Source organism: Streptomyces sp. NPDC090045 (genome assembly GCF_044747975.1).
In the GTDB taxonomy this organism is placed as follows: domain Bacteria; phylum Actinomycetota; class Actinomycetes; order Streptomycetales; family Streptomycetaceae; genus Streptomyces.
Map to the genome: position 1 here is coordinate 280,561 of NZ_JBIVFA010000003.1, position 431,848 is coordinate 712,408.

General features: G+C 72.9%; 390 protein-coding genes, 1 tRNA gene and 8 pseudogenes (1 of these 399 cut by a window edge). 219 read left to right on the forward strand and 180 right to left on the reverse strand.

All coding sequences use genetic code 11. The features are described 5' to 3' along the window. The 3 genes and pseudogenes from ACIPYQ_RS10240 to ACIPYQ_RS10250 all read right to left on the reverse strand — a co-directional run. Nucleotides 1–561, reverse strand: partial view of a quinone oxidoreductase family protein gene (locus ACIPYQ_RS10240; RefSeq protein ID WP_401248359.1) — the 5' portion only. The gene continues 450 nt to the left of window position 1, outside the view; 561 of the gene's 1,011 nt are visible here — the first part of the coding sequence; the start codon lies at nt 559–561; its stop codon lies beyond the left edge, outside the window. 212 nt (nt 562–773) lie between these two features. Further along, nucleotides 774–980 (reverse strand): annotated as a pseudogene (locus ACIPYQ_RS10245) (DUF4158 domain-containing protein); the annotation flags it as partial. Nucleotide 981: 1 nt separating this feature from the next. Next, entirely contained in the window at nt 982–1,851 is an 870-nt protein-coding gene (locus tag ACIPYQ_RS10250; RefSeq protein WP_401248362.1) for an AraC family transcriptional regulator, read from the reverse strand. A gap of 132 nt (nt 1,852–1,983) precedes the next feature. Here ACIPYQ_RS10250 and ACIPYQ_RS10255 point away from each other — a divergent pair, with 132 nt between their 5' ends. The 4 genes from ACIPYQ_RS10255 to ACIPYQ_RS10270 all read left to right on the forward strand — a co-directional run bounded on the left by ACIPYQ_RS10255 (nt 1,984) and on the right by ACIPYQ_RS10270 (nt 7,736). After that, complete coding sequence (locus ACIPYQ_RS10255; protein ID WP_362242592.1) at nt 1,984–2,526, forward strand: peroxidase-related enzyme; 543 nt, start codon at nt 1,984–1,986, stop codon at nt 2,524–2,526. Between the two features lie 224 nt (nt 2,527–2,750). Then, entirely contained in the window at nt 2,751–3,968 is a 1,218-nt protein-coding gene (locus tag ACIPYQ_RS10260) for a 4-hydroxybenzoate 3-monooxygenase (protein ID WP_401248365.1), read from the forward strand. A gap of 105 nt (nt 3,969–4,073) precedes the next feature. After that, complete coding sequence (locus tag ACIPYQ_RS10265) at nt 4,074–5,840, forward strand: methyltransferase (protein ID WP_401248367.1); 1,767 nt, start codon at nt 4,074–4,076, stop codon at nt 5,838–5,840. Between the two features lie 54 nt (nt 5,841–5,894). Beyond that, nucleotides 5,895–7,736, forward strand: a complete 1,842-nt coding sequence (locus ACIPYQ_RS10270; protein WP_401248370.1) for an SMI1/KNR4 family protein — start codon at nt 5,895–5,897, stop codon at nt 7,734–7,736. A 45-nt stretch (nt 7,737–7,781) separates the two neighbouring features. On the opposite strand, the gene ACIPYQ_RS10275 is transcribed toward ACIPYQ_RS10270, so the two are convergent. The 13 genes from ACIPYQ_RS10275 to thpR form a co-directional block, all read right to left on the reverse strand. Continuing rightward, nucleotides 7,782–9,197: a HAMP domain-containing sensor histidine kinase gene (locus ACIPYQ_RS10275; protein WP_361762951.1), complete on the reverse strand. Its 1,416-nt coding sequence runs from the start codon at nt 9,195–9,197 to the stop codon at nt 7,782–7,784. Next, nucleotides 9,194–9,916, reverse strand: a complete 723-nt coding sequence (locus ACIPYQ_RS10280; RefSeq protein ID WP_361762954.1) for a response regulator transcription factor — start codon at nt 9,914–9,916, stop codon at nt 9,194–9,196. The genes ACIPYQ_RS10275 and ACIPYQ_RS10280 overlap by 4 nt, the downstream gene beginning before the upstream one ends. Before the next feature lie 21 nt (nt 9,917–9,937). Then, entirely contained in the window at nt 9,938–10,504 is a 567-nt protein-coding gene (locus tag ACIPYQ_RS10285) for a hypothetical protein (RefSeq protein WP_401248374.1), read from the reverse strand. Nucleotides 10,505–10,599: 95 nt separating this feature from the next. Then, nucleotides 10,600–11,388 carry a cytochrome c biogenesis CcdA family protein gene (locus tag ACIPYQ_RS10290; protein ID WP_401248377.1) on the reverse strand — a complete coding sequence of 263 codons (789 nt, stop codon included), beginning with the start codon at nt 11,386–11,388 and terminating at the stop codon, nt 10,600–10,602. Next, nucleotides 11,385–12,011: a TlpA family protein disulfide reductase gene (locus tag ACIPYQ_RS10295; protein ID WP_401248380.1), complete on the reverse strand. Its 627-nt coding sequence runs from the start codon at nt 12,009–12,011 to the stop codon at nt 11,385–11,387. Before ACIPYQ_RS10295 ends, ACIPYQ_RS10290 begins: the two co-directional genes overlap by 4 nt. Then, nucleotides 12,008–12,772: a thioredoxin family protein gene (locus tag ACIPYQ_RS10300; RefSeq protein WP_401248383.1), complete on the reverse strand. Its 765-nt coding sequence runs from the start codon at nt 12,770–12,772 to the stop codon at nt 12,008–12,010. The genes ACIPYQ_RS10295 and ACIPYQ_RS10300 overlap by 4 nt, the downstream gene beginning before the upstream one ends. Nucleotides 12,773–13,039: 267 nt before the next feature. Further along, on the reverse strand, nt 13,040–13,588 hold the full coding sequence (locus tag ACIPYQ_RS10305; protein ID WP_361762968.1) for a hypothetical protein: 549 nt from the start codon (nt 13,586–13,588) through the stop codon (nt 13,040–13,042). Nucleotides 13,589–13,777: 189 nt separating this feature from the next. Further along, nucleotides 13,778–14,638 (reverse strand): CAP domain-containing protein, encoded by an 861-nt coding sequence (locus ACIPYQ_RS10310; RefSeq protein WP_401248386.1) that lies wholly within the window; start codon nt 14,636–14,638, stop codon nt 13,778–13,780. 219 nt (nt 14,639–14,857) lie between these two features. Further along, nucleotides 14,858–15,361, reverse strand: a complete 504-nt coding sequence (locus tag ACIPYQ_RS10315; RefSeq protein ID WP_401248389.1) for a metallophosphoesterase family protein — start codon at nt 15,359–15,361, stop codon at nt 14,858–14,860. A 61-nt stretch (nt 15,362–15,422) separates the two neighbouring features. Then, entirely contained in the window at nt 15,423–18,869 is a 3,447-nt protein-coding gene (locus ACIPYQ_RS10320) for a hypothetical protein (RefSeq protein WP_401248392.1), read from the reverse strand. A gap of 94 nt (nt 18,870–18,963) precedes the next feature. Then, nucleotides 18,964–19,623 (reverse strand): maleylpyruvate isomerase N-terminal domain-containing protein, encoded by a 660-nt coding sequence (locus tag ACIPYQ_RS10325; RefSeq protein ID WP_401248395.1) that lies wholly within the window; start codon nt 19,621–19,623, stop codon nt 18,964–18,966. A gap of 49 nt (nt 19,624–19,672) precedes the next feature. Beyond that, a complete protein-coding gene (bla, locus tag ACIPYQ_RS10330) occupies nt 19,673–20,584 on the reverse strand; it encodes a class A beta-lactamase (protein ID WP_401248397.1) in 912 nt (303 codons plus the stop codon). A gap of 85 nt (nt 20,585–20,669) precedes the next feature. Further along, a complete protein-coding gene (thpR, locus tag ACIPYQ_RS10335) occupies nt 20,670–21,254 on the reverse strand; it encodes an RNA 2',3'-cyclic phosphodiesterase (RefSeq protein ID WP_401248400.1) in 585 nt (194 codons plus the stop codon). Nucleotides 21,255–21,471: 217 nt separating this feature from the next. Here thpR and ACIPYQ_RS10340 point away from each other — a divergent pair, with 217 nt between their 5' ends. The 5 genes from ACIPYQ_RS10340 to ACIPYQ_RS10360 all read left to right on the forward strand — a co-directional run bounded on the left by ACIPYQ_RS10340 (nt 21,472) and on the right by ACIPYQ_RS10360 (nt 28,526). Further along, the gene (locus ACIPYQ_RS10340) at nt 21,472–22,680 is read left to right on the forward strand and encodes a glycosyltransferase (RefSeq protein WP_401249338.1); all 1,209 of its coding nucleotides are present in this window, start codon (nt 21,472–21,474) and stop codon (nt 22,678–22,680) included. Nucleotides 22,681–22,974: 294 nt separating this feature from the next. Beyond that, nucleotides 22,975–23,658 (forward strand): two-component system response regulator CseB, encoded by a 684-nt coding sequence (gene cseB, locus ACIPYQ_RS10345; protein WP_401249341.1) that lies wholly within the window; start codon nt 22,975–22,977, stop codon nt 23,656–23,658. Next, nucleotides 23,655–24,950 carry an ATP-binding protein gene (locus ACIPYQ_RS10350; RefSeq protein WP_401249344.1) on the forward strand — a complete coding sequence of 432 codons (1,296 nt, stop codon included), beginning with the start codon at nt 23,655–23,657 and terminating at the stop codon, nt 24,948–24,950. The genes cseB and ACIPYQ_RS10350 overlap by 4 nt, the downstream gene beginning before the upstream one ends. 170 nt (nt 24,951–25,120) lie before the next feature. After that, on the forward strand, nt 25,121–25,882 hold the full coding sequence (locus ACIPYQ_RS10355) for an ABC transporter ATP-binding protein (protein ID WP_401249347.1): 762 nt from the start codon (nt 25,121–25,123) through the stop codon (nt 25,880–25,882). A 97-nt stretch (nt 25,883–25,979) separates the two neighbouring features. Next, nucleotides 25,980–28,526 (forward strand): ABC transporter permease, encoded by a 2,547-nt coding sequence (locus ACIPYQ_RS10360; protein WP_401248403.1) that lies wholly within the window; start codon nt 25,980–25,982, stop codon nt 28,524–28,526. Nucleotides 28,527–28,558: 32 nt separating this feature from the next. On the opposite strand, the gene ACIPYQ_RS10365 is transcribed toward ACIPYQ_RS10360, so the two are convergent. Continuing rightward, nucleotides 28,559–29,611 carry an alpha/beta hydrolase gene (locus tag ACIPYQ_RS10365; RefSeq protein ID WP_401248406.1) on the reverse strand — a complete coding sequence of 351 codons (1,053 nt, stop codon included), beginning with the start codon at nt 29,609–29,611 and terminating at the stop codon, nt 28,559–28,561. Between the two features lie 58 nt (nt 29,612–29,669). Beyond that, nucleotides 29,670–30,317 (reverse strand): DUF4389 domain-containing protein, encoded by a 648-nt coding sequence (locus tag ACIPYQ_RS10370; protein ID WP_401249349.1) that lies wholly within the window; start codon nt 30,315–30,317, stop codon nt 29,670–29,672. 170 nt (nt 30,318–30,487) lie between these two features. Between ACIPYQ_RS10370 and ACIPYQ_RS10375 the strand changes: the two genes are divergently transcribed. The 3 genes and pseudogenes from ACIPYQ_RS10375 to ACIPYQ_RS10385 all read left to right on the forward strand — a co-directional run. Further along, nucleotides 30,488–31,345: a 2OG-Fe(II) oxygenase gene (locus ACIPYQ_RS10375; protein WP_401248408.1), complete on the forward strand. Its 858-nt coding sequence runs from the start codon at nt 30,488–30,490 to the stop codon at nt 31,343–31,345. 105 nt (nt 31,346–31,450) lie between these two features. After that, nucleotides 31,451–32,311 carry an ABC transporter ATP-binding protein gene (locus ACIPYQ_RS10380; protein ID WP_401248410.1) on the forward strand — a complete coding sequence of 287 codons (861 nt, stop codon included), beginning with the start codon at nt 31,451–31,453 and terminating at the stop codon, nt 32,309–32,311. A gap of 14 nt (nt 32,312–32,325) precedes the next feature. Next, nucleotides 32,326–32,850, forward strand: a pseudogene (locus ACIPYQ_RS10385) (FecCD family ABC transporter permease); the annotation flags it as partial. Nucleotides 32,851–32,910: 60 nt separating this feature from the next. Here ACIPYQ_RS10385 and ACIPYQ_RS10390 read toward each other — a convergent pair. Next, nucleotides 32,911–33,858 carry a methionyl-tRNA formyltransferase gene (locus tag ACIPYQ_RS10390; RefSeq protein ID WP_401248412.1) on the reverse strand — a complete coding sequence of 316 codons (948 nt, stop codon included), beginning with the start codon at nt 33,856–33,858 and terminating at the stop codon, nt 32,911–32,913. Between the two features lie 272 nt (nt 33,859–34,130). On the opposite strand from ACIPYQ_RS10390, the gene ACIPYQ_RS10395 reads away from it, so the two are divergent. From ACIPYQ_RS10395 to ACIPYQ_RS10430, 8 genes are all read left to right on the forward strand, one after another. After that, entirely contained in the window at nt 34,131–35,486 is a 1,356-nt protein-coding gene (locus tag ACIPYQ_RS10395) for a lysine N(6)-hydroxylase/L-ornithine N(5)-oxygenase family protein (RefSeq protein ID WP_401248415.1), read from the forward strand. 99 nt (nt 35,487–35,585) lie between these two features. Beyond that, nucleotides 35,586–36,644, forward strand: a complete 1,059-nt coding sequence (locus ACIPYQ_RS10400; RefSeq protein WP_401248417.1) for a FecCD family ABC transporter permease — start codon at nt 35,586–35,588, stop codon at nt 36,642–36,644. Then, nucleotides 36,641–37,726: a FecCD family ABC transporter permease gene (locus tag ACIPYQ_RS10405; protein WP_401248420.1), complete on the forward strand. Its 1,086-nt coding sequence runs from the start codon at nt 36,641–36,643 to the stop codon at nt 37,724–37,726. The genes ACIPYQ_RS10400 and ACIPYQ_RS10405 overlap by 4 nt, the downstream gene beginning before the upstream one ends. Nucleotides 37,727–37,764: 38 nt before the next feature. Beyond that, a complete protein-coding gene (locus tag ACIPYQ_RS10410; RefSeq protein ID WP_361756688.1) occupies nt 37,765–38,613 on the forward strand; it encodes an ABC transporter ATP-binding protein in 849 nt (282 codons plus the stop codon). 112 nt (nt 38,614–38,725) lie between these two features. Next, the gene (locus ACIPYQ_RS10415) at nt 38,726–39,784 is read left to right on the forward strand and encodes an iron-siderophore ABC transporter substrate-binding protein (protein WP_401248423.1); all 1,059 of its coding nucleotides are present in this window, start codon (nt 38,726–38,728) and stop codon (nt 39,782–39,784) included. Nucleotides 39,785–39,786: 2 nt separating this feature from the next. Then, a complete protein-coding gene (locus tag ACIPYQ_RS10420) occupies nt 39,787–41,574 on the forward strand; it encodes an ABC transporter ATP-binding protein (protein ID WP_401248426.1) in 1,788 nt (595 codons plus the stop codon). Nucleotides 41,575–41,629: 55 nt separating this feature from the next. Beyond that, nucleotides 41,630–52,585 carry an amino acid adenylation domain-containing protein gene (locus tag ACIPYQ_RS10425; RefSeq protein WP_401248429.1) on the forward strand — a complete coding sequence of 3,652 codons (10,956 nt, stop codon included), beginning with the start codon at nt 41,630–41,632 and terminating at the stop codon, nt 52,583–52,585. After that, nucleotides 52,572–54,275, forward strand: coding sequence for an ABC transporter ATP-binding protein (locus tag ACIPYQ_RS10430; protein ID WP_401248432.1), 1,704 nt, complete (start codon nt 52,572–52,574; stop codon nt 54,273–54,275). The genes ACIPYQ_RS10425 and ACIPYQ_RS10430 overlap by 14 nt, the downstream gene beginning before the upstream one ends. A 4-nt stretch (nt 54,276–54,279) precedes the next feature. Here the strand turns inward: ACIPYQ_RS10430 and ACIPYQ_RS10435 are convergent, their stop codons facing one another. Next, the gene (locus ACIPYQ_RS10435) at nt 54,280–55,404 is read right to left on the reverse strand and encodes an alpha/beta fold hydrolase (protein WP_401248435.1); all 1,125 of its coding nucleotides are present in this window, start codon (nt 55,402–55,404) and stop codon (nt 54,280–54,282) included. Between the two features lie 93 nt (nt 55,405–55,497). Between ACIPYQ_RS10435 and ACIPYQ_RS10440 the strand changes: the two genes are divergently transcribed. The 5 genes from ACIPYQ_RS10440 to ACIPYQ_RS10460 all read left to right on the forward strand — a co-directional run bounded on the left by ACIPYQ_RS10440 (nt 55,498) and on the right by ACIPYQ_RS10460 (nt 61,576). Then, nucleotides 55,498–55,710 carry an MbtH family protein gene (locus ACIPYQ_RS10440; protein WP_401248438.1) on the forward strand — a complete coding sequence of 71 codons (213 nt, stop codon included), beginning with the start codon at nt 55,498–55,500 and terminating at the stop codon, nt 55,708–55,710. Between the two features lie 39 nt (nt 55,711–55,749). Further along, a complete protein-coding gene (locus ACIPYQ_RS10445) occupies nt 55,750–57,318 on the forward strand; it encodes an amidohydrolase (protein ID WP_401248441.1) in 1,569 nt (522 codons plus the stop codon). A 384-nt stretch (nt 57,319–57,702) separates the two neighbouring features. Further along, complete coding sequence (locus tag ACIPYQ_RS10450) at nt 57,703–59,115, forward strand: family 2B encapsulin nanocompartment shell protein (protein ID WP_361756711.1); 1,413 nt, start codon at nt 57,703–57,705, stop codon at nt 59,113–59,115. A gap of 194 nt (nt 59,116–59,309) precedes the next feature. After that, nucleotides 59,310–60,668 (forward strand): family 2 encapsulin nanocompartment cargo protein terpene cyclase, encoded by a 1,359-nt coding sequence (locus ACIPYQ_RS10455; protein ID WP_401248445.1) that lies wholly within the window; start codon nt 59,310–59,312, stop codon nt 60,666–60,668. A gap of 14 nt (nt 60,669–60,682) precedes the next feature. After that, nucleotides 60,683–61,576: a geranyl diphosphate 2-C-methyltransferase gene (locus ACIPYQ_RS10460; RefSeq protein WP_361756717.1), complete on the forward strand. Its 894-nt coding sequence runs from the start codon at nt 60,683–60,685 to the stop codon at nt 61,574–61,576. Nucleotides 61,577–61,647: 71 nt separating this feature from the next. On the opposite strand, the gene ACIPYQ_RS10465 is transcribed toward ACIPYQ_RS10460, so the two are convergent. Then, nucleotides 61,648–63,252: an FAD-binding oxidoreductase gene (locus tag ACIPYQ_RS10465; RefSeq protein WP_401248448.1), complete on the reverse strand. Its 1,605-nt coding sequence runs from the start codon at nt 63,250–63,252 to the stop codon at nt 61,648–61,650. 63 nt (nt 63,253–63,315) lie between these two features. On the opposite strand from ACIPYQ_RS10465, the gene ACIPYQ_RS10470 reads away from it, so the two are divergent. Next, entirely contained in the window at nt 63,316–63,963 is a 648-nt protein-coding gene (locus tag ACIPYQ_RS10470; RefSeq protein ID WP_401248451.1) for a TetR/AcrR family transcriptional regulator, read from the forward strand. Here ACIPYQ_RS10470 and ACIPYQ_RS10475 read toward each other — a convergent pair. Further along, the gene (locus ACIPYQ_RS10475) at nt 63,932–64,399 is read right to left on the reverse strand and encodes a MarR family winged helix-turn-helix transcriptional regulator (protein ID WP_401248454.1); all 468 of its coding nucleotides are present in this window, start codon (nt 64,397–64,399) and stop codon (nt 63,932–63,934) included. The genes ACIPYQ_RS10470 and ACIPYQ_RS10475 overlap by 32 nt on opposite strands. An 89-nt stretch (nt 64,400–64,488) precedes the next feature. On the opposite strand from ACIPYQ_RS10475, the gene ACIPYQ_RS10480 reads away from it, so the two are divergent. Continuing rightward, a complete protein-coding gene (locus tag ACIPYQ_RS10480; RefSeq protein ID WP_401248456.1) occupies nt 64,489–65,364 on the forward strand; it encodes an SDR family NAD(P)-dependent oxidoreductase in 876 nt (291 codons plus the stop codon). A gap of 233 nt (nt 65,365–65,597) precedes the next feature. Here the strand turns inward: ACIPYQ_RS10480 and ACIPYQ_RS10485 are convergent, their stop codons facing one another. Beyond that, nucleotides 65,598–66,788, reverse strand: a complete 1,191-nt coding sequence (locus tag ACIPYQ_RS10485; protein WP_401248459.1) for a barstar family protein — start codon at nt 66,786–66,788, stop codon at nt 65,598–65,600. A gap of 302 nt (nt 66,789–67,090) precedes the next feature. Here ACIPYQ_RS10485 and ACIPYQ_RS10490 point away from each other — a divergent pair, with 302 nt between their 5' ends. Further along, nucleotides 67,091–67,828, forward strand: coding sequence for an NPP1 family protein (locus ACIPYQ_RS10490; RefSeq protein ID WP_401248462.1), 738 nt, complete (start codon nt 67,091–67,093; stop codon nt 67,826–67,828). Between the two features lie 22 nt (nt 67,829–67,850). On the opposite strand, the gene ACIPYQ_RS10495 is transcribed toward ACIPYQ_RS10490, so the two are convergent. From ACIPYQ_RS10495 to ACIPYQ_RS10575, 17 genes are all read right to left on the reverse strand, one after another. Further along, the gene (locus ACIPYQ_RS10495; RefSeq protein WP_401248465.1) at nt 67,851–68,987 is read right to left on the reverse strand and encodes a substrate-binding domain-containing protein; all 1,137 of its coding nucleotides are present in this window, start codon (nt 68,985–68,987) and stop codon (nt 67,851–67,853) included. Between the two features lie 34 nt (nt 68,988–69,021). Next, on the reverse strand, nt 69,022–70,083 hold the full coding sequence (locus ACIPYQ_RS10500) for an ABC transporter permease (RefSeq protein ID WP_361756738.1): 1,062 nt from the start codon (nt 70,081–70,083) through the stop codon (nt 69,022–69,024). Next, entirely contained in the window at nt 70,080–71,633 is a 1,554-nt protein-coding gene (locus ACIPYQ_RS10505) for a sugar ABC transporter ATP-binding protein (protein ID WP_401248468.1), read from the reverse strand. The genes ACIPYQ_RS10500 and ACIPYQ_RS10505 overlap by 4 nt, the downstream gene beginning before the upstream one ends. 141 nt (nt 71,634–71,774) lie before the next feature. After that, nucleotides 71,775–74,570: a SpoIIE family protein phosphatase gene (locus ACIPYQ_RS10510; RefSeq protein WP_401248471.1), complete on the reverse strand. Its 2,796-nt coding sequence runs from the start codon at nt 74,568–74,570 to the stop codon at nt 71,775–71,777. A gap of 75 nt (nt 74,571–74,645) precedes the next feature. After that, complete coding sequence (locus ACIPYQ_RS10515) at nt 74,646–75,617, reverse strand: cyclase family protein (protein WP_401248474.1); 972 nt, start codon at nt 75,615–75,617, stop codon at nt 74,646–74,648. A 138-nt stretch (nt 75,618–75,755) separates the two neighbouring features. After that, nucleotides 75,756–76,475 (reverse strand): DUF2993 domain-containing protein, encoded by a 720-nt coding sequence (locus tag ACIPYQ_RS10520; protein ID WP_401248477.1) that lies wholly within the window; start codon nt 76,473–76,475, stop codon nt 75,756–75,758. Then, nucleotides 76,472–78,739: an MMPL family transporter gene (locus tag ACIPYQ_RS10525; RefSeq protein WP_401248480.1), complete on the reverse strand. Its 2,268-nt coding sequence runs from the start codon at nt 78,737–78,739 to the stop codon at nt 76,472–76,474. Before ACIPYQ_RS10525 ends, ACIPYQ_RS10520 begins: the two co-directional genes overlap by 4 nt. 107 nt (nt 78,740–78,846) lie before the next feature. Next, entirely contained in the window at nt 78,847–80,247 is a 1,401-nt protein-coding gene (locus tag ACIPYQ_RS10530) for an ATP-binding protein (RefSeq protein ID WP_401248483.1), read from the reverse strand. Continuing rightward, complete coding sequence (locus ACIPYQ_RS10535) at nt 80,244–80,936, reverse strand: response regulator transcription factor (protein WP_361756759.1); 693 nt, start codon at nt 80,934–80,936, stop codon at nt 80,244–80,246. Before ACIPYQ_RS10535 ends, ACIPYQ_RS10530 begins: the two co-directional genes overlap by 4 nt. Before the next feature lie 111 nt (nt 80,937–81,047). Further along, nucleotides 81,048–81,659 carry a TetR/AcrR family transcriptional regulator gene (locus ACIPYQ_RS10540; RefSeq protein WP_362242427.1) on the reverse strand — a complete coding sequence of 204 codons (612 nt, stop codon included), beginning with the start codon at nt 81,657–81,659 and terminating at the stop codon, nt 81,048–81,050. A gap of 208 nt (nt 81,660–81,867) precedes the next feature. Beyond that, the gene (locus ACIPYQ_RS10545) at nt 81,868–82,728 is read right to left on the reverse strand and encodes a 3-hydroxybutyryl-CoA dehydrogenase (protein WP_401248487.1); all 861 of its coding nucleotides are present in this window, start codon (nt 82,726–82,728) and stop codon (nt 81,868–81,870) included. Then, the gene (locus tag ACIPYQ_RS10550) at nt 82,725–83,897 is read right to left on the reverse strand and encodes an acyl-CoA dehydrogenase (protein ID WP_361756768.1); all 1,173 of its coding nucleotides are present in this window, start codon (nt 83,895–83,897) and stop codon (nt 82,725–82,727) included. Before ACIPYQ_RS10550 ends, ACIPYQ_RS10545 begins: the two co-directional genes overlap by 4 nt. Before the next feature lie 97 nt (nt 83,898–83,994). Further along, nucleotides 83,995–85,167 carry an acyl-CoA dehydrogenase family protein gene (locus tag ACIPYQ_RS10555; protein WP_401248490.1) on the reverse strand — a complete coding sequence of 391 codons (1,173 nt, stop codon included), beginning with the start codon at nt 85,165–85,167 and terminating at the stop codon, nt 83,995–83,997. A 74-nt stretch (nt 85,168–85,241) separates the two neighbouring features. Further along, the gene (locus tag ACIPYQ_RS10560) at nt 85,242–87,344 is read right to left on the reverse strand and encodes an acetate--CoA ligase family protein (RefSeq protein WP_401248492.1); all 2,103 of its coding nucleotides are present in this window, start codon (nt 87,342–87,344) and stop codon (nt 85,242–85,244) included. Between the two features lies 1 nt (nt 87,345). Continuing rightward, nucleotides 87,346–87,537 carry a ferredoxin gene (locus tag ACIPYQ_RS10565; protein WP_401248495.1) on the reverse strand — a complete coding sequence of 64 codons (192 nt, stop codon included), beginning with the start codon at nt 87,535–87,537 and terminating at the stop codon, nt 87,346–87,348. Then, on the reverse strand, nt 87,534–88,883 hold the full coding sequence (locus ACIPYQ_RS10570) for an NADH-ubiquinone oxidoreductase-F iron-sulfur binding region domain-containing protein (protein ID WP_401248498.1): 1,350 nt from the start codon (nt 88,881–88,883) through the stop codon (nt 87,534–87,536). The genes ACIPYQ_RS10565 and ACIPYQ_RS10570 overlap by 4 nt, the downstream gene beginning before the upstream one ends. After that, nucleotides 88,880–89,305, reverse strand: coding sequence for a hypothetical protein (locus ACIPYQ_RS10575; RefSeq protein WP_401248500.1), 426 nt, complete (start codon nt 89,303–89,305; stop codon nt 88,880–88,882). Before ACIPYQ_RS10575 ends, ACIPYQ_RS10570 begins: the two co-directional genes overlap by 4 nt. A 476-nt stretch (nt 89,306–89,781) precedes the next feature. On the opposite strand from ACIPYQ_RS10575, the gene ACIPYQ_RS10580 reads away from it, so the two are divergent. The 8 genes from ACIPYQ_RS10580 to polX all read left to right on the forward strand — a co-directional run bounded on the left by ACIPYQ_RS10580 (nt 89,782) and on the right by polX (nt 99,906). Further along, a complete protein-coding gene (locus ACIPYQ_RS10580) occupies nt 89,782–91,002 on the forward strand; it encodes an aromatic ring-hydroxylating dioxygenase subunit alpha (RefSeq protein ID WP_401248503.1) in 1,221 nt (406 codons plus the stop codon). A 188-nt stretch (nt 91,003–91,190) separates the two neighbouring features. After that, nucleotides 91,191–92,321, forward strand: coding sequence for a spermidine/putrescine ABC transporter substrate-binding protein (locus tag ACIPYQ_RS10585; RefSeq protein ID WP_401248506.1), 1,131 nt, complete (start codon nt 91,191–91,193; stop codon nt 92,319–92,321). A gap of 88 nt (nt 92,322–92,409) precedes the next feature. Beyond that, nucleotides 92,410–93,231: an ABC transporter permease gene (locus ACIPYQ_RS10590; protein WP_401248509.1), complete on the forward strand. Its 822-nt coding sequence runs from the start codon at nt 92,410–92,412 to the stop codon at nt 93,229–93,231. After that, nucleotides 93,228–94,193, forward strand: coding sequence for an ABC transporter permease (locus ACIPYQ_RS10595; protein WP_401248512.1), 966 nt, complete (start codon nt 93,228–93,230; stop codon nt 94,191–94,193). The genes ACIPYQ_RS10590 and ACIPYQ_RS10595 overlap by 4 nt, the downstream gene beginning before the upstream one ends. A 5-nt stretch (nt 94,194–94,198) precedes the next feature. After that, complete coding sequence (locus ACIPYQ_RS10600; RefSeq protein ID WP_401248515.1) at nt 94,199–95,332, forward strand: ABC transporter ATP-binding protein; 1,134 nt, start codon at nt 94,199–94,201, stop codon at nt 95,330–95,332. A 61-nt stretch (nt 95,333–95,393) separates the two neighbouring features. After that, entirely contained in the window at nt 95,394–96,710 is a 1,317-nt protein-coding gene (locus ACIPYQ_RS10605) for a flavin monoamine oxidase family protein (RefSeq protein ID WP_401248518.1), read from the forward strand. Next, on the forward strand, nt 96,703–98,103 hold the full coding sequence (locus ACIPYQ_RS10610) for an aminobutyraldehyde dehydrogenase (RefSeq protein WP_401248521.1): 1,401 nt from the start codon (nt 96,703–96,705) through the stop codon (nt 98,101–98,103). The genes ACIPYQ_RS10605 and ACIPYQ_RS10610 overlap by 8 nt, the downstream gene beginning before the upstream one ends. Before the next feature lie 78 nt (nt 98,104–98,181). After that, nucleotides 98,182–99,906 (forward strand): DNA polymerase/3'-5' exonuclease PolX, encoded by a 1,725-nt coding sequence (gene polX / locus ACIPYQ_RS10615; protein WP_401248524.1) that lies wholly within the window; start codon nt 98,182–98,184, stop codon nt 99,904–99,906. Nucleotides 99,907–99,933: 27 nt separating this feature from the next. Here polX and ACIPYQ_RS10620 read toward each other — a convergent pair whose 3' ends face one another. The 4 genes and pseudogenes from ACIPYQ_RS10620 to cpt form a co-directional block, all read right to left on the reverse strand. Then, nucleotides 99,934–101,199 carry a methyltransferase domain-containing protein gene (locus ACIPYQ_RS10620; protein ID WP_401248527.1) on the reverse strand — a complete coding sequence of 422 codons (1,266 nt, stop codon included), beginning with the start codon at nt 101,197–101,199 and terminating at the stop codon, nt 99,934–99,936. Between the two features lie 247 nt (nt 101,200–101,446). After that, the gene (locus ACIPYQ_RS10625) at nt 101,447–102,133 is read right to left on the reverse strand and encodes a M24 family metallopeptidase (RefSeq protein ID WP_401249352.1); all 687 of its coding nucleotides are present in this window, start codon (nt 102,131–102,133) and stop codon (nt 101,447–101,449) included. 63 nt (nt 102,134–102,196) lie between these two features. Then, nucleotides 102,197–102,577, reverse strand: a pseudogene (locus ACIPYQ_RS10630) (pyridoxamine 5'-phosphate oxidase family protein); the annotation flags it as partial. 134 nt (nt 102,578–102,711) lie between these two features. Then, on the reverse strand, nt 102,712–103,245 hold the full coding sequence (gene cpt, locus ACIPYQ_RS10635) for a chloramphenicol phosphotransferase CPT (RefSeq protein WP_401248530.1): 534 nt from the start codon (nt 103,243–103,245) through the stop codon (nt 102,712–102,714). A 260-nt stretch (nt 103,246–103,505) separates the two neighbouring features. On the opposite strand from cpt, the gene ACIPYQ_RS10640 reads away from it, so the two are divergent. Continuing rightward, nucleotides 103,506–104,273 (forward strand): hypothetical protein, encoded by a 768-nt coding sequence (locus ACIPYQ_RS10640; RefSeq protein ID WP_401248532.1) that lies wholly within the window; start codon nt 103,506–103,508, stop codon nt 104,271–104,273. Between the two features lie 19 nt (nt 104,274–104,292). On the opposite strand, the gene ACIPYQ_RS10645 is transcribed toward ACIPYQ_RS10640, so the two are convergent. Beyond that, nucleotides 104,293–104,451: a hypothetical protein gene (locus ACIPYQ_RS10645; protein ID WP_401248535.1), complete on the reverse strand. Its 159-nt coding sequence runs from the start codon at nt 104,449–104,451 to the stop codon at nt 104,293–104,295. 177 nt (nt 104,452–104,628) lie between these two features. Here ACIPYQ_RS10645 and ACIPYQ_RS10650 point away from each other — a divergent pair, with 177 nt between their 5' ends. Next, nucleotides 104,629–108,474: a tetratricopeptide repeat protein gene (locus ACIPYQ_RS10650; protein WP_401248537.1), complete on the forward strand. Its 3,846-nt coding sequence runs from the start codon at nt 104,629–104,631 to the stop codon at nt 108,472–108,474. A gap of 72 nt (nt 108,475–108,546) precedes the next feature. Here ACIPYQ_RS10650 and ACIPYQ_RS10655 read toward each other — a convergent pair whose 3' ends face one another. After that, a complete protein-coding gene (locus ACIPYQ_RS10655; RefSeq protein WP_401248540.1) occupies nt 108,547–109,326 on the reverse strand; it encodes an NAD(P)H-dependent oxidoreductase in 780 nt (259 codons plus the stop codon). 150 nt (nt 109,327–109,476) lie between these two features. Here ACIPYQ_RS10655 and ACIPYQ_RS10660 point away from each other — a divergent pair, with 150 nt between their 5' ends. After that, the gene (locus ACIPYQ_RS10660; protein WP_401248543.1) at nt 109,477–110,331 is read left to right on the forward strand and encodes a helix-turn-helix transcriptional regulator; all 855 of its coding nucleotides are present in this window, start codon (nt 109,477–109,479) and stop codon (nt 110,329–110,331) included. Between the two features lie 212 nt (nt 110,332–110,543). After that, complete coding sequence (locus ACIPYQ_RS10665; protein WP_401248546.1) at nt 110,544–111,233, forward strand: BTAD domain-containing putative transcriptional regulator; 690 nt, start codon at nt 110,544–110,546, stop codon at nt 111,231–111,233. 168 nt (nt 111,234–111,401) lie between these two features. Here the strand turns inward: ACIPYQ_RS10665 and ACIPYQ_RS10670 are convergent, their stop codons facing one another. Further along, nucleotides 111,402–111,740 carry a hypothetical protein gene (locus ACIPYQ_RS10670; protein WP_401248549.1) on the reverse strand — a complete coding sequence of 113 codons (339 nt, stop codon included), beginning with the start codon at nt 111,738–111,740 and terminating at the stop codon, nt 111,402–111,404. A 146-nt stretch (nt 111,741–111,886) separates the two neighbouring features. Here ACIPYQ_RS10670 and ACIPYQ_RS10675 point away from each other — a divergent pair, with 146 nt between their 5' ends. Further along, a complete protein-coding gene (locus ACIPYQ_RS10675) occupies nt 111,887–112,462 on the forward strand; it encodes a S1 RNA-binding domain-containing protein (RefSeq protein WP_401248552.1) in 576 nt (191 codons plus the stop codon). Nucleotides 112,463–112,465: 3 nt separating this feature from the next. Here the strand turns inward: ACIPYQ_RS10675 and ACIPYQ_RS10680 are convergent, their stop codons facing one another. After that, nucleotides 112,466–113,023, reverse strand: coding sequence for an NUDIX domain-containing protein (locus ACIPYQ_RS10680; RefSeq protein WP_361756840.1), 558 nt, complete (start codon nt 113,021–113,023; stop codon nt 112,466–112,468). Further along, a complete protein-coding gene (locus tag ACIPYQ_RS10685; protein WP_401248556.1) occupies nt 113,020–113,940 on the reverse strand; it encodes an NUDIX domain-containing protein in 921 nt (306 codons plus the stop codon). The genes ACIPYQ_RS10680 and ACIPYQ_RS10685 overlap by 4 nt, the downstream gene beginning before the upstream one ends. Before the next feature lie 205 nt (nt 113,941–114,145). On the opposite strand from ACIPYQ_RS10685, the gene ACIPYQ_RS10690 reads away from it, so the two are divergent. The 6 genes from ACIPYQ_RS10690 (at nt 114,146) to ACIPYQ_RS10715 (ending at nt 121,231) form a co-directional block, all read left to right on the forward strand. Next, nucleotides 114,146–115,162, forward strand: coding sequence for a hydroxyacid dehydrogenase (locus ACIPYQ_RS10690; protein WP_401248559.1), 1,017 nt, complete (start codon nt 114,146–114,148; stop codon nt 115,160–115,162). 97 nt (nt 115,163–115,259) lie between these two features. After that, nucleotides 115,260–116,564, forward strand: coding sequence for an ABC transporter substrate-binding protein (locus ACIPYQ_RS10695; RefSeq protein ID WP_401248562.1), 1,305 nt, complete (start codon nt 115,260–115,262; stop codon nt 116,562–116,564). 92 nt (nt 116,565–116,656) lie between these two features. Then, complete coding sequence (locus tag ACIPYQ_RS10700) at nt 116,657–117,631, forward strand: carbohydrate ABC transporter permease (protein WP_401248565.1); 975 nt, start codon at nt 116,657–116,659, stop codon at nt 117,629–117,631. Continuing rightward, complete coding sequence (locus tag ACIPYQ_RS10705; protein ID WP_401248568.1) at nt 117,628–118,479, forward strand: carbohydrate ABC transporter permease; 852 nt, start codon at nt 117,628–117,630, stop codon at nt 118,477–118,479. The genes ACIPYQ_RS10700 and ACIPYQ_RS10705 overlap by 4 nt, the downstream gene beginning before the upstream one ends. A 131-nt stretch (nt 118,480–118,610) precedes the next feature. Further along, nucleotides 118,611–119,885 carry a pyroglutamyl peptidase gene (locus tag ACIPYQ_RS10710; RefSeq protein ID WP_401248571.1) on the forward strand — a complete coding sequence of 425 codons (1,275 nt, stop codon included), beginning with the start codon at nt 118,611–118,613 and terminating at the stop codon, nt 119,883–119,885. Nucleotides 119,886–120,079: 194 nt separating this feature from the next. Continuing rightward, nucleotides 120,080–121,231: a mechanosensitive ion channel family protein gene (locus ACIPYQ_RS10715; RefSeq protein WP_361756859.1), complete on the forward strand. Its 1,152-nt coding sequence runs from the start codon at nt 120,080–120,082 to the stop codon at nt 121,229–121,231. A 57-nt stretch (nt 121,232–121,288) separates the two neighbouring features. Here ACIPYQ_RS10715 and ACIPYQ_RS10720 read toward each other — a convergent pair whose 3' ends face one another. After that, nucleotides 121,289–122,302 carry an EcsC family protein gene (locus tag ACIPYQ_RS10720; RefSeq protein WP_401248574.1) on the reverse strand — a complete coding sequence of 338 codons (1,014 nt, stop codon included), beginning with the start codon at nt 122,300–122,302 and terminating at the stop codon, nt 121,289–121,291. A gap of 166 nt (nt 122,303–122,468) precedes the next feature. Here ACIPYQ_RS10720 and ACIPYQ_RS10725 point away from each other — a divergent pair, with 166 nt between their 5' ends. After that, complete coding sequence (locus tag ACIPYQ_RS10725) at nt 122,469–123,209, forward strand: ferritin-like domain-containing protein (RefSeq protein ID WP_401248577.1); 741 nt, start codon at nt 122,469–122,471, stop codon at nt 123,207–123,209. A 133-nt stretch (nt 123,210–123,342) separates the two neighbouring features. Here the strand turns inward: ACIPYQ_RS10725 and ACIPYQ_RS10730 are convergent, their stop codons facing one another. Together ACIPYQ_RS10730 and ACIPYQ_RS10735 are read right to left on the reverse strand one after the other, a co-directional pair. Further along, nucleotides 123,343–124,140: an SGNH/GDSL hydrolase family protein gene (locus ACIPYQ_RS10730; RefSeq protein ID WP_401248580.1), complete on the reverse strand. Its 798-nt coding sequence runs from the start codon at nt 124,138–124,140 to the stop codon at nt 123,343–123,345. 1 nt (nt 124,141) lies between these two features. After that, entirely contained in the window at nt 124,142–124,876 is a 735-nt protein-coding gene (locus ACIPYQ_RS10735; RefSeq protein WP_401248583.1) for a hypothetical protein, read from the reverse strand. A 68-nt stretch (nt 124,877–124,944) separates the two neighbouring features. Here ACIPYQ_RS10735 and ACIPYQ_RS10740 point away from each other — a divergent pair, with 68 nt between their 5' ends. Beyond that, a complete protein-coding gene (locus ACIPYQ_RS10740; protein ID WP_401248586.1) occupies nt 124,945–125,541 on the forward strand; it encodes a MarR family winged helix-turn-helix transcriptional regulator in 597 nt (198 codons plus the stop codon). A gap of 33 nt (nt 125,542–125,574) precedes the next feature. Here ACIPYQ_RS10740 and ACIPYQ_RS10745 read toward each other — a convergent pair whose 3' ends face one another. The 4 genes from ACIPYQ_RS10745 to ACIPYQ_RS10760 all read right to left on the reverse strand — a co-directional run bounded on the left by ACIPYQ_RS10745 (nt 125,575) and on the right by ACIPYQ_RS10760 (nt 128,140). After that, nucleotides 125,575–126,180, reverse strand: a complete 606-nt coding sequence (locus ACIPYQ_RS10745; RefSeq protein ID WP_401248589.1) for a GNAT family N-acetyltransferase — start codon at nt 126,178–126,180, stop codon at nt 125,575–125,577. Beyond that, nucleotides 126,173–126,790, reverse strand: coding sequence for a hypothetical protein (locus tag ACIPYQ_RS10750; RefSeq protein WP_401248592.1), 618 nt, complete (start codon nt 126,788–126,790; stop codon nt 126,173–126,175). The genes ACIPYQ_RS10745 and ACIPYQ_RS10750 overlap by 8 nt, the downstream gene beginning before the upstream one ends. After that, a complete protein-coding gene (locus ACIPYQ_RS10755; protein ID WP_401248595.1) occupies nt 126,780–127,472 on the reverse strand; it encodes a TetR/AcrR family transcriptional regulator in 693 nt (230 codons plus the stop codon). Before ACIPYQ_RS10755 ends, ACIPYQ_RS10750 begins: the two co-directional genes overlap by 11 nt. Before the next feature lie 74 nt (nt 127,473–127,546). After that, the gene (locus ACIPYQ_RS10760; protein WP_401248598.1) at nt 127,547–128,140 is read right to left on the reverse strand and encodes a TetR/AcrR family transcriptional regulator; all 594 of its coding nucleotides are present in this window, start codon (nt 128,138–128,140) and stop codon (nt 127,547–127,549) included. Between the two features lie 92 nt (nt 128,141–128,232). Between ACIPYQ_RS10760 and ACIPYQ_RS10765 the strand changes: the two genes are divergently transcribed. The 7 genes from ACIPYQ_RS10765 (at nt 128,233) to ACIPYQ_RS10795 (ending at nt 136,209) form a co-directional block, all read left to right on the forward strand. Then, nucleotides 128,233–129,453: an alpha/beta hydrolase family protein gene (locus ACIPYQ_RS10765; RefSeq protein ID WP_401248600.1), complete on the forward strand. Its 1,221-nt coding sequence runs from the start codon at nt 128,233–128,235 to the stop codon at nt 129,451–129,453. Next, nucleotides 129,450–129,797 (forward strand): nuclear transport factor 2 family protein, encoded by a 348-nt coding sequence (locus ACIPYQ_RS10770; RefSeq protein WP_401249355.1) that lies wholly within the window; start codon nt 129,450–129,452, stop codon nt 129,795–129,797. Before ACIPYQ_RS10765 ends, ACIPYQ_RS10770 begins: the two co-directional genes overlap by 4 nt. A gap of 71 nt (nt 129,798–129,868) precedes the next feature. Beyond that, nucleotides 129,869–130,399 carry a hypothetical protein gene (locus ACIPYQ_RS10775; protein ID WP_401248603.1) on the forward strand — a complete coding sequence of 177 codons (531 nt, stop codon included), beginning with the start codon at nt 129,869–129,871 and terminating at the stop codon, nt 130,397–130,399. Between the two features lie 397 nt (nt 130,400–130,796). After that, on the forward strand, nt 130,797–131,798 hold the full coding sequence (locus tag ACIPYQ_RS10780; RefSeq protein ID WP_401248606.1) for an arsenic resistance protein: 1,002 nt from the start codon (nt 130,797–130,799) through the stop codon (nt 131,796–131,798). Between the two features lie 90 nt (nt 131,799–131,888). Next, nucleotides 131,889–132,263: a hypothetical protein gene (locus ACIPYQ_RS10785; protein ID WP_401248609.1), complete on the forward strand. Its 375-nt coding sequence runs from the start codon at nt 131,889–131,891 to the stop codon at nt 132,261–132,263. 44 nt (nt 132,264–132,307) lie between these two features. Further along, on the forward strand, nt 132,308–134,800 hold the full coding sequence (locus ACIPYQ_RS10790; protein ID WP_401248612.1) for a tetratricopeptide repeat protein: 2,493 nt from the start codon (nt 132,308–132,310) through the stop codon (nt 134,798–134,800). A gap of 764 nt (nt 134,801–135,564) precedes the next feature. Next, nucleotides 135,565–136,209, forward strand: a complete 645-nt coding sequence (locus ACIPYQ_RS10795) for a GAP family protein (protein ID WP_401249358.1) — start codon at nt 135,565–135,567, stop codon at nt 136,207–136,209. A gap of 102 nt (nt 136,210–136,311) precedes the next feature. On the opposite strand, the gene ACIPYQ_RS10800 is transcribed toward ACIPYQ_RS10795, so the two are convergent. Beyond that, the gene (locus ACIPYQ_RS10800) at nt 136,312–136,695 is read right to left on the reverse strand and encodes a VOC family protein (protein ID WP_401249361.1); all 384 of its coding nucleotides are present in this window, start codon (nt 136,693–136,695) and stop codon (nt 136,312–136,314) included. A gap of 188 nt (nt 136,696–136,883) precedes the next feature. Here ACIPYQ_RS10800 and ACIPYQ_RS10805 point away from each other — a divergent pair, with 188 nt between their 5' ends. The 11 genes from ACIPYQ_RS10805 to ACIPYQ_RS10855 all read left to right on the forward strand — a co-directional run bounded on the left by ACIPYQ_RS10805 (nt 136,884) and on the right by ACIPYQ_RS10855 (nt 151,270). After that, nucleotides 136,884–137,699, forward strand: coding sequence for a S1 family peptidase (locus tag ACIPYQ_RS10805; RefSeq protein WP_401248615.1), 816 nt, complete (start codon nt 136,884–136,886; stop codon nt 137,697–137,699). Between the two features lie 243 nt (nt 137,700–137,942). Then, nucleotides 137,943–139,607, forward strand: a complete 1,665-nt coding sequence (locus ACIPYQ_RS10810; protein ID WP_401248618.1) for a hypothetical protein — start codon at nt 137,943–137,945, stop codon at nt 139,605–139,607. 158 nt (nt 139,608–139,765) lie between these two features. Beyond that, entirely contained in the window at nt 139,766–140,275 is a 510-nt protein-coding gene (locus ACIPYQ_RS10815; RefSeq protein WP_401248620.1) for an NUDIX hydrolase, read from the forward strand. A 571-nt stretch (nt 140,276–140,846) separates the two neighbouring features. Beyond that, nucleotides 140,847–141,035 (forward strand): thiazolylpeptide-type bacteriocin, encoded by a 189-nt coding sequence (locus tag ACIPYQ_RS10820; RefSeq protein WP_361767551.1) that lies wholly within the window; start codon nt 140,847–140,849, stop codon nt 141,033–141,035. 22 nt (nt 141,036–141,057) lie between these two features. Next, complete coding sequence (locus ACIPYQ_RS10825) at nt 141,058–141,240, forward strand: thiazolylpeptide-type bacteriocin (RefSeq protein WP_319733590.1); 183 nt, start codon at nt 141,058–141,060, stop codon at nt 141,238–141,240. Between the two features lie 106 nt (nt 141,241–141,346). Then, nucleotides 141,347–144,133, forward strand: a complete 2,787-nt coding sequence (locus tag ACIPYQ_RS10830) for a lantibiotic dehydratase (protein ID WP_401248623.1) — start codon at nt 141,347–141,349, stop codon at nt 144,131–144,133. Nucleotides 144,134–144,213: 80 nt separating this feature from the next. Further along, nucleotides 144,214–145,389 carry a lantibiotic dehydratase C-terminal domain-containing protein gene (locus ACIPYQ_RS10835; RefSeq protein WP_401248626.1) on the forward strand — a complete coding sequence of 392 codons (1,176 nt, stop codon included), beginning with the start codon at nt 144,214–144,216 and terminating at the stop codon, nt 145,387–145,389. Continuing rightward, nucleotides 145,386–147,266 carry a hypothetical protein gene (locus ACIPYQ_RS10840; protein ID WP_401248629.1) on the forward strand — a complete coding sequence of 627 codons (1,881 nt, stop codon included), beginning with the start codon at nt 145,386–145,388 and terminating at the stop codon, nt 147,264–147,266. Before ACIPYQ_RS10835 ends, ACIPYQ_RS10840 begins: the two co-directional genes overlap by 4 nt. Further along, the gene (locus tag ACIPYQ_RS10845; protein WP_401248632.1) at nt 147,263–149,197 is read left to right on the forward strand and encodes a TOMM precursor leader peptide-binding protein; all 1,935 of its coding nucleotides are present in this window, start codon (nt 147,263–147,265) and stop codon (nt 149,195–149,197) included. The genes ACIPYQ_RS10840 and ACIPYQ_RS10845 overlap by 4 nt, the downstream gene beginning before the upstream one ends. Nucleotides 149,198–149,227: 30 nt before the next feature. Next, complete coding sequence (locus ACIPYQ_RS10850; protein WP_401248634.1) at nt 149,228–150,988, forward strand: thiopeptide-type bacteriocin biosynthesis protein; 1,761 nt, start codon at nt 149,228–149,230, stop codon at nt 150,986–150,988. A gap of 48 nt (nt 150,989–151,036) precedes the next feature. Next, a complete protein-coding gene (locus tag ACIPYQ_RS10855; RefSeq protein WP_401248637.1) occupies nt 151,037–151,270 on the forward strand; it encodes a hypothetical protein in 234 nt (77 codons plus the stop codon). Between the two features lie 80 nt (nt 151,271–151,350). Here ACIPYQ_RS10855 and ACIPYQ_RS10860 read toward each other — a convergent pair whose 3' ends face one another. Beyond that, the gene (locus ACIPYQ_RS10860; RefSeq protein ID WP_401248640.1) at nt 151,351–151,812 is read right to left on the reverse strand and encodes a hypothetical protein; all 462 of its coding nucleotides are present in this window, start codon (nt 151,810–151,812) and stop codon (nt 151,351–151,353) included. Nucleotides 151,813–152,192: 380 nt separating this feature from the next. Between ACIPYQ_RS10860 and ACIPYQ_RS10865 the strand changes: the two genes are divergently transcribed. Next, a complete protein-coding gene (locus tag ACIPYQ_RS10865) occupies nt 152,193–153,146 on the forward strand; it encodes an SMP-30/gluconolactonase/LRE family protein (protein WP_401248642.1) in 954 nt (317 codons plus the stop codon). Between the two features lie 37 nt (nt 153,147–153,183). On the opposite strand, the gene ACIPYQ_RS10870 is transcribed toward ACIPYQ_RS10865, so the two are convergent. Beyond that, nucleotides 153,184–154,314 carry an NADH:flavin oxidoreductase gene (locus ACIPYQ_RS10870; RefSeq protein ID WP_401248645.1) on the reverse strand — a complete coding sequence of 377 codons (1,131 nt, stop codon included), beginning with the start codon at nt 154,312–154,314 and terminating at the stop codon, nt 153,184–153,186. Between the two features lie 238 nt (nt 154,315–154,552). Between ACIPYQ_RS10870 and ACIPYQ_RS10875 the strand changes: the two genes are divergently transcribed. Beyond that, complete coding sequence (locus tag ACIPYQ_RS10875; RefSeq protein ID WP_401249364.1) at nt 154,553–155,056, forward strand: MarR family winged helix-turn-helix transcriptional regulator; 504 nt, start codon at nt 154,553–154,555, stop codon at nt 155,054–155,056. Between the two features lie 60 nt (nt 155,057–155,116). Here the strand turns inward: ACIPYQ_RS10875 and ACIPYQ_RS10880 are convergent, their stop codons facing one another. Continuing rightward, nucleotides 155,117–156,208, reverse strand: a complete 1,092-nt coding sequence (locus ACIPYQ_RS10880; protein ID WP_401248648.1) for a PP2C family protein-serine/threonine phosphatase — start codon at nt 156,206–156,208, stop codon at nt 155,117–155,119. A 367-nt stretch (nt 156,209–156,575) separates the two neighbouring features. Between ACIPYQ_RS10880 and ACIPYQ_RS10885 the strand changes: the two genes are divergently transcribed. Further along, nucleotides 156,576–157,217 (forward strand): dihydrofolate reductase family protein, encoded by a 642-nt coding sequence (locus ACIPYQ_RS10885; RefSeq protein WP_401248650.1) that lies wholly within the window; start codon nt 156,576–156,578, stop codon nt 157,215–157,217. A gap of 108 nt (nt 157,218–157,325) precedes the next feature. Here the strand turns inward: ACIPYQ_RS10885 and ACIPYQ_RS10890 are convergent, their stop codons facing one another. Beyond that, nucleotides 157,326–158,321: a threonine/serine dehydratase gene (locus ACIPYQ_RS10890; RefSeq protein ID WP_401248653.1), complete on the reverse strand. Its 996-nt coding sequence runs from the start codon at nt 158,319–158,321 to the stop codon at nt 157,326–157,328. Nucleotides 158,322–158,405: 84 nt separating this feature from the next. On the opposite strand from ACIPYQ_RS10890, the gene ACIPYQ_RS10895 reads away from it, so the two are divergent. The 4 genes from ACIPYQ_RS10895 to ACIPYQ_RS10910 all read left to right on the forward strand — a co-directional run bounded on the left by ACIPYQ_RS10895 (nt 158,406) and on the right by ACIPYQ_RS10910 (nt 165,602). Next, the gene (locus ACIPYQ_RS10895; RefSeq protein ID WP_401248656.1) at nt 158,406–159,293 is read left to right on the forward strand and encodes a LysR family transcriptional regulator; all 888 of its coding nucleotides are present in this window, start codon (nt 158,406–158,408) and stop codon (nt 159,291–159,293) included. A 255-nt stretch (nt 159,294–159,548) separates the two neighbouring features. Next, nucleotides 159,549–161,273 (forward strand): PKD domain-containing protein, encoded by a 1,725-nt coding sequence (locus ACIPYQ_RS10900; protein ID WP_401248659.1) that lies wholly within the window; start codon nt 159,549–159,551, stop codon nt 161,271–161,273. Between the two features lie 131 nt (nt 161,274–161,404). After that, nucleotides 161,405–162,589 (forward strand): exonuclease SbcCD subunit D, encoded by a 1,185-nt coding sequence (locus ACIPYQ_RS10905; protein WP_401248662.1) that lies wholly within the window; start codon nt 161,405–161,407, stop codon nt 162,587–162,589. A 1-nt stretch (nt 162,590) separates the two neighbouring features. Continuing rightward, nucleotides 162,591–165,602 carry an AAA family ATPase gene (locus ACIPYQ_RS10910; RefSeq protein ID WP_401248665.1) on the forward strand — a complete coding sequence of 1,004 codons (3,012 nt, stop codon included), beginning with the start codon at nt 162,591–162,593 and terminating at the stop codon, nt 165,600–165,602. A gap of 23 nt (nt 165,603–165,625) precedes the next feature. Here ACIPYQ_RS10910 and ACIPYQ_RS10915 read toward each other — a convergent pair whose 3' ends face one another. From ACIPYQ_RS10915 to ACIPYQ_RS10985, 15 genes are all read right to left on the reverse strand, one after another. Then, a complete protein-coding gene (locus ACIPYQ_RS10915; protein ID WP_401248668.1) occupies nt 165,626–168,031 on the reverse strand; it encodes a polysaccharide lyase 8 family protein in 2,406 nt (801 codons plus the stop codon). Nucleotides 168,032–168,167: 136 nt separating this feature from the next. Continuing rightward, the gene (locus ACIPYQ_RS10920) at nt 168,168–169,574 is read right to left on the reverse strand and encodes an FAD-binding oxidoreductase (protein ID WP_401248670.1); all 1,407 of its coding nucleotides are present in this window, start codon (nt 169,572–169,574) and stop codon (nt 168,168–168,170) included. Nucleotides 169,575–169,576: 2 nt separating this feature from the next. Next, entirely contained in the window at nt 169,577–169,900 is a 324-nt protein-coding gene (locus ACIPYQ_RS10925; protein WP_401248673.1) for a hypothetical protein, read from the reverse strand. After that, nucleotides 169,897–170,265: a cupin domain-containing protein gene (locus ACIPYQ_RS10930; protein ID WP_361767609.1), complete on the reverse strand. Its 369-nt coding sequence runs from the start codon at nt 170,263–170,265 to the stop codon at nt 169,897–169,899. Before ACIPYQ_RS10930 ends, ACIPYQ_RS10925 begins: the two co-directional genes overlap by 4 nt. Before the next feature lie 164 nt (nt 170,266–170,429). Beyond that, nucleotides 170,430–171,083 (reverse strand): response regulator, encoded by a 654-nt coding sequence (locus tag ACIPYQ_RS10935; protein WP_401248676.1) that lies wholly within the window; start codon nt 171,081–171,083, stop codon nt 170,430–170,432. Nucleotides 171,084–171,391: 308 nt separating this feature from the next. Further along, the gene (tsrT, locus tag ACIPYQ_RS10940; RefSeq protein WP_401248679.1) at nt 171,392–173,113 is read right to left on the reverse strand and encodes a tryptophan 2-C-methyltransferase; all 1,722 of its coding nucleotides are present in this window, start codon (nt 173,111–173,113) and stop codon (nt 171,392–171,394) included. 40 nt (nt 173,114–173,153) lie between these two features. Next, a complete protein-coding gene (locus tag ACIPYQ_RS10945) occupies nt 173,154–174,365 on the reverse strand; it encodes an acyl-CoA dehydrogenase family protein (protein WP_401248682.1) in 1,212 nt (403 codons plus the stop codon). A 22-nt stretch (nt 174,366–174,387) separates the two neighbouring features. After that, nucleotides 174,388–175,602 carry an acyl-CoA dehydrogenase family protein gene (locus ACIPYQ_RS10950; RefSeq protein WP_401248685.1) on the reverse strand — a complete coding sequence of 405 codons (1,215 nt, stop codon included), beginning with the start codon at nt 175,600–175,602 and terminating at the stop codon, nt 174,388–174,390. Nucleotides 175,603–175,633: 31 nt separating this feature from the next. Next, entirely contained in the window at nt 175,634–176,932 is a 1,299-nt protein-coding gene (locus ACIPYQ_RS10955; protein ID WP_401248688.1) for an ATP-grasp domain-containing protein, read from the reverse strand. After that, nucleotides 176,932–178,221, reverse strand: coding sequence for a lysine N(6)-hydroxylase/L-ornithine N(5)-oxygenase family protein (locus ACIPYQ_RS10960; RefSeq protein ID WP_401248691.1), 1,290 nt, complete (start codon nt 178,219–178,221; stop codon nt 176,932–176,934). The genes ACIPYQ_RS10955 and ACIPYQ_RS10960 overlap by 1 nt, the downstream gene beginning before the upstream one ends. Then, nucleotides 178,218–179,489, reverse strand: a complete 1,272-nt coding sequence (locus ACIPYQ_RS10965) for an ATP-grasp domain-containing protein (protein WP_401248693.1) — start codon at nt 179,487–179,489, stop codon at nt 178,218–178,220. Before ACIPYQ_RS10965 ends, ACIPYQ_RS10960 begins: the two co-directional genes overlap by 4 nt. Beyond that, a complete protein-coding gene (locus ACIPYQ_RS10970) occupies nt 179,486–180,838 on the reverse strand; it encodes an MFS transporter (protein ID WP_401248696.1) in 1,353 nt (450 codons plus the stop codon). Before ACIPYQ_RS10970 ends, ACIPYQ_RS10965 begins: the two co-directional genes overlap by 4 nt. Beyond that, a complete protein-coding gene (locus tag ACIPYQ_RS10975; protein WP_401248698.1) occupies nt 180,835–181,902 on the reverse strand; it encodes an NAD(P)/FAD-dependent oxidoreductase in 1,068 nt (355 codons plus the stop codon). Before ACIPYQ_RS10975 ends, ACIPYQ_RS10970 begins: the two co-directional genes overlap by 4 nt. Continuing rightward, a complete protein-coding gene (locus ACIPYQ_RS10980; protein WP_401248701.1) occupies nt 181,899–183,452 on the reverse strand; it encodes a class I tRNA ligase family protein in 1,554 nt (517 codons plus the stop codon). Before ACIPYQ_RS10980 ends, ACIPYQ_RS10975 begins: the two co-directional genes overlap by 4 nt. After that, the gene (locus tag ACIPYQ_RS10985; RefSeq protein WP_401248704.1) at nt 183,449–184,741 is read right to left on the reverse strand and encodes a lysine N(6)-hydroxylase/L-ornithine N(5)-oxygenase family protein; all 1,293 of its coding nucleotides are present in this window, start codon (nt 184,739–184,741) and stop codon (nt 183,449–183,451) included. Before ACIPYQ_RS10985 ends, ACIPYQ_RS10980 begins: the two co-directional genes overlap by 4 nt. A 266-nt stretch (nt 184,742–185,007) precedes the next feature. On the opposite strand from ACIPYQ_RS10985, the gene ACIPYQ_RS10990 reads away from it, so the two are divergent. After that, nucleotides 185,008–185,976, forward strand: coding sequence for a helix-turn-helix transcriptional regulator (locus tag ACIPYQ_RS10990; RefSeq protein WP_401248707.1), 969 nt, complete (start codon nt 185,008–185,010; stop codon nt 185,974–185,976). On the opposite strand, the gene ACIPYQ_RS10995 is transcribed toward ACIPYQ_RS10990, so the two are convergent. After that, nucleotides 185,952–187,223 (reverse strand): alpha-L-fucosidase, encoded by a 1,272-nt coding sequence (locus ACIPYQ_RS10995; RefSeq protein ID WP_401248710.1) that lies wholly within the window; start codon nt 187,221–187,223, stop codon nt 185,952–185,954. The two genes, ACIPYQ_RS10990 and ACIPYQ_RS10995, sit on opposite strands and share 25 nt — an antisense overlap. Before the next feature lie 414 nt (nt 187,224–187,637). On the opposite strand from ACIPYQ_RS10995, the gene ACIPYQ_RS11000 reads away from it, so the two are divergent. Beyond that, complete coding sequence (locus ACIPYQ_RS11000) at nt 187,638–187,838, forward strand: chaplin (protein ID WP_383577993.1); 201 nt, start codon at nt 187,638–187,640, stop codon at nt 187,836–187,838. A gap of 66 nt (nt 187,839–187,904) precedes the next feature. Here ACIPYQ_RS11000 and ACIPYQ_RS11005 read toward each other — a convergent pair whose 3' ends face one another. The 3 genes from ACIPYQ_RS11005 to ACIPYQ_RS11015 form a co-directional block, all read right to left on the reverse strand. Next, nucleotides 187,905–188,648, reverse strand: coding sequence for a carbonic anhydrase (locus ACIPYQ_RS11005; RefSeq protein ID WP_401248712.1), 744 nt, complete (start codon nt 188,646–188,648; stop codon nt 187,905–187,907). A gap of 75 nt (nt 188,649–188,723) precedes the next feature. Beyond that, nucleotides 188,724–189,083, reverse strand: coding sequence for a PadR family transcriptional regulator (locus ACIPYQ_RS11010; RefSeq protein WP_401249368.1), 360 nt, complete (start codon nt 189,081–189,083; stop codon nt 188,724–188,726). Nucleotides 189,084–189,145: 62 nt separating this feature from the next. After that, nucleotides 189,146–189,523, reverse strand: coding sequence for an ATP-binding protein (locus ACIPYQ_RS11015; RefSeq protein ID WP_401248715.1), 378 nt, complete (start codon nt 189,521–189,523; stop codon nt 189,146–189,148). A gap of 207 nt (nt 189,524–189,730) precedes the next feature. On the opposite strand from ACIPYQ_RS11015, the gene ACIPYQ_RS11020 reads away from it, so the two are divergent. After that, nucleotides 189,731–190,378: a hypothetical protein gene (locus ACIPYQ_RS11020; protein WP_401248717.1), complete on the forward strand. Its 648-nt coding sequence runs from the start codon at nt 189,731–189,733 to the stop codon at nt 190,376–190,378. A gap of 57 nt (nt 190,379–190,435) precedes the next feature. Here ACIPYQ_RS11020 and ACIPYQ_RS11025 read toward each other — a convergent pair whose 3' ends face one another. Beyond that, the gene (locus ACIPYQ_RS11025) at nt 190,436–191,926 is read right to left on the reverse strand and encodes a cellulose binding domain-containing protein (protein ID WP_401248720.1); all 1,491 of its coding nucleotides are present in this window, start codon (nt 191,924–191,926) and stop codon (nt 190,436–190,438) included. 191 nt (nt 191,927–192,117) lie between these two features. On the opposite strand from ACIPYQ_RS11025, the gene ACIPYQ_RS11030 reads away from it, so the two are divergent. After that, the gene (locus tag ACIPYQ_RS11030; RefSeq protein WP_401248723.1) at nt 192,118–193,842 is read left to right on the forward strand and encodes a serine/threonine-protein kinase; all 1,725 of its coding nucleotides are present in this window, start codon (nt 192,118–192,120) and stop codon (nt 193,840–193,842) included. Between the two features lie 48 nt (nt 193,843–193,890). On the opposite strand, the gene ACIPYQ_RS11035 is transcribed toward ACIPYQ_RS11030, so the two are convergent. From ACIPYQ_RS11035 to ACIPYQ_RS11045, 3 genes are all read right to left on the reverse strand, one after another. Beyond that, the gene (locus tag ACIPYQ_RS11035; RefSeq protein WP_401248726.1) at nt 193,891–194,262 is read right to left on the reverse strand and encodes a VOC family protein; all 372 of its coding nucleotides are present in this window, start codon (nt 194,260–194,262) and stop codon (nt 193,891–193,893) included. Between the two features lie 31 nt (nt 194,263–194,293). Next, nucleotides 194,294–195,412: a PP2C family protein-serine/threonine phosphatase gene (locus ACIPYQ_RS11040; protein ID WP_401248729.1), complete on the reverse strand. Its 1,119-nt coding sequence runs from the start codon at nt 195,410–195,412 to the stop codon at nt 194,294–194,296. Nucleotides 195,413–195,499: 87 nt separating this feature from the next. After that, entirely contained in the window at nt 195,500–196,291 is a 792-nt protein-coding gene (locus tag ACIPYQ_RS11045; RefSeq protein ID WP_401248732.1) for a LysR family substrate-binding domain-containing protein, read from the reverse strand. Nucleotides 196,292–196,349: 58 nt separating this feature from the next. On the opposite strand from ACIPYQ_RS11045, the gene ACIPYQ_RS11050 reads away from it, so the two are divergent. Then, a complete protein-coding gene (locus tag ACIPYQ_RS11050; RefSeq protein ID WP_401248735.1) occupies nt 196,350–196,754 on the forward strand; it encodes a DUF5997 family protein in 405 nt (134 codons plus the stop codon). Between the two features lie 69 nt (nt 196,755–196,823). On the opposite strand, the gene ACIPYQ_RS11055 is transcribed toward ACIPYQ_RS11050, so the two are convergent. The 3 genes from ACIPYQ_RS11055 to ACIPYQ_RS11065 form a co-directional block, all read right to left on the reverse strand. Then, nucleotides 196,824–197,447, reverse strand: a complete 624-nt coding sequence (locus tag ACIPYQ_RS11055) for a DUF1963 domain-containing protein (protein WP_401248738.1) — start codon at nt 197,445–197,447, stop codon at nt 196,824–196,826. Between the two features lie 191 nt (nt 197,448–197,638). Next, entirely contained in the window at nt 197,639–198,214 is a 576-nt protein-coding gene (locus ACIPYQ_RS11060; protein ID WP_401248740.1) for a YdeI family protein, read from the reverse strand. Nucleotides 198,215–198,218: 4 nt separating this feature from the next. After that, nucleotides 198,219–199,217 (reverse strand): ATP-binding cassette domain-containing protein, encoded by a 999-nt coding sequence (locus ACIPYQ_RS11065; protein WP_401248743.1) that lies wholly within the window; start codon nt 199,215–199,217, stop codon nt 198,219–198,221. Here ACIPYQ_RS11065 and ACIPYQ_RS11070 point away from each other — a divergent pair. Then, nucleotides 199,205–200,479, forward strand: a complete 1,275-nt coding sequence (locus tag ACIPYQ_RS11070; protein ID WP_401248746.1) for a sensor histidine kinase — start codon at nt 199,205–199,207, stop codon at nt 200,477–200,479. The genes ACIPYQ_RS11065 and ACIPYQ_RS11070 overlap by 13 nt on opposite strands. Further along, complete coding sequence (locus ACIPYQ_RS11075) at nt 200,476–201,189, forward strand: response regulator (RefSeq protein WP_401248749.1); 714 nt, start codon at nt 200,476–200,478, stop codon at nt 201,187–201,189. The genes ACIPYQ_RS11070 and ACIPYQ_RS11075 overlap by 4 nt, the downstream gene beginning before the upstream one ends. Nucleotides 201,190–201,239: 50 nt before the next feature. Here ACIPYQ_RS11075 and ACIPYQ_RS11080 read toward each other — a convergent pair whose 3' ends face one another. Next, a complete protein-coding gene (locus ACIPYQ_RS11080; RefSeq protein WP_401248752.1) occupies nt 201,240–201,698 on the reverse strand; it encodes a DoxX family protein in 459 nt (152 codons plus the stop codon). A gap of 525 nt (nt 201,699–202,223) precedes the next feature. Between ACIPYQ_RS11080 and ACIPYQ_RS11085 the strand changes: the two genes are divergently transcribed. The 6 genes from ACIPYQ_RS11085 to ACIPYQ_RS11110 are packed head-to-tail and all read left to right on the forward strand — an operon-like array spanning nt 202,224 to nt 207,790. Further along, the gene (locus ACIPYQ_RS11085) at nt 202,224–203,204 is read left to right on the forward strand and encodes a hypothetical protein (RefSeq protein WP_401248755.1); all 981 of its coding nucleotides are present in this window, start codon (nt 202,224–202,226) and stop codon (nt 203,202–203,204) included. Beyond that, nucleotides 203,201–203,905: a class I SAM-dependent methyltransferase gene (locus tag ACIPYQ_RS11090; RefSeq protein WP_401248757.1), complete on the forward strand. Its 705-nt coding sequence runs from the start codon at nt 203,201–203,203 to the stop codon at nt 203,903–203,905. The genes ACIPYQ_RS11085 and ACIPYQ_RS11090 overlap by 4 nt, the downstream gene beginning before the upstream one ends. A 12-nt stretch (nt 203,906–203,917) precedes the next feature. Continuing rightward, nucleotides 203,918–204,352, forward strand: coding sequence for a VOC family protein (locus ACIPYQ_RS11095; protein WP_401248760.1), 435 nt, complete (start codon nt 203,918–203,920; stop codon nt 204,350–204,352). Between the two features lie 19 nt (nt 204,353–204,371). Continuing rightward, nucleotides 204,372–205,058 (forward strand): epimerase, encoded by a 687-nt coding sequence (locus ACIPYQ_RS11100; RefSeq protein ID WP_401248763.1) that lies wholly within the window; start codon nt 204,372–204,374, stop codon nt 205,056–205,058. 57 nt (nt 205,059–205,115) lie between these two features. Continuing rightward, nucleotides 205,116–207,434 (forward strand): RNA ligase, encoded by a 2,319-nt coding sequence (locus tag ACIPYQ_RS11105; protein ID WP_401248766.1) that lies wholly within the window; start codon nt 205,116–205,118, stop codon nt 207,432–207,434. A 5-nt stretch (nt 207,435–207,439) separates the two neighbouring features. After that, the gene (locus ACIPYQ_RS11110; protein WP_401248769.1) at nt 207,440–207,790 is read left to right on the forward strand and encodes an NTP pyrophosphohydrolase; all 351 of its coding nucleotides are present in this window, start codon (nt 207,440–207,442) and stop codon (nt 207,788–207,790) included. Between the two features lie 7 nt (nt 207,791–207,797). Here ACIPYQ_RS11110 and ACIPYQ_RS11115 read toward each other — a convergent pair whose 3' ends face one another. Then, entirely contained in the window at nt 207,798–208,250 is a 453-nt protein-coding gene (locus ACIPYQ_RS11115; RefSeq protein ID WP_401248772.1) for an SH3 domain-containing protein, read from the reverse strand. 496 nt (nt 208,251–208,746) lie between these two features. Here ACIPYQ_RS11115 and ACIPYQ_RS11120 point away from each other — a divergent pair, with 496 nt between their 5' ends. The 3 genes from ACIPYQ_RS11120 to ACIPYQ_RS11130 all read left to right on the forward strand — a co-directional run bounded on the left by ACIPYQ_RS11120 (nt 208,747) and on the right by ACIPYQ_RS11130 (nt 211,445). Continuing rightward, complete coding sequence (locus tag ACIPYQ_RS11120; protein WP_401248774.1) at nt 208,747–209,412, forward strand: response regulator; 666 nt, start codon at nt 208,747–208,749, stop codon at nt 209,410–209,412. A gap of 52 nt (nt 209,413–209,464) precedes the next feature. Beyond that, a complete protein-coding gene (locus ACIPYQ_RS11125; protein WP_361766478.1) occupies nt 209,465–209,839 on the forward strand; it encodes a YbjQ family protein in 375 nt (124 codons plus the stop codon). A gap of 163 nt (nt 209,840–210,002) precedes the next feature. Then, nucleotides 210,003–211,445 carry a VWA domain-containing protein gene (locus ACIPYQ_RS11130; RefSeq protein WP_401248777.1) on the forward strand — a complete coding sequence of 481 codons (1,443 nt, stop codon included), beginning with the start codon at nt 210,003–210,005 and terminating at the stop codon, nt 211,443–211,445. Nucleotides 211,446–211,473: 28 nt separating this feature from the next. Here ACIPYQ_RS11130 and ACIPYQ_RS11135 read toward each other — a convergent pair. Further along, a pseudogene (locus ACIPYQ_RS11135) lies at nt 211,474–211,931 on the reverse strand (helix-turn-helix domain-containing protein); the annotation flags it as partial. A gap of 17 nt (nt 211,932–211,948) precedes the next feature. After that, nucleotides 211,949–212,923, reverse strand: coding sequence for a DMT family transporter (locus ACIPYQ_RS11140; RefSeq protein WP_401248780.1), 975 nt, complete (start codon nt 212,921–212,923; stop codon nt 211,949–211,951). A 29-nt stretch (nt 212,924–212,952) separates the two neighbouring features. On the opposite strand from ACIPYQ_RS11140, the gene ACIPYQ_RS11145 reads away from it, so the two are divergent. The 4 genes from ACIPYQ_RS11145 (at nt 212,953) to ACIPYQ_RS11160 (ending at nt 216,184) form a co-directional block, all read left to right on the forward strand. Then, the gene (locus ACIPYQ_RS11145) at nt 212,953–214,404 is read left to right on the forward strand and encodes a PLP-dependent aminotransferase family protein (protein ID WP_401248783.1); all 1,452 of its coding nucleotides are present in this window, start codon (nt 212,953–212,955) and stop codon (nt 214,402–214,404) included. Nucleotides 214,405–214,512: 108 nt separating this feature from the next. Further along, nucleotides 214,513–214,980: an LPXTG cell wall anchor domain-containing protein gene (locus ACIPYQ_RS11150; RefSeq protein ID WP_401248786.1), complete on the forward strand. Its 468-nt coding sequence runs from the start codon at nt 214,513–214,515 to the stop codon at nt 214,978–214,980. An 8-nt stretch (nt 214,981–214,988) separates the two neighbouring features. Then, the gene (locus ACIPYQ_RS11155) at nt 214,989–215,663 is read left to right on the forward strand and encodes a SigE family RNA polymerase sigma factor (RefSeq protein ID WP_361766493.1); all 675 of its coding nucleotides are present in this window, start codon (nt 214,989–214,991) and stop codon (nt 215,661–215,663) included. Next, a complete protein-coding gene (locus ACIPYQ_RS11160) occupies nt 215,660–216,184 on the forward strand; it encodes a hypothetical protein (RefSeq protein WP_401248789.1) in 525 nt (174 codons plus the stop codon). The genes ACIPYQ_RS11155 and ACIPYQ_RS11160 overlap by 4 nt, the downstream gene beginning before the upstream one ends. Nucleotides 216,185–216,227: 43 nt before the next feature. Here the strand turns inward: ACIPYQ_RS11160 and ACIPYQ_RS11165 are convergent, their stop codons facing one another. After that, entirely contained in the window at nt 216,228–216,680 is a 453-nt protein-coding gene (locus ACIPYQ_RS11165; protein WP_361766499.1) for a MarR family transcriptional regulator, read from the reverse strand. A gap of 187 nt (nt 216,681–216,867) precedes the next feature. Between ACIPYQ_RS11165 and ACIPYQ_RS11170 the strand changes: the two genes are divergently transcribed. The 4 genes from ACIPYQ_RS11170 (at nt 216,868) to ACIPYQ_RS11185 (ending at nt 221,077) form a co-directional block, all read left to right on the forward strand. Beyond that, the gene (locus ACIPYQ_RS11170; protein ID WP_401248793.1) at nt 216,868–218,109 is read left to right on the forward strand and encodes an MFS transporter; all 1,242 of its coding nucleotides are present in this window, start codon (nt 216,868–216,870) and stop codon (nt 218,107–218,109) included. Nucleotides 218,110–218,155: 46 nt separating this feature from the next. After that, nucleotides 218,156–218,584, forward strand: coding sequence for a heme-binding protein (locus ACIPYQ_RS11175; protein ID WP_401248796.1), 429 nt, complete (start codon nt 218,156–218,158; stop codon nt 218,582–218,584). 105 nt (nt 218,585–218,689) lie between these two features. Beyond that, the gene (locus tag ACIPYQ_RS11180; RefSeq protein WP_401248798.1) at nt 218,690–220,321 is read left to right on the forward strand and encodes a glycoside hydrolase family 20 protein; all 1,632 of its coding nucleotides are present in this window, start codon (nt 218,690–218,692) and stop codon (nt 220,319–220,321) included. Between the two features lie 129 nt (nt 220,322–220,450). Further along, nucleotides 220,451–221,077 (forward strand): hypothetical protein, encoded by a 627-nt coding sequence (locus tag ACIPYQ_RS11185; RefSeq protein WP_401248801.1) that lies wholly within the window; start codon nt 220,451–220,453, stop codon nt 221,075–221,077. 53 nt (nt 221,078–221,130) lie between these two features. On the opposite strand, the gene ACIPYQ_RS11190 is transcribed toward ACIPYQ_RS11185, so the two are convergent. Beyond that, nucleotides 221,131–221,952: an endonuclease I family protein gene (locus ACIPYQ_RS11190; RefSeq protein ID WP_401248804.1), complete on the reverse strand. Its 822-nt coding sequence runs from the start codon at nt 221,950–221,952 to the stop codon at nt 221,131–221,133. 219 nt (nt 221,953–222,171) lie between these two features. Between ACIPYQ_RS11190 and ACIPYQ_RS11195 the strand changes: the two genes are divergently transcribed. Continuing rightward, nucleotides 222,172–222,738 carry a DJ-1/PfpI family protein gene (locus tag ACIPYQ_RS11195; RefSeq protein WP_401248807.1) on the forward strand — a complete coding sequence of 189 codons (567 nt, stop codon included), beginning with the start codon at nt 222,172–222,174 and terminating at the stop codon, nt 222,736–222,738. A 49-nt stretch (nt 222,739–222,787) separates the two neighbouring features. Here the strand turns inward: ACIPYQ_RS11195 and ACIPYQ_RS11200 are convergent, their stop codons facing one another. Continuing rightward, entirely contained in the window at nt 222,788–223,603 is an 816-nt protein-coding gene (locus ACIPYQ_RS11200) for a glutamate ABC transporter substrate-binding protein (protein WP_401248810.1), read from the reverse strand. Nucleotides 223,604–223,820: 217 nt separating this feature from the next. Here ACIPYQ_RS11200 and ACIPYQ_RS11205 point away from each other — a divergent pair, with 217 nt between their 5' ends. Together ACIPYQ_RS11205 and ACIPYQ_RS11210 are read left to right on the forward strand one after the other, a co-directional pair. After that, the gene (locus ACIPYQ_RS11205; protein ID WP_401248813.1) at nt 223,821–224,936 is read left to right on the forward strand and encodes a hypothetical protein; all 1,116 of its coding nucleotides are present in this window, start codon (nt 223,821–223,823) and stop codon (nt 224,934–224,936) included. Between the two features lie 88 nt (nt 224,937–225,024). Beyond that, nucleotides 225,025–225,573 carry a TerD family protein gene (locus tag ACIPYQ_RS11210; protein WP_401248816.1) on the forward strand — a complete coding sequence of 183 codons (549 nt, stop codon included), beginning with the start codon at nt 225,025–225,027 and terminating at the stop codon, nt 225,571–225,573. 157 nt (nt 225,574–225,730) lie between these two features. Here ACIPYQ_RS11210 and ACIPYQ_RS11215 read toward each other — a convergent pair whose 3' ends face one another. Further along, the gene (locus ACIPYQ_RS11215; RefSeq protein ID WP_401248819.1) at nt 225,731–226,363 is read right to left on the reverse strand and encodes a TetR/AcrR family transcriptional regulator; all 633 of its coding nucleotides are present in this window, start codon (nt 226,361–226,363) and stop codon (nt 225,731–225,733) included. Nucleotides 226,364–226,515: 152 nt separating this feature from the next. Here ACIPYQ_RS11215 and ACIPYQ_RS11220 point away from each other — a divergent pair, with 152 nt between their 5' ends. The 7 genes and pseudogenes from ACIPYQ_RS11220 to ACIPYQ_RS11250 all read left to right on the forward strand — a co-directional run bounded on the left by ACIPYQ_RS11220 (nt 226,516) and on the right by ACIPYQ_RS11250 (nt 233,864). Further along, a complete protein-coding gene (locus tag ACIPYQ_RS11220) occupies nt 226,516–227,406 on the forward strand; it encodes a phosphatase PAP2 family protein (RefSeq protein WP_401248822.1) in 891 nt (296 codons plus the stop codon). Further along, complete coding sequence (locus ACIPYQ_RS11225) at nt 227,403–228,296, forward strand: DMT family transporter (RefSeq protein WP_401248825.1); 894 nt, start codon at nt 227,403–227,405, stop codon at nt 228,294–228,296. Before ACIPYQ_RS11220 ends, ACIPYQ_RS11225 begins: the two co-directional genes overlap by 4 nt. Before the next feature lie 126 nt (nt 228,297–228,422). Further along, on the forward strand, nt 228,423–228,689 hold the full coding sequence (locus ACIPYQ_RS11230) for a GlsB/YeaQ/YmgE family stress response membrane protein (protein WP_361768580.1): 267 nt from the start codon (nt 228,423–228,425) through the stop codon (nt 228,687–228,689). A 167-nt stretch (nt 228,690–228,856) separates the two neighbouring features. Beyond that, nucleotides 228,857–229,332: pseudogene (gene rraA / locus ACIPYQ_RS11235) on the forward strand (ribonuclease E activity regulator RraA). A gap of 72 nt (nt 229,333–229,404) precedes the next feature. Next, nucleotides 229,405–231,072 (forward strand): peptide-N4-asparagine amidase, encoded by a 1,668-nt coding sequence (locus ACIPYQ_RS11240; RefSeq protein ID WP_401248828.1) that lies wholly within the window; start codon nt 229,405–229,407, stop codon nt 231,070–231,072. Nucleotides 231,073–231,099: 27 nt separating this feature from the next. Next, nucleotides 231,100–232,821: a serine/threonine-protein kinase gene (locus tag ACIPYQ_RS11245; RefSeq protein WP_401248831.1), complete on the forward strand. Its 1,722-nt coding sequence runs from the start codon at nt 231,100–231,102 to the stop codon at nt 232,819–232,821. A gap of 104 nt (nt 232,822–232,925) precedes the next feature. After that, nucleotides 232,926–233,864, forward strand: a complete 939-nt coding sequence (locus ACIPYQ_RS11250) for a phytoene/squalene synthase family protein (protein ID WP_401248834.1) — start codon at nt 232,926–232,928, stop codon at nt 233,862–233,864. Here the strand turns inward: ACIPYQ_RS11250 and ACIPYQ_RS11255 are convergent. Next, the gene (locus ACIPYQ_RS11255; protein WP_401248837.1) at nt 233,848–234,609 is read right to left on the reverse strand and encodes a transglycosylase SLT domain-containing protein; all 762 of its coding nucleotides are present in this window, start codon (nt 234,607–234,609) and stop codon (nt 233,848–233,850) included. The two genes, ACIPYQ_RS11250 and ACIPYQ_RS11255, sit on opposite strands and share 17 nt — an antisense overlap. Nucleotides 234,610–234,928: 319 nt before the next feature. After that, nucleotides 234,929–235,969: a dihydrodipicolinate synthase family protein gene (locus ACIPYQ_RS11260; RefSeq protein WP_401248839.1), complete on the reverse strand. Its 1,041-nt coding sequence runs from the start codon at nt 235,967–235,969 to the stop codon at nt 234,929–234,931. A gap of 71 nt (nt 235,970–236,040) precedes the next feature. Between ACIPYQ_RS11260 and ACIPYQ_RS11265 the strand changes: the two genes are divergently transcribed. The 3 genes from ACIPYQ_RS11265 to ACIPYQ_RS11275 all read left to right on the forward strand — a co-directional run bounded on the left by ACIPYQ_RS11265 (nt 236,041) and on the right by ACIPYQ_RS11275 (nt 239,602). Continuing rightward, nucleotides 236,041–236,973, forward strand: a complete 933-nt coding sequence (locus tag ACIPYQ_RS11265; protein WP_361768568.1) for a LysR substrate-binding domain-containing protein — start codon at nt 236,041–236,043, stop codon at nt 236,971–236,973. 73 nt (nt 236,974–237,046) lie between these two features. Continuing rightward, a complete protein-coding gene (locus ACIPYQ_RS11270) occupies nt 237,047–238,132 on the forward strand; it encodes an S-(hydroxymethyl)mycothiol dehydrogenase (RefSeq protein ID WP_401248842.1) in 1,086 nt (361 codons plus the stop codon). 165 nt (nt 238,133–238,297) lie between these two features. Further along, the gene (locus ACIPYQ_RS11275; protein WP_401249371.1) at nt 238,298–239,602 is read left to right on the forward strand and encodes an alpha/beta fold hydrolase; all 1,305 of its coding nucleotides are present in this window, start codon (nt 238,298–238,300) and stop codon (nt 239,600–239,602) included. A gap of 99 nt (nt 239,603–239,701) precedes the next feature. On the opposite strand, the gene ACIPYQ_RS11280 is transcribed toward ACIPYQ_RS11275, so the two are convergent. Beyond that, nucleotides 239,702–240,553 carry a LysR family transcriptional regulator gene (locus ACIPYQ_RS11280; protein WP_401248845.1) on the reverse strand — a complete coding sequence of 284 codons (852 nt, stop codon included), beginning with the start codon at nt 240,551–240,553 and terminating at the stop codon, nt 239,702–239,704. Between the two features lie 81 nt (nt 240,554–240,634). Here ACIPYQ_RS11280 and ACIPYQ_RS11285 point away from each other — a divergent pair, with 81 nt between their 5' ends. Further along, nucleotides 240,635–241,129, forward strand: a complete 495-nt coding sequence (locus tag ACIPYQ_RS11285; protein ID WP_401248848.1) for a cupin domain-containing protein — start codon at nt 240,635–240,637, stop codon at nt 241,127–241,129. A 16-nt stretch (nt 241,130–241,145) separates the two neighbouring features. Beyond that, complete coding sequence (locus ACIPYQ_RS11290; RefSeq protein WP_401248851.1) at nt 241,146–241,505, forward strand: DoxX family protein; 360 nt, start codon at nt 241,146–241,148, stop codon at nt 241,503–241,505. Nucleotides 241,506–241,522: 17 nt separating this feature from the next. Here the strand turns inward: ACIPYQ_RS11290 and ACIPYQ_RS11295 are convergent, their stop codons facing one another. Beyond that, nucleotides 241,523–242,335: an MBL fold metallo-hydrolase gene (locus tag ACIPYQ_RS11295; protein WP_401248853.1), complete on the reverse strand. Its 813-nt coding sequence runs from the start codon at nt 242,333–242,335 to the stop codon at nt 241,523–241,525. Between the two features lie 18 nt (nt 242,336–242,353). On the opposite strand from ACIPYQ_RS11295, the gene ACIPYQ_RS11300 reads away from it, so the two are divergent. Both ACIPYQ_RS11300 and ACIPYQ_RS11305 read left to right on the forward strand, forming a co-directional pair. Next, complete coding sequence (locus ACIPYQ_RS11300; protein WP_361768554.1) at nt 242,354–243,115, forward strand: PIG-L deacetylase family protein; 762 nt, start codon at nt 242,354–242,356, stop codon at nt 243,113–243,115. Nucleotides 243,116–243,190: 75 nt separating this feature from the next. Further along, the gene (locus tag ACIPYQ_RS11305) at nt 243,191–244,024 is read left to right on the forward strand and encodes an enoyl-CoA hydratase/isomerase family protein (RefSeq protein WP_401248856.1); all 834 of its coding nucleotides are present in this window, start codon (nt 243,191–243,193) and stop codon (nt 244,022–244,024) included. Here the strand turns inward: ACIPYQ_RS11305 and ACIPYQ_RS11310 are convergent. From ACIPYQ_RS11310 to ACIPYQ_RS11320, 3 genes are read right to left on the reverse strand one after another with little or no spacing between them, the layout of a single operon-like run. Beyond that, the gene (locus ACIPYQ_RS11310; protein ID WP_401248859.1) at nt 244,011–244,814 is read right to left on the reverse strand and encodes a hypothetical protein; all 804 of its coding nucleotides are present in this window, start codon (nt 244,812–244,814) and stop codon (nt 244,011–244,013) included. The genes ACIPYQ_RS11305 and ACIPYQ_RS11310 overlap by 14 nt on opposite strands. A 35-nt stretch (nt 244,815–244,849) precedes the next feature. Next, on the reverse strand, nt 244,850–245,749 hold the full coding sequence (locus ACIPYQ_RS11315) for an SDR family oxidoreductase (RefSeq protein WP_362240447.1): 900 nt from the start codon (nt 245,747–245,749) through the stop codon (nt 244,850–244,852). A gap of 49 nt (nt 245,750–245,798) precedes the next feature. Continuing rightward, entirely contained in the window at nt 245,799–246,947 is a 1,149-nt protein-coding gene (locus tag ACIPYQ_RS11320; protein ID WP_401248862.1) for a hypothetical protein, read from the reverse strand. A gap of 223 nt (nt 246,948–247,170) precedes the next feature. Here ACIPYQ_RS11320 and ACIPYQ_RS11325 point away from each other — a divergent pair, with 223 nt between their 5' ends. From ACIPYQ_RS11325 to ACIPYQ_RS11360, 8 genes are all read left to right on the forward strand, one after another. Beyond that, nucleotides 247,171–248,145: an NADPH:quinone oxidoreductase family protein gene (locus ACIPYQ_RS11325; protein WP_401248865.1), complete on the forward strand. Its 975-nt coding sequence runs from the start codon at nt 247,171–247,173 to the stop codon at nt 248,143–248,145. Next, complete coding sequence (locus tag ACIPYQ_RS11330; RefSeq protein ID WP_401248867.1) at nt 248,142–249,341, forward strand: acyl-CoA dehydrogenase family protein; 1,200 nt, start codon at nt 248,142–248,144, stop codon at nt 249,339–249,341. Before ACIPYQ_RS11325 ends, ACIPYQ_RS11330 begins: the two co-directional genes overlap by 4 nt. Then, complete coding sequence (locus ACIPYQ_RS11335) at nt 249,338–250,492, forward strand: acyl-CoA dehydrogenase family protein (RefSeq protein WP_401248869.1); 1,155 nt, start codon at nt 249,338–249,340, stop codon at nt 250,490–250,492. The genes ACIPYQ_RS11330 and ACIPYQ_RS11335 overlap by 4 nt, the downstream gene beginning before the upstream one ends. Before the next feature lie 200 nt (nt 250,493–250,692). Beyond that, complete coding sequence (locus ACIPYQ_RS11340; protein WP_401248872.1) at nt 250,693–251,316, forward strand: hypothetical protein; 624 nt, start codon at nt 250,693–250,695, stop codon at nt 251,314–251,316. Nucleotides 251,317–251,594: 278 nt separating this feature from the next. Beyond that, nucleotides 251,595–252,203, forward strand: coding sequence for a trimeric intracellular cation channel family protein (locus ACIPYQ_RS11345; RefSeq protein ID WP_401249374.1), 609 nt, complete (start codon nt 251,595–251,597; stop codon nt 252,201–252,203). Between the two features lie 16 nt (nt 252,204–252,219). Continuing rightward, complete coding sequence (locus ACIPYQ_RS11350; RefSeq protein WP_401248874.1) at nt 252,220–252,759, forward strand: GNAT family N-acetyltransferase; 540 nt, start codon at nt 252,220–252,222, stop codon at nt 252,757–252,759. A gap of 59 nt (nt 252,760–252,818) precedes the next feature. Continuing rightward, nucleotides 252,819–253,190, forward strand: a complete 372-nt coding sequence (locus ACIPYQ_RS11355; protein ID WP_361768532.1) for a tyrosinase family oxidase copper chaperone — start codon at nt 252,819–252,821, stop codon at nt 253,188–253,190. Between the two features lie 30 nt (nt 253,191–253,220). Then, entirely contained in the window at nt 253,221–254,084 is an 864-nt protein-coding gene (locus tag ACIPYQ_RS11360) for a tyrosinase family protein (protein ID WP_401248878.1), read from the forward strand. Between the two features lie 131 nt (nt 254,085–254,215). Here ACIPYQ_RS11360 and ACIPYQ_RS11365 read toward each other — a convergent pair whose 3' ends face one another. Beyond that, complete coding sequence (locus ACIPYQ_RS11365; RefSeq protein ID WP_351295878.1) at nt 254,216–254,503, reverse strand: chaplin; 288 nt, start codon at nt 254,501–254,503, stop codon at nt 254,216–254,218. 95 nt (nt 254,504–254,598) lie between these two features. After that, nucleotides 254,599–254,925, reverse strand: a complete 327-nt coding sequence (locus ACIPYQ_RS11370; RefSeq protein WP_361771018.1) for a hypothetical protein — start codon at nt 254,923–254,925, stop codon at nt 254,599–254,601. 98 nt (nt 254,926–255,023) lie between these two features. Between ACIPYQ_RS11370 and ACIPYQ_RS11375 the strand changes: the two genes are divergently transcribed. After that, nucleotides 255,024–256,523, forward strand: coding sequence for a carboxylesterase/lipase family protein (locus ACIPYQ_RS11375; protein WP_401248882.1), 1,500 nt, complete (start codon nt 255,024–255,026; stop codon nt 256,521–256,523). Here the strand turns inward: ACIPYQ_RS11375 and ACIPYQ_RS11380 are convergent. After that, complete coding sequence (locus ACIPYQ_RS11380; protein ID WP_401248885.1) at nt 256,501–257,784, reverse strand: alpha/beta hydrolase; 1,284 nt, start codon at nt 257,782–257,784, stop codon at nt 256,501–256,503. The genes ACIPYQ_RS11375 and ACIPYQ_RS11380 overlap by 23 nt on opposite strands. 264 nt (nt 257,785–258,048) lie before the next feature. Here ACIPYQ_RS11380 and ACIPYQ_RS11385 point away from each other — a divergent pair, with 264 nt between their 5' ends. Beyond that, a complete protein-coding gene (locus ACIPYQ_RS11385; protein ID WP_401248888.1) occupies nt 258,049–259,077 on the forward strand; it encodes a TolB family protein in 1,029 nt (342 codons plus the stop codon). A 115-nt stretch (nt 259,078–259,192) separates the two neighbouring features. Here the strand turns inward: ACIPYQ_RS11385 and ACIPYQ_RS11390 are convergent, their stop codons facing one another. Beyond that, nucleotides 259,193–259,879, reverse strand: a complete 687-nt coding sequence (locus ACIPYQ_RS11390) for a GNAT family protein (RefSeq protein WP_326478024.1) — start codon at nt 259,877–259,879, stop codon at nt 259,193–259,195. A gap of 140 nt (nt 259,880–260,019) precedes the next feature. On the opposite strand from ACIPYQ_RS11390, the gene ACIPYQ_RS11395 reads away from it, so the two are divergent. From ACIPYQ_RS11395 to ACIPYQ_RS11410, 4 genes are all read left to right on the forward strand, one after another. Then, the gene (locus ACIPYQ_RS11395; protein WP_401248891.1) at nt 260,020–260,820 is read left to right on the forward strand and encodes an alpha/beta fold hydrolase; all 801 of its coding nucleotides are present in this window, start codon (nt 260,020–260,022) and stop codon (nt 260,818–260,820) included. A gap of 47 nt (nt 260,821–260,867) precedes the next feature. Further along, the gene (locus ACIPYQ_RS11400) at nt 260,868–261,536 is read left to right on the forward strand and encodes a (2Fe-2S)-binding protein (RefSeq protein ID WP_401248894.1); all 669 of its coding nucleotides are present in this window, start codon (nt 260,868–260,870) and stop codon (nt 261,534–261,536) included. Between the two features lie 19 nt (nt 261,537–261,555). Then, entirely contained in the window at nt 261,556–262,266 is a 711-nt protein-coding gene (locus tag ACIPYQ_RS11405; RefSeq protein ID WP_401248897.1) for a hypothetical protein, read from the forward strand. A gap of 70 nt (nt 262,267–262,336) precedes the next feature. After that, nucleotides 262,337–262,804, forward strand: coding sequence for a MarR family winged helix-turn-helix transcriptional regulator (locus ACIPYQ_RS11410; RefSeq protein WP_401248899.1), 468 nt, complete (start codon nt 262,337–262,339; stop codon nt 262,802–262,804). A gap of 41 nt (nt 262,805–262,845) precedes the next feature. Here ACIPYQ_RS11410 and ACIPYQ_RS11415 read toward each other — a convergent pair whose 3' ends face one another. Next, complete coding sequence (locus ACIPYQ_RS11415; RefSeq protein ID WP_401248902.1) at nt 262,846–264,621, reverse strand: S8 family peptidase; 1,776 nt, start codon at nt 264,619–264,621, stop codon at nt 262,846–262,848. 265 nt (nt 264,622–264,886) lie between these two features. Continuing rightward, nucleotides 264,887–266,284 (reverse strand): cation:dicarboxylate symporter family transporter, encoded by a 1,398-nt coding sequence (locus ACIPYQ_RS11420; RefSeq protein WP_401248905.1) that lies wholly within the window; start codon nt 266,282–266,284, stop codon nt 264,887–264,889. Nucleotides 266,285–266,389: 105 nt separating this feature from the next. On the opposite strand from ACIPYQ_RS11420, the gene ACIPYQ_RS11425 reads away from it, so the two are divergent. Then, nucleotides 266,390–268,024 (forward strand): ATP-binding protein, encoded by a 1,635-nt coding sequence (locus ACIPYQ_RS11425; RefSeq protein WP_401248908.1) that lies wholly within the window; start codon nt 266,390–266,392, stop codon nt 268,022–268,024. After that, entirely contained in the window at nt 268,021–268,722 is a 702-nt protein-coding gene (locus ACIPYQ_RS11430; protein ID WP_401248911.1) for a response regulator, read from the forward strand. Before ACIPYQ_RS11425 ends, ACIPYQ_RS11430 begins: the two co-directional genes overlap by 4 nt. On the opposite strand, the gene ACIPYQ_RS11435 is transcribed toward ACIPYQ_RS11430, so the two are convergent. Further along, nucleotides 268,680–269,525, reverse strand: a complete 846-nt coding sequence (locus tag ACIPYQ_RS11435; RefSeq protein WP_361766098.1) for a tyrosinase family protein — start codon at nt 269,523–269,525, stop codon at nt 268,680–268,682. The genes ACIPYQ_RS11430 and ACIPYQ_RS11435 overlap by 43 nt on opposite strands. After that, entirely contained in the window at nt 269,522–269,911 is a 390-nt protein-coding gene (locus ACIPYQ_RS11440) for a tyrosinase family oxidase copper chaperone (RefSeq protein ID WP_361766095.1), read from the reverse strand. Before ACIPYQ_RS11440 ends, ACIPYQ_RS11435 begins: the two co-directional genes overlap by 4 nt. Nucleotides 269,912–270,198: 287 nt before the next feature. Between ACIPYQ_RS11440 and ACIPYQ_RS11445 the strand changes: the two genes are divergently transcribed. The 4 genes from ACIPYQ_RS11445 to ACIPYQ_RS11460 all read left to right on the forward strand — a co-directional run bounded on the left by ACIPYQ_RS11445 (nt 270,199) and on the right by ACIPYQ_RS11460 (nt 274,292). Further along, on the forward strand, nt 270,199–271,590 hold the full coding sequence (locus tag ACIPYQ_RS11445) for a glutamate decarboxylase (protein WP_401248915.1): 1,392 nt from the start codon (nt 270,199–270,201) through the stop codon (nt 271,588–271,590). A gap of 7 nt (nt 271,591–271,597) precedes the next feature. Further along, nucleotides 271,598–272,395: a class I SAM-dependent methyltransferase gene (locus ACIPYQ_RS11450; RefSeq protein WP_401248918.1), complete on the forward strand. Its 798-nt coding sequence runs from the start codon at nt 271,598–271,600 to the stop codon at nt 272,393–272,395. A gap of 85 nt (nt 272,396–272,480) precedes the next feature. Further along, nucleotides 272,481–273,389 carry an NAD-dependent epimerase/dehydratase family protein gene (locus ACIPYQ_RS11455; RefSeq protein WP_401248920.1) on the forward strand — a complete coding sequence of 303 codons (909 nt, stop codon included), beginning with the start codon at nt 272,481–272,483 and terminating at the stop codon, nt 273,387–273,389. 42 nt (nt 273,390–273,431) lie between these two features. Further along, nucleotides 273,432–274,292 carry an RNA polymerase sigma-70 factor gene (locus tag ACIPYQ_RS11460; RefSeq protein WP_401248923.1) on the forward strand — a complete coding sequence of 287 codons (861 nt, stop codon included), beginning with the start codon at nt 273,432–273,434 and terminating at the stop codon, nt 274,290–274,292. A gap of 103 nt (nt 274,293–274,395) precedes the next feature. On the opposite strand, the gene ACIPYQ_RS11465 is transcribed toward ACIPYQ_RS11460, so the two are convergent. From ACIPYQ_RS11465 to ACIPYQ_RS11475, 3 genes are all read right to left on the reverse strand, one after another. After that, on the reverse strand, nt 274,396–276,015 hold the full coding sequence (locus ACIPYQ_RS11465; protein WP_401248926.1) for a sigma-70 family RNA polymerase sigma factor: 1,620 nt from the start codon (nt 276,013–276,015) through the stop codon (nt 274,396–274,398). A 299-nt stretch (nt 276,016–276,314) separates the two neighbouring features. Then, on the reverse strand, nt 276,315–276,587 hold the full coding sequence (locus ACIPYQ_RS11470; RefSeq protein WP_401248929.1) for a hypothetical protein: 273 nt from the start codon (nt 276,585–276,587) through the stop codon (nt 276,315–276,317). 246 nt (nt 276,588–276,833) lie between these two features. After that, on the reverse strand, nt 276,834–277,622 hold the full coding sequence (locus ACIPYQ_RS11475) for an IclR family transcriptional regulator (protein WP_401248931.1): 789 nt from the start codon (nt 277,620–277,622) through the stop codon (nt 276,834–276,836). 89 nt (nt 277,623–277,711) lie between these two features. On the opposite strand from ACIPYQ_RS11475, the gene ACIPYQ_RS11480 reads away from it, so the two are divergent. The 3 genes from ACIPYQ_RS11480 to ACIPYQ_RS11490 all read left to right on the forward strand — a co-directional run bounded on the left by ACIPYQ_RS11480 (nt 277,712) and on the right by ACIPYQ_RS11490 (nt 280,603). Next, complete coding sequence (locus ACIPYQ_RS11480; RefSeq protein ID WP_401248934.1) at nt 277,712–278,359, forward strand: bifunctional 4-hydroxy-2-oxoglutarate aldolase/2-dehydro-3-deoxy-phosphogluconate aldolase; 648 nt, start codon at nt 277,712–277,714, stop codon at nt 278,357–278,359. Nucleotides 278,360–278,361: 2 nt separating this feature from the next. Next, nucleotides 278,362–279,342, forward strand: a complete 981-nt coding sequence (locus ACIPYQ_RS11485) for a carbohydrate kinase family protein (RefSeq protein WP_401248937.1) — start codon at nt 278,362–278,364, stop codon at nt 279,340–279,342. 425 nt (nt 279,343–279,767) lie between these two features. Further along, nucleotides 279,768–280,603, forward strand: a protein-coding gene (locus tag ACIPYQ_RS11490; protein ID WP_401248940.1) for an IS5 family transposase whose coding sequence is annotated in 2 segments (ribosomal slippage) — nt 279,768–280,137 and nt 280,137–280,603 — 837 coding nt in all. Because the reading frame shifts where the segments join, the coding sequence is not laid out codon by codon here. Here ACIPYQ_RS11490 and ACIPYQ_RS11495 read toward each other — a convergent pair. Next, nucleotides 280,600–280,755, reverse strand: a complete 156-nt coding sequence (locus ACIPYQ_RS11495; RefSeq protein WP_401248942.1) for a hypothetical protein — start codon at nt 280,753–280,755, stop codon at nt 280,600–280,602. The genes ACIPYQ_RS11490 and ACIPYQ_RS11495 overlap by 4 nt on opposite strands. Before the next feature lie 58 nt (nt 280,756–280,813). On the opposite strand from ACIPYQ_RS11495, the gene ACIPYQ_RS11500 reads away from it, so the two are divergent. Beyond that, complete coding sequence (locus ACIPYQ_RS11500; protein WP_401248944.1) at nt 280,814–281,164, forward strand: hypothetical protein; 351 nt, start codon at nt 280,814–280,816, stop codon at nt 281,162–281,164. Here ACIPYQ_RS11500 and ACIPYQ_RS11505 read toward each other — a convergent pair. Both ACIPYQ_RS11505 and ACIPYQ_RS11510 read right to left on the reverse strand, forming a co-directional pair. Next, entirely contained in the window at nt 281,146–281,598 is a 453-nt protein-coding gene (locus tag ACIPYQ_RS11505) for a hypothetical protein (RefSeq protein ID WP_401248946.1), read from the reverse strand. The two genes, ACIPYQ_RS11500 and ACIPYQ_RS11505, sit on opposite strands and share 19 nt — an antisense overlap. Further along, nucleotides 281,513–282,796 carry a hypothetical protein gene (locus tag ACIPYQ_RS11510; protein ID WP_401248949.1) on the reverse strand — a complete coding sequence of 428 codons (1,284 nt, stop codon included), beginning with the start codon at nt 282,794–282,796 and terminating at the stop codon, nt 281,513–281,515. Before ACIPYQ_RS11510 ends, ACIPYQ_RS11505 begins: the two co-directional genes overlap by 86 nt. A 428-nt stretch (nt 282,797–283,224) precedes the next feature. Here ACIPYQ_RS11510 and ACIPYQ_RS11515 point away from each other — a divergent pair, with 428 nt between their 5' ends. The 9 genes from ACIPYQ_RS11515 (at nt 283,225) to ACIPYQ_RS11555 (ending at nt 291,924) form a co-directional block, all read left to right on the forward strand. After that, entirely contained in the window at nt 283,225–283,512 is a 288-nt protein-coding gene (locus ACIPYQ_RS11515) for a hypothetical protein (protein ID WP_401248952.1), read from the forward strand. Nucleotides 283,513–283,555: 43 nt separating this feature from the next. Then, the gene (locus ACIPYQ_RS11520; RefSeq protein WP_401248955.1) at nt 283,556–284,416 is read left to right on the forward strand and encodes a JmjC domain-containing protein; all 861 of its coding nucleotides are present in this window, start codon (nt 283,556–283,558) and stop codon (nt 284,414–284,416) included. Beyond that, the gene (locus tag ACIPYQ_RS11525) at nt 284,413–285,324 is read left to right on the forward strand and encodes a JmjC domain-containing protein (RefSeq protein WP_401248958.1); all 912 of its coding nucleotides are present in this window, start codon (nt 284,413–284,415) and stop codon (nt 285,322–285,324) included. Before ACIPYQ_RS11520 ends, ACIPYQ_RS11525 begins: the two co-directional genes overlap by 4 nt. Further along, complete coding sequence (locus ACIPYQ_RS11530) at nt 285,321–286,469, forward strand: YcaO-like family protein (protein ID WP_401248961.1); 1,149 nt, start codon at nt 285,321–285,323, stop codon at nt 286,467–286,469. The genes ACIPYQ_RS11525 and ACIPYQ_RS11530 overlap by 4 nt, the downstream gene beginning before the upstream one ends. Further along, nucleotides 286,466–287,701, forward strand: coding sequence for a TfuA-like protein (locus tag ACIPYQ_RS11535; RefSeq protein ID WP_401248964.1), 1,236 nt, complete (start codon nt 286,466–286,468; stop codon nt 287,699–287,701). The genes ACIPYQ_RS11530 and ACIPYQ_RS11535 overlap by 4 nt, the downstream gene beginning before the upstream one ends. Then, entirely contained in the window at nt 287,698–289,593 is a 1,896-nt protein-coding gene (locus tag ACIPYQ_RS11540) for an alpha/beta hydrolase family protein (protein WP_401248967.1), read from the forward strand. Before ACIPYQ_RS11535 ends, ACIPYQ_RS11540 begins: the two co-directional genes overlap by 4 nt. Beyond that, a complete protein-coding gene (locus ACIPYQ_RS11545; RefSeq protein WP_401248970.1) occupies nt 289,590–290,456 on the forward strand; it encodes an aminoglycoside N(3)-acetyltransferase in 867 nt (288 codons plus the stop codon). Before ACIPYQ_RS11540 ends, ACIPYQ_RS11545 begins: the two co-directional genes overlap by 4 nt. A 218-nt stretch (nt 290,457–290,674) precedes the next feature. After that, a complete protein-coding gene (locus ACIPYQ_RS11550; protein WP_401248973.1) occupies nt 290,675–291,124 on the forward strand; it encodes a YrhB domain-containing protein in 450 nt (149 codons plus the stop codon). 581 nt (nt 291,125–291,705) lie between these two features. Next, nucleotides 291,706–291,924 (forward strand): hypothetical protein, encoded by a 219-nt coding sequence (locus ACIPYQ_RS11555; protein ID WP_401248976.1) that lies wholly within the window; start codon nt 291,706–291,708, stop codon nt 291,922–291,924. 402 nt (nt 291,925–292,326) lie between these two features. Here the strand turns inward: ACIPYQ_RS11555 and ACIPYQ_RS11560 are convergent, their stop codons facing one another. Beyond that, the gene (locus ACIPYQ_RS11560) at nt 292,327–292,668 is read right to left on the reverse strand and encodes a HopJ type III effector protein (protein WP_361766065.1); all 342 of its coding nucleotides are present in this window, start codon (nt 292,666–292,668) and stop codon (nt 292,327–292,329) included. 229 nt (nt 292,669–292,897) lie between these two features. On the opposite strand from ACIPYQ_RS11560, the gene ligA reads away from it, so the two are divergent. Next, nucleotides 292,898–294,955, forward strand: a complete 2,058-nt coding sequence (gene ligA, locus ACIPYQ_RS11565) for an NAD-dependent DNA ligase LigA (protein ID WP_401248980.1) — start codon at nt 292,898–292,900, stop codon at nt 294,953–294,955. A 378-nt stretch (nt 294,956–295,333) separates the two neighbouring features. On the opposite strand, the gene ACIPYQ_RS11570 is transcribed toward ligA, so the two are convergent. Continuing rightward, nucleotides 295,334–295,909 (reverse strand): DUF4232 domain-containing protein, encoded by a 576-nt coding sequence (locus tag ACIPYQ_RS11570; RefSeq protein WP_401248983.1) that lies wholly within the window; start codon nt 295,907–295,909, stop codon nt 295,334–295,336. A 237-nt stretch (nt 295,910–296,146) separates the two neighbouring features. Here ACIPYQ_RS11570 and ACIPYQ_RS11575 point away from each other — a divergent pair, with 237 nt between their 5' ends. Further along, nucleotides 296,147–296,557, forward strand: coding sequence for an SUKH-4 family immunity protein (locus tag ACIPYQ_RS11575; protein ID WP_401249377.1), 411 nt, complete (start codon nt 296,147–296,149; stop codon nt 296,555–296,557). Further along, nucleotides 296,520–296,690, forward strand: coding sequence for a hypothetical protein (locus ACIPYQ_RS11580; RefSeq protein WP_401249384.1), 171 nt, complete (start codon nt 296,520–296,522; stop codon nt 296,688–296,690). The genes ACIPYQ_RS11575 and ACIPYQ_RS11580 overlap by 38 nt, the downstream gene beginning before the upstream one ends. A gap of 206 nt (nt 296,691–296,896) precedes the next feature. On the opposite strand, the gene ACIPYQ_RS11585 is transcribed toward ACIPYQ_RS11580, so the two are convergent. Then, nucleotides 296,897–297,343 carry an anthrone oxygenase family protein gene (locus ACIPYQ_RS11585; protein ID WP_401248986.1) on the reverse strand — a complete coding sequence of 149 codons (447 nt, stop codon included), beginning with the start codon at nt 297,341–297,343 and terminating at the stop codon, nt 296,897–296,899. Nucleotides 297,344–297,434: 91 nt separating this feature from the next. Here ACIPYQ_RS11585 and ACIPYQ_RS11590 point away from each other — a divergent pair, with 91 nt between their 5' ends. The 3 genes from ACIPYQ_RS11590 (at nt 297,435) to ACIPYQ_RS11600 (ending at nt 300,383) form a co-directional block, all read left to right on the forward strand. Continuing rightward, nucleotides 297,435–298,013: a TetR/AcrR family transcriptional regulator gene (locus ACIPYQ_RS11590; protein WP_401248989.1), complete on the forward strand. Its 579-nt coding sequence runs from the start codon at nt 297,435–297,437 to the stop codon at nt 298,011–298,013. 342 nt (nt 298,014–298,355) lie between these two features. Beyond that, the gene (locus ACIPYQ_RS11595) at nt 298,356–298,970 is read left to right on the forward strand and encodes a hypothetical protein (protein ID WP_401248992.1); all 615 of its coding nucleotides are present in this window, start codon (nt 298,356–298,358) and stop codon (nt 298,968–298,970) included. 825 nt (nt 298,971–299,795) lie between these two features. Next, nucleotides 299,796–300,383, forward strand: coding sequence for a GNAT family N-acetyltransferase (locus ACIPYQ_RS11600; protein WP_401248995.1), 588 nt, complete (start codon nt 299,796–299,798; stop codon nt 300,381–300,383). A 131-nt stretch (nt 300,384–300,514) separates the two neighbouring features. On the opposite strand, the gene ACIPYQ_RS11605 is transcribed toward ACIPYQ_RS11600, so the two are convergent. The 4 genes from ACIPYQ_RS11605 to ACIPYQ_RS11620 all read right to left on the reverse strand — a co-directional run bounded on the left by ACIPYQ_RS11605 (nt 300,515) and on the right by ACIPYQ_RS11620 (nt 304,406). Beyond that, the gene (locus ACIPYQ_RS11605) at nt 300,515–300,949 is read right to left on the reverse strand and encodes a hypothetical protein (RefSeq protein WP_401248998.1); all 435 of its coding nucleotides are present in this window, start codon (nt 300,947–300,949) and stop codon (nt 300,515–300,517) included. Between the two features lie 42 nt (nt 300,950–300,991). Next, the gene (locus tag ACIPYQ_RS11610; RefSeq protein WP_401249001.1) at nt 300,992–302,197 is read right to left on the reverse strand and encodes a serpin family protein; all 1,206 of its coding nucleotides are present in this window, start codon (nt 302,195–302,197) and stop codon (nt 300,992–300,994) included. A 65-nt stretch (nt 302,198–302,262) separates the two neighbouring features. Further along, a complete protein-coding gene (locus ACIPYQ_RS11615; protein WP_401249004.1) occupies nt 302,263–303,594 on the reverse strand; it encodes a glycoside hydrolase family 18 protein in 1,332 nt (443 codons plus the stop codon). 131 nt (nt 303,595–303,725) lie between these two features. Then, complete coding sequence (locus ACIPYQ_RS11620) at nt 303,726–304,406, reverse strand: hypothetical protein (protein ID WP_401249007.1); 681 nt, start codon at nt 304,404–304,406, stop codon at nt 303,726–303,728. Between the two features lie 141 nt (nt 304,407–304,547). Here ACIPYQ_RS11620 and ACIPYQ_RS11625 point away from each other — a divergent pair, with 141 nt between their 5' ends. The 4 genes from ACIPYQ_RS11625 to ACIPYQ_RS11640 all read left to right on the forward strand — a co-directional run bounded on the left by ACIPYQ_RS11625 (nt 304,548) and on the right by ACIPYQ_RS11640 (nt 307,565). After that, nucleotides 304,548–305,297: an ankyrin repeat domain-containing protein gene (locus ACIPYQ_RS11625; protein ID WP_401249010.1), complete on the forward strand. Its 750-nt coding sequence runs from the start codon at nt 304,548–304,550 to the stop codon at nt 305,295–305,297. 54 nt (nt 305,298–305,351) lie between these two features. Beyond that, nucleotides 305,352–305,428 (forward strand) — tRNA-Trp (locus ACIPYQ_RS11630). A gap of 255 nt (nt 305,429–305,683) precedes the next feature. Beyond that, nucleotides 305,684–306,037 (forward strand): hypothetical protein, encoded by a 354-nt coding sequence (locus tag ACIPYQ_RS11635; protein WP_361766023.1) that lies wholly within the window; start codon nt 305,684–305,686, stop codon nt 306,035–306,037. Between the two features lie 34 nt (nt 306,038–306,071). Further along, a complete protein-coding gene (locus tag ACIPYQ_RS11640) occupies nt 306,072–307,565 on the forward strand; it encodes a PE-PGRS family protein (protein ID WP_401249013.1) in 1,494 nt (497 codons plus the stop codon). A gap of 51 nt (nt 307,566–307,616) precedes the next feature. On the opposite strand, the gene ACIPYQ_RS11645 is transcribed toward ACIPYQ_RS11640, so the two are convergent. Continuing rightward, nucleotides 307,617–308,021, reverse strand: a complete 405-nt coding sequence (locus ACIPYQ_RS11645; RefSeq protein ID WP_361766018.1) for a VOC family protein — start codon at nt 308,019–308,021, stop codon at nt 307,617–307,619. A 162-nt stretch (nt 308,022–308,183) separates the two neighbouring features. Continuing rightward, nucleotides 308,184–309,815, reverse strand: a complete 1,632-nt coding sequence (locus tag ACIPYQ_RS11650; RefSeq protein WP_401249016.1) for a N,N-dimethylformamidase beta subunit family domain-containing protein — start codon at nt 309,813–309,815, stop codon at nt 308,184–308,186. 114 nt (nt 309,816–309,929) lie between these two features. Here ACIPYQ_RS11650 and ACIPYQ_RS11655 point away from each other — a divergent pair, with 114 nt between their 5' ends. Beyond that, nucleotides 309,930–310,823 carry a hypothetical protein gene (locus ACIPYQ_RS11655; protein WP_401249019.1) on the forward strand — a complete coding sequence of 298 codons (894 nt, stop codon included), beginning with the start codon at nt 309,930–309,932 and terminating at the stop codon, nt 310,821–310,823. A gap of 25 nt (nt 310,824–310,848) precedes the next feature. Here ACIPYQ_RS11655 and ACIPYQ_RS11660 read toward each other — a convergent pair whose 3' ends face one another. Genes ACIPYQ_RS11660 through ACIPYQ_RS11670 form a run of 3 tightly spaced genes read right to left on the reverse strand, consistent with a single transcriptional unit; the run spans nt 310,849 to nt 313,984 of the window. Next, the gene (locus ACIPYQ_RS11660) at nt 310,849–311,682 is read right to left on the reverse strand and encodes a sugar phosphate isomerase/epimerase family protein (protein ID WP_401249022.1); all 834 of its coding nucleotides are present in this window, start codon (nt 311,680–311,682) and stop codon (nt 310,849–310,851) included. Beyond that, nucleotides 311,679–312,836, reverse strand: a complete 1,158-nt coding sequence (locus tag ACIPYQ_RS11665) for a dihydrodipicolinate synthase family protein (protein ID WP_401249025.1) — start codon at nt 312,834–312,836, stop codon at nt 311,679–311,681. The genes ACIPYQ_RS11660 and ACIPYQ_RS11665 overlap by 4 nt, the downstream gene beginning before the upstream one ends. Then, nucleotides 312,833–313,984 (reverse strand): Gfo/Idh/MocA family protein, encoded by a 1,152-nt coding sequence (locus ACIPYQ_RS11670; protein WP_401249028.1) that lies wholly within the window; start codon nt 313,982–313,984, stop codon nt 312,833–312,835. The genes ACIPYQ_RS11665 and ACIPYQ_RS11670 overlap by 4 nt, the downstream gene beginning before the upstream one ends. A 172-nt stretch (nt 313,985–314,156) precedes the next feature. Here ACIPYQ_RS11670 and ACIPYQ_RS11675 point away from each other — a divergent pair, with 172 nt between their 5' ends. Both ACIPYQ_RS11675 and ACIPYQ_RS11680 read left to right on the forward strand, forming a co-directional pair. After that, nucleotides 314,157–315,233: a LacI family DNA-binding transcriptional regulator gene (locus tag ACIPYQ_RS11675; protein WP_401249031.1), complete on the forward strand. Its 1,077-nt coding sequence runs from the start codon at nt 314,157–314,159 to the stop codon at nt 315,231–315,233. Next, the gene (locus tag ACIPYQ_RS11680; RefSeq protein ID WP_401249033.1) at nt 315,230–316,057 is read left to right on the forward strand and encodes a sugar phosphate isomerase/epimerase family protein; all 828 of its coding nucleotides are present in this window, start codon (nt 315,230–315,232) and stop codon (nt 316,055–316,057) included. Before ACIPYQ_RS11675 ends, ACIPYQ_RS11680 begins: the two co-directional genes overlap by 4 nt. A gap of 105 nt (nt 316,058–316,162) precedes the next feature. Here the strand turns inward: ACIPYQ_RS11680 and ACIPYQ_RS11685 are convergent, their stop codons facing one another. Both ACIPYQ_RS11685 and ACIPYQ_RS11690 read right to left on the reverse strand, forming a co-directional pair. After that, a complete protein-coding gene (locus ACIPYQ_RS11685) occupies nt 316,163–316,468 on the reverse strand; it encodes a hypothetical protein (RefSeq protein WP_401249036.1) in 306 nt (101 codons plus the stop codon). A gap of 307 nt (nt 316,469–316,775) precedes the next feature. Continuing rightward, nucleotides 316,776–317,165, reverse strand: coding sequence for a hypothetical protein (locus tag ACIPYQ_RS11690; protein ID WP_401249039.1), 390 nt, complete (start codon nt 317,163–317,165; stop codon nt 316,776–316,778). Nucleotides 317,166–317,398: 233 nt separating this feature from the next. Here ACIPYQ_RS11690 and ACIPYQ_RS11695 point away from each other — a divergent pair, with 233 nt between their 5' ends. The 3 genes from ACIPYQ_RS11695 (at nt 317,399) to ACIPYQ_RS11705 (ending at nt 319,577) form a co-directional block, all read left to right on the forward strand. Next, complete coding sequence (locus ACIPYQ_RS11695; RefSeq protein ID WP_401249040.1) at nt 317,399–318,079, forward strand: 2-phosphosulfolactate phosphatase; 681 nt, start codon at nt 317,399–317,401, stop codon at nt 318,077–318,079. 283 nt (nt 318,080–318,362) lie between these two features. Then, nucleotides 318,363–318,995, forward strand: coding sequence for an NAD(P)-dependent oxidoreductase (locus ACIPYQ_RS11700; RefSeq protein ID WP_401249047.1), 633 nt, complete (start codon nt 318,363–318,365; stop codon nt 318,993–318,995). 84 nt (nt 318,996–319,079) lie between these two features. Further along, nucleotides 319,080–319,577 carry a hypothetical protein gene (locus ACIPYQ_RS11705; RefSeq protein WP_401249050.1) on the forward strand — a complete coding sequence of 166 codons (498 nt, stop codon included), beginning with the start codon at nt 319,080–319,082 and terminating at the stop codon, nt 319,575–319,577. Between the two features lie 67 nt (nt 319,578–319,644). On the opposite strand, the gene ACIPYQ_RS11710 is transcribed toward ACIPYQ_RS11705, so the two are convergent. Further along, nucleotides 319,645–320,436, reverse strand: coding sequence for a rhomboid-like protein (locus ACIPYQ_RS11710; RefSeq protein WP_401249053.1), 792 nt, complete (start codon nt 320,434–320,436; stop codon nt 319,645–319,647). Between the two features lie 485 nt (nt 320,437–320,921). On the opposite strand from ACIPYQ_RS11710, the gene ACIPYQ_RS11715 reads away from it, so the two are divergent. Further along, complete coding sequence (locus ACIPYQ_RS11715; RefSeq protein WP_401249055.1) at nt 320,922–321,653, forward strand: C40 family peptidase; 732 nt, start codon at nt 320,922–320,924, stop codon at nt 321,651–321,653. Nucleotides 321,654–321,723: 70 nt separating this feature from the next. Next, nucleotides 321,724–322,107, forward strand: a complete 384-nt coding sequence (locus tag ACIPYQ_RS11720) for a hypothetical protein (protein ID WP_401249057.1) — start codon at nt 321,724–321,726, stop codon at nt 322,105–322,107. 39 nt (nt 322,108–322,146) lie between these two features. Here ACIPYQ_RS11720 and ACIPYQ_RS11725 read toward each other — a convergent pair whose 3' ends face one another. After that, a complete protein-coding gene (locus tag ACIPYQ_RS11725; RefSeq protein WP_401249059.1) occupies nt 322,147–323,106 on the reverse strand; it encodes an MBL fold metallo-hydrolase in 960 nt (319 codons plus the stop codon). A gap of 371 nt (nt 323,107–323,477) precedes the next feature. Here ACIPYQ_RS11725 and ACIPYQ_RS11730 point away from each other — a divergent pair, with 371 nt between their 5' ends. Together ACIPYQ_RS11730 and ACIPYQ_RS11735 are read left to right on the forward strand one after the other, a co-directional pair. Further along, nucleotides 323,478–324,416, forward strand: coding sequence for an amidohydrolase family protein (locus tag ACIPYQ_RS11730; RefSeq protein WP_361763173.1), 939 nt, complete (start codon nt 323,478–323,480; stop codon nt 324,414–324,416). A 117-nt stretch (nt 324,417–324,533) separates the two neighbouring features. Further along, the gene (locus ACIPYQ_RS11735) at nt 324,534–325,451 is read left to right on the forward strand and encodes a hypothetical protein (protein ID WP_401249063.1); all 918 of its coding nucleotides are present in this window, start codon (nt 324,534–324,536) and stop codon (nt 325,449–325,451) included. 109 nt (nt 325,452–325,560) lie between these two features. Here the strand turns inward: ACIPYQ_RS11735 and ACIPYQ_RS11740 are convergent, their stop codons facing one another. The 3 genes from ACIPYQ_RS11740 to ACIPYQ_RS11750 form a co-directional block, all read right to left on the reverse strand. After that, entirely contained in the window at nt 325,561–326,160 is a 600-nt protein-coding gene (locus tag ACIPYQ_RS11740; protein WP_401249066.1) for a DUF4279 domain-containing protein, read from the reverse strand. Between the two features lie 22 nt (nt 326,161–326,182). Next, nucleotides 326,183–326,611, reverse strand: a complete 429-nt coding sequence (locus ACIPYQ_RS11745) for a hypothetical protein (protein WP_401249069.1) — start codon at nt 326,609–326,611, stop codon at nt 326,183–326,185. Nucleotides 326,612–327,181: 570 nt separating this feature from the next. After that, on the reverse strand, nt 327,182–327,838 hold the full coding sequence (locus ACIPYQ_RS11750) for a DUF6461 domain-containing protein (RefSeq protein WP_401249072.1): 657 nt from the start codon (nt 327,836–327,838) through the stop codon (nt 327,182–327,184). A gap of 214 nt (nt 327,839–328,052) precedes the next feature. Here ACIPYQ_RS11750 and ACIPYQ_RS11755 point away from each other — a divergent pair, with 214 nt between their 5' ends. Next, nucleotides 328,053–329,903: a BCCT family transporter gene (locus ACIPYQ_RS11755; protein ID WP_401249380.1), complete on the forward strand. Its 1,851-nt coding sequence runs from the start codon at nt 328,053–328,055 to the stop codon at nt 329,901–329,903. A gap of 33 nt (nt 329,904–329,936) precedes the next feature. Continuing rightward, a complete protein-coding gene (locus ACIPYQ_RS11760; protein WP_401249075.1) occupies nt 329,937–330,896 on the forward strand; it encodes a MerR family transcriptional regulator in 960 nt (319 codons plus the stop codon). Nucleotides 330,897–330,967: 71 nt separating this feature from the next. On the opposite strand, the gene ACIPYQ_RS11765 is transcribed toward ACIPYQ_RS11760, so the two are convergent. Continuing rightward, nucleotides 330,968–332,068: a substrate-binding domain-containing protein gene (locus ACIPYQ_RS11765; RefSeq protein WP_401249078.1), complete on the reverse strand. Its 1,101-nt coding sequence runs from the start codon at nt 332,066–332,068 to the stop codon at nt 330,968–330,970. Between the two features lie 173 nt (nt 332,069–332,241). Here ACIPYQ_RS11765 and ACIPYQ_RS11770 point away from each other — a divergent pair, with 173 nt between their 5' ends. From ACIPYQ_RS11770 to ACIPYQ_RS11780, 3 genes are all read left to right on the forward strand, one after another. Further along, nucleotides 332,242–334,065 (forward strand): beta-galactosidase family protein, encoded by a 1,824-nt coding sequence (locus ACIPYQ_RS11770; RefSeq protein ID WP_401249081.1) that lies wholly within the window; start codon nt 332,242–332,244, stop codon nt 334,063–334,065. Between the two features lie 93 nt (nt 334,066–334,158). Beyond that, nucleotides 334,159–334,809 (forward strand): hypothetical protein, encoded by a 651-nt coding sequence (locus tag ACIPYQ_RS11775; protein ID WP_401249084.1) that lies wholly within the window; start codon nt 334,159–334,161, stop codon nt 334,807–334,809. 47 nt (nt 334,810–334,856) lie between these two features. Next, on the forward strand, nt 334,857–335,810 hold the full coding sequence (locus ACIPYQ_RS11780; protein WP_401249087.1) for an aldo/keto reductase: 954 nt from the start codon (nt 334,857–334,859) through the stop codon (nt 335,808–335,810). 128 nt (nt 335,811–335,938) lie between these two features. Here ACIPYQ_RS11780 and ACIPYQ_RS11785 read toward each other — a convergent pair. From ACIPYQ_RS11785 to ACIPYQ_RS11795, 3 genes and pseudogenes are all read right to left on the reverse strand, one after another. Further along, nucleotides 335,939–336,109: pseudogene (locus ACIPYQ_RS11785) on the reverse strand (carbonic anhydrase); the annotation flags it as partial. Between the two features lie 233 nt (nt 336,110–336,342). After that, the gene (locus tag ACIPYQ_RS11790) at nt 336,343–337,206 is read right to left on the reverse strand and encodes an ABC transporter permease subunit (protein ID WP_361763206.1); all 864 of its coding nucleotides are present in this window, start codon (nt 337,204–337,206) and stop codon (nt 336,343–336,345) included. After that, entirely contained in the window at nt 337,203–339,905 is a 2,703-nt protein-coding gene (locus ACIPYQ_RS11795) for an alpha/beta fold hydrolase (RefSeq protein WP_401249091.1), read from the reverse strand. The genes ACIPYQ_RS11790 and ACIPYQ_RS11795 overlap by 4 nt, the downstream gene beginning before the upstream one ends. 152 nt (nt 339,906–340,057) lie before the next feature. Between ACIPYQ_RS11795 and ACIPYQ_RS11800 the strand changes: the two genes are divergently transcribed. The 5 genes from ACIPYQ_RS11800 to ACIPYQ_RS11820 all read left to right on the forward strand — a co-directional run bounded on the left by ACIPYQ_RS11800 (nt 340,058) and on the right by ACIPYQ_RS11820 (nt 344,137). Continuing rightward, a complete protein-coding gene (locus tag ACIPYQ_RS11800) occupies nt 340,058–341,593 on the forward strand; it encodes an ATP-dependent DNA ligase (protein ID WP_401249094.1) in 1,536 nt (511 codons plus the stop codon). A 91-nt stretch (nt 341,594–341,684) separates the two neighbouring features. Beyond that, nucleotides 341,685–342,317 (forward strand): helix-turn-helix domain-containing protein, encoded by a 633-nt coding sequence (locus ACIPYQ_RS11805; RefSeq protein WP_401249097.1) that lies wholly within the window; start codon nt 341,685–341,687, stop codon nt 342,315–342,317. Nucleotides 342,318–342,334: 17 nt separating this feature from the next. Next, nucleotides 342,335–342,508, forward strand: coding sequence for a DUF6126 family protein (locus ACIPYQ_RS11810; RefSeq protein WP_361763218.1), 174 nt, complete (start codon nt 342,335–342,337; stop codon nt 342,506–342,508). Between the two features lie 70 nt (nt 342,509–342,578). Next, entirely contained in the window at nt 342,579–343,661 is a 1,083-nt protein-coding gene (locus tag ACIPYQ_RS11815; protein ID WP_401249100.1) for a dihydrodipicolinate reductase, read from the forward strand. After that, entirely contained in the window at nt 343,658–344,137 is a 480-nt protein-coding gene (locus ACIPYQ_RS11820) for a carboxymuconolactone decarboxylase family protein (protein ID WP_401249103.1), read from the forward strand. Before ACIPYQ_RS11815 ends, ACIPYQ_RS11820 begins: the two co-directional genes overlap by 4 nt. Nucleotides 344,138–344,214: 77 nt before the next feature. On the opposite strand, the gene ACIPYQ_RS11825 is transcribed toward ACIPYQ_RS11820, so the two are convergent. The 3 genes and pseudogenes from ACIPYQ_RS11825 to ACIPYQ_RS11835 form a co-directional block, all read right to left on the reverse strand. Then, the gene (locus ACIPYQ_RS11825; RefSeq protein ID WP_401249106.1) at nt 344,215–345,855 is read right to left on the reverse strand and encodes a GMC oxidoreductase; all 1,641 of its coding nucleotides are present in this window, start codon (nt 345,853–345,855) and stop codon (nt 344,215–344,217) included. Between the two features lie 62 nt (nt 345,856–345,917). Then, nucleotides 345,918–346,488, reverse strand: a pseudogene (locus tag ACIPYQ_RS11830) (DUF6629 family protein). A 27-nt stretch (nt 346,489–346,515) separates the two neighbouring features. Next, nucleotides 346,516–348,009: an MFS transporter gene (locus ACIPYQ_RS11835; RefSeq protein WP_401249108.1), complete on the reverse strand. Its 1,494-nt coding sequence runs from the start codon at nt 348,007–348,009 to the stop codon at nt 346,516–346,518. Nucleotides 348,010–348,193: 184 nt separating this feature from the next. Between ACIPYQ_RS11835 and ACIPYQ_RS11840 the strand changes: the two genes are divergently transcribed. The 5 genes from ACIPYQ_RS11840 (at nt 348,194) to ACIPYQ_RS11860 (ending at nt 356,214) form a co-directional block, all read left to right on the forward strand. Next, nucleotides 348,194–351,802, forward strand: a complete 3,609-nt coding sequence (locus tag ACIPYQ_RS11840) for a S8 family serine peptidase (protein WP_401249111.1) — start codon at nt 348,194–348,196, stop codon at nt 351,800–351,802. Between the two features lie 312 nt (nt 351,803–352,114). Further along, nucleotides 352,115–352,888 (forward strand): hypothetical protein, encoded by a 774-nt coding sequence (locus tag ACIPYQ_RS11845; protein ID WP_401249114.1) that lies wholly within the window; start codon nt 352,115–352,117, stop codon nt 352,886–352,888. A 52-nt stretch (nt 352,889–352,940) separates the two neighbouring features. Further along, nucleotides 352,941–353,459, forward strand: coding sequence for a protein phosphatase (locus ACIPYQ_RS11850; RefSeq protein WP_361763239.1), 519 nt, complete (start codon nt 352,941–352,943; stop codon nt 353,457–353,459). 83 nt (nt 353,460–353,542) lie between these two features. Next, nucleotides 353,543–355,111, forward strand: coding sequence for a cytochrome P450 (locus tag ACIPYQ_RS11855; protein ID WP_401249118.1), 1,569 nt, complete (start codon nt 353,543–353,545; stop codon nt 355,109–355,111). A 149-nt stretch (nt 355,112–355,260) separates the two neighbouring features. Beyond that, nucleotides 355,261–356,214 (forward strand): hypothetical protein, encoded by a 954-nt coding sequence (locus tag ACIPYQ_RS11860; protein WP_401249121.1) that lies wholly within the window; start codon nt 355,261–355,263, stop codon nt 356,212–356,214. On the opposite strand, the gene ACIPYQ_RS11865 is transcribed toward ACIPYQ_RS11860, so the two are convergent. Both ACIPYQ_RS11865 and ACIPYQ_RS11870 read right to left on the reverse strand, forming a co-directional pair. Further along, on the reverse strand, nt 356,200–357,597 hold the full coding sequence (locus ACIPYQ_RS11865; RefSeq protein ID WP_361763248.1) for a gluconate:H+ symporter: 1,398 nt from the start codon (nt 357,595–357,597) through the stop codon (nt 356,200–356,202). The two genes, ACIPYQ_RS11860 and ACIPYQ_RS11865, sit on opposite strands and share 15 nt — an antisense overlap. A gap of 29 nt (nt 357,598–357,626) precedes the next feature. Then, a complete protein-coding gene (locus tag ACIPYQ_RS11870) occupies nt 357,627–358,190 on the reverse strand; it encodes a gluconokinase (protein WP_401249125.1) in 564 nt (187 codons plus the stop codon). A 131-nt stretch (nt 358,191–358,321) separates the two neighbouring features. Here ACIPYQ_RS11870 and ACIPYQ_RS11875 point away from each other — a divergent pair, with 131 nt between their 5' ends. After that, a complete protein-coding gene (locus ACIPYQ_RS11875) occupies nt 358,322–359,032 on the forward strand; it encodes an FCD domain-containing protein (protein WP_362241508.1) in 711 nt (236 codons plus the stop codon). A 27-nt stretch (nt 359,033–359,059) separates the two neighbouring features. Here the strand turns inward: ACIPYQ_RS11875 and ACIPYQ_RS11880 are convergent, their stop codons facing one another. From ACIPYQ_RS11880 to ACIPYQ_RS11890, 3 genes are all read right to left on the reverse strand, one after another. Then, entirely contained in the window at nt 359,060–360,157 is a 1,098-nt protein-coding gene (locus tag ACIPYQ_RS11880; RefSeq protein ID WP_401249129.1) for an alpha/beta hydrolase, read from the reverse strand. A 178-nt stretch (nt 360,158–360,335) separates the two neighbouring features. Further along, complete coding sequence (locus tag ACIPYQ_RS11885; RefSeq protein ID WP_401249132.1) at nt 360,336–361,598, reverse strand: hypothetical protein; 1,263 nt, start codon at nt 361,596–361,598, stop codon at nt 360,336–360,338. A 126-nt stretch (nt 361,599–361,724) separates the two neighbouring features. After that, nucleotides 361,725–362,618, reverse strand: coding sequence for a sigma-70 family RNA polymerase sigma factor (locus tag ACIPYQ_RS11890; RefSeq protein ID WP_401249135.1), 894 nt, complete (start codon nt 362,616–362,618; stop codon nt 361,725–361,727). Between the two features lie 207 nt (nt 362,619–362,825). On the opposite strand from ACIPYQ_RS11890, the gene ACIPYQ_RS11895 reads away from it, so the two are divergent. After that, nucleotides 362,826–363,173, forward strand: coding sequence for a hypothetical protein (locus ACIPYQ_RS11895; RefSeq protein WP_361768592.1), 348 nt, complete (start codon nt 362,826–362,828; stop codon nt 363,171–363,173). 12 nt (nt 363,174–363,185) lie between these two features. Here the strand turns inward: ACIPYQ_RS11895 and ACIPYQ_RS11900 are convergent, their stop codons facing one another. Genes ACIPYQ_RS11900 through ACIPYQ_RS11910 form a run of 3 tightly spaced genes read right to left on the reverse strand, consistent with a single transcriptional unit; the run spans nt 363,186 to nt 366,033 of the window. Then, nucleotides 363,186–363,683, reverse strand: a complete 498-nt coding sequence (locus ACIPYQ_RS11900; RefSeq protein WP_401249138.1) for an HIT family protein — start codon at nt 363,681–363,683, stop codon at nt 363,186–363,188. A gap of 51 nt (nt 363,684–363,734) precedes the next feature. Next, entirely contained in the window at nt 363,735–364,112 is a 378-nt protein-coding gene (locus ACIPYQ_RS11905; RefSeq protein WP_030721658.1) for a VOC family protein, read from the reverse strand. Nucleotides 364,113–364,119: 7 nt separating this feature from the next. Next, nucleotides 364,120–366,033 (reverse strand): ABC transporter ATP-binding protein, encoded by a 1,914-nt coding sequence (locus ACIPYQ_RS11910; protein WP_401249142.1) that lies wholly within the window; start codon nt 366,031–366,033, stop codon nt 364,120–364,122. 140 nt (nt 366,034–366,173) lie between these two features. Between ACIPYQ_RS11910 and ACIPYQ_RS11915 the strand changes: the two genes are divergently transcribed. After that, on the forward strand, nt 366,174–368,273 hold the full coding sequence (locus ACIPYQ_RS11915) for an AMP-binding protein (RefSeq protein WP_401249145.1): 2,100 nt from the start codon (nt 366,174–366,176) through the stop codon (nt 368,271–368,273). Between the two features lie 27 nt (nt 368,274–368,300). Here the strand turns inward: ACIPYQ_RS11915 and ACIPYQ_RS11920 are convergent, their stop codons facing one another. Then, complete coding sequence (locus ACIPYQ_RS11920) at nt 368,301–370,127, reverse strand: GNAT family N-acetyltransferase (protein WP_401249148.1); 1,827 nt, start codon at nt 370,125–370,127, stop codon at nt 368,301–368,303. 95 nt (nt 370,128–370,222) lie between these two features. Here ACIPYQ_RS11920 and ACIPYQ_RS11925 point away from each other — a divergent pair, with 95 nt between their 5' ends. After that, nucleotides 370,223–370,645 (forward strand): DUF350 domain-containing protein, encoded by a 423-nt coding sequence (locus ACIPYQ_RS11925; RefSeq protein ID WP_361768602.1) that lies wholly within the window; start codon nt 370,223–370,225, stop codon nt 370,643–370,645. Nucleotides 370,646–370,718: 73 nt separating this feature from the next. Here ACIPYQ_RS11925 and ACIPYQ_RS11930 read toward each other — a convergent pair whose 3' ends face one another. The 4 genes from ACIPYQ_RS11930 to ACIPYQ_RS11945 form a co-directional block, all read right to left on the reverse strand. Next, a complete protein-coding gene (locus tag ACIPYQ_RS11930) occupies nt 370,719–371,948 on the reverse strand; it encodes an acyltransferase (RefSeq protein ID WP_401249151.1) in 1,230 nt (409 codons plus the stop codon). After that, a complete protein-coding gene (locus ACIPYQ_RS11935; RefSeq protein ID WP_401249154.1) occupies nt 371,945–372,988 on the reverse strand; it encodes an alpha/beta hydrolase in 1,044 nt (347 codons plus the stop codon). Before ACIPYQ_RS11935 ends, ACIPYQ_RS11930 begins: the two co-directional genes overlap by 4 nt. A gap of 116 nt (nt 372,989–373,104) precedes the next feature. Further along, nucleotides 373,105–373,785, reverse strand: coding sequence for a response regulator transcription factor (locus ACIPYQ_RS11940; RefSeq protein ID WP_319726787.1), 681 nt, complete (start codon nt 373,783–373,785; stop codon nt 373,105–373,107). Then, the gene (locus ACIPYQ_RS11945; protein WP_401249158.1) at nt 373,782–375,158 is read right to left on the reverse strand and encodes a sensor histidine kinase; all 1,377 of its coding nucleotides are present in this window, start codon (nt 375,156–375,158) and stop codon (nt 373,782–373,784) included. The genes ACIPYQ_RS11940 and ACIPYQ_RS11945 overlap by 4 nt, the downstream gene beginning before the upstream one ends. An 83-nt stretch (nt 375,159–375,241) precedes the next feature. Here ACIPYQ_RS11945 and ACIPYQ_RS11950 point away from each other — a divergent pair, with 83 nt between their 5' ends. The 3 genes from ACIPYQ_RS11950 to ACIPYQ_RS11960 all read left to right on the forward strand — a co-directional run bounded on the left by ACIPYQ_RS11950 (nt 375,242) and on the right by ACIPYQ_RS11960 (nt 377,211). After that, nucleotides 375,242–376,168 carry an AEC family transporter gene (locus ACIPYQ_RS11950; protein ID WP_401249161.1) on the forward strand — a complete coding sequence of 309 codons (927 nt, stop codon included), beginning with the start codon at nt 375,242–375,244 and terminating at the stop codon, nt 376,166–376,168. Beyond that, nucleotides 376,165–376,707 carry an HXXEE domain-containing protein gene (locus ACIPYQ_RS11955; RefSeq protein ID WP_401249164.1) on the forward strand — a complete coding sequence of 181 codons (543 nt, stop codon included), beginning with the start codon at nt 376,165–376,167 and terminating at the stop codon, nt 376,705–376,707. Before ACIPYQ_RS11950 ends, ACIPYQ_RS11955 begins: the two co-directional genes overlap by 4 nt. Before the next feature lie 111 nt (nt 376,708–376,818). Continuing rightward, nucleotides 376,819–377,211: a hypothetical protein gene (locus ACIPYQ_RS11960; protein ID WP_401249167.1), complete on the forward strand. Its 393-nt coding sequence runs from the start codon at nt 376,819–376,821 to the stop codon at nt 377,209–377,211. On the opposite strand, the gene ACIPYQ_RS11965 is transcribed toward ACIPYQ_RS11960, so the two are convergent. Together ACIPYQ_RS11965 and ACIPYQ_RS11970 are read right to left on the reverse strand one after the other, a co-directional pair. Continuing rightward, on the reverse strand, nt 377,165–378,448 hold the full coding sequence (locus ACIPYQ_RS11965; protein WP_401249169.1) for a trypsin-like peptidase domain-containing protein: 1,284 nt from the start codon (nt 378,446–378,448) through the stop codon (nt 377,165–377,167). The two genes, ACIPYQ_RS11960 and ACIPYQ_RS11965, sit on opposite strands and share 47 nt — an antisense overlap. Nucleotides 378,449–378,460: 12 nt before the next feature. Next, nucleotides 378,461–380,029, reverse strand: a complete 1,569-nt coding sequence (locus ACIPYQ_RS11970; RefSeq protein ID WP_401249172.1) for an FAD-binding oxidoreductase — start codon at nt 380,027–380,029, stop codon at nt 378,461–378,463. A 148-nt stretch (nt 380,030–380,177) separates the two neighbouring features. Here ACIPYQ_RS11970 and ACIPYQ_RS11975 point away from each other — a divergent pair, with 148 nt between their 5' ends. Beyond that, nucleotides 380,178–381,371, forward strand: a complete 1,194-nt coding sequence (locus tag ACIPYQ_RS11975; protein ID WP_401249175.1) for a cytochrome P450 — start codon at nt 380,178–380,180, stop codon at nt 381,369–381,371. Nucleotides 381,372–381,408: 37 nt separating this feature from the next. Here ACIPYQ_RS11975 and ACIPYQ_RS11980 read toward each other — a convergent pair whose 3' ends face one another. Together ACIPYQ_RS11980 and ACIPYQ_RS11985 are read right to left on the reverse strand one after the other, a co-directional pair. Beyond that, nucleotides 381,409–382,077 carry a class I SAM-dependent methyltransferase gene (locus tag ACIPYQ_RS11980; RefSeq protein WP_401249178.1) on the reverse strand — a complete coding sequence of 223 codons (669 nt, stop codon included), beginning with the start codon at nt 382,075–382,077 and terminating at the stop codon, nt 381,409–381,411. A 59-nt stretch (nt 382,078–382,136) separates the two neighbouring features. Beyond that, nucleotides 382,137–383,651, reverse strand: coding sequence for an IucA/IucC family protein (locus tag ACIPYQ_RS11985; RefSeq protein ID WP_401249181.1), 1,515 nt, complete (start codon nt 383,649–383,651; stop codon nt 382,137–382,139). Between the two features lie 107 nt (nt 383,652–383,758). Between ACIPYQ_RS11985 and ACIPYQ_RS11990 the strand changes: the two genes are divergently transcribed. From ACIPYQ_RS11990 to ACIPYQ_RS12005, 4 genes are all read left to right on the forward strand, one after another. Continuing rightward, on the forward strand, nt 383,759–385,354 hold the full coding sequence (locus ACIPYQ_RS11990; RefSeq protein WP_401249184.1) for an IucA/IucC family protein: 1,596 nt from the start codon (nt 383,759–383,761) through the stop codon (nt 385,352–385,354). Nucleotides 385,355–385,480: 126 nt separating this feature from the next. Next, a complete protein-coding gene (locus ACIPYQ_RS11995) occupies nt 385,481–386,278 on the forward strand; it encodes a GntR family transcriptional regulator (protein ID WP_401249187.1) in 798 nt (265 codons plus the stop codon). Nucleotides 386,279–386,692: 414 nt separating this feature from the next. Beyond that, entirely contained in the window at nt 386,693–387,745 is a 1,053-nt protein-coding gene (locus ACIPYQ_RS12000; protein WP_401249190.1) for a glycine betaine/L-proline ABC transporter ATP-binding protein, read from the forward strand. Beyond that, complete coding sequence (locus tag ACIPYQ_RS12005) at nt 387,745–389,538, forward strand: ABC transporter permease/substrate binding protein (RefSeq protein ID WP_401249192.1); 1,794 nt, start codon at nt 387,745–387,747, stop codon at nt 389,536–389,538. The genes ACIPYQ_RS12000 and ACIPYQ_RS12005 overlap by 1 nt, the downstream gene beginning before the upstream one ends. Nucleotides 389,539–389,652: 114 nt before the next feature. Here the strand turns inward: ACIPYQ_RS12005 and ACIPYQ_RS12010 are convergent, their stop codons facing one another. Beyond that, on the reverse strand, nt 389,653–391,851 hold the full coding sequence (locus ACIPYQ_RS12010; RefSeq protein ID WP_401249195.1) for an MMPL family transporter: 2,199 nt from the start codon (nt 391,849–391,851) through the stop codon (nt 389,653–389,655). Between the two features lie 274 nt (nt 391,852–392,125). Here ACIPYQ_RS12010 and ACIPYQ_RS12015 point away from each other — a divergent pair, with 274 nt between their 5' ends. The 3 genes from ACIPYQ_RS12015 (at nt 392,126) to ACIPYQ_RS12025 (ending at nt 394,467) form a co-directional block, all read left to right on the forward strand. Next, nucleotides 392,126–393,418, forward strand: a complete 1,293-nt coding sequence (locus tag ACIPYQ_RS12015; RefSeq protein ID WP_401249198.1) for a sensor histidine kinase — start codon at nt 392,126–392,128, stop codon at nt 393,416–393,418. Beyond that, on the forward strand, nt 393,415–394,083 hold the full coding sequence (locus ACIPYQ_RS12020; protein WP_361770021.1) for a response regulator transcription factor: 669 nt from the start codon (nt 393,415–393,417) through the stop codon (nt 394,081–394,083). Before ACIPYQ_RS12015 ends, ACIPYQ_RS12020 begins: the two co-directional genes overlap by 4 nt. A 147-nt stretch (nt 394,084–394,230) precedes the next feature. Continuing rightward, nucleotides 394,231–394,467: a hypothetical protein gene (locus tag ACIPYQ_RS12025; protein ID WP_401249202.1), complete on the forward strand. Its 237-nt coding sequence runs from the start codon at nt 394,231–394,233 to the stop codon at nt 394,465–394,467. 18 nt (nt 394,468–394,485) lie between these two features. On the opposite strand, the gene ACIPYQ_RS12030 is transcribed toward ACIPYQ_RS12025, so the two are convergent. The 3 genes from ACIPYQ_RS12030 to ACIPYQ_RS12040 form a co-directional block, all read right to left on the reverse strand. Further along, entirely contained in the window at nt 394,486–395,052 is a 567-nt protein-coding gene (locus ACIPYQ_RS12030) for a hypothetical protein (protein WP_401249204.1), read from the reverse strand. A 53-nt stretch (nt 395,053–395,105) separates the two neighbouring features. Then, a complete protein-coding gene (locus ACIPYQ_RS12035; RefSeq protein ID WP_401249206.1) occupies nt 395,106–395,642 on the reverse strand; it encodes a GNAT family N-acetyltransferase in 537 nt (178 codons plus the stop codon). A gap of 459 nt (nt 395,643–396,101) precedes the next feature. Then, nucleotides 396,102–396,962 carry an MBL fold metallo-hydrolase gene (locus ACIPYQ_RS12040; protein WP_401249209.1) on the reverse strand — a complete coding sequence of 287 codons (861 nt, stop codon included), beginning with the start codon at nt 396,960–396,962 and terminating at the stop codon, nt 396,102–396,104. A gap of 180 nt (nt 396,963–397,142) precedes the next feature. Between ACIPYQ_RS12040 and ACIPYQ_RS12045 the strand changes: the two genes are divergently transcribed. Both ACIPYQ_RS12045 and ACIPYQ_RS12050 read left to right on the forward strand, forming a co-directional pair. After that, nucleotides 397,143–398,738: an alpha/beta hydrolase gene (locus tag ACIPYQ_RS12045; protein WP_401249212.1), complete on the forward strand. Its 1,596-nt coding sequence runs from the start codon at nt 397,143–397,145 to the stop codon at nt 398,736–398,738. A 181-nt stretch (nt 398,739–398,919) separates the two neighbouring features. After that, on the forward strand, nt 398,920–401,823 hold the full coding sequence (locus ACIPYQ_RS12050; RefSeq protein WP_401249215.1) for a TIM-barrel domain-containing protein: 2,904 nt from the start codon (nt 398,920–398,922) through the stop codon (nt 401,821–401,823). Between the two features lie 5 nt (nt 401,824–401,828). Here ACIPYQ_RS12050 and ACIPYQ_RS12055 read toward each other — a convergent pair whose 3' ends face one another. Beyond that, complete coding sequence (locus ACIPYQ_RS12055; protein ID WP_401249218.1) at nt 401,829–402,362, reverse strand: DUF6817 domain-containing protein; 534 nt, start codon at nt 402,360–402,362, stop codon at nt 401,829–401,831. 182 nt (nt 402,363–402,544) lie between these two features. Between ACIPYQ_RS12055 and ACIPYQ_RS12060 the strand changes: the two genes are divergently transcribed. Then, the gene (locus tag ACIPYQ_RS12060; protein ID WP_401249221.1) at nt 402,545–403,453 is read left to right on the forward strand and encodes a LysR substrate-binding domain-containing protein; all 909 of its coding nucleotides are present in this window, start codon (nt 402,545–402,547) and stop codon (nt 403,451–403,453) included. On the opposite strand, the pseudogene ACIPYQ_RS12065 reads toward ACIPYQ_RS12060, so the two are convergent. Both ACIPYQ_RS12065 and ACIPYQ_RS12070 read right to left on the reverse strand, forming a co-directional pair. Then, nucleotides 403,436–404,677: pseudogene (locus tag ACIPYQ_RS12065) on the reverse strand (MFS transporter); the annotation flags it as partial. The gene ACIPYQ_RS12060 and the pseudogene ACIPYQ_RS12065 sit on opposite strands and share 18 nt — an antisense overlap. Nucleotides 404,678–404,715: 38 nt before the next feature. Continuing rightward, on the reverse strand, nt 404,716–405,342 hold the full coding sequence (locus tag ACIPYQ_RS12070) for a TetR/AcrR family transcriptional regulator (RefSeq protein WP_401249224.1): 627 nt from the start codon (nt 405,340–405,342) through the stop codon (nt 404,716–404,718). A 158-nt stretch (nt 405,343–405,500) separates the two neighbouring features. On the opposite strand from ACIPYQ_RS12070, the gene ACIPYQ_RS12075 reads away from it, so the two are divergent. Continuing rightward, nucleotides 405,501–405,740 carry a DUF6158 family protein gene (locus ACIPYQ_RS12075; RefSeq protein WP_361770047.1) on the forward strand — a complete coding sequence of 80 codons (240 nt, stop codon included), beginning with the start codon at nt 405,501–405,503 and terminating at the stop codon, nt 405,738–405,740. A 60-nt stretch (nt 405,741–405,800) separates the two neighbouring features. Here the strand turns inward: ACIPYQ_RS12075 and rpsR are convergent, their stop codons facing one another. The 4 genes from rpsR to rpmG form a co-directional block, all read right to left on the reverse strand. After that, a complete protein-coding gene (rpsR, locus tag ACIPYQ_RS12080; RefSeq protein ID WP_361770050.1) occupies nt 405,801–406,037 on the reverse strand; it encodes a 30S ribosomal protein S18 in 237 nt (78 codons plus the stop codon). Between the two features lie 63 nt (nt 406,038–406,100). Beyond that, nucleotides 406,101–407,243 carry a CobW family GTP-binding protein gene (locus tag ACIPYQ_RS12085; RefSeq protein ID WP_401249228.1) on the reverse strand — a complete coding sequence of 381 codons (1,143 nt, stop codon included), beginning with the start codon at nt 407,241–407,243 and terminating at the stop codon, nt 406,101–406,103. After that, entirely contained in the window at nt 407,240–407,488 is a 249-nt protein-coding gene (locus ACIPYQ_RS12090; RefSeq protein WP_361770056.1) for a type B 50S ribosomal protein L31, read from the reverse strand. The genes ACIPYQ_RS12085 and ACIPYQ_RS12090 overlap by 4 nt, the downstream gene beginning before the upstream one ends. Before the next feature lie 33 nt (nt 407,489–407,521). Next, a complete protein-coding gene (rpmG, locus tag ACIPYQ_RS12095) occupies nt 407,522–407,686 on the reverse strand; it encodes a 50S ribosomal protein L33 (protein WP_401249232.1) in 165 nt (54 codons plus the stop codon). Nucleotides 407,687–407,703: 17 nt separating this feature from the next. Between rpmG and ACIPYQ_RS12100 the strand changes: the two genes are divergently transcribed. Together ACIPYQ_RS12100 and rpsN are read left to right on the forward strand one after the other, a co-directional pair. Next, on the forward strand, nt 407,704–407,853 hold the full coding sequence (locus ACIPYQ_RS12100; protein ID WP_361770062.1) for a hypothetical protein: 150 nt from the start codon (nt 407,704–407,706) through the stop codon (nt 407,851–407,853). Then, nucleotides 407,853–408,158, forward strand: coding sequence for a 30S ribosomal protein S14 (gene rpsN / locus ACIPYQ_RS12105; protein ID WP_401249236.1), 306 nt, complete (start codon nt 407,853–407,855; stop codon nt 408,156–408,158). Before ACIPYQ_RS12100 ends, rpsN begins: the two co-directional genes overlap by 1 nt. Nucleotides 408,159–408,253: 95 nt before the next feature. Here the strand turns inward: rpsN and ACIPYQ_RS12110 are convergent, their stop codons facing one another. Beyond that, nucleotides 408,254–408,415 carry a DUF6126 family protein gene (locus ACIPYQ_RS12110; protein ID WP_361771206.1) on the reverse strand — a complete coding sequence of 54 codons (162 nt, stop codon included), beginning with the start codon at nt 408,413–408,415 and terminating at the stop codon, nt 408,254–408,256. A 97-nt stretch (nt 408,416–408,512) separates the two neighbouring features. Between ACIPYQ_RS12110 and ACIPYQ_RS12115 the strand changes: the two genes are divergently transcribed. Continuing rightward, nucleotides 408,513–409,094 carry a TetR/AcrR family transcriptional regulator gene (locus ACIPYQ_RS12115; protein ID WP_401249240.1) on the forward strand — a complete coding sequence of 194 codons (582 nt, stop codon included), beginning with the start codon at nt 408,513–408,515 and terminating at the stop codon, nt 409,092–409,094. Nucleotides 409,095–409,142: 48 nt separating this feature from the next. Further along, nucleotides 409,143–410,666, forward strand: coding sequence for an MFS transporter (locus tag ACIPYQ_RS12120; protein ID WP_401249243.1), 1,524 nt, complete (start codon nt 409,143–409,145; stop codon nt 410,664–410,666). Here the strand turns inward: ACIPYQ_RS12120 and ACIPYQ_RS12125 are convergent. Then, on the reverse strand, nt 410,629–412,008 hold the full coding sequence (locus ACIPYQ_RS12125) for a tetratricopeptide repeat protein (protein ID WP_401249246.1): 1,380 nt from the start codon (nt 412,006–412,008) through the stop codon (nt 410,629–410,631). The genes ACIPYQ_RS12120 and ACIPYQ_RS12125 overlap by 38 nt on opposite strands. Before the next feature lie 138 nt (nt 412,009–412,146). Between ACIPYQ_RS12125 and ACIPYQ_RS12130 the strand changes: the two genes are divergently transcribed. After that, the gene (locus tag ACIPYQ_RS12130; RefSeq protein WP_401249249.1) at nt 412,147–413,505 is read left to right on the forward strand and encodes a M64 family metallopeptidase; all 1,359 of its coding nucleotides are present in this window, start codon (nt 412,147–412,149) and stop codon (nt 413,503–413,505) included. A 156-nt stretch (nt 413,506–413,661) separates the two neighbouring features. Here the strand turns inward: ACIPYQ_RS12130 and ACIPYQ_RS12135 are convergent, their stop codons facing one another. Beyond that, on the reverse strand, nt 413,662–413,850 hold the full coding sequence (locus tag ACIPYQ_RS12135; protein WP_189744743.1) for a DUF6381 family protein: 189 nt from the start codon (nt 413,848–413,850) through the stop codon (nt 413,662–413,664). A 233-nt stretch (nt 413,851–414,083) separates the two neighbouring features. Here ACIPYQ_RS12135 and ACIPYQ_RS12140 point away from each other — a divergent pair, with 233 nt between their 5' ends. Genes ACIPYQ_RS12140 through ACIPYQ_RS12150 form a run of 3 tightly spaced genes read left to right on the forward strand, consistent with a single transcriptional unit; the run spans nt 414,084 to nt 417,824 of the window. After that, complete coding sequence (locus ACIPYQ_RS12140) at nt 414,084–414,692, forward strand: (2Fe-2S)-binding protein (protein WP_401249253.1); 609 nt, start codon at nt 414,084–414,086, stop codon at nt 414,690–414,692. Beyond that, on the forward strand, nt 414,689–415,696 hold the full coding sequence (locus ACIPYQ_RS12145) for an FAD binding domain-containing protein (RefSeq protein ID WP_401249256.1): 1,008 nt from the start codon (nt 414,689–414,691) through the stop codon (nt 415,694–415,696). The genes ACIPYQ_RS12140 and ACIPYQ_RS12145 overlap by 4 nt, the downstream gene beginning before the upstream one ends. A gap of 37 nt (nt 415,697–415,733) precedes the next feature. Then, nucleotides 415,734–417,824, forward strand: a complete 2,091-nt coding sequence (locus ACIPYQ_RS12150; protein ID WP_401249258.1) for a xanthine dehydrogenase family protein molybdopterin-binding subunit — start codon at nt 415,734–415,736, stop codon at nt 417,822–417,824. Nucleotides 417,825–417,860: 36 nt separating this feature from the next. Here the strand turns inward: ACIPYQ_RS12150 and ACIPYQ_RS12155 are convergent, their stop codons facing one another. Continuing rightward, on the reverse strand, nt 417,861–418,613 hold the full coding sequence (locus ACIPYQ_RS12155; protein ID WP_361769716.1) for a VOC family protein: 753 nt from the start codon (nt 418,611–418,613) through the stop codon (nt 417,861–417,863). A 239-nt stretch (nt 418,614–418,852) separates the two neighbouring features. Here ACIPYQ_RS12155 and ACIPYQ_RS12160 point away from each other — a divergent pair, with 239 nt between their 5' ends. Next, a complete protein-coding gene (locus ACIPYQ_RS12160) occupies nt 418,853–419,833 on the forward strand; it encodes an isopenicillin N synthase family dioxygenase (protein WP_401249261.1) in 981 nt (326 codons plus the stop codon). Here the strand turns inward: ACIPYQ_RS12160 and ACIPYQ_RS12165 are convergent. Continuing rightward, nucleotides 419,805–419,978: a helix-turn-helix domain-containing protein gene (locus ACIPYQ_RS12165; RefSeq protein ID WP_401249264.1), complete on the reverse strand. Its 174-nt coding sequence runs from the start codon at nt 419,976–419,978 to the stop codon at nt 419,805–419,807. The genes ACIPYQ_RS12160 and ACIPYQ_RS12165 overlap by 29 nt on opposite strands. An 82-nt stretch (nt 419,979–420,060) precedes the next feature. Here ACIPYQ_RS12165 and ACIPYQ_RS12170 point away from each other — a divergent pair, with 82 nt between their 5' ends. Further along, complete coding sequence (locus ACIPYQ_RS12170; RefSeq protein WP_401249267.1) at nt 420,061–420,912, forward strand: SAVMC3_10250 family protein; 852 nt, start codon at nt 420,061–420,063, stop codon at nt 420,910–420,912. Between the two features lie 55 nt (nt 420,913–420,967). On the opposite strand, the gene ACIPYQ_RS12175 is transcribed toward ACIPYQ_RS12170, so the two are convergent. Further along, nucleotides 420,968–421,729, reverse strand: coding sequence for an SDR family NAD(P)-dependent oxidoreductase (locus ACIPYQ_RS12175; protein WP_401249270.1), 762 nt, complete (start codon nt 421,727–421,729; stop codon nt 420,968–420,970). Between the two features lie 145 nt (nt 421,730–421,874). Here ACIPYQ_RS12175 and ACIPYQ_RS12180 point away from each other — a divergent pair, with 145 nt between their 5' ends. After that, nucleotides 421,875–422,771 (forward strand): AraC family transcriptional regulator, encoded by an 897-nt coding sequence (locus tag ACIPYQ_RS12180; RefSeq protein WP_361769702.1) that lies wholly within the window; start codon nt 421,875–421,877, stop codon nt 422,769–422,771. A 51-nt stretch (nt 422,772–422,822) separates the two neighbouring features. Here the strand turns inward: ACIPYQ_RS12180 and ACIPYQ_RS12185 are convergent, their stop codons facing one another. Beyond that, entirely contained in the window at nt 422,823–424,175 is a 1,353-nt protein-coding gene (locus ACIPYQ_RS12185) for an SMI1/KNR4 family protein (protein ID WP_401249273.1), read from the reverse strand. Between the two features lie 178 nt (nt 424,176–424,353). On the opposite strand from ACIPYQ_RS12185, the gene ACIPYQ_RS12190 reads away from it, so the two are divergent. Both ACIPYQ_RS12190 and ACIPYQ_RS12195 read left to right on the forward strand, forming a co-directional pair. Beyond that, the gene (locus tag ACIPYQ_RS12190; RefSeq protein WP_361769698.1) at nt 424,354–424,638 is read left to right on the forward strand and encodes a hypothetical protein; all 285 of its coding nucleotides are present in this window, start codon (nt 424,354–424,356) and stop codon (nt 424,636–424,638) included. 141 nt (nt 424,639–424,779) lie between these two features. Next, nucleotides 424,780–426,369 carry a multicopper oxidase family protein gene (locus ACIPYQ_RS12195; protein ID WP_401249276.1) on the forward strand — a complete coding sequence of 530 codons (1,590 nt, stop codon included), beginning with the start codon at nt 424,780–424,782 and terminating at the stop codon, nt 426,367–426,369. On the opposite strand, the gene ACIPYQ_RS12200 is transcribed toward ACIPYQ_RS12195, so the two are convergent. After that, on the reverse strand, nt 426,366–427,166 hold the full coding sequence (locus tag ACIPYQ_RS12200) for a hypothetical protein (RefSeq protein ID WP_401249279.1): 801 nt from the start codon (nt 427,164–427,166) through the stop codon (nt 426,366–426,368). The two genes, ACIPYQ_RS12195 and ACIPYQ_RS12200, sit on opposite strands and share 4 nt — an antisense overlap. Nucleotides 427,167–427,274: 108 nt before the next feature. Beyond that, nucleotides 427,275–428,315: a hypothetical protein gene (locus tag ACIPYQ_RS12205; protein WP_401249282.1), complete on the reverse strand. Its 1,041-nt coding sequence runs from the start codon at nt 428,313–428,315 to the stop codon at nt 427,275–427,277. A gap of 119 nt (nt 428,316–428,434) precedes the next feature. Here ACIPYQ_RS12205 and ACIPYQ_RS12210 point away from each other — a divergent pair, with 119 nt between their 5' ends. Further along, a complete protein-coding gene (locus ACIPYQ_RS12210; protein ID WP_401249285.1) occupies nt 428,435–428,983 on the forward strand; it encodes a GNAT family N-acetyltransferase in 549 nt (182 codons plus the stop codon). Between the two features lie 43 nt (nt 428,984–429,026). Here ACIPYQ_RS12210 and ACIPYQ_RS12215 read toward each other — a convergent pair whose 3' ends face one another. Then, complete coding sequence (locus ACIPYQ_RS12215) at nt 429,027–429,470, reverse strand: heavy metal-responsive transcriptional regulator (protein ID WP_401249288.1); 444 nt, start codon at nt 429,468–429,470, stop codon at nt 429,027–429,029. An 81-nt stretch (nt 429,471–429,551) separates the two neighbouring features. Between ACIPYQ_RS12215 and merB the strand changes: the two genes are divergently transcribed. The 3 genes from merB to ACIPYQ_RS12230 all read left to right on the forward strand — a co-directional run bounded on the left by merB (nt 429,552) and on the right by ACIPYQ_RS12230 (nt 431,737). Beyond that, nucleotides 429,552–430,520, forward strand: coding sequence for an organomercurial lyase (merB, locus tag ACIPYQ_RS12220; protein WP_401249290.1), 969 nt, complete (start codon nt 429,552–429,554; stop codon nt 430,518–430,520). A gap of 62 nt (nt 430,521–430,582) precedes the next feature. Continuing rightward, the gene (locus tag ACIPYQ_RS12225) at nt 430,583–431,047 is read left to right on the forward strand and encodes a DUF5990 family protein (RefSeq protein ID WP_401249293.1); all 465 of its coding nucleotides are present in this window, start codon (nt 430,583–430,585) and stop codon (nt 431,045–431,047) included. A 174-nt stretch (nt 431,048–431,221) separates the two neighbouring features. Beyond that, nucleotides 431,222–431,737, forward strand: coding sequence for a hypothetical protein (locus ACIPYQ_RS12230; RefSeq protein WP_401249296.1), 516 nt, complete (start codon nt 431,222–431,224; stop codon nt 431,735–431,737). Nucleotides 431,738–431,848 lie beyond the last annotated feature (111 nt).

Sequence of the window (431,848 nt, forward strand, 5' to 3'; positions counted from 1 at the left end):
GATCACCTCAGCGGCCCCGGCACGCTTCGCCAGCTCGGCCTTCGCCGTGGTCGACGTCGTGCCGATCACCCTGCCGCCGAGATGGGTGATGAGCTGGGTCAAAAGCAGCCCCATGCCACCAGCAGCCGCATGCACGAGCACCGTGTCGCCCCCCTGAACCGGGTAGGCGTCCTTGACGAGATAGTGCGCGGTCATGCCTTGGAGGAGCACGGCGGCGGCTGTCTCGAAGCCGATGTCGTCGGGCAGCGGCACCAGCCGGGAGGAGTCCACGACGGCCCGCTCGGCATACGTGCCGGGAATCTCCACCCAACCGACCCGGTCCCCGACTGCGACGTCAGAGACGCCGGGTCCAACTTCGACGACCGTGCCGGCGCCCTCAGTACCCGGGGTGAAGGGCAGCGGGAGGCTGTACCGGCCTTCGCGGTGGTAGACGTCGAGGAAGTTGACCCCGGATGCGGCGACCTCCACGATCGCCTCGCCCGGACCCGGCCGCGGCAGGTCCACCTCGGCCTCCTGCAGCACCTCGGGACCGCCCACTTCGTACACCTGAATCGCTCGCATGACCCTCCAATTAACGGCTCTTCCCCCACCAACCCCGTTGATGGCGATCCGATTCCCGGCAAGCAGACCAGTCCGCCGCCCCCGCCGAGAGCTGAGACGCTGCTTTGCACCCGGGTCCGGGACAGGAGGCCGAGGCCGTCAAGGGCCGACGAATGCACCACCCGCCGCTTCCGCACCGCCGTACGGCCATCCGCCATAACCGGCGTAGCCTCCGGCAGTTCCACCGCGCGGCGCACGAAATCGACCACCACCTCCGGATACTCCTCCGGCCTCGGGAACCGGCCCATCCGCTGGTACGACTTCAACGCCAGCAGCAGGGCCAGCTGATCTCCATCCGCGTCCATCCGCTCCGCCGCCCACGCCGCCTCCTCCCGCGTCGGCGCGAAGAACAGATGCAGCTCATGCGCACTGACCGGCAGTTCATGGCGCGGCGCCGGCGTCGGCGTCCGCGGCCAGCCAGGCGCGCGGGGAGTGCCCTACGCGCTGGGCGAAGGCCCGGGAGAAGGCGGGCGGGTTCGCGTAGCCGAGCTCGGCCGCGGTGTGCGCCACCGAGGCGCCGGTGCGCAGCCGGCCCTGCGCGACGGTGACCCGCCATTCCGCGAGGTAGTCGGCCGGTGGCTGTCCGACCAGTTCCTTGAAGCGGGCGGCGAAGGAGCTGCGGGACATCCGTGCTTCCTGCGCCATCGCGGCCAGGGTCCACGGCCCACCCGGTGTCTCGTGGATCGCCATGAGCGCCCGGGCGAGGCGCTCGTCCGAGAGTCCCGTCAGCAGGCCGCGGGGCAGCGCGAGCTCGTCGGCGTGGCCGAGCAGCCAGCGGTAGAGCTGGATCAGGACCACCTCGAACAGCCTGTCCGCCAGGACCCGACTCCCACACCGGACGTTGTCGATCTCCGCGAACAACAGGTCGAGGGCGGGGCCGAGGGTGCCGACGTCATCGAGTGGCAGCACGACGACGGGAGGCAGTGTGCGCACCAGCGGGTGGGCCTGGCCGCCGTCGAAATCGAGGGTGGCGCAGGCGAAGTCGGATTCCTCGTTGGGGGCGTTGTGGAACGCGTGCTCCAGGGGACGCGGGTAGAACAGCAGGCTCGGTCGGTCGATCCGCAACCTCTCCAGGCGCCCGCCCGCACCCTGGTGGGTCACCTCCATCTCGCCGCGCCTGAGGACGTGCAGGAAGCCGCGCCCGGGCTGTGCGGCGAAGGTCGTCACACCGCACAGCGGGCCGGTGTGGAACAGCCGCGTGCGGACACGGAACTTCTCCAGCAGGGGCGAGATCCGGTCGAGAGGCACCATGGCCGCATCGTGTCAGACGATTTGGTAAGAAGTCGAGACGATATGAACCTCAGCGTCCAGGGTGCTTCGGCAGGGTGATCTTACTTCGCCTCGACCGTCGCGAAGCAGTCCCTCCTGAACCGAGGAGCAGTCATGTCCCACGTTCCCCTCGTCGAGCACGAGTTCGCGACCGAAGCCGTCAAGCGGCAGTTCGACGAGATCCACGCCGCGTTCGGCGCGGTCCCGGCCATGTTCCGCGCCGTGGCCAACTCGCCCGCGGCCCTGGCCAGCATGTGGGGTTCGTTCGGCGCGTTCGCCGGCGGCACTCTCGGCCCGGCCCTCGGTGAGCAGATCGCCGTCGCGGTGGCCAACCGGAACGCCTGCGCGTACTGCCTGTCGGCGCACACCGCGTTGGGCCGCAAGGCCGGAGTGTCCCGCGAGGCGCTGGAGGCCGCGCAGACCGGTGCGTCCGACGACCCCCGTACCGCCGTGCTGCTCGGCTTCGCGCTCAAGCTGGTCGAGGACCGCGGGCAGGTCACGGCGCAGGACGTGCAGGCCGTCCGTGATCAGGGCTGGAGTGACGAGCACATTGTCGAGGTGATCGGCCAGGTCGCCCTCAACCTGTTCACCAACTACGTCAACGTCGCCCTCCAGGTTCCGCTCGACTTCCCGTCGGTGGCGCTGAAGCGCGGCTGAATCGAGGCGGCCCGACAGCCCCGCTGGCACTGCACCTGCTGGGCACGACGACAGCTCCACCCCAGCAGGTGCACGCCGGCCGGGCCGTCACCCATCAGGGCCCAGGACCTGCGCAATTGCGGGGGACCGACCCGGACGGAAGATAGAGCGATATTCATTCTATTGCGGCATCCGAATTGCTCTTGATCATTGCCGAGTTCTTCCGTGCTTATGATTCCCGCGCCATGAAAGAAAGCCAGAACTGCCGCCGCCTGTTATGCGATTCGGCCGATGTCGTCGTCCTCGGAGCGGGCCCCGCCGGCCTCCTGCTCGGGAACCTCCTGCTCGCCGCCGGGATCGACTGCGTCCTCCTCGAACGCGCCGCCCGCTCTCATGTCCAGACCCGCCCCCGGGCCGGCTTCCTCGCCCCGAACACCGTACGGATCCTGGAGCGCCACGGTCTCGCCGACGGACTGCACCGCGACGGACGTACACACTGCACGTGCGAGTTCCGCACCGGGGACGGTCGTTTCCGCCTCGACTACAGCGCCCTCGGCCGTGGCGAGCAGCACACCGTCTACCCGCAGCAGAACCTGGTGACGGACCTCCTGACGCACTACCTCGACGCGGGCGGCCGCATCCGCTTCCGCACCGAGGCCGTCGCCGTCCACGACGCCGACGGCCCCCGGCCGTACGTCACCACGCGCGAGCCGGACGGACGCCCCACCCGTTGGGACGCCCGGTACGTCGCCGGCTGCGACGGCCGGCACGGAGCGGCCCGCCGCTCGCTCCCGCCCGACGCGGTGCGCCACCACCACGACCACGGGGTGAGCTGGCTCGGTCTGCTCGCCGAAGCGCCGCCCAGCCTCGATGCCGTCGGCTACGCCGTCCACGACCGCGGTTTCGCCGGCCACATGGCCCGCAGCCCGCAGGTCACGCGCTACTACCTCCAGTGCCGGCGCGGCGCCCGCGCCGACGCCTGGTCCGAGGAGCGGATCTGGGACGAGCTCGACGTGCGCATGCGCGCCACGGAGCACGGCCCGCTGCACCGGGGGCCGATCATCGAGCGCGGAGTCGTCGACCTGGCCTGTGACGTCGTCGAACCGCTGCGCCACGGCTCGCTCCTGCTGGCCGGCGACGCGGCGAGCCTGACCGCCCCGGCGGCCGCGAAGGGCGCGAACCTCGCCGTCCTGGAGGCGGAGCTCCTGGCCGGAGCCCTGGCCGAGGCCCTCGCCGGAGGGGACGGCACGGCCCTCGACCGCTACTCGGCGCGGAGCCTGGCGCACATCTGGCGCGCGCAGGAGTTCACCCAGTGGATGACCGGGCTGCTGCACGCGATCCCCGGCCAGGACCGGTCAGGCGGATCGTTCTTCCACGCCTCCCTGCGGCGCGCCCGCCTCGACTCCCTGCGCACGTCCCGCGCACACCAGGACTGGTTCGCCGAGAACTACGTCGGCGTGTGACCACGGCCCCACCCGGCCCCCCCGCTTCCGCCGACCCCTTCCCCCCCAGCCCACCACGCTCCACCCCCCCCCACGCCCCAGCACCGGCCCTAGGACACCTGCGCGATGACGACGACCCTCACCGACGAATCGATCCTCCCCGCCGGAGCGGCACCTCCCGGCGAAACGATGCTCCTTGACGACACGGCCCGCCTGCGCGCGGCAGCCGCGTTCGTACGGGAACACGACAGTGCCACGCTGCTGCCACTCCTGCTGCACGGTCTGTGCGGCCCGGAACTCGAGTCGGTGGCCGCGCGGTGCCGGTTCGCCCACGCCGGTCTGCTGCTCTTCCCCTCCGACGCGCAGGACCTGCGCAGCCGGTTCGTCGAGTGCGGCCTCGCCGCCGACACCCCGGCACAGCCCAGCGTCGTCGTACGGGCACGGCTCGCCCGGCGTCACCACCGCGACGCGGCCGAGCTCGACGTCCGGATCCTGCGCCCCCGCGTCCACGGCCCGGCCGGGGAGCGCCGCGTGGTGGAGGTGTTCACCCTGCAGGTGCCCGCGCACTCGGACCTGGAACCGATCGCCGCGCACGAACGCGCCCGCGGCCACGAGGCCCATCTGGCCTTCGAGCTGGAGTCCCCGGACCCCGTGGCGCTGCACGGCCTGTGCGCGGTACTCGCCCGGCACGGCGCCCGCCCCGACGGGGGCGGGTACAACCCGCACGAGGACGGCACCGTCCTGTACTTCACCACCCCCGACACGGCGTGCGGCTACCGGCGTCTCGAGCTCTACGCTCCGGGCGACCACCGCGACGCCCTCGCCGCCCACCTCGACGGCCTCGACGAGCGACCGGACGCGGACGCGGACCGGTCGGCTGAAACGCTCCTCCACCTCCTCACGGGAGCGTGGACCACCCAGGCCCTCGCCGCGTTCGCACGCCTGCGCCTGCCCGAGGCCATGGAACCCGGCGCCGCCGTCGGCACCCGGGAACTCGCCCGGCGCACCGGGACCCACCCCGACAGCCTCGCCACGCTCCTGCGCTACCTCGCGATGCTCGACGTCGTGGCCGAGGACCCCGAGGGGCAGGACGGCTTCCGCCTCACCCCGCTCGGCGGCCTGCTGCTCGCGGACTCCCCGGACACGATGCGCCCGTTGGCGCTGATGTACGCGGGCCCCTTCTACGAATCCTTCGCCGCGCTCGACCACACCGTACGGACCGGGAAGCCGGCCTTCGACGAGCTCTTCGGCGAGAACCACTTCGACCACTTCGCCCGCGACCCCGAACTCGCGGACCTCTTCGACCGTTCCATGGCGGCGAGTTCGCGCATGTTCCGGCCGCTGCCCGCCCACCCGGTGATCACCGCCGCGGCCCAGGCACCCGCCCCCCGGACCGTCGTCGACGTGGCCGGCGGGAACGGCGAGCTCCTCGGCCGCATCCTGGCCGCGCATCCGACGCTGCGCGGCACGCTGCTGGAGCGCCCGCACGCCGTCGAGACGGCCCGCCGTGCGCTGGACGCCGCGGGGTGCGGCGCCCGCTGCGACTACCGCAGCGGAGACTTCGCGGACGTGCCCCACGGCGGCGACGTCTACATCCTGTCCCGCGTGCTCCACGACTGGGACGACGACCGGTGCCGGGAGATCCTGCGCCACTGCGCCCGCGCGATGCCGGCCCACGCCGACCTGCTGATCGTCGAACGCCTCCTGCCCGCCGACGGATCCCCCTCACTGGCCACGGCCTGGGACCTCCACATGATGTGCAACGTCGGGGGCCGCGAACGCCGTGCCGATCAGTACGCCCGACTGCTCGCCGACGCCGGACTGGAACTGCTGGACCACACCCCCCTGCCACTGGAAGCCCACGTCATGCACGCCCGCAGGGCACCTGCCTAGGCCGGTCCGGGCGGGCCGGGGCCGTTGTCAGTGGGGGCTGCCACCATCGCTGTCATGATGCGATTCGAGTGGCGCCCCTTCCTCGAGCGGTGGAGCGGGGAGTGGGCCGACGCGTACGACCCGGAACACGACGGGCTGCCGGGCGCCGAGGACCGGCGCGCGGCCCGCTGGCTGGGCCGTGAGCCGGCGGACGAGGCCGGGATCGCCGCTGCCGAGGCCCGGCTCGGCGTCACCCTTCCCCCGTCGCTGCGGTCCTTCCTCGCGGTCACCGACGGCTGGCACCACGCGGGCACCTTCGTCTGGCGGCTTGCCGGTTGCGAGGACCTCGGCTGGTGCGGCGACCCGCACGACATGCGGGGAGCATGGCTGGACGGCGCCGGGGACGACGCCGACGAGGACCTGGTCCGCGCAGCGGGCCTGTGGTCCCGCTCGCTCCAACTCTCCGCCGAGTCCGACATGGTCGACGTCCTGCTGGATCCGGAGGACGTGGACGAGCGGGGGGAATGGGCCGTGTACACCTGGGCGCCCTGGCGCGCGAGCCCGCCGGAACGTCTGCCGTCCTTCCGCCACTTCATGGAGGACGCGTACCGGGGGTTCCACTCCATGGCCTCGGACCGGCCGGCCTTCGCGAACGAGACCACCCGGGCCATGGACGCCCGGGTCGAGCAGGCTCGGCTGGCCGCCCTGCGCGGCGAGTACGAAGCAGCCGGGGAAGCCCTGTCCGAGGCCTGCGCCTTCGGCCGGCCGGGGGCCGCGCGGCTCCTGGAACAGATGGGTGTCCTGCGCGGCACGGCCACCGGAGCCGAAGCAGGGGCCTCGCTCGCCGATCCGTACGTCGCCCACGAAGCGGTGCCGCTGACCTGCAGGGCGGAGCCCCGGTACGGCACGCACCAGGAGGAGTCGCTGACGCGCCGGTATCCCGAGGAGGACCGGCCCGCGGTGGCCGCGACCCTGCGGGGGATCCGTGAGGCGACGTTCCGGTACCGGGCGGACGGAGCCTTCGGCGAGGCCGTGGAGACCGCACGCGCGCTGGCCCGGCGGGCGGAGCCGGAGGCGGCCTGGTCGGTGCTGGCCGCCGCGCTGCCGGCGTGGACGCCCCGGTCCGCCGACCACATCGCCCCCGTGGGTCTGCTCGCGGACCCGTACCTGGGTCCGGTCCTCACCCCGGAGCGCGGCCGCGTCCTGCTGGCCACCCCACGCGGCCCGGGGGCCACCAAGGCCGCCCCGCAGTCCACCGGGTCCGCTCCCGCGGACGGTCTGGGCTGGCTCGCGGAGCAATCCCGCAGTGGCTTCCGGATGGTGCTGATCGCGGGCGTGGAGCCGTCCGAGGTCCCGCACCGGCTCGGCGTTGGCGACGCGACCGTCCGCCCGGCCCTGACCCTGGGCGAGGCAGGGCTGGGGCACCCGGGCGGAGCGCCGTGGGAGAACCGGACGGTGGCCCGGTTCGGCGCGGCGGGCGACGGCTGGGCCTTCGCCCATTCCGACCGGGGCATCGACGCCGCCACCCAGGGGCGGTTCGCGTCACCGGCCACGGAGGCCTCCCGCGGGACCCGGGCCCTGACGCTCACGTACGAACCGCAGTGGGGCCCCGATCTCCCCGCGGCCTTCCACTTCTCCTGCGCGGAGAACGGAGAGCAGCGCTACGGCCTGACGGTCCGGGGCGCGTCGCGCACGACGACCGGGGAGATACCGGCCGGGCTCGCGCCCGCCGGCCTCTTCGCGGGACGCACCCTCTCCGAGGGGCTCCGTACGGCGCTCGACGCGATCGCCGAGCACTTCGGGGTCAGGGTGTCACGGGAGGCCGTGTGCCACGGCCGTCTGGACGGTTTCGAGACCCGCAGCTGGCTCCGCGAGCCGCGGTCCGGTGAGAGCTATGCCTACTGGACCCGTTCCTGACCCGCCGGCTGTCCGCCGTCCCGCCGTCGCGAGCCCGCCCCGGTCTCACGTCCGGGGCCGGCGGGTGGCCCGCCAGGTCGGACGGCGGCGGGAGAGACGCGGCCCCCGCCCCGCCGGCGACGGCGTGGCCAGTGCGAACGTCACGGTGATGTGCGCGCCGCCCAGGGGGCTGCGCGTGATGCGCATCGCGCCGCCCGTCGCGGTCGCGGCCCGCTGCGCGATGTCGAGCCCCAGCCCGGTGGAACCGGTGCTGCTCCCGCGGGAGAGGGCCCGGTCCGGGTCCGGGATGCCCGGCCCGCCGTCCTCCACGACCAGTTCCACGGCGTGGGCCGTGCGCACGACGCGGACGCCGAACGGGGTCCCGGACGCGGTGTGCCGGAAGACGTTGCCGATGAGCGCGTCCACCACGGCGGCGACGTCGTCCTCGGAGAGCCCCACGGCCGTGGGTTCCTGGGTGAGGTCGAGGGAACAGCACCGTTGCTGCTGCTCCGCCAGGACCGCCCAGAAGGCGGTGCGGCGGCGGACCACGTCGGCCGCCTCGCAGCCGGGGCCGGGTGTCCCCTTGCCGGCGGCGCGGTCGCCCGTGAGGGGTTCGGCGGCGAGCATGCCCTGGCCCATGGGCCCCACGGCGAGCGGAGTGCGCGCCGTCGCGATGATGGCCTGGAGTTCCGTCTCCAGTTCGCCGACCGCCGCTTCGACCCTGGCCGATTCCGGTGTGCCGGCCATCCGCTCGGACGCCAGGTGCAGGGCGGTCAGCGGGGTGCGCAGCCGGTGGGACAGGTCGGCGACGAGTTCGCGTTCGACGGCGAGCAGTTCGGTCATCCGGTGGGCCATCGCGTTGAAGGCCACGCCCGCCTCGCGCAGTTCCTTGGGGCCCATCGGGTCCACACGGGTGTCGAGGTCCCCCTGGCCGAGGGCGCGCGACGCCTGGGCGAGCCGCTTCGAGGACCGGACGACCTTCGCGCCGAGGCGGTCGGCGACCAGCACGGATCCGCCGATCAGTCCCACGGCGAGGAAGAGCATGACCGCCCAGGACTCCTTGACGCCGCGGGTCAGTTCCTCTTCGGGCACGAAGTTCTCGATGACGGCGACCTGCTCCCCGGGAAGCACCACGGGCTGCAGGCATATCCAGCCGTGCGGAACCTCCTGCGAGATGGACTCGCGTCCCCGCTGCGCCCGTTCTAGCAGTTCCGCGGGGGCCTTGGAACGGCCGAGGGGCCCGGTGTCCGGCAAGTGGACGACCAGGTGCTCGGAGGCGTCCAGGCTCGCGGCGGACTCCCGCAGGGCCGCCGGGTCCGTGGACAGCGCGAGGACGGGCGCCAGGGCGGCGGCACGCTGCTCGGCCGCCGTGACCCCCTGCTCCTTGACGAGCGACATCACCAGAGCGGCCAGCGGTATGAGGAAGGAGAGGGCGACCATGGAGGTCACGGCGAGCGCCACTCCGGCCAGTGAACGTCTCAACGCGGCGCCACCAGTTTGATGCCGACCCCACGGACGGTCAGCAGGTACCGAGGGGCCGCCGCGCGTTCGCCCAGCTTGCGGCGCAGGGACGACAGGTGCACGTCGACGGTCTGGTCGTCCACGTACGGCTCGCGCCAGACCTCGGTCAGCAGCCGGCGCTTGGAGACGACCTGGCCGGTGTGGTGGGCCAGGAACGCCAGCAGGTCGAACTCCCGGCGGGTGAGGCGCAGCTCCCGGCCCGCCAGGTACGCGGTGCGCGCGCCCGGGTCCACGGCCAGTTCGCCGACGGTGGTGGGGCGCAGCGGTTCGGCGGCCGGTGCCACCGGCGCGCCCGCCGGGCCACCGGTGGGCGGGACGTGGCTCGTGCGCCGCAGGACGGCGGAGAGGCGCGCGACGAGCTGCCCCCCGGAGAAGGGCTTGACCAGGTAGTCGTCGGCGCCCGCGTTGAGGAGCTTGATGATTTCGGTCTCGTCGTCGCGGGCGGTGGCCACCAGTACGGGAACGGAGGATATGCCGCGGATCATGCGCAGTGCGTCTCCTCCGTCCAGATCGGGCAGTCCCAGGTCGAGGACCACCGCGTCGACGGGAGCCTGGGTGACCTCGCGCAGGGCGCCGAACCCGTCTCCCGCGCTGCGCACGGCATACCCGTGCTCCGCCAGGACCTCGATCAGTGACTGGCGGATGCTGGGGTCGTCTTCGACGACCAGGACGCTCGGCATGGGCACACCATAGGGGCTCCCCTAGCCGGCGTCGAAGGTCGGGCCGTCACCGGTGACGCGCAGCCGCACGGGGCGGTCGGAGACCGGGATGGTGCAGCCGTCCTGGGTGCTGCAGCTCGCGTAGCCGAGCAGCAGGGTCGCGTTCCCGTCCCCGTCGGCGCGGACCGGGAGGGTGGTGGTGACGGGGCCGTCGGGGTAGACGGGGACCGGGGCGTCGACACCGGGCACGCTGATGGACCGTACGTCCTGGGCTGCCGTCAGTTTGCCCTCGGCCTTGAGGACCCCCGAGACGCCAACGGCGGTCGGGCGGCCCACGTCCTCAATGCCGGTCGCCGGCAGGTCGATGCTGTAGAGGTGGAACCCCTTGCGCTCGGGCGTGAAGACCGCGGTGACGGTGCCCTTCGAGGCGTGCCAGTCGGAGACCGAGAGGGTGACGGTGACCCCGTTCTCGGTGAAGCGCGTCGTGGGCGCGGCCGCTCCGGCGCCCGCGCCGGGGTTCTCGGCGGTCTGCTGACCGCACGCCGCGAGCGCGGCCAGGGTGACGAGGGCGGCCGCGATACGGGCCTTCCGGGAATGCCTGACATGCATGGAAAGGTTCATCGGTGTCTCTGCACTTCTGTGTCACGTATCACGGGATGAGATCGGATCGGATCGGTTCTTCGTCTGCGCGGCGTACGACGGCCCTAGAGGGCCGTGCTGAAGTTCGCGCTCCACAACTGCACGCGGTACACCAGGTCGTTCCACACCCCGGTGGCCAGCAGGACGCCGACGAGCACGAGCATGCCGCCGCCGATCCGCAGCACCCACGGGTAGTGGCGTTTGACCAGGCCGAACGCGCCCAGGGCGCGCCGGAACGCCAGCGCCGCCAGGAGGAACGGCAGGCCCAGCCCGAGGCAGTACGCCGCCATCAGCAGGGCGCCGCGGGCCGCGCTCGCCTCGGTCCACGCGAGCGCCTGCACGGCGGCCAGCGTCGGACCGATGCACGGGGTCCAGCCGACCGCGAACACCGCTCCCAGTACGGGCGCCCCGGCGAGTCCGAGGGCGGGGCGCCGGTGACTGCGGAACTCCCGCTGGGTGAAACCCGGCAGGAACCCCATGAAGGACAGCCCCATCAGCACGGTGAAGACGCCGAGCACCTGGGTGACCATCTCCTGGTGGGCGAGGAGGGTACGGCCGAAGTAGCCGAACAGGGCACCTCCGGAGACGAGTACCGCGGTGAAGCCCAGGACGAACAGCAGCGCCCCGGTGGCCATGCGGCTGCGGCGCCCGCCGCGCGCGTCCGCCAGGTCGGCGACCGACAGGCTGGTCACGTAGCTGAGGTAGCCGGGGACGAGCGGCAGCACGCACGGCGACAGGAACGAGACCAGCCCCGCCACGAACGCCACGGGGGCCGCGATCGCCAGCGTGCCGTTCACCAGCGAGGGGGCGTCCGCGAGGGCGAGCGTCCGGTACAGGACCGCCGTCCCCGTCACGACTCCTCCTCCACGACCCGCGCGAGCAGGGGCCGCAACTGCTCGTCGGTGACGGCGCCGCCGATGGCGACGGCGATGCGTCCGCGGCGGTCGATCACGAGGGTCGAGGGGATCGCCTGCGGGTTGAGCAGTTCGGGAGGGAAGCGGAGCAGGAGTTCCCCGGAAGGGTCGTGGAGGCTGGGGAAGCCCAGGCCGTGCTCGCGTACGAACGACCGGGCCGCCGTCCGGTCCGGGTCCCGCGTGTTGATGCCGAGGAAGCGGACCTCCTCGGCCGGGGTCTCCCGGCTGAGCCGCGCCAGGTCCCGGGCCTCCGCCCGGCAGGGGCCGCACCAGGAACCCCAGACGTTGACGACGACGACCTGGCCCCGGAACCCGGCGAGGCCGACCGGCTCCCCGTCCAGGTCGTCGCCGGCCAGCACGGGCGCGTCCCGCCGGGCGGAGGGGTCGAGGACCTTCGCCTCGGCGGCCCTGGCCACGCCCGCCGGGCCGTCCGGCGCCCCGGCTCCGCCGTCGTCCGTCGCGAGGCCGGCGAGGAGCAGACCGGCCGCCACCGCGAGGCCCGCTCCGGCGGGAACCACCACGGCCCTGCGGACCGATCGCCCCGTTCGCCTCGTGCGTCTCATGACGCCCACTTGCGCAGGAAGGCGTTGATGCCGTCCGCGGTCAGGGACGGGTTGCCCGTGACGTGGGTGTCGGTGCGCACCGTGCCGGAGGAGGAGACGACGACCAGTACGGGCATCGTGTACGTCCCGCCGGACGGGCTGTACTTGCGCAGGAGCGCCGAGTTGGCGGAGCTGTTGCCGCCGATGTCGATCTTGACGAGATGGTACGAGGCCCCGAGGATCCCCGCGGTCTGCGGCTGGGCGAACACCTTGTCGGCGGCCTTGCAGTTGCCGCACCAGTTCGCGCCGAAGTCGAGGAGTACCGCACGCCCGTCGGCCTTGGCCGCCCGCAGGGCCGCTTCGATCTGCTTCTGGGCGTCGGCCGAACTGTCGTAGCCGGGTCCGGGTATCCGGGCCGGCTCGGGTGCGGCGGAGGTCCGGGCCGGCTTGGCGGAGGTCCGGGCGGGGGAGGCCGAGCCCGACGCGGCACGCGAGGGGGTGGCGGACGCGGACGCGGACGGCGAGGCCGAGGCGGTGGGGGAGGCCTCGGGGGACGCGGTCGCGGACTCCGACGCGGAGGGGAGGGTCGCCTCCACGGACGGTCCGGCCGTGGCCGGAGCCGCGGAACCGGCGGGCTGGGAAGCCGGCCCGCAGGCGGCGGTCAGCCCCGCCGCGACCACGGCGGCGGCGACGAGCGGAAGTCGTGTCCCCAGGGGTGAGGCGGAGCGGGGCGCCGTCGTACGGCGGTCGGCGCGGACGGTTCGGAGCAGGCGAGAAGTCATGGCGAGGACACCCCAAGGCGCGATGCGGACTGCGGGAAGGGCCGAAAGCCTTCCGGCTCGGCGGAACCGACGGCCCGGGGGTTCGCCGGGTGCGGTTCCCCGGCGCCGAGGGCCGCTCGGCTGACGCGAGCATAGGCCCCGTCAGGGCCTGCGGAACCGCCTCGGCACGATCTTGAGGTTGCCCTAAGGAAGCGCTCACCTTCCGCTTCGCCGGGGCATGGCGCACGAGGGCGTACAAGGCCCCGAACCGGGCGAAAGGGACCGGTGTCAGAACGAGGATTCGCGGACGCTCGCCTTCGCCGACGGGACGATCGTCGCCGTGACCACCGACCGGTGGTCGGCGCCGGAGAACGTGACGGTGAGGGTGTCGTCCGAGGTCTGCGCGGTGGTGGCCTTGAAGCCGCGGCTGGGGATCGCGGAGATCAGGCACACGCCCCGGCTGCCGTACCGCACCGTCACCTTGCCGCCCGTGGAAGGGACGGTGTGCAGGCCCGCTCCGCCGTCCTCGCAGTCCACGGCGGTCTTCGGCGCGGTGGTCCGGGGGGTTTCCGGCGAGGCCTTGGCGGGCGTCGCGGCCGAGGGGGTCGGGCGCTGCGTCACGGTGGGCGAGGGGCTCGCGGACGGGGACGGTGTGACCGGTGCCGGGCTGCCCGCCTCCCAGGCCGGAGGGGTGTCGATGACGACCGGGGCGGACCGCGCGACCGGGGGCGTATGCCTGGTCGAGCCGACCACGAACTGGACCGTGGCGAGCACGGCGGTCACGCTGGTGGCGGTGCACGACAGCCATATGAACAGGTAACGCGGAATCCGGGGCACGGCCCCATAGTGACCGACCCGCCGCCCGGCGCGTCACCGCCTCCCCCGAAGAGCCCCGGAGCCCCCGCGTGCGGGCCTGCCGCCGGCCGGTGAACGCCGACGTCCCCCGACCCGTGGAACGGGTCGGAGGACGTGGTGGGGGGTGGCTGGTTCGTTGGGTGTGCGGGGCTTTGCCGGTCCGGAGGCCTGCTACCTCGGCGCGCCGAAGTTCTGCGTCCACCACGGGCCGCCGTCGCCCTTGTGGACGCCGACGCCGATTTCCTTGAAGTCGCAGTTGAGGATGTTGGCCCGGTGGCCGGAGCTGTTCATCCACGCCTTCATGACCGCGTCGGGGTCGGCCTGACCCCGGGCTATGTTCTCGCCCAGGCGGGACCAGCCGTACCCGGCGGCCTCCACCCGGCTGGTCATGGTGGACCCGTCGGGGCCGGTGTGCGACATGACGCCGCTGCTGGCCATGGTGTCGCTGTACTTCCGCGCGGCGGTGCTCAGCTTGGCGTTCATGGTCAGCGCGCCGCACCCGGCGGCGGCCCGCTCCTTGTTGACCAGGGCGAGGACCGCGGACTCGGCATCGCCGTTGACGGTGCCGGAGCCACCAGAGCCGCCCGAGCCACCGGAACCGCCGCCCGTGGTCGTGGAGGGCTTGCGCGTCGGGTCGGCGGCCCGGGTGGCCGCCGGCTTGGCCGGAGCGCTGCCCTCCGCCGAGGCGGACTTCGGCTCGGCGGACGCGGACGCGGATTCGGAGGCGCCGGCGTCCGGTGTGGCGGACGGGCTCGGGCTCGCCGTGGCCGTGGCGTCGGTGGTGGGCGTGGGGGCGGCAGGGGAGGGTGCCGTCCCCACGCCGTCACCGGTCCCCGCGGTGCCGGCCGAGGCACCGGCGGCGCCGTCGGCCCGCCGGTCTCTGCCGGCATCGCCGCCGGAGTCGGCCACGGCGACCCCGACCGCCACCGCCGCGGCCGCCGCGGTGACGGACAGGACGACGCGGGTGCGCACCGTCCTCTTCCGTCGCGCCTCGGCGCGGGACGGCGTTTCGGGAGTGTGGCTGCGGCTCATGACGGTGACACCTCACAGGAGAAGGGGAGGAGGGGAGTCCGGCTGAGCCTAGGTTGCCCATCAGCGAAAAGAGCGCGCTGGAGGGGTTCTTCAGGTTCCCCTAAGGAAACCCGCAGGACCAACACAGGGACGAGCCGGACAATCGCCCCAACTCGGCTGGCCCGGCACGCGCGTTGCCGGGCGGGGGAGTCCATCCTGGATGCCGTGGCCCCGCGAGGTTCAGGACCGCCCGGGCAGCCGGTGCAGCACGATGTCGTGCAGGGCGCCGTCTTCGACCGTGAGGGTCAGGAAGGTGTGGTGGGGCTCTCTCCGACGGTCCGTCGGGGAGCCGGGGTTGAGCAGCCTGAGCCCGCCCGGGGCCGTGGAGTCCCACGGGATGTGGCTGTGGCCGAACACAAGGACGTCCGTGTCGGGGAAGCGTGCGGCGCAGCGCTTCTCGCGCCCGTCGGCCGGGCCGGTCTCGTGGACGACCGCGAAGCGCAGACCGCCGAGTTCGGCGCGGGCGACCTCGGGCAGTCTGCCGCGCAGGGCGGGCCCGTCGTTGTTGCCGTACACGGCGACCAGGCGCCGCGACCTCGACTCCAGCAGGTCGAGCGTGGCCTCGTCGGTCCAGTCCCCGGCGTGGACGACCACGTCGGCCTCACCGACGGCCGTCAGCAGGTCCTCCGGCAGGCGCCGGGCCCGCGCGGGGACGTGGGTGTCGGAGGTCAGCAGCAGCCTCATGACCTCACCGTAGACGAGGGGGCCGTCGCCTCGTGGGCGAACGGGGACGCGCCCCCCGGTGTCAGCGGGTGGTGAGGTCGATCGCGTCGGCCGCCTCGCGGACCTCCGCGTCCCGGTGGCGGCGCAGGGCCCGGACGGCTGCTCTCCAGGGCCCCGGCCAGTCCAGGCCGGGGCCGAGGGCGGAGGCGAGGGCCGCGGCGAACAGCCCGTCGGGCAGGGTGCCGGCGGACAGGGTGCGTACGGTCCCGAGCGCTCCCTCCGCCTGCTGCATGGTGCGGGAGGCGTAGTGGTGCCGCTGGTGCAGCCGTTCGGCGCTGCGGCCGGCCAGCGCGGGGCGGTCCGCGACGGCCGAGCTCAGCTCGCGGCAGGCCGCGGTCAGTTCGGCTTCGGACGCGGCCGGGTCGACGGCCCGGACCAGCAGCGAGACGCGCAAGCCGGTCAGCCGCGGTTCGCCGGCCAACTGCCGGGCGAGCGGGGCGCACAGCCGGCCGGGCACCGTGATCATGGTCGAATCGAGGAGGTGGCACAGCCGATGGCGGGCGGGCCGCTCGGGCCCGTCGGCGTCGCCGCCCTGCGACGCGCCGCCCTGCGATGCGCCGTTCTGCGATGCGCCGTTCTGCGACGCGGCGTCCTCCGCGGCCATGCCCGACAGCAGCCGGGCGACCACCTCGTGGAGCGCACTGCCGGGTGCCGCCCCGCCCGCCGGATGGGGCAGCTCCGATCCGGCGATGCCCATCAGGGCCGAGCCGGCCCCCCAAGTGAGGGGGGAGGCCAGGTCGGTGACCATGTCCGTGAGCGTCCAGGTGACGGCGGGCGCGTACGCGGCCCAGTCCTCCAGGACCCAGTACACGCTCTGGGCCGTGAACTCTTCGGCGCTGGTGAGCAGACCGGTCACCAGCCGGCCGTAACGGGACCGGTGCGCGGGAGCCACCTCGGCCGGTCCGCGCAGCACGGCGCGGCGGGCGCCTTCCGGGCCGTCGGCGACGGCGGACTCCAGCAGCGACCACGCCGCTTCGGCGGGGAGCAGGCCAGGAGCGAGGGCGACGGCGGCAGCACGCAGGTCGGGATGGGCGGAGGCGTCGAGCGCAGCCCCGGCGAGGAGCCGCGCGGCGGCCTCCGGCGGGAGGTGGCGGGCGGCGAGCCGCGCCGCCGACTTGCGGACGGTGACCTTCACCCCGCCTTCCCGGGTGAGCAGTTCGCGCAGCACGGCGGCGAGGGCGTCCGGGCGGGCACGGAGCGCCACCCGGTCGGCGACCGCCCAGACCGCGCCCGCGTCGTCCGCGCCGGCGCTGTCGAGCAGCAGGCGCAGGGCGGCGTCCGGTGCGTCCACGACGGCGGCCGCCAGCGCCGCAGGGTCCGCTCCCGCGTCGTCGGCGCCGCCGTACCGCCGGACGAGCTCGTACCCGTGTCCCGGGACCCCGGCCACCTCGCGGAGCAGCGCGGCCCGTTCGTCCAGGGATCGGCCCGGGTCGGCGAGGGCCGTCTCCGCCAGGCGTACGGCGGCCCGCTGCTGGCGGGGCAGCCACCGGTCCGCACGGCGGAAGCGCGGCAGCGCACGGGCCGTGCCGGGCGCCGGGAACCGGCCGGCGGGCGGCGGATCGGCCAGCGCGAGGTCCAGCAGGTCGGTGCGGTCGGCGGCGAGCACGTCGAGCACGGGGCCGAGCGTCACCGCGGAGGGCTCCCGCTCCAGGAGTACGGCGACCCGCCCGGCCCGCGTCGCCGGGTCGGCCAGCCAGGCCGCGGCCAGGCCGGCGAAGGCGCCGTCCGGGCAGTCGCGCAGGCCGTCGGCGAGGCGGTCCTGCAGCTCGGGGATCCGGCGCGCCCGGTTGCCGAACGCCTCGACCAGGGCGAGCAGCGGTGTGTGGTCGCCCTGCCCGGCAGCGGTGTCCAGCCAGGGCCGTACGGCGTCCAGCACGGCGCGTTCGCGGCCGTGCCGCAGCGCCCGGTCCAGCCGGACGGCGGGTGCGAGCGCGCCCGTGCGGGCGGTGAGGGCCCCCAGCAGGTGCACGGCGAGTCCGAGGAGTTCCTCGTCGGCCGAGGAGTTGAGGAGGGTGACGGCGAGGGTGTGGACGGCGGTCCGGGTGGCCGGCGAGCAGTCGCGGGCGCGCAGGGCGTCCAGGCAGAACCGCTGCAGGTCGTCGCGTCCGGCCCGGCCCGCGGTCCCGGAGAGGGCCGCCGCGAGCAGCGGTGCGCGCAGGGCGGCGAAGGCCTCCAGGGCGGACCGGCGCACGGGGTCGCGCTCGTTGCGCAGGCGGCGCGCGGCCAGTTCCAGTACGGCGGCCACCTCCGCCGGATCCGCCGCGTTCCCGGCGTTGGACACCACGTGGTGCCAGGCGAAGGCCCGGTCATCGGCGTCCCCGGAGCCGGTCGCGTCGAGGAGTTCCGGCCGGACTTCGGACGGCGGGAGCATGGCGAGCGTGGACAACAGGTCGTACGTGGCCCATCGTTCGGCGCGACCCTGTATGACCTCCGCCCGTACCCTGGCGTGCCGTTCGGCCTCCGGCAGCAGGGCCAGTACGGCGTCGGAGGTGCCGCCCGGGGCGTGGCCGGGCAGTACGGCGGCGACCGCGTCGTGGAAGGCCACCCGGTCCGCGAGCGGCACCGCGCGCAGCATGGTGACGTAGGCGCCCCGTTGGAACCAGCGGGCGGCGAGCCGGTGCAGGGACGGCGGAGCGGCCGCGACCAGCCGGCGGAGCACGGCCGGGTTCGGGGTGCGCTCCCAGCGGATGCTCTGCCGGCCGGGGTCGGCGAGCCAGCGGGCGGTCCGCTCGGCGTCCGCGTCGACGAGGTCGGCGAGCCGGTCGTGCAGCGGGTCGGGCAGGTCCCCGGGGCCGTGGCGTTCGAGGAGGTCCAGTACCCGTGCGGGGGCGGCGGGCAGGGCCGCCGCGATCCCGTTGGCGTGATGCGGCCACCAGCCGCCCCGCAGGCGGGGGGAGAGAGAGGCGAGCTCGCGCTCCGCCTGGTCGAGTACGGCGGCCGGATGGCGGCGGGCCAGCAGGCTCCAGCCCTCGAACGCGACGGCGCCGGCGAGCTCGGGCAGCATCCGGGCGGTGAACTCCGGGGAGCAGCCCGGCAGCAGCAGGGCCGCGTCCCGGTCACCGCGCTCGGTCCGCAGGCGCAGCAGCAGGCGCTCGGCGAGGGCGGGGCGGCTGCCGTCGCGCAGCAGCCGGGCGAGGTCGGCGCGGACCACGGCGGGCGCGTCGTCGTACGCGGCTTCGACGGCCCGGTCGGGGACGGCCGAAGCCCGGGCGCCGCGCAGGGCGTAGCGGCGGACGACCGGGTCGGGGTCGGCCAGGCGCGCGGCCAGGTGGTCGGTGTCCGCCCCGGCCAGGGCGGCGAGCGTGCCGAGCCGCCGTTCGTACGGGCCGAGCCGGTCAAGGGCGGTGAGCAGCGGCCGGAGCTCGCCGCGGGCGGCCAGCGCGTGCGCGGCGACGGCGGTGTGCCGCAGTCGGGCCTTGTGCGGGAGGGAGTCGAGTGCGGAGAGCAGCTGTTCGACGGTGGTGATCATCGGGACGGATTGTCACAGACACCCGCCCCCGGTTCCCACCGAATATCGGCGCGGGCATCGGTGCGGCACCGGACCGGCGTGCGGCGGATCCGGGTCAGCCGAGGACGAGGGGGAGCGGGAGTGGCGTGGCCGACCTGCCCAGTTCGGCCTTCTCCGCCTCGGTCGGGGCCCGCCGACCGGTGCCGATCAGCAGCGCGTCCTCGTCGGAGAACGACGGGGGGAAGGCCGCGCCGGCGATCCTCTCCAGCAGCTCGCGCGACCGGGCGAGCCCCTCGGCGGGCGGGTCCGCCGCGTCCGGGAGGTGCGCGATCAGGTCGAGGTGGTGCAGGGTCCATTCCAGGACGTACGCGGCGAGGTATTCGCCCGTGGTGAGCACCTCGTCGCGGGTGCCGACCCGGACGGCGGGATCCGCGAGTGCGGCGGCGCGGCCGGCGGCGGAACCGACGTCGTCCAAGTGGAACTTGAGCAGCCACGGCTCCTCGTACGCGGCGGCGAGGCGGACGGTCAGCGCGTCGAGCGGGTCCTCGCCGGCCGGGGCCTCGACCAGGTTCCAGTAGGTCACCGCGTCCCGGGTCGGCTCCGTGTCGGCGGGAGTGGCGAGGGTGATCAGGACGTCCTGGGCATCGATGACCAGATGGCACACCAGGTCCCGCACGAGCCAACCGGTGCATCCGGACGGCCGCGCGAAGTCCTCGTCACGGAGTTCGGCGACCGCCGTGCGCAACGCTGCCCAGGAGGAGGAGAAGAGGTCCACGGCCGCAAGCCTAGTGCGGTGCTGCGTACCGGCCGGGTTCGACGGACCGTCAGGCGAGGGCCGCCGCAAGTGCCTTGGCGGCCCTCGCGACCAGCGCGTCCGTACGCGGCGCGGAGGGCTCCGGCTTGGTGCTCAGCACGGCCAGCACCACCGGCGGCCGCCCCGGCGGCCAGGCGATGCCCACGTTGTTGTTGGTCCCGTACGATCCGGTGCCCGTCTTGTCCCCGATCACCCAGTCGGCGGGCAGGCCGGCCCGGAAGCGGTCGGCGCTCGTCGTGTTGGCCAGCAGCCAGCGCGTCAGGTGCTCCCGGTGCCGCGGGACCAGCGCGTCGCCGAGCACGAGCCGCCCGTACGTCCGCCCGATGGCCCGCGGGCTGGTCGTGTCGGTCACCCGCGACGGCTCGGCCGAGTTCAGCTCCGGCTCCCACCGGTCCAGCCGCGTCGTCCGGTCCCCGACGGACCGGCAGAAGGCGGTGACCGCGGTGGGACCGCCCAGCTCGCGCAGCAGCAGGTTCGCGGCGGCGTTGTCGCTCTGGGCGATGGCCGCGGAGCACAGCTCGGCCACCGTCAGCCCGCCGGCGATGTTCTCGGGCCGCTGCGTCACCGAGCCGCCGCCGGCGGCCGTGACGTCCTCCTGCGTGTAGTGGATGCGCCGGGCGAGGAACTCCCCGTCGCGGTCCAGGTCCCGCATCACGGCCGCCACGGCCGGCGTCTTGAACAGCGAGCACATGGGGAACAGCTCGTCGGCGCGGTACAGCACCGTCCTGCCGGTGGCCGTGTCCCGCGCGTACGCACCCAGTCGCGCGCCGTACTCGCGCTCCAACCCGCGCAGCTGCCGGACGACCTCGCCGTCCCCGCCGCTCCCGCCGCCCGACGCCGCACGTGCCGCGCCCGCCGGCAGGGCCGCGGCCAGCGCCGCCCCCGCTCCCAGAGTCAGTACTGCTCGACGGCTCTGCTCCACGTCGGCTCTCCTCTTCCCTTTGACGATCACGTGGCGACAAAGACGCCAAAGATGATCAATCCGGTTCCCTCCGGACCGCCCGTCCTCAGTCCAGGCCGTCGAAGCTCCAGGCCTGGATGTCGCGGTAGTGGATGGGCCCGGGACCGCGGCCCGTGTTGCTGCCGACGAGGTGGAGCCGCCGGGTCTGCCACGGGCGGCCGGCGAACGCGGCGAGCCCGGCCGCCGCCTCCACCGCGCTGGTGCGGTCGTTGCGGCGGGAGCGGGCCAGCGTCAGATGGGGGCGCAGCGGCCGCTCCTGGAAGTCGATGCCGCACGCGCGGACCGCGGCGCGTACGTCGGTGGCGAGGAGGTGCAGCGCTTCGAGCTCCCCGTCGATCCCGGTCCACAGGACCCGTTCGTCGAAGTGCCCGCCGCCGCGCAGTGCCAGCTTCAGGGGCCGCCGGGCCGCCGCGAGGTCCGCGAGCGGCTCCTTGAGGAGCGGAACGGCGGAGACGGGGAGCTCCCCGAGGAAGGCCAGGGTGATGTGCCAGTCCTCGATGCGGTTCCAGCGCATGTCCGGGTACGCGGCGTAGGCGGGCCGCAGCTGCTCGGCCAGCTCTTCCTTCGCGTCGTCGGGCGGGGCGAGCGCTATGAACACGCGGACGGTCCCGGCCTGGATCTTTTCGTTCACGGAGGACTTCGTACCGTGTCCGGACGGGTCCCGTCATCTTTGACTTCCCTGCGCGCGGTGCGGCAGCGGACGGCAAAAGGAAAGGCAAGGAGGTCACGCTCTCCTTGCCACGCTCAACATATAGCGCACCGGGGGCCTTGCGGCAAGCCCCCGCTCGTGCCGCAGAATCGCCGATCGAACCTGGAATCTGCGGAAGTTGGGGTTGTTCACGTTGCGTGTGTTGCTGTCGACGTACGGGTCGCGGGGAAGCGTCGAGCCGATGGCGGGTCTCGCGGTCGCCCTGCGGGAGCTCGGCGCGGAGGTGCGGGTGTGCGCGCCGCCGGACGCGGAGTTCGTCGAGCGGCTGGCCGGGGTCGGAGTCGAGATGGTGCCGGCCGGACAGCCGGTGCGCCCGATGGTGCACTCGGTGACGCCGGGTTCGGCGGTGGGGCTGGCGCAGCGCGTGGCCGACCTGATGGGCGCGCAGTTCGAGACGGTCGCCGCGGCGGCCGTGGGCTGTGACGTGCTGGTGGCGACGGGGCCGCTGCCGGCCGTGACCGGTGCGCGGTCGGTGGCCGAGAAGCTGGGCATCCGCTACGTGCACGCGAGCCACCAGCCGGTCGCCCTGCCCTCTCCCCGCCGGCGGCCGCCCGCGCGGCGGGGCCGGCCGTTGCCGCCGGGGGTGAGCGACAACCAGGAGCTGTGGGAGCTGGACGCGCGGATCGCCAACGAGATGTTCGGCGAGGAGCTGAACGGCCGGCGGGCCGCGTTCGGCCTGCCGCCGGTGGAGAACGTCCGCGACTACGCCTTCACCGACCGGCCGTGGCTGGCCACCGACCCCGTCCTGGACCCCTGGCGGACGACGGACCTCGACGTGGTGCAGACCGGCGCCTGGATCCGGCCCGACGCACGCCCGCTCCCCGCCGGCCTGGAGGCGTTCCTGGACGCCGGCGCACCACCGGTCTACGTCGGCCTGGGCAGTACGCCCGTCGGCGCCCCGGAGGACTTCGCGCGGACGGCCGTCGCCGCGGTCCGCGCGCAGGGCCGCCGCGTGGTCCTGTCCCGCGGCTGGGCCGGCCTGGACCTGGTCGACGAGCAGGACGACTGCTTCGTCGTCGGCGAGGTCAACCAGCAGGCGCTGTTCCGGCGGGCGGCCGCCGTCGTGCACCACGGCAGCGCGGGCACCACGACGACCGCCACCGGGTCCGGCACGCCCCAGGTGGTCGTGCCCCAGGGAGGAGACGCACCGTACTGGGGCGGCCGGGTCGCCGGCCTGGGCATCGGGACCGTCCACGACGGCCCGGCCCCGACCACTGCGTCCCTGTCGCTCGCGCTCGGGGCGGCCCTGACGCCCGGGACCGGCGCACGGGCGACTGCCGTGGCCGCCACGATCCGCACCGACGGGGCGACGGTCGCCGCGCAGCTGCTGCTCGACTCCGCCGGCTGAACCGGGCCGCGATCCCGGTGCGGCGCAGCGCCCCGGGCGGGGTTTGTATCGGGCGGGTATCAGGGAGCGCTTGGTCGTCCATCGAATGCGTGCGCCGGGCCGTGGCGAGCTGCCACGCCCGATGTCTGCCCTATCGTTCCCTTCGGGTCCCGTCCGCGCGGACGGGACCTGCCCGTTTCCCACGACCGTCCGAGCAGGAGCCGTCCGCCCGTGTCCTCGTCCGTCCCGCCCCCGGCAACGGCCCCGGCCCCCGCGCCGCCCGTTCGCGTGCTGCTGGTGGAGGACGACGACCTGATGCGCCGCTCCTTCACCGTCGCCCTCGAGCGCTACGGCTACCGGATGAGGACCGCGGCCGACGGGCTGGCGGGGCTGGAGCTGTTCCGCGAGGAGAGCTTCGACCTGCTGATCCTGGACGTGATGCTGCCCGGCCTGGACGGGATCGGCCTGTGCCGCAGGGTCAGGGAGACCAGCCTGGTGCCGGTCCTCATGATGTCCGCCCGCGGCGACGGACTGGATGTCGTGGCCGGTCTGGAGGCCGGCGCGGACGACTACGTGGTCAAACCCGTGGACACCTACGTGCTCGTGGCGCGCATCCGTTCGCTGCTGCGGCGGGCGACCTACGCGCCCACGCCCGCACCCGCCCCGGAACCCGGCCTCGCGACCGGCGACCCCGGGCCGCCACCGTCGGAGGGGGAGACGCTGGTCTTCGGGGACCTGACCATCGACACCGGCGGCCTGGAGGTCTTCGTTGCCGGAAGCCCGGTGGCGCTGACCCCGACGGAACTGAAACTGCTGCTGGCGTTCGCCGCCCACCCGGGCATCGTGCTGGAGCGCCACACCCTGCTGCGCGACGTGTGGGACTACGGCTGGGACGGCGACAGCCGCGTCGTGGACCTGTGCGTGCAGCGGCTGCGCAGGAAACTCGGCCGCGACCGGATCGAGACGGTCCGCGGCTTCGGCTACAAGCTCAGGCGCTGAGGCCGGTGCGCCCGTTCCCCCGGCTCCGGCCGGCCCGCGTGTCCCTGCGCTGGAAGATCGCCGCGCTGGCCGCGGCCACGGCCCTCCTGGTCGTGGCGGCGGTGGGCGTCCTCGTGCACCTGTGGACGGCACGGGAGATCCGCAGCCGGGCCGAAGCCCGGGCCTTCAACACCGTCTACTCCGCCATGGCCACCTACCGGAGCACCGGCACGCTGATCGACGGTGCCGAGCTCGATCCGGCCGAGCTGCCCGCCGCGCTGCGCCGGCCCGCCGACGGCGTCCGGCACGTCGCCCACGACGGGCACGTCGACGGCAACGTCGGGCCGAGCGTCTGGGCCGCCCAGCGCACCGGCGGCCCGGACAGCCCGGTGCTCGCCGTCCGGGTCAACATGAGCTCGGAGCTCCACGAGCTGCGGCGGCTCGACGTCAGCATGGCGCTGGCCTCACTGGTCGCGCTCGCGGCGGCCGCGCCCCTCGCGGTCTACGGGGCCGGGCTGCTCGCCCGTAGGCTGCGGCGGGTCTCGGAGACGGCGGGCCGGATCTCCGCCGGGGACCTGGACGCCCGGACCGGGCCCACCGAGGGCGGCGACGAGGTCGCCGACATCGCCGCCACCGTCGACCTGATGGCCGACAGCCTCAGCCGACGGCTGCGCACCGAGCGCCAGTTCACCGCGGACGTGGCCCACGAGCTGCGCACCCCCGTCGGCGGGCTGCTGGCCGCGGCCGACCTGCTGCCCCGCGGTGAGACGGAGGATCTGCTCCGGGCCCGGGTGCGCGATCTGCGCGGCCTGGTCGAGGACCTCCTGGAGATCTCCCGGCTCGACGCCGGCGCCGAACGGCCGGTCCGCGACCGGGTCCCGCTCGGCGCGGTCGTCTCCGAGGCGGTGGCCCGTACCGGCCTCGACACCGAGGTCACCGTCACCGCTGCCGCCGACGCCGGCCCGCGGGGCCCCGAGGCCGCCCGGGCCGGGGAGACCGTGGAGACCGATCCGCGCCGCCTCGAACGGATCGTCGGCAACCTCGTCGTCAACGCCCACCGGCACGGAGACGCCCCGGTGCGGGTCACCGTCGAGGGCCGGACGGTCGTCGTGCGCGACCACGGCCCCGGCTTCCCCCGGGACCTGCTCCTCGACGGCCCGCGCCGCTTCCACACGGGCGGGACGGGCCGCGGCTCGGGCCACGGCCTGGGCCTGACCATCGCCCTCGGCCAGGCCCGGCTCCTCGGCGCCGAGCTGCGGTTCGAGAACGCCCAGGACGGCGGCGCGGTCGCCACCCTCCGTCTGCCGGCCTGACCGCCCGCCCCTACACGACCGATACGAATACAGGACCGATACGAAGCGGAGCGGACGCCGATACGCGGCGGACCGGGCCCCGATACGTTCCCCGGACACCCTTCGGAGTGCACCTTTCCGCACCCGAGGAGGAGTCCTTCGTGACCGCCGACCCCTTTGCCCCGCACCCGCTGCACCCGCTGCACACACCGACCGGGGCCGCGGCCGCCACCACCGACCTGTCGAAGGTCTACGGCAGCGGCGACACCCGCGTCGTCGCCCTGGACCGGGTCAGCATCGCCTTCGGGGAGGGCGAGTTCACCGCCATCATGGGCCCCTCCGGCTGCGGCAAGTCCACCCTGATGCACTGCGCCGCCGGTCTCGACTCCTTCAGCTCCGGCTCCGTCCGCATCGGCACCACCGAACTGGGCACCCTCGACGACGGGCAGCTCACCCGGCTGCGCCGCGACCGGATCGGTTTCATCTTCCAGGCCTTCAACCTGCTGCCGACGCTGACCGCGCTGGAGAACATCACGCTGCCGCTGACCATCGCCGGCCGCCGGCCCGACCGGCAGTGGCTGGACCGGGTGGTCTCCATGGTCGGACTGGCCCAGCGCCTCGACCACCGGCCCGGACAGCTCTCCGGCGGGCAGCAGCAGCGCGTCGCGGTGGCCCGCGCCCTCGTGTCCCGCCCCTCGATCATCTTCGGCGACGAACCCACCGGCAATCTCGACTCCCGGTCCGGGGCCGAGGTCCTCGGCTTCCTGCGCGACTCGGTGCGCGAGCTGGGCCAGACCGTGGTCATGGTCACCCACGACCCCGTCGCCGCCGGCTACGCGGACCGCGTGGTCTTCCTCTCCGACGGCCGCCTGGTCGACGAGATGAGCCGTCCCACCCCGGACCGGGTGCTGGACCGGATGAAGGAATTCGACACCCGCTCGCGCACCAGCTGACCCACCGCCCCTACACCCCGGCACGCAGCACGAGCACCGCACCAGCCGCCCGCCCGCTCGCACCAGCCGAGCCCGCCTCCCCAGGATCCGCATCCCCATGCTCCGTACCGCCCTGCGCAACGTGTTCGCGCACAAGGCCCGTCTCCTGATGACCGTGTTCGCGGTCATGCTCGGAGTCACCTTCGTCTCCGGCAGCCTCGTCTACGGCGACAGCCTCCACCGTGCCGCCGCCGCCCGGGCGACCGACGGCTACGAGCGCATCGCCGTCAGCGTCTTCCCCGAAGACTCCCGGGACTCCCCGAACCAGCCCGGCGGGCCGGCCGGCATTGACGCCGGCACCGTGAACACCCTGGCCAAGGTCCCCGGCGTCGGCGTCGCCGCGGGGCGCGTCACCGGTTTCGCCGCCGTCGCCGACCGGGAGGGCCGGCTGCTCGGTCACGGCCCGTCCCACAAGGGCGGCAACTTCGCCCCGGGGACGGCCGGCACGGACCCCGCCTACCGCTTCACCCAGGGTTCCGGCCCGACCGGCGAGGACACGATCGCCCTCGACGAGACCACCGCCGCGAAGGGCGGCTTCCGCGTGGGCGACACCGTCCGCGTCGGCACGAACCAGGGCGCCTCCTCCTACACCCTCAGGGGGATCTTCCGGACCGACGGGACCACGCTGCCCGCCGGGGGCAGCCTGACGCTGTTCGACGACGCCACCGCGCAGCGGCTCTTCCTCCAGCCCGGCCGCTACCAGAACGTGGACGTCACCGCCGCACCCGGCGCCGACGCGCAGCAGCTCCTCGGCCGGATCGAATCGGTGCTGCCCGAGGGCACCGGCGCGGCCACCGGGGCACAGCTCGCCCGGATCCAGGAGAACCTCGCCACCAACGACAGCGACACCATGAGCCAGATCCTGCTCGGTTTCGCCGCGGTCGCCCTCTTCGTCGCCACCTTCCTCATCTCCAACACCTTCACCATGCTCGTCGCCCGGCGCACCCGGGAGCTGGCCCTGATGCGGGCCGTCGGGGCCTCGCGCAAGCAGGTGCGCCGCATCCTGCTGACCGAGTCCCTCCTCGTCGGCGCGGTCGCCTCCGCGGCCGGCCTCGCCGCCGGCACCGGGGCCGCGGCCCTGCTGCAGACCCTCTTCGCCCCGGCCGACGCCCCGGCCGGCCCGCTGGTCCTCACCCCGGGCACCGTGATCACGTCCCTGCTGGTCGGCACCGCGCTGCCCATGGTCGCCGCCTGGCTGCCGATCCGCCGGGCCATGGCCATCCCGCCGGTCGCCGCGCTCAGCGCGGCCGAGCCCGCGGCGCCCGCGCGCACCGGCTCCCTGCGCACCGGCCTCGGCGCCGCCCTGCTGGTCACCGGCATCGCCGCCGCCGGGTACGGGGCCCTCACCACGGGGCGGGACTCCCGGACCATCATCGGCCTCGGCGCGGCCCTCACCCTGACCGGGACGATCGTCCTCATCCCGCTGCTGGCCCGGCCGTTCGTCGCCCTGGTCCGGCCGCTGCTGACCCGCCTGCACCCGGTGTACGGCGGCCTCGCCGCCCGCAACACCGTGCGCGACCCGCGCCGTACGGGCGCCACGGCCGCCGCGCTCGCCATCGCCCTCACCCTCGCCTCGGGCCTGTCCGTCCTCGGAGCCTCCGCCGCCCAGTACCTCGACCGGGCGACCACCCACGACTTCACCGCCGACTACCTGGTCAAGCCCGCCGAGGGCGGCATGCGGATGACCCCCGACACCGAGGCGGCCCTCAGGAAGGTGCCCGGCGCCGCGGTCAGCCCGCTCCACCAGTCCACCGAGTACCGGCTGGCGGGAACCCCCTCCGTACTGACCGGCGTCGACCCCGCCACCATCGGCCGGCTGCTGCGCTACGACGTGGTCGAGGGCTCCCTCGACCGCCTCGCCCAAGGACAGATCGCCGTGGCCGAGTTCAAGGCCAGGGCGGCCGGCTGGCGCGTCGGTCAGACCCTGCCCCTGCAGCGTCAGGACGGCGAGCGGGGCAGCGTCACCATCGGCGCCGTCTACCGGGCGGACGAGCAGAGCAACCTGCTGCCCAGCATCACCGCACCCGACTCCCTCGTCGCCCGCTACGACTCCACCCCGCACACCGCCGCGATCCTCGTCGGCATGCCCGGCGGACCCGGCCGGACCGCACGCGGCGACGTCACCCGCGCCCTCGGCGACAACCCCGCGCTGGCCGTCCTCGACCAGGCGGGCATCCGGGCCCAGGACAGCGGGTCCATCGGCGACCAGCTCAACGTCTTCTACGCCCTGCTGAGCATGGCGCTGACGATCGCCGCCCTGGGCATCGCCAACACCCTCGCGATGTCCGTCCTCGAACGCCGCAAGGAGATCGGCACCCTGCGCGCCCTCGGTGTGGACCGGGCCGGTGTGAGCCGGATGATCCGGCTGGAGGCCCTGGTCCTCGGCGGGCTCGGCGCGGCGCTCGGCACTGTCCTGGGCGTCTTCCTGGGCTGGGCGCTCGGCCGCACCCTCCAGGAGAGCGTCGCGGGCTACGCGCTGGTCCTTCCCTGGGGCCGGCTCGCCCTCGGCGTGCTCGTCGCCATGGCGGGTGCGCTGGCCGCCTCGCTCTGGCCGGCCCGCCGGGCCGCCCGCGTCGACATCCCGGCCGCCACGGCGGCGCAGTAACTCCCCCGTGCGGGCCCGCCGTCGTGACCTGCTCAGCGGTCGGCGGGCCCGCTGCCGGAACCGGACCGGGCGAGGACGCGCCGGAGCCAGGCGGACCGGGCGGTCCGGGCGTCCCGGCTGAGGGCCGCCCGGGGCGCGAAGGTGTCGAAGCCGTGGAAGGCCCCCGGCCACACGTGCAGTTCGGCCTGACCGCCGGCCTGCCAGATCGCGTTCGCGTAGGCCACGTCCTCGTCCCGGAAGGTCTCGGCCGACCCGACCTCGATGTAGGCCGGAGGCAGCCCGGACAGATCGGTGGCGCGGGCGGGGGCCGCGTAGGGCGGCAGGTCCGCGGCGCCGTACCGGTCGCCCAGCAGCGCCTGCCAGGCGGTGGCGTTGGAGGTCCGGTCCCAGATGCCGAGGCCGGCCATCTGGTGGCTGGAGACGGTGTCGCCCCGGTCGTCGAGCATCGGGCACAGGAGCAGCTGCCCGATCGGTGCCGGCCCGCCGCGGTCGCGGGTGAGCAGGGCGAGTGCCGCGGCGAGGCCGCCGCCGGCGCTCTTGCCGCCGATGACGATGCGGTCCGCGTCGATGCCCAGTTCGGCCGCGTGCCCGGCCACCCAGACGAGTCCGGCGTAGCAGTCCTCCACCGGTCCGGGGTAGCGCGTGTGCGGTGCCAGCCGGTACTCGACGGACACGACGGCCAGCTCCAGGGGGAGGGCCCATGCGTGCAGCAGCTGCGGGACGACGGACCTTGCATTGCCCATGATCATTCCGCCGCCGTGCATGTAGTACAGCACCGGCAGCGGGCCCGCGACCCCGGCGGGCCGTGCGCTCACGAGCGTGACGTCCGGGTCGCCCGGCGCTCCCGGCACGAGCAGCTCGTCCACCTCGAAGAGGCCGTCGGCGCGCAGCTCCCGCAGCGTCGGCCGGGGCCGGGACGCGGCGTCCCGCTCCTGCCGGGCAGCGAGGTTCTCCGGGGTGAACGGCTCTCTCGCCGCGTCCCCCAACGCCGCCAGCGCAGCACTCAGTTCGGGGTCGAGAGGGGGCGCCTTCCGGGCGGTCGAGCCGGGCTCGCCGCCTGCGGGGAACGTGCGCGCGGGATCCATGCGGCGTAGTCAATCACCCGTCGGCCACCGGCCGGTGCCCGGCGTCCGAGCGCTCGGCTCATCCGGCGGTCACGGGTTCCTCGCCGCCCATGTCGAGGCGGAAGGGCGGGTAGGCGTCCGTCATGAGCGTGGCGTACGCCGTCACGCGGAGCACCCACCGGTTGAGCCCGATCACCAGGTCGAACAGGTCGCGCGGGTACTTCTCGGTGAAGGCCAGCGTGACGACCGCGATGAGTGCCAGCAGCCCGATCAGGCCCGCGCTCCACCAGCCGCCGTGCGCGCCGGTGAAGAAGCCGATCACGAGGTAGTGCGGGATGGCGAGCAGCCACCACTTCACCAGGACCAGGCCCCGGGAGAGGCGCTCGGGGTAGGCGATGTCCAGCCGGGCCGGGTAGTCGGGTTCGGGTCCGAGGCTGAACGGCGGGTAGCGGTCGGTGCCCAGGGCGGCGTAGGAGTAGTACGAGACCCGCCATGACCAGCGGAGGACCCCGAGGTTGAAGTCGAAGAGGGCCCGCGGATAGCGCTCGGTGAAGAGGATCGCGAAGAACGCGATCACGCAGATCACGAGGAAGGCGATCCACAGGAACGCCAGCACGATGTAGTGCGGAATGGCCAGGATCCACTTGACCAGCCACAGCCAGCGCGAAAGCGGCGGGTCCAGCCCGGCCGTCACCGTTACCGGTGGGTAGGAGGTCTCCATGGTCATCGTGCTCACCTCATCGGCTCACCTCGCCCCTTCCCATCATCCCGGCTGCGCGCACCGCCCTCCACTCGGGCGGACCCGCGCGCGAGCACATGGGGCGGGAGCGGCGTACTCCTGTGCGCCCCCCTGTGCTCCTTCGACGGTGCGGGCCACTCCGCTTACGGTTCCGGGCCATGAGTGGATACGCGAAGGAACCGGCCACCCCGACGGAAATCGGCACCCGGGACTTGCCTCCCTCCGACCGGTGGTCCACGACCCCCGTCATACCGGCCCCGGTCTGTCGCTTCGAGAACTTCCTCGGCGAGGAACGCGCCGCGGGCCTGCTGGCGTACGCGATCTCCCGGCAGCCCGACTTCAACGCGGGAACGGTCCTGGACCCCCTGTCGGGCCAGGTCTCCCACAAGGGCCGCAGCTCCCTCGTCCTCCCCGTGACCAGCTCCGTCTTCAGCCGGCACCTCGCCGACTGCCTGCCGCTCGTCCAGGAGGTCCTCGGGCACCAGGCCGCGCTCACGCAGGCCCTGACGGTTCTGACGGCGCACGGGGAAGGGGGTCACTACGGCATCCACACCGACGCCTCGCGGGTCCGCGACGTCGGCACGGCCGTGTCGGCCGTGTACTACCTCCACCGCAGGCCCCGCGGTTTCGACGGCGGCCAACTCCGTTTGTACGACACCCAGTTCCACGAGGGCGGACCGCAGCCGGCGGAGACCTACCGCACCATCGAACCCGAGCACGACACCATCGTGTTCTTCCCGGCCAGTGCCTTCCACGAGGTGGTCCCGTCCACCTGCCCCAGCGGCCGGTTCGAAGACCACCGGTTCACGCTCACGACGTGGATCAGCGGCGCCGAGTCCGCACCGGCGACGCCCGACACCCCGTTCCGGATCTGGCAGTGGATGGCCCGCGCGGCCGAACGCACCCGCCCGCTCGCGGACATCACGCGCGACCACGACGGCGCCAGGCCCATCGCCCTCCCGGCGGCCGACCCCGTCACCCGGCTCACCCTTCCCGCACCCCGCGCGACATCGTGAGCGAGGCCCTCCGGCCGTCCCCTCGCGAACTTGGCCGGTTCCGCTCTTGCCACCGCAGTCCCGGGCCCTTTTGTCATTTCGTAAGGTTAGGCTAACCTTACCGGCGTGCAGGTAGCTGAAGAGACCGCCGCGGCGATGCGTCCCCGCGGCCATGAACTGTCGGCCACGGGCGTCACCGTGGCGTACGACGGCGTCGACGTCGTACACGACGCCTCGATGACGCTGCGGCCCGGCCAGGTCACCGTCCTGGTCGGGCCGAACGGCAGTGGCAAGTCCACGCTGCTGCGCACCATCGCGCGGCTCCAGCGGCCGAGGACGGGCACCCTCGTCATCGACGGCGACACCGACGGACTGGCGCTCGGACCCCGCGAGTTCTCGCGCCGGGTCGCCCTGCTCACCCAGGGGCGCCCCACGCCGAGCGGGCTGACGGTACGGGACCTCGTCGACTTCGGCCGCTACCCCTACCGGGGCCGCTGGGGCCGGGACGACCCGGGCGGCCGGACCGCGGTGGACCGCGCGCTCGCCCTGACGGGCGTCGCCGAACTCGCCGAACGCGGCGCCGAGCACCTGTCCGGCGGACAGCTCCAGCGCGTCTGGCTGGCCGGCTGCCTCGCCCAGGAGACCGGCGTGCTCCTGCTCGACGAACCCACGACCTACCTCGACCTGCGCCACCAGGTCGAACTCCTCGACCTCATGCGGGATCTGGCGGACGCCCACGGGATCGCCGTGGGCGCCGTCCTGCACGACCTCGACCAGGCCGCCGCCGTGGCCGACCGGATCGTCCTGCTCAGCGCGGGACGCGTCATCGCCGACGGCGACCCCGCGGACGTACTGACCCCGGAGCGGCTGACCGACACCTACGGCATCCGCATCGACGTCGACACCGACCCCCTCACCGGCCGGCTGCGCACCCGCGCGATCGGCCGGCACCACTCGCGAAGCGAAAGGCTCAGTACCACCTCATGAGACGCCTCCTCCTCACCGCGACGGCGGCCCTGGTCGGCCTGCTCATCATCCTGACCGACCCGTTCAACGCGACGAAGGCGCTGACCTGACTGTCGGGCTCCACCTACGGGCGGACCCTGCCCGACGTGGTGCCACTCGCGGTCGTCCTGGCCGCGGGCCTGGCCGTCGCGGTCGTACGCCGGGCCGAACTCGACCTCGTGTCACTCGACGAGGACACCCCGCGGCTGCTCGGCATGCACCTCGGACGAGGGCGCCTCGGCTTCCTCGTCCTGGCCGTCCTGCTCAGCGCCACCGCGGTGGCCGCCGCCGGCACCATCGGCTTCGTCGGACTCGTGGCACCGCACGCCGCCCGTGCCCTCGTGGGCCGGCAGCACGCCCGGGTGGTCCCGGTCGCGGTGCTCCTCGGCGCGGTCCTCGTCTGCACCGCCGACCTGGTGGGCCGGACGGTCATCGCACCGGCCCAGCTCGGCGCCGGGCTGATGACCGCGGTGATCGGCACGCCGTACTTCCTGTACCTCCTCGTACGCAGCCGCCGCTAGTCCGGCGCCGGGTACCACCGAGGGTGGTGGTCCCCGGCGCCCCGGTCGGGGACCGGCGGGTCAGGCCCGCCCGGTCAGGTATCCGCCCATCGAGGTGAAGTACTCGGCCGCGGGCAACTCCCGGCCGTCCTCGGTCCGTACGCGCGTGATGGCCAGCCCGTGGTTGCGGCCGGTCCGGGCGTCGGCGCCCGCGACGATCACCACCCCCTCGCCCTCGCGGTAGAAGATCCGGCCGGGGGTTCCGCCGTACCGCCCCTCGGACACGCAGGCGGACAGCACCTCCAGGCGCCTGCCCTTGTGGAAGGTGAAGGCGCTGGGGTACGGCTCGGACTGGGCGCGGACCAGGCGGTCCAGGTCCTCCGCGGGCCAGGTCCAGTCGATGCGGCTGTCCTCGAGGGACCGCTTGTGGAAGAAGCTCGCCTGGGACCGGTCCTGCTTGGTGAACTCCGTCCGCCCGGAGGCGATGAGGTCGAGGGCGCCGACGGTGACCGGGGCGATGAGGTCGACGGTCCGGTGGAAGAGGTCGGTGGCGGTGTCCTTCGGCCCCACCGGTACCGACTCCTGCCGCACGATGTCCCCGGCGTCGAGTTCGTCGTTCATCATGTGCGCGGTGACGCCCACTTCGGTCTCGCCGTTGATCAGCGCCCAGATGAGGGGCGAGAAGCCGGCGTACTTCGGCAGCAGCGAGTCGTGCACGTTCAGCGTGCCGTGGCGGGGGAGTCCGAAGACCCGCGGCGGCAGCCACGTACGCCAGTTGTTGGCGACGATGATGTCCGGCTCGGCCTCCTTGAGGCGCTGGAACAGCTCGTCGTCGTCCGGGCGGTTGCGGAGCAGGACCGGGACCCCGTGTTCTTCGGCGAGGTCGGCGACGGAGTCGCTCCAGATCTTCTCGTAGGCGTGTTCGCTCTTCGGGTGCGTCACCACCAGCACCACGTCGTGCTCGGAGTCCAGGAGGGCTTGCAGGGTCCGGTGCCCCCAGGTCTGGTAACCGAACATGACGACCCGCATGGGGTTCCTCCTCAGGGACAGGGGTTGGTTGAAGTCGAGTAAAGCAAGGCTTGCCTAAGTTGGCAACGGTGCCCGCCCTGCTGCGAGTTGACGATCACTCCGCTCTCCGGCCGCCCGATTTGTCTATCGACAGCTCCTGGAGGATCAGCTTAGCCTTACCTAAGTTTCGGTCGCGTCTCCGTCGGCGTGCCCGATTTTCCCGCCTTCCCCGATGCCCGACCGACCGCCTTGCCCGCCCGGCACGGCGGCTGCCCTCGCACGATGGGAGTGACATGGCACAGGCTCGTCCTGACGACCCCCCGCTGATCCACGACCTCATAGGAATCGGCTTCGGCCCGTCCAATGTGGCCATGGCGATCGCGGTCGGCGAGCACAACGCACGCGTCGGCAGGGAGGAAGTGATCACCACTCACTTCTTCGAGCAGCAGCCGCGCTTCGGCTGGCACCGGGGCATGCTCATCGACGACGCGACCATGCAGGTGTCCTTCCTGAAGGACCTGGTGACGCTCCGGAACCCGGCCAGCGAGTTCAGCTTCCTGTGCTACCTGAAGAGCAAGGGGCGGCTGATCGACTTCATCAACCACAAGAACCTCTTCCCACTCAGGGTGGAGTTCCACGACTACCTGGAGTGGTCCGCGGCCAAGGTCGACGACATGGTCTCGTACGGCCACGAGGTCGTCGGGGTCACGCCGGTCGTCCGCGAAGGAGTGGTGGACCACCTCGACGTGACGGTCCGTTCGGGGGAGGGGCTCGCGCTCCACCGGGCCCGCAACCTCGTCATCGGCACCGGTCTGCGTCCCCTCATGCCGGAGGGCGTGGAACGCACCGACCGCATCTGGCACAACTCCGATCTCCTGACGAAGGTCGAAGCCCTGAAGGGCGCCGCCCCCTCCCGGTTCGTCGTCGTGGGCGCGGGGCAGAGCGCCGCCGAGAACGTCGCCTACCTGCACCGCCGCTTCCCGCAGGCCGAGGTCTGCGCGGTCTTCTCCCGGTACGGCTACAGCCCCGCCGACGACAGCGGCTTCGCCAACCGGATCTTCGACCCGGAGGCGGTCGGCGAGTTCTTCACCGCACCCGAGAACGTCAAGCGCAAGCTGATGGACTACCACCGCAACACGAACTACTCCGTGGTGGACATCGACCTGATCGACGAGCTGTACCGGCAGATGTACCAGGAGAAGGTCCTCGGCACCGAGCGCCTGCGCTTCCTCAACGTTTCCCGGCTGACCGGCGTCACGCAGACGCCGGCCAAGGTCCGCGCCACCGTGCAGTCCCTGGTGACGGGCGAGGAGACGCTCCTGGACGCGGACGTCGTGGTCTTCGCCACCGGCTACCGCCCAGCCGACCCGCTCGGCCTCCTCGGCGAGGTCGCCGACCGCTGCCTGCGCGACGACGAGGACCGTGTCCGCGTCGAGCGCGACTACCGCATCGCGACCGACCCGGAACTGCGCTGCGGCATCTACGTGCAGGGCGGTACGGAGCACACGCACGGCATCACGTCGTCCCTGCTGTCCAACACCAGCGTCAGGGTCGGCGAGATCCTCGACTCGCTCCTCGACCGGGGCCGCAAGTCCGATGCCGACGAGGTCCGGACCGTGGCCGACGGAACGGGCAGCACGGCCCGCTAGACCGATACCCGGACCGGTGCGGTCCGTACAACTGCCGCCTGGTGGCGCGTGCCACCGGCGAGGTTTCGCCGGTGGAGCGAAGGGATAACGTACAGCGACATGGGCACGACTACAGTGGAGCGTCCCGCGCCCAGGGGCGCAACGGAGGCCCGCCGACGCCGGGTTGTGGGGTCCTTGGTACTCCTGTCGATCCTCCTGACCGCCGTGGTGGTGTCGTTGGCCGTCGGTGCCCGCGCGCTCGGTCCGGCCGACGTGTGGCACGGGCTGACGGCGGAACCGGATCCGGACCGGCGGCTCACGGAGATCAGGCTCATCGTGCAGACCGTACGCGTGCCCAGGACGGTCCTGGCCGTGGTGGCGGGCGTGGCCCTGGGCGTCGGCGGGGCGTTGATCCAGGGGTACACGCGCAACCCGATCGCCGACACGGGCCTGCTCGGGGTGAACTCGGGCGCCTCGTTCGCCGTGGTGACGGTGATCGCGGTGTTCGGGCTCGCCGTCCCGTTCCAGTACGTCTGGTTCGCCTTCCTGGGGGCGGCGGTCGCCGGTGTCGTCGTGTTCGGACTGGCGAGCATCGGCCGGGGGGCCGGCAACCCCCTGACGCTCGCCCTGGCCGGGCAGGGGATCACCGTGTTCCTGGCGGCGATGACCACGGCGGTCGCGCTGTCGGACAAGGCCTCGCTGAACGCGCTGCGCTTCTGGAACGCGGGCTCCGTGGCCGGTGTCGGATTCGACGTCATCTGGCCGGTGACGGCGTTCATCGCGGTCGGGCTGGTCCTGGCCCTGACCACGCTGCCGGCCGTCAACCTGCTCAACCTGGGCGACGACGTGGCGCGCGGGCTGGGCGTGAACATCGTGCTGAGCCGGACCGTCGGCATCATCGCCATCACCCTGCTGGCGGGAGCGGCGACGGCGGCCTGCGGACCCATCGCCTTCCTCGGTCTCATGGTGGCCCACGTGGCCAGGTACCTGACCGGGCCGGACTACCGCTGGCTGGTGCCGTACGCGGGCCTGCTCGGCGCCATCGTCCTGCTGGTCTGCGACATCGCCGGGCGACTGCTGGTGCGGCCGGGCGAGTTGGACGCGGGTGTCGTGGTGGCCCTCCTCGGCGCCCCCTTCTTCGCGGTTCTGGTGTGGCGCGGAAAGTTCAAGAGCGCATGAACGGGGCCGACGTGGACGTGCAAGTCGTGGAGGCCGTGAAGGCCCCGGTGGCGCCGGGCGTCCGGCTCGGCCGGGTGTCGTTCGTGTGGCGGCCGTGGATGGTGTGCGCCACCCTGCTGCTGGCGGCGGCGACGTTCCTGGTGTTCTGCCTGTCCATCGGCGTCGGGGAGTTCCCCATCGGCCTGCCCCAGGTGATCGCCACGATCCTCGGCCGCGGCGAGCAGGTGGACGAGTTCGTGATCATGGACCTGCGGATGCCGCGGGCCCTGGCCGGATGCGTCGTCGGCATCGCGCTGGGCGTGTCCGGGGCGATCACCCAGTCCATCGCGCGCAATCCGCTGGCCAGCCCCGACATCCTGGGGATCACCGGGGGCGCCGGCGCGGTCGCGGTGTTCCTGGTGACGGTGTCGGGCGGGACCGCCGCGGCGGTCGTCAGCTCCGTCGGCCTGTCCGGGGCGGCGCTCGCGGGCGGTCTCGGCACGGGACTCCTCGTGTACTTCCTGGCGTGGCGGCGCGGGATCGACGGCTTCCGGCTCATCCTCATCGGCATCTCGGTGAGCGCCGTGATGGAGGCCGTCACGACCTGGCTGCTGGTCCGGGCCGACATCAGGGACGTGGCCCGGGCCCAGGCGTGGCTGATCGGCTCGCTGGACAACCGGTCGTGGGACGACATCCGGGTGGCGGTCTGGTGCACGCTCGCGCTGATGGTCGTCGTGGCCTGCGCCGCGTTCCAGTTCAAGCCGATGTACCTCGGCGACGAGGTGGCCGCGGGCCTGGGCGTCCGGTACTCGGCGGTGCGGGCGGTCCTGCTGCTGTGCGCGGTCCTGCTGGCCGGCGTGGCGGTGAGCGCGGCGGGCCCGGTTCCGTTCGTCGCGCTGGTCGCGCCGCAGGTGGCGATGCGGCTGCTGAGGTGCCCGACACCGCCGATGGTGGCCTCCGGCATGGTGGGGGCCCTGTTGCTGACCGGCGCGGACCTGGTCGCCCGCACGGCGCTGCCGATCTCCCTCCCGGTGGGCGTCGTCACCGCCGCGATCGGCGGCCCCTTCCTGGTCTACCTCCTGGTGCGGGCGAACCTGCGTTGACCGACTCGTATGCATGCACGTCTAGTTCAGGGGGACTTGTGGCCGTTTCGCACATCACCGGGATCCAGTCCGGGGGTGAGGAGACCTCACGGCTGGCGGCCAGGGGGGTCACGGTCGGGTACGGGGGCCGGAGCGTCATCGACGACCTCCACGTGGCGATCCCGCCCGGGGTGATCTCCACGATCATCGGCTCCAACGGCTGCGGGAAGTCGACCCTGCTGCGGACCCTCTCGCGGCTGCTCAAGCCGACGAAGGGCTCGGTCGTCCTCGACGGCGAGGACATCGCCACGCTCAGGACCCGGGACGTGGCGAAGAAGCTCGGCCTGCTGCCGCAGGCGCCGGTCGCGCCGGACGGGCTCACGGTGGCCGACCTGGTCGCCCGGGGGCGGCATCCGCACCAGAGCTGGCTGCGCCAGTGGTCCTCGGACGACGCCGCCGTCGTGGAGCGGGCGCTGGCCATGACCGGGGTGTCCGACCTGGCCGACCGCCCGGTCGACGCGCTGTCCGGCGGGCAGCGCCAGCGCGTCTGGATCTCGATGACGCTGGCCCAGGGCACCGATCTGCTCCTGCTGGACGAGCCGACCACCTTCCTGGACCTGGCGCACGCGATCGACGTGCTCGACCTCGTGGACGACCTCCACGAGTCGGGATGCACCGTGGTCATGGTGCTGCACGACCTCAACCTGGCCACGCGCTACAGCGACAACCTCATCGTGATGAAGGCCGGCGCGATCCTGGCGCAGGGGCACCCGCGGGACGTCATCACCGCCGAGCTGCTCCACGAGGCGTTCGGTCTGCGGGCCAAGGTGATCGACGATCCGGTGGGGGACCGGCCGCTGATCGTGCCGATCGGCCGCACCCACGTCCAGCTCGGCCCACTCGACTGATTGGACAAAAATACGGTTCAAGTAAGGCTAGGCTAGCCTCACTTGAGCGCGATACGGTTTGCCTGCCCTCGGGCGGGGGTGCAGTGGACAGCCCGAAAGCAAGGGATTGCGGATGCTTCTCCATCGAACGACTCGTACGAACTCCTGGGGGCGGCTGACGGCGGTACTGTCCGCCACGGCCCTCGGCGTCGGCCTCCTGGCCGGATGCGGTTCCGACACGAAGGACCAGTCCGACAAGAAGAGCGCCGACGCCCCGGCCGCCGCGGCCGGCACCTTCCCGGTCACCGTGGAGCACGCGTTCGGGTCCACGAAGGTCGCCAAGGCCCCCCAGCGGGTCGTCTCCGTCGGCTACACCGACGACCAGGCCATCCTGGCGTTCGGCATCAAGCCGGTCGGCATGGTCGACCAGTACCCGAACCCGCCGGGCACCAGCCCCGACATCAACACCCAGTGGCCCTGGGTGAAGGCCAAGTGGGGCGACACCCGCCCCGAGGTCGTCATGAACAACGGCGACACCGGACCGAACTACGAGAAGATCGCCGCCCTGCGGCCGGACCTGATCATCGCGGTCTACTCCGAGATCGACCAGGCCGCCTACGACAAGCTCTCCAAGATCGCCCCGACGGTGGGCCGCACCAAGGCCGAGAAGGAGCCGTTCAGCGCTCCCTGGCAGGACAACGCGGTCCACATCGCCAAGGCGCTGGGCCAGGAGTCCAAGGGCACCGAACTGGTGAAGGGCATCCAGGACAAGCTCGACGCGGCCAAGAAGGCGCACCCCGAGTTCGCGAACCAGACCGCCGTCGCACTGTCCTGGTACAAGGACTCGGCGGCCCCCTTCACCTCCACCGACGTCCGCGGGCGCCTGGTGACGGGCACCGGCTTCAAGTACCAGACCGAGATCGACAAGATCGCCGACGGCAAGTTCTACACCACGCTGTCCCCCGAGCGCATGGACCTGATCGACGTCGACCGCATCTTCGTCATCAACGACAAGGCCGACACCGAGGCGCTCAAGAAGTTCGAGCTGTTCGCCAACCTGGGCGCGGTCAAGAACGGCAAGGTGTCGTACCTGCTGGACAGCGAGGGCCCGGCGGTCGGCGCGGCCATGTCCCAGGGCACCCTGCTGTCCCTGCCGTACGCGATCGACGAACTCGTCAAGTCGGTCGGCTAGGTGTGAGCACCACTGATACGCGCGTCGCCCCGTCGACCCTGCGCACGACGACCGGACGCGAGGCCACCCGCTGGGTCACGGCGCACTGCCGCGAAGTGCCCTGGCTGACGGCCGCCACCGTGCTCACCACGGTGGCCGGGGCGGCGCTCCAGGTACTCCCGCTGCTGCTTCTCGGCCGGGTCGTGGACGGGGTGGTCGCGGGCGAATCCCGCTCCATCCTGGTCACGACAGGGGTGCTGATGGTGGCCGCCGCGCTGCTCGGCGCGGCGGCCACCGCCCTGTCGGCCTACCTGGTCGGGCGGCTGGGCGCGGACCTCCTCGCGCGGCTGCGGGAAGGCGCCGTACGGGCGGTGCTGGGGATGCCGAGCGCACGCATCGAGCAGGTCGGCCGGGGAGACGTGCTGTCCCGGGTCGGCGACGACGTCGCCGTACTGTCCCGGGGCATCCGCACGGCCGTCCCCACGGTGTTCTCGGCGGGCGTGCTGGTGGTCATCGCCACGCTCGGCATGTTCGGCCTGGACTGGCGGCTCGGCCTGGCCGGCGCCGGCGCGCTGCCCGCGTACGCGCTGGCCCTGCGCTGGTACCTGCCCCGCTCCGCCCCCCTCTACCGCAAGCAGCGCGCGGTCCAGGCCGACCGCGCGCAGGCGCTGATCAGTGGGCTCAACGGGATCGACACGGTCCGGGCGTACCGCCTGGAGGGGGCCGTCCGCGAGAAGGTCACCAGCGAATCGTGGCGGGTGCGCGAACTCGGCATCGAGGTGTTCCGGCTCTTCGGCCGGTTCGTCGGCCGGGAGAACCGCGCCGAGTTCATCGGCCTGGTCCTGATCCTCGTGGTCGGGTACGCCCTGCTGGAGGCCGACGCCGCCAGCCTGGGCGAGGTGTCGGCAGCCCCGCTGCTGTTCCACCGGCTGTTCACCCCGCTGGGCTCCATCATGTTCACCTTCGACGAGGCCCAGAAGTCGGGCGCGAGCCTGACACGGCTGGTCGGCGTACTGGGGGAGGACGCGGAGGACCGGCTGGTCGGCGCCCCGGGCGTCGCACCGGCGGCGGACGTGCCGTACGCGGTGACGGTGGAGGGGCTCACGTTCGGCTATCCCGACAGCGAGGAGCCGGTCCTGCGGGACGTCAACCTGACGATTCCGGCCGGGGGTTCGCTCGCACTGGTGGGGGCGACGGGCGCGGGCAAGTCGACCCTGGCCGCGCTGATCGCGGGCATCGGGACCCCGCAGGCCGGGTCGGTGCGCATCGGGCCGACCGACCTCGCCGGTCTGGACGAGGCCGGGGCGCGGGCCCTGGTGAGCATCCTGACGCAGGAGACGCACGTGTTCTCCGGCCCGCTCGCCGACGACCTGCGGCTGGCCGCGCCGGAAGCGACCGACGCCGAGCTGATGGACGCCCTGCGCACGGTCGGCGCCGACACGTGGGTCGAGGCGCTGCCGGGCGGAACGGGCGCCCTGGTCGGTGAGGGCGGCGAGCGCCTGGACGTCACCAAGGTCGCCCAGATCGCCCTCGCCCGGCTGGTGCTGGCCCGGTCCCCGGTGGTGGTCCTCGACGAGTCCACGGCGGAAGCGGGCAGCGAGGGCGCGGCCGAGCTGGAACGGGCGGTGCTCGCCGCGTGCGCCGGCCGGACCACGCTGTTCGTGGCGCACCGGCTGACGCAGGCGATGGCGGCGGACCGGATCGCCGTGCTGGACGCGGGCCGCGTCGTGGAGCACGGCACGCACGACGAGCTGGTGGCCCTGGGCGGCCGGTACGCGCGCCTGTGGCGGGCCTGGCGCGAGGGCAGCTAGCCCACCCCGATCCGGGTGGGCCGACTTACGGACTGTGAAAGGGCGTTGAGTCTCGATGACGGAACAGACCGCTCGTCTCGTGCGGCTTTCTCCCACACGCCTGGCCGGCGTGCGCCGACGAACAGGCGACTACTCCGACAGGACCATCGCCCACGCGTGCGCCATCGGGCTGTCGTACTGGGCGAGGGGCCTGAGCCCGGACGGCATGGAGCTCACCTCCGCCACCCTGTTCGCCGACGTCCTCGGGTGGGTCGACAACGGCGGTGCCGGGGCGCCCGGTTGGGAGGTCGGCGCGGACGGCCGCAGCATCGCCGTCCCGGACGGCGTCGTACCGGCCGACGCGCAGCTCGCGCTGGACGACCTGGCCGACTTCCCGGACCGGTCCCTCGCCAGCATCGGCCCGTCGAGCGTCGCGGCGCGGCTCGCGAGCCTCGCCGAATGGAACGACACCGGGGCGGACCGGGTCCGCCCGACCATCGTGGAGATGTTCCGCGAGCAGGCCCGGACCAGGCCCGACGCCGTTGCCGTCGTCGACGAGCACCGTTCACTGACGTACCGTCAAGTAGCTGAACTCTCCGCCCAGTTGGCCCACCACCTGATCGCTAGCGGCATCACCGCCGAACAGGTCGTCGGCATCTCCCTGAGCCGCTCCGCCGACATGGTGATCGGGCTGCTCGGGGTGCTCCAGGCGGGAGCCGCGTTCGTCCCGCTCGACCCGCAGTGGCCGGCCGCGCGCCGGGCCGTCGTCATCGACGACGCCCGCGTCGTCCTGCAGCTGGGCGGCCCGGGTGAGCACGACCCGGGTGAACCGCCGACCGTGGTCGTGGACCTCGCCGACTGGCGGTACGGCTCCCACCCCGGCGACGGCACCGGGATCACCGTCCCCGGCGACGCGCTCGCCTACGTGATCTTCACCTCCGGTTCGACCGGCCGGCCCAAGGGCGCGATGATCCGGCACGAAGCGATCAGCGAGCGCCTGCTGTGGCAGGTCGACGAGATCCTGCGCTTCGGCCACGACGACGCCTCGCTGTTCAAGGCGCCGCTGTCCTTCGACATCTCCATCAACGAGATCTTCCTGCCCCTGGTGTCCGGCGGCCGGCTGGTGGTCCTGCGCCCCGGCGGCGAACGCGACCCGCACCACCTGCTCGGCGTGATCGCCGAGCAGCGCGTCACCTTCACCTACCTGGTCTCGTCCATGCTGGACGTGCTGCTGGAGATCGCGGGCGACTCCGGGCGGCTCGACAGCCTGCGGCACGTGTGGTGCGGCGGCGAGGTGCTGACCCCGGAGCTGTACGAACGGTTCCGCACCCGGCTCGACATACCCATGTACCACGGCTACGGCCCGGCCGAGACGACGATCGGCGTCTCGCACGTCATCTACCGGGGCGCGGCGGAACGCCTGTCCACATCGATCGGCAAGGCCAACCCCAACACCCAGCTGTACGTCCTGGACGAAGAACTGCGGCCGGTCCCGGTCGGGGTCGGCGGCGAACTGTACGTCGGAGGCTTCCTCCTGGGGCGCGGATACGTGGGCGCACCCGGCCTGACCGCCTCCCGCTTCGTCGCCAATCCCTTCGCCGGGGACGGGTCCCGGCTGTACCGGACCGGTGACCTCGCACGGTTCGCCCCGGACGGCTCGCTGGACTTCCTCGGCCGCGCCGACAACCAGATCAAGATCCGCGGCATGCGCCTGGAGATCGAGGACGTCGAGGTCGGCCTCGCGGAACACCCCGCCGTACGGCACACCTGCGTCCTCGCGAAGAAGAACGCGGCCGGCGGCACCTACCTCGTGGGCTACGTGATCCCGGCCGCCGGGAGCGAGGACCTGCGGGCGGACGAGGTCAAGGCGTGGGCCGCCGGGCACATGGTGGACTACATGGTGCCCACCCACGTCGTCGTGATGAAGGAGTTCCCGCTCACCGCGAACGGCAAGCTCGACCGCGGCGCGCTGCCCGAACCCGAGCTCGGCACGGGCGCGCTCGTGGCACCGGCCACCGAGAACGAACGCCTGGTGTGCGAGGCCGTCGCGGCCCTGCTGCGACTGGACGAGGTCGGCGTCGACCAGGACTTCTTCCAGCTCGGCGGAGACAGCCTCCTGGCCATTTCGCTCCTGAGCGCCCTGCGCACCGTGGGTCTCCACGTCACACCCCGGCAGATCTTCACCCACAGCGTCATCGGCGCGCTGGCGGCCGTGGCGAGCCGCGAGGGCGCGGCCGCCGTGGACCACGGCGACGTCGCGACCGGTTCGGTCGCGGGATCGCCCGTCGTGCGGTGGCTCGGCGAGACCACGGACGCCATCGACGGCTTCGTCCAGTCGGTGGTGCTGAACACCCCGGCCGACCTGACCGCCGGGGCCCTGGACGAGATCCTCGCCGCCGTGGTCGCACGGCACGACATGCTGCGCGCCAGGCTGGTGCGCGGCGACCGCTGGAGCTTCGACATCCCGGAGGCCGACGGGACAGCACCGGGATGGCAGGAGGAGGACGACCTGCCCCTCGACGCGTGCGTCGCGCTCGCCACCGCCGGGCTGGACCCGGACAACGGCGTGATGCTGCGTGCCGTCTGGCGCCGCGCGGCACGCCAGCTGGTCGTGGTCGTCCACCACGTGGTGATCGACGGCGTGTCCTGGCGGATCCTGCGGGAGGACCTCGCCACGGCCTGGCAGCGGTTCGCCGACGGCACCCCGCTCGAACTTCCGCCGGTGGGAACCTCGTTCCGACGCTGGACGCAGTTGCTGGAGCGCGCTGCCTTCGACGAGGACCGCGCCCACTACCGGCGCCCCCTGCCGGGGGCGGACGCACCGGTGGGCCGGCGCGCGCCGGCCGCCGCCGACACCGTCGAGCGGGAGCGGGCGACCACCGTCTCGGTCGGCCCCGAGGTCACGGCCGCGCTGCTCGGCGAGGTCCCCGCCAGGTTCCACGCGGGCGTCAACGGCGTACTGCTGACCGCGCTCGCCGTCACCCTCGCCCGGTGGCGCCGCGACCTCGGGCAGGACCAGACGTTCGCACACATCGAACTGGAGGGCCACGGCCGCGAAGGCCACCTGCTGGCCGCAGCGGCCGGGTTCGAACCCGAACTCTCCCGGACCGTCGGCTGGTTCACCACCCTCTTCCCGGTCACCGTGGACCCCGGAGCGGCGGCCGACCTCACCGCGCCCGCCTACCTGGCCACCGCCCTCAAGGCCGTCAAGGAAGACCTCGCCCGGGTTCCGGGCAACGGCCTTTCCTACGGCGTCCTGCGATACCTGGGCGGCGGCACCGGGTCCGACGCGCCCGCGCCCCAGGTCCTGTTCAACTACCTCGGACGCTTCGAGGCCGGAGCCTCGGGCGACTGGGAACTCAGCGGCAGCACCGACCAGTTGGGGGAGCGGCGCGACCCCCGGATGCGCCTGCCGCGCGCCCTGGAGTTCAACGCGATCGCCGAACCCGCCCCGACGGCCGGTGCGTACGAGCTGACCACCACCCTCTCCTGGCCCCAGGGGATGTTCACCGACGAGGACATCGAGACCATCGGCGGGTACTTCCGGGAGGCCCTGGCCGGACTGGCCGGACTGGCCGCACTCGACCAAGGCGGGCACTCTCCCAGCGACTTCGGCCTGGTGGCGCTCACCCAGGCCGACGTCGACGACCTGGACGGACCCGCGTTGCACGACGTCCTGCCGTTGACCCCGCTGCAGGAGGGCCTGTACTTCCACTCGGTCTTCGACGACGACTCCGCGGGCAGCTACGTGGAGCAGCAGCTGCTGAGACTGGACGGGGAAGTGGACCCCGGCCGACTCGCGGCGGCGGCCACCAGGCTGCTCTCGCTCTTCCCCAACCTGGCCGCCCGGTTCACGGCCCTCGCCGACGGCCGCGTGGTCTCCGTACTGGAAAGCGGAGTGGAGGCCCCGTTCACCACGCTGGACCGCCCCGGCATCACCGACGAGGAGATCCGCGACATCGCCGAGCGGGACCGTCGCGCGGGGTTCGACCTGGCCGCCGGCCCGCTCATGCGGTACACGCTCATCCGCGCCGGCTCCGGCCGCGACGTCCTGGTGCAGACCGTCCACCACATCATCGCCGACGGCTGGTCCGTGCCCCCGATGCTCCGCGCGCTGCTCGCCGAGTACCACGCACCGGGCACCGTGTACCCGCGCGGCGGCTTCGCCGACTACGTGCGCTGGCTCGCCGAGCGCGACGAGGACGAGAGCGACCGGGTGTGGCGCGAGCAGCTCGCCGAACTGTCCGGCCCCTCGCTGGTCGCCGAGGGACACACCCCGTCCGACCGGTTCGCCGACACGGCCGTGGAGCCGCAGGACGACATCGACGAGGCCGCCCGGTCGGCCGGGGTGCCGCTGAGCGTGGCCGTGCACAGCGCCTGGGCGGTGACGCTCGGCGACCTCCTGCACGGCAGGGACGTCGTGTTCGGCTCCACGGTGTCCGGGCGCGACGCGGACGTGCCCGGCATCGCCGACATGGTGGGTCTGTTCATCAACACGATCCCCGTACGTGCCCGGTGGGCCGCCGGCGCCACGGCGCAGGAGCTGCTCGCCTCGGTACGGGAACACCAGAGCGCGGTGCTGCCGCACCAGCACGTCTCGCTGGCGCGCATCGGCCGCCAGGCCGGCGCCGGACCGCTCTTCGACACCCTGGTGGTCTTCGACGTCGCGACCGACGTCGAGGGCCTGCGCGGACCGGACGACACGCTCGTCGTCACCGACATCGTGAACGAAGGCGCCCCGCACTACCCGCTGACGCTCGTGGTGGAACGCGCACTCGACGGCCGTCCGCGCTTCAACCTCATCCACGACGGCGCCCTGCTGCGGGAAGCGACCGCGCAGGCGATCCTGCACACCTTCACCCGCACCCTCACCGGTCTGCTCACCCGACCGGACGCCCTGGTCGAGGACCTCGCCCGCGAGGACACCCGGCGGCCCGCACGGATCACCCCGACGACCCTGGGCACGCTCTTCGACGCCGCCGCGCAGCGCTACCCTGCCGCCACCGCCGTCACCCAGTGCGCCCTCGACGGCGCCGGCCGCTCCCTCACCTACGGCGAACTGGCCCGGGCCAAGGACGAGCTGGCCTCGGTCCTGCGCGCGGCCGGCGTCCGGCCGGGCGAACGGGTCGCCGTCGCCGTACCCCGCTCCCTGGAGCAGGTCGTCGCCCTGGTCGCCATCGTCTCCGCGGGCGGCGCGTACGTGCCTCTCGACCTGGCGTACCCGGACGAACGGCTGGAGTACGTCCTCGCCGACGCCGCCCCGCAGGTCGTGCTCGTGGACCGTGAACAGCGGGACCGCTTCACGCGGCTGCTGGACCGGGCGGGCGTGCCGGCCCGCGTGCTCGTACAGGGGGACGAGGCGCCCCGGGAAACCGCCCCGCCGGCGGCCGGGTCCGAGGCGGACTGGCACGATCCGGCGTACGTGATCTACACGTCCGGATCGACCGGGCGGCCCAAGGGCGTCGTCGTCCCGCACTCCAGCGTGGTGACCCTGCTCGCGAACACCCGGCCCGACATGGACTTCGGCCCGCACGACGTGTGGGTCCAGTTCCACTCGTACTCCTTCGACTTCGCGGTCTGGGAGCTGTGGGGCGCGCTCACACACGGCGCCGAACTGCTGGTGCCCGAGTACGGGCTGACCCGCTCCCCGGTCGACTTCCACCGGCTGGTGTGCGAGCGCGGAGTGACCGTGCTCAACCAGACCCCCTCGGCCTTCTACCAGTTCATCGAGGCCGACCGGCAGGCCGGCGAGCCGCTCCCCGCATTGCGCCGGGTCGTCTTCGGAGGCGAGGCGCTGGACCTCGGGCGGCTGCGCGGCTGGGTCGAGCGGCACGGCGCCGCCTCGCCCGAGCTGGTCAACATGTACGGCATCACCGAGACCACCGTCCACGTCACCCACCGGGTCCTGACCGACGGGGACTTCGAGCACGGCGACGACGTCAGCCCGATCGGCGCGCCGATCCCCGGCCTGGTCACCTACCTGCTCGACGACCGGCTCCGGCCCGTCCCGCCCGGCCGGGTGGGCGCCATCTACGTGGCCGGCGACCAGGTCTCGCTCGGCTACCTGGGCCGGCCCGGACTCACCGCGGGCCGGTTCGTGGCCGACCCGTTCGCGGGCGGCGGCTCCCGCATGTACCACACGGGCGACCTCGCCCGCCGCACCCTCGACGGGGAACTGGAGTTCGCCGGCCGCGCCGACGACCAGGTGCAGCTCAAGGGCTTCCGCATCGAGCTCGGCGAGGTGGAGTCCGCGATCAGGGAGCTCGACGGCGTGGTCGACGTGGCCGTGACCGTCGCGGACAGCGGCGACCACCTGGTCGCGCACGTCGTGGGCCGGGTCCCCGGGGACCCCGGCGCCCTCACCCGCCCGCTGTCCGCGAAGCTGCCCGCGCACATGGTGCCCGGCCTGGTCCTCCCGGTCGACGCCCTGCCGCTGACCGTCAACGGCAAACTGGACCGCAAGGCCCTCGTCGAGCGGGCCGCACACCACGACACCCCGGTGGCCGCGACCGGCTCCGCACTCACCGCGCTGGTCGGCATCTTCACCGACACGCTGCCCGGTGTCGCCGTGGACGGTGACACCGACTTCTTCAGGGCCGGGGGCGACAGCATCCTCGCCATCACCGTGGTCAACCGGGCCCGGGTACTCGGCCTGACCATCGCCCCCCGGGACGTGTTCCTGCTCAAGACCCCGCACGCCCTCGCCGAACACCTGGCGACGATCACCCCGCAGGCCGCGGCGTCGACACCCGCACCCACCCCCGCCGCCCGCGAGGACGGCCCGCTGACACCCACGCCGATCATCCTGCGCCAGCGGGAACTGGGCGGCTCCCTCGCCCGGTTCGCCCAGGCCAGGACGCTCGTCGCGGCCGAGGGCACCGGCTTCGCCGACGTCGAGCGCGCCGCGAACGCCCTCGTGGCGGCCCACCCGGCCCTGCGGCTGCGGCTGCGCGTCGAGCACGGGGTGTGGTCCCTGCGCACCGAACCCGCCCGCGCGGTCACCGTCGTACGCGTGGACACCGCCGGCGCCACTGGTGCCGGCGCCACCGATGCGACGACCGCCGCGAACGAAGCCGCCGGACGGCTCGATCCCGAGGCCGGGGACGTCATCGCGTTCACCTGGCTGGAGGCGAGCCGGACCCTGGTGGTCACCGTGCACCACCTGGCCGTCGACTCGGTGTCCTGGCTGGTCCTGCTGGACGACCTGGCCGCCGCCCTGCGCGGCACGCCCCCGGCGCCGGCCACCACCTCCTACGCCGAGTACGCGGAGGCCCTGGCGCACCGGTCCGCCCACGTCACCGACGACCTCGGGCACTGGATCACCACCCTCCAGGCGCCCCCGCTGCTGCCCGCCGTCGAGGGGCTGCGCGAGACCACGGTCGTCCTCCCGTCCGACGTCAGCGACCTCGTGACGCGTACCGCACCCGCCGCCCTCGGCATCGGGCTCACCGAGCTGCTCTGCGGCGCGCTGCGCACCGCACTGACCCGCGTGCAGCCCTCGCCCACCGATCTCGCCGTCGACCTGGAGCGGCACGGCCGGGTCCCGGTGCTCGCCCACCACGACTACACCCGTACGGTCGGCTGGTTCACCTCCATCGCACCCGTGCGGCTCACCGCGCACACCGACCCCGTGGCGGCCGCCCGCGAGGTGGCCGAACGGCAGCCGGACGAGCGGGCGCACGTCGCCTACGGCCAGCTCAGGTACCTCAACCCGCAGACGGCCCCCCTGCTGGACACCCGCCCGCAGGTGCTGTTCAACTACCTCGGCCGGGGCAGCGAGTCCCAGGCCCTCCACCTGACCGGCGGCGACCAGGGCAGCCCGTACGCCGTCGAGGTCAACGCGTGGACCGACGCGGCCACCGGCAGCCTGCACGCGGCCTTCACCCTCGCCGACGGCGTGCCCGACGAGATCACCGGGCACTGGCTGCGGGCACTGGAACGCGTCGCGGACGCCTCCACGACCGCCGAGCGCACGGCGCCGGTCACCCCGCTCCAGCGGGGCCTGTTCTTCCAGGCGCAGCTCGCCGGACCGGCCGGACACTACGTCGCGCAGAGCTGGTTCACCTTCGACCGGCGCCTGGACACCGACGCGCTGGCCGAGGCGATGGCGTGGGTCATCGCGAGGCACCCGGTGGTGGGCGCCGGCTTCACCACCGACGACGACGGCAACGCCGTACAGGTCCTCGCCGCGGGCCGGCGGGTCGGCGTCCGTACGCTCACTCTCGCCACGGACGAAGAGGTCGACGCCCTGCTCGCCAGGGACCGCGACACCGGATTCGACCCGGGTGAGCCGCCGTTGATCCGGCTGACCGTGGTGCGGCTGCCCGACCACCGCGACGGCCTGCTGCTGAGCTACCACCTGCTGCTGTGGGACGGCTGGTCCCGCGAGATCGTGCTGCGGGACCTCTTCGACGCCTACCAGGCCGCCGTCGCGGGCGAGTTGACCGCCCCGGCCCCGGCGACACCGGGCTTCGAGGACTACGCCCGCGCGCTCGACGCCAAGGACGCGGCCGTATCGGAGCGCTTCTGGGCCGAGCACCTGACGGGCCTCCCGGGCCCGACGCTGCTCGCCGGACCGGCCCCGGACCTCGTGGCCGACCTGCCGCGCACCCTCGTGCACACGCTCCCCGCCGACCAGTCGGAACTGCTGCGGGAAGCGGCCAGGACGCACGGCGTCACCCTGAACTCGGTGCTGACCGGCGCGTTCGGCCTCCTCCTGGGCGCACGCACGGGCCGCAGCGACGCCGTGTTCGGCGTGACCGTCTCCGGCCGCGAGGGCGAGGGCCTGTCCGACATCGTCGGCGTGCTCCTCAACACCGTGCCCATGTGGACGCGGGCCCGGCCCGGCGACACGGCCGGTGCGTACCTGTCCGCCGTACAGGCGGCGAGGGTCGCGGCCATGGAGCACGAGCACCTCGGACTCGGCGAGATCCAGCGGGCCAGCGGCCACGACACCCTGTTCGACAACCTGTTCGTGCTCCAGAACTTCCTGGACATGGACGCGTTCGCCGAGATGAACACCCGGCACGGCATCACCGCCGTGCGCGCCGACGACTCCACGCACTACCCCTTCACCTGGGTCGTCACCCCCGGCGACCGGCTCACGGTCAAGCTGGAGTACCGCGACCACGACACGGCGGCCGCCCGCCGGCTCCTCGACGACTACCTGCGCGTGCTCGACGACCTGGCCCGGTCCACCGGCCCGGTGGGCGCGCTGCCGGGCCTGGAACCGCGGCCCGGACCGGCCGACCGCACCGACATCGGCACCGACACCGTGGTCGACCGTTTCGACCGGGCGGCGGACCGAGACCCGCAGCGGGTCGCGCTCGTCGCCCACGGCCGGACCATGACCTTCGCGAGCCTCCGCGACCGCAGCCGCGCCGTGGCGGGGGTGCTCGCCCGGCGCGGCATCGGCCCCGAGAAGACCGTGGCCCTCGCCGTCCCGCGCTCCCTCGACTCGATCGTGGCGCTGTTCGCCGTACTGCGCACCGGCGCCGCGTACGTCCCGCTGGAGCTGGACCACCCGGACGAGCGGATCGCGGCGATCGTCGCGGACGCCCGCCCCGACGTGATCCTCACCGTGAGCGCCGTGGCGCCCCGGCTGACCGGCGACCTGATCGAGCTGGACCGGCCCCTCCCCGAGGCCGGACCGTTCGTGACGTTCGCGCCGGACGACCCCGACCGCCTGCGGCACCCCGCGTACACGATCTACACCTCCGGATCGACCGGGCGCCCGAAGGGCGTGGTGACCGAGTACGCCGGGCTGACCAACATGCTGATCAACCACCAGCGGCGGATCTTCGAGCCGGTGCTGGCCGAGCACGGCCACCGGGTCTTCCGCATCGCGCACACCGTGTCCTTCGCCTTCGACATGTCGTGGGAGGAGCTGCTGTGGCTCGCCGACGGCCACGAGGTGCACATCTGCGACGAGGAACTGCGCCGCGACGCCCCCCGGCTCGTCGAGTACTGCCTCGAGCACGGCATCGACGTCATCAACGTGACCCCGACCTACGCGCAGCAGCTGGTGGCCGAGGGCCTGCTCGACAACCCGGCGCGGCGGCCGGCCCTGGTGCTGCTGGGCGGCGAAGCCGTCACCCCGACGCTGTGGCAGCGGCTCGCCGAGACCGGGGGCACCGCCGGCTACAACCTGTACGGGCCCACCGAGTACACCATCAACACCCTCGGCGTCGGCACCTTCGAATGCCAGGACCCGGTGGTGGGCGTACCGATCGACAACACCGACGTGTACGTACTGGACCCGTGGCTGCGCCCGCTGCCCGACGGGGTCCCCGGTGAGCTGTACGTGGCGGGCATCGGCATCGCCCGCGGCTACCTCGGCCAGCCCGGCCAGACGGCGGACCGGTTCGTCGCCTGCCCGTTCGGCGCGCCGGGCGAGCGGATGTACCGCACCGGGGACCTCGTGCTCCGGCGGCCCGACGGGAACCTCGCGTACCTCGGCCGCACCGACCAGCAGGTCAAGATCCGGGGCCACCGCGTCGAACTGGGCGAGGTCGAGGCCGCGTTCGCCGCGCACCCGGCGGTCCGCTTCGTCGCCGCGGTCGCCCAGCCCGACCCGCAGGTCGACGGCGCCCACCGGCTGGCCGCCTACCTCGTGCTGGACGGAGCCGAGTTGCCGGCGGTGGCCGCCCAAGTGGGCGCCGCACTGCCGGACTTCCTGCGCCCGACGCACTACGCCCAGGTCGACGGCATCCCGCTGACGGTGAACGGGAAGGCCGACACCAAGGCACTGCCCGAGGCAAAGCCGCTCGGCGCGCTGACGACGGCGGGGGAGCGCGGCCCGGAGACCGAGACCGAGACCGTCGTGTGCGAGTTCTTCGCAGAGGCACTGGACCTGGACGATGACGAGGTGAGCGCGGTGAGCGACTTCGTGTCCCTCGGAGGACACTCCATGCTGGCGGTGCGGCTGATCGGGCTGCTCCGCCGCGAGTACGGTCCTGTGATCACGATCCGTGATCTGTTCACCCTGCGCACCCCGGAAGCGATTGCCCGCCACCTCGATGAAGACTCCTGACACGCAGCGGCCCTCCGTGGGGTCCGACATCCTCCGTACCGCACTGCGCCGCAACGTCGGCGCCATGACCTGGGGCACCGTCCTCATGGGCCTCTACCAGGCCGGTGAGACCGCCTTCCCCATCGCCCTCGGCCTGATCGTCGAGCACACGATGCGGGGGGAGCGCAGCCTCGGCGCCCTCGCGGTGTCCATCGCCGCGCTCGCCCTGATCATCACGACCGTGTCGCTGTCGTGGCGGTTCGGCATGCGCATCCTGCAGAAGGCCAACACCACCGAGGCGCACCGCTGGCGGGTGCGCGTCGCGGACTGCGGACTCCAGCCGGTGGCCCGGGACGTCGACCTCAAGTCCGGCGAGGTGCTGACCATCGCCACCGAGGACGCCGACCAGACCGCCGACATCATCGAGGTGGTGCCGCTGCTGATCAGCTCACTGGTCGCGGTGCTGGTGGCGGCGGTCGCGCTGGGCCTCGCCGACCTGCGGCTCGGCCTGCTGGTGATCGTGGGAACCGTCGCGATCCTGTCGATCCTGAGCGTGATGTCCAAACGGATCGGCTCCAGCACCCGCGAACAGCAGGCCCGGGTCGCGCGGGCGGGCGCGAAGGTCGCCGATCTGATCACCGGCCTGCGCCCGCTGCACGGGTTCGGCGGCAACCACGCCGCGTTCCGCTCCTACCGGAAGGTCAGCACGGAGGCGAAGCAGCAGGCGGTCACCGTGGCCCTGGCGAACGGCGCGTACGCGGGCACCGCCATGGCCCTGAACGCCGTCCTCGCCGTCTCCGTGACCCTGACGGCGGGCTGGCTGGCGTTCGACGGCCGGATCACCATCGGCGAACTCGTCATGGCCGTCGGGCTGGCCCAGTTCATCATGGAGCCGCTCAAGATGTTCTCGGACATGCCCAAGTACGTGATGATGGCCCGCGCTTCGGCCGAGCGGATGGCGCTGGTGCTGGCCGCGCCACCGGTGACGGCCTCGGGGCCGGAGCGCCCGGCCGCGGGCGGGGACCTGGAGATCGACTGCGTCCGGTACGGGTCCCTGCGCGACCTGAAGTTCCAGGTGCCGGCCGGCGAGTTCGTGGCGATCGCCGTCTACCAGCCGCGCTCCGCGGCCGATCTCGCCTCGATCCTGGCCGTCAGGATCCCGCCGGACGCGTACGAGGGAGTGGTGCGGGTCAGCGGGGAGGACATCGCCGGCCTGTCCATCGAGGCGGTCCGCGAGCACATGCTGGTGAACCCGTACGAGGGGGAGATCTTCGCGGGCACCCTCCGCACGAACATCGACCCCTCGGGCACCAGCGGCACGCTCGCCGAGGCCGTGGAGGCGTCCATGCTGACCGACGTCGTCGCGTTGCACCGCGAAGGGCTCGACTACGGGGTCCGCGACCGCGGGGCGAACCTCTCCGGAGGACAGCGGCAGCGGCTGTCCCTGGCCCGCGCCCTCGCCGCCGACAGCGACATCCTCGTACTGCACGACCCGACGACGGCCGTCGACGCGGTCACGGAACAGCTCATCGCGCGCAACATCGCGGAGCTGCGCCGGGGCCGCACCACCGTGGTGATCACCGGCAGCCCGGCCCTCCTGGACGCCGCCGACCGCGTCCTCGTCCTGGACGACGGGGTCATCACCGCCGAGGACACCCACCGCAACCTCCTCGCCACCGACGAGGACTACTGCCTGGCGGTGGCCCGCTGACGGCCTAGCCGAGGGCCCAGGCCACGTCCCTGAGCAGGGCGTGGCGCCAGCCCGCCCGGTCGTGGCCGGACGCCGAGCGGGAGACCCGTACGGTCGCACCGGCCCGTTCGGTCAGGGTCTCGACCAGCTCGCAGTGGGGCAGCATCCGCGCCTCGTGTTCCCCCACGTCGAAGGCGATCCGCAGACCGGACAGGTCGGGGCGCTCCCGCAGCCGCGCGGCGAGCGCCCCGCCGACCGGGCCGCTCAAGGGGTCCGGCAGGTCGGGGGCGCCGGGCGTCCACCAGAACGACGGCGACTGGCAGGCGACCCGGGACACCAGGTCCGGGAACTCCAGCGCCGCGTACAGCGCGCTCAGCCCGCCGAGGCTCTGCCCGGCGACCACCAGCCGGTCCACGTCGGCGGGCAGGCCGGACTCCGCCACCAGCGGCAGCAGTTCGTCCCGGACCCCCTCCCACAGCCCGGGCCTGCACCCGAACTCGGCCTCCCGGTCCCGGACCGGCAGGAAGACGAGGGTCACGGGGGGCATCTCGCCACTGGCGACGGCCGAGTCGAAGGCGGTCACGGCCGGATGCAGGTACAGCCAGTCGTCCCCGTCGAGCAGCAGGACCACCGGACCGCCACCGCCCGCCGCGTGCACCCGTACGGTGCGCCGGCCGCCGAGCCGGTCGCCGGACCAGCGGACCCGGGTGCGCGGGAGGGGCAGTACGTCGTCACCGCCGGGGTCCACGAGGGGCCAGTGCGGCTGGGCGGGAGCGTCGGGGGTCGCGGCGATGGACCGGTCGCCGCCCGCACCGGCCGGGTTGAACGGGTCGGCGTGCGCCGCGCCGTCGACGAGGAACTGGTAGGTCACGCGCAGCCGTGCGGGCATCGGGACCTCGGCGTACCAGCAGTCCGTGCCGGCCCACCGGCGCAGGGGTACCGGCTCCGACCAGCTCTCGAACCCGATGCTCGCCGGAGCGCCGCGCCACAGGAACAGGGTCACCCAACTCCCGTCGCCGGCACGGAGCGACGCCGGTGCCCCCGCGGCCGCCCAGAACGCCTCGGTGCCCGGTTCACCGGGCAGTCCGTACGCGGCGAAGGAGTGGTCCGGCCCGGCCCCGCGGCCGGAGACGGGATCGGTCAGGCGCATGCGGATCTCCTTGTGAGCAGCAAGGGGAAAGACTAAGCTCTTCCGAATTAGGCGAGCCTAACCTAATCATCACGTTCCCGGGAGGTACCGACCGTGAGCACCAACCCCTTCGACGACGCCGAGGGCCGCTTCCTCGTGCTGGTGAACCACGAGGGCCAGCACTCGCTGTGGCCGTCCTTCGCCGAGGTGCCCGGCGGGTGGACGACCGTCTTCGACGAGAACACCCGGGGCGCGTGCGTGGAGTACATCGAGGCCAACTGGAACGACCTGCGCCCCCGTTCCCTCGCCCGGTCCATGGACGCCTGACCCGCTCCGGACGACACCGACAGGGGGACGACACCGCCCATGCTGTGCACCAAGCTCATCAACGCCCGCTTCCTCACCATGGACCCGGACCACCCGGTCGCCCACCAACTGGGCATCTGGCACGGCCGGATCGTCGGCCTGGACGAAGCCGTGGCCGCCCTGCCCGCGCGCGAGGTGATCGACCTCCAGGGCGCCACCGTGCTCCCGGGGTTCATCGACGCGCACGTGCACCTGCCCTGGACCGGATTCACGCAGAACACCCCGAGCATCGCGGGCTGCACGCGGATCGACGAAGCGCTCGCCGTCGTGGCGGAGGCCGTCGCCCGGAAGAACTCGCCCGGATCCTGGGTGAGCATCGTCGGCTACGACCAGCGGGCGCTCGGGCGCCACCTGACGGCCGCCGAACTGGACACCGTCAGCCAGGGTCACAAGCTGTACCTGCTGCACGACTCCGGGCACGGCTGCGTCGTCAACACCGCCGTCCTGGACCTGCTCGCCGCGGACGTCCCCCACGAGAACGGCTTCCTCGCCGAGGGCGCGATGGGCGCCGCCCGCGCGCTGCGCCTGCCGTACTCCCAGGAGGAGGTGGCCGAATCCATCGGACGCGCCGCCCGCACCTGCCTGGCCGAGGGCATCACCGCCTGCGCCGAGGCGGGCATCGGCGGCGCCCTCTTCGGCCACACCCCCGTCGAACTGGGCGCCTACCAACTCGCCCGGGAGAAGGGCCTGCTGCCACTGCGGGTCCAGCTGATGGTCTCCGCCGACCGGCTGCGGCCGGTCGGCGCGCACGAGGCCGACGGCATCCCCAGGGCCCTCGACCTCGGCCTGCGCACCGGCTTCGGCGACGACTGGCTCTCCGTGGGCGCCCTGAAGATCTTCACCGACGGCGGCATGATGGCCCGTACCGCCGCCCTGAGCGCCCCGTACGAAGGGCTCGACCACGCCGGCCAGTTGCAGGACGACCCCGAGGTGCTCGCCCGGACGATCGTGGACGGCCACCTCGCCGGATGGCAGCTCGCCGTGCACGCCATCGGCGACCGCGCGGCCGACGTGGCCCTGGACGCCCTGGAACGCGCCCAGCGGCTGCGGCCCCGCCCCGGCGCCCGCCACCGCATCGAGCACGCCGGCCTGATCCGCCCCGACCAGCTCCCGCGCATCGCGCGACTGGGCGTCAGCGCCGTCGTCCAGCCCAGCTTCCTGCGCTACTTCGGCGACGACTACGCGGCGATCATGGGCGCCGAGCGGGCGCCCTGGCTGTACCGGGGCAGGGGATTCCTCGACCACGGCATCACCCTGGTCGGCAGTTCCGACCGGCCGGTGACGGACGGCTCCCCGCTGCGCGCCATCCAGTTCATGGTCGAGCGCGCCTCCGCATCCGGCCGGCTGATCGGCCCGGACGAGGGCATCACCGTGGACGAGGCCCTGCACGCCTACACCCTCGCCGGCGCCTACGCCTGCCACTGGGAGGACCGCGCGGGCAGTCTCACCCCGGGCAAGCGCGCCGACCTGGTCGTGCTCGGCGACGACCCGCGGAGCGTCGACGTCGCGCGCATCGGCGACATCGAGGTGGTGGCCACGTACGTCGACGGACGGGAGAGCGGAAAGTAGTCCGGCGCTCCGAAGGCCCGCCACGCCCCCACGGGCGCGGCGGGCCTTCGCCATGTGGCCCGACGGCGCCGTTGGCCGGATTCGCCTCCGGTGGGGACACGGGCCGCGCCCGGGGGCCACGTCACGCCGGGGAGGGCCGTCGGCCTCGGCGGCGAAGGCGGTCTGGACCAGGCCGAATACCGTCGGTCGCCTGGGCAAACGTACTGCGACTCAAGATCACTGCATCGAGGTAATGAGGACGGCGTGTCAGGGTCCGCCTGTCCTACCCGACGTTAGTGTTCCCCGGGATCTGGACGGATTCCCGAATTATCTCCCTCTTTTTCCTCTTTCACCGGTGACGTGCACGCATGCCGATCACCGCCCTTACGAAGGAGAGCTCGACCGATGACTGTTGACACGAGCCCGGAAACGCAGCTGGAACCGACCCAGCAGTCCAGCCTGAGCACGGCCGCCGCCCGCAACCTTGCCAGTACGACCAAGTCCGCCCCGCAGATGCAGGAGATCACCTCCCGGTGGCTGCTGCGCATGCTCCCCTGGGTGGAGACCAAGGGCGGCACCTACCGGGTGAACCGCCGGCTCAGCTACACCGTCGGCGACGGGCGCATCGAGTTCATCCAGGACGGCGGCGACGTCCGGGTGATCCCCCGCGAGCTCGGCGAACTCGCCCTGCTGCGCGGCTTCGAGGACGAGGAGGTGCTCGCCGCGCTCGCCGGCCGGTGCGTCCAGCGCGACTTCCGGGCCGGCGAGGTGCTGGTCGAACGCGGCACCCCCGCCGACCAGATCCACCTGATCGCCCACGGCCGGATCAGCCAGACCTCCGTCGGGAAGTACGGTGACGCGGTCGCCGTCGCCGTACTCGCCGATGGCGAGCAGTTCGGTGAGAACGCCCTGCTGGACGCGGACGCCGCGTGGGACTACACCGCCACCGCCGAGACGGCCGGCACCCTGCTCACCCTGTCCCGCGGCGAGTTCGCCGCCGTGCTGTCCGCGGCGCCGAGCCTCCAGGCCCACGTCCAGCGGTTCAGCTCGCTTCCCCACCAGCGGCAGAACAAGCACGGCGAGGCCGAGATCGCCATGTCGGCCGGCCACACGGGCGAGGCCGAACTGCCCGGTGCCTTCGTCGACTACGAGCTCAAGCCCCGCGAGTACGAGCTCTCCATCGCGCAGACCGTCCTGCGGATCCACACCAGGGTCGCCGACCTCTACAACGGGCCGCACAACCAGACCGAGGAGCAGCTCAGGCTCACCATCGAGGCGCTGCGCGAGCGCCAGGAGCACGAGCTGATCAACAACCGGGAGTTCGGCCTGCTCCACAACGCCGCCTTCAAGCAGCGCATCCAGACCCACTCCGGCCCGCCCACCCCGGACGACCTCGACGAGCTGCTCTGCCGCCGCCGCGGCTCCAAGTTCTTCCTCGCCCACCCCAGGGCGATCGCGGCGATCGGGCGAGAGTTCAACTCCCGCGGCCTCTACCCGGACCACGTCGACGTGGGCGGGCAGCAGGTCCCGGCCTGGCGCGGGGTCCCGATCCTGCCCTGCAACAAGATCCCCATCAGCAAGGAGAACACCAGCTCGGTCCTCGTCATGCGAACCGGCGAGGACAACCAGGGCGTCATCGGTCTGCGCCAGACCGGTCTGCCGGAGGAGTACGAGCCCGGCCTGTCGGTGCGCTTCATGGGCATCGACGAGAAGTCGATCATCTCCTACCTGGTCACCGCCTACTACTCCGCCGCCATCCTGGTGCCCGACGCGCTCGGCGTGCTGGAGAACGTGCAGATCGCCCGCAGGCGCGACTAGCGCGCCCCGGGACGCCCGGGCCACGGCCGGGCGCCCGGGCCGCCGCCACCCGCCGCCGTGCCCTCCGGCCCCGATCCGCCGGACCCTGCCGGCGCACCCGCCCCACGGCCCCGACGGTCCGGCCCGGACCGCTCCGGGCCCGCCGGGCGTGCCCGGGATCCGGGACAGTCCACCCACCCAGCAAGGAGCCACGGATGCCCGAGCCCGGGCCTTCCCCTCTGCAGTCGAGCCTGCCTGCCGCTGCGGCCCGTTTCGGGGCCCACGTCTTCGCCAACGCCCTGGCCTCCGGCATCGAGGCCGCCGGCGCCCTGGCCACCGTGCCCGCGGAAGCGCCCGCGGAAGCGCCCGCCGGGGTGCCCGCGGAAGTGCCCGTACCCCTCCTGCCCCCGGCGGGGCCCGTCGGCGTACCCGTGTCCGATGGGGGGCCCGCTGCCGTGGTGCGGCAGGCGAGCCCGGCCCTGGAGCGGATCCTGCGCGGACCCAGCGGGCTGGGCACGGCGAGCCTGCACCTGGCCGCCCGGGCCGAGGAGCCGCCGTACGCACCGGCGGCCCCGGCGCCCGAGGAGCCGGTGCCGGGCCGTCCGATCCCCGGCCTCTACTTCCACCCGGTCCCGGAGCCCGATCCCGCGCGGGTGGCGGAGGTCAGCCGCCGGATCAAGGACTGGGCGGTGGACGAGGTCGACCTGTACCCCGACGACTGGGAGGGCGAGTTCGACGGCTTCTCCGTCGGGCGCTACATGGTGGCCTGCCATCCGGACGCCCCCACCGTCGAGCACCTGATGCTCGCCACCCGGCTGATGGTCGCCGAGAACGCCGTCGACGACTGCTACTGCGAGGACCACGGCGGTTCGCCCATCGGCCTGGGCGGACGCCTCCTGATGGCGCACACCGCCCTCGACCCGCTCCACACGACGAAGGAGTACCAGCCGGAGTGGGCGCAGTCGCTCCACTCGGACGCGCCCCGGCGCGCCTACCGCTCCGCCATGGAGTACTTCCTCCAGCTGGCCAGCCCCAGCCAGGCCGACCGGTTCCGGCACGACATGGCCCGTCTGCACATGGGGTACCTCGCCGAAGCGGCCTGGGCCCAGACGGACCACGTCCCCGAGGTGTGGGAGTACCTGGCGATGCGCCAGTTCAACAACTTCCGCCCGTGCCCGACCATCACCGACGCCGTCGGCGGCTACGAACTGCCCGCGGACCTCCACGCGCCGGCCGCCATGCAGCGGGTCATCGCGCTCGCGGGCAACGCCACCACGATCGTCAACGACCTCTACTCCTACACCAAGGAACAAGCCAGCCCCGGCCGGCACCTGAACCTGCCCGTGGTGATCGCCGAACGCGAGGACATGTCCGAGCAGGAGGCCTACCTGAAGGCGGTCGAGGTCCACAACGACCTCATGCACGAGTTCGAAGCCGAATCCGCCGCCCTGGCGGCCGCCTGCCCCGTCCCGAGCGTGCTGCGCTTCCTGCGGGGCGTGGCCGTGTGGGTCGACGGCAACCACTACTGGCACCAGACCAACACCTATCGCTACAGCCTGCCCGACTTCTGGTAAGGATGGATTTATTCGTGACCAGCACTGATCTCACCACCGCCGTCACCTCTGCCGACCCGGCCGTGATCATCCCCTCCCCGGCGACGCCCTACCAGGGGGACATCGCCCGTTACTGGAACAACGAGGCCAGGCCCGTGAACCTGCGCCTCGGCGACGTCGACGGCCTTTACCACCACCACTACGGCATCGGCGACGTCGACCACGCCGCCCTCGGTGACGCCGGCGACAGCGCGTACGAGAAGAAGCTGGTCGCCGAGCTCCACCGGCTGGAGTCGGCGCAGGCCGAGGTCCTCCTGAACCACCTCGGCCCGATCGGCCGCGAGGACACCCTCGTGGACGCCGGCTGCGGCCGCGGCGGCTCGATGGTCATGGCCCACCAGCGCTTCGGATGCAAGGTCGAGGGCGTCACCCTGTCGGCCAAGCAGGCCGACTTCGCCAACCGGCGCGCCCACGAGCTCGGTATCGAGGACCACGTCCGCGCCCGCGTCTGCAACATGCTCAGCACGCCCTTCGAGACCGGGCAGGCCGCGGCCTCCTGGAACAACGAGTCGAGCATGTACGTCGACCTGCACGACCTCTTCGCCGAGCACTCCCGGGTCCTCCAGGTCGGCGGCCGCTACGTGACCATCACCGGCTGCTGGAACCCGCGGTACGGCCAGCCCTCGAAGTGGGTCTCCCAGATCAACATGCACTTCGAGTGCAACATCCACTCCCGCCGCGAGTACCTGCGCGCCATGGCCGACAATCGTCTCGTACCGCAGGCCGTCATCGACCTGACCCCCGAGACGCTGCCCTACTGGGAGCTGCGGGCCACGTCCTCGCTGGTCACCGGCATCGAGGAGGCGTTCATCGAGTCCTACAAGGACGGCTCCTTCCAGTACGTGCTGATCGCCGCCGACCGCGTCTGACCGACCGTCGGCCCGTGGGGCCGGGTCCGCCCCCCGGTGGACCCGGCCCCACCCGCCGCTCGCCGGACCGGTCAGTCCACGAGCATGCCGGGGTTGAGGATGCCCCGCGGGTCGAGCGCCCCCTTCGCGGCCCGCAGCGCGAGGGCGAAGGGCTCGGGGCGCTGGCGGTCGTAGTCCGGCCGGTGGTCCCGGCCGACGGCGTGGTGGTGGGTGATGGTGGCCCGGTGGCGGTGCAGGACCTCGCCCGCGACGGCCTTGAGGTCGTCCCACAGGGCGACCTCGTCGCCGTTCCGGCCGGCGGCGAGGACGGTGAAGTACGGGGCCGCGCCGTCCGGATACACGTGCGTCAGACGGCAGTTGACGGTGGCGGGGTGCCCGGTGGCCTTGAGCGCCGCCGCGCCGACCTCGGTGCGCACCGCGTCGATCAGGCCGGGGATCCGGTCCCAGGTGGCGGCCGTTTCGAAGGTCTCCGCGACGGCGCCCATCCTGGCCAGGCCGTCGCGCAGGTAGGGCATCCGGAGGAAGGCCGAACGCCAGGCGCTCACGGCCGCGTCACCCGGCTCACCCTTCCCGCCCCCGTTCGCCGCCTCGTACCGCCCGCCGTGCGAGCGGGCCAGGTCGACGGCCCGTTCGAGCCGGGCGGCCACCGGTTCGTCCGCCGACTCGAACCCCAGCACCAGCACGGCGCAGCCGTCCTGTGCCGCCCCGGACAGTGCGGCCTCACCGGCGTCCAGCAGGCGGCAGTTGGCGGGGGAGAGGTCGGACTGCGCGATCGCCCGCACGGCCCGGAGCGCTTGGTGGAAGTCGGTGAAGGCGACCGCGGCGGACGCCTTGTGACGGGGCCGTTCCTGCAGGCGGACCCATGCCTCGGTGATGACGCCGAGGGCCCCCTCGGAGCCCAGGAACAGGCGGTCGGGGGAGGGGCCGGCCCCGGAGGCGGGCAGCCGCCACGAGTCGCCGGTGCCGGCCGGGGTGACCACGCGCAGCGACTGCACGAAGTCGTCGATGTGCGTGCGGCCGGTGGCGTAGTGGCCGCCGGCGCGGGTGGCGAGCCAGCCGCCGAGGGTGGAGAACTCGAAGCTCTGCGGGAAGTGCCGCAGGGTGAGGCCGCGCGGCCGGAGCTGGTCCTCCAGGCTCGGCCCGAGGGTGCCGGCCTGGATGCGTGCGGACCGGCCCTCGGTGTCGACCTCCAGGACGCGGTCCATGGCGGTCAGGTCGAGGGACAGCACCGCCCGGTGGGCGTCGCCGCGGTACTCCACGCCCCCGGTGACGGAGGAGCCCCCGCCGTAGGGGACGACGGCGACCTGCCGCTCGCCGGCCCAGTGCAGCAGGTCGGCCACGTCCCGGTCGTCCAGCGGGCGGGCGACGAGGTCGGGGATGCGGCCGGGCCGTCCGCGCAGGGCGCGCATCACGTCGCGGTACGCCTTGCCCATGGCGTGGGCGGCGCGGTCCGCGGGGTCGGCGGTGACCAGGTGGGCGAGGCTGCCCGGGGGCTCCACGGCGGGGTTCGCGATGCCCAGGTCGCCGACCCGGGGAACGGGGAGCGGGCGGGCGAGGGTGCCGGGGAGGAGGGCGCCCATCGCGGCGCATTCGGCGTCGTCGGGATGGGCGTCGGCCCATCCCCAGCCCCACCAGGAGCGGGCACGGGAGGTCGGCTGCGCGGTGGTGCCGGTCATGGGGCACTCCAGGGGTCGAGGTAATTTACCTAGCGGTAAATTACCTACTGATAATATCGGCTCATGGCAACCCCATCGGCTCCTTCGTCCAAAGCCGGCACCAAGGGCGTCCCGCGGGAGCACCGCCGCCGGCAGATGCTGGAGGCCGCCACGGAGGAGTTCGGGACGCGCGGCTACGCGGCCGCGTCCCTCCCCGCGATCGCCGCGCGGGTGGGCGTCACCAAGACGCTGCTGCACCAGTACTTCGGGACCAAGGAGGACCTGTACGTCGCCTGCCTGGTCCCCGTCGGGGACCGGCTGCTCGACGCGATCCGTACGGCCATGGGACCAGACGGGACCGAGCCGCACACCCCGCAGCGCGTGCTGCAGGGGATCTTCGTCGCCCTGGAGGGGCGACGGGAGGCGTGGTTCGTGCTGTACGACACCACGCTGCCGCCCGGGGGCGAGGCCGCCCGCCGGGCTGCGGAGTACTGGGCGGCCATCGACGGTCTCGCCGCCGGCGGCACCGCGGACCTGCTCGGCGCGGCCGGATCCACCGACCCGCTCGACGCCGACGCGCTCAAGTACGTCTGGCGGGACCTGGTCGCCACCCTCGTCCGCTGGTGGGTCAAGCACCCGGAGCAGTCCCCGGAGGCCATGACCCGGCGCTGCGCCCGCCTCTTCGCGGCCGCGGCCACGCTCAGTCCTGAAGGCGGCCCTTCTCGGCCTTGAGCTTGCGCCACACGGTCCCCAGCGCCTCGATGTCCCGCTCGTCGAGGAGCTCGGTGAAGACCGGGGCCAGGGCCTCGCGTCGGGTGACGTCGGCCTCGGCGAAGAGCGTGCGTCCCGCCTCCGTGAGGGACACCTCCACCGACCGGGCGTCGCGGGCCGAGGGGGTGCGGGTCACCAGGCCCCGGGTCTGGAGGGCGTCCACCACCCGGGAGACCTGGCTACGGCTGAGCAGCGTGCTGTTGCCGAGGACGGAGGCGGGCACGGGCTCGGGGCTGGAAGCCAGCCACAGCATGACCTCGAACCAGGACACGGGGAGGTCGTGGGCCTTCACGAGGGCCCGGTCGACGCGGTCGGTGAGCGTGGTGCCGGCCCAGACCAGCCCGTAGAAGGCGTGGTCGGCCGCCGGCATCTCGGCTTCGGTGAGCTTCTTCGGCATGTCGGCAGTCTAGAGGTTGCGTGCGCACGCACATAACTTTATGGTGTGTGTGCACGCACATAAATCACGTTCCGTGAAAGGCGACCGTCATGTCGACCCTCCCCACCACCCCCGCCACCCCCGACACCTCCCTCCGCACCGTCCTGATCACCGGTACCTCCTCCGGAATCGGTCTGGCCGCCGCCATCGCCGCGGCCCGGGCCGGCTGGCGTACCGTCGCCACGCTGCGTGACACCGGCAAGGCCGACGCCCTGCGCAAGGCGGCCGCCGAGGCGGGCGTCGAGCTCGACATCCGCCGGCTCGACGTCGTCGACGAGGCATCCGTCGCCGCCGCCGTCGACGGCGTGATCGCCGACTACGGCCGTCTGGACGCGGTCGTGAACAACGCGGGCGCCGGGCACGTCGGCACCCTCGAACTCGAAACCGTCGCCGACGTCCGCGAGGTCATGGAGGTCAACTTCTTCGGCGTGCTGAACGTCTCCAAGGCCGCCCTGCCGCACCTGCGGGCCACCGGCGGCCGCCTGATCACGGTCACCAGCGTCGGCGGCGTCATCGGGCAGCCCTTCAACGAGGCCTACTGCGCCGCGAAGTTCGCCGTCGAGGGGTACATGGAGAGCCTCGCCCCCGTCGCGGGCGCCGTCGGCGTGAGCGTGTCCGTCGTAGAGCCGGGCGCCGTGGCCACGGAGTTCGTCAACAACATCGGACTCGACATCGAAGGCCGGATCGCCGCGGCCGGCCCGTACGCCGACGCGCTGCGCCACTACGTCGAGCGCACGGTCGGCCAGTTCCTGGACGGCGCCCAGACCCCGGCCGGCGCGGCCGAGTCCGTGATGGAGGTGCTGACTGCCGACCGCCCCGCGTTCCGCATCCAGACCTCGGAGTGGGCCCAGGGGTTCACCGGGACCAAGCTGGCGGACCAGGACGGCTCGGCGGTCCTCGGCATGACCGGATCCTGGGTCGCCTGACCTGCGGGGACCGGGGCCGGGGCGCCCGACCTGTGCTCCGGCCGGAACCGGGTCATCATGGCGGGAGGCCGACGAACCCTCCGCGCGAGGGTGCGGCGGAGCGAGCCGGGAGGTGACGCGTACGCATGGACGAATCACGCAGGGCCTGGATCACGATCGGTGGCGTCGTCGCCGTGATCTTCCTGAACCTCCTCGCCATCGTCCTGATGAACACCGTCGGGCGATGACCGTCCCTACCGGAGTTCCACGGTGGCGCCGAAGCCCCTGAGCCGGCCGACGACCTCCTCTGCGTAGGAGTCGGCGGGCATCCCCTCGCCGGCCAGGGCGCGCCGGGCGACCTCGAAGTCGTGCCAGACCAGAGTGAAGGGCGGAACGGCGCCGAAACCGCCGGACAGGCAGTCGAACAGCGAGTTCCAGCACCGTCCGTAGTAGCCGCCCGGGCCGCCCAGCGCTTCTCCCAGCGCGCAGTGGAGGCCGTAGTGGCCGGTCACGTACCGGCCGTCGAGGTGGTACTCGCCGCCGGTCCGGTCCGGGCCGTGACGCTTCTCCGTGAGCCAGAGCCATTCCCTCCGCAGCTCTTCCGGGAACCGCGCCCACCGGTTGGGCTCGGTGGGGAGCCCGTCCCGCCACGCCTCCCACACGGGTTCCAGCTCGGGCCGGGGCTGTTCCTCGACGTCTCCGGAGACGGTGACGTCGAGCAGGCCGCCGCCGAGGGCGGAAGGCCGCGTCTCGATGACCGACAGCACGGCGCTCCGGCCGGTCATGACGCGGCCCGTCCGGTCGACCGCCAGGATGTCGGGCCTCGTGGCGCCGCGCCCCCGCGACAGGAGCGGGGCGTCGGGGTCGCAGCCGAGGAGCCGGAGCTCGACCGGCTCCGGAGACCTCCGGGAGCGGAAGAGCCGGGGCACCGCCTCGCAGGAGCCGTACGAGGTGTCCCCCTCGGCGTCGAAGAGCTCGAAGCCGAACTGCTTCTGGCGTTCGTCCGACGGCGTGCCGAAGGACCAGGAGGGCGGCCGGACGCCGGCCGCCACCGCGATGTCGACGAGTGAGGGGTCCTCCGGGGAGGGCTGCTGGTCCACGACGACGGCGTCGCACAGCTCGTAGTCCCAGTCGTGCACCTTCTCGCCCTTGAACCGCACCTCGATCAGCATGTCGCCGATCCGGCCGCCGTCCTTGCCGTCGACGGCGTCGCGGAGCGGGCCGAGCGGTGCGCACGCGAAGAGCACCAGCTCTTCTCCGGGCACGGCCGGAACCGCCGGTTCGGCGAACAGCCCTTCCACGTCCGCGCACTTCGCCAGCAGGTCGTGCCCGCGGGCGTAGGGGAAGCTCCTGCCCTCCGGCCCGTGGTCCCTCTCCTCCACCAGGACGTACCGGAGCGGCGTGCCGCGCTCCCGGCTCCACCGCTCACGCCAGGGGTTCGTCATACCGCACATCCAACAGCGATCCACCCGGGATCTCCTGCGGTTTTATGCCGGGCGGGAGGCCGTGACTCGGCGGACCGCCTCGTTCCCATGTCCTGACATCCGGTCACATCTCTTTGACCGGACGGTTGTCCGGATCGGCTCGGGGCCGGAAAGAGGGGCTGCTCGAACCCTTGCCGTGCCGCCCGCGGTGCGCGAATGATGCTCCGGGCGTGTCGGCCGATGGCGGCCGCGCTTCGCCCGCCCTCGTCGAGCCGACCGGTCAGGAGCCCGTTTTGCGGACGAACCGTCACATCCGGAGATCAATGGTGGTCGTCGGGGCCGCCCTCGCGCTGGTCGTCGCCGTTCCCCAGGTGGCCTTCGCCGCCCCGCCCCCGGCCCTGCCCGGCCAGGCCGAGGCGATCGAGCGGACCTTCCAGCCCGCCTACGACTACGACACCGACGGCTGTTACCCGACACCCGCCATAGGCCCGGGCGGAGAACTGAACGGCGGACTCAAACCCACCGGCGCCCTCAACGGCAGCTGCCGGGACGCCTCGGACCTCCAGAACACCAACGGCTACTCCCGCTGGAAGTGCAACAACGGCTGGTGCGCCGTGGTCTACGCGCTGTACTTCGAGAAGGACCAGGCCCTCGCCGGCGTCTCCCTCGGCGGTCACCGCCACGACTGGGAACACGTGGTGGTGTGGATCCAGAACAACGAGGCCAAGTACGTCGCGACCTCCGCCCACGGCGACTTCAACATCCACACCCGTGAGCAGATCCGCTGGGACGGCACCCACCCCAAGATCGTCTACCACAAGGACGGGGTGAGCACGCACTGCTTCCGCGCGGCGAACACCAACGACGAGCCGCCCGAGAACCACCGCGGCACCTGGCAGTTCCCCACGCTCGTCGGATGGTCGGGCTACCCCGCGACCCTGCGCGACAAGCTCAGCCAGGCCGATTTCGGCAGCGCGCACTTCGGCCTGAAGGACGGCTCCTTCGCCTCCCACCTCGCCGAGGCCAAACCGGCGGGCATCCCCTTCGACCCGTACCAGTAGCCGGCCGCCCGCCGCGGAGTGGTCACCTGCCCCAGATCTTCAAGTACCCCTCGCGGTACCCGGACGGATCCCAGGACGTGGCGCCGTCGCTGTTGTCGGCCGTCGCGATGTGGACGGGGGCCACGTACCCGCTGGCGGGCTGCCCGGCGAAGGCGCGGTTGAACTCGTCGACGATCTGCCAGCCCTGCTGGGACAGCGGCTCGGGGACGGTGGCGGCCTGGAACTGCTTGCTGTTGATCCGCTGGAAGGCGGACGGGTCCCCGTCGCCCGCGCCGATGTTGAGCGGCGGTCCGGACCCCGGCTTGCCGGCCGCGCGCAGGGCCGGGGCCGCGTCCGCGAAGTAGAGGTCGTTGATGGCGACGGAGTGGGTCCAGTCGTCCTGGAAGCGGGAGAGGAGGGAGGAGACCGCCTGGGGGGTGCGGCTGGCGGCGTCCGGGATGGGGATGTTCTCGCGGGACAGGAGCCGTACGCCGGAACAGGTGGCCAGCTCCTGCCGGATCAGGTCGGACTTGTTCTTGGCGAAGGGGATCGAGTCGTCGGTGAAGAGGACGACCCCGGCATCGCCGCGGGACCCGGCGATGATCCAGTCCGCGCTGATCCGTGCCACGTCCTCCACCTTCGTCGTCACGTTGGTGAAGAGCCGGGGGCGCTCGCTCGGGCCGGGCGAACCGACCGCGTGCCAGCCGACGACCGGGATGTCCGCGGCCTCGGCCCGCGCCATCTGCTGCGAGGTCAGCTGGGGGTCGAAGCCGCCGACGACGATGCCCGAGGGCTTGAGGGTGATGGCCTGGCTGAGCGCCGCCTGGATGCCGGCGGGGGTGCCCTCCCCGTCGATCACCCGGACCTTCCAGCCGATGGCCTTCCCGGCCTCCTCGACCCCTTTTGCGACGCCCGCGACACCGGGGTTGGTCATGGTCTGCGCGACGTAGACCAGGGTCTTGTCGGCTGCCGCCGGGGGGCCGCTGGTGGGGCCGTGCCAGGCGGCGTCGGTGTTCTCGGCCTGCCGGACCGCCGCCGCGGCCTTCGCGAGGGCGGCGGGGCACCCGGCCTTCGACGGCCCGGCGCCGGTCGACGGGCCGCTCCCGCAGCCGGCGACGAGGGCCGTGGCCGCGGTCAGCAGGGCTGCGGCCGTGAGGGTGGTCTTGCGGTTCGGGTACACGGTGCTCCTGGTGCGGGTGCGCGTACGAGGTCTGCTACGGACGGCTGTCCTGCGGTGGTGCGGCCCGGGGGCGAGCGGGGGACCGGCGGGTCGCCGCGGTGCCGGTGCGCAGCCGGCGGCGGGCGGAGTAGCCGGCCAGGCCGACGGCGATGAGCAGGGTGGCGCCGTTGAACAGCGGCGTCGCCCAGAACTGGGCGCCGAGCTGGCCGATGCCGGCGAGGCCGATGGCGAGGACGGCGACGGCCACGATGGTGCCGAGCACGTTGGCGCGGCCGGGTTTGATCGTGGTGGCGCCGAGCAGGGCGCCGACGAAGGCGGGCAGCAGGTACTCCAGCCCGACGCTCGGGTTGCCCGTCTGCTGCTGGGCGGCGAGGAGGACCCCGGCGAAGCCGACGACCAGGCCCGATCCGGTGAAGGCGCAGACGGAGTACCGGTGGGTGGGGATGCCGATGATGCCGGCGGCGCGCGGGTTGGAGCCGATGACGTACAGGTACCGGCCGAGCGGCAGCCGCTCCAGGGCCACCCAGAGGCCGGCCGTGAGGGCGAGTACGTAGAAGGCGGGCAGCGGCAGGCCGAGGAACCGGGAGTCGTAGAGGCCGGTGAAGTCGGCGGGGAGGCCGTTCGGGCCGGGGACGATCCGGCCGCCGTCGGTGATCCAGCCGGTGAAGGCGTACATGATGCTGCCGGTGCCGAGGGTGGCGATGAAGGAGTCGATCCGCCCGAACTCGACGATGACGCCGTTGAGCGCGCCGACCGCCGCCCCTCCGAGGACCACGACCAGACAGGCGGCGGGCCAGGGCCAGCCCTCGTTGACGATGAGCTGCATCACCAGCACGTGCGCCAGGCCGAGGCCGTAGCCGATGGACAGGTCGAACTTGCCGGCGGCGATCGGGATCGTCGCCCCCAGCGCCAGGAGGGCGGGGATGGACTGGTTGGAGAGGATCGAGGACACGTTGTCCCGGGTGGGGAAGGTGCCCGGCAGGGTGAGGGAGAAGACCAGGAAGAGCAGGACGGCGAGGGCCAGGAGGCCGTAGCTGCCGACGAGGTGCCCGCGGAGGTGGCCCAGCAGGGATCGGCGCGAGGGGGAGTGGGTCATCGGCTCGTCGCGGTCCCGGTGATCGGGGGCATGGCCGAGGCGGTCCGGGTGAGTTCGGTGACGGTGAGGGCCGCACCGGTCAGTTCGGCGCTCACGGTCCCGCGGACGAAGACCAGCGCGCGGTGGCACACGCCCGCGACCTCCTCGAAATCGGTGGAGATGAGCAGGACCGCGAGGCCCGAGGCCAGCGCGTCGTCGAGCAGCCGGTGGATCACGGCCTTGGCGCCGACGTCCACACTGGCGGTCGGTTCTTCGAGGACGAGCAGGCGCAGGTTCCCGCGGAGCCACCGGCCGACCATGACCTTCTGCTGGTTGCCGCCCGACAGGGTGGCGATCGGCACCTCGCTGTCGCGGGGGTGCACCGAGAAGCGGTCGATCAGGGCGGTGGCCTCGGCGCGCTCCCGGCGGGGGCCGGTCCACCGCAGCGCCGGGACCCCGGCGGCCCGGGGGTTCGCCAGGAAGTTCTCCCGTACGGTCAGTTCGGCGGCGCAGCCCTCCTCCTGACGGTTGCCCGCCACGAAGCCGACGCCGGAGGCGAGGGCGTCGGAGACCCGGCGCGGGCGGTACGGGCGGCCGTCGAGCAGCACCCGCCCGGCGAGGATCGGCCGGGCGCCGGCGAGGGCGCGGCCCAGGTCCATGTGGCCGGCGCCGGTCAGGCCCACCATGCCGAGGATCTCCCCGGCCCGCAGGTCGAGGTCGACCGGTCCGGCGTACGCGGTCCGCACGCCCTCGAGGCGCAGCAGGGGCGGGCCGGTGGTGGCGCGGGGCGCGGCCGGCGCGTGGGCGGCCGGTTCGTGGCCCACGATGGCGCGCACCAGCCGGGCGGGAGCGAAACCGGCGAGGGGGCCGCGTTCGACCACGTGGCCGTCGCGCAGGACGGCGAAGGTGTCGGCGACCTTGTACACCTCGTCGAGCCGGTGGCTGACGTAGAGGATGCCGTGCCCCCGGTCTCGCAGGGCGTGCAGGACGTCGAACAGCCGGGCGCTGTCCGCGGCGGGGAGGGTGGCGGTCGGCTCGTCGAGCACGATGAGTTCGGCGTCGGTCGCCAGGGCGCGGGCGATGGCGACCAGCGAGCGCTCGGCGGGGGCGAGATCGGCGATGCGGGCGTCGGCGTCCAGGTGCCCGGCGACGATCCGCAGGGCCTCGTCGCAGCGCTCGCGGGTGCGCCGCCAGGAGATCAGTCCGTGCCGGCGCGGGTAGCCGGTGCCCAGGGCGACGTTCTCGGCCACCGTCATCCACGCGACGAGACCGAGGTCCTGGTGGATGAAGGACATGGTCCGGGCCGCGGCGTGCGAGCCGAGCGGATGGCCGGCCACCGTCACCTCGCCCTCGTCGGCGCGGTGGACCCCGGCGAGCACCTTGATGAGGGTGGACTTCCCGGCACCGTTGGGACCGAGGAGGGCGAGGACGCTGCCGCGGTGGATGTCGAGGTCGACCCCGGCCAGTGCCACCGTGCCGCCGAACCGCTTGCCGAGACCGCGCATGCGGACGAGGGGTCCGCCACCGGGGGGCGAAGGCGGGCCCGTCGAGGTGTCGGGAGCGTCATGCACAGACTTCTCCGGGGGTCGGCCTCCGAGTCTTCCCGACTGCATGGGGATTCTATGCCGATCTGCCCGCATATATCCGGTATTGAACTCGCCGGGACGTGCCGTTGTAGGTGACGCCGATGGATGACGCCGTGGGCGACGCCGTCACGCCGCGGTCAGGGCGCACTCGGCCCAGATGACCTTGCCCTCGGTGGTGTACCGGGTACCCCAGGCCTGGGAGAGCTGGGCGACGAGGAACAGGCCGCGGCCGCCCTCGTCGGTGCTGGCGGCGTGGCGCATGCGCGGGGCGGAGTTGCTCGCGTCGTGCACCTCGCAGATCAGGGTGCGGTCGTGGATGAGGCGTACCCGGATGGGTGCGGTGCCGTAGCGGACGGCGTTCGTGACCAGCTCGCTGAGCAGCAGTTCCGTGGCGAACGCGGACTCGTCCAGCCCCCACCGGCTCAACTGGCTCACTGCGGCGGCGCGGACCTCGCCCACCAGGGCCGGGTCGGCGGGCAGGTCCCAGGAGGCGATCCGGTCGGCGGGCACGGCGTGGGTGCGGGCGACGAGGAGGGCGATGTCGTCGGCCGGGTGCTCGGGGGCCACGGCGTCGAGCACCGCCTGGCAGGTCTCCTCGGGGGCGCGGTCCGGGTGGGCCAGCGCGCGGGTGAGCTCGCCGAGGGCCACGTCGATGTCGCGATGGCGGTCCTCGACGAGTCCGTCGGTGTAGAGGACCAGCTGGCTGTGTTCGGGCAGCTGCATCTCCACCGACTCGAAGGGGAGCCCGCCGAGGCCGAGCGGGGGTCCGGCGGGCAGGTCGAGGAGGGTCACGGCGCCGTCCGGGTGGACCAGCGCGGGCGGGGGGTGGCCGGCGCGGGCCATGGTGCACCGCTGCGAGGTGGGGTCGTAGATGGCGTACAGGAAGGTGGCACCGACGATGCCGCTGCCGAGGGCCGGATTGTCCCCGCCCTCCTCCCGGTCGAGGCGCACCATCAGGTTGTCGAGGTGGGTGAGGAGTTCGTCGGGGGCGAGTTCCAGTTCGGCGAAGTTGCGGGCCGCGGTGCGCAGCCGGCCCATGGTGGCGGCGGCGTGCAGTCCGTGGCCGACGACGTCCCCGACGAGGAGGGCGACGCGGGTGCCGGACAGGGGGATGACGTCGAACCAGTCGCCGCCGACTCCGTGCTCGGCGGGCAGGTACCGGTGGGCGACCTCGACGGCGTCCTGGTCGGGGAGTCCGCGCGGGAGCAGGCTGCGCTGGAGGGCCAGGGCCAGGGTGTGTTCGCGGGTGTAGCGGCGGGCGTTGTCGATGCAGAGGGCGGCGCGGGCGGCGAGCTCCTGGGCCAGCCAGCGGTCGTCGTCCCCGTAGGGGGCCGGGTCCTGCGAACGGTAGAAGCTCGCGATGCCCAGGAGGACCCCGCGGGCGTACAGGGGCACGGTGATGAGCGAGTGGATGTTGTGCGCGAGGAGCAGCTCGGCGTGCTCGGGGTCCTGGGCGATCCAGCCGAAGGCGGCCTTGAGGTCGGGTTCCAGTACGGGCTGACCGGTGATCAGACAGCGCATGTGGGGCGTGGTCGCCCGGAGGGTGACCTGCTCGCCCACCGGGTAGAAGGGGCAGTCCTCGCGGATCCCGTGGACCACCGTCCGGTGCATCTCGGAGGTGGGGTGGGCGGACTCCTCGCCACGCAGGACCGCCTCGGGCATGTCGATGGTGACGAAGTCGGCCAGCCGCGGGACCGCTGTCTCGGCGAGCTCCCAGGCGGTGCGGCCCACGTCCAGGGTGGTGCCGATGCGGTTGCTGGCCTCGGCCAGCAGTTCCAGGCGGCGCCGCGCGGCGACGGCGTACTTGCCCACCTCGGGCTCGCCCACCAGCACCAGCCCCCGGACCATGCCGCCGGAGGGGTCCTCGGTGCCGGGTGCGCCGGACGCGCCGGGTGCGCCGCCGGACGTGCCGGAGGTGCCGGGCGCGCGGGCGGCCCGCGGGGCCGTACGGGGTGCTGCGCGGGAAAGCGGCCCGGGGGGCGGGCCGGTGGGGGCGGGGGCGTGGTGCTCCTCCTCCTCGGGGAGGAGCGCCTCGATGACGATGCCCTCCACCCCGGAGGGGCTCGTCACGGGACGGCTGACGAGGGTGACCCACCGGTCGCGGGACAGGGACACCTCGGCGGCCGCCCACTGCGCCGAGGACATCAGCTCCGTGGCCTTCTCCTTGAGCGTCATCTGATCGCTCTGCTCCAGCTCGCTCTGGAGCAGCTCGGCCATGCCGAGCCCGTGCCCGTTCCCGGAGTGCTCGTCCGTCCCGGTCCGGCTCGCGGCGTCGAGGTAGGCCTGCAGCAGGCCGCGCTCGCGCGCCGAACTCTGCTCCATCAGCCGTCGTTCGATCGCCTCGGCGGCCTTGCGCACCACGGGGACCAGGGCCGGGTCCGCGTCGGTGTAGGGATAGCCGAGGCACAGGACGCCCTCGATGTGCCCGCTGAGCTGGTCGCGCAGGGGGATCGCCGTACAGGCGCTCGACTGGGACCGCTCGGCGAAGTGCTCGGCGCCGAAGACCTGGCAGAGCCGTCGTTCCGCGAGGGTGAGACCGATGCCGTTCGTCCCGGCGAACTGCTCGGCGAAGACGAAGCCAGGGACGGTCTGGATCGGGGAGAGGCGCTTGACCATCGACTTCTCGCCGAAGCGGCGTTCGAGCACGGTGCCGTACCCGTCGGCGAGGCTGATGTTCATCTGGCTGCCCGCGAAGACCGACTCCAGCCGGTCGAGCACGGGCCGGGCGGCGCGGATGAGCCGGCCGTCCGGGTCGAAGTCCTGCGTGAAGGGAAGCTCGGACTGGTCGGGCGAGATCCCCAGCAGCTGGCTGCGCTGCCACGAGTGCAGGATCGGCCCCCGCACGCTCCCCTCGACCGACTCGCCGTGCAGGAATCGGTCACGGGGACGCACGGGCCCGATGCGGTCTCCCACCACCCCCATGTGCACCACTTCCCTCGGCCGTCAGCCCTCGGTCCATGCCGTCATGCCCTGAATCATCAGATTTGAGTATATTCCTCACATGACCGCGACCGGATTGACGGGCGAACCCGTCCCGCCGGGCACGTTCAGCGGCGTCACGACGAGCATGAACGCGTAACGGCCCGTTTCGGCGCAGGCCGCGGAGAGCGGCTCCAGATCGAGGTTGTCCAGCAGCGGCACCCCCATCGCGGTCACGGCGAGGGCGTGCACGGGGGAGTGCAGCCCCTCGACCGGCGACGGCCGTACGTCGCTGTCCCCGTCGCCCCCGAGCAGGGCGATGCCGCGCGCGGCCAGCAGCGGCAGGGCGTCCACGTGCCAGCCCGCGCTCGCCCCGCCGGGGTCCCAGGGGCCGGATTCCCGGCGGCGGCGCAGGGCGCCGGAGCGCAGCAGCACCGCATCGCCGTCCCCGACCGTCACACCCAGCTCCTCCTCGGCGGCGACGAGGTCCCGCGCGTGCACGGCGCGCCCGGGGTCGAGCCAGGGGATTCCGAGGACGGCGGGCAGGTCGACGAGCACGCCCCTGGTGACCAGCGGGCCGAGCGCCGACACCGCGCCGAAGCGGGCGCCCGCCGCGTCGACGCACTCGCGGGCCGCCCGGCCGTCGTACAGCTGCCCCCGGTAGGCGACGTGTGACAGCGCGTCGAGGTGGCTGACTCCCTTGCCGTGGTAGTCCACGGCCAGGAAGTCCTTGTAGACGGAGGGCTCCGGGGCCTCCACGTCGCCGAGCTCGGACATGTAGTGCAGGGCCGGCTTCGCGTTGTCCGGACCGGGCCGAGTGTCCCAGGGCCGGGCCATCGGGACGACCGTCCCGGACCTGACCAGGGCCGCGGCCCGCCGCACGTGGTCCGACGTCACCCGGTTCCAGGCGCCGCGGTCGGCCGCGGCCCACCGGCCCCACGTGCGGACCCGGTCGAAGAGCGCGTCGAACTCCTGTCGGGAGACGGCCGGCCCGTTGCCCGGAGCGGCGGCCGGCGGGGGGCCGGGGGCGTCGGCGGGTTCGTGGCTCATCTGCGCATCAGCGCTCCCGGGTCCATAGGGGCCAAAGGGGCCATGGGGTCCTCTCGGCTCTCTCGGTTCTCGCCCCAGGATTCCCCTTCGTGCCCCGTACGCGAGCGGGCGCGCGGGCCGACACCCGTCCCGTCGGTGTCAGACACCCGCCAGAGGGGCGGGGCCGCCCGTCAGGGCGACGTCGAGGCCGTCCGGCTGGACGCGTACGGACGTGGCCTTGAGGCCGAGCGGGTATTCCTTCGGCGCACCCGGCTCCGCTCCGAAGCCGCCCTCGCCCATGCCGAGCCGGCTGGTGGGGACGGAGCGGCCGAACACGGTGAGCCCGTCGACGGCGAGGGTGACCCTGCCGTCCGCGAGTACGGGACGCAGTGTCAGCTGTCCGGCGCCGCCGGGGCCCACGGCGGCGAGGATGGTCCCCCGTGCCGGATCGGTCGTGACCGCGGACACCGGCACGGCGGGCACGGCGGTCCGGATCGCGGTGGCGAGGGACTGCGTGGAGGCGGTCACCTCGGCGTGCGTAGCGCCGACGGCGGCCCCGTCGCCGAGCCGGACGTCGTCGAGCCGCGCGCGGACACGGACCTGCGGGAGGCGCCCGACCCGGGCGTCGTCGCTGCTGATGTCGAGGCGGGGGATGCTCCCGTGCGCCAGGTCCCACAGGGCCCAGTCGCCGGCCACGCCGACCGTCACGTCCTCCCCGAGACCGGGCGCCGCCTTCGTGACGTGGTCGCGGATCACGGAGCGGGCGGTGAACTCGGCCGCGCCCGCGGCGACGACGGCCAGCAGGACCACGCCGGTCGTGACGGTGAGGACGAGGTGGCGGCGCACGGCCGCGCGGGTCTTCGCCAGGTGCTGCTTCATCGCCGTTCTCCTTGACCGGCCGGAGCCGAGGCCGGGGCCGGGGCAGTGACCGGGGGCGTGGGGGCGGATGCGGCCGACGGCCCGGGTGCGGCAGGGGGTCCTTCCGGATCGAGGTGCGGAAGGAGCCGGTCCAGCCAGCCCGGGAGCCACCAGTTGGCCCGCCCGAAGAGGTACATGGACGCGGGCACCAGCAGCAGGCGGACCACCGTGGCATCGATGATCACACTGACGCCCAGTCCGAGGGCGAGCATCTTGACGGCGACGTTCGTGGAGAGCAGGAACGCCAGGAAGACACTGGTCATGATCAGGGCCGCACAGGTGATGACGCGGGCCGTGGCGGCCAGGCCCGTGGCGACGGCCAGGTGGTTGTCCTCCCGGTGCAGCCAGGCCTCGCGGATCCGGGACAGCAGGAAGACCTCGTAGTCCATGGAGAGCCCGAACACGATCGCGAACATCATCATCGGCACGTAGGACTCGACGGGCACCTTCTCGGTGACGCCGAACAGCGCGCCGCCCCAGCCCCACTGGAAGACCGCCACGACCACCCCGTACGCGGCGGCGATCGAGAACAGGTTGAGGACGGCGGCCTTGAGCGCGATGAGCGGACTGCGGAAGACGGTGAGCAGCAGCAGGAACGCCGCGGCGACGACCACACCGATGATCAGCGGCAGTTTGGCGGTGAGGGTGTCGGTGAAGGTCTGGGTGGCGGCGGCCGTGCCGGTGACGTAGCCCGTGGCGCCGGTGCCCGACAGCGCCTGCGGCACCGTTTCGTCCTGCAGGGTGTGGATCAGGTCGGCGGTGGCGCCGTCCTGCGGGCCGGTGGCCGGAATGACCGTGGTGATGAGCAGGACGTTGTCCGGGCTGGGCACCGGGGTCGTCACCGAGGCGACGCCCGGTACGGCGGCCAGTTCGCGCTGCAGCGAGGCGCCGAGGTCCTGGCGCAGGCCCTCGTCGGCGACCTGCCGGCTGTCGAGGTGGGCCACGACCGTGAGCGGGCCGTTGGCGCCCGGACCGAAGCCCTCGCTGATCAGGTCGTAGGCCCGGCGGTCGGTCCTGCTGGTGGACTGTGCTCCGGCGTCGACGTGCCCGAGCCGCATGGAGGCGACCGGGACGGCCAGGATGCCGAGCACGAGCAGGCCACTGACCAGGAACAGCCAGGGACGCCTGCTGACGCGGACCGCCCAGCGGTGCCAGACGTCGCCCTCACCGGTGGGTTCGGCGACCGGCGTGCGCACGTGGAGCCGGTCGATGCGGTGGCCGAGCAGGCCCAGCAGGGCGGGGGTCAGCGTCACGGTCGCGGCGGCGGCCACCACCACACTGATACCGGCCGCGACGCCGAGGGTGCCGATGAAGCCCACACCGGAGACGCAGAGCCCGCCCAGCGCCATGGCGACCGTGGCGGCGGCCACCAGCACGGCCCGCCCGCTGGTGGCGACCGTACGCCCGACCGCCTCGACGGGCTCGGTGCCCGCCTGGAGCAGGGCCCGGTAGCGGGTGGTCAGGAACAGCGCGTAGTCGATGCCGACGCCCAGGCCCATCATCGCGGCCAGGGTCGGGGACGCCTGCGCGAAGTCGAAGCTCCCGGCGAGCAGTCCGAGACCGGCCAGGCTGACGGCCAGGCCGAGCACGGCCGTCAGCAGCGGAAGACCGGTCGCGGCGACGCTGCCGAAGCCGATCAGCAGCACGAGCACCGCGACGGCCAGGCCGATGGCCTCCGAGGTGTGGTCGGCGGACTTGGGCGTGGCCAGCTGCCCGAGCGGAGCCCCGTACTCGACGGTGACCTGGTCGGAGCGCAGCGGCTCGACGGCGCTGTCGACCCCGGCGAGGTAGGAGGGGTCGAAGGTCGCCGGATTGCCGTCGAAGCGGACGGTGATCTGGGCGATCTCCCCGTTCGCGGAGACCGCCCCGGGCGTGGTGAGCGGGTCGGCCACCGACAGGACGTCCGGCAGCCGGCGCAGGGCGTCCACGGACGATTCGATCGCGGCCCGGTGACCGGTGACCGAACCCTGGTCGGAGGTGATCACGATGGGGGAGGCCGTGCCGCCGGAGCCGCTGGTGTGGGCGCCCAGCAGGTCGGCGCCGGTCTGCGTAGGGGTGCCCGGCAGGGTGAAGCTGTCCGCGAAGGTGCCTCCCCACGCGTGGTTGGCGAGCCCGAGACCGGCGAGCAGCACCACCCACAGGGCGACGACCCGCCAGGCGTGCCGGGCACACCAGCATCCGATCCGATGGAGGAGCCCCGGCCCCTCGGCCGATGAAGTGTTCATGGGGCCTGATGGTGCGCGGCGCGTGTAAGGGGGCCGTGGGCGCATTGTTCGGGGAATGTACGGGCGCCCGCGCACCGCGCAATCCGCGACCCGCACCCCGCACCCGCTCACGCGCTCCCGGGACCCGCCGGAAGGGTGACGGTGAAGCAGGCGCCGCCCTCCGGTCCGTGCCCGTCGACGCGGATGGCGCCCCCGAGGCGGCCGGTCAGCCGGTGGGCGATCGCCAGCCCCAGGCCGGAGCCGACCGGGCGGGTGCCCCGGTAGCGCTCGTGCAGGGCGCCGTGGTCGAAGGCGATGCGCACGTCGTCGTCGGTGAGGCCCGGTCCCCCATCGCGGACCTGCAGTTCGGCCCCGCCGTCCGGGGCCTCCCGGACCGCGAGGACCAGGGGCGCGCCCTCGGGCGTGACCCGCAGTGCGTTCTGGACCAGGCCGTCGATCAGCTGCCGGACCCGGAACGCGTCCGTCTCGACGACGACGGGCCGCCCGGGCCGCTCCAGCCGCAGCCCGACACCGTGGCGGGCGCAGGGGCCGGTCCAGAAGGCGCCGGCCTCGGCGACGACCGCGCCCAGGTCGGCGGGGGCCATGTCGAGACGGAAGTCGTCCGCCTCCAGCCGGGCCAGGTCCAGCAGGTCCCCCAGGAAGCGGTCCAGGCGCCGGGTCTCGTCGGCCAGGACACCGCCGACCTCGGGCACCCGCTCCGGCTCGATCAGGCCGTCGGCGAGCGCCTCGGCGTAGCCCTGCAGCGCGGTCAGCGGGGTGCGCAGGTCGTGGGAGACGGAGAGCAGGAACTCCCGCTGCCGGTTCTCGCTGTGTGCCAGGGCCTCGTCCAGGACGTTGAGGGCCCGCCCGATGTCCGCGGTCTCCCGGGGGCCGTCGACGGGGGCCGGTACGCCGCGTTCCCCGTCGGCGAGCCGGTGCGCGATCTGCGCGGCCCGTACGAGGGGACGGGCGATGCGCCGGGCCAGGAGCGCCCCGGCCAGGGCCGCGCCGAGCATGCCGACGATCAGCGGCACGATCACGTTGCGGCGGATCTGGTTCGTGTTCTCGCTGACGACCGCGTACGGCTCGGTCAGCACGACCGCGCCGCCGCGCACGCCGGGCCGCCCCACCAGCAGCACCTCCTCCCCGCCGAGCAGGCCCGTGGTGGAGACCGGCTTCCCGGCGAGCAGCGCGGCTTTCGACGCCCGGTCGACGGCCGGGGTGGCGGTTCCGCTCACCGTGCCGTCCGGGGCGATGACCGCGAGCTGCACGCCGTTCGGCCCCGCCAGGACCTGGGCGCCGGTGAAGAGCGCCTCGGACAGGGCCGGCAGCCGGCTGAGCACCGTCGCCTGACGCGTCAGCTGGTCGCGTTCGCGCTGCTCCGCGCCGTGCGCGGCGGTCTGCCAGGCGATCAGCCCGGTGAGCGCCACGGCGAGCGCCGCCACCACGGTGCTCAGCACCACGATGTTGCGGGCCAGCGAGCCACGGGTGCCGGTACCCGTACGGGCACCGGAGCGGGGGCGGTTCACGCGCGGGGGGCGATCGCGCTGTAGCCGACGCCCCGGACCGTACGGATCGGGCTCGCGTCGCCGAGCTTGGCGCGCAGCTGCGAGACGAAGACGTCGACCATCCGGGTGTCGCGGTAGCCCGGGTAACCCCACACCTGGGCGAGCAGCTGCTCACGGGTGAACACCTGCCCCACGTGCCGGAGCAGGTGCGCGAGCAGGTTGAACTCGGTGGCGGTGAGCTCGACCGGCTCGCCGTCGCGGCGCACGGTCCGGCTGACCGGGTCCACGCTCAGCCCGCCGAGGCTCTCGGCCGGCTGCGCGGGCGGCCCCGCCGCCCGGCGCAGAACCGTCTTGACCCGCGCGACCAGCTCGCGCGGCGAGAACGGCTTGGTCAGGTAGTCGTCCGCGCCCAGCTCCAGACCGAGGATCCGGTCGGCCTCCTCACCGCGCGCGGTGACCAGCAGCACCGGCGTCCAGTCGCCCGCGTCCCGCAGGGCACGGCAGAAGGCGATGCCGTCCATGCCGGGCAGGCCGATGTCCAGGACGATGGCCACCGGGTGCATCCGCCGCGCGGCCGCGAGCCCGGCGCTGCCGTCGGCCTCCACATGGACGCCGAAGCCCTCGCGCGACAGGTAGAGCCTCTGCACGTCGGAGATGTGGCGCTCGTCCTCGACGATCAGCACGAGGCCCTTGGACTCCGAACCCGTCATCACTGCCTCTCACGTGCGGAAACACCGTCGATGCTAACCCCATCGACCCGGCGTTCCGGCGGGCGCGCCGCGGCCCGTACATTCCCCGAACAATCCGCCGGCCCGGCGCCGTCAGACCTCCGGGAACACCGGGGCGATCCCGAGCGCGGGCGCGATGGCCCGCCAGACCGTTGACTGGGCCGTGGCGAGGTCGACCCGGGGGTCGTCCAGCATCAGACGGATGCCGAGGCCATCGCACAGGGCCAGCACCAGGGTGCCGATCGCGGCGACGTCGCAGTCGGTGAACTCGCCGGACGCGATGCCCCGTTCGACGGTCCCGGTGACCCACGCGTGCAGCTGGTCGTACAGGTCGACGGCGAGGGTCCGGGCCGTGCCGTCGCGCAGCGCACGCACCCACAGCTCCTGCCAGAGCTTCCAGTCCTGGCGGAGCTCCTCGTCCGTGGGCAGCATGCTGCGCACGATGCGGGCCAGGACGATCGCGGCCGGGTCCGTACCGGTGTCGCTGCCGGTGTCCGTGCCGGTCCGGGCGAAGGAGTGCGTCATCGCCTCGGCGAAGAGCTTCTCGCGGGTGTCGAAGTGGTAGTGCAGCAGGGCCTTGGAGACGCCGGCGTGCTCGGCGACCTTGCGCATGCTGACGTACTCGAAACCGATGTCGGCGATCACCTCGCACGCGGCCGTGAGGATGCGTTCCCGTGTTTCGAGTGCGCGCTCGGCCTTGGTCACGTTGGCTGCTCCCCGTGTCGGCGCCCGATGGGTCGGTGGGTGGGTGGTTGAGCGGGTGGAGGTTGCGCGGGTGGTGGGTGGAAGGTCCGGCGGCCGGGCCCGCCGGACCACCATCCTCCCGCATCCGGCCCCCGGGCCCCGGCCGTTGGGTCGCAGCGCGGCCGGGGAAGGGTCGGGAACGGGGTGGGGAACAGGGCCGGGAACACGGTCAGGAGTAGGTGTGGAAGCCCCGGCCCGTCTTGCGGCCGAGCAGGCCCGCGTCCACCATCCGGGCCAGCAGCGGCGGCGGGGCGTAGAGCGGCTCCCGGTACTCCGCGTACATCGACCGGGCGATGGCCTGGACGGTGTCCAGCCCGATGAGGTCGGCCAGGGCCAGCGGCCCCAGCGGGTGGGCGCAGCCCAGGGTCATCCCCTGGTCGATGTCCTCGGCCGAGGCGATCCCGGACTCGGCCATCCGCACCGCGGCGAGCAGGTACGGCACGAGGAGCGCGTTCACCACGAACCCGGCCCGGTCCTGGGCGCGGACGACCCGTTTGCCCAGCACTCCGGAGGCGAACTCCCGGGCGCGCCGGGCGGTTTCCTCGCCCGTGAGCAGGGAGGGCACCAGCTCCACCAGGGGGAGTACCGGAACGGGGTTGAAGAAGTGGAGGCCGACGACCTGGGCGGGCCGCGAGGTGGCGGCGGCCAGCCGGATGACCGGGATGGAGGAGGTGTTCGACGCCAGGACCGCGTCCCGGCGCTCCACCACCCGGTCCAGCCGGGCGAACACCTCCAGTTTGGCCCGCTCGTCCTCGGCCACCGCCTCGACGACCAGGTCCCGGTCCGCCAGCAGGGACATGTCCGTGGTCAGCGTGATCCGGCCGGTCGCGGCGTCCCGGTCGGCGGCGCTCAGCTTCCCGGCCGCCTCGGCCCGGGCCAGGGAGCGGTCGATCCGCTCCAGGCCGGCGTCCGCCGCGGTCCGGTCCGCCTCCACCACCACGACGTCGCGTCCGGCGCGGGCGCAGACCTCGGCGATGCCGGATCCCATCAGCCCGCAGCCCACGACCCCGACGCGCTCCAGGTCGGTCACCGGGTCACCGGCAGCTGCAGAACGCCCGTGCCGCGCTTGACCAGTTCACCCGCCACGATCAGGCGCTGGATCTCGGAGGTGCCCTCCCAGATGCGGTCGACGCGCAGTTCGCGGTAGAGCCGCTCGACCGGGTACGAGCGGTCGTAGCCGCGGCCGCCGAAGATCTGCAGGCACCGGTCGATGACCCGGCCGGAGGCCTCGCTCGCCGACAGCTTGGCGATGGCCGCCTTGGCGTGCAGCGTCTTGCGGTCGATCCCGCCCTCGTCGACCTCCCAGGCGACCTGGTGGGTGTAGGCGCGGTTGACGGCGATGTCGACGGCGCAGTCGGCGAGCATGCCCTGGATCAGCTGGAAGTCGGCGATGGGCGAGCCGAACTGGCGGCGCTCCACCGCCCAGTCGCGGGCCAGCTCCAGGGCGCGCTCGGCCGCCCCGATCGTCCGTGCGGCGATCATCAGCCGTTCCTCGGTGAACCAGGAGCGGGTGATGTCGTAACCGTTGCCCACCTCCCCGAGCACGGCGTCCGCCGGGACGTGCACGTCGGTGAAGGTGAACTCGGGGTGCTCGTAGACGAAGGTGTGCATCCAGCGGGGCACCCGGGTCATCTCGATGCCCGGTGTGTCCTTGTCGACGAGGAACAGGGTCGGTGCCCCCTCCTCCCCGGCGGCGGCGAGCACGATCATGAAGTCGGCGTGGTCGCCGACGGTGACGAACCACTTTTCGCCGTTCAGCACCCAGCCGTCCGCGGTCCGCGTCGCCGTGGTCTTCAGGCTCTGCGGGTCGGATCCGGCCTCGGGCTCGCTCACCGCGTAGCAGTCGCGGCGCCGTCCCCGGATGACGGGGACGAGGTACCGCTCGCGCTGCTCGGGGGTGCAGAAGGACAGCGCGTTCGCGGGACGCCACACCATGTCCCACAGGGCCCCGGTGAGCCGCCCGAGCTCGGCCTGGACCGTGACCTGCTCCAGGATCGTGAGCCCGGCGCCGCCCCACTCCGCCGGCATGTTGACGGCCTGCAGGCCGCTGTCGAGGACGGCGTCGCGGATCTCGGCGTGGGCCTGCGGGGGCAGGCCGTTGTTCTCCTCGCAGTCGAGCTCGTACTTCGTGATGAAGTCGGTGAGGGCGCGCGCCGCGTCCCTGAGCTCTTCCTGACGGGCGGTGAGACGGAAGTCCATGTCTGTGGTCCTTGTGATCGCGGGTACGGACGGGTGCGGACGGATGCGGTACGGGTGCGGTACGGATCCGGTACGGGGGAAGGGGCGGCAGGAGCGGTCAGGAGGCGGGCAGGGCCAGGGCCCGGGTGCCGCGCTTGATCAGCTCGTTGGCGATGATCAGACGCTGGATCTCGGAGGTGCCCTCCCAGATCCGGTCGACGCGCAGTTCGCGGTACATGCGCTCGACCGGGTACGAGCGGTCGTAGCCGCGGCCGCCGAAGATCTGCACGCACCGGTCGACGACCCGGCCGGCGGCCTCGCTCGCCGCGAGCTTCGCCGTCGACGCCTTGGCGTGCAGCGTCTTGCGGTCGGTGTGCGGCTGATCGGCTTCCCAGGCGACCTGGTGGGTGTAGGCGCGGTTGACGGCGATGTCGACGGCGCAGTCGGCGAGCATGCCCTGGATCAGCTGGAAGTCGGCGATGGGCGAGCCGAACTGGCGGCGCTGCACCGCCCAGTCGCGGGCCAGCTCCAGCGCCCGTTCGGCGGCGCCGACGGTACGGGCGGCGATCATCAGCCGCTCGTCCGTGAACCACTCCTTGGTCAGCTCGTACCCGTTGCCGACCCCGCCGAGCACGTCCTCGTCGGCGACGAACACATCGGTGAACGTGAACTCGGGGTGCCCGTTCACCGCGGAGTGCATGAAGCGCGGGACCCGCGTCATCTCGACACCCGGCGCCTGCTTGTCGACGAAGAACAGGGTCGCGGCCCGCTCCGGGCCCGCGTCCGCCTGCACCAGCAGGAAGTCGGCGATGTCGCCGCAGGTCACGAACCACTTCTCGCCGTTCAACAGCCAGCCGCCGTCGGTCCGGGTCGCGGTGCTCGTGCCCGAGCCGGGGTCCGAGCCCGCACCGGGCTCCGTGACCGCGAACGCGTCGAACCGCTCGCCCCGGATGACGGGCAGGAGGTACTTCTCCCGCTGCGCCCCGGTGCCGTACGCGAGGACGTTCGCGGGCCGCCAAGGGATGTCCCAGAGGCAGTTGGTGACCTTGCCGAACTCCTCCTCGACGATGACCTGGTCCAGCAGGGACAGGCCGGCGCCGCCCCACTCGGCGGGCATGTTGATCGCGTAGACGCCGGCGTCCATGGCGGCGCGGGTCAGTTCACGGACCGTGTCGGCCGGCAGCGGGCCGCCGGCCTCCTCGGAGCGGTCCTCGTACCGCATCAGGAGCTGGGCGTAGGCGGCGGCGCGGGCCTTGAGGTCCGCCTGCTCGGGGGTGTAGCGGAAGTCCATGGTGCGGTGTCCTCCGATGGAAGGGATGAGGGAGCGGGGGAGCGGGGGAAGCGGGGGAGCGGGGCCGGCCGGGGTCAGCCGAGGACGGCCCGGGCGTCCAGGGCCAGGGCGCCGTCCGGGCGCACCAGCAGGGGGTTGACCTCCAGCTCGGCGATCTCCGGATGGGCCGCGGCCACCGTCGTGATGCGCTCGATCACGGCGGCCGCGGCGGCCACGTCCACGGCCGGCCGGCCGCGGACGCCGTCCAGCAGTGCCGCGGTCCGCAGCCCGCGGAGCAGGGCCTCGGCCCGCCCGGCCGGTACGGGCGCCAGCGCGAAGGCCACGTCGCGCAGGGTCTCGGTGAGGACGCCGCCGAGCCCGACCATGGCCACCGGCCCGAACCGCGGATCACGGTTCACGCCCACGATCAGCTCGATGCCGTCCGAGAGGTCGGCCATCGCCTCGACCGAGTAGGCGGGGGCGCCGAGCCGGCCGTGCATCTCCCGGTACGCGGCGAGCAGCGCCTCCCGGTCGGCCAGCCGCAGCGCGACGCCGCCCGCGTCCGACTTGTGCAGGAGGTGCAGGGCCTTGAGCACGTACGGGCCCTCGAACTCCCCGGCCGCGGCCAGCAGTCCGGCCTCGTCGGTGATCTCGCGCGCGGCCGGGAACGGCACACCGCCGGCGGCGAGCAGCGTACGCACCCCGTGGTACCCGGCGTCCCGCAGCGGCGCGGCCGGATCGGGCAGGGCGGGGAACTCCGGGAGCTCCCCTGCGCCGCCGCCCGCCCGGCCGGTCATCGCCGACAGCGCGCGGGCGGCGTCCTCGGTGGCGGCGAACACCGGTACCCCGGCTCCGGCCAGCACCCGGCAGCTCGGGGACTGCGGATACATCGACTGCACGACCAGCGGCTTCGGCGCCGCCGCGAGGTGCGTGACGATCTTCTCCGCGGCCAGCGTCTCGCCCTCCGCGAGGACGGAGCCGCCGGCCGGTCCGCCGCCGAGGCCGCCGTCCGAGGCGGCGTAGCCACCGAAGTAGCCCGTCATCAGGACGGCGTCGACCTCGTCGGCGGCGAGGAGCTCCGCGACCGTGTCGGCGTACGAGAGCGGCTGCTGCTCGCCCATGCCGGCCAGGTCGACCGGGTTGCCGACCGCGGACTGCTCCCACAGCACGGTCCGCAGCCGGGCCTGCGTGGCCGCACCCAGTTCCGGCACGCCGAGGCCGGCGTCCTCGGCGGCGTCGGCGGCGATGGCGCCGTGGCCGCCGCCGTCGGTGAAGACCGCGGTCCGGGCGCCGCTCGCGCCTCGCTTCGTACGGGGGCGGCCCGGCCCGGCGCTCAGGGCGGCCAGGACGACCGTCATCTCCCGTGGCGTACGGACCAGTTCCACGCCCGCGTCACGGCAGGCGGCGGCCACCACGTCGGCCGAGGTGGTGAGCGCCCCGGTGTGCGACTGGGCGCTGCGCGCGGAGGCGGTGCCCCGGCCGGCGGTGAGCAGGACCACCGGCTTGCCCGCTGCGGCGGCGGCCCGGGCGAAGGCCCTGCCGTCGCCGAAGTCCTCGGCGTACACGGCGATCGCCGTGGTGGCCCCGTGGCGGGCGCAGTCCTCGACGAGGTCGACGAGGGTGACGTCCGCCTGGTTGCCGAGCGAGACGAACCGGGAGAAGCCCAGGCCGTGCGGGGCGCCGCGGAGCTGGAGTTCGAGGGCGAGGTTGCCGCTCTGGCTCAGCAGGGCGACCCCGCCGGGTGCGAAGCGGTCCGAGGCGAGGTAGAGCTCGGTCGTGTTGTCGGCGATGCCCAGGCAGTTGGGTCCGACGAGGACGGCTCCGGCCTCCTGGACGCGGGCGACGACCGCGCGCTGGCGGGCCAGTCCCGCGGGGCCGGCCTCGGCGAAGCCCGCCGTGATGCCGACGATCGCCTTCGCCCCGCAGGCCAGGGCGTCGTCGACGGCGGCCTCGAAGCCGCTGCCGGGGACGGAGATCACCACCAGTTCGACGGGTTCGCCGATCGCGGCGAGGGACGGGGCGGCCGGTCTGCCGAGGACGGTGCCGCCGCGCCGGTTCACCAGGTGCACCGGCCGCCTCCGTCCGTCGGCGCGCAGCGCCTGGGAGGCCACTGCGTGCCCGTACTTGGCGGGGTCGTCGCTGGCTCCGACGACGGCGACGGAGCGGGGGTCGAAGAGGGCGGTCAGATCGCGTCCCATGTCACTTCTCCACTCGGAGGGCGGAGTTGGGGCAGCTCTCGGCGCAGGCGCGCGCCGCTTCCTCGGTACCGGACGGGACCGCGACGGCGATGACCTTCGCGTAGCCCCATTCGTCGAGTTCGACCAGGCCGGGTGAGTGTTCCTGGCACAGCCCGTAGCCCTGGCAGCGGGTGGAGTCCAGCAGGAGTTTCACGGTGTTCCTTTCAGGGCGGGCAACGGGGTCGGGAGGGCGGCGGCCTCCGGCACGGCCGGGGAGACCGCGGCCGCGGTGGACGGCGCCACGGCGGGCACGGCCACGGCGGGCACGGCCACCGTGAGGCGTCGGCGCCCGTCCGCGGGTGCGGAGGCCGCGCACACCGGGCACGGCGCGGCGAGGTGGGAGCGGACGAGTCGGGGGAAGGCGCGGAGCAGGCTGCCCGCGACGCCCGCGGCGGCGTCGAGCAGGCCGCAGGCGCCGCGCCCCGGCAGCCCCTGCGACCAGCGCTGCAGGCTGTCGGCGGTGTCCGGGCCGGCCGTCCCGGCGGCGAGGGCGTACAGGGCGTCGCCGACGGCCCTCGTCCCGGAGACGCAGACCCCGCACTGGCGGGCGCTCTCGGCCGCGAGGTGGCCGGCCGCGTCGGCGGCGGCGGTCACCGGGCAGCTGCCGGGGGGCAGGAACCGGATCGCCCCGCAGCCCAGGGCGGTACCGGCGGCGGCGAGCGCGCCGGGTTCGAGCGGGAGGCGTTCCACGGCGGCGGAGTCGACGAGCCCGCCGAACAGACCGCCCATCAGGGCGCCGGCGGGATCCGGGGCGCCGAGCAGGGAGGCCAGGGTGCGCAGCGGCGTGCCGAACGGGACCTCGGTGAGGACCGGGGCGGCGGGCCCGCCGGACAGGGTGACCAGGGTGGAGTCCGCGATCGGGTCCCGCAGGTCGGGGCGGGCGGCGGTGAGGGCGATCCGGGCCAGGGTCTCGACGTTGGAGACCAGGGTCGGTGCGCCGCCCACCCCCCGCTCGAAGGGGCGCGGCGGTTTGGCGGTGGGCAGGGCCGGTCCGCCGTCGATCCGGCGGACGACCGCGCTCTCCTCCCCGGCCACGTACGTGTGGGCGGTCTCGACGACCTCGACGGGCAGGCCCGGCGGCCGTTCGGCGAGCGCCCGGCGGACGCGTGCGCCCGCTTCGGGGTCGGAGAGGTAGACGTAGCCGCGTACGGCGCCGGTGACGGCGGCGGCGCGGGCGAGTCCGTCGAGGACCAGGTGGGGGCGGGCCCGCAGCAGCCAGCGGTCCTTGACCGAACCCGGCTCGCCCTCCTCGCCGTTCGCCACCACCACCGGGCGGCCGCCGCGGTCCCGTACGGAGCGCAACTTGACGGCGACTGGGAACCCGGCCCCGCCCCGGCCGCGCAGACCGGACGCGGCGAGGTGGTGCAGCAGCTCGTCCGGGCCGGTGGCGCCGGCGTAGCCGCCGGCGGCGCGGTAGGCCTCGGCGCTTTCGGCCGCGTGGGGTGACACCCCGAGTACGGAGTGCGGCGGCGGCTGCGCCGGCCGGCGGATCGTGGTCATCGGCTTTCTCCTGTCCGGGGAGTGGTCCGCAGGGTCCGTACGGCGCTCTCCAGCGCGGCGCGGTCCCTGGCGGTGCGGCCGTATCCGGGTCCCGGGAGGCCGATGAGCATGCGGTGGTGGTCGAGGACCACCTCGGCGGCGAGCAGGGCGGCCGCGCGGTCGCCCGGCCCTGGCCGCGGAGCGGTGGCCACGGCGGTGACCAGCTCGGTGACCTCGGCCAGGTACCGCAGCCAGCTGTGCCGGCTGCCCCGCAGGACCAGGCGCTCCACGCGGCGCCGCTCCGCGGCCGCCAGCTCGGCGGGCGCCGTGCGCGCCTCGGGAGGGCGGTGCGAGGAGGTGCGCAGGGCGGCGACCGCCGCGGGCAGTTCCCGCTCGGGTTCGGGGGTGAGCCCGAGCCAGTCCAGACGCCGACGACCGCTCATGCGTGCCTCCGGGAGGGGTGGGGTGGAGGGAGGAGGTGGTGTGGAGATGGGGGAGTTCCGTGACCGTCCGGGGTGAGCCGACCCGGGCCGGTGACGGGAGCCGGGGGCGGGGGAGCGGGGGATGCCCGGGGCTCGCCGCGCGGTGACACCGGTGAGCCGGTGGCGTGCGGCAGGGAGCGGAGGAGGGAGGGGGTGCGGCCCGGGCGGGTGCCCGGGGGCGGGGCTGCATCCGGCCCGACAAAAGGCCCAGAAGTGGAGGAACGCCGGTGCAGCTACGAGAATGACGCTAGCTGACCGATCGGTCAGCGTACAAGTCTTGACCCAGCGGAAATCAGCCAGCAATCTGGCTGTCCAATCGGTCAGCAAGCTTGCGGCGTCCGCCGCGGCCTGCTGCCCGCCGCTGGGTCGTCTCGCCATCCCTCTCTGAACCGGACGCCGAACCGATCGCCGCACCGCCGGCACGGAGGAGTCACCCGATGTACTCCAGAGCCCCTGAACGAACCCCCGCCGACCAGCAGCCGGTCCAGGACGCCCCCGGGCCCGCACTGGCAGCCCGCTACTACACCGACCCCGCCACGGCCGCCGCGGAGACGCGGGAGGTCTTCGCCAAGTCCTGGCAGCTCGTCTGCCACGAGTCCGACCTGCCCGGCCCGGGAGCACGGCTCGCCGCCACGGTCGCGGACCGCGAGGTGATCGTCGTCCGCACCGAGGACGGAGGCCTGGCCGCCCACCTCAACGTGTGCCGCCACCGCGGAACACGCCTGGTCACCGCCCCCGAACCGGCGGGCAAGGCCATCCGCTGTCCCTACCACGGCTGGACCTACCGCCTCGACGGCAGCCTGGTCGGCGCCCCGGAGGCCCGGCAGATCCCCTGCCTCGACAAGCCCGGGCTCGGCCTGTTCCCGGCCCGCGTCGAATCCTTCCTCGGCTTCGTCTTCGTCAACCTCGACCCCGACGCCGTCCCCCTGGCGAAGCAGTGCGCCGGGCTCGCCGAAGCGGTCGGCCACTACGCCGGAGCCGATCTCGTGCCCGTCGGCCGCAGCCGCATCCACGACCTGGCCGGCGCCGAGGTGCAGCACGCCAACTGGAAGGTGGCCGTCGACAACTACCTGGAGGGCTACCACGTCCCGGTGGCCCATCCCGGCCTGATGCGGCTGCTCGACTACCAGGGCTACACCTGCGAGATCGAGGACTCCTACGCGCTGTTCGCCTCACCCCTGCGCGACAAGCCGTCCTCGAACTGGGCCGAACGCCTCTACCAGCGCATCGCCGCCCCCATGCCCGGCCTCGCCGAGGCCGACCGGCGGGTCTGGCGGTACGCGGTGATCTACCCCAACACCCTCATCGACTTCTACCCCGACCACGTGCTGGCCTGGACCGCGATCCCGACGGCGGTGGACCGGGTGGCCGTACCCGGCGCGTTCTACACCCGGCGCGGCACCGGCCTGCGCACCCGGCTCGCCCGGCGCCTGAACATCCACATCGGCTGGATCACCAACGACGAGGACGCCGAACTGGTCGCCCGCGTCCAGAAGGGGCTCTCCACCCCGGGCTTCGAGCCCGGACCCCTGTCCCGCCGCGAGTCGGCCGTCGGCTGGTTCGCCGGCCGCATCCGGGCGGACCTCGACACCGCGGGGCAGCCCGAGGCAGCTGGACTGCCCGATGCGGCCGGACGGCCCCACCCCGCCGGACACTGAGCCGCTCCCGCCGAAGGCCCGCCGCGCGCAGCACCGTACGACCGTACGCACCACCTGACGATCTACGACCGCGCCGGCCGCACCACCGTAGGACCCGCCCCACCACCCGCCGCACAGCGTCCGCGCCGCCCCCCGTCACCACCCCGGCGCCCCCCATCCCCCCGAGGCCCCCTACGGAGAGGACCCCCATGTCCCCCGAGGCACTCCGCCTGTCCAGACGCTCCTTCCTCCGCGCCGGCACCGCCACGGCCCTCGGCCTCGCCGCCGCCGGCTGCGGGTTCGCCTCCGGTGCCGACCCGGCCGGCGAAGCGGCCGGCCGGGCGCCGATCGACGTCAAGGTCGACGGCGACCTGGTCTATTTCAACTGGGCCGACTTCGTCGATCCGGCCGTCTTCGAAGGATTCGAGAAGGAGTACGGCGTCAAGGTCGTCCAGTCGAACTTCGACTCCATGGAAGGCATGGCCGCCAAGCTCAACGCGGGCAACCGCTACGACATCATCTTCCCCACCGCCAAGTGGTCGCAGCGCCTCGCCGCCGGCGGCAGACTCCGTACGATCGACCACAGCCGGCTGAAGAACGCCGAGGCCGTGTTCGGCGGTTACGACTACTTCGCCGACCCCTGGTACGACCCCGGCTCCGCCCACACCGTCCCCTTCACCATGTTCAAGACCGGCATCGGCTGGCGCCGGGACCGGCTCGGCGACCTCACCGGGTCCTGGGACGACCTGTGGAACGCCCAGGCCAAGGGCAAGGTCTTCGTCCTCGACGACCGCGACGAGGTGCTCGGCATGGGAGCCCTCAAGCTCGGCCTCGACGTCACCACCGGCGACCCGGGCGACCTCGCACGCGTCACCGACACCCTGCGCTCGCTCCGCCCCCGCCTGCGCGGCTTCTCCAGCGACAGCTACAACAACCTGCTCAACGGCAACGCCGACATGACCCAGGCCTGGAGCGGGGACATGGCCGCCATGCTCGCCCAGGCGGAGGACCCCACCGTCTTCGGCTTCGAAGTCGCCCGCGAGGGCGCCCCCGTCAACTCCGACTGCTACGCCATCCCCGCCAACGCCCAGCACCCCGGCACCGCGATGCTCTTCATCGACTACATGCTCCGCCCGGAGAACGTGAAGAAGAACGTCGAGTACATCGGCTATCCGATGCCGGTCCGCGGCAGCGAGGACACGTACAGCGCCCTCGTCGAGCCCTTCCCCCAGTGCATGGTCACCGCGCAGGACCTCAAGGACGACCGCTACTTCCGCAACGGCACCGCGGAGGCCGAACAGCGCCGCGACGCCGCCTGGACCGACGTGAAGGCCGGCTGACATGGCGCGAAGCGATCGATCCGGCCCCGCCGCCCGTCCGCGCGGAGGAACGGCCGCCGCGTCGGGGGCGCGGCTGTGGACCTGGCTCATGCTCCCCGGCACCCTCTGGATGACCGGCTTCCTCCTCGCCTCCCTCCTCCTGGTGGCCACCCTCGCGTTCGGTACCACCGACCCCCTCGGAAACCCGCGCTTCGGACTCAACACCGAGAACTTCGCCGCGCTGGCCGACCCGGCCTACCGCACCGTCCTGCTGCGCTCCCTCGGCTACGCGCTGATCACCTGCGTCATCTGCCTGGCCGTGTCCTACCCCGTCGCGTACGCCATCGCCCTGCACGGCGGACGCTTCAAGAACCTGCTGATCGCCGCGATCGTCGTGCCGTTCTTCGCCAACTACCTGGTGCGGATGTACGGCTGGTCCGTGGTCCTCTCCGACGACGGGCCGCTGCTCGGGGCCCTGCGGGCGATCGGCCTCGCCGACGACGGCACCAAGATCCTGCAGACCGGCCCCGGCGTGATCGCCGGACTCGTCTACGGCTTCGTCGTCTTCATGGTCATCCCGCTGTACGCGGCCATGGAACGGATGGACACCTCGCTGATCGAGGCCGGCCGCGACCTCTACGGCGGCCCCCTGCGGACCTTCCTCTTCGTCACCGTCCCCGCCACCCGGCAGGGCGCGGCCGCCGGCTGCGTCCTCGTCTTCCTGCCCGCCATGGGCGACTTCGTCAGCGCCCAGCTCATGGGAGGCCCCGACCAGATCATGATCGGCAACCTGATCCAGGACAAGTTCTTCCAGGGCCAGAACTGGCCGCTCGGCTCCGCCCTGACCATGCTGCTGATGGCGGTCCTGCTCCTCGGGATGCTCGGCTACCTGCGGCGCACCCGCAAGGACGAGGCGGAGGCGGCCCGATGACCCTCCGACCCGGGCCCCGAGCCTCCCGTACGGCCCTTCCGGCGCCCCGCGGCGCGACCGTCGACACCGTCCCCCGCTCCGGCGGTACGGCCGAGCCGCACGGGCCCGCCGGACCGCGGCCCCGCCCCCCGCGCCCCCGTCGCCCGCGCCGCAGAGCCGAGCGCAGGCCCCGGTTCGCCATCGCCGTCACCGCGGTCTTCTTCGCCCTGCTCTACCTCCCCGTCGGCGTCGTCGTCCTCTTCTCCTTCAACTCGCAGAAATCCCTCACCGTGTTCGAGGGCCTCAGCCTCCGCTGGTACACGACCTTCCTCCACGACGACGTACTCCTCGACTCGCTCGGCATGAGCCTGCGCGTGTCCCTCGTCGCCATGGCGGGCTCGCTCGTCCTCGGCGTGGCCCTGGCGCTGGGCCTCGTCCGCAACCGGGGCCGCCTCGGCTCCTTCGCCGGCCTGGTCATGCTCGTCCCGCTGATCACCCCGGAGATCGTCACGGGCGTCGCCGCGATGATGCTCTTCAAGGGCCTCGGCATCACGCTGTCCACCGGCACCGTGATGCTCGCCGAGATCACCTTCTCCATCTCCTACGTGACGGTCATCCTGCGCTCCCGCATCGCCGCCCTCAACCCCGAGGTCGAGGAGGCCGCGATGGACCTCGGCGCCACCCGACGGCAGGCCCTGCGCCTGGTGACCCTGCCCGCGCTGCTCCCCAGCATCCTCGCCTCCGGGGTACTGATCTTCGCCCTGGTCTTCGACGACTTCGTCCTCGCCTACTTCACCACCGGCGTCGATCCGCAGCCGCTGTCCGTACGCATCTACTCGGCGATCAGGTTCGGCGTCCAGCCGACCATCAACGCCGTCGGCACCCTGATGCTCGTCGGATCCATCGGACTCATCGTCCTCGCGCTCGCCATCCCGCGCCTGTTCGGCCGCCGCGGCGGCCTCGATCTGCTGTCAGGGAAGTGACACCCATGCAGGACCCGCACCCGCACGCGCACCCGCAATCGGACCCGCACACGAACCCGAACCCGAACACGAACCCCGCCGTCCGGCTCGACCGCGTCGGCAAGCGGTACCCCAACTCCGAGGCCTACGCCGTCCACGACGTCACCCTCGACATTGCCCCGGGCGAGTTCTTCTCCCTCCTCGGCCCCTCCGGCTGCGGCAAGACCACCCTGCTGCGGATGACCGGCGGCTTCGCCGACCCCACCGAAGGCAGCGTCCTGCTCGACGGCCAGGACGTCACCGGCCTCCCGCCCAACAAGCGCAACGTCAACACCGTCTTCCAGAGCTACGCCCTCTTCGACCACCTCTCGCTGGCCGACAACGTGGCCTTCGGCCTCAAGCGCAAGGGCGTCGCCCGCGCCGAGATGCGCGAGCGGGTCGCCGACATGCTCGACCTCGTCCAGCTCGGGGGACTGGCCGGCCGCAAGCCGCCCACCCTCTCCGGCGGCCAGCGGCAGCGCGTCGCCCTCGCCCGCGCCCTCGTCAACCGGCCCCAGGTGCTGCTGCTGGACGAGCCGCTGGCCGCCCTCGACCTCAAGCTCCGGCGCCGGATGCAGGTCGAGCTCAAGCAGATCCAGCGCGAGGTCGGCATCACCTTCGTCTTCGTCACCCACGACCAGGACGAGGCGCTGACCATGTCGGACCGCCTCGCCGTCATGAACGAGGGCCGCATCGAACAGTGCGGCACCCCCGAGGACGTGTACGAGCGCCCGACGAGCAGCTTCACGGCCTCCTTCATGGGCACCTCCAACCTCGTCCCCGGCACCTACCGCTCCGGCCGGGTCGTCCTCGACCAGGGCCCCGCCCTCCCCGTCGGCCGCCGGTCCGAGGTGCCCGACGGCAGCCGGGTCAGCCTCTCGATCCGCCCCGAGAAGATCTGGCTCTCCGACTTCGAACCGGGCATGGCGAAGGTGAGCGGAGTCGTCCGGGAGACCGTCTACTGCGGACCGACCACCACCTACCTCATCGAACTGGCCCCCGGCGTCACCGTGTCCGTGCTGGAGCAGAACACCGTCCGCTCCCGCATGGAGGACCGCTGGAGCGGCGGCGAACAGGTCGAGATCGGCTGGAAGCCCGAACACTGCCTCGTCCTCGACTGAGCCCGCGCCGCCGCAGCCGATCCCGCACCACAGCCCCGTACCGACCGGAGGAAGCACCCCCATGAACCACGACGTCATCGTGCTCGGCGCGGGGCTGGCCGGACTCGCCGCCGCCCGCGACCTGGCCGCGGGCGGGGCCGACGTCCTCGTCGTCGAAGCCCGCGACCGGGTCGGCGGACGCGTCGAACAGACCACCCTCCCCGACGGCCGGCTGGTCCAGCTCGGCGGGGAGGTGGCCGGCCGGGCCCACACCGCCTACACCACGCTGGCCGCGGAACTGGGCCTCACCCTGGTGCCCAGCTACGTCGCCGAGCCCGGCGCCCTCGTCCGGGCCACCCCCGAAGGGGTCTCCGCCGCGGACCCGCCCCACTGGTTCGGCCCCGGCGACGACACCTGCCACGCCAAGGTCACCGCCGCCTTCACCGCGCTCGCCGAGACGGTCGACCCCGCCGACCCCTGGGCGCACGCCGAAGCCGCGGCCCTCGACCGGCTGTCCGTCGGCGACTGGCTGCGCGCCCAGGGCGCCACCCCGGCCGTCGTACGCCTCTGGGAGATCGGCCAACTCGCCCTCGCCGACGGCTCCTGCGAACGGACCTCCCTGCTCGCCGCCCTCCGCAAGCACGCCGCCGTACCCGCCACAGGCCACTACGAGTACGAGGCCTGGGAGGGCCTGCGGGTCGCCGAGGGCTCGGCCACCGTGGCCCTGCGCATGGCCGACGGGCTCGGCGGACGCATCCGTACGGGCTCACCCGTCGAGGCCGTCGCGATCCGCCGGCCCGGCCACTGCACCGTACGCCTGGCCGGAGGCGAAACCCTGACCGCCGGCGCCGTCGTCAGCGCCCTCCCCGTCGGCCCGCTCCGCTCGGTCGCCGTCACCGGCGTGTCCGACGAACGCCTCGCCTCCCTGCACCGCCAGCGCCACGCCCTCGCCGCCAAGTTCACCGCCGCGTACGACAGGCCCTTCTGGCGGGAGCGCGGCCTCAGCGGCCTCTCCGAATGCGAGGGGGTCCTCGGCAGCACCTGGCCGCAGAGCGAAGGCATCCTCTCCGCCCTCGTCCCGCCCGAACGCTACGGCGTCCTCCTCGGCACGCCCGCCCCCCTGCGCCCCGCCGAACTGCTCGCCGACATCGCCCGCCTCTACGGAGACGAGGCCCACCGGCCGCTCGCCACGTACCTGCGCCTGTGGGGCACCGACCCGTGGACCCAGGGGTACGTCACCCAGTGGACCCCCGGCGACGTCATGGGCGTCGGCCCCCTGCACGGCACCCACGAACCGCCCTTCTACGTCTGCGGATCCGACCAGTGGGTGGCCGGATACATGGAAGGCGCCGTCCGCACCGGACGCGCCGCCGCCGAGGAGGCACTGCGCCGTGGCTGACCCCCTGCACAACCACATCGGGGGAGCGGACCGCCCCGCCCTCTCGGGTGCGACGATGCCCCTGACCGACCCCGCCACCGGCCGCGTGCACCGCCACGCCCCGCGCTCCGGTCCCGCCGACACGGACGCGGCCTGCGCCGCGGCGGCCACGGCGTACGCGCACTGGTCCACCACCACCCCGGCCGCCCGCCAGCGCGCCCTGCTCGGCATCGCCGACGCCATCGAGGCACACGCGGACGCCCTCACGGCCGCCGAGACCGCGGACACGGGCAAACCCGCGGAGCAGTTCCGCACCGAGGAACTGCCCGCGATCGTGGACGCCGTCCGCTACTTCGCCGGCGCCGCACGCAACCTCCCCGGCGCCGCCGCGGCCGAGTACACCGAGGGCCGCACCTCCCTGCTGCGCCGCGAACCGGTCGGCGTCTGCGCCCAGATCACGCCCTGGAACTACCCGCTGATGATGGCCGCGTGGAAGATCGCCCCGGCGATCGCCGCGGGGAACACCACCGTGCTCAAGCCCGCCGACACCACGCCCTCCTCCGCCGTGCTCCTGGCCCGGCTCGCCGCGGAACACCTGCCGGCGGGCGTGCTCAACGTGGTCTGCGGCGACCGCGACACCGGCCGGGCGCTCACCGCCCACCCGGACGTCGCCCTGATCGCGGTCACCGGCAGCGTCCGCGCCGGCCGGGAGATCGCGGCGGCCGCCGCGGCCGGCCTCAAACGGGTCCACCTGGAACTCGGCGGCAACGCGCCCGTCCTGGTCCACGAGGACGTGGACGTGGCGGCCACCGCCGCCGCCCTCGCGGCGGTCGCCTACTACAACGCCGGCCAGGACTGCACCGCGCCCACCCGGCTCCTGGTCCACCACCGGATCCACGACGCCTTCCTCGCGGCCTTCGCGGCCGAAGCGGCCAAGCTCCGTACCGGCGTCGACTTCGGACCCCTCAACAACGCGGCCCAGCTCGCCTCGGTGCGGGCCCTGCTGGACCGGCTGCCCGCGCACGCCGAGATCGTCACCGGCGGCGGCCGGCCGCCCCGTCCCGGCTTCTTCCTCGAGCCCACCGTGGTCGCCGGGGTACGCCAGGACGACGAGATCGTGCAGGAGGAGACCTTCGGCCCGGTGGTGACCGTCCAGCCCTTCTCCGACGAGGCCGAGGCGCTCCACCTGGCCAACGGCGTCCGCTTCGGCCTGGCCGCGAGCGTGTGGACCACCGATCACGACCGGGCGATGCGCGCCACCCGCGCCCTCCACACCGGAATCGTCTGGGTGAACATCCACGGCACCACCGTCTCCGAGATGCCCCATGGCGGAGTCAAGCACTCCGGCTACGGCAGTGACCTCTCCCTGTCCGGCCTCCTGGACTACACCCAGGCCAAGCACGTCATGCTCTGACCTCTGCCCTCTGACCTCTGACCTCTGCGCTCGGACGTCCGACGTGCCCGTGCACGGCCCCCGAGGCACCCTGGAGGCATGGCCCGAGCCAACGACCAGGTCGAGGCTCTGCTCCAGGAGTATGCGGACCTCATCGCGATCCGGGGCGGGGAGGCCTTCAAGGCGCGTGCCTACGAGAAGGCCGCCCGGGCCGTCGGGGGCCACCCGGAGGACGTGTCCACGCTCGACGCCAAGGGCCTGCGCGAGATCCCCAACGTCGGCAGGTCGGTCGCCGACAAGATCCTCGAATACCTGCGGACAGGCCGCATGACCGTGGTCGACGAGGCCAGGGTGTCCGTGCCGCCCGGAGTACGCGAGCTGATCGCCATCCCGGGCCTCGGGCCCCGCAAGGCCATGGTGCTCTACGAGGAGCTGGGCATCAGCTCCGTCGACCAGCTGCTCGACGCCATCCGGCAGGAACGGCTGCGCGACCTGAAGGGCTTCGGCGAGCGGACCGAGGACAACATCCTGCACGGCATAGCGGTGCTGCAGAAGGCCGGCGAGGGCCGGATCCTCGTCAGCGCGGCCATGGACGTCGCCGAACAGCTCGTCGCCGAACTCTCACAGATCCGCGGCTGCGTCCGGTGCACGTACGCCGGGTCCCTGCGCCGCATGCGGGAGACCATCGGCGACGTGGACATCCTGGTGGCGGCCCGCCGGTCGGCCCCGTTCATGGACGCGCTCACCGCCCTACCGCAGACGGCCGAGGTCATCGCGCACGGGCCGAAGAAGACCTCCGTACGGACCGCCACCGGCCTCCAGGTCGATCTGCGCGTCCTGCCACCCGCCTCCTGGGGCGCCGGGCTGCAGTACTTCGGATCCAAGGCGCACAACATCCGCACCCGCGAACTCGCGGTGCGCCAAGGCCTCAAGCTCTCCGAGTACGGGCTCTTCGACGCCGAGAGCGGCGAGAACATCACCTCCGAGACCGAGGAGGCGGTCTACGCCAGGCTGGGACTGCCCTGGATCCCCCCGACGCTGCGCGAGGACCGCGGCGAGATCGCGGCCGGGCTGCACGGCGAACTCCCCGACCTCCTCACGGAGAAGGACATCCGCGGCGACCTGCACACCCACACCGACCTCACCGACGGACTGGCCCCGCTGGAGGACATGATCGCCGCCGCGGCCGCCCTCGGATACGCGTACTACGCGGTCACCGACCACGCTCCGAACCTCTCCATGCAGCGCATGACCAGCGAGAAGATCCTCGCCCAGCGCGAGCGGGTACGGGCCCTGGACGGCGCGCACCACAGGATGCGGCTGCTGCACGGCACGGAGCTCAACATCGGCCCGGACGGCACCCTGGACTGGCCCGACGAGTTCCTCGCGGACTTCGACCTCTGCGTGGCCTCCGTCCACTCCCACTTCAACCAGAGCAGGCGGGACCTCACCCGCCGCCTCATCCGCGCCTGCGAGAACCCCAACGTCTCCGTCATCGGCCACCCCACGACCCGGAGGATCGGCAAACGCCCGGGCATCGACGCCGACTTCGACGCCGTCTTCGAGGCCTGCGCGCGGGCGGGCACCGCGCTGGAGATCAACGCGCATCCCGAACGGCTCGACCTGTGCGACGAGGACATCCTGCGTGCGAAGCGGTACGGAGTGAAGTTCGCCGTGAACTCCGACGCGCACGCCACCACGCACCTGCCGTACATGCGCTACGGGGTGGCGACCGCGCAGCGCGGCTGGCTGACCGCGGACGACGTCATCAACGCGTGGCCCCTGACGCGGCTGCGGCAGTTCCTGGGCAAGAAGGGCACCTGAGGCACCGGCTTCATCGGCGCCGGACGGTCAGCGCGCGAGGACGGCCCGGGCGAGGAAGTGCTGTTCGGCGTCGTCGTACGTCGTGAGCCGCCAGCCCGTGGCGTCGAGGACCGGCCGGAGGTTGGGTTCGGCGAGCGGGTCGTCGGGGCTGAGGGGCCGCCCGTGGCGGGCGGCCCGCTCGGCCCGGCCCGCCGGATGGAAGAGGAGGAGGGTGCCGCCCGGCGCGCTGACGCGCGCCCACTCGCGCAGGGCGGTGCGCGGGCGGGGGAGGTGGTCCAGGAGTCCCGCCGCGAAGATGCCGTGGACCGACGCGGGGCGCAGCGGCAGCCTGGCGCAGTCGGCGAGGAGGAGCCCGCCGGTCGTGGCGCGGCCGATCCGGACGGCCGCCGTGAGCATCGCGTGGGTGAGGTCGAACCCGAGCACCGTGCCCTCGGCGCCCACGTGCGCGCGCAGGGCCGGCATGGCCCGTCCGGTACCGCATCCGAGGTCGACGGCGCTCTGCCCGCGCCGCAGGCCCATGCGGGCGACGGCGGCCTCGTAGGCGGGGGTCTGGTAGGCGAAGCGCTCCTCCCACGCGTCCGCGCGCCGGGTGAAGAACGCGCGGGTGGCGGTGTGTTCGGCGCGGCCCGCCACCAGCTCGGCGAACCGGGCCGGCAGCGGCCCCCACCAGCGCTCCAGGGCCGAGCCGGCCGGCCCGTCCACGGCGGCCTCGGTTTCGGCCGCGGCTTCGGCTTCGGCATCGGCTTCGAGGGGGTAGTGCAGGCCCCAGGCGCTGGCGCCGATGCGGAACGCGTGGACGCGATGATGGTCGTCCGAGGCCAGGACCAGGGCGCCGGCGGGCAGCTCCACGGTGCCGTCGTCCCCCCACCGCGCCGCGGGGAGCTCCGCCGCGACCCCGGCGAACAGCGGATCCGAACCGGACGCGGGTGCGGTGCGTACGGCGCTTCGGCCGGCCTGCCCGGGCGCGGAACCGGACCCGGACCGGTGGACGACGGCGCCGCCGGCCGCCACGGCGAGCAGCTGCGCGCCCAGGCCGAGCCCGAGCACGGGCACCTCCCTCGTCAGAGCCCCGCGCAACAGCTCCAGCTCGGCGTCGCGCGCAGGGGCGCTCCCGCCCGACCGGATCCGTGCGGCGCCGCCCGTCACCACGACGGCGTCGACCCCGGTGAGGTCCTCCGGCAGATCGCCTTCGCCCGCCCGGTAGACGCGGATGTCCAGCCGGGCCGCTGCCAGGGCCGCACCCACGGCGGAGGGGGCTTGCGCCGGTGCGTGCTGCAGGATGACGACCGCCATCGGCAACTCCTTGCATTCGAGCCATGGAATGTGCTGCTCCATGAAGGAGCCCCTGCACGCCGAACACCGCGATCGGCATACAGGGGCTTCCTTGCGCCACGCCCGCCACGACTGCGAGAGCCGCCAGGCAGTCGAGGAGCGGGTGTGCACAACCAGTCAATCATTCAAGAGGAGAATCGGTCAATCAATTGGGCATCTGCAAGGTGGGGCGATCATTCTCTTGGCGCATGAGGTTCCGCGCCCTGCCTCACGCCAGGTCCAGCAGCTGCTCGTGGAAGCCGCCGAAGCCGTTCCGCTCGTCGACGAGGTGGATCTCCAGGATCCAGTGGCAGCGCCAGCCCGCCCGGTCGGTGCGCCGGATCGGGTGCGCGTTGTCCGGGGTGATGTACGACTCGGCCTTCGCCCCGTCGACGTCCTCGTGCGGGAACTCCCCGACCAGGTGGCCGGCGTGCCAGCCGCCCAGCGTCCAGCCCGACTTGACGGTGTGTTGCTCCACCTCGGCGTAGAGCCGGCGGCCCGTGATGTACGGGTCCGCACGGAAGGCTTCCCGGCCGGCGGCGAAGACGGTCACGAGGTCGTCGCGGAGGCGGTGCTTGGCCGGATCGTCGCCGAAGACGAAGGTCCGGCCGAAGTCCGCCTCGTACTCCTCGAAGATCGGGCCGAAGTCGGCGAAGGCGATGTCGTCCTCGCCGATGACCCGGTCCGGCGGGTTCTCCCTGTAGGGGAAGACGGTGTTCGGCCCGGAACGGACGATCCGCTTGTGCCAGTGCTTCGTGGTCCCGAACATCTCGTTCGCGAGGTCCCGGATCCGGTCGCTGACCTCCCGCTCACCGGCCCCCGGGGCCACCAGCCCCCGCGTCTCGACTTCCGCGAACAGGGCCTCGGCCTTGCGCTGGGCCTCGACCAGGCCGAGGGCGCGCAGCTGCTCGTCCATGCCGGGGGCGACGGTTCCGCGGACGCGCACCTGACGGCCGTGCTCCGGCCAGTAGAAGGTGAGCGCGGCCCGCGGATGGTAGGCGAGCTGACCACCCTTGGGGCTGAACGCGTGCCCGGCGAACTGTCAGCCCGCACCGTCCACGCCCTTGAGGATGAGCACACGGGCGTCCGGGTCCCCGGACGCGTCCACCGTGGACAGGGTCATGGCGTGCGGATCGGGAACCCCTGCGGCCACCGCCTCGGCGAGCCAGTCCAGGAACAGCGCGACCGGTTCGGCCGGAGCCTGCTCGGGCACGAAGCGGGGCAGGGGACGTGCGAACATCTCGATGCCTCTCAGCCACTGGCGGACACCCACGTCGCCGCCGCCTCTGATATCAGCCACCCCGATACGCCTCCCTCGGCCCGGCAACCCTCCGGCAGCCCCTCGCATGCCATCCTGCATCTGCCAAAGGAGCCATGGCAATTGACGGGCAATTGCTTAGCCGATCGGCCAAAGAATTGCAGAGATGCACGTCAAACCTTGGAGGGAGGTACCACGGTGGGGAAACGGTACGAGCCGCTCGCGGCCCGCCACGGTCACGTGACGCGGGAGGCGATGGCCCGCGCGCAGTCCACGGACTCCGTGTGCGTGGTGTCGACCTGCATGTCGTAGACCACGCCGTGGTGGGCGAGCTCCGCCTGTGAGGCGGCCGTTCCCGGGGTCCGGTCCCCGCGGGCGATCTCGCGCCCTGCGGCGACCGCGCTCTCGCACGTGACGCCGACCCACAGCACGTCCAGACCGTCCAGGGCCTTCCGCCACCGCTCCTGCGAGGCCGCCCCGCCGAGGAAGACGTCGTCGACGATGACGCGGGCGCCCGCACGGGCCGTCGCGGCGACTCCCGCCATCCACGCCGCTTCCAGCCGCCGGAACTCCGATCCGATCGTCACGCCACCGTCAGGGGCGAACTCGATTCCCGCGACCGACGCCTGCAGGGAGGCGGGCATCGCCTCGATCAGCGAGTCGATGGCGGCGGCGAGCCACGGTTCCGGCAGGACCGCCTGCAGGCAGCGGACGATCCCGGACTTGCCCGAGCTGGACCCGCCGTTCAACACGATCACTTGAGTCGTCATCAGGTCACGGTAGGGGCGACCGCCGCGACGCCCGAAGCGAATTTCACCCGGCCCAAGCGTGTGATCATGGAGGAGTTGCGTTCCTTCGCCCGCGAGGTGGTCTTTTGACGAAGGTGGCACTGCGTCCGTACGCATTGTTGCCTCGGCAGTACGACGAACGGAAGGTACTGGCCTCCACGATCGATCCGTGGGGCCGGGCCCTCTGGCTGATCTGCCCCGATGCGCATTTCCCCTACAGATGGGCCGGTCGGGACGTTCCGATGCCCGTTGACCTGCCCTTCGACGCTCTCGTCGTCATCAGCGACCGGGGCCGGGTCCGGGAACGGGTCCTGCACGCAGTGGCCGTGGGGCCGGTGGCCTTCGACGCTCTCCCGGGTGGCGGTTTCGTCCTCTTCGGTGACGAGGGGCCGAACCGGCGGTCCGGCCAGCTCTTCGGCCCCGACGGCCGCTCCCGGCGCCGGTTCCGCATGGGGACGCACCTCGAGCACCTGGTCGCGGACCGCCGGTCGGGCTTCTGGACCGGGTACGCCGAGGAAGGGATCTACGGCGGTGACCGCGTCAGCGCGGGCGGTCTGGTCCGCTGGGACGACCGGGGCAACCACGTACGGTCCCTGCACCCGCCGGAGCCCTACCACCACGTGGCGGCGGTCAACACCGTCAACGTCTCCTCCGACTCCTCGGTCCTTGCCGTGTACCGGCCCGGCGCACCGCTCGCCGAGACCGGGCCCGGCGGGAACCTCCGCGTCCGAGCCCTGCCCGTCTCGAACCCGTCGGGTCTCGCGATCCGCGGGGACCGGATCCTCCTGCTCGGAGGGGACGAGCGCGGCGCCGGCACCCCCACCCGGGGGGACGCCGTGCGCCACGTACACCTGACGGACGACGGGGCGGTCGTCACCGGCCGCGAGGACCTCGTCTTTCCGAACGGCGACCCCGTCAGACGCCACGCCCGCCCCGTCTGCCGGGGTCCGTACATGTTCCTGCGCACGCTCCGCACGCTGCGGCAGTGGTGGATGCTCACCGTGCCCTAGCCCTCGGCGCGTACCGAGGTCACTCGCCGTCCTGCGCGTTGTCGTCGTGGCCGGGACGCGCCGCCCCCCGGCCGAACCGGTGCCGCGCTTCGGCGATGGCCGTGACCAGGGTGAACGCGGCCGTCGCGGCCCCGGCGAGGCTGCCCACGAGCTCGATGAGGGAGATCCACTGGCTCATGATCTGTGTCCTGTCCGTGAGAGAGGGGCGGGCCGGCCGGCACCGGTGACGGAACGAATCCTGAGCTTCGGCCGCGCCGCGGCGGCGCGATGTGCTGTCCTGTGTGCGACAGCGGTGACGGTCAGAGGGCTGACCAGCGGTTCAGCGGCCCCGGCGGGGGTCATCGCGTGACACCCGGTGGACACGGGGAGAACCGGTACGGGGGCGCAGTTGGCGAAGGGCGAACCGACCGACCGGAGCCGGTGGCCGGAAACCGGACCCGTACGGAACCTGCTCCTCTTCCTCGACAAGGTCCGTGAGGAGAACCACCGCGAGGGGCTGCGCGGCATCGCCGGGCGGATGAACCTCAGCTCGCCCACCGCGGTCGGCGAACTGCTCCGCGGTGTGCGACTGCCGGCCGACCAGAGCCAGTTGACCCGCCTCGTACGGGCCCTCGGCGGCGGCTCGGACGAAGTGGCCCATGGACAGGAGCTCTACCGCAAGGCCCGGGCGGCGCGAGCCCGCCGTGCCCGGCCGCCCGCCTCCCTCTACACGGAGTACGTCCGGCAGATCGCCCCCGCCGAGCTCCTCGACCGCGCCGCCGAACTCGCCGAGCTGGCCGCCTTCTGCACCGACGGCCCGACCGGAGGCGACTACCTGTGCTGGCAGGCCCCCGCCTGGGCCGGCAAGTCCGCCCTGATGTCGTGGTTCGCGCTGCATCCACCGCCGAAGGCCGATGTCGTCTCGTTCTTCGTGACCGCCCGGTTCGCCACCCACAACGACCGGTGGGCCTTCATCGAAGCCGTCTCGGAACAGCTCACCGTCCTGAGCGGGAGCGGGGCGCCCCCTCCGCCCAGGGAACTGCGGGAGGCGCACCTGACCAGGCTCCTGGACGCGAGCGCCGAGGGGTGCCTGCGGCGCGGCCGTCGGCTGGTGCTCCTCGTGGACGGCCTGGACGAGGACCAAGGCGTGTCCGGCGGCTCCGGGACGTACAGCATCGCCGCCCTGCTGCCCGTGCGACCTCCCAGGGGCCTGCGGGTCGTGGTCGCGGGCCGGCCGCACCCGCCGATCCCGCACGACGTGCCCGACGGCCACCCGCTGCGACAGGGCGGCGAGCTCCGCAGCCTGGCGCCCTCCCGGCACGCCCAAGTGGTCCGTACCACTGCGGAGCGCGACGTGAAACGCCTGCTGCACGGCGACCCCGCGGGCCAGGACCTCCTGGGGCTGGTCACGGCGGCCGGCGGCGGCCTGGCCCGGGACGACCTGGCCGAACTCACCGGACTCCCCGGCTACGAGGTAGAAGACAGGCTGCACGCGGTAACGGGCCGGGCCTTCACCACCCGCCCCGGACTGTGGCAGGGCCGGGGAGCCACCCACCTCTACGTGCTCGCCCACGAAGAGCTCCAGGTCATGGCGAAGACCGCGTTCGGTGCGGCCGGACTCGCCCGCCACCGCCGGCGCCTGTACGACTGGGCCGGGTCCTACCGGCGGCGCGACTGGCCCGAGGACACGCCCGAATACCTGCTCACCGGCTACCCCGGGATGCTGCGGGCAGCGGCCGGCGAAGCCGCCACCGGCGCGGCCGAGGCGGAAGCCGAGATGCTCCTCTGCGCCGCCGACCCGGCCCGCCACGACCGCCTGCTGGACCTCTCCGGCGGGGACGCCGCCGCGTTCGCCGAGATCGCCACGGCCCAGGACTTCCTTCTCGGGCGGGCCCGGCCCGACCTCACCCAGATGCTGCGGCTGTCCGTCCGACGCAACGAACTGGCAGAGCGCAACACCGCACTGCCCGGCTGCCTGCCCGCGGCCTGGGCGGTACTGGGACAGCCCCACCGGGCCGAGGCGATCGCCCGGTCCGGTTCCGACCGGTCTCGACAGGGACGGGGACTCGTCTCCCTGGTGGAGGGCCTCGCAGAGGCCGGTGACCGGATCGGCGCGGAACGGATCGCCCGTGGCCTTCCCCAGCCCGTGGACCAGGACGGGGCGCTCGCCGCGCTGGCCCGCGGGGCCGCCCGGGGCGGTGACCTGGAGGCGGCCGAACACGTGGCCGCCGGCATCCACCACACCCTTTACCGGGCCACCGCCCAGGCGGCGGTGGCCCGGTCGGCCGCGGCGGCCGGGGACCGGGACCGGGCGACGGCCCTGGCCGGTTCCCTCGAGGACACGGCCCGCGGCCTTCAAGAGGGCTACTGGCGCGTGCTCGTGTGGTGCGAACTGGCGGAGGTGCGTGCCTCCACCGGCGACGACCCCCGCGCCCTGGCGGCCACCGCCGAAGCGGAACGGGCCGCCCGTGCCCTCCCCGAACAATGCGCCTGGCACCTCGCGTACGCCCGGGTGGTACGGAGTGCCGCGGCGGTCGGCGACCTCCCCCGGGCGCTCCGGATCACCGAAGCGTTCGGCGACTGGAAGTACCGGCGCGAGGAGATGCTGGCCGCACTGGCGGCAGGGCTCGCGGCAGCCGGGAAGTTCGAGGCCGCGCAGGCGGCCGCCGACGCCATCGCCCCATCCGCCTCGGACGGGCAGGACGGGCAGGACGGATTCTGTCGGAACGAGCTGAAGGAGGCGACCCTGCAACTCGCCGTCTCCATCGCCGCGGCCGGGGACCACGACCGCGCCGTAGCCCTGGCCCGTACGCTCACCTCCCACGCCGCACGGGCCGAAGTACTGGCCTCGTTGGCCCGGGAACTCGCCTTCGCCGACCGGGCGCGGGCCGTACTGCTGGCGAAAGAGGCCGAGAACGAGGCCCGGTGCGGCGTGGCCCCCGGCACCCGGGCCCGGGACCTGGCCGCGATGGCGGAAGGGCTCGCCCGAACAGGTGACCACGAGGCCGCCGAGGACGTGGCCCACCGCGTGGCCGACGAGTACCGGCAGCTCACCGCCCTCGCCGTGGTGGCGCGTGAGCGGGCAGCCGCCGGAGAACACGAGGGTGGCATCGCCCTCGCCCGGACGGCCGTGAGCCGGGCCGGCGCCATCGTCCCGGCCCACTGCCAGGCACTCGCCCTCACCGCCCTCGCGAAGGTCCTGACCGATGCCGGCGACCTGACCGGCGCCGAGCCGGCCGTCCGGCAGATCGACGATCACGAACAACGGGTCATGGGCCTGGTGGCGTTGGCGAAGGCCACCCTCCGGCCGCAGAGGACGTCCGGAACCCCCGCAGGTGCGGCCCGTCGCGCCGCCGCACTCGCCGAGGACGCCGAACGCCTGGCCCACCGGATCGGCGGCGGGGAGCCGGGGTGCCGGGTGCTGACCGCTCTGACCGACCTCGCGGCGGCCCGGGGCGACCTCGCCCACGCCGTGGCCCTGGCCCGACGGACCGAGCGGCTCGCCCGCGCGATCCAGGACGAGCACGCCGACCAGCAGCAGGCCGGCCGCGCACGGGCCCTGCTGCGACTCGGCGCGACCATGGGCGCACACGGGCTGTCCGACTGGGCCCACAGGCTGGCCGCGGCAGCCGAAGAGCTCGCCCTCGGGATCCAGGACGCGCTGTTCATGCCACTGGAACTGACCTGTGTGGCGGAGCTGTACACGACGCTCGGCGACCACGACCGTGCGGACGCGGCCATCGCGGCGATCCCGGATCCCGAAGAGCGCGCCATGGCGTGCGCCACGTGCATCGGCCCGGCGGCCGCCGACCACACCCCGGCCGCCCCGGGCCGGCCGGGGAGCTCGGCCGGCCCGCGCCCCCGGGACCGCGTGGCGGCGCTGGCCACCACGGCGGAAGCACTGATCCGCGAGCTCCACGCACCGCACGCGCGAGTGGAGGCCCTCACCGCCCTGGCCGTGGAACTGGCACGGGCCGGTCGCACCGACCGGGCCGCCGCACGCGCCGCGGACGCGGCCCCACTGGTCCGCCTCCTCGACCGGGAGTCGGCACAGGCTTTGAAACTGGCGAGTCTCGCCGATGCCGCGCTCCCGCCGCAGCGCGAACACCTGCTCGCGCAGGCCCTCGCCGTCGGCTCGTGGCGGGAGGTCCTGCCCCGCCTGGCGAGCCTGGCACCGGACGCCGTCCGCACCGTGGCCACCGAATGCTTCGGCGGAACGTGACGGTACGCGGGCCGGGCACGCGGCCGTGGCCGGAGCGGCGAGACCTCGCCGGCGGTCGGGCCCCGCCGGCGGTCAGCCGCGCACGTGCAGCGCGAAACCCGTACGGCCCGCGGGCTCCAGACCTTCCTTCAGCTGCATCGAGGGGATCTCGTAGTCACCGAAGTTCTGCCGCCGGAACGCGATCGGCTCGGTCGACTCCAGGGTGAGCAGGCGCTGCTCCCAGGCCTTGGCGACGTCCGCGTAGTCCTCGCCCGTCATCCGGTCGGTGCCGTACAGCACGAACGGCGGCAGCACCTCGATGCCCGGGTAGTAGAGGATGCCGTGGTGGATCGGGAACAGCAGGTCCTCGATGGGCCCGTTGATGCCGCGGGCGGCGTAGTGCGGCTCCGGTCCGCCGACGGTCACCGACAGCAGGGCCCTCCTGCCCGCGAGCGTGCCTTCGCCGAAGCGCTCGCCGTACTTGGTGTCGCTGTGCTCGCCGACCCCGTACGCGAAGCGGTGGGTGAACACCCGGTCCACCCAGCCCTTGAGGATCGCGGGCATCGAGTACCACCACAGCGGGAACTGGAAGATGACCGTGTCGGCCCACAGCAGCTTCTCCTGTTCGGCGAGGACGTCCGGGGTGAGCTCCCCGGCGTTGAAGGCCCGGCCGGAGTCCAGGGCGACCCTCAGCGGACTCGAGGCGTGGGGGCCGTAGTCCGCGGCGTCCACGACGGCCTTCCAGTTCATCGCGTACAGGTCGCTCACCCGTACCTCGTGCCCGGCGGCCTCCAAGGTGGACACCGCGAGGTCTTTCAGCGAGCTGTTGAGCGACTTCGGCTCCGGGTGGGCGTGGACGATCAGCGTCTTCACGGGAACTCCTTCGGATCGGATGCCTCCGATCCTGGACGCCGCGGCGCCCGGCGTTCAGGGGCGCCCGTTCCTCAGGACGGGACTTCCTGGTATCGGCAGGACCACCCTTCGCGGGCGCCACCGAGGACACACCGAGGACATACTGGGGCCATGGACGATCTTGCGGGCTTCCTGCGGACCCGGCGTTCCCGGGTCGACCCGGCCGCCGTCGGCATACGCACCGACAGCCGCCGCCGGGTCGAAGGGCTGCGCCGCGAAGAGGTCGCCCACCTGTCCGGAGTCAGCGTCGACTACTACGTACGCCTGGAGCAGGGCCGCGCGACCCAGCCCTCCGAGCAGGTCCTCGACGCGCTCGCCCGCGTCCTCGGCCTCGACGAGACCGAACGCGGGCACCTCTGCCGGCTCGCCCGGCAGTGCCGCCGCCGTGCCAAGGCGCCGGGAGGGAGGGTCCGGCCGGAGCTGCTGCGCGTCCTCGACCTCGTCGTCGGCGCACCCGCGCTGATCTTGGACCACCGCCTGGACGTGCTCGCCGGGAACCGCCTCGCCGGGCTCCTCTACGGCCGGCCGGTGCCGGGCTTGAACACCGCCCGGCACATCTTCCTCGAGGAGGCCGAGCGCGGCCTCTACGCGGACTGGGAGACCTGCACCCTCGACGTGGTCGGGCACCTGCGCCTGGCCGCCGGCAAGTACCCCGAGGACCCCCGCCTGGCCTCGCTCATCGGCGAACTGGCGATGGGAAGCGAGCGCTTCCGCCGCCTCTGGGCCCGCGCGGACGTGCGCGCCCGCACCCATGGACGCAAGGCGTACCGGCACCCGTTGGTCGGACTGCTCGAACTGCACCAGGAGAACTTCGCCCTGGCGGACGAAAAGAGCACGGAGCTGCTGGTGCTGTCCGCGGCCCCCGGCAGCCCCGCCGAGGACGGGCTGCGCCTGCTCGCGAGCTTGGGTGCGGACAGCGGTGACGCACCTGCGCATCCCGCGGTGAACGCTCAGGTCCGCGAGTAACCCGACGCCGCACCCCCGATTCCTTTGCTGGCCGGAAATCCTCCCACCTGTCTGCATTTTGCGCTCTTTACCCGTACAAGGGCGGGCCGGTAGCGTCCATCGACCGAAAGGTCACACCATGTTGCACCGGGGGAGCGGAACGGGTGTCGGACGCGTTGGACTTACGTGTTCTCGGACGGCTCGACGGACAATTGGCGGGGCGACCGGTCGATGTGGGATCGCCGAAACAGCAGTTGGTCCTCGTGGTCCTGCTCCGGCACGCCGGGCAGGCCGTCAGCGTGGACCGGCTCGCCGACGCCCTCTGGGGAGACACCCCGCCCGCCTCCGCGACCGCGAACATCCACCTCCACGTCCACCGGATCCGCAGAGCGCTGGGACCGGGCCGGCTGCAGACCGTGCGGCGGAGCGGATACGTACTGGAGGTGGCCCCGGAGGAGGTCGACGCGCGGCGCTTCCTCACCCGCATGCCCGACATCCGCCGCGCCCTGGAGCGGGGCGACCTGGCGAGGGCCTCACGGCTCAACCGTGAGGCCCTCGCCGAGTGGCGCGGCCCGGCGTACGCCGACTTCGCCGACCATCCGGCCCTGCGCGACGCGGCCGCCTACCTCGCCGAACTGCGGCTGGAGGCCGTCGAGCAGCAGATCGACATCGATCTGGCACTGCGCGACCACACCCACCTCATCGGCCGGCTACGGCTGCTGCTCGCCGATCATCCGTACCGCGAACGCTTCCACGAGCAGCTGGTCCTGGCCCTGTACCGCACGGGGCGGGCGGCGGAGGCGCTGGAGCAGTGCCGGGACACCCGGCGGCTCTTGGCGGAGGACCTCGGACTGGACCCGGGCGCGCGGCTGAGGGAGCTGGAGAAGCGCATTCTCGACGGAGAAGAGGACCAGCACCTGTAGAGGCGGCCCGTTTGGGCCCGATCCTGCGGATTCCTCTCCTGGCCGGAAAGCTCGATTCGCTTTTCGGCCGGGCAGGCGCGAACGGCCGTCATCGGTGTCCGAATGAGCCGCCCGGAATTTCCCGGTGACTTTACCGACCCCGTTCGCCGCCTTTGCGGTTGCGCCGCGTCAGTGGGAGCGGACCCAGTCCTCGTTGGCCTGGGTCTTGTGCCAGGCCTCGGAGATTCCGTTCCAGTCGGCGGTGATGCTCACACTGCCCGGCCCGTGGAGCTCGGACCACTTCCCGTTGGAGAACTTCACGAGCAGCCAGGCGTGCCCGGCGCAGTCGCCCGAGTCCTTCCTGGTCCACGCGTACTCGTGGCCGGCCGAGAGGCCTCCCGTGTACACGCACCCGCTGCGCTTCTTGTAGAAGTAGCCGCTGTGCGCGACGGCGGGCTGCACGGCCAGCGAGACGGCCGCGCCGGCGAAGGCGAGGACGGCGGTGGCGTTCCGGAGGGTGCGGCTCATTGATTTCATGACGAGGCCTTCCGATGGCTCGAAGGAAGCGGCCACCCGGCGACACGCCGGCCGGCCCGATGCGTGCAGCCTCTCCGGCGTCCCTATATCCCCCCTACACGCCGGGATATGGACGGGCCCGTGAGAGCCTTCACGGCATGAGCGCGATCACTCCCGCAGAGAACCCGGAACTCTGGTCGTTCCTGGACCGGCTGCAGCCGGGGGAGGTGCTGGCCGGCACGGTCGCGGCGATCGAACCGTTCGGGGTGTTCGTGGCGCTGGACGAAGGCCCCGGGCACCCCCTCTTCCCCGGAGTCGGGTTCATCGGCATCCCCGAGCTGTCCTGGCTTCGCTTCGAAGAGGCATCGGACGTCGTCGAGGTCGGGCAGCGCGTCGCCTGTGAGTTCCTCCAGTTCGACACGTGGAACGGAGAGGCCAGGCTGTCCCTGCGGGCGATGCAGCCGGACCCCTTTCAGGCGTTCGCCGACCGTGTCGCCGCGGGGCAGGTACTCGACGGGAAGGTCACCAAGCTGGTGCCTTTCGGGGTGTTCGTGCAGGTCGCCGACGGCATCGAAGGACTGCTCCACCTCCGGGAGTTCGCCGGAGAGCCCGTCGGATCCCCGGAGGACGTCGTGCAGGTCGGCGACCCGATCAGGGTGGTCGTCACCGAGACCGACCGGGTGCGGCGCAGGGTCTCCCTGTCCCGGCGAGAGGTGCCGGCCGGCCCCCGGTGACGGTCAGGAGCCCCCGGCCCCCGCGCCGTTCAGGAGCCGGGTGCGGCGTGGGCCGTCGGGCCGGTGGGGGATCGGGTCGCCGAGGTGCTGGAAGTGGACGGCCGCCGGCCGCCCGGCCGCGTACGCGTCGAGGCCGGCCCGGCAGTACGCGATGATCGGCTCGGGCAGGTCGTCGAGCCGGTACCAGCCCATCGCGTCGCACACCTCCGGTTCCCGCACCGCGGGCGCTCCCGCCCAGCGCCGGACCTCGAAGAACAGGCCGATCCGGGCGTGGCCCCGGGGGCCGCGGTGATGGACGGTCACCGCCGACGCCACGTCCGCGAGGGCGATGAGGACGCCCGTCTCCTCCCGGGCTTCCCGGACCACGGCCTCGACCACGTCCTCGTGCGGGCCGTCGAGGTGCCCGGACGGCAGGTGCCACATCCCCGCTGCGTAGACCCGGCCCGCCCGTCGCGACAGCAGGACCTCCGGCCCTCGTTCGCCGTCGCGGCGCAGGATCAGGTGCACGTCGACCGGGAGGGTGTACCGGCCCACGGCTCCCGGGTGCGCGGCGGCGGTCACAGCCAGCCCATCTCGGTGTAGAGCCGGCCCGCCCGGATGCCCTCGATCGCGGCCCGGGCGTACGGGACGATCGGCTCCGGCAGTGCGTCGGCCGGCCACCAGTCCCAGCTCACGCACTTGTCCGGTTCGCGGACCTCCGCCGTGCCCTCCCACCGGTGCGCACGGAAGACGAGCTGCAGGCGCGGCCGCGAGCCCGGTGGGTCGACCAGGTGCACGACGTGGGCGAGCTCGACGTCCTCGGCCCGCAGCGACAGGCCGGCTTCCTCCCGCGCTTCGCGGACCAGGCAGGCGATCGCGGACTCCTGCTCGCAGTGGCCGGCGAGGAAGTGGTGGTGCGATGCGGCGAAGGCAGAGTCGGGGTGGCGCAGTCCGAGCAGGACGCGGCCGTCGCGCTCCAGGTAGAGGTGGGCCCCGACGATGTTGAGGAGGGCCCGGCCGCCCGGTGTCCCGGCGGGCGCCGCCGTGGCCGCCGTACGCGGGCCCGGTTCCGCCCCGTCCGCCTGTGCCCGGTGCCGGTCGATGACCTGCTGCGTCCACGGGCACATCGTCAGGTGCGCCGTCGTACGGGCGTCGAACCAGCGCAGCATGATCCCCTCGCTGAGCGGAAGGGCGTCGGCGTCGCCGTCCCAGGCGCCGAGATAGACCTGGATCCGGCCCGTGCTGCCGTCGGGGCCGTGGCAGTCGACCACCGTGAACGGTTCCAGCGGGACCGTCAGCCCGGTCTCCTCCTTCAGCTCCCGCGCGATCGCCTCCTGCGCGGTCTCGTTGCCCTCGCGGCCGCCGCCCGGGAGGCTCCACGTCCCCGGGTCGCAGATGTGGGGTTTGTTGGCGTCGCGCAGGTGGAGCAGGTACTGGCCGCGCGCGTTGACCAACAGAGCGGCCGTACCGTTCGGTTCGGCGGAAGGGGTGGATGACATGGCGGTCTCCTTCTTGTGCCTCGAATCCGGGCCCGTCACGGGCGACATCCTGCCCCGCTGCCCGACGTCGAATGCGCGGCGATGGGGTACGCCGGTTCCGGACGATCGTTCTGAGCGAAGAGAGCTATTCGATTGATAGATCTTGACGCTCGGAATCCGGATTCATAGAGTCGGCGCGGCCTCACTCAGCCGCAAGGAGCCCCAGATGCCCGTTCGCCGCCCGCGGACCCTGCTCGCGATGGCCCCCGAGCTCCGTTCCCGCCTGCTGGACGACGTCACCGCCCGCCGGCTCCGGGAAGTGGCCGAGCTCGACACGGAGTTCGTCGTCGACGACTTCGGCAGACCCGACGCCGCGCAGGCGCTCGCGGAGGCGGAGGTCCTGCTCACCTTCTGGGGCGCCCCCACGGTCGACGCGCGGGCGCTGGCGGCCGCGCCCCGCCTCAAAGCCGTGGTGCACGCGGCCGGCTCCGTCAAACGGCTGGTCACCGAGGCCTGCTGGGACCGGGGCGTCGTCGTCTCCTCCGCCGCGCTGGCCAACTCCCTCCCCGTGGCCGAGTACACCGTGGCCATGGTCCTCCTCTCCAACAAACACGTGATGCAACTGCGGGAGGAGTACCGCCGTGTCCGCGGCAGCCACCACGACTGGCACCTGCGGTACGGCCACGTCGGCAACTACCGCCGCACCGTCGGCATCGTCGGCGCCTCCCGGATCGGACGCCGGGTGATCGAGCTCCTGCGCCCTTACGATCTCGAACTCCTACTCCACGACCCTTATCTGAAGGAGCATCAGGCGCAGCGCCTCGGCGCCCGCGCCGTCGGGCTCGACGAGCTCTGCCGGGTCTCGGACGTGGTCAGCCTGCACGCGCCGGAGCTGCCGGAGACGCGCGCGATGATCGACCGCCGGCGGCTGGCGCTGATGCGCGACGGCGCCACCCTCATCAACACGGCCCGCGGTTCCCTGGTCGACGGGGCCGCGCTCGCCGACGAGTTGGTCTCCGGCCGCTTGTACGGGGTCATCGACGTCACCGAGCCGGAGGTACTGCCCGCCGACTCCCCGCTGTATGACCTGCCCAACGTGGTGCTCACCCCGCACATCGCGGGCTCCCTCGGCAACGAACTGCACAGGATGGCCGATTCGGCGATCGACGAGATCGCCCGCTACGCCGCCGGGCTGCCCTTCGCGCATCCGGTGCACCGCGCGGACCTCGAACGGACCGCCTGATTGATCGTATTGATCAATTGCTCACATGGTCTTGACGTTCAAGATGGCTGAGCGAATGATTCACCCCGTTCAGCCCACTCGCCAAGGAGCAGTTCACATGAAGGTTCAGTCCTTGCGTGCCTGCGGCGCGGTGGCCGCAGCGGTGTCCCTCGCCCTGCTGACCTCCGCCTGCGGTTCCGGCTCCACCAACTCGGCCGCCGCCGGGGGTGACGGAAAGCCCGTCACCCTCACGTACTGGACCTGGACCGGCGGCGCCGAGGCCGCGGCCGCCGCGTTCAACAAGACGCACACCGACATCCAGGTGCAGTTCTCCCAGATACCCGGCGGAGCCGACGGCTACAGCAAGATCAGCAACGCGATCAAGGCGGGCGACGCGCCGGACGTGGCGACCATCGAGTACAGCATGGTCCCCGAGTTCGCGAGCCAGGGTTACCTGGAGGACCTCACCGCCTCCTCGGGCGAACTGGTCGAGAAGAGCTTCCCGGCGGGAGTCCGGAACCTGGTGACCTTCGGCGGCAAGACCTGGTCGGTCCCCTTCGACGCCACCCCGCAGGTGTACTTCTACCGCAAGGACCTCTTCGAGAAGTACGGCGTGACCGTGCCGAAGACCTGGGACGAGTACCGCGCCGCCGCCGAGCGGATCAAGGCCGCCGACCCCAAGGCGCGCATCGGCTCCTTCCCGACCGACGCCCCGCTGGAGGCGGCGCTGTCCTGGCAGGCCGGCGCGAAGTGGTTCCAGATCGCCGACGGCGCCTGGAAGCCCGAGATCAACGACGCCCCCTCCCAAAAGGTCGCCGCATTCTGGGAGGGCATGCTCAAGGACGACCTCGTCTTCAACCACGGCGCCGGCACCCCCGAGGAGAGCAAGTCCAAGGCCGACGGCACGAGCCTCAGCGTCCTCGGCGCCGCGTGGAGCGCGGGCGGCGTGATCTCCACGATGCCCGACCTGAAGGAGAAGTGGGGCGTCGCCCCGATCCCCCACTGGGGCACCCCGGCCAGCGGCATGTACGGCGGCACCAGCTTCGCCGTGCCCAAGGGCAGCAAGCACGCCAAGGCCGCCGCCGAGTTCATCAAGTGGGTGACCACGGACCCGGCCTCGATGGAGGCCCGGATCGGCGCGCTGAAGAACCCGAGCAGCGCCCTGCCCGCGAACACGGCCATGGCGGCGGTGGCCGCGAAGGCCTTCGACACCTCCTACTTCGGGGGCCAGGACCTCTACGCACTGACCGGTCAGCAGGTCGGCACGATCGTCCCCGGGTGGACCTGGGGCCCGGTCTGGGGCAAGGTCAACGCCGACTTCAAGGACGAGGCGGCCAAGAACGGCCTGGCCAGCGGCCTGGTGAAGGCCCAGGAGTCGGCCCGTACGGCGATCGAGAGCCGCGGTCTCAAGCTCGCCAAGTGAACCGCGCCGGGGCGGGGTGGCCGGAGCCGCCGGCCGCCCCCGCCCCGGACCCGGACCGAATCCGGTACCACCGCACCGCCAAGGAGCCTCCCGTGGCATCACCTCCCAGCACCCCGATGCGTACGCCGACACACCTACCGCTCCGTACGCCCCTCCGCACGCCGGTACGCCCCGCACGCGCGCTCCGCAGTGGCCGCCGCGGCGCCGCCACCCTGTTCCTCGCCCCCTTCTTCGCCTTGTTCGCCGCCGTCACGGTGGCGCCGGTCGTGTACGCGGGATGGATGAGCCTGTACCGGGAGCAGTCCTCGGGGCTCGGGTTCGGAGGCGTCGAGCGCACCTTCGCGGGCCTCGCGAACTACTCGGCGGTGCTGGCCGATCCGGCGTTCCGCACGTCGTTCCTGAACGTCGCCGCGTACTGCCTGGCCTACATCCCGGTGATGATCGGCGGGGCGCTGGGCCTGGCCCTCCTCGTCGACTCGGCCTATGCCCGGGCCAGGCGCTTCTTCCAGCTGGCCTTCTTCCTGCCGCACGCCGTGCCGGGCCTGATCGCCGCGATCATCTGGATCTACCTCTACACCCCCGGACTCAGCCCCGTGATCGAGTGGATCGACGGCGCGGGCGGCAGCTGGAACTTCTTCTCACCCGGCAACTCCCTCTCGTCGATGGTGAACATCGCCGTATGGCAGTGGGTCGGCTACAACATGGTGATCTTCTTCGCCGCGCTCCAGGCGGTTCCCCGCGAGGTCATCGAGGCCGCCACGGTCGACGGCGCCGGCGCCTGGCGCATCGCCCTCGGCATCAAGGTCCCGGTCATCCGCTCCTCGGTGGTCATGACCGTCCTGTTCACCTGTGTCGGAGCGGTCCAGCTGTTCACCGAGCCCGAGCTGCTCTCCGAGAAGGCGCAGGCCCTCGGCAACGACTGGTCGCCCACGATGTACATCGTCAGCAAGGCGTTCACCGACCAGGACTACGCGAGCGCTGCCGCCGCCTCGCTGCTGCTGGCCGTGGTGGCCGGAGCGCTGTCCTACGCGGTGACCCGGATCGGGAAGCGGTGGCAGGAAGCATGACCACGCGGACCCCCAGCGCCTGGGCCTCCAAGGCCGCCGTCAACACCGTGCTGATCATGCTGGCGCTCTACACGCTGATGCCGATCAGCTGGCTGCTGATCGCCGCCACCAAGAACCGCCGCGACCTCTTCGCCACCAGCGGCTTCGCCTTCGGGGAGTTCAACCTCTTCTCCAACATCCACGACGTCTTCACCCACAACGACGGCATCTACGGACGCTGGTTGCTCAACACGGTCCTGTACGCCGTCGTCGGCTCCGCCCTCTCCTCCCTCATCTCGGTCGCGGCGGGATACGCCTTCGACAAGTACTCCTTCGCGGGCAAGGAGAAACTCTTCGGCGTGGTCCTCGCGGGCGTGTTGGTACCGGGAGCGGTCCTGACCCTCCCCACGTACCTGCTGGCCTCCGAGGCCGGGCTCACCAACACCTACTGGGCGCTCCTGATCCCGGCCCTGGTCAACCCGTTCGGTGTCTACCTCGCGCGGGTCTTCTCCGAGGGCTACGTCCCGTACGAGGTCGTCGAGGCCGCCAGGGTCGACGGCGCGAGCGAGGTGCGAACCTTCCGCACGATCGCGCTGCCGATGCTCGCCCCGGGGTTCGTGACGCTCTTCCTCTTCTCCTTCACCGCGAGCTGGAACAACTTCTACGGCGCCCTCGTCATGCTGAACGACAAGGACCTGTACCCGGTCAGCCTCGGCCTTCACATGTGGAACATCTCGACGACGGAGAGCCCGGAGATGTACTCGCTGGCCATCACCGGCTCGCTCCTCGCCGTGATCCCGCTGCTGATCGCCTTCCTCTGCCTGCAGCGCTTCTGGCGTTCGGGCCTGACGACCGGCGCGGTGAAGTAGGCCGCCGCGGCGATCCGGAACCCGCTCCTCGTGCCGAACCGGACGTGTCAGCGGCGGAGTTGAGCCAGTCCTGGTGGCTGCGGCCGGTGTGCCTGGTGGGGGGGGAGGGTCGCTATGTAATGTCACATCGCATGATGCTCTTACGTCGTGCGGCATCGGCCGCCGCCCTCCTCGTCACCGTCCTCCCCGTGGTGGTCGCCTCGCCCGCGCACGCGGCCGACGGCGCGTCCGCCTGCCGCCCCCCGGCGTCCGTACCGCTCGACGCCGAACAGGCGCGGCTCGCGGACGCCCGCACGACCGCCCTGGTCGACCGAGGCGGGTTCGGGGACTTCGTACGGCGGTTCCCCGCCGCCCTGTGCACGACGCGCAGCCCCGCCGAGGCCGAACGGCTCCTCGACGCGTGGGGCCAGGCCCTCTGGCAGGCCTCCGTACGGCGGGCCCAGGGACACCGGCCCGGCGGCGACCTCGCTCCCGGGGACGACCGGCCGCTGTACTGGGCGCGGCTCGGCATGACCGCCGAACTCGCCCGCTGGCAGCCGAAGTTCACCGTCGACCGGGCGGCGCTCCGCGCCCGCTTCGAGGACGCCTCCCGCGGCCTCGCCGACAACGCCTTCCGGACGGCGCCCGGCGTCCGAAGGATCTTCATCAGCGGGTTCGACCCCTTCGGGCTCGACGCGGAGATCCGCCGAGCCAACCCGTCCGGATCGGCCGCCCTGCAGCTCAACGGGCGGCGCGTGACCCTCGCCGACGGCAGCCCGGCCGAGATCCGCGCCGTCGTCCTGCCCGTCCGGTACGCCGACTTCGACGCCGGCATGGTGGAGCGGGCGTTCGCCCCGCACCTGGCCGCCGGTCCCGCCTCGGCCGACATCATCACCACCGTCAGCCAGGGCTACCCCGGCATCTTCACCCTGGAGGACTGGGCGGGGCGGGCGCGGTCCGCCGACCCGTACCCCGACAACGCGCGCGCCCTCTCCGGCGGCACCCGCGAGCGTCCGGTGACGGCCCCCGGCCTCGGCCCGGGCCCCGAGTTCATCCGCACCACGCTGCCCGCCGACGCGGTGACGGCCGCCGTGCAGACCCCGTACCCGGTCCTCCTCAACACCGAGGTGACCGAGATCCCGGCGGGCGGCACGGTCCCCGTCGACCGGACCGACGGCCCGACGCCCGGCTCGCGGGCCGTCGCCGGCGGCGGAGGCGGCTACCTGTCCAACGAGGTCGCCTACCGCTCCAACCGGCTGCGCGCCGAACTCGCCCCGCACCTGCCCGGCGGGCACCTCCACACCCCGGTGCTCACCGGACTGCCGGCCGACCCCCGGCTGCTGACCGGCCCCGAGTTCGAACGCAACGAGAGCGCGATCAGCGCGGAGGTCCGCGCGGTACTGGAACACGCCGCCGTACGCCGGTAGCAGCCGCCCCGCCTGCGGTGCGTCACCCCGCCATGGGGCAGGATGGCAGCTCGTTCCGGATGCGTACACACGCCCGAACGCGGCTCACAGCACGACGAACTGACAGGTGACAAGGTGACGACACACCTCATACGACGGCCGGCAGCGCCCGCCGCCACGCCCCCGGGCCGGGGCCGCGCAGGGGAGGGGGTCCGTTGAACCGCGATCTGATCCTGCACGACTGGCTGGTCGCCGGCATCGCGCTGGCGGCGGGCGCCGCGGCCGGGCTGCTGCTGCGCGGCCTCCTGCGGTGGCTGGGCCGGCACGCCGAGCGGACCCGGTGGCGCGGGGACGACATCATCGTCGACGCGCTGCGCACCATCGCCCCGGGTGCCGCGCTCATCGCGGGCGCCGCGGTGGCCGCCACGACCCTGCCGCTGACCGCGCGGGTCTCGGGCTTCGTGAACCAGTCGCTGACCGCGCTGCTCATCCTCATCGCCACGCTCAGCGCGGCGCGGGTGGTCGCGGGCCTCGTCCAGTCCGTGGCGGGGGCGCGCACCGGGGTGGCCGCGTCGGCGTCCATCTTCGTCAACATCACGCGGATCGTGGTCCTCGTGATGGGCGTGCTCGTCGCCCTGGAGACCCTCGGCGTCTCCATCGCGCCGCTGGTCACCGCCCTGGGCGTGGGCGGTCTGGCGGTGGCCCTGGCCCTCCAGGACACCCTCGCCAACCTCTTCGCCGGGGTGCACATCCTCGCCTCGAAGACGGTGCAGCCCGGTGACTACATCCGGCTCACCAGCGGCGAGGAGGGGTACGTCGTCGACATCAACTGGCGCAACACCGTGGTGCGCAACCTGTCCAACAACCTGGTCATCATCCCCAACGGGCGTCTCGCGCGGACGAACATGACCAACTTCACGCAGCCGGAAGCGCAGTTCTCGATCCTGGTCCAGGTGGGAGTGGGATACGAGAGCGACCTGGAGCACGTCGAACGGGTGACCCTCGAAGTCGTCGACGGGGTGATGGCCGACATCAACGGCGCGGTCCCCGACCACGAAGGGGCCGTCCGCTTCCACACGTTCGCGGACTCCCGCATCAACTTCACGGTGATCCTGGGCGTCGGCGAGTTCAGCGACCAGTACCGGATCAAGCACGAGTTCATCAAGCGCCTGCACCGGCGGTTCCGTGCGGAAGGCATCTCGATCCCCGCCCCGACCCGCACGGTCGCCCTCCGGCAGGACGAGCTCCCGGCGTCCTCCCCGCACCCGCCGGTACCCCACCAGCGTGCGGCGTCACCGTCACCGTCACCGTCGTCCGTGGACGCCTCGCCGCCACCGGCACGAAGGAGCGACGCCCTCACCCAGTGACCTGCCGGGGGCCGGTGCCCTGGCGGCCGGCTGCATCGTGGACCAGGCGGCCCTCCGTCACGTGGCATCGGCCCGGGGGTCGTCCTCCGGGTCGGCCGCCAGTGCGGCCGGCAGCGGCAGCCCGTACTTTTCGCACAGGAACCGGGTCTGGCAGTACCGCTGGGCGTCGGCGGCCACTCTGCCGAGGACCGCGGAATTGATGCCGGCACCGATGAGGACACCCACGAACGGCACGACCTTGGCGACGTTCTGAACCGGCACCTTGGAGCCGGCCGGGCCCAGCTGCTGCATCAACTTCTCAAGGGAGGCCAGGAGGCGGTGGTCGTGGCGGAGCTTGTCCGACCACCGTATGCGTCCCTTGACCGCGTTGGCCGCCCGCGCGGTCTCGCGCAACGGCTCGGCCTTGGCGGCCTGCGCCATGAAGGACCGGCGCACCAGGCGCTGGATGAATATCTGCTCATCGGGGTCCTTGGCGTCGTAGCCGTAGGAGTAGGCGATGCGCGCCGCGATCGACGCGCTCAGGACCTGGACGACGAGGATGTCCGCCGTCATCGCGACGGGGATGCCGGCGACGGGGACCATGGCCAGCATGCCCATGGCGCCGCCTTCGAACGCGCCGGCGGTCCGCCACGTGAGGGTGTTGCGGGTCAGCAGCCGGTCGCAGACCTTGAGGTCCTGATGGCGTAGTTCGGCGAAACCGCCGAGGTCGACCCCCTGCTTGCGGGCGAGCTTCTCGACGTTCTTCGGGTCGTTGAGTTCCATGGCCCAGTCGTTGACCAGCTCGAGCAGTGCGGCCGCGGCTCCGAGCGCCGGTCGCATGGCCTTGTCGGCGACCGCGCCGCCTGCGCGGCGGATCGGTTCCGTGACCGCCTCCGGCACGGCGTCCGCAACCCGTCTCGCGGCGTTCCCCGCGACCTCACCGGTGCGACCGAGCGCGGCGCTCGCCCAGTTCGGCAGAGCGCGGCGGTTGTTGCGGCGCTCCCAGTGCTCGTTGAGGTTGTCCCATACCTGCGCGTCGTACGCGCTCATCGGGGTGGCACCGTCGACGAGTGGGGCGGCGTAAGTGCTCATTGAGGTACTCCATTTCGACGGTGATCGCTGGGGCCACGATGCCCTACCCACCGGCCGGCACGTGGGTGAAGCCGAAGTTCGGGTGCGACGTCCCGCATCGTTCTGTTACGCGGCCATGACACTCCAGCACTTTTGAACACGCTCAAGAGTCGCTAGATTCTTGAACATGATCAAAATTGGGTACGGGGCATGGGTGGGCGAGTTCGAGGGCGAGCGGGAGCGCCGGGCGGCTCTGGGCGACCCCGACTGGGGCAAGGGCGCACAGCTGCCGGCCGAGATCGTCCGCAGTATCCAGAAGTTCCAGGTCGGCGAGGACGGTGACGGCTCCGCACTCTCCGGCAAGGCCGACCGCGCGGGCGATCCGGTCTACTCCGAGGCGGTCCGGCTCTTCATCGCCGAGGAGCAGAACCACGCGCGGATGCTGAAACTGCTGCTGGCGGCCGGCGGGGCCGGCACCCTCGACGGGCACTGGAGCGACGCGGCCTTCGTCCGGGTGCGGCGACTGCTCGGACTGCGGGTGGAGTTGCTGGTGCTGATGATCGCCGAGGTGGTGGCCCTGGGGTACTACCGGGCCCTGCGCGACGGCGACGTCGACCCACTGGTCTCCGAGGTCGCGGGCCGGATCCTGGCGGACGAGGAGCGGCACGTCCCCTTCCACTGCCTGCGCCTGCGGGAGGGCCTCGCCGGGCTGCCCGGGCCCGCCCGCCGGGCGGTGACGGCCGGGTGGCGCGGACTGCTGGGCTGCGCCGCCGCCTTGGTCGCAGTGGACCACGGCCCGGCCTTGCGGACCCTCGGGGTGGGCCGCGGCGCCTTCGTCGCGCAGACCCTGAGCTCCTCCGCGTGGATGGCCCGCGCGATGTCGGGCGGCCCGGTTCCGGCTCCGGCGGCGGTCGTCCTGCGGGCGTAGAGGCGTAGGGGAGTCCAGGTGTAGAGGGGTGAACCGGCGGGCAGGCCGGGCCTGTTGGCGGCGCGTACGGTCGGCCTCGCCGAAGGTCCCGGGCCGCGCACGCATGGAGGAGCGCGTGCGCGGCCCGGGGCCGTCAGGGGCGGAGGGTCTCCAGCAGGGCAGCGGCGACCGCGCGTTGGCCGGCGGGGCTGAGGTGGAGGCCGTCGGCCTCGTGATGGCCGCGCGCCGCGTGGCGCGTGTCGACCACCGGCTCCGGCCGGGCCAGGAGGAAGCCGGCCACGGCGTCGAGGTCCGCTTCGGACCAGCTCAGCCCCGCCCGCCGGAAGTGCTCGTACCGCTCCATGAGCCCGGGGTCCGTGCCCGTCGGGGTGAGCCAGACCCACCGGGCCCCCGTCCGGGCCACCGCGAGGCCCCGCAGGGAGGTCAGGTTGCGGCAGGTCTCGGCGAAGTCGACGAGAGGGGTGCCGTCGATGCGCTGCACGTCGTTCGCGCCGAGCATGCACAGCACCCAGTCGGGCCGCTGGAAACCCAGCACCGGCAACTGCTGCGCCAGCGCCTGGGTGGTGGTGCTCCCCGACACGGCCAGGTTGGTGCACCGTACGCCCTCGGGGAGCAGGTGCCGCAGGATCCCGAACCAGGAGAGCCGGTCGGCGGTGGTGCTCTCGCCCAGGGCCACGACGTGCTCACCCGGCCGGAACGGCAGCGCGGCGATCCGGGCGGCCGCACCCGGGGCGGCCGACAGCGCGGCCGCCGCCTCCCGGTTGCGCTCCTCGAACCGCTCCAGCCGGCCCCGGTAGTCACCGGCATCGGTCCCGAACAGGGCCGCCAGCACGGGCTCGTCGAGCGGGCCCAGGTGGCGCAGGAGCTTCTCCGGCTGGTGGAACCGCAGCAGGCGCTCCGCCTGGTCGGCGTTCCGGTCGATGGTGGTCATGTCAGCCCTCCTCGGGGACACGGACGCGGGCGGGGATCCGGGCACGGGTGCGCGGCAGCAGGAAGCCCGCCGCGATCAGCCAGGCCAGCCCGGTGAAGCGGGCGACCGGCAGGAGCAGGGCGGCTCCCTCGGTCAAGAGGACGAGGGTGGACAGCTCGGCGACGGCGGCCACGGCGAGACCCGCGACGGCCAGTGCGCGCGGCAGGAGCCCGGCCAGTAGCCCGGGTACGGCGATCCCGGCGACGAGCAGGCCCAGTGCGACCACGTGTCCGGGTCCGCCCAGACCGAATGCCAGGTACTGCAGCGCCCGTACGAGCTCCGGCCGCTCCGTGACTTCGCCGTGGGACAGCACCCAGGTGACCAGTCCGGAGCAGGCCAGGAACGCCGCGGCGAGCACTCCGCCCGCGAGGGCGATCGTCGCGCCGGGCGCCCGGACCCCCAGCCGGTGGAGGCGGGCCGAGACGGTTGCGGCGTAGATGGCCAGGGGGACGGAGGCGGCGAACTGCAGGGCCCCCGAGACCCGGACCGCGTCCCCGTGGTCGCGGAAGTACGCGGTGATCGTGTCCGTGGCGCCGAACGGCGACGGGAACGGATCGCCGCCGGCCAGCAGGGTGCTGAGGACGACGCCGCCGAGGAACAGGGCGGTGAAGACCACGGCGAGGACGCCGGGCGGCGGACCGGACTGCGGGGTGGTGGTACGGGTTTCGCGCGGGACACGGCTCTCGATCGTTTCCACGGCACTATCCGTTCTGGAAGAGAATGATTCACTGAAGAGAATCATTTCGTGTGGCGTACGATAGCCGCGTGAACACCGCCCGGCAACCAGATCCCTCCGCAGCCCCGACTCCGGCTCAGACTCCGACGCCGGCTGCGACTGCGACCGCGTCTGCTGCGACTGCGGATCAGGCCCGGCCCCCGGTTCCGCGCGGAGCGGCCTTCCTCCTCGCCCAGATCGGCGCCCACGCCGCCGGGCGTTTCGCGGAACGAGTCGCCGCCCTCGGGCTCAGCCCGGCCGATGTCGGCCTGCTGCGGATGGTCGCCGGGCGGCCGGGACTGAGTCAGCGCGCGCTCGCCGAGGACCTCGGCGTCGTACCCAGCCGCGTCGTCGCGCTGATCGACGCGCTGGAAGGCGGGGGGCTGGTCGAGCGGCGGCGCAGCGCCGGGGACCGCCGCAACCACGAACTGCACCTCACCCCCGAGGGGCGGCGGAGCCTCGGCAAGGTCTCCCGGGTGGCCTCCGCCCACGAGGACGACCTGCTCGCCGCCCTCGACCCCGACGGGCGGGCGCAGCTCCTGGAACTCCTCGAACGCGTTGCCGCGCAGCAGGAACTGACGCCGGGCGTGCACCCCGGCTACCGCACGCTCGCCAAGCCGGCGGCGAAACGGAAGGAAAAGGGCTGAGGACCGGCGGCGGTTGCGCCGGGGGGCCGCCCGCTACGTGATCGTGCCGGCCATGGAAGTGACGCTCAGCGGCCCCAGCGGGGTCTGCCGCAGCGTGGCGAAGCCGAAGTGGCGGTAGAGGGGGACGTTCGCCGGGTCCGCCGTGGTCAGGTACATGCATCCGGGCGCGGGTGTGGTGGCCAGGACGTGGTCCAGGAGGAGGCGGCCGGCGCCGCGTCCGGTCAGGTCGGGACGGACACCGACGAACTCCAGCGTCCAGGCCCCCTGGGGTGCGCCCCCGTCGGTGGCGTCCAGGTAGCGCAGGGTCCGGCCGAGGGCGCGCGGCCCGCAGCGCAGCCCGGTACGGGCCGCCCAGAGGGCGCGGGCGCCGGCGGCCGGGGTCGCGCCCGGCGGGGTGAGGACGGCCGCTGCGAGCAGCCGGCCGTCCGCGTCCACGAGCGCGGTGCGGCGGGCCCCGTCGAGACCCGCATGCGTGCGCAGGGTGGCCCGGAACCAGTGGGTGCGTACGGAGGGCGAGTCGCCGCAGATCCAGGAGACGGCGGGCTCCCGGGCGAATGCGGCGGCCAGCAGGTCGGCGCAGGCGGCCGGGTCCGGGTCGGTGTCGATCCGCCAGGAACGCCCGGCCCCGGCCTCAGGCATCCCGCCTCCGTTCCAGCGGCGCCTCGGGCACGAGGTGGCAGACGAGCAGCTTGAGGAAGAACAACGGCGCGAACCAGGCGAGCGCGGTGGGCACCGGCAGCCAGAAGAGGTTGACCACCACGGCTGCCATCAACAGGGCCATGGCCGCCGGCCGTTTGAGGTGCACGGGCGTGAATTCCACGCCCACTGCCCCGCCGATCAGTAGTGCGGCGTTGGTCAGCGTCCAGGCGAGGTCACCGGACAGGACGACCAGCCCCATCGCGGCGAGGTGGATCAGGTGCGCGGAGACGAACAGCAGCCGGGCGCGCCTGGCTCCGGGGTCGGCGCGGTGGTACCAACGCTTCGCGGCGTTGGTGGCGTTGGTCAGTACTCCGCCGATCAGGTCGAGCCCGGCCAGGGCGACCACGACGAGCTGCGCGGTGGACCAGTCACGGGTGGCTCCCGAAGTCCACAGGCCGGCGGCCAGCAGCAGGGCGCAGCCGAGCAGCCCGAGGGTCTCCACCACGGACTCGGAACGGGACTTGCCGGGGCCCATGAACCGTTCGAGGCGCCCCGCGAGGCCGGGCGGGGTGGCCGGTACCTCCCAGGAGATCCGCAGGTCAGCGCGCATCGGTCGGGTCCTCTCCGGCAGTTGTGGCGGCCGTGGTGGCCGCCCCGCCCCACAGGCCGCGCAGCAGGCTCCACAGCTGTGCGGAGGCCTCGCCTTCCGAGAAGTCCGCGGCTTGGGCGAGGGGCTCGGTCGGGGTCTGGGCCGGGGTCGGGGTCTCGGTCTGGGTCTGGGTCGTCATGCGGGCCAAGGCCCAGGCATCGGCGGCCCGGATGACCGCCGCCGTCACCGACACCAGCAGCCCGTGGTCCACGTCGCCACGGATCACCCCGAGCCGCTGCCCGTCCGTGACCAGGGCGCCGAACCAGTCGAGCCACGGGCCCGCGTGGGTGCGGCCGATGGCGGCGTCGGCGAGGGCCAGGTCCTCGGGGTGGTCCCGCAGGTGGGCGGCAAGGGCGACGGAGCCGGCGGCGAACCGGGACCGGAAGTCGGCCTCGTCACGGGCCGGGACCCAGGGGCCGAGGGCATCGAGCAGTCGCTCGAGCACCCCGTCGAGGACCGCGGTGAGGAGGTCCTCGCGGCCGTCGAAGTAGTGGTAGGCGGCGGTCTTGGAGACCCGCGCGGCTTCGATGATCTTGTTGTAGGAGGCGCCTTCGGTGCCGTGCTCGGCGAAATGCCGGCGCGCCACCCCCAGGATGAGCTCCCGGCGCTCTGCGGGCAGGCGATCGAAACGGGGAAGAGGCATGACCGTACGGTACCACTGGGGTGTACTACTGGTACACCCCACTGGTACACCTGTGCTGCGTGTACGCCAACGCCTCAGGTCGGCCGCGGCGTGGCCGTGTTGCCGAGGAGGCGGTTCACGAGGAGTTCCGGGTAGCCGGAGGCCGGCGGTTCGATGCCGAGGATCGCCCGCAGGTAGAGCGGCGCGACGAGCTGGTCGAGGATCTGGTCGAGGGGCGGGGCGACCTCGCCGCGGGCGGCGGCGCGCTCGCGGATGCGCTCGATCGCGCCGATGCGGCGCTCGAACTGCTGCGCACGCTCGCCCTGCGCCGCGGCGCTGCCCGACATCGACAGGGCGATCGCCCGGATGAGCAGTCGGCCTTCGGGCGTACGGATGCTCGCGACGCCCCCTTCGGCCCATGCCATCAGGTCGCCGCGCAGGCTACCGGTGTCGGCCAGCGGCGAGTCCCGTTCGAGACGTGTGACGACCACGTCGGCCAGGAGCGCCTCCCTGCTGCCCCAGCGCCGGTAAACGCTGGTGTGGTTCACCCCGGCGCGCTGCGCGACCGCGGGGATGGTGAGGTCCGCGCCCTCGGGGTCGGACAGAAGGTCGATGACGGCCTGGTGGACGGCCGAGCGGACCTGCTCGGGGCTCTTGCGGAGGCGCGGGGCCGGTTGTTTCTCAGTCACCCACCCATCGTAAGCACAAATATTTGCTTACCGGCGCCTGCTGTGCCTACAGTTCTGCCGTACGCACAGATTTGTGCTTAAGGAGAGTGGTGATGAAGCCGCTGCTGTTCCCCGAGAACCCTCAGTTCTGGTACGAGACCCTGCGCTCGATGAGCCACATCGCCTACGGCGGCGCCGACTTCGGCGAGGTCGTCTCCACCAGCACCCGGATCACCGAAGGCGACTACGACAGCTGGTACGTCGAGTGGATGGCCACCGCGGACCGCGTGTCGGGCGAGGCGCAGAAGGCGCTGGCGGCCGGTCACCGGATCAGTGCCCGGGACGGGTTCCTGCGTGCGTCGAACTACTACCGGTCGGCGGAGTTCTTCCTGCACGGTCACCCCTGCGACCCGCGTCACGACGATGCCTACGACCGCTCGGTGGCCTGCTTCAAGGCGGCGGCGGCACTGTTCACCCCGGTCATCGAGCCGGTCGAGATCCCCTACGAGGACACCACGCTGCCCGGCTACTTCTACCGGGCCGACGACACCGGCACGCCCCGCCCGACCCTGATCATGCACAACGGGTTCGACGGCACCGCGGAGGAGCTGCACTTCTTCGGGGCGATGGCCGGTGTCGAACGCGGTTACAACGTGCTGGTCTTCGACGGCCCCGGCATGCCCGGACCGCGTCACCACCAGGGCCTGGTCTTCCGCCCGGACTGGGAGAACGTCATCACTCCCGTCGTGGACTTCGCCGAGACCCTCCCCGAGGTCGACGACAGCCGCATCGCACTCCTCGGCGTCAGCATGGGAGGCATCCTCGCCCCCCGGGCCGCCGCGTTCGAGCACCGTCTGGCCGCCCTGATCGCCGTCGACGGCGTCTACGACCTCGGCGAGGTGTCCACCCGTGCCATCCCGGGCGACCGAGACCAGGCAGAACGGCTCCTGCGCGCTGAATCCGCCCCCGAAGTCGACGCGCGCCTGGAGCAGATCGTGGCCGAGGACGCCACCGTGCGGTGGGCGATCCACCACGGCATGTACGTGATGGGCGTGGACACGCCCCGGGCCTTCAGTGCCTCCTACCTCGACTACACCCTCGCCGGCGGCATCGCCGAGCGGATCCAGTGCCCCACCCTCGTGTGCGACGCCGTCGAGGACGAGTTCTTCAAGGGCCAGCCCGAGCAGCTCTACGAGCACCTGACCTGTCCCAAGACCCTGGTGCTGTTCACCGCCGAGGAAGGCGCCGGCGCGCACTGCCACACCGGTGCGATGCGCCTGGCCCTCGCCCGCATCTACGACTGGCTCGACACCACCCTCGCGACCGTCGCCTGAAAGCCCGGCCGGCACCGGCACTGCCCCGCCACTGCTCACCCCCCGGGTACCGCCAGCGCACGGACGGCGAGTGGGCCGACCGCGCCGAGTTCCTCGACCACATCAGCCACCTGCGCGGCATAGTCGCCGGCGGCAAGGTCGAGGTCCACGACGAGCTGTACGACGGCGACAAGTACGCCGACCGGCACACCTGCCACATCACCAAGAACGACGGCACCACCGTCACCATGGAGGTCTACGTCTTCGCCGACCTCGCCCCCGACGGCCGCTTCCACCGCATCGAGGAAACCACCATGATGCTGAGCGGCTCCGACGCCGACCGCAACATCGGCAGCGCCCGCTGACCCCCAGTACCGTCGGGGCGGTGGCCTGCGCAGGGCTTGACCTTCGAGTCGGGTCGAAGGTTTACCGTCGGATGGTGCCGCTGGTCGCGGGCCGGATCGCGGAGACCGAGGGCCGGATCGCCGAGCTGTCGGCCTTCTCCGTCCACCTCGCGGCCGTGCACGCCGACCTGTCGGCTCCGGCGCCTGAAGGAGCATGCGGGCCGGACTGCGGCTGCACCACCACCCCGGCCACCGCCGGACCGGTGCCGGTCACGCTGTCGCCCACCCGGCCCGCCGCACCGGTACCGGCCCCCGAGCCGTGGCGGGAGGCTCCGGTGGCCTGCACCTTGGACGGCTCCGAGCTGGTGGGCCGTACCCAGGAGTGGCGCCGGCTGGTGGAGCAGGCCACCGCCCGCGCGGAGCTCCCCGACGGGCTGCGGCTCACGTTCCCGGCCACCGCGGAACTGGCCGGGCAGATCGCGGCGCTGGCGGCGGCCGAGCAGCGCTGCTGTTCGTTCTTCGACTTCACCCTGCACCTGACCCCGGCCGCGCTGGAGCTGACCGTACGGGCGCCCGAAGCCGGAGCACCGCTGCTGGCAGACCTGTTCGGAGTGACCGCATGAGCCGCCCCACCCCTTCCCCGTCCCGTAGCCCGCGCCCGTGGGGGACGGTGGGCGCCGGCCTCGCCGCGGTCGCCGCGTGCGCGGTGTGCTGCGCGGGCCCGCTGTTGGCCGTGCTCGGCGGCATCGGCGCGGCCTCCGCGCTGGCCTCCGTATGGATTCCCGCTCTCGCGGTCGTGGCGGGGCCGCAGCTGTGGGCGCCTTCGTACTGGACCGCCGGCGCCGGGCCGCCGCCTGCAAGACGATGGCCGGCCCGGTCGACCTCGGCCTGCCCGCAGTCGGCACGACTCGGGATGATCGCGTGCACTGACCTGTGGCGAGAGGCCGCCCGCCGGCCTGTGAGGATGAGCGAAGCGGCCGCCGCCACGGGCGGGACGGTACGGAGCAGGGGAGCAGTCGGGTGTCGCAGGAACGGTCGGGTCTGGTCGAGCGGATGGAACACCACCAGATCGCGGTGTACCTCGGCGCGATGGCGGCGGGCGCCCTGGTGGGCTGGGCGGCGCCGTCGGCCGGGCCGGGCCTGGAGCACGCCATCAACCCGGTGCTCGGCGCGCTGCTGTTCGTCACCTTCCTCCAGGTCCCGGCCGCCGAGCTGCTCCGCTCCCTGCGCGACGGGCGGTTCCTGTCGGCCGCGCTGGTGGTGAACTTCGTGGTGGTGCCGCTGGTGGTCGCCGCGATGTTCGTCTTTCTGCCCGCCGAGCAGGCCGTGCGGATCGGTGTCCTGCTGGTGCTGCTGTGCCCGTGCGTGGACTACGTGATCGTCTTCTCCGGGCTGGCCGGCGGGTCCAGCCGCCGCCTGCTGGCGGCCACCCCGCTGCTGCTGGTCGTCCAGATGATCCTGCTGCCGGGGTTCCTGTACCTGTTCATGGGCTCGGAGCTCGCCGACATCGTCGAGGTCGGCCCGTTCGTCGAGGCGTTCCTCGTCCTGATCGTCATCCCGCTCGCGCTGGCCTGGACCGTCCAGGCGTGGGCGGCCCGCCGTCCGGCCGGGCAGAAGGCGGCCGACGCCGCGACCACCACGATGGTCCCGCTGATGGCCGCCACCCTGTTCGTCGTGGTCGCCTCCCAGGTCCCCAAGCTCGGCGACAGCCTCACGGACGTCGCCGCCGTCATCCCGTTCTACGCGGCGTTCCTGATCGTCATGGCGTTCGCCGGCAAAGCCGTCGCCCGCCTGTTCCGCCTCGACGCCCCGGCCACCCGGGCGGTCGTCTTCACCGGCGCGACCCGCAACTCCCTGGTCGTCCTGCCACTCGCGCTCGCCCTGCCCGAGGCCCTGTCGGTGGCCGCGGTCGTGGTCGTCACCCAGACCCTGGTCGAGGTCCTCGGCATGGTCGCCTACGTCCGCCTCGTTCCCCGGCTCGTCCCCGCGGGCAAGACGGCGGCGGCCCGGGGCGGTTCCTGAGCGCCATCGGTCCTTCCCCCTGCCTGGGCAGCACCCAAGTCGAGTTCGACGGCTGAGTTTCGGTGCCCGAGGGCGGGGGATCCTCGCCGCATGGGACGTCCAGCGCGGTGGGGGGTCGTCGTCGTAGCGACGGCCGTGGTGTTCGGAGTGTGCTTCGCGCTCGCCCGTGAGGATCCGTTCGGCTGGCTGCCGGAGAAGGACGCCGGGGCCTTCGCGGGTGCGGTGGCCGCGGCCGTCGTGGCCTGCGGGTCCTGGTGGGCCGGCGGTTCTGATCGGCCGCGGAGGTCCGTGGTGATCCGCGGCGAGGCGGATCGTCGTGGCGAGGTGCTGCAAAGAGGGTGGGGCGCGGGTGAGGAGAACGTCGATCTGAACGGTCGGGCCGACCGCGGCGCGCGCGTGGTGCAGGACCGGGAGGACAGCGGAAGAGCCACTCCACCGGACCGGGGCGGGCAGGGCGGCTCGTAGTGTCGGCCGAGCGGCCGGGCAAGCGGCCTGCCACGCAATGGGACGTGTCGATCAAGGCCGACCGGGGCGGCAGCTCCCAGTTCGTCGCGGGGAACCTGTACCAGTACCTCCCCGCCCCGCCGGTGGCCGCGCTGAAGGCGCTGCCCGACGCGCCGGACGTGCTGGTGGGCCGGGGCCGGCTGGTCGAGGAACTGCTCGGGATCCTGGAGCCCGGTGGCGGGCCGAGGGTCGTGGTGGTGGCCGGGCTGGCCGGGGTCGGGAAGAGCGCACTGGCGCTGACGGTGGCCCAGCGGGCCTTGGAGCAGGGCCTGTTCGACGGCGGCGTGCTGTACGTCGGTCTGCGCGGGTACGACCCCGGCGGGGCGGCGGTGAGCGCCGGTCAGGCAGTGGACACGCTGCTCGGCGAGCTCGGCGTCCAGGACGCGGACCTGCCGGGGACGGCGCAGGGACGGCTCGCGCTGCTGAGGTCGGAGCTGGCCGAGCGGGCGGAGGCGGGGCGGCGGGTGCTGATCGTCGCCGACGACGCGGGGGAGGTCGCGCAGGTCCGGGACCTGGTCCCGCCGGGGGAGGCGCACCGGCTGCTGGTGACCTCGCGGGAGCGGCTGGTCGTGCCGGAGTTCCGGGCGCGGGTGCTGGTGCTGGACGAGCTCGCGCACGGTGCGGCGACCGAACTGGTCGCGGAGTCGCTGCGGCGGGCCTGGCCGCAGGATCCCCGCCCCGGGCGCGAGCCGGAGGCGCTGGCGGCGATCGCCGAGCACTGCGGGCGACTCCCGCTGGCGCTGACGGTGGCGGCGGCCACGCTGGCCGGTGACCCGGGGCTCGCCATCGCGGAGCTGGCGCGACAGCTGGCGGACACCCGCTCCCGGCTGGACGCGCTCAGCCCCGCGGACGCAGGCGGTCTGCCCACGGGGGTTCGGGCGGCGTTCGACCACTCGTACGCACGGCTGCCGGCCGACCGGGCCCGGCTGCTGCGGCTGCTGACGGCCGGTCCCGGGCCGGACATCCACACGGAGTTCGCGACGGTGCTGGGGCTCGTACCGGGTGAGGAGCCGGACGCGGAACTCGCGGTCAGGGCCACCCGCGCGCTGCTGGCCGCGCTCGCCCGCACAGGGCTCCTCGCGGAACAGCCCGTGGGCTCGAACCGCTGGCGCATGCACGACCTGGTCCGTCTCTACGCCACCGAGCAGGCCCATCGGCATGCCGGGAGCGACGGGCGGGAGGAAGCGGCGCACCGTGTCCTCTCGCTCTACGGCGCGGTGTTGTACGGCGCTCACGGTCGCCTTCAGGCCCGGACCGACATCGACGAGGTGGAGCGTTTCCCGGATGCGGGGTCGGCGCTGCGCTGGCTCGACCTGGAACGGACCAACCTGATCGCCGCGGTGACCCTGTGCGCCGAGCTCGGCATGGCGGTCGACGCGGCGAACTTCGCGGCGTTCCTGATGGGGTACCTCTCCAGGCGCCGCCTGTTCGACGCGGCGATCGACCTGGGCCGGATCGGCGAGGAGCAGGCGCGCCGGAGCGGTGACCGGGAGGCCCGGCACGTGGTGTTGCACGAGATCGCCCTGGCCTTGACCGAGGCCCGGCGATTCGACGAGGCCGCCGAGCTGTTCGAGCGGTTGGTGGCCTTCCACGCGGTGGGGGAGCCGACCATGGGCAGGGCCCTTGTGCTGCTGAATTCCTCGTCCCTGTGGACGCTGACCGGCCGTCTGGACGAGGCCGCGGCCGCCCTCGAAGAGGCCCTCCGCCTCTTCCGTACGTTCGGCGACCGTCGACGGGAGGCCGAGGCGCTGGGCGGTCTCGGCACGCTGCTGTTGAGCCTGCGGCGCGTGGACGAGTCCATCGCCGTACTGGAAGAGGCGGTGGACCTCCTGGGGGAACACGGCACGCCCCTGGTGACCGCCAGGGCGCTGTCCAACCTCGGCAACGCGCTGAGCGCCGCCGGTCGGTTCGGCGACGCGATCGCCCGGTACGGGCGGTCCCTGGCCATGTTCCGGGAGCTCGACGACTGGTACGGGGTGGCTTTCGCCGCCGGCCGGCTGGGGGTGACGTTGCACGAAGCGGGCCGTCCGGACGAGGCCGTCCAACCGCTGACGCAGGCGATCGAGGCGTGCCGGGCGGGCGGCGAACGCGACGGCGCGGCCCAGGGGTATCTCGCACTCGGTTCCGTGCTGACCGACACGGCGGATCACACGGGCGCCTTGCAGGCGTTCGAGCAGGCACTGGCCCTCTACCACGACCTCGGGGACGGGACGGGGCTGGTCACGGCGATGCGCGCTCTCGGCACGACGTACGAGCGGCTGGGAGATGCTGCCGGCGCGGCCGAGCACCTGTTCTTCGCGGAGCTGCTCCACAGCGGCGAGGGCATGCCGGTGATACGGGCGGATGAGGAGGGAAACCGGAGGAAGGGCCGGCCCGGCCCCTGGCGCCGGCTCCGGGCCCACTTCGGTCGGTCCACCAGCGGAGCGACGCCGTCGCCGGACCCCGCCTCGCCGCCACCCCCATCCGGTCGGCGAGACGATCCGAAGGAGATGGCCTAACCCTGGCGCTCTGACCGCCCAAGCCGCCGGAGTCCCCTTCCGGGGCCGCGCCCCGTCCGGCGCCCGGTACAGCGCGGCGCCCTCCGCCGCAGGTCGGGGTGGTGATGTCCGGCAGCAGCACCCGGTTGTCGATCAGTCAAACCAGCCTGGTCGAAGAGCGCCCGCGGCCCCTCCAGCGAGGCCCGCACCCGCGCCGCCGGGAACCCGGGCACCTTCAACTCGGCCGCCGGGAACTCCCGGTAGCCGTAGGCATCCCGGATCTCCCACGCGGCCGGCGGACCTGTCGACCTGGGCGGTCTTGAGGCGGTCGTGCCTCGGGGGCCGGCGGCGGGTGGCTGCGGCCAAAGGTTCGGGTGCGGCGACGGCTGGCCCGGTGCTCGCGAGGTCCTGGGCGGGATCGTCGCCGCTGACGGAGCGAAAGCCGGGTAGGGCCGACAGCGGCCGGTAGTGCCGAAGGTTCGGTGCGGCGTCCGCTCGTGCTGGGGCTTCGGCCGCGCCGCCACCGCCTCGGCGCAGTCGTCTGCGGAGTGCCGGAAGGTGGTAGCCGGCTTCGAGACGAGGTCTTCGGCGGTGCTGCCCGACGCTCGGGGACTCCGGCCGCTCGCCGTGCGGCATTCGGGGACGTGCGCGTGGCCTGCTTGACCGTCCGGGCCGCCGACCGCAGAGTCGGAAGGCGGTGTCGTGAAAGCTCCGCCCGACCCCGTACTCCGGTCCACCCGTCCGAAGGCGGCCGACGGCCCTGGCCTCCGGGAGTGACTGCACTGATGGTCCTCGACCTGGTCGTGATCGGTATGGCCATCACCCTCGGGCCCCTGCACAACAGTGCCTTCATCCTGCTGCTCTCCTCGCGGCGCGGCGTCCGCAAGGGCCTGGCGTTCCTGTTGTCGTGGCTCGCCAACCTGGTCGTGGTGATCGCGTGCGTGATGCTGCTGACCGGTGGGGAACCCCCGGCCCGTCACACCACGCCGTCGACCGCCGCGGCGTGTGCGAAGCTCGCCATCGGTCTGGGGCTGGTGCTGTACGGCGCGCACCGGCGCCGTCGGCCGCCCCGCCCCCACGGCCCGCCGCGCTGGGCCGCTCGGGTGGACGACGCCTCACTGGCCACGGCCGCCGGGCTGGCCTGGCTGCTGCAGCCTTGGGCGCTGGTCGGTGCCGGCGCCGCGACGGTCGTCGCCGCGGACCTTTCCTCCCTCACCGACTGGCTCGCACTGACCGGCTACTGCCTGCTGGCCACGCTCGGCCTCATCGTCATGGAGATGTACGCGGTCTGGGCACCGACGGCCGCGGAGGCCAGGTTGAACGCCCTGCGGATGTGGCTCGAGCAGCATCAGGAGCAGCTGATCGTCACGCTCTCCCTGCTCGTCGGCCTGTGGCTGACGGCCCGAGGCATCTACGAGCTGGTCGCCTGACCGTACGTGTGACGCAGCTCCCGCTTCTCTTCCGCGACCCGAGTGCAGGACGTCACCGGGCCGGACCCCGCTGGACATGCCCCGAGGGCGGCACGCGAACCGTCAGGAACGCATGGCGGCCCGGTCGGACTCGCTGCGCAGAACGCAGAACTCGTTGCCCTCGGGATCGGCGAGGACGGCCCAGCCGGAACCATCGGGATTCCGGTGATCGGCGACGAAGGTGGCACCGAGGCCCAGCAGCCGGTCCACCTCCTGATCGCGCGAGGTCTCCGGGCGCAGACACAGGTGGATCCGGTTCTTGCTCGTCTTCGCCTCGGGCACCTGGTTGAAGTACAGCACCGGCCCCTCCGCCAGCATTACTTGAGTCTCCCGGTCACCCGGGCTGTCCTCCGGATCCATCGGACGGCCCGTCACACTGCTCCAGAACCGAGCCAGCTCATAGGCGTCCGCACAGTCGATCGCCACATTCTGTACCACCGAAACCATGAGCCGAGCCTTCCTGATCTCCACGCCGAACGCCACCGAGTTGCGCGTCGGGACGCGCCGTCCGGGCATCAGCGGCTACGGGGACGGGGGGTCATCCCCACCCTGCTCGGGCCGGTTACCCGGATGGTCCGGTGGATCTTGAACGGACAGGGTGGACACGTACGGATTTCTGAGGGAAGGACCCCTTTGTGTTGAGCTTGAAGTCGGTGCGCCGCCGCGCGGCACGCACCACTGCCGTCACCGCTCTTGCCGTCGCGACGTGCGCCACCCTGATGGCCGGCAGCGCCGGGGCGATCGTCAACGGCACCGAGTCCACGGAGCACTACCCGTTCATGGCGACGATTCCGGAGTCGGCCCCCAAGCACGGACTGTACGACGGTACGTGCGGCGCATCGCTGATCGATCCGCAGTGGGTGCTGACGGCGGCCCACTGCGTGCAGGGCGACGGCGTCGAGTTGGACGGCATCGTCCGGATCGGCAGCGAACACCGGAAATCCGGGGGCACCGTCCGCGCCATCGAGCGGACCGTCGTCCACCCCGGCTACGTGAACGGCGACGGGAAGGGCCCCAACAAGGACGACATCGCGCTGGTCCGGCTCGACCGCCCGGTCGCCGAGACCCCCGTACGCATCGGGGAGCGGGCCGGGCGGCCGGGCACGCCGACCCGGATCCTGGGATTCGGTACCACCGTCGACACCGATCTGCAGTTCGCGGAGCGGCTGCAGGAGCTCGACACGCGCAGGGGCTCCGACGCCGAGTGCGCCCCCGGCTACGCGGACCGGACCCGGTTGTGCACGATCAGCCGTGTGCCGCGGGCCATGGCGTGTTTCGGTGACTCCGGCGGACCACAGCTCCAGAAGGATCGGCGCGGGCGGTGGGAGCTCATCGGAGTCACCTCGGGTCCCGGCGCCCCGGGGGGCGTGTGCTCGGCCGGGCCGGGCCTCTACGGCAACGCGCCCGTCTACGCGGAGTGGATCCGGAAGACCATCAAGCGCAACGCCTGAACGCCTGAACGCCTGAACGCCTGATCCCCGCACCCGCACCCGCACTGCTGTCGGCGCCCCCGCCGCCGACGATTCGATCATGTTCGGTGCAACCACCAGGAACGCCCTGTCGTCCTCGTCGACAGGGCGTTCGCATGATCCGAAAAGATGTTCGTATCGATCATCGGTATGTGTATGCTGAACGCGCTTCACTTTATGAACATGTTCAAGAGCAAGGGGGGACCGGTGCAGCGTCACCGCGTCATGATTTCGGCTGCCGTCGTCGCGGCAGCCATCGGCTTCGTACCGAACGTGGCCCAGGCCTCAGACCAGCCTGCGGACCGTGCGGGCAGCGTGGCCGCCAAGATCGATTCCGCGAAGGCCGCGGCGGCGGGTTCCGCCGTCTTCCACAGCCCCGCCGAGCGCACCGTGCGCAAGGCCACTGCCGCCGCGCCCGCCGATGCGGGCAAGAACGGCAAGGCGGCCGCCGCTCCGCAGGCCGCCGGCGCCGTGCAGGACAACCCGGGCCTCGCCGTCGACCTGCTCGCTTCGGGCACCACCGCGCACGGCATCAGCCTGGCGTCCCAGATCAGCACCAGCGTCGAGTCCTCGATCCGGGTCGAGATCAACTGGGGTGACGGTCAGACCGAGACCGTCCACACCACCAACGCCAAGCTCCTCAAGTCGAACCACAAGTTCTCCGAGGTCGGCACCCACAAGGTCACGGTCACCCTGACCGACCTGAACAACAACGTGACCGCCACCAACAGCGTCGACGTCCAGGCGTACGGTTCCAAGTTCACCCCGCACGGCCCGACCAGGCTGCTGGACACCCGCGACGGCACCGGCGCCGCCGCGGGTCCGGTCGGCCCGTACGGCACGACGCGGGTGAAGGTCGGCGGCAACAGCGGCATTCCGGCCGACGCGACCGCAGTGGCCCTCAACCTGACGGTCACCAACGCCCGTTCCGGCGGCCACATCACGGCCTACCCGTCGGGCACGGAGCAGCCGAACACCTCGAACGTCAACTTCGTCGCGGGTCAGACCGTGCCGAACATGACGATCGTGCCGGTCGGCTCGGACGGCTACGTGGAGCTCGTCAACCGCAGCTACGGCGACGTGGACCTGATCGCGGACGTCACCGGGTACTTCACCCGCACCAACGCCAGTGGCTACACCTCGCTGGACCCGGCCCGCATCGTCGACAGCCGCGAGGGCCTCGGCACCTCGTGGGGTCAGGTCGCCGGGCAGAGCACGTTCCCCGTCCAGATCGCCGGCAAGGCCGGTGTCCCGTCCTGGGGCGTCACCGCCGTGGCCCTCAACGTCACGGTCACCAACCCGCGCAACGCCGGGCACCTGACGCTCTTCCCGAGCGGGCAGCAGGCTCCGTCCACGTCGAACGTGAACTTCACGGGGGGCCAGACGATCGCGAACTCGGTGATCGTCCCGGTGGGTTCCGACGGCAGGATCAACGTCCGCAACGGCTCCTGGGACCCGGCCGACGTGATCGTGGACGTCGTCGGCTACTACAGCCCCGACAGCAAGGCCGCCTACCTGCCCGTCAAGCCCACGCGGCTGTACGACTCGCGCGAGTGGTCCCCGGTGCCGGGCCAGGACTACAGCTACCTGCCGCTCGGGGACGGCAAGCCGTGGGTCACGGGCTACGTCCTGAACGCGACGGTCACCAACACCCAGGGCGACGGCCACCTCACGGTCGCTCCGGACACGAACACCTGGGCCCAGTACATCGGCGGGACCCAGATCCGGCCGACACCGCCCAACTCCTCCAACCTGAACTGGACGAAGGGCGCGACCGTCCCGAACCTGGTCCAGGCGAGCACCGGCAAGCACGGCGTCATCGACCTCTGGAACCGCAGCTGGCAGCCCACCGACATGGTGGTCGACATGTTCGGTCTCTACGAGTACTAAGCCGTAGGCCCGGCCGCCAAGGCGGCCCGGCCCTCACGACCGTGCCCCGGGAACAGCCACACCGGCTGCTCCCGGGGCACGCCCCTGTCCGGCCGGCCCCGGGCCCACCGAGAACCCGAGCGCCGCCGGCGCGAACAACCCCTGGCATCGTGTTCCGCATGGGTGAACTGGTTGACCGCGTCGACGAGCAGGACCAGGTACTGGGAGTCGTCGACCGAGCCGAAGCGATCCGTCAGGGCTGGCTGCACCGCATCGCTACGATCGTGTGCCGCGACGAGGACGGACGATTCCTCGTCCACCGCCGCCCGGACGACTCGTCCCGCTTCCCGGGCCGGTACAACTGGATGCTCGGCGGCGCCGCCGATGCCGGCGAGTCGTACGAAGAGGCAGCGGCCCGGGAGCTGTTGGAGGAGTTGGGCGTTCACGCGAACCCGAGCTTCGTACTCAAATTCCTGTGTACGGGCGCAATCAGCCCCTACTGGCTCGGGCTGCACGAGGTCGTCATCGCGTCGCCTGTGCGGCCGAGTGCCGGCGAAGTCGCCTGGCACGACTGGCTCACCGCGACGGAACTCGAATCCCTTGTCCGGCGCGAGGAGTTCGTTCCTGACGCACGCGAGGCATTCGACCGGTACCGCCACCTGAACCGGCCGGACCGACCCTTGAGTTAGGTCGTCCGTGTGAACTCACGGATCACTTGCGCCCCATGCGGCGGTCACCGCAGGCGACCGGGCCGTCGGTACCGGCGCCGGGGCGCCGCAGCAGGTGCTGACACCTGACCGGATCGTGCTCTCCGGGGTGGCCGAGTCCCCGCCGCCGCTGTCAGAGGCGTAGGAACGGCGCAGCCGGGACGGCGCTGGCCGGCCCTTGCGCACGTGCAGGAAGCAGCGGCACGACCCCGCGAACGTCCGTTGCCGATAAAGGTCCATGGAATTGGCTGAATTCAAGCCGCGCATCGCAATTTCCCCGCCTCCACCGAGAAATGCGGCCGCTTACGCTCCGGCAAGGCTCGAGCGGCCCGGGGGAATACTGGGGAGCGGCCGAAACACCGGCCGTATTACCCCGTGGCCGGTTTCGGCCGGTAGCGACGTGACCAAGTCGAACCGGACTTGCCCAGGTAGCGAGCAGAAGCCCCACGCGCTTGCCGCCGTACGGACGACCTCGCAATGCTTTCCGGGCGATCCGGTCGCCAGACGTTCAGTGCACCTTCGGCTTTCCGCTTCCACATCCCGGGAGACATATATGTCCGACACCGCACGTACCCCCGACGCCGAACTCCACGACCTGGAGCTCGACCTCGGCGACCTCACCGTCACCTCGATGCGGGACACCGCGGCGCTGCCCGAGGGCGGGGCGTCGTGGGGCTCCTGCTCCTGCCAGGGTTCGTCGTCCTGCGCCCAGCCGCACGCCTCGGTCGTCCTCGAGGCCTGACCCCGTACACGAGAGGAAACCCATGACCGACAGCACCCAGTCCTCCGGTTACGACCTCGACGACCTCGACCTCGGTGAACTCACCGTGACCTCCATGCGGGACACGGTCGCGCTGCCCGAGGGCGGCGCGTCCAACGGCGGCAGCTCCTGTTCCTGCGGCTCGTCCTCCTGCGCCCACCCGCAGATGCCCGAACTCCCCGTTTAGGGGATACCACCGCACCACCGCACCACCGCTCGGCAGACGCTTCCCGCCGTGGCCCCGAGCCCGGCGGGAAGCCCGCGCGCCGCCCCCACCCACAGGACGGGAACCCATGCCGCAGCCGCACCCCACCCCCGGCGCCGACGGCTACCGGGTACGGTCCGCGCCCTACGCGCTGGCCCGCGCCACCGTGCTCGCCCACCCGGCCCAGCACCCGGCCCCGGCAGCCTTCCGGGACCTGCTGGCCCGCCTCCACCGGCTCGACACCGAACTGGCCCTGACCGCCGCACCGCTCTGCGACGATCTGTACGCCGCCCGCGACGGCCACCCCGCCGACTTCCACCGCGACGTCGTCCTGCCCCTGCGTCGGGCCCTGCACAACGGCCGCGAACCCCGCCCCGCCGTGCTCGCCCGCCTCGGCGACCTGCCGGCCCGCCTTCCCCGACTCGACGCCTGGCTCACCCTGCGCGCCGACCGCGACACCCTCCTCGCCGCCCTCGACGCCGCCACGGGCCCTGCCCTCGACGCCGAACGCGCCGTGCTCGCCGCCCTCTGCCGCGAACCCGCCCTCGCCAAGGCCACCGCCCTGACCAGCGCCGACCTCCTGCGCGCCGTGAACCGTGCCGCCACCGGCGCGGCCGACCGCCGGGCCCGCAAGGAGGAGCCGACGGTGTTGCGTTACGCCCTGCGGGCCAGCACCAAGACCAGTCCGCTGTCGTGGTTCACGGCGGTCGGATGGGGACTGCTGGCCGGCGCCCGCACCGACGGCCCGGCCGACGTCCCGGCCCGCCCGGTGACCTCCTGGGGCGCCGCACCCGTCCTCGACGGCCCCCTGCGTTCCGTCGTACGGGCCAACCGCACCCTGACGACCGCGCTGACCCTCGCCCTCCTCGACGCGCCGCACCGCCGCACCACGCTGCCCCACCGCATCACCAGCACCGCGCGGACCGCCGGCGGACGGGCCGCGTACTTCCGCGACCAGCCCTCCTTCGCCGGCGGCCGCTACCTCGTGCCCGCCGAGGACGAGGTGGAGGTGGCCTTCGGGGGACCTCTGCGCCTGCTCACCAGCCTCGCCGAGAACCCCGTACCGCTCGCGGAGCTGACGCGGCAGCTGGCCGCGGCCCTCTCCCCGGCCGGCGGCGATGGCGGCGATGGTGGCGACGGCGGTGATGGTGGCAGGGCCGCGGCCGCCGCCTTCCTCGACCAGCTCGTCCACGCCGGCCTCCTGGTCCCGCAGGACCCCATCCCTCCGCAGGACCCCGACCCCCTGCAGCGCCTCGCCGCCTGGGTACGGTCCTTCGCGCCAGGGCACCCCGAGGACGCGGAACGTGCCGACCGGATCGCCGAACTCGGCTCGCTGACCTTACGGTTCGCCGCCGCCCCGGCCGCCGAGCGCCCGGACCGGCTCACTGTCCTCACCCAGCGCTGGACCACCGAACTGGCCGCCGCGGGCCGGCCCGTCCCCACCGCCTCCGCCCCCTTGACCGTCCTCTCCGAGGACGTCGTCGCCCCGCGCCCGCTGGCGCTCGACGGCTTCCTCGACGCCGCCGACCACGAGGCGCTCGGCGAGGTCACCGCCCTCGCCGAACTCTTCGACCTCGGCCATCTCGTCCGCCGCGCCGTACGGGACCGGTTCGTCGAGCGCTACGGCGTCGGCGGACGCTGCGCGCACCCCTGGGAGTTCGGCGCCGACGTCACCGCCGCCTGGGAGTCCGCCGGACGGATCGCCCTCCTCGACCCCGCCGACCGGGACGCGTTCCCGAGCGAAACCGAACCGCTCGCCCGGTTGCGTGCGGAGGTCGCCGACGCCCTGAGGGAGCAGAACGGTCGTCCTGCCGGCCGCGACACCTCCGGTCCCTCCGACGTCCGCGGTCCCTCCGACGGCTCTGATCCCTTCGGTGCCTTCGACGAGGCGGTGCTCCCCGCGGACCTCGTCAAGACCCTCGGTGAGCGGCTCCCCGCCCCGACCGTCGAACGGCCCCTCAGCTACGCCTACTTCCTCCAGCGCGACCCCGGCGGCGGGCTGCTGGCCGTCAACCACGTCTACGGCGGATGGGGCCGGTTCGCCAGCCGGTTCCTGGACCCTCTCGACCCCCGCGCCACCGCCGAGGTGTCCCGGCAGATCCGGCGCGGCCTCGGGCCCGGCGCCCGCCCCGCCCAGATCCGTCCCGTCGGCGGGTTCAACGCCAACCTCCACCCCCTCCTCGTCCCGGACGAGATCGGCCCCGACCGGCACCGCACCCCGATCGCCGAGGCCGACCTGGAACTCGTCCACGACGAAGCCACCGACCAGGTCCGGGTATGCCTGCGGACCACCGGCGAGCCGCTCGACGTGCTCTACCCCGGCTTCCTCGCCCCCGTGCTGCTGCCGGCCCGGATCGCGCCCCACCTCGCCGACCATCCGGCCGGGGTCGTCGACTTCCGGCCCCTCGCCCCCCGCCGGGCCCTGGCCGCACCCGGCGGCCGGGTCACCGTCAGCTCCCGGCTCCGCCACCGGCACGTGGTGCTGCAGCGCCGCCGCTGGCTGCTGCCGTCCGGCGTGGTGGCCCGGCTGCGCGCCGACCTCGCCGCCGGCACCGGCCCCGGCCGGGTCCCCGCGGCCGCCGCGGCCCACTGGCGGGCCCTGCTCGGCCTGCCCGAGCAGGTCTTCCTGCACCCGGTGGCCAGCGCCCCCAGCGGCCGGGCCACCGAGGACTTCCTGAGCCGGCTGGCCCGCCCCAAGCCGCACCTCGCGGACCTCGGCAACGCCCTGCACCTGCGCTGTCTGGCCAAATGGCTGTCCCGGCACGCCGACGGCGTCGTCCTCGAGGAGGCGCTGCCCGCACCCGGTGGCCTGGCCACGCCCGTCCGGGCCGTCGAACTCGTTCTGGAGGTCTACCGGGACGGACGCCCGCGATGACCCGCCCGCCGAGTCCGTCGAGTCCGCCGGGCCGGCCGAGCGCGCCGAGCCCGCAGCACCAGGAGAGGAGCCTGCCGAACATGCCGTCCCCCGACCCCGAAGCCCCCGCAGGAGGCGACCCGCGCGACAGCAGCGCGCTGGACGTCGTCGCGTACTACCACCACCCGGTCAAGGCCCCGCTGCTGCGCGAGGTGATGCTGCCGCTCGCCGCCGACGCCTCCGCGGACGGTGCCGTCGCCCACGTGGAGCGGCACTGGCTGCACGGCCCGCACCTGCGGCTGCGCCTGCAGGGCACCGATCCCGCCCGGGTGGCCGACACCGCCGCGGCCGCGGCCGGGCGCGTGCGCGCCTGGCTGGGCGCGCACCCCTCGCACAGCGACCTCACCGAGGCCGAACTCCTGGAACGGGCCGCCGAGGCCGGGCGGGCCGAACTCGTCGCCCCGCCCTACGGGCCGGTCCACCCCGACAACACGGTCCGGATCGAGCCCGTCGACCGGTCCTCCGTACGCGGCCTCCTCGGAGCGGACGGGACCGCCCTGCGGGAGGACCTGCTGCGGTCCGGCCTGGACGCCCTCCGGTCCGGCGCCGCCTTCCTCGGCCGGCACGGGGACACCGACCGGGCCCGGCTCCGCCTCGCGGTGACCGCCCTCGCCGCCCACGCCTGCGCCCACCCCGGCGGCCTGACGGGCGGGCACTGGTCGTACGTCTCCCACCTGGAGGACTTCCTGCTCCACGACGACCCGGACGGAAGGCTGCGCGCCGCCTTCGAGCGGCACGGGGAGCGCGCCGGGGACACCGTGACCGCCCTCGTCGGACGGATCGCCGACGGCCGCGCGGACGACTGGGAACAGGCCTGGGCCGGCTTCTCGCAGGGCGCCTGGAGGCTCGCACAGGAGCGCTACGACGCCGGCGCCGACCTGCACGGAGATCCCCTGGCCTACCGGGTCCGAGCGGCCGCCACCGGGGACGCAGCCGCGCACGAGCGCTGGAACCAGGACATCCGCACCCGCTACAGCGAGTTCCACCGACTGCTGCGCCGCGCCGACCCGGAAGGCGCGATGTGGAGCCGCCCGGACTACCTCGTCCACCGGGCCTGCACGAACGCCCTGTACCGGCTGCTGGCCGTCTGCGACGTCCGCCCGCTGGAGCGCTACCTCGCCGCCCACCTGGTCGTCCGCGCCGTGCCCGCCCTGACCGGCTGCGACTGGCGCACCGAGATCGGCGCCGTCATCGACGCGGTGGAGGCACGGACATGACCGGCGCGAACACCGCCCCGACCACGGGCACGAACACCGGCACGGGCCGCGGTGCGGGCGGCGTCGACCGGCTGCGCCCCGGCACCGCCGTCACCCCGCTGCGCGCCGGCCTGCACCTGCGGGGGCGGCGCGGCAGCGTCACGCTGGAAGGGAGCGCCGCCGTACCGGTGGTGTGGGGCCTGCTGGAGGAACCCCTGCGCTCCGGCCGCCTCGCCGAGTTCCGGGAGGGCCTGGAGCCGGGCTCGGCCGTCCGCACCGCCGTCGACACCCTCGTCGGCCAACTCGCCGACCACGACCTCCTCGTCCCCGGACCGCCCGCCGCCGGGAACCCGGACCCCACCGCCGCCGTGCCCCCGGGCACCGCCGGTGCAGTGGGCCCCGCCGTCGCACGGTGGATCGACGCCACGGCCGGGCACCCCGCCGCCGCGGCCGCCGCCCTCGCCACCGCTCGGGCCGAGGTTCTGGCCCGCGACCCCGCCTCCCCGCTCGCCGCCGCCGCCGTACGGGCGCTGGAGGCCGGCGGCCTGCCCGTCACCCGCACCCCCGCCCCGGGGCTGCCGGGGCAGCGGGTCCTGCTGACCGTCCGCGATGCCGCCGGCCAGGACCGGGTGGTCGCCGCCGGAGCGGTCGGCCCCACCGGATACGTCACCGCCCCCGGCAGCGCCGCCCAGGCGCGCGCCGACGCGGCGGCCCTGGCCACCCGGCTCGCCGCCGCCGACGCCGCCGGGGACGGTACCGTGCTCCGACCCCACGAGGTCCCGGGCGCGTTCGCCGCGCTGCTGGCCGGCGCCGCCGCGCACCGTCTGCTGTGCGCGGCCGCCGGACTGCCCGACCCGGCGGCCGAGGGGGACGACCCGCGGCTGCTCCCCGGGATCCCCGCCGTCCTCCTGGCCGACGCCCGCCCCGCGCGTGCCGACCACCACAGCTGGCTCGGCCCCGAGCGGATCGATACGGACCGCCGCGATGTCCTCCTCGCGCCCCCGGCCGGGCTCGGCGAGGCGCTGCGGCGGATCGCCGTCCTCGGGGAGCGCCGCTGCGGACCCCTGCCCGGACCGCTGCCGGGGGAACTGCCCCAACTCCCGGTTCCCCTCGCCGCCTGCACGCTGTCCGGCCCCGTCACCGGGAAGGCCGGGACGCCCCGCATGCTGACCGGCGGCGGGCCCCGCCTCGACCTGGCCCGGTTGGAACTGTTCTGCCGGGCCGCCGAACTGCTGCTCGGAGAAGGCGCGTTCACCGTCGGGGCCGATCCGGGGCACGCCCGCGGCCGTGCCCTGCGCCACGCCGCGGCACGCCGCCTCGCCGCTGCCGTCCCGGACGGCAGCGCCGCGGTGGACCCGGCCCGGTGGTCCGGTCACCCGCAGCTCCGCCACTGGTGGACGACCCTCACCGACCGGCTGGGCATCGCCGCTCGACTGGAGGTGCACCGTGCGGCTCCCAGTACGGAGGCATACCGGGCCGTGGTCCGCCGCACCCGGACGGGACCGGCGCGCGGTCCGGGCCCGGTGCTCGGCGAGGCGGTCGAGGCGACGCCCGGCGACGCCGCGTCCTTCGCCGCGGTGGCCGCCGTCACCGCCGTCTGCGCCGCCGCGGCGGGGGCCCCGGCCGGCCGCCCCCGGCCCTCCGGCGGCGCGGTCGCCCCACTGGCGGCGGCCGGTGCGCGCACCGCGGCCTGGGAGGACCTCGGCTGGACAGCGGGCTGGCTCGCCGACCTGGCCGGGCGGGAGGAAGCCTTCCAGCACACGCTGCACCGGCTGTTCGGAGCCGGCCTCCTGGTCACGCCGGACTCCGCACCGGGCCTCGCACCGGACCCCGAACCCGCAGGCCTGCTGCGCTCCTTCGGCTTCACCGTGCTGCGCACCGCCGAGGAGGCCCGATGACCGCCCCTGCCCTCGTCCCCACTCCCGCTGCCGCAGCCGTCCCCGTGCTGGACGCCGCCGGGGCCCTGGCGACCACCACCGGCCGGGCCGCTGTCCTGCTGACCCGGTGGACGCTCGGCCTCGCCGAGGAACTGAGCCGCCACGCCCTGCGCCGGCCCGTGGCCCTGGTCCCGGTGCGCTTCGACGGGGCGCTGGCGGTGGTCGGGCCGGTGCTCCGGCCGGGCGGCGGGGCCTGCCTCGTCTGCACCGAGTACCAGCGACTGGCGACCGCGGGCGGACGGGTCCCGTGGCAGAGCCCGAAGCTGACCCTGGCCGGAGTGCCCTCACCGGCCCTGACCCCGGCCGTCGAGGCCCTCGTACAGGAGCTCTTTGACCACCCGGACCCGAACCCGGACCCGGACCCGGCCTCCACCCCGGACCTGGACTCTGCCGTCGTCCACATCGTCCATCAGGGCCGCGGCACCTGGTCCACCCACCGCGTCCGCCCCGTCGGCGGCTGCGACGTGTGCCGCCCGCTGCCGTCCGACGCGGAGGCCCCACTGCGCCCGTTGCCCGCGGGGCCGCGCCCGATGCCCGACCCGTCCGTCCTGCGCGGCCCCAACCCCCGTACGACCGGCGCCGGACTACGAGCCGCCCTGTACGACGAGAGGTTCGGGCCGGTGCGGCTGCTGCGCCGCTCCGAGGACTCGGCGTTCAGCCTCACCAGCGCCGTCGTCACCGACGGCAGGTCCGTCGACGACGGCGGCCACGGCCGGGCCCGCACCTTCCCCGACAGCGAACGCATCGCCCTCTTCGAGGCCGTCGAACGGTACGCGGGCATGCGCCCCACCGGCCGCCGCACCGACCTCCTGGCCTCCTTCGCCGAACTGGGCCCCGACCGCGCCCTGGACCCCGCACGGCTCGGCCTGCCCGACCCCGCCCACCACGGCCACCCCGCCTCACCCACCGTCCCCTACACCCCGGACCTGCCGCTCCACTGGGTACACGGCTGGTCCCTCACCCACCAGAGGCCCACCGCCGTCCCCGAACACGTCGCGTACTGGGACGTGCCCGGCCCGGACCGGCCGCGCGTCGTGTACGAGTCCTCCAACGGCTGCGGGCTCGGCAACAGCCCCGAAGAGGCCGCCCTGTACGGGCTGTTCGAGGTCGCCGAGCGCGACGCCTTCCTCATGGCCTGGTACGCGGCCACCCCGCTGCGCCGCGTCCACCTGCCGGCCGACGACACCGACACCGTGCTGCTCGGGGACCGGGCGGCAGCCGCGGGCTACCGGCTCCGCCTCCTGGACGCGACCAACGACTTCGGCATTCCGGCCGTCCTGGCGGTCTGCCGCTACGAGGGCGGGCACCCGGACGCGCCGCGGATGTTCCTCGCGGCCGGCGCCCACCACGATCCGCGGGCCGCCATCCGCTCCGCAGTCGTCGAAGTCGTCACCAACGTCCTGGAGGCACCGCACCGTTCCTTCGCCGAGGGAGGGCCGCGCGATCCCGAGCGGCTGCGGCCCATGCTGGAGCACCCGGAACTCGTACGCACCCTGGACGACCACGTCGGGCTGAGCACCCTGCCCGAGGCTGCCCCCCGCCTGGAGTTCCTCTTCGCCGACACCCCGGTCGTGCCGGTCGCCGAGGCGTGGCCCGGTGCCCCCGCGCCGGTGCCCGACCTCTCGGACCTCCTGACGAAGACCGTCGAGCGGCTGGCCCGGGCCGGACTGGAGGTGATCACCGTCGACCAGACCGAGCCGGGGCTGCGCGAGGCGTTCGGCCTGCACTGCGTGAAGGCCGTCGTTCCCGGCGCGCTGCCGATGACCTTCGGGCACGTCAACCGGCGCACCCTCGGCCTGCCCCGGCTGCTGGAAGTGCCCCACCGCCTGGGCCGGACCGGCCGACCGGGGCGCCACGAGGAACTGCCCCTGCACCCGCACCCCTTCCCCTGACCCGACCTGCGACGACGAGGACCGGACGACGTGACGACGACCGACACCGATACCAAGAGCGACACCGGCACCGAGACCGGCATCGAGACCGGCACCGGCACGGGCACCGCCGCCGGCATCTGGCAGAGCCACCACCTCTTCCTGCACTCCACCACCGAGGACACCGACCGCTTCCTGGTCCGTGCCGCGGCCCCGCTCCTCGACGGCCTCGTGGCCGCCGGCGAAGCCACCGACTGGTTCTTCATCCGCTACGGGGAGGACGGCCCCCACGTACGGATCCGGGTCCGCACCACCGGGCAGCTCCCCGAACTCCCCGACCTGCTGGCGCGGGAGGCCCGGCAGGTGCCCGCCGTGCCCTTCCCCTGGCCCTCCCGGCACGGCGAGATCCGCGCCGTGCCCTACGTACCCGAAACCCGGCGCTACGGCGGACCGCGGGCGCTGCCCGTCGCCGAGGCGGTCTTCGGCGCCTCCACACGCACCGCCCTCGACGCACTGCGGGCCCTGCCCGCCGGGAGCACGGCCGCGTCCCGGCTCACCGCGGCCGCGGACCTGGCGCACGCGACGGCGTACGCGCTCGGCATGGACCGGCTCGCCGCCGCACGCTGGCTGCGCGCGCACGCGGCGGGCTGGCGCTGGGTCACCGAGGTGCCGCTGCTGCCCGGCGCCGCCGTCCACACCCGGGTCAACACCGTCCACGCGGCGCAGCGCACGGCTCTCGGCGGGCGCGCCGCGGACCTGCGCGACCGCCTCCGGGCGGGCACGGCGGCGCCCTGGCCGGCGTACTGGGCCGAACAGGTCCGGGAGGCCGACGTACGGCTCGACGGCCTGGGGGAGCGGACCCGCGCCGCGGTCTGGGGCTCTCAACTGCACATGCTGTTCAACCGGATGGGCGTGAGCCCCGACGAGGAGCGCGCCGTGTGCCGGCTGGCCGCGCGCACCCTGCTGGACACCGACACACCGGCCGGGTTCTTCCCGCCGGGCCACACCGCCCCCGACCTGCAGTACCTGGAGCGCAGCAAGTTCCAGATCGGCCGCGGCGAGGACTCGGCACTGCGCCCGCACGCCCCGACCGACGACGAACCGGCCGACGACGACGAACCGGCCGGCGCCACGGCCGCCGAAGTCCCGCTCCCCGCCGCTCCGTTGCCCGAGGTGTCCCTGGGCGCCGTGCTCGCCGCCCGCTCCTCGCTCCGCGGCGCCCTCACCGGCCCGCTCGACGCGGGCACGCTCGGCGCCCTGCTGTGGCACTCCCTCGCCGAGAGCGGCCGCAGTGAGCAGCGCCTCGCCGACGGCAGGACCCGTACCCTGGCCCACCGTCCCTACCCCAGCGCAGGCGCCCTCCACACGGCGCGCGTCCGCCTGCTCGTCCTCGACGTGGCCGGGCTCCCGGCCGGCACCTACGACTGCGTCCCCGAGCGCCGGACCCTGCGCCGCATCGGCCCGGTGGCGCCGCTGGAGGACATCACCGCCCTGTCGACGTACCTCTCGCGCCCGTCGGCCGACCCGGACTGGATCGGCGTCGCGGAGGCACCGGTCCTCCTCGCCCTCTACGCCGACCTCGGTCTGCTGCGCCGCCGCTACGGACTGCGCGCGCTGCGCCTGGCCCTGCTGGAGACCGGCCACCTGGCTCAGACCCTGCTGCTCACGGCGACGGCCCTGGGCCTGGGCGGGACCCCGCTGGGCGGCTTCCACGACGACCTGGCCCACGAACTGCTCGGACTCCAGGACCCGGACCAGCCCCTCCAGTACCTCCTGCCACTCGGCCGCCGGCCGCACCGGCGCGACGGCTGACACGCCCGGGGCGGCACGCCACGGGGTGGTGCATGCCACCATCTCGGCATGCGCCTCATAGCTGACGGGACCACGCCGATCTCACGATCGGTACTGGTGAAGGACCTCGAAACCGACGACGGCTACGCCTTCGAGCTGGCGAGCCCGCTCTTCCTGGCCTGCGGCGACCGCATCGGCTTCGAGGGCGACGGGCTCGTCGTCGTGCGGGCCGGCGGCGAGCGGCTGACCCCGGCCGGCGGCTGGGCCACTCGCTGCGGCCCCGGAGCCCGACGCCGCCGGTAGGGAGCCATGCGCTCCGTTCACGGCCGACCCGGCCGACGGGAGCTTCCCCCGGCCGGCCGGCGGGCCGCGCGGTGGCAGGCTCAGCCCGCCGCGGGAGCGTCCGGCTTGCCGGGCGTGAGGTTCGGCGGCATCGCCGGCATGCGCCCCTCCACGTCCGCCGCAGCCGGGAGGTCGGTAACGGCCGCGGTGCACAGGCCGTAGGTGAAGAGGGTGGCGCGCACAGTGCCGTTGTTCCTGCCCGTGACGAACCAGCCCTTCGGCCCGCTGTTCCAGGCGATGGAGCTCGCGCTCATGGTGAAGGCGCCGAGGTCGGAGGAGGAGAGGAAGCCACCTCCGCCGGTGACGAGCTGGCCGGGCGGACAGTCATCCGTTCTGGCCGTGCCGACCTGTCCCGGATTGAGGTCGCTGTGTCCCCACACCACGTGGGTGGTGATCTGTCGCGAAGCGGCGGAGTGGGACGCGCCCTGCTGCGCGTAGGCGATTCCGGCCCCTGCGGCGAGGGCCGCGGCTACCACGAGAGCGGTGGTACGGATGCGTTGCACGATGACCTCCCGAAAGGCTCCATTGCCAGGACGTCTCATAGCCCTCGGAACCTCGCTCATCCCTCGCGTCACGCGAACACCGCACGCAGAATCGATCTTCCCGAGCCTCTTCGAGTGAACGGACCCCGGCACGGCCGTGCGGCGCGCGCCTCCTCCGCCCACTCCCGTGGCTGCCCCGTGCGGAGGCATGCTCACGCGTCCTCATGCGACTTCGCGAGAGTCCTTCGAGCCGGCCAAGGACCGTGGGGCGGCCGCGCATTGGAGTGGCCTGCGCCGGCGCCGATGGCGTGGCTCCGGACCGGCTCGCAGCGGCCGCCTAGGGTCGGCGGAACCGTGTCGGCACGACATACGGCCGGCCCTTGCGCAAGAGGTGGCTCATCGTGGAACGCGTCCCGGCCGACCCGCACGGACAAGAGCCGGCACCCGCCCGCCGGATCCGCCGACCGCTGCCCCGCCGCCTCGCCGCCCTCACGGGACTGCTGCTCCTGTGCGTGCTGCCCGCGCGAGCGGTGGGCGTCACCCAGCCCCACGACGCGCGCCCGCACGCCTCCCTGCCGCTGTACGTGTCCGACTACGGCAACGACCGCGTGGTCGTCCTGCCCGGCGGCGGCGGCCAGACCACCGTCCCCCTGGACGGCCTCGTACGCCCGACGGGCCTGGCCTGGGACCGTACGGGCAGCCTCTACGTCTCCGACACGGGCAACAACCGCGTGGTGCGGCTGCTTCCGGACGGGGGCGGTCAGTCCACGGTCCCCACCGACGGCCTCTCGCGCCCCCTGGGCCTGGCCGTCGACCCCGTCGGCGACCTCTACGTCGCCGACAGCTTCAACGACCGCTTGGTGAAAGTGGCCGCCGACGGCACCGGCCAGACCACCGTCCCCACCACCGGACTGCTGCACCCCTGGGGGCTGGCCCTGGAACCCGACGGAGACCTCTACATCTCCGACTTCGTCAACGACCGCGTGGTGAAGGTGCCGGCGGACGGCACCGGCCAGAGCACCGTCCCGACCACCGGCCTCTCGCAGCCCACCGGGCTGGCCCTGAGCGCCACGGGTGACCTCTTCGTCTCCGACAGCGGCAACAACCGCGTGGTGAAGATCGCCGCCGGCACCGGCGCGCAGACCACCGTCCCCACCACGGGTCTGAGCAGTCCGCTCGGCCTCGCCGTCGACCACCGCGGCACCCTCTACGTGGCCGACGGCTTCAACAACCGCGTCCTCCGCGTCCGCCCCGACGGCACCCAGGGCACCCTGAACTCCACCGGCCTCAACACCCCCACCGGCCTGGCCCTCCCGCCGGTCACCCGGACCCCACGGGCAGCCTCGGCGGAGTAGCGCACGCCGTTTCCGGCCGGAGCGCGAACGCCCCGTGCTACCGGCTGAGCGACCTGAGCGCCGCCGGGTCGTACGGCTTCAGCTCGTCGAAGCGGTTGCCGAGGACCTTCGCCGCCCACTGCGGGTCCTGGAGCAGCGCCCGGCCGACGGCGACCATGTCGAACTCGTCGCGTTCCATGCGGTCCAGGAGGTTGTCGATGTCGCCGAGCGCCGCACCCTCGCCGGCGAAGGCGCGGATGAAGTCGCCGTCGAGACCGACCGAGCCGACGGTGATGGCCGGCCGGCCAGTGAGCTTCTTGGTCCAGCCCGCCAGGTTCAGGTCCGATCCCTCGAACTCCGGGAGCCAGTAGCGCCGGGTGGAGGCGTGGAACGCGTCTACGCCCGCCGCCGCCAGCGGGGCCAGGATCGCCTCCAGCTCCTCCGGGGTCTGCGCGAGCCGTGCGTCGTAGGCCTCCTGCTTCCACTGCGAGTAGCGGAAGATCACCGGGAAGTCGGCCTGGACGCGCTCGCGGACCGCGGCCACGATCTCCGCGGCGAACTTCGTACGGGCCACCGCGTCGCCTCCGTAGGCGTCGGTGCGGCGGTTGGTCCGCTCCCACAGGAACTGGTCGAGCAGGTAGCCGTGGGCGCCGTGCAGTTCGATGCCGTCGAAGCCGATCCGCTCGGCCTCCGCGGCGGCGTCGGCGAACGCGCCGATGACGTCGTCGAGGTCGGCGCGGGTCATCGCCCTGCCGGTCCCCTCGGTGCCGTCGACGCGGATGCCGGAGGGGCCGACGGCGGGGGCGTCGGCATACGGCGCCTCGCCCTGCTTGCGCACCATGCCTATGTGCCACAGCTGGGGCACGATCGTGCCGCCCGCCTCGTGCACGGCCGCGGCGACCTTCGCCCACCCCGCCAGCTGGTCCTCGCCGTGGAACCGCGGCACCCGGTCGCTCTGCCCGGCGGAGTCGTGACCGACGTAGGTGCCCTCGGTGACGATCAGGCCCACGCCCGCGGCGGCCCGGCTGGCGTAGTACGCCTGCACGTCCTCGCCGGGCACGCCGCCGGGGGAGAACATCCGCGTCATCGGCGCCATCGCGATGCGGTTGGGGACGGTGAGGCCGTTCAGCTGCACGGGCCGGGACAGGATCTCGGCCGCGCGGGAGGCGGTGGACGTGGTGACGGTCATGCGGGTCCTCCAGGTTGGGGCTGTGGCTCGTCGGGGTGTCGGGGTGTCGGGTGACAACGCGAAGTGCATAGTACACACGATATGTATCATGCATATTGCCGTGGCCGGCCGTCGTGCGGCGCCGCCCGCACGCCGAGCCGTTCAGGGGGTCCGCCGGACCCCGCTTACACGGGTCCGCGATAATGGAGCGCCGGAAGGAGCGGGAGGCGCAGTGCTGGAGAAATTGGAGCGGGAGCTGATGCTGCTCTCGCGGCACCAGGTGCTCGCCCGGCGCGAGCGCGATCCCGAACGCCTGGAGCGGTCGGCGTACCTGCTGCTCAGCCGGATCGAGACACAGGGCCCCATGTCCATCGGACAGCTGGCCGAGGCCTTCGCTCTCGACACCTCGACCGTGAACCGCCAGACGGCCGCGCTGCTGCGCTGCGGACTGGCCGAGCGCGTTGCGGACCCGGACGGCGGCATGGCCCGCAAGCTGTGCATCACCGTCGAAGGCGGGCGCCGGCTCGCGGAGGACCGTGAGGTCAACCGGTCCTGTCTGGCCCGGGTCGTCGCCGGCTGGTCCCCTGAGGAGGTAAGGGAGCTGGAGGACGTGCTGGTCCGGCTCAACCGCAGCGCCGAGGCCCTCGAAGGACGGTTCTGGCCGCGCGCGGAGGAGGACGACACCCGCGCCGGATGCCACCCGCCGCTCCCGCACGCATCCCCGACTCCTGCTCCGCGGGCCCCCGCGACTCCCGCCCCGTAGGAACGCCTGCGCGTCGGGTTGCCCCTCCGGGCCGGGTGTCGCGCGCGGTCACCGCTCCGCTCAGGGGTCGCACAGGCGTACGGCGAGGGCGGCGATGTCGTCGTCGAGGCGTCCCCTGCTGTAGCGGAGGAGGTCGCGGTGAAGAGCCGTGAGCAGTTCGCGGGGCGGTGTCGGGGGCTGTCGGCCCATCCACGCCGCGAGCGGGAAGAACTCGCCGTCGCGGGCGCGGGCCTCGGCGATCCCGTCGGTATAGAGCAGCAGCAGGTCGCCGGGGGTGAAGTCGAAGGCGTCGATGGTGTACCGATCGCCGATCAGCTCCGCGAGGCTGAGCAGGGGCGAGGGGGTGGGCGTCTCGAGGACACGGAGTTTCCCGTGGTTCAGGAGCAGTGGCGGGGGATGTCCGCAGTTGAGGATGTCGATACGTCTGCCCTCGTGCGGGATCTGGACGAGAAGGGCGGTGGCGAAGCGCTCCATCGGCCCTTCGGGGGGGAAGGCGGCGTTGTAACGGGTGCTGCTGGCGTCCAGCCTGCGGGCGACGTTGATCATGTCGGTTTCGCTGTAGGCCGCCTCCCGGAAGGCGTTGACGATCGCCGCGGCGGCCCCCACCGCCGGCAGGCCCTTGCCCCGCACGTCACCGATGAGCAGCCTGACCCCGAACGGCGTGTCGACCACCTCGTAGAAGTCCCCGCCGATGCGGGCCTCCGCCGCGGCCGCGAGGTACAGCGACTCGATCTCGACGTTCCCGATGCGGCGTGGCATGGGGCTCAGCACCACCTGCTGCGCCGCGTCGGCGACGAGCCGCACCTGCATGAGGGTGCGTTCCCGCTGGAGCCGGACGTGGCTTCCGTACGCGGCGGCCACGGTGACCGCGACGATCCCCGAGGCCGTCCACCACGTTCCCAGATCGGGGAAGAGGAAGCCGAGGCCGATCATCAGGAAGAGGCAGACCGTCCCGAGCAGGACGGTGGGCAGGACCGGCCACATGGCGGCAGCCAGGGCCGGCGCCGCGGGCAGGAGGCGGCTGAAGGCCATTTCCCGCGGAGTGGCGTAAGCCAGGCTGGCGATCACGATGGTCAGGATGACCGGTGACAGCCGTACAAGCCTCCCCCGGCCGTATCGCCGACGGAGCCGCGGCCGTCCGGACTCGATCACACTTCCCAGACTATCCGGGCAATGAGGGCATAGCGCTCTGGCGGACGGAGTCGGCGGCTCGCCGCCGACTCCGCGGGCGCCTCCGGGCCGGGGCGTACCTCACCGATCCGGCCCTCCCTTGCGGACAGAAACTGTCCGCAAGCAGAAGCACTGAGTGCGGGAGGCCCGGCCGGCACACCGCGCGGCTCCGTGGCCGCAGCTCTCGCCCCCTGGTGGGGTGAGGGGCCCTCGACCGGCGCGCCGCCTGCTTCGGCCGGACGGGCTAACCCTCCGGCCGGGCGAAACCGGGGGCCGTCGCGGCGATGAGTCCGCGGGCACCCGCGGGTCTATCCCTTGACGGAGACGACCGACTCATCGGGAGCAAGCCATGGGCCTCATCGAAATCGAGCTGTTCGCGACCCTCGACCTCGTCGGGCAGGCGCCCGGCGGTCCCGACGAGGACCCGGTGGGGTTCCCGTTCGGCGGCTGGCAGGCACCCCTGCTGGACGAGGTCGCCGGGGCGCAGGTCGATGCCGCGTACGAGGGCACGGACGCCCTCCTGCTCGGCCGGCGGACGTACGACATCTTCGCCGCCTACTGGCCTCACCAGCAGGGCGGCGCGGACGGTGAATTCGCCACGCTCTTCAACAGCGTCCCGAAGTACGTGGCCTCCCGCGGCACGCCGGACCTCTCGTGGGCGGGGTCCACGCAGCTCGGCCCGGACCTCGCCGACGCGGTGCGCGAGATCCGTGACCGGCACGAGCACGTGAAGGTCGTCGGGAGCCTGAACCTCGTGCAGACCCTCCTGCGCGAGAAGCTCTTCGACCGTCTCGACCTCTGGGTGCACCCGATCGTGCTCGGCGTGGGGAAGAGGGTTTTCGGCGAGGGCGCGGTGCCAGCCAACGTCACGCTCCTCGCACCCCCGGCGGCCAGCCCGAAGGGCACCGTGTACCTGCGCTACGGGCTCGCCGACGGGATTCCCGCGACGGGGGACATGAGCGCACCCGACCGCGGAATCGGAAGCGACTGAGGGAAAGACAGTCACGGCCGGCCCTGCCTCCCAGGGGGCAGTCCCTGGCCGAGGTGGCCGCCACCCTGGGGATTTCCGTGCCGCGGGTCTCCCAGATCGCCTCCGGCGTCAGCCGCAGCTCGAAGAAGTGACAAGGGCCCGGCCGGCAGGGCCGCCCAGTGCGGCGATCTCGGCAGCAGAGGCGTTGCCACCGGTGCAGACCACGGCGACGCGCTGTCCGGCAAAGCCGTCCCGATCGGCCAGTACGGCCGCCAGCGCGGCCGCGCCGGCACCTTCGGCAAGGGTGTGCGCATGACTGGCCAGCAGCCGCTGTGCCGCGAAGATCTCCGCGTCGGAGACCAGGCGGAAGTCGGCGAGGCCTGCCCGCATGAGCTGCTGCGGCAGCGTGAACCCGCGTCCCGTGGCCAAGCCGTCCACAGCGGTCCGGTTCGGACGCCGTACGCAGGCACCGCCCCGCCACGAATCATGTGCCGCAGGCGCGGCGGAGGACTGCACCGCGATGACCCGGCAGGCCGGTGCGAGCTGCGCGGCGACGAGACATGCCGCCGCGGCCCCCGTGCCGCTGCCGACGGGTACCACTACGGCGTCGAGGTCGGGCCGGGCCTCCAGGACCTCCAGATATGTGGTGCCGACCCCGGCCAGCAGGGCCGGCGTGTCGCCGGGGCTGACCAGGTGCCGGCCGCCCTCCGCCGCCAACTGCTCGGCCCGCTCCTGTGCCGAGGCCATGTCCGCCCCGTGCAGAACCGCCGTGGCGCCGAGCGCGCGCACGGCGCGTACCTTCTCGGCGCTGGCCGTTGCCGGCATCACCACCGAGCAGGGCGCCCCGAACACGGCACACGCGTAGGCCAGCGACAGCGCATGGTTCCCCGTGGAGTAGGTCATGAGCCCGCGGGCCCGCTGCGCGGGGGCCATGGCGGCCAGCAGGGTGAGTCCGCCGCGCACCTTGAAGGCCCCGACCGGTTGCACGTTCTCGTGCTTGACGTGGACGGTGGCGCCGGTCACCGCATCGAGGGCCGGGTAGGACCACATCGGCGTGACGGGCAGGTGCCCGGTCAGGAGGTCTCGTGCGGCGAGCACATCGGCATAGGTGAGTTCGTGTTCCATGCCGCCATCGTGGGCGGGACCGTCTCATAGGTCCAATGCCATTTTTCGTGGAGACTCATCAATGGGATTGATAGGTTGGGTGTCATGCTCGACGTGACCCGCCTGCGGGTGCTTGCCGCGGTTGCCAGATACGGTTCGGTCACCGCCGCGGCCCGGGAACTGAGTTATGCGCAACCCTCGATCAGCCACCACCTGGCCCGGCTGGAGACCGAGACCGGCAGCAAGCTCGTCCAGCGGGTGGGCCGCGGCATTCGCCTGACCGACGCGGGCCGGATGCTGGCCGAGCGCGCCGAGGAGATCCTGGGCCGTCTCGACGCGGCAGAGGCCGAGCTCGCCGCGCACACCGGGCTGCGGGCGGGCCGGGTCCGGCTGGCCGCGTTCCCCTCCGCCCTGGGCACGTTCGTCCCACGGGCCGCGGCCGCGTTCACCGCCGCCCACCCCGATGTCGAGCTGCGCCTGACCGAGGCCGAACCGCCCGATGCGGCACGGCTCCTGCGATCGGGCGAGGTCGACGTGGCGCTGCTGTTCACCTACCCCGACGCGCCACAGGCCGACGACGGGCTACGCCGAACGCCGCTGCTCACCGAGGCGATCTACCTCGTGACCCCGACCGGCCTCCCCGGCGACACCCTCGCCGACCACGCCACGCGCCGGTGGATCGCCGGATGCGAGCGATGCCGCAACCACCTGGTGCGATCCTGCGCCGCCACCGGCTTCACGCCGGACATCGCCTTCACCACCGACGACTACGTGGCAGTACAGGCACTCGTCGCGGCCGGACTGGGAGTCACCACGCTGCCGGCCCTGGCCCTGACCGCCCAGCGCAACCCTTCGGTCAGGGTGGTGCCCCTCCCCGATCAGCAACGGTCGATCGACGCCGCGGTGCACGGAGAACCCCCCGACCCACCGGCGACCGGGGCGCTGCTGGAACACCTCGCGCAGGCCGCGGCGACGACACCCCCTCCGCGTTGAGGCAGCTCGGAAATCGATGGCCGGTGTCGAGCCCGTCGATGTGGTCAACGTGCTCGTGCGTCATCACCACCGCGTCCGTGACGGCGTTGCGGTGACACCTCCGGTCGATCACAAACCGCACAGCCGGTAAAGCCTTGGCCCCTATGGAGTGAATCGTGCCGGAACCTCGTGACCCTTGGCCGGAACCCTCCATACGTTGGCCCCTCTTCGCTCATCACCACAACTGGGGGGCCGGTGCGCAACCACCGACTCGTAATGACCGCTGCCCTCGTGGCAGCCGGTCTCGGCATCATCCCGGGCACCGCGCAGGCCGCGGATCCGGTACCCGTCGCGGCCGGCGTGGCCGAGGCCATAGCCAAGGCATCCACCTCCGAGGGCTTCCACAGCCCGGCCGACCGCACGATCCGCACCACCCTGCCCGGCGCCGCCACGGCGAACGGCAAGGCGAACGCCAAGACCGCCGCACCGCAGACCGCGCAGGCGGCGCAGGCCGCACAGACCGCACAGACCGTGCAGCCCGCGGCGGCCGCCGCGGACGCGGGGGCCAATCCGGCTCTCGCGGTGGACGTCAGCGGCACCAGCTACACCGCGCACGGGATCGAGCTCACCACCCTGATCACGAGCGCCGACTTCGCACTCGGTGTCGTCATCGACTGGGGCGACGGGAAGACCGACACGGTCACCGCCCAGGGCAACGCCGAGCTGCACCACTCGCACACGTACGACAAGTCCGGCGAGTACCAGGTGAAGGTGACGGTGACCGACACCGCCAACGCGGTTCAGGCCGTCAACGGGGGTGCCTTCCTCACCCCCGGCTCCGACTTCACCCCGCACACTCCGACCCGGCTCCTCGACACCCGCGACGGCACCGGCGCGCCCGCGGCGGACAAGGTCGCCGGGCTGGGTTCCGTACGGGTGAAGGTGGCCGGCAACGCCGCCGTCCCGGCCGGGGTCACCGCGGTCGCCCTCAACGTCACGGTCACGGAGACCGTCGAGAGCGGGTACGTGACCGCGTGGCCCGGCGCGGGCTACGAGCGCCCGGGGACCTCGAACCTGAACTACACGGCCGGCCGGTCCGTCCCGAACCTGGTGATCGTGCCGGTCGGCGAGGACGGGTACGTGGAGCTCTACAACGGCGGCCCGGCGTCGGTCGACCTGATCGCCGACGTCACCGGCTACTTCACCCGGGCCTCGGCCGGCGGCTACACCTCGATGACGCCCGCCCGGTTCGTGGACACCCGTGAGGGTCTCGGAGCGTCCCAGGGCCGGCTCGCCGCGCGCAGCGCCTTCACGACGCAGATCGGCGGCCTGCAGGGCGTGCCCCAGGGCATCACGGCCGTGGCGCTGAACGTCACGGTGACCGAACCCGGGGGGCCGGGCCACCTGACCGCGTACTCCGGCGCCGGGCCCGTCCCGACGGCGTCGAACCTGAACTTCGTGCCCGGTCAGACGGTGGCCAACGCGGTGATCGTGCCGGTGGCCGCGGACGGGACGATCAAGGTCTTCAACGGGTCCTGGATGCCGGCCCACGTGGTGGTCGACGTCGTCGGCTACTACAGCAAGGAGAGCAAGGCCGCCTTCCTGCCCTTCACCCCGTTCCGGACGCTCGACACCCGCGAGGAGGCCTACGGCTGGCCCGGCGGCAGGTTCCGGGCCCGGGAGTACATCACGCAGGGGTTCACACCCGAGGCCGCGACGGGTGTCGAGGCCTACGTGCTGAACACCACCGTCACCGAGACCGGCGGCACCGGATTCCTCTCGGTGGCGCCGAGCCCCTACGCGCTGCCGGCGGAGGGCGGACCCGCCGCGCCCGCCGGGCCGCGCCCCGGCTCCTCCACCCTGAACTGGACGGCCGGCACGACCGTCCCGAACCTGGTGCAGGCGAGCGACGGCGACCACGGAGTCATCACCTTCTGGAACCAGGGCCATCAGGACGCCGACCTGGTGCTCGACGTCTTCGGCGTCTACCAGTCGAAGTGACTCCCGGGGGGTGGCGTGCGCGAGCGGGCCACCCCCGCGGAACCCTCCTCAACTGCCGCCGCATCCAAGCAGGTTCCGTATATCGGGAAAACCGTCCATGATCCCTGCGGCCGCGGTTACGGTCTGTGTCCATGAGGTTCCTGCACACTTCGGACTGGCACCTGGGCCGCCGGTTCCACGGAGAAGACCTGATCGACGCCCAGCGCAAAGTCCTCGACCACATCTGCGACACCGTCAGAACCGAGCAGGTGGACGCACTGCTGGTCGCCGGTGACGTCTACGACCGGGCCATTCCCAGTCTGGACGCGGTGCGCCTGTTCAGCCACGCCCTGCACCAGTTGGCGGACCTGGACATACCCACCATCCTGATCAGCGGGAACCACGACTCCGCCCACCGCCTGGGCGTCGGCGCCGGCCTGCTGGCCCGGGCCCGGGTCCATCTGCGGACCGATCCGGCCGACATCGGCATCCCCGTCCTGCTCCAGGACGCCGACGGCCCGGTCGCCGTCTACGCAGTGCCCTACCTCGAGCCCACCCTCGTCCGTACCCACCTGGACGCCGAGGCGGCCTCCCACCAGGCCGTGCTCACCGCCGCCCTGGACCGCGTCCGCGCCGACCTCGCCACCCGCCCCGAGGGCACCCGCTCCGTCGTGCTCGCCCACGCCTTCATTACCGGCGCCAGCGCCCCCGCCGGCGAAACCGACAGCGAACGGAACATCAGCGTCGGAGGCATCGCCCACGCCGGGGCCGCCGTCTTCGCCGGCATCGACTACGCCGCCCTCGGACACCTGCACCGCCCCCAACGGGTCACCGACACGGCCCACTACAGCGGCTCCCCGCTGGCCTACTCCTTCTCCGAGGCCGGGCACACCAAGTCGCTGACCCTGGTCGACCTGCCCGCAGGCGCCGCGCCCACCGTCACCCGCTCGCCACTGCCCCCGGACCTGCGGCTTCCCCTGGCACGTCTGACGGGCCGGTTGGAGGACCTGCTGACCGACCCGGCCCACGAGGCCCTGACCGGGTACTGGCTGCACGTCACGCTCACCGACAGCGCCCGCCCTTACGAACCGATGGCCCGCCTCAAACAGCGCTTCCCCCACACCCTGCAGCTCGAACACGTCCCCGCCGCCATCCCCGCCCAGGCCACCACCACCCCCACGTACAGCGAGCGACTGCGCGGCCGCGGCGACCTCGACATCACCCACGACTTCATCGCCACCGTGCGGGGCACCGAGCCCACCGACGACGAACGCGCCCTCCTGCGGGAGGCGATCGACGGCTCCCGCATCGGAGCCCAGGAGAAGGAAGCCGTCTGACATGCGCCTGCACACCCTGCACCTGCAGGCGTTCGGCCCCTTCGCCGGCACCCACACCGTCGATTTCGACGCCCTGACCCGCGACGGACTGTTCCTCCTCCACGGCGACACCGGCGCCGGGAAGACCACCGTCTTCGCGGCGATCTGCGTCGCCCTCTACGGAGAGCCGCCCACCGACCGCAAGCTGAAGCTGCGCAGCGACCACGCGCCCGCGGACCTGCTGACCGAGGTGACACTCGACGTCACCCTCGGCGGGAAACGCCTGCGGATCCGACGTGTCCCCGCCCAGCCGAAGCCGAAAGTCCGAGGTGGGGGAACCACCCAGCAGGCGGCCGAGACCCACCTCAGCCAGTGGACCACCGACCCCTTCGGACACGGCCGCTGGGAAGCGTTGAGCAGGTCCCACCGGGAAGCCGCGGACGAGATCAAGGAACTGCTGGGCATGAGCCGGCAGCAGTTCTGCCAGGTCGTCCTCCTGCCCCAGAACGAGTTCACCAAGTTCCTGCGCGCGGGCGCCTCCGACCGCAAGGACCTGCTCGGCAGGCTCTTCCACACCCACCGGTTCGGATCCGTCGAGACCTGGCTGGCCGCGCGAAAGAACACCCTCGCCGCACAGCGCGACGAGGCCCGCACGGCCGTCATACGCCTGACCGAACGCATCCAGCAGCAAGCCGGGGACGACCTCGAACCCGAACGGGGCGCCCCTCTCGCATCCGACCCCGCCACCCTCACCGGCCCCGCCGTTGCCTGGGCCACCGCCCTGCACGCCAAGGCAGCCGCTCACGAGCGCGGCGCGGCCACCGCCGCCGTACTCGCGGAGACGGAACTGGCCGCCTTCCGGGACGGCGAACGCGCCGTACGCGACCTCGCCACCCACCAGGAGGCACACCGCCAAGCGCGCCACGACCTCCGGACGCTGGACGAACAGACGGACCGGCAGGCCGACCTCGGCCGGCAACGACAAGACGCCCTGCAAGGGCAGAAGGTCGCCCCGCTCCTGAAGGCCGCGGCCGCCGCCGCAGAACAGAGCGTCCGTGCGCGGGAAGGAGAACGCCACGCCCGTACCCTCCTGGAGCCCGAGCACGCCGCACTCGACGCCGCCGGGCTCACCCGCGCCGGACAGCACCTGCGCGCCGACATCGGCGCCCTGCGCGCGCTCCTGCCCGATGAGGCGGCCCTGCAGCAGCACAGGACCGACCTGCAGAAACTGGATGACGAACGCCAGGAATACGCCCAGGACCTGCGCGACGCCGAAACCTGGCTCGACGACGCGCCCCAGCGCCGTACGGAGCTCCGCGCCCGCCTCGACGCAGCCCGCGCCGCCGAGGAAGCCGTCCGGGAACACTCCGCAGCACTGACCCTGCTCGCCACACGCATGGACGCGGCGCAACGCCGCGACGCCCACGTCGAGCAGATCGGAAAGGCCGAACGGGCACTCTTCACGGCACAGACCGCGGCGAGCAGGGCCGCTCAGGAACACATCGACATCCGGCGCAGGCGCACGGACGGCATGGCGGCCGAACTCGCCCTCCAGCTCACCGACGGCGAACCCTGCGCGGTCTGCGGTTCCCCCGTCCACCCGAACCCGGCCGCCCCGCACCCCGACCAGCCCACGGCCGCCGACGAGAGGGACGCCGAAACCCGCCACACACAAGCCCAGGACACCCAGCGGACACTCCAGGACGCACTGCAGCAGCTCCTCGAGCAGGCGGCCGCCGCCCGGGGCGAGGCGGGCGGAGACACCGCCCTGGCCGAACTCACCAGCGAACACACCGCGCTGGAAACACGCCTGGCAGCAGCCCTCGACGCCGCGGCCGACACCGGCCCGGCCACCGAGGAACTCCACTCCCTGGAACAGCAGCACCTCCACACCGACGGTGCCCGAACCACCGCGGCCGCCAGGCTCGCCGCCGCCGACACCGGCCACGACCTCCTCGCCACCCAAGTCCAGGAACTCGACCAGAAGCTCGCCACCGCCCGCGCCGATGCCCCGAACCTCCCGCTGCGCATCGCGCACCTCACCCGGACGGCCGATCGCCTCACCACCGCGGCCGAACACGCCGGCGCCACCTTCCGCACGGCCGCGGAACACGGGCAGCTGACCGAGCAGGCGGAGCAAGGCGCCCGTTCGGCAGGCTTCGACTCCCTCGACGCCGCCGCCCGGGCACTGCGCTCCGACGACGAGGTCCGCGCCCTGGAAGAAGAGATCAACCAGTGGCGCGAACAACGCGCAGTCGCCACCGCCCGCCTTCACGAGCCCGAGCTCGCCGCGGCCGCCGGCATGCCACCCGCCGACCTGGAGGAGGCCACCGCGCAACTCGACGCCGCCACCACCCGTCACACCCGCGCCGCCGCCGAAGCCGCGCACACCACCGAACGCACCCGTGCCCTCGCCGGCCTCCTCGCCCGGCTCACGACCCACACCAGGACCCTCGAACCGCTCGAACACGCCTACCGCACCGTCGACCACCTCCATGGCCTGGTCAACGGCACCTCGACCAGCAACCGGCTCCGCATGCAGCTCGAGGCCTACGTCCTGGCCGCCCGCCTCGAAGAGGTCGTGGCCGCCGCCAACACCCGCCTCACCCGCATGTCGGAACACCGCTACACCCTCGTCCACTCCGACGACCGGGCCTCGCACGGCGCCCGCTCCGGCCTCGGCCTGAAGATCACCGACGCCTGGACGGGGAAGGACCGCGACACCGACACCCTCTCCGGCGGCGAATCCTTCTTCGCCTCCCTCTCCCTCGCCCTCGGCCTGGCCGACGTCGTCACCGCCGAATCGGGCGGCCGGGCCCTCGACACCCTCTTCATCGACGAAGGCTTCGGCACCCTCGACGAGGACACCCTCCACAAGGTCCTCGACGTCCTCGACGACCTGCGCGCGCACGACCGCACGGTGGGCGTCATCAGCCACGTCCCCGAACTCCGCCGGCGCGTCACCCACCGCCTCCACGTCCGCAAGACCGCCACCGGCTCGACCCTCGCCCTGGAGACCGAAGCGGCACAATGACCCTCGTGCGCCGACCCCGGGGCTCAGCCCAGCGCGACCTCGGTCCGCTGGGTGGCCCCGGCCAGACCGGTGAGGTCCCCGAAGACGAGGGTGAGGGCCGAGCCGGTGGTGGCGGAGGCGAGCGTGGCCGGCCCGGACAGGACGGACGCCACCGGCCGGTGCCACGTGACCGTGAGAGCGGTCCGCATCCGCATCGGATCGGAGACGCACAGCGTGGCCCGGCCGTCGCCGTGCTCCCGTACGAGGACACACGCGGGGCCGTCGGCGGTGAGGGCCCCGGCCGTCCCCGCGAACCAGAAGTTCACCGCAGTGACGCCCAACGAGGCGATCCTGACGCCCTGTTGGGCGTTGTCGTTGGCGAGGACGGTGAGCCAGCCGGTGTCCGCGGCCCGGGCCGCGGTGGCGGCCGTGGTGGCACCCGGCATCAGGACGTACGAGCAGGCGGCATCGACGGGGTCCACCCCGTGGTCGAACCAGAGGGTCAGATAGCGGCGGCTGACCGGGTCGGTGGTGCCCCCGGTGTTGATGTCGCGCCAGGAACCGGTCCGGGCCTCGCGCAGCGCCCTGACCGTGGCGCCGCCGGGGAACACGTACCCGCCGTGGCCGGCGATCTGCGCCCAGCGGGTGCCGGGAAGGGCGGCCGACCAGCCCAGGGCCGTGGACTGCGCGGCGCCGTTCACGGTGAGGGCCTGGGAGCCGGTGGCGCCGAGGTTGCGGTTCTCGACCACGGTCTCGACGGCGGCGCCGTCCGTGGCGCGCACCGATCCCGCCAGGCAGACGATGGCATCGGCCAGGCAGAACCAGGACTTCTTGGCGTACAGCGTGCTCGACAGTCCGCGCAAGAATTGGCCGATCGCCGCGAACTCCCCGTCCGTGGCGCCGCCGACCCAGTTCACGTCCGGTCTCGGCAGACCCCACGCACCCCCCTCCGCGTCCGCGAGCGGCTTCCTCGACACGGTGGTCCCCGGCAGCCGGTACGGGTCGACGGTGGGCCAGAAGGCGTCGGTGTACTGGCCGTTGCCGTACGTGTCCCCCCACCACTGGAGCATGCCCGCACCCGCGTGCCAGCCGCGGAGGTTCTCCCCGTTGCCCGTCTCGTAGAAGCCCATCCGCCGGGAGGCCATGCTGATCGAGGCCGCCCAGCCGGGGCGGCGGTGGACGGCCCGGTCCATGCCGGGGAAGAGGCGGTGCCCGGTCGGCTCGGCGATCGCCGGGACGGCACCGTCGTCGAGCACGGCCTTGATCCGGGCCAGCGCGGCAACGCCCAGGTCGGTGTCCGAGAGCACCGGGCTGTAGTAGTCCCGCTGCGCCCAGCCCTTCACCAGCCCGCGCCAGCGCTGCTGCTCCGCGCTGCTCGCGGCGGTTCCCAGCAGGGCGACGGAGGCGAGGACGCCGTGGCCCCGGCCGTGGTCGCCGCCCTGGAATCCGTGGGCATTGGTCCTCGGATTGCCCCGGCTGGTGGCACGTCCGGACACCGCGTCCATCATCAGGCCGTTGTAGAGGAACGGGGCGAAGGACCTCTCCACCGAGTCGAGGACGAGCTGCCGGGCGGGGTCGGTCACGGCCCAGGTCGAACCGCTGAGCAGCGAGAAGAGACCGGCCAGGCCGCCGATCAGCACCGCCCCGTAGGAGCCGGTGTAGGAGAGGTGGGTGTGCTGGACGAAGGAGCCGTCGGCGTAGAAGCCGTCCCCGCTGGTGACGAGGGGGAAGACGGGGGAGAGGGCGTCGCGGGCGAGCGCGATCTTGGCCGGGTGGCGGCCGAGGACGCCGCGCAGGGCGAGCGAGCGGCACAGGTCCACCCGGTTGGCGCCGGTGCTGGTGCCGGTGTAGTGGGTGACCGAGGAGTCGGGGACGAAGCGGTCGACGGCCGCTAGGTGGCCGGCCAGCTGCGCGGGGGAGAGCTGCCCGTGCAGGAGCGTGCAGATGTCCAGCAGCAAGTGCGGTGAACCGATCTGGAAGTCCCACCAGTTGCCGAACGGGCTCTTCGCCGGGTGGTAGACCTGCTCGTGGAGGTGGTCGAGACCGGCCCCGATGTCGGCGGCCAGCCCGCTGTCGCCGGTCAGACCCGTGCCGGGCTGCGCGTACGCCTGGGCCATGGTTGCCAGCCGGGCGTAGCTGGCTGTGATCGAGGCGGAGAGGGTCAGGGGCAGGTCGGGCCAGAGCGATCCGGCGGCGGCCGCCATGGCCGCGCGCTGCCCGGCGGCCTCGCTGCCCAGCAGGGCCAGCTTTCCGGCGAACGGTTGGGCGGTGGGGTCGAATCCGCCGCCCAGCAGCATCCCGCGCCACTTGTCGCGGAGTCGGTCGAACTCGTCGGCCGCGGCGGACGCGGCGCCGGCCGAGGAGAAGGTGACGGCCGAGGGGATTCCGGTCACCAGGGCGGCGTTGCCGGAGAGGCGGAGGAAGGAACGGCGGGACCATGGAACGGACATGGAGCCTCCAGAGCTGGGGGGTGCCCTGTCGACCGTTTCTAGCACGCGTGCGAAATCACGCTCAAGAAGCGCGGAGGAAGCGATCGTTGTGACCGATTGGCCTCTCCGATCACTTTCGGTCACCTCCGCTCGCCCCTCAGGATCCGATGGCCTGCCCGAACGTGAAGAAGCCGTCCGGGTCCACCCGCTTCTTGATCTCGACGAGCCGCGGATAGTTGGCGCCGTAGTACGCCGTGCGCCAGTCCGGCAGGTCCGGGTCGATGAAGTTCTGGTACGCCGCCTCCGTCACGTACGGAGCCACCGCCTCCCGCAGTTCCGCCAGCCAGCGGAGGTTCGCCTCCACGGTTTCCGCGCTGTCGCGTCCGGACCAGGAGGTGTCCATGCTGACCAGGCACAGTGCGTCCCGGTGGACGAACGCGGTGTCGGCCGCGCCCACCCGGTTGATCGCGCCGCCCCACGTGTAGAGCGCCAGACCGCAGCCGTCCGGATTCGAACTGCCCGGTCGGCGCGCGAGCCGCGCGAGGACGGTGGCGACGGCCTCGGCGGGCAGCGGCTCGGTGGCGAAGTGCGTCCGTACGGCGAAGGCCCCGGCGGAGGTCTCGTGCAGCAGGTAGTCCTGCGCCTCCCAGAACGTGCGGTCGGCGATGTCCGTGCGGACGGGGCGGGTCAGCGCGAGCGCCGGCCCGAGGAGCTCGCGCAGCTCGCTCGCGGGGCCGAGGTGCAGACCGACGGCCGACACCGTGGTCTGCGGTCCTGCGGCGGCGCTCACGCCGAGCCTGAGCGAGAACTCGTCCGGTGCCTTCCGTGCGATCTCCTGCATCACCGGGAAGACCTCGGGGGCGTCCGGCCCGTCCCACAGCAGCAGGCAGGTGGACACGTCGGACACCGGGACGGCCTGGAAAGTGAAGGACAGGTTGATGCCGAAGTTGCCGCCGCCACCGCCGCGGCAGGCCCAGTACAGGTCGGGGTTCTCCTGGGCGTCGCAAGTCAGCAGCCGCCCGTCGGCGGTCAGGAGCGTGGTCCGGACGAGTGCGTCCGCGGTCAGGCCGAGCTTGCGGGAGGTGGACGAGGAGCCCCCGCCCAGGGTGAGGCCGGCGATGCCCACCGAAGCTCCGTTGCCGAGCGCGAAGGCCATCTCGTGGGGCTGGATCGCTGCGCGGACGTCGGACATCCGGGCCCCGCCCGCGGCCGTGACCAGCCCGGTGGAACCGTCGGCGGACACGCTGTTCAGCGCGCTGAGGTCGACGACCAGTCCGGTGCCGGCCGAGTAGCCCGCGTAGCTGTGGCCGCCGCCGCGCGCGACGAGGCCGACGCCCGTCTCGCGCGCCCACTCGACGGCGCGGCGCACGTCGGCGCCGTTCGCCGCAGAGAGGACCCCGCTCGGCGTGTTCGCGGCGAAGCGCTGGTTGAAGGGGGCGCTCGACGAACGGAAACCCCGGTCGCCGGGGCGCAGCACGCGGCCCGCCACGCCCTTCTCCAGTCGCCCCCAGTCCGCCTCGGAGGCGCTGTGCGCCGCGCCCGCGCCCGTGCTTCCCGTGCCCATGTTCACTGGACCTCCTCGATGTAGGAGATGCCGGTGGCGGCGTGCGGGCCGTAGCGTTCCCAGACCTCGCGCAGCCGCAGGCGGCCGTCCTCGGCCACCTCGGGTGTGTTGACCGTGCGCCCGCAGACCACCTCGCCGCTCGCGAAGACGAGGGTGTACCCCATGGAAAGGGTGCCGTCCGGATCGCAGGTGCCGACGGTCCACCCGCGGCGCACCTCGCCGCCGATGACCTCTCCCCAGACGAGGTCGCCCTGCTGGTGGTAGACGGCGACGGTCCGGACGTCGCCCTTCGGCTTGCGGAACTTCCGCCCCTCGTAGTTGATCACGAGGCCGCGTCCGCCTGCCGGGCGAGGAACTCGGCGGACATGTCCGGGCCCCACCAGATCGCGTAGTAGGAGAAGTCCTCGGCGTGCCCGTTGACGACGTGGTGCTCCACTCCGGCCTTCATGACGGCGATGTCACCGGCCGCCAGCGCGTGCCGCCGGCCCTTGCAGACCACCTCGGCACGGCCGGACATGACGATGAAGATCTCGCGTTCGTGATGCGCGTGCGCGTCCGTCACGTCGCCCGGGCGCAGGACGCACCAGGCGCCGCGAAAGGGGGTGTCCAGTCCGGGCCACGGATGGAGCAGTCTGAGGTCCAGTCCGTGGTCCCGGACCAGGTTTTCCGGCTCCCGGGTGCGAATGGTCACGTCGGCGTGCTGATGGTCGGTCAACGTCCCACTCCGATCGACGTCCTTCAATTCCGGCGGTGCGCGCCGTCGATCAGGCTAGAAGCCGGTGACTCCCTTTCGACAGGGGAATCATTCCCTTGTCGAAAGGGAATTGGTGGTACGGGAGATTCCGGGCCGGTGGATCAGCCGTGCCCGAGGCCGGCGTCCCGGGCCAGAACGATGGCCTGTGAGCGGTCGGCGACGCCGAGCTTGCCGAATATCACGGAGACCCGGTTGCTGACGGTCTTCGAAGCGAGTACGAGCTCACGGGCGATCGTGGAATTCGACTTCCCCGCGGCGATGCGTTCCAGTACGTCCCGTTCCCGGTTGGTCAGCTGCGGGAACGGATAGAAATACTGCGGCCCGCTGGTCGGGCACATGAGGGAGCCGAGCCGGCCGGCGATCGATTTGTCGATGATCGCCTCGCCGGCCGCGACGGCCTGGATACCGCGCAGGATCTGGTCCGCGTCGGCTCGTTTGAACAGATAGCCCCGGGCTCCGGCCTGGAGCGCGGAAGTGATGGCTTTGTCGTCATCTGCACCGCTAAAGACGAGTATGCCGGTTTCAGGCCATAATCGGAGGATCTCTGGTATCACCCGTAACCCGGCCGATTCGTCCATCAGCGGGTCCAGTACGAGGACGCGGGGCCGGCAGCGGGACGTCTCCGCGATCACCTCGTCGGCCGTGGCGGCCTCCCCGACCACCGATATGCCCCCCGACCGTTCGAGAACGGAACGGACCCCGTGGCGAATCGCCGGCTGCGCGTCGGCGAGGACGACGGTGACCGTGGTGCGCACTCTTCGGACGGCGGGGAGATCGTCCTCGGTCAGGAGCGGCGCGTTCTCTCTTCGTGCATCAGCATGTGACGAAAGTGGCCGGAGTAATCTCGCGGTGCTTGTTTTCTGGTTCATTCGTACCTTCCCCCCACTCGATCGTGCAAGGCGGTCCACGCTGACCTGCCGGTATCCAGAATGGTCCAGACGTCAGTCCACCGCAACGGGGAGGAAGAATTCCGAGAGCGTGATAGTTATACCTTCCAAGGCATCACTATTCGCCCTATATTCCTGCGCTTCGCATGTGCATCGGCGAGGGAAATCGGGCAATGTCACGCGCCGACGGATCCGACCACTCCGACATCCTGTGCGCGGCGCAGGATCGCTTCCCGATCCCGCCAGTGCGCCCAGAATGCTCCGGTGTATCCGAGGCCGTTCAGACTCGTCAGGAACGGATTGTCCGCGTAGTTGTTGTCGTGCTCGCTCGACCCGGCCAGCGTCGGCAGCATCACCCTGTGGTGATCGGCGGGATCGACGAGTTCCCACAGCAGATCCACCGACCGGCTCCAGCGCCCGGAGGGATCGTTCACCGTACCGGTGTCCTCCAGGAGGTCCGGCGAGAAATAGCAGACCAGACGGAAGTTGCCCGACTCGTCGAACATGAACTGCCGCTCGTACTCCACCGGCCCCGAGCACTTGGACGACGGTTTGAGGACGATGGGCCCGTTGGCGGTGTTGGACTGCAGTCCCGGCACCGTCCGGACCCCGTCGCACTCCTCGGCCATCGCCATGCCCAGCGGCGTATGGGGGAAGAGCCGCAGTCCCAGCGAGAACCCGGTCACGGTGGCGTCCAGTGCCATGAACGCCTCTACGCATTCGCGCATGGTCTGCTGGGTCTCACCGGGCATGCCGAACAGCGCCTCGACCATGGTCAGCATGCCGTTGGCGTGGCAGAGGCGGACGAGGCGTTCGGTGTCGGCGAAGGTGTAGTAGGTGGTGCCCTTCTCCGTGATCTTCCAGCCGCTCAGCATGTCCTTGCGCACGTGGTCCGAGCCGACGTTCACCCCGCGGCAGCCCGCCGCGGCGAGCAGCCCCGCGAACTCCTCGTCGAAGGGCGAGGGCTGGCAGTAGACCCACAGTCGCAGCTCGTTGAGGGGATTGGCGGGGTCCGCGTGCTTGCGCCGGACGATCTCGCGCAGCAGGTTCTTGGCGTGCGCGATGGACAGGTTGAACTCGCTGTCGGTGGTGTGCTGGTCGAGGATCCCCTGCGCGGCCAGGGACTGCATCTCGTCCACCACGGCGGCGACGTCGCGCCGCCCGGTCCGGATGCCCTTCGCGTCCGGCTCCACGCAGTGCGAACAGCGGTAGGTGCAGCCGTTCTTGGTGAGGATGCCTGCCAGACCCCCGCGCTGGTAGTACAGCAGGTTGTCCACCTTGAGCGGGGCGCCGGAGCGGCGGACGTACGTCCCGGCGCGGTCCACCTGCCAGGTCCGGTCCTCGAACTGGCCGGCGGGCCGCGGCCGGGCCGCGCGGTGGTTCGACAGGGTGAGCGCCGGCGGCGGCACCCGGGTGACCCCCTCCGGGGTGTTGCGGATGAGTCCGCTGACCGTGTCCGTTCCCCGCCCGGTGACCAGCGCGTCGGCGAGATCGCAGATGATCTGCTCACCCGGTCCCTTGACGCCGAAATCGATGCCGAAGTAGTCGACCAGGGCGAAGGGCATGGAGGAGAAGCCGATGCCGCCCCCGACGATCGGGGCGTCCGTCAGCCGCTTGATCTCGGTGATGATCTCCTTGTGCTCACCGACGAAAGGGCGCTGCTCGAAGGCGTACACGGTGTCGGTGTTGCGGATGGTGACACCGACGAGGACGGGACTGCGCGCGCCGAAGTACTCGGAGAGGCAGGTCTTCCAGTCCTCCCGGTGGAAGGTGAGGTCGACCACCTCCACCTCGAAGTCGGCGGCCTCCAGCGACGTGGTGAGCACGTCCAGCGCGTACGGTGCGATCGGTGGGTGCACCTTGTTCGGATTGACCAGCAGCACCAGGCCTCGGCCCATCGGATGTTCTCCCCCCTGGCCTGCACGCAGGCGAATGGCGTTACTTGACGATGCCGAGGCAGATCCCGAACTCGGGCTTCCCGCCCAGCAGATAGGCGCCGGCCGACTGGAGGATGCGGTCCTGGGCGGTGGCGTGCTGGCACATGGTCGTGGTGTCGCGCATCCAGCGGTCCATCGGCGACGACTGGTGGATCGACCAGGTCTGGAGCAGGTCGCAGAGCCTGCTCACGATCGACCGCGAGGTGCGGAAGGCGTGCACCCACGCGATCGGGGACGCGGCGCGCTCCTCCGGAGTGAGGTCGTCCAGCGTGCCGCCCGCGGCCAGCACCTCCCACTGGCGGCGCTGGCTCCCGTACACCCCGTTGCGGGTGGCCAGGAAGTCCGCCTCGCACTCGGCGAGCGTCACCTGGGCCCGGAAGTGGTCCTTCCACGCCACACCGGTCATCCGGTCGACCCGGGTCACGGCGATCTCCCGGGCGTGGTCCAGGGCGGCCCGGGCCACCCCCAGGGCCACACCGCACATGCTGCGCGTGAACGCGTCCGGCTGCGCGAGCGGCCCCGGCCGGCCGCGCACCTTGCCGAAGCTGTACGTGCGCTCCTCCGGCACGAACACGTCGGCCATCGTGTAGTCGCAACTACCCGTGCCGCGCATGCCCATGGTGTGCCAGTTGTCGATGACCTCCACCTGCGCGCGGGGCACCAGGAACTGCCGCGACTCGTGCGGATTGCTGCCGTCCGGGCTCGCGTACGGCGTGCCGTCCTCGTAGACGAACGCGCCCGAGGTCACCCAGTCGCAATGGGTGATCCCACTGCCGAACGACCACCGGCCGGACAGCCGAAAACCACCCGGCACCCGCTCGGCGTGGCCCGTGGGCTGCAGCAGCCCGGCCATGATCGTGTCCGGGGTGGGGAAGACCTCCTTGGCCACCCTCTCGTCGAGGAAGGCGCTGAAGATCCCGCTGCTCGCCCCCATCACCGAGCACCAGGCCGCGGAGGCGTCCCCGTGCGCCAGGGTCTCGACGACCTCGGTCTGCTCCATCGTCGTCAGGGCCAGGCCGCCCAGCGCACGGCCGAAGGCCATCCGGAACACCCCGGCGCCGCGCAGCATGTCCACCACGTCGGCCGGCAGCCGTCGCGCCTCTTCGATCTCCGCCGACCGCTCCCGCAGCAGCGGCGCCAGTTCCTTCGCACGAGCGAGGAGCTCCGCCGCGTCGGCGGGCACCCCGGCCCCCGGGGTCCGGGTCATGGTCATGTGAACGCCCTCCGATTCGGCTCTACTTGACGATGCCGAGGCTCATCCGGAACTTCGGCGGCCGGCCCAGCAGATAGGCCCCGCCCGACTCGAGGATCAGGTCCGAGGCGGCGACGTGCTGGCACATGGTCGCGGTGTCGCGCATCCAGCGGTCCATCGGCGAGGACCGGTTGATCGACCAGGACTGCAGCAGGTCGTAGAGCCGGTTCACGATCGCCCGCGAGGTCCGGAAGGCGTGCACCCACGCCAGCGAGGACGCCGCCCGCTCGGTCGCGGTGAGGTCGTCCAGCGTGCCGCCCCCGGCCAGCACGTCCCAGTGCCGCTGCGAACTGCTGTAGACCCCGCTGCGGGTGGCGTTGAACTCCGCCTCGCACTCGGCGAGGGTGACCTGCACGCGGAAGGTGTCCGCCCACGTGGCGCCCGTCATCTTGTCCACCCGGGTCAGCGCGGTCTCCCGCGCGTGGTCCAGAGCGGCCCGGGCCACCCCCAGCGGTACGGCGCACAGGCTGCGCATGAAGGAGTCCGGCTGGGCGATCGGGGTGTCCGTCCTGCCCCGCACCTTGTAGAAGGTGTAGGTGTGCTCCTCGGGCACGAACACGTCGGTGATCGTGTAGTCGCTGCTCCCGCTGCCGCACAGGCCCGTGGTGTCCCAGTTCCCGACGACCTCCACCTGATCGGCCGGCACCAGGAACTGGCGCGACGCGTGCGCGTTGCTGCCGTCCGGGCTCGCCCACGGCTCGCCGTCCTGATAGATGAACGCGCCAGAGGTCACCCAGTCGGCATGGGTGATCCCGCTGCCGAACGACCACCGGCCGGTCAGCCGGAAGCCCCCGGGAACGCGCTCCGCATGGCCGGCCGGTGCGATCAGCCCGGCAGTGATCATGTCCAGGTTCGGGAAGACCTCCTTGACCACGGCGGGGTCCAGGAAGTTGCTGATCGCTCCGGTCATCGCGCCGATCGCCGCGCACCAGCCGGCCGAGGCGTCCCCGTAGGCGAGGGTCTCCACGACCTCGGCCTGCTGCATCGACGTCAGTTCGGGCCCGCCCCATTCGGGGCCGAAGCACATCCGGAAGACCCCGGTGTCGCGCAGCATGTCCACGACGTCCGCGGGGAGCTGTTTCGCCCGCTCGATCTCCTGCGACCGCTCCCGCAGCAGCGGGGCCAGCGCCTTCGCCCTTGCGAGGATCTCAGCCGCGGTGGTGGGTGCCTCGGCCCCAGGGCTCCAGGTCGTGCTCATGGGTTCCCCTCACATGATGGTGTGGTGACGGTCATTCGTCCACGTCGAGCAGCCCGGCCGGCATCTCGAACGGCGCGTCCGGCTCCGGCGGGCCGATCGGCTCCGCGTCCAGTACGACCAGTGCCTGCGCCGCGTCCAGCCGCTCCAGGCAGGTCCGTGTGTCGTCGGCCTCGCACACCACGAAGGAGTGTCGGGCCAGGTAGCCGCCCGGGGGCAGCCGCAGGGTGGTGCCCGGCTCGGCCATCGGCGCGGCCGTGACCAGTCCGGGCGCCTCGGCCGGCACCGTGACCGAGCGCAGCACGCAGTCCCGCTCCGGACAGCCGAACCGGATGCCGGCCACCGCCCGCCGTGTGGGACGGGTGTCGGGCCGCCGGCCGGTGGCCACGTCGAACAGCACTTCACCGGGCTCGATGCCGGTGGCGGTCCTGCCGAGGAAGGGGATCAGGTCCCCGCCGAGGCGGCCGTTGACCTCGATGACCAGGGGCCCGTGCGGGGTCAGCCGCAGCTCGCTGTGGGTGATGCCGTCCTCGATGCCGAGCGCCTGATGGGCCCGGGCCAGCGTGCCCATCAGCTCGGCGTCCGCCAGCAGCGGGTCGGCCGCGTCGACCAGGTGGCCCAGCTCTTCGAAGTACGGCTGGTCGCTGCTGTGCTTGCGGGCCACGAACATCGGGAGGTACTCGCCCTTGTGCACGGCGCCGTCGACGCTGATCTCCGGGCCTGGGGCGTACCCCTCGACCAGGGCGCTCGCACGGTACGGTCCCGGATCGACCTCGCTCGCGGACAGGGCGATGCGGAACGCCGCCTCGACCTCGCCCGCGTCGGCGGCGAACACGACACCTATGCTCGCGCCCATGGCCCGTGGTTTGACCACGACCGGATAGCCGATGCGCTCGGCCGCCGCCCGGGCCTGTTCGACCGTGGTGGTCAGCTCGAAACCCGGCTGGTACAGACCCGCCGCGGTGAGTTCGGCCCGGGTGCGCTCCTTGTCCCGGCAGCCGCGTACGCCGGGCACGGACAGACCCGGCACCCCGAACTCGGCGGCGAGCAGGCCCGCGTCCAGGACCAGCGGCTCGTCCCAGCACATCAGGCCGGTGATCCGGCGCCGTGCGGCCACCTGGCGGGCGGCCGCGCCCATCGCCTCGGAATCGAAGACGTTGGCGACGATGATCTCGTCGAAGTAGTCGCGCTGCCAGGTGGGTCTGAGGTTGTTGAGCAGCACCATGTCCAGGCCGGCCGCGCGGGCGCGGCGGCGGATCGGCGCGATGAGGTACTCCCGGTACACCTTCAGCCCGCTGCCGACGACCAGCAGGGTGCCCTCGCCGGTCCCCATCACGCGCTCCTGGGTTCGGTGGTGGTGGTGGTGGCGCGGCGGGTGAGGAGGTCGGTGAGGATGTCGTGGGAGCGGTGGGCGAGGACGCTGATGAGGGAGTCGGCGATGCCGTGGGTCTCCTCGTTGACGCCTTGGAGGTAGACGGCGCCCCAGGCGGATTCGCCGAGGTCGACGCGGTAGTTGCGGCTCACGGTGACCTCGTCGAGTCCGACCCGTGCCGCCAGGTCCCGTACGAGCGCGGGCTTGCGGGCGTCGAAACCCGTGCCCAGCACCACCAGGTCGCACCGCAGCGGCTCGATCTTGCCGCTCAGCCGGTCCCGCAGATCGAGTACGACCTCCCCGCCCTCGGTGCGCGCCCCCACGACCTCCGTCATCGCCCGGACCTCGGAGCGCTGCGGGCCCGCCGCCCGCTGCCGGTAGAGCATCGTGTAGAGCTCGTCGAGGAACGGTGGCGCCAGACCCGCGTAGTTGGTGAACCGCATTTCGTCCAGGAGTTGCGCGCGCACCTCCGGCGGACTGTCGTAGAACTCGTCGACGAAGGACGGGAAGAAGAGTTCGTTGACGAATTTGCTGGTCTGGTAGTTCTGCAGACCGATCGAGCGGACCACCATCGTCACCTGACTGGACGGCAGGTTCTCGTGCAGTGCGAAGAACATTTCTGCGGCGCTCTGTGCTCCGCCCACGACGACGGCGCGGACGGGTTCGTCCTTCGGGATCTGGGCGATCCGCGTGCGGTACTGGGCGCTGTGGACGAGCCGGTCTCCGGGGAGTGCCGTGAAGACGTCCGGTACTCGTGGATCGCGTCCGCCTCCGACGATGAGGTCGCGGCAGCGGATGGTGTCCCCGTCGGTGAGCCGCACCTGCCAGCCCGATACCGATCCGTCCGTTTCGCACAGCGGGTCGATGTGGGCGGCGCGGGCGCCGTAGCGGATCTGTACGCGTTCGAGGGAGGTGGCGACCCATTGGAGGTAGTCGGAGAACTCCCAGCGGAAGGGGTGGAAGGTGCCGAGGTTCACGAATTCGTCGAGTCTGCCCTGGGAATGGAGGAAGTTGAGGAAGGTGAACCTGCTGCTCGGGTTGCGTAGCGTCACCAGGTCTTTGAGGAAGGAGACCTGGCTGCGTGCCCAGGGCATGAGCAGGTCGCGTTGCCATTTGATGTCCGGACTCTGTTCCAGCAGCAGTGTGCCGTCGGCCAGTTCGGCCGAGCCCGACTCCTCGATGGCCACCGCGAGTGCCAGATTCGCCGGCCCCGCACCGATCGCCAGAACACCGACTTCCCGGTCAGTCACTCTTCCCCCTCGATGTCGATTCGGACCATGCCGGCGGCGGTCTCGGCCCGCCGGAGCGCCTCGGCCGAGCTGTCCGCGGCGGCCATGACGATGCCCGCGCGGTCCCAGGAGTGGTGCAGCCCCGTGAACCGGTGGCCCGGCCCGACGGTGACCGCGGCCAGGAACACGCCGTCGGCCTGCCGGGCCGCCTCGACGCCGTGCACGGCCGCCACCCGGCCCGGCCCGGCCGCGAGGAACCGGACGGCCGCGCCGCCCTTCGCCCGCCGGGGCAGGTCGCCCGGCGGGTCCTCGCCCTTGAGCACCGCGTAGTAGCTGCGCAGGAGTTCCACCGGATAGGCCCGCTGGATGGTGTCGAGGATGCCGCCGCCGGGCAGCCGGCCCGCGCACTCCACGAGGTACGGGACACCGTCCGAGACGATCCATTCGCAGTGGACGATCCCGTCCCGGAAGCCGACTGCCCCGACCACCCGGGACGTCTGCGCACCGAGCAGGTCCGCGAGCTCCTGCGGGATGCCGGCCGGCACGGTGTGGGCCATCTCCACCGGATGGGCGCCGGGGAACAACTGCTTGCCGGTGACGTTGACGAAGAGCGCGCCGCCGTCCCGTACGAGCATCTCGACGCTGTACTCGGGCCCCTCGACGTACTGTTCGGCCAGCATCGAGAGCTCCATGGGCCGGTCGGGCACGAAGACGCCCTCGTCCTGGACGAGGCAGTCAGCCCAGGCAGCCTCGACCTCGGCCGGGTCGCGGATCACCCGGGTGCCCACCGATGCCTGACGGTTCGCCGGCTTGAGCACGACCGGGCCAGGCCGGCCGCGCAGGAAGGCCAGCACATCGGCCGGGCCCCGTACGGGGACACTGGCCGGGTTGGCGATGCCTGCGGCGGCGCTGACCCGCCGCAGCAGCGCCTTGTCGCGCAGGATCTGCGCGGCGCCGAGACCCGCGCCGGGCAGGCCGTAGCGTTCCGCGAGCCGGGCGGCGAACGGCGTCGCGTACTCGATGGCGGGGACGACCGCGGCGGGGGCCAGCCCGGGGTGGGCGTTGAAGAACTCGTCGGCCTTTCCCGTGAGGTGGTACTCCCACTCGATGAGGCCTCGGACGAAGGCCACCCCGTCGATCTGGTCGCGCACCCCCCGCTTGCGGACGACGTCCGGCTCCTCGACGTAGACGACCGAGCCGTCCCCCTGGAATTCCCCGATGGCAGCCATCGTCACGCCCACGAAGCCGACGACCAGGACCGGCCCGTCCGTGGCGGGCCGCGCCTTCACGAGGCACCTCCGACGACCTCGGGCCGGCCCTCGGCCGCGCCCGCCTCCGGGTCCACGGCGGGGGCCGGTTCGGGCGGCTGCCGTACGCCCGCCAGGGCGAGCAGCCCGGCGAGGGCGGTCACGATGCCGCACAGCAGCCAGAAGCCGCTGCCGAGCGCGGTCCAGGCGTAGACGCCGAACAGCGGGGCGACGGCGCCGGCCGCGCCGCCGACCGCCTGCATCGTGCCGATGTAGCGGGCCTTCACCGACGAGGGGAACGTCGCCGGGTGGGCGAACATGCTCGGCGCGGCGATCATGATTCCGGACACCACCAGCACCGCGCCCGCGATCGTGAACGCCCCGGACCGCGAGGACAGTCCGTAGACCGCGAGCCCGAGCGCCTCCACCAGGTGGCCGGTGATGACCCGGACGTGCTTCGGCAGTCTGCTGAGGTATGCGGTGATCTTCAGCTCGCAGGTGATCAGCACGACGGACGACACCGTGAGCACCGTGCTGTAGAAGCTGGTCGGGTAGTCGTCGGCGACCAGTTCCAGCGGCAGGGCGATGTGGCCCTGGGCGTAGGTGAGCGAGCCGAGCAGAACGGCGGCCAGGTAGTAGAGGTACTTGCGGTCCCGCAGCATCGCCGCGTACGCCGATCCGGTGCGCCGGGCCTCTTCGCCGTCGGCGCCCTTGCCGTCGGCCCCGGCGGAGGCCGCGCCGGCCGGTGCCGTCCCGCCCTCGGCCGCGCCCTCCTCGCCGGCCTCCTCCTGCGCGGTCTTCTTCGGGAGCAGGGCGAAGGCCAGCAGGGCGTAGACCAGCGCGGTCCCGCCGTCGATCCAGAACAGCAGGTCCCAGTCGACCAGGATCAGCCCGGCGGCGATCAGCGGCGCCAGGGCCGCGCCGATGTTCAGCGCGATCCGCATCATCGAGAACGCCATGACCTGGTACCGGTCCGGCATCAGATCGCTGAGCATCACGGCCGCGGCCGGCCGGTAGGCCTGGGTGAACAGGCCCGCCAGCCCGACGACGACGAGCAGCGGCCACAGCATCCCCGGCCCGCTCAGCCAGGAGATGGCCGCCACCAGCGGGGCCGAACCGGCCATGGCCGTCACGATCGTGGCCCGGGGGCCGAACCGCTGGGTGAACTCACCGCCCAGCATGGTGCCGAAGATGGACCCCACGCTGTAGGCCACCAACGTCAGCCCCGCGGCGGCCACCGACATGCCGCGGAAGGTCAGGTACAGCACGAGGAACGTCTGGACGAACGCGCCGAGCTGGTTGATCAGCACGCCCCCGAGGAGATACCGGACCGGTGTCGGGGTCGCCTTGAGCGCCTCGAACACACCGATCGGAGTGTCCTCCTTCTTCATGCCGCTCCCTTCGTCAAGGCATCGACGATCCGCCCCGCGACGAGCGGGGCCTGACTGAATCCGGAGCCGCCGCAGGCCGCCCGCGACCAGACGGCGGGCCCCACGCGGGCGAGCAGCGCACCGCCGGTGTCCGCGGCGCTCACGTAGTGGCACGGTCTGACCGCCGCCACGGTGTAGCGGTCCAGGCCGGCCAGCGGCGCCGCCCGGGCCAGCCGGGCCACCCAGGGCGACTGGTCCTCGTCCGCGCAGTCCGTGGTGGTGCCCACGTCCCGGGAGACGGCGTCGGAGCTGATCTTCAGGAGCGTGCCGTCTCCGGGCGGCATCGCCCACGCCCGTCCGTCCGCGCCGAGGCCGCCCGCCGCGGGCGCGCCCGCCCACCACCGCGCCGCGTCCGCGGGCGGCCGCAGGTACACCATGGTCTGGCGGTGCAGGACGACCGGGTGCGCGACCAGATCGCGGGTCCACGGGCCGGCGGCGATCAGCACCAGGTCGGCGCCGAGCTTCTCCCCGCCGGTCAGCAGGACGTGCGCCGAGTCGACGTCCACGTGCGTGACCGTGCTGTACGGCCGCAGGGTCACCGCGGGGCGTCCCGTCAGCCACCGGACCGCGGCCCGCAGGACCCGGTCCGCGAGCAGCACTCCGGCGTCGGCTTCCCGTACGCCCGCCGAGCCGGCGGGGAACTCCAGGTACGGCAGGTGCTCCGGCTCCACCGTCTCCACGGACACCCCCGCCGCGGCGGCCGCGGCGGCCACCGCGGTGAGCCGCTCCCGGGGCCAGGCGGTCACGACGCCCACGCGCCGGTAGAAGCCGGTGCCCAGCAGGTTCTGGAGTTCCAGCCACCGGCTCCGGGCGGCGGCCATCCGCCGGGTGGCGTCCGGGTCGTCCGGGCTGAAGGTACGGATGACCCGGTGCTGGTCCGCCGAGCTCGACTCGGGATTGGGGATCGGGCCCCGGTCCAGCAGGGTCACGCGGTGGCCCGCGAGCGCGCATTCCACCGCGGTCAGCAGTCCGGTGACGCCCGCGCCCACGACGAGCACCTGCCGGGAGGCGGCCGCCGCCCTCACTGCCCCGTCTCCGCCAGCCGTGGCAACCGTACGGGGGTGATCCGAGTGACGGGAGCGGTGTCCGCGGCCCGCGGTGCGGCGGGGATCGCCGGGTCCGGGAAGGCCTCCCCGGCCAGATCGATCAGGACCGGCCCCGCACAGCGCAGGAACAGCTCCACCTCGTGGCAGAAGTCGCCCGCGTCATCGGGTCCCACCTCCCACCGGTCCAGCCGCGCGAGTTGCTCGGACAGGGTGAAGGCCACCGAGGTCAGGCTGAACCGGCGGACGTCGTAGGCGGCGGAGAAACGTTTCAGCATGAGCCCGGCCGCGGCCCTGGACCGCTCGGACACCGCCAGCGGTCCCCGGCCCGTCCACGTGGCCACCTTGTCCACCACCCGGTTCCAGGGGCGCACGAGCCGTGCCCCGGTCACCTGCTCCAGGGCCTCGCGGGTGAAGTTCGTGCGCTGGAAATCGGGGCTGGTCGAGGCGAGATAGAACCGGATCAGGTCCCTCGGCACCTCGGCGGCCAGCTCCCGCCCCGTCACGACGTGACCGCGGCTGGTGGAGAACTTGTCGTGGTTCAGCTCGTAGAACTCGTTCGTGACGAAGTGCCCCGGCAGCACGTAACCGCCCAGTGCCAGCAGCATCGCGGCCCCGACCACCGCGAAGGCGAAGCCGGCGTCGGAACCGAAGAAGTACACCACCTCGGAGCCCGCGTCGGAGAACCACAGCTCGTCGTCGGCGCCGAGCACCGCACCGCGGTGCTCGGCGGCCAGCGCGGTGCAGTGCATGCTCCACGCGATGGTCTCGGCGTCCGCGTAGATCACCTGTCCGGCGACCTCCGGGAAGGGCGCCGGGATGCCCCAGGCGATCGGCAGGGTGACGGGATAGTCCGGGAGCGGCCGGGACAGGATCTCCTCGATCATCTGCGCCAGGCGCGGCCGCATCGTCGCGCTCTGCCGCGCGAAGTACTCCACGAGCGCCTCGCGGTGGTCCTCCAGCGGCAGCACCAGCACCTGCTCCTCGCGCAGTTCCACCGGATCGTCGGGATCCAGGGTGGAGCGCGGTCCGATCAGGTCGCCGGAGGCGATCCAGTGCCCGCAGTTCTCGCACAGCCCGGCGCAGCCGTCGGCGAGGCACACCGGGCAGCCGCCCCGTACGTACGCGTCCGTGAGGTACTCGCCCGTGCGCGGCGCGTACGGGAACCGCACGGCCTGCAGCCGGAGCTTGCCCGCGCTGTGCAAGCGCTCGAAGAAGTGCCGGACCGTCTTCACGTACCGGTCGCCGAACCGGACGAAGCCGTCCGGGCGGATCCCCGCGGCCGCCAGGGTCTCCTCGACCTGTCCGGCCGACCGCACGCGCAGGTCCTCCGGCTGCACGCCCAGCCTCCGCGCGGTCGTCACGATGTAGTTCTGCGTGAAGTGCACGCCCGTGCCGAAGAGCACGTCCCGGCCGGTGGCCCGCGCGTACCGCGCGCACACGTCCGCGGCCAGGAAGGGGCCGGCCAGGTGGCCCAGGTGCAGATCGCCGTTGGCGGTCGGGCCGGGGGCGATCACCAGCGTCCGCTTCATCGCGCGCTCCTGGGTTCGGTGGCGGTGGTGGTGGCGCGGCGGGTGAGGAGGTCGGTGAGGATGTCGTGGGAGCGGTGGGCGAGGACGCTGATGAGGGAGTCGGCGATGCCGTGGGTCTCCTCGTTGACGCCTTGGAGGTAGACGGCGCCCCAGGTGGATTCGCCGAGGTCGACGCGGTAGTTGCGGCTCACGGTGACTTCGTCGAGTCCGACCCGGGCCGCCAGGTCCCGTACGAGTGCGGGCTTGCGCGGGTCGTAGCCGGTGCCCAGCAGCACCAGGTCGCACCGCAGCGGTTCGATCTTGCCGCTGATCCGGTCCCGCAGGTCGAGCAGTACTTCGCCACCGTCGAGGCGGGCACCCACCACCTCGGTCATGGCCCGGACGGCCGACCGCTGCGGGCCGAGCGTCTTCTCCCGGTAGAGCATCGTGTAGAGCTCGTCGAGGAACGGCGGTGCCACGCCCGCGTAGTTGGTGAACCGCATTTCGTCCAGGAGTTGCGCGCGCACCTCCGGCGGACTGTCGTAGAACTCGTCGACGAAGGACGGGAAGAACAGTTCGTTGACGAATTTGCTGGTCTGGTAGTTCTGCAGACCCATCGAGCGGACCACCATCGTCACCTGACTGGACGGCAGGTTCTCGCGCAGTGCGAAGAACATTTCCGCGGCGCTCTGTGCTCCGCCCACGACGACGGCGCGGACGGGTTCGTCCTTCGGGATCTGGGCGATCCGCGTGCGGTACTGGGCGCTGTGGACGAGCCGGTCTCCGGGGAGTGCCGTGAAGACGTCCGGTACTCGTGGATCGCGTCCGCCTCCGACGATGAGGTCGCGGCAGCGGATGGTGTCCCCGTCGGTGAGCCGCACGCTCCATCCGGACACCGATCCGTCGGTCTCGCACACCGGGTCGATGTGGGCGGCGCGGGCGCCGTAGCGGATCTGTACGCGTTCGAGGGAGGTGGCGACCCATTGGAGGTAGTCGGAGAACTCCCAGCGGAAGGGGTGGAAGGTGCCGAGGTTCACGAATTCGTCGAGTCTGCCCTGGGAATGGAGGAAGTTGAGGAAGGTGAACCTGCTGCTCGGATTGCGCAGGGTCACCAGGTCTTTGAGGAAGGAGACCTGGCTGCGTGCCCAGGGCATGAGCAGGTCGCGTTGCCATTTGATGTCCGGGCTCTGTTCCAGTAGCAGTGTGCCGTCGGCCAGTTCGGCCGAGCCCGACTCCTCGATGGCCACCGCGAGTGCCAGATTCGCCGGCCCCGCACCGATCGCCAGAACACCGACCTCCCGATCAGCCACACTTCCCCCTCGATCACAGTGATCCGACTCACGGACAGGCAGTAGCGAGGCTAGATTTCCGCCGTTCCCGATCGATAGGGGAACTTGTCCCTTCGACTGGGGAATCTCGGCGGGGAAAACGGTGCCGCCGGCTCAAGTGGTCTGATAAACATGGCTCGCTGTGCACCGGTCCCCGCACCAGCCCCCGCACCGACCACCACAGCGATCCCCGCACCGACCGCCGTGGCGCCCGCCCGAGGCGCCCTCACGAGAGTCGCCCCGCGCCCATGACGGATGACCGCTACTGGCTCCGGCCCGGGATGGTGGCCGCCGTGCCGCTCGACGAACCGCCCGCCGTCGTGAGCATCGGGGTCGGGCTGCACGGGGTCACCAGCTCCCTCGACGTCTTCCGGCTCCCGGACCTGTGGCAGCTGCACCTGTACCGGTACGCCGCCGAACTCACCGTCGACGGCGTGCCGCACGCCATCCGCCCCGGCCATGTGAGCCTCGTCCCGCCGGGCGCGGTGGTGCGCTACCGCTACCGGGGCCGCTCCGAGCACCTGTACGCCCATCTGCGGCTGCCCGGAGCCCACGAGGCCGGACCGGGCGAGCCGCGCCCCGGCGAGCGGCGCCCCTGCGCGCCGCGGGCCGTACCCGTGGTCCAGGACGCCGGGGCCGGGACCCCCGCGCTCTCCGAGCTCCTGCTGCGCGCCATCGCCGCCGCCCCGGGCGCCCCGCGCCGGGCGGACGCCGAGGTGTGGGGGGCGCTGTGGCGGGTCGCGGAGCTCGCCGAGCCCACCGGCCCCGGTGCCCGGCCGCACGCCTCGGCGGCGACCGCCATCGCCTTCGTCGAGTCCCACCTGGCCCGGCCGCTGCGGGTGCCCGAGGTCGCGCGGGCCGCCGGGGTCTCCCACAACCACCTCATCCGGCTGTTCCGCAGGGAGACCGGCGGCACGGTCGTGGCGTACATCCGGCGCCGCAGGATGGAGCGGGCCCGGCACCTGCTGCGCGAGTCCACCCTGGCGATCCCCGCGGTCGCGGCGGCCGTCGGCATGCCGGACCTGCAGGCCTTCAACAAGGCCTGCAGGCGCGAACTCGGTGCGTCCCCCCGTGCGATCCGCACTGGCCCGGGCCCGCGACCGGGCGCGGATACGGCGGACACGGAGGCAGATACGGCGGCGGACACGGAGGCGGATACTCAGGCAGCTACGGAGGCGGGGGAGACGCAGGCCTACGACCGGCCCGTGCCGCGGTAGAGCTCCAGCTCCCCGTCCAGTTCCACGGCCAGTACGGTCGTCAGGGGGTCGGCGTCCGCCGCCGCGGGCGCGTCGATCCACAGCACGCCGGGTACGTCGTGCAGGCCGCCGGTGACCCGGTGGGCCCGCTCCGCGCCCGTGCCGACCACCCGTACCCGCTTCACCGCCGTGCGCAGTCCGCGTACCGCCACGGTCTCCCGGGGCGGGTCGAAGCAGAACAGGTAGACGGTGCGGCGGTCCGCGGACAGGGTGCTCGGCCCGTAGTGGTGCCCCGCCGGCAGCCCGGCGCCCGTCCCGTACACGGCCTCCGCGTGCCGGGCGATCCAGTCGCCCAACCCCTCCAGCCGCTCCACCTGTTCCGGCAGGAAGGTCCCGTCCTCACGCGGTCCGAGCCCGAGCAGGAGATTGCCTCCCATGCCGATCGTCTCGGTGAAGTGGCGCACGAGCTGGTGCACCGACTTGTGCCGGTCGTCGCCGCGCTGGAAGCCCCACGCGTCGTTGACGGTCAGGCACAGCTCCCACGGCCCGTCCGGCGGCAGCAGCGGCACCCCCTGCTCGGGCGTGGCGTAGTCGCCGTGGCTCAGCATCCGTGCGTTGAGCACGGTGTCCGGACGGGCCCGCAGGATCCTCGCGGCGAGTGCGTCCAGACCCCACTGCTCCTCGCTGCGCTCCCACTCGCCGTCGAACCACAGCAGGTCCGGCCGGAAGCGGTCGACCAGCTCACCGACCTGGCCGTCGCGGTACGCGAGGTAGCGCGCCCAGGCCGCGGGATCCTCGACGCCGCCCTCCGGCACGACCAGCGGGTGCGTGGCCACGTCCTCGTTCGGCGGCTCGGGGTGCACCACGCTCGCGTAGTCCGGGTGGCTCCAGTCGGAGTGCGAGTAGTACAGCCCCACCCGCAGCCCGCGCTCGCGCAAGGCCCCGGCGTACCCGCCCAGCAGCTCCCGCCCCGCGGGCGTGTTCCGCACCACGTCGAGGTCTCCGTACGCGGTGTCCCACAGCGCGACCCCGTCGTGGTGGCGGGCGGTCAGCACGGCGTACCGCGCTCCGGCCCGGGCGAACAGAGCGGCCCAGGCCTCCGGGTCGTAGGCGGCGGCCGTGAACCGGTCCAGCTGTGCCATGTACGCCTCGCGCGACAGCTGCCCGGAATGGAACGACCAGGACTCCGGGACACCTTCCACCGCGTAGATGCCGTAGTGGACGAAGATGCCCAGCTTGGCATCGCGGAACCAGGGCTGCATCGGCATGCGTTCACGTCCTCGTCGAGAGACCGGCGCGGCTCGGATCCGCCGCTCCCCGACGCTAGGCCGCGGTCCCCGCGGAGCGCGTGGGACCGGATCACCGGCCGTGGTCGGTTCTCACCCTGCGGCCGACGGGCCCGGCAGCGAATTGACGGATGCCCGCAGTGCATTGCACCGGACGTCTCGAACAGGGCTCCGTCGAACTGCCCCACGGCCACGGGCCTCCGATGCCTCCAAACGGGGGCCGCGGGGACACCCCTTCGAGGGAACCGGCGGCCCGAACCACGGCGGGCGGCCGTCAGCTGCCGAATGAAAGGGGGCGGTCCCCCTCGGGGCCGCGCGGTGCTCCGGCGCCGCTGTGCGGTAACAAGGAGATGTCACGTGTCGCGTGTTCTGAAGAGTGCCGGTCTTGCACTGGTGATGAGCCTGGCGGTCATCGGCGGTGCGTCCTCGGCGTCGGCGGACGCCAAGGCGGAGGGTGCCGCGATCGGCTCGCCCGGCGTCCTCTCGGGCAACCTGGTCCAGATCCCGATCCACATCCCGATCAACCTGTGCGGGAACAGCGTCAACGTCATCGGCGCGCTCAACCCGGCCGCCGGCAACGTCTGCGTCAACGCCTGACGGTCGTGAGGCCCGGCTCATCCCGGTCGCGGACAGCACCGGGATGAGCCGCACGCTCCGCCGCCGTCAGGACAGGGTGCGGACCTGCTGGTCGCGCAGTTCGTAGCGGGCGGCGACCACGGCCAGTTCGCCCGCCGCCACCTTCCCGGCGAGGTCGGGCTCGGCAGCCAGCCGGCCGCGCACCGCCCGTACGTGGGCGTTGATCGTCGCGTCGATGCGGGCGTCACCGTGCCGGCCGTGGTCGATGGACGGCCGTATCTGATCGGCCAGGTACTGGATGTGGGCGGGGAGCGGCTCGCCCGTCTCGTCCGCGTGGACCGCCGCGGCCACGGCTCCGCACGACTGGTGGGCCAGGACGAGCACCAGCGGTACGCGCAGCTCCAGAACCCCGTACGCGATGCTCCCCAGCACCGCCTCGTCGAGCACCTCGCCCGCCGACCGTACGGTCAGCAGATCGCCCAGCCCCTGGTCGAACACCAGCTCGGGCGGTACGCGCGAATCGACACACCCCAGCACGATCGCGAACGGCTGCTGGCCTTCGACGAGCCGGCGGCGCAGGTACGCGGACTCGTGCGGGTGCTCCTGGCGCTGCGTGCGCCAGCGCTGGTTGCCGGCCGCCAGCCGGCGCAGCGCCTGCGCGGGGGTGGTGACGCGCTCGGCGCCCTCCTGGTCCCGCGGGTCGGCGGAAGCCGGAAAGACCGAACCGAGCGCCAGGCCCGCGCCGGCGGCGGCCGTGCCCGCCACGGCGGTGCGCAGCAGGGCGCGGCGACTGCGCGGAACGGCGGCGGGGGTTCGTGTGTTCGAAAGCATGGCCGGACGGTAACCCGGCGCATGGGGGCGGGAGTTGGGGCTGTGGGGCGCCTTGGCGGGATCCGCTCGGTGCCGCTACGGGCCGTACCCGGGGGATTCGGGCGGTGCCGGAACAGGGTCGTGGCCGGCCCGGCGGGCGGCGATCCGGCGGGCGGCGGCCTGCGCCGCCGAGGCCATCTTTTGTGCTTCCTCGGACAGCGCCGCCTCGCCGCTGTCGGTGAGGCGGTAGTACCTGCGGAGCCGGCCCCGGTGCACCTCTTCGCGGTCCGGCTCGATGAGCCCGTCGGCCACCAGCCGGTCCAGCACCCCGTAGAGCGTCCCGATCCGCACCCGGACCTGCCCCTGCGACAAGGCCTCGGTCTCCCGGACGATGCCGTAGCCGTGACGGGGCTCGTCGGCCAGCGCGGTCAGCACGTAGAACGCCGTACGCGTCATCTCTCGTGAAGCCACGTACTCCACAATATCCTGAAATGCAGGATATTGCGGAAGGGAGTCGGTCAGGCGGCCTGCGCGTGCGCCGCCGGGCGCCAGACGGCCTGTACGGACTTGCCGGCCGCGTGGGGCCGGACCGTCAGGGACGAGGTCAGCTCCTTCACGATGCCCCAGCCGAAGCCGCCACCGTTCTCGGCGTCCCCGGTCCGCAGAACGGGCCGGGCGCTGCTGCTGTCGTAGACCTCGACGACGAGGGCCTCCGGCCGGCAGACCATCCGCAGGAGCCATCCGCCGTCCGTGTGGCGGACGGCGTTGCCCAGCAGCTCGCTGACCACGAGCAGGACGTCGTTCACTTCGGCCCACGGGCACCTGGCCTGCAGGAAACGCACGGCGGCGCGTCGCGCCAGGGCGGTGTCCGCACGGGAAGAGTCGAGGACAAGCATGAGAAGCGGCTCCTGCTCGGGAGGGAATGGCTGGAAGTGAGCCGAACGGCCTCGTACCAGCGTGCCGCCCCCGGACCCGCCCGGTCATCGGCATTTCGGCCGAGGAACGAGGGCTGATGGGCCGATGGGCGGCAGGGTCCTGCCCGCGCTCACGGCCGCGGCCCCGGCATGCGAGGCTGTGTCCCGGCACAGGGAGGAGACCACACCATGCACACGCCGAGCCGGCCCGAAGACCTCGACCACCCCGAGCTGTTGTGGGCGAGAGCGGTGACCATGGCCATGGTCGACGCAGCATGCTCGACCAGCACCGAGTTCTCCCTGGACGGCGAAGGACTGTGGTGCCACTCCACCGGCGCGGGCGGCTGGTGGCGGCTGACCGTGCTCGACGGGGAACGCGCCGTCTTCTGCGGGCAGGACCCCGACGGCAGCCACACCCATGCCGCCGGCGAGCAGATCGACTTCCTGGCCGGCGGCCCCGCGTGGCTGCCCTGGGAGCTCCTGCGGGACGACGCCGCCGGGAACCTCTTCGGCTTCGTCTACTGGTGGGAGGGCGGCGCCTGGCACCGGATCCCGTACCCGGACGAGCTGAGGGAGGACGGGCTGGACATGGCCGCCCCCTGGGTCGGCTCGCACGAGGAGTTCCTCGAACTCGCCGTGGCCTCGTACGACGCCCCGTACGACCGGGCGCGCGGCCTGGGCGAAGCCGTCGCCCGCTTCGCGGCGCTGGCGCACGAGCGCAAGGCCGACGCGGACGCCGTGAGGGCCCTGCTGGCCCCGGGCCACACCGAAGGCCGCCCCGCGCCACGGCCGGAGGCGGCCCTCGACCTCGCCACCCGCGCGGGCATCCTCGCCTAGCATGCGACGGGCCCGCCGCACGCCAAGTGCGGCGGGCCCGTGGGCCGTTCGGTGCGCCTACTTGAGCGCGGCGAACGCCTTGGTGAAGGCCAGCGGCTGCTGCAGGATCGAACTGCACGTGGCGTCGGCGTAGTTGACGGCGCCCGCCGCGCACTGCTTGTCGCGCGTCGAGGACCACATGGCCAGCCGGCCGATCCCCTTCGACGCCGCGAACTCCACCAGCTGCGTCGCGTCCTCGACGGTGAAGATCTCGCTCGTGACGTCGTTCACGCCGATCATGGGCGTGACGGCCACGGCCTTCCACGCCGCGGCGTCGGAGAGCCCGAGCACACCCTTGATCTGGGCCTGGGTGGCCGTCGCGGCCTGGATCGCGTACTGCCCCATGTCCCCGCTGTACGCCGGCCCGTAGTCCATCGCCATGATGTTGACGGCGTCCACCCGGACGCCGTTCTTCTTGGCGTCGGCCAGCAGCGCCACACCGGGCTGGGTCAGCCCCTCGGGCATCACCGGCAGGGTGAAGGCGACGTCCAGGCCGGGGTGGGACTTCTGCAGCCGGGCGATGGCCTGCGCACGGCGCGCGTTGGCCGCGGTGTCAGGCAGGGCCGCGCCCTCGATGTCGAAGTCGACCTTGGTGAGCTTGTACTGGTCGACGACCTTCCCGTACGCGGCGGCCAGCTCGTCCACGGTGGCGCAGTTCAGCGCCAGTTCGTGCCCGGCGGCCCCGCCGAACGACACCCGCACGTCGCCGCCCTTGGCCCGCAGCGCCCCGATCTGGGCGGCGACCTTGTCGCTCGCGAGATCCGTGACACCGCCCCACAGGGGTGCGCAGCTGCCGCCGGAGGTGATGAAGGCGAGGTGGAACTCCTTCACACCGGTCTTGGCCGCGGTGTCGACCAGGTCGTAGGCGGGGTAGAGGGAGGTGTCCACGTACGGGGCGAAGCGCGCGCCGCTGCCGCCGGGCGCGGGGACCGGGGTGGTGGGGGTGGCCGTGGGGGAGGGCGCCGTGGTCCTGGTCGGTGCGGCGGAGGTGGCGGTCGCGGTCGGCGCCGCGGTCGCGGTGACGGTGGGACGGGCGGTGGGCCGCCCGCTCGGCTGGGCCGTCGCACCCTGGTCGACGGAGCACTTCACCCCGTTGATCAGGCACCCGGTCGGGTTGCCGGGGGAGTCCGAGCCGCTGGTGACGAAGCCGACGGTGACGGAGGCCCCGGCCGCGAGCTCCCGGTTCCAGCTCGCGGGCTTCACGGTGACGCGCCGGCCGGAGACCGTGTGGGTGCCGTTCCACAGGGAGTCGATCTTCGTGCCCGCCGGCAGGTCGAACTGGAGCGTCCAGTCCGACTGGACCTGGCCGGTGTGGTTGGTGATGACGTACTGGCCGGTGTAACCGCCGCTCCAGGAGCTGGACTTCGTGTACACGGCGCCGACGGAGGCCGCCTGGGCGGTTCCGGTGAAGGCGAACGCGGCGCCTCCGATCACCGCCGCCGTCACGATCGCTCCCGTGACCTTCGCCCTGCGGCTCGTCCTGCGCCGGTGCCCGACTGTGCTGCCCATCGCGTGCCTGCCTCTGTGTTACTGGGGAGTTGGGGGATGCGGCAGCACGCTAGCCGCACCGAAACGGACATTCGTTCGTTTCGGTGCGCCCCTTGTGAGTCTTAGGTTCCGCTTAAGGCGGCGGTAAGGAGGGGCTCAGGAACCTATACTCCGCTCGGCCGACAGGCTGCACAGGAGAGCGCGGGGGAAGCATGGCGGAGTACGTGGAGATGTCGCTGGGCATGAGCGTCCTGGCCGTGGCCGGGCCGACGTTGGTGGTGCGGCTGGTGTCGCTGCCGTTGCTCATGCGGGCCCAACAGGGCGTGCGTGAGCGGGTGTCGGCGGCCGGGGGCGCGACCGTGCCCCGGCCGGGGGTCTCGGCGGCGGCTCTCGGGGAGCTCGCGCTGGCGTTCGTCGGCGGCATCGGCCTGCTGCTCTGGCTGACCTCCGACGTCATCCCCGGCTTCGACCTGCTGTTGCAGTCGATCGCCACGGGGGACGGGCGCACGCTGGCCTTCCAGTTCGGCCTCCCCCTCGCCACGGCGCGGCTCTGGTTCCTCGGCGCCGCGATCCCGGTCCTGCTGGTCTGGCTGGGGCTGTGGATCCTGACGCAGCGCAGTCTGCTGACCGCCGGCCCGTCCGCGCAGGCCTGGACCCCGCCCGCGGTGCGCCTCAGGCTGGCGGCCCTGCTCGCCCTCCGGCTCGTGCTCGGGGTGTTCCTCCCGGCCGGTCTGGTCATGGCTGCCCTGCTGTGCGAGATCGTCGCCCTGGTGGCCGGCGGGAGGAGCCGGCCCGCCGGTGGCGGCGCCACCACCACCGCGGTTGCGCTGCAGCCCGCGCAGCCCGCCCCGGACGCACGGAGGGCCGCGGCCGCGGCCGCAGTCACGCAGCCCGCCCAGCCCGGCCACCTGCCGCCCGTGCCGTCCGCTCCGCCCGCGCAGCCGGGCGCGTACGTGTCGACGCAGGTCGACCGGGGCGTCGGCGCCGGCGCCGACGGCAGTGCCGCAGCCGGGGTCGCGCCGCAGATCGCGTACCAGGAACTGCGTCCGAACGAGCCGCGGACGATCGGCGGGTACCGGCTGCTCGGCCGGATCGGGGCCGGCGGGATGGGCACGGTGTACCTCGCCCGCCGCGAGGGGGCGGTGACCCAGGTGGCCCTGAAGACCATCCACCCCGAACTCCTCGACCACGCCGAGCTGTTGCAGCGGTTCGAGCGGGAGGCGGAGGTGCTGGCCATGGTGTCCGGTGCGTACACCGCCCGGGTGCTCGACTCCGGTGTGGACTCCGGACGGCCCTACCTGGCCATGGAGTTGCTGGACGGCCGGCCGCTCGACGTGCACCTGCGGGAGCAGGGGCCGATCCGCTCGCCCGAGGCGTTGAAGGCCCTGGCGCTCGCGCTGGCCGTGGCCCTGTCCGGCGTACACCGGCTCGGTCTGGTCCACCGCGACCTCAAGCCGGCCAACATCATGCTCACCACCGCCGGACCGCGCCTGCTCGACTTCGGCATCGCGGCGATCGTCGACGGCACCCGGCTCACCCGTACCGGCGGCGGCCCGGGCACCCTGACGTACATGGCGCCGGAGCAGTTCGGCGACGAGCGCGTCGGCACGGCGGCCGACGTCTGGGCGTGGGCCTGCTGCGTGGTGTGCGCGGCGCACGGCACCAGCCCGTTCTCCGCGACCAGCACGGGCGCCGTGATCCGCCGCATCGTGGACACCGGACCCGAGCCCGCCGCGCTCGCGGCCGTGCAGGCGCTCGACCCGGCCCTCGCGGCGGCCGTCACGAGGGCGCTGACCGCCGACCCGGCCGCACGCCCGGCCGACGGCGCGGCCCTGGTGGAGCTGCTGACGGCCGACCGGGCGCAGGAGCGGCCGATGCCCGACGCGCAGGCCGTCCGCGAGCAGATCACCCAGGGCTGGCGCACGCTGGCGCTCTGATCCGGGAAACGCGGCCCGACCAGCCCTGGTCCGGGCCAGGGCCAGTGCTCACCCGTGGGTGGTGTCGATCACGCAGAAGCGGTTGCCCTCGGGGTCGGCCAGCACCACGAAATCGGGGTCCTCGGGATAGGAGTCCCAGTCCACGTGCCGGGCTCCCAGCGCCACCAGGCGCGCCACCTCCGCCTGCTGCTCCGCCGCGTCGGCCGCGTACAGGTCGAGGTGGACGCGCGGGCGTTCCTGTACGGGCGTGACGCTGCGGCCCAGCGCCAGGCCGGGCCCGCCGCCGTCCGCGGGCACGAGGACGGTCCAGCCCTCGTCCACCTCGCCGTCGCGCGGGACGTAGCCCAGCGCCCGGCTCCAGAATTCCGCGGCCCGCCGCACGTCCGCGGCGCCCATGACGATCGTTCCGATGGTCAGCATGATCCGATTCTGGCAAACCCTGGAACCGGTCCTACCCGAGCCGTTGGATGGCCACCATCGCGGCGTCGTCGCCGAGGGTGTTCCCGGTCGCGTGGGCGAGCAGGTCCCGGCACAGCCGGTCCAGCAGGGCCTGGGGGTGCATGCCGGAGCAGGCGGCCACGCGCTCCGCGAGGGGGTAGAACGCCCCGTCGCCGTCACGCGCCTCCAGGACGCCGTCCGTGTAGAGGAGCAGGACGTCACCCGCCTCGAAGGCGAAGGTCTGCGCCGTGACGGGCGCGGACACGAGCCCGGCGAGCCCCAGGGGCGGCCCGGGGTGGGACACGTCCAGGCGTTCGACCCCGCCGGCGCGGCGCAGGACCAGCGGCGGCGGATGGCCGCAGCTGACCAGCTCCAGCACCGGGTCCCCGTCGGGGACCTCAAGTACCGCCGCGGTCACGAAGCTCTCGCCGTCGTCGCCCGCGGTTGCGTCATCCTCCGAGCCGTCCAGGTCCGGGGAGACCGCCGCCTCCAGGTAGTCCACCAGGCCCGGCAGCTCGGCCTCCTGGTGGGCGGCGGCCCGGAAGGCGCCCAGGACGAGCGCGGCGTCCCCGACGGCCTCCAAGCCCTTGCCGCGGACGTCGCCGATGATCAGCCGCGTCCCCGTGGCCGTACGGGCAGCCGCGTACAGGTCGCCGCCGATGCGGGCTTCCGCCGCCGCCGCGAGGTACACGGAGGCGAGGCCCAGTGGCCCCATCCGGTCGCGCAGCGGCCGCAGGACCACCTGCTGGGCGGTCTCCGCCACCGAGCGCAGCTGGATCAGCTCCTTCTCGTGCACCTCGCGCAGGTGGGCGAAGAAGGTCACGAACACCGAGATCATCACGAGCGCGATGATCTGGAAGGTGTGGTTCAGATCGGTCAGGCTGGTGCGCGTCGTCGCGACCACCACCTGGGCCAGCACGGCGACCAGGCCCACGAAGCCCGTCATCCGGGGCCCCGCGAACGAGGCCGTCACCGCGGGCGCGGCCACCAGGAACGGCCCGAGGTGGACGTCCGGCGGAGCGAGGACGTCGACCAGCGTCACCAGGGCGATCAGCGCGAACGGGACCGCCAGCTGCAGGTGGCTTACCTGCCGGGCTCGGTGGTGAGGTGGGTGGAACGGCCGGAGATCCATCCCACCTGCATACACCGCGAGGCGATCCCGGTCCCCGAAGCCAGGCCGTCGGGGACCCCGGGGCCTGTCGTTCGGATCAGGCCGGTCCTACGGCCGACGGCGGGGCTTGCCACTCTTGCCGCCCTTGCCCGCCTTGGCGCCGCCGGACGCACCACGGGGGTTCTTGCCCGTCGGCTTCCCGGACGCGGTCTTCCGCTGGGCGCCGGAGCCGGAGCCCGAACCCGTTTCGGGACGCTTGCGCTTCGCCTTCGGCTGCGGCGGCGTCGGGGGGCGCCCCCGCGTGCTGTTCACGGTCCGGCCGCGGACGATCCCGATGAACTCCTCCACCAGATCGGTGGTCTCCTCCTGCGGCCACGACAGCGCGACCCGCGACTCGGGCGCGTCCGAGACCGGCCGGTAGGTGAGGTCCTTGCGGTGGTGCAGACGGGCCAGCGACTGCGGCACGACCAGCACGCCGATCCCGGCCGCCACCAGCTCGATCGCGTCCGCCGTCGTCTCGGGGCGCTCGATCGCGGGCCGCCCCGGCAGCTGCTCCCACACGAGGGTGTCGTCGAGGGGATGCAGCACGATCTCGTCGGCCAAGTCCTCGGTGGACACCTCTTCGGCCGCCGCCACCAGGTGGTCCTTGGGGACCACCACCACCGTGGTCTCGGTGTACAGCGGGATCGCGCTGAGGTCCGTACGGTCGACCGGCAGCCGGACGAACCCCGCGTCGGCGCCGCCGCCCCGCAGAACGCCGAAGGCCTCGCCGGGGGACACCGCGACGAGGGTCAGCGGGACGTCGGGCAGCCGCTCGTTCCAGATCCGCACCCACTTGCCGGGTGTCACCCCCGGGACATAAGCGAGCCGGAACGAATGGGGTACTTCCGAGCCTGTCACCCCGCCAGGTTACCGGTCGTGGTCGGAGGTAGCGCACACGCTCGATACTCTTGACACCATGACGTCGCACCAGAGCACCCAGACGATGAAGCCCGCGACCGCGGCGAAGAAGCTGGGCGTGTACCTCGAGGCCACCCCCGCAGAGTTCCAGGAGGGTGTCGTCTCGCGCAGCGAATTGAGTGCGCTCCAGGCCGATCCGCCCCAGTGGCTGAAGGAGCTGCGCGCCAACGGTCCGCACCCCCGACCGGTGGTGGCGGCCAAGCTCGGCGTGTCCATCGCCGGCCTCGCTCGCGGTGGGGTCACCGAACCCCTCACCACCGAGCAGATCGAAGCGCTGAAGCAGGAATCTCCCGAGTGGCTGCAGAAGGAGCGCGCCACCCAGGCCGAGGTCCGCAAGGAAGCGGTCCGGATCAAGGAGAAGAACGCGGAGCGTGCCGAGAAGGCCCGCGAGCAGCACTCCTGACCCGCGGCTCCGGTTTCCGTCAGGCCTGGCCTCCCCCCGGGGAGGCCAGGCCTGACGCCTTTCTCCCGCTCAGGCGCAGTCGAAACGATCCCTGTACGGGCGGCCCGGACAGGTCCGGCACTCGAAGAGGTAGACCCCGCCCAGGTCCCCCAGCACCAGGCCGGGACCCTCGTACGCGACACCCTGGTCCTCGACGGGAGTCCAGGTCAGCCGGGACGCGGCGTCCGCCTCGGTGCTCGCCACGGTCAGCAGATGGTCCATCGGCCTCCGGCACCCCGAACAGTCCGGCCACTGCGGGTCCTGACTCCAGCCGGGGTAGCCGCCCAGCTTGGTCCCCGGAGCGGTGGACAAGTGGAACTGGTAGTCCCACCCCGTCTCCGCCTCCACCCGCTCGAAACGCGGCTCCAACGCGTCCCAGAGCCCGTAGGGGAGGTCCCAGCCGGGGTACTCCGCGACCAGCTCCGGATGGACGACGCACGGCTTCGGCACGTGCCCGTACGGGTTCTCGACGGGGAGCGGCGGTGTCTCACGGCTGTTCCCGACCGCGTCCGCATTCCGCCAGTGCACCTCGGGGACGACCCATCGGCCGTCGTGGTCCCGCGGGCACCACAGCACCTGGAGCAGGTCGCATCCAGGCGGGAACGGCACGATCCCCAGCGCGTCGGCGGCGTACAGCTGGACCACCGGCACCATCGGCGAACGGTGGTGCTCCGGACATACCGGCCAGGCCTCGTCTTCGGGCCACGACAGCGGACCGCCCACCGAACTGTCCCGCCGCGTCGGGCTGCCCGCGCGGGGATGCAGCCGTAGCGCCTGCCTCCGGAGCGGGGCGACCTCGGGGAAGAGCCCCTCGACGTCCACCGGGCGGGGAGGAGTACGGCGGGTCACGGGGCCCCGCCCGTCGCCAGCAGGTGCAGGGCCTTGGCGAGCCGGGTCTGCCTGCTCTCCGGGGTGAGGGCCTGGAGCAGCGGCAGGATCAGCTGGTAGCGCCCGGTCCGGTCGAGCGCCTCGAACGCCTGCCGGGCCCCGGGGTGCGCGTCGAGGGCCGCCGCCAGATCCGGCGGCACCGTCGCCGTCTTCTGCGACTCGTACGCGCTCGCCCACCGCCCGTCCGCCTGCGCCCTGCGCACCTCGGCGAGCCCGGGTTCACGCATCCGCCCGGCGGCCGTCAGCGCCGCCACCTTGTCCACGTTCACCTGAGACCACAGGCTCTTGGGCCGGCGCGGCACGTACTTCTGCAGGTAGTACCGCTCGTCGAGGGCGCGCCGCTGGCCGGAGATCCAGCCGTAGCACAGCCCGACGTCGACCAACTCGTCGTCGGTGACCGACGGGATGCCGGACTTCTTCTTGGCCACCTTGACCCATACGCCCTCGTGGCGCGTGTGGTGCTCGGCGAGCCAGCCCTCGAACGCCTCGGCGTCCGCGAAGCAGACGACCTCCACCCCTCCCAGTTCATCCATGCGCTCAGGCTAACTCCCGACCCGGCCCGTGACCGTCCTCACCGGGGCGGCCGCAGCCCCCGGCGCCGTCCGCGAGCTCGTGCAGCACCTCCTCCAACGCGGGCCTGCGGGTGTCGAGTTCGAGAACCACGATCCCGTGCTCGGTGGCGAGCACGCCGACGCGCTCCGCCGTCATGCAGGTCACGGCGAGCCGCCCGGGCCCCGACAGGCCGGCCCGGACGACCGTGGCGCCCTCGGCCGCCAGCACGGCGGCCGGCTCCGCGCCGCGCGGAGTGCCCACCACGACCCGGGCCGCGGCGCCCCGCGCGGCGAGCTCGTCCGCGGACTGCGCCGCGACCACCCGGCCCCGCCCGAGGACGACGATCCGGTCGGCGGTGTCCGCCGTCTCCGCGGCCCGCTCGCCGGTCATCGCGACCGTACGGCCCTCCGCGGCCGGCGCGCGCAGGAGCCGGCGGGCCCACCGCACCCCCTCCGCGTCCAGCCCCGCCAGCGGCTCGTCGAGCAGCAGCACGGGCGGATCACCGAGCAGCGCGGCAGTGATCCGCAGCCGCTGCCGCAGCGCGGGGGAGCACGTCGCCACCCGCCGCCACCGCTCCCGCGCCAGGCCCGTCTCCGCCAGGACTTCGGCCACCTGCCCGGACCCGATGCCGTGGGCGCGGGCCAGTGCCCGCAGGCAGGCCCGCGCGGTGCGGCGGCCGAGCAGCGCGGCCGGCTCGGGCAGGGCCCCGACCTGGTGCGGGCTGCGCGGGCGGCCGCGCAGCGGGACCCCGCTCACGGCGACCGTGCCCGCGGTGGGGGAGTCCAGCCCCAGGATCAGACGCAGCGCGCTGGTCTTGCCGGCCCCGGCGGGGCCGAGGACCGCCGTGACCGTCCCCGGACCGGCCGTGAGGGACAGCCGGTCGACGGCGGCACGCGCGGGGGAGCCACCACCCCGGGGTGTAAGCCCGGGGGCCGATGTCCGCCCGTGGGCCCGCTGGTTACCGTCACGGCATGAACACCCCACCCAGGAATGCGAAGAGCACGAAGCACGGCGCCGACGGCGTTGCCGACCCGCGTGTGCACGACTCCAACGGCTCCGACGGCCCTGCGCGGAAACCGGCGTCGGCCGCCTCGGCGTGGGGCGGAGCCGTCCTCTACCTCCTCGTCGTGGGCCTGCTGATCGGCGGCGTCCCGTACGCGGCCGGGCCGCTCCTCGGGGCGGTGCTGCTGCTCGCCGTGACCCCGCTCGTCGCACTCCTGCGACGCCGGCCCCTGGTGGCGCTGACCCTGACCCTCCTCGCGGGCGTGCTCGTCGCGGGGGCCAGCAGGGACCACAGCCCGGGCCGGTTCCTGGTGTTCATGGCCTCGGACCTCGCGCTCGGCTTCATCGTCGCCACGCGCTCCCGGCGCGACGCGCTCATCGCCACCGCCATGGTGGTCGCCATCGAGCTCCCGGCCGTCGGACTGCTGACGCTCGGGCCCTACGACATGATGAGCACCGGCCTGATCGCCTCCCTGTCCCTCGGCGCCGTCTACATGACCGGCCTGCGGTTCCGCGAGCGCCGGGAGCACACGGTGGAACTGCGGTCGAAGGAGGTCTCCGAGGCGGTGACCGTGGAACGGCTGCGCATCGCACGCGAATTGCACGACATGGTCGCCCACAGCGTCGGCGTGATCGCCATCCAGGCCGGTGTGGGCAGCCGCGTCATCGAGACGCAGCCGGCGGAGGCCCGCGCCGCCCTGCAGGCCATCGAGGCCACCAGCCGGGAAACCCTGTCGGGTCTTCGCCGTACGCTGGTGGCACTGCGTCAGGCACAGCCGGACGGCCACCACGGGCAGGCGCCGCTCGGCCCCGCCCCCGGCCTCGCCGGCCTCGGCGGCCTCGTGGCCACGACCGCCGCCGCCGGGGTGCGGGTCGACGTACGGCGGGAGGGCGAGGAGCGCCAACTCCCGCCCGACATCGACCTGTCGGCGTACCGGATCGTGCAGGAGGCGCTGACCAACGTGGTGCGCCACGCGGGCACCGGGCACTGCCGGGTCACCATCGGGTACGGGGAAGAGGAGCTGACCGTGGAGGTCGTCGACGGCGGGCGCGGGACGCCCGACGGCATCGGGAGCACGGGATTCGGCATCACCGGGATGCGCGAGCGGGTCAGCCTGCTGCACGGCCGGTTCACTGCCGGGCCCGGTCCCACCGGCGGATTCCGGGTCGAGGCGGTGCTGCCGTTGCCGTTGCCGGTCAGCGCGGCGGCAGCCGTGGCCGAGGGTGAAGGGGAGGCCCGGTGAGCGGGGTTGCCGCGGGGCCGGTCCGCGTACTGCTCGTGGACGACCAGCCGCTGGTCCGCTCCGGCCTGCGCGTACTGATCGCGGACACCGCCGACCTGGAGGTCGTCGGCGAGGCCGGTACGGGCACCGAGGCGGTCCGCCTCGCCGCGGAACTGCGCCCCGACGTGGTCGTGATGGACATCCGGATGCCGGGGATGGACGGGATCGAGGCCACCCGGCTGATCACGGAGGGGACCGGGGGGAGCGGAGGCGCCGCCGGGGCGACCGATGGTGTCAGGATCCTCGTCCTGACCACCTTCGACGAGGACGACCATGTCTACGGAGCGCTGCGCGCCGGGGCGAGCGGGTTCGCCGTGAAGGACATGGCCCTGGAGGAGATCCTCGCGGCGATCAGGGTCGTGGCCGCCGGAGACGCCCTGATCGCGCCGGGCGTGACGCGCCGGCTGATCGCGGACTTCGTCCGGCGGCCGGGACCCCCGGCGGCGGAGCCGGCCCTGAGGTCCGTCGCCGGTATCACCGAGCGGGAGCGGGAGGTCCTCACCCTGGTCGGGCGGGGCCGCTCGAACGGGGAGATAGCCGAGGAGCTGTTCATCTCGGCCGCCACGGCCAAATCCCACGTATCGCGCCTGTTCACCAAGCTCGGCGCCCGGGACCGGGTCCAACTCGTCATCACGGCCTACGAGATGGGGCTGGTCGCACCGCCCCGATGAGGGGCCCGGGCGCCGGAGCGGGTGGGAGCGGGTGACGGAGAAACGATTCCTCAGGCGGTCACGGTATCCGTGCGGGCCTCGTCCCGGCGCCCGGCGGACGACGCGGTCGGACGCGAGGCGAACAGTCCGTCCACGGCGAGGGCGCCGGGGCCGGTGAAGACCAGCAGGAGGAAGGCCCAGCAGAACATCGCGGAGGCCTCGCCGCCGTTCTGCAGCGGCCAGAGCGCATCGGGCTGGTGCACGGTGAAGTAGGCGTACGCCATCGAGCCGGAGGCGACGAAGGCGGCGGACCGGGTGCCGAGGCCCAGCAGGACGAGGACGCCGGCGACCAACTGGATGGCGGCGGCGTACCACCCCGGCCAGGTGCCGACGGCGACGGTGCCGCCGCCGTGGGCGCCGCCGAGGACGCCGAAGAGGGAGGCCGCGCCGTGAGAGGCGAACAGCAGTCCCGTGACGATCCGGAACAGGCCGACGGCATAGGGCTGGGCGTGCTGGAGACGTGTGTTCATGGGGGAGGCTCCTTCGGTTGGGGACGGGTCCCGAAGTCGTGCCGAGCTGCTCAAGCGGAGCGAGCCAAAGGTTAGGTAAGCCTAACTGGCCTGGCAAGCGCGAGTTTCGGCCACCGGCCGAGGGGGTCCGACGCTACCGCGGCTCTCGCATGGCGGACCGCAGGTTACGACGTACGCGCCGCGGGGATGAGCTGGACGGCGGCTGCCTCCACAGGGCACTTCGGCACCGGTCGCATCGTCGGCGAGTCGGGGCCGACCACGTGTGGACCGGGGAGGAGCCGGGCAGAGGGTGGGAGAGTCGGGTGGCAGGGGCCGGTGGGCGTAGGGCCGGTGGTCGGGATCTGCCGGTCCGTTCCCCTGTGACGGACCGGCAGGTCCACGTCTCCCCCGAGCCTAGGACCGGGCCGCGCCCCCGCATGTGCATCGTGTGCAGGCTCCGTTGATCTTCCGTGCAGATCGTCCGAGCGGCCCGCCGGTCGGCCCCTCCCGCTGGCGCCGACCGCAGCGGTGCGGTCCGCTGGAGGGGTGAGCATCCCTCCCGGCCGCGGCTGGTGGACCGGACTCCCGCCCGCGGCGGGAGCCGCCGTCATGGCGGCCGGCATCATCTCCGTCGGCCTGCACCTGACCGGGTACGAGGCGGCCTCGCTGGTCGCCCTCGTCCTCGCCGTGGCCCTGTGGCTCGTGCTCGCCGCCGACTTCACGGCCCGGCTGGTGGGCGACCGCGGTCGGTTCCGTGCCGAGGCCGACACCCCGGCCGCGCTGACGGCCGTTGCCGCCACCACGGTCATCGGCACCCGGCTCTCCATGCTCGGATGGCAGACGATGGCGGCCGCCCTGCTCGCGCTCTCCGCGGCGATCTGGCCCGGGCTGCTGCTGAACGTCGTACGGCACTGGGGGCGGCGGGTGCCGGGGGCGGCGTTCCTCGGCTGCGTGGCCACCCAGGGTCTGGCCGTCCTCGCGACGGCCGTCGCCGCCGCCGGCGGCCACGACTGGCTGGCCTGGGCGGCACTGGCCGCCTTCTGCCTCGGGCTCGTGCTCTACGTGGCGGCCTTCCTGCGCTTCGACCTCCGCGAGGTGGTGGGCGGCGCGGGCGACCACTGGGTGGCGGGCGGGGCGCTGTCCATCTCCGCCCTGGCCGGATCCAAACTCACGGCGTCACCCGTATGGACGGGTACGGCGCACGAGGTCCTGCGCGACGTCACACTGGCGGTTCTCGCCCTGTCCCTCCTCTGGTACGTCATCCTCCTCGCCGCCGAACTGCGCCACCCGCGGCCGCGCTACGACATCCGGCGCTGGGCCACCGTCTTCCCGCTCGGCATGACCGCCGTGGCCTGCCTGTCCGTGGCCGGCCCGGCCGGCGTCGCCTGGCTGCTCCCGCTCGGCGAGGTCCTGCTGTGGATCGCCGTGGGCGCCTGGCTGCTGACCTTCGCCGCGCTGGTCGCCTCGCACGTCAAGGCACGCCGCGGCCCCCGCCGCCCGCCCGGCCCGGGGACAATGGCCCGATGACGACGCCTCACCTCCTGCCCGCGCACGAGCTGGAACGCACCTCGGTGGTCGCCAACAGCACGATGAACCGCGAACGCGGGCTCGCCGGCGTCAACAGCTACGCCCGCGAACTCGGCCTCGACCCCGTCGCCCACCTCACCGCCCGCTCCGCCACCCCGTCCTGGCTCGACCTCTGCAGCGGCGAGGGCCGCGCCCTGCGCGAGGCCCGGTCCCGGCTGCCCGCCGGAGCCGTCCTCACCGGCGTCGACCTCGTCGGCCCCCTCGCGCCGGCCCCCGCCCCCGCCCCGGCCGGGCCGGAGCTGTTGACGGCCTCCGTCGCGGACTGGTCCCCGTACCGGACGTACGACCTGATCACCTGCGTCCACGGCCTGCACTACGTCGGCGACCAGCTCGGGCTCCTCGCCCGGGCCGCCTCCTGGCTCGCCGCCGACGGCCTGCTGGTCGCCCACCTCGACCCCGCGTCGCTGCGCGGAGCCGACGGGGCCCCGGCCGGGCGGGCCGCCCTGGCGGCGCTTCGCGCGGCCGGGTTCCGCTACGGCGCGCGCCACCACCGGCTCTCCCTCCGCGGCCCGCGCACCGTGCGGCTGCCCTTCCGCTACCTCGGCGCCGACCCGGCCGCCGGGCCCAACTACACCGGGCAGCCCGCCGTTGCCTCGTACTACGCGCCCGCTCCGATGGCGGTCAGGGAGGCCCCTCAGTAGTAGGGTCCCGGCATGGCATACACGTTCCAGGTGGCCATCGACTCGGCCGATCCGCACACGCTCGCCGACTGGTGGGCGGACGCCCTCGGCTGGGAAGTGGAGCCCAGCGACGAGAAGTTCATCCGCAGCATGGTCGAAGCGGGGCAGGCGACCGAGGCGGACACCGCCACGCACCGCGGCACCCTCGTCTGGAAGGCGGGCGCGGGCATCCGCCACCCGGAGGGCCTGCAGCGCGCCCCCCGCATCCTCTTCCAGTTCGTGCCGGAGCCCAAGACGGTCAAGAACCGGGTCCACCTCGACGTCCGCACCGGCGCCGACGACCCGCGGGCCGTGGTCGAACGACTCATCGCCAAGGGCGCCCGGCACCTCCACGAAGGCAGCCAGGGCCCCAGCACCTGGACGACACTCGCCGACCCCGAGGGCAACGAGCTCTGCGTCTCGCACTAGAGCGGCCTAGGCTGCCTCCGTGAACGTCATCCTCTTCGGCGCGACCGGCATGCTCGGCCGGGGCGTCCTGCGCGAATGCCTGCGTGACGGCAACGTCGAGAGCGTCCTGGTCATCGGACGCACCCCGCTCGGCGTGAGCCACCCCAAACTGCGCGAACGCGTCCAGGCGGATCCGTCCGACCTGTCCGCCGCAGAGGTCGACCCGGCCGCGTACGACGCCTGCTTCTTCTGCCTCGGGGTCTCCTCCGTCGGCATGAAGGAGGAGGAGTACCGGCGCGTCACCCATGACCTGACGCTCGCCGTGGCCCGGCCGCTGGCCGCCGCCAACCCCGGGCTGACCTTCGTCTTCGTGTCCGGCGAAGGCACGGACAGCACCGAGCGCGGCCGGCTCATGTGGGCCCGGGTCAAGGGGAAGACCGAGAACGACCTGCTGGAACTGCCCTTCCGCGCCTACATGTTCCGCCCCGGCATCGTCCAGCCGGTGCGCGGCGTGCCCTCCAAGAGCCGGATCAACCGCACCGTGTACGCGATCACAGCGCCGCTGATCCCGCTGGTCCGCCGGTTCGCGCCGAACCTCGTCATCACCTCCGAGGCCTTCGGCCGTGCCATGATCGCCGTCGCCACGCCCGGCACCCGGGTGCCCGGCCACATCCTGCGCCCCGCCGACATCAACCGCCTGGGCGCTGCCCCGACCAGCCAGAACTGAGTACCGGACACACCATCCCGCAGGTGAGAATGGGACATCTCAATCCGGGAGGAACCCATGAGCCAGGAGACCCTGACTCTGCACGACCTGCTGCCCGCCCAGGCGCTGGCGGCCTCGATCGACGCCGGCTACGTGACCCGCAAGTCGCACCCCGAACTGCCGCTGTCCATCTACACCTACACGCGGACGGCGCAGTACGAGCGCGTCTGGGACCAGGTCACCACGCGCTGCCGCGGACTCGTCGCCGACGACACCACCGGCGCGATCGTCGCCCTGCCGCTGCCGAAGTTCTTCAACGTCGGCGAGCACGAGGCGGGCATGCCGTACGCGCCCGCCCTCCCGGACGAGCCGTTCGAGGTGTACGACAAGGTCGACGGCAGCCTCGCCGTGGTCTTCCACTACGCGGGCCGCTGGCGGGTCGCCTCCAAGGGCTCCTTCACCAGCTCCCAGGCGACCTGGGCCCAGCGGCGCCTCGACGGCAAGGACACCTCCGCGCTGCACCCGGGCGTCACGTACCTCGCGGAGATCCTCTACCCGCAGAACCGCATCGTCGTGAACTACGGCGACCGCCGCGACCTCGTCCTCCTCGCGGCCTTCGGCCTGGACGGCACCGAGGTTCCGCTCGCCGAGGCCGCGCCCCACTGGGAGGGCATCGGTTCCGTCGTCAAGGTGTGGCCCGCCATGCCCCTCGACGAGCTGATGGCGCTCACCGAGTCCAACACCCTGCCCGGCGGCGCCGCGGCCACCGGCACCGACGCCGAGGGCTTCGTCCTGCGCTTCGCCTCCGGCGTGCGCGCCAAGGCCAAGCTGTCCGAGTACGTGCGGCTCCACGGCGTGCTCACCGGGGTCAACGAGCGGGACATCTGGCGCGGCCACGGCATCCAGCGGTTCGCCGGCCTGCCCGCGGGCCGGCTCGCGCAGGGCCTCAACTGCACCGTCGCCGACGTCGAGGCCTCGGGCGGCAAGCCGCTGGACGCGCTGCTGCAGCAGGTGCCCGACGAGTTCGACGCCTGGGTGCGCGAGGTGATCGCCCGCCTGGAGGCGCGGGCCGCCGCGCACGAGCGCGCCATCGACGAGGCCTACGCGGGCCTCGTACACCTGGCCGCCGACCGGGGAGCCTTCGCCCGCGCCGTCAAGGAACTCCCGGACCGGGGGGTCCGCCCGGCGATGTTCATGCGGCTCGACGGCCGGTCGACCGAGCTCACCACCTGGCGCCACGTACGGCCGGAGGTGGCCGACTCCTACACCACCGACGAGGAGGGCCGGGAGGAGCCGGAGGGAACGCGCCGGCCCTCGCCCGGGGCCGCGCCGCGCGCCGCCGTACCGGCCGCGGCCCGTCCGGCGGCCCCGGTCCCCGCCGTCCGGCAGCCCGCCGCGCGCGACGACGTCGCACGGGAGACGGGTCCGCAGGAGGCCGGGGGCGGGGCCGAGGGCGCCGCGCTGCCCGTCGTGCACCTCATGACCGGCCTGCCCGCCTCCGGCAAGACGACCGCGGCCCGTGCCCTCCAGGCGCGGTCCGGCGGCCGGATGCGGCGCGTCAACCTGGACGATCTGCGCGCCATGCTCGACCTGCCGGACCCCGAGCGGGGCCGGTCCTGGGCGCACGAGCAGACCGTGCTGGAGGTCCAGGACGCGGCGGTCCGCGCGGCCGTGGACGGCGGCTTCGACGTGGTCGTCGACAACACGCACCTGACGAAGCACATCCCGAAGCGGCTCAAGGCGGCCGTCGGCGGGCTCGCGACCTTCGTCGTGCACGACTTCACCGACGTCCCGCTGGAGGAGTGCCTGCGCCGCGACGCGGCCCGCGAACGGCAGGTGGGCGAGGAGATCATCCGGATCCTGGCCGAGAAGCACGAGAAGGCCCGCAAGGGCGGCTGGCGGCTCACGGCCGAGTGGCTCAACGGGACGACGTCCGGCGCGGCGGCCGTGCCGCCGGTCACCGCGTACGTCCCCGACCCGGCGCTGCCGTCGGCGGTGATGTGCGACATCGACGGCACGCTCGCCCTGATCGGCGACCGCGGGCCGTACGACTTCTCGCGCTGCGAGCTCGACCTGCTCAACGAGTCGGTCCGGCACGCGCTGGACGCCTTCAAGCGGGCCGACGGCGATGTGATCGTGCTGCTGTCGGGGCGCGGTGAGGAGCACCGTCCGCAGACCGAGTCCTGGCTGCGGCGCCATCAGGTGCCGTACGACGAGCTGTGGATGCGGGCGGCGGGCGACACGCGCCGCGACGACATCGTGAAGGCGGAGCTCTTCGACGCGCACGTACGCCACCGCTACGCGGTGCGGGTCTCGCTCGACGACCGGGACCGCGTGGTCGCGGTCTGGCGCCGGATGGGCCTGCCCACCTGGCAGGTCAACTACGGGGACTTCTAGCCGTCATGCCGGGTGTGCTGATCGTGGACGGTGCGAACGTCGTCGGCTCGGTGCCGGACGGCTGGTGGCGGGACCGCCGGGGCGCGGCCGAGCGGCTGCGCGACCGGCTGGCCGGGCGGGGCGGCGACGAGGAGATCATCCTCGTCGTCGAAGGCGCCGCCCGGGGCGTCGAGTCCGTTCCCGGGGTACGCGTGGACGCGGCCCCCGGGAGCGGCGACGACCGGATCGTGGAACTGGCCGCGGCCCATGCGGACCGCGGCTGCGTCGTGGTCACGGCGGACCGGGAACTGCGCGAGCGGGTCCGGGCGTACGGAGTGGAGTGCGTGGGGCCCCGTACCGTACGCCCGGCGGACTGACCCGGGGTCAGTGGCAGTACTTCACCTCGGAGAGGTTCTTGACGTAGCGGGCGGAGACCCAGCGCTCCTTGTCGTAGGCGGCGCGGCCGTCGAGCCCGTCGAGGCCGTCGGTGCCGTTCGTCAGGTTCTCCTCGTCGTACAGCCGGTACCAGATGCGGTTCCCGTCGACCTTCTCGCCGTACTTCTTGCACTCGATCTCGACCTTGCTGTGCGGGTACACGTGGCCGAGGGACTTCGAGTCGGTGGTCGGCTTGCTGCGGACCTTCAGCGGGCCCTTGGAGACGACCTTGCCGATGGCGTGCTTGTAGTCGGGGTAGGTGCCGAGCTGGCCGTCACCGACGACGATCTCACGCGGCGGCAGGCTGTCGCCGTCGTCCGCGACGGCGGCGCCCGCTCCGGCCAGACCGAGAACCAGGCTTCCGGCGGCGAGAGCGAGGATGGTTCTGGTGGGCTTCAGCATGAGCCGGCTCCTCTACGAAGACGTCCGCCCGGCCGCGTCGCGCGGCACGGTGGTGGCAACCAGGCGGTTGCCAGGGACGACTATGACGAGGGCGGGGACCGTAGCCCCGGTGGCTCACCGAGTTTTAGCCCGATATGACCAATCTGTCCCGTCGCGGCGCGGCGGCCGTGCCCGCCCCCGAACGGGCACGGCCGCGCAGCGGGGGCCCCGGGGGGAGTGGGCCGGTGCCGGCCGGTGAACCGGCGCAGGCAAATCTACGGGCGGACCGCGCCCGGCCGCGCCCATCCACGGGTTGAGACCGGCCTACCACGTTGGGTGTCGACGCTATACAACCAGGGGAGTACACAAGGGGGGTTGACGTGCACTTCGTCAGACATGCGGCCGCGGTCCGGATCAGTGCCGGGCTTCCGGCCGCCGGCGGGATCGTGCATGCCGTCGGCCCGCTGCGCCCGCGCGAGGTCCCGGCCCGTGCCGCGACCGGGAGGGGGTGACGCGGATGCCGTCCGTACTCGTCGTCGACGACCAGTTCCTGATCCGGTCCGGACTGACCGCACTGCTGACCGCCGCACCGGGCTACGAGGTCGTCGGCGAGGCCTGCGACGGCGAGGAGGCGGTCCGGCTCGCCGCCGAGACCCGGCCCGACGTCGTCCTCATGGACATCCGGATGCCCGGCACCGACGGGATCGCCGCCACCGAGCGGATCCTGGCCGGCCGGGAGGACCTCGCGGCCGGCGGGCCCAAGGTGCTCGTCCTGACCACCTTCGACTCCGACGAGCACGTCTTCCGCGCGCTGCGGGTCGGCGCCAGCGGCTTCCTCGTCAAGGACACCCCGCCCGAGCGGCTGCTCGCCGCCATCTCCACCGTGCACGCCGGCGAGATGCTGTTCAGTCCCCGGGCGCTGCGCGGACTGATCGACGCCTACGCCGCCCCGGCCGCCCGCGCCCCGCACCCCGGCCTGGACACCCTGACCCCGCGCGAGCACGAGGTGCTCGCCCTGGTCGGCGCCGGACTGTCCAACGCCCAGATCGCCGTACGGCTCGTCCTCAGCCCGGCCACCGTCAAGACGCACGTCCACCGCTGCATGAGCAAACTGGCGCTGTCCAGCCGCGCCCAGGCCGTCGTCGTGGCCCACGAGTTCGGCCTCGCCGCCCGAATGCCCTGACCGCGCGGCTCCCCGGATGCGGGCGGCGGCGGCCCGGGCGAGAGTGGGTGCCATGGGTATCGAAGACTACGGCGGCGGGGCCGGGGCACAAGAGACCGGCGTACTCGTCGTCACGACCAACGACGTCCCCGGCTACCGGGTCGAGCGGGTCATCGGCGAGGTCTTCGGCCTCACCGTGCGCTCCCGCCACCTGGGCAGCCAGATCGGCGCGGGCCTGAAGTCGATGATCGGCGGCGAGTTGAAGGGCCTGACCAAGACCCTGGTGCAGACCCGCAACCAGGCCATGGAGCGGCTCATCGAGCAGGCGAAGGCCCGCGGCGCGAACGCCGTGCTGATGATGCGCTTCGACGTCACCGACGCCGCCGACGTCGGGACCGAGGTGTGCGCGTACGGGACGGCCGTGGTCCTGGTTCCCGCATCCACCTGACGCACTCCTCGGGACACTCCAGGCGCAGTCCACGACGCGCACCGCCCGCTGCGTCAAGGTCGGGGCCACCAACGAGGTGGCCGGCAATCCCTGGACCCCGATCGCGGAACTCAACATCGGATACCGGCCGTGGAAGCGGGCTCCGGCAGGCAGACTGGGTGCCGTGACGACATTGCACAAAGGCGCCAACCTGCCCGTCGGAGCCACCTCCGTGCGGGCCGTGCTCTGCTGGTCGGCCGGGCCCGGCGTGCCGGACGTGGACGCGTCCGCACTGCTGCTGACGGCGGCCGGACGGGTCCGCTCCGACGACGACTTCGTCTTCTACAACCAGCCGCGGCACGCGTCCGGAGCCGTGCGGCACCTCGGCAAACAGCCCGGCACCGACACCATCGGCGTCGACCTGGGAACGCTGGAGCCCGGCATCGAGCGCGTCGTGCTCTGCGCGTCCGCCGACGGCGGCACCTTCGGCCAGGTCCCCGGGCTGCACCTGCGGCTGCTCGATGCGGTGTCCGCCGCCGAACTGGCCCGCTTCGACATGGAGGCCGGCCCGGAGACGGCCTTCCTGAGCGGCGAGCTCTACCGGCGGGCGGGCGTCTGGAAGTTCCGGGCCGTCGGCCAGGGGTACGCGAGCGGCCTGGCCGGGCTGGCACGGGACTTCGGCATCACCGTGGACGACGAGCCGCAGCCCGCCGTGCCACGGCCCGCCGCGCCGCGGCCACCTGCCCCGCGGCCCGCCGCCCCGGTGGTTCCGTCCGCGGCGGTCCCCGCGCCGGTCGTCTGGCCCGACCCGGCCCCGGCCGCGCCGGAACCCTCGCCCCCGCCGCCGGCCCCGACGGTACGGATGGCCAAGGGCGAGGAACAGCTGCCGCCCGCCGTGCGCGAACTCCTCTCCCTGCGCAAGGAGCAGGTCGCGGTCAGCCTGCGCAAACAAGGCGTCACGACCCTCACCGCACGCGTCGTCCTCGTCCTCGACGCCTCCGGCTCGATGGCGGGCCACTACTCCCGCGGCACCGTCGCAGGAGTCGCCGAGCGCATGGCCGCCGTCGCCGCGCAGCTCGACGACGACGGGCAGATGCAGGCCTGGACCTTCGCGACGAACCCGGCCCGCCTGCCCGACCTGGAGATCGGCGAGCTGCCCGCATGGCTGCGCCTGCACGTACGGGTCGGCCAGATCGGGCTGTTCGGGCGCCGGAAACCACCCAAGGGGCTGGTCCCCGGCCAGATCGACATGCGCGCGGTCGGCATCGGCAACGAGGAGCAGAAGGTCATCGCGCAGGTGCGCGCCTTCGTACGGGACCACCCGGTGCCCGCCCCGACGCTGGTGCTCTTCTTCTCCGACGGGGGCGTGTACCGCAACGCCGAGATCGAGCGGGAGCTGCGGGAGGCCGTCGAGGAGCCGCTGTTCTGGCAGTTCATCGGCCTGGGCCGGGCCCAGTACGGGGTCCTGGAGTACTTCGACACCCTGCCCGGACGGCGGGTCGACAACGTCGGCTTCTTCGCGGTCGACGACATCGAGCGGCTCTCCGACCCCGAGCTGTACGACCGGCTGCTGTCGGAGTTCCCGTCGTGGGTGCGGGCCGCCCGCGCGGCCGGCATCCTGCGCTGACGCCTCGGCGGGCGGGCCCCCGCACCGGTTGCCGGGCGCGGAAGCGTACGGGGGCCATTCCCACCCGGCGGCTGAACAGCCGGCTGAAGCAGGCCGGGTCCTCGTAGCCGACCCGCCGGGCGATCCCGGCGACCGGCAGGTCGGTGCGGGCCGGCAGCTCCTTCGCCCGGTGCAACTGCGGCAGCGGCATCCCGAGCAGGGCAGCGTGCTCGGCCACGGACATCGGCAGCAGGGCGTCGTCCCGCGCCAGCGCGTCCATCACCGCGTTCCCGTGTCCGGACGTCTCGGCACGGGCGTAGCGCAGGGCCTCCAGCAGCGGTCCGCCGCGCCGGGCGGCCCCGGACGATCCCGTCGACCACGTGTTCCGTGGCCGAACCAGCCCTGGCCGCGCGTGACGACCACCGGCAGCACGCCCTGCCAGCCCCCCGCCCCGAGGCAGACCAGGCCGAGCCTGCGGTGGTTGGCGGTGGGGGAGAAGTACCGCATCCAGCTGATGCAAGCCCTCAAGGGGACGCCGCCGCCCCGTCACCGTGCCGCGTCCGCGCGGGCGTTGCGGGGGTCCGGCCCGGGCGCAGGCCCAGGGCCAGCCCCGCGACCACCACCAGCAGGCCCAGCCACACCGCCGGTCCCGGGGCCCCGCTGCCGGTCAGCACCCCGGCGCCGGCCGCGGCCACCGGCGCGACCCCGGTCAGCAGCCCGGCGCGGCCCGCGCCCACGGCGGCCACCGTGCGGTACCAGAGCAGGAACGCCACCGCCGTCACCATCACCGCGAGGTACCCCGCCGCCGCCCACTGGACCGGCCCGAGCGATCCCAGGTCGGCGGGGCGCTCGAAGACCACCGCGAGCCCCGCCAGCATCAGCGCCCCCATCCACACCGCGTGCACGGACACCCCCCACGCACCGTGCCGGCGCAGCACCGGCACGGCGAGCAGGGTGAACCCGGCCTCGCAGCCCAGCGCGAGCGCGGCCCAGCCGACCCCGGCGGCGTCCGTCCGGCCCGTCCCCTCGACCAGCACCGCCCCGGCCACCACCACCGGAGCCGCCAGCAGCACCTGGCGGCTGGGCCGCCGTCCCTCCAGGAACGGGCCGATCAGCCCCAGCAGGATCGGTACGGAGGCCACCGCGACGGCGATGACGGCCGGTTCGGCGTGCGCCACCCCGCGTACGACGGCCACGTTGAACAGCACCAGCCCGGTCGCCGCGATCCCGGCCAGCCACAGCCACTCCCGCCCGCGCGGCCGCAGGACCGGTACCCGCGCGGCCCGGGCCAGGGCGCACAGCAACAGCGCGGCGGCGGCGTACCGGACGGCCTGCGTGGCGAACAGCGGGGCGTCGATCAGCGAGCGGGAGACGGTGACGCTGCTGCCGACCAGCGCCATCCCAGCGATGCCCGGGGCCAGGTCCCGGACTGCGGTGGAGGCTGCCGTGGCGGTCGGGGTGGAGGTGGGGGTCGAGGTCGGGGTGGAGGTTCTCTGCATGAGGTCCAGCGTGGCCGCACAATGGTCCGATGAGCAGGTCCAAAGAAGGCGTGATCGAGGGGTCCAAAAGTCCGAGCGGCTCGGACTTCCTCCAGCTCGACCTCGGCCAGGCCCCGCCGGGCGGCCGCACCGACTGGCTGGCGGGCCGGCTCCGCGCGGCCATCGCCGACGGCCGGCTGCCCGTCGGCAGCCGGCTCCCGGCCAGCCGCGTCCTCGCCGCCGAACTGCGCGTCTCCCGCGGGCTCGTCACCGAGGCCTACCAGCGGCTCGCGGAGACAGGCCAGGTCCGCGGCCGCGGCCGGGCCGGCACCGTGGTGGTCGCCGCCCCACCGCCCGCGGCCGGGCCGGCGCCCGCCCCGGACCGCGGCGGACTGGTGGACGCCCTGCGTGCCGTGCCCTGCCGGATCGACCTCTCGCCGGGGGTCCCCGACCTCACCGCCTTTCCCCGTACGGCCTGGCTGCAGGCCGAGCGCCGGGTGCTCGCCGGTCTGACCCCGGCCGACTTCGGCTACGGCAACCCCCAGGGCGCCCCCGCCCTGCGCGCGGCGGTCGCCGGCTGGCTGGCCCGCAACCGCGGCATCCGCGCCGACCCCGACGAGGTGGTGATCGTCGCGGGCGTCGCCCAGGCCCTGGGGCTGCTGGCGCAGGTCCTGCGCGAGGAGGGCGTGCACCGGGTCGCGGTGGAGGACCCCGGCTCGCTCGGGGCCCGGCAGCAGCTGGAGTACGGGCGGCTGGAGACCGTTCCCGTTCGGGTGGACGGGGCCGGGCTCGACGTGGCCGGGCTCCGCGCCAGCGGGGCCGGGGCGGTGCTGCTCACCCCGGCGCACCAGTTCCCGACCGGGGTGGTCCTCGACGGCGAGCGCCGCCGGGACCTGCTCGGCTGGGCGGCCGCCGGGGGCCTGGTCATCGAGGACGACTACGACGCCGAGCACCGCTACGACCGCGCTCCCGTCCCCGCGCTGCGAGCCCTGCACCCCGAGGCCGTCTGCTACGCCGGCAGCGTCTCCAAACTCCTCGCCCCCGCCCTGCGTCTGGGCTGGCTGCTGGTGCCGCCGCGGCTGCGCGACGCGGTGACCGCCGCCAAGCGCTACGCCGACCTGGGCAACCCGGTCCTCGCCCAGCTGGTCCTCGCCCGGCTGATGGACTCGGGCGAGCTGGAGCGGCACCTGCGCCACGTCCGGCGCCGCCACCGCCGGCGCCGCGACGCCATGCTCAGGGCCCTCGCCGACCACCTGCCGGGAGCCCGGGTGCACGGCGCGGCCGCCGGCCTGCACCTGATGGTCACCTTCGACGCGGCCGGCTTCGAGGACACGGCGCTCGCCTCGGCGGCCCTGGCCCTGGGCGTCAAGACCCACCCGCTGTCCTGGCACCGCGTCCGGCCGGGCCCGCCGGGCCTGATCCTCGGCTACGCGGCGGGCTCGGCCGGCGAGATCGAGGAGGGCGTCGCCACCCTCGGCACCGCCCTGCGCGGGCTGCCGTAAACCGGCCGAAAGTTTTTCCGGATCGGCGGCAACCTCCCGGAGGGTCGCGCGTCGTGCGGGGGTGAAGGGCGCAGTCCCGCGTCCTCGACCCGACCGTGGAGAACCACCGTGAAGAACCTGAAGCGTGCCCTGCGCGTCCCCCTGGCCGTCCGCCGGACGGCCGTGATCGCCGCCGCGGCCGGAGTGGCCGTCTCCCTCGCCGGGCCGGCCTCCGCCGCGAACGCCGGCTCGCCCGCGCCCGCTCCGTCGGTCAGCGTCCCGGCCAGTGCCTCTCCCAGCGAGGGCGGGGTCAAGCCGGTTCCCTCGGTCAGCACGCCGCCGAGCGAGGGTTCGGGCGCGAAGAGCGCGGCCCCCAGCGCCGCTCCCAGCGCCGCGCCCAGTGTCTCCGCGTCGAGCCCGGGGACGCCCGGTCCCAAGCCCAGCGCCGTCCCGTCCGAGGCGGGCGCCGCCGGCGAGGGAGCCGAGCTCGCGCATACTGGCTCCTCGGCGACCACCATGGCCCTCGGGGCGGGAGCCACCGGTCTGGTCCTCGCCGGCGCCGGAGCCCTGTACGCCGTGCGGCGCCGCGCGAACTGAGGAATTCCGTGCTCCACCTCGCACCACCCGTCGGCCCCCTCACGCCCGGCTTCGGCCGGGCGTGGCGGGGCCTGTGGTCGTTGCTGCGCCGGGAGCGTTCCGCCCCGCCGGCCTCCCCGCGCCCGCACGGCTCCCCGTACGGGCCCTCGTACGGGGACCCGTACGCGTACGGGCACACGGGCCACGGCGAACCGCAGCCGCCCACCGTCACCGAGCTCTACCACGCGCACCGGCTGCGGATGGTCCGGCTGGCGGTGCTGCTCGTCGACGACCTGGCCACGGCCGAGGACGTGGTCCAGGACGCCTTCACCGCCCTGTACCGGCGCCACGGCGAGCAGATCACCGAGGTCGACAACGCCCTCGGCTACCTGCGCACCGCGGTCGTCAACACCTCGCGCTCCGTACTGCGCCGCCGGCGCACCGTACGGGCCTGGACCCCGTCGCCGGAGGCCGACGTGCCGTCCGCCGAGGACCACGTGGTCCTGGACGAGGCGCACCGCGAGGTGCTCGCCGCGCTCGGCCGGCTCACGGCGCGCCGCCGCCAGGTCCTGGTGCTGCGCTACTGGGCCGACCTCAGCGAGGCGGAGATCGCGGCCACCCTCGGGATCAGCCGGGGAGCGGTCAAGTCCAATGCGAGCCGCGGCCTGGACGCGCTGGAACGGATTCTGGAGGGACGGATATGACGCGTGACGGCGAACGCCTCGCCGAACGCCCGGTCGAGCGGCGGCTGCGGCAGGCCCTCGACGCCCGCGCGGACGGCATCGACGTCCGCCGGCTGCGCCCCGCGGATCCGCCGGGACCGCACGTGAGGCGGCTGCCCGTGGAAAGGCTGCGGCGGTTCGCGCTGCCCCTGGCGGGCCTGGCCGCCGCCGCGGCCGCCGGGATCGGGTACCTGCTGCTCGCCCCGGATCCGGTGCCCGGCCCGACGCCTCCGGCCACCCCGCCGAAGGTCACGGGCCCCGGTCCGTCCCCGGAGTCCTCGCCGACGCCCTCGCCGAGGTCCGCCGGGTCGGCGCGGCCGAGCCCGGGCGTGGACGCGTCGGGGCGCCCGGGGGAATCGGAGTCCCCGGCCGCGTCGGCGAGCCCGCCGACCGCACCCGCGTCGAAGGGCTCGGGGTCGGTGTCGCCGTCGGCGGTACCGTCCACCCCGTCGGGCCGGGTGGCCACCTCCTCCCCGCCGGCTCCCACCGGCGGTCCGCGCTAGCAGCGGGACGCGGCGCAGGTCTCCGGCGCCGCGTCCGCCCGGCTCAGCGGCGGAGGTTCTCCACGGCCGAGACCAGCGGGGCGAGTTCCGGGTTGCGCGAGGCCTCGTCCAGGGCCTCGCGCAGCGCGGTGTCGTTCGTGGGCCGGGCCGCGGCCAGCAGGGCCAGGCCCGCCTCGCTCACGTCGGTGTAGATGCCCCGGCGGTCGGTGTCGCAGAGGTAGCGGTTCAGCAGGCCGCGGTCCTCCAGCCTGCTGACCAGCCGGGTCGTCGCGCTCTGGCTGAGCACCACCGAGTCGGCGACCTGGTGCATCCGCAGGTGCCCGCCCGGCCCGTTGTGCTGGCGGCTGAGGACGTCGAGGAGCGAGTACTCGCGCACGCTCAGGTCGTGCCCGGCCTGCAGGGCCCGTTCGATGTGCGTCTCGATCCGCCCGTGCAGGAGGGAGAGGGCGCACCAGCCCTGGGAGAGGGCGGTGAGCGCGCTGTCCGTGGCCGTCATGGGCTTCCTCCGTCGAAGCGTGCTGCCGTGCGGGGTGTGTGATCCCAGGATAGGCCACGTCTGCAATAGCCCGCGCTTGCAAATATCCCGCGTCTGCAATTAATGTGGACGCATGTAAGCGGCGACCGCAACCGTGTGTCGCGTATCGCACCCGCACCACCCCCCTCCCCTGAAGGGCACCTCCCCCATGCCTCTCGCACTCCTCGCCCTCGCCGTCGGGGCCTTCGGGATCGGCACCACCGAATTCGTGATCATGGGCCTGCTCCCCGAGGTCGCCGGCACGTACGGCGTCTCGATCCCCACCGCCGGCTTCCTGGTCACCGGCTACGCCCTCGGCGTCGTCCTCGGCGCGCCGCTCATGACCGTCCTGGGCACCCGCATCCCCCGCAAGCGCATGCTGATGCTGCTCATGGGCCTCTTCATCGCGGGCAACGTGCTCTCCGCCCTCGCCCCCGCCTTCGGCGTCATGCTGGCCGGCCGCGTCGTCGCCTCCCTCGCCCACGGCGCCTTCTTCGGCATCGGCGCGGTCGTCGCCGCCGAGCTGGTCGCCCCCCAGAAGAAGGCCGGAGCCATCGCCATGATGTTCACCGGCCTGACCGTGGCCAACGTCGTCGGCGTCCCGCTCGGCACCCTCGTCGGGCAGACCCTCGGCTGGCGCGTCACCTTCCTGATCGTCGCCGCGCTCGGCGTCGCCGGGCTGCTCGGCATCGCCCGGCTGGTCCCCGAACTGCCCCGGCCCGAGGGCGGCGTACGGATCCGCCGGGAGCTCGCCGCCTTCCGCAACGTCCAGGTGCTGCTCGCGATGGCGATGACCGTCCTCGGCTTCGGCGGCGTCTTCGCCGCGATCACCTACATCACCCCGATGATGACCAACGTCGCCGGCTTCGCCGGCTCCTCCGTCACCTGGCTCCTCGTCCTCTTCGGCCTGGGCATGGTCGCCGGCAACCTCCTCGGCGGACGGTACGCCGACCGCGCGCTCATGCCGATGCTGTACGTGTCCCTCGGCGCGCTCGCCGTCACCCTGGCCGTCTTCACGCTCACCGCCCACACCAAGGCCGGCGCCGCCGTCACCGTGGTGCTGATCGGCGCCCTCGGCTTCGCGACCGTGCCGCCGCTGCAGAAGCGGGTCCTGGACCAGGCCGCAGGGGCGCCCACCCTGGCCTCCGCCGTCAACATCGGCGCCTTCAACCTCGGCAACGCGCTCGCCGCCTGGCTCGGCGGGCTCGTGATCGCCGCCGGACTCGGATGGACCGCGCCGAACTGGGTCGGCGCGGCGCTGGCCGCCTCCGCCCTGGTCCTCGCCCTCGTCTCCGGCGCACTGGAACGCCGTACGACCGGCCGTGCCACCCGCGCCACCGGCGCCGGCCGGGTCGTCGCGGCAGCCGCGGCCCGCGAGGCGACCGCCGCGGCACCCGCCTCCCGTCACTGATCCACCCCCTCATCCCCGTACGCCACCCCCGCAAGGAGAAACCGGCATGTCCACTTCCACCCGTACCGCCGTCGCCCCCCTGACCACCGAGGACGCCGAGCTGCTCGTCAGCGTCGCCACCTCCGCCGCCGAAGCGGCCGGGGCCACGGTCAGCGTCACCGTCCTCGACGCCGGCGGCCACCTGCTCGCCTTCCGCCGCGACGACCGGGCCGTACTGATCTCCGGCGAGACCAGCACCCGCAAGGCCTACACGGCCCTCCAGCTGAACGCGCCCACCGCCCACCTCGTCGAGGCGGTCCGGCCCGGAGGCCCCCTCCACACGCTGCCCACGGCCCTGGACCGTCCCCTGCTGTTCATCGCGGGCGGGCTGCCCGTCCACCGCGACGGCCGGCTCGTGGGCGCCGTGGGCATCGGCGGCGCGGCCCCCGACCAGGACCACGCCTTCGCCGCCGCAGCGCTCGACGCCCTGGTCTGAGACTTCCTGGTCTGAGACGTCCTGATCCGAGACGTCCTGGTCCGAAGCCCCCGGGTCGCGCACCCGTGTCCCCCGTGCCAGGTTGGGTACGGGGGACACAGGTGCATGATGCGGAAACCGAGGCTTCACAGGAGGGTCCACACCATCGCGACGGCAACGGCCGCCGCGCTGGCGACCTTCGCCGTCCCGAGCTGCACGGCCGCCTCTGACGAAGCGCGCGCCCCCGCCGCCCCGAGCTCCTCCACGACGGCCGCCGGCCCGGCCGAGGCCGCCCCGACACCGCCCGCCCCCACCCCCGCCCCGACGCAGTCCTACCCGCTGTCCACCGCCCCGCGCACGATCCCCGCCGTACAGGAGCACATACCCGCCCGCGGCCCCGGCTGGAAGCCCGCCCCCGAGGCCCGCGTGGTCGTCGCGCAGGGCGACGCGGCCGCCCTGTCCGACGAGGCCAAGATGCTCGCCGGGGAACTGGGCCTCACGTACGGCGACTCGGCGGCGCCGCGCGCCGGCGATGTGGAGCTCTCCCTGGAGGGAGCGGGCAAGCCCGAGTCGTACACCCTCACCGTCAAGGACGGCACGGTCCGGATCAAGGGCCCCGACGAGGCCGGGGTCTTCTACGGGACCCGCACCCTCAAACAGGCGGTGAAGAGCGCCGGTTCGGCCCCCGAGGGCACCGTGAACGACGCCCCGGCCAAGCCCCAGCGGGGCCTCAACCTCGACATAGCACGCAAGCACTTCACCCCCGACTGGATAGAGAACCGGCTGCGCGAGATGGCCGACCTCAAACTCAACCAGCTCGGCCTGCACTTCTCCGACGACCAGGCCTTCCGCATCCAGTCCGACACCCACCCCGAGATCGTCTCGAACCCGCACCTCACCAAGGCGCAGGTCCGCCAGATCACGGCGCTCGCCTCCCGGCTGCACATCACCGTGGTCCCCGAGATCGACTCGCCCGGACACCTGGGCGCGGTGCTGCGCGCCCACCCCGACCTGCAACTGCGCGACGTCCAGGGCAGGGCGGTCAAGGGAGCGGTGGACATATCCAACCCGGCCTCCGCGAAGCTCATCGACGACCTGCTGCGCGAGTACCGGCCGCTGTTCCCCGGCGGAGCCTGGCACCTGGGCGCCGACGAGTACCAGGCGCTGGTCTACCGGGACCCGCAGGCCTCCTTCCCGCAGCTCGCCCGCGCGGCCCAGCAGCGCTACGGCCCCTCGGCGCGGGTGCAGGACCTGGCGACGGGCTGGCTCAACGACCGCGCCGCCGTGGTCCGCCCGTCGGGCAAGGCGCTGAAGGCGTGGAACGACGGCTTCTTCGCGGGCGGGGTGACGAGCGCGGCCAAGGACATCCAGGTCGAGTACTGGACCGGCAAGGAGATCGGCGCCCGGCCGCCGCTGGAATACCTGCGCGAGGGCCGCAAGCTGGTGAACCTCAACGACGAGTACCTCTACTACGTGCTCGGCGAGCCGAACCAGTTCACCTACCCCACCGGCCGGCGGATCTACGAGGAGTGGAACCCGCTCGTCCTGCGCGGCACCACACCCGTCCCGGCCTCGTACGGGAACCAGATCCTGGGCGGGCGCCTCGCCATCTGGGCCGACCTGGCCGGCGCCCAGACCCAGGCCCAGGTGGCGGACGGCATCCGGCTGCCGCTGGCCGCGCTCTCCCAGAAGGTCTGGGACTCCCGCGCACCCCAGCTGCCCTGGTCCGGCTTCCAGGCCCTCGCCGACCGCCTCTGAGCGGGCCCCCGGGTACGCGATCTGCAACAGTCCGACACCGGGCCGGTGACGAACGACTTCCGGCCATCGTCGCGGCCTGATCCCGGCGCTACGTTGACGCTCGGCTTCGACGTGGCAAAGGGAGACGACATGGGAGTGGTGCGCAGCCGGAGACGGGCTCGCGGGCGGGCCGGACTGGCCGCCCTCGCGGTGTGCGGGATGCTGGGGCTCGCCGCCTGCAAGGCGGGTGACGGCGCGGGCCCGGCCGCGTCCGGGGCCGGCCCGGCCGGTTCACCGGCCACGGCCACGCCCTCCGGCGGCTCCTCCGCGACCGCCGCGACGCCCTCGGCGTCGAAGTCGCCCGCGAAGGCCACGGCGACCGCCGCGCCGGCGAAGAAGCCCACCTCCGCCGCTCCCGCGTCCGGTGCCACCTGCGACCACAAGATGCCGATCGCGCCGGACCTGATCGCCGTCCGCCGGTACACGCCCGAGGGCGCCGCGCACCACCTGATCGTCCATCACGGGAACTGGGGCTGTACGTCCGACGGGGACGGGACGTACTTCGAGCCGGTGGGCAAGGAGACCTTCCTGCCGCTCGCGGACGACGCCGAGATCACCGCCACCGCCCCGGTCGTCGAGGGCTCGGCGCCCAAGAAGATCAGCGTCCAGCAGCTCGTCGACTGGGTGGTCGCCCACCCCGACTCCGGGCTGCCGTTCCGCTACCACCTGGGCGCCGACGGGGCGATCGACACCCTCGACGAGGTCTACCTGCCGTAGGCCGTCCGGCCGCCGCCGGACGGGGCGGCCGCCGTGACGGCGGCCGCGCCGGGTCACCAGATGGAGTTGACCCACTCCGGGTGGTCGATGAACGGGTTGCGGTTGTGCTGGTAGGTGTCGAATATGACCTGGTTGCGGCGCTGCTCGAAGGCGTCCGGCGGGTCCATCTGGTTCCACTGCTTCAGCAGGCTGATCCGGCCGAAGAGCGGCGCGGAGCCGTTGTTGACCTTGTCGTTCATCTCCAGGTTCGCGAAGCCGTCGCCGCCTTCGTAGCGGACGGCCATGTACAGCAGCATCCGGGCCACGTCGCCCTTGACCGCGTCGCGCGGCTCGAAGGAGTCGGCGTCGGTCAGGCTGCCGGGGGCCTCGCCGACGGGGCTGCCGCCCTTGTCGAAGTCCTTGTTGCCCCGGGTGCTGTTGACGGTCACGTCCTCCGGGCGCAGGTGGTGCAGGTCGGTGCCCGGGCCGGTGGCGGTGCCGAAGTCGCCGTGGCTCTTGGCCCAGACGTGCTCGCGGTTCCAGTCGTTGGCCCCGCCGCCGTTCGTCGCCTTGGACTGGGAGCGGCCCGAGTAGACGAGGATGACGTTGTTGGGGTTCGCCGGGTCCTGGTCGGTGACCTTCAGGGCGTTCCACACCCCGTCGTAGCTCACCTTGGACTGGTTCTTGATGATGTTGTGGAGGGCGGTCTTGAGCGCGGCCCCGGTCTTGCCCTGGGCGCTCGCGTAGTAGTCCGCGTACGGGTCCACCGCGGCGGCGGCCGTCGGGTTCTCGGGCGTGGTCGTGCGCTGCTGGCCGGCGGACGCGGCCGCCGGTACGGCGAACAGGGCGGCGGCGGCGAGGGCGGCCGCCCAGGGGGTCAGGCGCGAGATTCTCATCGGGTGGGGGGTACCTCTCCATACGCACCGTCCCCGCCCGGGGAATTGGCGGGGTGTCAGGTGGCAGAGCGAGGGTCACATTGTCATGTGCCGAACAGGTGAAAACCACGTGTCGGTAGTGGGGGATCTTCGTGTGTGCAGGCCGTCCGCCGCGGGCAGGGTAGCGGTGGCCCCGGGCGGGGCCGCACCGACCACGACCAGCCCCATCTGGAGCAGCCCATGGCAGTGAAGATCCTCATCGTGACCGGCGACGCGGCCGAATCGCTGGAGGTCCTGTATCCGTACCAGCGCCTGCGCGAGGAGGGGTACGAGGTCCACATCGCGGCGCCGCAGGTGAAGAAGCTGCGGTTCGTGGTCCACGACTTCGAGGAGGGCTTCGACACCTACACCGAGAAGCCCGGATACACCTGGCCGGCCGACCTGGCCTTCGGGGACGTGGTCACGGAGGACTACGCGGCCCTGGTGGTCCCGGGCGGCCGGGCGCCGGAGTACCTGCGCAACGATCCCGAGGTCCGGCGCATCGTGGCGGCCTTCGCCGCATCCGACAAGCCGATCGCCCAGATCTGCCACGGCCCGCTCATCACCGCCGCCGCCGGGAGCCTGACCGGCCGCCGCGTGACCGCGTATCCGGCGCTGGAGCTGGACATGAAGGCGGCCGGGGCGGAGTTCGAGGACTCCGAGACCGTGGTCGACGGCACCCTGGTCTCGGCCCGGGCCTGGCCCGACCATTCGCGCTGGATGAGGGAGTTCCTGACCGTACTGCGCGGCAAGGCCCCGGTGGTCTGACCACCGGGGCCGGGGGCGGGGCGGGGGACCGGCCCCGTCCCCGCCGTCGTCAGTTGACCGGGGTGATCGCCGGAGCGGGCTCGTACTTGTAGTTCGGGCCGAAGTTCTTCTTCACGGCCGTCTCCCAGGAGCCGTCCTGGACCATCTTCTTCAGCGCGTCGTTGATCTTGCGCTGGAGCTCCTTGTTGCCCTTCTTGACGCCGATGCCGTAGTTCTCGGTGCTGAGGCTCTGGCCCGTCAGCTTGAACTTGCCCTTGTTCTCCTTGCGGGCGGCGTACCCGGCCAGGATGGCGTTGTCCGTGGTCATGGCGTCGACCCGGCTCTCCTGCAGGGCGACGACGCAGTCCGAGTAGGTGCCGAGCTCCAGCAGGGCCGCCTTGGGGGCGAGGTTCTTCTTGAGGTTCTCGGCCGAGGTGGAGCCGGTCACCGAGCACATCGTCTTGCTGTTGAGGTCCTCGGCCTTGTTGATGGAGGTGTCGTCGGCGCGGGTCAGCAGGTCCTGGTGCGCGACGAAGTACGGGCCGGCGAAGTCGACCTTCTCCTTGCGCTTCTCGTTGATCGAGTAGCTCGCGACGACGAACTTCACCTCGTTGTACTGGAGGAGCAGCTCGCGGTCGTTGCTGAGGACCTGCTTGAACTCGATCCGGTCCGACTTGTAGCCGAGCTCCTTGGCCACGTAGGTGGCGACATCCACGTCGAAGCCGGAGAAGGCGCCGCCGGTCTCCCGCATGCCGATGCCCGGCTGGTCGAACTTGATGCCGATGGAGAGGGTCCCCTGGTCCTCGTCGTCGCCGAAGACACACCCGGAGGCGGTCAGGGCGATGGCGATCACTGCGGCGACCGCACCGGCCTGGGGAACCTTCATGCTGCACTCTTTCCTGGGGAAACGCGGGAGGCGCCATCGGGATCACCGGGGCGCGTGGAACCGCGGAAACGCGGGTGACGTCGAGACGTGTGTACGAGGAAGCTAGGAAGCCCGCGGGCGCAGCGTCACTAGATTTGAGCGAAACTTGAGGATAACGATCCGGTTCACCCGCAGATCCTGCGGTGGAGCCGGGCCGGAGCGGGAGAAGGGGGCGGGCGTGGGAACAGGGTCCGTACGTGTGGACGGGAATGCGCTGCTACTGGGCGAAGGGGTACAGATCAGGTTCATCCGGACCCTGAGGCTCCCCGAGTCGGGTACCCACGCACTGCCGCCGGGGCTGGGGGAGTTCCCGCTGCGCCGGGTGGAGGACCATCCGGACACGGTGCCGCCCGAGTGGCTGGCGAAGGGCGGCGTGATGCTGCCCGTGTACCTGCGCGAGGCGATGTGGCTCAGCTTCGGCGGGACCCGTGAGCCCGCCGCCCTCCAGGTCGGGGTCGGCAAGGTGTGCGCCGTCTCCGGCGAGCGCTGGACGGGAAGCCTGGCGCGCGACCCGCAGAACTACGTGGTCCTGCCCCGGCAGCCGTGGCTGGACGGGATCAACTCCGGGGACGGGACGGTGCGCCAGTTCGTCGCCGTACCGCTGGGGCTCGGGGCCACGGTCGAGGGGCAGGTCACCGGCGAGGAGACCACCGGCGGCGTCCAGCTCCAGGCGTTCCCGCTCGGGGCTGCGGCGCTGGCACGGTGGCGCCAGGCCGAGCGGGCGCGCCTGGCGCCGCCGCGGCCGGTCGGCGGCGGGGGTCTCTACGGGGGTCCGCCCGCCCCCGGTTCCACGGGTTCCACCGGCTTCGCGGGCTACGGAGGCCCGGTGCCCGCGCCCATGGCGGCGCAGCCCGGCGCGGCTCCCGGCGCGCCCCGTCCTGTGGGCAGGACGGGTCCGCCCGCGGCTCCGGCGATGGGGCTCGGCGTCGGCGGCGCCATGAACCAGGAGGTCTACCGGGACGAGCGGCCGCTGTCCGACTGGGCCGGGGAGCCGGCCGGGCGGGTCTTCGTCCACCTCGTGCCCCCGCCCGCGTGGCGCCGCATCACCGGGGAGGATGCCCCGCCCTCGCCCGTCGACCGGGCCGCCTACACCCGGGCCGGGCTGCCCTGGTTCGACTACTACGACGAGTCGGCCGCGGACCTCGCGCCGGCCGACGCCCTGAGCGGGGTCAGGCCGGTGGGGGAGTGGCTCGGCGCCGACCACACCCCGTGGGAGGAGCCGTCGGCCGGGCAGGTCGAGCCGCTCGGGAAGGCTCCGCGGCCGGGCAAACCCGTACAGGACGGCGACTGGTAACCGGCCGGGAACGTACGGTCCTTCGGAACGCGGCGGCGTCCCGTGGGATCATGCGGGGGCAAGTCCTGGTGAACGAAGGGGGAGTTCGGTGACTGGTGTACGCAAGGGCCTGGCCAAGGTGGAGTTCGCGCTGCGGTGGGACCCCAGCCCGGCGGGTGCGCCCGGCAGCGACCTCGACATCGTCGCCGCGGTCTACGGTGCCGCGGACCTGTACGGGGCTCCGGTCAACCTGGTCCACTTCGGCAGCCGGTCGCCCGACGGCACCATCACCCTGAACCGGGAGAGCCAGACCGGCCAGGGCTTCGGCTTCGACGAGGTGATGACCTTCGAGCTGGACCGGATGGGGTCCGATCTGCGCCGGGTGGTGGTCGGCGTGGTCATCCAGAGCGTGGGCGCCGACACGGGCGCCGCGGGCCGCGCGAAGACCTTCGCCGACATCGCCGGCACGGGGTTCCGGATCCGCGAGGGCCACACCGACCTCGCCCAGAGCGACTTCGCGTCCGTGCCCTCCGCCACCGCGGCGACCGTCGCCGAGTTCACCCGCGACGCGTCGGGCGCCTGGTCGTTCGAGGTGCGGCTGCGCGGGTTCGACGCGGACCCGGAGGAGTTCGCCCGGGTCATGGGCGGTGTCCGCTGAACACGAGCACAAGGGCGGGCACGGTGCCGCACAGACCGGGCGGCGGCCACTCCTCGAGTGAGTGGCCGCCGCCCGGTCCGGGTGGCGCGCTGCCGCCGTCCCCACGAGGCAGCGCGAGCGGGTCGCCGTCAGGTCATCGGGACGGCGGCCCGCCGGTTCAGGGGGTCCGTCCGGCCGGGGGCCGGGCGGGGCGGGAAGGAGCGAGACCCAGGGACGGGAGCACGACCGCGTCGACGAACCGGACCAGGTAGTCGGCGTCCGCGTACCGCCCTTCCAGCACCGGCCGGATCCGGAGCACGCCCATCAGCTGGGCCGGCAGGAACTCGACGGCCGGATGGTCCGCGGCGATCTCGCCGCGCGCCACGGCCCGCCGCACCATCACGTCGAACGCGGCGAGCTCGGGCTCGACCAGCGCCTCGCGCAGGGCGGCCTGCAGTTCCCCGTCACTGAGCACGGCGTGCCCGAGGGCCTGCGTCAGCCGCGTGTCGCGCCCGGAGGTACCGGCCGCGATCCGGGCCGCCTCGCGCAGGTCGCCCGCCAGCGTCCCGGTGTCCACCGCGACGAGGCTGCCGCGCCGGCCGGCGCGCAGGGCGGCGGCGACGAGCCGGGGCTTGGTCTTCCACTGGCGGTAGAGCGTGGACTTGCCGCAGCTGGCCCGGGCGGCGACGCCCTCCATGGTCAGCGCCTCGTAGCCGTGCTCGCGCAGCTGCTCCAGGACGGCGTCGTAGAACTCCTGCTCCCGCTCCGGGGTGATCTTGGAGCGACGCGCGGGGGTCGGCGTCGGCGTCATGGCTGCGGCTCTCCTCGGGGGCTCCTCGGCGGCGGTTCCACTACGGAAGTGTACGGGAACGCAACCGTATCGGTACACCAGCGTATCGATACGCCAATGTATCGATACACTGGCGTGTCGCAGTGCGCGTAAACAGGAAGAGAGACCGGGGGATGACCTCCCACACCACACCTGCCGGGCCGGAAACCGGGCCAGCCGGACCGAGAGCCGCGCGCCGTCGCCTCATACGCGAGCTGCTGCTCGTCGCCGGCTTCTTCATCGTCTACAAGGCCGGCCGGCTGCTCTCGACGGACCGCACCGAGGAGGCCTTCCGCAACGCGGAGCGAATATGGGACGCCGAGCGAACCCTGCGCCTGCCCGGTGAAGGCGCGGTTCAGCGGCTGCTGCTGCACGGGGACGCCCTCGTGCACACCGCGAACACCTACTACGCGGTCGTCCACTTCCCCGCGACCGCGCTCTTCCTGATCTGGCTCTACATCCGCCGCCCCGCGCACTACCTGTGGACCCGCCGGGTCCTGGCCGTGCTCACCGGAGCCGCCCTCGTCCTGCACCTCGCCTACCCGCTCGCGCCCCCGCGGATGCTCGAAGCCGCCGGGCTCATCGACACCGGGCAGGTCTACGGGCCCACCGTCTACCGGGCCGCGCCGGACACCGACACCCTGGCCAACCAGTTCGCCGCGATGCCCTCGCTGCACTTCGGCTGGGCGCTGATGCTCGCGCTCGGCGTGATCGCCGCCACCCGCACCACGTCCCCGGGCGGCAAGGCCGCCTCCCGGTGGCGCCTGCTGTGGCTGCTGCACCCGCTGCTGACCCTGCTGGTGATCGTCGGCACGGCCAACCACTACTGGCTCGACGCGGTCGTGGCCGCGGTCCTGCTCGGCGCGGCCCTGCTGCTGGTCCCGAGGCCGCGCGCGAGCGGCCCCGACACCGCGCCGGGCACGGACGCGGACCCGGGTACGGACGCGGATGCCGCTGCGGACGACGCCGTACGCGGGCTGCCGCACCGGCAGGGTGCCGCGGCCGCCGTGGGGGCCGGGCAGTGAACGACACCGTCCTCGCCCTCGCGCTCTGCCTCGCCTCGGCCGTGGCCTACGCGGCCGGCGCCGTCGCCCAGGAGCGCCTCGCCCGCGCCGCCGTCGCGCGCAGCGCCAAGGCCCTGATGGGCTCCGGCGCCTGGTGGTGGTCGGCCGGGCTCAACGCGTCCGCCGCGCTCCTGCACGCGGCGGCCCTGCGGTACGGCCCCCTCACCCTGGTGCAGCCGCTCGGTGCGCTCACCCTGGTCGCCGCCGTCCCGCTGGGGGCGCGCCGGTCCGGACGGCGGGTGGCGGCCACCGAATGGCGCGGCACCCTGGCCACCGTCGCCGGACTAGGCCTGCTGCTCCTGCCGGCCTCCGGGCCGGCCCCCGACGACACCCTCACCCTGGCCGAGGCGCTGGCCGTGTCCGGGGCGACGGCCGCCGTGATCCTGGCGCTGACCGCGTCCAAGGACCCGCGCTCGGGGCTGCGGCACGCGACGGCCTCCGGGCTGGCCTCCGCGGCGGCCTCCGCACTGACCCAGACCGTGGCCGTGGCGGGCGGCCGCGGCGGGGCCCTGCTCAGCGTCCGGGTCGTCGCGGTGGCCCTGCTCGTCGTGTTCTTCGCCGTGGGCGGGATGCTCCTGTCGCAGCGGGCCTACCGCGGCGGACTCGGCGCCCCGCTCGCCGTGGTGAACCTGGCCAACCCGCTCGCCGCGGCCGCCATCGGCATGGTCCTGCTCGGCGAACGCCTCCAGGGCGGAGCGCCGGGGATGCTGCTGGCCGCGGCCGGAGCCCTCCTGGCGGCCCGCGGGGTGGTCCTGCTGACCCGGACGCCCTCCGCCGGGGCGGTTCCCCCGCGGACGGTGACCGGCGCGGCTCCGGCCGCCGCCGAGCCCGTCGGCCGCGTCGCGGTCTGAGCCGGAGAGAACCGTTTCGGCCACGGCCGCGTCCTCCCTGGTGAACGTCCGGGCAAGGAACGGCCGGACGGCGACCGAGGCACCGAACGACCGAACCACCGAACCACCGAAGCGGAGTGACTGGGCATGGGGATCGTCAGCTGGATCATCCTGGGACTGCTGGCCGGCGGCATCGCCAAGGTCCTGCTGCCCGGCCGGGACCCCGGCGGCCTGATCGGCACCACCCTCATCGGCGTCGCCGGCGCCTTCATCGGCGGCTGGCTCTCGGCGAAGGTCCTCGACAAGCCGATCCAGACGGAGTTCTTCGACCTGGCGACCTGGGGCTCCGCCATCGCGGGCTCGCTGGTCCTGCTCGTCGGCTACCGCATCCTGTTCGGCAACTCCCGGGACTGACCCGGCTCCGCGCGCCGGCACCCGCACCACGACCCGTCAGGTTCCGGCCCATGTCCGGGTGCGGCCCGGGCCGGGCACGGTACCCCTCGCCGCGTCGGACGATGGCGCCACTACCCTGGCCGGACCACGCGATGTGCGAGAACGAGCAGCGAGGAACCGGTACCGACATGAGCGTCACCCCCGTCCCCACGGCCGACCTGTACGACGAGCACGGCGAATCCCTCGGCATCTGTGCCACCGCGTTCCGCCAGTTCGGCGGCCGCCGTCCGTTCGCCGGTCCCGTGCGGACCGTCCGCTGCCACGAGGACAACGCCCTGCTGCGCGCCCTCGTGCACACGCCGGGCGACGGCGCCGTGCTCGTGGTGGACGGCGGCGGTTCGCCCCGGACGGCCCTGGTCGGCGACCTCCTCGCCGGTGCAGCCGAGAGCAACGGCTGGGCCTGATCATCAACGGCTCGGTCCGCGACAGCGTCGCCCTCGGCGGCCTCGACCTCGGCATCAAGGCGCTGGGCACGGTCCCGCGCAAGAGCGGCAAGACCGGCGAGGGCGCGGTGGACGAGCCCGTCACCATCGGGGACGTCACCTTCCGTCCCGGGGACACGGTCCACGCGGACGACGACGGCGTGGTCGTCCTGCGCGGCTGACGGCGAGAACAGGCCAGGGTCCGCGCACCGGCCCTGGCACGGCCGGGCCGGCCCGGGTTTCACTGCGGGTCCATGAGACGACACAGGATCACCGGCCTGCTCGGCGCGATCGTGCTGGCCGCCGGCACCCTGGCCGCCGCGGGACCCGCGCACGGCCTCACCCCGGCTGGCCAACCGGCCGGCCCGGCGTCCGCGCACGGCCTCGCCCCGGCCGACCCGCCGCCCGCCGAGTTCGGCACCGACTGGCACGACCCCCTCACCGCCTCCCCGCCCGTCACCCGGCCCGCGACCCGGTCCTGCGAGGTGACCCTCGCCGAGGCGCAGTTCCGCGACTTCACCCCGTACCGGGGCAGCTACGCGCCGCCCGCCGCCTGCGGCACCGGACCTTGGGCGAAGGTGGTCCTCCGCCTCGACGGCAAGGTCAAGGGCCGCCAGTACGACCGGCTCGGCCACCTCTCGCTCGGCGGCGTCGAGATCCTGCGGACCTCCACCCCGCAGCCCTCGCCCGACGGGATCACCTGGTCCGTGGAGAAGGACGTCACCCGCTACCGCGACACCCTGGCCCGTCCGCAGCCCGTCGAGATGCTCATAGGCAACGTCGTCAACGACACGTACACCGGCGTCATCGACGTCAAGGTGACCCTGACCTTCTACGCCGCCGAGGCCGGCGCCGCGGCCCCCGACACCCCCGACCGCGTCCTGCCCCTGACCTCCCCGTCGGTCACCACCCCGCGCAACACGGAGCGCCTGCTGGCCGAGGTGTACGCCACCGGCTCCGGCGGCGGCTGCGAGGAGTACTGGTACATGACCACCCCGGACGCGGCCCCGTACTCCTGCAAGGCCGCCGACGGCCCCCACCGCGAGGTCCGCGTCTCCGTCGACGGGCAGCTCGCCGGCATCGCGGCGCCCTTCCCCACCGTCTGGACGGGCGGCTGGTCCAACCCCTTCCTCTGGTACGTCACCCCCGGCCCGCGCGCCTTCGACGTCCAGCCGATCCGCTACGACCTGACCCCCTACGCCGCCCTCCTCAACGACGGCCGCCCGCACCGGATCGAGGTGTCCGTCGCCGGGGTGCCGGCCGGCCAGAGCGGCTGGAGCACCCCCACCAACCTGCTGCTGTGGCAGGACGAGGCCCGGCAGGTCGTCACCGGCGCGCTGACCCGGCACGAGCAGAGCGCTCCCGAGGGCCACTCCCGCTGGACCCCCGCGGCGCCCGGCGGACAGCACCGTCTGGACACCGGGGGAAGCCACCGGCTGACCGTCGCCGGGCACGTGAACACCTCCCACGGCCGGGTGGCCACCACCGTCACCCGCACCGTGCGGGGCACCTCCGTCCACCGCTGGACCGAGGGCGAGAACCTCGACGCGCTCGACGCCACCTGGACCGACGAGGAGAGCGTCACGCACGGGCCGGTCACCACCCGGACCGCCCGCACCTACACGATGGCCGGCGAGACCACCCTCGGCGCCGGTGACCGGCTGCGCACCGTCCTCTCGCTCGGCGACCGCGCGGACACCGTCACCCTGCGCGGCGGCCGTCCGGTGGACACCTCCCGGCTCGACGACCGGTACACGGGTGACGCCACTTACACGGCGAACGTCCCGCGCGACCAGCGGCACGCGGTCGCGACCACCTCCGCCCGCTACCGGCTGTACGGGTCACAAGCGCCCGGCGGGTGCTACGACCGCGCCGTGGACACCGTCCAGGGAACGGTCGTGGTGGACCGCCGACGCTGCTGACGGTGGCGGCGCCTACGATGATCCGCCATGGACACGAGTGAGGCCGACAGACAGCTGATCGACGGGCGCTTCGAACTGGTCGCGCCCCTGGGCAGCGGCGGCATGGGCACCGTTTGGCGGGCGCGCGACATAGCCCTGCACCGAGAGGTGGCCCTCAAGGAAGTACGCCCGCCGGACCCGGCGACCGCCGCCGCCCAGCCCGGCCTCGCGGACCAGCTGCGCGAACGCGCCGTCCGCGAGGCCCGCGCCCTCGCCCGCCTCGCCCACCCCCACGTCGTGACGATCCACCACATCGTCGAACCGGCGGAAGGCGCCGACGGGCACCCGTGGATCGTCATGGAGATGGTCAGGGGCGGCTCCCTGTACGACCGCCTGGAGTCCGGACCGATGCCGCCCGCGGAAGCGGTGCGGCTCGGCCTCGACGTCCTGTCCGCGCTGCGCGCCGCGCACGCGGAGGGCATCCTCCACCGTGACGTGAAGCCCGCCAACGTACTGCTGCGCCCCGACGGGTCGGCCGTCCTGACCGACTTCGGCATCGCCGCGCTGCACGACTCCACCGGGCTCACCGCGACCGGAGTGCTGATCGGCTCACCGGAGTACATCGCACCCGAGCGGGTCCGCGGGGAGGAGGGGCTGGCCGCCTCGGACCTGTGGTCGCTCGGCATGCTCCTGTACGTGGCTGCCGAGGGGGCCAATCCGCTGCGCCGGGCCACCAGCCTGGCCACGGTCGTCGCCGTGCTCGACGAGCCGATCCCGGCGCCGGTGCGCTCCGGCCCGCTGGGGCCCGTACTGGAACGGCTGCTCGTACGGGACCCGGCCGCGCGGCCCGACGGAGCGCAGCTGGAACAACTGCTCCGTGACGCGAGCGCTGCTCTCGGTTCCGGTACCGTCCCAGGCCCCGGCCCCGCGCCCGTCGTCCCGCCGTCCGTCGCCTCCCCGGTCGTGCCGGGCCCGTACGGGCAGTTCGGTCCGTACGCGCCGGCCGGCCCGCCGCACACCCAGCCCCCGCACACCCCGCCGCCGTACAGCTCCGGTGGCTCCCCGTACGCGGCGGCCACGACGCCCGTTCCGGTGGCGTCCGCCCCGCGCAGGCGCCCGGCCCTGATGGGCGCCGCGATCACCGCGGTCCTGGCGGCCGGCGTCGTCGGCATCGTCCAGCTCCTGCCCGACGGGAATTCCGGCGACGACGACGCGAAGGGCGGCGCCGCGACGCGCCCGGCCGTCGCCACCCCCGCCACCCCGCCCGGGCGGGACGCCTCCTCGGCCCCCGGCCCGAAGGCGAGCGCGCAGAAGGCGGACGCGCCCAAGGGCAGCATGATGACGCCGGAGAACGTCCGCACCGCCCTGGAGGCGTTCAAGAAGGAGACGGGGACGACCACCTTCGTCGACATGACGCTCTACGACGGCTACATCCTCGCCTCCATCCCCACCGCCGCCGGCGCCGAGACCGTCGACTCCTGGCAGTACCGGGACGGCGCCGCCTCGCGCACGGGCCCGGACGGCACGGTCGAGGAGGGGAAGCCGCTGATCGACATGGCCACGGTCAACTGGGACGCGCTGCCCGGCATGCTGGAGCAGTCCAAGAAGGACCTGAAGGTCGAGAAGCCGAGCTCGCGCCACGTCATCGTCGACCCGTGGATGATGGACCAGGTCCCCTCCATCCGCACCTACCTCAGCGACGAGTACGGGCGCGGCGGCTACATCCTGTGGAAGACCGACGGCAGCCTTAGGAAGGTCACCGCCCTCTGACCCCGCGTGCCCGCACAGGGCCGCACGGAGCCGAGCGAGGGCGCCCACGCGCGCGCCCTCCCCTCCGCCCACCCGTACCCCGTACACCGAGGAGCTCGACCACCATGCTCAGCTGGCGCACCACCCTCACGGCGGCCGGGATGACCGCCCCCGGGCTGCGGGCCGACTACACGCACGCCGCCCGCCGGGTGCTCCGCCGCGAACCCGCCCCCTACCTCGCGCTCCGGCTGATGGCCGCGCCGCCGCTGGTGCCATACCTCGCCGCGGGACTCGCCTTCATGAACCTGGTCGACGACGTGGCCGAGACCGGCACCCCGCAGCAGCGGGCCGCCGGACTCGCCGCGCTGACCGAGCGGACCGAGGCGGCCCTGGCCTCCGGGGAGAGCCCCGACCCCGTGCTGCGCGCCTACGCCCACGCGGTGGACTCCCGCGCCCTCCCCGCGCACTGGGTCTCCCGCTTCCTGGAGGGCGCCGCCACCGCGGAGGCCGCCTTCGACGGCTTCGCCGCCGAGGAGGACTTCCAGGACTATCTCGACGCCTACGCGTGGCCCGGCGTACTGGTCTTCACCGGACTCCAGTACCAGGGCGGCCCCGACCCCGAACAGGCCGCCGGCTGGCGGCGGTTCGTCGACGCCGCGCAGCGCGTCGACTTCCTCGCGGACCTCTGCGGGGACCTCGCGGAGGGCCGGCTCTGCATCCCGCGCGAGCGGCTCGCCGAGCACTCCGTGACCCGCGGCGACCTCGAACAGGCCCGTGACACCCCGGGCGTGCGCGCCCTCCTCGCCGCCGAGAGCCGGCGTGCGCGCACGGCCCTCGACGCCACCCACGGCATCCTCGGCCTCGTCGAACCCGGACTGCGTCCTGTCGTCGAGACGATGAGGGAGCTCATGGAGCACCAGCTGACCCGCGTGGAGCGGGCGGGCGTGGGTGCCCTGCGCCGGGACGTCGGCTACGGCCTGGCGGCGCCCCTGCGGATCCTCGTCCGCGCCGCCCGTCGGTCCGCGCCGCCCGTCACCGAAGCGGGTTCTAGTAGGGCCCGTTGACGTTGTCGATCGAGCCGTAGCGGGCTGCCGCATAGTTGCAGGCGGCGGTGATGTTGGCGACCGGGTCGTAGGAGTTCTGCGAGGTGCCGGGCACGTGGTAGGCCCGGAAGGTCGGGTCGATGACCTGGAGCAGACCCTTGGACGGGATGCCGTTCTGGGCGTTGATGTCCCAGTTGTTGATCGCCATCGGGTTGCCGGAGGACTCCCGCATCACATTGCGGTGAATTCCGTTGTAGCTGCCGGGAATTCCGTGCTTGGCCATGACGGCGAGGGACTCGCGGATCCACCCGTCGAGGTTGTTCGGGTAGGAAGTGGCGGGCTTGGCGGCGGGCGCGGCGGCGGGCTTGAGGGCGGTCCGGGCGGCGGACCTGCTCGCACGGTCGGTCTCCGCCTGGGTGTCGAGCTTCAGTTTGATGCCGGGCCGGATGATCGACGGGTTGTCGCCGATGACGCTCCGGTTCGCCGCATAGAGCTTCTTCCAGCCGCCGCTCACGGAATGCTCCACGGCGATCTCCGAAAGGGTGTCGCCGGCGACCACGGAATAGGTCGTGGCGGCCGCGGTCACCACCTTCGCTGCGGTCGTGGCGGCGGTGGCGGCCGTGGTCGTCGCGGTCGGCTGCACCGCCCCGGCGGTGGTCGCGCTGATCAGCGGCAGGGTGAGGGCCGCGCCACCGGTGCCGGCCAGGGCCAGCTTGCGGGTGATCCGGTGGTGCTTCGGCCGACGGTGCTTACCCTTTGCAGGCATGGGGGAATTCCTCACGTGGGGGGACGGGAGAGCCCGGGCGGCGGCCTATTCGGCGAGCGGACCACCTGGAGTGAGGTGACCGTAAGTGAGCCCTGAGGGCGGGAACAAGCCCCGAATTCCACCCATAGATCGACATCCCGCTATCGGCCCGTTAAATGACCATGAAGGCCCCTCGGTGAAATAGCCGGTTCCCTTTCCGGGAAAAGGGAACCGGCTGTTCTGTGGAAATGATGTTGGCCTCTCCGGCGTGACTCACATCACGGGCCGAGGCCCCTTTGCCCAATACGGGCAAGTCCCGTCTCGATGCGGCTTATTCGGGCTACGGGCGCTTAGATCGCAAATCGCCCATCACGGACTCTTTCCGGCATCCGCCGCCTGCTGCGGCGGGGCCGGCGGGAAGTTCGCCCAGCCGCTCCAGGGTGGCCGCCACCGCCGCCTCCGAGGCGGGCAGCAGCGGGAGCCGTACGCCGGGGCTCGGAATGCGGCCCTGCGCGTGCAGCACGCCCTTGACGACCGCCGGATTGGGTTCGGCGAAGGCCGCCGCCGACATCCGGGCCAGCGCGTGCCCCAGCGGCCGCGCCCGGGCCACGTCACCGGACCGCCAGGCCTGCACGAGCTCCACGAATCGCTCCGTCGCCAGATGCGCCGAGGCGAGGATCCCGCCCGCCGCGCCCAGCGCCAGCAGCGGAGACAGGTACGCGTCGTCGCCCGCCAGCACCTCGAACCCGGCCGGCAGGTCCCCGAGCAGTGCCACCGCGTCCTGGTCGATGCCGCCGCCCGCGTACTTCATCCCGGCCACCCCCGGCAGTGCCCCGAGGGCCCGCAGCGCGGCCGCCTCCAGCGGCTGCCCGGTGCGATAGGGGATGTGATAGACGATCAGCGGTACGGGGCTCACCTCCGCCAGCCGCGCGAAGTGCGCCAGCACCCCCGGCGCGGAGGGTCGTACGAACGCGGGCACGGTCACCAGCGCCGCCCGCGCCTGGGGCCACCGCGCGAGCCGGGCCAGCGAGGCCTCGGCGGCCCGGGTGCCGCTCGCCCCTGCGCCGACCGTCAGCAGCGCGCCGCGCTCCCGGCAGACCCCGGCGCACACCTCGGTGACGAGATCGCGCTCCGCCTCGTCCAGGGCGGCCGCCTCCGCGGTGGTGCCGAGGGCGACGATCCCGGTGGCGCCCGCGTCGAGCACCTCGTGCGCGAGTGCCTCCAGGGCCCCTGCGGCGACGTCCCCGGTGGGGGTGAAGGGGGTGACGAGCGGTACGTGGATCCCGTGGAGCGGAAGGTCCTCCGCGCCGTGCCCCGTCGTGTGCCGTGCCCCGTGCCGCGCCGTGTGCTGTGCCATGTCCTGTGCCATGTCCTGTCCCATGACGAAGAGCCTCACCCGCCCGGAGCGTCAAATCCAGTTCGCATTTCTTACGCGAACCGTAAGCTGAGCCGATGCTCGACGTACGACGCCTGCGCCTGCTGCGCGAACTCGCCCGCCGCGGCACCATCGCCGCCGTGGCCGAAGCCCTCGCGTTCAGCCCTTCGGCGGTTTCCCAGCAGCTCGGCGTGCTGGAACGGGAGGCCGGCCTGCCCCTGCTGGAGCGCACCGGCCGCCGGGTGCGGCTCACCCCGGCGGGGGAGAACCTGGTCCGGCACGCCGAGGCCGTCCTCGAACGGCTCGAACAGGCCGACGCCGACCTCGCCCGGGCCCGCGGCGGCCTCGCCGGAGCCCTGCGGATCGGCGCCTTCCCCACCGCCACCCGGGCCATCGTCCCGGCCGCCCTGGCCGACCTCGCCCGGCACCACCCCGCCCTGGAGCCGATGGTCTCCGAGACCGACCCGGCGGCGGTGGCGCACGCCCTGCGGGCCGGCGACCTGGACGTTGCTCTGGTCCACGCGTACGACTTCGTCCCCGTCCCGCGGGAGCCGGGACTGGCCACCGAGCCGCTCTACACCGAGGCGATGTACCTGGCCGCGCCCGCCGGGGGGACCCCCGAGCCCTCCGAGGGTCACGACCAGGGCGCGGCCCTGCGCACCCACGCCGGGGCGCCCTGGATCACCGCCACGCCCGGCACCCTCTGCCACGCCATGACCGTGCGGGCCTGCCAGGCCGCCGGTTTCACGCCGCGGGTCCGCCACCAGGTCGACGAGTTCGCCACCGTGCTCGCGCTGGTCGCGGCCGGCCAGGGCGTGGCCCTCGTACCGCAGCTCGGAGTCACCGGCCCCGCCGATCCGGCCGTGCGCCTCACCCGTCTGCCCGTGCGGCGCCGTACCGGCCTCGCCTTCCGCAGCGGGGCCGGCGCCCATCCCGCCGTGGCCGCCTTCGGCGCGGCGCTCCGGGCGGCCGTACCACCGGATCTGGTCGAGTCGCGTGCCGAAACGTGACACAACTCCCGTACCGAGTGGCGCCCGTGTACGTTCGTTGATCCAGACCGATTCGATCAGAGCGGGGTACGACGTGACGCATCGCGTACGAGGAGTCATCGCCCGGAGCAAGGGCGCACCGGTGGAGACGACGACGATCCTCGTGCCCGACCCGGGACCCGGCGAGGCGCTCGTCAAGGTCCAGGCCTGCGGGGTCTGCCACACCGACCTGCACTACCGCGAGGGCGGGATCAACGACGAGTTCCCCTTCCTGCTCGGCCACGAGGCCGCCGGAATCGTCGAATCCGTCGGCCCGGACGTCACCTCCGTGGCCCCCGGCGACTTCGTCGTCCTCAACTGGCGTGCGGTGTGCGGCACCTGCCGCGCCTGCAAGCGCGGACGGCCCTGGTACTGCTTCGCCACGCACAACGCCACCCAGCCCATGACCCTGGAGGACGGCACCCCGCTGTCCCCGGCCCTGGGCATCGGCGCCTTCGCCGAGAAGACCCTGGTGGCGGCCGGCCAGTGCACCAAGGTGGACCCGGCCGCGGCCCCCGCCGCCGCCGGACTCCTCGGCTGCGGGGTGATGGCCGGCCTCGGCGCCGCCCTGAACACCGGCAACGTCGGCCGGGGGGACTCCGTCGCCGTCATCGGCTGCGGGGGAGTGGGCAACGCGGCCGTGGCCGGAGCCCGCCTCGCGGGTGCGTCGAAGATCATCGCGGTGGACCTGGACGACCGGAAGCTGGAGTGGGCGCGCGGCCTGGGCGCCACCCACACCGTCAACGGCCGCACCGAGGACGTGGTCAAGGCCGTCCAGAGCCTGACCGGGGGCAACGGCGCGGACGTGGTCATCGAAGCCGTGGGCCGGCCCGAGACCTACCGGCAGGCCTTCTACGCGCGCGACCTCGCCGGGACGGTGGTCCTGGTCGGCGTGCCGACCCCGGAGATGAAGCTCGAACTCCCGCTCCTCGACGTCTTCGGCCGCGGCGGCGCCCTCAAGTCCTCCTGGTACGGGGACTGTCTGCCCGAGCGCGACTTCCCGCTGCTCATCGACCTCTACCTGCAGGGCCGGCTCGACCTGGACGCCTTCGTCTCCGAGACCATCCCGCTCGACGGGGTCGAGGACGCCTTCGCCCGGATGGAACGCGGCGAGGTGCTCCGCTCGGTCGTCGAGTTCTGACACCGCACCCGCCGAGCGGGCCGGAGCCCACCGCAGACCCCGCGGGGCCCGGCCCGGTCGGCAGGGCACCCCATAGACTCGGCGGACCGCCACCACCGCGCCCCGCCGCCACCCGGCCGGGGCGCGCCATTTCGCACCTCGTACCCCAGGGGGCCGCCCGTGACCATCGCCCACCGCTACCGCCAGCCCGGCACGGTCCTCACCGACCACCGGTTCACCGTCCCCCTGGACCACGCCCGCCCGGACGGGGAGCGGATCGAGCTGTACGCCCGCGAGGTCGTCGCCACCGGCAAGGACCCCGAGACCCTGCCGTGGCTGCTGTACCTGGAGGGCGGTCCGGGCTTCGGCGCCCGCCGGTTCATCGGCCGCCAGGCCTGGCTGGAGCGCGCGCTGACCGAGTACCGGGTGCTGCTCCTCGACCAGCGCGGAACCGGCCGCTCCACCCCGGTGAACCGGCAGACCCTGCCCTTGCGCGGCACCCCCGCGCAGCAGGCGGAGTACCTCGCCCACTTCCGCGCCGACTCCATCGTGCGCGACGCCGAGGCCATCCGCCCCGGCCTGACCGGCGGAGCCCCCTGGACCGTGCTCGGCCAGAGCTTCGGCGGCTTCTGCGCGACCCACTACCTCTCCACCGCCCCCGAGGGCCTCAGCGCCGCCCTGATCACCGGCGGCCTGCCCTCCCTCACCGCCACCGCCGACGAGGTGTACGAGGCCGCGTTCCCCCGCATCGAGCGCAAGAACCTGGCCCACTACGCCCGCTACCCGATGGACGTGGAGCGCGCCCGCCGGATCGCCGCCCACCTCGCGGACCACCCGGCCGAACTCCCCGGCGGCCACCGCCTCACCGTCGAGGGCTTCCAGTCCCTCGGCATCCTCCTCGGCGGCGGCGACGGCAGCCACCAGCTCCACTACCTGCTGGAGGACGCCTTCGTGCCGACCCCGGCGGGCGAGGCCCTCTCCGACGCCTTCCTGGAGGGCGCCCGCGCCCTGCTCTCCTTCGCCGGTCACCCCCTCTACGCGCTGGTCCACGAGGCGATCTACGCCCAGGACCCGGCCGTGCCCACCGCCTGGGCGGCCGAGCGGGTCCGCGCGGGCCACCCCCGCTTCGACGCGGCGAAGGCCCTCGCGGGCGACGAGCCCGTGCTCTTCACCGGCGAGACCATCCACCCCTGGCACTTCACCACCGACCCGTCCCTCGCCCCGCTGCGCGAGACCGCCGAACTGCTGGCCGCCCGTACCGGCTGGCAGCCGCTCTACGACCCGGCGCGCCTCGCGGCCAACGAGGTACCGGTGGCGGCCGCCGTCTACCACGACGACATGTACGTGGACACCGCCGACTCCCTGGCCACCGCCCGCGCCGTACGCGGCCTGCGGACCTGGGTGACGGACGAGTTCGAGCACGACGGCGTCCGCGCGAGCGGTACCCGCGTCCTGGACCGGCTGATCTCCCTCGTGCGGGACGAGGCCTGAGACCACCGGTGCCCGCCACGGCCGACGGCTGACGGCGTCGGCCGGGCCGGTGGCTCCGTTCACGAGAACGGACAGCGTGTGTTCACCACTTGCCGGCGCTCAGTGACGGTAGGCGGCTGCCGCGATCTCGATGAAGGATCGGATCAACGGGTTGGTGTCACCTTCGTTGTGCACCGCCACCACTCGGCTCGGCACCATGTCGATCAGCGGCACCACGGTCAACCCCGCGGGCAGGTCGTGGCCGAGGGGGGCCAGGCCGACCGTGCCGTTCCACAGCACGGCGTGCAGGCATTCCTGGACGGCGCGCACCACCGGGCCCTCGCGCGGCGTGCCGCCGTTCCAGTACGACTGCCAGAGGGGGTCGGTGCCCTGCGGGAACTGGAACCAGCGGCGGTCGCCCAGCTCGGCCAGCCGCAGCCGGTCGCGGCGGGCCAGCGGATCGTCGGTGCGCAGGACCACGCCGACCGGATCGGTTCGCAGCGCACGTACCGTCAGGGCGGTCTCGTCGAACGGCGCCCGGGTCAGGGCGACGTCGACCAGTCCGGTGCGCAGCCCGCAGGTGGGGTCGGTCAGATCGGTGTCGCGGATGCGGATGTCGATGCCGGGGTGGGTTCGGCGGTAGGCGGCGGCCAGCCTGGACACTCCCGGGTCGGTGCCGTCGCCCAGGATGCCGACGGTGATGGTCGCGGTGCCGGCTGCCGCGCTCACGCGCACCCGGACGCGGTCGGCATGGTCGAGCAGGGCCCGCGCCTCGTCGAGCAGTACCGTGCCCACCGGAGTGAGCGTGACGCCGGTCGGCGAGCGGGCGAACAGCAGGGCCCCGACCTCGGCCTCCAACCGCTTGATCGCCCGGCTCAGCGGCGGCTGACTCATGTGCAGTCGGGTGGCGGCCCGGCCGAAGTGGAGTTCCTCGGCGACGGCCACGAAGTAACGCAAGGTCCGTAGCTCCACGCTGCAACGATACCCACGAGGTATCGATGCTGCGGGACAGGTCTTGGACAGTCCTGGAGCCCCGGCGGTGAACTCGTGGGCATGACCGAAAAAACGAACAGCAGCGAGCCGCAGACCCACCCCGCCGTATCGGTGATGGGTCCCGGCGATGGCGAGATGATCGTTCTGGGTACCACCCGCATGCGGGTTCTGGAGGACGGCAGTCACACCGGGCACCGCCTCGCGATCGCCGAGTCCGTCCTCGCCCCGCACACCCAGGGGCCGCCGCAGCACCGCCACGGCCTGCACGACGAGGGCTTCTACGTCCTGTCCGGAACCGTGCGGTTCACCGTCGGGGACGAGGACCACGACGCCGCCACGGGCACCCTCGTGATGGTTGCGCCCGGCACCCCGCACACCTTCGCCAACCTGACCGACCAGCCCGCCGTCCTGCTCAGCACCTTCACCCCCGACCTGTACGTGCAGTACTTCCGGGACCTCCAGGAGGTACTCGCCGGCGGCCGGCCCCTCACGCCACAGGCCAACATCGACGCGATGGGCCGCTACGCGACCGAGCCCGCCACCGACCTCGACTGACTCAAGAACGGGAACCATGAACATCGCCTACTGGATCGTCGCGGGACTGCTCGCCCTCTTCTACCTCTACGCGGGCACGCTGAAGGTGATCCGCAGCCGCGATCAGCTCCGGCCGATGATGTCCTGGGTCGACCGCATGCCCTTGCCCGCCCTCAGGGCGCTGGGGACGGTCGAAATACTGGGCGCGACCGGCCTGATCCTGCCGCCGCTGACCGGCATCGCGCTCCCGCTGGCGCCGGCCGCGGCCGGCGGCTTCGTACTCCTCCAGGCAGGTGCGATCGCCGTCCACCTGACCGGCGACGACCGCCGGATCGCACTCAACGTCGGGCTCATCACCACGGCGGCCGTGACCATCTGGCTGGCCACCGGGCTGTGATGGAGCACCTGCGTCCGTCAGGGCCGGCCCGGCGGCGTTTCCCCGGGCTCGACGAACGCGCGGGTCAGGTGCGCGGTGGCCAGGAGGGCGCCGCGCTCCCGGGCCCGCGCCAGCAGGGCCTCGCGCGAGGCCCGGGCGGTTTCCCGGTCGCGCTCGTGGGAGTACGGCACCGCCGGATCGCCCAGCTGCACCGCGTGCACGAGTACGTCCCCGGTGACCACCACGTTCCGGGCTCCCGTGCCCTGATCCACCAGGACCGACTGGTGCCCGGGGGTGTGCCCGGGCGTCGGGAGCAGGGTGATGCCGGGGGCCAACCGGTGGGTCCCGTCCACCTCGTGCAGCCGGCCGCTCGCCCGCAGCGGCGCCACCGTCCAGTCCCACACCGGATCCGCCCGGTCCAGCGCGGCTACCTCGGCGCGCTGGACGACGTACCGGGCGTCCGGGAAGAACGGCTCGCCGTCCGCCCCCGACGTCCAGCCCGCGTGGTCCTCGTGAAGGTGGGTCAGGACCACCGCCTCCACGTCGGCCGGGTCGATGCCGGCCGCGGCGAGGGCGTCCGGCAGCCGCCCCGGGACCGGTGCCCACGCGGCGGCGGGGGACGGGGCCGGCCCGACCCCGGCGTCCACCAGCACCCAGCGGCCGCCGGGCCGGGCGATCGCGAAGCACCGGAAGTCCAGCCTCCATGCCCCGTCCGGCCCGGCCGCGCCCGGATCCAGCAGCGCGGCCCGGGCCCACGCGGTCTCGTCCGCCCCGGGAAAGGCGGTGCGGACGGGCTCGAAGAAGATCCCCGTGGCGTCGAGCAGCGCCACCACCTGTCCATGACGGTCCATTCGCCTATTGTGCGAGACATGACCGAACAACCTGATCAGCAGCCCGCCTTGCAGCCCATGCCCACCGACTGGACCCGCGCCCTCGCGGTGGTCGCGCACCCCGACGACCTGGAGTACGGGTGCGCGGCGGCCATCGCGGACTGGACGGACGGGGGCCGGGAGGTCGTCTACCTCCTCGCCACGCGCGGCGAGGCGGGCATCGACAGCATCGCCCCCGCCGACTGCGGTCCGCTGCGCGAGGCGGAGCAGCGGGCCAGTGCCGCCGTCGTAGGCGTGTCCGAAGTGGAGTTCCTGGACTACCGCGACGGAGTCGTCGAATACGGCCTCGATCTGCGCCGGGACATCGCCGCGGCCGTCCGGCGGCACCGGCCCGAGCTGATCGTCACCCTCAACCACCGTGACACGTGGGGCGGCGCGCAGGGCGGCGGCTACTGGAACACCCCCGACCACAAGGCCGTCGGCCGGGCCGTCCTGGACGCGGCCGGGGACGCCGGGAACCGCTGGATCTTCCCCGAACTCATCGAGCAGGGCCTGGAGCCGTGGAACGGCGTGCGCTGGGTCGCGGTGGCCGGATCCACCACCCCGACGCACGCGGCCGACGCGGGCCCGGGGCTGGAGCGTTCGGTGAAGTCCCTGCTGGAGCACAAGGCGTACATCGAGGCGCTCACGGACCAGGACCCCGAGGAGTACGTCCGTACCTTCCTCACCGGCAACGCCCAGCAGGCGGCGGCCCGTTTCGGCGGCCGCCCGGCCGTGCCGTTCGAGGTCTTCCCCCGCTGACCGGCCACCCCTAGTCTGACGGCTCGTCAGTTTGTCAGTTCGTTGTCAGCCATTGGGCCGGGGGTGCGGGACAGGGTGATCGACACCATCTCCACGGAGATCGCGGAGGGTGAGGAGCGGATCCGGCTGGAGGTCGGGGACGGCCTCGCGGTCCTCACCCTGTGCCGCCCGGACAAGCTCAACGGCTGGAGCTGGGAGTCCACCCGCCAGCTCGGCCTGCTCGCGGACCGGATCCGCTTCGACGCGTCCGTCCGGGCGGTGCTGCTGAGGGCCGAGGGCCGGGCCTTCTGCGCCGGCATCGACGTGACCGCCCCCGGCGGCGGCATCACGGGCGGATCCGCCGCCGAGCGCACCCGCAACTACTACGAGGGCATCCGCTGGGTCCACGAGCGGTTCGCGGTCCTCGCCCGCCTCCCGCAGCCCGTGGTGGCCGCGGTCCAGGGCTACTGCCTGGGCTTCGGCTTCGAGCTGGCACTGATGGCCGATGTCCGGGTGGCCGCCGAGGACGCCATCTTCGCCCTGCCGGAAGCCCAGCTGGGCGTGGCGGTGGACGCGGGCGGCGACCTGCGCATCGCCCGCGAGGCGGGCGCGGGCTGGGCCAAGTACCTGGCCCTGACGGGCCGCCGCATCGACGCCGCCACGGCGCAGCGGCTCAACCTGGTCCAACTGGTCGTCCCCGCCGAGGACCTGGACTCCGCCTCCCGCGAGGTGGCGCGGGAGATCGCCGCGAACGCGCCCCTCGCGGTGCAGGGCATCAAGCGGGCGGTCGACGGATACGCCGACGCCGCCCTGCCCGCGGCCCTCGACCGCGTGGCGATGACCGCGGCCCTCACCCTCACCTCGGAGGACTGCCGGGAGGGCTACACGGCCAAGGCGGCCCGCCGGCCCCCGCGCTTCAGCGGAGGCTGAGCACGGGCCGGGTCGAGAACTCCTCGTACATGCCCTCGCCCTCCGGCCCGTACACGAACTCGGCCATGTACGGGTTGCGGTTGGCGGTGGCCAGCGGCAGCCAGGCGAGCAGGTCGCCGTATCCGCCGCAGACGGCCTCGCCGCCGTCGCCGCCGTGCACCGCGGTCGGGTCCCCGCCGAGCTCCGTGCCGTAGCTGTCGTAGGCGATGTGCAGGCCGAAGGCGTTCGGTTCGTGCCGTACGCCGCCGCTGCCCCCGTACGACGGCTCGTCCAGGGGGCACTCGTTCCCCCACCGGAACAGGGTGCCCGCACCGGCCCCGCACGCGTGCTCCCACTCGTCGGCGCCGGGCATCCGCAGCCCGCGCGCCGCGAGGGCGTCCGGCATGCCGGACGGGTGATCGCTCAGGGCCTCGTCCTCCACGGCCATGAGCACGGTGGCCAGCGTCGCGGTGCGCAGCGGGCTGAGCACCTCGGCGAGATACGACGTCAGGTCGGGCTGCCCGTACCCGTACCCCTCCGCCACGCTCTCCGCGTAGTCGGCGCTCTGTGCGGGCGTCGCCGCGAAGGCGTCCGGGTCGAACCCCAGCCGCACCGTCCCGCCGGGTATGAGGGCGAACTCCTGCCCCTCGCGCTCGATGCGGACCCGGTGCAGGGGCCCGCCCAGGTGCTCGACGGTGTCGAGCAGCACCACCCGGCCGCCCACCTGCGCGGCGGCCTCGTGCGCGATGCGTCCGGCGGCGGCCGGGTCGAGCGCGCGCCAGCGGTCAAGGGTCAGATCGGCGAGAGACATGGTGCGATCCTCGCACCGGCCACTGACAACCGGCCTCAGGGGGTGAACGGGCCGCGGCCCAGCTGGCTGCGGACCGGGACCACTTCGGGGTTGACCAGCGACCGGCGCTGCCAGTTCGCCCCGTCGACCACCAGCGTGTGGCCGGTGACGAAGCGGGCGTAGGGCGAGGCCAGGAAGGTGGCGGCCCAGCCCAGTTCGCGCGGAGCGCCGACCCGCAGGGCGGGCTGCCGGGCGTCCTTGGAGTCGGGCGCGGCCCGCTCCAGGCCGCCGCGGATGTCCTCGGTCATGTCGGCGTGCGGGAACAGCCCGGGCACCAGCCCGTTGATCTGGATGCCGTACGGGCCCCACTCGACGGCGAGGGTCTCCACCAGGTTCTTCACCCCGGCCTTGGCGGCGGCGCTGTGGGCGAAGCCGGGGCCGCCCGTCCAGGCGTACGAGGCGCCGATGTTCACGATCGACCCGGGGGTGCCGGCGGCCAGGTGGCGGCGGCCGAACTCGCGGGTCACGAACCAGGTCCCGGTCAGGGTGATGTCGACCACCGCCCGCCAGGCGTTCGGCGACAGGTCCTCGGCGGGAGAGGGGAAATTCGCGGCCGCGTTGTTGACCAGGACGTCCGGGATCCCGAGCGCCGCCTCGGCCGCGTCGAAGACCTCCGCCACCCGCTCGGGATCCCTGATGTCGCAGACCGCGGCCGTCACCCGGCCCGCGCCGGGTACGGCCGCCAGCTCCTCCCGCGCCGCCTCGAGCTGCCCGGAGCGCCGTCCGGCGATCACCAGATCGGCGCCGAGCCGCGCGAACTCGGCGGCGATGGCCTTGCCCAGCCCGGTGCCGCCGCCGGTCACGAGGACCACCTGCCCCGCGTACGTACCGGGGGGCAGGGCGGCGGCGCCGAGCGGCGGGGGCGCGGGCAGGCCGCGCGGATTCTCGTCCGTCATGGGGCATCGATAGCGCGCGGGCGCCGAGATCACCATGCCCGGGACGGGATCAGCCCTTCGGCGCGTACGCCTGCTTGCTCGCGCAGGTCCAGATCACGGCGCTGCTCGCCCCGGTCTCCCGGTCGCTCACGGTGCCGCCGACCCGGTCGTCGTCGCCGGCGGCGAAGGCGCGGCTGAGCGGCACGGCGCCCGGGGCGCCGGCCGGGAAGGGGAGCGCCAGCGGAGCACCCTTCCCGGGCCAGTAGACGGCCTGGAAGTAGCTGGCCCAGCTCTCCTCGAAGTTCGTGGCGGTGCCGACGGCCACGTTCGTGGTGGGGCTGGTGCCCGAGAGCTCCAGGTCGCGGTAGCCGTTCAGCCGGCCCGGGTCGGCGGGCAGGGCGTCGTACGGCTTCTTCCAGACGGCCGGGGTCAGCTTCGGGTCGTTGCGGTAGTAGTAGTCCTCCACGCCGACGACGCGGCCGCGGTCGTCGATGTCCCGGCCGATCGTGGAGAACGAGTGGTGGTAGCCGTTCCACACCTGGAGGCTGTAGGGCGGGTAGCCGCCGCCGGCGGGCCAGACCACCGGGAAGGTCTTGGTGACCTGGATGTCGTTGTCGGCGTCGAAGTAGGAGCCGGTGGCCGTGCCGACGATGTCGCCGCGCTTGTTGATGCCGTTCAGCGAGGTGATCCTGGTGCCGGGGATCTCGCCCGCGGGAACCGGCAGTTCGCGTACGACCTTGCCGTTCACCCACTCCTTGGCGACGCCGTTGTCCACGGCGACGACCCGGCCCGACTCGTTGACGTCGACGCCGACGTCCTGCCACTCGGGCAGGGGAGCGGTCAGGGCCTCGGAGGTCGCGGAGCCCAGCTGGTGGGTGAAGGCGATGCCGGCCCGGTCCGAGTCGCGGCTGGCCGTGCCCACCATCAGCCCCTTGGCGCTGACGGCCTTGATGCGGCCCCGGTCGAAGCCGGCGGGCAGCGGGACGGCGTGGACCGTGTGCTCCGCGCCGGTCCAGTAGGCGGGCCGGCCGCCGCTCTCGCCGACGACGAGTCCGCCGGTACCGAAGCCCGCCACGGTGCCCCCGCTCAGCCCCGGCAGGGCGGGCAGCAGCTCGATGGCGGGGCTGCACGCCGCGGCGGCGGCCGAGGCCGGTCCGGCGGCGGTGATCAGCCCTGCGAGGACGGCGGCGGCCCCCGCCGCGGCCGTCACGCTTCTCATCCTGATTCCGTTCATGGTGCGAGTCCCCCCGATGGTGCGGGTCATGTGCCCTGTGGCATCTGCCTGTTGATCGATGTCGATCACTGTTGATCTACGGGACACATGCTGCACGACAAACAGGCCCCCTGCACACACCTTCGGAGGCGATGGGTTCACAGAAGGGCAAGCGACCGCTTAGTATGCGCGCGGAGCGTGATTCCTCGACGGCGGCTGGAGGCCCCGGATGCAGGCATGGCGAGTACATACCCCGGGTGAGCCCCGTGAGGCCATGCGCCTCGAAGAGGTTCCCGAGCCGGTGCCCGGCGAGGGCGAGGTGAGGCTCAAAGTGCTCGCGGCGAACGTCAACTTCCCCGACGCGCTGCTCGTCCGCGGGCAGTACCAGATCCGGCCGCCCCTGCCCTTCACCCCCGGCGTCGAGATCTGCGGCGAGACCGAGGACGGCCGCCGGGTCATCGCCAACCCGAGCCTGCCGCACGGAGGTTTCGCCGAGTACGTCACCGCCGCGGCGCGCGCCCTGCTCCCGGCCCCGGACACCCTCGACGACGCCGAGGCCGCCGCCCTGCACATCGGCTACCAGACCGGCTGGTTCGGCCTGCACCGCCGCGCCCGCCTCCAGAGCGGCGAGACCCTCCTCGTCCACGCCGCCGCCGGCGGGGTCGGCAGCGCCGCCGTCCAGCTCGGCAAGGCCGCCGGGGCCACCGTCATCGGGGTCGTCGGAGGCAAGGCCAAGGCGCACACCGCCGAGGAGCTCGGCTGCGACCTGGTGATCGACCGTACGGCGGAGGACCTCGTCTCCCGCGTCAAGGAGTTCACCGGCGGGCGCGGCGCCGACGTCGTCTACGACCCGGTCGGCGGCGACTCCTACACCGCCTCCGCCAAGTGCGTCGCCTTCGAGGGCCGCATCGTCGTCGTCGGCTTCGCGAGCGGCACCATCCCGGCCCCCGCCCTCAACCACGCACTCGTGAAGAACTACGCCATCCTCGGCCTGCACTGGGGGCTCTACGCCACCAAGGAACCCGCCGCCATCCTCGCCTGCCACACCGAGCTCACCCGGCTCGCCGCCGAAGGCGCCGTGAAACCGCTGGTCAGCGAACGGGTTCCGCTCGCCGCAGCTGCCGACGCCGTGCAGCGCCTCGCCGACGGGACCACCACCGGCCGCCTCGTCGTCGTACCGGCACAGGACGGGGGCCCGCGATGACCGCCGCGGCCACCACCGCCGAGGAGCTGCGCGCCCGCGTACGGGACCTGCTCGCCGCGCACCCGCCAGGGGACACCGCCCGCACCGACTTCCTGCGGGCCCGCTTCGACGCCGGACTCGCCTGGGTCCACTACCCCGAGGGCCTCGGCGGCCTCGGCGCACCCCGCACCCTGCAGGCCGTCGTCGACGCCGAGCTGGAGGCCGCCGGCGCCCCCGACAACGACCCGCGCCGCATCGGCATCGGCCTCGGCATGGCCGCGCCCACGATCCTCGCGTACGGCACCGACGAGCAGAAGAACCGCTTCCTGCGCCCCCTGTGGACCGGCGAGGAAGTCTGGTGCCAGCTCTTCAGCGAGCCCGGCGCCGGATCCGACCTGGCCGCGCTCGGCACCCGCGCGGTCCGCGAGACGGGCTCCGGCGACTGGATCGTGGACGGCCAGAAGGTGTGGACCTCCAGCGCCCACACCGCCCGCTGGGCCATCCTGATCGCCCGCACCGACCCCGGACTCCCCAAGCACCAGGGCATCACCTACTTCCTCTGCGACATGCACGCCCCCGGTGTCGAGGTCCGGCCGCTGCGCCAGATCACCGGCGAGGCCGAGTTCAACGAGGTCTTCCTCACCGGGGTCCGCATCCCCGACGGCCACCGCCTCGGTGCCGTCGGCGAGGGCTGGGCCGTCGCCCGCACCACCCTGATGAACGAACGGGTCTCCATCGGCGGCATGCGCATCCCGCGCGAGGGCGGCATGATCGCGCCGGTCGCCGCCGTCTGGCGCGAGCGCCCCGAGCTGCGCACCCACGCCCTCCACCAGCGGCTGCTGGAACTGTGGGTCGAGGCCGAGGTCGCCCGCCTCACCGGGGAACGGCTGCGCCAGCAGCTCGCCGCCGGACAGCCCGGCCCCGAGGGGTCGGGCATGAAGCTCACCTTCGCCCGGCTCAACCAGGAGATCAGCGCACTGGAGGTCGAACTCCTCTCCGAGGAGGGCCTCCTGTACGAGGACTGGACCATGCGCCGGCCCGAACTGGTCGACTTCACCGGCCGCGACGCCGGCTACCGCTACCTGCGCGCCAAGGGCAACAGCATCGAGGGCGGCACCAGCGAAATCCTCCTCAACATCGTCGCCGAACGGGTCCTCGGCCTGCCCCCCGAGCCGCGCGACGACAAGGACCTCGCGTGGAAGGACCTCTCCCGATGACAGCACGCACGACGCCGGCGGCGCAGACGACGGCGCCCACCCTGCCGACGGCACCCACCGACCTGCTCTACTCCGAGACCGAGGAGGAGCTCCGCTCCGCCGTACGCGCCCTCCTCGCCGACCGCTGCGACGCGAAGACCGTCCTCGCCCGGGCCGAGACCGGCCGGCCGCACGACCCGGCGCTGTGGCACACCCTCGCCGTCGAGATCGGCGCCGCCGGGCTCCTCGTACCCGAGAAGCTCGGGGGACAGGGCGCGAGCCACCGCGAGGCGGCCGTGGTCCTGGAGGAGCTGGGCCGGGCGGTGGCGCCCGTTCCGTACCTGACCAGTGCCGTGCTGGCCACGGAGATCCTGCTCGGCTGCGACACCCCGGAAGCCGCCCCGCTGCTGCGGGAACTGGCCTCCGGCCACACGGTGTGCGCACCCGCCGTGCCGCTGACCCTCGCCCCCGGGGCGCCCCTGCGGCCCGCGGTCCGGGACTCCGGCGGCGGGGCACTGACCGGCACCGTCACCTCCGTCGCCGACGCGGTGGCCGCCGACGTCCTGCTCGTCCTCGCCGACACCGGGCTGTACGCCGTCCCGGCCGCCTCCGCCGAGCTGACCCCGCAGGTCCCCCTCGACCTGACCCGCCCCCTCGCCACCGTCACCCTGCGGGCGGCCACCGGCACCCGCCTCGCCGACCCCGCAACAGCCCGGGCGGCCGTCGCCGGAGCCCTGCTCTCCGAGGCGGGACTGCTCGCCTCCGAGCAGCTCGGGCTCGCCGAATGGTGCCTGGCGGAGACCGTCGGGCACGTCCGCACCCGCCACCAGTTCAACCGGCCCGTCGGCTCCTTCCAGGCCCTCAAGCACCGCCTCGCCCGGCTCTGGCTCGACGTGGCCTCCGCCCGTGCGGCGGCCAGGGCCGCGGCCGACGCCCTCGCGACCGAGGCCCCCGACGCGCCGCTCACGGTCGCCGTCGCCCAGGCCTACTGCTCGGGCGTGGCCGTCCGGGCCGCCGAGGAGTGCGTACAGCTCCACGGCGGCATCGGCATGACCTGGGAGCACCCGGCCCACCTCTACCTCAAGCGGGCCAAGGCCGACTCCCTGGCCCTCGGCACGGCGGGCCACCACCGCGGCCTGGTCGCGGACTTCGCGGAACTCCCCGCCCCCTAGGCTCTGCCGGGAGCCGGCCGACGGGCGCCCGCCGGAGGGAAAGGTTCCCTGTTGGGGTCTTTGTCGTTTTCGGACAGTCCGTTGGGATTTCAGGTCATCGTCTCCGAAGGGCCTCCGTGACCGGGGCGGCGTTGCGCAGGCTGGAGCGTATCCGCGTCCCGGTCGGGGCGGGGGACACCGGTACGCACAGGGGGAAAGCGATGGGAGTACGTGCGGGGACGCGCGGATGGGCCGCCGTGGCGGCGGCCGCGGTGCTGGCCTTCGTGACGTCGGGGCCCGCGGCGGGCGCCGAGCCGTGGCGGCCGAGGCCGGGGACCCTGTACATCTCCGACATCCGCCTCGGGGACGGGATCGGGTGGTCCGCCCCGCCGGTCCAGCGGGGCTGGGGCTCGCGGTACAACTGCCTGGAGGACTGGACGTGGCAGCCGCCCGAGGTGAACGTCTGGCACCGGGACTTCTCCACCGCGGAGACCGCCTCCGCCCAGCAGAAGGTGGTGGTCTTCGCGACCGAGGCCGAAGCCGCCGAGTTCGCGGATGCGGCCCGGCGGAACTTCGCCGATTGCCCCCGCCGCCAGAACGAGCGGCCCGGCATCACCGCGACGGGATACGACCACGGCGCGGTGAACGTGGAGGAGGGCGCCACGCTCCAGGGCATGCAGACCGTCGACGGCGGTGCCCACGAGCGCCCCTACTTCAACTACCTGTGGGGCGTGGGCCGCGACGGGGACACCGTCACCCTCGTCGAGTGGTCGAGCTACTGGGGAGCCCCGCCGGTGGAGCCGTGGAAGAACGTCCTGCGCACCGCGGTGAACAAGCTGTACTGACACCTGTACTGACACCACACGGCCGGTGCCGCCGGGATCCGGGCCGCACCCCCGCCCGCCAGGTGCGGAACGGGGCGCGGAACCCGTCGCGTTGACCCGGGCGCCGCACCGTACGCCCGCGCCGCACGCCTCCGCGCCGTACGTCGCCGAAGGGCACGTGAGCCGTACCTTCGGCCGACCGGGGCCATGGCCGAACGGCCGATGCGGCGGCGGCGCCCGGCGCGGCAGGCTCGACGGGTTCCCCCGACGACCCGCCCGCCCCGTGAAGGAGGCGCCGGCTGCACGCCCTCTACCTCCTCGGCATAGCCGCCTTCGCCGCCTCCGGCGTGCTCGCCGCGCACCGCGCCCGCATGGACCCCTTCGGCGGGTTGGTCCTCGCCTTCGCGGCGGCCATCTCCGGCGGCACCCTGCGCGACCTCATCCTCGACCGGCACCCGCTCTACTGGACGCACGACCTGGTGCTGCTCGTCCTCATCGCCTCCGTGGCCGTCCTGACCATGATCTACCTGCGCCGCCGGGAGCTCCCGCACCGCGCCCTCATGGTCGTCGACGCCATCGGGCTCGCCGTCGTCACCGTCATCGGCGCCCGCGCCGCCATCGACGCCCAGGTCACCCCCGTCGCCGTCCTCATCCTCGCCGTCCTCACCGGAGTCGCCGACGAGGTGGTCCGCGACGTGCTCTGCGGGGAGTTTCCGCCGCTGCTCCTGCGCGAGGAGGTGTACGCGACAGCCGCCCTCGCCGGCGGCGCCGCCTACCTCGGACTGCACTGGGCCGGAGTCCCGGACACGGCCAACACCGCCGCCTCCGCCGCCCTCGTGTTCCTGCTGCGCCTGGCGGCGGTCTTCCGCGGCCTGCACCTGCCCCGCCTGCAGCGCGTCCCCGGGTGATCCCTACGCTCACCGCATGACGAAGACCATCACCGCGCTCGACGCGGCCGGACTCCGCGCGCACCGCGACGAACTCGCCGCCCTCCTCCTCGCGGTGGTCGAGGGCGGTTCCTCGCTCGGCTTCCTCGCCGGCCTCGACCACGGGGGAGCCGCCGCCTGGTGGGACTCCCTGCTGCCCGCCGTCGAGGAGGGATCCCTCGTCCTGTGGGTCTCCCGCACGGGCGGCGACGGGCGCATCGACGGCACGGTCAGCTGGTACCGGGAGTCCAAGCCCAACGGCCGCCACCGCGCCGAGCTGCGCAAGCTCATGGTCCACCCGGCCGCCCGCGGCCGGGGCACCGCCCGCTCCCTGCTCGCCGAGGCCGAGACCGCCGCCGCCCGCGCCGGGGTGGTGCTGCTGTTCCTGGACACCGAGACGGGCAGCGGGGCCGAGCGCGTATACCGCGCCGCGGGCTGGACGGAGGTCGGCACCATCCCCGACTACGCCACCGATCCGGCCGGCCGCCTGCACCCCACGACCCTCTACTACAAGCGGCCGTGTAGCACTCACGGGTGACCTCGTCCGCCGCGCGGCGTTAGACCCGTAGCCGCCGGCCACCGAGCGAGGGAGACCGTATGTCCGCTGCATCCGCCGCCGCACCACTGACCCGCCGCGCGGTCCTCCGTACGGCCTTCACCGCGGCCGTGCTCGCCGGCACGGCCGCGGCCCTGGCGCCCGTCCTGCGCGCCCGGCGCCCCCGGCAGACCCTCACCCCGGCGCCACTCGCCGAGGAGGAGACGTACCGCGGCCGGCACCTCGCCGTCGACGTCGCCGGGGTCCGCATCGACGGCCGCCCGCTGCACGTCATGCGCCGGGCCGATGGCAGCTACCTCAGCGGGATCAACCACTTCCAGTCCTACGCCACACCGATGGAACTGGCCCGCGCCGCCGTCGACGAACTCGGCACGGCCCAGCTGGCGTTCGCGGCCGCCCCGCACCACGGCTGACACACCCACGGGAACGGGAGGAGCCCCGCATTGCACACCCGGCAGAACCAGAAGAACCTGACCAGTGCCCAGAAGAAGCGGTTCACGACCGCGGTGCTGGAGCTCAAGCGCGACGGCACCTACGACGCACTGGTGCGCACGCACGACAAGTACTTCGTGCCCGACCGCGACCGCAAGCTGCGCGTCGGGCACATGTCACCCTCCTTCTTCCCGTGGCACCGGCTGTACCTGCTCGAATTCGAGCGGAAGCTGCAGGCGCTCGACCCGGCGGTGTCCATCCCGTACTGGGACTGGACCACCGACACCAGCCCGGTCTCCTCCCTCTGGGCCGACGACTTCCTCGGCGGCACCGGCCGGGCGAGCGACCGCAAGGTGATGACCGGGCCGTTCGCCTACGACAAGGGCAACTGGACGGTGACCGTGGGCATCACGGAGTCCGCCTTCCTCACCCGCAACCTCGGCCGGCCGCAGAACCCGATCAAGCTGCCTACCGCGGCCGAACTGCAGTGGGCGATCGACGACCCGGTCTACGACACCTCGCCGTGGGACTCCACCGCCGGCGCGGGCGGCTTCCGCAACAAACTGGAGGGCTGGGCCGCCCCCAAGAGCGAGCGCTGGCGCAACCACAACAAGGTCCACCAGTGGATCGGCGGCCACATGACGGGCGGCACGGCACCCAACGACCCGGCCTTCTGGCTCCACCACGCCTTCGTGGACCTGATCTGGGACCGCTGGCAGCAGAAGCACCCCACCGCCGGCTACCTGCCCGCCACCCCCCTCCCCCGCGGCGACCTCCAGCAGGGCCGGGTGATCTCCCTCGACGAGCCCATGCCGCCGTGGAACATCACCCCGCGCGAGGTCCTCGGCCATCAGAACCTCTACCGCTACGAGTGATCCGGCGGGGGCGGCCCGCGCGCCGTCCCGCGGATCGAAGACCTCGAGGACGCCCTGTCCGGCCTCCTCCCCACGCGAAGGGGCCCCCGCCGTGCGGCGGGGGCCCCTTCGTCGATCAGGTGATCAGGCGATCAGTGGCCGTAGCCCTCGCCCTCGGTGTGGTGCTTGTCGCCGTGGCCCGACGCGTTGACGCAGGTGTTGCCGAACGCCGGGTTCAGCAGACCGACCACGTTCACCGTGTTGCCGCAGACGTTGACCGGGACGTGCACCGGAACCTGGAGCAGGTTGCCCGACAGGACACCGGGGGAGCCGACCGCCGCACCGTGCGCTCCGGCATCGGCGACGGCCAGACCGGCACCGGCGACCACGGCGCTACCGGTGACAGCGGTGATGGCGAATGCCTTCGCGATACGCGACATCAAGATCTCCTCGTGAGATGTGGGGCGCCGCAGTCTCTGCGGCATTTGACATGGCATACAACGCAGGGACGGCCGAGGGGTCACGGCCGCTGGGCCTACCCGGTGACGGGAAAACGCACCGAGGCGAAGTACGGCCGCACCTGGCTGACGTCGCCGGGCCGCAGCACCGCGATCACCCGGCCCGAGCAGCCCGGGTCCCGGTAGAGGGTCGCCGTGCCCCGGGTCCCGTTCGTGACCGCCCGGGCGCCGCCGCCCTCCGCCTCGACGCAGCCCTTCGGCGCGGTGAGCCCGTGGACCTGGTCGTCCTGGCCGACGTACTGGAAGTCCGGACCGGTGGCGGCCAGGGCCGGGCCGCCGAGGAGCGCGGCGCCCGCGAGCAGCAGGACGGGCACCGTGGTGTGGTGGATACGCACGAATCGCATGCCCGTCCAACCTGGGCGGGCCCGGGCACGGTCACGCCTTGTCACCCGTTGGACGGCTGTGCGACCGTGCGCCCAGCACCAGGGTTCAGGAGGACGGGATGAACGCAGTGGGCGACGCCGGAGCCGCAGCCGGCGGCCGGCCGAGGGTCAGGACCGCGGCCGGCGTGGTCGAGGGACGTACCGCGGCCGACGGCACCGCCGTCTTCCGGGGCATCCCGTACGCCGCCCCGCCCGTCGGCGCCCTCCGTTTCGCGGCGCCCCGGCCCCCCGCGGCCTGGGACGGCGTACGCGACGCCGACACGTTCGGCCCCACCGCGCCCAAGGTCCCGTACCCGGAGACGTTCGCGGCCCTGCTGCCCGACCCCGAGATCCCCGGGGACGACTGCCTGACCGTGAACGTGTGGACCCCCGATCCGGCGCCCGGAGCCCGGCTCCCCGTCATGGTGTGGATCCACGGCGGGGCGCACACCCGCGGCTCCTCGGCCGTCCCCGTGTACGACGGCTCGGCCTTCGCCCGCGACGGGATCGTGCTGGTCTCCTGCAACTTCCGGCTCGGTGTCCTCGGCTACGGCCTCTTCCCCGACGCGCCCGCCAACCGCGGCCTCCTCGACCAGATCGCCGCCCTGGAATGGGTCCGCGACAACATCGGGGCCTTCGGCGGGGACCCCGCCCGCGTCACCGTCTTCGGCGAATCCGCCGGAGCCATCAGCATCGGCGCCCTCCTGGCCGCCCCGCGCGCGGCCGGGCTCTTCACCCGGGCCGTCCTGCAGAGCGGAGCCCCCGAGGTCCTGCCGCGGGACAAGGTGCGCACCATGGTCCGGCGGATGGCCTCGCTGCTCAAGGTGGACGCCACCGCCGAGGCCTTCACCGCCACGGCCCTGCCCACCCTGCTCGCCGCCCAGGCGGCCGTGCTGCGCCGTTCGGGCCCGCTCCTCGGCGGCCCCGCCTTCGGCCTGGTCGCCGATCCCGCCACGGTCCCGGGAGACCCGCTCGACGCCCTGACGGGCTCCGGAGTCTCCGGCGAGGTGCCCCTGCTCCTCGGATGGACCAGCGACGAGTACCGGCTCTGGCTCGCCCCCACCGGCGGGATGCGGCTGCTCGATCGGATGGGCCCGCTCGCCGTGGCGCTGGCCCGGGCCCGCGCCGGCAAGGACCGGGCCGACGTACGGGCGCTGCGCGCCGCCCTGCCCGGGGCGGGGGCGGCCGAGCTCGCCGGCCAGCTGCTCACCGACCGGCTGCTGCGCGACCCGCTGCGCAGGCTGGCCGGGGCGCGGCGGGCGGCGCCGAGCTACCTGTACGAGTTCGGCTGGCCCTCCGGCGTCCCGGGCCTCGGCGCCTGCCACGCCCTGGAGATCGGCTTCGTGTTCGACACGCTCGCTGCGCCGGAGGCCTCCTGGCTGGCCGGGCCGGCCGCCCCGCAGGCGCTGGCCGACGAGATGCACGCGGCCTGGGTGCGGTTCGCGGTGACGGGCGACCCGGGCTGGGCGGCCTGGGACGGCAACGGCCCGCCGAAGGTGTTCGGCGGGCCGGAGCCGGAACCGGAGTCGGTGCCGGAGGGGACGCGGGCGTCGACGCTTACTCGACGGGTCCTTCCATGACCTTGCTGATGAACTGGACCGGTCCCTCACCCATGTTGGGGACGTAGGTCTTGGCGTTGTGCTGGCCGCCCTTGATGACCCTCAACTCGGTGTGGACGGGCCCCTTGTTGCCGTAGGTGGCGATGAACTTCTGCACGTCCGGCAGGGTCTTCTTGTTGTTCTCGCTGTCGCCGACCTGGAAGGCGAGGTAGACGTCCGGACCCTTGCTGTCGATGAGCTGCTTCGCCAGCACCTCCGGGTTGTTCTCGGCCTTCTCCTTGTCGTGGCCCTTCCACAGCGAGGAGTCCGGGACGATGTCCGGGCCGGACGCGATCACGGCCTTGAACTTGTCCGGGTGCTTCAGCACGGCCTTCAGACCCGCGAAACCGCCGGTGGAGGAGCCCATGAAGGCCCAGCCGTCACGGGACTTGACGGTGCGGAAGTTCGCCTTCATGAGGTCCGGGACGTCCTCGGTCAGCCAGGTGCCCATCTTGGGCTGGCCGGGTATGTCGGAGCCGTCCCAGTAGATGCCCTTGTCGTCCGGCCCCGGGTTGAGCACCGGCATGGCCAGGATGAAGGGCTTGCTCTTCCCCTCGGCGTACCACTTGCTGATGCTGGTCTGCAGACCGAGGTCGGTGCCCATCCAGTAGTTGCTGGGGTAACCGGCACCGCCCGGGAGGGCGATCATGACCGGGAAGCCGCTCTTGGCGAACTTCGGGTCGTTGTACTCCTTGGGCGCCCAGACCCAGACCTTGCCCTTGAAGCCGGACTTCTTGCCGTCCAGCGTGGTGACGGCCACGTGGGTGCCGTCGGGCAGGGTCATCGAGTTCTTGAACTCGGCGGCCGGGCCGGTCGGCATCAGCATCTTGGAGTTCGCCGGCTGCTGCGGCGCGTCGTTCTTCTTGCCGCTCCCGCCCGCGGGCTGCTGCCCGAAGGAGACGGCGGAGCCCTTGTCGGTGAAGGGGGGTATCTCGAAGTGGTTCATCACGAGCGCGGATATGCCCGCGAGCGCGAGGACGGTGGCCCCCACGATCGCCCAGCGTCGGCCCCGGGACTTCCGCGGGGGCTCGGGCTGCTCCTGGTGGTCCTGCGGCTCGTACTCGTACTGCGGCTGCTGTCCGTACGGAGGCTGCGGCCGGCCGTGGGGCGGCTGCTGCGCGCCCCCGGCCCCGTACGGCTGCTGTCCGTACGGCTGGCCGTACTGGTCGCCGTGGGGCGGCTGCGGGCTCTGCCCTTGCGGCCGGTACGGCTGGTACTGCTGCCCGTCGGGTGCGTACGACATGTGCGGTGGCTCTCCGGCTGGTGCTGCCCCAGTGGGGCGGGGTGGTCTGGAAGCGGGATCCTTCCGTTCGAAGGATGAACGAAAGCATGTCAGGGTTCCGCATTTTGACTTCTCTTGGGGTGCCCTGGGGGAGGCCATTGCCTGCCGCCCGCACGGCACATGGAGTTCTCCCGCCCGCCGCCGTACATCCCTGGCTCATGCAAGGGCCGCTGGGTATGGTGCCCCCGCCCAGCCCCCGGAACCCACCCCGCCCGGAGCCGCCCCATGACCTTCCAGCGCCGGATCCTGCTGCTCGCCACCGTGGTGCTCCTGCTCACCGCCGTGGGCGTGCTCGCCGTCCTGCGCGCATCCTCCCGGGCCGAGGAGAAGGACCACGCGCAGGCGGGCGGCCCGCCGATATCCGCGGGCGCGGTCTCACTGGACGCCGGCCAGGGCGGGCGCCGGATCGTGTTCCGGAACATGGCCTGGGGCCCGCACCGCGACGAGCTCGCCACCGTCCCGGCCGGCGCGCCGGAGGGAGCGCGCACCGCGTCCGGGGTGAGCTGCCTGCGCTTCCACGCGGCCGGCGGCACCGGGATCTGCCTCCGGGCCGACCGCGGCGGGGTCCAGGACGGCTACCAGGCCGTGGTGCTCGACGCCCGCCTGAAGGAGGTCTCCGCGCACCCGCTGGGCGGGGTCCCCACCCGCGCCCGGGTCTCGCCCGGCGGACACCTCGCCGCCTGGACCGTCTTCGTCGGCGGGGACTCGTACGCGGGGACGAATTTCTCGACGCGGACCTCGGTGCTCGACCTGCGCACCGGCCGGCTCGACGCCTCGCTGGAGGACTTCGAGATCCTCAAGGACGGCAAGCCGTACCGCGCCGCCGACGTGAATTTCTGGGGTGTCACCTTCGCCACCGACGAGCGGACCTTCTACGCGACGCTGGCGACCGGCGGCCGGACCCACCTGGTCCGCGGGGACCTGGCCGGACGCACCGTGACCACCCTGCGCGAGAACGTCGAGTGCCCGTCCCTGTCGCCCGACGGGACCCGGCTGGTGTTCAAGAAGCGGGTGCCGGGCATGCCGGCCGAGGCGCCGTGGCGGCTGTACGCACTGGACCTGGCCTCCGGGGCGGAGACCCCGCTCGGCGAGGAGCGGAGCGTGGACGACCAGGTGGTGTGGACCGACGACCGGAACGTCGTCTACGCCCTGCCGGGTGACTTCGGCGCCGACCTGTACTCCGTACCGGCCGACGGGAGCGGCGCCCCCACCCGGCTCATGGACTCGGCCCTCGCCCCGGCCTTCCTCGGATGAGGAGGCCGCGGCGAGGCCCGGGAAGGCCGGGGAAGGCCCGGGAAGGCCCGCCCCGGCATCCGGCCGATGGCGGGCCGGAGCCGGGGAGGACCGTTTTTCCGTTTGTCTGTTCCGGCTAGGCCGGGATCAGCGTCTTGCGGCGCCGCTTGCGCTGCGCGCCGGCCGACAGCCTCAGCTCGATGATCGACCGCACGGCCGGCCACTCCTCGTCGAGGATCGAGTAGAAGGCGGTACTGCGGACGGCGCCGTCCAGCCCCCGCGAATGGGCCCGGCGGACCCCCTCGCAGGTGAAGCCGAGCCGTTCCATCGCGGCTCGCGACCGGCCGTTGCGCGCATCGGCGCGCAGCGAGATGCGCCTCACACCCCAGGTCTCGAAGGCATGGCGGAGCATGAGCAGCTTCGCCTCGGTGTTGATGCCGGTTCCCTGGGCGGCGGGGGACAGCCAGGTATTGCCGATCTCGGCGGCATCGGGGATCGCCGTGGCCGGATCGCCGAACGGGACGCCCGGCACGGCGGGCCACACCAGAGGCCCCTGCCAGTAGTCGAGTTCCAGGAACCGGGTCGAACCGACGACGCGCCCGTCAGTGGCTCTGACGATGGCGAAGGGGAGCGATCGACCCGCCGCCTGATCGGCGAGGGCACGGTCGATGTACTCGTGGGACGCCTGCACCCCATGGGGTACGGGGGTGAAGGCGTAAGTCGTACGATCCTCGGCCCCGGCCACGGCCAGAGCCTCGGTGTGGTGGGGGGCGAGGGGCTCGAGCCGCACGGTGCGGCCCGCGAGGTGTACGGGTACGGGCACGGAGCCTTCGGTCCTTCTGGGCGGTGGGGTGGTTGCACAGTCTGCGTCCATGACGTCGCCCCCCGTGCAAAACACGAGTGAAAGGCAACCGGCTGTCAGGTGAACGCGAGTGGCTCAATGTAGCCCCTTAATGTCCTCTCATGAACCCCCAATTTGGCAATGGTGTGAAGCTGATTTTCGATGACTTGGGTCCCCGGGGCGGAGCACCCGTAATCCTGATCCACGGACATCCCTTCAACCGCACGATGTGGGCCCCCCAGACGGCCGCGCTCACGGCCGCCGGATACCGCGTGATCGCCCCTGACCTGCGAGGATACGGAGAAAGCCCGGTGCTGCCGGGCAAGGCCCTGCTCGCCGATCTCGCGGACGATCTCGCCTCCCTCCTCGCCTCGCTGGGCATCGAACAGGTGGTCGTCGGTGGTGTGTCCATGGGCGGCCAGATCGCGATGGAGCTCCGACTGCGCCACCCGGGTCTGGTACGGGCCCTCGTGCTCTCCGACACCTCCCCGGTTCCCGAGACGGACGACGGCAAGAAGCTCCGCCGGGAGACGGCCGAACGGCTGATCGCCGAGGGCCTGCGGCCGTACGCCGAGGAGGTCATTGACAAGATGCTGGCGCCCTACAACGTGACCGGCATGCCGGAGGCCGCCGCACGGGTGAGCGCCATGATGTGCGCGACCGACCCGCAGGGCGCGGCCGCCGCCCTGCGCGGCCGGGCCGAGCGCCCCGACTACCGGCCCGTGCTCGCCCAGACCACGGAGCCCTGCCTGGTGCTCGTGGGTGCGGACGATGTCTTCACCCCGGTCGCGGAGGCCGAGGCCCTGCACGCGCTGCTGCCGAACGCGGTACTCACCGTCATCGAGGGAGCCGGGCACCTGCCCGGGGTGGAGCAGCCGGAGGCCTTCAACCGGGCGCTGCTGGAGTTCCTCGCCGGGCTCTGAGCCGTCCCCCGGGGGCCGCCCCGGCCGGGCCTGAGATCATGGCGGGCATGGACGACGTACTGCGGCGACTGGCCGCCGTGGGGCCCTTCTTCACCGTTCCGTACGGGACGGAGCCGCCCGGGCCCGGTTTCCGGCCGCTGACGGCGCTGTACGGGGAGCGGCTCGGGCCGTACGTGTCCGAGGTGGGCCGGCGGATCGGCAGCGGGCCGGGCCGGGTGGCGGCCTCGACCGCGCAGCTCGGCATCGCCTCCCGGCTGTGGTCGCTCGGGCTGGGGTGCGCGGGGCTGGCCGGGCGGGTGCCGGACCTGGCCGCCGACCGGGTGTGGTGGCGGCTGCCGGCCGCGGGGTCGCTGGAGCTGTGGCTGCCCGAGCCCGCGGACCGGCCGGCCGAGACCCTCGGGGAGACGGTCCTGGGGAACCTGGCCGTGCTCGACACGGGCCTGCGGGAGCGGTTCGGGGTCTCGCCGAAGGTCCTGCGGGGGAACGCGGCGTCCGGGCTGGTCGGGGCGCTCCGGGTGCTGATCGACCGGGTTCCGGGCGGCGCGGCCGTGGCACTGGCGGGGGCGCTGCTGGCCGAGGGCGGGGCCCTGGCGGGGACCGGCACCTTCCTCCACGAGGAGGGCCTCGGGGTGGCCTTCGTACGGCGCAGCTGCTGCCTCTACTACCAGGTGCCGGGCGGCGGGCTCTGCGGGGATTGCGTGCTGCGGACCCGGTAGCCGTTCGGATGAGCGCAGGGTGTGGCAAGCTGCGGGCCCCCGGGCTGCTCCTACGGTCCGCAGCACGACCGCTCCCTCACCGCACCAGCCGTCCGAGCCGTCCCGCCGCGCCGCGCTCACCGGACTCGCCGCCGGTGCGGGCTCCCTCGCCCTGGGCGGCGCCCCGGCTGCTGCCGTCGCCGAGTCCCGGCCGTCCGGCTCGGCGGGACCGTCCGCCGCAGACCCGGACCCCGCGCCGGGGGCGATGAAGCTCTTCGCCGACCCGGGCTTCACCTTCGCCGGGCTGCTCGCCCTCGGCGGGGCCGGCATGCGCGCCTCCGAGGTCGGCGAGGTGCTCACCGCGATCAACGCCGCAGGACTGTCGGAGCAGACCTTCAGTGCCCGCCGCGCCGCCAGCCGGCCGGGGCCGCCACGAGGCTCCCACGCAGACCCGGCGCTTCCGCTCCCTGCGCGCCGCCCAGTACGACGCCCGGGCGCTGTTCCACGTCCGTCCGCGGCACCGACCCGGTTCTTCCGGCCCGACGGCCCCGGCCAGGGGCAGCTGCTCTTCGTGGAGGAGATGCCCTTCACCGCCCGGTGGGAGAGGGGCGTCGGCCCGATCGTCGACCGGCCGGACGCACGCGAGGACGTGGACGACGACTTCGGGACCTTCGGCTCGCGGACGTGCGCGGGTCCTGAGGCGCGTGGCCGATGTGCTCACCGGTCGCCGCTTGTCCTCAACCGCACCTGAGGTCGTACGGTCGCCGCATGGCCCGCACGGCGTGCGGGATCGGCACCACGACACCAGGAGGGGACTTCCCATGACGACCCAGCAGATCTCCGACAGTGAGCTCGCCGGACAGCCCGCCGCGTACTGGACCGGTGTCGCCTACGAGGCGCTCATCGCGTTCACCCGGGCCCGGCAGGCCGAAAACGGCTACACGCAGCCCCAGTTCTGGCTGCTGCGCAACCTGTCGGAGAACGACCTCTCGCCCGACGGCGAGGGGATGACCGTGGCCGAGCTGCGAGACGCCATGGCCTCCTACATCCGGCCCGAGGACGACCTGGCGGTGGAGGCCGGGGTGCTCTTGGAGCGCGGCTGGCTGACCCGGGACGCCGAAGACCGGCTGTGGCTCACCGAGGCGGGGGAACAGGCCCGCGCCGACCTCGCGCGCAACCACCCCGCGATCCGCGCCGCCCTCCACGAGGGCATCGACGACGCCGACTACGTCACCACGGTGAAGGTGCTCCACCAGCTGATCCGCAACGCGGGCGGGACCGTCGCCTGACCGGCCGGGGGGCCGGGCTGTCCGCCCGGCCCCCCACCTGCTCAGAAGGTCAGGTTCCAGGAGTCGATCTTGCCGGTGTCGCCGCCGGCGTTGTCGTTCACACGGAGCTTCCAGGTGCCGTTCGCGACCTCGGAGGAGGCGTTGACGGTGAAGACCTGGTTGATGTTGTCCGTGCTGCCGCCGGCCCGGTTGTGGACCGTGTAGACGGTGCCGTCGGGAGCGATCAGGTCGACCTTGAGGTCACCGATGTAGGTGTGCACGATGTTCACGCCCACCTTGAGGGCGGCCGGAGCGTTGCCGGTCACCCCGCCGACGGTGATCGGGCTTTCCACGGTGGTGTTGTCGCCGATGGCGAAGTCACCGGTGTTCTCGAAGTACTTGCCGGGCGGCGGGGTGGAGCCGACCGCCTTGAGGGCGTCGACCTGGCCCTCGCCGAAGAAGCCGTTCTTCGCGGTGGTGCCCTTGCAGCGGCTGTCCGACGGGCAGGCGACGTCGTTGGCCTGGGTGGCCAGCTTGTCGCGCAGCTGCGCCGGGGTGATGCCCGGGTTGGTGCTGACCAGCAGCGCGGCCACGCCCGCGACGTGCGGCGAGGCCATCGACGTGCCGCTCATGCTGCCGTACTTGCCGCCCGGCAGGGTGCTGTAGATGCCGGTGGCGTCGCCGCCGGGGGCCGTCACGTCGACGACGTTCAGGCCGTAGTTGGAGTACGAGGCCTTCGCGGTGGTGCCCATCGCCGAGACCGTGACCACGCCCGGGAGTTCGGTCGGGATGTCCAGGCAGGCGTTGGTGATGGTGCGGGTGACCGGGGTCGAGTCGTTCGGGGACTCGGTGTCGGTCGTCTTGTTGGCCAGGTCGATGTTGGAGTTGCCGGCCGCCGCGACCTGCAGCGAGCCCTTGCCCTCGGCGTACTCCTGGGCGCGCTTGACGCCCTCGATGATCGCGGCCTGGTCGGCGTTGTCCGGGCAGTTGAACTGCCACGGGTCCGTGTAGTAGCTGTTGTTGGTGACCTTGAAGCCGTGGTCACCGGCCCACATGAACCCGCAGACGGTGTTCTCGGCGAAGAAGAGCGAGGAGCCGGGCTCGGCGATGCGCACCGAGGAGATCTTCACGCTCGGAGCCACGCCGATGACGCCCTTGCCGTTCTTGGCGGCGGCGACCGTACCTGCCACGTGCGTGCCGTGGGTGCCGACGTCCCGCCAGGCGCCGGTACGGGCGTCCGGCTTGCCGTAGGCGCAGGACGCGGAGTCCGCCGCGTTGAAGTTCGGCGCCAGGTCCTGGTGCTGGTCGTCCACACCGGTGTCCAGGATGCCGACCTTGACGGAGGCGGAGCCGGTGGTGACGGCCCAGGCCTGGTCGGCCTTGATCTGCGTCATGTCGGCGCGGACCGGCTCGCCCGAGGGCGTCGTGGACTGCGCCGGGTTGGCGGGCAGCGCCGGGTTGTAGGCGTCCGCCGGCACGTCCGAGGTGCGGGTGGCGCCGACCTGCTGGACCCCGCTCACACCGCGCATGGTGGTGGCGAAGGTGCCGGACGCGGAGTGGGCGACGATCACGCCGATCGCGTCGTAGTACTGGAAGACGGTGCCGCCGTTGGAGGTGACGGCGTTGCGGACCGCCGTGGTGTCACCGGGGGCGGTGATCACGAGGTAGGCGCGGGTGCCGGCAACCCAGGTCGCACTCTGGGAAGTCGGGGCCGCGGCCTTGGGGGCGGCCGCCGCGGGGGCGGGGGCCGAGGAGCCGTTGGGCGAGACGGGGGCGGTGCCGGCGAGTGCGGCGGGAGCCCCGAAGGCGAGCGCTGCGCCGAGCGTGGCGGCCAGCACGAGGGTACGTCGAGGTCGGCTGGATATGTGGGGTATCAATGCGTCCTCCGAAGACCCGGTGGTCAGGCCGGGTCGTACGAAACAAGTGGTGGACGCAAGATGTCATGCACACGGCCTGCTGCGGAAGTACCTTTTGCAGCATGGGGGTTCGTTTATCGGTGGCCGAATTCCGACTATGGGTACAACTGTGCAGAATGCGGCGGGCCGGCCGGGCTGGGCACCGTGGGGGCGAGCCCTGCCCGGCCGGCCCGCGCGGGCGGACCGGCTAGACCGGTACGCCGTCCTTGGGGACGTGCGAGGGGACCGGCACGGCGGCCTGGGCGGGCTCCGTCCCTGCGGGCTCCGGCTCCCTCCCGGCCGGTTCCGCCCCGTGTCCGTCGTCGACCAGCGTGCTCTCGTCGAACGGCAACCGGCCCGCGAGTACCTCGGCGGCCCGCGCGTGGTCGAACTCCTTCGTCCACGTCCCGATGAGCACCGTCGCGACCGCGTTGCCCGCGAAGTTGGTCAGGGCCCGCGCCTCGCTCATGAACCGGTCGATGCCCACGATCAGGCCGACGCCGTCCACCAGTTCCGGCCGGTGCGACTGCAGTCCGCCCGCGAGGGTGGCCAGGCCCGCGCCGGTCACGCCGGCCGCGCCCTTCGAGGCGATGATCATGAACAGCAGCAGGGAGATCTGCTCGCCCAGGGCGAGCGGCTTGCCCATCGCCTCCGCGACGAACAGGGAGGACATCGTCAGGTAGATCGCGGTCCCGTCCAGGTTGAAGGAGTACCCGGTGGGCACCGTGATCCCGGTGACCGGCCGCGACACCCCCAGGTGCTCCATCTTCGCGATCAGCCGCGGCAGCGCCGACTCCGACGAGGAGGTCGAAAGGATCAGCAGGAACTCCCGGCCCAGATAGCGCAGCAGCGCGAAGACGCTGACCCCCGTGCACACCCGCAGCAGCGTGCCCAGGACCACGAACACGAACAGCAGACAGGTCGTGTAGAAGCCGATCATGATGACGGCGAGGGACTTCAGCGCGTCGATGCCGGTGGACCCGACCACCGCCGCGATCGCGCCGAAGGCACCCACCGGGGCCACCCACATGATCATCGCGAGGACCCGGAACACCAGCTTCTGCAGGTGCCCGATGCCCCGCAGCAGCGGCTCCCCGGCGGTGCCCATGGCCTGCAGCGCGAACCCGCAGAGCAGCGCCACCAGCAGCGTCTGGAGCACCTCGCCCCCGGTGAAGGCGGACACCAGCGTGGTCGGGATGATCCCGAGCAGGAACTCCGGCGTGCTCTCGGCCCCGCCCGCCTTGGCCTGCGCCTCGCCCGCGCTGCGCGCCGCCTCGGTCAGGTGCAGTCCGCTGCCGGGCTCCAGCAGGTTGCCGACCAGCAGGCCGATGGCCAGTGCGACCGTGGACATGATCATGAAGTAGCCGAGGGCGAGCCCGCCCACGGCGCCCACCTTGGCGGCCTTGCGGACGGATCCGATGCCCAGCACGATCGTGCAGAAGATGACGGGCGAGATCATCATCTTGATGAGGTTGACGAAGCCGGTGCCCAGTGGCTTGAGCTCCACGGCCACGCCGGGTGCGGCGAAGCCGACGGCGATGCCGAGCAGCACCGCGCCGATCACCGCGATGTAGAGATAGTGCGTTCTGTCGCGTCTGGCGGCCACGATGCCTCCTGGTGGTGAATACGTTCGGGGAGACCATCGCCCAGGGCTGTGACCCCGGTCACCCTTGCGTTCATTGAGTTCACGAGCCGGTGCACACTGAGCGGCATGTTCCGCTTCCCCCGACCGCCGCGCAGCCTCGCCGGACAGCTCTTCGCCATGCAGGTGCTGCTGGTCGCGCTGGTCGTCGCGGGCTGCGCCGTCTACGCGTACGTCACCGCCCGGGGCCAGGCCGAGGACGCCGCCCGGAGGCAGGCCGGTGCCGTGGCCCACGCGGTCGCCGACTCGCCCTCCGTACGGGAGGCCGTCCGGGGAGCGGCCCGCGGCGCCGACCCGTCCGTCGAGCTCCAGCCGTACGCGCAGAAGGTCCGCGCGGACTCCGGGGTGGACTTCGTGACGATCATGGACCTGGACGGGCGCCGCTGGACCCACCCCGACCCGCGCCGGATCGGCGAGCCCTTCATGGGCAACACCGCCCCCGCGCTGCGCGGCGAGACCTTCAGCGAGACCTACACCGGCACCCTCGGCCCCTCCATCCGCGTGGTCACCCCGCTGGAGGACGACGGCCGGATCGTCGGCCTCGTCAGCGCCGGGATCACCGTCCGCGCGATCAGCGACCGGCTCGGTGCGCAGCTCTCCGCCCTCGCCTGGGTCGCGGCCGCCGCCCTCGCCCTCGGCGGGGTCGGCACGTACGTCGTCAACGCCCGGCTGCGCCGCCACACTCATGGCATGAACGCGGCCGAGCTCAGCCGGATGTACGACTACCACCAGGCGGCCCTGCACGGGGTCCGCGAGGGGCTGCTGATGCTCGACGGGCAGCGCAGGATCACCCTGATCAACGACGCCGGACGGGAACTGCTGGGCCTGCCGGGCGGCGAGATCACCGGCACCGGCGTCGCCGACCTCGGTCTGCCGGCCCCCCTCACCGGAGCCCTCCTCGCCGACCGGCCCCGGGTGGACGAGGTGCACCTGACCGCCGACCGGGTGCTGGTCGTGAACAGTTCACCGGTCGCGGGCGGCGGCCGCCGGGGCACCGTGGTCACCTTGCGCGACCACACGGAGCTGCAGGCGCTGACCGGCGAGCTGGATCACGAGCGGGGTTTCACGCAGGCCCTGCGCTCCCAGGCCCACGAGGCGGCCAACCGGCTGCACACCGTGGTCTCGCTGATCGAACTCGGCCGTGCGGACGAGGCGGTGGACTTCGCCACCGCCGAGCTGGAACTGGCCCAGGCCCTCACCGACGAGGTGGTCACCGCGGTCGGGGAGCCGGTGCTGGTCGCGCTGCTACTGGGCAAGGCCGCCCAGGCGCACGAGCGGGGCGTGGAGCTGGTCGTCACCGCGGACAGCCGCAGCCTCGCCGACGGGGGAGGGCTGCCGCCGGCCCGTGACCTGGTCACGGTGCTGGGCAACCTCATCGACAACGCGGTCGACGCCGTGACCGCCGTACCGGGCGCCCGGATCGCGGTGACGCTGCGGCCGGAACGGGACGAACTGCTGCTGCGCGTCGCCGACAACGGACCCGGGCTGCCCGAGGGGGTGGACGTCTTCCGCAGGGGCTGGTCCGGCAAGGGGGAGGGGCGCGGCCTCGGTCTCGCCCTGGTCCGGCAGGTGGCCCAGCGCTACGGCGGCACGGTGACCGCCGCGCAGGGGCCGGGCGGCGGAGCGGAGTTCACGGTCCGCCTGCCGGTCGCGTCCCCGCAGGGCGAGGCGGCTCCTGAGCCGGCCGCCGGGGGGCTGGCGTGAGCGGGGGCGACGTACGCGTCCTGGTGGTCGAGGACGATCCGGTCGCCGCCGACGCGCACGCGCTCTACGTGGGCCGGGTGCCCGGCTTCAGCGCCGTCGGCGCCGTCCACTCCCTCGCCGAGGCCACCCGGGTCCTGGAGCGGACCCGCGTCGACCTGCTGCTCCTCGATCTCGGGCTGCCCGACGGGCACGGCCTGCGCTACGCACGCGGGCTGCGCGCCGCCGGGCATCCCGTCGACGTGATCGTGGTGACCTCGGCGCGGGACCTGGCCGTGGTGCGCGAGAGCGTCTCGCTCGGCGTGGTCCAGTACGTACTGAAGCCCTTCGCCTTCCCGACGCTGCGCGAACGGCTCCTGCGCTACGCAGAGTTCCGCGCGACCGCGGGCGAGGCGGCCGGCCAGGACGACGTGGACCGGGCGATGGCCGCCCTGCGCGCGCCCCGCCCGGCCGAGCTGCCCAAGGGGCTGAGCGCGCCGACCCTGGACCGGGTCGCCGCCCTGCTGCGGGCGGCGACCGAGGGGCTGACCGCGGCAGGGGCGGCCGAGGCGGCCGGGATCTCCCGGATCACCGCACGCCGCTACCTGGAGCACCTGGTGGACACCGGCCGCGCGGACCGCACTCCCCGGTACGGCCAGGTCGGCCGCCCCGAACTGCACTACCGCTGGCTGGCGGCGGCCGGTTCGGTGTCGAACGTGTAGAACTTCCGGTGGTCCAGCATGTCGGCCGGGGTCACGTCGTTCCACGGCCGCATCGTGTCGTTGAGGTCCACGACGTTCGCCGTGCCGGCGGCCGGCAGGTAGGCGGACTGCGGATGACGCGCCTGCCAGTCGGCCCACAGCTTGTCGATGAAGGCGTGGTGCATCCAGAACACCGGGTCGTTCGGGGAGACCCCGGTGGACATCTGCCCGCCGACCCACACGTGCACCCGGTTGTGCAGGTTGACGCCGCGCCAGCCCTCCAGGTGGTTGCGGAAGCCGTTGGAGGAGCTGTTCCAGGGTGCCATGTCGTAGACCGGCATGGCGAGCACGGAGTCCACTTCGGCCTTGGTCGGCAGCTGGGCGACGCCCGTGCCGAGTGCGCGCCGCAGGTAGGCGCGCCCGTCCACCCGTACGTCTATGTTCCACTTGCCCGTCGCGTAGGCGAAGGGACCGTCGAGGACCTGTCCGTCGCGGGCCCGTCCGGTGCCGCCGAGGAAGTCGGGGGCCCAGAGCGAGGAGCGGGTGGTGCGGTCGACGGTCCAGTCCCAGTACGGAAGCGCGACACTCGCGTCCACTTTCTGCAGCGCCGCCTCGAATTCCAGCAGGAAGCGGCGGTGCCAGGGAAGGAAGGACGGGGAGCGGTGGCCGACCCGGTCGCCCGAGTCGGTGTCGCTCATGATGAAGCCGTTGTGGGTGGTGACGAAACGGTCGTAGCTGCCGGTGCGCTTGAGCTCCAGCAGGGCCGAGGTGAAGGCGCGCTTCTCGTCGGCGGTCAGCGTGGCCTGGTTCTTGCGGACGGTCATGCCGCACCACCGAAGGGGGCGAGGGTGGCGCCCTGGAGGTCGCGCACCGCGGCGCGGGCGAGCAGCTTGGGGTCGGAGAACGTCTCGTAGTGGTTGATCACGCTGATCCAGGTTCCGTCGGCGTTGCGCATCACGTGCAGCTCGCTGCCGTCTATGCGTACGGTCGGCTGGCCGGGGGAGTGGTGGCCGCCGTGGTGGCCGCCCTCGCCCGGGGTGATCTGAATGCGGCGGCCCTTGTAGACCTCGTCGACCGTGCCCGGGGGTGTGGACGCGGTGGGGGTCGCGGCGGCGCTTGTGGCGACGCTCGCGGCGGTAGCGGTGAGGCCAAGGACGGTGAGTGCACCGGCGGTTGTACCCAAGGCCTGACGGCGGGTGATCTTGTTCATGGCCTGAGAGGTATCAGGGCCCAGGGAGCAGCAGGCTGGTATCAGGACATCAGCGGATAAGTTGCTTATAGAACAAATTGGATGATCTTCCCGTTCGGGTCGCCCTCAGAGGTTTGAACGGGAAAATCTGCGGGTGCGCGCCTACTCGACAGTAATTTCTTCGGGACCTCCAGGTCTATATGTGGAGTGTCACACCACAGAGTCGACTGAAAGCAGAGCGTCATCTGCTACTCGCGTCGCTCTGCTCTCATCCCAGATCGCTGGGATTTGTCACCTATAGTCCCGATATGGCTCTTCATGAGACGAAGGACACGCGCTCCCGTGACGCCGATACGGACGTGTTCGCGTCCGCGCTGAGCGGCGAGGTCCTCCCCAAGTACCGGATGCCCGAGGATCACTCGCCCACCGAGGTCGTCTACGAACTCCTCCGCAACGAACTCCTCCTGGACGGCAACGCCGCCCAGAACCTGGCCACCTTCTGCACCACCTGGTCGGACGAGGGCGTCCACCGGCTGATGAACGACTGCCTCGACAAGAACATGATCGACAAGGACGAGTACCCGCAGACCGCCGAGATCGAGTCCCGCTGCGTCAACATCCTGGCCGACCTGTGGAACGCCCCCGCCGGCACCACCGCGACCGGCTGCTCCACCACCGGTTCCAGCGAGGCCGCCATGCTCGGCGGCCTCGCCCTCAAATGGCGCTGGCGCGAGCGCCGCCGCGCCGCAGGCCTCCCCACGGACCGACCCAACCTGGTGTGCGGCCCCGTCCAGGTCTGCTGGGAGAAGTTCGCCCGCTACTTCGACGTCGAGCTGCGCCAGGTCCCGATGGAGCCCGACGCCAACGGCCTGCAGCCCCATCAGCTCGCCGAGTACGTCGACGAGAACACCATCGGCGTCGTCGCCATCCTCGGCGTCACCTACACCTGCGTCTACGAACCCGTCGCCGAGATCTCCGCCGAGCTCGACCGGATTCAGGCCGAGCACGGCTGGGACGTCCCCATCCACGTGGACGGCGCCAGCGGCGGCTTCGTCGCACCCTTCCTCCACCCCGACGTGGTGTGGGACTTCCGGCTGCCGCGCGTCGCCTCCGTGAACACCTCCGGCCACAAGTACGGGCTCACCCCCCTCGGAGTCGGCTGGATCGTCTGGCGCACCGCCGACCTGCTGCCCGCCGACCTCGTCTTCGACGTCGACTACCTGGGCGGCGACATGCCGACCTTCGCCCTCAACTTCTCCCGCCCGGGCGGCGAGATCATCGCCCAGTACTACCTCTTCCTGCGCCTGGGCCGGGGCGGCTACCGGCGCGTCCAGCAGGCCTGCGCCGAGACCGCCCAGTACCTGGCCCGGGAGATCGCCCGGATGGGCCCCTTCACCCTGCTCTACGACGGCGAGGGCGGCCTCCCGGCGGTCTCCTACAAGCTCGCCGACCCGGAAACCGCCGGGTTCACCCTCTACGACCTCTCCGACCGGCTGCGCATGAGGGGCTGGCAGGTGCCCTCGTACCCGCTGCCCGCCGACCGCGAGGACACGGTCATCCAGCGGGTCCTCGTCCGGCACGGCGTGACCCGCGACCAGATCGCCCTGCTCGTCTCCGACCTGCGCCGGGCCGTGGAGCACCTGAAGGCCTCACCCCCGCCCGTACCGGCGACCGCGCCCCGGTCCGGCTTCCACCACTAGCCGCCGCATGGAGGACCGCCCGTCCGACGTGTGGGCGGAGGGCGACGCCTACGAGCAGTACATGGGCCGGTGGAGCCGTCAGGTCGCCGACGTGTTCGTGGCATGGCTCGGCGGCCGGAGCGGTCTGCGGTGGCTGGACGTCGGCTGCGGCACCGGAGCGCTGACCGCCGCGGTGGCGGCCCGGTGCCGGCCGCGCGCCGTGGTGGGACTCGACCGGTCCCCCGCATATCTGCGCGCGGCCCGGGCCGCCGCGCCCGCGCCGGCCTCCTTCGCGGTGGCCGACGCCTCGGCGCTGCCGTTGCGCGACGCGGTGTTCGACGCCGTCGTCAGCGGGCTGGCCCTCAACTTCCTGGAACCGCCCGGGGCGGCGGCCGCCGAGGCCGCCCGGGTGGTCCGGCCGGGCGGGCTGGTCGCGGCGTACGTGTGGGACTACGCCGAGGGCATGGCCTTCCTGCGCCGCTTCTGGGACGCCGCGGCCTCGGTCGATCCGGCGGCCTCCACGCTGGACGAGGGCCGGCGGTTCGCGCTGTGCCGCCCCGGTCCGCTACGCGCGCTCTGGACCGGGGCGGGGCTGGTCGACGTGACGGTCGAACCGATCGAGGTGCCCACCGTCTTCAGCGGTTTCGCGGACCTGTGGGAGCCCTTCCTGTCCGGCCAGGGACCGGCTCCCGGCTACGTCGCGACCCTCGCCCCCGCCGCCCGGGACCGGCTGCGCACCCGGCTCGCCGCGACCCTCCCCACCGGCCCGGACGGTTCGGTCTCCCTCACCGCCCGCGCCTGGGCGGTCCGGGGCCGGCGGCCGTGAGGCGCGTACGCACCGGCCACCGGGGGAGTGACCCGGGTCACGCGCGGAGGTGTCACGTTCGGCGCCGGCCGCTTGTCCCCTGGACATGAACGAGAAGAAGAACGTACTGCTGGCCGGCGCCAGCGGGGTCCTGGGATGCCACGTCACCGAGGCGCTCACCCGCGCCGGCCACACCGTGATCGGCCTCGGCCGCGGCGCCGACGCCGAGGTGCGGGCCGACCTGATGGACCGCGACCGGCTGCTGCGCGCGGTCGACGGGCTGACGGTCGACACGGTGGTGCACGCGGCGACCGCCCTGCGCAAGGCACCCGCGCGGCACCGGGACATGTTCGCCACCGACGACCTCCGGGTCACCGGGACCCGGAACCTGATGGAGGCCGCCCGCGCGGTCGGCGCCCGCCGCGTCATCGCCGAATCGATGGTCTTCGGCTACGGCTACCGCGACTTCGGCGATCACGTGATCACCGAGGACACCAACGTGTTCGGCCCGGCCGGCGACCCCGCCGTGGAGCGCCACCTCGAAGGCATGCGGGTCAAGGAGGCGCTGACGCTCGGCGCCGAGGGGATCGAGGGGATCGCGCTGCGGTTCGGGCTCTTCTACGGAGCCGGGGCCACCGAGAGCCTCGTCGGGATGCTGCGGGGACGCAGGCTCCCGGCCGTCGCCGACCAGGGACGCGTCCTGCCGTGGGTCGACCTCGCGGACGCCGGGCGCGCCGTGGCGCTCGCCGTCGAGGGCGGCCGCCCGGGGCAGGCGTACAACATCGTCGACGACACCCCGACGGGCTTCGGCGCCCACGTCCGGGCGACCGCCGAGGCCTTCGGAACCCCGAAGCCGATGAGCGTCCCCGCCTGGCTGATGCGGCCCGCCTCGTACGCGTACCGGATGGTCAGGACGAACATGCGGGTGTCCAACGCCAAGGCGAAGGCCGAGCTCGGGTGGACCCCGAGCCGCCCGGGCTGCGCCGAAGCACTGCGCGTGCTCGCCGCGCGCTGACCGGTCTTGATCGACCGGCACGCCGATGCCACGGTGTCGACCATGACCGATCAATTCGAGGAGCACCGGCGCGTGCTGTTCGCCGCCGCGTACCGCATGCTCGGCAGCGTCGCCGACGCCGAGGACATCGTGCAGGACGCCTGGCTCGCCTGGAACCGAACCGACCGGACGGCCGTCGAGCACCCCAGGGCCTACCTGGTGCGCACCGTCACCAACCTGAGCCTGAACCGGCTGAGGTCGGCCCAGGCCGTCCGGGAGGCCTACGTCGGGCCCTGGCTCCCCGAACCCCTCCTCACCTCTCCCGACATCGCCGAGGAGGCCGAACTGACCGACACCGTCTCCATGGCGGTCCTGGTCGTCCTGGAGACCCTGACCCCGACCGAGCGCGCGGTGTTCATGCTGCGCGAGGTGTTCGGGTACCCCTACGCGGAGATCGCCGAGGTCGTCGGGAAGTCCGAGGCGAACGTCCGCCAGTGCGCGCACCGGGCCCGTGAGCACGTGCAGGCCCGGCGCCCCCGCTTCACCGCCGGCGCGGCCGAACAGCGGGAGATCGCCGAGAAGTTCCGCGCGGCGTGCTCGGGCGGAAACCTGGGCGAGGTGCTCGAACTCCTCGCCCCTGACGTCATCACGTGGTCGGACGGAGGCGGTGTCGTCACCGCCGCCCGCCGCCCCCTGCACGGCGCCGACCACGTCGCCCGCTGGTGGCTCGGCGTCCTGGCCAAACCACAGGCCGGCGAGGGGGAGATGCGCGTCGCCGAGATCAACGGCGAGCCCGGCCTGCTGCTCGTGCTCGACGGCGTGAACGTCGGCGCGATGACCTTCGAGGCCGTCGACGGCCGGATCACCAAGCTGCGCATCACCGTCAACCCGGAGAAGCTGCGAGGCATCCGGGCCCGCCCCTGAACGGAGGCGGCGCCCCGCAGGGGGCGCCGCGCCCGGTTGCCGCCGCGTCCGGTTGGGCTGCTCCCGGTTGCCGCCGCGCCCGGCGGCCCCGGGGTTACCGGGGTTACCGGGCGCCGAAGTTCTGCGTCCACCAAGGGCCGCCGGCGCCCTGGTGGATGCCCACGCCGAGGTCCTTGAAGGAACAGTTGAGGATGTTCGCGCGGTGGCCCGGGCTCTTCATCCAGGAGTCCATGACCGATTGCGCGGTCTGCTGGCCCTTCGCGATGTTCTCGCCGTAGGTCGACCAGCGGTATCCGGCCCCGGTGGTCCGCTTCCCCGGGTCCTCGCCGTCGGGGTTGGTGTGCGAGAAGAAGTCCCGCGCCGCCATGTCGTCGGAGTGCCCCTGAGCCGCCGCACGCAGCTGCGGGTCCTCCTTGAGGGGGCCGCAGCCTGCGGCCGCACGCTCGGTGTTGACCAGGGCCAGGACCTGGCCGGCCATCCCCGGCGGGGCCGGCGCCGGCTTGGGCGCCGAGGGCCGCGGGCTGGGCGAGGTGCTGCGGCTCTGCGTCGGACTCGGGCTCGCGGACGGGCTCGGCGAGGCGGAGGCCGACGCAGAGGGCGAGGGGGACGCCGAGGGCGACGGGGAGGCCGACTCCGAGGGGAGCGCGGACTCGGTGGCCGACAGCGCGGCCAGCGGGGCGGCGGGCGTGGCGCCGCCGTCCGTCGGCTCACCGGAACCGGGGAGTCCGCCGAGGTAGACCAGGCCGCCGCCCGCGACACAGGCGGCCAGCACCGCGCCGCCGACCACCCGACGGCGGCCGCTGCGCCGCCGCTTGCGCAGCTCGCCCCGGCCACCGCCCGCACTGTCGACCGGAGTGAGCTGGGTCGCCGTGTCGGCGAAGCCCCCCTCACCGCCTTCGGCGAAGGCAGCGGCCGCGGGGGCGAAGCCTGCCGCCCCGGCCGTCCGTACCCCTGCCAGCAGGGCCGCCGAGACCGGAACGAGGGCCAGGCCGGCCAGCAGCCCCTCCGCCGGAACCAGTCCGCTCCACAGGCCGGAGCACCGTACGCATTCACGCGCGTGCCGGGCTATTCGCTTGCGCCACAGCGCCGAGGGCCGGCCGTCCCAGCCCGCCATCACGCCCCGCAGTTCCTCGCACGGCGGATTGGCCTCCAGCGCACGCTCCACCACCCGGGCCGACTCCAACTGCGCCTTCATCCGCTGGACCCGGACCGCCGTGTGCTGCGGGGACAGCTCCAGCGCGGAAGCCACCTCCGCACGCGTCAGCTCCCCGGCGCACTCCAGCCACCACAGCGACAGCAGCGCCCGGTCCTCGGGCTCCAGCCAGCGCGTGGCCCGGGCCGTCTCGCGCCGCTGGCCCGCCAGGTTGAGGCGTACGACGGTCAGGTCGACGAAGTCGGCGCCCGGGTCGGCGACGTCGTAGGCGGCCTCCAGCGTGCTCTCGCCGAAGCCGTTCTGCCGCGCCTGCCAGTGCGCCCGCACGCGGTTCATCGCGATCGCCACCAGCCAGGACCGGAAGCTCTCGTCCGCGCGTAGCCCGCCCAGCCCGTCGAGCGCCCGCAGCATCGTGTCCTGCACCACGTCGTCCACGTCGCAGGAGCCGTTCAGGGCCCGACCGACGATGTTGTAGACGAGCGGGAGATGGGTGCTGACGAGCTCGTCCTGTGCGCGGGGGTCGCCCGCGCGAGCCGCTGCCACCAGCGCTGCCGTGTGCTGAGTACTCATGTGATGTTCCCTGTCCGTACCGGCGGTCGATGATGCCCGATACATGGGAGACCGTCGACGGGGGCCCCGATAACACTTCTTCCGAAAGTTTTTCCTGAAGTCGTCTCCCGGGCCTCCGGAGCGGGCCGTGCGGGCGAAGGGACGCGGAACCACATGGAAGCACGGCCGGGGGCGGAAGCCGGAGCCGGGGTCCTGGGTCGGGCGCGACTGAGCGCCGCCCTCGGCCCGTTCGGGCAAGGGCAGCGCTCGGTTCGCGCTCGGTTCGCGCTCGGTTCGCGTGTGGAGCGCGTACGGAGCCGCTAGTTGGGAGCCACCTTGCAGGCGCTCACCGCGGTCCCGTTGGACACACTGCTCTTGGTCAGGCCGGTCACGCACTTCTCGTGGTCGCCGGTCTGGGCGTCGTAGCACGCCGTCCGGATGGCGGCCGAGGCTTCACCGCCCTGCAACTCGCGTTCGACCTGGTTGATGCAGGCCGTGACGTCCGCGTGCGCGGTGGGGGCCACGAGGGCCGCGCCACCGAGGGCGAGGGTCAGGCCGGTGAGGACACCTGCGATACGGGTCGACGTGCGCATAGGGAATGCACCTGCTCTCCGGGATCGTCGCGCGGCCCGGGACCTGGTGTGTCGGATCCGCGCGCAAACGGCGCCGAGCGCATGCGGCCGGTGTACGGCGCTGTGCCCGGGCCCCCGCACCGGACCGGCTCGGCAATGCCTCCCCTTCCACCTTCGACGCTAGAGCAGCCCCCCGCCGCACGCACCCGCTGGAGTCGCCTTGCGGTCCGGCCGCAGCGGAGGTTCCGCGCACGACCGCCCTGGGCGTCACAGCAGCGGAGCCAGTGCCTCCGTGGCCGCGCGCAGGGCCGGTGCGTACGCCTCGAGCTCCTCGTGGGAGACCAGGAACGTGACGGTGGTGATGCTGACCCCGCCGACCGGCCGGCCCGACGGGCCCACGATCGCGGCGCCGATGCAGCGGATGGTGGGCTCGTTCTCCTCGTCGTCCAGCGCGTAGCCCCGCGCGCGGACCTCCGCCAACTGCGCGTGCAGGGCCCGCGCGGTGGTGAGCGTCCGCGGTGTCCGGCGCGGCAGACCGGTGGCGGCGATCAGGTCCCGCACCTCATCGGCGGGCAGGTGGGCCAGGATGCTCTTGCCGATCGCCGTCGTGTGCAGCGGCATGCGCATGCCGACGCGCGAGGCCGTCCGGAAGGGCTGGCCGCCCTCCAGCTTGCGGATGTAGGTGATCGTCTCGCCGCTGTGCAGGGCGAGATGGACCGTCTGGCCGGTGTTCTCCTGGAGTTCGCCCAGGATGCGCCCGATGCTCGGCGGCTCCCCGCCGCCGACGAGGGCGGACAGTCCGCGCAGCCGCGGCCCCACCCCGTACCGGCTCTCGGCCTCCTGGCGTACGAACCCCTGCTCGACCAGCGAGGCCAGGATGCGGAACGTGCTCGACTTGGGCACCGCGGCGGCCGTCGCCAGATCGGTCAGCCGGTGCGGGCCGCCGGGCACCGCGACCGCCTCCAGGATGCGCAGGGACTTTTCCAGCGCGGTACCGGCCGCGGAGGTCCGCCCGGCGCGCGCACCCTCGGGGACTTCGTCCACATCCGTTGACACGGGAACTCCCGACGTGGGTAGGGTCTAGACCAAACGGTTCCATTACACGGTACGTCGTTCCACTACATGGAACAAACGGGAGGTCTTCCTTGTCCAGCCACCCGTACGAGGTGCTGGCGACCCAGCGGCTGCTGCCGGTGCTGCGCGACGCCGACGCCGACGAGGCCGTCCGCCGCACCACCGCCCTGCTCGCCGCCGGCTGCCGCGCCGTCGAACTCACCACCTCCACCCCCGGCTGGGCCGAGGCCCTCACCCGTACCGCCCCCCTCGACGACGCGCACGGTCGCCCCGCCCTCATCGGCGTCGGCACCGTCACCACCGCCGCGCAGGCCGGGACCGCACTGGACGCGGGCGCCGCCTTCCTGATCTCCCCCTACCCGGCCCCCGAGGTCCGGGAGGTCGCCCGGCGCCGCCGAGCCGTCTTCATCGAGGGCGGGTTCACCCCGGGCGAGATCGCCGCCGCCGTCCGCGCCGCGGGCGCGGCCAAGGTGTTCCCGGCCCACGTGGGCGGCCCCGGGTTCGTCCGCTCCCTCCGGGCCGTCCTGCCCGGGGCGGTGATCATCCCGACCGGCGGCATCCGGCCCGCCGAGGTCCCCGACTGGCTGGCCGCCGGCGCGACGGCCGTCGGCATCGGCAGCGGCCTGCCGGCCGACCCGGTCGAACTGGCCGCCGTATTCGCCGGTCTGGCCCGTCCGCGCCGGGCACACGGCGACACGGATGCGGTCGGGGGGAGCTGACCGTGCCCCGGCGATCCACCCCGGCCTACGACGTCCTCGTACTCGGAGAGGTCCTCGTCGAGATCCACGCCGGCACCGCCCTGCGCGAGGCCGCCGACGGCACCCCGGCCCGCATCTCCTACTCCGGCGACGCACTCAACGCGGCGGCCGCCGCGGCCGCGGCAGGAGCCCGGACCGCCCTGCTCGCCGTGGTCGGCGACGACGAGCTCAGCACCCCGCTGCTGCGCCGGGCCGCCGAGCTCGGCGTGGACGTCTCCCACGTGCGCCGCGCCCCGCACCCCAACGGCGCCTACCTGCTCTCCGCCGACACCGACGGCGACCGCGCGTTCGTCTACTGGCGCACCCGCAGCGCCGGTTCCACCCTCGGGCCCGCGCACGTCGACTCCTGGCACGAACTGCTGACCCGCTGCGGAGCGCTCGTCACCAGCGGCATCACCGGCGCCCTGTCGCCGAGCAGCCGGAGCGCCGTACTGGCCGCCGCGCACCTCGTGCACGGGGCGGGCGGGCACCTCTCGTACGACCCCAACTTCCGCTCCCGGCTGACCGGCCGGACCGAGGCCCGGGAGCTGCTCGCCCGGATCGCCCCGCTGACCGGACTGCTCAAGACCTCCTGCCCGGCGGACGCTCGGGCCCTCGTCGGCACCACCGATCCGCGCACCGCCGCCGCCCGCCTCCGCGCGCTCGGCGCCCGTACGGTCGCGGTCACCGCCGGCCCGGACCGGCTGCTGCTGGACGACGGCACGCGGGCGGCCTACCACCCCGTGCCCGTGAACCCCGCGCCGGTGGACGCGACCGGTGCGGGCGACTGCTTCACCGGCACCACCACGGCCCGGCTCGCCCTCGGCGACACCCTCGCGGACGCCGTGGCGTACGGCACGGCCGCGGCCTCCCTCTCGGTCTCCGGCCGCGGCGGCACAGGGCACGTCCCCTCCTTCGAGGAAACGGCAGCCCTGGCCGCCGCCCACCGGGCCGGGACCCGGTAGCGCTTGGTCAGGTGGTGTCGCAGGGACGGGGCATGAGCCCCTCTGCGGCACGGATACGCGAACAGGATCGCTGGACCTTCGGCGGCGGGATCCTCGTGACGGTGGCGCTGATGCCGGTCGTCCCCTTGCCCTTCGTGCTGGCGGGGGGAATCGGTTGCCGCTCAAGGAGTGCCACTCGGATGGGAGCTGCCTTCGGTGAACTCGCGGGACTCTGCGGGATAAGGAACCAACCACCATTTGGCAGCCGGGGGTAGGAACGAACTTGATTCGCAGACGCCCTGGCGCCGAGTTTCCGACATGGGAGGGACACGAGGGCGAGGTCGCGATTCCAGTGCCGCCGTACCGCGCCTAACCGTTCAGCATCATGTGGCGCTCGCCCTTAGGGGTCCTAACAGAAGCTATTGATCATGTGACTTTCGGTTCGGATGGTCGTTGATCTGGTCGTGGGGAAACGTCAGTCGCGGCCGTGGATCGTGTCGGATGAACTGTGGTCGCTCGTCGAGCCGTTGTTGCCTGAGCCGGCGGCGAAGCAGGCGGAGGGTCGTCCTCGGGTGCCGGACCGGCAGGCACTGTGCGGGATCCTGTTCGTGCTGCATACCGGGATCCAGTGGGAGTACCTGCCGCAGGAGCTGGGCTTTGGTTCCGGCATGACCTGCTGGCGGCGTCTGGCCGCGTGGAACGAGGCCGGTGTGTGGGACCAGCTGCACTTGGTGCTGCTGAAGAAGCTGCGGGTCGCGAAGCAGCTGGACTGGTCGCGGGCGGTGATCGACTCCTCCCACGTCCGGGCTGCTCGGCGGGGCCCAAAAGCGGGCCCAGCCCGGTCGACCGCGCACGTCCGGGCAGCAAGCACCACCTCATCGTCGACGGCCAGGGCATCCCGCTCGCCGTATCGCTGACCGGCGGCAACCGCAACGACGTCACCCAGCTGATACCCCTGTTGAAGAAGATCCCGTCGGTCGCTGGCCTGGTGGGACGGCCTCGTAAGCGGCCCGACATCCTGCTCGGCGACCGTGGCTACGACCACGACAAGTACCGCCGTCTGGTCTGGTCGATGGGCGTCAAACCGCTGATCGCCCGCCGCGGAGTCCCGCACGGATCCGGACTCGGAGTCCATCGGTGGGTTGTCGAGCGGACCATCGCCTGGCTCCACGGCTTCCGCCGACTCCGCATCCGATGGGAACGACGCGACGACATCCACGAAGCCTTCCTCGGCCTCGCTACCTGCATCATCACGCACCGCCACGTCCAACGCCTTTGTTAGGACCTCTTAGTGCAGAGAAGATCGAGTGCGTACGCGCCGTTGAGGCCGTGGTCGGCGAGGCGGAAGAAGTTGCCCTTGCCGGTCGTGGTCGCGAGCCGTTCCAGTATCGGCAGGTTCGGATATTCGATCGTGCGGAATAGGCGGCGGGGCAACCGGCTCAGCCCGACCGGACCGCAGGCGCAAAGTGGCCCAGCACATCGAGTCGCCGCGATGCTCAGCGAGCAGACGCGCGCCTGCCAGGCAGCACGCGACGCCATCGCCGCCGGTGGCCGGGTGGTGGACTGGGACAACGAGGTGCCCTGTTGGATGGTCGCCGGCATCGCTGCGACGAGGCTGAGGCAGTCGTTGAAGATCGGCCTGACGGCCCTCGGCCTCGACGAGACCGTTGAGATCCTGGCCCAGCACCGCGACAAGCAGTTGGGCACCGGCATCATCGACGCAGCAGACCGGTCGTGGAACTTCACTCTGTACTTCGACGCCACCGGGACCGAGCTCCTGGCGTGCAGCGGCGTCAAACGCGAGCCGCCCTCGAAGGTGAGCCCTCAGAAGCTCCAGCTGTAGAGGCCGCCACCTGTGTTCACCGCAGACGCCGCAAGCCGGGCAACTCCCTGAAGGACGGCCAGTAGATCATCGTCGGTCATCTCGTCCCCGTCCTCGGACCAGAGCCGCGTGGTCCATCGGCTCGCGAGCTCTTCGAGTTCGGCGGAGCTGGCGTTGGCCAGCGCTCGGGTCAGCCGCTTCGGCAGAGCGAACAACTCAACGCCGTCGTTCAAGGGGGCGGTGACCCACTCTGGCCACGCCCACCCAAGGAGCTGCTCAAGCGGCGGGGCCTCGCCCGAAGGCTCCTCGAAGAACATGTCCCACTCGGCGATGGCGCTGTCCGGCTCAATAAAACGGCAGGTCACAGACTCAAAGGCCGTACCAGGTCCCCGCAGGCGCGTGGCAGCGGCGGCCTCGTCGTCCGGGGCATGGAAGAACACTGTGTCGTGGGCCATCCGAGCATGATGGCAGCCCGCCGAGCAGACCTCGGTGACCGAGCCGTTCGCGGCCGGGCTCGTCCGTCACACCTCGCGGTAGCCTCTCGCCATGAATCACGGGGATGGCGGGGACGCGTTGGTTCTGGATGCGCGGGAGAGTCCTGACGGCCCCGGCAGCCCAGCGCTCGGCAGCTGCGTGACTGATGCCGAGCAGACACTGAAGGACGGCTGACGGCATCTGTGAGCAGAGATCAAGCTGGGCCGCGCATCGTCCGGCTTCGGTAGGGAGTCCGATCTTGCGGAGGCGCCGGCTCAGTTGATTGCTGCCCGGTGGCTTGCCGGGCCTCTGAGTCGGAAAGAGCCAGGGTGCATTGAGGTCGTTCGACATCACGGTGTGCTGGTGATCGTTGGCGATATCGACGAACTGGAGGACCAGGCCGTCGAGGGGTGGCAGCCTCAGCGGGGTCCTGTTGAGGCGGAGGGTGACGCCGTTCTCGTCGTGGGTGACGTGTGCCGTGGTCAGCCGACAGGCCCTCGCGGGGTACTGGCCCTGGAGCAGGACGGCCAGACCGGCAACGCGGTCCCTGGTCTCGATGGAGTCGTCGTTCAAGAGCCGCCGGGCGGTCGCCCAGCGTTCGTAGGCGTCGAGCGGGCGGTGGAAGATCTGCCGCGGCCGGGCTGGGATACTGATCTCGGAGGCGAACTTGCCGCGGACCGCCCATCGGACAAACGGCCTGGCGTCGTAGGGGTTTTGGTGGTTCTCCGATGTGAGACAGAGGTCGACGGGGGCGGCGACAGCCTTGGCGATCTGGGCCTGGGCGATGTCACTGGTTAGGCGGAGATCGGATTGCCGCGGGCTCGCCTCCGGATGCGTACGATCGGGTCCCAGCGGGCGTAGGCGGTGACCCGGCGGCGGTCTTCGAGATCTTCGATGGCCGCGGTCGTGTACTCGATCATCGTCCAACCGGACCATGTACTCATCGCGGACCGGCAACACCCCGGCGGAGTCCCGGACAGTCCGGAAGTAGTCGACGGCCATGTCCTTCTGGCTGGTCATGCGGGCGTCGAGCGCCTCGTCGGTGAGCTCGCAGGTCCCGGCGGCGAGGTCGGTGACCAGGCGGTGGGCCGTGGGCGATTCCCGCAGGTAGAGCAAAGTCCTGCAGGGGTTGAGGTTCAGCAGGACGTCGGCGACCTTGTCGAGCTTGGGACTGTTCAATGTCGGGCGGCGTCAGCAACCTCCGCAGTTGGCGGTCGCAGGCGCATCGTCGGCAGAGACCGAAGTGGAACAGGCGCTCGACGGTGCCGCACTGCTTGCAGGGCCTGTGTTTTTCCGGGGCCTTTTTCCAGCGGTTCTCGCAGATGGGACCGCGTGCTGTCCGGTCGTCACTTCAGATGACCCGCGCCGCGTGTCGGAATTATGCTCGCTGCCATTGTCAGCACCCGCTTACACCGCCAGAGCGTCCTCCGACACGGCCGTTGAGCCCGGCGTTGCGTCGTGGGGATGACTGCATTCCGGTGAACTCTTCTCCCGATCGGGAAAGAAGCGTCGTATGCGCCAAGATTTCGCATGTGAGCCATGCAAGCTTGGGTCGACCTGTTCAAGGCAACCGCCGCCGCAGCTTGCTTCCGGAGCTGAGGCGTGTAGTGCTCGATCTGTTGTCGACAGCCGAGGAGGCCAGCATGGGAGTCCGGGACACCCGAAACGCGCTCGACGAGAACGACCCTTCCTTCCGCGACACGCGAGGGGTCGAGATCACCGTCACCGCCGGCCGTGCGAAGGTGCACATCGCGGCGCGCGACGGTCAGCTGTACGTGAAGGCGGACCGCATCGAGGATGCTGACGCCGGGACGACGTCGTTTGCCGTCGACGAGGGCGACGGCGAGGCCGGTCTGTCCGAGGTCGCGGTCATTAGCCAGATCAATGAGGCCTGAGGTCCTGAGCCACGTCGACCTGGACTGCACGATCGCGCCGTCCATGTCGATGGATCTCGCGTCCTTGCTCGGCGATGTGCGTTCTGCCGGTGCGTGGGGCAACGCGTACAAGCTCTGGCAGGGGGCCGTCGCTCCCGCAGACTTCATCAACGCGGAAGAGATTGAGCGGTTGCTCACCGCGAGTCTGATTCGCTGGCCGTACTTCATGGTCCTTCAGGACGGGCAGCGGCCGGACCCTGCTGGCTATACCGTCGCCCGCGACGTTATCGGGCAAAGCCGCGGCGGGTTCGCCGACGCCGCGAAGATCCGCCGGCTGATGCGGCAGGGTGCCACCCTCAAACTGAGCCAGTTGTCGGATTGGCACCGCCCGACCCGCAAGGCGGTGCAGGCGATCGAGAAGGTCATTCCCGCCGCCGTGGCGACGTACGTCTTCTGGACGCCCCCCGGACAGCGAGGAATGCTGCCGCACCGGGACGCCTCACACGTCCTCGCGTTGCAGATGGAGGGCCGCAAGGAGTGGCGTCTGTACGCCCAGCCCGGCCAGATCGTGAGCACCGCGGGTCTCGACGTCGATGCCCGCCAGCCCAGCCACACCATTGTGCTCGAGCCTGGTGATGCCCTCTACCTGCCACACGGCTGGCCACACGACGCGAACGCCGTCGACGGCGAGTCCTCGCTGCACCTGACCTTCACGCTGACCGAGCCGACGCCGGACGACCTGATCGAAGCGGTGCTTCGGCGCTTCTGTGCTCAGCACCATGACCTCGTCCACCGCCACCACGCGCGGACGCTTCAACAGAAGTCCGAGGAAGTACTGACGGCGTTGGCCACAGTGATCGACGGCTACGATGCCGACGCCTGGCTCGAATCGGCGCTCTCCGAGATCCGGAAGGCGGTCGGATGACCAACAGAACCGTCGAAGCCACCGCACAGCCCACCACACCTCTTCGCCTCGAAGACTTCGTCGGCGACGTCGACGACTTCTTTACCGAATACTGGGCGCGCGAACCCGCGTTTTTTCGTGCACAAGCGGACTTGACCACGCTTATCAGCGAACAGGAGATGTGGGACGAGCTGGAATGCGGATTGCTGAGCCGTCCGTACTTCACTGTCTTCGACCACGGCACCCGTGCGGCCATTTCCGACATCACCACAACGCGCACTGTCGTGGGCCGTGAACTGCAAGGCTATGCGGACCCTGTCCGGATCCGACAGCGCTTCGATGCTGGCGGCACGCTCAAGTTCAGCCAGGCAGAGCACTGGCATCCGCGAATCCGCACACTCGTCAAGGGCCTGGAGCCACGGTTTCACGGTGGACTGGAGGCTTTCGTCTTCCTCAGTCCCCCGGACCGGACTGCCATGTCGGCGCACACCGACGGCGCGCACGTGTTGATTCTTCAGGTCTCCGGCACGAAGGACTGGGTGCTGGGGCGCCTTGACGGGACGTCGCACAGCGACTCGACCCTCCATGAAGGCGAGATCCCGCCAGAGCTTCGAATCGAACGGACGCTCCAGCCGGGCGACGTGCTGTACATGCCGCACGGGTGTCCGCACTATGCCACCGCGCGCAACGGCAACTCGATCCACGTCGCAATCACCATTGAGGAGCCCAGCTCGGTGGACCTGGCGAGTGTTTACCTCGCGGGGCTGCTCGGCGACCGGCGCTACGATGCCATCTTCGCGAACCATCACACCGAAGGAACTCTCGCAACCATCCAGCGACTACGCTCCGCTCTTGGGTCGTTCCTGGCCGATAGCGACAGTTCGAAAGTCCTCGATAAAGCTGTCAACCTGCGCCGGACGCACAGGTGAGCACATCCGCAGTGGCAGCGCGCAATGACATGCGGACCTGCCCCGTCGCGGAGACGCGGAGCCGTCTCGAACCCCTGCTTGCAGCGCGCGGCATCACGAGAGTTGCCGAGCTCACCGGGCTCGACGTGATCGGAGTCCCGGTCTTCTCTGCGATCCGCCCTGCGGCAGCGACGCTCGTCGCCAGCGCCGGAAAGGGACGCGACCCGGACGCGGCGTGGGTGTCCGCAGTCATGGAGTCCCTGGAGGTCCGCGCGGCCGAGCAGTACCGGCCGCCGGTCGCGATGCGTGGCACCGCAAGGTTCGTCGAAGCCGGCTACGGCGTCCGTGAACTCGCCCTTCATCCGCTGTCTCTTGTCGACGACACGACGACACTGGCGTGGACCCAGGCCTTCGACCTCCGCAGCGGCCAGCCGAGCCTGGTGCCGGCTGCTGCCGTGGGCCTTCGCGGCTGGACCGGGGACTCGTGGTGCCCGCCGCTGTTCGTGACGACAAGCAACGGTCTTGCTGCCGGCAACGACGCTGACGAGGCCACCGCTCACGCGTTGCTGGAGCTGATCGAGCGCGACGCCCTCGCTCATGCCGAGGGCGCGACCCGCACGGCGGTGGCGCCGAACTCGCTCGGCGAGGGCGCCTCGCGACTCGCCCACCAGGTAGCGGCGGCGGGTGGCGTCCTCGAACTTGAACCCCTCGCCAGTCTCCTCGGCGCCCCCGCCTACGTCTGCTACCTCACCCAGGAGGAGATGCCACAGGTCTTCGGCGGCACGGGATGTCACGTCGACCCGGCGCTCGCTGCCGAGCGCGCGATTCTCGAAGCGGTGCAGAGCAGGCTGTCCTTCGTGAGCGGGCTCCGCGACGACCTCGCCCCGACCTCCTATCGGCCGTCCCTCACCGCCACCGCACGGCGCTCGCCCCGGCCGGTAATCGAGATGGCTCCTCAGCGGAGAAGTGCTGCCAGGGCGTCAGCGCGCGAGGTGTGCGAGCGGTTGACCGCCGTGATCGCCCAGCACACGAAGCGCCCTATCCTACGGGTCGACTTGACGCCCCCAGACGAGCCGTTCCCCGTGGTCGTGCAGATGTTCGCGCCGGGCCTTCGACGCTCCCCCTCGGCGCCGCCGCTGCCACCCGACGAGCAGTTCCGGCCATGACACGCCGCTGTTTCGCCTTCATCGGTCCCTCGCTCGCGGCGGGTGACCGTCCTGAGCTGCCGGGCGTGGCATACAGGCCGCCCGCGCGCCATGGCGATCTCTTCGGCCTCGACCTTCGACGTGGCGACTCCGTGCTCATCGTCGACGGTCTGTACCAGCATGTCGCCCCACTGCGGCACAAGGAGATCCTTGCCGCATTGGCCGGGGGTGTACGCATCTATGGCGCGGCGAGCTATGGGGCGCTGCGCTCGGCGGAACTCGCGGACCACGGCATGGTGGGCGTCGGCCGTGTTGCGGCGGGGTACCGCTGCGGTGAACTGACCTCGGATGCGGATGTCGCGGTGCTCCACAGCGACGACGAGGCCTGCCGCCCATTCACGATTGCACTGGTCTCCCTCCGTACGGCTGCCCGAGCCCTCGCGGAGGTCGGCCGGATCGACCATGCCGCGGCGGACGGGGTGATCGCGATCGGTTCCGCTCTTCACTACACCGAGCGTGCGCCCCAGGCGCTTCGAGCCTGGGCGGCGGACGCCAACGTTGGTGAGGCGATGGACGCAACGCTGGCCGAGCTCATGGCAGGGCGCGACATCAAACGACAGGACGCGCTGGAAGGACTACGACGCCTTGGCAGAGGGGCCGGCGGCACCGATGCCTTGTCAGCGACACGCTGGGACTCCTCGTTCGGGGCCGAGACAGCGTTTGAGCACGCGCCGGTCGCGGCCAGCAGGGTCACAGGACGGCGGCTGCTCGCCTGCCTCCAGGTGTTCGCGTCCGACTATCCCGAGCGCCACCGCGCATACGTCTACCGGATGGCGCGGGCATCGGCGTCGGGCCCCGGCGCTGGGCCTGTCCTCGCCTCGGCAGGGTTCGACGTCCCTGCCGTGGCTGCCGGACGCTATGCAGGCAGGACGCGGGCGACCGAGCACTGGTCGCGGGAAGAGAGGGTCCTGGTCCGGACGTTCCGCCTGCCACCCGGTCGCTGCGTCTACAAGAACCTCCCTCCCGAAGCCCTCGGCGGACGATCACTGGCCGAAGTCCTCAAATACTCTGCGGATCTCATGCCCCCGTATCCCGTTGAACGGCGGCTCACAGGTGCGGCACTTGCCAGGCTCTGGGGTGCGACAACTGATGAAGAACTTCTTTTGTCGGCCCTGGAACGGGGATTCCGGGACCTCAACGAAGCGGTCGCCGTCGGTCGGACCCTCGATCTGTCACTGGATACTTCCCGGTGACATCACTTGCCGCGGCGGGACTCGTCGAACAGTTGGTCCGCGCGCCCAGGTTCTCCGCCGTAGAGGCCTACGACGGCGCGACTATCGTCATGCGTGCCGACGTGGCGAGCCAGCGCACCGACCGGATCCTGCCGGTGCTGCGTTGCTACCGCCTGGAGGAGAGCGAAACCTGGTCGGTGGCATGGTCGGTCCGCGGGTATGCGGCGGCGCTCAATGGAGACTCCGCGGTGGCTTATGCCACGGTGCGCGGCGGTAGACACGAAATTCGTCGATGGGAGCCCACCGGCGAGGACATCTCGTGGCAGGTGCTGCCTGGACAACTCGGAGCCATGGCCTTCGACCCCGCGACTGGAGACCTGGCCTGCACGGTACGTACAGCGGACACCGAGAACGGCGCCCGTCGTCCGACCGCGTTCACGCGATCGGACGCGGCCTGGTTCGACGACCAGAGTGCGGCACTCGGCACGGCATCGCACGGCGTCGCTGTCTGGCAGGTGTGCGTGTTGCGGACTGACCTGTCGGTCATCCCCGTCGCCGCCGATGACGTCACGCTGACCGGCGAGCTCGCATGGTTGAGCAGCGGCAGACTGGTGCTCGGGGCCGCCCGGTATCTGTGCGACGGGAGGCGACGGTTCGGACTGCTTGTCACTGATTCCCGCCATGAACCGCGGGTCGTCTTCGACTCAGAACTCGACCTGACCAGTCCAGTCGCCGCGCCGGACGGCAGCAGGTTGGCCTGTGTCGGTACGACGGTACCGACCGGACACGAGCCGATGACGCAGAAGCCCTGCCTCCTCACCGACGGCGACGCCGTGTCCACCCTTGACACTGGGGACGACCGGTGGCACCGGCCCGTCGGTTGGGCCGACCCGTCACGACTTTGCTGTGTTGCCGAGGACGGAGCGCGGCGGAGATTGGTCGTCCACCACCTCTCGACAGGCCATCGGTCCGCAGTGAGCTTGTCAGCCTCGGTGGTCGACGCGGCTCCGACCGCAGCCGGTTCCGCCGTCATCGTCTCGTCCCCGGGGAGCCCACCCGTGCTCGGAGTCGTCGATCACGCCAGCGGGGCATTCGCGGAAGTACAGCGCACGCCGGGGATTGAGGCTCCCGGACGCCTGCGGCGCGTACCGCTCACAGACGTTGAGACCGGGCTGTCTCTCTCCGCGTGGCTGTGCGAGCCACCGGGGCCACCGCGAGCCCTCGCGGTGGTGTTCCACGGCGGGCCTCTCAAGAGCTGGACGGATTGGCCCTGGCGGTGGAACCCGTGGCCACTCGTCGCTACCGGACTCACGGTGGCACTCGTCGACCCTCCCATGTCCTTGGGCTATGGTTCTGCGGCCGTGGCGGCTGGTTGGCGTCGGTGGCGCACCGGTATCGCGGAGGTCGCGGCGAGGCAGGTACGTGAGGTTCGCCGCGTCACGGCGCTCCAGGACGCGCCACTCGTACTGCTCGGAGGGAGCTTTGGCGGCTACCTGGCGCTCGTCACTGCTGGGGTGCTCCGTCCCGACCTGGTCGTGGCACACGGTAGTCCGGGGGACCTCCGGCATGTTGCGTCCGTGAGCGACGTTGGGTGGCAGTGGATCCGCGAGTACGGCGATCCCGACACCGAACGGGATCGCTACGACGATCAGAGCCTGCCAGCCGCCGGCATTCCGCCGGGGACGAGGGTGCTGCTCTCGCATGGCGTCAATGACGGGCTCGTCCCGGCCAGCGAATCAGTGCGGATTCATCGTTCTTTGGTCCGGCAGGGCATCCGGAGCGAATTGGTGCTCTTTCCTGGGGAGGCACACCCCGTTTCTCAGCCGAGCAATCTCATGGCCTGGTTCGCCTGGATCCTTGGTGCATGCAAGGACCAACTCGGCAACTACCGCCCGGCGCAGGGGCCCACGTGACAACCGAGCTCGTGACCCGGTCGACGCTGGTACGCGGCTTGGCCGAACTGGGGGTGGGCGCGGGCCGTGTCGTGCTGGTCCATGCATCACTGTCGCGATTCGGCTACGTGGTCGGCGGCGAGCACACCGTCTGCCTGGCGTTGGAGGAAGCACTCGGACCTCGAGGGACAATCGTGATGCCCGGGTTCTCACCCCAGCTCGTGCACCCCGCCGCGTGGCGCCCGGCCCGCCTGAACGGGGTTGATCCCGGCGTACTGGCCGACGACATGCCCTCGTTCGATCGAGCTTCGACTCCGGTGGCGGCGACGATCGGGGCCGTGGCCCAATGCTTGCGGGCGATGCCGGGCACGCAGCGCTCTGCCCATCCGCACACGTCGTTTCTCGCACGGGGGATCGATGCTGAGGGCATTGTGACGGACCACCCGCTGGAATACCGACTCTCGACACTCGGACCACTGGGGCGGTTGTGGGCCCTGGACGCGGTCGTTCTCATGCTGGGTGTTCCCTGGTCCAAATGCACCGCGATCCACATCGCCGAGTACAAGGCCCCTTATCCAGGACGTCGGCAGGGCCGCTGGCCGGTGCCGGTTGCAGGCCCCGCCGGGGTGCGCTGGATCGCCGTTCCGGAGCTAGTCGTCTGGGAGGGAGACTTCGAGCGGCTGGGGCGCGATTTCGAGCAGGCGCATTCTGAGTCGGTGCGACGATTCCGGATCGGTGACGCTGACTGCGTCGCAGCGTCGCTGCGGGACCTCGTGCGGTTCGCGGTGTGCTGGCTGCCCGCGCACCGCGACCTGCGGGGCCTTGCCGACCCGCCGGGCTGGTCCGGCATCGAGTCAGCAGAGGGCGTTCTCCCCGGCGCATGAACGTCCGGCACACGGCCGCACTCCTGCGGACCTGCCATGCTGAGAGCTCGTCACAGGATTTTGATGGGATGTTCTGGTCAGCCGTGACGGGTGCGACTGTTATTGGCGGAGCACACTTGTTGCGCGAGTGTCGTATCCCGGGACTCAGTGGTCCCCTGAGGCTCTGGCGGTGTGAAACCCGCTGGTCTCTGTACGAGGCCGGGCGCGATGCTGCACACGTGATCGATCGAGAAACCGTAGTCCAGATCGTTGAAGAACAGCTGAAACGCGACTACGAGACGGACCGCTCGGTGCGCCCGGACCCGATGCTCATGGCCGTCGCGGAAGTGGAAGAGCACGAGCTGGTATGGATCGTCTCCTGGACGTCCAAGGAGTACCTGCGCACCCGGAATCCGGAATTCATGCTGGCCGGAAACGGTCCTTACCTGGTAGATCGACTTGACGGAAGCCTGCACCAGATCGGCGTCGTCTCGGTGGTAACCGATGGATGGCAGGACGACTACAGAACCCGCATCCGCGGCCAGGTTGTGCGGACCGCGGTAGATGATCTACAGGATGAGGTTCGTGGTGTGGCGGCTACTCGTGGGCGGATCCATGCCACGCACGCCCTGCGTCAGCGACTGCCAGTGCTGTCTCTTGCCGAGGCCATCGAGTACGTGGGCGCCTAGGAGAACGGCACCGTTCCGGATCAGGTTGCAAGGGTCGCCACGAAAGAGCTGGTGCCCCGGTCGATCCGGTGCTGTCTGCGACCTCATGACGAGCGTGTGCAGCCCATTCTCGATGCGAGCGCGGCCCAGGTTCAGAGGCGACGTGTGAGTGCCTTGTCCCCGGGCTCCCCGACCGCGCTGGCCGTGGCGTGCCCCGACTGCGGAAGCGCAGCCGGTGAAGCCTGTAGATCGCCACGTGGCTCGCATCGCGGGCGGGTGGAGCGGGCTGCCGGCCGTACGTGACGCACTTGTGGTCAAGCCCGCCGATGAAGCCCTGGCCGGGCCCAGGGATGGACGTAGAGCCTTCTCTCACTGCCGGTCCCGTCGGCGTCTCAGGCGTAGGTGGCGTCGAGGAGACCGGCGGCAACCCCGCCCAGGGAGACACGCGAACGCAGGGAGCGGGAATGGCGGCGACACCGACGCACGGGGCATAAGTACTGCACAACCATCAACGCCCGCCGTCTCCTGCATGCGGAGCCGGGTCAAGGCCGGTTGGAGCAGTACATCCTGCCAGGTGATGCCGCCTGTGGTGGCATTACGCCATGAAAGATCCCTTCTCCTCGGCGGAGGCATCAACCCTGCTGGCCCCCGTGGGCTCCGTGGACCGGGACGCCGCGCGCCGCGGGGTCGCCGACCGTGCCAGCGACCGCGGCGACCTCGCACAGCCGCTCGACCTCCTCGGCCTGTGGCCAAGTGGTGACCCGGCCGCACGAGGAACGGCCAGCACACGGGCGAGGGTGGGCAAGGACCGGGCGGGCTGACAACCAGGCAGAACCGAACCGGCAGTGACCTCGCCATCACCCAAACCTCCTGAGCAAGCCCGTGCCGTCTCGGGCGGCAGGAACCTTGAGCAGCCGCTCCGGTCGCGGGTCAGGCACGTCACAACCCCACCTGCGCCGACTGCGGCTGTACGCGGCCCAAGCCCACGGCTGCGGCACCCCAGGACCGCGACCGGCGACTGTGCGATTCGCGCCGCCGCTGAGAGGCAGATCCGGGAGGGCGTGCGTGAGCCCGAGACGCTCCTCGCGGATGGGTAGGCCGAGACGACCCCTCCGCGCGAGGAGGCAGGCCGGCAGCGCGCGAGCGGCTCGTCGATGCGCTGGCCGTAGCCCGGGTGCGCGTCGGGAAGGCCGGACTCAGCCCGCTGCCGGTGCCGTCGCTGGTCAGCTCTTGCGGGTCAACGGCTGCCCGGCGAAGCTCACCCCGGCCAGGCCATGGGTCATGAGGTTGCGGATGTTGCCGTGATCAGTGTCGTTCGGCGTCGCCAGCACGCTGCGGTAGTGCTCACCGAATGCCTGCAGTGCTTCTTGGTCGCTCAGCCCTTCCAGCAGGGCCAGTCCCAGTGTCTTGCAGGAACCCTCGTTCTCACCTGCGGCATTTGCCAGTTCCCCGTTGCGGAACGCCTGCGGCCGATACGTGTAGTGCGCGGCGACGAAGGCCAGGGTGTCGGCGAACTCGTGCTCACCCGACGCAAGGCTTGCCCGCAGCGAGTTCAGGTCTGTCATGTCGGTTCCTTCGGGTTGGACAGACGATCCGATTGCCGTCCGTGACCGGGGGACAATACCTCCCTTGAGGCCAGCCGGTAGGAATCGGGCCACATGTCGGAACGAGTAGCATCTCCGCAGGTCACGAGGTGCGTCTGGGGGATCCGCCGAGAGCCGGTGTCGGTCCGGGCGATCGACCGCGGGGGCGGTGCGGGGTCGGGCGGTGGCGTTGTCAGTGCGGGGCAGGATGATGACCTACATGACCGAAAACAGTGCCCTGCTCTCTCCTGCCGCCTACGTGGAGGCCGTGACCACCGCCGTGGCGGCGTCGGCCGCGTACTACGGCGACGGGACCACCCCGCTCGGCGACGACGAGTACGACGGGCTGCTGCGCGCCATCGCGGCCTACGAGGAAGCCCACCCGGACGAGGTGCTTGCCGAGTCGCCGACCGGGAAGGTGGCGGGCGGGGCCGTGCAGGGTGACGTGCCGCACTCGGTGCCGATGCTCTCCCTCGACAACGTCTTCGACGCCGACGAGCTCGCCGAGTGGGCCGCAGGATTGGAACGGCGTCTCGGGCACCCTGTGGCCGCCTGGTGTGTGGAACCGAAGCTCGACGGCCTCGCGGTGGCCGCCCGGTACCGGGGTGGTCGGCTCGTTCAGGTCCTCACCCGCGGCGACGGACTGGCCGGCGAGGACATCACCCACACCGCCGACGCCGTCCTCGGTCTGCCGTCGGTACTCACCAAGCCGATCGACGTCGAGTTGCGCGGCGAGGTGCTGCTGACGACCGAGCAGTTCGAGGAGGCCAACCGGATCCGCCTCGCCCATGAGGCCACGCCCTTCGCGCATCCGCGCAGCGGAGCGGCAGGCACCCTGCGGGCCAAGGACCGCCCCTACCGGATCGAGTTGACCTTCTTCGCCTACAGCGCGATCGGCCTGGACGACCTCGGCCACGTCGCTCTGCTGGAGAACCTGGCCGCGCTCGGCGCGAACACGGCCGCCAGCACGGCCGCCGCCCCGATGCGTTGCGAGACCGTGGAGCAGGTGCAGGAACGTATCGACGTGATCGCCGGCCTGCGCGGCGACCTGCCGTTCGGGATCGACGGTGTCGTCGTCAAGGCCGACACGGCCGAGGACCAGCGGCAGGCCGGCAACGGCTCGCGCGCCCCGAGATGGGCGGTGGCCCGGAAACTGGCGGCCGAACACAAGGTGACGCGCCTGCTGGCGGTGGAGTGGAACGTCGGCCGGACCGGGATCATCGCCCCGCGCGCCGTTCTGGAGCCCGTGGTCATCGACGGGGTGACGGTCACCTACGCCACGCTCCACAATCCGTCCGACATCACCCGTCGCGGGCTCATGATCGGTGACCAGGTGTTCGTGTACCGGGCCGGCGACGTGATCCCCAGGGTCGAGGCACCGCTGGTCGACCAGCGCACCGGCGCCGAGAGCCCGATCGCCTTCCCCGAGATGTGCCCCCGCTGCGGCGACGCGATCGACACCTCCGAGCAGCGATGGCGGTGCGTACGCGGCCGGAGCTGTCAGGCCGTGGCCTCGGTGATCTACGCCGCCGGCCGGGACCAGCTCGACATCGAAGGTCTCGGCGGCACGCGCGCGATCCAGCTGGTGGAAGCCGGTCTGGTCAAGGACGTGGCCGACCTGTTCACGTTGACCCGCGAGCAACTCCTCGGTCTGGAGCGGATGGGTGAGACCAGCGCCGCCAACCTCCTGTCCGCGATCGAGACGGCCCGCGGGGCCGCACTGAGCCGCGTGTTCTGCGCCCTCGGTGTCCGCGGCACCGGGCGCACGATGTCCCGCAGGATCGCCGCACACTTCGGCTCGATGGCCGCGATCCGCGCCGCCGACGCGGACACGCTGGCCGGGGTCGACGGCATCGGCACCGAGAAGGCCCGCGTCATCGCGGCCGAACTCGTCGAACTCGCCCCGCTCCTCGACAGGCTCCAGGCCCAACAGGTCGGCACCCAGGTCACCGAGCCGCAGAAGCCCGCGACCGACGCGACCGACGCGAACGACGGCGAGGACTCGACGGGCGGCCCGCTGGCCGGACAGGCCGTCGTGGTAACCGGCTCCATGACCGGGCCCCTTGCGGTGTTGTCCCGGAACGAGATGAACGAGCTGATCGAGCGGGCGGGCGGAAAGGCATCGTCGTCGGTGTCCAAGCGCACCACCCTCCTGGTGGCGGGCGAGAAGGCCGGCTCCAAGCGCACCAAGGCCGAAGAACTGGGCATCCGCATCCTCGACCCGCAGGAATTCGCCGTCCTCGTCGCCGACCTCCTCCCCACCACCTAGCGGTCGCTGCCACCAGCCCTCGCCCCGGCCCTGAGGGGTGGGCATCCGAGCCGGGTGAGAGGGATCGGTCGGCGCGCTGTTCGAGGGTGACGCGCCTGCGGCGACGGGAAGTCTCGCTCGACGCGATGTCGCTGAGCGCGCGGGGCTACTGCCCTCCCGAAGCCGGCGCAATCCGCAGCGCGCCGCGGCTGGGCCAGGTCAGGTCCCAGAGCGTCGCTGTTGTTTCGCCGGTCCAGGGAGCGATCAGCGACTCGGCGTCATGAACGCGACCGCGGAGTCGGCGCGATACGGCGCCGTCTGACTGGTGTTGGTCGGCGAGCTGGGGCAGCGGATGCCACCGGCCAGCGGACGGCGGCGGCCCGAGATCCCGGCAGGCGGTCAGCGCGCGAGCGCCGACCAGGCGCTCAGTCCTAGCTTGCCGGTGTCGCCCAGATCCACGGGCTTGTTCAGCCGCAGGGTCAGCCGGGACGCGCCCGGCTTGGGGACGAGCTCCAGCACGCGCCCCTCGACAGCGGGCACGGTCGAGTCGGTGACCAGATTGCGCCACAGTAGCCCCGTCGTGGCGGCCTGGCCCGGCTGGAGCGTCACCCGCTGCAGCGGCGAGTCCCCGTCGGCGGCGGACGAGGTCACGCCGTTCGTACCGTGCCCGATGTCCACCTGGAGGGGCCGGCCCTCCCCGTCCAGCAGCCGGATCTCCGGGTAGCCCTCCAGCACGTACGCCGCCGAACCGCAGTTGACCAGCTGGAAATCGGCCGCCCGTAGCCCCATCGCCGCGTTCCCCTCACCCTCGGCCAGCCGCACCCCGCCCTCCGGGCATGGCTCCGCCCTACCCGTGGGCAGCGACTCCCCGATCGCCTCCATGACCGAGTCGCACCCCACAAGCACCCACGCCAGGACCAGGGCACTCGCCCCCGCCACCACACCGATCCGCTTCGCCCGCCCCTGTCCACGCATCCATCGACCCTACGTCCCAACTCCGCGGCGGGGAGGCTCTGCCTGCCGTTCCCGGCCGCAGGCCAGTTAGCTTGCCTGGCTCCACGCGGCTCTACACCCGGCCGACGTAGTTGGGGCCTCAGGTCCCGTTCCTCACGTTCTGGTGATCGGACGAGCGGCACCGGTGGCGGATAGCCGCTACGGGTGATCCGCGCATCAGAGGCTTCTACGAGCTGGTTCAATCAGCTGAACTGCTCAGTGGCGGGACTTTCTCCACACGCGGCTGCGCAACCGTCTCGACGCCGCCCTCCAGGCCCGCGAAGCCGGACGTCAAACCTGATCAACGCTTACGGCCTCGGTGCCATCACCTACTTCCCCACCAAGGCGCCGCGGGAGTCACCGCGCACCGCAAACTTCCCGAGTGCGACCGGACTCCCCGCGTCAGACGTATTCACCGCACGCACGGACGTTGAAGACCCGTACGCGCCCGAGAGCGACGCAATCACCATCGGAAGCCGATTCGATCACTACGGACTCCAGTGTCCCGACGAGAGCCGGCCATGGTGGAGTCTCGGCTACCTCTTCACGTCACTGCTCGCCCTGGACCCCGCTTCGGGGAAGGTGTACGCCTTTGCTGAAGGCGCCGTCGACTACATCGGTCGGTCATGACAACGATGTGGACTCGGAGGTGCTCGCAGCTCGCTTCCGCCAAGCCGTCGAGGCCTTCGACTCGACTCCGTTCGCCGATGAAGAAAGCCAGTGGAGCCTCTCCATGGAAGAGCTCGAGCACGGAATCTGGTGAAGCGCGCCGCTGAGCGGCGCGATGCGAGCGCAACCCCCGACGAGCGCCCGCCCGAGAGGGCTGGCCCCGCGACAGGGCAGCCGGGAGTGATGCGTCCCCCGGGTGAAGACTCACCTCTGATGGGGATGCCGGGATTTCGGTGGCCCGCTGCCGCCCGGGGGGTGGGGATTGCGCGCCACCCGCGCAGTGTCGGTCCGCCCGCGGGCTCAGGTGAGGGCGGCGGCCAGCAGTGCGAAGGCGGCGATGATGACGGCGACGCGGATGTAGTGGTAGCGGTCCCAGCGGTTCGCCTGCTCCTTCCAGTCGGCGGGCCGGTTCTCGGGGGTCCACGTCTTGTTCCGGTTGTTGATCGGGACGAGCAGCAGGAGCGACATGATCACACTCAGGATCAGCAGCGCGCCGGCGGTGACGACGAGGCCGGCGCCGGGGCGGTGCCATCCGGCAACGGCCCAGACGGCGGTGAGGGCGACCGAGCCGATGTACCAGACCGGCATCACGGCGCCGAGCATCCGGCCCCCGTGGGCGCGGCCGAGTTGGCCACTGTCCTCGGGGAGGGCGTTGAGGATCGGGTTGATGACGAAGGCGACGGAGAACTCCACCCCCACCATCACGCCGACGACCACGATGGTGAACACCTCGAGCGCGCTGAGCATGATGACCCCTCCTGGAATCTAGCGTTGCTAGCTGATGGGGCAACGCTAGCGCTGCTGTCGCTCGATTGTCTAGCGATGCTAGGATCGAATCATGTCGGTACAGGAACGCAAGCAGCGCGAACGGGCGGAGCGCGAGCGACTCATCGTGGCGACAGCCCGTGAACTCGCCGAGCAGCAGGGGTGGGACGCGGTCACCACCCGCCGCCTCGCCGAGCGCATCGAATACAGCCAGCCCGTCCTCTACAGCCACTTCCGCGGCAAGCGCGAGATCATCGGCGCCGTGGCCTTGGAGGGCGCCGCCGAGATGGCCGCGGCGCTGCGGGCCAAGGCCTCCGCCACAGAAGGCCTCCGCACCCGGGTCACCGCCCTCGCTCGCGCCTACCTCGACTTTGCCGAGCGCAACCCGGCGGTCTACGACGCCATGTTCCAGCTCGACGGCGGCTTGGCGTTCGCGAGCGAGGACACCCCGGAGCCGCTGAAGGACGCCTTCGCCGCCCTGCTGGAGACTCTCGGCGAGGTCTCCGGGGAAGGCGTCCACCCGGGACTGTTCACCGAGCTGTTCTGGGCGGCCCTCCACGGGCTGGCCACCCTGACCCGGGCGGGACGGCTGCCGCCTGGTGACGCCGAGCGGAGGGTGGAACTGCTGGTGGACCGGCTCGCCATGGTCTGACACACCGTCCCGGCGGGAACGTAGTCGGGGTCCGCGGGCCCTGTTGCCTCCCTGCGGCATCGCTTCCGGCCACTCGAGCCCACACGGCGCAGCCTCAGATCGCCGGGCCCCCGTACCGCAGACGTGCACGCGCGCAGGAAGCCGCGGTGTTCATGGATCACGACCCGATACCGGCGTCGGGACTGGTGAGCTCGCATGTTCAGGTGTCGCGTATTCGCAGCCGAGCCCAGATGAGGCTCGCGCTGAGTGACCTGCCCGAGCTCGGCGGCACCCGGCAGCCTGCCGGTCGGCGATTGGCATGATGGGCGACGGCAAGTGCTCAGATTCCCTAGAGGAGCGACTATGGCGTTTGAGCCCGAAGCCGGATTCGGAGTCGCCGAACGGGGCGAGTGGTGCTATGCGCCGGCTGCCGGCGTCGGACCGCTTCGGTTCGGTATGACCGTCGACGAAGTGGTCGAGGCAGCTGAAAAGCTCGGCCAGGCGAACGTCAGCGATGGTGCACGGGACCACGCGATCTTCTCGCCAACTTGGAAGGTCGAAGTCCACCGTCGCGGGGTCGCTCCTGCTCCGCCTGCCGTCACGGCCTATGTGAGCCAGGCTGTGGGCTTGTTTTGCATCGCTGCCGACGCCGTGCAGGGTCCCCAGATCGCATACGACGGTCTCCCGCTGGTCGGGAGGGGCATGGCGGAGCTGGAGAGCAACGCAATCGCCTATGCCGAGGCGATGGACGTGCAGTTTCGCCTAACGCCCGAGGGCTACGCAGCACCGGATGATCCTGGGATCGTCATGCGCGCACAACGGGTCGGGGAGATCCTCCGATCGCGTCCGCTGTTCATGGTGCCGCGCGATGGCGCGAATACTGAATGGGACTCGTTGCCCTCCGAGGAGTACCACTTCAACGGCCGCCCTCCGAGAAGTACCACGCCAACGGACAGTCCATGGACCGACACGGTGTGACCCGTGAAGAGGGGAAGAGGGGAGACGCTCGGGTAACGCTGCCCCGCCGTTCGGGGACGGGTTCGGGCGCCGGCCAATGCACGAAGTCGAGTTCCTTGATCACATTTGTCGCTGCGGTTCGTGCAGCCGGGCTCTGATGACGGCCTGTAGCGATCACTGGCTGTGGTTACCCGGGGCATACCGGCTCGAGGTTCCGCCAGCTTCGGTGACCAGGCGGGTGGCGGTCTTGTCGTGATAGCCGAGCGCTTTCGCGATGACGGGGGCCGGTGCCTGGAGGACGAGCTGACGGATTTGCGGAGGCCCTGCCGCGCCGCGGAGGGACGCCGATCTCACGCAGGTGCGCTTGGAGGCTGACCGGGTCCATGGGCTGTCCTGGCTGGCGGCCGGGGAAGAGCCACTGTGAGCTCCTGCTGCTGGCGTAGGGCAGGTGTTGCCGGGACTGGATGTAGGCCCGCATCAGGTCGGCGACGGGCTGGGGCAGCGGTGACGGCGGGTCTCCAAGCAGGACGGTGAAGGTGATCTCGTCGTCGATGGTGAGGCGGACGATCCGGCTGACGGGTTGCGCGTAGAGGAGAACGGGCGCGGCTGCGACCCGGGCCCGCAGGGGCAGCGAGTCGTCGTTGAGGACCCGGCGGAGAATCGCGAGCCGGCGGTGCTGGTGCAGCGGTTCCGAGTCCTGGGTGATGACCGTCGGCGGCAGTGTGAGGCGGGGCATCCGGCCGGTCTTCATGCACCACCGCAGGAAGTAGGGGTTGTTGCGTGCCCGGCCGGTAAACGGCCTTGCTGCGTGCGTGGTTGCAGTTGGCCATTGAGATACTTCGGCCCATGGACGCGAGTGCGGGGGCGGACGGGATACGGCCGGGCCGTCCCGTGGAATGGGCGCTGCGTTGCGCAGAGTCGGCGGATGTCGAGGCGTTCGCGGAGCTGCGGGCAACGGTGATGCGCCCGGACCTGGAGCGGCTGGGACGGTTCGACGAGTATCGGGTCCGGCAGCGGCTGCGGGATTCCTTCTCCCCGCAGCACACGTCGGTGATCGTGGCCGATGGCGCCTTCGCGGGCTGCGTCACTGTGCGACCGGCCGAGGACGGGCGGTGGCTGGAGCATTTCTATCTCGCTCCGGCCCTCCAGGGCCGGGGGCTCGGATCGGCTGTGCTGCGAACACTGCTGGAACGGATCGATGCCGACGGCGTGCCCGTTCGCCTGAATGTCCTGCAGGGCAGCGCCGCCCGGCGGCTGTACGAGCGCCACGGGTTCACCGTGGAGGTTCAGGACCCGATCGACGTCTACATGGTGCGACGGCCGGGTGTTCAGTCACAGGAACGTCAGTCCTCGGTTTCCTCGCCGCCGCCGTCCGCCGCCGGGTCGCGCACTCGATCACCGGCTGCTCGGTCCGGTCGTCCAGGCGGCGGATGAGTGCGGAGGCGAGGTCAATGCAGCGGGTGGCCCCGGAGTTGAGGGCGGCGCCGAGAGCGGCGCGGGCGGTGGCTGACAGCCAGGCCGCCCGCCTGCGCAGAGCCCTCACCATCTGGCTCCCAACCCGACTTCTACGCGACCCAGCAGTACAAGCCGTGGCCCTGCGTGTCCATCCCGCGGGCCAGCGCGCCCAGGCTTCCCAACATCTCGGCGGCCACATCACATTCGATCGCCTCGCCGTCCTCGGTCCGCTGCCGGGCCCATTCCGCTGCGACCTCATGCAGTCGGGGAGGTTCCGCCTCGGCCAGAGCGTCCACGAGGCGAGTGGAGAGTGCGAAGACGGAACCTCCGTCATCGTCCTCACCAGCGACGATTCGCGGTTCGCCGGCCTCCAGGAGTTCTTCGAACCCGCATCCGGAGAAGAGGCATTCCCACTCGACCACGGCTTCTTCGGAATCGAAGTTGCCAAACGAGAGGGACTCGACAGTGCGTCCCGGCCCGGCCCCGACGACGAGGGCGGCCGCCGCATCGTCCGGGGCCACGAAGAACTTCACGAGGGTGCTCACCGGTGCATGATGCCTGACTGACCAGACCGGACTGGACCCCCATCACCATGATGGGTCGGGCAACTCCTCGGGGGAGTCGGGCTCGGCGACCCATCCGGCCGCCAGGACCAGCCGCGAGGTCCGGTGGACGGTCAGGAACCCGAACGGCCGGTCGAAGCGGACCTCGGCCCGGCGCGCCCGGTACGGGGGCCGGGTCGGCGCGCAGCCGGCCACGGCACCGAAGGCGGTGACGGCCGCGGCCTCGAAGCCCTCGGCGTGGAACCGCGCCAGTGCGGACTGCCGCGCCGAGGCGATGGCCAGCGGTTGGGGGCTGATGCCGGGGAAGTGGCCGTGGTCCCTGTCGGTGGCGGTTTCCAGTCCGAACAGCCGGGCGTGCTCCAGGAGGTCGTGCTCGGACCGCACCTCGAAGGCCACCGTCTCGATGCCCAGCCGGGGTTCGGGGGAGTAGGCGGCCACGGTGCCGACGGCCAGTCCCGGACCGGGGCTCCCGTCCGGGAGCAGGCTCGCGCCCGTGGCGGGGAGGGCCTTGGTGACGGCGGCGATTCCGGTGGTGAGCGTGTCGCCGACCGGTGCGCCGGGCTCGCCCAGCACGAGGTGGACGTCCACTCCCGCCGTCCCGACGACCTCCAGCAGGGTGACCGCACCGGACGGGCCGTGCGCCACCCGGACCCGGTCGAGCAGGGAGGTGCTCCGGAGCAGCGTGCGCACGGGCCGGCCGGCCCACGGGCCCGCGGACGGCTCCCCGTACGCCTCGTGGAACGGCTGGATCCACCTCAGCCGCAGCGTGAGCGCGGAGGCGAGGACCAGCAGGCTGTCCTCGTCGAGGAGCACCGGCATGCGCTCGATCAGCCCGCCCGTCCGGTCCGACGCCCACGCGTCCAGCGTCTTGGCATCGGCCTCCGGGTCCCCGGTCAGCGTGCCCCGGGCGCCGGCTGGGAGCTGCGCCGACCAGGCCTCCTCCAGCGGGAGTCCGGCCTTGGCCCACAGCCCGGTCGCCGTCCGCAGGCCCCGTACGCCGGCCAGCGCGGCCAGCAGCTCCCGGGCGGCCCCGGCCGCGGCGTCGGCGGGTATGCCCACGGCGTGCGCCAGTTCGGCCCGGGCCGGACCGCCCGAGCCGTCCGCGAGCAGGGCGAGCAGCGGCCAGACCCCGGCCGCGGTGAACACGGTGCCCGTGTCCTCTGCCGGGGCCTGTGCGGTGGCCCAGCGCGTCGTCAGGTGATTGACCGCCCGTACCGTCGAGTTCCTCATGCGGGGGAGCGTACGTGGAGGGACGCCGCCGGGGCGGATGGTTTTCCGCGGCCCGGCGGCGCCGGTCAGCGCCCGCGCAGCCCGCGGTCGACGGCCGTCATCAGCTCGCCGTCGGAGGTGTCGGCGTCGAGCGACCAGAACATCGCGCCGCCCAGGCCGTGTTCGCGGACGTAGGCGGTCTTGTTGCGCAGCACCTGCGGGTCGTCGTAGGTCCACAGGGTGGTGCCGTCGAACAGCCAGGCATGGCCCCCGCGCCGGTCCCGGTGGACCTGGTAGCTGCCGGAGTCGGCCAGCTTCTTCAGCTCCTTGTAGTCCTCGTACCCGGCGGACCAGGTGGCCGGCGCCGGGCCCGTGGCCGGCTGTCCCATGCCGTCCCCGCCGCCGCTGACGCCGGTCCAGCCCTGCCCGTAGAAGGGCATGCCCATCACCAGCTTGTGCGCGGGCGCTCCCCGCAGGCGCCAGGCGTCCACCGTGCCGTCGACGCTGAAGTCGCCCCGGGCGTAGAGCGCGGACTGCTGGGCGGTCCTGGATTCGCCGGAGACGTGGAAGTCGTAGCCCTGGAGGGTCACGAAGTCGAGGTCGCGCATGATCCGGCGGACGTCGAAGCCCGCGTCGATCTTGGCGGGCGCGGTCGGGACGAAGGCGGTCAGCTCGTACTTCGTCTTCTTCCGCCCGCTCTTCGCGTACGCGTCGAGCTGGGTGCGGAACTCCTTGACGAGCTCGGTGAAGTTGCGCTTGTCCTCCGGCCGGAACTTCGTGTCGGTGTCGCCCGCGGAACCGGGCCACTCCCAGTCGAGGTCGATCCCGTCGAACACGCCGGCGGCCGCTCCCGCGCCGCCGCGGCTGCCGTCCTGCGGGAGGTTGCCCTTGATGTAGAGGTCGATGCACGACTCGACGAAGGCCTTGCGGGAGGCCGGGGTGAGCGCGGCGTCCGAGAAGTGGGTGGACCAGCTCCAACCGCCCAGCGAGATCAGTACCTTGAGGCCGGGATGCTTGGCCTTGAGCTCGCGCAGCTGGTTGAAGTTGCCGGCGAGCGGCTGCTCCGGGGTGTCGGCGACCCCGTCGACGGAGTTCTCGGCGTCCAGCGGGCGGACGTAGTCGGCCCATGCGTCGGCCTCGCCCGGTACGTTCCCGGTGAAGCACGTGCCCTGCGGGCTGACGTTGCCGAACGCGTAGTTGATGTGGGTGAGCTTGCCGGCGGAGCCGTTCGCCTCGAGGTCCTGGACCTGGAAGTCCCGTCCGTAGACGCCCCACTGGGTGAAGTAGCCGACCTTCTTGTACGAGCGGCCGGGTCCGCTCGCCCCGCCGCCGTCCGCACCGGCGGCGGGCGCGAAGGCGGTGAGTAGGGAGAGGGAACAGGCGGCGACGGCCAGCCTGCCGAGCATGCTGCGGCGCATGGGCTTCCTTTGCGGAGGCGGGAAGTGGGCGTGAGCGCGTGCGCGGTGCATGCCGGAAACTATTGGTCTGGACCAGAGCGGTCAAGGGGGCGGCCGAAACTCGCTCGCCGGGGGTCCGGGGTTGGCACGCCCTACGGGCGCGGGTCCTGGAGTGAGCCCAGGCGCGGGTCCGGGCGCGGGTCCTGCGGGAGGCTCCACTGGCCCACGTCGTCGGCGAGGCCGCCGTTGAGGGCGAACTGGACCGCGGCCAGGTCGGCTTCCTCGGGGAGCCGGAAGGTGATGAAGCCCTCCGTCGTGGCGCCGGGGTCGAGCGTGACGGTGTCGGGGAGGTTCGCGCCCGCCGTCGTGGGTTCGTTGAGCCCGGTGAACCGCTGCCCGTCGCTGTCGAGGAGGTGGGCGGACGATGCGGGGGAGTCCCGGTAGACGGCGGTGCCGGTGTTCTCCAGCCGGAACCGGACGGCGACGAGCCGGTCGGATCCATCGGGCGGGGGCGGGGGTGTGGGGGCGAGTTCGGGATCGGGTTCCGGGTTGGGTACCGGGTCCGGTTCGGGGTCGGCCGGGCTCGCCGGGTCGACCACCTGCGTGAGGGTGACGTCGAGCCGCTGGCCGGGCTCGTTCCCGGCGAGCGAGATCGTCTCGCCGGAGCCGCCGGGGGCCGCGCCCAGCAGGACGGGGGCGAGGAGGGCGAGCGCGACCAGGGAGCCGCGGAGGCGGCCGCAACGCCGCGACGCGCGGCCCGGACTGCCCGGATGGCCCGGACGGCCTGACCCCCGGCTTCGGGGTACGGACCAGCCCCCCGTCGCACGGTTCACCCTGCTCACGATCCTCCGCACCCTCGGCTCCCGCCACCTACGAGCCCGCCGCCCCGGACCCGTAGGCTGGGCGCCGGGCCCAGGAAGGGCTTGAGGAAGGGCTCGAGGCACAGGGCTCGAGGAAGGGCTGGGGGAAGGTTCATGGAAGGACGGCTCGTGCGGTTCCTCGCATCCGGCGATCCGCTCGCCGTCGCCGTCACGGCCGCGATCCGCGCCGGCGACCTGCCCGGCCTGCGGGACCTCCTCGAAGCGCACCCGGGACTCGCCTCCGCGCGGATCGTCGAGCGCGGTGCGGCGGCCGGCGAACGCAGCCTGCTGCACATCGCCACCGACTGGCCCGGCCACTGCCCCCGCACGGCCGCGGTCATCCGTACGCTCGTCGCCGCCGGAGCCGACCCGGCGGCCCGGTTTGCGGGGGCGCACGCCGAGACCCCGCTGCACTGGGCGGCGAGCAACGACGACGTGGCCGCCGTCGACGCCCTCGTCGCCGCCGGGGCCGACGTCAACGCCCCGGGCGCCGTCCTTGGCGGTGGTACCCCGCTCACTGATGCCTGTGGCTTCGGCCAGTGGCGGGCGGCGCGCCGACTGCTCGCCCTCGGAGCGCGCCCCGACCTGCAGGACGCCGCCGCCCTCGGTCTGCTCGACCGGGTCGAGGAGTTCCTGGCGGCCGGGGCCGCCCCCGAGGACGTCACCGGTGCCTTCTGGCAGGCCTGCCACGGCGGCCGGCTGCCCACCGCACGCCTTCTGCTGTCTCACGGAGCGGACATCGACTGGATCGGCTACGGCGGGCTCACCCCGCTCGACATCGCCCTGACGAGTGAGAACGCCGAACTGATCGAGTGGCTGGAGAGCTCCGGGGCCCACACCGGCGCGCGACTCGCACCCGGTTGAACGGGAAATAGAGTGGATCTCCGGGGCGGGCCGTGCCAAGGTTGGTCCCACCGAAGGGGTGTAGCTCAGCTGGTCAGAGCGCCGGTCTCCAAAACCGAAGGCCGCAGGTTCAAATCCTGCCGCCCCTGCCACGCCGAACCGCAGGTTCGCGGAGAACGCCCGGACGAGAGCTCGACTCTCATCCGGGCGTTGCCGTTCGACGGCGCCTGCCACCGCCCGTCCGTCCTTCCGCCGGTCCGTCGGTCCTTCCTTCCTTCCTTCCTTCCTTCCCGAAGCCCACCGCGCTCGGCGTGCCGGACTCCCCGCTGCCATGCAGGCTGGATGCATGGCCGAGCAGACGAAGGTCACCGGACCGATGACGCCGACGGTGCGGGGAGGCGAGCCGGATGCCCAAGCGTGACGAATCGCGGCACTGGGGTGTGCCGCCACAGCCGCCGGACGACCTGCTCCCTCCCGGGGACGGTCGCCCCGTGGACGCCGCGCAGCGCACGGCGATCCTCGACTGGACGGTGGGCCAGTACGTCGTGACCGGCTGGCGGGTGGAGTCGCGCTCCCCGACGCAGGCGGTCCTCGTGCGCGGACAGCCCGTGAACCATGTGCTCCACGCCATCCTGACCGTGTTCACCTGCCTGCTCTGGGGCATCGTGTGGATCGCGCTGGTCGTCGGAAACCGGGTCGAGCGGGTGGCGCTCACCGTGGACCCCGACGGGCAGGTGCAGGTCATGCAGGGGCCCGGGTGATCCGTGGGCGCTGATCACGTCTACCTTCTCCTGGATGGAGAGCGCGCGGGGAACCGAGGACGAGTGGGCCGGCCTGGAGTACGGGACGGTCGTCGCGGAACGGGTCCGTGAGGCCCTGGCCTGGAACCGTGCCGTACCCGAACGGATTCTGGTGCGGCTGTTGGACACGACCCCGGGCCACCTGCTCTGGCGCCGTGACCTGCCCGAAGCGGTGCTGGACGCCGCCGTGGACCACCCGGCGTGGTCGGTTCGCGCCCGGCTCGCGGAGACGCGGGTCCAGTGGGGGATGTCGGCCGAGCGCTGGTCCCGGCTGCTGCTGGCCGAAACGGTCGGGCGGCGGCGGTACGCCCTCCTCACGGTCGCGGTCGCGGCCGGCGCCCGGCTCACGGACGAGGCGTACGGGGCGCTCGCCCGTGACCCGTCCGGTGCGGTCCGGGAAGCCCTCCTCGAACTGCCCGCCGTGCCCGCCGAGGCGGCCGTGGCCCTGACCGCCGACCCGGTGCCCGCCGTCCGGTCGGCAGCCTGCCGCGCCGCCTGGCCGGACCTCGATGCCGCGGCCCGGGCGCGACTGGCTGCGGACCCGGTCGAACGGGTGCGGATGGCGGCCGTGGCGGCCCGGCACGACGAGGAGCCGATCACCGAGGCGGACTTCGAGGCTGTGAGCGCGGCCCACGACATCGCCGCCCTCCGGCTGGACCGGGACCTCGCCGCACGTCTCTGCACCGGCGCGGACCCGGAGGTGCGCAGGCGCCTCGCCGGCAACCCCCACCTGGACCCGGACCTGGTCGCGCTCCTCGCCGCCGACCCGCAGGCCGACGTACGCCTTGCGGTGTCCCTGCGACCCGAGCTGACGGAGGAACAGCGGGCAGCCGTGGAGGTGGACATCGACCCGCGGCGGATGCGGCACCCCATCCCGTGGGTGGTGGCGCTGCACGAGGACGAGGAGGCCATGCGCCGCCTGGCGGCCTCCGGTCACCTGCTGCTGCGCAGCAGTGTTGCGACGGCCCGGCGGCTGCCGCCGGACGTGGTGGAACGGCTGGCCCGCGACGAGGACCGGGTCGTACGCCTCTTCCTCGCCGAGCGGTGCGACGACGCGCCGGCGGACATGCTGGTGGAGGTGTGGCAGTGGTGGAACGGCAGCCTTTCCACCCCCGACCGTCCCTACGGGCATCCGAACTTCCCGCGGCGTGACCTGCTCCGCTACGCCGAGGACCCGCATCCGCGGCTGCGGCAACTGGCGCTCGACGACCCGGACTCGACGCCCGACCTGGTGGAACGGTTCAGCCGGGAGGAGGACGCGGAGCTCCGGCAGCGCGCCGCGACCGACCCCCGGCTGTCGGCGGACTCCGTGGTACGGATGCTCGACGACCCGGACAGCGGCGTGCGCGCGACGGCCGCCCGGCATCCGCGGGTGCCCGTGCCGGTCCTGATCGGGCTGCTCGGTGAGGAGGAGACGGCCGGGGCGGCGGCGCTGAATCCGGCGCTGCCGGTGGCGGTCATGGAACGGATGACCGCCACCGGTTCATGAGGCGGGTGCCGTGGTGGCCCGGCGTGGTGGCCCGGCGTGGTGGTGGCCGGGTCAGCCGTTGGTGCCCGGCTCCGGGAAGCCGCCGTACGGGCGCGTGATGATCTCCATCCCGTGCCCCGCGGGGTCCGTGAAGTAGACGCCGCGGCCCCCGTCGTTGTGGTTGATCTCGCCGGGGTGCTTGCCGTGCGGGTCCGCGAAGTACGGGACGCCCGCCGACCGGATCTTCTCGAAGGCCGCGTCGAACTCCTCCTCGGACAGGAGGAACGCGTAGTGCTGCGGGGTGATGGACTCGGCCGGGATGGTCGCGAAGTCCAGGGTGACGCCGTTGCTGGTCTCGACGGGGATGAAGGGTCCCCACTCGGTCCCGACCCGGAGGCCGAGGACGTGCGCCAGGAATGCGGCGGACTCCCGGTTGTCACGGGAGTGGATGATCGTGTGGTTCAGCTGTACGGACATGAGTGAATGCCTCCGAAAGGCACATCACGGGCACCTCCATGCCTCACCCAGCCGGTGACCGACACGCGATGCCGTGATCACGATCCTAGGCACCCCGTCCGGACTAAGTCCACCCCCTCCCTCCCCGCCCCGCTCCACCGCTGCGCCGGGACCCCACCGGTCTCAGGAACCCCCGTACACGGCCTTGAGGTTGTCCTGTGCCGGGTGCGACCGGCCGGCCGGGCCCGCCGCGAAGGCCCGCAGGAGGTTCTCCGTCACTCGGGTGGTCAGCGCCCCGGAGCGTGCGTCCAGTCCGTGGTTGACGCCGCTGCGGCCGTCGCCCGTCGCGTCCAGGGCCTCCACCCATCGCATCGTGCCGGTCGCGAAAACCCCCGCCCCGCTCGCCACCGTGTAGTACGCCGTGTCCTGGTGACTGGGGCGGCCCTCGCACACCACGGGTGAGTGGGCCAGTATCTCGATCGGCCGGGGCGTCGGGAAACCGGTGTTGACCTTGTCGTACTCCACGCCGACCAGGTGCTCGAAGCGGTCGCCGGACCGTGCGCCGGTGCCTTCGAACAGCCAGTGGCCCGGATGGGTCACCACGTACGGGGCGTCCACCGGATAGCCGTCGTAGATCACGCCGAGCAACGAGCTCTCCGGGTCCGCCCCGGGCGCCGAACGGAAGTCCACCGTCGCCGGATGGCCCCGCTTGAACCCGGGGTCCTGGTCGTAGGAGGACTTGTAGCAGACCAGCGTACGGTCCGGCCCCAGGTCGGAGGCCTCCAGCCGGATCCGGCGGAAGCAGCAGTTCGCGCCCAGGATCGCGATGTTGGTGCCGGCGTCGCGGGCTGCCGTGAAGTGGGCCCGCTGCTCCGGGGACCAGTACTCGTCGTGCCCGAGCGAGAGCACCGCCGCCGCACCCTCCAGCAGCCGCTTCTCCCGCGCCACGTCAGTGGTCGTCGCGTACGCGAGGGGTATGCCGAGCCGCTCGGCCAGCGCGATCAGCGGGGCCTCGTACACCAGGAACAGGCCCGCGCCGTCGTCGTACTCGTACGGTCGGTCGAAGGACACGGAGAGCGAACGCGAGGCGTAGCCGCCGGTGGGTCCGTCATAGCTGCCGTAGCCGCCCCACCGGTTGTACGCCTGCCAGGTGGCCACCGCGTTGACCGCGACCGTACGCCCGGCGGTCGCCGCCGACCGCACGGTCACCGGTACGAAGCGCTGCCCCTCGCCGCCCTGTGCGTCGAGCCGCAGCAGGTAGCAGCCCTCCGGCCAGTCCTTGGTCTCGACCGTGGTGGTACGGGCCCACCGCGTACGGACCATCCGGGTGCCCGGATCCACCGTGTGCTCCGGCTGGCGCGCCCCCGGCAGGGCCTCGGAGCGCCACACCAGCCGGGCCCGGGCCCCGCCGTACCAGCCCATCCGGTAGGCGGAGACGGTGAACCGGGGCGCGGTGGTCGACACGTGCAGACCGAAGGACTCGCCGGGCAGGACGCTGACCTTGTCCGCGAAGCCCTCGATGGCACGCGCCGGGCCGGCCTTGGTCACCGGCCAGTCGGCATGGCCCTGCTTCGCGTTCTCGGCCTTGACGTCGAAACCGTGCGCGCCCGCCGACGCCGACGGCTTCCCGTCCGGCGCCGCGGGGCCGCCGGTACGCTCCCCGCCCTGCCCGTCGGCACCGCCGTCCCCGCCCGCGCAGCCCGCCACCGCACCGAGCCCCGCAGCCGTGGCCGCCCCCGTCGCGATCGCGAGGAACCGCCGTCTGCCTGCGCCTTCGCCGTCCCCGGCCGGCCCGGCTATGTGCTCCTGATCCATGGTGGGCACGTTATGTCACCCTTGGATCCCCACCCTCACCACCCCCTGCGCCCCTCCTGACCTACGCTGACCTCCTGTCGTATTGGGCACCAACCGACCCTGGGGGAAAGCGATATGACGTACAGCGACGCACATGCGCCGGGTGCGGTCCGGCAGCTGTGGCAGCTGCTCGAACCCGTGCACGCCACCATCTACTTCGCACCCGAGGCCTACGAGGAGGCCGGCGCGCTCGGCTACGCCACCGACGACCGGTGGCCCATGTACTTCGCCTTCCGGGCCGCCCCTCTCGGCCCTGCCGCAGCGGAACTCGTGAACGCCCACTTCTTCAGCTTCAGCCCCACCATGGTGGAGCGGTACCTCGCGCAGACCTGGACCACCGCCCCGCCGGCCCGGGTACTCGCGGCCCGGGCCGTCGCCGCGGACCGCTCCCTGCGGGCCCTCCTCGGCGAGCGGACCGCCTCCCCGGACCTGGCCGAGGCGGCGCGGCTCGCCCGGCGCGCCGCCGGGTCCGCCGTCACGGCGGGCCGCCCGCTCGGCGCCGCCAACGCAGCCCTGCCCTGGCCCGACGCCCCGCACGCCGTGCTCTGGCACGCGGCGACGATCCTGCGCGAGCACCGCGGGGACGGCCACCTCGCCGCCCTCCAGGCCCACCACCTCGACCCGGTCGAGTCGCTGGTCCTGCACTCCGGTGCCGGAGCCGCCCCGGCCGAGTGGTTCGAGAGCCGCCAGTGGTCCGCCGAGGAGTGGAACGCTGGCCGCGACCGGCTCGCCGCCCGGAACCTGCTGGCCGAGGACGGCACGGCCACCGGGGCCGGACTCGAGCTGCGCACCGCCGTCGAGAAGCTCACCGACGAACTCGCCTCGGCCCCCTGGTCGGCGCTGAGCCCTCAGGAAGTGGCCCGGCTCACGGAACTCCTCCTCCCTCCGGTCCTCGACATCGTCGGCGCCGGGATCCTCCCGACCCAGAGCACCCTGGGCATCGGCATGAAGTACGACTACGAGGGCTGATCCGCCACCCGCTCTTCCCGTCCGCTCAGTCCACGTGCTCGCGGTAGCGCTCGATCACCTCTTTCAGCACCTCCGTGCCGTCCCGGGCCCACAGGGCCGGACTGAAGATCTCCACCTCCACCGGGCCCCGGTAGCCTGCCGCATCGGCCAGCTGCCGGAAGCCCCGCAGGTCGATGGATCCGTCGCCGAGCTGCCCGCGCCCCAGCAGCACGCCCTCGGGAAGCGGGGTCACCCAGTCGGCCACCTGGACGGACACGATGCGCCCGCCCCCGCCGGCCCGGAGCAGGTCGGCGGGCAGCCGCTCGTCCCACCACAGGTGGTACGAGTCGGCCACCACCCCCACCTGCTCCGCCGGGAACTGCTCGGCGATGTCCAGGGCCTGGCCGAGGGTGGAGACCACACAGCGGTCCGAGGCGAACATCGGATGCAGCGGCTCGATCCCCAGCCGAACCCCGTGCGCGGCGGCCCACGGCGCCAACGCGTCCAGGATCTCGGCTATGCGCCCGCGCGCCCCGGCCAGGTCCCGGTCACCTGCGGGCAGCCCGCCCGAGACCAGGACCAGGGTGTCGGCGTCCAGCTCGGCGGCCTCCTCCACCGCCCGGCGGTTGTCGTCGAGCGCGGCCGCCCGGCCGGCCGGATCGGCCGCGGTGAAGAACCCGCCGCGGCACAGCGAGCTGACGCGCAGCCCGGCCCCGGCGACCAGCTTCGCCGTCTCCCGCACCCCGAAGCCCCGGACGGGCCCGCGCCAGAGCCCGACGGCGCCCACTCCGGCCGCCGAGCACCCGGCGACCAGCTCGGGCACGGACCACTGGCGGACCGTCTCCTGATTGAGGCTGAACCGCGCCGGCGCCGCGCTCATGGCGACACCCCGTACACGGCGAGGAGCCGGCGCATCCGGTCCTCCGCGAGCTCGGGATCGGGGAACAGTCCCAGTCCGTCGGCCAGTTCGTACGCGGTCGCCAGATGCGGGAGCGACCGGGCCGACTGCAGACCGCCCACCATCGCGAAGTGTTCCTGGTACCCGGCCAGCCACGCCAGCAGAACCACCCCCGTCTTGTAGAAGCGGGTCGGCGGGGCGAAAAGATGTATCGACAGGGGGACCGTCGGATCCAGGAGTTCCCGGAAGCCGTCCATGTCGCCCTGGTCGAGGGCGATCGCGGCCCGGGCGGCGACCGGGGCGATCGGGTCGAAGATCCCCAGCAGGGCGTCGCTGGCCATCTCCCCGTCCCCGGCGATCAGTTCGGGGTAGTGGAAGTCATCCCCGGTGTAGCAGCGCACGCCGGCCGGCAGCCGGCGCCGGATGTCCACCTCGCGCTCCGCGTCCAGCAGAGAGACCTTGATCCCCTCCACCTTCTCCGGACGATCAGCGATGACCTTCAGGAAGACGTCCGTGGCCGAGTCGAGGTCCGCGTGGCCCCAGTACCCGGCCAGGGCCGGGTCGAACATCGGCCCCAGCCAGTGCAGTACCACCGGCCGGGCGCTCTGCCGGAGCAGGCCGCCGTACACCTCCAGGTAGTCCTCGGAGCCGTGAGCCGCGGCGGCCAGCGCCCGCGACGCCATCAGGACGGCTCCCGCCCCGCAGGCCTCGATGTGCGCGAGCTGCTCCTCGTACGCCGCGGTGATCTCGGCGAGGGAGTACCTCCGCCCTGCCGCGAGCTGGTCGGTGCCCGCGCCGCAGACGATCCGGCCGCCCACCGCCCGGGCCTCGGCCGCCGAACGGCGGATCAGCTCCGCCGCCGTGGGCCAGTCCAGGCCCATACCGCGCTGAGCGGTGTCCATGGCCTCGGCCACCCCGAGCCCTTGGGCCCACAGGCGGCGCCGGAAGGCCAGCGTGGCCTCCCAGTCGACCACCGGCCCGGCTTCGGCCGACGCGGCGAGCGGATCGGCCACCACGTGCGCGGCCGAGTAGAAGGTACGACTGCGGGCCGGGCCGCAGGTGAGCGGCGGAAACGGATCGGTGTTCGGCCGGTGCGGGCGGAACCCGCCGTCGGCCGAGGGGAGCCGGATGCTCACAGGGCCACCTCCGGCACCGGCAGCCGCCGGCCCTCGGCCGAGGAGCGCAGGCCCAGCTCGGCGAGCTGCACCCCGCGCGCTCCGGCCAACAGGTCCCACCACCAGGTCTCGCCGAGGACGACATGTCTCAGGAAGAGCTCCCACTGGGCCTTGAAGCCGTTGTCGGCGGGACTGTTGTCCGGCACCTCCTGCCACTGTGAGCGGAAGGCCTCGGTCTGCGGCAGATCGGGATTCCACACGGGCTTCGGGGTCGCCCCGCGGTGCTGGATCCGGCAACCGCGCAGCCCGGCCACGGCCGACCCGTGCGTGCCGTCCACCTGGAACTCCACCAGCTCGTCACGGTGGACCCGGACCGCCCAGGAGGAATTGATCTGCGCGACGGCGCCGCCCTCCAGTTCGAAGATCCCGTACGCGGCGTCGTCGGCCGTGGCCTCGTACGGCTTGCCCGCCTCGTCCCAGCGGCGGCCGATGTGCGTGCGGGTGAGGGCCTGAACGGTGCGGACCCGGCCGAAGAGTTCGTGGAGGAGGTACTCCCAGTGCGGGAACATGTCGGCGACGATGCCTCCGCCGTCCTGCGCCCGGTAGTTCCAGGACGGCCGCTGCGCGGTCTGTTGGTCACCCTCGAAGACCCAGTACCCGAACTCTCCGCGCACGGACAGGACCTCGCCGAAGAAGCCGCTCTCGATCAGCCGCCTGAGCTTCAGCAGCCCCGGCAGGAACAGCTTGTCCTGCACCACCCCGTGCTTGATCCCGGCTGCCTCGGCCAGCCGCGCCAGCTCCAGCGAGGACGCGAAGGTCAGTGCCGTCGGCTTCTCGCAGTAGACGTGCTTGCCCGCCCCTATGGCCTGGCGGATCGCCGCCTCACGGGCGCCGGTGACCTGCGCGTCGAAGTAGATCTCGACCTCCGGATCGGCCAGAACGGCCGTGAGGTCCGTGCCGATGTGCTCCAGCCCGTGCCGCTCGGCGATGGCCCGCAGGGCGGACTCCCGGCGTCCCACGAGGACCGGCTCGGGCCACAGCACCGTGCCGTCGCCGAGATCCAGGCCGCCCTGTTCACGCAGGGCGAGCAGCGACCGGACCAGATGCTGGCGGTACCCCATGCGCCCGGTGACGCCGTTCATCGCGATCTTGATCGTCCTGCGTTCCATGGTTCCCCCTCCATCGATAGAAAGCGCTTTCTCTTCGATCAGGCTAGGGCGGCGCGCATCGGCAGCGCAACACTCGTTCGAGTGATGGAAAGCGCTTTCTCAATCGGGGAGTATGGAGACACAGACACCGGATGAGACGATGACCCGGGTCCTGAAGAAGGAGGGGTGCAGCATGGCGGTGACTCTCGCCGAGGTCGCGGCGCAGGCGGGCGTATCGCCCGCCACGGTCTCGCGCGTACTGAACGGCGGATACCCGGTGGCCGGCGCCACCCGGACCCGGGTCGAGCGCGCCGTCGAGGAGCTCGGGTACATCGCCAACGGCCCCGCCCGCGCGCTCGCGGCCGCCACCTCCGACCTCGTCGGCGTCCTCGTCCACGATGTCGCGGACAGCTTCTTCGGGATCCTCGCAGGCTCTCTGCAGGGATCCCTGGCGCCCACCGTCCGGACGGGCGCCCGCCGCCTCGCCGTCGTCTGCAACACCGAAGGTGATCCCGCGGCCGAACTGGCCTACCTCACCCTGCTGGAGGGACAGCGGGCCGGCGGGGTCGTCCTCACCGGCGGCGCCGTCGAGGACCCCGAGCACACCGGCGCCCTCGCCGCCCGCATCGCCCGGATGGCCGGTGGGGGTGCTCCCGTCGTCCTGTGCGGGCGGCCTCCCTTGCCCGTGCCCGCCGGACTGCCCGTCACCACCGTGATGTTCGACGACCACGGCGGGGCCTTCCGCCTCGCGGAGCACCTGCTGACACTCGGTCACCGGCGGATCGCCTACGTCGCGGGCCCCCCGGGGCTGAGCACCACCCGTGAGCGGCTCGCCGGACACCGCGCAGCCCTGCTGCGGCACGACCCCGGCCTCCCCGAAGCCTGTGCGTCCCTCACCGTGCATGCCGCCTTCGAGCGTTCCGCCGGCTACGACGCCATGCGGGAACTGCTGCGTCAGGGGGCGCCGTTCACGGCAGTCGCGGCCGCCAACGACACCATTGCCACCGGGGTCGCCGCCGCCCTGCGCGAGGAGGGGATACGGATCCCCGAGGACGTGTCCGTCGCCGGCTTCGACGACCTGCCCATCTGCGCGGACACCGCCCCCGCACTCACCACCGTCCGGGTACCCCTGCGCGAGGCCGGCGCGCTCGCCGCCCAACTGGTCACCGGCCGCCGGCCGCAGCCGCCGGGCGGGATCACCACGCTGCCCACCGAGCTGATGGTCCGCGCCTCCACCGCACCGCCGCCGACCGCGGGGGGCCGCCTGTGAAGTACGCCTTCTCCACACTCGGCCTGCCCGGCGTGACGCTCGACCACAGTGCGGCCCTCGCGGCCTCCCACGGGTTCGACGGCCTCGAACTGCGCGCCCACCCCGAGGAACCCCTGCACCCCGACAGTCCGGCCGCCGAGCGGACCGCTGGACTGCGGACCCTCACCGCCGCGGGGGTCCCCGTCCTGGCCGTCGCGGGCTACGCCAGGGTGGCCGCCCCCGGCGCGGACGAACCGGTCCTCGCCGAACTGCGGGCCCTGGTCCGCCTCGCCGCCGATCTGGAGGCCCCATACGTCCGGGTCTTCCCCGGCGGGGCCGGCCTGACCGAGGCCGACGCCGACGCCCACGCCGTGCGCCGCCTGCTGAGCGCGGCGCCGTTCGCCGAGCACCACGGAGTGCGGCTCCTGCTGGAGACCCACGACTCGCACCGCACCGCCGCCGCGGCCGCCCGGGTGCTCGACCGCGTCGCACACTCGGGCGTCGGCGCCGTGTGGGACGTGCTGCACACCTGGCTCGGCGGGGAACCCCCGGCCGAGTCCCGGCGGGCCCTGGCCGCGCACCTGGGCTACGTACAGGTGAAGGACGTACGGTCGGCGCAGGACCTGACCCCGACCGGTCTCGGCGCCGGAGTCCTGCCCCTCTCCGAGGCGGTTGCTGCGGCACCGACGGACGGCTGGCTCTGTTGGGAGTACGAGAAGCGCTGGTACCCGGAAGCCGCCGACCTGCCCGGACAGCTCACGCGGGGCCGGGAGTACCTGCAGTGCCTGGTGGCCCGACAGTCCCCGGAGGACGGCCCTGAGGACCGTTCTTCGGGATGGCCTTGACGGCCGGATGAAGCGGACTCGGGCGCAGTGCCGACGCCGCGGCCCGGCGCAGGTACGGCAGCTGCCGCTTCCCTGGAGCGCGGACGTGATCGACCGCTGCAGGGGCTACTCGTCCGCCTGTGCCAAGTCGAAGCGCACCGAGCGTAGTTCCCCTCGTGTTTGAGGTTCGCCATGCGGCTGGAGAACGACGTACTCGCCGGAGCAGTCGGGGTTCGTCCAGGCGGTCGCGAGCGCGTCCGTGTTGTTGGCCGGGGCGAACGCGGGCGAGGAGGATCCCGGGTCCGCGACCTCGGGAAGCGTGATGCACTCCCCGCGCGGAGGGTCCACGAGACTCACGCGCAACGGCTTGCCGTCCAGCCCGATGACGGCGTACGAGAACTCGCCGCGCGCTACACGATCTGGTGCGGGCACCGAATCCCTTCCCGTGAGATGAGCAGCGCAGTGCGCACATGTCGCCTCAAAACCTCGCACAATTGAGACGGCCCTGCCGGCAACCCGCGCCGACCGCACGGGACGGCTGCGACAATCACCCGTCCGGCCTGCACGGGGTCCAGGCGCGAAGCAGGATGCACCCACCCCTCGGAGGGAGCAACCGGAGGCTCTGACGTGCCGGGCCGGGGAGCCGAGCCGGGGAACGGTGAGGTGCCGCCAGGGGCGGAGCGCCTTCGTTACCCCGGATGCAGCTTCGAGGAGACGGTGAAGTCGAACGGGCGACAGGTCAGCCGATCGTCCCGCCAGCGGCGCCATCGCCCCGGCCTCGGCGGTGCATGGCGTGCAGGGCGAGGGCGGCGGTGGCCGCGGTGAGGACACCCGCCGTCATGAATCCGTCGCGTGAGCGCCAGGAGAGCACCGACCAGCGGGACCGTGCGGACAGCAGCGAGCCCGTGCTGAGCCAGGAGCCGGCGGAGAGCAGCGAGAGGGAGGAGCCGATGGATGCGGCGGAGAGGGCTGAGCCCACCGAGCCGATCGACAGCACCGAACCGACCGAGCCGATCGACAGCACTGAACCAACGGACCCGATCGACAGGATCGAGTCTTTGGAGCAGAGGGAGAGGTAGGACCTGTCGTCCCGGCACCGCGGGTTCGACGACGCATGCGATTTGGTCACGAGACTCAGTGTGTCAGTCGAGCGGTGGTCCCAGTGGTTGCCGCCGAGGGCGGCAGCACATGAGGCCGTGATGTCCGTCCCGCAGTCATCCGGAAGGCGGCAGGCGATATCGCGCAGTACGCACGGCAATCGGCGCGCGGGCGCCCAGGACAAAGACGACGACGATCCTCAGGAGCAGGTCATTCGTCTTCGACTTCGGGTGCTCGGGTCGGGCATGAGCGATCATGACCAGAATGGAGACTCGATTCCTTGGTATAGCCGATCTGTCCGAAGCCCCCTCCGTGGCGGTCGTGGTCGACGTCATGCGTGCTTTCACCGTGGCTGCCTGGGCCTTTGCCCAGGGGGCTGAAAAGATCGTTCTTGCTGAGTCGCTGGACGAAGCCCGGGCGCTCAAAGCCCGCCACCCTGATTGGGTGGCGCTCAAGGACGGTCCGCCCGCGCCCGGGTTCGACTTGGTCAACTCGCCGGGCCTGCTTCGCTCTGTTGACCTTGGCGGACGGACCGTCGTGCAGAAGACCACGGCAGGAACGGTCGGCGCCCTCGCGGTCAAGGACGCGTCGCTGGTGCTGTGTGCCGGCTTCGTGGTGGCGGAGGCAACGGCTCGGCTCTTGCGGACGCGCAAGAGCCGGAGTGTCACGTTCGTGGTCACTGGCGAAGACGGGCGGGCCGACGAAGATCTGGCGTGCGCTCAGTACATCGCCCGGAGGGCCACCGGGGCTGGGACGGATCCAGCCGAGTTCCTCCGCCGCGCTGCCGATTCGCGCGCCGCCGCCGAGCTCGCGGAGTGCGTGCGTCAAGGGGTCCACCCTGACGACGTTGCGCTCTGTCTTGAGGTCGACCGGTTCCCCTTCGCCATGGTGGCGACCTTGGAAGACTCACTCATGGTCCTGCGTCCATGGGGAGAAGCCGGCTGAGCAGCAATCGCCTCCGATTGGCGCCGCGCGACGTGTTCAGCTTCGACGCGGAGTGTTGCGCCGCTAGGCTCGCGACCGGTCCGGCCTGGGGCGTCTTGCGCGTCACGCTTCCGGCGGCGGGGGCCCGATGGTGCTCGACGTCGTGTGCCGCCGCCGCGGTCCGTCGTGTACGGACGCCCCCGTGACGGGCCGTCCCCTCCGGGCGGGTGCGCCGAGCCATGCGGGGCTCTTCCTGCCGCGCCTGGCGCGAAGGGGCAGCCCGCACACAGAAAGAGGGTCGATCATGCAGCTCACCGTCCTCGGAGCCACGGGCCCCATCGGCCAGCACGTACTCCAGCAGGCCCTCGCAGCCGGGCACCGGGTCACCGCGCTCGTCCGTGACGCGGCCCGGCTGCCGCAGCGCGACGAGGAACGCGTCACCGTCGTCATCGGCGACGCCGCCTCCGCCGCGGACGTCGAAGAGGCGGCTCGGGGCAGCCAGGCCCTCATCTGTGCCCTGGGACCGGGCAAGGACTACAAGTCCACCCTCGCCACCCGCACCGCCGGTCCCGTCCTGGAGGCCATGGCCGCGGCCGGCGTGGAGCGACTCGTCTGGCTCTCGGCCCTCGGCTCGGGCGAATCCGCCCGGCGCCAGTCCCTCTTCCAGGCCGGGGCGTCGAAGCTGGTGATGGGCAGGCTCATGGCGGACAAGGGCATCGCCGATGAGACCATCGCCCGCAGCGACCGCGACTGGACCATCGCCCTGCCCGTGATGTTCGCCAACGGCCCGACCACGTCCGGCTACAAGACGATCCCGCTGGACGGAACCCAAGGACGCGTCGGAGGGAGGATCAACCGTGCAGACGTCGCGGACTTCCTGCTCTCCGCCGCGACCAGCGACCGATGGGTCCGCCGGCGCGTCATCCTCACGCGCTGACCGGATCGCCCGGTCAGCGGCCTCACCCGGCACCAGCCACGCCCCGCCACCCGGCCCTCACCAGGGAGCCGCGATGATGCCTCCGTGGCGACAAACCTTGAGCTCTTCGCGGACTACTTCCAGATCTACGTCATGGACGACGACTCCGAGGCGACCGAGAGCGGCATCGGCGACGTGTGGACCGAACAGGCCGTCCTGGACGGGATCGGCGTCGACGAGCACGCCCTGGCCATCGGCACGGCTGTCAACGTGACCGTCGACGTCACCATCGACCTCCTCCCGGGCCGGCCGGACGATGACAGCGACGCCTTCGACCACGTCGTCGAGGCAAGCCTCAACCTGGCCTCGGGGCGCCTCGTCGTGCTGGGCTGCACCGACTACATCCCCGACGCGGCACGCTTCGACATGCCCGCCGGGTGGACCCGCATACGGACGTCTCGGCGGAACCTCGAAGCCGCGGCCTTCCCCGACTCCGACTGCGACGACGAGCCCGAAGACATGGAAGAGATCCGGATACAAGCCTGGCCGGCACCGCACGCTCAGCCCGACATCATCAAGCGATGGACGCCGCCCGGCGCATAGGCCGCACGTTGCTGCTCGTGCTCACCGTGTCCTCGCACCCCCAAGCGCCTTTCGTCGTCGCCGGAGCTCAGACCGACGGAGGTGTCTCCGTTCCGGCTGCCGGTGACGTGGATTCCGGTACGGGGCCTCGAGGCAGCCCGAAGTCGCTCGCGGCGGGGGACGGCCCGGCAGCGCGGACCCGTCGCCGTCTGAACGCGGGGACACCCAACAGCCCGAAGCCGAGGGCCGCCGCCATGAGATGGCCGATCGTGGTGAAGTCCGGCAGCGGCCCGGTCCAGTCGGCACCGCCGAGGGGCCATGCGAGAACGAAGGCGGCCCAGGGGAGGCGGCCCCGGCGCGGCAGGGCGAGTGTGCCGATCGCCAGCACGGTCTGGGCGCCGTAGCTGACCCCGTAGTCCAAGGCGTGCCGTACGGCCGCCGGATACCAGCCGTGCCGCAGTGCGACGGTGATGACGACAGCGGTGAGCAGGGTGGCCGCGACATGCCCGACGAGGAACACGGCTGCGGCGCGCGCCTTTCCCCACCGGTGCTCGACCCAGGCCAGGCAGCAGCAGACACCGAGGCCCAAGGTGATCAAGGTACCCACGAAGCCGGTCGAGGCGACATCCGTGAGCGTGCCGTCGAAGAACAGCGCGCTGCCGAGCAGCGCGGACACCGGATGGTCCTGCAGGTTGTCCAGGTTGGTGCTGAGGTGGCCCAACACGGTGGCCGCCCGATCGGCGGACAGCCCGTGGCCGACCCAGGCATGGCTGGCGAGGAGCAGGCAGACATAGGCGAGGGTCAGCGGCGCACGGCGCGGGTACGCCCGTATGGCCCGGAGCGGCCTGCCCAGAGGACCCCACAGCGACGGAGAGTTCATACCGAGGCATTCTCCAGGCCGAGTCGACGGTGGGGATCGGCGGGTGACGGCAGCCGTTCCCGACCGGGGCCGCGTCATCCGCTCATGAGCTGGTGTATCGCCCCCGGTCGGTTCAGGCCCCACGAGTGGCCTGTTGACGGATGCTCAAAGGGCCTGGTGGGAGGGGGTTTCCCGGAGGTTTCCCGTTGCCCGTTGCAGTGGGCGACGCGCGCTTCCTCGACACGCAGGGGTGCCGGGGCACAGTCTCGGAGTGCCCGACGGAGGGCCGGTACGTGCTCCGAACGACGAGCCTGCCGCGCATACACACGACGAGTACGACGACCCGCGGGACACCGCGTGGCAGAGACGGGGGACCGGACATGGCAATGCGCAGAACGGCGGTGGCGGCAGTGGCGGTGCTCACCCTCCTGGCCGCGGGGGGAGGTGCCCACAGCGCCACGGCGGCTACGGCGGCTACGGCACCAAAGGCGGCGGGGGAGTGCGGCGTGCTCGCCCCCGGCGCCTCCGCGGTGGCCGAGAGGGCCGTAGGAGCCGCGTGCGAACAGATCGGCGTCTGGTACACCTGGGGCGGCGGCCACGGGCCGCAGCCGGGGCCGACGTACGGTCAGGTCGACCCCAGCGACCCGGACAGCGCACACGACCCGGAGCGGCTGGGCTTCGACTGCTCCGGACTGGTCCGCTACGCCTACGCCCGTGCGGCCGGCGGGGACCCGCTGTCCGGCAACGCGTACCACCAGTTCCATTCGCCGCAGGTGAACCAGCGTTTCACGGCCGCCCAGGGGACCGGGCCGCTGCTCCCGGGGGACCTGCTGGCGTGGGGGTCGGGGGGATCCGTCCACCACATCGCGATCTACCTGGGCGCGGGGAAGATGGTCGAGGCCCGGGAATCGGGCACCCGGATCACCGTCAGCGACGTACGGCTGGGCGGGGACTACGCGGGAGCGGTCCGCATCGCACCGGCGGCGGCACCCGGCACGTTCAGCACGTGGGGCACGGACGTGTGGACCCACAAGGAGCCGTCCACCACCAGCCCGCGGGTCCATCGGTTCCCCGGCCCGACCACCGTGCGCATCGAGTGCCAGAAGCACGCCGAACCGGTGACCGCGGAGGGCTACACCAACGACGCCTGGTCCTACCTGCCCGAGTACGGGGCGTGGATCACCAACATCTACATCAAGGGCCCCGCCTGGCTGGACGGCGTACGCACCTGCACCTGAGCACCATCCGCACCTCTGATCACGCACACCCAACACCCGGCTCCCGAGGGGGCCCTTCCGAGGAGGAAGCATGTACGCAGGCAGGAAGATCGCCCTGGGGCTCGCCACCGCCGCACTGGCGGGCGGCATGGCCACCGTGACCGGGCCCGCCGCGGCGACGCCCGCCACCGGGACGAGCGCGGCCGCCGAATGCGGCGTCCGCGCCGACGGCAGGCTGTGGTGCGGCAATCGGGTCGGCGCCAAGGGCTACGAGCACCGCCGGTACAACTCCGCGGTGCGGGGGCCGCTGAACACGAGCCCCAGCTGGTTCCAGTGCTGGGGCCGCGGCGACCAGCACGGCGGCGGCAACAACGTCTGGTACTGGACCCAGTTGGACAACGGCCAGTGGGGCAACGTCGCGGCCGTGGACGTCCACACGTCGGTCGACCCGGCGCCGGGCCTGCGCGAGTGCTGAGGCTGAGGCGTTGAGGGCCGCTGCCGACCGGGTGCCCCGTCAGCCCTGCTGGTGCTGTTCGGGCAGTCGGCTCTCCGGGTGCGCCCACAGCAGCACGTTGTCGGGCCGCTCGTCGCGGAAGAAGTCGAGCACGTCCTGGTCCGAATGGCGCAGGCTGAAGTGGGTGAGGACGAAGAGGGTGTCCGGGTGGGCCTCGACGACGGGCTTCAAGCGGCTCCACACGGTGTGTCCGACCCGGTCGGCCCGGGCCAGCTCGGCGTCGTCGAGGAACGTGCACTCGGTGATGATCACCGGGTACGCGAACAGCCACGGATTGTCCTCGAACACGCTCACGTGGGTGTCCCCGAGGAAGGCGAACAGCGGCCTGAGCAGCTCTCGTTCGACCTCGGCGCCCTCCTTGCGGCGCTGCGCGAGGATACGGCCGAACTCCGCACCCCGGCCCTGTTCCGCGAGGCCGCGCCGCAGTTCCTCGTACTCGGGCAGCAGTGCCTTGCGGCGCTCGGAGAACGCGTACCCCACGCACGGCACCTTGTGGACGCACTCCACCACCCGCACGTGATGGCCGCGGCGTCCGAAGGCGAACTCGTCGCCACCGCGTACCCCGTGCAGCCGGCAGCCCGCGGCGAGCGCGGGGTCGTAGGCGGGGCCGTGGTTCAGCTCGGCGGAGGCCCGCAGGAAGGTTTCCACGTAGGGCGCCGATGCGGCGGGCAGGTGGATGTCGACACCGTCGGGCCGGGCGGCGAGGTAGTCGAGGTCCTTGGAGTGGTCGTGGTGGGTGTGGGTGAGGAAGACGGTCTCGGGCTGACGCCCTTCCGCCAGTCCGGCGTCGAGCGCGCAGCGCAACTCCGGGATGTGGAAGAACGTCTTGTCGTTGGCGCGCGAGTACCCGGTGAGGGTGAGCTCGGTACCGGGTATCCGCCAGGTCTTCCACTGGCGGAACGGGTGTCCTCGCTCCAGCCGCTCGGGGTGGGCGGGCGTCCGCGCAGGGGCCAGGGTCATCGGTGCCTCCGTCGGACCGCCGTGATCGGGTGAGGGGCCGATCGTAGCGGGCGGTGTGCGGGGGCGGCCCGTGGTTTTCGCGGCGCGCGACATGCCGAGAGGATCGCCATCGGGCGTGCAGGCCGGGCCGTGGTCTGCTGCCTGTCGCGCCCGCTACCGGTGGGCCACCCCTCCTAGGACGGACCGGCTGACGGAATCCCTCGGCGTTCGGCCGGACGGGTGGACCGGCCCGGGCGGCGTTCGAGTGTGCTGGCGGCCGTCGGCGTCCGTGGAGTCTTATGGGTTGCCGCCGGCCCGCCGCGTTCCCGTGCACCGGCCGCACCGGCCGCACCAGCCGCACCGGGTATCGGTGGGAGGAGACGAGGACCGGAATGAACGAACACGCACGGATCGACGTCCATCAGCACGTGATCCCGCCCGACCGCAGCCGCGCGATCGCCGACCGGGCCGCTGCCCTCGGCTGGCCGGTGCCCGCCTGGGACTGGCAGAGCGCGATCGCGATGATGGACCGCCGTTCGATCGCCACCGGCATCCTCTCGTACGCCGCTCCGCTCGGGGCTCCCGGTGATCTCGAGGGGGCTCGGGCCTCGGCCCGGGACGTGAACGAGTTCACCGCAGAGCTGGTGAAGGACCGGCCCGACCGGTTCGGCAACTTCGCCGTCCTCCCGCTGCCGGACGTGGACGGAGCGCTCGAAGAAGCCGCCCACGCCCTGGACGAGCTGGGCGCCGACGGCGTGATGGTCTTGTCCAACGCCCACGGGCGCTACCTCGGAGACCCGGAGTTCGAGCCGCTCTGGGCCGAGCTGGACGCGCGCGGGGCGGTGGTCCTCGTCCACCCCACCGCGCCGCCCGGTGCGATGGTCCCGGGCCTGCCCAGCCCGCTGGTGGACTTCCCGTACGACACCGCCCGTACCGCCCTGCACCTGGCCGTCGCCGGTGTCCCGGGCAGGTATCCCGGGCTGAAGATGATCCTTCCCCACGCGGGCGGCTTCCTGCCGTACGCCGCCCACCGCTTCGCCGCCGCAGCCCGGCTGCGTCCGGGCGCCTCTCCCGAGGACCTGCTGGCCGAGCTGAGGCGCTTCTACTTCGACACCGCGTTCTGCGCGGGCCCCGCCTCGCTGCCCTCGCTCCTTGCCTTCGCCGAGCCCGGACACGTGCTGTACGGCAGCGACTTCCCCATGGTGCCCGAGGAATGGTGCAGCGGATTCGACGACGGGCTGGACGGTTACCCGCACTGGGAGGACGGGCAGCTCCACTCGATCCACCGAGGCAACGCCGAGTTCCTCTTCCCCCGTCTCGCACGGGCCTGACCGCCTGCCGCCCTGCCGTCGACGAGACGGGCCCTGGCGACGGGCTCGACACAGGCCGCGCGGTTCTGAGTATGAGTACTCATGTGCGACACGGCGCTGCCTGACACGATCCGCGCCATGAAACATGGCAGAGGGGCGCTGACGGCCCTTCATCTCTTACTGGTCTGGGCGATGATGGCGGCCCTGGTGCCGATGCTCGGCGTAACGCTGCTGTTCGCGGCCTGGGACGGCGGGGCCGGTGGGCTGGTGCCGGTCTTCGCGTTGGGGTTTCCCCTGACGGTGGGTCTGCTGGCCACGGCGGGCATACCGGCACGGACCGTGGTCCCCATGTGCGGATCCCTGCGTGGGCGCCTCGGCTGGGCAGCACTGGTCTTTGTCCTCGGAACGCTGGGCGTAGCGGCGGGCCTGGCTGCCTACAACGCGGACGTTCCCCTGGGGAGCGCCGGTGCCCGGATCGCCCTGACGGGGGTGCCGTACGCGGTGGCCGCGGCGCTCTTCGTGCCCGACCGGTGGGTACGGGTGGGGGCGCTGGCCGCGCTGGCGGCCGCAGTGGCGTACGGGGGCTTCGCCGGCCCGGCACAGGCACAGGAACGCCGGCACGAAGCGCAGGTCGCCCGCTACCGGGAACGTCCGCAGCTGCTGTACCTGGGCGACGCGCCGCCGGGGATGCGGGTGTCCCATGTCCAGATCGAACCCGCTGCCTTCATCGTTGACTACCGCCCCGTCCGGGAAGGGACCGAGTTCGGGTACGTGGGTCTGGTGGTGCGTTCGGGACTCACGCCGATGCCGAGGTGCCCCGAACCCGCTGACGAGGCAGTGACCTGCACGGTCGATGCGCACGGCGAGATGCGCGCCGTCCGCGACGCCACCCGCCAGATCACGCTCACCCGCCGCCACGGGAACGAGGAGGTCGAGGTCAGCAGCCAGACCCTCGACGAATCCGGGCTGCGCCGAATCCTGGACACGCTGCACCCACTGTCGGACACGGAGTTGGAGACGCTGATGCGGGACGAGGCCGTCAGCCATGCCTTCTGAGCGAGCCTGCCCGCAGGAACCTCCGCGAGCAGGTCGGTCGGCCCCAGCAGCGAGCGTTGCGGTGCTGGTAACGAGCCGGGGCGTCGGGATCCCCTGACGGATGCGGCGGCTACGGTGCCGACGGGCTGACACCGCCCGGCTCGTCGCCGCATTCGTGATAGACGTACTGATCGATGTCCAGCGATGCCCGGGCCGCACCCAACCAGGACATCAGGTCGGCGCTGAGGGCAATGCCCTTCTGCTGTGGGTCGTCGAGGTCCCGGATCTCCTGGACGATCTCCAGGAAGACGGATGCCTCCCCCGCGTCGGCGAGTCGCCCGAGGGCCGTGGCGAGATCCGTGCCCCACCCGAGGACCGCCGGCTCCAAGTCCTCCGGCCTGCCCGGGCCTTCCGGCGCGTCTGCGCGCCGGATCCAGGTCGAGTGGGATCGCGGAGGCAACTGCGGGCGCCTGCGGCTTCCGATGGACGTGGACTCGTCGGGTTCCGCGCCCAGCCTCCTGGAGATTTCCTCCGGCTGCAAGGACTCGCTGACGACTCTCAAGTACATGCGGAACGCGCTCATGTCCGGCGCCTGTCGTTCGTCGGAACCACGATCCTGCCGTCCTTGCTCACGAGAGTGATCGGTCCGAGGCGTTGGGTACGAGCGCCTGCGTTCTGCCGTCCAGCACATCGTATCGGGAGGGATCTGGTGCGTGCCGACCGTGCTCATGACGTGGGAGAGGCCGAACTCGTCAGGAGGACTGAGGCGGCTGCGTGGCGCCGGGCACCGGGCCGACGAGCTTCGGGTTGTCCTGCCAGGCGGGTTCCATGGGCTGGATGTCGACCACGGTCACGCCGGTGCCGGGCCGCTGCTCGCCGATCAGTTCACCGCGGTGCTGGATGACGAACGGGACGGTGAGGGGTTCGGCGTAGACGGCGTCGTTGACGTAGACGTCCTCGGTGTATTCGTAGCGTGCCGAGGACCAGCACCCTTCGCATCCGGCTTCGGGCTTGCCCTCGTACGTCCACCGCAGGGTGACGCGGTAGGTGAGAGGGTCGTTGCTGTCGGACGCGGAGGTGAAGAACAGCTTGCCACGGCCGGTGCGGTGGTCGGTGGCGCAGAGCGTGACGGTGACGGTGCCGTACCCGGGGACGCTCTCGGGGGTGGGGAGCTGGGGCACGGTGCGCGCGCAGCCGGGCACGGGGGTGGCGGTCCCGCCGCCGGTCGGGCGGGGGCTCGGGTTGCCGCCTTCGTCTCTGCCTCCGCCTCCGGGATGGCCGGTGGGGGTGTTGCCGGGGTGCGGGCGGTCGGTGCGGCGGACGGCCCTCTCGTCGGCTGGACGCTGGGGACGGGGCCGGGGCTGTCGTCGGCGTTGACGGGCCCGGCGAATAAGGCGAGGACTGCTGCCGCGCAGGTGGCGACGGCGGCGGCCGGTATCAGCTTGCGGTTCACGGGTTGCCTTCGGGTTGGGGTGGCCCCCGTCCCGGGCGGGGCGGGGGAAGTCTGGTCACGGCGAGGGGGCGGCGCCGCTCCGGTTGCGGCGGGCCGTGCCGAGCGGTCAGGGCCGGGCCTGAGCAGGACCTCGGGGACCTTCCGCAGACGGCGGTTGACGTCCGTGCCGGCCAGAAGATCACGTGCAGCATCGGACCAGGCCTTGCAGCAGCCGACACGGCGCACCGCGACGCGTAAACGGGTCCACGAGATCAGTGCCGGAGCCCGGAAGTGTCAGTGGCCGACGGTACGTTGGGTGTCAGAGCCAGTCTCCGGCGGGTTCCTCCGGCACCTCGCCCGTCTGGTACTCGGCATTCGCCAGCAGTTCCTCGGTGACCCGTACGCCTGTGAGGCGCTCGGTCAGCGCGAAGACCGCCGCCTTCCTGTCTACGTCGGGGTCCTCGTCACCCGTCGGGTTGAGACCGACCTCCCTCATCACGGCGTTCAGCTCATCGGGAGTGCTGCCGGTCCTGTCCGCCGGCCACTCGAAGGTGGTCCGCAACTCCCCGTCCTCGTACCAGTGGAAGAAGTCCATGGGCTTCCCCCCGTTGCTCGAATGAGAGACGGCCCGCGTCCCGGCGGAGAGAGCCTCCATGATGGATGGCCGCGTTCCCAGATCGCCGCCGAACTCCAGGGCGAGCGTCCAGTTTCCTCCCTCGCCGGGCACCGTGAACGCTCCCACGAGGAAGGACTCGGGCCAGTCCTCGTACCCGAACACGATCTCCGTGTTCTCCTGGATCAGTTCGCCGACCCCCTCGCACACATCTCGCGGCTCGGCCCCCGCCACCTCGAGCAGTTGCGCCGGAGAGAGGCCCCGCACCAGCGTCAGGGTGTACCCGGCCTCCTCCATCGCGTGCTTGAACAGGGAGGACGAGGAACGTATCCAGCCGTAGTCGGCTGCGGTGGCTCGGGTCATGCAGCGCATCCTGCCAGCACCCACTGACACCAGGCCGTTCCTCCTCGACACCCGTGCGGCCTACCGCCTCACAGCGGGCGCCCGCTCGACGCCTGTTGATGCCGGGACAGGTGCGCGCGCCGTGGTACGGGATATCAGAAGCCGAATCCGGCCATGATCGCGAAAGGTGCCGCCTGTGTCCCAGGAGCAACGCAAACGGAGGCAAAGGCTGCGGCTGCCCGTGAAGGCGGCCCTGCCCGGCCGCCACCCGCACGAGGACGAGGCGGCCGTCACCGACCGGGTGGTCTTCGGCGTGACCGCGGTGCTGACCTTGGGTTTCGTGATCTGGGGCGTCACGGCGACCAGCTCGCTGGAGAGCGTCTCCGACACCCTGCTGAACGGCCTGATGCACAACGCCGGCTGGGCGTTCGTCCTGGCCGCCTCGGGGTTCGTCGTCTTCGCGCTCTGGCTCGCCATCAGCCGGTACGGACGGATCGAGCTGGGCCAGGAGCACGAGAAGCCGGAGTTCAGCACCGTCTCCTGGGTAGCCATGATGTTCAGTGCAGGCATGGGCATCGGCTTGATGTTCTACGGCGTCAGCGAACCCCTCGCGCACTACACCACTCCGCCGCCGGGCACCGACCCCGCCGACTCGGCGGAGGCCATGCAGACGGCGCTCGCCACCACGCTCTTCCACTGGACGCTGCACCCGTGGGCCATCTACGCGGTGGTCGGCCTGGCCATCGCGTACAGCACCTTCCGGCGCCGCAGACGGCAGACGATCAGCGCTGTCTTCGTCCCGCTCCTCGGGAAGGAGCGTGCCGAGGGCGTTCCCGGCCGGGTGATCGACATCCTGGCGATCTTCGCCACGCTGTTCGGATCCGCCACGTCCCTGGGACTCGGCGCGCTCCAGATCGGCAGCGGCATGCACGAGGTGGGCTGGCTGAGCAAGGCCGGGACGGGGCTGCTCGTCGCCATCATCGGCGTGCTGACCGTCTGCTTCGTCTTCTCCGCCGTCTCCGGAGTGGAGAAGGGCATCCAGTGGCTCTCCAACATCAACATGGTGCTGGCCGTCATCCTGGCGGTCTTCGTGTTCGTCGTCGGTCCCACCATCCTGGTCCTCGACCTGATCCCGACCTCCCTCGCCGCGTACTTCGAGGAGCTGCCCCAGCTGATCGGCCGCACCGAGGCGTCCACCGGCGGCGGTGACGTCGCCGACTGGCTCAGCAGCTGGACGGTCTTCTACTGGGCCTGGTGGATCTCCTGGACGCCGTTCGTCGGCATGTTCATCGCCCGCATCAGCCGGGGCCGTACGATCCGTCAGTTCGTCGGCGGGGTCATCCTGGTGCCCAGCACCGTGAGTCTGGTCTGGTTCGCCGTCTTCGGCGGTACGGCCATGCGCCTGAAGGAGCAGGGAAAGCTCGCCGGCGCGACCACGCCCGAGGCACAGCTCTTCGGCGTGCTCCAGGAGTTCCCGATCGCCGGCGTGATGAGCCTGCTCGTGATGATTCTGGTCGGCATCTTCTTCGTCTCCGGCGCCGACGCGGCGTCGATCGTGATGGGCACCCTCTCGCAGAAGGGCACCTTCGAACCCGCCCGGTCCGTCGTCGTCTTCTGGGGCGTGGTGACCGGTGGCGTGGCGGCCGTGATGCTGCTCGTCGGCGAGGGCAAGGGCGACGCCCTCGCGGGCCTGCAACACCTGACGATCCTCGTCGCGGCCCCGTTCGTCCTGGTGATGATCGGCATGTGCTGGGCCCTCTTGCGGGACCTCCGCCGGGACCCGCTGATCGTCCGCGGCGAACTCGCCGAGGAGGCGGTGGAGGAAGCCGTGATCGCGGGCCACGAGAAGTACGCGGGCGGGTTCGAGATCCGCATCGGCCCGGCGCAGGACGAGGTCCCGGGGGAAACGAAGGACGACCGCGCAGGCAAGGACGACCGCGCACGCAAGGACGACCGCGCACGCAAGGACGACCGCGCACGCAAGGACGACCGCGACCGCAAGGACGACCCCGCACGCAAGGACGGCCGCGACGGCGAAGACCCGGGAGCCCCGCCCGCCGGGCGGCGTGCTCCCGGGCCCGGTTGAGTCTCCCGCCGGGGGAGACATCAAGCTGGGGGCATGGACAGCGACGTGCTCCATTCCATCGGAGAACTATCCCGCCGGACCGGCCTGACGGTGAAGACCATCCGGTTCTATTCCGACAAGGGCATCGTCCCGCCGACCGACCGCAGCCCGGCGGGCTACCGGCTCTACGGCCCTGACGCACTCGCACGCCTGGACCTGGTCCGCACGCTGCGCGATCTCGGGCTGGATCTGGCGACCGTGCGCAAGGTGCTGGACCGGGAGGCATCCATCGCGGAAGTCACCGAAGCGCACGCCAACGCCCTGGACGTGCAGATCGAGACGCTGCGCCTGCGCCGTGCCGTACTCCGCGCGGTCGCCAGACGCGGCCCCACCACCCTGGAGATGGACCTCATGCACCGACTCGCCACGCTCTCCCAGGCCGAACGACGCCGCCTGGTGTCCGGTTTCATCGACGATGCCTTCGAAGGCCTCCGGGCCAACCCCGAGTTCGTGACCCTGATGCGGTCCACTCTGCCCGAGCTCCCCGACGATCCCACGCCCGAACAGGTGGAGGCCTGGGTGGAACTCGCCGGGCTCTGCCAGGACGCCGGCTTACGCGTCACGCTGCGCCGCACTGCCGAGGAGCAGGCGGAAGAGCTCTCCCAGCAGGACGTCGGCACGCTGCACGACGCCCTCGACCAGGCGATGCGTGAGCGCATCGATGAAGCCGTATCCGCCGGCCTGCTGCCGGCCGACGCCCGAGGAGCGTCCCTCCCCGACTCGCTGGCCAGCCTCTACGCCCATGCCTTCGAGCGTGCCGACGCGAGCGATCTGCGCCGCTGGCTCCTCGCCCGCCTGCAGACGACCGCCGATCCGGACGCCGCGCGCTACTGGCAGCTCCTCGCGACGGTCAACGGATGGCCCGCCTCACCCACACTCGCTCCGGTCCACTCCTGGTTCACCACCGTCTTCGCCACGAATGATCGCGACCGTCACAAGGGTCTGACGCGATGATCAAGGCTTTGTGTCCAGAGGGAACGGCTCCCCACACCTGCCGCGTTCCCTGGACGGCTGCCTGACTTCGGTCACGAGCGGATCGTCAGGAGGGGGAGGAGGTCCAGGTGCTGGCGGGGGGCGGTCTCCGGGGTGGCGGCCGACAGGCGGTCCAGGAGGAGGGCGGCCGCTCGCGCGCCCACCTCGTGCTTGGCCGGTGCCACGGCCGAGAGGGGGACGTCGGCCATGCCGGCCACCTCGTCGTCGTACGTGATCACCGCCAGGTCCTCCGGCACCCGCACTCCGCGCGCCTGGAGCCGCGGGATCAGCATGATCGCGTCGGTGTCGCTGTGGACGAGGGCCGCGGTCACCCCGCCCGCCGTCACCGCCTCGCAGAGGTAGTCCAGCGTCCGGGCGAACAGGTCCGCGTCCGAGACAGGGGCCGGGCCGGCCGGCGGCCACGGCGGGGCCGGCTCCAGTCCGAGCGCCGACACCGCGGCCTCGTATCCGGCCCGCAGCCGTGCCGTGGTCGGGGTCGCCCGGCTGGCGAGGGCGATCCGCCGGTGACCCAGCTCCACCAGGTGTTGCACCGCGCGGGCCGCACCGTGCGCATGGTCGGAGGCCACGCGGTCCAGCGAGGCCGCCGGATGCCCCGGCGGAGCCCAGCGCTCCACCAGTACCGTCGGAACCGGGAGTTCGGCTGTCCAGGCGCCCTCACCGGGCCCCGGCGACCCGGCCTCCCAGTTCGGTGTCAGCAGCAGCCCGTGCGCCCCCGTCGACAGCAGCCGGTCCGCCTGAGTCCGGTCCTCGCCCGCCAGGTACCGGGTCAGTCCGACGGTCAGCCGCGCCCCCCGTGCCTCGACCGCTTCGCGCGCCCCGCGCACGACATCGGCGTAGTAGTACTCGGTGGTCGGGACCACCATCCCGATCACCAGGCCATCGGCGGCACCACCGCCTCCGCCCGCGCCGGTGAGGGCAGCGGCCGAAGGAGCCGGAGTCCGCCCCGGCTCCACCCGGCTGATCCCCCCGTGCATCCGCCGGATCTCGCCCCGCGCCGCCATCGCCTCGATGTCCCGGCGCAGGGTGACGGGGGAGATGCCCAGCTCCCGGGCCAGGTCCGCCACGCGCACGGTGCCGCGCGCCCGGACGAGTTCGAGCACCTGCGCCTGACGCTGGTTCACGTGTCTTCTCAAGGTGTCCCCCTGCGGTCCGCCGGAGTGGCTGGTGTCGGCGACATCATAGGGAATCGAATCGATCGATTCGATCGGATCCGATCAATTGGTCATTGACGGCTCGGACGGCGCGTTCATATATTCGGCGGCGTTCCGTACTTCTCGGCATCTCGACCTCTCTCGGGAGTCAGCGCATGCTCACGTACGACCAGGACGGATTCCGGCGCGCGGGCCGCCCCCACCGCATCGTCTCGGGCGCCCTGCACTACTTCCGGGTCCACCCGGACCTGTGGGAGGACCGGCTCACCCGCCTGCGCGCCCTGGGGGCGAACACCGTGGACACGTACGTCCCCTGGAACTTCCACGAGACCGCCCCCGGCAAGGCCGACTTCACCGGCTGGCGCGACCTCGGCCGGTTCCTGCGCCTCGCCCAGGACCTCGGACTCGACGCCATCGTCCGCCCCGGCCCGTACATCTGTGCCGAATGGGACTTCGGCGGCCTGCCCGCACGCCTCCTCGCGGTCGACGGGCTCCACCTGCGCTGCTCCGACCCGCGCTTCGAGGCCGAGGTGGACGGCTGGTTCGACCTCGTCGTCCCGGAACTGCTGCCGCTGCTCGCGAACCGGGGCGGCCCGGTCGTCGCCGTACAGATCGAGAACGAGTACGGCTCGTACGGCAACGACACCCACTACCGCGCCCACGTGGAGCAGGCCCTCGTCGAACGCGGCGTGGACTGCCTGCTGTTCACGGCCGACGGCCCCGAGGACGCCATGCTCCAGGGCGGCATGCTCCCCGGCCGGCTCGCCACCGCCACCTTCGGGGCCCGGCCCGCCGAACGTCTCGACGCGCTGCGCCGCTACCAGCGGACCGGCCCGCTCGCCGCCATGGAGTTCTGGATCGGCTGGTTCGACCACTGGGGCGAGGACCACCACGTCCGCGCCGTCGACGACGCGGCCCGGTCACTGGACGAACTCCTCGCCACCGGCGCCTCCGTCAACCTCTACATGGCCCACGGAGGGACCAACTTCGGCTTCTGGGCCGGCGCCAACCACACCGGATCCCGCCCCGGAGACGCCGGCTACCAGCCCACCGTCACCAGCTACGACTACGACGCACCCATCGGCGAGGCCGGCGAACTCACCCCCAAGTTCCACGCGTTCCGCGAGGTCATCGGCACGTACCTGCCGCTCCCCGACGCACCGCTGCCCGAGCCGCCGCCCCGGATCACCCCCGCCCTGGCCACCCCCGCCGGCACCGCGGACCTGCTCGACCGCCTCGACCTCCTCGCCGGGCCGCCGGTACGGCGCCCCGCCCCCGAGCCGATGGAGCGGCTCGGGCAGAGCCACGGCCTGATCCACTACCGCACCGCCGTCACCGGCCCGCGGCCCGCCATGCCCGTCAGGATCGACGGGCTCGGCGACCGCGCCTACGTGTTCGCCGACGGAGTGCCACTCGGTGTCCTCGACCGGAACACCCCCGACGAGGGGCTCGACCTGGCGGTCGGCGCGGGCGGGGTGGTCCTCGACGTACTCGTACGGGCCCAGGGACGGGTCAACTACGGCCCGCTCCTCGACGACCGCAAGGGGATCTGGCGCGGCGTACGCCACGGCCACCAGCAGCTGTTCGAGTGGGAGATCCGGCCGCTGCCGCTCACCGAACCGACCGGACCCGACCGGCTCGACTGGTCCGCGGACCGTGCCGCGGCCCCCGCGGCGGACCGGCCGGCCGGGCGGCCCGCCTTCCACCGCTTCACCCACGCGCTCGCCGACGGGCACGGGCCGGCCGACGCCTTCCTCGACATGTCCGGCTGGGGGACCGGCCTGGTGTGGCTGAACGGCTTCCTCCTCGGCCACTACGACACCCCGCGCGGCCCGCAGCGCACCCTCTACGCCCCCGGACCCCTGTGGCGCGACGGCGAGAACGAGATCGTCGTGCTCGAACTGGAGCGCCCCGGCACCGAGCTGCCGCTGCGCGACCGGCCCGACCTCGGCCGCACGACGGTCGTCACGCTGGAGTAGCCGCCCCGTCCCCTACCGGGCCGAGGCAACCTGCGCTCCCCGATGCCCCTCCTCCCTGACGGAACGGTCGGGTGAGACAGGGGAGTCGGGGACATGGACAGCCGGACACGCCGGATCAGCGGGATCAATCGGATCAGCCGGATCAGCCGGGTCGGCCGGACCCGGGGGAGCGGCCGCACCGCGCGCGCCGCCGCCTTCGTCCTGTGCGCCGCGGCCCTGGCGGTCGGGGCGGCGGCCGCGCCGTCCTCGGCGAGCGGATGGGCCTCCGCGGAGCAGGACGGCCGTGCGGGGGAACTCGTACCGGTGCTGGCCAAGGACGATCCGCAGCACCAGGCGCGCGTTCCCAAGGGGCGGCAGCTGCGCGTCGTCAAGGTGACCAGCCCGGTCCTGACGGAGGAGCCGGAGGACAATCAGATCGGCTACAACGGCCGGTCCTACCTGGGCTGGGCGCGGATCAAGGCCGACGCGCGGCCCGGCGAGTATCCGCTCTCCGTCACGTTCGACTACGTGAACCCGCTCGACGACGACGACACCGAGGGGAGCCGCCCGTACGTCGCCGGAGGCGGCACGATCACCGTGGTGGCGGGGGACGGGGCCGGGGAAGGGGACGAGGAAGGCGGCGGCGCCGGCCGCCCCGAGATCTGGGCCCTGGCCGGTGCCGCGGTCGCCGGGCTCGCGACACACGGTGTTCACCTCGCACGGCGCCGACACCGTACCGCCGCCCAACCGGGCAGCCTAGACTGACCACTTGGTTGATCATGTACCCGACGAGTCTCTGAGGAACGAAACGCATGCGCTATCTCCCCCTGGGCAGTTCAGGTCTGCAGGTCTCCGCCGTCGGCCTCGGCTGCAACAACTTCGGTGGCCGGCTCGACGCCCAGGCCACCCGCGCCGTCGTCGACGCCGCCCTGGACGCGGGCATCACCCTCCTCGACACCGCCGACATCTACGGCAACGCGGGCGGCTCCGAGGTCCACCTAGGGCAGGCCCTCAAGGGCCGCCGTGACCAGGTCGTCCTCGCCACCAAGTTCGGCTACGACGGCGTGGACATGAAGTACGGGCCCGCCGCCGGATCCCGTGGCGGCCGCGCGTACGTCCGTCGGGCCGTCGAGGAGTCGCTGCGCCGCCTCGACACCGACCACATCGACCTCTTCCAGCTGCACAGCCCCGACCCGGCCACCCCGATAGCCGAGACCCTGGCCGCGCTCACCGAGCTCGTCGCCGAGGGCAAGGTCCGCTACATCGGCCACTCCAACCTCTCCGGCTGGCAGCTCGCCGAGGCCGCCCACGTCGCCCGGGAGACCGGCTCGGTCCCCTTCGTGTCGGCGCAGAACGAGTGGTCGCTGCTGGAGCGGTCCGTCGAGCGCGAGCTGGTCCCGGCGGCCCTGCACTACGGCGTCGGCGTGCTCCCGTACTTCCCGCTCGCCAACGGCCTGCTGACTGGCAAGATCCGCCGCGGCGCGCCCGTCCCGGCCGGCTCCCGCCTCGAAGGCCGCGACGCGTACCTCACGGACGAGCGCCTCGACGTGGTCGAAGCCCTGGCCGCGCTCGCCGAGAAGCACGGCCGCACCGTCCTCGAACTCGCCATCGGCTGGCTCTCCGCCCAGCCCGGCTGCGCTTCCGTCATCGCGGGAGCCACCTCCGCCGAGCAGGTGCGCGCCAACGCGGCCGTCGCCGACCGCCCGCTCGACGCCGAGCTGCTCGCGGCCATCGACGCCATCCCGGGGGCGCGGAAGCCGCAGTGACGGCCCGCGCGGGTCAGGCGGGCGCCCCCGTCAGGACGTCCACCTTGCTCGTCCGTGGTGATCCTGATCTGGTGGCGGATCATGGTGTCGACGGGGTCGGCGCCCGGGTTCTCGCCCGTGCGCAGCACGTACAGATCGCCGAGCCCGGTGTCGAAGACGAGTTCGGGCGCCACCCGGGAGTCGATGCAGGACAGGACCACCCCGTACGGGTCCTGCGCCCCGGCGACGAGCTGGCGCCGCTCGGGATCCCGGACGGGGTGGTCGAGGTCTCCGTCCACCCAGCGCACGTTGCCCGCCATCAGGCGCGCGTACGCGGCCGTCGCCCTCGGGGTGCGCGCCGACGAGCATCCCGCGAGCAGTGCGGCGGCGCCGGCCGCGAGGCCGCCGGTGTGGCACCCCTCGGTCGTGATGACCGAGATTGTCAGGCGTGCCGGGGGCGAGCGGACCGCAGCCACACGCGTGCGCCGCCGCGTTGCCACGGACGGCTCACGGCGGCGCACATCGGCGCCCGGCGGCGGTCCGCCGTGCGGTATCAGGACACGATGTCCTTGCGGGAGAAGCCGCGGAAGGCGAGGGCGAACAGCACCAGCGCGTACGACACCGACACCACCGCCCCCTTGACCATCCCGCCCCACTCCAGCTGCGGCTGCAAGGCGTCCGCCCACGCGAACTGCCAGTGCGCCGGCAGGAACTCGCGCCACGAGCCGAGCGCCGTCACCGCGTCCAGCACGTTGCCGACGATCGTCAGACCGACCGCACCGCCCACCGCGCCCAGCGGCGCGTCCGTGCGCGTGGACAGCCAGAACGCCAGGCCCGCCGTCACCAGCTGCGACACGAAGACGAAGGCCACCGCCAGCGCGAGCCGCGGAACGGTGTCCCCGGCCGCCAGCGCCCCGCCCGCCGGGAGCTTCAGCGGACCCCAGCCGTACGCGGCCGTGCCCGCCGCCAGTGCGACCACCGGCAGCAGCACCATCGCGGCCAGACTGAAGCCCAGCGCCACCACCAGCTTGCTCCACAGCAGCCGCATCCGCGGCACCGGCGAGGCCAGCAGATAGCGCAGCGAGGACCAGCTCGCCTCCGAGGCCACCGTGTCCCCGCAGAACAGGGCCACCGGAACCACCAGCAGGAATCCGGCCGAGACGAACAGACAGGTCGCGGCGAAGTTCGCGCCCGAGGCCGTGGCGGTGTCGATCAGGGTGACCCGGCCGTTCCCGCCGTCCCGGCTGCCCGGACCGCCGCCCACCGCGAACGCGATCATCAGGATGAACGGCAGCGCCGCCAGCACCCCGCCCATCACCAGCGTCCGCCGCCGGCGCCACTGCCGCAGCGCCTCCACGCGCAGCGGCAGCGTACGGCTCGCCCGGTAGCCCGGGGCCACCTCCTGTACGGCGCTCACGCCGGACCTCCGATCAGGGTGAGGAACGCGTCCTCGAGTCGCCGGTGCGGTCCCACTCCGGTCACCGGCACCTCCAGCCGTACCAGTTCGGCGATCAGCCCCGCGGCCGTCGCGCCTTCGAGCCGTACGAGCAGCCCGTCGTCGGCGGCCACCACGGAACCCACTCCCTCCAGCGCCGCCACCTTCTCCACGCCCACCGAGTCCACCGGCTCGGCCAGCGTCACCAGCAGCGTGTCCCCGCCACCGGTGATCTCGGCGACCTCGCCCGCCGCGACCCGCTGTCCGCGGTCCATGACCACCAGGTGCGTACAGGACTGCTCCACCTCCGACAGCAGGTGGCTGGAGACGATGACCGTCCGACCGCCGGCCGCGTAGCGGATCATCACGTCCCGCATCTCGCGGATCTGCGGCGGGTCCAGACCGTTCGTCGGTTCGTCGAGGATCAGCAGGTCCGGCATCCCGAGCATCGCCTGCGCGATCGCGAGGCGCTGGCGCATGCCCTGCGAGTACGTGCGCACGGCGCGCTCCAGCGCGTCGCCCAGTCCCGCGATCTCCAGGGCCTCCGCCATGTGCGAGTCCTCGGGCGGGCGGCCGGTGGCCTGCCAGTACAGCTCCAGGTTGGCGCGGCCCGTCAGATGCGGCAGGAACCCCGCACCCTCCACGAAGGCCCCGACCCGTGACAGCACCGGAGCGCCGGGCCGTACCGCGTGCCCGAACACCCGGATCTCCCCGGCGTCCGGCGAGATCAGCCCCATCAGCATGCGGAGGGTGGTGGTCTTGCCGGCGCCATTGGGCCCGAGTAGCCCCAGCACCTGTCCCTTCTCCACGCGGAACGACAGGTCCCGCACCGCGTACCGGTCCTGCGCCTTCGCGTACCGCTTCGTCAGTCCGGTGATCTCCAGGGGTACGTCGGCCAGTGCGGCCTCCGGCTGCGCCGGGCCCGGCCGCGTTCCCGTGGCCCCCCGGCCGGTGCGCCGGATCCCGAGCAGCCCGGCGGCCAGCGCCGCCGCGCCCAGCGGCAGCCCCCAGGTCCAGGCGGGCAGCCCGGCCGAGGCGGTCCGCACCCCGCTCGCGACGGGCACGGCCAGCGGGCCCTCCACGGAGACCGTGTAGGCGGCCGGTGCGGCCGGGGTGGCGTAGCCCAGGTCGGTGGCGGCGACCACCAGCCGCAGCCGGTGCCCGGCCACGGCGGAGTGGTCGATCGCGGGCAGTTTCAGCTGCACGCTCACACCCTGCTGCGCGTTCTCCACGCGCACCGGGGCGACGAGCTGACCGGGCAGCACCTGCTGCTGCCCGTCGGGCCCCACGTCGTACATCTTGCCGAACAGCACTGCCGACCCGTCCGCAGCTGTCGACCTCACGTTCAGGGTTACGGTCGGGGTTCCGGTGACCTGTACGTCCTCGGTCAGAGGCGCCGACTCGAACCGGGCGTTCTGCCCGGGGAAGTCCAGGGAGAGACCGGCCCCGAAGGCGGCGAGCTGCCCGCCGATGCCGGGCAGCGAGGACAGGGCCGGAGGCGCGCCGCCCGCCGGATTGGCGAAGGTCTGCTCCCGCCCCGTCAGGGCGAACTGCCGCGGTCCGGGGACCAGCCCGGGGTAGGTGTCGCCGCTCGCGCCGCGCAGCGTGACCTGGCCGTCGGTGGAATCGATGCCGCCGGAGCGGGTGACCCGGAACGCCGGGCCGGTGTCCGCGCTCTCGTCCCCCTTCAGGTGGCGGTCGAACCAGGCCTCGACCCGGTCCTCGACCCGGTCCGCCTCGCGCATGCCGCCGTCGTGCCCGCCGGCCGCCCAGTCCACGGAGACGGGAGCCCCGTTCGCCGCGATGGCCCGGGCCATGGCATCGGCCTGGTCCAGCGGGAAGAGGGAGTCGTCCTGGCCCTGCACGATGAGGGTCGGCACCTTGATCCGGTCGCCGACGGCCGAGGGGCTGCGCTGCTCCAGCAGGGCGCGCGCCTCCGGGTCGGGCTTCCCGGCCACCGCGACGCGTTCGTACATCGCGCAGAGCTCGGGCTGGAACCGGCCGCAGCCGGGAGCGGACGACGGGTCCGGCCGCCCGGGCCGGGCCTGCTGCATCCCGCCGGCGGAGCCGGTGGTGAAGAAGATGCCGGACCACAGCTTCTTGAAGACGCCGTTCGGAAAGAGGGAGTCCGCGAGGTTCCAGTAGGTGATCTGCGGAGCGATCGCGTCCACCCGCCGGTCGTGGCCGGCGGCGAGCAGCGAGATCGCCCCGCCGTACGAGGCCCCGGACACGCCGACGCGCGGATCGCCGTCCGCGTCGAGCCGCACCTCCGGCCGGGCCGCGAGCCAGTCGATGAGCCGGGAGACGTCCTTGACCTCGTTCTCGGGGTCGTTCAGCCCGATCCGGCCCTCGGAACGGCCGAAGCCGCGCGCCGACCAGGTCATGACGGCGTACCCGTCGCGGGCGAGGCGCTCGGCCTGCTCGCGGACATCGTCCTTGCTGCCGCCGAAACCGTGCCCGAGCAGAACGGCGGGACGTTTTTCCGCACCGCCGCCCGCGGTGAAGTAAGAGGTGTCGATCCCCGCACCGGGCATGGACAGGACCTGGTCCTCGCGGTGCACGGGGGGCGCGTCGCCGGACGCGGACGCGGCCGTCCACGTACCGGCGCCCGCCACGACGGCGAGCGCGGCGGCGCCCGCGAGGAGGCGGTCTCGACGGCGCCGGAGCATTCGGAGCTTCATACGAGCACCCTAAAGGGCCGGTAGCCGGGCTCCGAGCACCCACAGGCGTAACCCCAGACCTTCTCAAGGACCATGCCGAGCCCCCGGCATACCGCACCTGCGGTATGCGCCGCCGACCTGCGCGGTACGTCCGGCGGCGGGAGGATGGCCGCATGCTGCTGGCCGAGGTCGCGCGCGTGTCCCGGGAGGTCGCCGCCGCCTCCGCCCGCTCCCGCAAGACCGCCCTGCTCGCGGAGCTCTTCGCCGCCGCGCCGCCCGACGAGGCCGCTCTGGTCATCTCCTACCTCGCCGGCCGCCTTCCGCAGGGCCGCCCGGGCATCGGCTGGCGGGCCCTCGCCGAGGAGACCGCACCGGCGCCCGGGCCCACCCTGAGCGTCCGCGCCGTCGACACGGCGGTCACCGCACTCGCCGGCGTCACGGGCCCCGGCGCGCAGGCGGAGCGGCGCCGGATCGTCGCCACCCTGCTGGGCGCGGCCACCGCGGCCGAGCAGGCGTTCCTGCGCAGCCTGCTGTCCGGCGAGGTACGCCAGGGTGCGCTGGACGCGGTGGCCCTGGAGGGAGTGGCCGCGGCCGCCGGAGTGCCGGCCGCCGACCTGCGCCGGGCGGTGATGCTGGACGGCTCGCTGCCCCGGGTGGCGGCCGCGGTGCTCGCCGAAGGGGCGCAGGCGCTGCGCTCCGTCACCCTGCGCGTCGGCCGGCCCGTACAGCCCATGCTGGCGGGCACCGCCACGTCGGTCGCCGAGGCACTGGCCGCCCTCGGGCCGTGCGCGGTGGAGGAGAAGCTCGACGGGATCCGCGTGCAGGTCCACCGGGACGGGGACGACGTACGCGTGTACACGCGCTCCCTCGACGAGATCACCGGGCGGCTCCCGGAGGTGGCGGAGCTGGCCCGGTCGCTGCCGGGGGAGCGGTTCATCCTCGACGGGGAGGTCATCGGCCGCGCGGCGGACGGCCGCCCCGTCCCCTTCCAGGAGATCGCGAGCCGGGTCGGCTCCCGCGTCGACGTCGAGGCCGCGCGCCGGACCCTCCCGGTCGTCCCCTTCTTCTTCGACGTCCTGGCCGCCGGCGCGGACGTCCTCCTCGACCTCCCGGTCCGGGAGCGGTACGCGGCCCTGGCCGCCCTCGTGCCCGAGCACGCCCGGGTCCGGCGCCTCGCCGTGGAGGATCCGGGCGCGCAGGCGGCCGAGGCCGAGGAGTTCTGGGCCGAGACCCTGCGCCGCGGCCATGAGGGCGTGGTGGTCAAGGCCCTGGACTCGGCCTACGCGGCCGGCCGGCGCGGCAGGCACTGGCTCAAGGTGAAACCGGTGCACACCCTGGACCTCGTGGTCCTCGCCGCCGAATGGGGTCACGGGCGGCGCACCGGACTGCTCTCGAACCTGCACCTGGGGGCGAGGGCCGCCGACGGCACGTACGCCATGCTCGGCAAGACCTTCAAGGGGCTCACGGACGAGATGCTGCGCTGGCAGACCGGGGCCCTGCGCGCACGCGCGACCTCGGACGACGGCTTCACCGTGCGGGTGCGGCCCGAACTGGTGGTGGAGATCGCCTACGACGGGCTGCAGCGCTCCCCGCGCTATCCGGCCGGGGTGGCCCTGCGCTTCGCACGGGTGCTGAGGTTCCGCCCGGACAAGGACGCGGAGCAGGCCGACACGGTGGAGACGGTGCTCGGAGAGGGGCGCGAGCGCTGACCGCCGGCCGGGGGCCGCGGGCAGCCGGAGAGGATTTGCCTCAGAGGCAAGGAGGATTGCCAGGAAGGCAAGACTCTGGCTCAATCGGGGCATGAAACCCGGTCCTGCCCCCGGCCCCGAAGACGCGGCCGACGAGCTGCCCGCCGTGGCGCCGCAACTGCGCGAACTGCGCCGCCGCGCCGGACTCACCCTGGAGGCCGCCGCCGCCCGGGCCCGGCTCTCGCCCGCCCACCTGTCCCGACTGGAGACCGGCCGGCGCCAGCCCTCGCTGCCGCTCCTGCTCGGGCTCGCCCGCACCTACGGTACGACGGTCTCCGAGCTGCTCGGCGAGACCCCCGCCGTCGCCGATCCCATCGTACGGGCCGGCGGTCCCGGCGCCCGCGAGGCCGACGGGTGGACGTACTGGCAGGCGGGCGGCTCCGGCCGCGGCATGCAGGCGCTGCGCGTGCACGTCCCCCACGGCCGCAGCCAGGGCGAGCTGGTCCGCGTACACCCCGGCGAGGAATGGCTGTACGTCCTGGACGGGCGGCTGCGGCTGCACCTGGGCGAAGCCGAGTACCTGCTGGAGCCGGGGGACAGCGCGCACTTCGACTCGCTCACCCCGCACCGGATCGGCGCGGCCTCCTCCCGGGGCGCCGACCTGCTGTTCGTCCACACCCTGCTGCAGAGCAGCCTCGCCGGGCTGTGCCTCGGCGGCACGACCACCACCACGCACCACCGATAGCGGAGGAGCCCCACCCCATGTCCCAAGCCGAGAAGCCCGCGACCACGGCCGCGCCCACGACCATCCGGGCCCGCTTCGAGTCCAAGTTCCCGCGCGGTCTGATCATCCGGCTGATCGCCTACCTGTTCGTCGGCCACCTCTTCGCGTTCTTCGTCTACCTCCTCTTCGTCCTGGGTGGCCAGAACCAGTAACCCGGCGGGGCGGACGAGTTCGGGCCGCGCGGCTCTGGCAACGTGAGGGCCGTGTGGCTACCCTCCGCGCATGATTTCCACGGTTGTCTGGGGTACCGGCAACGTCGGCCGTCTGGCCATCCGCGCCGTCGAGGCCCATCCCGCGCTGAAACTCTCCGCCGTCATCGTCCACAATCCAGCCAAGGCCGGCCGCGACGCGGGCGAACTCGGCGGCCTCGACCACCTGTTGGGGGTCGAGGCCACCGACGACATCGAGGCCGTCCTGGCCACCCGCCCCCGAGCCGTGGTGTACGCCGCGTCCGGGGACATCCGCCCCGACGAGGCCCTCGCCGACATCACCCGGGCGATCCGGTCCGGCGCGGTCGTCGTCAGCCCCGCCCTCTATCCGCTCTACGACCACCGCAGCGCCCCGCCGGAGTTCCGTGATCCGGTGCTCGCCGCCATCGCGGAGGGCGGCGGCTCGCTCTTCGCCTCCGGGGTCGATCCCGGCTGGGGCAACGACGTGCTCCCGCTCCTGCTCAGCGGACTCGGCACCACCATCGACGTCATCCGCTGCCAGGAGATCTTCGACTACTCCACCTACGACCAGCCGGACTCCGTCCGCCACCTCGTGGGCATGGGCCACCCCATGGACTACGAGCCGATGATGCTCATGCCCTCGATCCCGACCATGGTGTGGGGCGGGCAGATACGGATGATGGCCCGGGCCCTCGGCGTCGAACTCGACGAGATCCGGGAGACCTCGGAGCGCCGCGCCCTCGACACCACCGTGACCACCCGGACCATGGGCGACTTCGAGGCCGGCACCCAGGGCGCGATCCGCTTCGAGGTACAGGGCATCGTCGAGGGCGAGCCCCGCATCGTCATCGAGCACGTCACCCGCATCCACGCCTCCTGCGCACCGGACTGGCCCGCGCCGCCCGACGGCGGCGACGGCGCCCACCGGGTCGTCATCGAGGGTCGGCCGCGCATCGAGGTCACCGTCGAGGCCACCGACGAGGGCGAGAACCGATCGGCCGGCGGCAACGCCACCGCCGTCGGCCGCCTCGTCAGTGCCATCGACTGGCTCGCCGAGGCGGAACCCGGACTCTACGACGCCCTCGACATCCCGCTGCGCCCCGCCACCGGCAGACTCGGAAGGAAAACGTCATGAGGATCGACATCCCCGAAGGCCAGCACCCCATCGAGTACGTGTGGGGGGACATGGTGCCCGGCATCGGCATGGCCGCCGCGAACTTCTCCCTGTCGGTGTACGCCCACACCACCCTGGGCCTGCGCGAGTTCGAGGCGGCCCGGCTGCGCGTCGCGCAGATCAACGGATGCGTCTTCTGCCTGGACTGGCGTACCGAGCGGGAGGGGGAGAAGGTCGAGGAGGAGTTCCCCGAGGCCGTCACCGAGTGGCGCACCACGGACCGCTTCGACGAACGCACCCGGCTGGCCGCGGAGTACGCCGAGCGGTACACCCTGGACCACCACGGCCTCGACGACGCGTTCTGGGACCGGATGACCGCGCACTACAGCCAGCTGGAGATCGTGGAGCTCACGATGAGCATCGGCTCCTGGCTGGCCTTCGGCCGGCTCAACCACGTGCTCGGCCTCGACAGCGTGTGCGTGCTGCCCGGTCACTGAGCGGGGCGGCGCGGGGAATGACAAGGGGCCGTTCGGTGAATCCGAACGGCCCCGGCCGCTGGGGGGAGGACGCGGCCCTACCGGAGGTCGGTTGCGATGATCTTCTCGATGTTGCGCTCGGCGAGTGCCGTGATGGTGACGAACGGATTGACGCTGGCGTTTCCGGGGATCAGCGCTCCGTCGATCACGTACAGGCCGGTGTAGCCGTGCAGGCGCCCGTAGTTGTCGGTGGCCTTGTCCAGGACGGCGCCACCGAGCGGGTGGTAGGTGAGGGTGTCGTTCCAGATCTTGTTGCCGCCGAACAGGTCGGTCCGGTAGATCGTCCCCTCCTTCGAGTTGATCTTGTCGAAGATCGTCTTGGCCATACTGATGGACGGCTGCTTCCAGGCGGTCTGCCAGCTCAGGTCGGCCGCGCCCGTCGCGGCGTTCCAGGTGAATTCGGCGCGGTTCGGGTTCTTCGTGATCGACAGGTAGAAGGAGGCGTACGTCTCGATCCCGGTGGGGAGCGGTGCGACCTCGGCGAAGGCGCCGCCGGCGTCCCAGTTGTCGATGCCGGAGCAGGGGATGGTCGACTGGAGCTTGCCGGTCGGGTCCCACAGGTGGTTGGCGCGGCCGCACATGACGTTGCCGTTCTCGCCCCAGCCCTTGCCGACCTCGTCGTTGAGGTTCGGCAGCGCCCCGGTGGCCTTCAGCTTGACCAGGAGCTTGCTGGTGCCGACGCTGCCGGCCGCGAAGAACACCCGGTCCGCGGTCACGGACTTGGTGGCCACCGTGTCGCCGGTGGTGTTGATCTGGTCGATGGCGACCGTGTAGCCGCCGCCCGCGGCGGGGGAGACCGAAGTGACCTTGTGCAGCGCCGAGACGGTGACCTTGCCCGTCGCCCTGGCCTGGGCGAGGTACGTCTGCACGAGCGACTTCTTGCCGTGGTTGTTGCCGTAGAGGATCTCGCCGGCCAGGGCGGACTTGGTGGCGGTGCCGGCGGCCTCCTGCTTCATGTAGTCCCAGTCGTACACGTCGGGTACGAAGGTCCAGGCGAAGCCGGAGCGCTGGGCGTGCTTGCGGCCGACGCGGGAGAACTGGTAGCAGTCCGCGGTGTCGAACCACGCCGGGTCGACCATGCCCACCCCGAGACCCGCGTTGGCCCGGGGGTAGTAGGTCGCGTACATCTCGTCGGCGTCCACGGACGGGAGGACGGCGGCGAAGTTGGCGCGCTTGGGCGTGACCGCCATGCCGCCGTTGACCAGGGAGCCGCCGCCGACGCCGCGGCCCTGGTAGACCGTGATGCCGGCGAAGTCCTCGGCGTCCAGGATCCCCGTGTACTTGGGGACGTCCTTGTCGATGGGGAAGCCGAGGAAGTTGCTGAGCGGCGCCTTGGTCCGGGTGCGGAGCCAGAACGACCGGTAGTCCGGGCTGGTCACCTTCGGAAAGATCTTTCCGTCCGAGCCGGGGGTGTCCCAGTTCATGCCCATCTCGATCATCTGCACGTCCACGCCGGCTTGCGCGAGCCGCAGCGCCGCGACCGAGCCGCCGTAGCCGGTGCCGATGACCAGCGCCGGCACGCGGGCGCCGTCGGCGATCGGGGCGGCCGCGGAGGCCGCCCGGGCGGGGGTGATGTGGCCCGCCAGGGCCACGGCCCCAAGAATGGAACCTGTTCTACCGATAAATCCACGACGGGAAATTCCTCTGGGGCCATTTCCGGGCAGGGCTTTGTCACTCATGTGAGGTTCCTCACTCTCGGTGGAATGGGAACGAGTTCTACTGCCGGGTGCATGTGAAGTCACTACATACGTCTAGGTAACTTTCGGTCATCGTGCGGCCGGAGAGCGGTCTCGGGGCGGCGTACCCAGCCCAGGACGAGCACGGAGGCGACCGCGGCGAAGGCGCACCAGGTGGAGGCGAATTCCAGCCGCCACAGCGCTGAGCAGGCCAGCGCCCCGGCGGCCGGCACCGCACCGAGGGCCCGCAGCCACCGGTCCCCGGCGAGCAGCAGGGAGCCGAGCGTGGCGAACAGACAGCCCGTCAGCACGAGCGGCATCCACGGAACATTCACGCCGTAGCCGATGGTGCGGCCCCGGATCTCGGCGGTCACCGGCCGGGTCGCGAGGCAGTGCGCGAGCACCGCGGCGGTGGCGAGACCCACGGCCACCGGCCCCCACAGGCGGCGCCGGCCCCCGGGAGCGGCCGCCGCCCGAACTCCAGACGGCGGCCTCCACCAGCTGGTGCGCGCCCAGCAGCAGCGGCAGCGCGGCGATCGGCAGATCGCGGGCCCGCCGCACGCGCGCCACGCACACGACTCCGACGGTGGCGATGACCGTGCCCGCCGCCAGATCGGCCGTCGCGCTCCAGCACACGGGGATCAGCCGGACCCGACGCGGAACTCAGTCACGTCCCCGCTCCTCCTCCCGCGGTGCTTCGAGCGGCGGTGCCGTCACCGCGCAGTACGTGTGGCACTGCGGGTGGCACGCCTCGGGCACGGGGGAGCGTACGGTCGCCCAGGCCAGGGCGGCGCCGGCCACGAACGCCCCCGTGCACCAGAGCATGGCCCGCCCGAAAGCGGCGTCGAACTGCGTCGCCGAACGGTAGGACTCCGGCCCCATCCCGGACAGCAGCGGCAGCGCCGCCACCGCGAGCAGCCCGGCGACGCGCGCCGCCGCGTTGTTGATGCCGCTGGCCAGGCCCGCCCGGCCGGGGTCCACCGAGGCCAGCACGGTCGACGTCAGCGGGGCCACCAGGGCCACCAGGCCCATGCCCATCACGACCATCGCGGGCAACACGTCCTGGACGTACGAGGCCGCGGGCCCCACCCGCAGCATCAGCAGGGTCCCCGCCGCGCACAGCAGCGGCCCCACCGTGAGCGGGATGCGCGGCCCGATCCGCTCCCCGAGCTCACCCGAGCGGGCCGACAGGAGGAGCATCAGGAGGGTCGTGGGCAGCATCGCGGCCCCGGCGGCCAGCGCCGAGTAGCCGGACACCACCTGGAGCTGGAGCACGACGAGGAAGAAGAACCCGCCGATGGCCCCGTACACGCACAGGGTGACGAGGTTGACGGCGGTGAACAGCCGGGACGCGAAGATGTCCGGCGGCACCATCGGGTCGGGCCGCCGCCGCTCCACGAGGACGAAGGCGATGCCCAGCAGGACCCCGAGCACCGCCGCGACGATCACCGCCGCCGATCCCGACCGGGCCTCGATCAGCGCGTACGTGACCAGCCCGAGGGAGGCCGCGCCGAGGACCGCCCCGGCCACGTCGAACCGCCCGTGCGCCTGCGGGTCCCGCGATTCCGGTACGTGCCGCAGGGCGACCGGCACGCACACCGCGGCCAGCGGCACGTTCAGCAGGAACACCCACCGCCAGCCCGGCCCGTCCACCAGCCAGCCGCCGAGGAACGGTCCCACGGCCGCGCCCACCCCGCCGAGCCCCGACCACAGGCCGATCGCCCGCCCCCGGTCGTCGGCGCGGATCGACGCCTGGATCAGGGCCAGGGAGCCGGGCGCCAGCAGCGCCCCGCCGATGCCCTGCAGGGCCCGGGCGGCGATCAGCACCCCGGCGTTCGGCGCGATCCCGCACAGCAGCGAGCCCACCGCGAACCACACCACGCCGAGCACGAAGATCCGGCGCCGCCCGAAGCGGTCGCTCAGTGAGCCACCGACCAGGATCAGCCCGGCCAGGGTGAGCAGATAGGCGTTCACCGTCCACTGGAGCACGGCCAGGTCGGCGTCGAGGTCCTCCCCGATGCGCGGCAGCGCCACGTTCACCACGGTCCCGTCCAGCATGGCCATGGTCGACCCGAGCACCGTGGTCAGCAGGATCCACCGGCCGCGCGCGGACGCGACCGGGACACCGGCTCCGGACGGCTCGGCGGGCGCAGTCATGTCTTCAGGCTGGCCCGCGCCACCGGGAAGGGCCACCGGGAGGGCGTGGTCCGGGCCCGCGGACGGCTCGATCCGGCTCAATAGGCCCTCTTGTAATGAGCATGACCTCTCCTTCACCATGACCCGCGCACGTCACGCGCACCCTTCCCGCACAACCCGCACACGGCGTACGAGGAGACAACACGTGGCCCAACGCAACAACCGGTCCTCACGAGCCTTAAGGCCCACAAGGTCGACAAGGCCCGCACGGTCCTTACGCGCGGCGCTCGCCGCCCTCACCTCGGTCCTGCTGCTCCCGCTCGGCGCGGGCGTCGCGGCGGCCGCGCCGGACCCCGGTCCCGCCGCACCGAGTGCGGCCGAGCGCAAGATCGAACCCAAGCTCCGCGCCCAGCTCGACGGCTCCACGAAGGCCGCTTTCTGGGTGTACCTCGACAGCGCCGCCGACCTCACCGCCGCGGGGAAGCAGCAGACCCGCGCCGCCAAGGCAGAAACGGTTCTGCGGACCAAGAAGGACCACGCCGCGCGCAGCCAGGCCGGAATCCTCAAGGCCCTGGAAGGCGCCCAGGCCGAGTACACCTCGTACTGGATCGTGAACGCGGTCCGCGTCGTCGGCAGCGAGAAGCTCGCCGGGACCCTCGCGGCGCGACCCGAGGTCGCCCGGATCGACGCCGACGACAAGGTCGAGCTCCCCAAGCCCGCCGAGGGCAAGCGGGAGCAGGCCGCCGCCGACGCCGTCGAGTGGAACATCGACCGGATCAAGGCCCCGCAGGTCTGGGACCAGCTCGGCGTCCGCGGCGAGGGCATCGTCGTCGCCAACATCGACAGCGGCGTGGACTACACGCACCCGGCCGTGAACAACCAGTACCGCGGCAAGAAGGCGGACGGTTCGTACGACCACGCCTACAACTGGTTCGACCCGGCGGGCGTCTGCTCCACCGCGGCCCCCTGCGACAACAACGACCACGGCACCCACACGATGGGCACGATGGTCGGCGACGACGGCGGCGCCAACAAGATCGGCGTGGCCCCCGGCGCCAAGTGGATCGCCGCCAAGGGCTGCGAGTCCAACTCCTGCTCCGAGGCCTCCCTGCTCGCCTCGGGCCAGTGGATCGTCGCCCCGACCGACCTCAACGGGCAGAACCCCCGGCCCGACCTCGCCCCGCACATCGTCAACAACTCATGGGGCGGTCCGGGCGGAGACACCTGGTACCAGGAGATCGTCAACACCTGGCGGGCCGCCGGCATCTTCCCGGCCTTCTCCAACGGCAACGCCGGCCCGGGCTGCTCCACCAGCGGCTCCCCGGGTGACTACGCGAGCTCCTACAGCTCCGGCGCCTTCGACATCAACAACGCGATCGCGTCCTTCTCCTCGCGCGGCGCGGGCCCCGGCGGCATCATCAAGCCGAACATCGCCGCCCCGGGCGTGAACGTGCGCTCCTCCGTACCCGGCGGCGCGTACGAGGCCTTCTCCGGCACCTCCATGGCCTCGCCGCACACCGCCGCCGCCGTGGCCCTGCTCTGGTCCGCCGCGCCCACCCTCGAAGGCGACGTCGCGCAGACCGAGTCGCTCCTGGACGGCACCGCCCAGGACACCGACAGCAGCCAGTGCGGCGGCACGCCCGCCGACAACAACGTCTTCGGCGAGGGCAAGCTCGACGTCCTCGCCGCCGTGAACGCCGCCCCGCGCGGGGCGATCGGCGCGCTCGGCGGCACCGTACGCTCCGGCGACCAGCCCGTCGCGGGCGTGAAGATCACCGCCGACGGCCCGATCGACCGTACGGCCACCACCGCGGCCGACGGCAGCTACCGCTTCGCCTCCCTCTCGGTCGGCGACTACACCCTGACCGCGTCCAAGTTCGGCTACGGGCAGCAGACCGCGACCGCCACGGTGACCGAGAACGGCACCGCCACCGGTGACTTCACCCTCACCCAGGCACCCTCCGGCAAACTCACCGGAACCGTCTCCTCGGCCGCCGGACCCGCCGCCGGCGCCTCCATCGCCATCGCCGACACCCCGGTGACCGCGACCGCCGACGCGCAGGGCCGCTTCGAGGTCACCCTGCCGCACGGCACGTACGACGTGAACGCCACGCACGCCTCCCGCTGTGTCACCGGCGGCACCGCGAAGGTCACCGTCGCCGGCGACGCCACCGTCGCGGTGAACCTCCCCGAGCGCACCGACGGGTACGGCTACGCCTGCGCCACCGCCGGCGACCGCCCGTACGCCGAGGGGAACCGGCAGCTCGCGCTGACCGGCGACAACACCACCGAGCGCGTCGACCTGCCCTTCCCGCTGCCGCTGTACGGGAAGACGTACGGCCAGGCCTGGATCGGGACGAACGGCACGGTCAGCTTCGGCGGCAACAACACCGGTGACATCAACGGCGACATCCCGAGCACGGCCACGCCCAACGCGGCCCTGTACCCGTTCTGGGACGACCTGGTCGTCGGCGCCGCGGGCAGCGGCTCGGGCGTCTTCACCGGCGTCACCGGCACCGCCCCGCACCGCAGTTACGTGATCGAGTGGCGCCAGGTGTCCCACTGGTCCGCGCAGGCCGACAAGTTCTCCTTCTCGGCGGCGATCGGCGAGGACGGCACCGTCTCGTACTCCTACAAGGGGACCGGCGGCACCGGCATCAAGGGCGGCTCCACGGCCACGGTCGGCGTGGAGAACGCGGCCGGCACCGACGCCTTCAAGTACTCCTTCAACACCGCGGTCATCACGGACGGCCTGTCCATCGCCTTCCGGACCACCAAGAGCGGTGTGGTGGCGGGCCGGGTGCTCGACGCCAACGACGGCAACGGCGTCGCGGGCGCCACGGTCACCGTCGGCACCGGTGACACGGCGGTGTCGGCGACCACCGCGGCGGACGGCGGATACGTCGTCCAGAGCCCGTCGGGCTCGCTCCCCGTCTCGCTGGCGGCGCCCCAGTACGAGTCCGCCACGGCGACGGTGAACGTCAAGGCCGCCGACGTCACGGCGGTGACGCAGTCCCTGCGCACCGGCAAGGTGACGGCGTCCAAGCCGTCCGTGGAGATCGTCCTCCCGGCGGACCAGCAGCGGACGCGGACCCTGGACCTGACCAACCCGGGCCTCGGCACGGCGTTCACGGTCTCCGAGGACGCGGCCTGGCTGACGGCCACACCGGCCGGCGGTGACCTCCCGACGGGCGGGAAGGCCCCGGTCACCCTTTCGGTGGACACGACCGGGCTCACCCCCGGGACGGTCCTGACCGCCGACCTGAAGATCACCTCGGCGAGCGGCCGCACCCCGGTCCTCACCGTCCCGGTCAAGGCCGTCGTCCCGCGCTACCAGGTCGGCGTGGACGCGGGCTCCGGCTACGGCAGCACGGACGCCCTGGGTGACGCCTGGTCCCCGGACCGCAAGTACACGGCCGGCTCCTACGGCTACCAGGGCAACGGCACCATCCAGTCCACCGGCCGCACCATCGCCGGTACGGACGAGCAGCGGATGTTCCGCAACGCCCGCGAGGGCATGTACGAGTACCGCTTCGACAACGTGCCGAACGGGACCTACACGGTGGAGCTGGGCTTCGCGGAGCTCTCCTCCACCAAGCCCAACAAGCGCGTGTTCGACGTCCTGGCCGAGGGCACCCAGGTCCTGCCCTCCCTGGACATCTCCCTGGAGGCGGGCACCTACAAGGCCCTGACCCGCGAGTACACGGTCAAGGTCACGGACGGAGTCCTCAACGTCCGCTTCGTGACGCACAACGGATTCGGCAAGCCCCTGCTGAACACGCTGCGCGTGACCGACCGCCCCGACAAGAGCTGACGCTCTGAGGGGGCGGGGCACCCACGGGCGCTCCGCCCCCGCCGGCGGCCGGCGACGGGCCGGGTGGGCCGGATGCTAAGGATGGTCCGGGTTGTCAAGCCCTGACGGCACCCGATTCGGGAAACACCACACCACACCCTGCGTGAACCTGGACTGCCTGTAAACGATTCCGGCGCCCGGGCGGCCGCCCGGGCCGCTCGTCCGCTCCAGGCCCTCCGCGCGCGCCGGGGCCCGCCCCATTCGGGTGGCGGGGGACGTGAATGCGCCACGACGGGCCGGGAGGCCGGGCCGGGCTCGATAACGTGGGGGACCATGACGCTCCTGAGCGACCAGGCAGACGACATCCGGGCTCTCGTCGAGTCCGCCGATCCCGGGGCGGTCTGGGCCGTCGGCGGCGCCGAAGGCGTCCACGCGGGGGCGGACCCCGCGGGCACCGACACCGGGGACGCCCCGGGCACGGTCTTCGACGTCGGCGGGCTCGCCGCCGTCCTCGCGCTCTGGCCGGTCGTCGGGAGCCTGGTGGACGAGGGCGCGCTCCACCTGCACACCCCGCTCGCCGTCTACGGGGACGAGGCCGCCGTCGGCGCCCCCGCCGGGACCACCGCACACCACCTGCTCACCCGCCCCGGGGGGACCGCCGCCCTCACCCGCCTCGCCGAACACGTCTGCGGCAGGCCCCTCGCCGACCTCGCGGTCACCCGCGTCTGGCACCCCCTGGGCATGGCCGGGACCCGGTTCGCCGACGGCACCCTCCGGGCCCCCCTCGCCGACCTCGTCCGCTTCCTGCGCCACCTCCTCGCCCCGGTGGACGGCGCCGGCCCCACGGGCACCGACCACGGCATCACCCGCGCCTGGACCGCGGAGTCCCTCCGCATCCGCACCGGCGAACTCACCCCCGCGCGCGGCCTCCTCTGGCACCCCGCCCCGTACGGTGTCTGGACCCACCACGCCCCGCAGGACGGCGGCCCGGCGCTGTGGGTCTCCCCGCGCCACGGCCGCTGGGCGGTCCTCCTCCCGGCCGGCGCCCGCGGCCCGCTGCGCACGGCCTTCCGCGAGGCCGTCTTCGCTCCAACTGCCGCGAGGTGACGGCCCGTTGTGTGCGATGCTGGGTGCCTTCCCGCCAGGAGGTCCCGGCCGCATGAAGAACACCCGCCAACGCGACCGCGACGTGCCCGGGCCGCCGCCCACCCCGTGGGACGAGATCGCGCCCGGCCTGTGGATGGGCGGGCACTACTGGACCGACCCGGCCGGGGAGCTGCACCCCGTCGTGGTCGCGGACGAGTTCGACCTCGTGATCAGCCTCTTCGCCCGCACCGGGCACGGTCCCGGGCCGCGCGCCGAGCACGTCGTGGCGGAGATGCCCGACGCCGAACTGACCGCCGCCCAGCTCCGCACCGTCCAGCGCCTCGCACGCACCGCCGGACTCGCCCTCGACAGCGGCCTCACCGCACTGGTCCGCTGCCACTCGGGCTACAACCGGTCCGGTCTCGTCGTCGCCCAGTGCCTCGTCGACCGGGGCCTGGCGCCGGCCGAGGCCATTGCGCTCGTGCGCCGCCGGCGCTCCCCGTGGGCCCTGCACAACGAGGCCTTCACCTCCTACCTCGCCGCCGGACTCGACGCCGCGGCGCTGCTCGTCGGGCTGGACCCGCTGGCGTAGTCGAGGGCGCGGAGTGCGCAGGCGGGACGTACGGTGATGCCGATGTCACCGACCGTTGTCGGTCCGGCTGCGGAGGTACACGGATGCGTACGGTCCAAGGGGTCGCCCTGGACGGGCTGAGGGCCCGGGTGCGGGCCCTCGCCGAGCGGACCGGCCTGCCGGTGCGGTCCGCTCCCGCCGACGTGCGGGCAGCAGGATCCGGCGCCGCCCGCCGCCGCACCGGGCGCGCCGGTCGGCCGCCCCGGGGCGGGACGCCGCTCGCGGACCGGGGTCCGGCCGGGAAGGGGCTCGGCGCGGAAACCGCCGGGCGCCGGACATCCGTAAAAGAATCGTTTCAGCAGCCGGTTGCAGCCCCCTCGGAGCTCGCCACCCCCGCGATCCCCGCCATCCCCGGTGTCCTGCGCGGCCTTCTGGGCGGCCTCACCCCCGCGCGCCCGCTCCGCCGCCCCGGCGCCGTGCGCGCGTCCGCCGCCGCGCTGCGCTCCCTGCGCGCCCGGCACGGGGACGCGCCCGCCCTCGTACGCACCCGCTCCGGCCGGACGGTCCTCGTCCTCCTCGACCCGCAGGACCTGCGCCGGTTCTACGAGGAACCCGTCAGCGTCCTCGCGGCCGACCCGCCCGAGAAGTGCCGGGGCCTGGGCGCGGCGGAGCCCGACGGCACCGGCTGCTCCCGCGCCGAACCGCGTACGGAACGGCGGCAGATCAGCGCCGAGGTGCTGGCCGCCGGCGTGCCCGTGCACCCCTCCTGTGGGCCCTTCCTGGCGGCCGTCGCCGAAGAGGCCCGGCACCTGACCGCCACCGGCACCCTCGACCTCGCCCGCGCCCGGCACGCCGTCAACCGGGCCGCCCGGCGCATCGTGCTCGGCGACGCGGCCGCCGCGGACGAGGAGCTCGCCGGCTGGCTCACCCAGCTGCGCGCCGAGGGCAAGGGATTGCGCGGCGGCCGGGTGCGCTCCGCCCGTACGGTGCGGGACAAGGCGCGCGCCCGCATCCAGGAGTACGCCCGGCACGCCGACGGCGGCACCCTGGTCGGGCGGGCCGCCCGCCACGCCGACCCCACCGGAACCCTGGACACCGTGGGCGAGGCCGAGCACTGGCTCCTGGCCATGGGCGCCGTCCCCGACACCCTGCTGCGCACCCTCCTGCTGCTCGGCGCGCACCCCTCGGAGCAGGACGCGGCCGCGGCGGAGGCGGTCGCCGAAGCCGTGGACGGCCCCGGCCGGGGCGAACTGCCCAGGCTGCGGGCCTGCGTACGGGAGTCCCTGCGCCTGTACCCGGTGGTGCCCGACCTGATCCGCGTCACCCGCGCCGAGACCGAATGGCGGGGCGTGCGCTACCCGGCCGGCACCTCGGTGCTGCTGCCGGCCGCGTTCCACCAGCGTGACCCCGAACGGGTACCGGCCGCGCACGTGTTCGTGCCGGGACGGTGGAAGAACCCGCGTGCGGACCAGGACATCCGGATGGCCCCCTTCAGCCATGGCGGCGGCCGCTGCCCGGGCGACCAGCTCGGCCTGATGATCACGGCAGCGCTCTGCGCCGAGGTGCTGCGGGGCCATCGGATCGGGTCCGCCCGGCCGGTCCTGGACCCGGTGGGACCGCTGCCCGCGACGCTCGATCCGCACGGCATCCGGCTCACCCTCACCCGCCGCTGACGGCGCCGCACGCATCCGTCGCGGTCCTCCTCGTCGCCGCCCCGCTGCCCGACCCTGCAGGCCGCCCGCTTCCCGTAGCCCCGAACCTGCCGCCCCCGAACCTGCCGCCCCCCGAACCTTCCGAACTTGCCGAACCCCACGAGGATCCCATGCCCGACGCCGCGACCTCCGCGTCCACCGACCCGGACGTCGACCTGCTCGACGCCCCGTGCCGCACCCTCGCCGAGGCCGCCGACGCGGTCGGCGAAGCCGCCCGCTACGCCTCCGGCCTGGCACTCGGAGCCCGGCTGCCCGCGACCGCCCTCGCCCGCGGCGGCAGCGCCAGGCGCGGCTGGCGCACCCTGCTCCGTACGCTGACCGACCCGGCGGGCCTCGGCTGGGCCCCGCGCGGCCGCGGCGTGGCCCGGGCCGGCCGGCTCGCCGGAATCCTGACGAGCCGGGAGAGCCTCGCGATCAGCATCGCCGTCTGCGGACTGAGGGCCCGGATCCGGGCCGCGAGCGCGGGCCGTCCCGAGCTCCTGGACGATCCCGGTGCGGCGGCGGTCCTGCGGGCGGTCGGGGCGGGCCGGCAGGCCGAGGCGGTCCGCCTCTTCCGCACGATCATGCGCGACCAGGGGGCCGAGCACGCCTTCTCCCTGCTGGCCCCGTCCTTCGCGGACATCCTCGCCTGGAAGGCCCTGACCGACGCCAACCCCTTCAACGACCACGCCGGCTGGCAGGTCGCCACCGGCCGGGCCGAGACCGCCGAACCGCTGCTCGGACTGGGCGCCGCCTTCTGGGCCCTCTGCGACCGCGGCCAGGGCCTGCCCGAACGGCCCCCGACCGGGACCGCGCCCGCCCGCGGACCGGCCCGGCGCCGGGTCACCGGCCGGCCGCTCCGTCCGGCGCCGCGACCGCCGGACGGCGGCCTGCGCGGCCACGCCACCGTGCTGCGCACGCACGCGGCCCGGCTGAGCGGGGCGGCCGCCGCGCCGGACTGGCAGGGCCCGGAGGCCGAGGCGCTGCGCGCCGAGGTCACGAACCTCGCGACCCGTTGCGAGACGGCGGCCGACGGCCTCGCCCTCGCCGCCGCCCAACTGCAGGGCCGGCTAAAGGACCAGTGACAGCAGCAGGACGCAGCCCAGGCCGACCACCGAGATGATCGTCTCCATCACCGACCAGGTCTTCAGGGTCTGACCGACGGTCATCCCGAAGTACTCCTTGACCATCCAGAAGCCGGCGTCGTTGACGTGGCTGAAGAACAGCGAGCCCGACCCGATGGCGAGGACCAGCAGCGCGGTCTCCGTGGTGGACATGCCGGCCGCGAGTGGGGCCACGAGGCCGGCCGCCGAGATGGTGGCCACCGTCGCCGAGCCCGTCGCCAGGCGGATGGCCACGGCGATCAGCCAGGCGAGCAGCAGCGTCGGCACGGCCCAGTCCTTCGACAGGTCCAGGATCATCTGGCCCATGCCCACGTCGATCAGGGTCTGCTTGAAGCCGCCGCCCGCGCCCACGATCAGCAGGATGCCCGCGATCGGACCCAGGGACTTCTCCACCGTGACCGACAGCCGGTCCTTGGTGAAGCCGGCCGCCCGGCCGAGGGTGAACATGCCCACCAGTACCGCCGAGAGCAGCGCGATCAGCGGGGAGCCCGCGACGTCGGTCACGCGCTGCACCGGGTTGGCGGGATCGTTGACCACGATGTCGACCAGGGCCTTGACCAGCATCAGGGCCACCGGCAGCAGCACGGTGAAGACCGTCGCCCCGAACCGTGGGCGGTGCTCCACGTCGGCCGAAGGGCGCTGCGCGACCATGCGCTCCGGCGCCGGGATGTCCACCCAGCGCGCCGCGTACCGGGAGAAGAGCGGTCCGGCGATGATCACGGTCGGGATCGCGACGACCACACCGAGCGCGAGCGTGACCCCCAGGTTCGCGTGCAACGCGTCGATGGCGACGAGGGGTCCGGGGTGCGGGGGTATCAGCCCGTGCATCACGGACAGGCCGGCCAGCGCCGGGATGCCGATCCGCATCAGGGAGTAGTTCCCCCGCTTGGCGACCAGCAGCACCACCGGGATCAGCAGCACGATGCCGACCTCGAAGAAGAGCGGCAGCCCGATCACCGAGGCGATCAGCACCATCGCCCAGGGCATGGCCCGGCCCTTGGCCCGGGCGAGGATCGTGTCCACGATCTCGTCCGCGCCGCCCGAGTCCGCCAGCAGCCTGCCGAGGATCGCGCCGAGGGCGATCAGTACGCCGACGCCCGCGACCGTGGCGCCGAGACCGGCGGTGAAGCTGGCGATCGTCTTGGCCAACGGCGCGCCCGCGAAGACCCCGAGGGCCAGCGAGCCGACCGTCAGGGCGAGGAAGGCGTGCAGCTTGAGGCGCGTGATGAGCAGGACGATGACGGCGATGCCCGCGAGGACGGCGATCCCCAGCCGGGCGTTCCCGGCCGAGGTGATCGGACCGGTGGCGGCCGCTGCCAGTGTCTCGACACTGAGACTGGTCACGGTGACGTTCTTCCTTCTTCTGTTGTGCGTCAGTTCTCGGGGGTGCGGTGCGCGGGGGCGCCGTCCGGGGTGCCGTCTTCGGCCGTGCCGAGCCGGCGCAGGGCGGCCAGGGCGCGTTCGGTGATCTCTTCGGGGGATCCGGACACGTCGACGACGACGCCGAGTTCGTCCTCCTGGAGCGGTTCCAGGGTGGCGAACTGGGAGTCCAGCAGGGTGGTGGGCATGAAGTGGCCCTTGCGGTCGGCCATCCGCTTCTCGATCAGCGGGCGCTCACCGGTGAGGTGGACGAAGACCGCCCCGGGGGCCGCGGCACGCAGCCGGTCGCGGTAGACGCGCTTGAGCGAGGAGGCGGCGACCACGCCGCCGCGCAGCCCGGCGCAGTTGCGGATCCACTGGCCGATGGCGTCCAGCCACGGCCACCGGTCCGCATCGTCCAGGGGGGTGCCGGCCGACATCTTGGCGACGTTGGCCGCCGGGTGGAACGCGTCGCCTTCCGCGTACGGAATGCCGAGCGACGTCGCGAGCAACCGGCCCACGGTCGTCTTGCCCGTGCCGGCCACGCCCATCACCACAATGACGCGCTGGGTGCTCACGCCTACCTCGCTGTCCTCGTCGACATCGGTTCGTGCGGCACCACTGAAGCCCATTAAGTACTACTTATTCAAGGGTCGAGTGGCAAACATCGCATCTTTTGCCGGCGGTGGCGTCACCGTACGCTTACGCCATGACCACCGAAGGCAGTCCTGGGCAGGGGCTCCACTCCCACGTGCTGGACACCCTCGGCCTCGCGATCACGGCGGGGGAGTACCCGCCCGGCAGCGTCCTGCGCACGGACGAGATCGCCGAACGCTTCGACGCCTCCCGCACGGTGGTGCGCGAGGTCGTCCGCGTCCTGGAGTCGATGCACCTGGTCGAGTCCCGTCGCCGGGTCGGCGTCACGGTCCGCCCCACCGACGAGTGGAACGTCTACGACCCGCGGGTGATCCGCTGGCGGCTGGCGGGCACCGACCGGCCCCGGCAACTGCGCTCCCTCACCGTGCTGCGCTCCGCGATCGAGCCGGTCGCGGCCGGGCTCGCCGCGACGCTGGCCACGCCGGAGCAGTGCGCCGAACTCACCGAGGCGGCCCTCGGGATGGTCCGCACCTCGCGCGGCCACCAGCTCGAGGGCTACCTGCGCCACGACATCGCGTTCCACCGGGTCGTGCTGAACGCCTCCGGCAACGAGATGTTCGCCCGGCTCGGGGACGTCGTCGCGGAGGTCCTGACCGGACGCACCGAACACGCGGTGATGTTCCACGATCCCGACCCGGCTGCCGTCACCCTGCACGTCCAGGTGGCCGAGGCGGTACGGGAGGGAGACGCGGCCCGGGCGGAGGCGCTGACGCGGCAGATCGCGATGGGCGCACTGGAGGAGTTGGACGTACTGGCCCCGTAGGGCCCGCGGCTCGGCCGCCGGGTCTCCTCACTCGGCGCCGAGCCGGCCGCCGATCCATTCGAGAGCCGGCGGGATCTCACGGTTCCAGGTGTTGAAGCTGTGTCCCCCTCGGTCGAGCGTGATCGACGAGACGCGGGCCGGATCCTTCACCGCCTTGATGAACTGCTGGGTCGGTTTGTAGTTCGCCTCGCCCTGCAGGGAGGTCGTCACGAGGAACGAGGAGGCGCCCTGCGGCCGGTTGGCGAGATGCCACAGCAGGTCGGATCGTTTCTCCTCGTCCTTGTCGCCGTGGAAGAGGTCGCCGGAGTACTGGTCGATCTCCGGCTTGTAGTCCGCCGAGAGGCCCACCCCGGCCGCGTAGGTCTCCGGATGCTGCACCGTCATCTTCAGCGCGCAGTAGCCGCCGGTCGAATCGCCGATGATGCCCCAGCTCCGCGCCGAGGTGCCGGCGCGGTACGTGCTCGATATGGCCCGGGGGACGTCCGTACCGAAGAAGGTCTCGCTCTGCGGGCCGCCGCCGCGGACGTCGACGCACTGGGTGTTCTCGGCCGAGACGGTGGGCCGCATCATCACCAGGATCATCGGCTGCGTCTTCTTCTCCTTGGCCAGGGTCCAGGCCGTCTTCGGGTAGCGCAGCCCCTTCAGCAGGTTCTCCGCCGTGCCCGGGTAGCCCGTCAGGACCACGGCCGCGGGGAACCTCCGCTGCTCGTTGCCCTTCTGGAAGTACTCCGGGGGCAGGTACACGTAGGCCTGGGCGGCGCTCCTGGAACGCTCACCGTGCAGGGTCACCTTCTCGATCACACCGCTCACCAGCGGATTGCCACCGCCGGGCACGTTCGGGGCCTGCCGCCCCAGCACCTCCACGGCCACCCCGCCGCGCACGGCCTCCTGGCGCGCCCGTCCGGCCAGGTCCGCCCAGGAACCGTAGATCAGCAGGCTGCGGTTGGCCGCGAGGGCGACCGACGCGAACAGGAACGCCTGCACGAGGACGATCAGCCCGATGCGCCCCAGCACCCGTGTCCGGCTCCCCCGTGCCAGCCGAGGCCAGAGCCAGACGGTGACCGCGAAGGCCAGTGCCGTGCCCAGCACGGCACACAGGAGGAGTGCGCTACTTGTCAGACCCATGGATCAGCGGAACCCTCTGCGACGTCTCGGTCTGGACGCACCGGTCCAGAGCACCGCCAACCGGTGCGCATCAGGCTAGAGAGGTACCGGGGCCAAAGCGTTCCACCGGGCGGCCGGAGGCCCGCAAGGTCCCGCCGCCGAAGGGGCGTCGGCCCGGCATGCGCCCGGGGTGACCAGGTCACCCGCAGCCGCCGCATCCCCCTCCGCAGCCGCCATCGCCACCGCATCCACCGCCGCAGCCGCCCGAGGCGGAGTCCGGGCTCCGCGACTCCTTGCGTTCCCGCTCCCGCTCGCGCCTTCTCTCCTCGGCCAGGCGCGCCGCCTCCCGGACGGCCTCGCGGTACGAGCGGCCGGCCGGCTTCCAGCCGCCGAGCCCGGGCCGGCGGCGCGGCAGCAGGGTGGCGGCGGTGACGTACGGGACGAGGCGGGTGCCGCCCTCGTAGACGGCGCTCTCCAGGACGACCTCCGCCCCCTCGTACACGGCTCCGTAGACGACCGCCTCGAAGGGTTCCGCGCGGGCGTTGATGTCGTGGTGGTCCGCGCGCAGGGTCCGTTCGGAGCCGGAGAGGAGGATCCGCCCTCCGGTGAGGACGTCCCGGGCCTGCGGCCGTTGGGCGATCAGGGGCGGCCCGGCCGGGGTGTCGGCGTCCGGGTGGATCCAGTGGTGTCCGGTCGCGGAGATGCGTACGCCGACCAGGAGGGCGGGCTGGGGCCGGCTGCTGAGGCGGCGCGCGGCCCGGCGGCGTGCCAGGCCCCGGCCGAGCACGGTGGTACCGGGGACCAGCAGCACCAGGGCGAGCAGTTGCAGGCCCCACGGGTCGTACGGGTGCGTGCTGCCCGAAGCGCGCACTTCCAGGAGGGCGCCGCCGGCGAGGGCCGCGGCGGCCCCGAGGCAGCACGCGGAGCCGAGGCCGATCGCCGTCCGCCCGCGGCGCCGGTGTGCGGCCGGCAGCGGGTCGTGCAGCGGGAAACGGGCGGATCCGGCGGCGGCCAGGGCGAGTTCGCGCTGGCGTCGGCGGGCGTGGAGGCGGGCCAGCGACCCGGCGAACGCCCACGCTGCGAGGGCGAGGACCAGGCCGCGGCCGGTCCCGCCCACCGCGTCGGCGGAGACGGGAAGCGCGAGGGCGGCGTCCGCCGCGATGACGGGTGTGGCCAGCAGGGCGGCCACGGGCAGGTGGCGGAACCAGACCGGCAGCGCGATCAGCAGGACGCCCAGGGCGTAGCCGCGCCAGTCCTCGCCGCGCCCGGGTTCCGCGTCGCCGAGGGCGGTCAGGACGATCGAGAGGAGGACCAGAGCGCCCAGGAGCCGGCTTCCCGCGACGGGTGCGAACGCCGCCGGGACGCGGGCGCGGAGCCAGCGCTGGGCGTCCCCGACGCCCCACGCCGCGACCCCGCCCTCCGGTATCCCGGCGGTCGGCAGGTGCTTGACGTAGTCGGTCACGGCGCCAGTATGGGAGCGCCGTGCCGCGGCCCAGAAGGGGCGGCCGCGCCACGGAATCGCTACGGCCGCTTTGCCGGCCGACGGCAGGGTCGACGGCGGGGCCGACGGCCGGGGTGGGTCTCGGGGTCAGGCGTCGAGCACGGCGAGTTCCAGCTCGGCGAGGCGCTCCGGCTCCGCGACGACGTCGATCTCGGTGATCAGGCCCTCCTCGATGGTGAAGCGGAGCACCAGGAACAGTCGTCCCAGCGGTGCCATCGCCAGTTCGACCACACCGTTGACCAGGGCCGGCTGCGTGGACCGCGCCCGCTGCATCGCGGCCATCGCGCCCTTGGCGACGGTGACGGCGCCGCTGAAGAACTGGGGTGCGGGGGTGGGGCCGACGGCCCGGTCGGCGCGGAGCACCACGTCGGGGTGGAGCAGCGCCACCAGTGCGTCGAAGTTCCCGCCGCGGGTGGCGGCCAGGAAGGCGTCGACGACGCTGCGCCGGCGGCTCAGATCGGCTTCGGGCAGCAGCGGGGCCCCCTTGATCCGGCGGCGGGCGCGGCTCGCGAGCTGGCGGGTCGCGGCCGGGGTCTTCTCGACCAGCGGGGCGATCTCGTCGAAGGGCACGGCGAACAGGTCGTGCAGGACGAACGCCAGCCGCTCGGCCGGCGCGAGCGTGTCGAGCACCACCAGCAGGGCCAGCCCGACGGAGTCGGCCAGTACGGCCTCCTCCTCCGGGTCGACCGTGTCCTCACGGCTGACGGCGGGGTCGGTGGGGTAGGCCTCGATGGAGTCCTCGCGCCGGGAGTCGCGCGAGCGCAGCATGTTGAGGCACACGCGCGACACGACCGTGGTCAGCCAGCCTCCGAGGTTCTCGACGTCGCCGATGTCGGAGCGGTTGAGGCGTATCCACGCCTCCTGCACGGCGTCCTCGGCCTCGGCGAGCGAGCCGAGCATCCGGTAGGACACCGCTCTCAGGTGAGAGCGGTGCTCTTCGAACTGCTCGGTCAAGCCGGAAGTGTCGTCCACGGGTCGCATTCCTCCCTCACAGCGGATCCTCAAAATAGATCACGAAGAAATCGACCCGGTGAGGGGGGAGTTGGGGACCGGCCCGGGAACCGGCCCGCCGGGACCGGCCGGGGCGGGCGGCGGCGACGTCCGCCGCTGCTGGATAATGGCGCCGAACAGCAGAAGCACCGAAGACGCCGGGGACACGTGGTGGCCCGGCAGGAGAGGAAGCCCCCGATGGAAGCGCAGCACTTCGAGCGGATCACCGCGTTCATCGAGGCACGGCTCACCCCCCTGTTCGACGCCGAGACGGGCAGCGAGTACGGCTTCGGCATGGACGACACCTCCCGTGCGCTGCGCGCGCTGCGCAACTCCGTCCTGGAGGCGTCCGCCGTCAAGGGCCTCATCGAGCAGCGGGCCACGGCCGAGCCGGCCACGCGCCGCGTCATCGACCAGTCGGTCGAGCACAACTGGGACGTGCTGCGCGGCATCGCCCGCCAGTGGGAGGACCACGCCGACTTCCGCCACGAGTTCAAGCACCACGCGTGGGAGCTCGACCACCACCACGCCGCCGCGGACGCCTGAGCCCCTGCGCCCTCACCCCGGCGGCGTGCGGATCGCGCGTGCGGCGATGGCCGAGCGCAGGCGCGCCGCCGCGGCCGCCGCCTCCTGCGGCGACGGCGACAGCACACCGTGCTCGGTCATCAGGGCGTGGAACTGCTGCCGCTCGTACGGCACTCCGGGCGGCAGCGCCGCGATGTGCCAGTGGAGGTGGGCGTTCCCCTGCCGGCTGCCCAGGGAGTAGAGGTAGGTCCGCTCGGACGGGAAGACCTCCTCGACCGCGAGGGCGACCTCCCGCACGACGAGCATGATCCGGGTGTAGGCCGCCGCGTCCAGATCACGGACGGCGTGCTCGACGTGCGCCTTCGGCGCCACCAGGACCTTCCCGGGGAGCGTGGGCCACCGGTCGAGGAAGGCCACGTGGTGCTCGTCCTCGAAGACCGTCTCGTGCGCGTACTCCGGGTCCCCGGCGAGGAACGCGCAGACGAAACAGGGCCCGCTGCGCGTCCGCTCGACGTACCACCCGAGATCCATGGCCCCGCGTTCCACCGGATCCGGCTCCGGCGCGGCTTCCGCGGACAACGGCTAGCCCGCCGTCTTGCGCGGGGTGGTCTGCTGGACCGCCCAGCCGTTGCCATCCGGGTCCGAGAAGTAGACGAAGGAGCCCCACGGCAGGTCCTGGATCTCCGTCACCTCGACACCCCGGCCGCGCAGGTCCTCGTACGCCTCCTCGATGTCGGTGACGACGACCTGCATGTTGTCCAGCGATCCCGGAGTCATCCGGGTCAGCCCCTTGCCGATCGCGATCGAACAGGCCGAGCCCGGCGGGGTCAGCTGCACGAAGCGGATGTCCTCGCTGACCGTGACGTCGTGGTCGGCGTTGAAACCGAGCTTCTCGTAGAAGGCCTTGGCGCGGTCGACATCGGTGACGGGGACGGCTACCAGTTCGAGTTTGATGTCCATCACAGCATCATGCTCCCGGCACCGGTGCCGTGCCGTCCGTGGCCAGGTCGGCAGGCGTGTCCGCCGCCGCGAACTGGGTGCGGTACAGCTCCTCGTACCGGCCGCCCGCCGCCAGCAGCCCGGTGTGTGTGCCCCGTTCCACGATCCGGCCCTCCTCGACCACCAGGATCAGGTCCGCCGCCTGTACGGTCGACAGCCGGTGCGCGATCACCACCGCGGTCCGGCCCGCCAGGGCCTCGCCCAGCGCCTCCTGCACCGCCGCCTCCGAGGTGGAGTCCAGGTGCGCGGTGGCCTCGTCGAGGATCACCACCCGCTGCCGGGCCAGCAGCAGTCGCGCGATGGTCAGCCGCTGCCGTTCCCCGCCCGAGAGACGGTAGCCGCGCTCCCCGACCACCGTGTCCAGCCCGTCCGGCAGCGAGGCGACGAGCCCGTCGAGGCGCGAGCGCCGCAGGGCCTCCCAGATCTCGTCCTCGGCGGCCTCCGGGCGGGCCAGCAGCAGGTTGGCCCGTACCGACTCGTGGAAGAGGTGCCCGTCCTGGGTGACCATGCCGAGCGTCTCGCGGATCGAGTCGGCCGTCAGGTCCCGTACGTCGATCCCGCCGAGGCGCACCGTGCCCGCGTCGGCGTCGTACAGCCGCGGCAGCAGCTGCGCGATGGTCGACTTGCCGGCGCCGGAGGAGCCGACCAGGGCGATCATCTGGCCGGGTTCGGCGCGGAAGGACACCTCGTGCAGCACCTGCGTACCGCCCCGGGCGTCGAGGGCGGCGACCTCCTCCAGGGAGGCGAGCGAGACCTTGTCGGCGGAGGGGTAGCCGAAGGAGACGCGGTCGAACTCCACGGCCACCGGACCCTCCGGCACCCGGCGGGCGTCCGGCTTCTGCGCGATGAGCGGCTTCAGGTCGAGGATCTCGAAGACCCGCTCGAAGCTCACCATGGCGCTCATCACCTCGACGCGGGCGCCGGCGAGCGCGGTCAGCGGGGCGTACAGCCGGGTCAGGAGCAGGGCGAGGGCGACGACGGAGCCGGCGTCCAGGGAACCGCGCAGGGCGTAGAACCCGCCGAGCCCGTAGACGAGCGCGAGGGCCAGGGCCGAGACGAGGGTGAGGGCCGTGATGAAGGCCGACTGGGCCATCGCCGTACGGATCCCGATGTCCCGCACCCGCGCCGCCCGGGCCGCGAACTCCGCGGACTCGTCGGCGGGCCGTCCGAACAGTTTGACCAGCGTCGCGCCGGGGGCGGAGAACCGCTCGGTCATCTGGGTGCCCATCGCGGCGTTCAGCGCGGAGGCCTCCCGCTGCATCGCCGCCATCCGCGCCCCCATCCGGCGGGCCGGCAGCACGAACACCGGGAGCAGCACCAGCGCCAGCAGCGTGATCTGCCAGGAGATGCTCAGCATCACGGTGAGGGTCAGGAGCAGAGTCACCGTGTTGGCGACCACCCCCGACAGGGTGTTGCTGAAGGCCCGTTGGGCGCCGATCACGTCGTTGTTCAGCCGGCTGACCAGGGCCCCGGTCCGGGTGCGGGTGAAGAAGGCGACCGGCATCCGCTGCACGTGGTCGAAGACCGCCGTCCGCAGATCCAGGATCAGCCCCTCGCCGAGGGTGGCGGAGAGCCGGCGGGTCAGCAGCCCCAGCCCGGCCTCCGCGACCGCGATCAGCGCGATGAGCAGGGCGAGCCGGGTGACTGCGGTACTGTCCCGGCCGTCGACGATGGCGGTGACGACCCGGCTGGCGAGCACCGGGGTGGCCACCGCCAGCAGCGCGGTCACCACGCTCAGCAGGAGGAAGAGGGTGAGCCCGCGGCGGTGCGGGCGGGCGAAGGCGGCGACGCGGCGCAGGCCGGCCCGGGAGAGCGGGCGGCGGTCCTGCTGGGCGTTGATCGCACTGTGCAGCGAGGTCCAGGCGGTGACTTCCATGTCCATGACCCGAACGCTAGGACCTCAACTTAACCTGAGGTCAAGGGTTCGGTGTCGGACCGCCCGCAGGTGTCGCCAACTCCTGCTCGTACGAAGGATTTTCGCCTTCCCCGCCCGCTGTCGGTGCCCGGTGGCATCATCGGTTTATGACGCAGGGATCCGAGTCCGTACGCTTCGGCAAGCGAACCGCCGACACCGTCCTGCAGCGCTTCGAGCAGTGGGCCCGCGACACTCCCGGAGCCCATGCCCTCATCGCGGGCGCCGAGAGCCTCACCTACGGGCAACTGGACGAGCGGGCCGGCCGGCTGGCGCAGCGTCTGCTCGCCTCCGGCCTGCCGCCCGGCGGCCTGGTCGCCATCGGCACCGCCCGGCAGGCCGAACTGGTCGTCGCCCTCCTCGCCACCCTCAAGGCCGGCGGGACGTACGCCGTCGTCGACACCGAGACGCCGCGCACCGGGCAGGGCCAGCTCACCGTGGCCGAGCCCTTCGTGCTGCTCACCACGCTTGCCCACCGGGCCGCTCTCGACAACGGCAGCGGGGTGAAGGTGATCCGGCTCGGCGCGGAGGCCGCGTCGATCGCCGGACAGCGGGGGGAGCAGCCCGCGGACCGACCCTCCGGGCAGGCTGCCGACGAGCCCTCCGACCAGTTCGCCGACCAGACTTCAGGACAGCCCTCGGCGCAGGCGGCCGCGTCGCCGCCGCCCCCGGCGCCCGGCCGTACCGCGGCCCTCCTGTTCACCGGGGCGGCCGAGCCGCGCGCCGTCCCCGTCAGCCACGGTCTGCTGCTCGCCGCCCACGACAGCTGGGCCGAGGTGGCCCGGCTCACCCCGGCGGACCGGCACCTGATCACGGCCGGGACGGACGTCACCGCCTTCGCCGCGGGCTGGACCCGGGCCCTGTGCTCGGGCGGCGCGCTCGTCCTTCCCCGGCGGTCCCCCTGGAAGCCCGAGGACATCCGCGCGGCGGTCGGCACCGAGCACGTCACCGTGCTGCACACCGACCCGGCCACCGCCCTCGAACTCCTGAAGGGGGAAGACGAACCGGGCACCGCCTTCCGGTCCCTGCGGCTGCTCGCCGTCTCGGGCGACCGGCTCTACCTCGACGACCAGGCGGCCCTGCAGGTCCTGCTCCGGCCCGGCGCACGGGTGCTCAACGTCTACGGGCTCGCGGAGAGCGCGGGCATCGGCACCTGGTTCGAACTGCCGCAGCTGCCCCGCCCGCTCGACGACTTGGAAGAGCTCTCCCTGCTCGGCACCCCCTTCCCGGGCTGCCGCGCAGAGGTGCACGACGGGCAGATCCGCCTCACCCCGCCCGGGGCCGGCGATGCGATACCCACCGGTGACCTGGGCGTGCTCCGCGACGACGGGCTGCTGGAGTTCGGCGGCCGGCTGGGGGACCGCATCACCCTCCCCGGCGGGCGCTCCGTCGACGCCCACCCGATCGAGTCCGCGATCCGTAGTCACGAGGGCATCGGCTCGGTGATCGTGAAGGGGGTCGAGAGCGCGCGCGGCCCGCGCCGCCTCGTCGCCTACGTCGCCCCGCCCACCAGAGGTTCCACGTCGTCCCGGGTCCCCCCGCTGCCGGACATCGAGGAACTGCGCGAGCACCTGGCGGGGAAGGTGCCCCGGGAGGAGACCCCGCGCACCGTGATCCGGCTGCGCGCCCTGCCCCGCAACCGGGCCGGCCAGGAGGACCGGGCCGCCCTGCCGCTGCCCATCCTGCCCGCCGCTGCGGCGAAGGCGGGCGTCGGGAGCACGTCCGGGAAGTACGGAGGCGCCCCGAGCGGCGAGGGACTCTCGCCCTCCTGTGCGGGCGGCTGCGGGGGAGTCGGCCTGGGCTTCGTCGCCCTGGCCCTCACGAGCCTCCTCTGGCCCGGATCCACCGACCTCACCGGGGTGCCGCAGCCCTGGGCGTTCCTCTTCTCCGTCCTCTACCTGTTCGAGTGCGCCGCCTTCGGAGTCGGGGTGGTCTTCCTCCTCGGGGGCCGCGCGCGGATGCGGAGCCGGGGCCGCGGACGTCGCATCACCGCGGCCGCCCATCTGGCGGTGTCCTACCTCCTGCTGGCCTGGTGGCCGCAGGACAACCTCTACCGGCTGGCCGCCAAGCAGGACTGGCCGCGGCAGGCCGCGCTCGTCTACACCTTCAACATCCCCCTGATGATCGCGGGAGCCGTCGTCGCCGCCTACCTCGTCGCGAAACCGGCCGATCCCTTCGACTTCGACGAGGACGAGGACGAGGACGACTGACCGATCAGGCCCCGACGGCCGGCGGGGCTACCGGGTGGGTCGGGCGGGTCGGGCGGCGAACGCGGTGAACTCCGCCCCGACCGCCCGGGCTCCGGCCCGTACCAGGGCCTCGGCCGCGTCCAGCGTCTCCCCGCTGTGCGCGGCCACCAGCACGCCCAGCCACGGCGCGGGCTCGAACGCCCCCGTCGGGATCGCCGGGACGAAGACCGCCCCGAGCTCCGCACAGCCCCGTGCCAGGGCCGCGCACAACTCGTCCAGCTGCGCCTCGGGCAGCCGCGCGCTGAGCTCCACCCGGTCGGCGATCCGTACGAGGTGCCCCGCGCCCCGCAGCGCGTCGAGCCGGGCCGCCACTATGAAGGCGACGGACGGCCCCGTCAGCCGCAGGTTCGTCTCCGTCGGAGCGAGCCGGCCGGCGCCGTCGGCGACGAAGTCCACGTCGAACCAGCCCCGGTAGCCGGACTCGGCGAGCTCCCGGCCCACCGCAGCCCCGAAGGCGGCGAGCGGCTTCTCCGCCCACGCGGGCACCACTCCGGGACCCACCGTGGCGCCCTGGTAGCAGCCGTCCCTCACGTCCATCACCGCCCCGCCGACCTCGTGCACCCGGCCCGCCCCGTCCACGAAGCCGTCGTAGGTGAGGTCCCGCGGGCCGTCGGCCTCGGCCGGCCCGGCCACGTACTCCTCCACCAGCAGCGGCCCGCGCGGCAGCCGCCGCAGTACGGCGCGGGCCCCGCCCGCGGCCCGGACCCGATCGGGGGTGACCACCGTGGTGCCCGAACCCCCGACGCCGTGCTCCGATTTCAGAACACTGCTCTCGCCGGCCCTGGTCCGGGCCGCCAGCAGCCGGACCGCCGCCCACCGGCCGGCGGCCCGCCACTGAGCGGGAAGCACGATCCCGGGATGTCCGCCGTCCGCCAGGATCCGCCCGAACAGCGCGTGCGCCGCGGACTTCGACTCGTAGCGCAGCTCCCCGGCCCGCCACGGCCGGTCCGCGAGCCGCCCGAACGGCCGGGTGCGCCCCCACGGTACGAGGGGCAGCCCGGCCCCGGTCAGCAGCGCGGCCAGCGCGGGCCGGGCCCGTACGGCCTCGCACAGCCCGGGATCCCCTTCCGCCAGGCCGTCGTACACCTCGACCCCCGACCAGCCCAGCTGGCGGCAGACCAGCTCGGTCCACCCCTTCGGGACGGGCCGGGGCAGGACCAGGGCCGCCGGGGCCGGGCTGTAGAAGGCGGCCAGGCAGGCGTAGTGGTGTGCGGCCGACTGCTCGCGGTCCAGGGAGGCGTCGGCGAACTGGGCGTTGAACTCCGCCACGTTGCCCACGTGCACGGCCCGCCCGCCGCCGGTCCACGCCCGCGCCCAGTCGGCGAGCGGGACGGGAGCCGCCTCGAACCGCACCAGGGCCGAGGCCGCCGGGGCCGCCGAGGCCGATGCGTCCGCCGGGGCCGCCGTGTCCGCCGGGCCGGTCACCGCCACCGCCCCCATCGCCCGGTAGAACCCGGCGGCGTGCGGATCGGCGTCGATCACCAGCCTGCGCACCCCCAGTTCCACGGCCCGGCGCAGGACGTCCCGGTACAGCAGCCGCCCCACGCCCTGCCCGATGGCCGACGGCTCGACGAAGAGCAGCCCCAGCGCCGCCAGCGGGGGAGACCCCTCCAGGGAGGCCAGCCCGAGGACCGTCCCCCGCTCGTTCTCGGCCACGACGATCCGGCGGGACGTCACCTCGTCCGGCCGGATCCGCAGTTCCGGCGCGCACGCGGCGAGGAAGCCGGCGTCGTACCCCCAGTGGGCCTTGGACCGCATGACCAGCTCGGTCAGAGCCTCCGCCTCGGCCGCCCGCGCGGCCCTGACCTTTGCCATTTCCTGACCTCCCCATGGTCCGTCGGAGGGCCGTGCGATAGATTCGGCCTCTCCACGGCACATACTTTCCCACCCACGCGGAGACAGGCTTCTCAATGAGCGACATCATCAACGGACTTGGCCGCACCAGCGCCTACGGCGCCCTCGGCCTGGTCCTGCTGATCCTCGGCATCGTCCTCGTGGACGTGCTGACGCCCGGGAAGCTTCCGAAGCAGATCTGGGAGGAGCGCAACCGCAACGCGGCCCTCTTCCTCAGCTCCGCGCTCCTCGGCATCGGCGGCATCGTCTTCACCTCGATCTGGACGACGTACGAGGACTTCGGCAAGGGCCTGGCGTCGACCGCGGCCTTCGGCGTACTCGGCCTGATCCTGATGGCGGTGGCCTTCCTGGTGCTCGACCTGGTGACCCCGGGCAAGCTCGGCGCCATCGTCGTCGACCCGGAACCCCACCCGGCGGTCTGGGTCTCCTCCGCCTGCAACCTGGCCGTGGCCGCGATCGTCGCCGCCTCGATCGCTTGACGCGGAGCACCTGTACACGACGAGAGCGCCGCTCCCTCCGGGGAGCGGCGCTCTCGTCATTCGTACCCGGGGGCTACGCGAGACCCAGGGCGAACACCGCGAACCCCGCTGCCAGCAGCCCCGCCACGGTCCGGCGCAGCGCCCGGCCCCCGCGCACACCCTGCGGGGGATGCTCGAACCGGCGCGCGTACCGGGCGATGACCACCAGCAGCGCCGCGAACACCGGCATCCACGCCACCCGCGCCGCGATCCAGCCCAGGCTGTCCGGGGCCGTCGTCAGCCCGGCCAGCTCACCCGCGAACGAGCCGGGTACGGCCGCCGCCAGCATGGCCGTCTGGTGCCAGCACAGGATCGTCATCGCGCACAGGTTGATCACGACCACCGGAGCCCACAGGGCCGGCCGGGCCAGCAGCTTCGCCAGCCGGTCGCGCAGCAGGACCGCCGCACCCGACTGGGCCGAGGCCAGGGCCAGTACCAGCAGCGACGGCGGATGCGAGTTGGTCCGCTCCGCACCCGGTACGCCGACCATCGACGCGGGATAGTGGAACACCGCCAGCAGGGCCGCGAACAGCAGCGTCCCGCCGGCCAGCAGCAGCCAGGCCCCGCGCCGCCCGATCCGCCGCTCGCCCCAGGAGACGCCCAGCTGGTACGCGAACAGCCAGCCCGGCAGGATGTTCAGCAGGGACAGCCACGACGGTACGGAGTCGGCGAGCGGCCCGTAGCGCAGGAAGTCCACCACGGCCACCGAACCGATCAGGGGCACCGCGGCCCAGCCGCCGAGGCGGCCCGCCGCCCGCACGCAGTACGGGGTCAGAGCGGTGACCACCACGTACACCCCGACGAACCAGAGCGGCTGGATCACCAGCTTCGCCCCGGTGCGCAGCGAGGCCTCGGGCACCCCGGCCGCGTACAGCACCGGCGCGGCCAGCGCCCACACCACGGTGACCCCGAGCACCGGCCGGCCCAGCCGGACGATCCTTCCCTTCAGCCAGGCGCCCGTCGCACCGGGGCGGCGCCGGTAGGAGAGCGCGGAGGCGTACCCGCCGACCAGGAAGAAGATGCCGAGCATCTGCAGCACCCAACTGGCCGGAGCCAGCCCGCCGAACGCCGACAGCGGGCTGGCGTTGTGCAGGCCGCCGTCGGAGTCGAGTGTGAAGCCGCCGAGCAGCCAGTGGCCGGTCGGCACGGCCAGCAGCGCCAGGGCGCGCAGCCCGTCGACCGCCCGGTCGCGGTGGGCGGGGGTCTGCCGGTCGATCCGCCCGGCTGCCCTCCTCAGCGGGGCCAGGGCGGCGGACGCGCTCATCGGGCCTCTCCCTTCGCGATCGCGGCGAAGGCCGCCAGGGACTGGGTGCCGGGCGTGAAGTAGCCGGTGTGGCCCTGGACATCGGCGGCGGGCACCCGGCGGGCGCCGAAGGCCGCGGAGGTGGGGTCGGCGCCGTGGCCGATCCCGGCGAACTCGACGTTCGGGACGTCCGCGATCCAGTCGGAGGGGCCCCGGGCCGCCCACACGCGGGCGCCGGTGCGCAGCCCGGCCGCGGTGTCGGCGCGCATCCCGGGGGAGCCGAAGACCACGAGGTCGGAGGCGTCCGTGTGCCGGGCCGCCAGCCCGCACACCACCGAGCCGTAGCTGTGGCAGAACAGCACCGGATCGGGGGCGCCGACCGCGTCGAGACCGTCCGTGAACCGGGCCAGGCGGGGCGCGCCGGCCGCGGCCAGCCGGCCGTCGGCCGCGTCGAGGCCGACGCCGACCGGAGTGGTGTAACCGATCCACGCGACGACGGCGGTGAACCCGCCGGTCGCCTCGCGCAGCGCCCGCGCCATCCCGGCCGGGCCGGTGCCCGGCTTGCGCCGGGCGTCGTAGGAGGTGGCGTCGTTGTCCGACCCGGGCACGATCACCGAGACGTGCTCCGCGTGCTCCAGGTCCCCGAACACCTCGGCTACCTGGCCCCGGCCGCGCGGGTCGAAGGCCAGGATCCGCCGGTCCGGCGCGGCGAGGGAGGCGTACCGCGCCTCGCCCGTGGCGGCGATCGCGATCCGGTTGGCCTCGTACCGCAGGGGGAGGGGCGCCCCCTCCAGATTGCCGACCACCAGCGGGTGGTCGCGCAGGAGTCGCCGGCGCGCCGCCTCGTCGAGCCCGGCGAAGAACCGGGCCACCTCGTGCGGCGTCGCGGTCGCCGGATCGGGCAGGGCCCGGCCGGACGCCGTATCGGCCCGCCAGCCGGCGGTGCCGGGCGGCGGCCCGGTGACCGCGGCCTGGCTCTCACCCGAGGCCCATCCGGCGGTCCCCCCGACGACGGCCACCGCCAGCGCGGTCGTGACCAGCGTCCTTCCGAAGCGGCGCATGCCCCTTCTCCTCTCCTCGTGACGAGGAGGAAGGTAGGAAGGAGGTACCGGCGCGCACGTCGCACCGTGGTGCCAAGTCGGATGTCATACCCCGGTAGGGGGTGGAGGAGTTCCCGTCAGCCGGAGTCGCCCGGCCGGACCAGTCCCGCCTCGTAGGCGAAGATCACGGCCTGCGCCCGGTCCCGCAGGTCGAGTTTGGCCAGCACCCGTCCGATGTGGGTCTTCACCGTCTGCTCCGCGAGCACCAGATGCCCCGCGATCTCCTGGTTCGACAGTCCGCGTGCGATGAGTTCCAGTACCTCGGTCTCCCGCGGGGTGAGGCCGTTCAGCCGCAGCGCCGGGTCCTTGCGGGGAGCCGGCCGCTGCTGGACGAAGTCCGCGATGAGCCGCCGGGTCACCGACGGCGCCAACAGCGCCTCCCCCGAGGCGACGACGCGTACCGCCGCGATCAGATCGGCCGGCGGGGCGTCCTTGAGCAGGAAGCCGGAGGCGCCGGCGCGCAGGGCCTCGTACACGTAGTCGTCGATGTCGAAGGTGGTCAGCATCAGCACCTTCGGCCTGTGCACCACCCCGGGCGGGGGATCGAGGATCTCCCGGGCCGCCGTGAGCCCGTCCATCTCCGGCATCCGCACGTCCATCAGCACCACGTCGGGGTGCGTGGAGCGGGAGACCTGCACCCCCTGCCGGCCGTCGGGCGCCTCGCCCACCACGTCGATGTCGGCCTGTGCCGACAGCAGTGCGGCGAACCCCGCCCGCACCATGGCCTGGTCGTCGACGATGATCACGCGGATGGTCAATTCCCCTCCTCGTTCAGATGGGCCGGCTCGTTCGGGGTGTTCAGGGGCAGGCGGGCGGCGACCCGGAAGCCGCCGTCGGGCAGCGGACCGGTGTCCAGCGTCCCGCCGGTCAACCGTACGCGCTCCCGCATCCCCACCAGGCCGTGCCCCGTGCCCGAACTCTCCAGCTCCACCACGGCGTCCCGGGCGGGACCGTTGACCACGAGCACCAGCACCTCGTCCTCGTCGACCGTCACCGATACCCGGGTGCGCGCGCCCGGCGCGTGCCGCACCACATTGGCCAGGGCCTCCTGCACGATCCGGTACGCCGACAGGTCCACCGCCGGCGGAGCCGCCCCGGCCGCCCCCGCCGCCAGCGACAACTCCACCGGCTGCCCGGCCCGTACGGTCGTCTCCACCAGCTGCTGGAGCCGGTCGATCCCCGGCTGCGGGGCCCGCTCGCCCTCCGCGCCGCCGTTCGCCCCGTCGCCGCGCAGCACGGTCAGCAGCCGCCGCATCTCGCCCAGCGACTCCCGGGCACTGGCCGCGATCGCCGCGAACTCCTCCTGTACGGGCTCGGGCATGCCCGGCAGCCGGTACGGCGCCGAGTCCGCCTGGACGGTGATCACCGACATGTGGTGGGCCACCACGTCGTGCAACTCGCGGGCGATCCGGGCCCGTTCCTCCAGCAGGGTGCGCCGGGCGCGCTCCGCCTCGCTGATGCTCTCCTGCTCGGCGATCCGCTGCTGGGCGTCGCCCAGACCGCGCAGCGCGCCCGTCAGCACCAGCATGACCCCGCTCAGCACGAAGAGCAGGGCGGCGGAGTTCATCACGCCATCCGGTTGGGAGAAGCCCAGCGCCGCACCGAGCGCGCCGGTCACCAGCCACACCCCGACCAGCGTCCGGATGGATTCGCGCAGCCCCAGACAGGCCATCAGCAGCAGGTAGCCGACGATGGTCATCGGTGGCCAGGGCCAGGAGTGCCCGGCCACGTTGTCGGCACCGATCAGCAGGACCGCGCCCGCGAAGTCCGCCGCCAGGACGAGGCCCCAGGCGGGCAGCGGCCGGACCACCGCGAGCAGCAGCGGCACGGTCTGCGCCACCCCGAGCGCGCCCGCCCAGCCGCCGTCCACCCCGTAGTCGTTGGTCAGCACGGTGATGGTCACCGGCAGCAGCGTGACCACGAAGATGCCGACGACGACGTACGGCAGCATCCGCTGCCAGCGCTTGGGCGCCTGCCCCAGCAGGGGCTGGGTCGGCCGGGCGGGCGTGCGCAGCACCACGGCGAGCTGTCCCAGCGCGCCCGGCACGCGGGCACCCGGTGATCCGGCCGCGGGGGCGCGGGTGCGGTCGCGGTTCCGTCCGAACAGCCGGGTGCGGGGTGTGTCGCTCATGATCGGACCAGCCTATGCGCCGACGGGCCCCGAACCGGAGTACGGGTAGGCTGCTCGCCGGGCGATCACGGGGGACGACGGGCATGGGTGGGGCAGCCGCGCTGGAGAAACTGGTGCCGGTGCTGCTGGCCTTCGGGGGCGGGGTGGTGCTCGCGCGCCGCAAGATCGTCCCGGCCGAGGCCTCGAAGGTCTTCTCCGACTACGCCTTCCTCTTCGCCGTCCCCTGCTACCTCTTCGGCAACATCTACGCCAGCGACCTCGCGGCCCTCTTCAACTGGCGGGCGATCGGCGGCTACGCCGGGTCGGCGGCCCTCGCGGTCGGAGCGGTCACCGTGGCGGCCGTCGTCCACGGCATCCGGGAGCCCCGCGTCGTGGCGCTGCGCGTGATGGCCGGGGTCCAGGTCAACACGGCCTACTTCGCCGTCCCCGTCTTCATCACCGTGTTCGGGACGGCGGCGCCGATCTTCCCGATCCTGCTGTTCCAGGTCTGCGTGCTGTCCCTGGTCGTCATCGCCCTCATGGAACTGGGCCGCGCGGGCCCCGACTCGGGCGGCCCGGCCCGGCGCCTCGCCCGCGCCGTCGGTGCCTCGCTCACCACCCCGGTGGTCCTCGCCTGCAACGCGGGCATCCTGCTCAACCTGCTCTCGGTGAAGGTGCCGGGCGTGGTCCTGGACGGCGCCGCCTTCGTCGGCGACAGCGCCTCGCCGGTCGCCCTGTTCGCCCTCGGCCTGCACCTGCGGGGCACCACGCGCGAGGAGCTGGCCCTCGTGGGCTTCAAGTGCCTGGCGTTCCCGCTGCTGACGTGGGTGGTGTGCGGGATGCTCTTCGGCGTCCGGGGCGAGTGGCTGGCGTACCTCGTCCTGATCGCGGCGATGCCGACCCCGCAGAACCTCTTCATCTTCGCCCAGCGCTACGACGTGGGCGTCGACCTCTCCGCGTCGCTGGTGATCAAGAGTTCGCTCGTGTCGCTCCTCCTTCTGCCCTTGTGGCTGCAGACTGTTGCAGCATGAACGCATCCTCGATACCGCGCAGCGCCGTCACCCTCGGACTGCTCGCCGCCTGGACCGTGCACGACCTCGAAGAAATGGCCACCGTGGCGCGCTGGACCCGCACCCGGGTCCCGGTGCTGCGCGAACGCCACCCCCGCGTACCCGACCGGGTCTGGCGGAGCATGGAAGCCGTGGACGGCCCCGAGTTCGCCACCGCGGTCGGCGTGATGGGACTCATCGTCGCGGCCGCCTCCGCCGACGGCCACCGCACCGGCGGGCGCTCGGCCTTCTACCAGGCCTCCCTGAACGGCTTCGGCCTGCACGGACTCGTCCACCTCGCACAGGCCGCCGCGACCCGCGGGTACACGCCCGGCGTGGTCACCTCCCCGCTGCTCGTGATCCCCTTCACCCTGTGGGCGCGCGGCCGGCTGCGCCGCGACGGGGTCCTGCGGCCCACCCGGGCGCGCGACGTGGTCCAGGGCCTGGCGCTCGCCGGGGCCGCCACCGCGGCCTCGCACGCCGTGGCCCGCCGGATCCGCCGGGCGGCGACCGCGCGTTAGGCCGTCGCGCGGGGCGGGCCGACGGGCCGGACGGAACGCCCCGCCGGGCACCGGCTCGCCCCGCGGGGCATCCGGTCGTACCCCCGGGCGGGACCGGCTCGTTGACCCGGCATGGAACTGCCGACCATCGCGGCGCCGGGCGTCGGGGAACGGGCCGACGCCGTGGCCGATGCCGCCTGCCACCTCTACGACACCATCGCGCCCTGGGGTATCGGAGCACCCGGAGGGTGGAGCCGGACCGCGGCCGAGGACGCCGCCGAGGCGATCGAGACCACCGCCCACGCCCTCGCGTCCATCGACCCGGGCGCGGAGGTCGTCCTCGCGCCCGTCCACGCCGCCCTCGCCGACCTCCGCCGCAGGCTCGGCCTCGCGTCCGCCGTCGTGGCCACCGGCGACGGGCTCCCGGCGACGCCGCGTACGGTCGGGAACCCGCGCAGGACCCGCTGGGTGCGGGTGCTCACCGCACCTTCGCCCCGGCAACCGCCTTCTCGTACAACTTCCTGACGTCCGTGCCGAAGTAGGAGCTGTACGAGGTGTCGGCGGTGTCCCCGCCCGTCTTCCAGCCGCCGATGACGCCCACCACGTCACCGGTCCCCGTCTTTGCGTTGTAGCGGAGCAGGAACGGGCCGCCGCTGGTCCCGCCGGGGTAGCCGGTGCAGTCGATGCGCAGGAACGATCCCGGGATCCGCGCGTCCTTGCTGGTGAACTTCGTCGTCCGGTTCACGCACAGGCGCGGACGGGCGGCGGAGGCCGGGTACCCGATCAGCGACACCTTCGCGTGTGCGTAACCGGCGCCGGTGACCAGCCGGTTCCCGCCGACCACGTCCTGTACGGGGAAGCCGCGCGCGTCGGGCCCCACCTGGGCGAAGGCCACGTCGAGGGTGGCGGCGCGGTCGGGGCCCTGGGAGCGGTAGCGCGGGTCGATCCAGATCCTGGAGCGCCCGGCCGCGTCCCGCAGGACCGGGAACATGCCGTACGGCTGCGGCTTCGCCTTCGTGTAGCGCGGTACGAAGGCCACCTGCTGGGTGTCCGAACCGAGCAGGCAGTGCGCGGCGCTGAGCACCAGGTTGCGGCCGGGGGAGGCGACGACGCTCGCGGTGCAGAAGTAGGACCCGCCGCCCTTGACGAGGAACATCCGGCCGACGACCGGGATGCCGTCGAAGTTCTGCCCGATGCCGGGGTCGGTGACCGGCACCCGAGGCACGACGGGCCGCGCGGGGGCGGGCAGCAGAGAAGGCTTCGGGGTCGGCGTCGGGGTCGGCGTCGGCTTGGGTGTCGGTGTCGGTGTCGGTGTCGGTGTCGGTGTCGGTGCCGGCTTCGGAACGGGCAGCGGCAGCAGGGTCGGCGTCGGTGTCGGTGTCGGTGTCGGAGCCTCGGGTACGGGTACGGGGACGAGCGGGGACGGGGTCACGGGCGGCTCCGGCGTGACCGGGGACGGGATCGGGAGGGCGATCGGCGGTGCCGGCGCAGGCGTTCCGACGGGCGCCGGCTCCAGTGGTTCAACGGGCGCGAGGGGTTCCAACGGCGGTTCGGGCGCCTCCGGTTCGGGGGGCTCCGGTGTCGCGGGGGGCAGCGGGGCGGCCGCGGCCATCCGTTCGGGCGTCCAGAAGGTCTCGGCCTCGTGGGCGGACCAGCGGCCCGCGCTCACCGTGGCGGTGCCCCCGGCCTCGGCCACCGGCAGGGGACCTCCGGGCACCAGCAGGGCGGCCGCCAGCGCGGCCATCGTCACCATACGTCGCATGCCGGACACTCCCTAAAGGGCCTGGGGGAAACGGAACAGCCGGTCCGGGTCGTAGGCACGCCGGACCTCCTGCAGGCGGGCGAGGTTCGGGCCGTAGTAGGCCTCGCGCCAGCCGGTGAGCTTCGGGTCGGTGTAGTTCTGGTAGGCGCGGCCGCTCGCCCAGGGCCGCAGGTCCTGCCAGAGCCCGTCGAGCCAGGCCTCGTGCCGGGCCACCTCGGCGGCCGGCGCGGACTCGGGCCAGTGGACGAGGTACTGGGCGAGGAAGGCACTGTCGCGGTGCGCGAAGGCGGTGTCCGCGACCGCGACCCGGTTCAGCGCGCCGCCGCAGACCCCGTCGAACTGCACCACCGCGAGCCCGCCCCGGGGAACGCCGGCCTCGGCCCCGTACCGCCGCACCGCGTCCAGGACCGTGCCGATCGCCGCGTCCGGCAGCCCGGCGCCCGCCCAGAAGTCGGAGCGGGCGGCGTAGGAGTGCCGGTCGAGCCGCCCCTGCGGGTCCCGGCCGGGCAGGGTGCCCGGCAGCCGGCACTGAGCCGCGGTCAGATCCAGGCAGCCGGACATGGCCCGCAGGGTGTCCGCGTGGCTGCGTACGACGGTCCAGTCGTCCTGCGGCGGTCCGCCGACCAGGTCCGTCAGCCGGGTCAACTGCCGTTCCAGCTCCCCGCGCCCGTCGAGGCACACCACCCGCACCGCCGGGGGCGCCACCGCCCCGGCACCCGCTGCCCCGGCACCCGCCCCGGCACCGGCCCCGGCACCGGAACCGGCTTCGACGGTGAACTCCACCTGGCTCCAGAACGGGTCCGGGAGCCCGGCCAGCCAGCGCTGCCAGCCGCGCAGGACGTCCGCGGAGTCGCCGCCGGGCCAGTGGAGTTCGGCGAAGGCGCAGTCCCGGGGTGCGGGGTACGGGCGGAAGCGGAACTCGGTGACCATGCCGAAGTTGCCGCCACCGCCGCCGCGCAGGGCCCAGAAGAGGTCCGGATCCCGGTCGGCGGCGACCTCGCGCACGCGCCCGTCGGGCGTCACCACCCGGGCTCCCGTGAGCCGGTCCGCGGTGGTCCCGTACGCCCGCGAGGCCAGCCCCAGACCACCCCCGAGGGTGAGCCCGGCGATGCCGACGGACGGGCAAAGCCCGGTCGGGACGGCCAGCCCCCGCCCGGCGAGGGCGGCGTGCAGGTCCCCGAGCCGGGCCCCCGCGCCGATCCGTACGCCGTCCCCCTCGACCGCCACTCCCGCCATGGCCCCGGTGTCGACGACCAGGGCGCCGGCGCGGGTGGACCAGCCGGCGTAGCCGTGCCCGCCGCCGCGCGGGACGACGGCCGCGCCGGAGCGGCGGGCGAAGTCGAGGCAGACGGCCACGTCCGCGGCGTGCGCCGGGTAGGCCACCGCGGCGGGCGCGACCGCGTCGTAGCGGGGCTGGAACAGCCGGCGGGCCTCGGCGAAGTCCCGGTCGCCGGGGAGCACCACCCGCCCGTCGATCCCGCGGGCCAGCGCACCGTAGTCCGGGCCCCGGGCGGCAGCGCCCACGGTGGCGAGGACCGCCGCGGCGGCGCTGCCCAGGACTTGGCGGCGATGGAGGCTCATACCTCCTTCCTGCCACCGCCCGCCCCGATCCCCGCGAAGGCGGGCCCACACACACCGGCCGACCCCCCGAACGGCTCATGGCCGAAACGGTTCGGCTTGTCGTATGGACGGACCGGTCCGGACGGCACCGGCCCCCTAGGCTGCGCCCATGCCCCTCGTCGACCTCAGCACGCACACCGAAGACTTCAACGCCGATCCGTACCCCTTCTACGCCGCGCTGCGCACCGCCGGCCCCGTCCACGAAGTGGTGCTGGGCGGCGAGCGGACGTGGCTGGTCGTCGGCCACGAGGAAGCCCGGCAGGCCCTGGGCCACCCGGCCCTGTCGAAGAACTGGTTCGGCACCGGGCCGTTCGGGGACACGCCCGTCCCGGCGGTCGCCACGAGCATGCTGGACGCGGACCCGCCCCACCACACCCGGCTGCGCGCCCTGGTGGCCCGGGAGTTCACCGCCCGCCGGATCGGCTCCCTGCGCCCCCGCGTCCAGCAGATCACCGACGAACTGCTCGACGCGATGGCGGCCCGGCACGACCGGCGGGCCGACCTCATCGGGTCCTTCGCCGTACCCCTGCCGATGACCGTGATCTGTGAACTCCTCGGCGTGCCCGGCCTGGACCGCGCGCGGTTCCGCTTCTGGTCGAACGAGATCGTCGCCCCGCTGGACGGGGTCGGCGCGGACGGCCGGGTCATGGCGGAGATGACCGCGTACCTCTTGGAACTCGTCGGGGCCAAGGCCGAGGATCCCGGCGATGACCTGCTCAGCGACCTGATCCGGACCCGTGACGAGGACGGCGACCGGCTCTCCCCGGACGAACTGATCGGGATGGCCTTCCTGCTGCTGGTCGCGGGCCACGAGACCACCGTGAACCTGATCGGCAACGGCGTGCGGGCCCTGCTCGCGCACCCCGACCAGCTCGCAGCCCTGCGCGCCGACCCGGACGGCCTGATTGACGGGGCCGTGGAGGAGATGCTGCGCTACGACGGCCCGGTCCAGCACGCCACGTACCGCTTCGCCCGCACAGGCCTGGAGCTCGGCGGCACCCTGATCCCCGCCGGTTCCTCCGTGCTGGTCGCCCTCGCCGCGGCGGACCGGGACCCGGCGCGTTTCGCGCGGCCCGGGCCCGACGTGTTCGACATCCGCCGCCCCGGCCCGGGCCACCTCGCCTTCGGGCACGGCATCCACTTCTGCCTCGGCGCCCCGCTCGCCCGGATGGAGGGCCGCATCGCGGTCCGGGCCCTGCTGGAGCGCTTCCCGGACCTGGCCGAGGACCCGGACGCGGGGCCGCGGGACTGGCTTCCGGGCGGGCTGATGCGGGGCGTGACCCGGCTGCCGCTGCGCTGGTGAGCGAGGACCGTCCGGCGGCCGGGCGGCCTCCCCCGGGTCACCCCTTGCGCGCCAGCAGGAAGCCCTGGGGGGACTTCTCCAGGGAGTCCGGCTCGCGGACCAGGCGGGCCACCTCGGCCAGTCCGGCCCCGGCCAGCAGGTCCGCGATCAGGTCGGGCGGCGTCCCGTACACGTCGAGTGCGAACGGATGCCCGTAGGCGTGCTCCAGCCGGATCCGCTCGTCGCCCGCCTCGAAGGCGATCAGGGTGTAGCCGCCCGGCGCCAGCACCCGGGCGAACTCCGCGAACACCACGGGCAGTTCAGCGGGCGGGGTGTGTACGGTGGAGTACCAGGCCAGGACCCCGCCGAGCACCCCGTCGGCGACGTCCAGCGCGGCCATCGCCCCCACCTCGAACCGCAGCCCCGGGTACGTCCGGCGGGCCACCGCCACCATCGCCGGGGACAGGTCGACGCCGAAGGCCCGTACGCCGAGCCCGTCCAGATGGGCCGTGACCCGGCCGGGGCCGCAGCCCAGGTCGGCGACCGCCCGGCCGCCGCGGCCCCCGTTCCCGCGCACGCCGGCGCCGCGCACGTACTCGGCGAAGGCGGCCAGCATGGCCCGGTCCAGTGGCTTCCTGGCCAGTTCCGTGCCGACGAGCCGGGCGTAGTCGACGGCGACGGCGTCGTAGGACGCCCTCACCGAGGTCAGGTCCGAGGTCTCCGTCATACCCCTGGACAGTAGCCGCCCGGATCAGTCCGGGGGACCCCCGCCCGTGGTGCTCCGGCTCACCCTCCGGCCAGCGGATTGGGCAGCTCCGCCCACTGATCGCCGGGGATCGCGGGGCTCAGCCGCATCAGGGTGAGCGCCTTGGTGGGCAGCGGCCGGGTCAGCAGGGCCTCGGTGTCGGAGGTCGACGGCAGCGCGGCGACCTCGGCGAGGGCCTCGGCGAAGGCCCCGGCCGAGCCCACCGTGGCGCCCAGCGCCCCCGTCAGGAGGGATCCGAACAGCTTGCGCCGCAGCACGGTCACGTCGTCGGTGATCAGCCGGCCGGACAGCGGCGGCACCGGCAGGCCGTGCCGGACGAGCCGGACCGGGCTGATCCGGATGTCGGCGAGGTCGCGGTAGACCAGCCGGATCGGAGCCCCGGTGGCCGAGAGGACGACGAGGAGGTTCTGGCCGTGGGCCTCCAGGGCCACCCCCAGCTCCAGCACCCGCAGGCACACCGACAGCGCGAGCCGGGCGAAGTCCGCCCGCCAGGCCGCCGATCGCGCCGGCGGGAACGAGGCCAGGGCCGCCACCGGGAGCACCCGCTCACCGGCGGCGGCGTCCGCGTGGACCTCCGGCGGCTCGCGCAGCACGGCCGCCAGGTCCGGAGTGTGCGCGGTCGCCGCGCCGAGGGTGCGGGTGATGTGCAGCCGGCCGTCGAGCCGCTCGGACAGGCCCTGGGCGAAGGCGGACACGGCCGCCGCCGTCTCGATGGAGTAGACGGAGATGTCCCGTACGGAGGAGGTCAGCCGGGCGCTCAGCGCCGTCTTCACATGGGGGCCGCCGTCCGCGGGCGCCAGCGTGCGCAGGGCCATCAGCGGGTGCGCCGCGAAACCGGGCCGCACCCGCTCGTGGCGCAGCACGTGCGCCGCCTGCCACGGATGCACCGGGACCAGGATCTGCCCCGCGTCCCGCAGCGACTCCGGCCAGTCGCCGGTGACCAGGCACTTTTCAGCCGGTACGGCGACCAGGCCGAGCTCCACCACCGGGCGGTGTTCGGGCGCGTACGCCAGCTGCTCGGCCACCGAGAAGCCCGGCCGGGAACGGCAGTTCGGATGGTACGGATGGCCGTCCACCACCCGCTGCTCCCACTCCCAGGTGGCCCCCGGGGCGCCATCCTCCCCGGCGGGGGCCTGGCCGGCCCGGGAGAGCGCGAGGGAGGCCGTACTGCCGTCGAGTTCGGCGGCGAACCCCTTCCCGTGCGCCGGCCCCAGCGCCGTGACCAGCGCGGCGGCCTGCCCGTAGGCCCGTCCGTCGAGCAGCAGTTCGCTCACGTACGGCTCGGTCGCGTACGGATCCGGCAGCGGGCCCTCGAGCCGGGAACCGCCGGCCAGGAGGAGCGCCAGGCCGTCCGGCCCGCGCTCCCGGCCCACGACCCAGGGCAGCGGTTCGAAGACCAGCGCCCGCCACAGCCGGGTCAGCACGGCTGCCCGGGCACCGCTCAGGGCGGCGGCGTACCCGGGGCCGAGCGAGGGCCGTACACCGGCCAGTTCGGCCGCGACGGCCTCTTCGGCCGGGGAGGAGGGAAAGTACATGCTGGGCTCCGACATCGGAATATCGCTTTACGGGATGATCAAGTAATCATTGCGGATACCGACGATCACGACCGGTGGTTACGCCTCGCGGACCCCCGGCGCACCGGATGGACCGAATGGAATCAGTGGACCTCAACGCCGCCGCCGACGCGTACGCCGCCACCCCGCTCCTCAACTGCCTGCTGCGGGAGACGGCCGACCCCGTCGAACCCGCCGGGAGCGGCGGCCCCGCCGAAGAGTACGGCGCGGGCGGGGCGGTGGGCGTGGGAATCCACCGGCTGCGCGGCAGCGGGCGGCTGCTCCGGGTGCGCGGCGGACGCCGGCCGGTGCGCCCCGAACTGCGCACGGCCGCGGGCTGGCATCCGCTCGGCCACGCCGAACTGGTCAAGCTCGTCTCCGACGAACTGGGCCGGTACACCGGCGTCCCCAACGACGAGCTCCCGGTCGAGATCACCGACAGCCGGGACGCGATCGCCGCGCTGCTGGCCGCCCGGGCCGGTGCCGGGGTCCCGGAGGACCCGTACGTGCTCTCCGAGCAGTCCCTGGTGATGGGCCACCCGCACCACCCCGCCCCCAAGGCCCGGGGCGGGGCCCCGGCCGGAAGCTGGCTGCCGTACGCGCCGGAGGCCCACGCCCGCTTCCCGCTGGTCTTCCTCGGGCTGCGCGAGGACCAGGCCGCCGAGGAGGGCGGCCCGGCCGCCGCCGACGCGATCGACTCCCTGGCCGACGCCCTCGACGGGCCGCGCGCCCCGGCCGGCTACCGACTGCTGCCCGCCCACCCCTGGCAGCTCGACCTGGTGGGCGACCGGCCCGCGGTGCGCGAGGCCCTCGCCGACGGGCGGCTGCTGCGGCTCGGAGAGAGCCGCCGGCCCGTCTGGCCCACCGCCTCGATCCGGACCCTGTACGTACCGGACCCGGCGGCCGACCTCTTCGTGAAGTTCAGCCTCGACGTCCGGATCACCAACGACGTGCGCCGGCTGTGGCGGCACGACCTGCTGAAACTGCGCCGCACCGACGCGGCCGTGGAAGCCGGTTTCGCCGCGCTGCGCCGGACCGGCTCGGACGCGGCCTGGCTGGCCGACCGCGGCTACCGCACCGCCTCCTTCGGCTTCGAGGAGCTCGCCGTCCTCGTCCGCGACGGCCTGCACGCCCACAGCGTGCCCGGGACCACCCCGCTGCTGGCCGCCGCGCTCGCCGAGGGCTACGCGGGGAGCCCGCCGGCCGGCGCCACCGACCCCGTCCGCTGGTGGCGGGCGTACCTGCGCCAGGTCGTGCCGCCCGTGCTGGAGCTGTTCGCCCGGCACGGAGTCGTGCTGGAGGCCCACCTGCAGAACACCCTGGTCGCCGTCGACGCGCAGGGCATGCCCGTGCAGGCCCTCTTCCGGGACGCGGAAGGGGTGAAGCTGCTGCCGGACCTGCCGCGCGCGGACGCCTGGCAGCGCCTGGTCTACTGCCTCGTCGTCAACCACCTGGCGGAGATCGCGGGTGCGCTGGCCGGACGGTATCCGGACATCTCGCCGCTGTTGTGGCCGGCCGTACGGGAGGAACTCCTGCGCTACGACGCCGAGCGCGGGCTGCCCGAGATCGCGGAGCTGCTCGCCGCCCCGACCCTGCCGGCCAAGACCAACCTGCTGCTGCGCTGGACGCGGGCGGACGGCGCGGACGCCCGCTACCTGCCCCTGCCCAACCCGCTGAGGGAGTGAGCGGTGATGTACGGATCCGGCCAAGGTGGGCCGCGTTCCCGGATCCCCCCTCACGAAAGGTATAGACCAATGCTAGGTTGGTCGGGCAGACCGCGCAGTCCTTGACCACCCGTCAGAGGAGAAGCCATGCCCTCCCCTTCGCGGGGCGGCGGCCCGGCCGCCATGCCCAAGTACCAGCGGATCGCCGCAGCACTGCGCCGCGATCTCGAGCGCGCCGCACGCACCCCCGGCGGCAGACTGCCCTCCGAACGCAGCCTGGCCGCCCGTTACGAGGTCAACCGGCAGACCATCCGGGCCGCCCTCCAGCGCCTGCGCGAGGACGGCCTGGTTGTCACCGGCCGCCGCGGCACCCGACCCGCCGTCACCGCCGTGGTGGTCCCCGCCACGGCCGGGCCGGGGAGCGCGCCCGCGGCCGGGCCGACGGCCGTGTGGACCGCCTCCGCCGGGCCCGCCCTCACCCGGATCCGGCTCACCCTGGTCACCGTCCCGCCCTCGCTCGCCGGGCTGCTCGGCATGGCCGGCGGCGACCGCACCCTGGTCCATCACCATCGCGAACGCGGCCCGGCCGGAGAGACCCTCCGCGACGCCGTCACGTACTTCAGCCCGGGCGCCGTCGCGCGGGACCCCGAGCTGGCCGACTACCGCAACCGGGTGGCGGCGCTCCGCGACGAGGACCTCATCCCGCTGCAGCGCTGGCTCGACCGCGCCGCGGCGGGCGGCCGGGTCGCCGAGACCCTCACCATGACCCGCACCACCCACCCGCCGGCCGCCCCCACGTCCTGCGGCCTCACGGTGCGCCGCACCCTGCACGACGCCTCGGGCCGGCTGCTGGCCGTCACCGACCTGGCCTTCCCCACGTGGGACCGCCTGACCTTCCACCGCGACCGCCGGGACCCGGCGGCCACCGGCTTCCGCGTCACGTAGGTCACACCCCGCGGCCACCGGCCTACGAGTCGCACAGGTCACACCCCGGGCCGCCGGGGCCCGGTCCACCCGCCGGACGCGCGGTGTGGGCTCCGACACGCCGGGGGCGGCGGCGCGCCGGGCCCGGCGGACATTCCGGTCGCCGGGCGTCCGTCCCAACTCCGTCCCGGCGGCCGCGCGTCGCCGCCCGGCCCGCACCGCGGACCCGCGCGCCGCGGTTCCCCCTTCGGCAAGTGACCAGAATCACGCTGGTGTTTGCGCTGGTGAATGCGGGGCATCGTGGACTGCTGGAGCGGAACCACGTCCTCCGGCCTTGCTGCCGGAGGCGGGGCGCACACGGGCAGATCCCGTCCCGCTCTACGGTCCGCCAGTCCGCCGGCGCGCGCCGTACCCCGTACGACCCGTGAGGTTTATGTGTCCACGCTCCAAGCCGAGCACGTCTACAAGGTGTTCGGAAGGCGACCCGACGACGCCGTCCGCGCACTCGAAAGCGGCACCGACCGCAACGAGTTGCGTGCCGACGGCACCACGGCCGCAGTGATCGACGCCTCGTTCAGCGTCGAACCCGGCCAGATCTTCGTCGTCATGGGTCTGTCGGGGTCCGGCAAGTCCACGCTGCTGCGCATGCTGAACGGACTGCTGGAGCCCACCGCGGGACGCATCCTCTTCGACGGCCAGGACCTCACCGCCCTCAGCGCGGGCGAGCTGCGCCGCGTACGGTCCACGAAGATCTCCATGGTCTTCCAGCACTTCGCGCTCTTCCCGCACCGCAACGTCCTGGAGAACGCCGGCTACGGCCTGGAGGTCCAGGGCGTCCCCCGCGCCGAGCGCGACCGGCGCGCCGCCGAGGCCCTGGCCCTGTGCGGCCTGGAGGGCTGGGAGAACTCCTGGCCCGACGAGCTCTCCGGCGGCATGCAGCAGCGGGTCGGCCTCGCCCGGGCCCTCGCCACCGACGCCGACCTCCTGCTGATGGACGAGTCCTTCAGCGCCCTGGACCCGCTGATCCGCCGTGACATGCAGGACCAGCTGCTGGAGCTCCAGAAGCGCTTCAAGAAGACCATCGTCTTCATCACCCACGACCTCAACGAGGCGATGCGCATCGGCGACGGCATCGCCGTCATGCGCGACGGCCGCATCGTCCAGCAGGGCACCGCCGAGGACATCCTCATCCGCCCCGCCGACGACTACGTCGCCTCCTTCATCCAGGACGTCGACCGTTCGCGGGTGCTCACGGCCGACGCCGTCATGGACGAGCCCGACGCGGACGCGGACGCCTGCGGCTGCCCGACCGTTCATGGCGACACCCCGCTCGCCGACCTGTGCGCGGTCAGCGCCCGGGTCCCGCACGCGGTCGCCGTCACCGACGCGGAAGGCGCCGTCGTCGGCTCCGTGCCGCAGGACCGGCTCATCGCCTTCCTCGGCGACGAACAACGGCCCCCGATGGCCTGTGCGGAGGTGGCCGCCTGATGCCCCGCCTGCACCTCGGCGCCTGGGTCGACAGCGGTGTCGACTTCCTCCAGCGCCACCTGTCCTGGCTGTTCGACGCCATCAGCGCGCTCGTGACCGGCCTCTACGACGGCATCGACGCCGTCCTCTCCGCCCCCGCACCGCTGCTCTTCGCGGGCATCCTCGCGGTCGGCGCCTGGTGGCTGCGCGGGCTTCTCGCGGGCCTGCTGGCCTTCGCCGGCCTCGCGCTCATCGACTCCGTCGACCTGTGGTCCGACGCGATGTCCACGCTCTCCCTCGTCCTGGTCGCGACCCTCGTCACGCTGGTCTTCGCGATCCCGCTCGGCATCTGGGCCTCCAGGTCCGACCGGGTCAGCGCCGTCCTGCGGCCGGTCCTGGACTTCATGCAGACCATGCCGGCCATGGTCTACCTCATCCCCGGGATCATCTTCTTCGGGGTGGGCGTGGTGCCCGGCATCATCGCCACCATCATCTTCTCGCTGCCGCCGGGCGTACGGATGACCGAGCTCGGCATCCGTCAGGTCGACGCGGAACTGGTCGAGGCCGCGGAGGCCTTCGGCACCACCCCGCGCGACACCCTCGTCCGGGTGCAGCTGCCCCTGGCCCTGCCGACGATCATGGCGGGCATCAACCAGGTCATCATGCTCGGCCTGTCCATGGTCGTCATCGCCGGCATGGTCGGCGGCGGCGGACTCGGCGGCGCCGTGTACCGCGCCATCGGCAACGTCGACATCGGCCTCGGCTTCGAGGCGGGCATCTCCATCGTCATCCTGGCCATGTACCTCGACCGGATGACCGGGGCGCTCGGCCGCCAGGTCTCCCCGCTCGGCCGGCGCGCCCTGGCCAAGGCGAGGGCCGCCGCCACCGGCGCGGCCAAGGTGTGGAACCACCGCCCCCGGCCCGCCCACGCCCTCACCGGCGTCGTGGTGCTCGCCCTCACGGCGGGCGGTCTCGGCACCTTCGGCGGCTCGGCCGCCGAGGACGGACCGGCCGGCGCCGCGAACATCGGCAAGGGCCGCACGGTCTCCGTCGGATACATCCCCTGGGACGAGGGCATCGCCTCCACCTTCCTGTGGAAGGAGCTGCTGGAGCGGCGCGGCTTCAAGGTCGACGCCCGCCAGCTGGAGGCCGGAGCCCTCTACACCGGCCTCGCCGGCGGCCAGCTCGACTTCCAGACCGACTCCTGGCTGCCCGTCACGCACGCGCAGTACTGGGAGAAGTACGGGAACAAGCTGGAGGACCTCGGCTCCTGGTACGGCCCCACCTCGCTGGAGCTGTCCGTGCCCTCGTACATGAAGGACGTCCGCTCGCTCGCCGACCTCAAGGGCAAGGCCGGTCGGTTCAAGGGCCGCATCATCGGCATCGAGCCGAGCGCCGGAGCCATGTCCATCCTCAAGGACAAGGTCCTGAAGGAGTACGGCCTCGAAGGCGAGTACCAGGTCGTCGACGGCTCCACCCCCGGCATGCTCGCCGAGCTCAAGCGGGCCTACGAGAAGAAGGAGCCCGTGGCGGTCGTGCTGTGGTCCCCGCACTGGGCGTACTCCACGTACGACCTGACCAAGCTCGAGGACCCGAAGGTGGCCTGGGGCAAGGGCGACGGGATCCACACCCTGGCCCGCAAGGGCTTCGCCGCCGACGAGCCCGAAGTGGCCCGCTGGCTCAGCTCGTTCAAGCTCACCGAGGAGCAGCTGACCAGCCTGGAGGCGAAGATCCAGGAGACCGGGAAGGGCAAGGAGCAGGAAGCGGTCCGCGCCTGGCTGGGGGACCACCCCGAGGTCGACCAGCTCGCCTGACACGGACGAGCTCGCCTGACACCGACGAGCTCGCGCGACACCGAAGGCGCCGGCGCGCGCAGGACCGTACGAGGCCCTGCACGTGCCGGCGCTTTCGTATGTCCGCGCGGTGATTCAGCCGACCAGCACGCGGTCCGGGGCCTCCTGCGGGCCGGCGGCAGCGCGGGAGCGGCGCGGCCGCACCGGCCACCAGATGGACCGGCCCAGCAGGGCGGCCAGCGCGGGCACCAGCACGATCGACAGGACGAAGGCGGAGAGCAGGATCCCGAGGGCCGTCGCGAAGCCGATCTGCTGGGTGGACGGAGCGGGGGTGACGGCCAGGCTGCCGAAGGACGCGGCCAGCACCAGGCCCGCCGTGGCGATGGCGGGCGCCGTGTGCCGCACGGCGCGGCCCACCGCCGCCCGCGCCGGACCCGGCCGCTCCATCTCCTCCCGGATCCGGTCGCTCATCAGGATGTTGTAGTCGGTGCCCAGCGCGACCACGAACAGGAACAGCACCAGCGGGAGGGTGAAGTCCACACCGGGCCGGTCCAGTGCGCGCTGGAACACCAGGGTCGAGGCGCCGAGGGTCGCGGCGAAGCCGAGTCCGACCGCGGCCAGCAGGATCACCGGCGCCAGCAGGCTGCGCAGCAGGGCGAGCAGGATCAGCGCGATGAGCACGGCCGCCACCGGGAAGACCACCTTCAGGTCCTTGTCCACGGCGGTCGAGATGTCGGCGAAGAGCGCCGCCGTACCGCCCACGTGCGCCTCGGTACCGGCCGGCGCGTGGGCCCGTACCGCGGCCCTCACCGGGCCGGTGACCAGGTCGCGCGCCTCCTGGCGCTGCGGGTCGGCCGTCAGGAACAGGTCGATGCGGGCCGCCCGCCGGTCCTGGCTCAGCACGGTCTCCGCGACCTGGCCCACGCCGCCGACCCCGGCGAGCGCCTTGGACAGCCCGCCCAGTCGCTCGACGGTGAGCGCGCCGCCGTCGGAAGCCGTGACGAACACGCTGGTCGGGTCCGACACCCCGGCAGGCAGGGCACGGGAGATCTCGGCGGCGGTGACGACCGCGGCCGTGCGCTCCGCGCCCGCGCCGCCCTGCCCGTAGTCCATGCGCATCCCCATGACGCCGGCGGCCAGCGTGCCGAGCAGCGCCACCGAGGCCAGGACCAGCGCCAGCGGCCGGCGGGCCACCCGGTCGCCCAGCCGGGCGGCGGAGCCCGCGCGGGGAGCGTGCTTCAGGGCCCGGGAGGGCCAGAACATCCTGCGCCCGGTGACCGCCAGCAGGGCCGGCATCAGGGTCAGGCTGCCCAGCAGCATCACCAGGACCGACAGGGCGATGGCCGGCCCGAGCACCCGGAACTGGCCGAAGGAGGCGACCCCGAGCGTGGCGAACGCGGCGACGATGGTCAGTGCGGCGGAGGTGATGGCCGTACCCACCCGCCCGGCGACCTCGGAGGCCGCTTCGCGCCCGGACTGCCCGGGGTGTTCGCGCAGCTGCTCCCGGAAGCGGAACAGGAGGAAGAGGAAGTAGTCGATGCCGATGCCCACCAGCACCACGCTGATCAGCCCCGGGGTGGAATCGGCCAGTCCGGTGCCGGTCAGCAGCGCCGCGCCGACCACGACGCCGGCCGCGGCGCCGCCGATGACGGAGACCGCGAGCAGCGGCAGCAGCGCCGCCAGGACGCTGCGGAAGACCAGTACGTGCAGCAGGACGATGACCCCGAGCATGATCGCCCCGACCACCGCCGTCCTGGTCTTCTCGGCGTCCGCCGTGTCCACGCGGTCGGCGATCCCGCCGGTGAAGCCGGTCCGCAGCCCCTCCTCCGCGAACCGGTCCCGTGCGGAATCCCGGAAGGCGCGGTAGGTGTCCTGCACGCCGGGGTCGGCGGGGTTTCCGGTCAGTTCGACGGAGAGCAGGCGGAAGGAGCGGTCGGGCGCCGTCATCGCCGGGCTGACCCGCGGGATCTGCGAGTGGTCCTGGGCGAGGGGCATCGTCTCCTCGGTCCTGGGCATGGTGACCCGCTTCCGGGCCAACTGCGCGGCCTGCGCGTCGATGCGCTCCTCGTCGGCGGCGCCGAGCGGCGCATCGTCCGAGCGGGCCACCAGCAGGGTCAGGACGTTGGCGTCCGGCTTCACGCCGAACCGGTCCTCCGCGATCTTCAGGGCGGCCGCCGAGTCGTAGTGCGCGGGCAGGAACCCGCCGTTGCCGGGCTGGGTGGCGCGGAAGACGAACGCCTGGCCCAGGATGGTGGCTGCGATACCCAGGACCGCCCACAGGGCGATGACCTTCCATGGACTTCGCGTCGAGAATCGGGTCAGGGCGCGGATCACTGGACTCCTCCGGTCTGTACGGTGCCGGCCGGGGTTCCCGGCCTGACTCCAGACCATCAGCGGGGAGCGGGGAAAACGTCGGGGCAGGGGAGGATCCGCACCGCGGGACCAGGGTCCGTACGGGGGCCCGGACCAGGACCGGAGTCCTGGTCCGGGCCCACACCGGGGACTGGTTGCAGGGGATGCCGCCGGTGCCAGAATGGATCACCGGAGAGCGCGGCCGCGCGAGCCCGGCACCTGCCGGGAGGAGCGGCCGACGGGGAGGACCGGCAGCATGGGTGTGGGTATGAGCGTGACGGTGGGAGCGGAACGCGGCGGCGGCGTCGCGCGCGCGGACCGCGCCAGTGACCGCGGCGCCGGCCGGTCGGGCGGCCCGGTGGTGGAGCCGGGCGCGGACCGCGGCGCCGACCGCTCGCCGTGGACGCGCAACGACGCACTCGTCGCGGTCGCGGCCGGCACCATTGACCTCGTCGGCTACTCCCTGGGCATGCAGACCGAGGGCCGGGTCCTGAGCGTGACCGCGGCCCTCTCCCTGGTCGTCTCGGCGATGCCCCTGGTCGCCCGGCGCGCACGGCCGTTGACGGTGCTCGCCGCCGTGCTGGCCCTGGGCGTGCTCGTGAACCTGACCACCCCGCCGACCCCGCACTTCACCCTCACCCTGATAGTGGCCCTCTACACGGTGGCCCGGTTCAGCCGCCCCGCCATTGCCGCGGCAGCGGCCGTCGCGGCGGTGCCGCTGATCGCCGCCGGCCAGGGCGGCTGGCCCCTGCCCTTCGGCTGGTCGGGTCTGCTCGCGAACGCGATCGGCACCCTCGGCGCCGTCGGCGCGGCCGTCGTGGTCAACCATCGGCAGCGGGAGGCCGAGGCGCACCGGACCCTGCTCGCCGACCGGGCCGTGGCCGAGGAACGCCGCCGGATCGCCCGCGAACTGCACGACATCGTCGCCCACCACATCACCACCATGCAGCTGATGGCCGGCGGGGCGCGGGCCAACCTGGCGCACGACCCGGAGGTCGTCCGGGAGGCCCTCGTCACCCTGGAGGACTCCGGGCGGATGGCGCTGCGCGAGATGCGCCAACTCCTCGACGTCCTCCGGGCCGGGGAGGAGCCGGAGCACACCCCGCCGGCCCCGCAGCCCGGGGCCGGCGACCTCGACCGGCTCATCACCGAGTCCCGGCTGGCCGGCACGGAGACCGAGTTCACCGTGGACGGCCCGGTCCGCCCGCTGCCGCCGACCGTGGGCCTCACGCTCTTCCGGATCGTCCAGGAGGCCCTGACCAACACCCGCAAGCACGCGGGGCAGGCGCGGGCCCGCGTCCGGCTCACCTACCGGCGGGACGAGGTGGCCGTGGAGGTGCGCGACGACGGGGCGGGAGCGCAGGCGCCGGGCTCCCGGTCCGGGGCGCGCGCCGGGTACGGTCTGATCGGTATGCACGAGCGTGTCGCCCTGCAGGGCGGAACCCTGGAGGCCGCCGCACTCGACGGCGGGGGCTTCCGGGTGGCGGCCCGCCTTCCGGTCCCACCCGCGGGCCCCGGGGAGGGCGAGAGAGAGGAACAGCACCGATGATCCGCGTGCTCATAGCCGACGACCAGCCGCTGGTGCGGCGCGGCCTGGCCCTGATCCTGGGCCCCGACCCGGAGTTCGAGGTCGTGGGCGAGGCCGAGGACGGAGCCCGGGCCGTCGCCCTCGCCCACGAGCTGCTGCCCGACGTGGTCGTCATGGACATCCGGATGCCGGTCCTCGACGGGGTCCAGGCCACCGAGGAACTCGCGCGGACGCTCCCCTCGACGCGGGTCCTCGCCCTCAGCACCTTCGACATGGACGAGTACGTGGTCGCCGCCCTGCGCGCCGGCGCGTACGGCTTCCTGCCCAAGGACATCTCCCCGGAGGAGCTGATCGCCGCGGTCCGCATCGTCCACACCGGCGAGGCCGCCGTCGCCCCGCGGCTGCTGACCCGGCTCATCTCCGCCTACGTACGGACCCCCGTGCGGCCGCGGTCGTGGGCCGGCGAGACCCCGGCCGAACTCACCCCGCGCGAGCTGGAGATCTGGCGCCTGCTGGCCGGCGGCCGGGGCAACGCCGAGATCGCCCTGGACCTGGACATCAGTGTCTCCACGGTCAAGAACCACATCACCGGCATCTTCGGCAAGCTGGGCGTCCGTGACCGTGCGCAGGCGGTGATCGCGGCCTACGAATCGGGCCTGGTGGAGGCCGGCTGTGCGAGCGGTTGATCACCAAGTGCCCGCAAGAGCACCGGAATTTTCCTGGTGACCACACCTCTGACCAGCCAAAACACTGGATGATTCGCCCGTGCGGAGAAGGGCACGTCCATGGCACAGTGCGATCAGCCAGACCGCACGCACGACCAGGGAGCCTCCATGCGCGATCCGCACGCCACGCCGCTCGCGGCCGCCCCCGACCACGTGCCCGAGGCGGAGCCCGGCCCGCTGCCCCGCTGTCCGGTGTGCGACGGCCCACCGGAGCGCATCTCCTGGCGCCAACGCCCCGGCCGGCCGGTGATGCTGGTCTTCGACCCCTGCGGCCACCACTGGTCGACGCCGGCCCCACCGGTCCTGGCGGTCACCCCGCCGCCGGCCCCGGGCCGCGCCCTCTGAGGACGCGTACGGGCGGCACTACGCCGGCGTCCCGCCCTCGTCCACGTGACGGGCGCCGAGCCAGGCCGTCTCGAACTCGCTCCGGCCGATCTCCATACCGGCCAGATCGGGATCGAACAGGTCCACGACGGGCGGGTTGAACGGCCAGTCGTCCGGACCGCTCCTGAGTCCGGAGCCGTCCGGGGCCAACTCGACCTGGCGCAGCCTGCGCCCGTCGGACCCGACCTCCATCAGATAGAGCGTCGGGTCCTCGTCACCCTCGGCTTCCTCGCCGTTCCAGGGGCGCCGCAGCCACACGACCTCCCGGCCGGCGAGCGCCCCGAACCCCGCACGGCCTCGCTGGGCGTCCCGTTTGGCCCGGAACTCGTCCATGGCGTCGGACATCCCCGTCCCGTCGGCCGCGACCTCGTCCAGGTCCCAGCTCCCGGCCCGCTCGATGGTTTCCGCATCGTCGACGACCTCGACGTCCGCGAACGTCTCGAGCACCTGGCGGGCCGACACCGCGTGGACCCACCACCACAGGCCGCCCATGCCGTAGTCGTGCAGAACGAGAAAGCGCGACGTGGGCGCCACATGATCAGTCACGTGCGCCGACGATAGCCGAGCGTGCGGTGTGGCCGTCCGGGCGGGTGTGCGGGTCAGCGGAGCGGGTCCGCCGCCAGCCGCGCGTGCAGTTCCACGTCGTGGCGGACGCCGTCGTAGGACAGCTTCTGGCGCTGCAGCCCCTCCACGCCGAAGCCCGCGGCGCGGGCGACGCGACAGGAGGCGGGGTTGTTCACCCGGTGCCCCAGTTCCAGCCGGAAGAGCTCCGCGTCGTCGAAGGCCCACTGCGCGAGGGTGCGGCAGGCCGCGGAGGCCACGCCCCGGCCGCGGGCCGCGGCGGTCGTCCAGTAGGACACCCACCCGGTGGCGTGCTGCCGGTTCACCGCACCGACCGAGACGTTGCCGAGTACGGTCCCGTCACCGTCGACCACGGCGAAGGCGAAGGCGGAGCCCTCCGCCCATTGGCCGCCACGGTCCGCGATCCACAGCCCGGCGGCGCGAACCGAATCCACCGGCTCACTGCTCTGACCGCGCATGAGGGGGTCCGCGAACGCGGCTCTCACCGCTGCGGCGTCTTCCGGTGCCCAGCGCCGCAGCACCAGACCTGACGAGGTTTCCACATGATCACGCACGTGACCAGTATTACTGCCGGGGCCCAGGGGATCGCCGCGCTGTGCTTCGACTCCGGCCGGTGCGCGGGGGCGCCGCCACTGCGGCCCGTTGGTGTCCGCGGCCCGCTACTGACCCAGACCGTCGGCCAGTTCACGGCTCGCCTCCCACAACCGCCCCGCGACGGAGGTGTCGGCGAGGTGGTTCCACATCGGTTCGCGTCGGGGCTCGCCGCGCAGGCCGAAACCTTCCGGGACTGCAGGTCGGCTCGTGACCGTCCCCGGTCTCCCTGCGCGGCGGGTCGTCGCGCGCAACGCCGGCGTTGTGGACCACCGCGTCGAGGCGTTCGACACATGGCCGATGGATCGGCGACGGCCCCGGCGGACGACCGACATCCCGCGGACACGGTGTTGGCCCCCGCGCCGCCGGTACCCCGTACAGCCCCGCCCGCACCTGCCCGGAGCGGCGGCGCTCACCGCAGGTCAGTCCCGGTACACGAGGATGAACTCGCCGTAGGGGTGCGTGCCGTGGCGGTTCGCCGTCTCGTCGAGGGCCGTGCGCAGGGTGCGCAGATGGTCCGGGGTGAGCTGGAGCGGTGGCTCGTCCGGCTGGTGGGTGGTGCCGCGGGGGTAGTCCTGGCCCGCTGTGGTCGTCATTTCGATGTGGCAGCCGAGGACATGGCGGACCGGGTGGGCGGTGCAGAAGTCCAGCAGCCGGTCGACGGTGGCCGAGTAGGCCGACCGGTCCTCGATGTAGAGCCGCCCCGGATAGAGGGAGTCGCCGGTCAGCAGGAGGCCGGTGTGGCGGTCGTGGAAGACCAGGGCGGCCCGCTGGTGGCCGGGGCCGGGGATCAGGTCGAGGATCCGGCCGCCCAGATCGAGCGCGCCGGTGCGGTGCGGCCAGTCGGTGAGGCCGAACGCGGCCGTGACCTCCTCCAGTCCGGGTCCCACGACCGTCGTGCGGGGCCGGTCCGCGAACTGCGGGTCCGCTGCGACGTGGTCGCCGTGACCGTGGGTGTGGGCGACCAGCAGCGAGTACGCGGGCCTCGGATGGCGTTCGAGCCATTGCGTGACGAGCCGGTCGACCGTTTCCCGCAGGGGGAAGTGGGCCGGGTCGGCGGACGCGCCCGTGTCGAGGAGCAGCGCCCGGTCATTGCCGAAGAGGAGGAAGAGGAACGGGGCTTCGTAGTGCACGGACTTGTTCTGGCGCAGGATCACCGTGTGTTCGGAGTAGGCATGGACCTGGATCTCCGGGGCCGGGTCGTGCTTCGGGGAGGGCCAGCCCGCGTGCCAGACGACGTCGAGACTGCCTGCGACCGGGGCGCCCCGGAGAAAGTCGATCACGCCTCCAACCTACCCTCGCCGCCCGACGCCGGGGAGCGGGCCGTCGGCGGACCCGCGCGGATCCCGCGCCCGGTCGCGCGGGCTGCCGAAACGCGGTTTGGTGGTGGCAGAGGCGTGTGTACCGATGCGGCGGCATCGGCCGCCGGACCGAGCCCTCGCCGCGTCCGAGGAGGGCCCACCATGTCCGCACCAGGCCCCACAGCCCGCCGCCGGCGCCGCGCGGCAGTCCTCACCGCGGCGCTGGCCTGCTCGGCGCTGCTCACCGGGCCCGCACCGGCCGCCGCGTACGGCGCGCCCGCGGCGCCCACACCCCCCTCGCCATCACCCTCGGTGGCCGTGCCGACACTGGACTGGAGTCCGTGCAAGCCCGGCAGCCCGTGGGACTGTGCGACGGCGAAGGTGCCGCTCGACCACGCCGCCCCCGCGGGCCGCACCATCGACCTGGCGGTCGTCCGCCGGCAGGCCACCGATCCGGGCCGGCGCATCGGCACCCTGTTCGTGAACCCCGGCGGGCCCGGCGGCCCCGGGACCGTGCAGGTGCCGCAGAACTACGACGCCTTCCCCAAGGAACTGCGGGAACGGTTCGACATCGTCAGCTGGGACCCGCGCGGGATCGGCAACAGCACCGCCGTGAACTGCTTCGACACCACCGAGCAGGCCCAGGCCTGGGCGGCCCGACCGCCCGGCGGCTTCCCGGTGGGCGCGCAGGAGCGGAAGGCGTGGATCGACGCGTACGAGGACCTCGGCCGGCTCTGCGAGAAGCGCGACCCGGACCTGCTGCGCCACGTATCGACCGCCGACACCGCCCGGGACCTCGACCTGCTCCGCCGGTCGGTGGGCGAACCGCAGCTGAACTACATCGGCGTCTCCTACGGGACCGTCCTGGGCGCCACCTACGCCAACCTCTTCCCCGGCAACGTCCGCGCCATGGTCCTCGACAGCAACATCGCCCCTCAGGCCTGGACCGACGGCAACCGACAGGGCGAGCCCCGCACCACCACCTTCCTGCGCATGGGCTCGGACCTCACCGCCGCCGCCACCCTGGACCGGTTCCTCACCCTCTGCGGATCGGCGCCCACGACCCGCTGCGCCTTCTCGGCCGGCAGCCCCGAGGCCACCCGCGAGAAGTTCGACAAGCTGATGCAGCAACTGCGGGAGCGTCCGGTCGGACCGTGGACGTACGCGAAGACGGTCGCCGACACGGTGAACAGCCTCTACATCGTCGACCCCGGCTGGACGGCTCTCGCGGGCCGTCTCCAGGAGCTGTCACAGGGGCGGGAGCCCAAGCCCCCGGTGTACCCGCCGCCGCCCCCGGTGGACCGGCCGAACCCGTACATGGGCGACGAGCAGGCGGCGGCCGTCTGGTGCGGTGACAGCCCGAACCCGCGCGACCCCGCCGCGTACCACGCCCTGGAGGAGGACAGCGCCCGGCGGGCCGGCGACCCGGGACGCTTCTGGACGTGGGCGGCGGAGGGCTGCGCCACCTGGCCGGCCCAGGCCGCCGCCGGGTACGACGGCCCGTGGAACACGCCCACCGCCCATCCCGTCCTGGTGATCGGAACCCGGTACGACCCTTCCACGCCGTACACCGGCGCCCAGGCCATGGCCCGTGAGCTGGCGAACGCCCGTCTGCTCACCAACGACGGGTACGGGCACACCGCGCTGTTCAACAACGGCAGCAGCTGCATCAGCGCGTACGAGAGCCGCTACTTCGTCGACGGGACGCTTCCGCCACCCGGCACGGTCTGCCAACCGGACCGGGTTCCCTTCTCCTGACGGGCCGACGGGGCAGTGCCTCGCTCGATGTTGCCCTGATGTTCACAGTCATGATGCTCGAAGATGCGTGATCTCGGCTTCCTTCGAGCATCATCTTTCATGATGGCCCAGTGGAGCGCTATCTTGTCGGGTGCATGCCAAAGAGCTGTGTCCGCACCGCGGACCGCACGAGGAGCTGCCCATGAGACTGCCGAGCATCCGCAGGAGCCAGCGCCGACACGACCGGAACGACGGGCAACACCGGTTAGGGGCCCGGGCGCGCCCGGCCCGGCGGCGGAGCCGCCGCACCCCGGGCGCCGCCCTGCTCGCCGCCGCCCTCACCGTCGCGGGCCTGTCCGCCGCAGGCCCCCTCGCCCCGCCCGCCACCGCGGCCCCCGCCGGTGCCACGGCCACCGCGGGCGACGTCACCGGCTTCACCCGGTCCGGGAACACCTTCACCGTCACGGCCTCCGGCGGAGCCAAGGCCCGCGTGGTCGTCGCCCGCGCCGACATCTTCCGCCTCTGGCTCTCGCCCGACGGCACCTTCACCAACGACCCGGCCGGCTCCGACCTCGCCACCACCACCGACTTCGGCTCCGTGGCCACGTCCTGGTCCGACGCCGGCGAGTACTACCGGATCACCACCGGAGCCCTCTCCATCCGGGTCAACAAGGCACCCCTCCGGTTCTCCGTCTACCGCGCCGACAACACCACCCCCGTCTGGCAGGAGACCCAGCCCACCAGCTGGACGGGCGGCCGGACCACCCAGTACCTGGCCCGCGGCGCGGACGAGCAGTTCTACGGCACCGGCCTGCGCCTGGGCGAATGGGCCCTGCGCGGCAAGACCGTCCCGATCGCCGTCGACAACAAGTGGCGCGAGAACGACAACGCCAGCCCCGCCCCCTTCTACATGTCCACCAACGGCTACGGCGTCATGCGCAACACCTGGGCCCCGGGCTCCTACGGGTTCCACGCCCCCACCACCCTCACCCACGACGAGAAGCGCTTCGACGCCTGGTACTTCACCGGCGACTCGCTCAAATCGGTGCTCGACGCGTACACCGACGTCAGCGGGAAGCCGTTCATGGCGCCGATGTGGGGCTTCGAACTCGGCAACGCCGACTGCTTCAACGCCTCCAACCCCGACTACCAGGGCGATCACAACCGGCCGCGCCACCAGACCACCCCCGACGTCGTCGGCTATGCGGCCGACGCCCGCGCCGCCGACATGCCCTCGGGCTGGTTCCTGCCCAACGACGGCTACGGCTGCGGCTACACCGCGCCCCTCAAGTCCACGGTGGACGCCCTGAAGGCCAAGGGCTTCCAGACCGGCCTGTGGACCTCCACCGGCCTCGGCTCCATCGCCGACGAGGTGGGCACGGCCGGCAGCCGCGGGGTGAAGACGGACGTGGCGTGGATCGGCAGCGGCTACAAGTACGCCTTCGACGGCGTCCAGCAGGCCGTGGACGGGATCGAGAAGAACTCCGACGCCCGCCGCTACGTCTGGACCGTCGACGGCTGGGCCGGCACCCAGCGCAACGCCGTCGTCTGGACCGGCGACACCCACGGCACGTGGGACGACATGCGCTGGCACGTCCCCGCGATCACCGGAGCGGGCCTCTCCGGCCTCAACTACGCAGCCGGCGACGTCGACGGCATCTTCGGGGGCAGCCCCAAGACGTACACCCGCGACCTCCAGTGGAAGGCCTTCACCCCGGCCTTCATGACCATGTCCGGCTGGGGCGCGACCAACCCGTCCGCCGGCTACCAGGACAAGCAGCCCTGGCGCTTCGCCGAGCCCTACCTCTCCATCAACCGCAAGTACCTGCAGCTCAAGATGCGGCTGATGCCGTACCTCTACACGATGAGCCGCGTCGCCCACGAGAGCGGCGTCCCCAGTACCCGCGCCATGGTCCTGGAGTATCCCGACGATCCGGTGGCCCGCGGCAACGCCACCAGCGGCCAGTTCATGGCCGGCGATTCCCTCCTCGTCGCGCCCGTCGTCGCCGACACCTCGGTCCGGGACGGCATCTATCTCCCCGCCGGGACCTGGACGGACTACTGGACGGGGAAGACGTACGCGGGCCCGGGCCGCCTCGACGGCTACCAGGCACCGCTCGACACGCTCCCGCTCTTCGTCAAGGGTGGCGCCGTCGTGCCGATGTGGCCGCAGATGAACCACACCGGGGAGAAGCCCGTCTCCACCCTCACCTACGACATCCACCCGCGCGGCCGCTCCTCCTTCAGCCTCTACGAGGACGACGGCCGAACCCGCGCCCACCTGTCCGGCGCCTACGCCCGGCAGCAGGTCGACGTCGGCGCCCCGGCGGCCGGCTCCGGCACGGTCACCGTCAACGTCGGCGCTCCCACCGGCAGTTACACGGGCAAGCCGGCCTCCCGGGGCTACGAGTTCACCCTCCACGTGGCCTCCGCGCCCACGGCCCTCACCGTGGACGGAACCGCCGTGGCGCGCCTGACCTCCAAGGCCGCCTACGAATCCGCCGCGACCGGCTGGTTCTTCGACCCGGCGGACCGCTCCGGCGTGCTCTGGATCAAGACGGGCTCCAAGGCGGGCGCCTTCAGCGTCTCGGCCACCGGCACCAGCCTCCCCGCGGCCGAGCCCCTGCCCTCCTCCGCCCCCGTCGACCGGTCGGCCTGGACCCTGGCCCACGCCGACAGCCAGGAGACCGCCGCGGAGAACGGCGCCGCCGCGGGCGCCTTCGACGGGAACCCGGCCACGCTGTGGCACACCGCCTGGTCCGGCCCGAAGCCCGCCGCGCTGCCGCACGAGATCCAGATCGACCTCGGGGCCCGCTACGCGCTGGACGGCCTCGGCTACCTGCCCCGCCAGGACGGCGGCGTCAACGGCCGGATCGGCGGCTACGAGGTCTACGTCTCCGACACCACCGCCGACTGGGGGCCACCGGTCGCGAGCGGCACCTTTCCCGACACGGCGGCCGCCAAGACCGCAGCGCTCTCCCCGAAGACCGGCCGCTACCTCCGCCTCAAGGCCCTCACCGAGGCCGGCGGGCGCGGCCCCTGGACCAGCGCCGCAGAGATCAGCCTCACCGGCCGCCCGGCCCCGCGCCGGACCTTCACCCCCTGATGCCGTCAGCCGCCGAGCACGGCCCGGCACTCCCGCCGGGCCGGCTCGCTCAGCAGCCCCCGGAACCGCCCGAAGAGCGAAAGGAGTTCGGCTCCCCACGCCTCCCGGAAGGCGGGATCGACACGCGCCAGGTCGAGCTCGTTGGCCGCCGACAGCTCGGCGAGGTCCCGCCGCAGCCGCACGGCGGGGGAGTGGACGCGGCCGGTGAACCGGTCCCGGAAGGCGGCCTCCTCGCAGGCGAGCGTCGGATACGAAGCCGGCCGGTCGCAGGCGGCGTAGAGGTAGACGATCCCCTCCGCCTCCTCGCCGATCACCCTGGCCAGCTCGGCCCGCCGGGCGAGCGGCAGCAGGGCGGTGGGGAATCCGTCCGTACCGTAGAAGGCGTGGCACAGGCCCGCCTGTTGCAGGGCGGGCCGAGCACCCCAGGACGCGAGCAGTGCCCGTACGCGCTCCAGGTGTGCGAGCAGGGTCCCGCCGGGGTGGGCGAGATCCTGCGCACCGAGCTCCCGCAACCACACGACGGCGTCACGGTCCGGCATCGGTACCCCCTGGGGTCGTGGTGGTGGGTCGGCACCCGTCCACACCTTTCGCCGGGGGTCCGGACCCCGTGGCGAAGGCGGTGACGGGTTGCCGCCCGGGCCCTGCATCGATCTTGATCCAGCCGAAACCCCAAGTCAATCCTCCGATTTACTCCCCATATCCAAGCGATACCTTGGGTCCCATGACCCTCGACGATCTCCGTGTGTTCGTGGCTGTCTGCCGTGCCGGCAGCCTCAGCGCCGTCGCCCGCGACCTCGGCTGCTCCCAGTCGGCCGTCAGCCAGCACGTCCGCCGCCTGGAGAAGCGGACCGGCGCGAGCCTCCTGGAGCGCCACGCCCGCGGTGTCGTCCCCACCGAGGCGGGCCGCATCCTCCAGGCCGCCGCGGCGGACGGCATCGCCGGTCTCGACGGGGCCCTGCGCCGGGTGGACGACCTCGTACGGGGCGGCGGCGGCTCGGTGCGCGTCACCACCGGCGCGACGACCGTGCGGCACTTCATGTCCGAGGCCGTCGTCACCTTCCGCCGCCTCCACCCCGGGGTGAGCCTGGAGTTCCAGACCGAGAACTCCAGCCGCAGCTGCTTCGACGCACTCGCCGCCGACGACCTCGACCTCGCCTGGATCACCATCGGCCGACCGGTCCGCGGCATCGAACAGCGCCCGGTCATGGAACTGCCCTGGGTGCTCGCGGTCGGCGCCGACGACCCCCTCGCCGGCCGCCCGCGCCTCGACCCTGCCGACCTCGCCGGCATCCGCCACATCCGGCTCCCGGAGAACTCCGCCTCCCGCGCCCACCTCGACGCCGCCTTCGCCGCGTCGGGCATCCACGTACGCTCCGACACCAGCGTGGCCGACTGGGACACCGCCCTGCTGCTCGCCGAACTAGGCCTGGGGCACGCCGTCGTGCCCGCGCTGCCCGGCTGGCAGGTCCCCGGCTCCGGCGGCCCGCTGCGCCTCGTGCCCATCCCCGCCCTGCCGCCCCTCGCCGTCGGCTGGGCGGTCCGCCGCTGGGCCGCCCTGGCCCCGCCGGCCCTCGTCTTCGCCGACGAGGTCGCCCGCAGCTGCCGGGCGCGTGCCGCCGGGCAGCAGTGACGCCGCGACCAGTCCCACGGCCGCCAGCGCGGCCAGCGCCGGCAGCGACGGGCCCCGCACCCCGGCACTCGCGGCCACCGCGATCCCGAGGGCCGGGCCGATGTTCATGGCCGTCTGCTTGAGCCCGCCGACGACCCCGGCGTAGCCGGCCGGGGCCTCGCCGACCACGGCCCCGGTCGCGGTGACCATGACGGTGGTGAACCCGGCGCCGAGCACCGCGAAGGCCACCCCCGAAGCGGAGCCCAGCCCCGCGATCCCTGCGACGACCAGCCCCGTACCGGTGAGCGCGGTCCGGCGCGGCCCGAACCGGCGCAGCGCCGCGCCCGCCACCGGCGCCCCCGCGACCATCAGCGCGGTCAGCGGCAGGACCCGCAGTCCGGTGTCGAGCGGGTCCAGCCCCTGGACGTCCTGGAGCCGGAAGGTGGCCGTGAACAGGGCCCCGAACATCCCCGCGGAAACCAGCAACAGCAGCGCCATCGAGGCCGTCACCGCCCTGGTCCGGGCCACGGCGGGCGGCACGAGCGGCAGTTCGCAGCGCCGCTCGCGCCGCACGAACAGGGCCGCGAGTACGCTGGCCGCCCCGAACCCGAGCAGGGTCGGCGTACCGGTCCACCCGTACGCCGGGACGCCGACCAGCGCGTGCACGAACACGGCGAGAGCCGTCGCCAGCAGGGCCGCACCCGCCATCTCCAGCCGTCCGGCCTCCGTACGCGGCGGCGCGGGCACCCGTACGGCGAGCGTCAGCGCGGCGATCAGCACGGCCACGGGCACATTGATCACGAACACGGCCCGCCAGTCCCACTGCGCGACCAGCAGGCCCCCCAGCAGCGGACCGGCCGCCGCGGCCACCCCGATCGCGCTGGTCCGCACGGCGACCGGAGTGGCGAGCCGGTCGGGCGGATAGGCCAGCCGCAGCAGCGCCAGCGTCGCGGGCTGGAGCAGCGCACCGAACACGCCCTGCACGGCACGTAATCCGATCACCCAGCCCACGCCGGGCGCGAGGACGATGCCCGCCGAGGCCGCGGCGAATCCGAGTACGCCGACGAAGAGCAGCCGGGCGTGCCCGTACCGGTCGCCGAGCCGCCCGGCGACCACCAGGAACGCGGCCACCGCGAGCAGATAGGCGGTGCTGGTCCACTGGACCTGCGTCACGCTCGCCCCGAGGTCGCGCCCCAGGCTCGGCTGCGCCACCGTCAGCACGGTGCCGTCGAGGGCGACGATCATCGCGCCGGCCACGCTGACGAGGAGGGAGATCCGCTGCCTCACGCGGACACACCCCCGAGGTGTGCGTCGACGGCCGCGCCGACCATGCGCTCGACGCCGGCGGCCCGGTCCTCACCGAGGACCAGCGGCAGGCTGCCCCAGCGCCACAACTGCGCCACGCCGTGCAGGTTGGCCCACAGCGCGGCGGCGGTGACGGAGGGGTCGGCCGCCCCGCAACGGGACACGAGCGCGACGAGGAGGTGGAACAGCGGCAGCGTCGAATCCCGCAGCCGGGGTTCGTCCGAGGGGGCCTGGTCCGTGCTGTCCAGCAGGTCGTGCCGGAACATCAGCTCGAACATCCCGGGCTGCTCCAGTGCGTAGCCGACGTAGGCGCACCCGATCGCGCGCACCCGCTCCCGGGCCGAAGCCTTCTCGGCTTCGGCTTCGGCGTCGGCAGGCACGGCCACGGTAACGGCCGCGATCCGCTCGCCGAGATCCGCGAACCCGCGCCGGGCGATCGCCGACAGCAGGGAGTGGTGGGTGGGGAAGTACCGGCGGGGTGCGCCGTGCGAGACGCCCGCCCGGCGCGCGATCTCGCGCAGCCCCAGGGCGCCGGTTCCCTCGCTCGTGACGAGCTCCGCACCGACGTCGATCAGCCGTTCCCGAAGGGGTCTCTCCTGGTCCATGCGCCCTTGTCTACCAGCAGGAGTAGACAGTGTCTACTCGCTGGGGTCGTGGCGGCGACGGCTGGCGAGGACGCACGGCGCGGCGCGGAGGATGATGGAGTGGCCGGGGGTGAAGCCCGAGCGTGAACCCGCCGACCGGCGGAGGAGGTGCACGTGCCATGACGGAGCACGACGGCGGTCCGGCGGCGCGGAAGCTGGAGGAGGGCAAGTTGCTCAAGGAGCTGGAGGCCATCCACCGCACGCGCCACGAGACCCTGCTGCACGGGTCCGACGACGCGCTCGTCACCCACACGAAGCGGATGAACGAGCTGGAACACGAGTACGTACGCCGCCACCCGCAGCGTGCCCAGACCGCGGGCCGCACCCGCTCGGGAGCCCGTGCCCGCGCGGGCGAGTAGGCGCCGCGGGCCCGGCTCGTACCCGGCGGCCGGCCCCGCGGCCGGACCGCCGGAGTCCGGTCACCGCGCGGCGTAGGGGAGCAGGGCCATCTCGCGGGCGTTCTTGATCGCGGTGGCGAGCCGGCGCTGCTGCTGGGCGCTGACCCGGGTGACGCGGCGGCTGCGGATCTTGCCGCGGTCGGAGATGAACTTCCGCAGCAGGTCGGTGTCCTTGTAGTCGATGTGCGTGATCTTGGCGGCGTCCAGCGGATTGGGACGGGCCTTGACGGGCTTGCGGGGGTCCTGGCGGCGGGCCATGCGGATTCCTTCTTGCGGGACGGGTGTGCGGGACGGGTGTGCCGGGCGGGGGTTGCGGACGGTCTACGAGACGGGGTCGAGCAGCGCGCCGAAGGCGGTCGGCAGGCGCTTCCAGGCCTCCCGCCCCGCGGCGTATTCGGTGTCGGTCAGCAGGCACGAGTCGAGGAGCCGCGCCAGCCCTTCCCGGTCGAGGCCGGGTGAGGTGAAGACCAGGTGCTGGCAGCAGTCGCCGTGCTCGGGATGCCAGCCCAGGGCGGCGGCCGCCCTGCGCACGGGAGGCACCATCTCCCAGGCGGCGTCCGGCAGGGAGGCCAGCCACGGACCCGTGTTCTCCACGCAGAGCGCGCCACCCGCGGACTCCCAGGCCAGCAGGGTGTCGGGCCGGTCGGCGAGCCAGAAGCGGCCGCGGCTGCGCGCGGCCGCGCAGGCGAGGTCCTCCAGGGCCTCGTAGAGCCGCTCCGGGTGGAAGGGGCGGTGGCGGTGCCAGACCAGGGTGGCCACTCCGGCCTCGTCCGCCTCCTGGGGGAGCAGTGCGCAGGCCGGGTGCTGGGCGGCGGCCGCGGCCTCGGTGTCGAATCCGGCGAAGGCCAGCCGCGCCAGCTCACCCGACCCGGTCTCCACCCGGCGGGCGGTGGGGTGGAGCTGGGCGAGCAGGGCGCGGTCCTCGTCGTCCGCGCCCGCACCGTCGACGAGCGCGAGGACGGGCGCGTACTCCAGCTGCCGGGCCCAGGTGTCCCCGACGGTCCGCTGGTCGGTCGCGGCCGAGGCGAGCCCCGCCTCCGTCAGGTCGTCCCCGTTGGCGAGGTACGGCAGGACGAGGGCGGGGTCGACGGCGGTGATCACGTTGGTCAGCTCCATGCCACCGCCGCCGTGGGCGGCGACGACCTCGGCCATCGCGCGCGGCTCGACGGAGTCCCACAGCTCGACGACGGCGAGCCGGGTCCGCCCGTCCGCGGCCAGCCGCCGCAGTTCCGGGACGAGGTCCTCGCGCAGCGCGCAGCACGCGCAGTCGTTGACGAGCGGGGCCTCGCCCCGGGACAGCTCGCCCGAGGCGTCGCGCACCAGGCGCCGTACGGTGCCCTCGGCCGCCGTGGCCAGGTCGTGGTGCAGGGCGACACTGCCGGGCACGGTGGTGAGCAGTTCCCGCACCGCGCTCCGGCGGGCGTCCGCGTGGAGCCCGCCGACGATGACGACGGGCAGGGTCACGGCTTGCTCCCGTAGCGGCGCTGGAAGCGCTCGACGCGGCCGGCGGTGTCCAGGACGCGGGCGGTGCCGGTGTAGAAGGGGTGGCTCTGCGAGGAGATCTCGACGTCGATGACGGGGTAGGTGGCGCCGTCCTCCCACTCGACCGTCTTGTCGCTGGTCGCGGTCGACCGGGTGAGGAAGGCGAAGTCGGCGGCCTTGTCGCGGAAGACGACGGGGCCGTAGGCGGGGTGGATTCCAGGCTTCACGGGTTGCTCTCCGAGGGCTCGGGGGAGGTGGGGTCAGCGCTCTTCGCGGAAGTCGACGTGCCGGCGGACCACCGGGTCGAACTTGCGCAGCACCATGCGGTCGGGGTTGTTGCGGCGGTTCTTGCGGGTGACGTACGTGTATCCGCTGCCTTCGGTGGAGCGGAGTTTGACGATCGGGCGTAGTTCGTTGCGTGCCATGCGGCTAGTATATGGCAATGGTTTCCATTATCAATAAGGTCCTCGACGAGGGGCGTCACGTGCGGCTCGCGCTGAGGGTGAAAGCGATCAAGGTCATCGACGTCATGGGTGTCGTGGACGTCGACAGCGCTGTGGCCCGGGGCGACGTGAGCGGGGAGAAGGCCTGATGGCGAAGAAGAGCAAGATCGCGCGGAACGAGAGGCGCAAGGCGGTCGTCGCGCGGTACGCGGCCCGGCGGGCGCGGTTGAAGGAGGTCCTGCGGCGGCCCACCTCGACCGGGGCCGAACGCGCCGCCGCGCTCGCGGAGTTGCGGCGCCAGCCGCGCGACGCGAGCGCCACCCGGGTGCGCAACCGGGACGGCGTGGACGGGCGGCCGCGCGGGTACCTGCGCAGGTTCGGCCTGTCCCGCGTGCGCGTGCGAGAGCAGGCGCACGCGGGATTCCTGCCGGGGGTCACCAGGTCGTCCTGGTGACGGCCCGGCAGCCGTCAACGGGACCGGCCCGCACCCCGAGGAGGGGTGCGGGCCGGTCCCGTGCGTCCACGGCTGCCTGCCGTTGGTGCTTCCGGTTACTTCTGGGCGTGCTGGCCCAGGTAGAAGAGCAGCCAGACGAAGCCGGCGAACACGTGCGTGCCGAAGATGTAGAAGAAGGCGCGCAGGGCCACGCCGTTCTCCTTCCACTTCTCGTGCCTCTTCGCCGCAGCGGTCTCGGTCTGGTGTCCGTCGGTCACTCTGCACCTCCGGTGCGAGCTTAGCTCCACGCCACGTCGGAACATCTTTGCCTCGGATGAGACAATCTTGTATCGTTCGAGGCGAAGGAGGCTCACGATGGTGCACGAAGAAGAACTGCTGGACGGCGCCGCCCGCGTCCTCGCCGGCGATCACAGCGCCTCGATGGTGCAGATCGCCGCCGGCATCGGGACCAGCCGCGCCACGCTCAGCCGTCGCTACGCGACCCGGGAGGCCCTGCTGAAGGCCGTCGCAGTCCGCGCGATCGAGGTGGTCGACGGGTGCCTGGCCCCGCTCGACCTGGCCGAGAGCGCCGACGGGCCCGCCTTCGACGCCGCGCTCGAGGACCTGGTCCTCGCCCTGATGCCCGCCGCGCACCTGTACGGCTTCACCTCGCGCGACGCCACCGTGCTCGCGGACCCGGAGTTCCGGGCCGGCGTGGACCGGCAGGACCAGCGGGCCCTGGCCTTCCTCGCCCTCGGCCAGCGGCTGGGGCGGCTGCGCGCCGACCTGCCGCCGTACTGGATCTGGTACTCGCTCTGGGGTCTGCTCGACGCCGCCGCCGAGGGCGTGCGCGACGGCCACCTCGCCCCGCGCCAGATCGGCCGCCTGGTCCTCACGTCCTTCCTCAGCGGGACGAGGCCCGCCGCGCAGCCCCCTGCCGGCGCCCCCGCACCCTGACCCGCGCGCCGCCGTGCGCACACCGTGAACCACCCCGAACGGAACCCGATGCACACCCCCGCGCGTGACCCCCGCCGGTGGATCGTCCTGGCGATCCTCTCCGGCAGCCTCCTGCTCATCTCCATGGACACCACGATCCTCAACGTGGCCTTCCCCTCGCTCGTCGGCGACCTCCAGCCCGGCGCCGTGCAGCAGCTGTGGATCATCGACGTCTACGCGCTCGCCCTGTCCGGCCTGCTGGTCACCGCGGGCGCGCTCGGGGACCGCTGGGGGCGCAAGCGGCTGCTCATGGCGGGCTTCGGCATCTTCTCGCTGGCCTCGCTCATCGCCGTGTTCTCCACCGAGGCCTGGCACGTGATAGCCGCCCGCGCCCTGCTCGGCATCGGCGGCGCGGCCATCATGCCGTCCACCGTGTCGATCCTGCGCACCGTCTTCACCGACGCCAAGGAGCGGGCCTTCGCGCTCGCCGTCTGGGCGGCCGTCTTCGGTGGCGGCATGGCCTTCGGACCGGTGGTCGGCGGGCTCCTGGTCCAGGACTACGGCTGGCACTCCGCCTTCCTCCTGAACCTCCCCGTCGCCGCCGTCATCGTCGCGGCCGGCCTGCGCTACCTGCCCGAATCGCGTGCTCCGCGCAGCACCGGCGCCTGGGACTGGTGGGGCGTCGGCCAGTCGGTCGTCGGCATGCTCGCCCTGGCCGGGGGCATCAAGCAGCTCGGCAAGAGCGGGATCGCCGACCCGCTGCCCTGGGCCCTGCTCCTCGTCGCCGCCGTCGCACTGACCGTCTTCGTACGCCGCCAGCTGACCCTGGACAACCCGCTGCTGCAGGTCCGGCTGTTCGCCAAGCCGGCCTTCAGCGTCGCGGCCACCGCGATCTTCCTGCCCATGGTGGGCATGGGCGCGATCCTGTTCCTGGTCACCCAGTGGTTCCAGTACGGCGAGGGCTACACCCCGCTGCAGGCCGGTGTGCGCCTGCTGCCCGCCCCGCTCGCGCTCATCGCGGCCTCGATGGTGGCCCCCTCGCTGATGCAGCGCTTCGCGATCCGCCACGTGCTGGGCGCCGGACTGGTCGTCCTGGCCCTCGGCATGGCCCTGCCCTGGACCCTCCAGCAGTTCACCGACCTGGGCTACCCCGCCTTCGCAGCCGCCCTGACCGTGATGGGCGCCGGCGCCGGCATCGCGACCACCGTGGCCTCGGTGACCCTGGTCTCCGCCGCACCCGCGGCCGAGGTCTCCAGCGCCGCCGCCATCGAGGAGACCTGCTACGAGCTCGGCTCGGCCATGGGCGTCGCCGTCCTCGGCTCCACCGCGGCCGTGCTCTACCGGGACAACCTGCCCGCCCTCGACCTGGACGGCCCCACCGCCGCCGCCGCACGGGACTCCGTCGGCGAGGCCGCGCACACCGCCGAACGGCTGGGCGGCGCCGTCGGCCAGGCCCTGCTCGACACCGCCTCGCAGGCCTACACCCTGGCGATCACCCCGGCGTTCCTCCTGGCCGGCGGCCTCGCGGTCGTCGCGGCGGCCACGACCTGGGCGCTCATTCCCCGCGACCTGCGGCCCACCGAGAACCACTGAGCCGGGCGGGCCCGAACGCGGGCGCGGCGGGCGCCGGACCCAGCGTGGTGGTGCCCGGCGCCGCCCGGTGGCCCAGGCCCGTGCGGTAGGCGTCCATCGCCGCCTCCACCCGGCCCGTACGCCGCATCAGGTCGCCCAGCAGCCGGCACAGATCGGCGAGGTCGCCCGTCGCCCCGCTGCGCTCCAGCAGCGCCAGGGCCTGCACGTAGTGCTCCTCGGCCGACTCGGTGTCGCCGCGCTCCTCGGCCATCAGGCCGAGGAGCCGGTGCGCGCCGCCCGCGTGCACGGCGCCGTGGCGGTCCCCCAGGTCCAGCAGCGCGGAGAGCAGCCCGGCCGCTTCCTCGTACCGGCCGAGCTGGCGCAGTACGTCGGCCAGTTCGACCTCCACCTGAGCCGTGTAGAGGCCCGCGCGCCGGGCCGACAGCATGTCGCGGGCCGTGCGCAGCTCCCGTTCCGCCGAGGCGAGCTCCCCGTTCTGGGCCTGTACGTAGCCGCGCATCCAGTGGCAGTGCGCCAGGTCCGTCCGCAGCCGCAACTGCCCGTAGATCGCCTGGGCCTTGGCGAGCGAGGCGTCGGCGTCGGCCACCCGCCCCTCGGCGAGGAAGGTCCGGGCCACCTGCCGGTGCATCCCCGCCACCAGCGCCGGATCGTTGACCTGCGGCGCCAGGGCGAGCGCCAGCTCGGCGGCGTGAGCGGCGCGGGCGTGGGCGCCCATGTCGATGTACGGCCCGATCACCGCGGCGTGGAGCAGCACCAGTGCGTCCGGATCGGCCAGCCCGCTCGCGCCCAGCTCGTCGATGGTGGACTCGAGGAGGTAGCAGGCGTAGCGCAGCTCACCCGCGAGGAGGTGCGCCACGGCGCGGCCGCGGATCGGCCGGGCGCGGCGGGGCAGCGGCTGGTCGGCCAGCAGGCGTTCGGCCGCCTCGAAGTGGGCGATCGCGTCCGGGAGTTCACCGGCCTCCAGGGCGCATTCGCCGAGCCCGAGCCGGGCCTCCGCCTGCTCGGGGACGAGTCCGAGGCCCTCGGCTTCGGCGAGCAGGGCCCGGTAGCGTACGGCGGCCTCGGCGGCCGCGCCCGTGGCGAGCGTCTGCTGGGCGTCGGTGAGGGCGAGCCGCAGCTCGGTGGCCAGGTGGGCGGGACGGCCGGTGGTCAGCTCCTCGTACGAGGTGCCCAGCCGTGCGGCGAGGAAGCGCAGTGCGGTCTCGGACGGGCGGACCTTGCCCGACTCCAGGGTGGAGATATAGGCCGAGGTGTACGCGGGATCAGCCAACTGCCGCTGGGTCAGACCGAGTTCGCCGCGCATGCGCTGAACCCTGCGGCCGATCAGGGCCGGTTCGTCCATGAAGTCCCCCTTGTTGCTCGAACTCCCCAGTATTCAGGGCGAGCAGGCATTGCGCACCACTCGTGCGCCACCTAGTTTAAGCAACCACTTCAGCAGACTTATCCAGATGCTTAACTTCCGTTTCCGGGGGAGGACTTCATGGTTCGAGTCAGACGTACGGCCGTCCGCACGGCGCTGCGCGCGGCCGTCGCGACGGTCTGCGCGACCGCCGCGCTGGTGGCTGCCGGGCCCGCGGACGCGGCCGATCCGCCGGCCGCCAAAAGCCGGGTGGAGGTGGAGATACCGGGGCCGGAGCAGGGCGGCGACGCCGGATCCGGCCACGTCCGGGTACCGGCCGCGGGCAGCCCCGCGAAGAGCGCGGGCCGGCTCTCCCCGGCGCAGCGGGAGGCGGACGGCGCGGTCACCAAGCTGATCGACAACGGCTCCACCGCCGACCGGCTCGACGTCGTGGTCATCGGTGACGGCTACACCGCCGCCGAGCTGGCGCGCTTCCACGCCGACGCCGAGCAGAAGTGGGCCGAGGTGACGGCCGTCGAGCCGTACACCACCTACCGGAACCTCTTCAACGTCTGGACGGTCGACGCGGTCTCCCACGACTCCGGCGTCTCCGGCGACCCCGACCCCGCCACCGTCCGCGACACCGCCCTCGGCTCGTACTTCTGGTGCGAGGGCATCGAGCGGCTGCTCTGCATCGACCAGCCCAAGGTGGACGCGTACGTGGCGAAGGCGCCCGAGGCGGACCTGGTCGTCGTCCTGGCCAACAGCGCCAAGTACGGCGGGGCCGGCTACAACGAGCCCAGCGCCACCCTCGGCTACGAGGGGATCTCCACGGCCTCGGCGGGCCATCCGAAGTCAGGCCAGGTCGCCATCCACGAGACGGGCCACTCGCTGGGCAAGCTCGCCGACGAGTACTTCTACCCGGGCGTCCCGGAGTACGAGAAGTACACCGGCCCCGAGCCCGCCGAATCCAACAGCACCGCCCTGAGCGCCGACCGGATGGCCGCGGAGCGGGCCAAGTGGTACCGCTGGCTCGGCGAGGAGTCACCCGACGGCGGCACGGTCGGCGCCTACGAGGGCGGCAACTACTTCGTGACCGGGCTCAACCGGCCCACCGACAACTCGCTGATGCGGGTCCTGGGCAAGCCCTTCAACCTGCCCGGCGTCGAGTCCATGATCGCCGGGTTCTACCAGCACGCGCGGGTCGTCTCCCCGCTCACCCCGACGGACCGCACCCTGCGGATGCGGCACACGGCGAAGGCGGCCGTACCGAGGCTGAACGGGGCGGACGGCCGGCAGCTGGTGGTCCGCTGGTACCTCGACGGCCGGGAGCTGAAGCGCTTCGAGGGCCGCACGGAGGTGCCGGTGGCGGAGCTGTGGCTGTTCGACCTCCGGACGCACCGGCTGTCGGTCACGGCCGAGGACCGTACGCCCTCGGTGCGCGACCCGAAGATCGTCCGTACGCTCCGGTCCACGGCCACCTGGACGGTCAGGCTCTGAGGAGCACAGCCCAGCCGCCCCCTCACACCCGGCGCCGGCACCGTGCGGCGGCCGAGCCGCCGCACGGCGGGAACGGACCGGCCGGTGGCCGCGCGACGGATCGCGGCGGCCACCGGCCGGGGCACGGGGGAGGGACGCGGGGTGCGGACTCCAGGGCTACATGGGGTCCATACCGCGGTCGTCCATCCGGCCCTCCTGCTCGCTCTGCTCCTGGAGGCGGCGGGCCTTCTCCTTCAGCCGTCGGCGCTCTTCCGGGTCGGTCGAACGCTCGGCCGCGTCGTTCAGCTCCTTGGCCTTGGTGCGCATCTGCTGGGACCGGCCGCGGGATTCGCCTGAAACACTCATGATCGCTCCTCGGATCAGTGGGGGAGAGCGGGCGGATTCAGCGAACCAGCACTGCCGTGCGCCCGCATCTCGAAGCGTCACCGAGCGTGATCCACATCCCACGGCCCACACTCCACACCCCACACCCCACGGCCGCGCACGATCGGCCGCCCGCGATCGGCCGCCCGCGATCGGCCGCGCGCGAACGGCCCTCCACGGATGCCGGACCGCGGACATTCGGAGAGCCTGTGTTCGTGAGCCGAACCGACCCCGCGCAGCACGCCGCCCCCGCCACCCGCACCCCGATCACGCTGCGCGTCAACGGCACGGACCACGCCCTGTGCCCCGACCACCGCGTCACCCTCCTCGACACCCTCCGGGAGGAACTGGACCTCACCGGGGCGAAGAAGGGCTGCGACCACGGCCAGTGCGGCGCCTGCACGGTGCTCCTCGACGGGCGGCGGGCCTACAGCTGCCTGCTGCTCGCCGTGGCGCAGGACGGCGCCGAGGTCACCACGGTGGAGGGCCTCGCCACCACCGTGCCGGGCGGCGGCCCGCACCCGCTCCAGCGGGCCTTCCTCGAACGGGACGCCTTCCAGTGCGGCTTCTGCACACCCGGCCAGCTCTGCTCCGCCGCCGGAGCCCTCGCGGAGGCCGAGGCCGGCCACCCCTCCGCCGCGACCCCGGCCGAGGCCCTGGCCGCGGCCGGCCCCGTGACCCTGACCGCGGAGGAGATCCGGGAACGGCTCAGCGGCAACCTCTGCCGGTGTGGTGCCTACCCGGCCATCGTCCAGGCCGTGACGGACGCGGCCGGCGGGGGCGATGCCGCGGGCGGGACCGGCGCGGCGGGAGCGGTGGCATGAAGCCCTTCGGCTACGTCCGGGCCACCAGCCTCCAGGAGGCCACCGAGGCCCACACGGCCCACCCCGGCTCCCGCTACCTCGGCGGCGGCACCAATCTCGTCGACCTCATGAAACTCGGCGTCGAGGCCCCCGGCACCCTCATCGACATCTCCCGCCTCCCGCTGCACGCCATCGAGGAACGGCCCGGGGGCGCCCTGCGCATCGGAGCCACGGCCCGCAACAGCGACGTGGCCGCCCACCCCCTCGTACGCGCCCGGTACCCGGCCCTCGCCCAGGCCCTGCTCGCCGGGGCGTCGGCGCAGCTGCGCAACATCGCCACCACGGGCGGCAACCTGCTCCAGCGCACCCGGTGCACCTACTTCCAGGACGTCTCCAAGCCCTGCAACAAGCGCGAGCCGGGCACCGGCTGCGCCGCCCGCGACGGAATCCACCGCGACGGCGCCGTGCTCGGACACTCCGTCCACTGCATCGCCACCCACCCCTCGGACCTGGCCGTGGCGCTCGCCGCGCTCGACGCCGGCATCGAGCTGTACGGGGCCGGGGGCGCCACCCGGACCGTGGCGGCCACCGACTTCCACCGCCTGCCCGGAGACCGCCCCGAGCAGGACACCGTCCTGCACGACGGGGAGATCGTCACCGCCGTGCTCGTGCCCGCCGCCGCCCCCGGCGCCGTCTCGCTGTACCGCAAGGCGCGCGACCGGGCCTCGTACGCCTTCGCGCTGGCCTCCGTCGCCGCGGTCCTCGACCTCGACGACGACACGGGCCGCATCCGGCGGGTCGCCCTCGCCTTCGGCGGGCTCGCCCACCGGCCCTGGCGGGCCACCACGGCCGAACGGGTGCTGACCGGGGCCGAGCCGACCGCCGACGCCTTCCGGGAGGCGGCCGAGGCCGAGCTGGCCGAGGCCCGGCCCCTGCGCGACAACGCCCACAAGGTCGTGCTCGCCCGCAACCTCGCCTGCGACGCGCTCGGCACACTCCACGCACGCGCCCGCCACAGCCCCTAGCCACACCCCGTAGCCGCACCCCGCAGAGGAGCCGGCCATGCCCGCGCACACCGCCATCGGTACGCCCACCGTCCGCGCCGAGGGCCCGGACAAGCTCACGGGCGCCGCGCGCTACGCAGCCGACCACACCCCGCCCGGCTGCGCCCACGCCTGGCCCGTGCCCGCCACCGTCGCGCGCGGCCGGGTCACCGCCGTGGACGTGGCCGCCGCGCTCGAACTGCCCGGCGTCCTCGCCGTCCTCACCCCGTACGACGCACCCCGCCTGGGCCCGGCGGACGACCCCACCCTGCGGGTGCTCCAGGACACCGCCGTCCCGCACCGCGGCTGGTACGTGGCCCTGGCCGTCGCCGACACCCCGGAGGGCGCGCGCGCCGCCGCCGAGGCGGTACGGATCCACTACGCGCCCGAACCGCACGACGTCGACTTCCGCGAGGACCACCCCGGTGCGTACGTGCCCGAGGAGGCCAACGGCGGCTATCCCGCCGAGCGCGAACAGGGCGACCCCGACACGGCGCTCGCCGCCGCGCCCGTACGGATCGACTGCGCGTACAGCGTGCCGGCCCTGCACAACCACCCCATGGAGCCGCACGCCGCCACCGCCGTCTGGGACGCCGGACGCCGGCGGCTGATCGTGTACGACTCCAGCCAGGGGGCCGACCTGGTCGGCAGGACGCTGGCCGCGCTGTTCGGCCTGCCCGAGGACCACGTCCACGTGCTCTCCGAGCACGTCGGGGGCGGCTTCGGCTGCAAGGGCACCCCGCGCCCCCACGTGGTCCTGGCGGTCATGGCCGCCCTGCACACCGGGCGCCCGGTCAAACTCGCCCTGCCGCGACGCCAGTTGGCCGCCACCGTCGGATACCGGTCGCCGACCCTGCACCGGATCGCACTCGGCGCCCGCCGCGACGGCACCCTCACCGCCCTCACGCACACCGCCACCACCCAGACCTCCCGCGTACGGGAGTTCGTCGAGCAGGCCGCCGTACCCGCCCGGGTCATGTACGCCGTTCCGGACATCCGCACCACCCACCGCGTCGTCGCCCTCGACGTGCCCACCCCGTCCTGGATGCGCGCCCCGGGGGAGACCCCCGGCATGTACGCCCTGGAATCGGCCATGGACGAACTGGCCGACGCGCTCGGCATGGACCCCGTGGAGCTGCGGATCCGCAACGAGCCCACGAGCGAACCCGACAGCGGCCGGCCCTTCAGCAGCAGGAACCTCGTCGCATGCCTGCGGGAGGGGGCGGACCGGTTCGGGTGGGCCGCCGCGCGCACGCCGCGCGCCGAGGGGCCGCTGCTGGTCGGTGCGGGCACGGCCGCCGCCACCTACCCCGTGTGGATCGCCCCCTCCACCGCCCGGGCCACTGCCCGGCCCGACGGAACCTACCTCGTCGAGATCGACGCCACCGACCTCGGGACCGGAGCCCGCACCGTCCTCGCGCAGGTGGCCGCCGACGCCCTCGGCGTGCCGCTCGCATCCGTGACGGCGGCCATCGGCCACACCGGCCTGCCCGCGGCCTCGCTCGCCGGGGGCTCCTCGGGAACCGCCTCCTGGGGCTGGGCGGTCCACGACGCCTGCACCGCCCTGGCCGCGGAGCTGGCCCGGCACCGGGGGCCGCTGCCGGCCGAAGGGCTGTCCGCGTCCGCCGACACCGCGGCGTCGGTCCGGGAGAAGCCCCCGTACGCCCGCCACGCCTTCGGCGCGCACTTCGCCGAGGTGCAGGTCGACACCGTCACCGGCGAGGTGCGCGTACGCCGCCTGCTCGGCGTGTACGCGGCCGGGCGCATCCTCAACCCGACGACGGCCCGGTCGCAGTTCGTCGGCGGCATGGTCATGGGCCTCGGCATGGCCCTGACCGAGCACAGTTCCGCCGACCCGGCCCACGGCGACTTCGCCGAGAGCGACCTGGCCGCCTACCACGTGCCCGCGAACGCCGACGTCCGCTCCGTCGAGGCGTACTGGATCGACGAGGACGACGCCCACCTCACCCCGGTGGGCGGCAAGGGCATCGGCGAGATCGGCATCGTCGGGGTGGCCGCCGCGATCGGCAACGCCGTCCACCACGCCACCGGGCGACGGCTGCGCGAACTGCCCCTCACCCCGGACCGGGTACTGGCCGCTCTCGGCTGACCCGCGGACCGGGCGGACCGGGCGGGGCGGGGCGGATCAGCCCAGGTCCGTGTCCGCGCCGAGCAGGGTGGTGAGGGTGAACAGGGCCCCGTCCGGGTCGCGGAGCGTCACCCACCGTTCCACCGCGTTCGAGGTGATGTCCGAGACCGTGCGCCCGCCCAGCGCGACGGCGGCCTCGATCGCCGGCCGGAGCCTGGGCACCCGGAAGTGGACGTGCCAGCGGGGCCTGGTGTGCGGGGAGTAGGAGGCGAGCTCGACGGGGCCGCTGTTCAGGCGGGCCACGGGCTCACCGTTCTGCCGCAGCACGACCTGGTCCTCCTCGTAGGAGACCTCGCAGCACCCGGGGCGCTCGGTGGCCCATTCGAGCACCGCGCCGTAGAAGATCGCCGCGTCGAGGGCGTTCCGCGTGCGCAGTTCCAGCCAGGCCGGCAGCGGCCCCTTGCCCGCCCGCCAGTCCGCGGCGACGGCGCCCTCCCAGATCCCGAAGACCGCACCGTCGGGGTCGGCGACGAGCGCGGCACGGCCGCCGGAATCGAAGGAGACCGGGCCGACCGCGATGGTGCCCGTCCGCTCCCGGATGCGGTCCACGGCCACGTCGGCGTCGTCGACGGCGAAGTACGGGGTCCAGGCCACCGCGACCCCCAGATCCGCGGCCAGCGCTCCGATGCCCGCGACCGGGACCCGGTCCAGGAATGCCACCGAGAAGGCCTCGCCGAGGCGGGCCGGCCGGAATCTCCAGCCCGCGACCGCACCGTAGAAGCGCTGGGCCGTCTCGAGGTCGCGCGTCATCAGGCTCACCCAGCAGGGCGCCCCGAAGACCTCCCTCGTCGAAATCTCCACCGCTCGCTCCGTCCCTGAGGGCCCCTCGGTACATTCTGGCCCTTTTCGTGCCGTTCCTCACGGCCGGTGGTGAGGGGCGCACACGGAAGGTGTCCGAGAATCACGCTCCGTATCGGTCCCGGCCGGCGGTGTCCGGCGATAGCCTCGGTGCCGGACGCCACCCCGCAGCCCCGGAAGGCAGGTCTCCCATGGTCGGTTCCCAGGTCCCCGTGATCGATCTCGGGCCGTGGCGGTCCGGCGGAGCGCAGGACCGCGCCCGTACGGCCGCCCGCGTCGACGAGGCCCTGCGCGCGGCCGGCTTCCTGCTCGTGACCGGCCACGGCGTGGACCCGTCACTGGCCGCGCGGATCCGGGAGGCGGCGCGCGCGTTCTTCCTGCTGCCGGCCGCCGCGAAGGAGCCGTACGCCGTCACGGTCGGCGGCCGGGGCTGGCTCGGCCCGGGGGCGGAGGCCAACAGCTACGCCGAGGGCACGGCCTCGCCGCCCGACCTCAAGGAGTCCTGGTCCCTGGCGGCGGACGATCCCACCGGAGACCCCACCGTGGACGCCGAGTGGTTCCGGCCCAACGCCTGGCCGGCCGAGGTACCGGCGCTGCGGCCGCTGGTGACGGAGTACCTGGGCCTGATGCGGGCCCTCTCCGACGAGCTGCTGGAAATCCTGGCCGCCGCCCTCGGCCTCGCCGAGGACCACTTCACGCGCCACACCTCCCACCCCACCTGGGGGTTCAACGTCAACTGGTACCCCGGAACCGAGACGATCGGCCCGCCGCTGCCCGGCCAGTTCCGCATCGGGGCGCACACCGACTTCGGCACGGTCACGGTCCTCGACCGGCAGCTCGGCGCGGGCGGTCTGCAGATCCACACCGATGCCGAGGGCTGGCAGGACGCGCCCTACGCCCCGGCCGCCCTCACCGTCAACATCGGCGACCTGATGGCCCGCTGGACGGGCGACCGCTGGCGCGCGGGCCGCCACCGCGTACTTCCCCCGCCCGCCGACACCCCGGCCGAGGAACTGATCTCGCTCGTCTACTTCTACGAATGCGACGCGCACACCCGGGTGGAGTCCCTCCCGGCCCCCGTCGGCCGGGTGGTGCACGAGCCCGTCGACTCGCACACGTACCTGCGCGGCAAGCTCGACGCGATCAGCGTCCGGGAGGGGAACGCGACCTGAGGCGGAGGCAGGACCCTGCCCGGGTGGGACTCCCCGCCGCCCAGCCCCCGTCCGCATCGTCGGGCACCCAGCGCAGCACATCGCCGTGCTGACAGTCGAGCGTGCGGCAGCTCGCGTCGAGCGTGGTGAACCGGACGCCTCCCACCGGGAGCCTCGTTTCGCCGGTGCCCCGCCCGGGCAGCGTGCTGATGGTCGCGAAGGGGCAATTCCATACGGTGGAGGTTCGTATGCGCGAGTTCGTTTACCTCTCGACGGCCAAGCTTGCGCATTTCGTTCCCCAGCTCCGCGTATCGCTGCCCGCCGCCAGTGTGCGCGTGGCGACTCCCTTCGCCGAGGTCGAGCTCGGGCCCTCACCCAATCCTGCGGATCCGCACATAAAACAATTGAGGAGGGTGATTTCGCACATCCGGCGAGACGCCAAATGGTTCACGGACACCTCGATTCTGCCCGGAGGATGGATCGCGTTTGAAGCCCCGCTCAATTACGCGACAACCAACTCCCGGATGGTTCTCTTCGTGGACCAGCCGTCCCGGAGTGACGCGTATCCATCCGGTGGGATCCGGCTCCTGCTCCACGGCAGCGCGGGCAACCTCGTGGAGGGGCTCGACCCGTCGACCGTCGAGACTCCGGACAGCAGCGACGGAGAAGTGGTGGAACGCACGGTCCGGGTCAAGTACGGCGGAAGTCGCGGCACCGAATACGTGCACGTCGCTTTCAACGCCATGGACGCCCTCACCGGGGGCATGCGGCGAACGGAATCCACCGCCGTCGAGGCGGCACTCGAGAGGGAGTACTTCACCCGCGAGTTCAATGGACTGCGGAACGGCGATCTGTTGTCGGCGACCCGGCTCCTCATCGACGCACTCGACCGCCAGGTCCAGGTGGAAACAGCGGCGTGGATGTCCGGTTACGCCCGGGTCACGACCTGCAACATCATCACCGGAGATCCACTGACGGGCCCCCGGGGGTGTGTCGTGGCCACGCCTCTCTACGTGGAACGCATTCCGGCGCCCGCTGCGGGAGGCCCGAGGCGCCGCTGGTGGCGCAGACGGCGCCACGACGGAAACGTCAGGCCTTGACCGGACGGCCAGGTGAGCGCCGGCTGCTGCAGGCGCCGTGACGAGGTCACCCGGCCTACAGCTGGTAGCCGCCGGAGACCTCGATGTCCTGGGCGGTGATCCAGCGGCTCTCGTCGCCGACCAGGGTCGCGATCAGCGAGCCGACGTCGTCGGGCTCGCCGACCCGGCCGAAGGCGGTCTTCGCCGCAATGGCCGGTACGACCTCGGGGAAGCGGGTGAACGCGTCGTCGGCGAGCCGCGTGCGGGTGGCGCCGGGCGAGACCGCGTTGACGCGGATGCGGCGCGGACTGAACTCCTTGGCCATGTAGCGGGACAGCACGGTCAGACCGCCCTTCATCGATGCGTACGCCGCGTATCCGGGCTCCAGCCCGGAGGTCGCGGCCGCCGCGTTGCTGCTGACGTTGACGACGGAACCGCCGTCGGTCATCAGCGGCAGGAGCCGCTGGGTCAGGAAGTACGGGCCCTTGAGCAGGACGCGCATCAGCCGGTCGAAGTCCTCCTCGGCGGTGTCCTCGATGAGCGAGGTCTGCGCGATACCGGCGTTGTTGACCAGGTGGTCGAAGGTGTCGCGGCCCCAGGTCGTGCGCAGCGCCTCGGCCACGGAGTCGCGGAAGCCGTCGAAGCCGGCGCTGTCACCGAGGTCCAGGTGGAGCGCGACGGCCGTGCCGCCCGCCTTCTCGATGGCGGCCACGGTGTCCGCGGCGCCCTGCCGATTGCGGCCGTAGGTGAGGATCACTCCGATGCCGCGCGCGGCGATCCGGAGGGCGGCGCTCTGCCCGATGCCGGAGCTGGCGCCTGTGACGATGGCTACCTGCATGATGGTCCTCCTGGGAGTCCGGTGGGATTCGGTACTTCCATTGGACGCCTCTGAACTGCTGTTTCAGTAGAACGATCGTCCAGGAGACTTGCCTGATCCTCCCGAGTGCGGGAGGCGGAGGCCGGCCCTGTGCTGCACTGGAACCATGGATCTGGAAGAGCTGCGGAGCCTGCTCGCCCGGCACGCGCGCCCGGACGCGACCACGGCCATCGACGGGGTGCTCGTATCGAAGGTCGACCGGTCGGACGCACCGGAGCCGGCGACCACGGGCACCGTGCTCGCGGTCATCGCGCAGGGAACCAAGCGCCTGGCCCTCGGGGACCGGGTCCTGGAGTACGGCGCCGGGCAGTACCTCGTGGCTTCCGTCGACCTGCCCGTCACCGGCCAGTTCCTGCGCGTCGGCCCGGACCGCCCGGCCCTGGGCTTCGGCCTGGTGCTGGCCCCCTCCGACATCGCCGAACTGCTGCTCCTCGCGGGTCCCGGGGACGTCCCCCGGGCCGGCGGCACCGCCGTGCCGGCCCTCGCCGTCTGCGACGCGCCCGACGAACTCCTCGACGCGGTGGTGCGCCTGCTGCGGCTCCTCGACCGCCCCCGCGACCGCGCCGCGCTCGCGCCCCTGGTCAAGCGCGAGATCCTGTGGCGGGTGATGACCGGGGAACAGGGCGGAACCGTACGCCAGCTCGGCCTCGCCGACAGCGGCCTGAGCCACGTGGCGCGGGCGGTGGCGTGGATCCGCAGCCACTACGCGCAGCCGTTCCGGGTCGAGGACCTGGCGCGGCTGTCCGGCATGAGCCAGTCCGCCTTCTACCGGAACTTTCAGGCCGTGACCGCGATGAGCCCGCTCCGGTTCCAGAAGCAGATCCGGCTCCAGGAAGCGCGCCTGCTGCTCGCCACCCGCCCCGGGGACGTCACCGGGGTCGCCCACCACGTCGGGTACGACAGCCCGTCGCAGTTCAGCCGTGAGTACCGGCGCCAGTTCGGTACGCCACCCAGCAAGGACGCCGCCCGCCTGCGCCTCGACGCGTCGGTGGGAGGGGCGTGAACTTCGCGGTGGCGTACGTCGTGATGCGGGTCGGGGAGCACGCGGGTGCGGTCATGCCGCGGGGCCGAGGTCACCTTCGAGTACGGCGTGGCGGATCCGCGGCCGGTCCCGGAGGGCGAGGAGTTCGTTGGCGAGGGCCACGACGGGCAGGGGGTCGTCGTCGCCGTGCGCTGTGATGGCCGCGGCCGACAGCGTGTGCGGGACGGCGCCGGCGTCCAGGAGGACGCGCCAGTCCTGTGGGCCGAGTTCCAGGAACTCCAGCCCGGTGAGCGCGCCGATCTCCAGGGGGTCGGCCAGGGTGCCGGGGCGGGCGGAGAGGGCGCGCAACCGGGGCAGTTCGATGAGGGGGGCCAGGCTGAAGCGTGCGCCGTCGCAGGCGCCGATGGAGAGGACTTCCAGGGCGGGGTGAGCGGCGGCCCCGGGGGTCGGCAGGCCTCCGCTGCGCACCGCGGCCAGGACCGGTAGCCGATCCGTAGACCGGTCGGGGTGTTCCTCCCTCCGCCGGCCCAAGGCCAGGTCGGTGAGGGAGTCCGCCACGAGTGCGGCGCCGATGACCTGCTCGTGGTCGATCAGGATGACCTGACCGGTGTGTCCGCGCGGGCCGGGTGTCAGATCGACCGCCAGCCGGTCTCCTCCACCGTTGTCCCCGAACACGATCCATCCGGGTGAACCGGCCAGGCCCTGCACCGCGGCGTCGGGCCGGGTGACGACCGTCTGCGTCATGGCGTACTCCCAACGGGGATGGCGGGCCGCTCCATCGACGACGTAGAGCCCCTCCAGGGCGAAGAGCTCACAGGCGTCCAAGCCGGAGGGATCCGTGGATCCTTCCCGTCGTGCCGGCGCCGCCCGGTACAGGACCTTGAGCTCTTCGGGAAGAGCGACGCCGAGGCGCGCTTCGGCGGTGGCGAGCTGCTCCTCCGTCGCGCCGACGGCGTCGGGCCACCGCTCGCGGAGCGTGCGTTCCAGCAACTCCAGGTCCGCCGAGGGGGCCGTCCTCGCATCGGGTCTCGGATCCGGAAGGCGGCGCCAGGGCTCGGGCAGGGCGCCTTCGACCAGGACGAGCACCCCCAGGTCCCGGCTGCCGGAGGCAGATTCCACGGCCGGGCCGTGCTCGATCAGCCGGAGCGTGGTCTTCCCGGTCGGGCCCATCTCCGCGGCGAAGGCGATCTCGTCGACTCCCGCACGCGCGAAAACCCTCCGCAGTTGATCCACGGCGCCTCGGAGGGCCGGTGACGCGCGGCCCCGTACGGGCAGACTCCAGCCGTCCCTGCCGATGCGTCCCGCCACCCGGACGGGCCGGCGCGTATGCGCCTCCGCGCCGCCGGGCCGCAGGAGCCGCAGCAGGGGCTCCCACGGGGCGAAGTCGCACAGCGAAGAGGGCAGGGAAGATCTCTGATCACGCATGCGCAGACCGTACGCGTGGGGGAGCGGGCGGCTGACCCCGCTCATACAAGTCGACCGTTCGTATGGTCGGGTGAGGGCCCTTCCGGTGACGGGCGGGCGCCTCGCGAGCCGCGCACGTGCCGGGCGGGGTACGCCCTCTTCGCAGCGACGACGCCGAACACCGTTGAGGAGACCAGCCATGTACGCAGCAGTCCGGAGGTACGAAGGCGTGACCGACCCGGCCGAAGCCGGACGGATCGTCGACGAGGGGTTCGTGCCGATCATGCGCCAGGTACCCGGATTCGTGGCCTACTACTGGGTCGACGCCGGCAACGGGGTGATGGTTTCGACCAGCGTGTTCCAGGACCGTGCGGGCGCCGACGCATCGATCGCGAGGGCGGCGGACTTCGTACGGGACCACCTCGCTTCGCTCCTCCCCAACCCGCCGCAGGTCACAGCGGGCGAGGTCGTCGCCTCCGCGTAGCGGGGCGCGCCGGAGCGGCAGATGATGCCGCCGGGCGGCGGGCCGGGGCCGCGCCCCTGAACCGACTCGGGGGCGGTGTGGGGGTGGGCCCCGGGTCGGTCCCCGATGTGGGGCGCGAGCACCGTCCCTAGCGTCATGGGCATGCCGAAAAACGTGACCAGCGGGAACACCGGGAACAACGGGAACACCGGGAGCGGCGGCAAGCCCCGGATGCCGCGGCGGAAGCGGACGTTGCTGATCCTCGGTTCGCTGGTCGCGGGCTCCGCCCTGGTCATCGGCGCGCTCTTCACCTGGCTCTACACCGGAGCCAAGGTGTCCACCGTCGGCGCAGTGGACTTCCGCAACGCCCTCGCGGTGCCGCCCCTCGCCCCGTCCACCGTGGACGCGGACGGGACCCGCGTCTTCGATCTGCGGATGCAGGCGGGGGAGACCGAGTTCACCCCCGGGACCAGGACCCCCACCTGGGGTTTCAACGGCAGCCACCTCGGCCCCACCCTCCGTGCGGCGAAGGGCGAGAAGGTCCGGGTGAAGGTGGCCAACACCCTGCCGGAGGAATCCACCGTCCACTGGCACGGCATGCACCTGCCCGCCGCGATGGACGGCGGCCCGCACCAGACGGTGCCGGCGGGCGGCAGCTGGGCCCCCGAGTGGACGATCGCCCAGCCTGCCTCGACCCTCTGGTACCACCCGCACCCGCACGGTGCGACCGAATCACACGTCCAGCGCGGCCTCGCGGGCCTGCTCCTCCTGGACGACGCGGAGTCGGCGCCCCTGCCCCTGCCCAAGACGTACGGGACCGACGACATCCCGGTCATCGTCCAGGACGTGACCTTCGACGGCGCGAAGCTCGACCACGGCCACAAGCTGATGCGCAACGTCGGGTTCCTCGGCGACCGGACGATGGTCAACGGCACCCTGGAACCGTACGTCACCGTCGAGGACGAACTGGTCCGGCTGCGCCTGCTGAACGCCTCCACCGCCCGCGTCTACACCTTCGGCCTCGACGACGGCCGCGCGTTCCGGCAGATAGCCTCGGACGGCGGCCTCCTCGAAGCCCCGCACACGACCAGTCGCCTGCGCCTGTCGCCGGGGGAGCGCGCGGAGATCGTCGTACGGATGCAGCCGGGCGAGCGAAGGATCCTGCGCTCCTACCCCCTGGACGCCGGCCTGGACTTCTGGAACCAGCGCTTCGGGGGCGGCGACGACTCCTTCGACGTCATGCAGCTGCGCGCGGCGGCCACCCTGAGGCCCTCGGCGGAGCTGCCGGCGGCGCTCGTGGCACCGGCGCTCCCCACCGGTGAGGACTCGGCCCGCAGCCGCTTCTTCGAGCTCAAGATGTCCGGCATCAACGGCCGCAAGATGGACATGTCCCGGGTGGACGAGACGGTCACCCGCGGCACGGCCGAGACCTGGACCCTCCGCAACGACGACGGAATGCCGCACAACTTCCACGTCCACGACGTCCAGTTCCGCGTACTCGACATCAACGGCGCAGCCCCGCCACCGTCGTTGCGCGGACCGAAGGACACCGTGTTCATCCCGTCCGGTTCGACGGTCCGCATCGCACTGCGCTTCGACGGCCCCGCGGACCCGGACACCCCGTACATGTACCACTGCCACCTGCTGTACCACGAGGACAAGGGCATGATGGGCCAGTTCGTGGTGGTCGACCCGAGCCGGCCGCCGTCCACCCCGAAGCCCCCACCCGCCTCCGGCCCACACCAGCACTAGGCCGAGCCGTTCGGACCGTTCGGCAGCTGACGCACCGTGCCATCGTCCGTCACCTCGTACACGTCGATCCGCAACAGCCTACGGACGTGTGCCGGGACGCGTTCGGCGGCTCTGACGGACGAGGAGGGAACGGCCAACGCGTACCGGATGCCCGGGGCCTCGCGTGTCATGCGGCGCAACAGCTGTCCGTAGGCGACGTCAGCGTCGGTGCCCTTCTCGGCCGTGCGGCCCTTGGCCTCGCAGATCAGCCGCTCGTCGCCCCGCACGGCTTCGAGGTCGGTCCAGCGGTCCGTGGGCTCGACCGGTGTCCAGCCCTCGGCGAGCAGCCAGGTGCGGAACACGTCGATGACCCGGTCTTCGTCGCTGTCGCGTGCGAGCAGCCGCCGCAGCGCTGTGAGATCCGCCTCCCGACTGCGTCGCAGGCGTCCGCGGCCGTCCGCGTCGAGGTCGGCCGGGCGGATCACGACGAGCCGCAGTCCGTGCGCGGGAACCTCCGCATCGCGCCGGGCGTCGTACAGCGCTCGCTGCTCGCCCCGGTGAACACCGCTGACCGTGAGTCTGTCGGGCTTGTCGAAGTGGGGGACCGGCTGGTCGTGCTGAAGTTCGCGGTACTCGACGACCAGCCGGTGGCCGGGCCAGTAGGCATCGACCGGCAGCCTGACCCGCCGGCCACCCACGCCGGGATCCCCGAGCAGCCACTCGAACTTGTGCTGGGTGCAAGCCGTTTCACCGAGCACCTGGTCGCACAGGCCGACTACGTACGCCTCGTCGCTGTCGTCCCTCGTCCCTATGGTCATGCATCATGACACCCCCACTGGCGGAGACGGGTGGGGTCGAGGTCGCCGGTCCACCCAAGCCCCGCCGGAACACGGCCGACCGGAACCCATCCAACCGGCCGCGGACGGTCAGTCCGTGCGGGCACCCGTCGGGCGGGCGGGATCCGTCCGGAGCCAGTACGAGCGGGCCGCGAGGGTCAGGGCGATGCCGTACACGGCGAAGGCGGCCACGCCGATCCAGCCGACCAGCAGCGCATCGCCCGAGGAGTGGAAGTCGCCACGCCGTATCGTGACGACGTCCGCCGTGGCCAGGGCCAGGTATCCGACCCCCACGACACCGTACGGGGCGAGCGTGGCGGCACCGAGCAGAGCCGGGGCGAGCGGGAGCCAGCGCGGCACCCGTCGGCCGCGCAGGAAGAGGGTCCAGCGCGGGAAGACTTGCCCCCACGGGCGGACCAGGCCCCAGAGCAGGAAGACGCCGAGTACGGCCAGAAGCGCGGTGGGGTCCAGGCCCCAGGACTCCAGGGTGAGGAAGAGCCCCGAGGCGCCGTTCCGTTCCGAGACCGCGAGCTTCTCCTCACCGCTGATCCCCGCGAAGACGCCGCCGGACGCCCAGACCAGCTTCATCACCGCGTACGGGACGAAGGCCAGCGTCCCCGCCCAGACGGCGACTTGGACGAGCCGCGGTGCGGCGGACGGCGCTCGTACGGCAGTACCGGCAGGACCGCCAGGTCGGCGGCCGGACCGGGCCGTGGCCGCGAGCAGGACCGCCCCGAACGCCGCCAGGGCCTTGCTCGCTGCGGAGGCCCGGCTGTCCACCCCCTGACCGAGCATCAGCGTGATCACATCCATCAGCAGACTGAACGCGGTGATCGCGGCCAGCCCGCAGGCCACCCAGAGCAGCACCCGTAGAGCCGGCCTGAGCCCGTACAGCACCACCGCTCCGCTGACCAGCGTCGCCACCGCACCCACCGCCACGACCGCCCAACCCAGCCCGGAGGACCCCGAGCCACCGCCGTAGTGGAGCAAGGGGGTCCCGCTCAGCACGCACGCCAGGCCGAAGCCGGCGTACAGCACCGCCCACAGCATCGTTGCCCGGGCCACCCAGCGCGGCCACCGCTGCCACTGGGCGCTCCAGAGCGCCTTCATCGTCCGCTCAACACTGGTCATGTTCCCCACGGTGCGGCGACCACGGCGTGGTGGCGTCAGCCCCCGGAACGATCTCCCTCCCCCCACCGGGGGAGTGACCGGCCCCGCCCGCCCGGCGGGCGTCGCGTAGATTGCCCGTCATGGCCGAGCTGGGATCCGTTGTCTGGCCGCCCGACCCGATCCGGACCGAGCGGCTCGTGCTCCGCGAGTCCGAGGCCCGGGACCGTGCGGCGTTCATCGAGCTGTTTGCCTCGTCAGAGGTGCGCACCTACCTGGGTGGCCCCCGACCGCGTGACGAGCTCGAGAACGCGGTGTCCAAGGTGCCCGGCCGACGCCCCGGCGTCTTCGTTGTGGATCATGACGAGGCGATGATCGGCATCGTCACGCTCGACCGGCGCGACGCGGAGCGTCCGGGGCACGTCCGTCCGGACGCCGGAGAGGCCGAGCTCAGCTACATGTTCCTACCGGAGGTGTGGGGATGCGGGTACGCCGCCGAGGCGTGCGCGGCGGCGCTCGGCTGGTTCACCGACGCGCTTCCCGGCGAGCCGGTGGTGCTCTGCACCCAGGCCGCCAACGGCCGCTCGGTACGGGTCGCGGCGAAGCTCGGGTTCACCGAGGTTGAGCGGTTCGAAGAGTACGGCGCGGAGCAGTGGTTCGGCGTGTGGTCCCGGCCCCCGTCGGCCGGCTGAGCGCGTGCACGAACGTGAGTCTGCGACTTCCACCGCGCCCAGCTCACCCTGGAGGAACCTCGCCGGCGGACTCCCCGCGGGGCCGGTCCGCGGCGGTGGTGAGGATCGTGCAGATGGCGTCCTCGGTGCACGAGGCCGGGTCGGTCCGGGCGGCTCGTCGGGCCAGGCCGCGTAGGGCCTCGCGCGTCGTGGTCAGCTCGGCCAGGCGGCGCTCGATGTCGGCGAGGCGCTGGTCGAGCAGCGTGGTGACGTGCTCGCAGGGTGCCTGGCCGCCGTCGCGCAAGGCGAGTACGGAGCGGATCTCGGCCAGCGTGAGGCCGGCGCCCTGGGCGTCGCGGATGAAGGCGAGCCGGGCGGGGGTCTGCTGCGGGTAGTCGCGGTAGCCGCCGGGGGTGCGCGGCGGGGCGGGCAGCAGACCGGCCTGCTCGTAGAAGCGGATGGTCTTCGTGGTCAGCTTGCTTGCCGTCGCGAGGTCACCGATGCGCATGCCACCGAGCCTACGCCTTGACCTTCCACTGCACTGGAAGGTCTACGGTCGCCCCATAGGTTCCGAGCTGGGAGGAGACTCATGCGGATCACCGTGCTGACCGTGCCGGACTGCCCCAATGCCCCGGTGATCGAGGAACGGATCGCCCGCGCGGCCGCCGGCCTCGGTGTGGAGGCCGAACGGGTCGAGGTAGCCGATCAGGAACAGGCGGCCCGGCTCGGCATGACCGGCTCACCCACCGTCCTGATCGACGGCGTGGACCCCTTCGCCGTTCCGGGCGCACCGCCGTCCCTGTCCTGCCGCCTGTACCGCGGGCCGGACGGCAAGGTCGAGGGCGCGCCGAGCGTCGCCGAACTCCGGCGCGCGCTGAACACGGCGGACATCGCCGAGCGCTGCGCGTGTCCGCCGACCGATGCGGCCGACCGCAGCGGCCGCGGGCGGATCGCTCCCGTGGCCGGCGGGCTGCGGGCCGTCCAGCAAGCCGTGCTCCGCCACTTCGCGGCCACCGGAGCCGCACCTGCGGCCGGTGACCTGGAGGCCGCAGCCGCCGTCCACGGTCGCGCTGCGACCGCGGTCCTGGCCGAGCTGGCGGCCGAGGACTTCCTCACCCTGGACGGCGATGGCCGCATCCGGGCCGCCTACCCGTTCTCCGCCGTGCCCACCGGCCACCACATCAGGCTCGCCGACGGCATCGAGGTGTGGGCGATGTGCGCGGTCGACGCACTGGGCATCCCGGACATGCTCGGCACCGACGCCGTGATCACCTCCGCGGACCCGGTCACCGGCGAGAGGGTCACCGTCACCTCCACCGGCGGAGTCATGACCTGGCAGCCGTCCACCGCCGTGGTCTACGTCGGCCAACGCTCCTGCACCGGACCCGCAGCCGACATCGCCTGCGGCGCCCTGAACTTCTTCACCCACCGCCACACCGCCCACGCGTGGGCCGAACAGCACCCCGACCACACCGGCGCGCCCGTGGACCACTCCCAGGCCGAACTCCTGGGACGCTCCCTCTTCGGCTCCCTGCTGACAGCGCCGAAGCCGGCCTGAACACCCCGCGCATCCCCCGTACGGACAGCGACACACCGGCACCGACAAGGACAATGACCGCCATGCGCATCCGCATTGACGCAGCCGACCTGCCCGGGCTCACCTGCCCACCCGGGGCACCGGCCGACGACCGGTCGGCGTACCGCAACATCCACGTCGCCGTGCAACGACGCAACCGCCCCACCGAGCTCCTCGATCTGCAGCCCGGCAACGCCGCATCCGCGACCTGGACCCTGGAGTGCACCACGACCGCCTCCCCGACGGGCATCGACGTGAAAGGGCCTTACGTGCAAGGCGGTCCGGGAGGCCGGTTCGTCTATCTGTCGTGGGGCACGGTCGACGAAGCCGGCGCCTTCACCATGTTCCGCCGCGCCAAACTCATGCTCGACGCCGTACCCGCCGAGGTACTCGACGCCGCCGAACGCACGGGCCTGCTCGTGGGCAGCCTCGGCCTGACCGACGCCTGCGGCGCACCCCTGTGCGCACGGGTCCTCCCCCCGACCATCAACTGGACTGCCGCCGCATAGCACCCGAACCTGCCGGACCAGGCCTTCTCACGTCACGGGTTGGTCCGATCGGTCAGAACTGCCGGTGGGTCGTGCCGGGACGTTCCGGGCGGGGGAAGGGCCGAGGTTATGAATGAAATCGCATGACGATTTCGTCACCTGACCATCCATGAACATCACCTCAGGAGCCACACGATGCGCCCCATCAGAGCAGCCTGTCTCGGCACGGCCACTGCCCTGGTCACCCTTCTCGCCTGCGCCCCCGTCGCAGCCTCCGCCACGACGGACACCGGTGCCGCCCACGACAAGGGCAAACACCAGGTCATCACCCTCGTCGGCAGGCTCGCTCAACAGAATCGCTTCCCCATCGTCGACCCCACCCACCCCTCCCAGGGCGACCGGACCGTCTTCCGCTCGGAGCTCTACGACGAGAACGACATCGACAAGGTCGGCGAGACCAACGGCACCTGCACCACCACCCTGGCCGACGGCGGCGGAGCGGAGGTGTGCGTCGTGACCTACACCCTCCCGGGCCGCGGCCAGCTCTCCGTGCAGGGGATGGTCTTCGGCCACCTCAACGCGGGGCCTCCCCCGTCGTTCGACAACGGGATCACCGGTGGCACCGGGGAATTCGACCGGGCTCGTGGCTCCGTCCACGCCGACACGATCGGTGTGGGCAAGAGGCGCTTCACGATCGACCTCTACCTCTGACCGATGCTGGCCCCCCGCCCTAGGCCGTTTCCTTCAGATCATCGGATCGTTGGTTGATGTGTGTCGTTGACTGACGCCCAGTGGGCACGCATCGAGCCGTTGTTGCCGGAC

Bases quoted from the DNA above. Each gene is read 5' to 3' on its own strand.
- ACIPYQ_RS10250 (WP_401248362.1), bottom strand. From the start codon at position 1,851: ATGGTGCCTCTCGACCGGATCTCGCCCCTGCTGGAGAAGTTCCGTGTC.
- ACIPYQ_RS10255 (WP_362242592.1), top strand. From the start codon at position 1,984: ATGTCCCACGTTCCCCTCGTCGAGCACGAGTTCGCGACCGAAGCCGTC.
- ACIPYQ_RS10260 (WP_401248365.1), top strand. From the start codon at position 2,751: ATGAAAGAAAGCCAGAACTGCCGCCGCCTGTTATGCGATTCGGCCGAT.
- ACIPYQ_RS10265 (WP_401248367.1), top strand. From the start codon at position 4,074: ATGACGACGACCCTCACCGACGAATCGATCCTCCCCGCCGGAGCGGCA.
- ACIPYQ_RS10270 (WP_401248370.1), top strand. From the start codon at position 5,895: ATGATGCGATTCGAGTGGCGCCCCTTCCTCGAGCGGTGGAGCGGGGAG.
- ACIPYQ_RS10280 (WP_361762954.1), bottom strand. From the start codon at position 9,916: ATGCCGAGCGTCCTGGTCGTCGAAGACGACCCCAGCATCCGCCAGTCA.
- ACIPYQ_RS10285 (WP_401248374.1), bottom strand. From the start codon at position 10,504: ATGCATGTCAGGCATTCCCGGAAGGCCCGTATCGCGGCCGCCCTCGTC.
- ACIPYQ_RS10295 (WP_401248380.1), bottom strand. From the start codon at position 12,011: ATGAGACGCACGAGGCGAACGGGGCGATCGGTCCGCAGGGCCGTGGTG.
- ACIPYQ_RS10300 (WP_401248383.1), bottom strand. From the start codon at position 12,772: ATGACTTCTCGCCTGCTCCGAACCGTCCGCGCCGACCGCCGTACGACG.
- ACIPYQ_RS10310 (WP_401248386.1), bottom strand. From the start codon at position 14,638: ATGAGCCGCAGCCACACTCCCGAAACGCCGTCCCGCGCCGAGGCGCGA.
- ACIPYQ_RS10315 (WP_401248389.1), bottom strand. From the start codon at position 15,361: ATGAGGCTGCTGCTGACCTCCGACACCCACGTCCCCGCGCGGGCCCGG.
- ACIPYQ_RS10320 (WP_401248392.1), bottom strand. From the start codon at position 18,869: ATGATCACCACCGTCGAACAGCTGCTCTCCGCACTCGACTCCCTCCCG.
- cseB (WP_401249341.1), top strand. From the start codon at position 22,975: ATGCGCCGCTCCTTCACCGTCGCCCTCGAGCGCTACGGCTACCGGATG.
- ACIPYQ_RS10360 (WP_401248403.1), top strand. From the start codon at position 25,980: ATGCTCCGTACCGCCCTGCGCAACGTGTTCGCGCACAAGGCCCGTCTC.
- ACIPYQ_RS10365 (WP_401248406.1), bottom strand. From the start codon at position 29,611: ATGGATCCCGCGCGCACGTTCCCCGCAGGCGGCGAGCCCGGCTCGACC.
- ACIPYQ_RS10370 (WP_401249349.1), bottom strand. From the start codon at position 30,317: ATGACCATGGAGACCTCCTACCCACCGGTAACGGTGACGGCCGGGCTG.
- ACIPYQ_RS10375 (WP_401248408.1), top strand. From the start codon at position 30,488: ATGAGTGGATACGCGAAGGAACCGGCCACCCCGACGGAAATCGGCACC.
- ACIPYQ_RS10390 (WP_401248412.1), bottom strand. From the start codon at position 33,858: ATGCGGGTCGTCATGTTCGGTTACCAGACCTGGGGGCACCGGACCCTG.
- ACIPYQ_RS10395 (WP_401248415.1), top strand. From the start codon at position 34,131: ATGGCACAGGCTCGTCCTGACGACCCCCCGCTGATCCACGACCTCATA.
- ACIPYQ_RS10400 (WP_401248417.1), top strand. From the start codon at position 35,586: ATGGGCACGACTACAGTGGAGCGTCCCGCGCCCAGGGGCGCAACGGAG.
- ACIPYQ_RS10405 (WP_401248420.1), top strand. From the start codon at position 36,641: ATGAACGGGGCCGACGTGGACGTGCAAGTCGTGGAGGCCGTGAAGGCC.
- ACIPYQ_RS10415 (WP_401248423.1), top strand. From the start codon at position 38,726: ATGCTTCTCCATCGAACGACTCGTACGAACTCCTGGGGGCGGCTGACG.
- ACIPYQ_RS10425 (WP_401248429.1), top strand. From the start codon at position 41,630: ATGACGGAACAGACCGCTCGTCTCGTGCGGCTTTCTCCCACACGCCTG.
- ACIPYQ_RS10430 (WP_401248432.1), top strand. From the start codon at position 52,572: ATGAAGACTCCTGACACGCAGCGGCCCTCCGTGGGGTCCGACATCCTC.
- ACIPYQ_RS10435 (WP_401248435.1), bottom strand. From the start codon at position 55,404: ATGCGCCTGACCGATCCCGTCTCCGGCCGCGGGGCCGGGCCGGACCAC.
- ACIPYQ_RS10445 (WP_401248441.1), top strand. From the start codon at position 55,750: ATGCTGTGCACCAAGCTCATCAACGCCCGCTTCCTCACCATGGACCCG.
- ACIPYQ_RS10450 (WP_361756711.1), top strand. From the start codon at position 57,703: ATGACTGTTGACACGAGCCCGGAAACGCAGCTGGAACCGACCCAGCAG.
- ACIPYQ_RS10455 (WP_401248445.1), top strand. From the start codon at position 59,310: ATGCCCGAGCCCGGGCCTTCCCCTCTGCAGTCGAGCCTGCCTGCCGCT.
- ACIPYQ_RS10465 (WP_401248448.1), bottom strand. From the start codon at position 63,252: ATGACCGGCACCACCGCGCAGCCGACCTCCCGTGCCCGCTCCTGGTGG.
- ACIPYQ_RS10470 (WP_401248451.1), top strand. From the start codon at position 63,316: ATGGCAACCCCATCGGCTCCTTCGTCCAAAGCCGGCACCAAGGGCGTC.
- ACIPYQ_RS10475 (WP_401248454.1), bottom strand. From the start codon at position 64,399: ATGCCGAAGAAGCTCACCGAAGCCGAGATGCCGGCGGCCGACCACGCC.
- ACIPYQ_RS10480 (WP_401248456.1), top strand. From the start codon at position 64,489: ATGTCGACCCTCCCCACCACCCCCGCCACCCCCGACACCTCCCTCCGC.
- ACIPYQ_RS10485 (WP_401248459.1), bottom strand. From the start codon at position 66,788: ATGACGAACCCCTGGCGTGAGCGGTGGAGCCGGGAGCGCGGCACGCCG.
- ACIPYQ_RS10490 (WP_401248462.1), top strand. From the start codon at position 67,091: ATGGTGGTCGTCGGGGCCGCCCTCGCGCTGGTCGTCGCCGTTCCCCAG.
- ACIPYQ_RS10500 (WP_361756738.1), bottom strand. From the start codon at position 70,083: ATGACCCACTCCCCCTCGCGCCGATCCCTGCTGGGCCACCTCCGCGGG.
- ACIPYQ_RS10510 (WP_401248471.1), bottom strand. From the start codon at position 74,570: ATGGGGGTGGTGGGAGACCGCATCGGGCCCGTGCGTCCCCGTGACCGA.
- ACIPYQ_RS10515 (WP_401248474.1), bottom strand. From the start codon at position 75,617: ATGAGCCACGAACCCGCCGACGCCCCCGGCCCCCCGCCGGCCGCCGCT.
- ACIPYQ_RS10520 (WP_401248477.1), bottom strand. From the start codon at position 76,475: ATGAAGCAGCACCTGGCGAAGACCCGCGCGGCCGTGCGCCGCCACCTC.
- ACIPYQ_RS10525 (WP_401248480.1), bottom strand. From the start codon at position 78,739: ATGAACACTTCATCGGCCGAGGGGCCGGGGCTCCTCCATCGGATCGGA.
- ACIPYQ_RS10535 (WP_361756759.1), bottom strand. From the start codon at position 80,936: ATGACGGGTTCGGAGTCCAAGGGCCTCGTGCTGATCGTCGAGGACGAG.
- ACIPYQ_RS10550 (WP_361756768.1), bottom strand. From the start codon at position 83,897: ATGGACTTCCGTCTCACCGCCCGTCAGGAAGAGCTCAGGGACGCGGCG.
- ACIPYQ_RS10555 (WP_401248490.1), bottom strand. From the start codon at position 85,167: ATGGACTTCCGCTACACCCCCGAGCAGGCGGACCTCAAGGCCCGCGCC.
- ACIPYQ_RS10560 (WP_401248492.1), bottom strand. From the start codon at position 87,344: ATGGGACGCGATCTGACCGCCCTCTTCGACCCCCGCTCCGTCGCCGTC.
- ACIPYQ_RS10570 (WP_401248498.1), bottom strand. From the start codon at position 88,883: ATGACCACGATCCGCCGGCCGGCGCAGCCGCCGCCGCACTCCGTACTC.
- ACIPYQ_RS10575 (WP_401248500.1), bottom strand. From the start codon at position 89,305: ATGAGCGGTCGTCGGCGTCTGGACTGGCTCGGGCTCACCCCCGAACCC.
- ACIPYQ_RS10580 (WP_401248503.1), top strand. From the start codon at position 89,782: ATGTACTCCAGAGCCCCTGAACGAACCCCCGCCGACCAGCAGCCGGTC.
- ACIPYQ_RS10585 (WP_401248506.1), top strand. From the start codon at position 91,191: ATGTCCCCCGAGGCACTCCGCCTGTCCAGACGCTCCTTCCTCCGCGCC.
- ACIPYQ_RS10590 (WP_401248509.1), top strand. From the start codon at position 92,410: ATGCTCCCCGGCACCCTCTGGATGACCGGCTTCCTCCTCGCCTCCCTC.
- ACIPYQ_RS10595 (WP_401248512.1), top strand. From the start codon at position 93,228: ATGACCCTCCGACCCGGGCCCCGAGCCTCCCGTACGGCCCTTCCGGCG.
- ACIPYQ_RS10600 (WP_401248515.1), top strand. From the start codon at position 94,199: ATGCAGGACCCGCACCCGCACGCGCACCCGCAATCGGACCCGCACACG.
- ACIPYQ_RS10605 (WP_401248518.1), top strand. From the start codon at position 95,394: ATGAACCACGACGTCATCGTGCTCGGCGCGGGGCTGGCCGGACTCGCC.
- polX (WP_401248524.1), top strand. From the start codon at position 98,182: ATGGCCCGAGCCAACGACCAGGTCGAGGCTCTGCTCCAGGAGTATGCG.
- ACIPYQ_RS10620 (WP_401248527.1), bottom strand. From the start codon at position 101,199: ATGGCGGTCGTCATCCTGCAGCACGCACCGGCGCAAGCCCCCTCCGCC.
- ACIPYQ_RS10625 (WP_401249352.1), bottom strand. From the start codon at position 102,133: ATGGACGAGCAGCTGCGCGCCCTCGGCCTGGTCGAGGCCCAGCGCAAG.
- cpt (WP_401248530.1), bottom strand. From the start codon at position 103,245: ATGACGACTCAAGTGATCGTGTTGAACGGCGGGTCCAGCTCGGGCAAG.
- ACIPYQ_RS10640 (WP_401248532.1), top strand. From the start codon at position 103,506: ATGCCCGTTGACCTGCCCTTCGACGCTCTCGTCGTCATCAGCGACCGG.
- ACIPYQ_RS10645 (WP_401248535.1), bottom strand. From the start codon at position 104,451: ATGAGCCAGTGGATCTCCCTCATCGAGCTCGTGGGCAGCCTCGCCGGG.
- ACIPYQ_RS10660 (WP_401248543.1), top strand. From the start codon at position 109,477: ATGGACGATCTTGCGGGCTTCCTGCGGACCCGGCGTTCCCGGGTCGAC.
- ACIPYQ_RS10670 (WP_401248549.1), bottom strand. From the start codon at position 111,740: ATGAGCCGCACCCTCCGGAACGCCACCGCCGTCCTCGCCTTCGCCGGC.
- ACIPYQ_RS10675 (WP_401248552.1), top strand. From the start codon at position 111,887: ATGAGCGCGATCACTCCCGCAGAGAACCCGGAACTCTGGTCGTTCCTG.
- ACIPYQ_RS10685 (WP_401248556.1), bottom strand. From the start codon at position 113,940: ATGTCATCCACCCCTTCCGCCGAACCGAACGGTACGGCCGCTCTGTTG.
- ACIPYQ_RS10690 (WP_401248559.1), top strand. From the start codon at position 114,146: ATGCCCGTTCGCCGCCCGCGGACCCTGCTCGCGATGGCCCCCGAGCTC.
- ACIPYQ_RS10695 (WP_401248562.1), top strand. From the start codon at position 115,260: ATGAAGGTTCAGTCCTTGCGTGCCTGCGGCGCGGTGGCCGCAGCGGTG.
- ACIPYQ_RS10705 (WP_401248568.1), top strand. From the start codon at position 117,628: ATGACCACGCGGACCCCCAGCGCCTGGGCCTCCAAGGCCGCCGTCAAC.
- ACIPYQ_RS10710 (WP_401248571.1), top strand. From the start codon at position 118,611: ATGATGCTCTTACGTCGTGCGGCATCGGCCGCCGCCCTCCTCGTCACC.
- ACIPYQ_RS10720 (WP_401248574.1), bottom strand. From the start codon at position 122,302: ATGAGCACTTACGCCGCCCCACTCGTCGACGGTGCCACCCCGATGAGC.
- ACIPYQ_RS10725 (WP_401248577.1), top strand. From the start codon at position 122,469: ATGATCAAAATTGGGTACGGGGCATGGGTGGGCGAGTTCGAGGGCGAG.
- ACIPYQ_RS10730 (WP_401248580.1), bottom strand. From the start codon at position 124,140: ATGACCACCATCGACCGGAACGCCGACCAGGCGGAGCGCCTGCTGCGG.
- ACIPYQ_RS10745 (WP_401248589.1), bottom strand. From the start codon at position 126,180: ATGCCTGAGGCCGGGGCCGGGCGTTCCTGGCGGATCGACACCGACCCG.
- ACIPYQ_RS10750 (WP_401248592.1), bottom strand. From the start codon at position 126,790: ATGCGCGCTGACCTGCGGATCTCCTGGGAGGTACCGGCCACCCCGCCC.
- ACIPYQ_RS10755 (WP_401248595.1), bottom strand. From the start codon at position 127,472: ATGCCTCTTCCCCGTTTCGATCGCCTGCCCGCAGAGCGCCGGGAGCTC.
- ACIPYQ_RS10765 (WP_401248600.1), top strand. From the start codon at position 128,233: ATGAAGCCGCTGCTGTTCCCCGAGAACCCTCAGTTCTGGTACGAGACC.
- ACIPYQ_RS10775 (WP_401248603.1), top strand. From the start codon at position 129,869: ATGGTGCCGCTGGTCGCGGGCCGGATCGCGGAGACCGAGGGCCGGATC.
- ACIPYQ_RS10785 (WP_401248609.1), top strand. From the start codon at position 131,889: ATGGGACGTCCAGCGCGGTGGGGGGTCGTCGTCGTAGCGACGGCCGTG.
- ACIPYQ_RS10795 (WP_401249358.1), top strand. From the start codon at position 135,565: ATGGTCCTCGACCTGGTCGTGATCGGTATGGCCATCACCCTCGGGCCC.
- ACIPYQ_RS10800 (WP_401249361.1), bottom strand. From the start codon at position 136,695: ATGGTTTCGGTGGTACAGAATGTGGCGATCGACTGTGCGGACGCCTAT.
- ACIPYQ_RS10810 (WP_401248618.1), top strand. From the start codon at position 137,943: ATGATTTCGGCTGCCGTCGTCGCGGCAGCCATCGGCTTCGTACCGAAC.
- ACIPYQ_RS10815 (WP_401248620.1), top strand. From the start codon at position 139,766: ATGGGTGAACTGGTTGACCGCGTCGACGAGCAGGACCAGGTACTGGGA.
- ACIPYQ_RS10820 (WP_361767551.1), top strand. From the start codon at position 140,847: ATGTCCGACACCGCACGTACCCCCGACGCCGAACTCCACGACCTGGAG.
- ACIPYQ_RS10825 (WP_319733590.1), top strand. From the start codon at position 141,058: ATGACCGACAGCACCCAGTCCTCCGGTTACGACCTCGACGACCTCGAC.
- ACIPYQ_RS10830 (WP_401248623.1), top strand. From the start codon at position 141,347: ATGCCGCAGCCGCACCCCACCCCCGGCGCCGACGGCTACCGGGTACGG.
- ACIPYQ_RS10835 (WP_401248626.1), top strand. From the start codon at position 144,214: ATGCCGTCCCCCGACCCCGAAGCCCCCGCAGGAGGCGACCCGCGCGAC.
- ACIPYQ_RS10840 (WP_401248629.1), top strand. From the start codon at position 145,386: ATGACCGGCGCGAACACCGCCCCGACCACGGGCACGAACACCGGCACG.
- ACIPYQ_RS10845 (WP_401248632.1), top strand. From the start codon at position 147,263: ATGACCGCCCCTGCCCTCGTCCCCACTCCCGCTGCCGCAGCCGTCCCC.
- ACIPYQ_RS10855 (WP_401248637.1), top strand. From the start codon at position 151,037: ATGCGCCTCATAGCTGACGGGACCACGCCGATCTCACGATCGGTACTG.
- ACIPYQ_RS10870 (WP_401248645.1), bottom strand. From the start codon at position 154,314: ATGACCGTCACCACGTCCACCGCCTCCCGCGCGGCCGAGATCCTGTCC.
- ACIPYQ_RS10875 (WP_401249364.1), top strand. From the start codon at position 154,553: ATGCTGCTCTCGCGGCACCAGGTGCTCGCCCGGCGCGAGCGCGATCCC.
- ACIPYQ_RS10885 (WP_401248650.1), top strand. From the start codon at position 156,576: ATGGGCCTCATCGAAATCGAGCTGTTCGCGACCCTCGACCTCGTCGGG.
- ACIPYQ_RS10890 (WP_401248653.1), bottom strand. From the start codon at position 158,321: ATGGAACACGAACTCACCTATGCCGATGTGCTCGCCGCACGAGACCTC.
- ACIPYQ_RS10895 (WP_401248656.1), top strand. From the start codon at position 158,406: ATGCTCGACGTGACCCGCCTGCGGGTGCTTGCCGCGGTTGCCAGATAC.
- ACIPYQ_RS10900 (WP_401248659.1), top strand. From the start codon at position 159,549: ATGACCGCTGCCCTCGTGGCAGCCGGTCTCGGCATCATCCCGGGCACC.
- ACIPYQ_RS10905 (WP_401248662.1), top strand. From the start codon at position 161,405: ATGAGGTTCCTGCACACTTCGGACTGGCACCTGGGCCGCCGGTTCCAC.
- ACIPYQ_RS10910 (WP_401248665.1), top strand. From the start codon at position 162,591: ATGCGCCTGCACACCCTGCACCTGCAGGCGTTCGGCCCCTTCGCCGGC.
- ACIPYQ_RS10915 (WP_401248668.1), bottom strand. From the start codon at position 168,031: ATGTCCGTTCCATGGTCCCGCCGTTCCTTCCTCCGCCTCTCCGGCAAC.
- ACIPYQ_RS10920 (WP_401248670.1), bottom strand. From the start codon at position 169,574: ATGGGCACGGGAAGCACGGGCGCGGGCGCGGCGCACAGCGCCTCCGAG.
- tsrT (WP_401248679.1), bottom strand. From the start codon at position 173,113: ATGGGCCGAGGCCTGGTGCTGCTGGTCAATCCGAACAAGGTGCACCCA.
- ACIPYQ_RS10945 (WP_401248682.1), bottom strand. From the start codon at position 174,365: ATGACCATGACCCGGACCCCGGGGGCCGGGGTGCCCGCCGACGCGGCG.
- ACIPYQ_RS10950 (WP_401248685.1), bottom strand. From the start codon at position 175,602: ATGAGCACGACCTGGAGCCCTGGGGCCGAGGCACCCACCACCGCGGCT.
- ACIPYQ_RS10955 (WP_401248688.1), bottom strand. From the start codon at position 176,932: ATGGGGACCGGCGAGGGCACCCTGCTGGTCGTCGGCAGCGGGCTGAAG.
- ACIPYQ_RS10970 (WP_401248696.1), bottom strand. From the start codon at position 180,838: ATGAAGAAGGAGGACACTCCGATCGGTGTGTTCGAGGCGCTCAAGGCG.
- ACIPYQ_RS10980 (WP_401248701.1), bottom strand. From the start codon at position 183,452: ATGAAGCGGACGCTGGTGATCGCCCCCGGCCCGACCGCCAACGGCGAT.
- ACIPYQ_RS10990 (WP_401248707.1), top strand. From the start codon at position 185,008: ATGACGGATGACCGCTACTGGCTCCGGCCCGGGATGGTGGCCGCCGTG.
- ACIPYQ_RS10995 (WP_401248710.1), bottom strand. From the start codon at position 187,223: ATGCCGATGCAGCCCTGGTTCCGCGATGCCAAGCTGGGCATCTTCGTC.
- ACIPYQ_RS11000 (WP_383577993.1), top strand. From the start codon at position 187,638: ATGAGCCTGGCGGTCATCGGCGGTGCGTCCTCGGCGTCGGCGGACGCC.
- ACIPYQ_RS11005 (WP_401248712.1), bottom strand. From the start codon at position 188,648: ATGCTTTCGAACACACGAACCCCCGCCGCCGTTCCGCGCAGTCGCCGC.
- ACIPYQ_RS11010 (WP_401249368.1), bottom strand. From the start codon at position 189,083: ATGACGCGTACGGCGTTCTACGTGCTGACCGCGCTGGCCGACGAGCCC.
- ACIPYQ_RS11015 (WP_401248715.1), bottom strand. From the start codon at position 189,523: ATGCTTGTCCTCGACTCTTCCCGTGCGGACACCGCCCTGGCGCGACGC.
- ACIPYQ_RS11020 (WP_401248717.1), top strand. From the start codon at position 189,731: ATGCACACGCCGAGCCGGCCCGAAGACCTCGACCACCCCGAGCTGTTG.
- ACIPYQ_RS11025 (WP_401248720.1), bottom strand. From the start codon at position 191,926: ATGGGCAGCACAGTCGGGCACCGGCGCAGGACGAGCCGCAGGGCGAAG.
- ACIPYQ_RS11030 (WP_401248723.1), top strand. From the start codon at position 192,118: ATGGCGGAGTACGTGGAGATGTCGCTGGGCATGAGCGTCCTGGCCGTG.
- ACIPYQ_RS11035 (WP_401248726.1), bottom strand. From the start codon at position 194,262: ATGCTGACCATCGGAACGATCGTCATGGGCGCCGCGGACGTGCGGCGG.
- ACIPYQ_RS11040 (WP_401248729.1), bottom strand. From the start codon at position 195,412: ATGGATCTCCGGCCGTTCCACCCACCTCACCACCGAGCCCGGCAGGTA.
- ACIPYQ_RS11050 (WP_401248735.1), top strand. From the start codon at position 196,350: ATGACGTCGCACCAGAGCACCCAGACGATGAAGCCCGCGACCGCGGCG.
- ACIPYQ_RS11055 (WP_401248738.1), bottom strand. From the start codon at position 197,447: ATGGTGCCGGTGGTCCAGCTGTACGCCGCCGACGCGCTGGGGATCGTG.
- ACIPYQ_RS11060 (WP_401248740.1), bottom strand. From the start codon at position 198,214: ATGGATGAACTGGGAGGGGTGGAGGTCGTCTGCTTCGCGGACGCCGAG.
- ACIPYQ_RS11070 (WP_401248746.1), top strand. From the start codon at position 199,205: ATGAACACCCCACCCAGGAATGCGAAGAGCACGAAGCACGGCGCCGAC.
- ACIPYQ_RS11080 (WP_401248752.1), bottom strand. From the start codon at position 201,698: ATGAACACACGTCTCCAGCACGCCCAGCCCTATGCCGTCGGCCTGTTC.
- ACIPYQ_RS11090 (WP_401248757.1), top strand. From the start codon at position 203,201: ATGACGACGCCTCACCTCCTGCCCGCGCACGAGCTGGAACGCACCTCG.
- ACIPYQ_RS11095 (WP_401248760.1), top strand. From the start codon at position 203,918: ATGGCATACACGTTCCAGGTGGCCATCGACTCGGCCGATCCGCACACG.
- ACIPYQ_RS11105 (WP_401248766.1), top strand. From the start codon at position 205,116: ATGAGCCAGGAGACCCTGACTCTGCACGACCTGCTGCCCGCCCAGGCG.
- ACIPYQ_RS11110 (WP_401248769.1), top strand. From the start codon at position 207,440: ATGCCGGGTGTGCTGATCGTGGACGGTGCGAACGTCGTCGGCTCGGTG.
- ACIPYQ_RS11115 (WP_401248772.1), bottom strand. From the start codon at position 208,250: ATGCTGAAGCCCACCAGAACCATCCTCGCTCTCGCCGCCGGAAGCCTG.
- ACIPYQ_RS11120 (WP_401248774.1), top strand. From the start codon at position 208,747: ATGCCGTCCGTACTCGTCGTCGACGACCAGTTCCTGATCCGGTCCGGA.
- ACIPYQ_RS11125 (WP_361766478.1), top strand. From the start codon at position 209,465: ATGGGTATCGAAGACTACGGCGGCGGGGCCGGGGCACAAGAGACCGGC.
- ACIPYQ_RS11140 (WP_401248780.1), bottom strand. From the start codon at position 212,923: ATGCAGAGAACCTCCACCCCGACCTCGACCCCCACCTCCACCCCGACC.
- ACIPYQ_RS11145 (WP_401248783.1), top strand. From the start codon at position 212,953: ATGAGCAGGTCCAAAGAAGGCGTGATCGAGGGGTCCAAAAGTCCGAGC.
- ACIPYQ_RS11160 (WP_401248789.1), top strand. From the start codon at position 215,660: ATGACGCGTGACGGCGAACGCCTCGCCGAACGCCCGGTCGAGCGGCGG.
- ACIPYQ_RS11165 (WP_361766499.1), bottom strand. From the start codon at position 216,680: ATGACGGCCACGGACAGCGCGCTCACCGCCCTCTCCCAGGGCTGGTGC.
- ACIPYQ_RS11170 (WP_401248793.1), top strand. From the start codon at position 216,868: ATGCCTCTCGCACTCCTCGCCCTCGCCGTCGGGGCCTTCGGGATCGGC.
- ACIPYQ_RS11175 (WP_401248796.1), top strand. From the start codon at position 218,156: ATGTCCACTTCCACCCGTACCGCCGTCGCCCCCCTGACCACCGAGGAC.
- ACIPYQ_RS11180 (WP_401248798.1), top strand. From the start codon at position 218,690: ATGATGCGGAAACCGAGGCTTCACAGGAGGGTCCACACCATCGCGACG.
- ACIPYQ_RS11185 (WP_401248801.1), top strand. From the start codon at position 220,451: ATGGGAGTGGTGCGCAGCCGGAGACGGGCTCGCGGGCGGGCCGGACTG.
- ACIPYQ_RS11190 (WP_401248804.1), bottom strand. From the start codon at position 221,952: ATGAGAATCTCGCGCCTGACCCCCTGGGCGGCCGCCCTCGCCGCCGCC.
- ACIPYQ_RS11195 (WP_401248807.1), top strand. From the start codon at position 222,172: ATGGCAGTGAAGATCCTCATCGTGACCGGCGACGCGGCCGAATCGCTG.
- ACIPYQ_RS11200 (WP_401248810.1), bottom strand. From the start codon at position 223,603: ATGAAGGTTCCCCAGGCCGGTGCGGTCGCCGCAGTGATCGCCATCGCC.
- ACIPYQ_RS11215 (WP_401248819.1), bottom strand. From the start codon at position 226,363: ATGACGCCGACGCCGACCCCCGCGCGTCGCTCCAAGATCACCCCGGAG.
- ACIPYQ_RS11220 (WP_401248822.1), top strand. From the start codon at position 226,516: ATGACCTCCCACACCACACCTGCCGGGCCGGAAACCGGGCCAGCCGGA.
- ACIPYQ_RS11230 (WP_361768580.1), top strand. From the start codon at position 228,423: ATGGGGATCGTCAGCTGGATCATCCTGGGACTGCTGGCCGGCGGCATC.
- ACIPYQ_RS11240 (WP_401248828.1), top strand. From the start codon at position 229,405: ATGAGACGACACAGGATCACCGGCCTGCTCGGCGCGATCGTGCTGGCC.
- ACIPYQ_RS11245 (WP_401248831.1), top strand. From the start codon at position 231,100: ATGGACACGAGTGAGGCCGACAGACAGCTGATCGACGGGCGCTTCGAA.
- ACIPYQ_RS11250 (WP_401248834.1), top strand. From the start codon at position 232,926: ATGCTCAGCTGGCGCACCACCCTCACGGCGGCCGGGATGACCGCCCCC.
- ACIPYQ_RS11255 (WP_401248837.1), bottom strand. From the start codon at position 234,609: ATGCCTGCAAAGGGTAAGCACCGTCGGCCGAAGCACCACCGGATCACC.
- ACIPYQ_RS11260 (WP_401248839.1), bottom strand. From the start codon at position 235,969: ATGGGACAGGACATGGCACAGGACATGGCACAGCACACGGCGCGGCAC.
- ACIPYQ_RS11265 (WP_361768568.1), top strand. From the start codon at position 236,041: ATGCTCGACGTACGACGCCTGCGCCTGCTGCGCGAACTCGCCCGCCGC.
- ACIPYQ_RS11285 (WP_401248848.1), top strand. From the start codon at position 240,635: ATGACCGAAAAAACGAACAGCAGCGAGCCGCAGACCCACCCCGCCGTA.
- ACIPYQ_RS11290 (WP_401248851.1), top strand. From the start codon at position 241,146: ATGAACATCGCCTACTGGATCGTCGCGGGACTGCTCGCCCTCTTCTAC.
- ACIPYQ_RS11295 (WP_401248853.1), bottom strand. From the start codon at position 242,335: ATGGACCGTCATGGACAGGTGGTGGCGCTGCTCGACGCCACGGGGATC.
- ACIPYQ_RS11300 (WP_361768554.1), top strand. From the start codon at position 242,354: ATGACCGAACAACCTGATCAGCAGCCCGCCTTGCAGCCCATGCCCACC.
- ACIPYQ_RS11310 (WP_401248859.1), bottom strand. From the start codon at position 244,814: ATGTCTCTCGCCGATCTGACCCTTGACCGCTGGCGCGCGCTCGACCCG.
- ACIPYQ_RS11315 (WP_362240447.1), bottom strand. From the start codon at position 245,749: ATGACGGACGAGAATCCGCGCGGCCTGCCCGCGCCCCCGCCGCTCGGC.
- ACIPYQ_RS11320 (WP_401248862.1), bottom strand. From the start codon at position 246,947: ATGAGAAGCGTGACGGCCGCGGCGGGGGCCGCCGCCGTCCTCGCAGGG.
- ACIPYQ_RS11325 (WP_401248865.1), top strand. From the start codon at position 247,171: ATGCAGGCATGGCGAGTACATACCCCGGGTGAGCCCCGTGAGGCCATG.
- ACIPYQ_RS11330 (WP_401248867.1), top strand. From the start codon at position 248,142: ATGACCGCCGCGGCCACCACCGCCGAGGAGCTGCGCGCCCGCGTACGG.
- ACIPYQ_RS11335 (WP_401248869.1), top strand. From the start codon at position 249,338: ATGACAGCACGCACGACGCCGGCGGCGCAGACGACGGCGCCCACCCTG.
- ACIPYQ_RS11340 (WP_401248872.1), top strand. From the start codon at position 250,693: ATGGGAGTACGTGCGGGGACGCGCGGATGGGCCGCCGTGGCGGCGGCC.
- ACIPYQ_RS11350 (WP_401248874.1), top strand. From the start codon at position 252,220: ATGACGAAGACCATCACCGCGCTCGACGCGGCCGGACTCCGCGCGCAC.
- ACIPYQ_RS11355 (WP_361768532.1), top strand. From the start codon at position 252,819: ATGTCCGCTGCATCCGCCGCCGCACCACTGACCCGCCGCGCGGTCCTC.
- ACIPYQ_RS11365 (WP_351295878.1), bottom strand. From the start codon at position 254,503: ATGTCGCGTATCGCGAAGGCATTCGCCATCACCGCTGTCACCGGTAGC.
- ACIPYQ_RS11370 (WP_361771018.1), bottom strand. From the start codon at position 254,925: ATGCGATTCGTGCGTATCCACCACACCACGGTGCCCGTCCTGCTGCTC.
- ACIPYQ_RS11375 (WP_401248882.1), top strand. From the start codon at position 255,024: ATGAACGCAGTGGGCGACGCCGGAGCCGCAGCCGGCGGCCGGCCGAGG.
- ACIPYQ_RS11380 (WP_401248885.1), bottom strand. From the start codon at position 257,784: ATGTCGTACGCACCCGACGGGCAGCAGTACCAGCCGTACCGGCCGCAA.
- ACIPYQ_RS11385 (WP_401248888.1), top strand. From the start codon at position 258,049: ATGACCTTCCAGCGCCGGATCCTGCTGCTCGCCACCGTGGTGCTCCTG.
- ACIPYQ_RS11395 (WP_401248891.1), top strand. From the start codon at position 260,020: ATGAACCCCCAATTTGGCAATGGTGTGAAGCTGATTTTCGATGACTTG.
- ACIPYQ_RS11400 (WP_401248894.1), top strand. From the start codon at position 260,868: ATGGACGACGTACTGCGGCGACTGGCCGCCGTGGGGCCCTTCTTCACC.
- ACIPYQ_RS11410 (WP_401248899.1), top strand. From the start codon at position 262,337: ATGACGACCCAGCAGATCTCCGACAGTGAGCTCGCCGGACAGCCCGCC.
- ACIPYQ_RS11425 (WP_401248908.1), top strand. From the start codon at position 266,390: ATGTTCCGCTTCCCCCGACCGCCGCGCAGCCTCGCCGGACAGCTCTTC.
- ACIPYQ_RS11435 (WP_361766098.1), bottom strand. From the start codon at position 269,525: ATGACCGTCCGCAAGAACCAGGCCACGCTGACCGCCGACGAGAAGCGC.
- ACIPYQ_RS11440 (WP_361766095.1), bottom strand. From the start codon at position 269,911: ATGAACAAGATCACCCGCCGTCAGGCCTTGGGTACAACCGCCGGTGCA.
- ACIPYQ_RS11445 (WP_401248915.1), top strand. From the start codon at position 270,199: ATGGCTCTTCATGAGACGAAGGACACGCGCTCCCGTGACGCCGATACG.
- ACIPYQ_RS11450 (WP_401248918.1), top strand. From the start codon at position 271,598: ATGGAGGACCGCCCGTCCGACGTGTGGGCGGAGGGCGACGCCTACGAG.
- ACIPYQ_RS11455 (WP_401248920.1), top strand. From the start codon at position 272,481: ATGAACGAGAAGAAGAACGTACTGCTGGCCGGCGCCAGCGGGGTCCTG.
- ACIPYQ_RS11460 (WP_401248923.1), top strand. From the start codon at position 273,432: ATGACCGATCAATTCGAGGAGCACCGGCGCGTGCTGTTCGCCGCCGCG.
- ACIPYQ_RS11465 (WP_401248926.1), bottom strand. From the start codon at position 276,015: ATGAGTACTCAGCACACGGCAGCGCTGGTGGCAGCGGCTCGCGCGGGC.
- ACIPYQ_RS11470 (WP_401248929.1), bottom strand. From the start codon at position 276,587: ATGCGCACGTCGACCCGTATCGCAGGTGTCCTCACCGGCCTGACCCTC.
- ACIPYQ_RS11500 (WP_401248944.1), top strand. From the start codon at position 280,814: ATGCTCAGCGAGCAGACGCGCGCCTGCCAGGCAGCACGCGACGCCATC.
- ACIPYQ_RS11505 (WP_401248946.1), bottom strand. From the start codon at position 281,598: ATGGCCCACGACACAGTGTTCTTCCATGCCCCGGACGACGAGGCCGCC.
- ACIPYQ_RS11520 (WP_401248955.1), top strand. From the start codon at position 283,556: ATGTCGATGGATCTCGCGTCCTTGCTCGGCGATGTGCGTTCTGCCGGT.
- ACIPYQ_RS11525 (WP_401248958.1), top strand. From the start codon at position 284,413: ATGACCAACAGAACCGTCGAAGCCACCGCACAGCCCACCACACCTCTT.
- ACIPYQ_RS11535 (WP_401248964.1), top strand. From the start codon at position 286,466: ATGACACGCCGCTGTTTCGCCTTCATCGGTCCCTCGCTCGCGGCGGGT.
- ACIPYQ_RS11555 (WP_401248976.1), top strand. From the start codon at position 291,706: ATGAAAGATCCCTTCTCCTCGGCGGAGGCATCAACCCTGCTGGCCCCC.
- ACIPYQ_RS11560 (WP_361766065.1), bottom strand. From the start codon at position 292,668: ATGACAGACCTGAACTCGCTGCGGGCAAGCCTTGCGTCGGGTGAGCAC.
- ligA (WP_401248980.1), top strand. From the start codon at position 292,898: ATGACCTACATGACCGAAAACAGTGCCCTGCTCTCTCCTGCCGCCTAC.
- ACIPYQ_RS11570 (WP_401248983.1), bottom strand. From the start codon at position 295,909: ATGCGTGGACAGGGGCGGGCGAAGCGGATCGGTGTGGTGGCGGGGGCG.
- ACIPYQ_RS11585 (WP_401248986.1), bottom strand. From the start codon at position 297,343: ATGCTCAGCGCGCTCGAGGTGTTCACCATCGTGGTCGTCGGCGTGATG.
- ACIPYQ_RS11590 (WP_401248989.1), top strand. From the start codon at position 297,435: ATGTCGGTACAGGAACGCAAGCAGCGCGAACGGGCGGAGCGCGAGCGA.
- ACIPYQ_RS11595 (WP_401248992.1), top strand. From the start codon at position 298,356: ATGGCGTTTGAGCCCGAAGCCGGATTCGGAGTCGCCGAACGGGGCGAG.
- ACIPYQ_RS11600 (WP_401248995.1), top strand. From the start codon at position 299,796: ATGGACGCGAGTGCGGGGGCGGACGGGATACGGCCGGGCCGTCCCGTG.
- ACIPYQ_RS11610 (WP_401249001.1), bottom strand. From the start codon at position 302,197: ATGAGGAACTCGACGGTACGGGCGGTCAATCACCTGACGACGCGCTGG.
- ACIPYQ_RS11615 (WP_401249004.1), bottom strand. From the start codon at position 303,594: ATGCGCCGCAGCATGCTCGGCAGGCTGGCCGTCGCCGCCTGTTCCCTC.
- ACIPYQ_RS11625 (WP_401249010.1), top strand. From the start codon at position 304,548: ATGGAAGGACGGCTCGTGCGGTTCCTCGCATCCGGCGATCCGCTCGCC.
- ACIPYQ_RS11635 (WP_361766023.1), top strand. From the start codon at position 305,684: ATGCCCAAGCGTGACGAATCGCGGCACTGGGGTGTGCCGCCACAGCCG.
- ACIPYQ_RS11640 (WP_401249013.1), top strand. From the start codon at position 306,072: ATGGAGAGCGCGCGGGGAACCGAGGACGAGTGGGCCGGCCTGGAGTAC.
- ACIPYQ_RS11645 (WP_361766018.1), bottom strand. From the start codon at position 308,021: ATGTCCGTACAGCTGAACCACACGATCATCCACTCCCGTGACAACCGG.
- ACIPYQ_RS11650 (WP_401249016.1), bottom strand. From the start codon at position 309,815: ATGGATCAGGAGCACATAGCCGGGCCGGCCGGGGACGGCGAAGGCGCA.
- ACIPYQ_RS11655 (WP_401249019.1), top strand. From the start codon at position 309,930: ATGACGTACAGCGACGCACATGCGCCGGGTGCGGTCCGGCAGCTGTGG.
- ACIPYQ_RS11660 (WP_401249022.1), bottom strand. From the start codon at position 311,682: ATGAGCGCGGCGCCGGCGCGGTTCAGCCTCAATCAGGAGACGGTCCGC.
- ACIPYQ_RS11670 (WP_401249028.1), bottom strand. From the start codon at position 313,984: ATGGAACGCAGGACGATCAAGATCGCGATGAACGGCGTCACCGGGCGC.
- ACIPYQ_RS11675 (WP_401249031.1), top strand. From the start codon at position 314,157: ATGGCGGTGACTCTCGCCGAGGTCGCGGCGCAGGCGGGCGTATCGCCC.
- ACIPYQ_RS11695 (WP_401249040.1), top strand. From the start codon at position 317,399: ATGGAGACTCGATTCCTTGGTATAGCCGATCTGTCCGAAGCCCCCTCC.
- ACIPYQ_RS11700 (WP_401249047.1), top strand. From the start codon at position 318,363: ATGCAGCTCACCGTCCTCGGAGCCACGGGCCCCATCGGCCAGCACGTA.
- ACIPYQ_RS11710 (WP_401249053.1), bottom strand. From the start codon at position 320,436: ATGAACTCTCCGTCGCTGTGGGGTCCTCTGGGCAGGCCGCTCCGGGCC.
- ACIPYQ_RS11720 (WP_401249057.1), top strand. From the start codon at position 321,724: ATGTACGCAGGCAGGAAGATCGCCCTGGGGCTCGCCACCGCCGCACTG.
- ACIPYQ_RS11725 (WP_401249059.1), bottom strand. From the start codon at position 323,106: ATGACCCTGGCCCCTGCGCGGACGCCCGCCCACCCCGAGCGGCTGGAG.
- ACIPYQ_RS11730 (WP_361763173.1), top strand. From the start codon at position 323,478: ATGAACGAACACGCACGGATCGACGTCCATCAGCACGTGATCCCGCCC.
- ACIPYQ_RS11735 (WP_401249063.1), top strand. From the start codon at position 324,534: ATGAAACATGGCAGAGGGGCGCTGACGGCCCTTCATCTCTTACTGGTC.
- ACIPYQ_RS11740 (WP_401249066.1), bottom strand. From the start codon at position 326,160: ATGAGCACGGTCGGCACGCACCAGATCCCTCCCGATACGATGTGCTGG.
- ACIPYQ_RS11750 (WP_401249072.1), bottom strand. From the start codon at position 327,838: ATGACCCGAGCCACCGCAGCCGACTACGGCTGGATACGTTCCTCGTCC.
- ACIPYQ_RS11760 (WP_401249075.1), top strand. From the start codon at position 329,937: ATGGACAGCGACGTGCTCCATTCCATCGGAGAACTATCCCGCCGGACC.
- ACIPYQ_RS11770 (WP_401249081.1), top strand. From the start codon at position 332,242: ATGCTCACGTACGACCAGGACGGATTCCGGCGCGCGGGCCGCCCCCAC.
- ACIPYQ_RS11775 (WP_401249084.1), top strand. From the start codon at position 334,159: ATGGACAGCCGGACACGCCGGATCAGCGGGATCAATCGGATCAGCCGG.
- ACIPYQ_RS11780 (WP_401249087.1), top strand. From the start codon at position 334,857: ATGCGCTATCTCCCCCTGGGCAGTTCAGGTCTGCAGGTCTCCGCCGTC.
- ACIPYQ_RS11795 (WP_401249091.1), bottom strand. From the start codon at position 339,905: ATGAAGCTCCGAATGCTCCGGCGCCGTCGAGACCGCCTCCTCGCGGGC.
- ACIPYQ_RS11800 (WP_401249094.1), top strand. From the start codon at position 340,058: ATGCTGCTGGCCGAGGTCGCGCGCGTGTCCCGGGAGGTCGCCGCCGCC.
- ACIPYQ_RS11805 (WP_401249097.1), top strand. From the start codon at position 341,685: ATGAAACCCGGTCCTGCCCCCGGCCCCGAAGACGCGGCCGACGAGCTG.
- ACIPYQ_RS11810 (WP_361763218.1), top strand. From the start codon at position 342,335: ATGTCCCAAGCCGAGAAGCCCGCGACCACGGCCGCGCCCACGACCATC.
- ACIPYQ_RS11815 (WP_401249100.1), top strand. From the start codon at position 342,579: ATGATTTCCACGGTTGTCTGGGGTACCGGCAACGTCGGCCGTCTGGCC.
- ACIPYQ_RS11820 (WP_401249103.1), top strand. From the start codon at position 343,658: ATGAGGATCGACATCCCCGAAGGCCAGCACCCCATCGAGTACGTGTGG.
- ACIPYQ_RS11825 (WP_401249106.1), bottom strand. From the start codon at position 345,855: ATGAGTGACAAAGCCCTGCCCGGAAATGGCCCCAGAGGAATTTCCCGT.
- ACIPYQ_RS11835 (WP_401249108.1), bottom strand. From the start codon at position 348,009: ATGACTGCGCCCGCCGAGCCGTCCGGAGCCGGTGTCCCGGTCGCGTCC.
- ACIPYQ_RS11845 (WP_401249114.1), top strand. From the start codon at position 352,115: ATGACGCTCCTGAGCGACCAGGCAGACGACATCCGGGCTCTCGTCGAG.
- ACIPYQ_RS11850 (WP_361763239.1), top strand. From the start codon at position 352,941: ATGAAGAACACCCGCCAACGCGACCGCGACGTGCCCGGGCCGCCGCCC.
- ACIPYQ_RS11855 (WP_401249118.1), top strand. From the start codon at position 353,543: ATGCGTACGGTCCAAGGGGTCGCCCTGGACGGGCTGAGGGCCCGGGTG.
- ACIPYQ_RS11860 (WP_401249121.1), top strand. From the start codon at position 355,261: ATGCCCGACGCCGCGACCTCCGCGTCCACCGACCCGGACGTCGACCTG.
- ACIPYQ_RS11875 (WP_362241508.1), top strand. From the start codon at position 358,322: ATGACCACCGAAGGCAGTCCTGGGCAGGGGCTCCACTCCCACGTGCTG.
- ACIPYQ_RS11880 (WP_401249129.1), bottom strand. From the start codon at position 360,157: ATGGGTCTGACAAGTAGCGCACTCCTCCTGTGTGCCGTGCTGGGCACG.
- ACIPYQ_RS11890 (WP_401249135.1), bottom strand. From the start codon at position 362,618: ATGCGACCCGTGGACGACACTTCCGGCTTGACCGAGCAGTTCGAAGAG.
- ACIPYQ_RS11895 (WP_361768592.1), top strand. From the start codon at position 362,826: ATGGAAGCGCAGCACTTCGAGCGGATCACCGCGTTCATCGAGGCACGG.
- ACIPYQ_RS11900 (WP_401249138.1), bottom strand. From the start codon at position 363,683: ATGGATCTCGGGTGGTACGTCGAGCGGACGCGCAGCGGGCCCTGTTTC.
- ACIPYQ_RS11905 (WP_030721658.1), bottom strand. From the start codon at position 364,112: ATGGACATCAAACTCGAACTGGTAGCCGTCCCCGTCACCGATGTCGAC.
- ACIPYQ_RS11910 (WP_401249142.1), bottom strand. From the start codon at position 366,033: ATGGACATGGAAGTCACCGCCTGGACCTCGCTGCACAGTGCGATCAAC.
- ACIPYQ_RS11915 (WP_401249145.1), top strand. From the start codon at position 366,174: ATGACGCAGGGATCCGAGTCCGTACGCTTCGGCAAGCGAACCGCCGAC.
- ACIPYQ_RS11920 (WP_401249148.1), bottom strand. From the start codon at position 370,127: ATGGCAAAGGTCAGGGCCGCGCGGGCGGCCGAGGCGGAGGCTCTGACC.
- ACIPYQ_RS11925 (WP_361768602.1), top strand. From the start codon at position 370,223: ATGAGCGACATCATCAACGGACTTGGCCGCACCAGCGCCTACGGCGCC.
- ACIPYQ_RS11930 (WP_401249151.1), bottom strand. From the start codon at position 371,948: ATGAGCGCGTCCGCCGCCCTGGCCCCGCTGAGGAGGGCAGCCGGGCGG.
- ACIPYQ_RS11935 (WP_401249154.1), bottom strand. From the start codon at position 372,988: ATGCGCCGCTTCGGAAGGACGCTGGTCACGACCGCGCTGGCGGTGGCC.
- ACIPYQ_RS11945 (WP_401249158.1), bottom strand. From the start codon at position 375,158: ATGAGCGACACACCCCGCACCCGGCTGTTCGGACGGAACCGCGACCGC.
- ACIPYQ_RS11950 (WP_401249161.1), top strand. From the start codon at position 375,242: ATGGGTGGGGCAGCCGCGCTGGAGAAACTGGTGCCGGTGCTGCTGGCC.
- ACIPYQ_RS11955 (WP_401249164.1), top strand. From the start codon at position 376,165: ATGAACGCATCCTCGATACCGCGCAGCGCCGTCACCCTCGGACTGCTC.
- ACIPYQ_RS11960 (WP_401249167.1), top strand. From the start codon at position 376,819: ATGGAACTGCCGACCATCGCGGCGCCGGGCGTCGGGGAACGGGCCGAC.
- ACIPYQ_RS11965 (WP_401249169.1), bottom strand. From the start codon at position 378,448: ATGCGACGTATGGTGACGATGGCCGCGCTGGCGGCCGCCCTGCTGGTG.
- ACIPYQ_RS11970 (WP_401249172.1), bottom strand. From the start codon at position 380,029: ATGAGCCTCCATCGCCGCCAAGTCCTGGGCAGCGCCGCCGCGGCGGTC.
- ACIPYQ_RS11975 (WP_401249175.1), top strand. From the start codon at position 380,178: ATGCCCCTCGTCGACCTCAGCACGCACACCGAAGACTTCAACGCCGAT.
- ACIPYQ_RS11980 (WP_401249178.1), bottom strand. From the start codon at position 382,077: ATGACGGAGACCTCGGACCTGACCTCGGTGAGGGCGTCCTACGACGCC.
- ACIPYQ_RS11985 (WP_401249181.1), bottom strand. From the start codon at position 383,651: ATGTACTTTCCCTCCTCCCCGGCCGAAGAGGCCGTCGCGGCCGAACTG.
- ACIPYQ_RS11990 (WP_401249184.1), top strand. From the start codon at position 383,759: ATGGACCGAATGGAATCAGTGGACCTCAACGCCGCCGCCGACGCGTAC.
- ACIPYQ_RS11995 (WP_401249187.1), top strand. From the start codon at position 385,481: ATGCCCTCCCCTTCGCGGGGCGGCGGCCCGGCCGCCATGCCCAAGTAC.
- ACIPYQ_RS12005 (WP_401249192.1), top strand. From the start codon at position 387,745: ATGCCCCGCCTGCACCTCGGCGCCTGGGTCGACAGCGGTGTCGACTTC.
- ACIPYQ_RS12015 (WP_401249198.1), top strand. From the start codon at position 392,126: ATGGGTGTGGGTATGAGCGTGACGGTGGGAGCGGAACGCGGCGGCGGC.
- ACIPYQ_RS12020 (WP_361770021.1), top strand. From the start codon at position 393,415: ATGATCCGCGTGCTCATAGCCGACGACCAGCCGCTGGTGCGGCGCGGC.
- ACIPYQ_RS12025 (WP_401249202.1), top strand. From the start codon at position 394,231: ATGCGCGATCCGCACGCCACGCCGCTCGCGGCCGCCCCCGACCACGTG.
- ACIPYQ_RS12045 (WP_401249212.1), top strand. From the start codon at position 397,143: ATGTCCGCACCAGGCCCCACAGCCCGCCGCCGGCGCCGCGCGGCAGTC.
- ACIPYQ_RS12050 (WP_401249215.1), top strand. From the start codon at position 398,920: ATGAGACTGCCGAGCATCCGCAGGAGCCAGCGCCGACACGACCGGAAC.
- ACIPYQ_RS12055 (WP_401249218.1), bottom strand. From the start codon at position 402,362: ATGCCGGACCGTGACGCCGTCGTGTGGTTGCGGGAGCTCGGTGCGCAG.
- ACIPYQ_RS12060 (WP_401249221.1), top strand. From the start codon at position 402,545: ATGACCCTCGACGATCTCCGTGTGTTCGTGGCTGTCTGCCGTGCCGGC.
- ACIPYQ_RS12070 (WP_401249224.1), bottom strand. From the start codon at position 405,342: ATGGACCAGGAGAGACCCCTTCGGGAACGGCTGATCGACGTCGGTGCG.
- ACIPYQ_RS12075 (WP_361770047.1), top strand. From the start codon at position 405,501: ATGACGGAGCACGACGGCGGTCCGGCGGCGCGGAAGCTGGAGGAGGGC.
- rpsR (WP_361770050.1), bottom strand. From the start codon at position 406,037: ATGGCCCGCCGCCAGGACCCCCGCAAGCCCGTCAAGGCCCGTCCCAAT.
- rpmG (WP_401249232.1), bottom strand. From the start codon at position 407,686: ATGGCACGCAACGAACTACGCCCGATCGTCAAACTCCGCTCCACCGAA.
- ACIPYQ_RS12100 (WP_361770062.1), top strand. From the start codon at position 407,704: ATGGTTTCCATTATCAATAAGGTCCTCGACGAGGGGCGTCACGTGCGG.
- rpsN (WP_401249236.1), top strand. From the start codon at position 407,853: ATGGCGAAGAAGAGCAAGATCGCGCGGAACGAGAGGCGCAAGGCGGTC.
- ACIPYQ_RS12115 (WP_401249240.1), top strand. From the start codon at position 408,513: ATGGTGCACGAAGAAGAACTGCTGGACGGCGCCGCCCGCGTCCTCGCC.
- ACIPYQ_RS12120 (WP_401249243.1), top strand. From the start codon at position 409,143: ATGCACACCCCCGCGCGTGACCCCCGCCGGTGGATCGTCCTGGCGATC.
- ACIPYQ_RS12125 (WP_401249246.1), bottom strand. From the start codon at position 412,008: ATGGACGAACCGGCCCTGATCGGCCGCAGGGTTCAGCGCATGCGCGGC.
- ACIPYQ_RS12130 (WP_401249249.1), top strand. From the start codon at position 412,147: ATGGTTCGAGTCAGACGTACGGCCGTCCGCACGGCGCTGCGCGCGGCC.
- ACIPYQ_RS12135 (WP_189744743.1), bottom strand. From the start codon at position 413,850: ATGAGTGTTTCAGGCGAATCCCGCGGCCGGTCCCAGCAGATGCGCACC.
- ACIPYQ_RS12145 (WP_401249256.1), top strand. From the start codon at position 414,689: ATGAAGCCCTTCGGCTACGTCCGGGCCACCAGCCTCCAGGAGGCCACC.
- ACIPYQ_RS12150 (WP_401249258.1), top strand. From the start codon at position 415,734: ATGCCCGCGCACACCGCCATCGGTACGCCCACCGTCCGCGCCGAGGGC.
- ACIPYQ_RS12155 (WP_361769716.1), bottom strand. From the start codon at position 418,613: ATGACGCGCGACCTCGAGACGGCCCAGCGCTTCTACGGTGCGGTCGCG.
- ACIPYQ_RS12160 (WP_401249261.1), top strand. From the start codon at position 418,853: ATGGTCGGTTCCCAGGTCCCCGTGATCGATCTCGGGCCGTGGCGGTCC.
- ACIPYQ_RS12170 (WP_401249267.1), top strand. From the start codon at position 420,061: ATGCGCGAGTTCGTTTACCTCTCGACGGCCAAGCTTGCGCATTTCGTT.
- ACIPYQ_RS12175 (WP_401249270.1), bottom strand. From the start codon at position 421,729: ATGCAGGTAGCCATCGTCACAGGCGCCAGCTCCGGCATCGGGCAGAGC.
- ACIPYQ_RS12180 (WP_361769702.1), top strand. From the start codon at position 421,875: ATGGATCTGGAAGAGCTGCGGAGCCTGCTCGCCCGGCACGCGCGCCCG.
- ACIPYQ_RS12185 (WP_401249273.1), bottom strand. From the start codon at position 424,175: ATGCGTGATCAGAGATCTTCCCTGCCCTCTTCGCTGTGCGACTTCGCC.
- ACIPYQ_RS12190 (WP_361769698.1), top strand. From the start codon at position 424,354: ATGTACGCAGCAGTCCGGAGGTACGAAGGCGTGACCGACCCGGCCGAA.
- ACIPYQ_RS12195 (WP_401249276.1), top strand. From the start codon at position 424,780: ATGCCGAAAAACGTGACCAGCGGGAACACCGGGAACAACGGGAACACC.
- ACIPYQ_RS12200 (WP_401249279.1), bottom strand. From the start codon at position 427,166: ATGACCATAGGGACGAGGGACGACAGCGACGAGGCGTACGTAGTCGGC.
- ACIPYQ_RS12205 (WP_401249282.1), bottom strand. From the start codon at position 428,315: ATGACCAGTGTTGAGCGGACGATGAAGGCGCTCTGGAGCGCCCAGTGG.
- ACIPYQ_RS12210 (WP_401249285.1), top strand. From the start codon at position 428,435: ATGGCCGAGCTGGGATCCGTTGTCTGGCCGCCCGACCCGATCCGGACC.
- ACIPYQ_RS12215 (WP_401249288.1), bottom strand. From the start codon at position 429,470: ATGCGCATCGGTGACCTCGCGACGGCAAGCAAGCTGACCACGAAGACC.
- merB (WP_401249290.1), top strand. From the start codon at position 429,552: ATGCGGATCACCGTGCTGACCGTGCCGGACTGCCCCAATGCCCCGGTG.
- ACIPYQ_RS12225 (WP_401249293.1), top strand. From the start codon at position 430,583: ATGCGCATCCGCATTGACGCAGCCGACCTGCCCGGGCTCACCTGCCCA.
- ACIPYQ_RS12230 (WP_401249296.1), top strand. From the start codon at position 431,222: ATGCGCCCCATCAGAGCAGCCTGTCTCGGCACGGCCACTGCCCTGGTC.